The sequence below is a fragment of the Pontibacillus litoralis JSM 072002 genome (assembly GCF_000775615.1).
Lineage (GTDB): Bacteria > Bacillota > Bacilli > Bacillales > BH030062 > Pontibacillus > Pontibacillus litoralis.
In genome coordinates, this window is record NZ_AVPG01000001.1 from 57672 (window position 1) to 462073 (window position 404402).

Here is a 404402-nt window from a genome sequence, read left to right on the forward strand (position 1 = left end):
CAATTCAGCAGTAATATAGGCTACGGTTCCTGGTACAACAACCGTCTGATGATTGCTTTCCGCCATTAATTGTTCAAATAGACGCTCATCACCTGTAGCTTCCATGACAATATCAATATCTTGATGAATCCACTCCTTCCAGTCAAATCCTGTTGGAATGTTGTGTTGTTTGGCAAGTTGTACACCTGGTGCATTCTCTTTTAAATCGACTAGTGCAACAATATCCATTCGATCTGTTGCCCTTAGTAGCGTTAATAATGCTGTGCCACCTTTGCCTCCCCCAACTATAAGCACTCGTTTCATTTACATCCTCACCTTGCAAGTATTTGCACGTTTTCACTATAAAACAACCTGCATGAATTAGCAAGTAATGGTCGCTTTGCGCTTTTTGTTTCATTTGCTATACTACAGAGGGAAGATTGCAAAGGAGAGAGGAACGATGTCACGATTAATTGCAGTCATTATTTTATTCATTCCAGGTGCCCTATCGGTATTAGGAATTAAAATGATGCGAGACACTTTGTTCATGATTGAATACCCATTCTTTATTGGACTTTGGCTTCAATTTTTAGTTGGGTTATTATTTTTCTTATTAGGTTTATTTTTCATCGGTGGATTCATTTTGTATAGAGATAAAAAGCGAGGCAAAACACAAGAACGTTTTAAATAAGAGGGCAATAGGGCGTCATTAAGGTAACGTCCTATTTGTTTTTTTCATTTCTTGTTTTGATATACTGAGTGTACACACGATAAGTAAAAAAAGGAGGCACTATCTTGGAGAAATATATCGATATGTTTAAACATCAGCATCCCTTTAATATGTTAACCACTCAACAATTAGAACAACTATTTACCGGTGCTTCTCTAAAAGTATTTGAGACGAACGAATTTCTCTTTCATGAGGATGAAGAGGAAGATGATATTAATATCCATTTTGTCTTAACAGGACTTGCGAAAAACATAATGCACAAATCCAATGGAAAGCAAATTTCCGTACGATTTTATTACCCTGGAGATATTGTTGGCATTATGATTATTTTAACGAGTGGGGAAATGAAATTCTCCGTTCAGGCAATTGAAGAAACGAAAGCGCTTCGTTTTCAAAAAGAACAATTCATGGCTATTATGTCTGAAAACCAAGCGTTCTCAAAAATTGTTATGGATGGCATTAGCAATTTAATGAAGAGCCTTTACCATGAAGTAAAGTATAAAGCAAAAGATGGAGAAGATGACTTCCATGACCGGAAACTGTTTAAACAACGGGTTGATAACTACGTGGAACTTCCTTATTTTATCTCTCCAACTGCGACGTTAACAGAAGCCGTTTATAAAATGCAGCAATATAAATTAGGTGGCTTGATTGTTAGCACAGATGACCTTGAATTAATTGGTGTGCTTAATTATCAAGATATTTTTAAAGCATATGTAAACCATGATTTTGATAGTTTAGTCGATGATTACGTGAAAGAGGAACCATATACCGTTACGGATCGTGACTTTATCTATAATGCCATATCATTTTTAAAGCACAACCCGGCTAGTATTATTCCCGTTATGAACAAAACAAAGGTCGTCGGACAGCTTCGCCAAACATCTCTTCTTACCATTGAAGATTCCATATACTTTGATTTAAGATATCGCATTCAAAAGGCAAACTCCATCGAAGAAGTAAAACAGTTAGCCCCAAAGTACAACAGATCATTCCAACACTTCGTAGCTCAGCTATTAGAAGATCAAATGTTTGCCTATGACGTATGCGAATTAATTTCTAGCTATAATGATGAAATTCACCATCACATCATCCAGTTAGCTGAAGATGATATGATTCAAGAAGGATACGGAACACCTCCAATTAATTACTGCTTCATCGTCATGGGAAGCGAAGGCCGGAAAGAACAAGCCTTTAGTACAGACCAAGATAACGGAATCATTATTGCGGATTACAGTCATTTACACAACAAAGATCAAATTGATAGCTACTTTAAACAATTTACGCACAAGATTAATACCAAACTTCAGTATTGCGGATATCCTTTATGTACAGGCGGAATTATGGCTAAAGAGGACAAATGGAGAAATTCTTTACAAGCGTGGCGTATCTCCATCGATACATGGTTAGAAAAATTAGATGCCCAAGAAATACGAGACTTCACAATTTTCATGGATTTCCGGCCGATTGTAGGGGATTTTTCTTTAGCGTACGAATTAAGAGATTTTGTAACAAAACGCATGCAACGCTCCCTCAATTTGCAACAATTACTAATGAAAGACACTTTACGTTTCCGAGTTCCTATTCAACCCTTTGGTAGAATTATCGGAACAGGTCCTTCGCGATCGCTAGATTTTAAAAAAGCAGCCATTATGCAAATCATTAATGCCTTGCGTATTTACGCGGTGAAATATGGGGTAGAAGAAGTGAATAGTATGAAACGATTAGAAAAATTAGAACAAAATGAACGCTTTCACCCTCGCGACGCAGAAAATGCACGATTAGCCTTGCATCGATTATTGAAGTTTCGGCTTGAACAAAACTTACATCAACTTCAAAATGGCAAACCTTTATCGAATGAAATTATGCTTACTCAATTAAGTAGAGGTGAACGAAAACTCCTAAAAGAAGCGCTCCATGTTGCAAAACGGCTACAACAAGTGTTAGAGATAAGCTATAACAGAAATCGGGTGGTTTAAATGCTTCCTATTGATATTGAATTGTTACGCTATTGGTTATTCGAAAAACATATATACGCTTATAAATTACGCTCATTTAAACAAACCGACGCCTACCGAAAAGGCAAGGAAACCTTAAATGCCTTTCATCGAAATCCTAATCTGTTACTCGCTGATTTAGAAACAGCACCTTTTACAATTTTTGATTTAGAAACAACCGGATTGCTCCCACAAATAGGTCATGAAATCATTTCCATTGGTGCTGTTCGTATTGTCGGGACAAAGCATATTTCTTATAAACGTTTCCATCAAATCATTAAACCCATTCGTCCTGTGTTAAATCGAACTTTACAATTAACCGGAATTACACGCGAGGAAATAAACGATGGCATGACATTTTGTGATGCGTACCAACAATTTTTAGAGTTTAGTCAAGATTCCATTTTAGTTGCTTATCCAGCCGCATTTGATATAGGTTTTATTGAAACATTACTAAAACGATGGCACTTACCGAATAGGACACCATATTATATTGATGCACAAGCACTCGTAAAAAAGCTATACCCTAAGCATAAGTCACAATTAGATACGATGATTGCTGAGTTAGGAGTTACTCCATTGGAACGGCACCACGCCTTAAATGACGCCATTATGACTGCTGAATTATTCCAAACGTTATTACATGATTGCTTACATCGTGATATTCGGAATGTCCATCAATTACTTCATTACACTTTATCACAGCAAAGAAGCTGAAGCGAGTCTATTTCGCCCGTTCAGCTTCTTTTGATACTTGAACAAAAAAAGTTTCATATAGAGATTGGACAGCTCTACTTAATCCTTCTTTTTTCACACCGTACATCATGGATACTTCTGAAGAACCTTGATTAATCATTTCAATATTGACGCGAGCACGTTCAAAGGATGCCGATGCTTTGCTCGTTACTCCAATGGTACTATTCATCCCTTCCCCAACAATCATTATCATCGCTAAATCTCGTTCAACGGAAACAGTATCCACTTTCAGTTCATGTTGAATCCGCTTCAGCACAAGTTCTTCTTTATGAGGGGGTAATTGCTCTTCCCGCACAATAACAGACATATCATCAATTCCTGAAGGAGCATGTTCAAATGATATACCCTCTTCTTCTAAAATTTGCAGCAAGTGACGCCCAAAACCGATTTCTCTATTCATTAAATATTTGCTAACATAAATACTTAAAAAACCATCATCACTAGCAATCCCTACAACTGGTCCATTTGTTAAATTGCGCTCAGCTGAAATCATTGTTCCAGGTTTCTCAGGCCGATTCGTGTTCTTAATACAAACAGGTATTTTTGCCTGAAAAGCTGGATTCAATGCTTCATCGTGAAAAACCGAAAATCCAGCATAAGACAATTCTCGCATTTCTTTATACGTTAACGCATGAATTTCTTTCGGATTGCTTACAATCATTGGATTCACACAGTAAACAGAATCCACATCAGTGAAATTCTCATATAAATCTGCCTTAACCCCTGCTGCTACAATCGCCCCTGTAATATCAGAACCACCTCTTGGAAGCGCCATTAACTGATCTTTCTTCGTATAACCGAAAAATCCAGGGATAACCACGATTTCTTCTCGATTTCGCAACTCATATAATTGCGCGTAACTTTCTTCTAACACTCTCGCCTGTCCTGGTTCATCACTTACCATAATTCCTGCTTCTTTCGGATTAACATAAGCCGCTTTATGGCCTATATCGTTTAAGTATAAACTTAAAATTTGCGCTAATGTATCTTCCCCTACTGCTTTTAAAGCATCCATGCGATACGCGTCATCGGACTCTCCTCGAACAATTGATACAATATGATCGCGAACACGCTCTGTTAGTTGCGTAGATAAAGACAAACCTTCTAATATTTGTTGAAACCTTCCTATCACGGCTTGTAACGTTTCTTCAAATTCCTTATTTTCTTCCTTTTTCTTTCCTACTTCAATTAGTAAATCTGTCACTTTCCGGTCACTAGAAAAACGCTTTCCTGGTGCAGACACGACTACCAACTGACGCTCCTTATCTTGCAAAATAATGTTAGCTACTTTTTTCAATTGGGTCGCTGATGCAACGGAACTTCCTCCAAACTTTACTACTTTCATATTCCAACACCACTTTTCTTACTTTTCATATAATTCATAATGTTATCATGAAAGTGTGCTTTCGATAAGTATTTTTTTATTTTTCTTTCAATAAATTTTTAACCAATTAAAAAATCTCCGTTTGTTTTAACGGAGACTTCTGTAAATATATATTTATGAAACCATATGCTCTAACCGAAGTTTATCTGCCACCATTGCGATGAACTCACTGTTCGTGGGCTTTGCTTTAGTCATGGAGACAGTGTAGCCAAACATGGACGAAATGGAATCAATGTTCCCTCGACTCCATGCGACCTCAATTGCATGACGTATCGCCCGCTCTACTCTTGAGGCGGTTGTATTGTATTTCTTCGCTATGTCTGGATATAACACTTTAGTAATAGACCCAAGCAAATCGATGTCATTGTAAACCATTGAAATAGCTTCCCGCAAATACATATAGCCTTTAATATGAGCTGGAACGCCAATTTCATGAATAATACTCGTAATGTTAGCGTCTAAATTCGGCTTTTTGTCTTTACGATCTTTCGCAGAACGCACTCTCTGATCCAAATTTGAATCCATGCCGTTTACTTGCCGGATATGATCTCGTAAATTCTCTAAATCAAATGGCTTTAATATGAAATAGGATGCCCCTAAATCTACCGCTTTCTTCGTTACTTCCTCTTGTCCGAAAGCGGTTAACATGATGACATTTGGTAACGATTCCTTCTCTAGATCTTTCATGCGGCTAAGTACAGCAATTCCATCTACGTGTGGCATAATAATATCTAACACAAGTACATCTGGATCTAATTCTTCCAACATTGTTAAACAATCTTGACCATTATATACGGAGCCAATCACTTCAATATCAGATTGTTCGTCAAAATATTCCTCTAACATGGATACTAATTCACGGTTATCATCCGCTAAACAAACTTTAATCTTTTCCACAAAACGTCCTCCTCATTAATTTCGATTTTCTCCCCTATCCTTCCACAATAAACAGTTCTACAATTGTTCTAAAATTCCTTTAATTTTACGATTTTTATTACTTTATATTGCTTTTACTCATTAAATCGATTGATTACGATGAATTACTCCATTTTTCGTTATGTTTTGTCGAATCCGCTTTATTTCAACTAATATTTTCATTATAACATGATGGATAGGTTTGACAATGAGAACAAGGTGGGAACACTTAATTATTTTTAGAATTTTCTAACTAAATAATATAGGGAACAGTTGATTACCGCTTTTCCTAACAAAAAAAGACAGGTTTTTTCCTGTCCTAACTTGCCTTTTTTCGATTTTCTTTATAGATATTTATGCCAGCCTCGTTTAACATCCACTCAATATGGACACCATATCCTGAGGTCGGATCATTAACAAAAACATGCGTTACTGCACCGATAACTTTTCCACCTTGAATGATTGGGCTTCCACTCATTCCTTGTACGATACCTCCTGTTGCTTCTAACAATTGAGGATCGGTTATTTTCACAATCATTCCTTTAGTAGCAGGATACTTCTGTGGAACAGAACTAACGATTTCCACATCAAATGCTTGCACTTCTTCCCCATTAACAACGGTCAATATTTGAGCTGGCCCTTCTTTTACTTGGTGGGACAATGCAATTGGCATCGGCTCATCCATAATACCATTGTCTACTTTGCTATCTAATGTACCAAATATCCCAAAAGGACTATTCTTTGTAATATCTCCTATTCGTTTCCCTTCTTTAGAGAATTCTGCTCTTTTTTCACCTGGTACACCATTACTTCCTTTATTAATAGAAGTAACATCAGAACGATAAATCGTACCATCATGGATCTCAATTGGTTTCTTTGTATCCATATCTGAAATAACATGACCTAATGCACCATATTTGCTCGTTTTAGGATGATAAAAGGTCATCGTCCCTATTCCAGCCGCTGAATCGCGAATATATAAACCAATGCGATACTTTTTGTCCTGATTATCATAGATCGGTGTTAATGTCGTTTGAAATGTTTTATTTTCCCGTTTCATTTTTAATTTTAAAGATTGTTCCTTTTTACCTGCTTCTTTTACAAATGGCGCTACATCTTTCATGTCATTAATTTTTTCACCATTTATTTCGAGTAATATATCACCGACTTGAATATTCGCTTCTTCGCCCGGAGATGCTTGGCCTGAAGATGTTTTTACTAAATGGTGTCCTACAATTAAGACTCCTTCTGTATGCATTTTCACCCCAATGGATTGACCACCAGGTATGACGTTAAAATCATCTAATATCTGTACATCGACTTGCTTTACTGGAAAGCCGGCCATTTCGTACACTATGGAACTTTCGCCAACTTCATTCCCAATAAATGCATTCTCCTCTTCTTTAACGATTGTATCACCAGCTTTTATCTTTATTGCTGAGGAACCTAACGACGGGATGCTTTCACTTTGGTGTTTAAACATCGTCACGTTCTTTGGAATAGATACATACGTTTGAACCGGTTTGATAAAGGGCAAACTAATCATCACCAGTAGGAGCAGGAGCCCTAACGTTTTTCGAATATATTCTTGCATGCTCAATAACTTCACTCTCCTCGCTCCTAACCCATAACTTTTTTTTATTTGTCTGTACCTTTAATTTGACCTTACATCGTTTATTTTAAACCTTGCAAACTTGAGAAAAACAAGGGAAGTTTTCCTATATTGTCGTTGTAATACCATAAAAAAACCACCTAAAAAAAGGTGGTTTACTTTTATTTATGTTTCATTTTTTCCGCGAGATCTAACAATTCCTTCGCATGAACACGAGTAGTTTCTGTTAATTGTGCACCACTAATCATACGACTCAATTCATCCACTTTATCTTCCTTTGAAAGTTGGTGAACGATGGTTTTCGTGCGGTCCGCTTTCATCTCTTTCTTAATATATAAATGCGTGTCAGCCATTGCTGCTACTTGTGGCAAATGAGAAATACATAATACTTGGGAAGATGATGAAATGCCGTAAATTTTTTCTGCTATTGCTTGAGCAACGCGTCCACTAACACCCGTATCCACTTCATCGAAAATAACCGAAGTGACACCTTGATGCTTAGAGAAAATGCGCTTTAATGCCAACATAATACGAGATAACTCCCCACCACTAGCTACTTTGTGAATATCTTTTAATGGTTCTCCAGGGTTCGTCGTAATCATAAATTTTACTACATCGTACCCATTCATCCCGATTTTCACATGACATCCATTGACTTGGGGATCTTTAATTGTACCGTCCACATACGAAAAATCCACACCAAAGGAAGCCTTTTCTAAATATAAATCCTGTAATTCTTCATGAATTGCACTAGTCAAGTTAGTTGCAGCCTGAAGACGAAGATCGTGCAAATGCTTAGCTTCTAATGCAACATCTTCCGCTTTTTCACGTAATTCTAATTCCAATTTTTCAATATGCGTATCCTTATGTTTGATTTGATCAATTTCATCTTCTATTGTGGCAGCGTACTCTAATATTTCGTTCACGGATTGACCATACTTTTTCTTTAAGCGATTTATTTCATTTAAACGAGATTCAATGGAGTCCAATTCTTCTTCATTGTACTCTAATTGATCTAACTGATTGCGTAAATCATAAGTTAATTCTTCGACTAAATAATAATGATTCGACAATTCCTCCGTCTTCTTCGCAATATCTTGATCATATTCATTCGCATGTTCTAAAGACGATAAAGATAAGGACAACCAGTCTAAAGCCTTTTGTTCTCCATGAAGCGCATGGTAAGCATCGTGTAACGCCTTATAAATACGTTCATAATTCGCTAATCGACTACGTTCTTCTGTTAATTGTTCATCTTCATTTGGTTGTAAATTTGCCTCTAATAACTCATTGCATTGAAATTGTAATAAATCTAGGCGTTGAGCCATTTCTTGTTCATTTTCACTTAATTCTTTATGTCGCTTCTTTAAACTTTCGAATTGTTTGTACAACTTCATGAAATCATTTTTTGCTAGCTGTATACGTTCCCGATCATATAAGTCTAACAATTCAATGTGTCGGTCAACGTCCATCAATGATTGCGTTTCGTGCTGGGTATGTATATCAATCAACGTTTGACCAAACTCCCGAAGAATAGCAAGTGTTACCAATTTCCCGTTCACACGACATATGCTTTTGCCATTCGCACTAATGGTTCGATTCAATATGAGCATGCCGTCATCCATTAACTCAACACCAAACAACTTCGCCTTTTCATATGCTCGGTGATGCTCGTCGTCTATAAAGAATAAGCCTTCGATTTCTGCTTTTTTCGTGCCATAACGAACAAATTCTGCCGAGCCTCGGCCTCCTGTCAATAATTGTATCGCATCAATAATAATGGATTTCCCTGCGCCAGTTTCCCCAGTGAGAACCGTTAATCCTTCTTGAAATGAAATGGTAACTTCTTCAATAATCGCAAAGTCTTTAATGGATAATTCAGCTAACACGAGCTAGCACCTCAACTTTTCTTTAGTTTACAACATGTTTAGAAAACGATTCTGGGTCTGGACACTCTCATCCTCAGAACGGCAAATAATTAAAATGGTGTCGTCTCCACAAATCGTACCTAATATTTCATCCCAGTCTAAATTATCAATCAGTGCACCGACAGCATTCGCATTTCCGGGTAACGTTTTCATCACGATTAAGTGACCTGCTGTATCCATTCTTATGAAAGCATCCATCATGAGTCGCTTAAGTTTCTCTAAAGGGTTGAAGCGTTGGTCTGCAGGCAAACTATATTTATAACGACCGTCCATCGTTGGAACTTTAACGAGATGCAATTCCTTAATATCGCGGGATACGGTTGCTTGCGTGACATTATAGCCTAACGATTTTAATTGATAGACGAGATCATCTTGCGTCTCTATATCATTATCGGCGATCAATTCTCTTATTTTTATATGCCGTTGACCTTTATTCATACAAACTCCCTCGTTTCGTTTAAAATAATCCATGATGAACGTGTAAAAAGGAGCCACCAATGTAGCCCCTTTTTCCCTTAATGTGCATCATGTGCTTGTTGAACGATGTCATTTATGTCTACATTAGGGTTCATCATTCCTTCTCCATTCTCACTTAGTTGCAGATGAGCCAAAAATTCAATATTTCCATCGCCTCCAGTGATAGGAGAATAGGTTACATCCTTTACAATGTACCCAATTGATACTGCAAATTGTAGTATATCTTGTAACACTTGCTTATGCACTTTCTTGTCACGAACAATTCCTTTTTTACCAACTTGTTCTCGTCCCGCTTCAAACTGAGGTTTGATTAACGCTGCAACATCACCTTGCTTTACCAATACAGTCGCCAATACTGGTAAAATCAACTTTAAAGAAATAAAGGAAACGTCAATAGAAGCGATAGAAGGAACCCCATGCTGTAAATCTTCTGGAGTTACGTAACGGAAGTTTGTCCGCTCCATCACAATAACTCGATCATCATTTCGCAGTTTCCAATCTAATTGATTGTAGCCTACATCAATCGCATAGCTTTTCACTGCCCCGTTCTGTAATGCACAATCGGTAAATCCACCAGTTGATGAACCAATGTCAATTAATGTTTTTCCTTCTACCTGAAAATCAAATGTTTGGAGCGCTTTCTCTAACTTAAGTCCTCCACGGCTTACATATGGAATGGCTTTGCCTTTCACTTGTATAGTAATGGTTTCGTCTACTTTCATACCTGGCTTATCCAATTTCATATGATCAGTACAAACTAAACCAGCCATAATCGTCCGCTTAGCCTTTTCTCTCGTTTCAAATAGTCCACGTTCTACTAATAACGTATCAAGTCTTACTTTCCTCGACATATGTCTTAAGCCCTCTGTTTCTTATTTGGTAAAATATCTTTCACTTTTGCTTGTATATTCTCTTTTGTTAAGCCAATTTCATTATACAGTTCTTTCACGCTTCCATGTTCAATAAAGCGATCAGGCACTCCCATACGTTCGATGATTTGGCCGTGGTAGTTATTCTCTTCAGCAAATTCTAATACGCCACTTCCAAAGCCACCTTTTAGTATACCTTCTTCGACTGTTAGCATTGGAATTTGTTGCTTCATCAACTTGTGGAGCATTGACTCATCCATCGGTTTGATAAATCGGGCATTCACAACACTAACAAAGATTCCTTGTTTCTCTAATTCCTTACTCGCTTCTAACGCCATTGGAATGGTCGTCCCGAACGTTAAAATAACAGCATGATTTCCTTCCTGCAACACTTCCCATGAACCAATCGGTATCGTTTTTAAGTCTTGATCCATCGGAACACCTAAACCGTTACCCCGCGGATATCGAACGGCAATCGGACCTTCATTATATTCTAAAGCAGTATGAACTAAATGCTGACCTTCATTTTCGTCTTTCGGCATCGTGATCACAATATTCGGTAAAGCTCGTAAAAAAGAAATGTCGAATACACCTTGGTGCGTTTCGCCGTCTGCCCCGACTAGACCGGCACGATCCACCCCAATCATTACATTTAAGTTTTGACGACAAATGTCGTGAACAAGTTGGTCGTATGCTCGTTGTAAAAATGTGGAGTACATTGCTAAAAATGGCTTCATTCCTTGAGTAGCCATTCCAGCAGCTAAAGTAGCGGCATGCTGTTCAGCAATTCCGACATCAAATAATCGATCAGGGAATTCTTCACCAAATTTCTCTAGTTTAGATCCTAAAATCATCGCAGGAGTAATAGCAGCAATTCTACTGTCTTCTCTCGCTTTTTTAATAACCGCATCACTAATAACCTCGCTCCAAGCAGGAGGAGCATTCACAGGTTTAATTTTCTCACCTGATTCAATCTTATACGGTCCAACACCGTGCCACTTATCCTTCTCATCTGATTCAGCTGGATGGTATCCTTTTCCTTTTTGTGTCATCACATGGACAAGTACAGGCCCTTTTGTCTTTTTGGCATATTGTAAATTCTCCAATAGGTCTTCAAAACTATGCCCATTCACAGGACCAAAATACGTAAACCCTAATTCCTCAAAAAACATTCCAGGAACTACGAAATATTTCATACTATCCTTCATTCGTTCTGCAGCGGCTGCCATTTTTCCACCAACAGCAGGAATCCGCTTAAGTAACCATTCCATTTCATCTTTCACCCAATGGTACTTTCTTGCACTACGCATTCTTCCTAGTATATTGTGAATAGCTCCAACGTTATTCGCAATAGACATCTCATTATCATTCAATATAACGATAACATTCTTTTCTTCATCGCCAATGTGATTTAAAGCTTCAAGAGCCATTCCTCCGGTCAACGCACCATCGCCTATAATGGGAAGAATTGCATGATCCTCCCCTTTAAGGTCACGAGCAATCGCCATACCCATTGCTGCAGATAAAGAAGTAGAACTATGCCCTGTCTCCCAAACATCATGCTCGCTTTCGCAACGCTTTGGAAAACCGCATAGCCCTTGATATTGACGTAATGTATCAAATTGGATTGATCTTCCTGTTAGAATTTTATGAATATAAGCTTGATGACCAACATCAAATAAAAGCTTATCTTTAGGACTGTCAAATACTTTATGAAGGGCTAGCGTTAATTCAACAACACCTAAATTAGCTCCTAAATGCCCACCTGTCGTCGATAATTGTTCTATTAAAAATGTTCTTATGGAATCAGATAATTGTTCTAACTGTTTATTAGAATAGCCCTTTAAAAAGGAAGGATCTTTAATCTGCTGTAATTCCATGCTTTGTCACTCACCTTCATTGAAGTTTCTTCGAGCTCTTCTTTTTCTTATTGTTTCGCGAAACAATATTCACCTTCAGTTTACGCTCAATCAGAGATATAACACGGGCTGCAAAGAAAATGATTTCTGTTGAATGATGCACGGCAAAATATTTACCTAACGCTTTGCCCCCTACTGTTATTGCTGCGACAAGACTAGTAAAAACTACGGATATAACAAAATATAGCGTCGATTCGTCTGTTTGCCCTAACATAGAGGTAATTCGTAATACAACTAAAGTAGACGCTGTTCCACTAATAACCCCTGCAATATCCCCGATTACATCGTTACAAAAACTCGCAAATCGATCTGCATTTCGAACTATCGTAATGGATTGCTTTGCACCATTTACTTTCTCTGCTGCCATGGCATGAAAGGGTACTTCATTTGCAGCGGTAGCCGCTATTCCTAGCATGTCAAATATTACCCCAATAAATACAATTGTAAACACGATGATGATACCTACTAAATAATACACATCATTTAATAACATAGTGGAAATTACTGAAAAAATAGCCGCTAACACAAATGTGATAACGGCAATACTAACACTAAACTTTATAGACTTCTGTAGTTGTGTTTTCATCTATTTAACCTCTATTTGTATTCGTTCATTTGTGTTATATAACCATAAATACAGAATGGTCACTTAAAAGGTAAAAACTACGGCTTAGGTCCAGTAGGTTTTCCCAAGTGGATACCACGTGTTGCCACGTCGGCGGTTCCCCTTTAAATCCACCTTAGCTCCGTCACCGAAAGCTAGACTAGATTACCACTTAGTCCGCACTATAATCCCTTTGAAGTGTCTGACAGAACAGTCTAGGAGATTTCCTCAACAGTCTTTAACTGATTCCTAGCCTCTTTTGCAACACTGATTTCATATAGATGTTAAACATTATTGTAGTGGCCACCCACAAGAATGTTTATAACCATAATCCCCTCAGGGTCACTCAAGGCAGGCTACGCTACGCGTAATACTTCCCATTAAGCACCACCACATAGGTTCATACCCCATTTCATAGAAGACGTATGAGAACAGCCTCCCACAAGAATGGGCCTCCGCGGAAGCAGGGTCAACGCCCACATGCCATTGTGGATCGCCCTTCAACCTTAACTCCCAGCATCGACCCAAGGCTGGGCGCCTCAAGCCGACACAAGGAACTTCATCGATGTGCCCTTTGGCGGATTTTTAGGCCCGCCTTCAGAATCAGAGGACCGACTAGAATACTGCACCATCCTGATTTTATATTTACAATATACCATAACACGCTGCATTACTCAACGAATATGAATGATCTATTCAATTGTTTCGATTGCTAATGTAGTCAATTAATTCTACTAAAAGTGTATCATCTCCACCAGATTGTTGAAGAGCCTCTTTTGCCTTTTGCGTATATTTATCTTTCTGGGCAATAGCTCCTTGTAAACCAAGCAATTGAGGATATGTACTTTTTTCATTTGTTACGTCGCTTCCAACCGGTTTACCAATTGCTTGCTCATCACCTATAACATCTAATATGTCATCTTGAACTTGAAACAGAAGTCCTACATAAGTAGCATACGTTTCAATCTCTTTTCGTTGCTTTAACGTTGCCCCACCTATGTAAGCACCAGCTACAGCAGCGAAACGCAACAATTCGCCCGTCTTATGGCGGTGAATGGTTTCTAATTGTTCTAGGGTTAAAGACGTTTGTTCCCCTTCCATATCTAGCATTTGCCCAGCGACCATCCCCTCTGGGCCACTTGCTTTCGACAACTCTTTTGTTAAAAATACTTTTTCTTCGTCGTTTAATTGCTCCGCATTAGCAATAACATAGAACGCCGTAGTTAATAAAGCATCTCCAGCAAGAATCGCCGTAGCTTCATCAAATTGTTTATGATTAGTTGGCATTCCTCTTCGCATATCATCATCATCCATAGCCGGCAAATCATCATGAATTAATGAATACGTGTGGATCATTTCTAATGCACATGCAACTGGAAAGGCTCGCTTACTGTCACCACCGAATGCTTCACACGTTGCTAGCATTAGCGTAGGCCGGATTCTTTTTCCACCAGCATGAATTGAGTAAAGCATGGAACGTTGTAGCCGTTCAGGGATTTGAAGAAGTGTCAATTGATGTTCTAGCTGATGATTTAATTGTTCCATTTTACTTTGCATATATTCTTTTAAAGTAATCGGCACGCTATTCTTCCTCCTGAACATTAAATGGCTGCAACTCTCCTTGCTCATTCATAATTTGTTGCATTTGTTTTTCTACCTTCACTAATTTGTCGTTACACAGTTTAGAAAGTTTCATTCCTTCCTGATAAAATGTAATGGCTTTCTCTAAAGGGACATCACCCTCTTCTAATTTCTCAACAATTTGCTCTAACTGCTTCATCGCGTCCTCAAAACTTATTTGTTCTTGTTGATTAGTCATCGTATTCCTCTCTTTCCATCCCCGATATTTGACAATCTAATACCCCATCTTTCACCTTTACCTGTAAAACTTCACCTAGTTCCACGTCATCAACAGACTTCACAACATTACCCGATTCATTAAAAGGAATCGCATAGCCTCGTTTCATAATAGCTAATGGATTTAACAATGTTAATTTATTCAACATTTGATTGTATGAATGAACCTTATTTTGAACTTGAGACTCCATGCCTCTGTCAAGACGTTTAGTTACTTGATTTAGCTTATCGCTAGCACGGTCTTTGGCTGCTTGTGGCTGTTGTTGTTGTAGGCGATTGATCAATGTTGTAAACTTATCTTGTTTATTTGTACGCGTAATTACGTGAACGCGTTGCAATTGTTCGACGAGCTTATCTAACTCTTGTTCCTTTTGCTTTACCATTTGTTCAGGATAACGGAAAGCGTAAGACTTCTGGTAGCGGGCGATTTGTTCTTTTCCTTGTGACAACTGCATGCCCATCACTCGGTGTAATCGTCGCCCTAACAGCCTTACTTGATTTGTAAGTTCCACTTGAGAGGGCACAGCAATTTCCGCGGCTCCTGTAGGGGTAGGCGCACGATAATCTGCAACAAAGTCACTAATGGTGAAATCAGTTTCATGTCCTACAGCGGAAATAATCGGAATATGCGATGCCGCGATAGCACGGGCGACTATTTCTTCATTAAATGCCCACAGTTCTTCAATAGAACCACCGCCCCTCCCTGTAATGATCACGTCATCACTTTTTAGTTGATTAACGTAACTTATGGCTTGAGCTATTGAGTCAGCAGCATTTTTCCCTTGAACGAGTACAGGATATACCGTTACTTGGGCTAAGGGATAACGCCTCTCTACAGTAGTGAGTATATCCCGTACCGCTGCCCCTGTTGGAGAAGTAATAACTGCAATGCTGCTTGGAAAATCAGGTAACGGTTGCTTGCTTGCTGAATCAAACAGCCCTTCTTGCGTTAATTTTTTCTTTAATTCTTCGTAAGCTAAATACAAAGCGCCTACTCCATCAGGCTCCATTTGTTTAATATACAATTGATATTGCCCAACAGGCTCATAAACGCTAATTTCCCCACGAATAAAAACATTCATCCCGTTTTCAGGTGTGAATTTCAACGATCGGTTGTTACCAGCAAACATGACAGCATTAATGCGAGACTTTTCATCTTTAATCGTTAAATACATATGCCCACGACTATGAAGCTTAAAGTTTGATATTTCTCCTTTAAGCCACACTTCGTTTAAATGACGGTCTGTTTCCAATTTACGCTTTATGTATTTCGTTATAGCCGATACCGTTAAATATTTATCCGTCACGAGATGTACTTCCATTCGTTACTTGGTTCATTTGTCTTGCTGCTTTAATTGTATTTTGCAACAACATCGTAATCGTCATTGGACCAACCCCTTTTGGAACAGGTGTAATGTAGGATGCCTTTTCTTTAGCAGAATCAAAATCAACATCCCCTACTATGGAGCCATCCTCTAAGCGGTTAATACCGACATCTATTACAACTGCATCTTCTTTTATTTGTTTGTCTGTAATGAAATGTGCTTGTCCTATTGCAACAATTAAGATGTCCGCTTGTTGTAAATAACGATCTAATTGTTTCGTTCTAGAGTGACAGTACGTTACAGTTGCATGACGGTTGAGAAGCATTTGTCCAATTGGCTTTCCTACAATACGACTACGACCTAAAATGACAGCATGCTTTCCTTCAACCGTAATCCCTTTCTCATCTAACATAGTCATAATGCCATACGGTGTGCATGGAAGAAATGTATCTTTTCCCGCAATCATTCTACCAATACTGATAGGATGAAAACCATCAACATCTTTTGCTGGAGATATTGCTTCAATGATAATATCTTCTGAAATATGACTTGGAAGAGGAAGTTGAACTAAAATGCCGTGTACAGTAGTGTCGTTATTCAACTGATCAATTAGACCCAATAGTTGTTGTTCAGAGGTGCTTGCTGGTAACTGAATTAAATTAGAATGCATCCCTATTTTTTTAGATGCCCGCTCTTTCCCTTTTACATAAGATAAAGACGCTGGGTTTTCCCCAACTAGAACAACCGTTAAACTCGGATAAATACCCTGTTCATGTAACTTAGACACTTCATCTTTCATTTGTGCTCGTAAGTCATCTGCCAATTCCCTTCCATTAATGATGTGTGCAGACATGTATGAACCCTCCTATTTTCATTAATCTACTATTTTACTTAATACGCCATTTACAAAGCTACTTGACTTATCATCACCGAATACTTTCGCTAATTCAATGACTTCATTTAATGTTACTTTTTCAGGAATGTCTTCTTCATAATCTAATTCATAAACTGCCATACGTAATAACGTTCTTTCAACAGATGCAATGCGGTTAAACGACCATTTTTCTAGATGGGTGGATATTTTTTCATCAATTGTTTGTTTATATTTTTCTACCCCGTACACGAGCTGATTTACAAACGCATCATGAACTGGCAGCTCCTCACTTTCCATAACACTTTGTATTGCTTCGTCACTCGTAATATCATTCATATCCATTTGAAATATAGCTTGGAATGCCTTTTCTCTTGCTGTATGACGCTTCATAATCAATCTCCTTTAAACGTATGATTCCGTAAGATGATACCATTTTACCAAAAGAAAAGCTACTAAGAAAAGTGAAAGTGCTATGTTTCGAACCACTTGCAACGTTCATCATAAAAAAGCAAAGAAAGCAGAGGCTATAAGTGATAACTTAATAACCTCTGCTTGGACTTTATTCGTTTTCTCCAGCTTCTTTATCCGCTGTTGGTTCCATTTGGATGCCAACAATATGGACATTGATCTCCTTAATTTCAAGCGCCGTCATATTTTTCAATGCTTGACGAGTATTGTCTTGAATCATTTGTGCTATTTTAGGAATAGATACACCAAAGTCCAAAACTACATACGTATCAATGACAATACCTTCTTCTGTCAAATCCACTTTAATCCCTTTTGCATGGTTCACCTTACCTAACCTTTCGGCTACATCTGTGGCAAAGTTACCTCTCATGCTAGCAACTCCTCCAACTTCAGAAACGGCAATACCAGCAATCACTTCAATTACTTCCGGTGCTATTTCAATCGTTCCTAGCGCGGACCCTTCTCCAACATTTAACAGTGGTTTATCGTTCAAAATAACATCTCCTTTCCATTACTCCTCTTCCATTATAGTATAATGTTCGAGGAATTTCGTATTAAAATCACCTTCTCTAAATACATTGTGTGACATCATTTTATAATGGAATGGAATGGTGGTATGAACGCCCTCTACAACAAACTCGTCTAAAGCTCGTTTCATACGATCCATCGCTTCTTCACGTGTTTGACCATACGTAATTAATTTAGCAATCATCGAATCGTAATAAGGTGGTATATTCCATCCTGGATATGCTGCCGAATCTACTCGAACCCCATATCCTCCAGGCGGTAAATACATTTCTACTTTACCTGGTGAGGGCATAAAGTTTTTAAATGGATTCTCCGCATTTATACGACACTCAATAGACCAACCATTAAAGGTAATTTCATCTTGAGTGTACGTCAGTGTATCATTATTTGCAACATGTATCATTTCTTTAATTAAATCGACACCTGTTACCATTTCCGTTACAGGGTGCTCTACTTGAATACGCGTATTCATTTCCATGAAATAGAACGTTTCATTGTTTTGATCAAAAATAAATTCTACCGTACCAGCACCAGAGTAATAAACGGCTTCAGCAGCTTTAACAGCAGCTTGTCCCATCTCCTCTCTTAGTTCTGCGCTTAACGCCGGAGATGGCGACTCTTCTATTAATTTTTGCAGGCGACGTTGGACTGTACAATCACGCTCCCCAAGATGGATAACATTCCCGTGATTGTCAGCTAATATTTGGATTTCAACGTGACGAAAATCTTCAATGTACTTTTCAATGTAAAGTCCAGGATTTCCGAACGCAGTTTCTGCCTCTTTTTGCGTTACACGAATTCCTTTGACTAACTCATTCTCATCGCGTGCCACACGAATTCCTTTACCACCACCACCAGCAGTCGCTTTAATAATAACGGGGTAGCCAATTATATTTGCAATTCGCTTTCCATCTTCTTCGTCTTTAATTAATCCTTCAGAACCAGGAACTACAGGAACACCAGCTGCTTTCATTGTTTCTCTTGCGACATCTTTCGTTCCCATTTTACGTATAGACTCCGCACTCGGGCCAACAAAAATAATATTACATTCTTCGCATAGCTCTGCGAAATCCGGATTTTCAGAAAGAAAGCCGTAGCCTGGATGAATAGCATCCGATTCTGTTAACTTCGCCACACTCATAATATTCGTGAAATTCAAATAACTTTCACTACTTAAAGTCGGACCAATACAATACGCTTCGTCCGCTAACTGAACGTGTAACGATTCTTTATCTGCTTCTGAATAAACAGCTACTGTCTCAATATTCATCTCTTTACATGCACGAATAATTCGAACAGCAATTTCTCCTCTATTTGCAATTAAGAGTTTTTTAATCATATTTGCAACTCCTTACTTGGCTTTCACTAGGAATAATGGCTGACCGTATTCTACCAATTGTCCATTCTCCACTAATACTTCAACGATTTCTCCGCTTTGTTCTGCCTCAATCTCGTTAAACAGTTTCATCGCTTCTACAATGCAGACGACTGTATCTGCTTGCACAGCATCTCCTACTTTTACGAAAGGATCTTCTTCTGGGGAAGAAGCTTCGTAAAATGTACCCACCATTGGAGATACGATTTCGAAATCATAATCTACATCTGCCTTCGCATTCACTTCATCTTGAACAGAATTAGAAACTTCAACTGTTTCCGCAGGAGCTGGAGCTACTTGTTGTGGCGGCTTAGCTTGTACTTCTTCTTTTGTTTGCGTTTGTATGCGTTCTACTACTTGTTCCTTTTGCTTCTTCATCGAGATGGTTGTCCCATTGCTTTCGTATGTAAATTCATCAATGGAGGAATCATCAATTAGTTTAATTAATTCACGAATCTCTTGAACTTTTAACATATATGTGCACCCCTTTATCTAATTATAAACGTAATAATAACAGGTACTAATAACACCTCTTAATATTTTACGACAAATTTAGTACAAACTTCAACCTTTCATCATCTACGTGTCTGTGTATGAGCCATTCTATTTACGCTATTTTTTGTTTTTAACCGTCTTATAACAAGGGATTACACCCATATTATAACGTTGTAAACTTTTTTAAAAAAGAAAAAACCAGATGCGGCATACACCTGGTTATTGCTCATATGGCTGAAATTCTACTTCTACATTGGATACATTGTCTGTACCAAATTCATCATATACCATTTCCATTATTTGAACGGAATCTTCACGAGAAAGTTCATTTGCTTTAACTGTAACAAACACTTTATCCTCTTTTGACCGAACGAGTACATCTGGATATTCTGCTTTCGCTTGTATAGTTTGTTCGACGACATCTTCTTTCATGCTCCGCTCCTCTAATTGGCGTTTTTGTGCTACTGCTTCGTTAACTTCTGATGCGGAAACATCTCCAGAGGAAACAATTTGCTCTAATTCTTCTAATTGCTTAGATCTATTATCATCAATTTGCATACGCATCGCTACAAAATACTCATCACTCGACATGCTAGAAGTCATTTCTTCTGTTTGTTCCCCTTGTGTTTCAACAACATCCTCTTCTGATGTAGCTTTCTCTTCTTGTGTACCTTCTCCTTCTTTCTGTTCTTCTTGATCATACAATAATGCAACTTGATCTTGAGATGGCGATGTCATGTAATACACACTTAATACAATCATTAAACTAAGCATTGTTAACAACCAAACCGTTTGTTTCTTTAACATCATACAATTTCCTCCCTTTATTTTTTCGGCATTACAGAAATACGATGTGTTGGTACATCCATACTTCGTGATACCGCTTCTTTAATCGATTGTTGTACTTTCATATGGTCTGCTCCTTTAGCCACGACGAGCACTCCTCTTACCGGTGCTTTCTCCGTCTTCACTAATACAGGTATCTCTTGATCTCCTTTTCTCGTTAAGACGACTTGACTTTCTTCCGTAACGTCCTCTACCGTCCGCTCCCCTCCATTACGATCCGTTTCTTCTGTAGTTTGGCGTCCATTTGATTCATTTTTTTCATATACTTTTACTTCTGTTGAATCCAAATTAACCATCACTTCAACCTCTGATACTCCCTGTACTGCATTTAACAATTCTTGTAATTGTTGCTCATAGTAGCTTTCTTTCTCCGTCAACGCGTTCGATTGTTTTTGTTCTTTTTGTAAAAAAGTTTCTTGTTCTTGAGAAGTTGTTTCCGAATTAGCTTGATTCGTTTCGTCTTGTATAAGTGATGGAGATGGTTTGGGAGTAGCAAACAAGTCACTTACGATAAGTAATAGTAAGCCAAATAACGCAATGAGAAGTACATAGGCCATTTTCGTTGGTTTGTTACCATCTTCTGATTTTAGTTTCAGTAAGGATTGTAATTTAGAAAATGGTTGCTTCATTCCACCCCTCCTTCCCACTGTATATCAATTTTTTCTTTCGGTATTTGCCATTCATCTGCAAGAAATTCCCTGACATGTTTAGTAGATGGTTGATTAACTTGTTGCTGATTACGCTCCTGAACGTTAATCGAAACATACTCTACATCCTCTACTCTCCCTTGCTGAGTTTCTCCTACATTAGAAGACAACACCACACTAAGTTGCTCTAACGTTTCAAAGCCTATTTCTTGATCCGTTGTAAACTGGAAGGAAAAGTCCTGAATAGCTACTTCATGTTCATTCATCAACCCCTCTTTCACCTTATTTTCCAATTGGACAGCCATTTCTTCTAAAATATATGCACGTTGAGAGGCTTGTATTTCACTTTTCTTTACTTCTATTAAATTTTCCATCTCTTCTACTTCCATTTCTTGATTCCAACTCATCATTTGCTCGGATAAAACTTGATTCATATCTGTTTGAAACAAATGAAAGATAGGCTGTAAAAAAATTAGAATCAATAGTAGGCCTACTACCATTTTTGTATATTTGCGAAATTGGGAGCTAGGAAGTAACAAATCTGACACTAAGGCTAACAGTAAAAATAATATGATTTGCGTTACCCAGCTAATCAAATAATCCACCCGTACACCTCCTTTATCTGATCATCATCGTAACGTTACTAGTTACAACTAATAGGACAATCGTTAGGAAGAACATGAACGTAACGACTAACAACGCCGCAAAAATAAATAATATATGTTTTGCAATAATATCCATAGAAGAAATGATTGGTGCTCCTCCAACTGGCTGGAGAACGGCTGCAGCTATTTTGTAAATCAAGGCGATTGCTAACACTTTAATCGCTGGAAAAAGGGCTAAAGCTAGAATAAGAACAACACCTACAATACCGACTGTGTTCTTTAATAACAGAGAGGCACTTAGCACAGTGTCCGTTGCATCAGTGAACATTCGTCCCACGACAGGAACAAAATTGCCTGTTACAAATTTCGTCGTTTTCATTGCAACACCATCAGTAATAGCGGTAGTAGCACCTTGTACAGAAATTACGCCTAAAAAGATAGTTAAGAACGCACCTAATATCCCCATCGCTCCGTTACGTAACAATTGAGCAAGTTGAGTTACTTTATATTCCTCATTGATAGAACTAACGATACTTAATAAAGCGGATAAAAATAGTAATGGGAGAATAATGGTAGAAATAAGAACACCACTTGAATGAATAAGAAAAAGAATAACTGGGTGAAAAAAAGAAACCGCCATCACATTTCCGAACGTCGCCATCAATCCGAGCATAAGTGGAAGCAATGCAACCATAAAGCTACTCATCATCTCGATAGCATCCTTCGCATAAGAAACGGCTAAATAGAAACTGTTTAACGCTAACATAATGAGCACCATATATACGATTGCATAAGCTACTTTACTTACCGCTTGTTGTTCGAAAGCATTTTGTAACGATTGCAGAATCATGCTAAACAACGTAAGAAACACTAACGTCCCAAGTAACTTTCCATTCATAACAAGTTCATAAAAGAAAAATTTCAGTAACCCCCCCACCCAACCTTGAATGGATACCGCATCGTGATTCTTCATAAATTCAGCAAACGAACCTTTCTGTAGTTCTGGTAAGTAGCCACCATAGTCTTCTACAACCTTTGTCCAATATTGCTGAATTTCCGTAAAAGAAATAGCACTCCACTGATCGCTTGTCCATTCTGGTTCAGAAGTCTGAGCATGCACGCTAATATCCAAGAAGAAAAAGAATGGAACAGCAATAAGTACAATAACAATGATTTGATGGATAGCTCTCATGCTCGAATCAATCCCCTTTCCTTTCTCACGCAGGAATAAAACGAAGAATGGTTTCAATAACAGCTGTAAGAATTGGAACAGCTAAAACGAGAATAAATACTTTACCAGCTAATTCAATTTTGGATGCAACACTACTAAGCCCAGCATCCCGAGTAATTTGCGCGCCAAACTCCGATATATAAGCGATGCCGATAATTTTTAATATCGTTTCTACATACATCCCATTTACATCTGCCTTTTGCGCAATATATTCTAACAACCCAAATACTTGTGCAATTGGTTGGATCAGTACTAAGAAAATAACAATTCCAGTAAATAACACGATGACAAACGCAACAGAAGCATGTTGATCCTTTAATAATATGAAAATGAAACTTGCAATCATTGCAAAAGATACAACCTGAAAAATAACCATTGCCCCACCATCCTGCTATCGAAATAAGAAGACAGATTTAATTTGTTGAAACAAATCCGCTAGATTGTCCATGACTATAAACAAAACAAGAATAAAACCTACTAATGTGGCCCAATGCGCAATGTCCTCTTTTCCCATTTGTTTTAAAACGGTATGGATCATAGCAATGACAATGCCGATTCCTGCAATTTGAAATAATATATACGTATCCCCCAACATATCTCGCTCTCCTTTCTTCTCCTCCTTATATGAGCAGTAAAATGAGCAGTAATCCAGATAAGAACCCTAAACTTTTTACCATTTTGCTATATCGTTGCTGTTCATCCTCCGCTTCTTGTAATTCACGCTCTAAGTGAGATAACGCCAGTCTAATATGCTTTTGTTGTCCAACAAAATCATGTTGTCCTAACGTTTGACCGAATTGTTTCATTATTTCTTTTTCCCCTAATCCCAAAGCACTGTTAGACCAATATTCCTGAAGTTGCTTTTCCCAGACGAGATGTAAAGGTGCATTGCTCTTTTTTAGCGCACTACTAAACGCGTCAAAGAACAACGATAACGGTACAGGAATTTGTTTTGCTACTTGTTCACAAGCTTCCTTAACTGGTGATTGTCCATACAATATTTCTGCTTCTAATACTTGAAGGGCATTTTTCAGTTGTCGTATTTGTCTCGGACGTTCCTTTAATCGTTTAGCAAATTCAAAACCGCCCCACGTTGTAGCGCACAGTAGGAGTAGAGCTCCGATCCATTTCATGTGGGATGCACCTCGTTTTCAGTGGGATTCGTTCACCAAATTCATTTAAAACCGTTCGTTTAAAACCTGTCTTGTCCCATCCTCCTAACACAACAAAACGGCTAAACACTTGGTGCTGAAATAACGGGTGTAAGGAAGGACGATGACGAACGTATTCATAGCTATCCCCGTGCACGGTTGATATGACCGTTACCCCCGCATATACAGCTTCCATTAACGCCTTCACATCCTCTTCACTTCCTATTTCGTCCACAATAAGTACATCCGGTGACATGGAACGTATCATCATCATCATTCCTTCTGCTTTCGGACAAGCGTCCATTACGTCTGTCCGCATACCAAGTGTATGTTGCGGAACCCCATTTATGCTTCCGGCTATTTCAGACCGCTCATCTATCACTGCTACTTTTTGCGATGGAAGGCTATCTGTCCCTTCACTAATTATTCTCGCTATATCACGTATTAGCGTTGTTTTCCCCGTTTGTGGAGGCCCAATCAACAAAGTGTTTACATAACGATGGTGATACATAGATGCCATTAAGTCATTGGCGACACCTATTTGTTCTCTTGCAATACGAATATTAAATGAACGAATATGGCGTATTGCTTTCACAGCACCCCGTTCCGTATTGACCTTGCCAGCTAAGCCAATTCGATGCCCTCCAGCAATCGTTATATACCCCTCTCTCAATTCATCCTCTAATCGATAAATCGAATAATCCGCCAATTGATTTAACACAAATTGACTTTCTTCTATACTAGGCAATACATCGTGTAGAAATGTAACGTGTTGGCTAAACAATAATTCAATCGGTCGTCCAACTCGAATGCGAATCTCTTGAAGATCTGCCCATTGATTGATAGAGAGTTGCTTCAGTTCATCCCTTATTCGCTCTGGTAGAATCGTTATAATTTCTTCCAATAAAACCCCACCATTCCTCGCATGCTTTTACTGTAATTTATGCGCGCTTAATCAATTTATGACCGTAAATGATAGAAGAGACATCTTACAAAAATAGATAGTAGATATGAATAGAGGAAATGACCTGGAAGAAGGAATTATACACTTCTGTGATTATTTAGGAGAGCAAAACAAAAAAAACTGCACCCGTCGTCTAATTCCGACGTTGGTACAGTTTTTTGCATTTATTAGAACGATTCTATTTGTTTGAACGTGAAACGTATTTACCGTCGCTCGTACTAACGATAATTTTATCCCCTTCATTAATAAAGAAAGGTACTTGTACGATTAAACCTGTTTCCACTGTTGCAGGCTTAGACCCACCACTAGCAGTGTCTCCTTTAATACCTGGTTCTGTTTCCGTAACTTCAAGCTCAACGTTGTTTGGCAATTCAACGCCAATCGTTTCCCCTTGATAAAACTGAATGTTGATTTCCATGTTTTCTTTTAAATAGTTTAGCTCATCTTCTATTTGCTTTTCATTCAGTTCAACTTGCTCATACGTATTGTTATCCATAAACGTATGCATATCTCCTGAAGCATACAAATATTGCATTTTACTATTTTCGATATGGGCTTTTGCTACTTTTTCACCAGCACGGAATGTTCTTTCTTGAATCGCACCTGTACGAAGGTTACGCATTTTAGAACGAACAAAAGCTGCCCCTTTACCTGGCTTTACGTGTTGAAACTCCAACACTTGCCAAATGCCATTATCTACTTCAATCGTTAACCCTGTTTTAAAATCATTTACTGAAATCATATGATGTCCTCCTTCAATAGGCTATAGCGTAATAAGCTTCTTCGTAGATGTAGATAAACGCTCGTTGCCACTTTCTGTAATAACCGTATCATCTTCTATACGACAGCCACCAATCTCTGGCACGTAAATACCTGGTTCAACTGTAACTACCATGCCTGGCTTTAACGTTTCTTGAGAGCGGAACGATAAACCTGGGCCTTCATGAACATCTAAACCAATGCCATGACCGGTAGAGTGGCCAAAATAATCCCCGTATCCCTTTTCCGTAATATAATCACGTGTTAAGTCATCCGCTTCTTTTGCTGTTATACCAGCCTTCAAGCCTTGTAATCCACGTAATTGCGCTTCTAAAACCGTGTCATAAATTTCTCTTAATGACTCACTAATTTCTCCTACAGCAACGGTACGGGTTATATCTGAACAATACCCTTTATAAAGTGCGCCAAAATCAAGCGTTACTAACTCTCCGGACTGTATTACTTTATCAGATGCAACACCATGTGGCAAGGCAGATCGATAACCTGAAGCTACAATAATATCAAATGAAGAGGAAGTTGCTCCTTGTTGACGCATAAAGAATTCTAATTCATTTGCTACATCAATCTCTTTTACGCCTGGTTTTATGTACGTCAGAATATGTTCAAAGGCCGCATCTGCTATTTGAGCCGCTTCCTTTAATATCTTAATCTCATCTTCATTCTTTATCAAGCGCAATTTTTCAATCATGTTTCCTGTAGGTACGAGTGATACATCCACGACTTTTTGGTAAGCTTCGTATTGCGCATACGTCATGTGTGCTTTCTCAAAACCAAGTTGATGGACGCCACACCGATTTACTTGCGTCGCAATTTCTTCGTGAATTGGTCCATGATGTTGAATAATCGTGAAACCTTTCACTTCATCAGCAGCTTGCTTCATATAACGAAAGTCAGTAATAAATATCGCTTCTTCCATCGTAATGAGCACAACACCGGCTGTTCCTGTAAAATTGGTGATATAACGTCGGTTTTTACTACTTGTAATAAGGAACCCATCCATCTCTTGTTCCTTCATCATTTCTCTTATGTTACGTATTTTCTCCATATTTGCTCCCCCTTATGAGTATTGATTAATGAACGCTTGAGTAGCTAACACATATCCCATTGCCCCTAATCCTACAACTTGTCCCCACGCAACCGGAGCGATGTACGATGTGTGACGAAACGTTTCTCGCTGATGCACATTCGAAAGGTGCACTTCAATTACCGGCAATCCTACACTGGCAATCGCATCCCGTAAAGCCACACTCGTGTGCGTATAAGCACCAGGATTAAAGACGATTCCCGCTACGTCATGACGAGCTTGATGAATTTGATCAATTAGTTCCCCTTCATGATTGGATTGAAATGCTTTTACTTTCCAACCGTGGCGCTGACATACTTCTTCTACTTGCTGTTCAATATCTTGTAGCGTTACTGCTCCATAAATATCTGGCTCCCGAACCCCTAGCAAATTCAAATTCGGTCCATTTAGTAATAATAATTGTTTCATCATTTCTCTCCTACACCCAATCAACCATAATATTCAGACACTTTTAAGAATAACATAATAAATGCCGAATACGCTATTTATTTCGCATTTTCTGCTTCGTACTGTTGATATTCGTAAGAGATGGAATATCCTATGAACGTACCATATAATAAGTATATACAAATGGTTGTTACGATTGTATTACTATCTAGCTCACTAAAGGAGGGTACTGCTTCAAAAACGGGATTCATAAAATAAAAAAAGACAAACCACAAAGCCACACCGAAAATCATAGCCGGCATCATGCCTACCATTTTCCGAAACAAGAAAAAGTACAAGACAGCGACGACAATAGATAATACACCAACACAAAGAATGCCAAGCAGTTCTCCTAACCAACTACTCGCCCATTCCGTTTGTATCCAAGATCGTATAACAAACGATGCAGCTGAAACCGTGCTAAAGCTAAAATAATACGTGACAGTTCCTATAAAGCTCCATAACACACCACCAACAAATCCAGTAACAATTGCTTTACTCAATGCAGACATAGGTTTTTCCGTTTTATTTTGCTCCAATTGTTGTGTTTCCATTTCACGTCGTGCCATTGCAATCACCTCTTTAAGTAGCATAGCCTAAAAAGGTAAATTCCATGCTTTTTCACTAAGGGACTAGAGGTAGAACACGTTTTCTAGTAAAATATAAAGAAACTAAGCAAGCTACATCATTTAGGATGGTGAAATATGAGTGAACAAAATCAAGCTGTTTATGGCGGGCAAGCTGTTGTCGAAGGCGTTATGTTCGCCGGAAAATCAAGCTACGTAACAGCAATTAGAAGAAAAGACCAATCAATTGAATATTTTGAAGTAGAAAGGAAAGACTCTAAAGGAGCACAACGATTAAAGAGAATACCTTTTTTGCGTGGTTTAGTAGCACTTGTACATGCTAGCGCCAATGGTACGAAACATTTAAACTTTTCAACAGAACGATACGATGTCCATCCTGAAGATGACGATACCATACAAAAGGAAGAAGAAACATCGAAATTAGCAATGATCATTGGCGTTGGAGCAGTTGGTGTTCTTTCCTTTATAGTAGGAAAGATAATCTTTACATTAACGCCTGCTCTTATTGCAGAACTATTTCGTGGTGTCGTACCTGGTAAAACAGGGCAAGTCATGTTAGAAGGGTTATTTAAGTTTATCTTTCTTTTATCCTATATTTACTTAATCTCCTTAACACCACTTATTAAACGCGTGTTTCAATATCACGGTGCAGAGCATAAAGTGATTAACACATATGAAAATGGTGACGAATTAACCGTCGAAAATGTCCAAAAAAATTCTCGACTGCATTATCGCTGCGGTTCTAGTTTTATACTTTTTACCGTTTTTGTCGGGATTGTCGTCTATTTACTACCTTTCATCGCCACGGAACCATTATGGTGGAGAATGGTCAATCGTATTTTACTACTTCCTGTTGTTATCGGAATCTCCTTTGAAGTATTACAATTAACGAATAAAGCAAGAAATATTCCAGGATTAAAGTTGCTAGGCTATCCAGGCTTATGGTTACAATTACTAACGACGAAAGAACCAACCGATGATCAAGTAGAAGTAGCCATCCACTCATTTAAAAAAGTTCTAGAAAATGATAAAAACGCTGGTAAAAGTGGTATATATGGTAGTAAGGTAATGTAAATCAACATGCAGAAAGGAGGAGCATTCATTGTTTCAAAAAGTTGCAAAACCGCTCTTTTTTACAATTATCGGTCTAGCCATTGTAGGTATAGCATACGAACTTATGACAAACGCAGGTGCCTTTTTCACCCAAATGCTCATTACTATCGGCATCGCTGTTGTCATAATTAGTATTTTGTATTTCATTATGAATAAATTCGTATTCAATCAATCGAATGATATGAAGCACTATCGCAAAGCTGTACGTCAATCGAAGATGAAATATGGCAAGACCAAATCCTCTAGCATAAAGAACAAAACAAAACCTACTACCTTCAAAAACAAAACAAGCGTAAAATCCGAGAAACTTACCAAAAATAGACCCCGAAAAAAACCGTCTCATTTACGTGTCATTGAAGGAAACAAAAATAAGAAAAAAGACCGGGCCTCACTATAAAAGAGATGCCTGGTCTTTTTTATGGAATCCAATTTTGTAAAAACTCATTTGCTTTCTTCTCACCTATCTCCATCAACTCTTCTTTCTGTTGATTCGTCATTTGAAAGTCTGTCGTATCCACATTTTCTATAGGAATAAATAGAATATCAGCCGTTTCTCCTGTCGAAATATGTCTCGCATCATGTGCTTTTTTCATAGTAGAGAATAGAGCATGGAACATTTCAATCGCGTTGTTAATTTTCCGCGGTGGAATGTTATCCATTGAATCACTTAACTTCATACCGAGTATAGGCCGTTTTCTTCCTCCATCACGGGACGTAAATACCCAAATAGGAAAGTTACTTAACAGACCTCCATCCACCATAACACTTTTCACATCCGTTTTTCCTTTCAACTTATCCGGTATAAAAAAGTATGGCAGGCCTGCACTCATCCGAACTGCTCTTGCCACACTGAAATGATTAGGATTTAATCCATACAACCGTTCTAAATCATCTGGCAACACAACCATACGGCCTAAGCTTAAGTCAGAAGCAATGACTTTTAATCGGCCCTCTGGTATATCTCCAAATGTGTATACTCCTTTTGCTGCTAATTGTTCATACAACCATTGTTCGAAGTTCTTCCCTTTATAAATTCCAAGTCGAAAGTATAAGGACAGCCATTTAGTAAAAGGAAACCAATTACCTAGCATAGGAGGGTCTAAAAACTTCTCCAAATGGACTTGATCAAATCGCTCCCGAATTTCATCACTAGTGTAGCCAGCAGCTAAAAAAGCAGACAATATCGCACCAGCAGATGTTCCAGCTACACGTTCATACTGATACCCTTTAGCTTCTACTGCTCGAATCGCTCCTAAGAAAGCAACAGCCTTCACACCCCCACCCGAAAAAACACCATCCACCTTCATTACAATCCCTCCCACACCATTAGTTTAGTGTATTTAAAATCAGATTAGAACATTTCTAACATAAAAAAATAGCAACTAAACTTCAGCTGCTATTTCTCCATCTGCTCTTCATTCTTTTGTTGAATACTTCTTAATTCTTTTATATAATCAGGGTTCGTTTCAAAAAATTGAACGAGATCACCAATTCGATCAATAGAGTTCCAACTTAAATGATGTTCAATTCCCTCTACATCATTATAAATATTCTCCTCATCCACTCCAATGACTTCCAAGAATTGTTCTAGTAAGTCATGGCGGTACACTAGGCGCTTACCGACTTTCTTTCCTTTACTTGTTAAAATAAGACCTCTATATTTTTCATAATTTAAGTACTCATCCTTGTCTAGCTTCTGCACCATTTTCGTAACTGAGGAAGGGTGGACTTGTAAATTCTCCGCTATGTCAGACACTCTCGCATACCCTTTGTCTTCAATTAATATATATATTTGTTCAATATAATCTTCCATACTAGGTGTTGGCATAACAATCCTCCAATTCTGCCGTTTCAGCAATACTCCGCCAGTTAAAATGATACACTAGAAAAGGGTAAATAACAAGATTTCTAAGTGAAGTAAACTATTTTACTAGTAGGAAAAAATTGTTCCACATATTTTTGGAACGTTTGTTGAATTTCTTCTTGTTGCTCCGTTTGATATACATATTTCCCAATACCATAACGACCCCATTTATACTTTCGTTCTTCTTCCCTCATCTCAAGTTTCGTTTTCGGATATCTTTGTAGAATGACTTTTTTGGCTGGCTTTGTAAAGCGATGCTGGATAAGTTCGAAAGTTAAATCATTTTCTCTTGCAAGTGAACCTGCCATTTCTTGATGCAAGTGCTTAAACAATTGATAATATCCTTCTTTCCAATCCTCTCCATACAAATAAATTGGCGCAACGATAAAACCTAGCGGGTATCCAGCATCTGCTACTTTGCGTGCTGCTTGTAAACGTTGTTGTAACGGAGATGTACCTGGTTCAAACTTCTTAATCACATAATCTGCATTAATACTAAACCGAAATCTTGTATGGCCATTATGAGCCGCGTCTAACAAATGGTCTACGTGATGGTATTTCGTCACAAAGCGTAAGCGTCCTTTTTCTTGCTGACCGATAAATTCAATTGTTTTCTTAAGAGAATGGGTTAAATGATCAATTCCCACGATGTCAGACGTACACGCCGCCTCGAAACGTGTCGGTTCCTCTCTTTCCTCTATATAAGATAATGCTTGCTCGAAGATGTCTTCTAAATTTACATACGTCCGTATATACGGTTTTTTTCCTAACGTCGTTTGTAAATAACAATAGTGGCAGTGTCCCATACATCCTGTGGCCAATGGAATCGCATATTCTGCCGAGGGTTTAGAGGTATCAAATTTCAACGTCTTTCGTACACCTATAACAAGCGTTTTCTTTGCGTTAGCATATTTTCTTAACTCTGTATCGCCTGGAATTCCGCGTACTTGATTATGAGAAGTTGTTTCTCTAATTTCAATACCTTGTTGCTTAAACTTTTCATACAATTGCTTACCTAGCGGATATTCCATAGCTCTTGGTTCAATATATATAAGATTTGGTGTAAATGGTTCCACACTATCACTCCTTTCGAGCTATAGTGTGTACCAATTCTAATTACACATGTATGAAGCATTTTTCACCTTCATACTACAATAAAAGCTTAGAGAGGCATGTTGCTTCCCTAAGCTTTTATTCATTACAAACCGCATTTCAGTTGAGCACCACAATTCATACAAGTGTTACATCCACCTGCGTCATGAATCTCGCCTTCACGACATACCGGACACGTGTTCCCAACTTCAGAACCAATGGTAACATCCGTTTTTTCTAGTTCGTGAACGGTGTCCATTAATACTACTCTCGGCTCTTCATCTTGGAATAGCTCTTGCTGCTCCTCCATGTTGTTATCTTCAGCCGTAAGGGTTAACACTTGAGCATCACGACTACCGTCTACGTACACGGTCCCGCCTTTTGCACCGCCACGATATAGTCGTTGATATACTTCTTCTACTTGTTTAACGCTATACCCTTTAGGAGCATTTACCGTCTTGGAAATGGAGCTATCTACCCAGCGTTGGATAACACATTGTGCATCTGCGTGTGCTTCTGGAGATAATGTCATCGCCGTCACAAACCATTCCGGTAAATCGTTAGGATCTTGGTCCGGATGACGCTCTAAATACTCTTGTACAATACTCGCCTTAACTTCAATAAACTTACCTAAACGCCCACTTCGGAAGTAAGAGAAGGAGAAATAAGGCTCTAAACCAGTTGACACGCCGACCATTGTTCCTGTAGAACCAGTAGGAGCAACCGTCAATAAGTGCGAATTACGTATGCCGTGTTGCAACACTCCTTGACGAATATCTTCTGGCATCTTTTTCATGTAACCTGTGTTAATAAAGTTTTCGCGAAGCTGTCTTGTTTCTGCATCTGTGTTACCAATTAAGAATGGGAAACTCCCTTTCTCTTTCGCTAAATCTATGGAAGCTCGATAAGCAGTCGTCGCAATCACTTCAAAGATTTGATCAATTAACTCATTACCAGCTTGTGAACCGTACGCTGTTTCTGTGTAAATAAGTAGGTCATGTAAGCCCATAACTCCTAAACCAACGCGACGCTCACCTAACGCTTGTTTCTTATTCTCCTCAAGAAAATATGGTGTTGCATCAATGACATTGTCCTGCATTCGTACACCAGTTGTAACAATTCGCTTCAACTTATTATAATCTACTTGCTTCGTTTCTTTATTTGCAACAGAGGCAAGGTTTACAGCAGCTAAATTACAAACAGAGTAAGGTGCCAAAGGTTGTTCTCCACAAGGGTTTGTTGCAACAACTTTATGTCCATAACTTGTTGCATTCGTTTTCTCATTCGCATTATCAATAAAGAATATACCAGGTTCTGCTGAGTATGTTGCGCAAATGTTAATTAAATCCCATAAATCGCTTGCTTTCATACGACGATGCGTTTTAATGGCATACCCCATTTGTTCCCATTCTCTTACATCACCAATTTCATGCCACTTATCATTGTAAACAGCCACCTCTTCGGCACTATAATTCTCCACATCAGGGAAACGTAAATCGTAATAGTCATCGTTTTCTACCGCTTCCATGAATTCATTTGTTAAACAAATCGAAATGTTTGCACCTGTTAGGAATTCTGGGTTATGCACATCATAGTTCCCACCTTCACGTAGGCGCTCCTCTGCCTCCGCAATCGCTTTGTTCGTAAAGCCACCTTGCCCTTCGATTGTTTTATAATTTACAATTCCAGTATATAAATCACGCTCTGTTTCGGTCAGTGGCGTAAACTTCAACTTTGCTTGTGCTTGTCGTTTTATTTCTTCATCATTCGTCGTATCCATCAAGAAGCGAAGAATACGGGGGTTCTGCATTTTTGAAATAATAAATTCAATAATATCTGGATGCCAGTCTGCAAGCATAATCATTTGTGCTCCCCGTCTTGATCCACCTTGTTCAACAAGATGAGTCAATTTAGCGATATCATCTAACCACGAAACAGATCCAGAAGATTTACCGTTCACACCACGAGCAAGAGCGTTACGAGGACGAAGTGTTGATCCGTTCGTTCCAACACCACCACCACGAGACATAATTTCCATTACTTGCTTACGATGATCCGAAATCCCTTCACGAGAATCTTGCACAAAAGGCATAACATAACAGTTAAAATACGTTACATCCGTCTCTGCACCGGCTCCATACAACACACGACCAGCAGGAATAAAATGCATGTGCGCAAGTTCTTCGTAGAAGTGTTCAAACCATTGCTTGCGCTTCTCTTCGTCTTTCTCTACTTTCGAAAGTCCAGTCGCATTGCGCAATGCAATTTGTTCATAATAAACTTCCAAAGGCTTGTCCAACACATCAATAGAGCGCGTAATAACACCTGTTTCCGCTTCGTCTTCATTATCTAACACTGCTAAGAACTCTTCCTCAATTGTTATACGTGCTTTCCTAGTCTCCCAATCAATCGACTCAATAAAACCAGTCCCTCTTGCAGGAAACTTCGGATCTTCTTTGACAGTTAATACGACAAAGTCTCCAGGTGCTAGCGTTACTTTCTCCGTGTCTTTAAATGCATAACGATCTAACATAACTAATCTCGATACACCAGAATGAGTAACCTTCATATCATCGGTAACAGGATGAACCTGTGGAAACATTCGAATATCTTTGTTTAATTGTTCTATGTTCACTTTATTGATGGATTGTTTTAAGCCTTGCATCATACATCTCTCCTCTGTCCTCTATAATTCCGTTGAGTTCGATGCCCCTTACGATCGATCAATCATCTTAAGCCACTCAACAAAATGCTATGTATAATAATTTATCATAGTCTCTTCTTACTTTTCAATATATAGTGTGCATTTCATGAAAAACGAACTATATATTGTGTTTCGAGCAAAAAAAGATGACTTTGTCAATTTTTAAAAAGGGAGAAAAACCGTGTAAAAAGAAGATTTACATCGAAAAAACTCTATATTTGAATGCATTACTCTTTATTCAAATTTGCAACATACGAAAGAGTGTTCTCATAACAGAAACTATCATAGCACGATACGTTACAATATACTATAGTAATTACATTTCCATCATGTGTAAAGTACAGAAAGAAAGATTGTCGAAAAAACCCTTTGAAAGTTATTCACGACAACACTATAATAGAGAAAGATGCTTCAGAGAATTAGGGGGAATTAGGTATGTTGTGGTTTATTTTAGTAGCAGCCGCACTTATTATCGGCTATGCCGTTTTAAAATACGTTCGACAGCAGCAATATTTGAAAACATTAACATCAGAACAATTTCGTGAAGGGTATCGTAAGGCACAACTCATCGATGTAAGAGAACCTAACGAATTTAAAGGCGGTCATATTTTGGGCGCTAGAAATATTCCCGTCACTCAATTAAAACAGCGTTTGCAAGAAATACGCCCTGATAAACCGGTTTACTTGTATTGCCAAAATGCTGCCCGTTCTACTCGAGCGGCCAACATCCTTCACAAAAAAGGATACAAACATTTACATCAACTGCAAGGCGGCTTTAAAAAATGGGATGGAAAAATTAAAAAAGGATAGAACGCATCAAAGAACAGAACTCCTAGCATCCAATAGCTAGGAGTTCTGTTTTGCTTCACTCTTGATTTTCTTTTCTATACCGCAAGATCGGTTTACGAGCGGCTGTTGTTTCATCCATGCGACCTACAACAGTTGTGTGCGGTGCTTCTTGCACTTTCTCAGGCTGCTGCTTAGCTTCTTGAGCGATTTGCTTCATAGCTACGATAAATTCATCTAACGTTTCTTTAGACTCTGTTTCTGTAGGTTCGATCATTAACGCTTCCTCTACATTAAGTGGGAAATACGTTGTTGGTGGGTGATACCCGAAATCTAGCAATCGTTTGGCCATATCTAACGTTCTCACACCTAATTTCTTCTGACGTTTACCAGAGAGAACGAATTCATGCTTACAATGTTGGGTAAATGGTAAATCGAAATCTTGTTGCAATTGACGCATCATATAGTTCGCGTTTAATACAGCATATTCACTTACTTTACGAATACCTTCAGGACCCATTGTTCGAATGTAAGTGTAAGCACGAACATTAATACCGAAATTACCGAAATACGGCTTTACCCGACCAATAGAGTCTGGACGCTCATGTTCAAACACATACACATCGTTTTCTTTTTTCAAGATTGGCTTCGGTAAAAATGGCGCTAGTTCTTTAGACACACCGACTGGTCCTGATCCCGGACCTCCGCCGCCGTGAGGACCTGTAAACGTTTTGTGCAAATTCAAATGCACAACATCAAAGCCCATATCTCCAGGACGTGCATAGCCCAAAACAGCATTTAAATTCGCTCCGTCATAATACAAGCGACCTCCAGCATCATGAACAATTTGAGCCATTTCTACGATATGCTCTTCAAATAACCCTAATGTATTCGGGTTCGTTAACATAAGCGCTGCCGTATTTTCATCCACAACACGTTTTAAATCTTCTAAGTCCACTAAACCACGCTCATCCGATTTTACGGTTACGGATTCAAAACCCGCTACAGTTGCAGACGCCGGATTGGTTCCATGAGCAGAATCAGGGACAATCACTTTCGTCCGATGATGGTCACCATTCTTCTCATGAAAAGCACGAATCATCATTAAACCAGTCCATTCACCGTGTGCACCAGCGGCCGGCTGTAGCGTTACCGTATCCATACCAGTAATTTCTTCTAGTGACGTTTGCAAGTCATACATTAATTCAAGTGCACCTTGAACAGTTTCTTCACTTTGTAACGGGTGAATATGACTAAAGCCTGTTAACCGTACAACGTCTTCATTTATTTTCGGATTATATTTCATTGTACAAGAACCAAGTGGGTAAAAACCAGAATCCACCCCATGATTTCGCTTGGACAAAGCTGTATAGTGACGCATAATTTGTAGTTCACTTACTTCTGGTAATTGTGCATCTTGTTGACGTACATATCGTTCATCAAGCTCGATAGCTACTTCAGGTACATCTAAAGTTGGTAAGCTATACCCAATGCGCCCAGGTTGACTATGCTCAAATATTACTGGAAAGTCTTCTTTAAACATGTACATCCCCCAATTCTTTAATGAAGCCATCTATTTCTTCTTTTGTACGTAATTCTGTCACAGCTAATAACATACATCCTTCTAACTGTGGATCAACGCTCGCTAAATCATAACCACCAATATAACCTTTTTCATACAGTGATTGGTTGATTGCTGATACAGATGCGGGACATTGTACCACCACTTCGTTAAAGAAAGGGCCTGTAAATGTTACTTTAAAGCCAGCTTGCTGCAAAGATTGGAAAGCATATCGAGCTTTTTGCATATTCTGATACGCCATTTCTTTCAGCCCCTCTTTACCAAGCGCTGACAATGCTACAGAAGTTGCTAGCGCATTTAATGCTTGGTTCGAGCAAATATTCGATGTCGCTTTATCACGACGAATGTGCTGTTCACGTGCTTGTAACGTCAATACATATCCTCTACGCCCTTGTTCATCCTTCGTTTCACCAACTAGCCTTCCTGGAACTTTACGCATTAGTTTTTTCGTCGTTGCGAAATAACCGCAATGAGGTCCGCCGAATTGTGCAGGAATGCCGAAGACTTGCGTATCACCTACTACAATATCCGCACCAAATTCTCCAGGAGGCGTTAAATATCCTAACGCTAACGGATTACTTGATACAATAAACATTGCCTTTTTCTGCTTTGCCATTCGCTCCTGTACTTCTGCTAATGGCTCGATTTGCCCATAGAAGTTAGGGTATTGAATCACGACACTCGCTGTTTCTTCATCTAATTGTTTCTCTAACGCATCTAAATCTGTAAGACCATCTTTCGCAGCAATTTCAATTACTTCTAAATTTTGACCTTTCGCATACGTATAAATGACTTGCAATGATTGAGGATGAATAGTTTTCGATACGAGTATTTTCTTCTTTTTCGTTACACCTGCACTTAACGTTACCGCTTCTGCTAAAGATGTTCCACCATCGTACATGGAAGAGTTCGCTACTTCCATTCCAGTTAATTCACTAATCATCGTTTGAAATTCAAAAATAGCTTGCAATTCCCCTTGAGAGATTTCTGGTTGATAAGGTGTATAGGCCGTATAAAATTCCGACCGAGAAATGACATGGTCTACAATCGATGGAATGTAATGATCGTATACGCCGGCGCCTAGAAAAGAAACATACTCTTTCGTGTTTGCGTTCTTGCTTGCCATTGCTGAAAGTTCTTTCATTAAGGCAGGTTCGCTTTTTGCTGGCTTAATATTTAGCTCTCCTTGAAAGCGAACCGTTTCAGGTATATCTTCAAACAGCTCATCTGTTGACGAAACGCCAATGGAATCAAGCATGTCTTGTTTATCTTTATCAGTCATTGGTAAATAACGAAATGACATCGTTTCTCCCCCTTGCATAAATTAAGATCGTTTATAAAAAGGTGTTGGTACTACTTTAGCACGTAGTAATCGTTTTCTTACTTGAATAACAACTTCCTGTCCTTCTTCAGTGAACTCTGTAGCAATTAAGGCTAAGCCAACACGTTTATTCAATGTAGGTGATTGCGTTCCTGACGTCACAAATCCAATTTCTTCGTCCCCTACAAATACAGAATAACCGTGACGCGGTATACCTTTATCTATCATTTCAATTCCAACTAATTTACGTTTCGGACCTTCTTCTTTTTGTTTCGCTAATACAGATTTTCCAATAAAATCCGCTTCTTTATTTGGTTTAACCGCAAAACCAAGACCTGCTTCAATAGGACTAATCTCCGGTCCTAATTCTTGACCATATAAAGCTAGGTTGGCTTCAAATCGCAACGTATCACGAGCCCCTAGTCCAACTGGTTCAATGCCATACGCTTGACCCGCTTGCAATATTGCTTGCCACAATGCTTGAGCAGAAGCTGGGTTTAAATAAATTTCAAAACCATCTTCACCAGTATATCCAGTTCTAGAAACAAGTGCTTGATGCTCAATCCCTTTAAACGTAACGTCTGGTTGAAAACGGAAAAATTTAATAGCTGATAAATCATCCTCCGTTAACTGCTGTAGGATGCGCTCTGCCTCAGGACCTTGAATTGCTAGTTGTGCATATTGATCTGACCTGTTCTCCAGTATAACGTCTTCTGTTACGTGCTGTTTTAAATATTCAAAATCTTCATCCGTATTCGACGCGTTTACAACGAGTAAATATTGTTGTTCTGCTAGTTGATACACGAGCAAATCATCTACCGTACCACCATTTTCATTACACATAATCGTGTATTGTGCACGTCCTGGCGTTATTTTAGAAATGTCGTTCGTTAGCATTTTTTGTAGAAAGGCTTCCGCACCATCTCCTGCTACGTACACTTCTCCCATATGCGATACATCGAATAAGCCGGCCTTCGTTCTTGTTGCATGGTGTTCCTCTATAATAGAAGAAAATTGGACAGGCATCTCCCACCCACCAAAATCAATGGTTTTCGCACCATTTTTTTTAAACTCAGGATATAACGGTGTTCGTTTTAATTCAGTCATTTCTATCTATACCTCCTTCAATAAAGTTCATTTTCAAACTAAGTCACCTTTATAAACAACGCCATCATATCTTAATTTTCTGAAAAAAAGACGAAAAAAATAGAGAACTACCTATCCAAACGTAGTTCCCTGTCCATTAACCAGAAAGTTTCGCAGTTATGTAAACTGTTTGCTTCTTGGGTGGCCTCTACTTAAAGGCACTCTCCAGAGATGCGTCCTACAAGAGTCTTTTTGCCTGAGAGATTCGTGTCATAACTTGCTCCTTCGGCGTCACTTCGTTCGTGATCTCTCCCCTTGTAATCATTCGCCATTATAAAATTGTCGAGATGAGCGAAACCGATATTATAAAATCTTGAAGATATGTGAACAATAATCTATAAAGTTAAACACATTATATCATATGAATATTATCGTGTGTACTACAAATCATAGAAGTTGCACACCATACGTAAAGAATAGAGGTGAGGTATTCATGACAAACGACATCCAGTTGCATGTAAGTTTAGATCATGATTTAACTAATAAGATTTCAGATGATAGTCTTTTTTGTTCTTGGAATACGTTTCAACTTGCCTATGAAACAGCGAATCAATTAGCTATTCCAGCGTTTAAAGGATTACAATCACCACAACATTTGCCACAAGTTTCTTTTTTACCACACCAAATCGCATGTGCTCAAAAGGTTATTGAGCACATGAATGGGCGTGCCATACTTGCTGATGAGGTTGGCCTCGGAAAAACGATTGAAGCTGGACTTATTTTAAAAGAATACATGATTCGCGGTTTGGTGAAAAAGGTACTCATTTTAGCCCCTGCCTCTTTAGTCAATCAATGGGTAGTAGAGATGAACGAAAAATTTTATATTCCTGCTTCTGCTCAACGAAAGTCCCCTATTTGGGATTATGACGTTGTCGTCTCTTCCATTGATACTGCCAAACGTCCTCCTCACAAGGACGTTATCCTTAACACGGAATACGATATGGTCATCATTGATGAAGCGCATAAACTGAAAAACCATAAAACAAAAAACTATCAATTTGTTCAAGAACTAACGAAGAAATACTGTTTATTACTCACAGCTACACCTGTCCAAAATCATTTACTCGATATATTTAATTTAGTCTCTATTTTAAAACCAGGTCATTTAGGAAATTATGAGGATTTCACACAACGATTCGGCAACAACCGGAATAAACTATCCAATGATGATCATTTAAAAGCGCTTGTTAACAAAGTGATGGTACGTAACCGTCGGGAAGAAACAGGAGTAGAATGGACGAAGCGTATCGTGGAAACCGTAGACATTGATTTCACGCAAGCAGAGAGAGATGCTTATAACTTTTTACTAGATATCGCAAATAGCCCTATGGCGTTCACAAACATAACTTTGTTACGGGAACTATGTTCTAGTCGAGAAGCATGCTTTTTATCTATTCAGAACATGCTAAAAAGAGAAGAATTACATGACGAGCGAGCAAATCAGCTCAAGCAAATGGTAACGTACATCGAGAAAATGCCCCACCATGCGAAAGCACAAAAAGTAGTGGAACTTATATCGAAATCAAACGAAAAATTCATTATTTTCACAGAGTATCGAGCAACGCAATACTATTTGCAATGGCTATTACAACAACATGGTATTTCATCTGTACCATTTCGAGGTGGATTTAAAAGAAGTAAGAAAGATTGGATGAAGCAACTGTTTCAACATCATGCACAAGTATTAATTGCTACGGAAGCCGGAGGAGAAGGTATTAATTTACAATTTTGCAATAATATCATTAATTATGATTTGCCATGGAATCCGATGCGTTTAGAGCAACGAATCGGACGTATCCACCGATTTGGGCAAACAGAAGATGTACACATATACAATTTCGCCATTCGTAACACGATTGAAGATCACGTACTCACCCTATTATATGACAAAATACGCTTGTTTGAACGAGTCGTTGGTAATCTAGATGATATTTTACAGAAACTAGAAATAAATGATGTAGAAACAGAATTGCATCATATATACAAGCAGTCAAGCTCAATTGGTGAAGCAAAAATTAAATTAAATAACCTTTCATCCGTTATTGCTTCTGCTCAAGAACAGGAGGATAAAGATGGAACAAGCGGAGCTTCATAATTTCTTAACACGTTATTTTACAGCGAACCAATGCAACATAATCCAAGACAAAGATGGCATGATAACGGTGCAATTAACCGAGCAATTAGATGAGCAATTAATGAACCGCCCCTTTTACTGGAATTACGTTAAACGAGTGGGAGGGCGAGGCATGCCAATGAAAGTCACCTTTATTACGAATCCAGCCAAAAAAGAAGAAGAAGGAGAATGGATTCATTTCGGTTCCCCTCGCCTTCATCAAATGTTTCACACGTTAAAGCAAACGGGGAAAATAACAAGACAATACGAAAGCAAGACAGGAAATACGAATCAGACATCGCTAATACCATGGCTCATATTGAACGTTTCTGTCCACTACCAAGGAGTTCAAAAGAGAAATGAGCTCCTATCATTAGGCATCAACCTTATCAATGGAGCAATTTTGCCTACATTTATGGATCGAATTCAGACCATTAGCTTTTCTCCCATTATTCATGATTACTGTTTTACATTAACGCCCATTATTAGAACAACAAGTGCATTAAATCGTTTAGAACGTTACATTCAGAACGATATTCACAGCCAAGACGATGCATGGGTTCAAGAAGCACATCAAACCTACAAGGAAGAAAAGGAATTACTCGATTATTTTTTTCAGCTGGATACACATAGTAATGCAACGGATGAATGCACAGAGGAAGAACGACTAGTAAAAGAGCGTTATAAATCGGAACTCGCAACGTTACAAGAACGATTACTCCCTACTATTTCTACAGAAGTGATTAATACCGGTATGCTATACATTTCTCAACAAACAACCTCCCAATTATTGCAACAATAAAAACAGGGAATGTGTCTTTTCCCTGTTATAGCTTTACTATTATGATTTACGTCTAAAGACGAAGGACAGTGCCAACGGAATGATGCCGAACAATGTTATCGACCAAGGCTTTCGTGCAGCCTTTTTTCTTTGCTTTCGTTCTTTTTTCTTCTCTTTAGGTAATTCCATGTATTTGACTACTTCTTCTGTCATAAATTTCACGTAATCATTAGGGGACATGCTTTCACCTCTTGTTCTATTCATCTATGTGTAGTATCCCCTTTTTACACTTGTTTTATTACATTCATTATGGTTTGTACGGTTTCTTCTAGCCCCTTGTCATCCGTTTCAATGACATGTTGTCCCCATCTACGGTACACTGGTAAGCGTTGTTCATATAATGCATGTCGCTTTTGCAAATCTTGATTCCATAACGGGCGACTACTATCTACTTGTAATCTATTTGCAATCGTAGCAAAGTCCGCGTGCAAATAAATAACTACGCCATTTTCATCCATAATTTTTTGGTTTCTTTCTCTTTCTACAATTCCTCCACCTGTTGCAATGATGCTCGGTTCTCTCGATATATTTTGCAATACAGCTGTTTCTATATCTCGAAATCTATCCTCCCCTTGTTCAGCAAAAATGTCTGAAATAGATTGTTGTGCCTTCTGTTCAACCAATGTATCTGTATCAATAAATGGAACAGATAATTGCCCGGCACACATTTTGCCCACAGACGACTTCCCGCTGCCCATAAATCCTATTAAATATACAGGTCTCACTGTGATTCCTCCAATCAGTTATTAACACATCATTATAACGAAAAAGACGCAAAATCGGTTCATATAAATTTTTTTATTTTTTTTTATCAAAAAAAGAAGGATTCACAAAGTTCATGTCGAAATAGAATAACGCACCAAAAAAGGAGGTGTTATGGAATACATGAATGCTGCTAATCAATCTCACATGATATTAGCATCTGCGACTTCTCTTCACGCTTCTGATATCCACTTTTGTCCTTACGGTGATTACGTTTATATTTATTACCGTATCCACGGTGTTCGTCATCCCAGGCAAACCATTACCCTCGCCCAATATACTCCACTGCTTTCTTACTTAAAATTCATCTCTGGCATGGATATTGGCGAGATGTTAACACCGCAAAATGGTGTCACTACCTTTCATCAAGGAGAGAAAGCCTATGCGCTACGCCTTTCCACATTACCAATTCAGGAAACCGAAAGTCTAGCTATACGAATTTTACCTCAGCAACAAATCCCTAATTTGGACGATTTATTTTTATTCCCTTACCAATTGCAACGCATGAAAGCCTGGATTAGCCACACTGCTGGATTGATTCTCCTCACAGGGCCGACAGGGTGTGGGAAGACGACCACTTTATACGCACTACTCCAAGCGATGCTGAGAGAACGTTCCTTTCAAACCATTACATTAGAAGACCCCATTGAAAACCAATTAGAAGACATTTTACAAGTGCAAGTTAATGAAAAAGCAGGTATGGATTATAACGCTGGTTTAAAAGCAGCACTAAGGCATGATCCAGACATTATTATGGTTGGGGAAATTAGAGATGCCGCTACTGCTCACTTCGCCATCCGAGCAGCTCAAACAGGGCATTTAGTACTCTCTAGCCTTCATGCAAAAAACGCGTATGGAACTATTTTTCGTTTGCTTGAAATGGGAATTAAGAAAACCGATTTACAACAAACATTGCTTGCTGTGGCATCCCAACAACTTATCCCATTACTTCCATCTGGCAATAAGGAAGGTCCTCTTCACCGTGCAGCCATTGCTGAATTGTTAGAAGGTCACCATTTAGAACAAGCATTTCAAGGGATATCACCTTATAACAATCCGCATTACCCTTCTTTTGACGCATTGAGGAGGAAAGCCTATGCACTTGGCTTCATCGATCAAGCAACACTTTAAAACGGTACGCTCTTCTACCATTTCCGTTGACCGACAAATTTTGTTGTTACAGCGTCTATCTCATTTGTTAAGAAGAGGATATTCGCTCGTCGATGCCCTACACATATTACACTACGATCCGAAGCTCCAAAGCATTACCTTCACTTTAAAAGAAAAACTATTAGCTGGATTACCCCTTCACTCTGCTATGGAACAATTACACTTTTCTAAGTACGTCATCTCTTATTTACAGTTCTCCAATAGCTATGGAAACTTAGAAGAAGCATTGCGACAAAGTAGTATACTATTAGAAAAACAACTAACCTTTAAACAAAGAGTGCAAAAATCGCTACAATATCCAGCCGTCCTCCTATTTATTATGGTAGCCCTGCTCATCTTCGTTAAGTCCCTTTTACTCCCTTCTTTTATCGATTTATTTCACTCCATAGACATAGGAGATAATTCCTTACTTCCTATATTAAGTGGCATAAATATCATTTTGTACACCCTTTTGTTCACAATTCTTTTTATCACACTTGCTGCGATTACATGGAAATACGTCTCTCCACACTTATCTTTACACACTCGTCTTGACCTTTACGAACGAATCCCCTTTTGTTCTACCTTTATACAATTACAAACAACATTTATGTTTTCTTATCATTTAAGCACCTTATTAGCTACTGGTTTATCCATCCAAAAAAGCTTACGCATCATCCAAATGCAAAACCATTTTCCTATTTTACAATGGTATGCAACATCATTGGAGGAGCAACTACTAGAAGGAAAGCCACTTCACACGCTCATCTACCAATACCCTTTCTTCAAACAAGACTTAGCGTCTATTTTTGAACGTAATCAAAGTGAAGGAAGACTTGAGCTTGATTTAGAAATGTACGCCCAATGGATGATGGAAGAATCACAACATAAACTTTATTCTTTCATCAAGTGGATTCAACCAACCATGTTTGCTTTTTTAGCCTTATTAATTATGGCTATATATGGATCCATTATGATGCCACTTTTTCAATGGATGAATCAACTATAGGAGGATGTCTCATGTTAAAAAATGAACGAGGTTTTACCTTAATTGAAATGCTTATCGTGTTAATGATCATATCCTTGCTACTTCTCATTACTATACCAAATATTACAAAAAACAATAATGTCGTGGAATCTAAATCATGTGAAGCTTATATCCAAATGGTTGAAACACAAGTTCAGACTTACAAAATGGATCAAGGACAATTACCTACTACAATTGATGATCTTGTTGACCAACAATATTTAGACCAAGCAACATGCCCTAGCGGCGAAGGCTTACAAATTGATGAAGATGGAAACGTCACGATTGTTGCTACGCCGTAGAAATCAATATAACAACCATAGAGGATTTACTTTACTCGAATTACTTGCCGTATTAAGCATTGCTTCCCTACTCTTGGCCATTTCTATCCCTTTATCGAATCATCTTCAAATGAAGCATGAAGAAAAATTATTTCTTAAACAATTTCAAGCAGATATTTTATTTATACAGCAACAAACAATGACAACAGGTATAAGGCATTCTCTAACATTTGTTAATGATCATACGTACAAATTATACACATACCAGCAAGGACAGGAGATTATTGGGGAAGTTGTGCTACCTTCACATATGACCGTTCAAACACTAACTTCATCTTCAACCATACAATTTAACGAAAAAGGGACGGTTTTACGGCCGGGTACCTTATACTTTCATTCCCCTAACACAACTTATAAAGCCGTATTTACAATCGGAAAGGGACGATGTTATGTCACAAAACTATAATGGGTTTATATCCCTGACTAGCTTATACTCTTTCTCCCTCTTTCTTATCCTATCGTTAAGTTTATTACCGATTGTTGCTACTATACAAGCAGAGCAATCCTTTTTACAAGAAGAACGACACGTAGTACATGCGTTAGCCAACGAACTACAACAAGCGTTATATTATAAAAAAGAAGCATTTCCTTTTGTCATATCAACCACTATTTCCTCTGAACCTGTCACCATATCGTTTACAATCGATGGTGAAATGATAAAGGGGTGTGCACACTGGAGTACGATACGCCATGAAGAGAGGAAAGAGTGTTTATATGGAAAACTCTATGTACAATAATGGGTTTACGTTAATAGAAACATTATTCGCTTTATTCGTGACGACTCTCATTCTTTTGACCTTACCTTTATATGTAAAGCAAATTTCGACCTATCAACCTTACGAAACCATTACAGACTTCGAAGTGTACCAATTGTTTCATTTTATTTCTTTAGATTTAACAAACACCGCTTATTTTATTGAAGGGGAGGAAGGGATCGACTTGTATCAAGTAAATGGAGATGTCATTTCTATTGAACAATACGGGACCTCGATTCGTAGAAGAGTCAATCGAAAAGGTCACGAATTGCTAGTTCATGGCGTAGCAAACTTTCAAGTTCATTTGCCACGCCAACATGTGATGAAATTAACAGTAACCTCAGAAAGGGGGATTACGTATACTAAATATCACTCAATCCCACCGAAAAGAGAAAGGATTCGCACTACCTTTCGTTTTGTCCATCCTCGCTCTTCTCTTTCTGCTCCTTTCCTTTATGCTGCATGAATATTCCACTAACCAAAAATTAACGGAAAATGAAAAAGAACAAATTACCTTATCCACCTTATATCAAATGGCCGAGGTCGATGCTATGAAAGAAATGGAACGAATCGATCAAGAACAGTCGTTTCAACGCACGTTTCAATATCCTTCTGGTCATGCGCAAATAGATGGAACCTTACTAAGTGATCAGTGGGCAATACAGTACACGCTTATAACGCAGCAAGGTTCCAAAAAACGCATGGTTCAGCACATCCCTTTATAAGCAAACATAACGATAAAAACTAAATTATGTATAACTTGCTAAGAGTGAAGCACAATATGTTTGTAACCTATTTTGGGCTATAGCCAAGCGGTAAGGCAGCGGTTTTTGGTACCGTTATTCGCTGGTTCGAATCCAGCTAGCCCAGTTACAAACAATTCTTCGAAATTAGGATAAGCGATGAAAAAATAGCATCCTTGATGATAAGGTTTTCATGAACACATTTACAATTTCGCAACAGTCGTATATAATTACCATGATAAGTAACCTTGTTATTAAAGGAGGGGGATTGGGATGGATCGCATGTTTCGCGTCCTTGCCTTTTGGACAGGTATCTTCACAGTTATGTTTTTTGTAGGAGAAATGATTGACGCAACCATCATATTCTTAGTACAAACCGTATTCTTTCTTGCGGTAAGCTATCTTAAACTGTCTGAGCGTATGTACATGTACATATTTGGAGGTTATTTGACAGTGTTCTTTATCGGTTTTACCGTTTATAGTTCTTTTTTCTTAACTCCATCGTTCGGACACTAAAAAGAAAAACATCGACATCTTAAAATAGATGCCGATGTTTTTTTATGTTAAAAATGGGTTCGATTGTTTTTCTATTTCAATCGTCGTTTTTGGCCCATGACCAGGATAGATAGTCATCCGGTCTTCTAGTGAAAAAAGCTGTTTTTCAATACTTGTAATCAATGTAGCCGTATCTCCACCTGGCAAATCTGTTCGCCCAATTCCACCAGCAAACAACGTATCTCCCACAATGGCAAAACCTTCTTTAGCAAAAATGAAAGAAACACTACCGGGTGAATGACCTGGTGTATGGCGAACCTCAAAATGGAATGGACTTATTTCCATTTTTCCTGGTTGAAGAAGGTGCTCCGCTTTATTTGCTGAAATGGTTGACGTAACCATACTAAACATGGCTGAACCATTTAAATCAGGGTTACTAAGCCACTCTTGCTCCTCTTGATGCACATACACTTCAATCTGATAATGATTTCTTACTGCATCAACTGCTCCAATGTGATCAAAATGAGCATGCGTTAATAAAATAGCGACAGGTTTTACATTTCGCCGTTCAATCATTCGAATTAGCTTATCTGCTTCATCCCCTGGGTCAACAATTAATGCTTGCTCCCCTTCCATAATTAAATAACAATTGGTTCCTAATGTTCCTAATGGTAACTGTTCGATTTCCACCTAAATTCCCTCCTAATATGTACCTTCGTCATGTTTGGAAGCGATTACTCCCTTTGGTACCAGTTCATTTCTCTCTTTCCCATATGTTCACAATTAAATTAAGAAATCTCTCATTAATAACTCGACAAACTGGAAAAAGTCGTTTAGAATGTATGAGTAGAAAAGAAAAGATACATATTATTTATAATAGTAAACAAGCTTGCCGTTTTCAACGGTAGATATACAAAAGGGGGTTTGGAAGATGGTATTAGCTATTATGCTGTTACTTGTTACAATTCTTTGTATCATTGCATTTTTCCGTGAGCTTAAAACAAGAAATTTCTTTGCAGTTGCGTTTGCAGGTGTATCAACTTTAGCATTCGGCTTCTTCTCCATTATGACGCTTATTTCTCCATTTATTGGTGGAGGTCAATAAAAAACTATAAAAGCATAACATCTGTATGTAAATCCTAGCTATTGTACTAGCTAGGATTTTTTACATTTATCTTTGCTTTTTCCCTTATCTCTATTTACTGAATACTTTCTAGGCAAATCGATTCAACCTCTTTATACAATTGTGGGAACGTTGATATTGGTAACGGATTAATACCTTTTCCTACTTCAACAGTATAACCTTCACTCGAATATTCATGTATGATCCAGTCCTTGTATCCACCGTGACTATCCACTGTTTGAATTGGTACATACCCACTCTTACTCGCTAAAGCATGTACGGTATGAAGTGAAGATGCTGGTTCTTTTCCATTATACCCCCAATAAATTACATTACCTTGAGTATGAAACGCTAATACCCGGTGAAATTTTTTTCTCCGCATTAATTGATACATAGCAATCGATTCTGGTTCTGATAAAGGAGCGTAACCTGGAAAATCGCGAAATGTCGGTGCTTTAGGTTTTCTTCGTTGCTCTAACTCCCACTGGGCCGGAAACTGATTATTCAAATCCACCCCGCGAATATTAGCTTTCCAAGACGTAAAGGTACGATGATTATGCCTGTTATTGATCTCTTCGACAAATGATTGATACGCTCCTGCAGCAACCGAACCATGATGAACTAAATCCACACCATCAGGATTTACCATAGGCACTACAGAAAGGCTTATGTGCTCGAGTAGTTCTTCATTTTCCGTTAACGCTCTACCAACAGTCCGTAATGCTTTCATGAGTAGTAATGAGGTAACCCACTCATTTGCATGAAAGGAGCCGTTCCAATGAATTAGACGAGCCCCCTTTCCTATACTCAACTCATAGATTGGTTTATGTAAAATAGAATGGCCTATGTCCTGTACATGGATATTAGGAAATGTAGTGACTAATTCATCAATTTCTGTCCGTAATGCACCAAAATCATACACGTATCATTCTCCTTTCCTGTTTCTTTCCATATATATGACGAAGCAAACTATTTAACTACAAGAAAACTCACCACTTCATGTGATGAGTCTTCTAAAAAACGTTTAATTCGCTTTATTCTTTTCTTCAAATTCCTGATACCCAGTGCTGTAGAAACGGAATAAGTCTCCATAAATTAAACTATCAGAGTACCTTAATTCTGATTGGGCTTGTGACTTCGTTGGCTCACAAGTCTCCATATCTAACTCTTCTCCTGTTTCTCGATCATAACATTTATCTGCAGTATACACGACGTCTTGTGTAATAAAGCTGCCGTTACGTAATACAACGAGTGGTTCGATATCGTTGGTGAACAAATCAGTACCGAAATCGACATCATGAATTGTTTCAATACCCAACATACTTAAAATTGTAGGCTTCAAGTCCATTTGACCACTTACTTTAGTTATTGTGCTAGTATCTTCATAACCTGGAATGTGAACAATTAAAGGTACACGCTGAAGCTGCACATGCTCATAAGGTGTAATTTCCTTACCTAAGAACTGACTCATAGCTTTATTGTGATTCTCACTAATACCGTAATGGTCGCCATATATAATAATGATAGAGTCTTCATACTCACCAGATGCTTTTAAGTCTTCAAAGAATTGCTCAATTGCTTCATCCATGTATCGAACAGTCGTAACGTAATTGTTTAACGTTTTAGAATTTGAATCGTACTTATCAATGCTCTGCTCTTCTTCTGGCAAATTAAACGGATGGTGGTTCGTCAACGTAATAAATTTGGCATAGTAAGGGTCTTCCATCGCTTCTAAATACTTAATGGACTGTTTAAAAAATGCTTTATCCGTTAATCCCCAGCCAATCGAATTTTCATCATTTACATCATACGCTTCCTCTGAATAAAAATGGTCATAACCTAATGTATCGTACATTACACTGCGGTTCCAGAAGCTTTTGTTATTCGCATGAAACACTGCAGATGTATAACCATAATCACTAATGATCTCAGGTGTAGCACTCGTTTCATTCTCAGAATTCGTAAAGAAGACCGCTCCACGAGACAACGGATATAAAGAAGTATCTACAATCCACTCGGAGTCCGATGTCTTCCCTTGTTCTGTTTGATGGTAGAAATTACTAAAATAAAAGCTATCTTCAACTAAATCATTTAAAAATGGCGTAATTTCTTTACCATTCACTTCTTCATTCAAGACAAAGGTTTGTAATGATTCAGCGGAAATCAAGATAACATTTTTATCTTTAGCTATCCCCTGTAAATCAGATGGTTGTTTACTCTTATTATTTTCTTCTGTATATTGCTCAATCTCTTTCACTTCGCTACCGTCTGCCATAACACGTTGTGCTTTCGACTTAGAATGCAAAGCAATATCGTATAAGTGGTAATTAAAAACACCAATATTCTTTACTAAGTATTCACGGTCAAACGTTCGAACGAATAGCATAGGACGTTCCATCTCTGCTAATACAACGTTACCAACTAATAGAGCAATAGATAGAACGGCGGCACGGAATTTTGCTCGTTTCAAGACTGGTTGTGCATCCAATGATACACGTTTGCTTAATACATAAATAATCACTACATCGATAAATAATAGTGGATCTATAATCGATAATAATGAAAGGAAACTGGATCCTAAGTCTCCTACATTACTCGTTTGGAACAATACTGGCACTGTTATGAAATCCGAGAAGAAACGGAAATAAACAACGTTAAAGTACAATATGAAAGAACCGATTAACGCCATTCTTCGTGTGTACTTCACTTGTTTCTCTGGTTTAAACCAAACAACAAGACTAAAGAAGAAAAGCGATGTCGCTATCGGGTTTAAAGCAAGTATTATTTCTTGTAGTCCATTCTCAATATCTAAATCAAAAATAAATCGATACACTAAATATGTTTTCACCGCAAATAACATAGCGGCAATCGCATAAAAAGGTGTTTTTCCGATTATACGGTTCATTATTCTTACATCCTCCCCATTTGTAAATAATTCGTTAAGTATCCTTTAATGTCATTTTCATAGTTTCATTAATTTGCTACACAGTAGTTCTTTGGGTATTAGGACAACCTACTCTATATAAGACGGTAAATCCATTTAAAAGGTTTCACAAATTCTTAACTATTTTTTTACACAAATATAAAACATAATTCATTTTAATCAATTATACACAAAAAAGAAACCCTTAAAAGTGTATTTTATAAAATCTGTTTATTTGTAAGCTATAAACTATACTCTTTTCCAACAGTTGTTCACCACAAAAAAACTCCCGCTACGAAAGCGAGAGAACATACATATAGAATCATTTCACTGCATTTTTAGCCAAATAAGCTGCCCCGAGGACACCTGCATCATTACCTAAAGAGGCAATAACAAACTCTACAACATCACTCGTTCGCGTTAAAGCATGTTGATCAAAAACTTTTCGTAATGGGGTTAGTAAACGGTTCCCCGCTTTAGAAACGCCACCACCAATAACAATTTTTGCTGGATTTAACGCAATAGCTAAATTCGCAATAGATACCCCTAACGTGTTAATAACATATTCTAAAATTTCGTTAGCAACTTTATCATCTTGATCAGCTGCATCAAAGACATCTTTCGCTGTGACAAACCCGTTCTCCTTCATAAGTAGCGCAAGACTAGTCGTTTTGCCTTCTTCAACCGCTTGCTTTGCTAACTTTGCAATAGCCGTCGCCGATGCTACTGTTTCCAAGCAGCCCATCTTCCCACAATTACACGGCATCGGGTTATTCATTTCTACTGTCATATGACCGATTTCCGCTACCGTTCCATTGGTTCCGTGAAGCAATTGGCCATTTGCTATAATGCCTCCACCCACTCCTGTTCCAAGTGTAACGGCTAGCATGTTCGTTGTTTGTGAACCAGAACCCTTCCAAAATTCCCCTAACGCAGCTAAATTGGCATCATTTTCTAAAAATACCGGATATCCTGTTGCTTCTCGTAATCGTTCTCCTAAGGGATAGTCTTTCCATCCAACGTTTACGGCTTCATAGACAAAACCTCGCTGAATATCCATAAAGCCTGGAGCCCCTACCCCAATTGCTACAAAATCATTGGCGTTATACCCATTCTCTTGTTGCTTGGATTGAATAGACGATGCAATATCTGCTACTACATTGCTTGCCCCGTCCGATTTATCTGTAGGTATTTCCCACTTATCTATTATGTCACCTGTGTATGTAATAAAAGCCATTTTCACTGTTGTTCCACCAATGTCAACGCCAATCAAATCATGTTCTGCCAACTACATTCACCTCATCTATTCTTTTTTCCACTTGGATGCTTCTTGTCTCAACAGCAATATACTCATTTGATAATCCTCTGCTGTTATACAGTGGGAGCGATATAATTCGCGTACTTCTTGTTCCATTAATTCAAGATCCGCTAAACGATCACCGATATAAATAAACGTCCCAAATTTTTTTAACATTTCTTGTATATCTAATATTGTCTTCATAACATCACCCATTCTAATTATAGCAAGCGTTTAAGACAAAATAAATACAAGACCCGATAAGTTTATCTATCAGGGTCTTGCGGATGTAAAAAAGTAGGTCGTTCATTATTTAAAGGAACTGGCGAGCGGAGCATAACATCACGTAATGCTTTCAAATCAAACGGAAGAAACGGCCATAAATACGCGGTATTAAAGGACTTCATGCGCGCCAGGTACAAAATCCATATCGTCGTTCCGATTACTAATCCCCCCACACCAAATAATGCTGTCAATAGCAGTAAAGTTAATCGTGTCAGTCGATTGGCAAGGCTCAATTCATAACTTGGAGTACAATACGTTCCGATAACAGCCACTGCCAAATAAAGTACTACTTCATTACTAAATAATCCAACCTCGATGGCTACTTGTCCGATTAAAATGGCTGCAACTAACCCGAGGGCAGTCGCTAAAGAAGATGGCGTGTGGATGGCGGCTAACCTTAACGTATCAATTCCAATTTCCGCAATAAGAAATTGAACAATAATCGGCAGAACACCGATCTCTGTTGGGCCAATAAAGTCTAATTTCCCAGGTAATAATGATGGCTCAACAGAAAATAAATAGTAAAGAGGAAGCAAAAATAAAGATGCAAAAACAGCAAAGAAACGAACAAAGCGCAAATATGCTCCTACCGCTGGTTTTTGTCGGTATTCTTCTGCATGTTGTAAGTGATGCCAAAATGTTGCTGGTGTAATCATCACACTAGGCGATCCATCAATCATTAAAATGATGTGTCCTTCATATAAATGTGCCGCCGCTGTATCTGGTCGCTCTGTATATCTTATTGTCGGATACGGGTTCCAATGCCTACCACTCAAAAACTCCTCTACTGTTTTTTCTGCCATTGGCAATGCATCTGTATCGATTAATTGTAAATGGTGTCTTAATTCTTTAACTCGATCCATGTCAGCTATATCTTCTAAATAACAAATACATATATCCGTTTTCGATCGTCTACCAATTTGTAAATATTCCATTCGTAAAGAACGATCGCGAACTCTTCTTCGAGTAAGTGCCGTATTAAAAATAATTGTTTCTACAAAACCATCTCTTGAACCTCGTACAACACGCTCTACATCCGGTTCTTGTGGGCCACGAACAGGGTATGTACGTGCATCTATTATAATGATTTTGTCATTAATGCCTTCTACAAATAATGCAGTTGGCCCAGAAAGCACTATATCGGTCGCTTCATTCAAATCATCTACATAATCAAGCTCAACATACGGAAGATATGTCTTTAATAACTGTTCAAACGGACGAGGCTCGAGTTGCTCTGGTTGTAATTCTGATAAGAACTTCATTAAATAATGAAGAATGTCATCTTTGACGAACCCATCCACCATGAACAACGCCATGCTGCGACCTGCATACTCTAAATCCAGGTGGATAATATCAAAGCTTTTCCCCACACCCATTCGCTCTTTCATATATGCTATATTTTTATCAAACTTGGTAAACATCGGTTGTTTTTCCGTTTTTTCTATCACCATTCTCACCTAGCTTTACATAAGTACTTAAGCTAAGTGTTTGCTATCTTCTTCATATCCATGCATGCTAATCGTTTACTATTGCTGATTGTACATATGCACATAGCAACTGATAAGTATTCTCTAATGATGCGTAATGTGTACGTTCAAATGCATGAGAAGCATCTATCCCAGGGCCAATAAGAGCGTGTTTGACATCCACTCCCGCTTTCATGGCTGCTGAAGCATCAGAACCATAATAAGGATAAATATCTATTTCATAATCAAGTTGGTGCTTTTTCGCTAATTGGACTAAATGGTTTCTTAACCCAAAATGATAAGGACCTGTTGAATCTTTCGCACAAATAGAAACGACATATTCATTCGTTGTTTGCCCATCGCCGATTGCCCCCATATCAACAGCTACATACTCCACTGTTTCGTCTGGAATGTTGGCATTACCTCCGTAACCAATTTCTTCATTGTTTGAAATATAAATGTGTGTGGTATATGGTAGGGAAATTTGCTTAGCTTTCCATTGTTTTACTAGATGAAGCAATATAGCTACACTTGCTTTATCATCTAAGTGACGAGACTTAATAAAACCCTTAGTTGTAACTTGAAAACGAGGATCGAAGGACACAAAATCCCCAACTTGGATGCCGAGTGCTTTGGTTTCATCCGCACGCTTTACCACCTCATCAAGACGGACCTCTATATTGTCAGCATCTCTCTTTGCCTCCCCAGCATTTTTATACACATGTACAGATGTTTGGTGCATCAAAATCGTTCCCGAATATGTATCCCCATTCGAAGTATGAATCGTACAATATTCCCCTTCCACACTATTCCAACGAAATCCACCAATCATCGACAATTTTAATGTACCATCCTGCTTTACTTCCTTCACCATCGCTCCAAGTGTATCGACATGCGCCGTTAACAAACGATGATTGCTATTGTCCTCCCCTAGAAGTGTCGCAATAAGCGCTCCTTTATTTGTTACACGCGTAGGAACACCAATACCTTGAAAAAATTGTTGACAAAACTCGATACAATCATGTGTAAATCCTGATGGACTTGCGATATTCACAAGCTTCTCCAATACTGGCGTAATTTTTGTGGCATTTTCAAATTCCATCGTAATCCCTCTTTTCATAAGTTTTCTATCTTCATCATACACATGAAATAGAAAGGATGTCCAAAGAAAAAGGAGAAAGCATATGAGCAAAAAACAGTTGATGTATATCGTAATAGGTGTATTAGTCACGCTTATAGGAAGCACGTATGTGGGATGGAAACAGGATAACACTACAGCTGTAAAATATTTCCCTATTGATACGGACCGAAACTTTGAAGAAACATCTACATCCTTAACACTATTATCCGAAAGTGACCAAGACGAATATACGATACAATGGTCTGCTACTTCCTCTTTAGCAGAACCAATTTATTTAAGACAAGATGTTTCATTGCTTTATGAAGACGGTCGTTTACACGGAATCTTAAGTAAATGGGAAGAAAACGGACAAAATATTTCTCAAAAAAAAGATGTACATGGGGAAGATAGTAGTCATTATCAAGCCGTTACGTTTCATCACGGGGAAGTGCACTATCCTGATGACAAAATTAAGAGCATACAGAACATGAGTGAAGCCGAGTTATATGTCATTGACTCTCCTCTCACTCCTTTAGAGTCCTTCGTAACACCAGGAAATGCAACACAACAAGAATGGAAGGAAACATTAGATCACGCAACAGAGCAACAATTAATGTATGAATGGAACCAATTAATCAACCACTTTCAAATTCCGAAGAATAAATATGAAGCTATTCCACTTACATCATTACCAGCATACGAAACAAAACCACTTCCTTCCTTAACCAACGAACAAACACAACAAGTAATCGGCCAGTTATGGGAAGGTTTGTATAAAAACTATATACTAGATTTTTTAAGCTTTCAAAACAGCAATCAGAAGGCTATAAAAAGCTATGTTCCCCTTCTACTAGCAGATCGAGAAGGGAAACATTTACTCGTTTTATATGAAAATAGCCGCGGAGAAAAAGAAAAGCTAATTCAACGTTATCCAGACTTCTCAATGGATTGAATTATTTGTTGAACATCTTGATTCGCTGGATCTATCTCTAACGCTTTGTTCGCATGGTAAATCGCTCTCTCCCGATCCTTATCCACATTCCAATAAATAATGCTCAAATTCTGATGTGCTTCTAAGAAATCAGGCGATAAACGAATCGCTTGTATATAATCTTCCTTAGCACGATTGTATTCACTTAGCCCAACATACGCATTACCACGCACGAAATATAAATACTCCTGTTCCTTCGTTACGTGCGTTAAAGTATCATTGACAAGTTGAATCGCTTCTTCATACGCTTCCTCCTGTACATATGTGCTACCAATTTGCGCTTGTAGCTTAGCGTTATAATGATTCGCGGAATATTGCACTCCATACCATCCTAAACCAATCATTAGTATCGTAACGACAATTAAACTTACTACTTGCCTAGCTACTTCTCTTTTATGAGGAAAATGAACAAAGCTAGTAGCTAAGAAACCACCTATCAAACCACCTAAATGAGCACTATTATCGACTTGAGGAATTATCATGCTAAACCCGATGTTCAGCAAAAGGATGAAAATAACGTTCGACCCAATCGTTTGAAAAAATAACTTCCTATAAACAACTCCAAAGAACAACAATGCTCCAAACAAACCATAAATAGCTCCTGAGGCTCCTGCTGCTACATTTGGGGTAAAAGCGAAACTTGCTAATCCCCCAACAATACCGCCTATAAAATAAATAAACAGAAAACGAATACTACCAAACATCTTCTCTACTGCTGTTCCTAGTACGTGTAAGGCTAGCATATTAAGCGTTATGTGCAAAAAACCAATATGAATGAACATGGAAGATAAAATACGCCACCATTCCCCATCCAGTATTGCGGGATTATATTTAGCTCCAAATTCAATTAGTGTCAGAGTATCCGTACTCGCCCCATTCCACTCTATGTACGCAAAAAGAAACAAATTAATCGCTATAAGCAAATACGTCATCATTGGTTTGCCGTACGAGAAGACTTGCTCTTTTTCCTTTTTTCTCTTTTGATAGCTACTTTTGATGGATTGCTTTAAATATGGTATTAGTTGTTCCATCTCCGCTTCACTTGGTGTAGGAAAATGAGGCTCCAATAAAGAAAGCTGTTGATATAACTTTTTTATTTCTTTCAACCTTGATTGCTCATCCATGTAACATGTATGTACAGTGCATGATTTTCTCTCTGATATTGTTCTAGTTTCCAACCAACCTTCCCAATCATCTACAGGAGGATATTTCGTAATATATACATTGAATACAACTACTTTTCGACCTGCTACATGCTTTTGCACACGTTGAATTTGCTTATTAAGTTTCTGTTGGTCCTGTTTTATTTGATTCGCCCAATTAAACGATTGATGTGAAATACGAACAACATAACTAGTAGCCTTACGTTGCTGCTCCAACCAAATTTCTTGACGCTCTTCGCTAATATCTAACATCTCAAATTGGTGGTTTACTATCAAATCAGCGGCGATTCGCCAGAAATAATAAGACGCTTCTATATACATCGTCATCCCCTTTCATTTTCATAACCTATAACAAGGAGCTACATGAGTCAATTTCTAAATTCAAATATCCTTATTGCAATATTAAATGCATGCGTTCAGATATGCTGTTATGAAATGGATTTACATATGAAAATCCTAGCACATATCGTATTGTACTAGGATTTAAAGTGTCTTTCTATTTTATTTTACCAAAGAACTCGGAACTACTTGCGATAATATTCTTTCCCGTACTAGTGGAATTTCCATGCTCCATCTCACCGCCATTTTACGGACGGCTTCTATTGTAAATAGCGCATTTAACAGTTTGTATTTATACTTGCTAACTGCATACAAAACTGTAATCAACATAAAAAGCCATACAATCATTCTCATATACATCCTCCTAATACCATACATTTCTTATAGTATGTGAGGAAGACTGAACTTTATTCAGTTTAATATTTATTGATTACTGGCTCCATTGTTTTTCTTAAAACTTCAGCAGAATGATGGAATTGCTCTGCTTCTTTACCATTCAACTTAATATTCATAATTTCTCTAATACCTGAACGATTCACAATAGCAGGAACCCCGATGTAAACACCTTTTTCCCCGTACTCGCCATCTAAATAAGCAGAAACCGTTAAAACTGAATTTTCATCTTGAAGGATAGCTTTTGTCACACGAACTAAGCCCATTGCAATACCGTAATACGTTGCACCTTTACGCTGAATAATATGATAGGCCGCATCACGAACATTTACGAAAATATCATCTAAATCTGCTACATTATAGCGCTCTGGATGATCAGCAATAATATCATAAATAGAGCGACCTCCAATGTTAGCATGGCTCCATACCGGAAGTTCAGAATCACCGTGCTCTCCCATAATGTACGCGTGGGCATTACGAGAGTCAACGCCAAAGTATGAACCTAAGCTATAACGTAATCTCGCCGTATCTAAAATGGTTCCAGAGCCAATCACTCGATGGCTAGGAAGGCCAGAGAATTTCCACGTCATTTGTGTTAATACGTCAACTGGATTGGTTGCTACAAGGAAGATGCCATCAAATCCTGAACCCATTACTCCATCCACAATACCTTTAAAAATCTTCGTATTCTTTTCAACTAAATCTAGGCGAGTTTCTCCAGGTTTCTGATTAGCTCCTGCAGTAATAACAACTAAATCCGCATCCTTACAGTCACTATAGTCACCAAACCATATTTTTAAGGAAGCTGGAGCAAATGCTAATCCGTGATTTAAGTCCATTGCGTCGCCTTCAGACTTTTCCTTATTTAAATCAATCATTACCAATTCATCTGCAATACCTTGATTTAACAACGCAAATGCATAACTTGATCCAACAAATCCTGTACCTATTAACGCTACTCGATTTACTTTTTTCATGACTTTCATCCTTTCAAAGGAATTATTACACTTTTGATTGTACAGCATTTCACAAGTCATAAAAACAAGTGAAAACGTTAACAATGTTGCAATTTTGTTAACAAAAGTTAGAAATTAAAATTGTAATCCACTCTCCGTAATAAGATGTTGCACAGGAATATCATAACTATCAAAGGGAACTTGTTCAATCAGTTGATGTTCCGTACATAAGGAAACGGTCGCACCATTATACCCCACTAAATAGCGATCATAATAACCCCCACCATATCCTACTCGATAACCTTTAACATCAAACATTAAACCAGGTACAATCATTAAATCAATATGTTCCTTGCTCCATTCAGTAGTCTGCTCGATAATGGGCTCTTTTAATCCGAAATAAACCGATTCTAACTCATCAAAAGATGTTATTTTATAAAAAATGAGTTGACGCTCCTTTGGATAACATTTTGGAACAACAACTTTTTTCCCTTCCTTCCACGCCCTCTCAATAATCGGCCGTGTATTGATTTCATGAGCTTGAGAAATTGTACAACCTATCACATTTGCCTCACGCCACAAAGACGTCTCCATTAAGGTACAGTGAATGGAGGCTGTTTGTTCATCCGTTATGTCACTCATCACACATTTTCCATAATTCCTTAATTCTTGTTTCATGGATATATCACTCCTCTATCCACTATAGTACAACGACGAAAAAAACAGTAGGAATAAAAATCCTACTGTTTTATTTCGTTTCACGATGAAGAGTATGCTTCTTCAAACGTGGGCAATATTTCATTAGTTCTATACGTTCTGGGTTATTACGCTTGTTTTTTGTAGTAATATAATTACGGTCACCAGTTTCGGTACAAGCAAGTGTAACATTTACGCGCATTGATATCCCTCCAGTTCATTGCTATCTGTAATTTCCTTTTATCATCAGACCAATTAATAATACCAAACATAACGAGTTATTTCAATAAAAAATAGTATTTTAACATCCCTAAAATCGTTCATTTCTATATGTTTCCACAACGCCTATCTTATGATATAACTAAAGGAGAACGAATAGAGGTGATAAAATGACGTATACATTCTTAACATTATTTGTAGTTTCCATAGCACTATATCTTCTTTCATTCCCTATGAAGAGTAAAATCAAGGATTTAGAACAGCAAATAGATCAACTATCATTGAGGAACTTACAAGATAATTATCAGCTAAAAAAGAAGATAAAAGTGATTGAAGAAGAATTACTCATCAATGATTGGGGTACTAATCTAACTTCAAGCAACAAAGTAGAGATGACCAACACATCAGCAATGGCCGAAACGATGAATCAAGCTCCACTAGTCAACAAAGTTCTACACATGTTTGAAAATGGTTATACAACTGCTGAAATTGCCCAAGCAACTTCTTTGAAAGAACATGACATCCTAACAACTTTAAAGCAGTATTCTACAAAGGAGTTTAATTAAGATGAAACATACCGTTCGAGCTTTTGCAACCGGACTTTTTATTGCTACTTCCATATTAGCTTTTACATATTCCCAACAAACAAAAAAATTCACTGAAGACGATGCAGTTACGATGTTAGAGGAACAAGGGTATCACGTACTCACTGAAAAGCAGTTACAAAGCTATACTAATAAAATAAAGCAAGAGGAAGAGAAAGAGAAACAAAAAGCAGAGCAAAATAAGAAAGAACGTCCAAAAGATCAGCAAGCGACAATCACATTTACCATTGAAAGTGGAATGACTCCTTCTCATATTAGCGCAGCATTACATGATAAAAGCGTGATTGAAGATGAAGAAGCCTTTATTCAATATTTACAACAAAATGATTTCGCTCGTTACATTCAAGTAGGAAAATACAAAATATCTAAAGACGCATCATACAAAGAAATTGCACAAACCATTTCACATGCAAATTAAATAAATAAAATAGCCAGCATCCTGTACAAAAGCGCAGGTGCTGGCTATTTTTATTAATCATTCAAACCATATGTTTGACCTTTTACAATATAAAAAATTTGTTCACCAATGTTTGTAATATGATCAGCAAAGCGTTCAATGTACCTAGCCACAATAGCAAGTTGCATCATAGTATGCATTTGTTGTGGATTGTTTACAGTAGTCTCGAAGTTACTTTCAATTACTTGTTTGTAAAGATGGTCAACTTCATCATCCATTTCTGCAAGCTTCTTTGCAATCGAAATATCTTCAGATTTCAAAGCCGTTATAGCTACATTCAGCATTTCCACAGCCTTATTAGTCATTTCACGAACGATTGGATTAATTTCAGTATCATTGCTAGAACCTAAATATAAGGTGCTTTTAGCAATATTAGACGCATGATCTGCCATACGCTCTAAATCAGAAGAAATCTTAATGGCAACGATGATTCTACGCAAATCTGAAGCTACAGGTTGCTGTTTAGCTATTAAAAGTATCGCATCTTCATTTATACGCAACTCTTCCGCATCAAACTTACGATCATTATCAATAATTTGTTGTGCTTTTTCTACGTCATTTTGAAAAAGAGCGTCAACTGAATCTTGAAACACATTCACACAATCATTTGCAAGATTTTCAATGTCACTTGTCATCTTATTTAAATCGTCTTGAAACTGTTCACGAGTTACCATATTCTATTCCTCCTTCTGAAAAAAATTATTTATTAACCAAATCGACCAGTAATATAATCTTCCGTACGCTTATCTGCAGGCGTTGAGAATAACGTATTCGTATCTGAATACTCTACCAATTCTCCATTTAAGAAAAACGCCGTTTTATCTGAAATACGTGCTGCCTGTTGCATATTATGTGTAACAATGACAATACTGTATTCTTTCTTAAGTTCTTGAACTAGCTCTTCTACCTTTAGTGTTGAGATTGGATCTAGTGCGGATGTAGGTTCATCCATTAAAATGACATCTGGCTCTATAGCAAGACAACGAGCTATACATATACGTTGTTGTTGTCCACCAGACAAACCGTACGCATTCTCATGTAGACGGTCTTTCACTTCTTCCCACAAAGCAGCGCCTTTTAAACTCTTTTCCACAATATGATCTAACGTTTCTTTGTCTTTAATACCATGAATTTTAGGACCATATACAATGTTCTCATAAATAGACTTAGGGAATGGGTTCGGTTGTTGGAAAACCATACCAACTTTTGTGCGTAACTCTTCTACACTATAGGACTTATCAAAAATATTAGAACCCCTATATTTTATTTGACCAGATGTTCGTACAATTGGGACAAGCTCAACCATACGATTTAATGTTTTTAAATATGTGGATTTTCCACAACCTGATGGACCAATAATCGCTGTTACTTCATTTTCCGTAATATCCATATTTATATCGTAAAGAGCTTGGTCATCTCCGTACCATAAGTTTAAATTTTCGACACTAAATACTGCGTTTTTATTGTTCTTATTTGCCATTGGAACAAAAGCCTCCTCGAATCTTTAAGGTCGTACCTGTCATTTTAGTAACGTTTTGAGAATTTGTTTCGTATGATTACCGCAATAGAGTTCATCAATAATAGGAACACTAATATCACAATGATACCCGACGAAGCAACAGCCTGGAAATCAGGGTTTGGTTGCTGTGTCCAACTATAAATTTGAATTGGCATTGCAGTGTATGGATCAAAAATACCGCTCGGTAATGTGAAGATTGCTGTCGACGCACCAACTAACAATAGTGGAGCTGTTTCTCCAATTGCTCGAGATAATGATAAGATACTTCCTGTCAATATTCCTGGAATCGCCGCTGGTAGCACAATTCTTCTAATCGTTTGCCATTTAGTTGCTCCCATAGCATAAGAAGCTTGTCTTAAACTATTCGGTACAGAACGAATCGCTTCTTGCGAAGATACTACAATTACCGGCAATACTAATAATGCCATCGTTAATCCACCAGCTAACACTACTTCACCAATGTTAAGAACATACACGAAAATTGTTAAACCTAATAAACCAAATACGATAGACGGAACGCCGGCTAGATTTTGTAAATTTATTTGGATAAAGCGTGTTAAACGACCTTGTTTCGCATATTCCTCTAAATAAATTGCTGTTGCAACACCTAATACAACGGTAACAGGCCCTGTAACTAGCATTAACCACATCGATCCTACAATACCAGCTAAAATCCCAGCACGTTCTGGATCATAAGAAGTGAAACCTGTTAAGAACTCCCAATCTAAATTGCCGATTCCTTGAGTCAATATTCTATAAGCTAACGCCGCTAGAAAGAATAAGCCTATAAGCGTTGCAAAGAAGAATAAACCTTTTGCTATTGTATTTCTTGTAATTCTTCCACCCATACGTTTTTTTACTTTTTGAGAATCAATATACTTCATAAATTAATACTCCTCTCTAAAGCGACGAGTAATGTATTGAGCTAAAAGGTTCATTACAAGTGTAAACAAGAACAATGTTGTACCTACTGCGTAAATACTATAATAAATCGTTGTTCCATAACCTGCATCACCAGTCGCGACTTGCACTATATAACCTGTCATCGTTTGGATTGATTGCGTAGGATCCGCTGTAAACTTCGGAGTTGCACCAGCTGCAATCGACACAATCATCGTTTCTCCAATCGCTCTTGATATCGCTAATGCAAAAGATGCAATAATACCAGATAACGCTGCAGGTAGGACTACTTTGAACGTAACCTCTAAGCGAGTCGCCCCTAATGCTAATGCACCGTATCTTAAATGGTTTGGAACAGAACTCATAGCATCTTCCGTCAATGATGCTACCATTGGAACAATCATAATACCTACAACAATACCAGCACTTAAAGCATTAAAGAAAGATAAATCTGGAATTATTTTACTTAGTACAGGAGTAATAAAAGTTAAAGCAAAAAAACCATATACAACTGTTGGAATTCCAGCTAATATTTCTAAAATAGGCTTTATTATTCTTCTAACTTTATCTGTAGCATACTCACTCAAGAAAATTGCAGATGCAACTCCAATCGGAATTGCCACAATCATTGCAATTACTGTAATTAATAATGTACCGCTGACAAGAGATAGAATTCCGAATGAATCTTGCCAAGGTTGCCATCTAGTTTCGGTAATAAATTCAACAATACTTACTTCTGCGAAGAAAGTAAAAGTTTCTGAAAGCAGTGTATATAATATCCCTACTGTTACGAAAACAGAAATAATTGCGCATAGTAATAATAATTTAGGGACTATTTTCTCAATAATATTTAAAGACTTTCGTGTTTCCTTATTTTTTTTAATCCTTTCACTAATAGAAAGGTTTTTGTTTCCATCCTTTGATGAAGCCATGCTTGAAATCCCCTTTCATCAACATAGCAAAATGAGGGGGGTATTCCCCCTCACTTCAGCTAATCCATTCATAACTGTAAGTTTAAGTTAAATTACTTGCCAGCCCACTCGTTAAGTTGATCAAGTTGTTCTTGATACTTATCATCTGGAAGTGCAACGTATTTAACTTCTTCAGCAGCTGCTCCTGCATTTTCTAGAACGAATTTAGTATAATCATATACTTGTGCTTTTTCTTTTATTGCATTCACGTTTGCATAGGTGAATAGCGGACGAGAAAGTGGAGAATAGTCTCCGCTTTGAATCGTATCATTGTTAGGCTCAACTGGTTCTCCACCATCTTCAGCAATAGCTAAAGCTTTTAGAGAATCTTTATTTTCAAAATAGTAAGCATAACCAAAGAAACCAATTGCATTTGGATCATTCTGGATACCACGAACTAATACGTTATCATCTTCAGAAAGTGTTACATCTTCATCTTCACGCATTGGATTTTCTTCAAGAATTACTTCGTTGAAATAATCAAAAGTACCAGAGTCATGTCCTGGAGAGTAAATTTTGATTGTTTCTTCTGGCCATTCTTCATTAATGTCGGACCACTTTGTTTTACCAGAATCAGCTAAGAAAATTTCTTTTAGTTGTTCAACAGTAAGACTATCTACAAAATCATTTTCTGCACTAACTGCAACAGTTAATCCGTCATATGCAAGTGTTAGTGGCTCAAGTTGAATACCATTTTCTTCTGCAATTGCTTTTTCTTCATCTTTAATTGGGCGAGAAGCGTTACTTAAATCAATTTCACCTTTTGTAGACTTCTTGAATCCACCGCCAGATCCGATAGAGTCAACAGTAACACTAACATTTGGTTGTTCAGCTTGATATTTCTCTGCAAGGTAAACTTGCATTGGGAACACTGTAGAAGATCCTGCAACTTTTACGTCACCAGAAAGTTCTTCGCCTTCAGCAGCTTCTTTTCCGTTTTCTTCTGTCTTGCCTTCATCAGAACCTGTGTCCTCAGTATCTCCGCCTTCGCTTCCGCAAGCAGCAAGTGCTGTAAGAGCGAAAATTAGAGTAAGTAGAAGTGCGAGTTTCTTTAAGCTCTTCATTTTCTTTTTCCCCCTAAATATGTTTGATATATCGCGTTGACTAATATTCCCTGCCAACTCACAATCATATAATAACGTTCATTTTTTAAGCGCATATGAACAAAATGTAAAGGTTTTGTAAATGAATTTGCATTTTCTCTTAACATTCTACATTTTTCGCTTCAAGCTTTGTCGAATAAATTGTGGTACAGCAAGCTTTTTAAAACAAAGAATTATCCATTTAACTCCAACCCACAAATGGAATGGCTAGAAAAAATATTTTAACCAAATAAAAATCCGAACTTTAATGAAAAATTCTATTGTTAGAATTCCATTCGTTCGGATTTTTCTCAAATTCTTATATTTCTTTTTTCTTCGTTAAATGTTTTAACGCCCTTCTTTTAGCTTAAAATACCCATCTACTAAATCTCTACCGATTGCCTTATTCACAGGATATTGACCTGTTACTACTCCTGTGCTAGGAACAACGACAGAAAATGCGATCTCAGGATTTTCATACGGAGCGTAGCCAACTAACGTTAAATTCTCAACATCTTTCCCTACATATCCTGTAACATTGCCTTCCTCATCTTTTTTTGGAATCCAATGTTTTGTTTGAGCAGTACCCGTTTTTCCTGCTATAGAATAATCTACATCACTAAATCCGTAGTATCCTGTCCCACCTGGAGTAAATACTTCTCGAAACCCTTTTTGCACTCGTTCAATTTCTTGTTGCTTCATCGTAATTTTATTTAAGACATTTGTGCTATAATCCTCTGCTACAGGCCCTAATTGATTTCGTTCATTTGTAGGCTCATGTACTTCACTAACTAATCTCGGTTGTACACGATAGCCATCATTTGCGATCGTAGAAACATATTGCGCCAATTGAATGGTTGTGTACGTATCATATTGGCCAATTGCTAGATCCATTATATTACCACCTACAAAATCATCACTTTGTTGACCAACGCCCTCTGTTTCGCTCGGTATATCTATCCCTGTTTTTACACCAAGACCGAATTGGCCATAGTAATTACGTAATACTTGAAAGCGTTCAGGATAAAATGTTAATTTTTCATATGGTTGATAACTCTCATCTCCACCAATTCTCATTCCAATGTGATACATGTACACATTAGAGGATTTCTTTAATGCTTCCACATCATCAATGGTACCTAATCCTCTATATGAGCTCTTTGGTGGTGTTCCAGCTAAATATATCGTTTCATCCCGAAAAGTTTGTCCCGGCTTAATAACACCATAATCATAACCTGCTAATACAGTCGCTCCTTTTACAACGGATCCCGGAACAACAGGAGCATTAACAGCTCTTATACCAGAGTCCACGTAGGCTTGTTCGTTATTATCCCACGTTTGTCCTGATATAGCTAATATTTCTCCTGTATTAGGATCCATTGCTACCGCCATGGCTTCTGTCATATATTTATTCTCTTCGGGATACTTCTCCCTGGCATTGGTAAGGTGTTTCTGAATCGATTCATCGACAATTTGTTGAAGTTCCATATCAACACTTAATTTTAAATCTTTTCCTCTTTGCCCATTTTGAACTACTTGCTCTTCCGTTAATTCTCCATTACGATCTGTTGTGTACTGGATTTGTTTTTTTTGTCCTTTTATCACAGCTTCATATTCTTTTTCTAGTCCACTAACCCCTACGCGATCATTCCGACTATAATTTCTAGCTGTGTAATAGGATTCCTCTTCCTTAGGTAAGCCATCGCCAGACACTTTCCCCAAATAGTCCCTTAACGATTCGCCATACGGATAGGTACGTTTCCAATCTGTAGACACGTTAACTCCTGGTAGTTCATCTAAATTCTCTGCTACGGTTGCATATTCTTCTTGAGTCACACCTTCACTTTTAATCACGTGAGGAGTTAAAGAGTATGCTTCGTCTAACTCTCTTTTTATCGAAATAACTTCAAGCTCCTCTTTCGAAAAATTTAAATCTTCTTCTGGATTTATTCGTTCCAACAATATATCATAAGGCGATGGTTCCCCTGCCTGTTTTTCTTCTTCTGTCCTTTGTTGTTCATCTTGAGACAGGCGCTCTTCATATGGATCATCTTGTGTTAAAATCCAATAGTCTTGTTTATCTCTTAGCGATACCTCCTCCGTGTCCATTTCAATCATCGCAGCTAATTTACGTGCTAGTTCAAGATGATCTTCAGGGCTTGGATTTTGAGGAGGAGTATATGTGATTGAGTATAACTGTTCATTATCAACGATAACCTCACCATTTCGATCATACATTTTCCCCCGAGGTACAGGTACATTCGTTGTCTGATTTGTTGTTTTATCGATTTCTTCTTGCGCATCTTCCCCATATAAAATTTGTACGACACCTAATTGCAAAATGATGGTAGAAAACAGCAAAAAAACGATGAAAAATAATATATTTAACCGGGATGGCAAATGTGATTTCTTTTTATGAAGTTTTTTTTCCATGGATGTCTCTCCCTGATTCAAAAGTTGCAGCTACATCAAAATTATATCACCTCTTTTTACATGTTACTATCGAACAGAATTCCTGCTTATTTATTCTCATTATCCGTTAACTCATTCCTTATGAATATTGCTTCATCCCCTGTTGTTACAGGAATTTGAATGTCCTTAATAAAGAAATAAATAATGAAGTGGCCTGCTCCGACTATCATTAATATATATGGAATAATAAATTCAGGATCAAATAACGTAACGCCAATTAAGAAACAAGCAATGGATATAACTCTGCCAAAATTTAAAAAAAGCTCCCTTACAACAATATATTCTACTCTCATCTCAGCTGCCTGTTTTGCTTTACCAATCACATCATAAGTCAATGATAAATAGGGTACGTAAATTATCGGATAAGCTATCCCAATCACCGCTGCATACAAAAGCAATGTAACGTAACTTAACTCAATTAGTATGAGCAATAAGGACACATACAACATCAATCCTCCAATAAATATGGCCCACTTTCTCCAACTAGGCTTTACGAACCTCGTTACTAAGTAATAAAACAAAAACGCGAATCCAGAAAACATTAAGTTAAAGGTTCCTAACGCTAGCTCACTTTGGGTTGTGATAAATACCCATATAGAAATTACAAATATAAACGTTCCTTCTCTCAAGCCTTGAAACACATTAGCATATAATATCCGTCGCCAATTTTGATCACGCTTGCGCTCATGCAAAATCGTCTTAAACGAAAAAGTACCTTCAGCTGAACGTCTATATAAAAAAAAGCTAGCAATAACCGCAAAAATAAACAAGATTAAAGAAATCGAAAATATAATGGTATAACCTGTATTAGCTGACATTTGAGAAATAATATATCCCGCTAATATTGGTCCCACCATCCCTCCAAATGATTGAAGCAACCCTAAAAAGCCGTTAAAAAAGTCTCTCGTATCAGGTTCTGTAATCTCAAACGTAAGCACGTTAAAAGCAAGCCAATAAAACCCATAACCTACTCCTAGTACAGCACCTAGCAATAATTTATACGTTGCCGCTTGATCACCTACGATTAAAACGGTCATAAAGAAAAAGGATAAAAAGATTACACCTAGTCGCAGTACAATCACTCGGTCTATTTTCTTAGCCCAACGTCCCGCCAATATAAAGGTGAGAGGTTGCATTATGTAAACAGCTAAATTGTATAAAGCAATATCAATATAATCACCAGATTGTTTCCACAAGTAAATATTTACAAAAGTATTGGATAAATAGATCCCAAGCGCATATAGACCACCTATCGTTAATAGCAAGATAAGATCACGATTTACTTCTACTTCTCCTAATAGAACATTTGCTTTTTTCTTCAACTTTAACGCCTCCTATAATCTAATCCTTATTTTTTTCAAAAAGGAGGTAGTTATACTATAGAAGAAAAAGATAATCATTTATCCTTATTAACCTGTTGACATTTATCATTAAATGGTTTATATTTTGCATTAAGTAAACTTTTATAGTTTAGGTGAAATATGTTAGTGCGCACGCAAAAAAAGGCGCAGATTTTATTCTGCGCCTTCACCGAACAATTATTATTTTGCATCGTTATAACGACGAGCTACCTCTTCCCAATTAACGACGTTCCAGAATGCATTCACATAATCTGGACGGCGATTTTGGTAATTTAAATAGTAAGCATGCTCCCATACATCAAGACCAAGGATTGGTGTTTTACCTTCCATGATTGGAGAGTCTTGATTTAAAGTATTCATTACTTCTAATTCACCATTATTCACAACTAGCCAAGCCCAACCAGAACCGAAACGACCAACAGCTGTTGCTGCAAATGTTTCTTTAAATTGAGCAAAGCTACCAAACTTTTCGTTAATTTTATCAGCTAGTTCACCTGTTGGCTCACCGCCACCATTTGGAGACATTACAGTCCAGAACAGACTATGGTTTGCGTGGCCACCACCATTATTACGGACAGCTGTACGAATATCTTCTGGTAATTCATTAAGGTTAACAAGCAAATCTTCTAAAGACTTCTCTTGTAACTCTGGATGTCCTTCAAGAGCACCATTTAATTTAGTAACATATGTGTTATGGTGTTTCGTATGGTGAATATTCATCGTTTCCTTGTCAATGTGTGGTTCTAAAGCATCGTAAGCGTATGGTAGTTCAGGCAGTTCAAATTTAGCCATTATAAATCTCCTCCTTATTATATGTAAGCTTCTAAAGCCGATTGATTGCTCCTTTAATAATGGTTATAGCAATCATCTAATGTAAGATTATCAAACAGTGACCTGCGTTGCAAATAAAATGCAATGATTTTTTCTATTACTCCACACATAATATATCCTAATGAATTTAACAGTAAACATCTATTTAACATTTTCAAACAAACGAGGCTGGGACATAACTAGCCAAAATGAATAAAAATGGTTCCGTTCATCGGTTTTGGATGATCGGAACCATTTTTATGTGAATTATTTTCATCATCTATTGGTGGATTGTTATTTATGGCGGTATACTTCCTTAAGTTTACCGCCATAAAGGCAAATCCTAATTCATTTTTTACTTTCTCTTTGTTCCTGACAGACAGTCGAGTGAAACCCAAATTAGCCTTCAAGAATCCGAAGACTGGCTCCACATCTGTTTTACGTTTCCCGTAAATTTCACCAGTTTTCTCGTCTGAAAGCTTTGCTCGTACATATTCTTTCTGAGTTTCCCACTTTTCATTGTAGTAAACTTTTCGATGGTTTCCTTCCTTTGCTTTCGTACATAAATCACGAAGCGGACAGTCGGAACAATCCTCACATTCATACACTTTAAAATCACGAGTAAAACCATATCGGTCGGTTCGTTTGGAATGATGGCTAAACCATAATTTTCTATCATTTGGGCACAAAAAAGTATCGTCTGCTTCATTGTATTCCCAGTTATCTACATGAAAAGCGTTCTCTTTATGTTTCTTTTTCTTTTCCTTACGATATTGATTGTATGTGATAAGCGGTACCTTGTTTCGATGCTCTAGAATGTCCCCATAATTTTGTTCACTGCCATATCCTGCATCAGCCACGATATAATCTGGTAGTTCAAAGAAATTTTCTTCTATATTATCGAGAAAAGGAATCAGCGTACGTGTATCAGTTGGATTGGGAAAAACATCGTAAGCGAGTACATATTGTCCCTCTGTCGCAGCCTGTACATTATATCCTGCTTTTAGTTGGCCATTCTGCATGTAATCGTCTTTCATCCGCATGAAAGTGGCATCTGTGTCTGTCTTCGAATAACTATTACGGTCACCAAAAATCTCCATATCGTTCTGATACTTTTGTTTTCGCTCGATGAAATCTTTAAACTGCTTCCGAGTCTGTTTTGGGAATTTACGCTCTGAACGAATTTTCTTTCGCTCACCACCAATATCACAAGCTTCAATCTTTTTATCATATTCCTCTACCTTTTCGTCGAGCTTTTCAACGACTTCTTCCATTTCTTGAATGGACAGTTCTTCTTCATTATCTCGTTCGATTGCCGGAATAATTTCCTTTTCCAATAACTCATCGTATATTTGATTGGACCTCTCCATTAAATTATCACTATGCTTCTCCACAGATTTGCGCCAAACAAAGGTGAATTTATTTGCGTTCGCTTCAATCTTTGTCCCGTCAATAAATATCGCTTCTTCCTTAATTAAGTTTTCTTGAACGAGTTGGCTACGAAACTGCACAAAACATTCACGAAGGATTTCTTCAACTAATGGATTAGAACGAAAGCGATTGATGGTCCGGTAGCTTGGTTCATAACCTTGTGATAGCCACATCATGCGTGTACTATCTTCTAATAATCCTGCGATTTTTCTTCCAGAGAAAACAGATTGTGTATACGCACATAAAATAATTTTCATCATCATTCGTGGATGATATGGGGGACAACCAATTGGGTGAATAAATCCTTCGAAAGCTTCACCAGGTATACTTTCTACCAATTCATTTATGGAAAAGGCAACATCATCTTTTTTTAATTTAACTTCTAAATCTAAAGGCAAAACTACTTGATTCATGTTATAATCTTTGAACATAAGGACACCTTCGTAAATTATTGTTTGGTCACTTTAATTTTATCAAAAGGTGTCCTTTTGTTCATTAAAATAATAAATAGAAATAGAAAAATAAGCGTGATACCTTTTTTCCAATTTTCATGGAATGGTATCACGCTTATTTTTATTTACTGGGGTTTTGTCCCAGCCTCTTTTTGATGGCTCGGGACGGAATCGAACCGCCGACACACGGATTTTCAGTCCGTTGCTCTACCGACTGAGCTACCGAGCCATAATTATTATTCTGTTATAAAAGTGGCGGAGGAGGAGGGATTCGAACCCCCGCGGGGCGTTAACCCCCTGTCGGTTTTCAAGACCGATCCCTTCAGCCGGGCTTGGGTACTCCTCCGTATTAATAGTTAAATGGTGGACCCTGCAGGACTCGAACCTGCGACCGATCGGTTATGAGCCGATAGCTCTAACCAGCTGAGCTAAGGGTCCTTTTTATGGGGCGATTGATGGGGGTCGAACCCACGAATGCCGGAGCCACAATCCGGTGCGTTAACCACTTCGCCACAACCGCCATAAAAATTAATATGTATCATGTATAAAATAATGGTAGCGGCGGAGGGAGTCGAACCCACGACCTCACGGGTATGAACCGTACGCTCTCGCCAGCTGAGCTACGCCGCCATCATTTGGCTCCAACGGCAGGATTCGAACCTGCGACCGATCGGTTAACAGCCGATAGCTCTACCACTGAGCTACGTTGGAATAATTTAAAGACAAATAATATTCTATCATAATCTTTGTGTTAAATCAACCTTTTTTTATAAAGTTTCTTTTTTGACGACAAATACTATAATAACACATAGTGAAATTCTAGTCAATATTTTTTCTCAAAAAAGAAGCAACAGGAATAATATATCACTTTTATCACAAATGTTCAATATAAATATTAAAAAAACACTTTTATTTTTCGTAACTTTTCATGCTACTACTAATCGTTCATCCAAACTAAATTTATATATTAACCTCCTAGCACCATAAATGTGTACTAGGAGGTTAATTTTATTAAGGCTTATCTTGGCTCAGTACTTCTCCTGCAATGTTTACAGCGTGATCACCAATGCGCTCTAAATTGCTTAATATATCTACAAACACTATTCCAGAAGGACCTGAACATACCCCTTCATTCATACGTAAGATATGTTTTTTACGGAAAGATCGTTCATATTGATCAATTTGTTTCTCTTTTTGAACAACAGATAGTGCTTCTTCTCGATCCATATTATCTAATGCTTTCATTGCTTGTTTCACAGTAATTAATGTCAAATTAAACATATCATTCAGATCTTCACGAGCCTGTTCTGTTAGTTCCATTTTATTCGTCAATTTATAATCAATAAGTTCGATTATGTTCTCGAAATGGTCCCCTATACGCTCGACATCTCGAACAGAATCCATTAGTGCTGAGTGTTTGGCACTTTCAGCATCAGACAAAGAAGTACCTGATATGGTTACGAGGTAATCAGTTATTTTACGATCTAAATTGTTTAAAGCTTCTTCAAATTGCATTGCCAAATCAGCATGTTTACGCAAATCACTATTTAAGTAATGACTCGTTTCTTCTAATCCTCGATAAGCAAATTCTCCCATTCTCATCACTTCTTTCTTCGCTTGTCCTAGCGCTAAAGATGGTGATTGTTCAATGAAGATTGGGTCTAAATGCTTTGGTTTATGATCAACAGCCATATCTTCCCCAGGAATTAATTTCGTAACTATATACGCTAATACCCCTATAAATGGTAGCTGTATGAGAGCATTAGAGATGTTAAAAATACCATGCGCAAATGCAATCGTCATTGGTTCATTTAACGACAGAACCGCTTGCATATATACGATTAATGGAACATACAGGTTTAAGATTAGCAAAAACACAACGGTACCAACGACATTAAAAATAACATGAGCAAATGCAGCTCGTTTAGCTGCAACGCTTGCACCTATTGCTGCTAATACTGCTGTAATCGTTGTCCCAACATTATCTCCAAACAAAACAGGTAGTGCAGCTTCTATCGTAATGGCTCCTTGTTCATATAGCCCTTGCAGTATTCCGATAGTTGCACTAGAACTTTGAACAATGACAGTAAATAGTGTACCAATCACAACACCTAAAAGAGGCGTATCACTCATACTTACCGTTAAGTCTTGGAATGATTCTAGTGTTCTTAAAGGTTTCATACCGTTACTCATTAAATCTAGTCCATAGAATAACGCACCAAAACCAAACAATGCTTGGCCTATGTAAGTGATTTTATTGCTCTTAAAGAAAAATATCAAAAGTGCACCTATTGCTAAAATTGGTAGAGCGTATTCCTTAATTTCAATCCCTATAATGAAAGCTGTTACGGTTGTACCAATATTTGCACCCATAATGACTCCGATTGCTTGTCGCAACGTCATAAATCCTGCATTTACAAGTCCAACAGTGAGGACTGTAGTTCCAGAACTACTTTGAATTAAAATTGTCACAAGTATTCCTGCAAGTACTCCCATTACCGGATTAGTGGTAAAACGGTCTAAAATATCACGAAGACGATCACCTGCTGAACGTTGTAATCCGTCCCCCATATATTTGAGCCCGAACAGGAAAATACCTAAACCACCGACAAATTGAAAAACCATTTCTTGCACATTTATTCCTTCCAATGGTTATGCTCCCCTCATCCAAGTTTTTTGTCTTTTTGTGTAGAATCTTAAAACCCTTATCCATTATTAATTATATCTAAAGAATTTGTAAAGACATTTCTCGTATTTACTAATAAATTTACATTATCTTAACATTTCTCTTCATTTTCGTTGGTGTTTTAAGTAATTCATTGCGTTTTTGAAAATAAATCAGCTAATATAGAATAGATACTACTATATAGGTGGATGATGATGAGAAGATTACCGTACTATAAACAATTTATGTATAGTTTCTATTCTATTAAGCGTGTTTCAGCTTTTCGATTGATGCCGATTGGTAAAGTAATTACTTATTTGTTTTTACTCATGGCGCTTAGCTTCTTGCCAAATGTTATCAGTGCTATGTTAGGCAATAATCCTAGTGGTGACTTGACATCGTTACCAATACCTTTACCTATTTCATATGCTCTCGTTTATCTGTTTGCTACTGGTTATAAATTTGTTGAAGTATCCATCTTAGCCGTATTGGGGTTAATGTTTGCGAAAATGTTACATAAGCCATTAACCTACATTCATACATGGATTTTAGCAACTTACGCGACGACCGCCCCAACATTGATATTATCGATTCTAGATTCGATAACTACCCTATCTTCAAATGTTGCTAGTCTACTTTGGTTTGTTGCTGCAACTTATTTATATTTCATTATAAGAGCAATCCCAAGTCCTAAGAAATAACAGTATCCTCTAGTATGAGCTAAATAACGCTCGTTATGTATTATGTGCGTCACCGGATTTTGCCCGAAATGTACTGACATAGAAAAAGACTGCGTCGATGCAGTCTTTTTCTACTCATTATTTGTTAGTTCTGATAACTGTTGCGATAAAATTACTAATTGCTTCCTCACTTCATCCGTTTCATTCAATTGCTTTTTTTGTTCTTGAGCTTTGTCAAATAATTGTTTAGTAGAAGCTAACGTTCGTTGTATGACTTCATGGAATTGAGTAAATGCATATTCCATTTTAGGTATCATTTGTCCCGCATTCTCGATTTCTTCTTTTGATTGATTCAAATTATCATTAAATATATAAATGGTAGAAGCTAATTGATCAAATGAGCTTTTCGATGATTGAGCATGATGCAATTGTTCTGTTAGTTCGTGATACATGTGATGAAATTCTTCGGATAAGTAATGACTAATTTGTAGCGTATGATTCATTTTCACATTAATGTCTAACGCGGCTTCCTTTGAATTATCTGCTAAATTTCGAACCTCACTTGCAACAACCGCAAAGCCTTTCCCATTTTCTCCTGCACGTGCCGCTTCAATGGTTGCATTTAAAGCGAGCAGCTTCGTTCGTTCAGCAATATCTTGAATCATTTGACCCGCTTGATCAATATTGACTGTATTTTGTTCTAACTCTTGGATTTTAGCAGTCATTTCTTTAAACCCTTGATAGTATGTTTCTAATGCATTCATAATAGAAGAAACGCTTTCATTGCCATCTTTAACAGATTGATTCATTTCCTCTTGCTTTTTGTACATATATGCAAAAGAATCCATTAGTTGTTTCAAGAAAAATTTCTGTTCTTCAAAGATTCCGTTCTGCTCATTATACGTTGTCTCGGCATCTTTCGCTCCATCAATAACGTTATGCATCTCTTGCTTCATTTCATTTTGATAATCTCCCAGTTTATCTGAGGATACTGCTAATTCTTTACTAGTCGTAGTCAATTGATTCGTTGCCTCTTTAATATTAGCTAGCATATGTATGATTTGATCCATTAAATCTTGATAACTTTTCGCCAATGATTTAATTTCAGGTATCGAAGTGTTAACCGAAGATGCATCTTCAAAATGACCATGCCGCGCATTCTTCATAATTCGACGCAATTCCATTAAAGGCTTGAACATTCGCTTAATAAGGAAATACACTAGAAAAATAATTAATACGAAACTTAGCGTACCCATTGTTAAAAAATATTTTGCTAATTGATTGGCGGTACTTAAAAATTCACTTGCTGGTACCCCAATGACGTAAATCCCTTTGTATTCTTGAATCGCTGCGTATGAAAACAAATATTGCTCTCCATTCCACATGCCCATCGTCGTACCGTCTTCTTCGCTAGTAATGATTGCGATTAAATCTTGACTGATTGTTTGATCCATCATCTTTTGTTCAGGTAATGAAACCATTTCCTGATCATTTTTAATTAAAAATGTTGATGCTGAATAACCGTCATAGTTTAATTCCGTTATTTGCGCATTGACGACCTCTGACATTTGTTCTTCAAATAAGTCGTTCTCTCCTACAAACGCATATTGCAATCGTTCTGATACATCTTTCATCATATACAATTCTCTTTCTAGTCGATCTTGAACTAAATCGAGTTGTGCATTTTTTGCTTTTAAATACGACAAACTCCCCATTGCGATGATAGAAATAAGGAACAACAATCCGACCATGACAGATAATCGCAATGTAAATGAACCTGAAAAACGATGATGACTTTTCTTAGCACCACGAAAAAAACGGAAAAACAACCGTACTTTAGAAAGAGGATTACTATTCGATTTCCGTTTGTAAGAAAACAAAAAAACACCCCATTACTTATGCATGATTTAGTACTATTATAGTGCATAATTGTTAACTGGGTGTTAATTTATACTTCTTTCTATCTTATTTGCCAATCTTTTTTACTAAGATTTTAGTACCATCTACCGATTCCACTACAATGGACTCCCCTTTTTGGATCCATTGTCCATTTGAAATAGCACTATATTCATTACCATCTATACGGATCGTTCCAACAGGTCTTAAATCTGTAAATGTTGTGCCTTCTTTACCGACTAAGTGCTGATACGATTCATTCATGGAATTATATCCTTCCTCAGATGTTAACTGGTCTCGCAATGCTATTTTTGACCACATCTTCCTTCTAGGAAACACTTTTAGAAATAAAAATGATCCTAGCGCACCAAAAATAACACCACTGATACCATAAAGACCTGTCACCCAATCTTCAGCAGCAATTCCAACAGTAAACAACATCGTAACGGCTCCTATGGTGGTTAGTGTACCGTCATTTAATAATTTCCCATCAATTAAAATAAGTAGTAGGCTAACTACATACAATGTAATCATAATAACGAACATGGAAGGTGAAACGCTTGACAAAAAATAGAACGAAATAAAAGCTAATCCTAAAATTCCAAATAGTCCTCTCATATTGACAAGGAGTTCCCCAAATAAAAACAGCGTCCCTAATCCCGTAATAAGTAAAGCAAGATAAGATGCATCCAGTGCAAACATATCCCTCACCTCTTTCTTTAATAAAGCCATTAATATACATACGATTCACCAACAAGTATTGTTTCAAGAAAAGCAGGAAAATTCATTTTTTGTGTGAATACATATTAGAGAGGAGGGTATACATATGAATCCTACACTAAAAAAAATGATAACGTTTCTCGTTGTATTTCTCTTTATAGCTAGTATAACAAATGATTTAACAACTGGTACATTTCCAGACTCCTCTCCTAAGCAAGATAAGGAGAACTCTAGTACTCCACATGCGAAGAGCCAAGCATTCGATAAAAATACTTCATCTTCTGAACGATATGATGTAATGAAGCATGAGGTAAACGCAGGGCAAACTGTTTTATCCATCATAGAACAAATAAACCACCCTAATCTCTCTGTTACCTATGAACAAATGCTTGAAGATTTCCGCACCTTAAACAAAGATCAAGATCCCCATCAAATCCAAGTAAATGAAGTTTACTTTTTTCCGGTGTATCGATAGAATAAAAATGATATGTAAAAATAATGCTCGTTACTTCATATTTTTTCATCGTACCTTTATAATATATATGGTGATTATAATAGAAAACGCATTATCGCAATTGTAAAAGGAGCGATTAAATTGAGTATGACACATCGTAAAGATACACGTCCCGTTAAAGTTGGCGACCTAGTCATCGGGGGCAGTAATAAAGTTGTTGTACAATCGATGACAACAACGAAAACACATGACGTAGAGGCAACAGTAAAAGAAATTCATCGTCTAGAAGAAGCAGGTTGCCAAATTGTTCGTGTTGCATGTCCAGACGAACGAGCAGCTGATGCGATTGCAGAAATTAAACGTCAAATTAATATTCCACTAGTTGTCGATATACATTTTGACTATAAGATGGCGCTAAAAGCTATTGAAGGTGGCGCAGACAAGATTCGTATCAACCCTGGTAATATAGGTAAACGACGCAAAGTCGAGGCAGTTGTAAATGCTGCGAAAGAGAAAGGAATTCCTATTCGAATCGGTGTAAATGCTGGTTCACTAGAGCGTCACTTATTGGAGAAATACGGTTACCCAACAGCTGATGCGATGGTAGAAAGCGCTCTTCACCACATTAAAATATTAGAAGACCTTAATTTCCATGACATTATCGTTTCGTTAAAAGCATCAGATGTTAAGTTAGCTATTGAAGCATATGAAAAAGCTTCTGAGGTGATTTCTTACCCACTACACCTTGGTATTACCGAAGCTGGTACACAGTTTGCTGGCACTGTTAAAAGCGCTGCTGGTTTAGGTGCTATTTTAAGTAAAGGAATTGGAAGTACTTTACGCGTTTCCTTAAGTGCGGATCCCGTCGAAGAAGTGAAAGTTGCCCGTGAATTATTAAAGACTTTCGGATTAGCAGATAACGCTGCAACGCTTATTTCTTGTCCAACTTGTGGTCGAATTGAAATTGACTTAATATCGATTGCTAACGAGGTGGAAGAATACATTCAAACCATTAAAGCGCCTATCAAAGTAGCGGTATTAGGTTGTGCTGTAAACGGCCCTGGAGAAGCGAGAGAAGCAGATATTGGTATCGCCGGGGCACGCGGTGAAGGATTGCTATTCAGACACGGAGAAATCATTCGTAAAGTGCCAGAAGAAACAATGGTAGAAGAATTGAAAAAAGAAGTAGACAAAATTGCAGAAGAATATTTAGCGAACAAAGCAAATAGCTAAACAAAAGATAACACGTCCTAGGGTTACGAACCTGGACGTGTTTTTGTATTTCTTCTTTATACAAATGGGGCAAAGAATAAAGATAACACAATGGAAACAATACCAACAAAAATAGCAACATTCCCTAATGTGTCTGCACCTCTTCGTTTCGAAATGAAACCAAGAATGATCCCTGCTGCCCCCATAACTACTGGTAAAACGAAGAACGAAACAATCGATACCACTAAAGCGACCCAGCCAAATCCGGTTTGAACATCGCTTTCCATTGATGTTTCTCTTTCGCTTGACTCCATCGGTTCACGTACAATATTTCGTTCTATGGCAGCTTCTTGGGCAAACTCTACATCATCAGTACCAGCATATAACTGGGTGTCGTCTTGATTTTGCCCACCTTCTAACTGACTTACTTTTTCATTCCCGTATTTAGGAGCATCTTCTATTTGTTCATCGTGATTGAAACGATTATCCACTAAGGATTCCTCCTTTATAAAGAGATGCACGTTTAGTATGTGATGAAAGACTAGTGATTATCACGGTGTTTTTTACCACATTGCACAATTAAGTCCAGCAACACTTCCCCATTTATGCACAAACTATGCAGAATGCACATAAGATTGCATATAAACTTATGTGAAAGGAATGATTGGCATGAAGAGGATGATTAAACAAGTCATTTATCAAAAAATGAAAAGCATTACACCAGGTGAATTGCTATCGCTTAGTAATGAGTACAATATTGATTTAACCATGGAACAAGCCAAACAAATTGCAGCGTATTTACATCAAACAGAATTAAATCCATTAGAAGAAAAAGATCGCATGCAAGCTTTAAAAAAATTAGCGCAAATTACTAACCCTAAAACGGCCCAGAAAGCTTACCGTATATTCCAACAAATTATACAAGATAAAGGACTGTCTCATTGGTTTTAACCCCAGGCTATACGCTGGGTTAACCTTATTAGTTGACCTTCTTCGCAAATTTTCTTATAGTATGATAAGCATACATTAAAGGGAGTAAAAAGGAGTGTACAACTTGATAACTTTAGGATCACACGTTTCCATGAGCGGTAAGAAAATGCTTGAAGGAGCAAGTGAAGAAGCCGTATCCTATGGAGCAAATACATTTATGATTTATACTGGTGCACCGCAAAACACGAGACGCAAACCAATAGAGGATTTAAATATAGCTGCTGGATTAGCACACATGGACAAGCATCAAATTGAAGAAATCATTGTCCATTCCGCCTATATTATTAATATAGGCAACACAATAAAGCCCCATGTATTTGAACTGGGCGTTGATTTCCTTACGAATGAAATCGAGCGTGTTGAAGCAATTGAAAAGGCGAAGCAAATCGTTTTACACCCTGGCTCTCACGTGAGTCAAGGAGAAGAAGTTGGCCTACAACAAATCATTAAAGGTTTAAATGAAGTATTTGCAAATAAACCGAACACGCCATGTCAAATTGCACTTGAAACTATGGCAGGCAAAGGTAGTGAATTAGGAAAAACTTTCGAAGAGCTAGCAACGATTATAGATGGTGTCACAGATAACGAGAAGTTGTCTGTCTGTCTGGACACGTGCCACGTTCATGATGCCGGCTATGATATTGTTCACGACCTTGATGGCGTATTGAATCATTTTGATAAAACAATCGGGCTCGATCGCCTTAAAGTACTTCATATTAACGATAGTAAAAATGAACGAGGAGCGAGAAAAGACCGCCATGAAAATATTGGGTATGGCTATATCGGCTTTGACACATTAAACGCTATAGTTCATCATCCACAATTGCAACACATTCCGAAAGTGTTAGAAACACCTTACGTCGGTGAGGACAAAAAGAACAAAAAACCTCCGTACCAATTTGAAATTGATAACTTTCACAACCAAACATTTACTGATTGGCGCTCTGAAATGCTGCTACGTGTATAATTCGTAAGCATGAGGCTAGAACACATTATGAAGAACAATAAAACCGAACTATCAAGAATCTCTAAATGAGAGTTCTAAATAATAGTTCGGCTTTTTATTGGCTGAAAACCTTTTGCTCTGTTATTTTCTTCCTTTATAATTTTTACGTTTCATTTTCTTCTTAATGGACTCTGCTTGCTTATTCATTTTCTTTTTATAACCTGGCTTAACCTTTTTTGGTTTACGAACTTGCTTCCATGCTTCTTTATCTAATTCACTTTCGGGACGCTTACGACTAGATCGTTCGTTCCAATCTTTCAAAGGGATAAAATGACCGTTTTTGATATCACATTGTTCAAAAGGTAAACCTTTTTTCTCTAACCTGGCAATGAGCTGTTCATCTTCATCTGTGTAAAGATTGATTGCTGTTCCTTCTAATCCAGCACGAGCTGTTCTGCCGACTCGATGAATATAAAATTCTTCTTCCTTAGGTAAATCTGCGTTTATAACATGACTGACACCTGGAATATCTATACCACGAGCAGCTAAATCCGTAGCAACAATGTATTGGTAACGAAGGCTTTTAATATCCTTTAACATCCGTTTTCGCTCACGTGGCGTTAATCCTCCGTGCAAAATGCCAGCTTCTAACCCTTTACTATTTAATTCTTGATGCAATTCATCAGCTCGTTCTTTACGATTGGCGAAGATGATAGCTAAATAAGGCTTAATGATATGAGAGACTTGAATGATCATATCTGCTTTCTTACGATGACGAAGTGGAATAAGCTTATGTTCCATTTTTTCTGGGGAAGGCTTATTCTCATCCGCAACGATAAAGGTTGGATTCTCTAAATACTTTTTCAAAAATGGACGTAGCTTGTCTGGAATCGTTGCTGAGAAAACGAGTAACTGCACTTGTTGGTCCATTCTTACTAAAATTTGATCAACCTCTTGTATAAAGCCTAAATCTAACATCAGATCCGCTTCGTCAACGACAAAAGATTTGGCCGTATGACCGTCTAGAGCTCCTTCTTTCATTAAGTCTAATATACGACCAGGTGTTCCAATCACAATCTGGGGTTGTTCTTTTAGTTTATCGATGGTTTTCTGCTTGTCTGTACCGCCTATCATGAGCATCGCTTTCCAGTCTTTTTCTTTGCCTGAAAATTGCACCATTTTACGGACTTCCTCATGAATTTGAATCGCTAACTCCCGAGTAGGGGCTGTAACAATAACTTGTACTTCTTTCTTTGCTTCATCAATTTTATTGAATAATGGGATTAAATAAGAATGGGTTTTTCCTGATCCAGTGTGGGCTTGTCCAATTAAACTTTCTCCTCGTAATACTGCTGGAATTACTTTACGTTGAATTGGCGTTGGCTGATGAAACTGTAATTTTGAAATAATATTCTGTGTCACTTGCGAAAGGGCAAATGATTGAAAGCTATATTTTGCCATAGTACTTACTCCTTTATTTTGCATATCGCTAATACATTATAGTAAAGATTGTCTCATTAATCTATCTTTCCCGTTATTTTTAACTACATGTTTTGTATTATATCGTATTTCCCTATATAATAGGTTAGAGAAACGTTTATCTCAACTAAAACTCGAGGATATAGAGAGAGGGGACCAATAAATGGAAGTCATTAAAATTGCTCCTAGAGGGTATTGTTATGGTGTAGTCGATGCAATGGTCATCGCTCGGAATGCCTCTAAGGATCCTAACTTACCTCGCCCATTATATATATTAGGTATGATTGTTCATAACCGTCATGTAACCGAGGCTTTCGAAAGCGAAGGTGTAATAACGTTAGATGGCAAAAACAGACTAGACTTGTTAGAAGATATTGAGGAAGGCACTGTCATTTTTACAGCTCACGGCGTTTCTCCTGAAGTTAAGAAACGCGCAGAAGATAAAGGGTTAACTGTGTTAGATGCTACCTGCCCTGATGTTACAAGCACACACACTTTAATTCGCGAAATGACCAATAAAGGATATGAAATTGTATATATTGGAAAGAAAGGACACCCTGAGCCTGAAGGTGCTGTTGGTGTCGCACCAGATCACGTTCATCTCATTCAAACCGAAGAGGACATTGAACAATTAAACATTACATCCGAAAAAATATTAGTAACTAACCAAACAACGATGAGCCAATGGGATGTATATGATATTATGCAACTGGTAAAAGAGAAATATCCACAAACAGAAATCCATCAAGAAATTTGTATGGCAACACAAGTACGACAAGAAGCTGTGGCAGAACAAGCAGGGGAGGCTGACTTAACATTAGTCGTTGGTGACCCTCGCAGTAACAACTCTTGCCGATTACAACAAGTTTCTGAAGAAAAAGCAGGCACGAAAGCATATCGAATAGCTGATGTGTCAGAAATTAAACTAGAATGGCTAGACGGTGTGAAAACAGTTGCCATTACAGCTGGTGCCTCTACACCCACTCCTTTAGTAAAAGAAGTAATTAAATTTATTGAAAACTATGATCCGAGCGATGAAGCAACATGGGATCTTACATCCAAAGTGGAACAACGTAAAATACTACCGAAAGTAAAAACGAAAAAAGCATAATAAATAATTGAAAAAGCAGGTGTCCTCCATAAAGACACCTGCTTTTCTATCTCCTATAAAAACTGAAATGGTTCCGTATTTGCTTCCGATACGATGACTTCCGTTTTCACATTGTTTTCGTTACATGCTTGTTGCAAATAATCATGGACGACTTGTTTCATCACTTTCTCCACGTGATGGCCTGGGTCAATGACATTTAACCCTATTCCCATTGCATCATGTGCAACATGAAAGTATAAATCCCCTGTAATCAACACGTCTGCTCCTGCTCGCTTTGCATGGTGGATATATTTATTACCGTCTCCTCCAAGCACCGCTATGCGTTCTACTTTCTTATCTAAATCACCAACAACGCGTAATGCAGGCACATCGTAAGACATTTTCACATGCTGCGCGAAATCACGTAGTGTCATTGGCTGCTTCAGTCTTCCAATTCGACCGAGCCCTTTCTTCGCCCCTTTATTTTCTAAAGGATATATATCATATGCCACTTCTTCATACGGATGCGCTTGTTCCATCGTTTTTAACACAGAAGAAAGCAGTTGTTTAGGAACAATGGTTTCTAACTTCACTTCTTCTACTTGCTCTAATTCACCTTGCATGCCAATATACGGATTCGTACCTTCTTGTGGCTTAAAACAACCTGTCCCTGTTGTATGGAATGTACAATGACTATAATCCCCTATGTGACCCGCTCCAGCATTGCCTAACGCTTCTCTAAGCTCATCAGCATGGGAAACTGGAACATAAACAGCTAACTTGTACAGCTTCTCTTCTTTTGTTTGTACAAGAATTTCTTCAGGTTGCACGCCTAGCGCTTCACAAAGTGCATCATTGACACCACCTTCTGCCACATCCAAATTCGTATGAGCCGCATAAACGGTAATATCGTGCTTAATTAACTTTTGAACAATCCGCCCTTTTTCTGTATCTGGATTTACTTGTGTTAACGGACGGAACAATAAAGGATGATGGGCAATAATTAAATCAACTTCTTTTTCAATCGCTTCATCTACCACATTTTCTAATACATCTAATGTTATCATAACCTTATGCACTTTTTTATTTAACGTACCGACATGCAAACCAATAGGGTCCTTATCCATCGCTAAATGCTTTGGAGACAGTTGTTCGAACCATTGAATAATGTTTTGTCCAGTTGCTACTTTATGCTTCACCTTGAATAGCCTCCTCTATCCAGTTTAATTGCTGCTCGAACCGCTTCAATTTCCCTTCATCGATTTGATCTGCTTGTTGTATAGACCTTATTACGCGCCGCAGTTTCATCGCCTCCGCTTCCCATTTTCGAATAAAAGCTTTCGAGCGTTGCTTCATAAGAAATGGACCTAAATACATCTCTTTGTCCTTCTCTGCTTCTGTATAGGGCTGATCAGCTCCTTGTCTATCTGCTACTAATATTTCATAAAAGTGCCCATCTTCTTCGACAATCTCTTCCGCTACTAATACATAATCGTTATGTACAAACCATTCCCTTAAGGCGATGGCATTAATATTAGGCTGGACAATTAAGCGTGACACTCGTTCTAATTTATGCTTTCCCGCTTCTAAAATGCTAGCAATAAGTGTTGCTCCCATACCTGCTATCGTTAGTTGCTCTACTTCATTTTCCTTAATGACTTGTAGGCCATCTCCTTTTCGTACATCAATGCGTGCTTGCAATCCTTGTTGTTGTACTTCGTGAATGGCTGATTGATAAGGACCCTCATTCACTTCTCCAGCTATTGCACGTGCTCTAGTATCCTGCAAACAAACATAACAAGGCAAGTAAGCATGATCCGAGCCAATATCAGCAAACTGGGCACTGTTCGGTAAATAAGAAGCTACTACTTGCAATCGTTTTGATAAGTGTAAACTATTCATTTCATATCACCACTTTACTTTTGTTTCTACTATTGTACTTGATAAACACTCCATAAAAAAAGTCTTCCCTTTCTTTCTCAGGAAGACTTTACGAGACGTTTATTGTTCTGATAACCATTTGGATACAGAGTCTTTTTCTTCACCACTAATTAAACCTGGTGGCATCGTGCCTTGACCGTTTTGAATAACGTTAGCAATGTCTTCTTCAGAAAGCTTGCTACCAACACCTTTTAAGGGAGGGCCTGCTCCACCGGAAAGATCGCTACCGTGACAAGAAGCACAGTTTTGTTGAAAGATTTCTTCAGGATCGCCGCTTGATGCGCCCTCTTCCTGTTGCTGCTCTCCACCATTTTCTTTTGCCTCTTCCGCTTTCTCCGCTTGGTTTAAAGCGACAAATGAAACAATAATCATCATTGTAATTCCTATTACCGCTATCATTACGTATGGTATGACTGGGTTTCGTTTCATGCCATTTTCCTCCTTATGTAATCCCCTTAATTGTCTAAAAATATAAAAAGACAAACTACTATTATTTTACTTGAAAACGCTGCATTAGAAAAGACTTAAACGATTGAAAAGTTAAAAAAGATATTAGCCACCCATAAAGTAAGGCCAATGATTCCTGAAACTTTTAAATATACGAGTTGTTTCGTGTATCCGATGTAAATCCACAAAGCACAATTCAATACAACCATACCTTGTACAAGCCAAAATGTAAAGGGCAACAAACTTGCTCCATAAACCGTTAGCAACAGTAAAATTAGAAAAAAGACAAGATAAGCTGCATGGATATAAATAGAAGTTTTATTTTTATAATAAAAAATACAAGCAAATGCTACACACAAAAAAATGGTTATAATCCCCATTTGCATTAAGGAATGGAGATTAGTAAAATATATGACAAGAAATGATACCGGTACCAAAAGAATGATTAGAGCAACGAAAAGAGATTGCCATATAGATGAAGAAGTCCTTGATGATGGAGAATAATCTTCCTCTGATGCTTCTCCTTCTGTATAAAGGGCTAACAAAAAGTTACAATACTCTTCTGGTAACAGATGATTCGATTTCCAATAATGTATTTCGTCTATAATTATATTTTTTCGATTACGGTCCATCCATTCACCTCAACGAAAAAGCGATTTAGCCTATTATAAAGTGTCAGCCATTAAATGATTGATTTTACTCCATTTAATGACTGCACTTATCCTTAATCTAAAAAGTCTTTCAATCGCTTACTTCGACTTGGATGACGTAATTTACGAAGAGCTTTCGCTTCTATTTGGCGAATACGTTCTCTCGTTACACCAAATACTTTACCAACTTCTTCCAAAGTACGTGTTCGCCCATCATCTAAACCAAAGCGTAGTCGTAATACATTCTCTTCTCGATCAGTTAATGTGTCTAGCACATCTTCTAACTGTTCTTTCAATAGTTCATAAGCCGCATGATCAGATGGCGAAGTAGCTTCTTGATCTTCAATAAAATCACCTAGATGAGAATCGTCCTCTTCCCCTATTGGTGTTTCTAGGGATACAGGCTCTTGAGCAATTTTAAGAATTTCACGGACTTTCTCTGGTGTTAATTCCATATCCTCTGCAATTTCTTCCGGTGTTGGCTCACGTCCAAGGTCTTGTAGTAATTGGCGTTGTACACGAATTAATTTGTTAATCGTTTCAACCATGTGTACGGGAATACGTATGGTTCTAGCCTGATCGGCAATTGCACGAGTGATTGCTTGGCGAATCCACCAAGTCGCATACGTACTAAATTTGTACCCTTTACGATAATCGAATTTCTCTACTGCTTTAATTAGACCCATGTTACCTTCTTGAATTAAATCCAAAAATAGCATTCCACGGCCAACATAACGCTTCGCAATACTTACAACGAGACGTAAGTTTGCTTCTGCAAGACGACGCTTCGCTTCCTCGTCACCTTCTTCAATTCGTTGAGCTAAATTTATTTCTTCTTCTGCGGACAATAAATCCACACGACCGATTTCTTTTAAATACATTCGCACAGGGTCATTAATTTTCACTCCTGGGGGAACACTTAAATCGTTTAAATCAAATTCTTCTTCTTTATTAAGTTGTTGCACACTCGGGTCTGCTTCTGAGTCTCCAACAACTTCAATTCCTTGATCACCTAGAAATTCATAAAATTCGTCCATTGCTTCAGAGTCTAATTCATAATTCGATAAACGCTCCGCTACTTCTTCATATGCTAAAATTCCGCGTTTTTTCCCTAACTCAAGCACCTGTTCTTTTGCCTGTTCTAGGGTTAGCTCATTTTCAGTTGATTTAGAATTAGATGGCTTCTGTGCCATGAGTCCCCCTCCTTCTAAACTTCCTTCTTAAATATTTTTTTCATCGATACGCTTTGTTCATTTCTATTATTTGCATTGCAATTTGCGCTGCACGGATATGATCTTGTCGTCTCTCTGCTTCTCTTTGTTCTGCTTGTAAGGAAGAAATTGATTCTTGCTTCTTCTTCTGCTGGATGCTAGTGATATAATCTTGAATTTCTTCATCACTTATATCTTGTTGCAATTTCAACATAGCTATTTCCGATACGAGGTTTTGAATACTTAAGTCAGGTATTTGTTCAATGAAATGACTTGGATTAGCGGAATGTCCCTCTTCATAAAAGGCGTATAAATACGTAACAATTACTTGATGCTCTGCAAGGTTAAACGCCCCGCCAAGCTGCTCTTGCACTTTATCCGCTATGGCATCGTTCAACATCATATGATGAATTAAATGACGCTCAGCGTTGTGAAAAGCTGGCAGAAGCTTTGCTTTCTTTTGCATTGGCTTTTTATTAATAGTATAGGTATTGTGTACGTTATTATCCTTCCCAAACCCTTGCTTTTTTCTCCGGTCTATGATTTCTTTCTCTAATGACTCATAAGAAAGGTCATGCTCCGTTGCTAATTCCTTGATGTAGAACTCTCGCTCAAGCGGTTTATCCATCTTAGAGATTTCATCTAATACCTTTTCGATATAAGCTAATTGATCTCCTTCATTGTTTAAGTTATATCCACGCTTGAAGTATTGCATGATAAAACCCATATATGTGGCACTCGCATCTAGCACTTCTTTCCGAAAAGCCTCCCCACTATATGTTCGTATATAATCATCAGGATCAAGGCCATCCTTCATGGAAGCGACTCTTACTTCACAACCCGATTTCTTTAAGAGTTGGGACGCTTTAAATGAAGCTTCTATACCAGCATCATCGGAATCATAACAAATAATTACACGTTCGACATAACGACGTATTAACTTGGCTTGATTATCTGTAATAGCAGTACCTAGCGTTGCAATCCCATGCTTTATACCCGCTTGATAAGCTGCAATAACATCCATTTGTCCTTCAAACAAAACAACTTCTCCTAGCTTTCTAATCTCTGATCGAGCTAAGTCGAAGTTGTACAAGAGCTTCCCCTTTTGGAACAAATCAGTTTCAGGACTGTTTAAATATTTAGGATCCTTCCCATTTATACTTCGTCCTGCAAATGCAACTGTTTTCCCTTGGTGGTTACGTATAGGAAAAATTACCCTTCCTCGAAAACGATCATGATACAGACCATTTTCGCTATAAGAAAGTAAACCACCTTTCACCATGGATTGTGGGTGAAATCCTTTGTTCTCCAAAAATTTCTTCGTGAAATCATTAGAGTTAGGCGCAAACCCTAACTGAAATGTATCAATGATTTCTTCCGTTACCCCTCGTTTTAGTAAAAGCTCGTAACCATCCTTCCCTTCTTTTGTGTGCCGGAGCAAATGATGGTATAATTTAGTTAACCAATTATGAGCTTCTAACACATTTTGCAATTCTGGATTTGTTGTTGAGCCATTTTGTTGACTTGCCACATCTGGTAGCTGATGACCACTTTTCTCTCCCAACAAACGAACAGACTCTTGGAAGGAAAGCCCTTCAATTTCACGAATAAATGTAAAAACATTACCACCTTTTCCACAACCAAAACAATGAAAAATTTGTTTATCTGGAGAAACAGAAAAAGAAGGTGTCTTCTCATTATGAAAAGGACATAATCCAAAATAGTTGCGGCTCTTCTTCGTTAGTTGAACATATTGACCGACGACATCAACAATATCATTGGCATTTCTAATGTCTTCAACTACCTGTTCTGGAATACGAGTTGACATACCTATCACCATGTTTTTTAGTTTATTCTATTATGAAAGACTAAATTCCTGCATGTTTCGACAATTTTCATTCTTTTTGTTTTGCCGAACATTTGAGAGAAAGAATCCAGCACCCTTGACGACACATAAGTAATTTGTCATCAAGGCATCTTTAAAAAAAGAATATGATATGAATATTCCCTATCCGCCTGGAACAATAAACATTCTATAAACCATCCTTCTTTCACTTCTAAGTCTATTCCCACGAATAGAATCGACGAAATGTGTCAGATTTAGAGATATACTCTACACATAACATTCTACATCGCATAACGGATTCCTTCTTCTCATTACAAGTTTAAACTTTCTGATAACTACTATTTACCTACAAAACGAAATAGTTCTGTAATCTACAGCATAACTTGAACTATAAACATTTTTTCACAAAATATAATTATAATACAAAAAAGTGCAAATTACCATGATTTTTTTGATTTAATCCGTACAAAATACGTCTTTGACTTACAAATAATTGAACAATTTTAATACATTCGCTCGGAAATTCAATTACATGCAGCAATGTTGAAATTGATATCACACAAAAAGAGAAACACAGGTAAAGGACACCTGTGCTTTCGCTATTTTTTCTTTCGTTTCAAACTTAAAATGGTGTTAGCTGTTTCTTCTACCGCTTTATTCGATACATCAATTACTTCACAATTAATGCGATTTACGATTTGATGAAAGTGATTTAACTCTTGTTTAATCCGTTCCATTTTCGCATAAGTCGCCTGATCATCTAATCCAAGTGCTTTAAGACGTTCTTTACGAATATCATTTAGTTTTTCGGCGCTAATTTTCAATCCGATACATTTTTTCGGATCGACTGTGTACAGCTCCTCTGGTGGGTCTACCTCTGGAACAATGGGAACGTTAGCCACCTTCAAACGTTTATGAGCTAAATATTGAGAAAGAGGTGTTTTGGACGTTCGCGATACACCAATTAATACAATATCCGCTTTTAAAATACCTCTCGGATCACGACCATCATCATATTTAACCGCGAATTCGATAGCTTCTACGCGTTTAAAATAATCTTCATCTAATTTATGCACTAACCCTGGCTCAAGGCGAGGTTTTTTATTGTATAATTTCTCCATTTCGTCAATCATTGGACCGACGATATCAATAGCAGGCACGTTGTGTAGTGCTGCTTCTTTACTTAAATGCGCTCTTAAATCAGGCTTAACAATCGTAAAACCTATTAAAGCTCGATGCTCTTTCGCTTGCAGTACAGCTTCTGTTAGCATTTGCTTATCTTCAATATACGGAATTCGGTGTATTTCGAAATTGCTATTACTGAACTGGCTGATGGATGCTTTTACTACAAGCTCTGCTGTTTCTCCAACAGAATCGGATACTACATAGACGATTGGTTTGCTCATAACGATACCCCCTATTCTTCTCATTACAACCTTTGATCTCTTCCTAATTCAACTAGTGCTTTGGTTACGTTCGTTTTCGTAAGCCTACCAATAACTTCAAATCCTGATTCAACCTCTTTCACTACTGGCAATGCATCAATTTGTCGTTCAATTAATGACTGAGCAGCTTCTAATAATAAATCGTCTTTATAACACATTGTAACATTTGGCATACGAGTCATGATAATATGTACGGGAATTTCGCGTAAATCTTGTTTACCAATACTTGCTCTTAATAAATCTTTCCGAGAAAGCACGCCGGATAAATTCGCATCGTTATTTACAACGAATAACGTCCCGATATCTTCAAGAAACATGGTGCAAATTGCATCGTAAACAGACACATCTTCATTCACTACAACAGGAATGGATTGAAAGTCATGCACAGTAAATTGTTTTAATTTCTCCGTCAACAGCTCTGAACCTGTTTTTCCTGTATAAAAATATCCAACTCGGGGCCTTGCGTCTAGAAATCCAGCCATCGTTAAAATCGCCAAATCGGGCCTTAATGTTGCTCTAGTTAAACTTAAACGATCAGCGATACTTTCCCCTGTAATCGGCCCATTCTCTTTTACTATATCGATAATTTGATGCTGACGTTTCGTTAGATCCATATGTTAAACACCCTCACTATATGTGACATACTAGTTGAAAATATTATATACTATTTAAGGCATGAATGAAAGCATGATAGCATACTATAGAAATGCGTGCTCAACTAGTCTAAAAAGAAAAAGCCCCAGCCCTTCTCATTTAATAAGAACGAAAAGGGCCGGAAACATCGTCTACTTTCCTTTGAGCAAATCTAACTGACTTAAAAATTTTTTTGACTTCATTTCATATCCACCATATTGGTCATAATACACATCTAACAACATTCGAATCCGCTGTTTATTTTGCGGCTTCACTTGTATGTTACCAACTCTTGTTACATCTAGTAACAAACACATTCGTAACAACTTGAGTATGGTGTCTGTTAATGATTGGGCCTCAGGATCATGATACTTGCATACTGGGCATAGAATACCACCTTCTAAAACAGAGAAAGCAAATGGTCCATTTACACGTCCACAATGGACACATTGCATCAATTGTGGTGCAAATCCGCCCTTTTTGTACATCTTTAATTCGTACATGTATAGCAATATATCGAGATCTTTATCTTCAGACATGAATTTCAATGTTTGCAGTAATTGTTCAAATAAGAATGGATCTCGTTCATTTTGTTCCGTTAACTTATTGGTCAATTCTGAGACATAAGAAGCGTAAGCAGACTTTTCAATATCTTCTCGAATAGGACGAAAGGATTGTACAATTTCTCCTTGATGAAGCGTCCCCATATTAGACCCAATTTGTATCAAATAATTCCCATATACAAATGGTTGTGTAATAGCTATCATTTTACTTTTCGGCTTTTTTGCACCTCGAGCCATCACAGCTATTTTCCCTTTTTCTCTTGAAAATAAGGTAACAATTTTGTGCGTTTCCCCGTAATTGTTTGTACGAATAACGATCCCTTCGACCTTTTCTAGCACATTCAGTTCACCCTTTAACTCATGATAACGGGTTGTCAATCTCAGCGAATTGGTCATTCAGGTCTAGATACATTGGATCCTTTGATGTTGTCTCCATTTCCTTCAATAACAAGTAGGTTTCAATGTTCCCTGTTTGACTAAAGACCTTCCAAGTAAAGTCGATCACAAGAAACCACACCTTTCTATATAATCGTAAGTTTATATGAAAACACCCTTAACCCTAGTTTTGCCGACTGTCCCATTACTATGTTACTTAATATTTACCATACCTTAATACTCTTCATTACTATAGCCGAAATCTTGTAGTTGATTAGCTCGATTTCGCCAGTCTTTTTGCACTTTTACCCATAACTCTAAATAAATCTTCGTTCCTAACAACACTTCAATATCTTTACGTGCTCGCTGACCAATTTCTTTCAACATTTTTCCTTGTTTCCCGATTATAATACCTTTTTGACTTGGTCGTTCTGTCACAATCGTAGCTTGTACATAGACTTTGTTCGTATCTTCTCTAGGTCCAATGGAGTCGATGACGACAGCAATCGAATGCGGAATTTCTTCCCGGGTAAGATGAAGCACTTTCTCCCTTATTAATTCACCAATGACGAAACGTTCAGGGTGATCGGTAACTTGATCTTCAGGATAATATTGTGGACCTTCTGGCATTTGTGCTGTCATCGTTTGTAACAAATGATCAACATTATTCCCTTCTAAAGCAGATATAGGAACAACTTCATCAAATTGATATTTCTTACGATAATCATCAATGATTGGAAGAAGTTCATCAGGGTGGACTTGATCGATTTTATTAATTACTAAATATACCGGTTGATTGACATTTTGCAACATATTAATAATAAATTCATCTCCACGACCAAATCCCTCTTCAGCATTAACCATAAATAAAATAAGGTCAACTTCATTAAGACTTTGTGTAGCTGTATTTACCATGAAATTCCCTAGCTTGTGCTTTGGTTTATGGATTCCTGGTGTATCAATGAATATTAATTGTGCGTTATCGGTCGTATAAACACCTTGTATTTTATTGCGAGTTGTTTGTGCTTTATCACTCATAATAGCAATTTTCTGTCCTAGTACTCGGTTCATAAACGTTGATTTTCCAACATTCGGCCGACCGATGATGGCGATAAATCCTGATTTATAGCTTTCTGACATGTTGTATCCTCCATAAGTTAGATTGCTTTGTTCTCTTTATTTTACTACAAATCGTTTCTCATTTCATGTAATCGACAAAAGCAGTTTGTATTAGCACTGTTTCTTGTCATTCGACAGAAAAAAAGAACCCTAGCACTTTACTAGGGTTACATCAATTTAGGAAGAAATAGAAAACACCCAATAACAACCGCTGCAATGGCTGTTACTAACACTGCTCCAGCTGCAATATCTTTAATTTCCCCAATAACCGGGTGCCTTTCTAAAGAAAGATAATCCATTACTCGTTCAATCGCAGAATTCACCATTTCCACTGTCATGACCAAAGCAATTGTTAAAACGAGTATGCACCATTCTATTGCACGAAGCTGTAAGTAAACCCCCATTAATATTGCAGAAAATGCGAAAAGGAGATGTATTCGAAAGTTACGTTCTGTTTTTATTACCGCAATCATTCCTTGAATAGCGTAAGTAAAACCTATACCTTTTTTCGGCTTACTTTCTTTCGAGTCCGAATTCATAAAGAATTTCCTCTTGTCGTGTAAACATTTCTTTCTCCTCGTCTTCTGTTATGTGATCATATCCTAGTAGATGCAGAAATCCATGTAATGCCAAAAATCCCAATTCTCTATCTAAGGAATGCTCGTATTCTTTTGCTTGCTCTTTAGCACGATCTACCGAAATAACAATATCGCCTAACAGAACGGGAAGCTCTTCACCAATAATCGGTATTTCTCCTTCTTCTTGTTCCTGCATAGCGAAGGAAATAACATCTGTCGGTTCATCTTTTTGACGGTAATTGCGATTAATGATTTGAATTTCTTTATTATCAACAAATGTGACAGACGTCTCAGCTTCTTTTGCAATACCTTCTTGCTCTGCAGCAAATTGTAAGATGCGATTAATAAGGTTTACATAGTCCTCACTTACTGAATTGGTTTCATCATGAAAATCAATCTGAATCATTAGTTAGCCTCCTTAATTGTCTTCATACTATCTGGATATTGAATTCTTGAATGGAAAATTCCTTTTAGTGTTTCACATATGGTAATTTGAACATGCTTTAAATCTTCTAATGTCAAGGAGCACTCATTTAGCTGACCATCCAATAGGCGATCGGTAATGATCGAGTTTACCAATTGCTCTATGTCTTCAGGCGTCGGATGGTCTAATGATCGAACAGCTGCCTCTACAGAATCACATATACAAACAACTGCCGCTTCTCTCGTTTGAGGTTTAGGCCCTGGATAACGAAATGTATCTTCAGAAACAGATTCGTCCTTTTCCTTCGCCTGATAATAAAAATACTTTAATAGCGTCGTACCATGATGTTGTTCAGCAATATCAATAATTTGTTGTGGCATATGATGTTTTCTAAGCACCCTAGCCCCTGCATATGGATGTTCAATAATCATTTCCGCACTCTGTTCTGGTGTTAACAACTCATGTGGATTTTGAGCACCCATTTGATTTTCGATAAAGTATAGCGGGTTATACGTTTTACCTAAATCATGATAATAAGCCCCTACTCTGGCAATTAATCCGTTCGCTCCAATCGATTCACAAGCTGCTTCACTTAAATTTGCAACCATCACACTATGATGATACGTACCTGGTGTTTCTGTTAATATTTTCCTCAACAACGGGTGATTTGGATTTGCTAAAGTAATTAATTTAGAATCTGACAATATGCCAAAACCTGTTTCAAAGAAAGGTAACAAGCCAAATGTTAATACAGATGCCAAGAAAGCCGATGTAATCGCGAACAGTATTTGTAGCCACAAAGCAGGTGTAGGAATTAACTCATAGGATAGAAACACGAGCATCACAACGAGCGTTACGTTCACTACAGTTACACCAAGACCCGCTTTCAAGATGTACGTTCGATCTTTCGAATTAGCTAAAAATAGCACAGCAAAAATTGTAGAGAATAGCACGTATATACCTGCTTCTAAATTTAGTGTTCCTGGTATTTGTTGATTAAAAAATACTGTAGCAAAAACCGCAGAAACAACCGATACTACTATAGCCATTCGTTCATCGATAAGAATCTTTAACAAGAAAGCAGAAGCGCCCAGTGGAACTGCAAAATAAACTTTAGCCCAGTCATCTTGAAACAAACTTCCGAACTTCATGAATACAAAAGACATCGTACATATAATAACGATGGCATATATAACACCAGCATGTAATTTCCTTTCACGATGTAATACGTACATTTCATATGCAATAATCGCCATGCTTAATAAAATGATTATACTTAGACCAATATACCGGTACATATTGCTCTTATTATCTAATAAGCCAACTAACTCTATTTGATGGAACACATCACTAGTAATACGTTCCCCTTCAGATACGAGCACTTGTCCTTGGCGAATCATAACAGGTTCCACTTCATTTGCCGCTTTATTCTTCGCTTGACTTGTCTTGGAGGCATCTAAAAAATTATTCTCCACAATCGCAAATGCTGCAATTTCATTGATGGCCTTTTGAAACTTGTCATCAAAGCTTGGTAAATGAAGCTGCTCTTGAATATTTTCTGTAGTTTCTTCTATTTCCGAAGCTTCTACGCCGGTCTCCATGACATCAGTAACTTCTTTAACTAATAATTCTTTCGCAAGATCCCGTTGCTCCTTTGTTGCTTTCAATAATTGTTCAAAAACGTCTGTATCTAGCGACGATGTAATGTCATCCGCTAACATCTTGTCTAACTGTTTGACTAGTTCTTCCGTCGAATCAGGCTTTACATCATCATTCTTTTCCTTTTCCTCTATTGTATTTACTGCCTTAAAAATATCCTCAATATAAGTTAACTGTTTCGCTAGTTTACTCTCATCAATCGTATAAATATTATCAACCGATTGGAAAGCTTGACTTTTCTTCTCATCCGTTTGTTGCTTGTCCTCAATCGTAATTGGAGACAGAATTGTTTCGTCTGCGATTTCAAATTGTTCAATATCATAGATTTTCGCTCGAACATTCGTAAAGGTTAATAGAAACAGTACAATCGCTAACATCAATAACGCCACTAATGCATGTATTCGTTTCTTGTTAAACCATTGAACAGATTTGATCCGTTGGTACAAGTTATTTAACATGAGTTCACCTCATTATTCTCTCAACATGCAGAAATAAGACCCACCTATAGGGCCTTATTCTTATTCTTCCCCTCCATTTCATAAGCCTCAATGACACGTTGCACAAGAGGGTGACGTACAACATCTGATTGCTCTAAATAATGAAAAGCTATACCAGGTACGTTCTTAAGTCTTGCTTCAGCAGTCTTTAAGCCGGATGTAATCCCTTTTGGTAAATCAACTTGGGTAATATCACCCGTTATGACCATTTTAGATCCGAATCCTAAGCGCGTAATAAACATTTTCATTTGTTCAGGGGTTGTATTTTGCGCCTCATCTAAAATAACAAACGCGTCGTCTAACGTTCTTCCCCTCATATATGCCAACGGCGCGATTTCAATAGTGCCTCGTTCGATTAATCTTGTCGTATGCTCTACCCCGAACAAATCATGCAGTGCGTCGTACAAAGGGCGTAAATAAGGATCCACCTTTTCCTTCAAATCCCCCGGTAAAAAACCGAGACTTTCACCAGCTTCAACGGCTGGACGAGTTAGGACGATTCGTTGCACATCGCCATTTTTCAAAGCTTGTACGGCCATGACTACAGCAAGGAACGTCTTCCCAGTACCAGCAGGACCAATTCCAAACACTAAATCATATTTTTTCATTCCTGCTACGTAATGACGTTGTCCTAACGTCTTTACTCGTATTTTTTTTCCTTTTGCATTTTTCGTAATCTCATCATCAAATAACGTTTCAAATTGTTCTATTTTATTCTTCTTCACTAAATCTATTGCATAAATGACATCTCGTTCAGAAATATTAATTCCTTTACGGATCACGTTGAGTAAAGCTGCGAATATTTTCTCAACTAATACAATTTGCTGAGGAGAACCAGACACTTGAACATGTTCCCCTCTCGTAATGATTGACACATGTAATTGTTCTTCTATCTGTTTTAAGTTTCGATCATTATTCCCAAATATAGCTAATGCTTCATTTGGATTATCTAATGTTATATTAATGGTTTGTAACTCATCCGTCATTCTTCAGTCTCCTTGAGTAATAGAGTGTGGTTTCACTATGTTTTCATGAACTTTAAAATATAGGATTAATTTTACTTTACCATTCTCTTTCCTTTCGTGCAAAATTTTTTCTTGAACAACTTGGGAATCTTTAGAAAGTTGCCTCATTAGTTCTTGTTTACCTTGCTCAATCCCTAATTGAACAGCTTGTTGGTCTGTCCTTTGTTGCTCATATAATTGTTGTTCCCATACATGACTGGTCGTTACAGATATAGGAAGCTTCCAATCCAAAAACTGTAAAGGCCGCTTCTTTTCTTCGATATAAGCCGTTTCATACCCGTTGTGCCAAAACCCCCAAACTGGAATCGAAAAGCCGAACAAAGAAACGCCGTATTGCTCCTCTTTATCTCCCGTTATAACTTTGTACGTCGCCTCTAACGGTACAGTAACTTCACTTTCATACCACGTTTCAGCAATCACTTTCCCTTTTGCTTGCACGAGTTGTTGATTATCCTCTTTTCCAATCAGTCCCGATACTAATACATCACCAGGCTGAACCATATCATTTACTTCTACTTGTGGCTCCCCTGATTCAACATACATATCGACGATGATTCCTTTCTTTTTGGCAATTAAATGTTGTGGTCTACCTTCTTTCTCTTGTTCAACGGTTGTTTTTTCTACTCCTTGTAGTTGATAGACTGTTCCTTTTTCTGTTATGCCAACCCATAATAGCTCAGGCACATCATTTAATAGTTGACGCTGCATATTACTTGGAGTATCTATACGAAACTTCCATGCCCCTACCTTCACTCCATAATCATGTAGTTTTTCTTCTATTTTGTATTCCACTTCAGGTGTAACGCCATCAATTTCTACTTTCCATACCATATTGGAAAGCGTAAATAACAAGAGAATCCCTAACAAAAAGCCGATCCATAGTGGTTTACGTTTCCAAATCGAGTGAATGATAAACGGTATCCCGATTCTTGATTGAAATGTAATCTTATAAGAACCATCATTTCTAAGGTGTTTGAGCCTGTGTACGTCTTGTAATTGAATATTGGCTTTACAAGAGAACTCGTCTACTTTTTGGATATTCCAAATGAGAATCCCTTCCTGAACACAACGATTAATAAAAAATTCCGGAAAACTCCCTTTCACAATAAAGGTTGTATATCCCTTTATAAATACACCTTGTAATCGCTTCATAACGGCCTCCTATTCCATCTGTTTCCTTTCTTCATGGAATACTTATCTAAACGTTGATTTATCTTCACCTCATTATGAAATAAGAAAAAACTGCTCGTTCATTTTCCTGCATTTCCTCCTATAAAGCATTCTTCTATTAGCTCGGAATAAATGAAATGTGCTCAATCGTTCCTTCTAACAATATTTCTTCTGGGAGCATCATGCGAAGGACGAAGTTTTTTCCTGTAATCTTCAATTGGCCATTTTTAAGCTGTAATCGAAGTTCTTGATCAGAGAAAATGAGTAGCCCTTTATGGTTTTCTATGTATGCATGTATTTGACCAATCGTTGTTATTCTAGGTAATTCCAATACGACATCAGAAGGTAAATTTAATTGTTGAACCATCCAGTTTCCGATCCGTTGCTGCCATTTATTCATCTGCTTCGCCCCCTCTCTCCTTTATATGTATGAAAAAAGCACGAAATGTATCACTACATTTCGTGCTTCCTGTAAGCTTTTTCTTTTATCATCGACTGATATGGCTTATGCGCGCGAGGTTTCCCTAACACTTCTGCCATCACAATACTATCGATAAACTTTTGCTTAGATATGTGCTTATTAAAATGATGTACTTTAGGCTTAGTGTCAAGCTTTTTCACATCTCTTTGTACCTTTTGGATATACCTCTCTATATGACGGTCTGGAAGTGCGTTGTGTTCTGAATTCGGCCCTGCGGGAGCGGCTGTATGTTCATAGCGCTCCTCAGCAAATGCTTCTTTTTGACGCTTCACTTCTTCATACCGTTCTACTTGCGATTTAGCTACTTGCTTTGCTTTTTGTTGCATATTTCTTTCAGCGCTAGTTGAATCTGCTGTCGTTTTACCTCCAAACGAAGGCATTGGCTTATCTTCATTTTTGAACAAACCACTAACCAAATTATACAAGCCAACAAGAACAACACCAATAATTACAATATTACCGAAAATGAAATCTAACAGTTGTTCCATTTCTCCCCCTCCTTTGGTTGAGAGAGTCGATTATAGCTTTTGATCATCTTCATGATCTTCTTTGTTCATTTTACCAATTACATCACGCATATCTGTATCTGCTTCAATGTTTTTTAAATTGTAATAATCCATTATACCAATGTTTCCCGAACGAAGTGCCTCTGCCATTGCTTGCGGAACTTCAGCTTCAGCTTCCACCACTTTTGCTTGCATTTCTTGAACTTTAGCAAGCATCTCTTGTTCTTGGGCCACCGCCATTGCACGTCGTTCTTCTGCTTTTGCTTGAGCAATATTCTTATCCGCTTCTGCTTGATCTGTTTGCAATATCGCGCCGATGTTTTTACCGATATCAATGTCTGCAATATCAATAGATAGAATTTCAAATGCCGTACCTGCATCTAAACCTTTACTTAACACATTTTGTGATATCATATCTGGATTCTCTAACACTTTATTGTGATCTTCAGAAGAACCAATTGTACTTACAATCCCTTCTCCGACACGAGCGATAATCGTATCTTCTCCAGCACCACCGACTAGGCGATCAATATTCGCACGTACTGTAATACGGGCTTTTGCTTTCACTTCAATACCGTCCATCGCAACACCAGCGATAAATGGCGTTTCAATTACTTTCGGGTTTACACTCATTTGAACGGCTTCTAATACGTCACGACCAGCTAAATCAATAGCAGCTGTTCGCTCGAAGCTTAATTCAATATTCGCACGATGCGCGGCAATTAGCGCATTCACAACGCGATCTACATTACCACCTGCTAAGTAGTGACTCTCTAATTGATTTGAATTTACGTCAATTCCCGCTTTATGAGCTTTAATTAACGGATTAATTACACGACTTGGGGATACGCGACGTAAACGCATTCCTACTAACGTAAAGATGCTAATACGAACGCCAGCTGCTAGAGCACTAATCCACAGCATGACTGGGATAAATGTAAAAAGTACAGCTAAAGCAATTACAATAATACCAATTAATACAAGTAACATCAGTTGATCTGGTGCCATTTGTTCATTCCTCCTAAAATGTTATTCTTCCTCTATTTCCTTAACTATTACCCGGTTTCCTTCTGTTTTCACAATTTTCACCGGCTTTCTAGCTTGTATAAAGCCTCCCTCTGTTACAACGTCAATTCGCTCTCCATTAAATTCCCCAGTTCCGGATGGACGTAATGGGGTAACAGCCGTTCCACATAAACCAATTAACTCTAATCTCGTTTGAGAAGAAACGTAGCCTTGATCAGTGGAAGTTGCATCACTTAGTATAATATTTTTCAAAAGACCGTTCTCAAATCCAATTTTCTTAAATAAAATGTATGACGCAACGATAGCTACACATAACGCAATAAGTAAGCTTAGCGCCATTTGAGAATTATTGTCTGAAGCCATAAATAACGAACTCACAATCCCTACGCCCCCTATGGCCCCTAATATGCCACCAGGAACAAATAACTCTAATATGATACATATAATCCCTAAAACGAATATAATAATCGTTTCGTATCCGGCTAATCCCGCAATATAATGCCCGTAAAAAAAGAGTAAAAGGGCTATAAGTCCCATTGAGCCAGCAACCCCAAAACCAGGCGTATATAGTTCTGCTATAAATCCAAGGCTAGCAACCGATAATAAAATGGGTATGACAAGTGGGTGAGTAATAAATCTAGCGATGCGTTCTGAAAGGGTTGGAGTTGTCTCCATAATTTCGGCATTTTCTAACTTTAATTCTTGCAACAATGCATTACGATCAGCAACTATTCCTTCCGCATAGCCAACATCAACAGCTTCTTTTGCACTCAACGTTAAATATTTACCCTTTCCAGCTTGGTACTCGGGTAAATCAATATCCGGATTGGCCATTGCTTCTGCATACAATGGATTTCTATCCCCGTTTTCTGCAGCGCTGCGCATTAATTTAACCCAATTTGATTGTGCTTTTTGACTAGCAGCGTTCCCATCAGATGTTATAACTCCTGCTGCTCCCATCGTTGCTGAGGATGTCATATATATATTGTCCGCATTTAATGATATGTAAGAACCAGCAGATAGCGCTTCATTTAAGACGAAAGCGGTGTTCGGTATTTCCAAATTCTGAAATAACGTTCCGATAGAACTAGCTGCATCCACTGCACCGCCTGGAGTATTCACTTCAAAAATAATATGATCCGCACCAGCATCACGCGCTTCATTAATGCTTCGTTCTAAAAATGAAGTCAACCCTTTCTCCACACTTTCTTCAACTGGAATCACATATACAGTTTGACGATCCCCTTCCTCCGCTTGAATCGAGTACGAGAAAACGACATGACAGGCAAGTAAAAATAAAGATACTATCCACATCATTCGTACTACTCGCTTCATAAGGTAACCTCCTTTCTAATATGGTATACGTTTTTAAATTAAACATGTTTCAAAAAATTTTCATTGGTCCTTCGATCCTTTATTGCCTCAACCTTAAGCATAGATAAACTTTGGGTTTATGTAAATAAAAAACCGCCATAATATGGCGGTTTTTTATTTAAGATAGGTGTTTTTGCACTAGTTGATTCACAAGTGAGCCGTCTGTTTTACCTTTTACTTTCAGCATAACAGCACTCATTACCTTACCCATTTCTTTCTTAGAAGTAGCTCCAACCTCTTCAATCGTTTCTTTTACGATACTATCAAGCTCGTCTTCTGAAAGCTGAGCAGGCATATATGTTTGAATGATATCAATTTCTTTTACTTGTTTTTCAGCAAGATCTTCACGACCTGCATCGCTAAATTCTTGGAGGGAATCTTTTCTTTGTTTTAACTCGCGAGATAAAACACTCAATTCTTCTTCCTCTGATAAATCATCCTTCCCAAGTTTGAAAGCTTCATTTTGTAAAGAAGCTTTCACCATTCTGATAACAGATAGCTTTTCCTTCTCTTTACTTTTTAAAGCTTGCTTCATATCTTGGTTCAGACTTTCAAGTAATGACATTCAGTTTACACCCTCTTATTTACGCTTTCTAGCAGCTTCGGACTTCTTCTTACGACGAACGCTTGGCTTTTCGTAATGTTCACGCTTTCTGTATTCAGATAGCGTACCACTTTTAGATACACTTTTCTTGAAGCGACGAAGAGCATCTTCAAGGTTCTCGTTTTTGCGAACTCGAGTAACATTTGACATGCTATTTCCCTCCCTCCAAAGCAACAGACAGTTTCAATATCGCATATGTATTAACATATGCCTTAACGTATTATAATATATTCATTTCATTTGTTCAACTTATTTCCTTTCATTATTATGAAAGAATCACAAAAAAATAAAGCACCGTACACTAAACGCCCTTCAGAAAAATTTTTTCAATCATGAATAGCGTTCTTGTCCATATGATGATAAAGAGGTGACGGACTATGGCAGATGTATTTACGTTATTTACTGTTTTTCTGTTTTTATTCTTATTTGGAATGACATTATTAAGAATTGGCCTTCATCAGTTTTCTTATCGCCATATGAAGAGGTTGATCATGAATTTCGTTGACAAGCCGTGGAAAGGCATGTTGATTGGCATTATCGCAACTGCATTACTTCAAAGTAGTTCAGGAACAATGATATTAACAGTTAGCCTTGTTGGCGCTGGCGTATTAACTTTTCAACAGTCCATTGGTATTATATTAGGGGCGAACATCGGAACAACGTTAACGTTAGAATTGTTCTCGTTCTTTTCACATATCCCACTATGGCCCATTCTCATTATCGGCACGATATTATTATGGTTCCCTTCCCCACTTTTATTTGGAATTGGTACGATAACGTTTGGATTAGGAACTATTTTCGTAGCACTTGATGGTTTCTCTACCCTTGCCTTGCCATTACAACAATTCCCTCTCCTACTTGAAACGGTTCATTATACGAATGAAGAACCGCTCGTTAGTATAATTATTGGTACAGTTCTCACGATGATTATTCAATCTTCCACTGCTTCCACAGGTATAGCTATGGCATTTTTGCAAGAAGGTGTATTCACTCTCCCAGCAGCTATCGGAATTATGCTAGGGGCAAATATTGGCACATGTATCACTGCTTGGGTAGCTTCTCTCGGTTCAAACCATGATGCAAAATTAGCTGCCTTCGCCCACATATGGCTTAACATCGCAGGCGTAGTTATATTTGCTCCATTTTTAGACCAATTAGCACATGTATCGACATTTCTAGCATCAACACCTGCACAGCAATTAGCACATATATCCGTTCTATTTAACATCGTTTCTTCACTGATGATTTTACCAATTATTCATCACTTTACAACGTTCGTTTTGTTTTTACACGATAAAAAAACACACGCCCCTCCATCTATTTGACGGATGTTCGTGTGTTTTTTTACCCTTCTATTAATATTCAGATGTTCCTTGACCACCTGATACGATTTCCATTCCAGCACTAGCTCCAATGCGAGTAGCACCAGCTTCGATAACTGCTTCTGCGCCTTCGCGGTCACGAACACCACCTGAAGCCTTCACACCCATTTCTGGGCCTACAGTTGCTCTCATTAAGCGTACATCCTCAACAGTTGCTCCACCACCAGAGAAACCAGTTGAAGTCTTCACATAGTCAGCTTTAGCTTGTTTCGATAACTCACAAGCTTTTACTTTTTCTTCTTCCGTTAATAAAGAAGTTTCTATAATGACCTTTGTCAATGCTTTGTCACCTGCAGCGTTTACAACTGCTTCGATATCTCGTTGAACGAAATCATAATCTTCCGTTTTTAATGCACCAACGTTAATCACCATATCAACTTCCGTTGCGCCATCTTCAATTGCTTGTTTCGTTTCAAATGCTTTCGTTTCCGGCGTTGTCGCACCTAACGGAAAACCAATAACAGTACAAACTTTTACATCTGTATCTTGTAACAACTCTGCACATAATGATACCCAATAAGGATTTACACATACAGAAGCAAAACCGTACTCCTTTGCTTCTTCGCAGATTTGCACAATTTTTTCTTTAGGTGTATCTGGTTTTAATTGCGTATGATCAATCATTTTAGCTAATTTAGCATCCATTCGTATCTTCCTTCCTTAAATTATGTTCTTAGTTGTCCGTACCTCTTATATCATAGCATTCTCATTTATAAAATGCTATAAAACGTTTCTATACGTTAGAGTGTACAGCACCTCCGTCGTTTCACACAATAAAGAAACCCTTCGCTTTACTAAACAAAGGGTTTCCATTTTATTATGCATTCATTTCAACTGTTTCATTACGACTTGGTTCATCTAAAACGCGTACAAATTCTCCAACATTGTACGGGTAACCAGCTTTCGTTAGTTTCACCCGAACGATTTGACCAATGACATCTTCATTCGCCTCGAATATAACTTTCAAATAATTATCCGTATAACCAACTAAACGCTGATCGTTTTCATCGTCTTTGAATTTCTCTTCAGGGATTACTTCTAACACTTCACCTTCATAAGAAGAAGCGTATTCCTTCGCCTGTTGATTAGAAAGCTCAATTAATTGGTGTACACGCGCATTCTTAATTTCTTCGTCGACTTGGTCGTCCATACGTGCTGCTGGTGTACCTGTTCGTTTTGAGTAAGGGAATACGTGTAGCTCAGAAAAGCCAATTTCTTGAATAAAACGATACGTGTCATTAAATTCTTCCTCGGTTTCACCAGGGAATCCAACAATGACGTCAGATGTAATTGCTAAACCTGGTAAAGCTTCCTTGATCCGATTTACACGCTCTTTGTAAAATTCTGTTGTATATTTACGACGCATACGCTTGAGCACGGTGTCTGATCCTGATTGTAGCGGAATGTGCAAATGGCGAACAATCTTATCTGATTCATTCAGTACATCAATGATTTCATCAGTAATTTGGCTACCTTCAATAGAAGAGATACGAATACGTTTCAAACCAACTACTCGCTTATCCAATTCTCGCAATAATTTAGCTAAATTATAGTCTTTACGATCCTCGCCATATCCACCTGTATGAATACCTGTAAGGACAATTTCTTTATAACCAGCGTCTACCAATTGCTGCGCTTGTTTAACAACCTCTTCTGGATCTCTTGAACGTAACAGTCCGCGTGCCCACGGGATAATACAAAACGTACAGAAGTTGTTACATCCTTCTTGTATTTTCAAGGAAGCACGTGTCCTGTCTGTAAAAGCTGGCACATCCATTTCTTCGAACACTCTCGTTTTCATAATGTTGGATACCCCATTAATTGGTTGACGCTCTAATTTATATTGCTCAATATATTCAAGCATTTTCTTACGATCTTGAGTACCAACCACAACATCTACTCCAGGAATGTCCATAATTTCACCCGGAGAGGTTTGAGCATAACATCCTGTAACACATATAACCGCGTTATCATTTTTACGAATCGCTCTGCGAATCACTTGACGACTCTTTTTATCACCTGTATTCGTCACTGTACACGTATTGATTACATATACATCAGCTTGATGATTGAAATCAACTCGTTCGTACCCTTCTTCTTTAAACATTTGCCAAATCGCTTCTGTTTCATAATGGTTTACTTTACACCCTAACGTATGAAAAGCTACGGTTTTACAAAGTTCTTTACCCATATATATTTCATCCTTTCATTATATACACTAAATCAATTCCAAAAAATATTCTTATCGAAATCCGAACCAACCAATGTGATGAAGCACCGTTGATTTCCACGAGGGCTTTTTCCACAGGCATGGTCTCCACCTTACGTTCCAACGGTAGCATAAACGCCTTTTCCACAAACATTCGAATATTATTTAATGCACTCATTCCGATATTCTGTGGAACAAAGCAATTATGAAATTGATTCACGGTAAAAATCATCAATAAAATTAATAATATCATATTATTATACCCTCTTTCTAACTTAATTAACTAATATTAATTTTTCATAGGAGCGATAGGATTATCACTATGCTGAACATTGTAGTAAGCCATTCGTGATAGAGCGAAAATATTAGCTATTTAGCAGAAGTGTAAAAGGTATGAGCGTCACGTACACTACACTATGACATCATGATTTAACGTAAACTCTTTTGGCTATCCTGTTGTTTAAAATCTAAGTAACTTCCAAATATAAGGGCAGGAAGTGAAATGGGTTTATAGCAGAGAAATCACACAGTACACAGATTTCTAATTAAACGGACTATCCTTTACTAAAATATAGAAAACGAATGAACATCGTTTAAAGGATGCTCATTCGTTATTTTTGACTTATTTCGTTTGTCAACACTTTTAACAGTTCATTGTATCGCAGTGTGCCCTTACAATCCACACTCCCTATACAGAGAGTGACGCTGTAACAGCGTAATGACAGGAGGAATTAAAATATTTCAATCCACACTCCCTATACAGAGAGTGACCATTCGCTAAAATGAGTTCAGTGTGGATGGATTTATTTCAATCCACACTCCCTATACAGAGAGTGACCACCGAGCAACACAAACCAGTTTACTTCTAAAACCATTTCAATCCACACTCCCTATACAGAGAGTGACTCCTTTAGCCCAGCGTATCTACTATTTTCAAATGATTTCAATCCACACTCCCTATACAGAGAGTGACGCTATCTTTATATTAGTAGCTTCTTTTTTGTTACCAATTTCAATCCACACTCCCTATACAGAGAGTGACTATAAATTACGAGGGTTTAATTAAAAAATTAGGGATTTCAATCCACACTCCCTATACAGAGAGTGACAAATTTATAAAGCGATGGAAAACGTTAATGCAAATATTTCAATCCACACTCCCTATACAGAGAGTGACGGATGAACGTTAATAATACGTTCGTTGTAGGTAGTATTTCAATCCACACTCCCTATACAGAGAGTGACGAAATAAAACAATTAAAAGGAGAGTCCTAAAATGATTTCAATCCACACTCCCTATACAGAGAGTGACAGTAATTTCATAAACTCATCCTCCGAAAACGGAATTTCAATCCACACTCCCTATACAGAGAGTGACAGTTTATACTAGGTAGGTTGCAACAAATTCAATATTTCAATCCACACTCCCTATACAGAGAGTGACATTTAAATTTGAATCTTTAAAATCTGTGAAGGTTATTTCAATCCACACTCCCTATACAGAGAGTGACTTTTTAACGAAATATTTTGATGAAGATAAAATCGATTTCAATCCACACTCCCTATACAGAGAGTGACTCGTTTACTCATGTTATCACCCCATTATCTTGCATTTCAATCCACACTCCCTATACAGAGAGTGACGAGTTAAACGCATTAAAAGGAGAGTCCTAAAATGATTTCAATCCACACTCCCTATACAGAGAGTGACGAAGTACGGTGTTAATCTCAAAGACAACACTAAATTTCAATCCACACTCCCTATACAGAGAGTGACAGATCAAGTGGCGTTAGTCGAGCAACTAAGCACGATTTCAATCCACACTCCCTATACAGAGAGTGACTTATTCTAGACGACTTAGAAAGCGACGCCTCAACATTTCAATCCACACTCCCTATACAGAGAGTGACATATAAATGAATACATAATTGGAGGTAAGAGTATATTTCAATCCACACTCCCTATACAGAGAGTGACGGTATTGGGTCAGGCGCAAACAATTAACCGAGTAATATTTCAATCCACACTCCCTATACAGAGAGTGACCCATTTCTGGACTGTTCCATTTACGCTCAAGCTCCAATTTCAATCCACACTCCCTATACAGAGAGTGACAGATTGTGGCGGAGTTGAGCGAGGAGGCTAACGATTATTTCAATCCACACTCCCTATACAGAGAGTGACTTTATAAAGGGGTTTTTAAAATGGATCGTATTAAAATTTCAATCCACACTCCCTATACAGAGAGTGACAAACGCGGAGTTGGCTATAGCTGATTTGAGAGAGCGAATTTCAATCCACACTCCCTATACAGAGAGTGACGGTCGCCGCTTTACGATAATGTGCTTCCAGGTGTGAATTTCAATCCACACTCCCTATACAGAGAGTGACCGTATCAGCCGGCCACCCCGACGTTTCTTAACGTGGGATTTCAATCCACACTCCCTATACAGAGAGTGACCAATCGAAAATATCACGGTGCCGATGGAGGGTGAGATTTCAATCCACACTCCCTATACAGAGAGTGACGCAATTGACCCTCTACCCTTATTAGGTGATTGTATTTCAATCCACACTCCCTATACAGAGAGTGACGTATCTAAAAGAAGACGGTTCATGTGGGTATCATTTCAATCCACACTCCCTATACAGAGAGTGACTAAGAAGAGCGGATTTAAGAGGTGCAGATTTAAATTTCAATCCACACTCCCTATACAGAGAGTGACAAGGTTTATGACATTAGTGCAATTGGTGCACCAATTTCAATCCACACTCCCTATACAGAGAGTGACTGGTTGGTTATTGTATCAAAAACACCGCTTGAAATTTCAATCCACACTCCCTATACAGAGAGTGACTAAGAGGTGCAGATTTTTGCGGTACAAATTTTAGATTTCAATCCACACTCCCTATACAGAGAGTGACTGGTTTGGATAACAGATTATAGACGTTGGTTAAGTATTTCAATCCACACTCCCTATACAGAGAGTGACGAAAATTCAAAGGTGTGAGCGCACCAACTACAGGTATTTCAATCCACACTCCCTATACAGAGAGTGACTGCGATAAAAAAGCGCTAGAGCGCAAAGAACAAATTTCAATCCACACTCCCTATACAGAGAGTGACGAGAGTGTTGTTTACAGGCATTGTCAGACGTAAACCATTTCAATCCACACTCCCTATACAGAGAGTGACATCTACGTTATTTACGATAAAATATGTACCCTTCGCGATTTCAATCCACACTCCCTATACAGAGAGTGACGTAGAAGGGAATAGTTTTGAAGAGGTGACACAAATTTCAATCCACACTCCCTATACAGAGAGTGACGAGAAGCTGGAGCAAAAGAAACAAAAAAAAGGAATTTCAATCCACACTCCCTATACAGAGAGTGACGGGATATCTAAATCAAAAAGGAGGTCAAGAAGATGATTTCAATCCACACTCCCTATACAGAGAGTGACTCGAACAGCGCTCTGATTACATTAAATCAAGAACAATTTCAATCCACACTCCCTATACAGAGAGTGACATTATTACCTATCAAAAATGGTTAATGCGTTTTTATTTCAATCCACACTCCCTATACAGAGAGTGACAGTAATACGCATAGTCATTTTCCTTCCTTATTATAATATTTCAATCCACACTCCCTATACAGAGAGTGACTAAAAGAAATGTCGAGAGAAAGCACGCAATTACATTTCAATCCACACTCCCTATACAGAGAGTGACCATTTCATTTTCCTCCTAATAAAAATAGAGCAGATTTCAATCCACACTCCCTATACAGAGAGTGACACGACTGTAGGGTATGGGCTTACGGGTGGATGGGATTTCAATCCACACTCCCTATACAGAGAGTGACGTTATTCTGATAAGGGTGCGAGTGTGTAGGGCGATATTTCAATCCACACTCCCTATACAGAGAGTGACTGCGAAATATAGTGTTTTCGCATTATTAGTATACTATATTTTGTGTTTATTGGAAATACTTCATTGGATAATATACCAATAATGTACCAATTTTGCATGAAAAGAGGCAAAAAAAGAGTGCGAACCTCCCGAGGCTTTCATGTGAGCTTGGGGTTCGCACCGTGTTAAAATTATAGTCATTTATGTTGAGCAGCATTGACTTGCGACAAGATCGAATCATAACTATGTTTACGTAACATGTGAAAAGCTCTTGTTGACATTGGTATATCATCTTAGTTCTTCTAATTGGTAAGAAATGGCTGCCAATATATAGGAAGAAGCTGTCTCTGTTCGTAAAATTCTAGGACCTAGCCGAACAGATGTAAACTGAGCTGCTCGTAATTGTTCTACCTCGTGCTCACTAAATCCACCTTCAGGGCCGATTACTATCATTACATGCTCTGATGATTGAATTTCTGGAACAATATCCTTTAAAGATTGAAACGATGTTGTTCTCGCTTCATCTTCATACGCGAACAATTTCCAATCATATTGCTTACTTTTTTCAATCAATGCCGACAATTGATGCACTTGTTCAACGACAGGTATTCGATTACGGTGTGCTTGCTCACTAGCCTCTTTCGCAATTTTTTGGTAGCGGGCTAGTTTCTTCTGTGACTTTTTTTCGTCCCATTTTACAATGGAGCGCTCCGCTTCAAAAGGGATAAATTTACAAGCTCCTAATTCAGTTCCCTTTTGAACCACAAGCTCCATTTTATCCCCTTTTGGTAACCCTTGAGCAATTGTAATACATGCAGGGAGTTCTGAATTATCTTCTAACCACTCTAAAATGGTACACGTAACCTGATGATTAGTCATGTCGTTTATTTCACATAAGGCGGCATGACCATCAGGATTGCAGCAAAGTATGTGATCTTCTTCTTTCATACGCATTACTTTCGTTACATGATGCACATCATCGCCAGTTACGATGACGTGTTCATCATTCCAGCCTGATGCTGGGACAAAATAACGTTGCATATTCGTTCACTGCTTTCTATTCCATTATTCTTTAACGATTATGGACAGGCTTTCTTGCAATAATACAAGTCCAATCATCCATTTGATTGATTTCGACAATTTCAAAACCAGATTTCACCAACTCATCTTTCACTTCTTGTCGTTTGTTCTGGATAATACCTGATGTTATGAAATAGCCACCATCTTTTACGCAGTCATAAGCTTGATCAGTAAATCGAACAATGACTTCAGCTAATATATTAGCTACAATCATATCTGCTTGAAAATCAACGTAATCTAACAAATTATTTTGCTTTGCTAGTATTTGATTATCTACTTTATTTAATTTAGCATTGTTCGTCGCACTTTTGACCGCTATATCATCAAGGTCATACGCATGGGATTGCTTGGCCCCGAGCAAAATGGCTGCAATACTTAATACACCTGAACCCGTACCAACATCAATAATGACATCATCTTTTTGAACATACTGCTCAATCGCTTGTATGCTTAACACCGTTGTTGGGTGCGTACCAGTCCCGAATGCCATACCTGGATCTAATTCCATAATAATTTCGTCACTTGATACACGCTCATACTCTTCCCACGTAGGTATAATCGTGAATTTTTCGGAGATTTTTACTGGTTTGTAATATTTCTTCCAAGATGTTGCCCAATCTTCTTCATTCAATTCACTTATCGTAATGTTGTTATGACCTAAGTCAATTTCATAGACGAGCAACTGGTTAATAGCGCTTTTGATTGCTTCAACGGTTTCACCTAGAAAACTGTTAACAGGAAGGTATGCTTTCACATACACACCTTCCTCTGGATAGTCTTCAGGATTAAGTTCGTATATTTCTCCCATATAGGTTTCCCGTTCTTTGGATAGCTCTTGAACATCCTCAATTACAACACCGCTAGCACCTGCTTCATGTAAAATGTTCGAAATAGGCTCAATGGCTTCATTAGTTGTATGGATACATAGTTCAGACCATTTCATTGGGAATTCACTCACTTTACTCTGAATTTGTTATTCTCCTTTAAATGCACGTTTCACACGTTGAAAAATATTGTCGTGTTGTTCTTCTGTTGCTTCATTTCCACTAATATCATGGAATTCACGTAACAATTCTTTTTGACGTTCTGTTAAATTAGTCGGTGTCACTACACGCATTTGCACGTGTTGATCACCATGCCCGCGGCCACGTACATCAGGAGCACCTTTATCCTTCAAACGGAATCGTTTCCCATTTTGTGTTCCTGCTGGGACTTTCAACTTCACTTTCCCATGCACAGTAGGTACTTCAATCTCATCCCCTAATGCTGCTTGTGCAAATGTTAACGGCATCTCACAGAAGATATTGTCTCCTTCACGTTGGAAAAATTCATGTGGACGAATTTGTACTACAACGAATAAATCTCCTGCTGGACCGCCATTCTCACCAGGCTCTCCTTGGCCAGATACGCGGATTTGTTGGCCTTCGTTAATGCCTGCTGGGATATTAATGTGAATGGTTTTACGTGTTGTCACTTTTCCATTTCCGCCACACGTATTACACTTGTCTTTCACTTCTTTACCAGTTCCTTGGCAATAATGGCACACACGCTTGTTCACAACGCGGCCAAATGGTGTGTTTTGTTCCTGGTTCATTTGTCCGGCACCATTACAGTGTGAACATGTTACTGGTTTCGTTCCAGGTTTCGCCCCAGAACCTTGACAAGTGTCACACGTTTCTTCTTTCGGGATTTGAATATCAGTTTCTTTCCCGAAAATGGCCTCTTCAAATTGCAGCGTCATCGTATATTGAAGATCTGCGCCTTTTCTTGGTGCGTTCGGATCTCGACGACGTCCGCCGCCACCGAAAAACATATCAAAGATGTCACCAAAACCGCCAAAGTCTTCGCCACCGCCAAAGCCACCAAAGCCTTGACCGCCACCATTCATACCAGCATGACCAAATTGATCATATTGGGAACGTTTCTGCTCATCCCCTAATACTTCCCAAGCTTCTTTCGCTTCTTTAAACTTATTTTCTGCGTCTTCTTCTTTACTTACATCTGGATGATATTTTTTAGCAAGCTTACGGTATGCTTTTTTTATTTCATCCTTAGATGCATCTTTTGAGACACCTAGTACGTCATAGTAGTCTCGTTTACTCACTGACGATCACTCTCCCGACTCTATCTACATAAAATTCATCATAACATTGATTCACCACGTACACAAAAGGTTCCTTCATTTTTCTCCATCTATTACACCTGAAGTATAACGTTCTATTGCTCGTGCATACCTATTTTCGCCTTCACGTGTAAAAAAGTCAAAGCCAAGAATATCCTGACTTTGACTTTGCCTTTGAATCGTATAAACCCTTACTTCTTGTCTTCTTCGTTTACTTCTTCATATTCAGCATCTACGACATCATCTTGTGCATCGCCTTGAGCTTCTTGCGCCGCTTGTGCTTGCTGTTGTGCTTGCTCATACATCTTCACAGTAAGCTGCTGCACTAGTTCTTGAAGGGCATCTTTTTTCGTGCGAATTGCTTCTAAATCGTCCCCTTCAAGTGCTGTTTGTAATTCTTTCTTCGCTTCTTCAGCTTTTTGTTTTTCTTCTTCTGTTACGCTTTCACCAAGGTCTTTAAGTGTTTTATCTGTAGAGAATACTAGCTGATCCGCTTCGTTACGAAGATCGATCTCTTCACGTTTCTGCTTATCTGCTTCTGCATTTTCTTCTGCTTCTTTCACCATGCGCTCTACTTCGTCATCAGAAAGACCAGAAGATGACTTAATTGTAATAGATTGCTCTTTGTTCGTACCTAGGTCTTTCGCGCTTACATTAACAATACCGTTATTATCAATATCGAATTTAACTTCGATTTGAGGTACACCACGTGGAGCTGGTGGAATATCTGTTAATTGGAAACGACCAAGTGTTTTGTTATCTTGTGCCATTTCACGCTCACCTTGAAGCACGTGAATATCAACCGCCGTTTGATTGTCAGCTGCTGTTGAGAACACTTGAGAATGACTTGTTGGAATTGTCGTGTTACGCTCGATTAATTTAGTAGATACGCCACCCATTGTTTCAATTCCAAGAGATAATGGTGTTACGTCAAGAAGAACAACGTCTTTTACATCTCCTTGTAATACACCACCTTGAACTGCTGCACCTAATGCTACTACTTCATCAGGGTTTACACCTTTAGAAGGGTCTTTTTGAGTTTCTTTTTTGATTGCTTCTTGTACTGCTGGGATACGAGTAGAACCACCAACTAGTAATACTTTGTCAATTTCGCTTGGAGACATGCCCGCATCTTTAAGCGCGCGACGAGTTGGTACCATTGTACGCTCTACTAAATCTGCAGAAAGCTCTTCAAATTTAGCACGAGTTAATGTCATTTCTAAGTGCATTGGGCCCGCTTCACCAGCAGTAATAAATGGTAAAGAAATTTGAGACTGAGCTACACCAGATAGGTCTTTCTTCGCTTTTTCTGCTGCATCTTTTAGACGCTGTAAAGCCATTTTATCTTGAGCAAGGTCGATCCCATTCTCTTTCTTAAATTCTGCAACCATATGATCAATAATTACTTGGTCGAAATCGTCTCCACCTAATTTGTTATCTCCAGCAGTAGAAACAACTTCAAATGCACCATCACCAATGTCTAGAATAGATACGTCAAACGTACCGCCACCTAAGTCATATACAAGTAACGTTTGATCATTTTCTTGATTAATACCGTATGCTAAAGCTGCAGCAGTCGGTTCGTTAATAATACGCTCTACTTCAAGACCAGCGATTTTACCCGCATCTTTCGTAGCTTGACGTTCCGCATCGTTAAAGTAAGCTGGCACTGTAATAACAGCTTTTTCAACTGTTTCTCCTAAGTAATCTTCTGCATGGGACTTTAAACTTTGCAAAAGAATTGCTGAAACTTCTTGAGGAGAATACTCTTTCCCTTCAATTTCAACTTTATAATCTGTTCCCATATGACGTTTAATAGATTGGATTGTGTTCGGGTTTGTAATTGCTTGACGCTTTGCAACTTCCCCTACTTGACGTTCACCGTTTTTGAACGAAACAACAGAAGGTGTAGTACGGTTACCTTCTGGATTTGGAATAACCTTTGCTTCGCCGCCTTCCATTACAGCAACACAAGAGTTTGTTGTACCTAAGTCAATACCAATAATTTTACTCATGACTATTATTCCTCCTTAACGCGTTATGTAGTACTATGCTACGTTTTATTGATTTACTTTTACCATTGATGGACGGATAACACGATCTTTCAACTTGTACCCTTTTTGCAATTCTTCTACAACTACATTTGATTCATAATTTTCATCTTCTACTTGCATCACAGCTTGATGATATTGCGGATCAAACAGCTCTCCTTTTGCCGCAATCACTTCTACTCCTTGCTTTTCTAAGGCATCCGTGATTTGACGATACACCATGTTCATACCTTCTACAAATTTCTGAGCTGCTTCATCTTGAACGTCCATTTGTAAGGCACGTTCAAAGTTATCTAGCGCGGGAATTAATTCTTCCGCTAAGTCTTGCGCTTTATATTTTAAATCGTTTGCTCGCTCTACTTTCGTGCGACGACGGAAGTTATCATAATCGGCTTGTAACCGTAGAAGACGCTCATACATTTCATCCTTTTCTTGCTGTAACTGTTCTACTTCACTAGTAGCTGTCTCTTCTGTTTCTTCTACTTCCTCCACTAATTCTTGTTCAGGATGCTCTATTGTTTCTTCTTGTTCTGTTTGTAGCTTCTCTTCACTCATCATAGTCACCTCCTCCTTGACAATCATCTATTATTGACCATTTAAGAATATATCAGAAATTCACTCTAAACTAAACCTTAAAACGTTAGAAAATAGGGTTCAGCTTTATAAATTTGTTCAGGACGGCACAAAAGAAGGAGATAAATCCTCCCCCTTAAGTAACTTTATTATTGTTTCCCATCAGGTCCACTGTAATACCACGATTGAAACGTTTGTGACATTCGGTTAGACAACAAATTGAGTAGAGAAATAACTTTAGAATATTCCATTCTGGTCGGACCTAATAAAGCAATCGTTCCCATTTGATCATCACCAAGCGAATACGAAGCAGTTATAAGGCTACAATTTTGCATTGCGGAAACCTCATTTTCATGACCGATGGATATTTTTATATCTTCGGTATCGTTTCGAAGGAGATGTGCTATTTCAACTTCTTCTTCAATCATAGAATATAATGCCCGCACTTTATCAATATCCTTAAATTCCGGCTGCATTAAAATGTTCGTCTTCCCACCAACGTATAACTTAGATGATTGTTCTTCAAACAAGGCAGCTTGTAAATATTGATAAGCTTTATCATATTCAATTGTGTGCTTACGCAACAGTTCTAATATTTCTGTCCTGAGTTTACGATGCAAGTCAATAATAGCAACACCATACAGTTTCTCATTAAGAATGTTTACCATCTTCTCTAAATCTACCGGCTGAATCACAACAGGTATAGTAAACGAGCGATGTTCCACATGCCCTGTATTCGTAACTAATATAGCTACTGCTGTGTAATTAGATAAAGGGATAATTTGTAATTGCTTTAATTTCGTTTCATACACTTCTGGTCCTAAAATAATGGAAGTGTAATTCGTTAAATCGGATAATATGCGAGCGGATTGCTGTACTACCCGCTCAAATTCAAGCATTTGATACGTAAATGCATCTTGAATAAAGGTAATGTCTGCCTTTGATAAATCAAAAGGTGACATTAAATGATCCACATAAAACCGATACCCTTTCTCAGATGGAACACGCCCTGATGAAGAGTGCGTTTTCTCCAGATATCCAAGCTCCTCTAAGTCGGCCATTTCATTACGAATAGTGGCAGAACTATAAGTGATGGAATCTTTCTTAGCAATAGCTCGAGAACCTACTGGTTGTGCTGACTCGATGAAATCATCAATTATCACTTGCAATATAAGTAATTGTCTTTCTGTTAACATGATGATCACCTCTGTTAGCACTCGATTCCCTTGAGTGCTAAATCTAATAATAAGTTATCAAATGACTCATCCATTGTCAACAAATTTACCGCATCAAGTAGGAAGATTTTCATCTATTCTTCTATGCTTTCTAGTAGAAACTCTTGGAACACACTATTAGCGAATAATCGACCATTAGACGTCACACGAACGTAGTCTCCTTCTTCTTCCATCCATCCTTTTTCCTGTAAATAAGTCAATGGTTGCTCATATAATGTTTCGATTGGTCGCCCAAACCGATTAAAGAACTGACTTTTAGATACGCCTTCTTTCTTGCGTAATCCTAAAAACATTTGCTCTTCTATTTGTGCTTGTAATGTCACTTCTTCTTTATGCAAAATCGGCATGCCCGTTTCCTTGGCTTGCTCAATATATCGAGGTAAGGGGCGAATGTTTACGGTTCTATAACCCGGTACATACCCATGCGAACCAGCTCCGAAACCGTAATAGTATTCATTATTCCAATACGTTAAATTATGCTTACTTTCAAAGCCTGGTCTTGCAAAATTACTAATTTCATATTGAACATTCCCATTTCCCTCCATCTTATGAACGAGCATGTCGTACATATCCGCTTCTAGCTCTTCTACCGGCTTGTGTAATTTCCCCTTTTGGTATCGCTGATAAAAAACAGTCTTCGGCTCAATCTGCAAACAATACGTCGAATAATGAGGTAAATCTAATTGAATCGCTTCGTCCAATGTGTGCTGAAAATGCTCTAAGGTTTGATCTGGTAATCCATAAATTAAATCAATCGAAACGTTGTCAAATTGATGTTTCTCGAACAAGCGTAAATTATCATAAACATCTTGTACCCGGTGAAGACGACCTATTTTCTTAAGCATTTGATCATCAAACACTTGCACGCCAAAAGAAATTCGATTAACTCCATAGCGCTTTAAAAGCGTCAACTTCTGTTCGTCAAATTCACCAGGATTCGCTTCAAACGTATATTCTTCACAGTTGTTCACATCAAATGCAGAAGCAATTGTTTGCAGCAGCTTTTCTAATTGATGATAGTTTAAAGCGGTAGGTGTTCCCCCACCAACGAAAATTGTTCTCATATACGTTTGCTTTTTCCCAACAGCCGTCTCGATTTCTTTATCTAACGCTTCTAAATATTGATTCGCTAAATCTTCGTTATAAAAAAACTTCGTAAAATCACAGTAGTGACAAATTTGTTGGCAAAATGGGATATGAATATATGCGGAAGTTATCATGTTCGTCTCACATTCCTTTAATAAATTGTAAAAAACCGCAAGAAATATCTCCCTGCGGCTTGTGGCACTTTAATCGTTATCCGTATCCATTTCTAACACGGCCATAAAGGCTTCTTGTGGAACTTCTACAGAACCGACCATCTTCATTCGTTTCTTACCTTCTTTTTGTTTTTCGAGCAATTTACGCTTACGGCTTATATCTCCACCATAACATTTCGATAAAACGTTTTTACGCATCGCTTTAATCGTTGTTCTAGCGACGATTTTATTACCAATAGCAGCTTGCACAGGTACTTCGAATTGCTGACGTGGTATTAAGTCTTTCAATTTATTCGCAATTGCTTTTCCACGTTCAAAGGCAAAATCACGATGAACGATAATAGATAGCGCATCAATCTTATCATTATTTAGTAGAATATCCATCTTCACTAATTTAGATGCTTGATAACCGACAAGATCATAATCGAAGGAAGCGTATCCTTTCGTCTGTGACTTTAACTGGTCAAAGAAATCATACACGATTTCAGATAATGGAATTTCATAAATCACATTCACACGATTATCATCCATATACTCCATATCTTGAAAGATGCCGCGTTTGCGCTGACATAATTCCATCACTGTTCCAACATAATCGTTTGGTACCATAATTTTAGCACTTACAAAAGGCTCACGTACTTCCTTAATGGATTGAGCGTCAGGCATTAAGGATGGATTATCTACTCTCACTTCTGTGCCATCCGTCATTTCCACTTCATATATAACGCTAGGAGCAGTCGTTATTAACTGAATGTTGAATTCACGTTCGATGCGTTCTTGAATGATTTCCATATGAAGCAAGCCTAGGAACCCACAACGGAAGCCAAAACCTAGCGCTTGAGATGTTTCTGCTTCAAATTGTAAGGAAGAATCATTTAGTTCTAAACGCTCTAACGCTTCTCTTAAATCGTTATAATTACTAGCATCTACTGGGAAAAGGCCACAGAATACCATTGGATTTAGTTTCTTATATCCTGGTAAAGGCTCAGCAGCAGGTGTATCAGCATTCGTAATCGTATCCCCGACCCTAGAATCACCGACATTTTTAATTGATGCGGTTAAATACCCTACGTCGCCAACGGTTAATTGTTTTAAAGGCGTTGGTTTAGGGTTAAACACACCTACTTCATTTACTTCAAATTCTTTCTCCGTCTGCATCATGCGGATACGGTCGCCTACTTTAACAGTTCCTTCTTTCACACTAACCGAAGCTACTACACCACGGTACGGGTCATATAAAGAGTCGAAAATGAGCGCCTTAAGTGGTTCTTCTTTATTACCTACTGGAGCAGGAATTCGTTCAGCAATTGCTTCTAGTATGTCTTCAATTCCAATACCCGCTTTAGCAGATGCTAATATGACTTCTTCTTTCGTTACTCCTAGTAAATCTTCTAACTCTTTCGTCACACGTTCTGGATCTGCCGCTGGTAAATCAACTTTGTTAATAACCGGGATTATTTCCAAATCGTTATCAAGCGCTAAGTATAAATTGGCTAACGTCTGTGCTTCAATACCTTGAGCAGCATCAACGACTAGTATAACACCTTCACAAGCCGCTAAACTTCGGGATACTTCATACGTGAAATCGACGTGTCCTGGTGTATCAATAAGGTGAAACAGATAATTTTCACCCGATTTTGGTGATTCATAACGCAGCTGCACTGCATTTAATTTAATGGTAATACCACGCTCACGCTCTAAGTCCATCGCATCAAGAAATTGTTCTTTCATTTCTCGTTGCGTAAGTGCCTTCGTTTTCTCTAGAATTCGATCGGCTAAGGTGGATTTTCCGTGATCTATATGTGCAATAATTGAAAAATTACGCACGTTCTCTTGTTTCATCATGTCGCTTGTCACATTTATCACTCCTACTTTGATTCCCGACATTCACTAGCATTGATTATAGCAATGTCAAAGCGATTGTTCAACGAAAACTAATACCTCTATCGTTGATGAAGCGATTAGTCGTTCAATAATAACTACTCCCTTAAGCCACACTTCAATACGTTTCAATAAAAAGAAGCGGTTTACAAAAATCTATACGCTAGACTTTCGCGACCGCCTCTACATGCGTTATGCATAAAACACTTGCACGAGTTGATATACGAGATAAATGAAGGAATTGTACAACCACTGAACGAACCTTTCTAATCCGAATGCAAGCTTTAAAATTCCGTGCGACGTTTGCATTTCTTCATACGTTTCTTGTCTTTCTTCTACAGACACTTGCTCATACGGTTCACCAAGTACTTCCACTTCATATTCAGATGGTTGTGCTGACTCCTTCGTTTGAATCGCTTCGTGAAAGGACTGATTGGAAAAGCCCCTCATCTCTATCATGCTTAAACTCGCTTGATTCATCCCTAAGAGGACACCACTAAAAAAGAGAATGACTAATAGCGATATCGTCGTCAAAAAACGTAGCATGACCCCGTTCCTCCTCCAGCTTACTATCTTATCTGTTCTCTACTCTAGTAAATCGTATGCATCTTATAGATATACTAGAACCCGCCTTTTCTCTTATCTTGAAAAAGCATCCTGATTAGTAGGATCGACGATTTCATGTAAAGCAGCATTCATACCAGTAGCCACAACATGAGCCATATCCTCCATGAAGCCGTCTACTTCTTTAGGGGTTACCATTAAATTGTGTCCTAAAGGATGTAACACTTCATAAATAAGGGAGCGTTTCTCCTCGTCACTTAATTCACCTAACATTCCTAAAACCATTTTCCTTTTGTCTTCATCTGGTAAATCTTCTTCCGTTAGTTGCTTTCTTTCACCGAAATTCATACTTGCAGGGGTTAATGCTTTTGAAGGCTTCCCTTTTTCGTTCCACTCTCGTCCGAAGTGCTTCAAAACATAGTCAATAGTATCGCTCGTAATAGTCACTGCATCGACAACTGTGGGAACACCTACTGCAATTACTGGTATTCCTAACGTTTCAACACTTAATTCTTTACGTTTATTCCCAACTCCAGAACCTGGATGAATGCCTGTGTTGGACAATTGTATGGTTGTATTCACTCTATTTATAGATCGTGAAGCTAAAGCATCGACAGCAATAACGAAATCTGGCTTTAACTTTTGAATCACTCCTAAAATAATGTCGCTCGTTTCTATCCCCGTCACTCCCATTACACCTGGAGTAAGTGCTGAAATTGGTCGATACCCTTCTTCTACTTGCTCTGGCTGTAGTTCAAATAAATGCTTCGTAACTAACACTTTCTCCATCACCATCGGCCCTAGAGCATCTGGGGTCACATTATGATTTCCGAGACCTACTACTAAACAACTTGCATTAGGTGAAATTCCACATTTTCTTACCATCTCTTCTAACTCTTGAGCAAAAATTGTTGCTGCATGGTGTTGTAAAGCTGTGTCATGATTTCGTATTCCTTGAGATTCAATCGTTACGTATGTTCCTACTTTCTTGCCAATTCGTTTAGCCCCTTCTTCCCCCACATCAACATATGTAACTTTTACGTCCCCTTCTTGTTTTTCTTTTACGTTCACATCTTGTTTTTCTTTTACGTTCACATCTTGATTGGTTTGATTTGTTTCTTGCACCATCTCTTGTGCTTCAACTGCTAAATCTGTTCGAAGTTGATACTGACTTAAGTCCAGTGCCATTACCCACGCCTCCACTTTTTCCTTAGCATTCACCCTATTCTCTTCCAATATACATGTTGGTTCCAAACGTGATTCATATATTTATATTGAAAACTATTGTCCGCTTTGGTAAAATGGCTCTTGTTCGATTAAATGCTTTTTACTTTTATATAAAGTAGGCTTTACATACATAGGGAGGTGAATTTCATGGCGAATATTAAACAAACGAAAAAACGCGTAGGTACTCAAGCTGCTCAACGCGCTCAAAATCAATCTGTCAAATCAGATATGCGTTCTGCGATTAAACAAGTAGATACACTTGTTAACGAAAACAAAAAAGCAGAAGCTGTAGATGCTCTTAAAGTAGCAGTTAAGAAAATTGACAAAGCTGTTGGTAAAGGTCTTATCCAGAAAAACAACGGTAACCGTCAAAAAGCAAGATTAAGCCAAAAAGTGAACACACTTTCTGCTTAATTTGTCATCCATATGACCAACAAACGATCCGATTAGGGTCGTTTTTTTAATGCTTGAACTTGTCGCACAAAAAAAGGCAATCCTATCACGTAGATCGCCTTTTTGTTTATTTCTTGACATGTATTAAATTATATAGTAATAACTCGAACGATAATTTCTTATCCATTTTTCCTTGTTTCATAGCAGCGTCACCTTCAGCTAGCAATTGTGTAATGGCGTTGAGCTGTGCATTTGTAAACCCCTTCTCCCTTTTAAGTGCCATTTTTATTGCAAATGGGTGCGCTTTTAACTGCTGCGCAATGCGTTGTTGCGTATATCCTTTTTGACTTAACAATTTCGATTGCTGAATCATGCGAAACTGTGAGGCCAGTAGCGCAAGTAATGCAATTGGCTCCTCGTTCTGCTTCTCTAAATCTTTATATATCATCATTGCTCGTCCTATATTTTGCGTTATGACAGCATCTACAAGTTTTAATGCAGAAGCTTGTGCATTATGAGCAGCTAGCATTTCTGCTACTTCTATCGTTATCGTTCCACTCTCGCCAACAAAGAGAGCCATTTTCTCCATTTCATTTCCAAGAGCCATAAGATTCGTCCCATTTTCTTGAATAAGAATATCAATTGCTGGGGAATCTATACGTATGTGCAAGTCACTTGCTAAAGATTGAATCCAGTTGGTCATTTCGTATTCCTTCAATGCTTGACACGAAACTACTTTTCCAGATTTCTTTAGTTGTTTGACGATTTTCTTTCGCTCATCTACTTTTTCATAAGGAGCGATGAACACCATAATGGAATGGTCAACTGGATTGTCTAAGTAAGCTTGCAAAACATTTACATCATGCTCTACTTGCCCTTTATCTGGCTTTGCTTTAAAAATAGAAGCATTTTTACACAACAGTATTTTTTTATCACCAAAGAAAGGAAAAGTCTCCGCGTCCATGACAACTTCTTGGATAGGAAATTCTTCGAGGTCATAAACAGACAAATTAACTTCTTGTTCTTCTTCCGTTAATCCGTTCTCAATAATCGCTTGTTGTATATCTTGTATGAGGTAACTTTCTGTACCGTAGATTAAATAAGCAGTGTCTAATCTCTTTCTTTTTATGTCTTTCAACGCATCAAAATAAACCATGGCTTGTCCCTTCCTCTAACATTTTCTATGCTTATCGTATATGGAATTATGAAGGGTTTCAAGAGTAGAATACAGGAGAGAAGCATGATGCCCCCTCCCGAATCTATATAAACGTATAAACATCAGCCCTAGGACACTGTTATTTATACGATGTTGTTACTCACTTATAGCGTAGCCTAAATGAGTAAAACTATATGTGTTAACTCTTGTCAACAAAGCCAATCAAAAGGAGTAGAGATTTTCTGTACGAAGGATAGCTTTTTTTGGTATAATCATTTATACTAGAACTTGGCATAGGAGGGGTTAAAGTGAATAAATTTGAACAAGAAGTGCAATCACCAACAAACGACGTTGTCGATTCAGCTAAAGGGTTTATTTTTTCTTTCCTTTTCTTCTTTATTATTTTCGGAATTGGAGTAGGGGTTAACCTTATTAGCATTTTGTAAAGAAGGTACTTTAAGAATGTAAGCGCATCAATGATTAGAAGAGAGACTGTGCCATAGACAGTCTCTTTTTTTATGTGTTAAGCCGTTTCGCATAGTTATCTTATGGCAAGTATGTCTGAAACGTTCCTTTCTCACCGGAAAATTCATAAATGATTCCTCCATGGTTATCTGTTCGTAAAATAACCGGAATGTGGTTCTCTAGAGTTTCCAACACGCGATCTGTAGGGTGTCCGTACCTGTTGTTTTCCCCAACAGATAGAAGTGCAATAGAGGGTTGAATATGATCGATAAACGCCGGATCAGATGACGTTGAGCTTCCATGATGGGCAACCTTTAATACGTCAACTCGTAAAGAAGGGTATTGCTCGATTAGATCCCTTTCCATATCTGCACTTATGTCACCTGTAAATAGCCATGTCAAGCCACCTACTTCTCCTTGTACGACTAAAGAATTATCATTTTTATCTGCTGCTTCCTCTCCTGGGTGTAACACATGCAATGTATCACCCGCTAATTTTAGTTGGTCACCTTGTTCCACCCTTTGAACTTCTGCATCTTCTATCGGTTTCTTTAATAGAAAATAAGGACTGACAAACAAATGGCTCACTTGAAATTGCTCTATTATTTGCTTAGCACTTCCCACATGGTCTTGGTCATTATGGGAGAGCAGAAGTGTGTTGACCTCTTTAATACCTCGACTGTGTAAATATGGTTTAATATGATACCGAAACACTTCTCCTTCATCCCCAAACAATTTGCCAGCAGCATCTACCATCAGTACGTGTTCCCGATAAGGCCATTCAATAATAATTGTATCTCCTTGGCCTACATCCAACACCGTTACACGTCCATTGTCTGATACGTATGGAAGAGCACTATGAACCATTAATGTAGCTACCATCACGATACTTGCCAAAAAGGATTGTCGTAACTTCTGTCGCTCCCAGCACATCATAAATAAGACAAAAGCACCAAAGTAGAGAACAATGATATAAACGGATAGTTCGCCGATGACCCATTCTACGTATAGATGTCGATCTAACCATTGAAGAAACGCTTCTATATGAAATATAAGTGTTTGAAAAACTTGATCCAACAACGAATGAATAGAAGATGGCAACAAGAGGAGAAGAAATAACATCATGCAAAACGGAAGCAATACCACGGAAAATAACGGAACAAGAAAAATGTTCGCTACTAAAGAGAGGGGATTAAACGTGTAAAATTGATGCACTTGAATGGGGAGAAGAGCAAGTTGACTAATCATGCTTATACGAATGGAAATCAAGAATGGAGAAAGAGAGGGAGGCACTAATTTTTTTGATAAAATTAATGCAAAAGTAACTAAAAAAGAAAATTGAAATCCTAATTGAAAAGCAATTAAGGGATTGATAAGTAAAAATAAAATCATCGTAGCACTTAATACATCAACTAACGGGATGCGTACGTTAGTAAAAGTGAGTAATAGTGCCATTTCCGCCATACTAACAGCTCGAAGAACAGAAGGGGCACCACCTGCAATAACGGCATACATCGGAAGTAGAATAAGTAAAAAAATCTTCAGCCATTCTTTAGTTAGCCAACCGAAACGAATAGCGATAAAAGATAAGATTGCAATACTTAACCCTACATGCAGGCCGGATATCGCTAATAAATGGGATAAATTCCAACGTTGGAATAGCTCCACCTTTTCATCCGCTAATAGGCTATCGTCCCCTAACAATAACGTCATAATCCAACTAGCTGTAACTACGCTGTACTGCTCTTGCAACTCATTTAATCGCTTCTGTCTCCATTGATGCAACGGGGTAAGGAGCGACTGCCCTTCACATGCGATAGAAGATGTAACGCGAATAGAGCCTTTGTATCCTTTGTGCTGAAGAAAGGAGCGATAATCAAACTCCCCAGGGTTACGAGCAATCGATACCGGCTGTTCTATCCCTTTAAATGTGCAAGTAGCACCTGATTGAACATTTGCTGCTTCCAGCGAATCAGGCACATATACTTTCCACTTATGACCTGATTGTGCACTTTCCAAATCAAATTGAACATAGTCTTCTTCTACAACAGGGGAGGAAAGAATCGTTCCCTTAAAGGTGATGGGATGTTCTCCTTCTGCTACTACTGGTTCAGGTATAAGACGAGGTGTAATGATAGCCATATACGTCATGATTGCCAAACTAAGTAGCGAAACAACGGAAGAAATTCGAATCTTTCCACATAATAAAATAAGCAAAAAAGCAAGAATGGATAAAAGAACCGGTTGCTTTATAGTGACAAATACACCAACTAAAGCACCGATTGCTACGATATAAACGCTTCCTTTCAATTGGTTGCTCCTTTATTCGTGACCCCTATGAAAAAAGAGATGCCGCTTCTTGATGTAACGCTGCTATCTCATCCGCTGGTGCATCTAACTGCTCAAGGCGATGAATCAACCGTTGTATGTACATAAATTTATCTTGTAATTTCGTGTCTACGAGTTCGGATTGAAACTCCACTTTTACTGTTTGAACACCAGCATCATTAAACAATTCCATCGCATAGGGGTGATTTTTATAGTCTGATGCGTAGTAAACGACTTGTATTCCAGCTTGAATTAACGCTTTACAACAATGTAAACACGGAAAGTGAGTGACATATATTTCTGAACCTGCTGTCGGAACGCCAAATTTGGCACATTGTAATAACGCATTCATTTCGGCATGAATGGTACGAACACAATGGCCGTCAATGACATAACATCCTTCATCTATACAATGCACACTTCCAGATACACTACCATTATATCCTCCAGCAATAATCCGCTTATCTCGAACGACTGTTGCTCCTACTGCTAACCGTTCACAAGTACTTCTTAGAGCCAATAAATGACTTTGTGCCATAAAATACTGATCCCACGATATACGCTCCATGATGAAAGCTCCTTTACCCTTTACATTTTTCCCTTTTCAGTGTACTGCTTAGGCTATAAAGCGTCAACCACTATCCATTAAGGGACTTGAACTTCACTTTCAAATCCTTCAACCGTTTTCTCCCCAATGCCTTTCACGTTTTGCAAATCACTTATCGCTTGAAAAGGTCCATTTTCTTCACGGTATTGCACAATAGCATTCGCTTTAGATTCTCCAATGCCTGGTAATTTCTGCAATTCTTCAACAGCTGCTTGATTGACTTTAATTTTACTATTACTTTCTCCGTTTGGCATTGCACCAGATGCACCAGCTTCCCCAATAGGCAATACTGTAACTACCATTTCATCAACTAACTTTTGTGCTAAATTAATCGAATGTGGGTCGGCATTAGAAGCTAATCCACCCGCTTGTTCAATAACATCTTGCACACGTTTGCCATTTGTCATCTTATACACACCTGGCTGCTTCACTTCCCCTTTCACATCAATATACACGTATATTTCCTCTTCAGACGGTGTTTCTTCTAATTGCTCGCTTGCTTCGGTGGTTTCTTCAGAAGGAACGACGACTGGATTTGAGCTGTTTGCTTCTTTAGAACCCGTTTTACTAAACACAAGAAAGAGCATAATACCAACAATACCAGTAATCATTATGACACTTCGTATGATTCGATTCATATTTATTCGACCTTTCTTCATATAGTAAATAAAGAGATCTGTATCTTATCAATTGACAAGGGGGGAAAATCCTTTGAAATGGGGAGTAATAGGCATAGGTAACATGGGAGAAATGCTCGTTCAAGCATGGCTTGAATCCAGAATGGTCGAGCCACAAAATGTTGTACTTCATAATCGTTCCATTTACAAAGCAGAGCAAATCCAACAAATCTATCCAAGCGTCACAGTAGTAAGCGATCCAATTTCTGCTGCAAAGCAAGTAGACATCTTATTTGTATGTGTAAAACCATTAAGCATTCACCCTCTTTTAGGTGATATTCGAGAGCATTTAACAGAAGAGCAATGCTTAGTTTCCATAACAAGTCCATATTCTGTAAAGGAATTAGAACAATTGGTGCCGTGTCAAGTAGCTAGAATTATTCCAAGTATTACGAATCGCGCTGTAACAGGGGCAAGCTTAGTAACATTTGGGGAGCGTATTAAACCGATAATGAAGAGCTATTTAGAACAAAGCATCAAACATTATTCCAAGCCAATAGAAATTAAAGAAGACATTACACGTGTTTCATCAGATATTGTTTCATGTGGTCCTGCTTTTTTCAGTTATATCATGCAACGATTTATTGAAGCGACGTGTGAAGAAACAAACATCACCAAAAAAGAAGCTACGATGATGATGTCAGAAATGATGATTGGTTTAGGGAAATTAATAGAGGATGGGCATTATTCATTAGAGACATTGCAACAAAAAGTATGTGTAAAAGGAGGCGTAACAGGAGAAGGAATCAAAGTTCTCGAAGAAGAAATTGGCAATATGTTTCATCGACTCCTTCAGAAAACACATGAAAAGTATGCGGAAGATAAACGTGAGATAGCGGAACAATTGGAGGTATAAATATATTTTCGACACATTCACTGATTTTCCTTCAAAAACTTAAAATATTTTTCATATAAGAAAAACAAGAGGAAGTTTAAGTATTAAGCTTCCTCTTGTTTTTGTGACTTCCTACAAACAAAAAAAATTCGATCATGTTCATCCTCTTTATACCCTGGTTCGAGTTGAAAATCAGCATGAACATTTACAATCTCAAATCCCGTGGCAATTAACCAATCCATATACTGTTGTACAGAATATGTTCGTTGCTTATGAAACTCATCAAAACGCTCATAGTTCTCCCCTTGCTTTACAAAAAACGTTAAATCATGTGAAACGTAATAAGGCGTCCCTTCTATTTGATCACAAAACCAAATATACGATATGTCATCAGTCACATGTGCAAAAGTTTGGTTTGCTAGAAAATTTTCCACATAGTTTATGGAATGTACGTCAAATAAAAACATTCCGCCATCTTGCAACATATGATAAACATTTTGAAAGAATCGCTCTACAACTCCATCTCGCGTTAAATAGTTCACCACATCACAATAACATACAACACCGTCAAAACGTAAACCTTCTTGATGCCTAGTAATATCGGTTTGCACCCATTGAATCACGGCATTTTGCTGTATTGCTTTTTGTTGTGCAATCGTAAGCATTTCCTCTGACAAATCAACGCCAGTCATTGCATAACCATGCTGATGTAATCGTAATGTCAATTCACCAGTACCAGCTCCGAGATCAGCTACATGTTGAATGTCGGTTTCAGCATGGTTAAATTGCTCAAGTGTGAAGTTCAACCATTCATCATAAGGAACATCTTGCATGAAACGGTCATACAACTGGGCAAAGCGACCATAACTCATCGTTCCATTTGTTCCCGCTCTCTGTCAATCTCTTCAAACGAATACGTAGGCGCATCTCCCCATAAACGTTCTAAATTATAATAATGGCGCTCATCTTCATGGAACACATGGCAAACTACATCATCTAAATCCACTAATATCCAACGAGCATGTTCAAATCCTTCAAGACGTTGAACATCCATTCCGTTTGCTTCCGCTTCTTCTTTAATATTTCGAGCAATCGCTTGTACTTGTCGTTCATTGCTTGCGTGACAGATGATAAAATAGTCAGCCACTAAGGACACAGAATTCATATCTAACACGACAATATCTTCTGCTCGTTTATCATCACTGGCTTTCGCCGCTACTTGCATCAATTGTTTACTATCCATCTATAAATTCCTCCATTTTAATTAGCTCTCACTTTTTTCGTTAAATCATTGTACGCATGAAACGTATCAGGAAAAATAGGTTGATTCTTACTCATAAGAAATGAAATCGTATTCCGTGCAGCCATCCAACATGCTCGGTCTAAATCTTCCCAAGCCGATTCCCTAACTAGTTCAACTCCTGGAAATTTACGTCCAGGCTCAATATAGTCAGCAAGGTAGACTACTTTATCCAAAGTAGTCATGTGTATGCGGCCCGTTGTATGAAAATGAATCGCTTCAAGAATTTCCCGGTCCTCTATACCCACTTCTCGTTCCACTAATAACGCGCCAACAGGACCATGCCACAGTTCGTGATGGTATTGCAACAAATCTTTCGGCAAATAGGTACTCTCTATCCAGCGCCTCATTTCCTCTTTCGGTCGGTATTTGGCATAATCATGAAAAATGGCCGCTAATTCGGCTTTCTTCACATGAACATTATACTTCTTCGCAAGTTCTATCGCCGTTTCCATAACACGTATCGTATGTTCATAGCGTGATTGCTTTAATTTCGATTGAACGATTGCTAATGCTTCATTTCGATCCATACAATCCTCGCTCCTTTATATAAGCTTCAACCTCTTGAGGAACTAAATACTTGGTCGATTCTCCCTTTTTAAACCGTTCACGAATTAATGTCGACGATACATCGAACATCGGTATTTCCACTTGGATGACCGGATATGGACCTTGTAAGTCATACCCGAATCGTTGTACACCAACGAGCGTCACCAACGTAGAGAGCGCTTCAATTTGATGCCAATTTGGCAAATATTCCACCATATCGCCACCCATAATGAAATAAAATTCTTTTCCCTCATAGGTTTCTAAAAGCGCTTTTACCGTATCGATTGTATAGGAAGGACCTGAACGCTCCAATTCTATCGTATTCACTACAAAGTGGTCATTGTTTTGCACTGCCATTTCGGTCATTGCCACTCGATCTTCCGCTTCCGTAGTAGACGTTTCTTTATGGGGGGGAATATGCGATGGGATAAACCATACTTCATCTAAATCCAGCGCACGATAAACTTCCTCCGCAATTAACAAATGACCGTTATGAGGAGGGTCAAACGTTCCCCCTAATAAACCAATCTTCTTCATACCATACTCCTTTTTTACGGTAATTGAATTTCTTTATGTTCTTTTGATTCTTTATACAGAATAATCGTATTCCCAATAACTTGAACAATATGCGCCTGTGCTCCATTGGCTAGCTGCTCTGCAACTTCATGCTTGTCATCAAAATTATTTTGTAAAATACTCACTTTAATTAACTCTCTTTTTTCTAGCACATCTGCAATTTGTTGAATCATATTATCCGTAACACCTGTTTTACCTACTTGAAAAATTGGGTTTAAATGGTGAGCTTTCGCACGTAAAAAACGCTTTTGTTTACCTGTTAACATATTGAATCTCCTTTTTGTTTTTGCTTGAAATTTTGTAACACTTTATCTGCTTGGATCGTTGTATCTGTCCAAATCTCATACGATAGAGCAGCTTGATATACGAGCATTCCGTCCCCATGTAAAGGACGACCACCGCAGTGTTTGGCATCTTGTAAAAATGATGTTTCCAACGGCTTATAAACAATGTCCGCTACAATTGCTCCCTGTTTCACATTTGTAAGCTTCATAATTTGTTGCGCATCTTTTGGTGACATGCCTACTGAAGTCGTTTGGACGATTACATCATATTGCGATAGGGCTTCTTCTGCTTGTTGTAAAGAAGTCGCCGTAGATGAAATACCGTAATCATTGATTGTCAATAAACTGTCAGCTCGACTTGTCGTCCGGTTCGCAATATCCACTCTTTGCACACCTTTTTCAAGAAATGCTGTGTATATTCCTCTTGCAGCACCACCAGCGCCGACTATGAGTACCTTCAACCCTTCAAGATTGACATCAGGATAGCTTTCTTGTAAGGAGCGTACAAACCCTTTTCCATCTGTATTGTAGCCAATCCACTCACCGTTTTGAAACAACACCGTATTAATTGCTCCTACTTTTGCTGCATATGGATCCACTCGATCAACATATTCCAGCATTTTCTCTTTGTAAGGAACTGTTACATTAAATCCATCCACTTGCAACGTTTTCATGGCGTTTAACGTGTTCTCTAATTCATTAGGAGCCGTTTCCCAAACACGATATAGACCCTGTTTATTTTGTTGCTTTAGAAATTGATGATGAATCCAAGGTGATTGTGAATGCAGAGCTGGATAGCCAATTAAGCCAAATAAATAACGCATAAATACCACATCCCGTAATGATTATATGAGTGATGAACGTAAAGAAACTCGAACCCCTTCAGGAATATGAGCCGTAACGGAAATGCCTCCTTCTGGTACCGTCACCCATCCAAGTCCAGAGAACACAATATCTGTTTTACCTTCTTCGATATAGAAAGAATGTGACTTCAAAGGTGGCATAACCTTTCTTGTTTCTTCATCAGGTGGAACGAGTAATTCTCCAACTTGGTTGTCGTACAGCACCTCAGCCTTTTGCAATTTCGTTCTGTGAATCATTAAATCATTTGCAAAGTAGCATACAAACGAATGGCGTTCTCCTTTAATGAAATCTAAACGTGCAAGACCTCCGATAAACAGTGTTTGATCGGGATTTAATTGATACGTACGCGGTTTGATTTCTTTCTTCGGTGTTATCACCTTTAAGTCTTGATTGGAAACGTAATGAGCCATTTGATGATGATTAATAATTCCCGGTGTATCAAACAATGAAGTATCATCATCTAGAGGGATATTAATGAATCCAAGGGTCGTACCTGGAAAATAAGATGTTGTAATAGCCTCTTTTTCTCCTGTCGATCGTTGAATAAGGTGGTTAATAAACGTTGATTTCCCAACATTCGTACAGCCAACGACATATACGTTTTTTGACTGACGAACGTGATCTAAAGCAACAGCCGCTTCATCCATTCCTTCGCCCGTTTTCGCTGAAACTAAGTGGACATCTGTTACTTTTAATCCTTGATCTTTTGCGGATTTCCTCATCCATTGTTTCACTTTATTTGGGTTTACGGACTTAGGAAGTAAGTCTACCTTATTTCCTATTAACAAAATCGGCTTATTCCCTGTAAAGCGTGGCAAACCATTGATAAAACTACCATTAAAATCAAAAATATCAATAATCTTCACGATAATACCATCTGTTTCACCAATTTGATTTAACATCTTTAAGAAATCATCATTTGTTAAATCAACATCTTGCACTTCATTGTAATGCTTTAAGCGAAAGCAACGTTTACAAATAATTTCCTCTCGTTTAAGAGCTGAAGCAGGAGCATATCCCGTTGCTTTAGGATCCTCTGTTTGGATAATAGCTCCACATCCTTGACACTTTATTACGTTCATCCTCTTTCCTCCCATGAAATCATACCTTTACGCCGAAAGAAATTAAGTAACCTTCGTTCTACTTGCCTGTTAAACCTTGTAAAGAATCCATCCGTTTGTACAATTGGTACAACTAAAATGGTATATAGGCTTGCTCGATTTCCTCCTAGCACGTCCGTGAGTAATTGATCCCCAACTACCACCATTTCATCCTTCTTGAGTCCCATTTGCTTTTGTGCTTTTCGGAAAGCTTGACCTAGTGGCTTTCGCGCACTATGAATAAACGGAATATCAAGTGGCTCTGAAAACCATGTCACTCGTTTCTCGTTATTATTTGAAATAATCGTTACATCAATGTCATTATCTTTCATTAACTGAAACCATTCAATGATCTCCGGTGTTGCTTCTGGTTGATCCCATGCAACTAATGTATTATCTAAATCAGTTACAATACCTTTTATACCTTTAGCCTTTAAATGCGAAGGCGTTATATCAAATACGGATTTTACATGCTCATTCGGCAGAAATTTTTTTAACATTATGTTCACCTCTATCAATTAGGGACAATTCGTTCCTTACTCATGATATACAATTTAGCTGTTTCTTTCAAAAGAAAATTTCTATTATACCACAAGTTCGTATTATTTATATTCACATATGCTAGTTTAAATTTTATAACATCATTCGTATACATGAATCTGGTTCTTCTATTCTTTTATACGTATTATGCAAGAAAGTTCTCGACAAATTGTAACATTTTACAACTTGTGGATAACTTCCCCCTTGTTATACACAATATTTCTTCCGCATATTCCCTCACTTTCGCTATTATTACTCACAAGTTATGTACAACCACCTGTGGATAGTCACTCAGTTGTTGCTCTTACTATTTCATGATACAGTTAGTTTAATGAAATGAGAAACATGTTCGAACAACTTTAAAACAAGAAATCGTCATCACATACACCAAAGTATTTCTATTATTTGGGAGGTGCCTTAGCCTGTATTCTTACTGGCAGATTTCTATGGAACATTTATCTGATGAGTTATTAATCGAAACGTATCAGAAAGCGATTGACTTACAGCTTAGTTCTGAATTTATTCAATTAATTGAAGAAGAACTTCAACAAAGAAGTATTACGTACCAAGTTAAACAACCGAGTTAATCTAACTTCAGATCCTTATCACTATGTTGTGATAAGGATTTTATTATAAACTTTTTTTTCGCTTTTTTTCTTTACTATTAAATAAGAAGACTTTATTCATTATGAGAGTAAATTCATGAATGCTTAAAAATCATTAGTTGAATACATGCTATGATTTTGATTACAATGGAATGGATATTATCATACACGAAATTCGTTTGATGAAGGAATATATTACCTTTACTTAACGAGGGAGGATTTACACTGAATGTTAACTGCTGTTTTTTTACCACTAATTTTTGCTTTACTAATACCTTTATTGAGTAAATGGAAAGATAAGATTCACACAGGTTGGTTCGTTCTTATTGTACCTTTCACTGTTTTTGTGTATCTTGTCACAAAAACAGGTAAGGACTTTGCGCCAATTCGAGAAACGTACCAATGGATTCCGTCATTAAACATCAATTTTGATTTTTATTTAGATGGGCTTGGTCTGTTATTCGGTTTATTAATTAGCGGAATTGGTACGCTCGTTGTACTTTATTCTATTTTTTACTTACATAAGTCGGAACAGCTTGCCCATTTCTATGTTTATTTACTTATGTTCATGACGGCAATGTTTGGGGTTGTTTTCTCTGATAACGTATATGTTCTTTATACGTTTTGGGAATTAACGTCTTTATCTTCCTTTTTGCTAATTGGATTTTGGAATCACCGAAAGGGTTCTCGCTATGGCGCCCTTAAGTCGATGCTTATTACCGTTTTCGGTGGTTTAAGTTTATTAGGTGGGCTCATTTTACTACATCTCGTAACGGGAACTACAAGCATCCAAGCAATGATTGAGCAAAAAGAAGTTATTATCCAAAGCCCATATTTCGGCTGGATTTTAGCATTTGTATTTTTAGGCGCCTTTACGAAATCAGCTCAATTCCCATTTCATATTTGGTTACCAGATGCGATGGAAGCTCCGACACCAGTCAGTGCTTATTTACACTCCGCAACCATGGTGAAAGCTGGTATCTTTTTGATTGCCCGTTTCTTGCCAATTTTTGTGTTGAGTGAATGGTTTATGATTGTAACAAGTACGGTTGGTATTGTGACATTGTGCATTGGTTCCTATATGGCTGTTCGCCAAACAGACCTTAAAGGGATTCTAGCTTACTCAACTATTAGTCAGCTAGGTATGATTATGGCTATGCTCGGGTATGGTACGTCAACGGCGATTTTCGCTGCAGTATTTCATATTCTAAATCACGCAACCTTTAAGGGGAGCTTATTTATGGTGGCAGGTATTGTCGACCATGAAACAGGTACGAGAGACATTCGTAAATTAGGTGGACTGATGACGCTCATGCCGATTACGGCGACATTGGCACTGTTCGGTACATTTTCTATGGCAGGAGTGCCTTTACCTTTCTTAAACGGATTTTATAGTAAAGAGATGTTCTTCCAAGCTTCTTTAGATTTATCGGGAACATCTTCTATTACAGAAGTGCTAGCTATTGTCATTCCAATTCTAGCAGTTGTAGGTAGTATCTTTACATTTGTATACTCTATGTACTTATTCTTTGGCACTTTCCGCGGAGAGTACAAAGAACAAGAACTTCCAAAGAAACCGCATGAAGCACCGATTGGAATGCTTATCTCTCCAATCATTTTAATTACAGGTGTGGTAGTTATTGGTCTATATGCTCAATTAGTCAATGAACCGCTTCTAGCTCATACGTATGAAGCCATTACAGGTGAAATTTCTAATAAAACAATCTCTTACTGGCATGGATTTATTCCTGCCTTTCAACTGTCGCTTCTTGTCGTAGGAGTAGGTACTGTGTTAGCTATGACACGTAAACGATGGAGTAGTATTTATAACGTATTGCCTGGCTCGTTAAGTCTTAACCGAGTATATGACTGGCTTGTAGATCGAACAGAGAAATACTCGATGAAGATTACGAATACGTACATGACTGGTTCGTTAAAAACGTATGCACAGCTGTTACTATCTGCTATTTTTATCATTAGTGCTGCTATTCTTTTCTTAACGAACGGTATAAACCTAGAAGCAACGGACTTAGCACCGATTACGATTGCAGAACTACTTATTGTAGGTATGATGGCTTTTGCCGCAATCGCGACGGTCTTTACAAACAGCCGTATTGCAGCAATTTTAATTCTGGGTGTTGTCGGCTATGGGCTATCAATTCTATTTGTATTGTACCGTGCACCAGACTTAGCCTTAACGCAATTAATCGTCGAAACAGTTACCGTAGCCTTGTTCTTACTAGCCTTTATGCACTTGCCAGAATTAAGGAAAAGGACAGAACCATTAAGAACACGAGCATTAAATGCCACCATTGCAATTTCATTCGGGGCACTTATGACGATAGTAGCTATTTCATCTTTTGCTAGTAAATGGTTTGAACCGATTTCTCAATACTTTTTGGAAACATCGAAATCTCTTGGTGGCGGAAAGAACGTCGTAAACGTTATTCTAGTAGACATGCGTGGTCTTGATACATTGTTTGAAATTGCAGTACTTGCGTTAGCTGCACTAGGCATATACGGAATGATTAAGCTGCGCGGAAACAGTAAGGAGGCTAAATAACATGGAAATCGTAACTTCCATTTTAGCCGGTATATTATTTACAACTGGCATTTACAATTTGCTTCAAAAGCAGTTGCTACGCATTATCATTGGAACGTCTTTAATCTCTCATGGAGCCCATCTATTTATCTTAACGATGGGCGAGCTCAAACGAGGGAATCCGCCAATCTTAGTGGAAGGTGTGACAAACTATGTCGACCCTTTGCCACAAGCGTTAATTTTGACGTCTATTGTGATTAGCTTTGGCGTGACTAGCTTTTTATTAGTGCTTGCCTATCGGGCATCACAAACGAATCAAACAGATAATATGGATGAATTAAGGGGTAACGAACATGAGTAATTTAGCCGTCTTACCGATCATAGTCCCATTGTTAGCAGGAATCATTGCCGCCTTTATCCCGCGAAAAACTACTGTTGTTCGTATTTTTTCGCGGGTGATGACTATTGTTAACTTAGCGATCGCAATGTATGTAGGATTTGAAGTATATCAAAATGGTTCCATTATTCTAGAAACAGGTGGGTGGAAAGCACCATTTGGCATAGTTATCGTGGCTGATATGCTTTCTGTTCTATTAGTTATAACGACGAATATTATTGGAGTCGCTTGTGTTTTCTTCGCTTCAAGGAGTTTGACAGACAAACAGGAGTCTTTCTACTTCTATACATTCTTTTTCTTGTTGATTACAGGGGTCTCTGGAGCGTTTTTAACAGGAGATCTATTCAACCTATTCGTTTTCTTTGAAGTGCTTCTAATGGCTTCCTATGGCCTTCTCGTGCTAGGTGGCAACAAGGTACAATTTAGAGAATCGATTAAATATATACTAATCAATTTGTTTTCTTCTATGTTGTTCGTTACCGTTGTTGCGTTTCTTTACTCTGTTGTAGGAACGGTAAACATGGCACAAATCGCGCAGCGCGTTCAAGAAGTAGAGCAACAAGGGATATTAACGACGATTGGTATTCTTTTATTCTTCGTTTTTGCAACGAAAGCAGCTATCTTTCCGCTGTATTATTGGTTACCAAAATCGTATATCGTTCCAAACCCAGTCGTATCCGCATTATTCGGGGCATTGTTAACGAAAGTTGGTATTTACTCGATTATTCGAGTATTTACGTTAATATTCATTCATGATACAGCTATGACGCACCAATTATTTATATGGTTAGCAGCATTTACGATGATATTCGGAGTTATTGGAGCTCTATCTACAAATAATGTAAAGTTAATCGTTGTGTACAACATCATTCCAGCTATTGGCTTTATGTTAATGGGGATTGGGTTGTATTCTGAAACAGCTGTTGCTGGATCGATTTATTACTTGCTTCATGACATGGTTGTGAAAGGAGCATTATTTTTACTAGTTGGAGCGATTGTTGCTTTAGCTGGAACAAGTGATCTTCGTAAAATGAATGGTCTCATCCATCATTATCCTGTTATTGGATGGATGTTCTTAATTAGTACGGTAGCTCTTGCAGGAATACCGCCATTTAGCGGCTTCGTCGGCAAGCTATTATTACTTCAAGGTGGTTTAGAACAAGGCAACATTGCGATTGTCATTGTTGGTTTAGTAACTAGTCTACTTATTTTATTCTCTATGATCCGCATCTTCATTCGCGGCTTCTGGGGAGAAAAGGATGAAAGCTTTACACCAGATAAGAAAAAAGCCAGAGCATTTGCTTGGCCGATAGGATGTTTAGTAGCTATTACAATTTTCTTAGGTGTTGGGGCAGAGTTTGTATATCCTATCGTTGCAGATATATCAACTTATTTATTAGACCCTTCCCTATATATTGATTCCGTATTAAAGGAGTAAACGCTATGCCATTTCAAATTATTTTAAATATAACAATAGCGATTATGTGGATGTTTCTAAACGAAAGCTATAGTTTTAGTGTGTTCGTAGTCGGTTACTTATTTGGAGCGCTTCTGCTTTTCTTTTTGCAGCGTTTTGTTCCAGATGAGTTCTATATGAAGCGCGTTGTGAAAATCATCGCTTTAATTTTTCTGTTTATCAAAGAGTTACTATTGTCCAACATTGCGATATTAAAATGGGTATATAAACCGAAACTGGACATGCAACCAGGTATCTTCGCCTTACCTATTGATTTGAAAAGCAATTGGGAAATAACATTGCTCGCCAACTTAATTACATTAACACCTGGTACGCTATCTATTGCTATATCGAATGATTATTCATACATTTACATTCATGCAATGGATATCGATAATGTCGAAGAAGAAATTAATTCTATTAAAGATTCATTTGAACGTGCTATCAAGGAGGTGACAAGATAATATGCAACCCGATATTTGGACAGAACAATTATTATACACCGTTACAGAAATCTGTATCTCTGCGGTTGCCATCTCCATCATTCTATTGCTATACCGCGCAATTAAAGGGCCTACCAATCCGGACAGAGCTGTTGCATTAGATACCATCGGAATTAATCTAATGGCTTTGGCAGGGTTGATTGCTATCTATCTTGTAACAACCAAATTGAACGACGTTATTTTATTAATAGGAATTTTGCTCTTTATTGGGACGATTGCCATCGCAAAATTCTTAGAAAAGGGTGTTATTATTGAACGAGATGTGGATTGAAGCTATATGGGATATCGTCATTATTATCTTCATGCTAAGCGGAACGTTCTTTATCGTATCTAGCTCCATCGGTATTTTGCGCTTTCCTGACGTATATACTCGGCTGCACGCTGCTACGAAAAGTTCAACACTCGGTGTCGCAGGTATTATGATTTCTGCTTTCCTCTTCATGTACGTGGAGCATAATATTGTGAGTGGCAAATTAATACTAGGTATTATTTTTGTCCTGTTAACCGCCCCTGTATCTGGACATATGATTTCACGGGCTGCTTATCGAAGTGGTGTTAAGCTTTGGGGCAACAGTGTGAAAGACGACTACCATAAACAATTGGATAAATAAAATCGTGTTAATATGAATGGAACCTAGTACATGCATGCCCATGTGCTAGGTTTTTTTGTATGGTTGTAATTATTGGATGGACAGACACATTTCCCTTAATGCCTACATAAGGTGTCTATATAGGCGATTACCTAATACGACATGTGTGGAATGGAGGTGCATACATTTGTCTAGTATCATATCCGCCCTTGTCTACTTTTTTAAAGAGACGATTTTTTTCGTATCTTATGTAAAAAATCACGCCTTTCCCCAACCTTTATCTCCTGAAGAAGAAGCCAAATGCTTAGCAGACATGCAGCAAGGAAATGAAGATGCTCGTAATCGGCTCATTGAACACAACTTACGCCTTGTTGCTCATATTGTGAAGAAATTCGATAACACTGGTGAAGATAATGAGGATTTAATATCCATTGGCACAATCGGTTTAATTAAAGGGATTGAAAGCTTCTCTCCCGGGAAAGGCACGAAGCTAGCTACTTATGCTGCTAGATGTATTGAGAATGAGATCCTTATGCATTTAAGGGCTTCAAAGAAAACGAAAAAGGACGTTTCCTTACAAGATCCCATCGGGCAAGATAAAGAAGGAAATGAAATAAGTTTAATCGATATTCTAAAAGCCGAAAATGCCGATGTAGTTGAATTAATTCAACTCAATATGGAATTAGAAAAAATACAAGAATACTTAAAAATCCTCGACAAGCGAGAGAAAGAGGTTATTATTGGAAGATATGGCCTTGGGTTAAAGGAAGAATTAACACAAAGAGAAATTGCAAGAACGTTAGGTATTTCACGAAGCTACGTATCCCGAATTGAAAAAAGAGCGCTCATGAAGATTTTTCATGAGTTTTATCGAAAAGAAAAGAATAATAATACTCCTTAACATGATTAGGCTGCTTTCCTAAACAAATTCCACTTGTTCTTCATATAATACGTCCAAACACGATTTTTACTTGAGGTGAAGTATATGAGTTATTGGGAATACGGCTGCTATCCATACACTCCCTATCCGGTACCGTGTGGTTATCCTTCTTATGCTGGTGGCTATTGGCTCGCTTTAACCGTCGTATTATTAATTTTGTTGCTTGTGTTAGGCGGTTTTTATTTCTACAAATCTCGATAAGTAAAAGAACACGACAATAATGCCGTGTTCTTTTACTATTTAATCATTATATTCACTCATATCATCATTCCACTTCTTCACTTTCCAAATGAAGAATGCTGCGATACAAAGGCTTATCATCGTAATACTTAAAAATAATAGATTCATTGCATTTGGCTTAATATAAGTCGTAATTAATGTTCCTAAATAAAAGTAAACACTCATGATGAGTAACGTTATAATAAAACGTTTATAATCTTCTATTCTCGCTTTTAATTCTGTTACTTGTTCCACGTTACCACCTCTTTCTATCAAATGATAACATGCATGGTGTTCTAATGGAGGTGGTAAGTATTAGGTGCTCAAGCGTTTTTCACCATTTCTTGAATAAGTGTCGCTGCATGCTTTGCTGCTACTTCTAAATATTGATCAAAGGATACGTTCGATTCCTTACCTGCAATGTCTGATAAAGAACGAATAATTACAAAAGGTGTTTCATATTGCTTACATACTTGTGCAATAGCTGCCGCTTCCATCTCTACCGCTTGCAATTGCGGAAACTTTGTGCGGACAAATGCAACTCGCTCTGCATCAGCCATAAAAGAATCCCCTGTAGCGATTAAGCCACGGACACATTGGATATCAGGTAGCGTGGTCGTAGCTTGCTCTGCTAATTGAACAAGTGCTTCATCTGGAAAATAAGCAGCAGGCATCGATGGAACCTGTCCGTACTCATAATCAAATGCCGTTGCATCTACATCATGGTGACGTACTTCAGACGATATAACTATATCGCCCACTTGCAAATGCTGAGCAAAGCCCCCTGCTGAGCCAGTATTAATAACGTGGCTAGGCTTATAACGTTCATGTAAAATTGTTGCCGCCATTGCTGCATTCACTTTTCCAATACCTGATTGAAGCAATACAATAGCTTTTCCTTCTAACATTCCTTGATAAAAAGTGCAATTAGCTACTGTTTCTTCACTTTCGATTGTCATTTGTTCTTTCAGTAATTGTACTTCTTCATCCATTGCTCCAATAATTGCGATTGTCATGATTCCATCTCCTTTTGTCATTAGCTATACGTAGGTGCATCATTATTTTCCAATACTTCTACTTTAATTGGTTTCCATCCTTCATTGTCGATCCATTCAACATACACTTTATAATGCTCTGTCTTAGCACCGTTAGAAACGGTACCAATTACACTTTGATCGCCTTTCCAACGGGTTGACCACCAATTAATCATATCTCCTTCACTTAAACCTGTAGCAACTCGAAAGGCTTCCTCCATTTCCGCCCAGTCTTGAGATCCTTGTTGCAAGATGGTGCCATGGTTCGTTTGTTCAGTTGCAACAGGCGACCAGTCCTTCTCCCACACCTCTACCACATTTTCTTCATTAGAAGGGGTTACCTTTACCTCATCTTTTTCCTCTTCTTCTTGGTCAATCTCTTCTACTTCTACTTCAGTTTGTTGTACATCCTTTTCCTCTTGTTTCTCTTGATTATTGCCATCTATCGCCTTTGGGGCATCGTCTCCTCCAAAAGGTAATAAAATAATAAGCAGTAAAGAGATGGCTAACACTCCCCCTGCTACACTTAAATTCGTAATTAGTTTTGTATTTTTCCTTCGTTTATCGTAACGGTTAAGACGTGATTGATCGCTCATAACATATACCCTCCCTACATCTATTATACAACGGACACACCCATTTACCAATCCTTCATCATCACTGTTTTTGTATTTGAATCCATTTCTATTCCACTATTCTTATTGAAATGAGAACATATCTAAATTGGAGAAGAGCGATTGATCCACCTTGCTATCTTTGAGTCGCTACCTCACTCTCCCATCAGGCAGCATACGCTTTATTCCACAATCATCCGCTCAATATATGGTGCATTCAAGCGGTTATTCTATTGAACTCTGATTATATCATTAGTAAATCTATGCATGTATTGGCTTACTCTTTCAAAAAAAATTAAATAAAAGAAGGAATATTCTGATAAAACTATAATTATTACTATATAGACTCTTAATATCGAGGTGAATGAAATGAATTGGACTACATTTCAACGCGAAATGTGGAATTTAAGATCTTTTGAAACGATTGGGTACGATCATGACCGCGAAATCCTCGTCATTTATTATTTAGATGGAAGTATAGTAGAGTTTCTATCCGTGGAACAGCAACGTGTATTTGAACTTATCGTAAGCAGTAATAAAGAAAATAATGCGAAAAAACTTTATACTCACTATTCATTCAATATGTATACTTATGCAGGCCTTCTGTACAAAATTGTCTAAAAGACCTGCTACTGATCATATAAATAGTGCACCATTTCTTTATAAACTTGGAACAGTGAATCCGCTGTGTCCGATTGTAGATCAAGAACAACCATCGCGTATTGCGGATTGTCATATGGGAAAAAACCAGCAAACCAATGGTAGTCCATCTCTGCCCTCTCATCTTCTGCTGTCCCTGTTTTTCCAGCTACTTGAAGCCCTTTCAACGCTTTGCCTGTCCCTTTTGGGTGTTCTGTTACTTCATACAATAACTTCTGTAATTGCTTAGCTGTGTAGCCGGATATACGTGAAGTAGACTGCTGCTGTTCTGGAAATTCATACATAGGGGTACCATTTTTATATACAATACTTGTCACACCACGTACTTCTTTCTTCATGCCGTCTGATGCAATCGTTGCCATCATATTCGCAACCGCTAAAGGGGTAACTTGAACATCTTGTTGCCCAATGGCTGTATGAGCAATTAAGTTGGTGTCTTGCTTGTGACTTTCATCTGCCCATATAGTAGAAGGCTCTTCCTCGGGAAATTGCTGAAAGTCTTGAAGATGGAAGACGTCTCCTTGCCATCCGACGGTATGATCTAGTCCTAATTTTTCAACATAGTAATCCAACACTTCTGAATCTTGTTCCATCATTTGTTGAGCTAATTGAACAAATGTATGGTTACAGCTTTGTGCAAAGCTTTCTGTAAAAGTCAGTGTTCCTAATTTACGGCTCGGCTTTCTCCCATTAACTCCTATATTACAATCAAACATTTGCTTTGTATTCAGGCTAGTATGCTCTAGTGCTGCAGCAGCTATTACTGTTTTAAAAACCGAACCTGGCATGGTCGCTTTCAACATATAATTATGAATTGTAGCTTCGTCTCCAGTTTGTTGCTGATCATATGGATCATCATCATTTATGTTCGGTTTACTGACCATTGCCAACACATCTCTATTCTGAACGTCTAGTAAAACGAGCCCTCCTTTATGGATAGAATGCTTACGTATTACTTCTTCCGCCATTTGTTGAATAGGGGTGTGGATCGTCGTCTTTATTTGTACAGGGTAATAAGGGTCCTCCATACCTTGATATTTCACTTGCAAACCATATAACGGCCCTCCTTTTGCATCGACGTGATACAACAATTGCTCCTCACTGTCTGCTTGTAAAAAAGGCTCAAATGCTGCTTCTAATCCGGATATCCCTTGATTATTCCCTTGATTGTCTGTGTCTCGAACCAATCCGAGAAAGTGAGCCGCTATCTTAGGATCTACATCTAATTTACGCTCTACTGGATAGATTCCAGGAATATTCTTCTCTACAAACGTCGTATACACTTCCTCTGATACAGGTTCATGAATCAAATCTGACATGTAAAACGGTTCTTGAGCTAGTTGGATGGTCTGTATAAGTTGTGACGTTGAAATAGGGAACTGTTGCGCTATTTCGTTCATCGGTACATTCATGTCTTTCAAAAATGGAAACAAAACGATATCGTACTGCGTTGGTTTCGTTAATTGTTGGTCATGTCGATCGCTAAATCCACCTCTGCCATTATGGATGGTCAGCTGCTGCGTTCGTTGTGCTACACTTTCTTCTAATAGATTCACTTCATCCTTCCCGAAGCTCTCTGTAAACCATAATTGAATCGCAGATAACCGAAGTAACAATACAATAAAACAAACGGCTATAACAAGCGCCACCACTTTTACTCGTAATGGATGCAAGCACACTCACCTCTTCCATCCCTAAGTATCACCAATGGAAGAAGGAATTAAACAAAAACAAAGCCAGCAACAGTTTAACTACTGTGCTGACTTTGCTAGACGTGTACAATTATTCTACACTAATGATTTTCACTTGAATTTCGCCACCAGGCGTTGCAACAGCAATTTCTTCTCCCACTTCATGGCCAATTAAGCTTTTCGCCATTGGAGAATCGTTGGAAATCTTCCCTTCGAACGGATCTGCCTCAGCGCTACCTACAATGATATAAGTTTCTTCATCGCCATCTGGTAGCTCTTGAAATGTAACCGTTTTACCTAATTGCACTTCATTGCTGTTTGCTCCATCATTCTCTATGATTACCGCATTGCGGATCATTAGTTCTACTTGAGAAATTCGTGATTCAACAAATGCTTGCTCATCCTTTGCAGCATCGTATTCCGAGTTCTCAGATAGATCTCCAAAGCCTCGAGCTATTTTAATACGCTCTACAACTTCTTGACGCTTTTCTGTCTTCAAATAATGAAGCTCATCTTCTAGTTTCTTCTTACCTTCTTCAGTCATATAATAACTTTTTTCTTCCGCCATTTGACTTTCACTCCTTTTACTACTACAACAAAATAATAAATTACCATATAAAAATTGAGCGGCACTAAGTATGTGCGCTCATTTTTTTACATGTCGTTTATTTTATGAATGCTCTTGATATATTTGAACTACTACTCAATATAATGGCAGATAATTGGTTTATTTTCAATCATTTTTCATCAAATATATCATGAACTTCTAATTTAATTGCTTTTTTTCCGCTAAAATGGTTTTTATCTTTGCTGCCAATATATCAATTGCTACATGGTTTTGACCGCCTTCTGGAATAATCAAATCTGAGTAGCGTTTCGTCGGCTCTACAAATTGCAAATGCATTGGTCTTACAACATTAACATATTGCTCGATAACAGAGTCAATCGTTCTTCCTCGCTCTTTAATGTCCCGTAATAAACGGCGTATAATTCGTACATCTGCATCTGTATCGACGAATACTTTAATATCCATTAATTCTCGAAGTCGATCGTCTTCTAATATCATGATACCCTCTACTATTATAACATCTTTCGGCTCTGTATAAATAACTTCATCTGAACGGGTGTGAAGTTTATAGTCATATACTGGCTTCTCTATTGGTTGACGAGCAATCAACCGCTCTAAATGATCGATTAATAAATCATTATCAAATGCTAATGGATGGTCATAGTTCGTCGATAATCGCTCCTCAAACGGTAAATGACTTTGATCTTTATAATAAAAATCTTGTTCTAACATTAAAATCGTTTTGTCCGTGAATTGTTGAATAATGGAACGAGTGACAGACGTTTTTCCTGATCCAGTTCCACCAGCAACTCCAATGACAACAGGCTTATTCGTCATCTTCATTTATTGCCCCTCTCCATTATACTTCCGAATCATATCATATGGATAAATAGGTTGCTCTACTTTTATTTGAATCGTTTCTAATGGATGACGAGCTGCATCTAACTCCGTACCTTCCTCATCCCATATCGCCGTAACTTTTTGTGAGAACCCGTCGATATGCGGACCAAAGAATTCAATAGTATCCCCTGGTTTAAAATAGTTACGTTGCTGAACAGTTGCAATAGATGTCTCCTCATTAAAGTCTAACACCATACCACAAAATACATAATCTGTCTTTCTATTTTCATTATCGGCTCCATACATTTGCTCTTTATAACTAGGTATTCCTTCATAAAAAGCGGAAGCAGTGTCACGATTAGCGCATTTGGCTAATTCTTTCACCCACTCCGGTTTCACATAGAAATTATCTGGATCTTCGCAATAAGCGTCAATCACTTTGCGATAAACACTAACGACAGTAGCAACGTAATGAATAGATTTCATTCTACCTTCAATCTTTAAGCTATCCACTCCAATGTCACACATCTTAGGAATAGACAGAATAAGATTTAAATCTTTAGGACTCATCGCAAAAGGTGCTTCCGTCTCGGCAAACATAGGGGCATCTTGCTCATCATCTGTCCTCATGAGATCATAATCCCAGCGGCAAGATTGACAGCATCCACCACGGTTGGAATCTCTTGCTGTCATATGGTTACTTAACGTACAACGGCCTGAATAGGATATACACATCGCTCCGTGAATAAAGGCCTCCACTTCAATATCTACCTTTTCTTTCATTTCTTTTACTTCTTCGTGACTTGTTTCGCGAGCGGTAACAACTCGGTCCATACCTGCTTCTTTCCAGAACTGAACTGCTTTCCAGTTGGATAAAGATTGTTGCGTGCTAAGGTGTACTTCTAATTTAGGAGCAACTCGTTTACACGTTTCAATAATAAGTGGATCGGCTACAATAATACCGAACACACCCGCTCCTTCAATTCCTTGCAAGTATTCCTCTAGCCCTTCCATATTCTCGTTATGGGCATATATATTCGTCGTAACGTACACTCTCGCACCGTATTCTTTTGCAAATGCAACGCCTTCAGCCATTTCCTCGATTGAGAAATTCCCCGCATTAGAACGTAAGCCAAATTCACGACCGCCAATGTATACGGCATCGGCTCCGTATCGAATTGCAATTTTCAGCTTTTCAAGGTTTCCAGCAGGTGCTAGAAGCTCAGGCTTTTTGACAATTTTTCGTTTTCCATCGATTACTTGTGAGATTGGTGTTGTCGCCATTTCTTTTACCTCCTAATACACCGTTTCCTTAAAGAAGAAGCCTGTATCCAATGGGCGGTTTTTCGGTTGAACGGCTTCAATCGTTTGATACATCCGATCAGCTACTTCAACATAGTCCTCTTCTTTTTCAAAATACGTGTCAATTGCTTCACGATATGCTCCGGTTACTGCTTTTAAATAGCTGGATGACTTTAATACTCCATCAATTTTAACTGCATCGATTCCAGCGTCTAACAGTTCTTCTAATTCATCAATCATACAAATATCATTCGGACTCATTATATGCGTTCCATTCTCGTCTTCAAAGATTGGGTACTTATTGTCTCGTTCTTCATCATATAAATAAAGACCTTCTTCTTTACTTTGACGCTTCACTTCTAAGTCTTTCCCTTGATAACGGTAATAATTCCCTACTAAATAACGCTTTGAATGGAACATACATGTCATCCCATGAACCTGCACTTCTACTTCTACTTCTGCATTTTCTTTGATTTCTACAATGGAATCCATATTTATCTCTCTTGCTAATACAGCTCGCTTTGCACCTTTACGCCCCCAATAATTACACGTGTACCAATTGGTAGCTGTCGTTTCTGTATTCCAGTGAAGCTTCATGTCAGGTGCTACTTCTCTAGCGGTCATTAAAACAGCTGGATCACCAAAAACAATAGCATCCGCATTCACATCACGCAAAAATGCCACATAATCTGGCAATGCATCAATCTTCTCATTATGAAAAATATTGTTCATTGCTACATACACTTTCTTACCTTTAGCATGAGCTATTTCAATCGCTTCTTTCACCTCATCACGATTGAATTCGCCAGCTAAACGTAAACCATAATATTGCTCTCCGATAATAAATGCATCTGCTCCTGCATCTGCAAGCATCGCGATATCTTCTACCTTTGTTGGCGTTATGAGTATTTCAGGTTTTCCCATCTTTCTGTCACCTCTTTACACTTATTGCAACCCCGTCGCCTATAGGGATAATCGTTGTTTTGTATTGTGGATGAGCTACTAACCACTCATTATATGCTTTGATCTTACTTGCGACCTTTGCCTTATTCGAACCATCGGCTGGATTATCAGCAACATACCCTTTAAATAATACGTTATCGGAAAGTACGACACCTGTATCATTCATAAATGGAGTATATAACTCAAAGAAGCGTTGGTATTGGCCTTTGGCGGCATCAATAAACAAAGCGTCATACGGGCCCTTTCGTTCTACCTCTTCGGCTGTCTGTAACGCATCCCCTAATATAACGTTAATACGATGTTCTAACCCTGCTTTTTGGATATTAGCTATTGCCTCTTTATAACGCTCTTCGTCACGTTCAATTGTCGTGATGATTGCTGATTGATAACTTCTCGCCATTTGGATAGCGGAATAGCCGATTGCCGTTCCTATTTCTAATATTCTAGTCGGTTTCGTTAAACGAATGATTTGCTGCACAAATTCCATACCTAAAGGTTCCATTATGGGAACACGATGTTCAGCTGCATACGCTTCTAGCTCCTTCGTCAACTCATCCTTGTCATCTAGTGTTGTGGACAAATATTGTGTTAATGCATTCTGTAACATGGGTTAACCTCCTTTTTGGAATTATACAACGTTTTATTTACCTTTTTACAACCCTACTATTGTAACAAAAAAAAGAAAGGAATGCGAGGTCGTATCCCGCAATTCCTTTCCCTATTATCGTAAGTGTTCTTCCACTAACTTTTGATGTTCTTCATAATTATTTGAATAATAAATTTCCCCATTTGGTGCTGCTACGAAATATAAATACTCGGACGGTTCTGGATCAATCACTGCATCTAAAGCGTTCTCACCGAAATTGGAAATAGGTCCAACTGGTAGCCCTTTTACTTTATACGTGTTGTAAGGAGATTCTACCTCTAAATCTTTATACAACACTCGATCTTTATGTTTCCCTAAAGCATATAGTACGGTTGGGTCTGTCTGTAATGGCATCGCTTGATCTAAGCGATTATAGAACACACCAGATATCTTTTTACGATCTTCTTCTTTTGGCGCTTCTTTCTCAATAAGTGATGCTAATGTAACGGCTTCATGGATGGTTAAATCTTTCTTCTCTATTTCTTTATGCTTTGGTTGTACGATTTGGTTCGATTTATTCAACATCTTCTCGACGATTTGTTCCGCTTTTAAATCTTCTTCATAAAAATCGTACGTAGCAGCGAATAAATATCCTTCTAAAGGTGTTCTTATTTCTGCATCAAGTATATCTTCTGATAACAAATTTGGATACTGATCGATTAAGGATTCAATGTAAGCTGGATCATTTACCGTTTCAAGAAAATCTTTTTTAGTGACGTTGGTTTTTTTGGAATATATCCCCGCTATTTGATCAATCGTTTTCCCTTCAGGAATCGTTACGGTGTATACTGGTTCTTTGGCAACCTTACCAGACTTTAATGATTCAATAATATCATCTAATGTCATTGCTTTCGTAAATGTATACTCTCCTGCTTGGAAGTCCGATTCATTCTTAAATTTTATATAATAACGGAATACGCGATCATTGTTAATAATTTCATTCTCTTCTAGAATACTTGCAATGGCGGATACGTTGGAACCAATTGGAATCTCAATTGTTATTGGTGTATCATCATTGGAATCCACTGGTTGTAAGGCTGATTGTATGTAAAAGAATGCGAACAATCCTCCTGTAATGATGAGTAAAATAAGGGCAGCTAGCGTAATCCCTACAATTTTACGAACTGCTCGTCTCTCACTATTTCGATTATGGTTCATTCCCTCATTCGACGAAGACATATGTATTCCTCCTTTATCCGCTCCATTATACTATAAAAAACGACCAGCTTTCTATTATTTGTGAAAAATTGTCCATTCACTTTTCCATCGTAAATCAATTTTTGCAAAAAAAAGACCTGATACATATCAGGCCTTCACTCATTTCTATCTATTGTTGTTCTTCGATAAGCGCTCCAAGTACTTCCTCTACCATATCCCATTCCTCATCAGACTCAATTTGGTATAGGGCAAGCTCTTCATCGTCTCCGCTATCTTCAAATCGGAAAGCATATAATTCCGCTTGTTCACTCTCTTTTTGCTCAACTGGTACGACAGCAATATAGGAATGTCCTGTTTGGTCGACGTCGAACTCAAATACTACTTCAAATAAATGTTCCTCACCATTCTCATCAGGAATGATAATACGCTCTTTTTCTTCATTAGCCATTCTGTTCACCTCTATCCTTGAGAATCTAAATATCCTTGCAATATAATGACTGCTGCCATCTTATCAATGACTTTCTTACGTTTCGATCTACTCACATCTGCATCGAGTAAAACACGTTCAGCTGCCATAGTCGTTAACCGCTCGTCCCACATAACGATTGGTTTTTGATAATGCGCTTCTGCCTTCGCGGCAAAATGTTGACAAGCTTCGCCGCGTTCTCCTATTGTACCATTCATGTTTTTCGGTAGTCCAATGACCATCTTGCCCACCTCGTGCTCTATCATGTACTGATCTAGTTCACGAAAGGCAGCATCGTAATCACCTTCAGCCCATTTAATTGTCGTTATGCCTTGAGCAGTCCAGCCAAATGCATCACTGACAGCAACACCGATTGTTTTCTCTCCTACATCTAATCCAATTATCTTCATATTAGCCCTCTTGTTGTTCTAGATAGAATTTAACTAATTCCTCAATTAATTCATCACGCTCTAGTTTACGAATAATATTTCTAGCATCATTGTGGCGCGGAATGTACGCTGGATCCCCTGATAACAAATACCCTACAATTTGATTAATTGGGTTGTATCCTTTTTCCCTCAGTGACTTGTGGACAGACAACAATACATCCTTCACGTTGTCATCAAATGGTTCTTCATTAAAATTAAACTTCATCGTTTTGTCCATCGAACTCATTAGATCACCTCTTTACGTATAAGCACTCTTTCTTTTCATTATAACGGATTATTGTGGAGAAGTAATGGATTGTACATATGTTTTTGCATATTGTAACGCTTCTGTCACTTGTTCAGGATTTTTTCCTCCTGCTTGCGCCATATCTGGTCGACCTCCACCGCCGCCGCCACAGCGAGTTGCAGCTTCTTTAATTAAATGACCGGCGTGGAACCCTCGCTCCATTAAATCTTTGGAAACACCTGCTGCTAACTGTACTTTACCATTATTGACTGCTGCTAACAAAATAATGCCAGAAGAAACTTTTTGTTTTAAATCATCCAACATGTTGCGCAAAGCGTTCATGTCGGATACGTCAACTTGCTTCGCTAATAACGGTACCCCATCAACTTCTTCTATTTCATTTAGGATAGAAGATGCTTCCAAGTTCGCTAGTTTCGCAGCTAATGATTCCTTTGAACGTTCTAATTGTTTCATTTCATGATGCAATCCTTCAATACGTTCCGGAACATTATTTGGTTTCGTTTTTAACATGTCAGCCGCCTCGTTTAATACTGCTTCTTTATTCGACATAAATTCATAAGCACCTTTACCTGTAGCAGCTTCAATGCGTCGTGTCCCTGCTCCAATACCAGACTCTGAAATAATTTTGAACAGACCTATTTCAGCTGTATTCATGACGTGACAGCCACCACATAGCTCAATCGAATAGTCATCTACTTGGACAACCCGAACCGTATCACCATATTTTTCTCCAAATAGCGCCATTGCCCCCATTGCTTTCGCTTCCTCTAAGGAATGTAAATCAATTGCTACAGCTATAGAGTCCCAAATCTTCTCATTCACAATTGCTTCAATTTTTTGTAACTCTTCTGTTGTAACAGAACCAAAGTGAGAGAAGTCAAAACGTAAACGGTCTGGAGATACAAGAGATCCCGCTTGATTGACATGCTCTCCTAATACATCTTTTAACGCTTGATGAAGCAAGTGCGTCGCTGTATGATTTTTCACTGTATGAGACCGAGACCCCTTATCCACTAAAGCTGTAACGGTAGCTTCTTTTGATAATGTACCTTTTTGAACAATCGTACGATGTAAATGCTGACCGTTTGGTGCTTTTTGAACGTCTACTACTTCCAAAGTAGTTTGCTCGTTGTAAATCCAACCTTTATCTGCTACTTGTCCTCCACTTTCCGCATAAAACGGTGTTTCCGCTAAAAAGACGTACACTTCGTCTCCTTCCGTTGCCTCTGAGGTGAAGTCTTTGTCTTTCACTAATTCTGTGACGATTGTATTTGTAGTCAAATGATTGTAGCCAGTAAAGTCACTTGCAGCCGTAACTTCTCCAAGTACACCTTCTTGTACACTCATAGAATCTACTTTTTGTCTAGCATTTCGAGCACGCTCACGTTGACGATTCATTTCTTGTTGGAAACCTGCTTCATCTAGTGTAAATCCTGCTTCATGTACATACTCTTCTGTGAGCTCTTTAGGAAATCCATACGTATCATATAATCGGAACACTTCTGTGCCAGGGAAGACGTTCTTACCTTGTTCAGATTCACGTTTGATAATCTCTGTTAAAATCGCTAGCCCATCATTCAATGTTTCATGGAAACGTTCTTCTTCCGTTTGGATGACGTTTTGAATGAATGCTTGTTTCTCTTGAACTTCTGGATAGAAATCTACCATAATGCTAGCTACTTGTGGAACGAGCTGATACATGAATGGGTCATGAATTCCAATCTGTTTCGCATAACGGACAGCTCTTCTTAGTAAGCGACGTAGTACATACCCTCTCCCTTCATTCGACGGCAGTGCACCATCGCCAATAGCAAATGTGACACTACGAATATGGTCAGCAATTACCTTAAAGGATACATCTGTTTCTATTGCATCACCATATTTACAATCGGCATACTTCTCTACTTGCTTAATTAATGGGAAGAACAAATCTGTTTCAAAGTTCGTAGGTGTGTCCTGTATAACGCAAACCATTCGTTCAAGTCCCATCCCTGTATCAATATTTTTCTTAGGGAGTGGTGTGTATGTGTCATCTGGATTATGGTTGAATTGAGAAAATACTAAGTTCCATATTTCTAAATAACGCTCATTTTCTCCACCAGGATATAATTCTGGGTCTGACGTATCATTGCCATACGCTTCCCCTCGGTCATAAAATATTTCTGTATTGGGTCCACTTGGTCCTTCCCCAATATCCCAGAAATTCTCTTCTAATCGAATGATGCGCTCTGCATCTAATCCGACTTTATCCCGCCATATCTTTAACGCTTCGTCATCTTCAGGATGTACAGTTACGCTTAAACGAGCAGGATCAAAGCCTATCCATTTCGGGCTCGTCAAAAATTCCCATGCCCACTCAATGGCTTCTTCTTTGAAATAGTCACCAATAGAAAAGTTCCCTAGCATCTCAAAAAACGTATGGTGACGAGCAGTTTTTCCGACGTTCTCTATATCGTTCGTACGAATTGATTTTTGTGCATTAACGATTCGAGGGTTGTCTGGAATAACGCTACCATCGAAATATTTTTTTAGCGTTGCAACCCCACTGTTAATCCACAGCAACGTTGGATCTTCATGTGGTACGAGGGAAGCACTAGGTTCAATACTATGTCCCTTTTCTTTAAAAAAGTCTAAAAACAGCTGACGAACTTGAGCAGATGTTAATGTTTTCATCATGATTCTCCTCCTATAAAATGTATTGAATTATGCATCAAAAAAAACTCTCGTCCTGCAAATTATGCAGGGACGAGAGTTACGCTTCGCGGTACCACCCTGGTTATGAACCATATAGGATTCATCACTCTAAGGAAGAATATCCTTCTTCCATTCGCTATAACGGCGCGAAACCCGGCGGAAATTAAGCCGCACTCCGGATTAGCTATGTATAATCCTTCATCCAAGCACCTTCCAGCCAAGGGTGCTACTCTCTGCATACATCATGGATGGTCTATTATACAATGGTTCCATCAACGTATTTCGATTTTTATAAAGTATTATATACCAAAAAATTATAGAGAACCGTTGGCAAAATGTCAATCACTATAGCGCCATAATCGAATGTGATGAAAAATAACTCGAAGAATGGTAAGCGTAGGAACTGCTATTACCAAACCGAGAATTCCAGCTAGCTCCCCACCAATTAATAGCGCTAGTATAATGAGTAATGGATGTATATGCAAGCTTTTTCCTACAATATAAGGAGCCAATAAATTACTTTCTATTAATTGCACCATAAACACAATTAGAAGTACGAAGAATATCATATTTGTATTTACTGTTACTGCAATAATAATAGCAGGAATGGCTCCAATAATCGGCCCGAAGTAAGGAATCACATTCGTAATCCCCATTAACGCTCCTAGGACGAGAGAGTACTTCATTCCGATTAGCCACAGTGCCAATATGGAAATAACCCCCACAAACAAACATACGAGTAATTGTCCGCGAATATACCCACCCAAACTTTTATCAATGTCCTCTACCATCTGTTTCCCTTCTTCACGAAAAGCATGTGGTGTCCATTGCCAAATCGCCTGTTTCATTAGTGGATAGTCTTTCAACATATAAAACACAAGTACAGGAATGACAGCAACTAACAACAGCCAATCTACCATACTCAGCACATGATCACCGATAGACGCTACCAAACCATCACCTAACTTCTCTACATTGTACAGCAATGTGTCCATTCGATCATGGATTGCTTCTGGTAAATAAGAAGTACTTTCATATATATCATTAATCCATTTCCGATACGTATCGACAAACTGTGGTACATTGCTCAGTAAGTCTTTCCATTGCTTTAAGAAGATTGGATACATCTTAAAAATCGCATACCCGACTCCTCCAAAAAACAACAAATAAATAAGGGAAATCGCTAACCATCGAGGCATATATTGTTCATGCAACTGCTCAACAATCGGGTGAAGCAAATAAGCTATAAACATGGAGATAACAAAAGGGATGAGTAACTTAATTATTAAATGGATGAAGCCTTCATAGAAAGGAAACAGCTTCATTAATAAAAAGAATATGAGTAATATGAGTAAAATGAGTACTGTTCGATATATCCAAAGTACAATTTGGTCTTTATTCGCTTTCAAACTTACGCCACCTCCATCCCCTCACAAAAAGGACAGACCCTTAGAAAATGGAGTCTGTCCCTTTTTTTACCGAAATGCTTTTTGAACTTTTTTTCTCATACGCCTCATTGACTTTTGAGAAAAGGCATCGTTATCCCTAGCAGTGGAGTAGATAGCAGCACCTATTCCAAGGGCTACAAGAGAAGTTAATGTTCGATTCATTCGCTTCACCACCCTTAAAGGATTACCACCGGGCTGCTTGAACTTCTTCTTCAAACAAGTCATCAAGAGAACTCAACGAACCATCTTCTTCCACTTGATGGACATGTAGTTTATCGTTCGTAACGGATAACTCGATAAAACAGTTCCAGCAATAATATTGACTCGTCCCTATTTTACCGATATCTTTCCGTTTACAGTTTGGGCAATGCATGTTTTTTTGGCAACTCCTTACTATCATTCTGTTGTAGTTGACAGTATTACCAAATCATGCACATTCCATACACTAAATGAAGAATGTTATCACCCAATGGTATGTTCACATATCGTAAATATGAACAGTTATTAGTATGCTTCTATTCCATAAAGTCATAAGGGGAAAGTTCTTCCTCTTCTCCCACTTCTCCTTGAGGCCTTTCTTGTATTCGTTGTAAGTAAGTGGTTAGGGATGTATAACGTCGATTCGTATCCACCGTTTGGACCCCTTTTCGAAAAGCTTGCTCATCGCCACAAAGAATTAACGACGTTTTGCTACGGGTTACTGCTGTATATAGTAAATTCCGCCTTAACATGCGAGCGTAGCTTCTAACAACAGGGATAATGACAATCGAGAATTCGCTTCCTTGTGATTTATGAATAGACGTACAATAAGCATGCATAATTTGCGATACATCTTTACGCAAATACTCCACTTCCTTACCGTCAAATAACACGACGAGCTTTTCTTTTTGATCTTTCGTTTCACCTTCCCTGTAGATGGCTACTACTTCCCCTATGTCTCCATTAAACACACCAGATTCTGCTTGGTTGACAAGCTGAATCACTTTATCTCCTGTTCGGAAAGTGACATCTTTTACTTTCATCTCCCTCCGCTGCCGGCTTGGTGGATTCACTAACTGTTGTATTTCCTCATTAAAACGGTGAATCCCTAACTTTGAGCGATACATCGGAGCAAGTATTTGAATATCCTTGACGGTATGTCCTTTATCAATGGCTCGTTTATATACCGTTTGTACTACGTGAAGCACTTGGGTTTCCTCACAAGAAATAAAGGTAAAGTCTTTTGCTTTTTCTAATGTTTGGGCTTCACACTTTCCTTGCTTCATATCATGGGCAAGACGGATAATTTTAGAACCTTCTTTTTGTCGGTACACTTCTTTCAAAGAAATAGCTGGTACTTGAGCGAGTGATAACAAATCAGATAGCACTTGACCAGGACCAACAGATGGCAACTGGTCCTCATCGCCAACAAGCAATACTTGCATGCCAGATGGTATTGCTCTGAACAATTGATTGGCCAGCCATATATCCACCATGGAAAATTCATCAATAATTAATACCTTGCCACTTAAAGGATTGTCATGATCATGCTCAAATGACTCTGTCCCATTCCACCCTAGCAATCGATGAATGGTAACAGCTGGTATTCCTGTTGATTCATGCATGCGCTTTGCCGCTCTACCGGTCGGAGCAGTGAGTAGAAAAGGAAAAGGTTCATCTTGAGTGTAGTCGGCAGGGTAAAGGGACTTTCGATTTAACTTGGCATATGCTGTAATAATACCTTTAATAACCGTCGTCTTACCTGTTCCAGGACCACCTGTTAAAATCATTAAATTAGAATGTAACGCCCGTTCAATTGCATCGTACTGTTCTTTTCCGTAACTAATATGTTCTTCCTCTTCAATTTCTCCGATAACTTTCATAATATCAGCTTGTGTATGTTCTTCCATACTTTCAGCCATCCATAAACGATTAAATTGTTCCGCAAAACCAGTTTCCGCATAGTACAAAGAAGGGAGATACACTTTCCCCTCCTCTTCTATTAAATGACGATCTTCCACAAGGTCATTGATTTGCGTGGATATCATTTCTGAAGTTAATGCATTCTCGCCTGTATTAAGAACATTCTTCACTTGTTCGATTAATTCATCGTGTGGTGCATAAACATGACCTTGTTGCGACCACTCATTTAACGAATATAAACACGCAGCTTGTATTCGAGAAGGATGATTATAAGAAATACCGTGTTTAGCAGCTACTTCATCTGCCCGCTTAAAGCCGAAACCAGTAATGTCAAAAACAAATTGATATGGGTTCTCTTGTAATATTTCAAGTGTTCGATCTTTATATACCTCGTAAATTTTCTGAGCCATTTGCAAGCCAAACCCATATTCAGACAATGTTACAACAATATGCTCAAACCCTTGATGCTCTTTTAAATCTGCTACAAGTTGTTCCGCTTTCTCTTTGGACAAATGAGGCACTTCGTCTAACACAGATGAGTCGTGCAAAATTTTTTGAATTGCATCTTCTCCTAACACCCCAACAATACGTTCTGCCGTGCGTTTTCCAATGCCGTAAAATAAATCGCTCGATAAATACAGCACAACTCCTTCTTTAGAAGTAGGAATGTCCTTTTGATAGTGCTCTACATAGTATTGATCGCCGAATTTTGGATGGTTGGTCACTTTACCGTAAAACAAATAATGCTCACCTTTATGTAATGGAGAAAAATGCCCTTTAATCACGACTTCTGTTTCTTCTATCGATTCATTCGTATCAATAATATGAATAAGAGCAATGGAAAAGTGCTCATCCGGATTTTGATAAATCATTCGAACGAGCTCTCCTTTTATATAACCTTTTTCCTCATGAAAGTGTTCTTCTAATTGCTTTTCCATTGCGATATTCCCCTTTATTGATTGTTTCGCTGCTCGAGCAATGCTTCTTCTACTTTTGCTTTTGCATGAGCTGCAAGCATGTGATCCGGTTGAATGTGTAATGCATCGTTAAAATGCTTTAACGCACGTTCCGCCTCTTCTGTATATAACAAGCATACACCGATATTGTAATGGGCGTCACTATGCTGATCATTAAGCTGTAATACCTTATAGAACATTTGTAACGCTTGTTCTAACATTTGAAGTTGCGCTAAACATAATCCGTATTGGAACAACTTCTCGTCATCTTCAGGAGAAAGCTCTGTAGCTCTTAATAAGTATGGCATAGCAAGCTTAAACTGTTCTTCATATAGAAAAGAAAGCCCTAGCATGAAGTAACCATCGCTCTCTTCTAACCCTTGCTGTATTGCTTGTTGGAACGGCTTCTGCGCTTCGCTATATTTCCCTTGCTCGTACAATACGTTACCTAGACCGTAATGAGCTGTTGCGGCTTCTGAATCAATTTCAACAGCTCTTTCAAAAAAACGCTGCGCCCTTTCTAAGTCATTCATATACATTAGTAAATTACCAAAGTTAATATAACCGAGCGGATCATTTGGATGATTTTCTATCGCTTGTGTAAAGCTTTGTGCAGCTTCTTCATATTTTTGTTCTTGCATGTAGTCAATGCCTTGCTTTAAATAATCCATTTATTCGACAATACCTCCATGTTTTCCTTGTTTTCCATATCGAATATGTAAAATAAACCCCTAACTCAAAGGGCGAGTCAGGGATATTAACCTACATACGTCACATACTCATTGTTTTTTAATACTTGATCAATCGTTCCGCCGCCAAGACATACATCCCCATCGTATAGAACAACCGCTTGTCCAGGTGTAATGGCACGCTCTCGTTCGTGGAACATAACACGAATCTGCGTTGCACTAATAGGCGTAACGGTTACATTGCTATCCTCTTGACGATAACGGAATTTGGCTGTGCACGTGAATGGTTCAGTAGGAACTTCACCAAGTGTCCAATTCATACCAGATGCTTCTAATCCTTCTGTATACAACAAATCATTGTGATAGCCTTGTCCAACGTATAATATGTTCTCTTCTACATTTTTACCAATAACAAACCAAGGATCTCCAGGACCACCAATACCTAACCCTTGACGTTGCCCTAATGTATAATACATTAAGCCATCATGCTTCCCTTTCACTTCTCCGTCCATTGTTTCCATATTTCCCGGTTGAGCAGGCAAGTATTGACTAAGAAATTCTTTGAAATTTCGCTCACCAATAAAACAAATACCTGTAGAATCTTTCTTCTTAGCTGTAGCTAAATCGTTTTCTTCTGCTATTTGTCTTACTTGCTTTTTGTCCATATGACCTAGAGGAAACATAACTTTCTTAAGCACGTCTTGCGTTAATTGGTTTAAGAAATACGTTTGATCTTTATTGTGATCATGACCACGTAACATCTCATAACGATTCCCTTGTTTGCGCACTTGCGCATAATGACCAGTTGCTACGTAATCCGCTCCAAGTGACATCGCATGGTCCATAAATGCTTTAAATTTAATTTCTTTATTACACATAACATCAGGATTTGGTGTTCTTCCGGCTTTGTACTCTTCTAAGAAATACGTGAACACTTTATCCCAATATTGTTTTTCGAAATTAACCGCGTAATACGGAATGTCTAATTGGTTACATACACGAATGACATCTTCATAATCTTCTGTTGCTGTACATACGCCGTTTTCATCTGTATCGTCCCAATTCTTCATGAATATACCGACAACATCATAACCTTGCTGTTTCAATAACAGCGCCGTTACAGATGAATCTACGCCACCTGACATTCCGACAACAACACGTGTATCTTGTGGTTCTTTCATTGTTGTCAACTCCTTATGTTGTTTTCGTTAATCGTTTGACAGTTTTAGCGACTCTAAGGGCAGCTTCGCGCACGTTCTCCTCTGTATTCGCTAAGCCGAAGCTAAAACGAACCGAGCTCGTTGTCCGTTCATTTCCTTCACCGAACATAGTAGTTAACACATGGGAAGGTTCTACAGAGCCAGCAGTACACGCCGAACCGCTCGAAGCAGCAATTCCGTCTAGGTCGAAGTTTGTCAATAACATTTCTACATTTGTACCAGGGAAATAAATATTTACAATCGTTGGCACGTTAATTCTTCCACCATTGATTTCATAGTGTATTCCTTCATTTGTAAGCGTTTCGAGAAAGAGCTTTTTATAGTGCTTGTACGTCTGCACGCGTGTTTGTTGCATTTCTTTCATTTCTTCAACAGCTTTGGCAAAACCATGAGCGGCAGCAATATTCTCCGTTCCTGGTCGCCGTTTTCTCTCTTGCTCTCCTCCATATTGAGTCGGATGTAAGCTAACACCTTCACGAATATATAGCGCTCCAATTCCTTTTGGTCCGTTTATTTTATGAGCGGTAATCGTCATTAAGTCTACATGTAATGCGTGGACATTGATTGGTATCGCACCGAATGCTTGAACGGCGTCCGTGTGAAAAAGAGCTTGATGGTCTGTTAACATTTCCCCAATCTCTGCAATAGGTTGAATGCACCCTGTTTCATTATTGACATACATAACAGAAACCACAATCGTATCTTCACGTAACGCCTGCTTTATATCCTCTATTGAAATAAGTCCATTCTCTTGGACAGGTACATACGTCACATCAAATCCTTCTCGTTCTAGCTCTTGAACAGGATGTAGTACAGCGTGGTGCTCTATTTGTGTCGTAATAATGTGCTTACCTAAATGCTTTCTTGCTTTAGCCGCTCCTAGTATAGCCAAATTATCTGCTTCTGTTCCACCACTTGTAAACACAAGATCTTTATCTGTCGCCCCTATGCTTGTGGCAATTGTTCTTCGTGCCTCATCTAATACTTTACGCGCTTTTCTACCATATGAATGAACACTTGACGGGTTCCCATATACGTCTTGCAAAACTAGCGCCATTGCATCTATTACCCCACTACTTATAGGTGTTGTAGCGGCATGGTCCAAATAAATGGGTTTCATACAAAATTTCCTTCCTTTTGTGTTGTATCGACCAATCAGTTATTTATATATAGAACATATATGCTTCTTGATCATCTTCTTCATCGTGTTGAGCGAGATCGTATAACGTCGTCGTATCTAACACATCTTTCACCGCATCTCGTATGCGCATCCAAAGAGCTTTTTTTGCTGGCGCTTCTTCCTCAATACCTTCTACAGGACTAATCGGACCTTCTAGCACACGTATCACATCTCCAGCCGTAATTTCCTCCGGGGTACGAGTTAGCATATAACCACCATAAGCACCACGCACACTTCGCACAAGACCTGCATTGCGTAAAGGTGCAATGAGTTGTTCTAAATAATGCTCCGATAAATCGTGCTCTCTTGCAATCGATTTTAATGAAATCGGCCCGTCACCGTACTTTTTGGCTAACGCGATCATGATTGTCAGACCGTATCGACCTTTTGTTGATATTTTCATTTTGTTCACCTCTCTGTATACAGTAATCTAACCACTTCTTACTTTGTGGTAATGTATATCCGACTAATGTTCCTAAAAAGAAAGCAATGATAACCGTACCAATTCCAACAGGTCCACCAAGCATCCAACCAAGCAGAAAAACGGTAATCTCAATTCCATTTCGCACCCATTGTACTTTCCACCCCGTTACATCATGGATGAGTAACATTAAACCGTCTCTTGGTCCCGCACCAAGCTCCGGTGCCACGTAAATACCAATACCATATGCTAGTATTATTACTCCTGTAACAAAGCACAACACCATCATTAACATCGTATCTGGATTAGGTAAAATCAACAAAAATATATCTATAAATACTCCTAACAAAAACATGTTCAATATCGTCCCAAACTGCGGCCATTGTTTCCATGCTATTGATGTAATTGCAACAATGATGACGCCCGCAATAATGGACCATGAGCCAACGGTTAACCCGAATTTCTCATATAGACCGACATGGAATACATCCCACGGCCCTATTCCTAGCTTCTCCCCTTTAATCGTAAGGGCAATACCAAGCGCTAGAATAATTAATCCAATAGTAAAGAAAGACCAACGAATGATAAACGTTCGTTTACTTTGTTGATGCTCCATCTTCGCTATTGGGTGAATAGATTTTTCCATATCGCATTATCCTTTCTGCGATTCCTTCATCATAATTGTTTCTAAAAGTATGCAAACATTGCTATTATAGCATGAATGACACCTTTCTTGCATTTTATCCGCATAATCTATACGCTTAAAATGAACAAGACGTTCCTTCATTGATGGAAGCAGTTTTTAAAATTAAAATATACCCTTCTATCTTAATAAAGTAAAGCGATGGAGCTTAGAAGTCGGAAGGAGAAGATACGATGAAACAACAGCCACTAGCATTTCGGATGCGACCACAGCATATTGAGGACATAATTGGTCAATCTCATCTCGTAGCAGAAGGGAAAATGATAAGAAGAATGGTCGATGCCAAACGTTTAGCATCCATGATTTTGCACGGGCCACCAGGAACAGGAAAAACATCCATGGCTATGGCACTTGCGAATAGTTTACAATTACGTTTTAAACTTTTAAATGCCGTCGTCGATAAGAAAAAGGACATGGAAATTGCTGTAGAAGAAGCAAAAATGTCAGGTCAACTCGTGCTCATATTAGACGAAGTACATCGATTAGATAAAGGGAAGCAAGATTTTTTACTTCCACATGTTGAAAGCAATTTAATCACATTAATTGGTTGTACAACGAGCAATCCATATCATTCCATTAATCCGGCCATTCGCAGTCGCTGTCACCTATTTGAATTACATCGTTTACATACTGAAGAGATTAAGCATGCGCTTATGAAAACCATTACAGATGAAACAAATGGTCTTGGTCAATACGATACTCACCTTACAGCCGATGCAATGGATCATTTCGCTTTATCTGCTAATGGTGATTTACGTTCTGCTTTAAACGGACTTGAATTAGCAGTATTCTCAACGCCAGAAAGCGAAGATGGGATGATATATATTGACTTATCTATTGCAGAGCAGTGCATGCAGAAGAAAAGTTTTTCCCATGACAAAGATGGAGATGCTCATTATGATGTTCTATCTGCTTTCCAGAAATCTATTCGCGGAAGTGACGTCCATGCTGCCCTGCACTATTTAGCTAGGCTCATTGAGGCAGGTGATTTAGACAGTATTGCAAGGCGTATGATTGTCATTGCATATGAAGACATCGGACTTGCTAATCCACAAGCAGGTCCACGAGCTATTGCCGCTGTAGAAGCCGCTGAACGATTAGGGTTTCCAGAAGCACGAATTCCATTAGCTAACGCTGTCGTTGAACTTGCTCTCTCTCCTAAATCGAATACAGCTTATAAAGCGCTTGATGCTGCATTATCGGACATTCGTAAAGGAAAAAGCGGTGAAGTTCCCAAACATTTAAAGGACGCTCATTATAAAGGAGCGGAAAAGCTAGGGCACGGAATCGAGTACAAATATCCTCACAACTATGAAAGCGGCTGGGTTAAACAACAATATTTACCAGATTCTATTAAAAATGCGGTCTATTATTCACCGAAAAAAACTGGAAAATTTGAAAAAGGACTTAGCCAAGTATATGAACGTATAGAGCAACAGAAAAAATAACTTTTCCCACTGCCATGTATATTTTCCTATTTTCCGTTAACACTATAAACCAAAAAGAACAAACTAGTTCTATTAATTATAGAAAAAGTTAAAGGAGAAAAGGAGATGAATCATACAATGGTAAAAGTAAGACAAGATGCTTGGTCACATGAAGATGATTTACTATTAGCAGAAACCGTGTTACGTCACATTCGAGAAGGAAGCACACAATTAAAAGCGTTCGATGAAGTAGGAGATCACTTGAACAGAACATCAGCTGCTTGTGGGTTTCGTTGGAATGCAGAAGTACGACAGAAATATATTCAAGCAATCGATATCGCGAAAAGACAACGGAAAGAGAAGAAACGGGCTCTAGCAGGTCAACAAACGACGAAGCCATCCAATCCCCTCTCCCCAATGATTTTCTCACAAGAGGACGAAGAGGAAATAACATGGCAAGAACCTGCAAGCGAAACAATAGTGATGGAACAACCAACGCCAGCGAAAAATGAATCGGTAACATTTGCACATATTATGGAGCAATTAAAAGAATTACAATCTCAATATCAATCAGCCAATCCTAAGAAAGTAAATGAACTAGAAAAAGAGAATCAATCCCTTCAAACGGAAAAAAGCCAATTAGAACAACAAGTGCGTGCTTTAGAACAACGACTCCATGCTGTTCAAGAAGACTATCAAGTGCTCATTCAAGTAATGGATCGTGCTCGTAAGATGGTTGCCTTTAATGACGGTGACAGTGATGGTACGAAACCAACCTTCCGCATGGAGAAAAACGGAAATCTCGAACAACTCGCACGCTAAAAAACCTTAAGGATTATTCCTTAAGGTTTTTTTATGTATATAACCAATCCCAATAGTGCCGTCAGAAATCCAAAGTTTTGAACCCGCTACTTGGCAGGTGGGTGCCCTGTTTCGAATTTTGTAAGTCCTTTATACTAAAGGCGTGTACTCTGTTCGAAAACGCAAGCTCCCGTAACTTAAATGTTCGGTCAAAACGATATGGTAAGATAAACGCACACATCAGGATTGGCTATTCAGTTTGTATTAAAATAATAGCACATTCATGCGGAACTATCAACCGTAAAATTGATGAAAGCACATCAATCTATTATAATTCTTGACGCTTTTCCTTCGCTTTCTCACCTAGCTCTAAATGTAATTCATGTAATTGCGATTCGCTCACATAATCAGGTGCTTCTGTTAGTAAGCAAGAAGCGGACGCTGTTTTCGGGAATAAAATCGTATCACGAAGATTGGAACGACCAGCAAGTAACATAACAAGGCGATCTAAGCCTAACGCAATCCCACCATGAGGAGGTGCCCCTAGTTCAAGCGCTTCTAGTAAAAATCCGAATTGATTTTGCGCTTCCTCTTTAGTGAATCCAAGCACTTCGAACATTTTGTCTTGTAGTTCTTTTTCATATATGCGGAGACTTCCTCCACCAAGTTCATATCCATTTAGGACGATATCATACGCTTGAGCACGAGCTTCATATGGTTTGTCCGTCATCTTCTCCACATCTTCCCGTTCTGGCATCGTGAACGGGTGATGCGCTGCGAAATAACGATCTAACTCTTCATCGTATTCAAATAATGGCCAATCGGTTACCCATAAGAAATTAAAAGCATTCTCATCAATTAGTTGTAATTCTTTTCCTAACTTTTGACGAAGCGCTCCTAAACTTTCTTGAACAATAGCCGTCTTGTCCGCAACGAATAACAATAAATCGCCATCTTCTACTTGAAGAGCATGACGCAGGCTTGTGCTTTCTTCATCATTAATAAATTTAGCGATAGGCCCTTGCAATTCCCCATTATCTGCTTTCAGCCAAGCTAAACCTTTCGCACCGTAAATTTTCACGAAATCAGTTAGTTTATCAATATCTTTCCGTGAGAAGTCTGCTGCTTTGCCTTTTACATTTATGCTGCTTACGCTACCGCCGCTTTCAATCGCGCCAGCAAATACTTTAAAGCCTGAATGCTGAACGATTTCGGAAACGTTCACTAACTCCAAATCAAAGCGAGTATCGGGCTTATCAGAACCGTAACGCTCCATTGCCTCATCATACTTCATACGTGGGAATGGTGTCGGTAAGTCCATTCCTTTTACTTCTTTTAACAAGTGTTTCATCATACGCTCTGTCATATCCATAATGTCATCTTTCGTCATAAAGGATGTTTCAATATCGATTTGCGTAAATTCAGGTTGACGATCTGCACGTAAATCTTCATCACGGAAACAGCGAGCAATTTGATAGTACTTCTCAAATCCAGACATCATGATGAGCTGCTTAAACAATTGCGGTGATTGTGGTAATGCATAAAAGGCACCTTCATGTACACGGCTCGGAACTAAGTAATCACGGGCACCCTCTGGCGTACTTTTCGTTAAAAGCGGCGTTTCCATTTCTAGAAAGTCATCATTGTTCAAAAACGTACGAATCGCTTGAGTAGCTTTATGTCGTAGTTTAAATGTTTCCTGTAATGGTTTGCGACGAAGGTCTAAATAGCGATATTTTAAACGTAACTCTTCCGATGTATCCGATTCATCTTGTATTAGAAATGGTGGGTTTTTCGATTTATTTAAAATAGAAATGTGTTGTGCCATAATTTCTATTTTACCTGTTTCTAAATTATCATTCGTTGTTCCTGCTTGACGTGCTACCACTTCTCCATCGATTTCCACTACATATTCTGTTCTAACTTTTTCAGCAATATTCAGTGCTTCTTCTGATACTTCAGGATTGAATACTACTTGTACCACACCAGAACGATCACGTAAATCAACGAAAATAAGCCCGCCTAAATCACGGCGTTTTTGTACCCATCCTTTTAATTTCACTTGTTGTCCAATATGGCTTTCTCTTAGATGACCACTTAATTGTCGTTGTTCACTCATCATGCATCCCCCTTAAGCTCTCGTTTCATATGTTCTACTATAGTTGATAATGCAATTGTTTCTTGTTCGCCTGTTTCCATGTTCTTGACATTAATTTGGCCATTCGTAAGTTCATCTTCTCCTAATACGAGAACGTAATGAGCGTTCAGACGATCTGCCGCTTTAAACTGTGCCTTCATTTTCTTCCCAGCGTAATCTTTATCCACTTGGATTCCTGCTTGGCGTAATTGATAGACAATAGCTGCTGCTTCTTGCTCAGCCTCTTCTCCTAAAGAAACAACGTAGCATTCTAATTTATCTTCTATTGGCAGCGTAATCCCTTCTGCTTCTAAGGCCATAAGCAATCGTTCAATACTTAAGGCAAAGCCAATACCAGGTGTCGCAGGTCCTCCCACTTCTTCCACAAGACCGTTGTAACGACCTCCACCACTTAACGTCGTAATAGCGCCAAACCCTTTCGCATTACTCATAATTTCGAAAGCTGTATGATTGTAATAGTCAAGGCCACGAACTAAGTTAGGATCAATTTCATATTCAATTCCCATTCGATCTAATATGGATTTTACCGCTTCAAAGTACGCGCGGGATTCGTCATTTAAATAATCTAAAATAGATGGTGCCGTGTGCATGGATTCGTGTTCACGGTCTTTCTTACAATCTAATACACGCATTGGATTCGTCGCTAGTCTGCTTTGACAATCTTCACACAACTCTTCCTTATACGGTTGAAAATGTTCCACTAATGCTTGGCGGTGACGTGAACGGCTTTTCTTATCGCCCAAACTATTCAGAACTAGCTTCAAAGAAGAAAGCCCTAGCTCTTTATAAGCGTTCATGGCTAGTGCAATAACCTCTGCATCTATCGCTGGATCATCACTTCCTAATGCTTCAACACCGAATTGGACGAATTGACGCATGCGGCCTTGTTGTGGTCGTTCATAACGGAACATAGGGCCCGAATAGAACAGTTTCGTCGGTTGATTCGGTGATCCATATATTTTATTTTGCACAAAAGAACGAACAACAGAAGCCGTTCCCTCAGGGCGAAGTGTGAGACTGCGATCGCCACGGTCTGTAAATGTATACATCTCTTTTTGGACAATATCTGTAGAATCCCCTACCCCACGTTGAAATAGTTCAGTATGCTCAAAAACGGGAGTACGTATCTCTTTATAGTTATAGCGATAGCATAAATCTGTTAAGGCAGATTCAACGTACTGCCACTTCTCTACCTCACCAGGTAAAATGTCTTGTGTGCCACGAGGGCCTTTAAAACTACTCATCATTTTCCTCCTTAATTTGTAGAAACCAACAATCGATGTACTATTGCGATTGAATTATTTCAAATATTCATGGCCAATAATACAAAAAAATATCCCGTCACCTATCCGAATATGTATCGAATAGGGACGAGATATTCCCGCGTTGCCACCCTAATTGAAGCTTGTTACTTCCACTTAAACAGTTAACGCCTGCTACGTCCAGCACCTACTCATTTTTTCGATGCGGAGCCTAAGGAATGTCTTTCATTAATCTCAATATGTAAAAGTGTTTTCAGCCTCGGACACTTTCTCTCTATCCATTTGATGATTACCTACTTTTTCCCTCATTGGTTCTATCTTCATTAAATTGTATTCTTCATCGACCATTTCGCATAAATAAAACGAATTGAATTGATTACTATCATAATGATGAAAGCCCCTCATGTCAAGAACGTTTCATGCTTTCTAAAATTTTTTTTATTTCTTGTCTGTCCGTACCTAATGTACTTGTTGATGCCATCCTGTTCAAAACTCGCTCTCCTCCGCCAATACTCCGTTGAACACCGAATATATCCCGTCCATAATTATAGGACTGTTGTTGTTGATCACTTTCCTTCATGTTTCTTCACACCTATCATTTTTCTAAATAGCCTACCCAAAAATATAGGATTAATTTCATAAAAAACAGGATATATGAAATTGATGATAGAATGGTAATGATTACGTTCCTTTGTAATCATTACATCAAGGAGGAATTATACTGTGCAAATGAAAAAAATTGTATTATTACTTCTCGTTTTTTGTTTAACTGATGTCCTTTTGATCCATGAAAGGGTTGTCACTGCTGAACGAGTAGTCATAATTGATGAACCTATTAACGTCCGCTCTGGTCCTGGTGTAAATAATACTATAATCGGACAAGTATACATGGACGACGAATATGAAAAAGTTACCCAAAAAGGAAATTGGATAAAAATCCGTTACAATGGTGAAGCTGGTTGGATCCATGCCAATTATGTAACAACAGTGGAAGCAGCATCTTCATTCAATGAAACGGCCTTTGTTCGTGTAAACGGATTAAACATTCGTTCCAAACCAACTACATCTGCTTCCATCCTTGGACAGCTCAATAAAGGGACGAAAGTGCAAACAATTACTGAGCAGAATAACTGGGTAAAGATATCATTTCAACAAAAAGAAGGTTGGATTGCAAAGGAGTATCTACAACACAACTCTGGAGAACCTGCTACAGCTCAACAAGCTACCAAAAAAGGAACCATTACTGTACAAACCCCTATTTTAAATGTTCGTAGTGAAGCAAACATGCAAAGCAATACGTTAGCGCAAGTAAATCAAGGAGACTCCTTTTCGTACTATCAGCAAGTGAATGGTTGGTACGAAATAGAACTCCCTAACGGTGTAAAAGGTTGGGTAGCCAATTGGTTAGTAAGTACACAACATGCTTCGCAACAAATAAATGGATTGATCACTTTGCTGCACGATGGTACGAACATTCGCCAAGGTCCATCTACAAATTCTTCTATAGTCGGAACAGGGGCACAAGGAGAACAATATGAAGTAGTCCATCAGGAAAATGGTTGGTATGAAATTGAATATAACGGAGCTACCGCCTATGTCGCCGATTGGATTGTGACACAAGATCAAAACGTATACAATGAACAAGCTTCCCGTCAAGTAGGATTACAAAATAAAACAATCGTCATTGATCCAGGGCATGGCGGCCGGGATGTAGGTACAACGAGCACAAGCGGCATGTATGAGAAGTATTTGACGTTAGAAACGGCTCAACGATTAGAGGACAAGCTTGAACTTGCTGGAGCAAACGTATTCTTAACAAGAGATGATGATTCTTACATTACGTTAAGTTCAAGAGCATTATTAGCAAATATCCGGAGTGCAGATGCCTTTTTGAGCTTACACTACAATAGCTTTCCACAGTCTCCGGATGCAAATGGAATCGGTACATTTTATTACAACGAACAACACAAAGCTTTTGCTGAAACGATGCAGCGTGCGATGATAGAAGCTACAGGTTTAAACGATCGGCAAACGAAGCGCGGTGACTTTCATGTTATACGAGAAAATCAACAACAAGCATTATTGCTCGAACTAGGCTTTCTCTCCAACGAAAAAGAAGCTTATTATGTACAAACGAATGAATATCAGGAAAAGATAATACGAGGAATAACAGCCGGACTTATTCAACATTTTTCTTACTAGTATAAAGAAAGGAAGCATGCGTCATTCCGATACGCATACTTCCTTTTATTTACCGTTCTGCTGTGTCTAATATTAACGTAACAGGCCCTACGTTAGTTAAAGATACATCCATCATAGCTCCAAAGCTTCCAGTCTCTACCTCTACACCTTGTTTTCGCACCATTTCATTAAACGCTTCATACAATTGTTTGGCAGGCTCTGGCTTCGCTGCATTCATAAAATTAGGACGTCTTCCCTTCCGGCAGTCACCATACAAGGTGAATTGAGAAATAGACAAAACTTGACCACCAATATCCTTCAATGAGAGGTTCAATTTATGGTCATCATCCTCAAATATGCGCAAATTAGATATTTTATCTGCTAAATACTTGGCATCCTCTTCTGTATCCTCATGCGTAACACCTAATAATACGACAAGTCCTTCTGTAATTTGCCCTGTTATTTCTCCTTTAACGGTTACGCTAGCATTTTTACCTCTTTGAATAACAGCCCGCATCGAATCTCCCCCTTATTGCAACACTCGTCTTACTGTATATACATCTGGAATTTGTTTGATTCTCTCTACGATTTTACGCATATGGTTCGTATCATAAATAAGTATGGTCATATGAATAGTTGCCATTTTATTACGATCGGATTTACCAGATACAGCGACAATATTCGTTTTCGTTTCATTAACGGCTTGAAGAACTTCATTTAATAAGCCACGGCGGTCATAACCAGAAATCTCAATATCTAAACTATATTGCTTACCTCCCGTCCCCGCTCCTTCCCATTCTACTGGTAATAAGCGTGGTTGAATATCTTCCGTCTGCACGTTTGGACAATCAGAACGGTGGACAGAAACACCACGACCTTTCGTGATGTACCCGACAATATCGTCACCTGGAACAGGATTACAGCATCTTGATAAACGTACAAGTAAATTATCTACCCCTTTTACTTTAACACCTGAATCCTTTTTCTTGGCAGCTTTGGAAGGGGGCTTCATTTCACTTTTCACATCTTCAATCGTTTCTTCTAAGTCTTGCACTTTCTCTTGCTGCTTGCGAATCTTCTCTGTTAATCGGGTCGCAATCTGCGCGGCAGTAATTCCTTGATAGCCAACAGCAGCATACATATCATCTTCATTATGAAAGTTAAATTTCTCACAGACACGCTGAATATTATCTGTCGTTAAAACCTCTTTCGGTTCTAAATCAAAGCCGCGAATTTCTTTATCGATTAACTCTTTCCCTTTGACGATGTTTTCATCCCGGCGTTGCTTTTTGAAAAATTGTTTAATCTTATTTTTAGCTTGAGAGGTTTGGGTAATCTTAATCCAGTCTTTAGATGGACCGTAGGAATGTTTAGAAGTCATCACCTCAACGATGTCACCGGTCTTTAATTTATAATCTAACGGTTCCATTTTGCCGTTAATTTTCGCACCAATGGTTTGATTGCCGATTTCTGTATGGATACGAAAAGCGAAATCAATAGGATTCGATCCTGACGGCAACTCAATCACATCGCCTTTAGGAGTAAAGACATATACCATATCGGAAAATAAATCGACTTTTAAAGATTCCATAAATTCTTCTGCATCGTGGGTTTCATTTTGCCACTCTAGAATTTCACGGAACCAACTTAAACGTTCATCAAAGGTTTGAGTGCTTTGATCGATTTGCTTTCCTTCTTTATAAGCCCAATGAGCAGCAATTCCAAACTCGGCAATGTCATGCATTTCCTGCGTCCGAATTTGAACCTCTAATGGATCTCCCTTAGGACCAATGACCGTTGTATGAAGGGATTGATATAAATTCGGTTTCGGCATAGCAATATAGTCTTTAAACCGTCCAGGCATTGGTTTCCAACACGTATGAATAATACCTAAAACCGCATAGCAATCTTTAATTGTACGAACGATCACACGGACAGCTAATAAATCGTATATTTCATTGAATTGTTTATTCTCTAGTACCATTTTGCGATAGATACTATATAAGTGTTTAGGACGTCCAGATATCTCAGCTGTTATGTTTACATCGTCTAATTGATTCTGTATTTCATCCATTACTTCCCCAATATAAAATTCTCGTTCATTTCGCTTCTGTTTCATAAGGTGAACGATTCGATAATATTGTTGTGGATTTAAATAACGTAACGCAGTATCCTCAAGCTCCCACTTAATTGTAGATATCCCGATGCGATGAGCAAGAGGAGCAAATATTTCTAACGTTTCATTGGAAATACGCCTTTGCTTCTCCGGTGGTAAATGTTTCAATGTTCGCATATTGTGAAGACGATCCGCTAATTTGATTAAGATAACGCGAATATCCTTCGCCATTGCTACAAACATTTTACGATGATTTTCCGCTTGTTGAGCTTCCTTAGATTTGTATTTGATTTTCCCTAATTTCGTAACGCCATCAACAAGCATCGCTACTTCTTCATTGAAGGCTGCTTGTAAATCTTCTACGGTTACATCAGTATCCTCTACGACATCATGCAAAAAGCCACCAGCAATCGTTACCGGATCCATCTCCAACTCCACGAGAATACCAGCTACTTGGACAGGATGAATAATATACGGTTCTCCTGATTTACGATATTGCTCTTGATGCGCTTCATGTGCATACTCGTATGCTCGGCGAATAAACGTAGTATCTTCTTTAGATAGATACGCGCCAGCTTGCTCCATCACTTCATCTGCTGTCAATATTTTATCTTTAGACATCCTATCACCTTTATACTAAAAAATTCTTCAAGCCTATTATTCCCATTATTTTAAAAATACGACTTTTACATTGTCGGTAAAAGTCGTGAATTGTAATCATTATAACACTTATTTCCGTATTAATATAGGAAAAGAGCACTCCTATTAGAGCACTCTTCATATAGCCTATTAATATTGCATTAGCGCAACAAGATCATACTGTTCTAGCTTCTCTCGTCCGTTTAAATAAGTTAATTCGACAAGAAAAGCACAACCTACTACAATGCCCCCTAATTCTTCTACCAGCTTGATAGTTGCTTCAATTGTACCACCAGTTGCTAGCAAATCATCAGTAATTAACACGCGTTGTCCGGGTTTAATAGCATCTTTATGAATCGTTAATACGTCCTTGCCATACTCTAATCCATAGTCTGCCTTAATCGTTTCCCTTGGTAGCTTTCCTTCTTTACGTACGGGAGCAAACCCTACTTCCATTGAATACGCAACCGGGCAACCAATAATAAATCCTCTTGCTTCAGGACCAACGATGATATCAATTTCTTTCTCTTTAGCATAGTCGACAATTTGATCGACAGCATATTTAAAAGCCTTTCCATTATCCATTAATGTCGTAATATCTTTAAATTGAATACCTTCTGATGGCCAATCTTGTACAACTGTTATATAATCCTTAAGATTCATTTATTACTTCCTCCTTCAATGGAAAAACGCCATTTATCTGTTCATCAAACCATTGTTTTAACTGTTTGTAAGTCGAAAAATATAATGTTTGTTCCACATGTAAATGCTGTTGTTTTGACTGATACAAAGTTGACGCAGTTAAATCCTTTTTCGTCGGATTAGCATGTAACGTTATAAGTCCATTCTCTATTTTAACAAATTCCAACTCAGAAAACACGTTCGCGATAAACTTAACTGTGTCATATGTCCAACCTTTATATTGTGCTAGCTTAGGACCTTCTCGATCTAGATGAAATTGCTTTCGCTTCATAAGCATACCGTAAAACCATTTAAAATGTTCGCGTGTTGGAACCGTATTTAAAAACGCCGCTTCCTCTGTATAATAGCAAGCATATATGTTATGAGGAGTCATTTTTTGCAGTACTATAGACAAGCGGTGTAAGGATGGTGGCAGGTCCATTAAAATTAAATGATCGACTTGCTCTAATGGAATTTCTTCTACCATATCGTCATCTAGTATCTCCCATGCATCGACATGTTCAAACACCCAATCATCCTTTTCCGTCATAGGCTGAAAGAAGATGGCAATTCCATTATGTGTAGGGACGTCCTTCATCACTTTTTGCAAATGACGATTTCCCCGATAATCAAATAATTGTCGATTCGCTACCTTCACGTCTCTCATCATTATTTGTGGTTTCTTTCGGCCATTCCATTCGTTAATCGATAATTCCCCGACGATAGAAATTGGGGAATGTGGAGATATTCTCGGATACAGATCACCTAATCCAAAACCAATCGCATCTAATTCATGGTCTTCTTCCCGCAATTTTAATTTTAAATGGTTTAATTTACTGCCGAGTTGCCGCATTTCTACTGGAGCGTATGACTCAAGGCAAAATAGCGGCTTTGGGTTCCCCATACCAAAAGGTGCTAAAGCGTTTATTTCTTCAATCGTTTGCAAACAAACATCCTTTAATAGGAGGCTACTGTCAATGCGTAACGTTTGGCGAAAGTCTTCTGCTGTTAACTGTAGGTCCGCTTGCTCACATAACTTATCCCTTAATAAATCAACATTCTCTATTGGAAGCGTCATACCTGCTGCTTGAGCGTGACCACCGAAATGGGTAAATAAATCTCTTACTTCCATGCAGTTAGTAAATAGATCAAACGCCTCAATACTTCTAGCAGAGCCTTTTGCTATATTTGCTTCTTGGTCCACCGTTAAAGCAATAACAGGACGATCGTAACGATTCACTAGCCTTGAAGCAACAATTCCTAATACGCCTTGATTCCAGCCTTCTTTCGCCACTACGATAACAGGAGGTAGTTCCGTTCCTGCCACTTGTAGCATTGCTTCAGCTTCCTCCGCTATATCAGCAACAATTTGTTTTCGTTCTTCGTTTAATGCATTAATTTGATTCGCTAAATATGCGGCCTCTTCATTTTCTTCTGTTAACAATAACTCAACAGCCGGGGCAGCATCTTGCAAACGGCCTACTGCATTAAGACGTGGTCCAATAGAAAATCCAACATCATCTTCTGTCATATGCCCTTCTATCCCACATACTTCTTTTAGTTGTTGTACACCAGGGCGGATTGAGCGTGTTAATGCCTGTAATCCATAGTAGGCTAATACTCGATTTTCTCCGATGAGAGGTACTAAATCGGCAATCGTGCCAATGGCAACCAAATCAAGTAAATGCTTCGGAAATTGCTCTAATAAAGCGTGTGCAAGTTTAAATGCCACCCCTACACCCGCAAGTTCTTGAAATGGATAATCTGAGGAACATTTCGGATGAACAACTGCGTAAGCGTTCGGCAATGTTTCTTGTACTTCGTGATGGTCTGTTATGATCAGGTCCATCCCTAATTGCTCGGCAACATTCGCCTCATGATGTGCAGCAATCCCTGTATCGACCGTAATAATAAGCTGGACGCCATGTTCCTTTGCTTGACGGAAAGCAGCTTCATTCGGTCCGTATCCTTCCGTAAACCGATTCGGAATATAGTAATCCACAATAGCTCCCATTTCACGTAACGTTTCCACTAAGACAGCTGTTGAACTAACTCCATCCGCGTCATAATCGCCAAACACAAGAATACGCTGTTGCTTAGCCACAGCGTCTCTAACACGTTCTACTGCTTTCTTCATATCGTGCATAGAAAGCGGATCGTGTAGTTGCTCTAGTTGCGGATGTAAGAAATGCTTCGCTTCTTCTTTCGTCTCTATCTTTCGTTGATACAATAATTGATTCGTTAATGATGATAATGTGTCATCTATTAAAAAGGAATTATCATTCATATTAATGAAATTCCACTTCGCTTTACTCGGTAACATAAATTCACCCCTGACTTATCTATTATACTAAAATAAGTCAGGAGTAGTAAACTAGAACAGAGTATTTAGCTATTTAACTGCTCGGGATGTTGCGCTTCTTCGATTTGTTCATCCGTCGTTCTTTCAGCGGTATTCGACTCGCTTGCTTCATATTGTTGGAGCTGCTTTTCTAAACTTTTTTTCTCACGCTGCAATCGATATACCTTTACCATACCAAAGGATCCTGTGATCAGCCCTCCCATTAATACGGAGCCAATGATGATTAGAATGAGTGGTGCTTCTCCTGTTCCGAATAAATAATCCACTTCTACAGGGTTCACGTTTATAACTGCAAAAACAGCTACTATAAGTGCAAATACTAATGCCAAAATAAAATTAGTTTGTCCTTTCATACATACCCCTTCTCCTTTCCACATCAAAACATTCGTAAATAGCATTCCCTTTATTTCAATAATAAAACGCCCATAATGATAGTTAAAAAGGCTTGTACAACACATCGCGTTATACAAGCCTTCCTTTTTATACTTGAGGTCCTTGTGGTCGTTTCTTTTTCTCATACTTAATTGGTTTCTTCTTAATCATGCTACCTCTCCAAACTAACCAGAGTTGAGCAGCTATAAACAAGGAAGAATACGTACCCGCAAATAATCCCACTACTAAAGCAAAAGAGAAATTCGTAATGGAAGATGCGCCTAACAAGAATAACATAAGCGCTGCGAATATGACGGTTAAAACAGTATTTATACTACGAGCAAGCGTCTGCATCAACGACTTGTTCACAATTTCCGCTAATTCATTAAACGTTTTGACACGTTTTTTCTTTTTCAAGTTTTCACGGATACGATCAAACGTCACAATTGTATCGTTTACGGAATAACCGACGATGGTCAAAATAGCGGCGATGATTGTAATATCAAATTCTAGTTGCGTAATGCTAAACAACGCTAGAATAAAGAAGGCATCATGTAGCAACGCAATGATAGCTGTTAAGGCAAAATAAATTTCAAAACGGATTGTTACATAAATAATAATACCAATCGATGCAATTAAGACAGAGATTAATGCGTTCTTCACTAGCTCTTGCCCAACGATTGAAGATACTACACTCGTACTAACGTTGTCTGGGCTACTATATTTCGTACCTATTTCCGCTTTCACATCCGCTATTTCATCTTTCTCTAATACCGTATCAAAGCGAACAACAGCAATTTCACCGTTATCCCCAGAAGCAACCACTTGTTTCGGTGGTAATCCAAGCGCTTCAAAGTCTTGCTCTACTTCTTCAATTGCAATTGGCTCATCAGCTTGAATTTGCACGCGAGAACCACTCGTAAAGTCAACACCTAGATTCAATCCTGCAAACGCAAGGAAGGCTCCTCCTAGTACAATTAACACAACTGATATGCCGAAGAATTTGTTGCGATGTTTCACAAAATCAAACGTACGACCAAACACTTTAGGTTCTAATTCTTCTCCGTCAGCAATATTTTGAATGTCTTTTTGTTTCACACCGAATAACCCAGGCTTCTTGTTCAACGCTTTACTTTGCACCCATAAACCGAGCAACAGCCGCGAACCATACACAGCCGTAATAAAGCTCAACACAATACTTAAAATAAGCATTGTCGCAAACCCTTTGACAGAGCTTGTCCCAAACGAGAATAATACAATGGCTGCAAGTAATGTTGTTATGTTCGCATCAAGAATGGTACTTAATGATTGCTTGTTACCTGCTTTAAATGCAGACATGGCTGATTTACCTGTTTTTAATTCTTCTTTAATGCGCTCATACGTAATAATGTTGGCATCTACCGCCATACCTACTCCGAGTACAAGTGCGGCTATACCAGGTAACGTTAGCACTCCGTTCATCCATTCAAACACGCGCAGTATTAAGAAAATATAAACGATTAATGTTACTGTAGCTACCATTCCAGGTAAACGATAATACACTATCATATAAAGCAAGATAAGGGCAATACCGATAGCACCAGCTATTACCGTTTGCTGCATTGCTTCTTCACCGAACTGTGCACCAACTGAATTGGAATACAATTCTTCCATATGTACAGGTAAAGAACCAGCATTTAAAATATTCGCAAGCTCAGACGCTTCTTCTTTCGTAAAGCTACCTTCAATCTGAACCGTATTGGTCATCAGTCTTTCACCGACCAATGGTGCTGAGATGAATTTACGTTCTTGTTCTGGCTTTTTCATCTCTTCTACGTATGAGTCCCCTTCTTCATAATCCATCCAAATAACCATAGCATTTGGTGGATATGGAACAGGTACATCTTCCTGCTTTAACGCAGCAACTTTTTCCGTTACTTGAGCAAAATCACCAGCTTTTTTCACTTCTAGTGTAACGAGTGGTTGTTTCGTCGTTTGGGAAAATTCTTGTTTAGCACTTCCTTCAACAAGGTCATTCCCATCAAAAATTTCCCCTTCATCTGAATCTGGGGCAACTTCATTTGATTCTTCTCCTAATTCTAAGCTAAGCGGTTCATCATTTATTCGAATCGGATCATCATCAATCGTTCGGAATGATAAGTCAGCAGAAGTGGCGATTAATTCCCTTGCCTTCTGTTGATCGTCTATACCAGCTAATTGAACCCGTATTCGATCATCACCTTCAATCGAAATATTGGTTTCGCTAATACCGAGTACGTTTACACGATTGTCAATTAACTCCACCGTATCCTCTAAAACAGCACGGTTTAATTCTTGCCCTTTTTCTAACGGACTAACCTCGTACAAAATTTCAAATCCGCCTTGCAAATCAAGACCAAGTCGTATGTCTTTTGCTATACCTTGTATTGTTGTTCCAATCGTTCCTGCAAGTAGCAAAACGATTAGAAAAAAAGCAACAATACGCCCTCTTTTAATCATGGATTCACGTTCCTCCTTCATGTGCAACACATGCTACCTGACGAAATAGGTATTCAATCAGAGAACTTTGTGCAATAAAGCAATTATAGAAAGTGGAGATAACTCCTGTCAATAAGTGTCTACATCCTTTACAAACTCTTTATCATTTGACTCTCCATCACGAAGTGCTTGAATAGATGCCATTAGATCATCTTCTTGATAAGCTTCTACCGTTATATAGCTCATGTACGTCCCGATAGGAAGATGATAAATTTCTTGAACTATTTCATATAGTCGTTTCGTCGGTTTCCCTTTCCACACTTTCTTAATCATGCATTTCCACACCTCTTCTTCATGCACTTTCGCGTAACCGAGCAATTGAAATTCCTCTACTTTACTTGTTAACACAGGGTAAACCAATGGCTTCCATTCGACTACAGTTTTCCCACTTTCCATATCTATTCCCTCCGGCAGCTCATTTATCGTTTCTATACACATTGATTGTCTATTATTTTTAAAAACTCTTCATAGCTTGTCATGCTTATCCAATCTCCTTGCATATACTTTCATTGTATATGAATTTTATTTTTTTGAGAAGGTAGGGCATGTGACATGACGAAGCAAACCTTTATACAAGGTACACTCATTCTCATCGCTGCTGGAATGATTACACGATTTCTCGGTTTTATAAATCGCATCGTCATCGCCAGAATTATGGGAGAAGAAGGGGTCGGCTTATATATGATGGCGATTCCTACACTTGTATTAGTCATCACCTTAACCCATTTTGGTTTGCCAGTCGCTATTTCTAAACGAGTGGCTGAGGCTGATGCTAAAGGGGATATAACAAAAATCAAAAAGATTCTCCTCATTTCCCTTGCACTCACATGTTTGTTAAGCACCATTTTCACAATAGGAATGATTCTACTCGCTCCTATCATCGCTCAGCATTTATTAACAGATGAACGCACACTCTATCCATTATTAGCCATAAGTCCAATTGTACCGATTGTTGCTGTTTCTGCTGTTATTAGAGGATATTTTCAAGGAAGACAAAACATGAAGCCACAAGCATACTCCCAAGTAATTGAACAAGTTATCCGCATTTCTTGTGTAGCTTTTTTTACGAAAGCGTTTATGCCTTATGGAGTGGAATTTGCAGCAGCAGGCGCCATGATTTCTGTCGTAATTGGCGAATTGTGTTCTTTATTATTCATGCTCAACATGTTCCAATTAAATAAACGGTTAAATATTCGATATCGTTGGATTTCTTTCATTAAGCAAAGTAAGCAAACGTTTCATGAACTTATGTCCATTGCTTTACCGACTACAGGTAGCAGGTTAGTCGGGTCATTGTCCTTCTTTTTTGAGCCTATATTAGTCGCCCAAAGCTTAGCGATTGCTGGTGTGCAAACTGCAATTGCTACGAAACAATACGGCGAGTTAACAGGATTCGCTTTACCTTTGCTATTTCTCCCTACATTTATTACGCAATCATTGTCTGTCGCACTCGTTCCGAATATAAGCGAAGCAAACGCGAAAAACGATCATTCATTAATACATTATCGCATTCATCAGGCCATTCGCTTATCCTTTGCTTCTGGTGCTATTGCTACCGTCGTACTCGTTCTTTTCTCCTCTCCAATCCTTACATTCATGTACGGCAATGATCATGCTACACGCCTGTTAACCATTATGGCACCTTTTTTCTTGTTGTTATATTTTCAAGCTCCGTTACAAGCGGCATTACAAGCATTAGACCTTGCTAAAGCCGCGATGTGGAATAGTTTGATTGGTGCTTTCGTGAAATTTGCTGTTCTGATTGCCTTAGCAACACGTCCCGAATTCGGTATTACCGGAGTAGCACTAGCTATTGTCGTCGGTGTTGTACTCGTTACGTTATTACATTTCTTCACATTAGTAAAGGCGATTAACTTTCGAATTAAAGCGTTTGACGTCGTTAAAATGATTAGTTTACTCGTTGTCACATGGTTGATTGGAAACTTGCTACAAGGGATATATAGTGATGTATCTAGTAGCATCTTATCTCTACTTTCTATACTCTCCTTGCTAACGCTCGCATACACTTTCCTCTTATTCGTTTTCCGATTTATTACGAAAGAAGAAATACAACAATTAATCGCTACTAAAAGAAAATAAACAAGGTTGCCATTATCGAGCACCTTGTTTATTTCTAATTGTTATGATTTTTTTAACATAAACAACCACATAAACGATAATGCTTGTTGCAGTTCTTTCGATAATCCTTCCTTCACATCTTGTGGTACATTCTTTTTATACACCGCTTCGCCATCTACAACTTTCCATCCTGTTTCCGTTGCCATTTGTTCAAATTCCCAAGGCATCATCGTATTACAGATAACCTCCTCACCAAATAACCGGCGGTAACTATTTTGACGAGGACCAGCAGTAGGACCTAACAATCCAACACAAACATATCCGGCTGGTTTTACGACCCGTTTTAACTCCTTAAGCACAGCACAGGGAGATTCCGTCCACTCTATTGAATTAATGGCAATTACTGCATCAAATGCTTCATCAGCAAACGGCAGTGCTTCTAGATCCCCCACTTGAAACTTCAAACGCTCTTGTGCTACTTGTGACGCATGCTCAATCATTTTCGGTGATAGATCTATTCCAGTAACATCATAGCCTGCTTGGTTCAATTTATAAGAGCCGTAGCCATCCCCACAACCAACGTCAGCTATCGAGCTTGTAGACGGCACGTGCTTTGCAAAAAATGGTGCGATGGTAGCTCTACTTCCATTCTCCCACATGCTCCGGCTTCTCTCTGACCAAAACGTAACATTAGAATCCCATTTCTTTTTTACCTCGTTGTGCCATTGAAAGGATTGTGTCATTTTTGCTTCCCCCACATTTCGTTCTTCTACATTTTATTCGATATCCATGTAGTTACTCCTCTTTTTCTTTGTCAAATTCATCAATATACCATTCGTTATGCTGATCAATCGTTAAGAAGGAAATGTTCTCGATGCAATGATAGCCGCGTCTATGTAATTCTGCTTTTAACCATTCTTCCTCTTTATCGTTATAACGTAAGTTCTCTAATTGTATTTCCCCATCAATGATAAGTGGTAATATATAGGCTTGTGAATCCGTATCGTCTTTCTTTTCGTACACGGATAATTTACCTGATGGTTCTAATATTGCAAAATCAACATCCCCTATACTTCGAACACCTTGCTCTCTTAATTGCATCATTAAATCATCAAAATTATATCTTTGTTTTCTCATTTCTTCTTCATCTATATTACCCTTTTTAATAATGACAGAAGGCCTTCCGTCGACTAACGTACGAAATGTTCGACTTTTTAGAGAAATCCATGCCGTCCCGCGCTGAATAAACAGTAATAAAACCATTGGAATGACGGCATGCATAAACTCATCCTGAGGTTCTTCAATCGAGAATACACCAATCTCCGCTAACATGACAAAGACGACTAGATCAATAATACTCAATTCTCCAATCTCTCTTTTCCCCATTAATCGAAAGATAAGTAAAATGATAAAATAAGTAGCAAATGTTCGCGTAACTATGATTACTATTTCATTGGCACCCAATTATGTTCCCTACTCTCGTTTTAGGAAGTATTGTTTACCACCTACCATTATTTATGCTTACAAGGAAGATTCGATAAACGGGAGTAAGTAACGTACATAAATGTAAATGGTGGAGACGATAAGGGAAAACAACACTACTGGAAAACCATATGCAATAAATTTGATAAACCCAATTGGCTGCCTAGCGCTAGAAGCTAAACCTGCCACAACTACATTTGCAGATGCACCTATTAACGTGCCATTTCCTCCTAGACAAGCACCTAATGCCAATGACCACCAAAGCGGATCTAAATTCGTCATTCCGTAAGATTCCAATTCTTCAATCACTGGAATCATAGCAGCGACAAACGGTATATTATCCACTACACCTGAGAACAAACCAGATACCCATAACATTAATATAGCTGTGCGCGGTAAATCTCCTTCTGTAAGCCACATCATCCCTCTTGCTAGTTCATCAATCACCCCGACTTGCTCTAATCCGCCGACAAGCATAAATAAGCCAATGAAGAAAAATAACGTCACCCATTCAACCTCTTGGAACACTTGCTCCGCATCAGCCTCACGATCTGTTAACAAAAGCAACAATAACGCTCCACATACTGCTACTGTCGTTAAATCGATATGAACAAACGCATGCATGAGAAACCCGATAATCGTCAAAGACAGGACACTTACCGATTGATAAAGCATTGGCGTCTTGCGAATATAATCATTGGCGTTTAAGTTCATTAATTCTTCCACATAGTCCCCTCTCGATCTTAAAGATTTACGGAACAGCAAAATTAAGCAAGCTAACGTACATATAAAGATAAGAAGTACGATAGGTCCAAGGTTAACGATAAACGACATAAACGTAAGGTGTTCTACTGCTTGCCCAATCATAATGTTTGGTGGATCCCCAATAAGCGTAGCAGTACCGCCAATATTCGCACTTAAAATGACAGTTAATAAATAAGGAAAAACAGGTAAATGTAATAAATTTGTTAACGTAAGTAAAATAGGCACGAACAATAAAACCGTTGTCACATTATCTAATAAAGCAGATCCAACTGCCGTGAAGATGCTAGTGACAATTAATAACGGGATCGGCGCACCTTTCACACGTTGTGCCATCATAATTGCAATGTATTCAAACAATCCTGTCTTTTTCGTTATAGAGATGAGCACCATCATGGAGAAGAGCAACGTTATCGTTCCCCAATCAATAAAATCAATAAATGCATCCTCCCATCGATAAACACCTGTTAGTAACATAAGGAGACCACCAGATAAGGCGACAAGTGCTCTGTTTATCTTGTCGGTCATAATAAATACATAACTTATTATAAATACAGTGATGGCCAGGGTCGTTTCCATACACCTTCCCCTTTTCTTGTCCATTTTTACTACTATATTCATACGGGAGCAGAAAATATTTTATTCTATTTCACTTTTTTCTTGAATAAGCTAGCAATAAGATGGACGAACAGGAGGATATAAGACCATGCAAAACAGAATAGTAGCAATTGTCTATGGGTGGGTATTTATTTTTATTGCGATGGCAATCACTAGTCTACTGTTAGCTCTTATATTGAAATTCACGGCGATGACAGAATCAACACTGCAATGGACGACATTAATAGCAGGACTACTCATCTTATTTGTAAGCGGGGTCATTACAGGGGTCAAAGGGAAAGAACAAGGGTGGTTATTAGGACTATTAACCGGAGGCGGCTTCTCTATCATTGTTTTTCTATTTCAGTTCTTGGCATATCAAAAAGGGGTAGGAGTGGAACAACTGTTTTCACACCTTTCGTACATGATTATGGCTCTTCTCGGTGGCATGATTGGGGTCAACATCAGTGGAGGGGATCAATCATCGTAAAAAAAGCGCTATTCTTTTTACAAGAATAAGCGCTTTTCCATTAGGCTTTGTTAACAACTTCTCTTACAGATGAACGATCATATGTAAGCTTGGAATTACCAGCACTAATAACAATTGTACCTTCATCAAGCGCATCAATTGTACCGTGCATACCACCAATCGTTATAACTTTATCACCTTTTTGTAGGTCTGCTTGCATTTGTTGAATTTGCTTCTGCTTCTTCTGTTGTGGACGAATTAGCAAGAAATAAAAGATCACAAACATTAAAATCAAAGGTAAAATTTGGATTACTAATGATGACACGAATTGTTCATCCTTCCTATATTAAAAGTTTTTAGCATTAGGTTTATTGAAGCCATACTGTTCAAAAAATGCTTCTCGGAAATCACCTAGCCTATCTTGACGAATAGCTTCTCTAACTTGCTCCATTAATTTTAACAGAAAATGAAGGTTATGATAAGTAGTAAGTCTAAAACCGAACGTCTCATTTGCTTTAATTAAGTGACGGATGTAAGCTCTTGAATAATTTCGACACGTATGACACGTACAAGCATCATCAATAGGGCCAAAATCACGAGCATATTTCGCATTGCGTACAACGAGTCTTCCCTTTGACGTCATACACGTTCCGTTACGTGCAATTCGCGTTGGCAATACACAATCGAACATATCTACACCACGTATGGCTCCATCAATTAAGGAATCTGGTGAACCAACGCCCATTAAGTAACGTGGTTTATTTTCCGGCATGAGCGGCGTTGTAAAATCAAGGACGCGATTCATCACATCTTTAGGCTCACCGACTGACAATCCGCCAATGGCATAGCCAGGAAAATCAAGTGAAACTAAATCACGTGCGCTTTGACGACGTAGTTCTTCATATTCACCACCTTGAATAATGCCGAATAACCCTTGATCATGAGGTCGTTTGTGCGCTTCTAAACAGCGTTCTGCCCAGCGACTCGTACGCTCTACTGAGCTTTTCATATAATCATAACTTGCCGGGTAAGGAGGGCATTCGTCAAAAGCCATCATAATATCAGAACCTAATGAGTTTTGAATATGCATGGCCTTCTCAGGTGATAAGAAGAGCTTCTCGCCGCTAATATGATTACGGAAATGCACCCCTTCTTCTTGAATATCTCTTAATTTACTTAAACTAAACACTTGGAATCCACCAGAATCCGTCAATATAGAACCATCCCAATTCATAAAGGAATGCAAGCCACCTGCTTCCTCTACTATATCCTCACCAGGACGCAACCACAAGTGATACGTATTCGATAAAATAATGTTAGCACCCATTTCCTTTAATTCTTCTGGAGCCATCGTTTTTACAGTGGCTAACGTTCCAACAGGCATGAACGTCGGTGTATCAAATGAGCCATGCGGCGTGTGCACTCGACCTAAACGAGCGCCTGTTTGCTTGTCTGTTTTAATTAATTCATACTTAATCGCCATCAGTATTTCCTTTCTTTGCTTGCATATTTTTTAGCGGATAAACATCGCATCGCCGAAACTAAAGAAACGATATTGTGCTTCAATCGCTTCTTCATACGCCTTCATGACCAATTCTTTTCCAGCAAACGCGCTAATCATCATGATTAGTGTAGATTTCGGTAAATGGAAATTCGTAATTAACCCGTCGATTGCTTTAAACGCATATGGCGGATAAATGAAAATGTCCGTCCAACCACGCGCCTCGGTAAAATCCCCGTAATCGCGGACAATCGTTTCAAGCGTTCGAGTAGATGTCGTTCCAACAGTAATAATACGACCGCCTCGCTTACGCACTTCCTTTAACTGATCTGCTGTTTGCCTAGTCATCTCATAAAACTCTGCATGCATCTCATGCTCTTCCACTGTGCCTGCACTAACAGGACGAAATGTACCTAAACCAACATGAAGCGTTACATAAGCAATTTCTATACCCTTATCTTGAAGTTCTGCTAATAATGCTTTCGTAAAGTGAAGACCTGCTGTTGGTGCTGCTGCTGAACCTTCTTCCTTAGCGTAAACCGTTTGATATCGCTCTTGATCTTCTAACTGCTCTTTAATGTACGGTGGTAAAGGCATTTCCCCTAAAGACTCTAACACTTCAAGAAATAAGCCTTCGTAATGAAAGGTGACAACTCTTCCGCCATGCTCCTTTACTTGTGTACATTGTGCAATCAAGGCTCCATCACCAAAAGAAATTCTCGTACCTATCTTCACTTTCTTAGCTGGCTTGACGAGAACTTCCCATTCATCCCCTTCTATTTGATGAAGCAACAACACTTCTACTTTCCCACCAGTATCTTCTTTCAATCCAAACAACCTAGCTGGTAATACACGTGTATTATTCAAGACAAGACAGTCGCCTGGTTGTAGAAATTGTGGCAGCTGGTAGAAGTGCTCATGCGTTATTTGTTCACGTTCTCGGTCTAAAACCATTAAACGTGACTCTGTTCTATTTAATAGAGGCGTTTGCGCAATAAGCTCCTCTGGTAAATGAAAATCAAAGTCTTTTATATCCATAGTTCTCTCCTATTCTTACTCAACGAATCTTTCCGAACACGTAAAATAATAATGATAACACAATACTAACGACAATAGACGTCATAAGTGGAAAATAAAACGTTACATTTCCCTTCTTAAAGGAAAAATCACCAGGTAACTTGCCAAATGCAGCACTTATAACACCAATCACAATAAAAATAATACCTATCGTGATGAACAGCTTAGAGAACTCCGTCACCCTTTAGGCACCTCCCGATGAAAATGCTCATACGCTTTATTGGTTACTAGTCTTCCCCTCGGCGTTCGTTGTATAAACCCTCTTTGTAGCAGAAACGGTTCATACACATCCTCTATCGTTTGCGACTCTTCTCCAATCGTTGCCGCAATCGTATCCAAGCCAACTGGACCACCTTTAAAATGATCGATAATACCGAGGAGAAGCTTATGGTCAATATGATCCAATCCTTCTTCGTCCACTTGCAGCATTTGTAACGCTTGTTTCGTTGTATCAGGTGATATGATAGACTCACCTTTCACTTGCGCAATATCACGTACACGCTTTAATAGACGATTGGCGATACGAGGCGTCCCCCTCGATCTACGAGCAATTTCTAAAGCGGCTTCCTTGCTTATTTGCACTTGAAAGATGTCTGCCGTTCGCTCGACAATCGCACACAAATCGTCATGATTGTAATATTCCAAGCGACTTAACACACCAAAACGATCGCGCAGTGGTGCTGTTAATAATCCAGCTCTCGTCGTCGCCCCGACAAGTGTAAATGGTGGCAAATCCAAACGAATGGAGCGCGCTTCTGAACCAGATCCAATAACGATATCTAAACAGAAATCTTCCATTGCAGGATACAGCACCTCTTCTACTGAGCGAGGTAAACGATGGATTTCGTCAATAAACAATACATCCCCAGCCTCTAAAGAAGAAAGAATAGCAGCTAAATCTCCCGCTCTTTCAATTGCAGGACCAGCCGTCGCACGAAAATTCCCACCCATTTCATTTGAAATAATAGCTGCCAATGTCGTTTTACCTAATCCAGGCGGGCCATATAATAACACGTGATCTAACGGCTCATTTCGCATTCTAGCCGCTTCAATGAATATCTTTAAGTTCTCCTTCGTCTTTGCTTGACCAATATATTGTGCCAATCGCTGCGGTCGAAGGCTCAGTTCTACCGACTCATCTTCCGCTTGAATATCACCACTAACCATACGATTATCCATGTTCCACCTCCTCTTCTACTTTTGCATCATAAATGCTAACCCTTTACGAACTAATTCATCAATAGAAGTTGTTTCCTCTTTCAATAATTTCGTGCGCACAGATTTCAACTCTCGATCAGAATAGCCTAACGCTTTTAATGCAGCCAATGCTTCCTCCACTTGTTTGTTACAATCAGGAGCAGACTGTTCATAAAACAGAGTACTGTCGTCATTCTCAACAGGCAGCCATTCTAATAACTTCCCTTTTAAGTCTAAAATCATTTGACGGGCTGTTTTTTTCCCTACTCCAGGGAACTTTGTCAAAAATGCATCGTCTTCCCGCTCAATTGCAGAAACGAAATCACCGACAGAAGTAGAAGCTAAAATAGCTAATGCCCCTTTTGGTCCTATTCCTGTTACATTTAACAACTTAGCAAATAATGATCGTTGTTCTGTCGTCTTAAACCCGTAAAGCATTTGTACATCTTCTCGAACGTAATGATAGGTGTGAATTCGAATAGATTGATTTATATCCGCTTGAAAGGCAAATGGATTACCACACGCAATATGATACCCTACCCCATTTGCTTCGACAACAATACTATTAGAATCAATGGTAGTTAATACCCCTTGAATATACGCAATCATTCAACATAACTCCTTCTCTTTCACTGTACTATTCATTTTACCATACTTAACGTCTGTACTCGATAAGGAATCGGACATACGTTCGTATCCATTTCACCTTTATAGAAAAAAAAGATCATGTTGACTGACCGGTCATAAATGTTTATGATAGAGTTAAGGAAAGTCTCAAATGTATAGAGGTGCTTGTTAATAACATGAAGACAATTGATCGGATTATTGAATATCTGAAATCATTAGGGGTCAATGCGGAAAAAGTAACGAGACAAGCAAAGAGCTCTAGATAGCTCATCAAAGACGATATCTTAAATATATTTATACATAGGAAACCCTGGCTTGCAATTTAGCCAGGGTTGTTTTTCGTCGTTTCGTACGGTTCAAACTGTTTTAAAACACTAAGGTAATGCTCTTTAGAACTTACTTTAATTCCTTGTTGTAACTGTTTTGTATCACGCGCTTCTAATTTATCTGTATTTAAATAATAAAACGATTCAATAACCTCATTATTTACAGGAATACCGAGAAATATCGATAACTCCCCATTATTGCTAATGCCGAAATATCCTTCTTTCTTAACTAAAGGGGATAAAGCATCCACCTCTTTTCGAAACACAACCTTACCTTGCTGTTGATCGATTAGCTGCCAGCCTTCATGAGATGCCCAAAAATCTTCCATCGACCACACCTTCTGTTGCTTTCGTTCTTCTTCTATTTGACCATCTACGTATTGACGTTGTAACACCACTTCTACTTCTAACGGTTCTTGTTGCCATACCTTTTTCGTTGGTTCATCCCGTTCTGATGATGTACTTCCTACAACTAAACTATAACTAGTCCACGTGCTAACGATTATGAAAATAAATAGACTAATCATACTATAGACAACTCGATGCTTCATAACGAGACACCCCCATAATGATAAAAAAACTTCTAATTTCAGTTTGTCCAGAAATTAGAAGTTTCATACGTTATTTATAATTATGGTATACCTCTTGCACATCTTCTAAGTCTTCAAGCATGTCCACTAGCTTCTCTAATTGCTCAGCTTCTTCCTCTTGAAGAGATGTGTACGTTTGTGGAATGAATGTAATTTCCGCTTCTTCAAGCGTATAACCACTCTCTTCTAGAGCTGTTCGAACTTCATGAAAGGAATCTGCGGTTGTAAATACTTCAAAGGCATTCTCGCTTGTTTCCATTTCTTCTGCTCCTGCTTCGATCACTTCAAGCATAAACTCTTCTTCATCAATGGTATGCTCGCTACGGTTTACCGCGATATACCCTTTTCGGTCAAACATAAATGAAACACAGCCATTTTCGCCAAGGTTGCCGTTATTTTTATTAAAGGCATGACGTACTTCTGATGCTGTACGGTTACGATTATCTGTTAACACTTCTACCATAACAGCAACCCCATTTGGACCATATCCTTCATACATCATTTCCTCGTAATTAGCACCATCCATGTTACCTGTTGCTTTATTAATCGCACGTTCTATATTGTCATTCGGTACGTTATTAGCTTTTGCTTTATCAATTGCTAGACGAAGCGCTGCATTCGTGTCCGGATCACCACCGCCTTCTTTCGCCGCGATGTACAAATCTTTCGCTAGCTTCATGAAAATCTTTCCACGCTTCTTATCTTGTGCACCTTTGCGATGCTTAATATTGGCCCATTTAGAATGTCCTGCCATTGGGCACACCCCTCTCACTTAATCCATATATCAAAATTCTTATATAATATATCATACTTTATGGAATGCTAAAAGTACGTAACAATTGCTATAACATGTTCAAGTCATATAAAAAAAGGAGCTACACACTCGCTCCTTTTTTACCTGTAGGGATTACGAAATTGATCGACTCCCCCTGGCATTTCGTCAGCTTGATTGATTCTACCTTTTAAATCTTTCATTCGATCCCAATACACTTCGTCTGTATATACAACAATTTCTTTATCATAAGCTTCAGGCATTTGTGCTACAACTTGGCGCACTTTTTCAGCTACATTCACGCGAGTAGATGTCGTTCGTCCTGGTTCAGCTACCGCTACCATTACTTTATCGTGTGTTACGACTACTTGTGCCATTTTAACGTAGCGAGACTGGGTTAGTCGTTTAGAAATGTTCCGTGATTGGATATCATATTTTTTGTTATTCGTTGACATCGCATTTGGGTCTGATAACCGGGTTTGCTTCGTAGGATCGGCAGCGTGTTCCTTTTCCCGTCTAAACGGAATATTGCCATCGTCTTTACTTTGCTCTACATATTTCTCTTGTTCATTCAGGTCATAGGACAATGGCTCAGGTTGCAAGTCTGATTCAACGTAATCTTCTGTTGCCATGCAGCCTGCAAGTAGCATAATGAACAAAACTTGCGCACCCACTAAGTGAATTACCTTCAATAAGAAAACCTCCCTTCCATGTTAGCATGGATTAGAGAGGCTTATATTAATCAAGTTACTTATAGGAAATCGTGGTTACCTTTTAGGAGGTGCAGCAGCTAAGTTACGCTTGTGTTCTGTTCTGTTATGAAGCTTCTCAATAATCGCCTTATCTTCGTCTGCTACTGGTTCACCTTTAAGGTATTGGTCAATCGTGTCATACGTAACTCCCATTTCTTGTTCATCTGTTTGCCCTTCCCAAAGGCCTGCGCTTGGAGCTTTCGTTATTATATTTTCTGGAACACCTAATGCTCGAGCAAGGTCACGAACTTCCCCTTTTGTAAAGTGAATAAGAGGAACAAGATCCACACCACCATCGCCATACTTTGTAAAATAGCCTGTATGCCACTCGGCTGCATTATCTGTTCCAACAACTAAGTATTGATGATTGGTAGCTACTGTATACAATGTACTCATGCGCAGTCGAGCACGTAAATTAGCATCCGCTAGTCGTTCCTGCTTCTCATTATAAGTCCCTTGTTCTTCTAGTTGTTGCTTTACTGAATGATAAATAGCATGATGCGCTTCTGTTAAGTTTATTGTCACGCTTTCAATTCCACAGCTTTCCACTACTTGTTCTGCAGCTGCTTGATCAGAAACGTTGCTTTTACAAGGTAAAATGACGCCTAATGAATGGTCAGGGAACGCACGCTTAATTAAGTGAGCCACAACGGCGGAATCAATACCACCACTAATACCCACTACTAACCCATTTAAACCAGCGCCTTTCACTTGTTGTTGTAACCAATCGACTAATTCGTTAATTGTTTGTTGCATGTTGTTATCCCCTTTTCTATCAGAACGTTAAATGTCTTTGCAACCTATGTTAGCATATTGTTAGTAGGAAGCCAATCAGCTGAAGGGTTCCTACTATCACAGACAAAAAAAGGAATGTCAACAGGTGCAGCACCGTATGACACTCCTTTTTCTTATGATTTATCGCATTATTCCTCGTCATCGAACGGCGGCATTTGAAACGGCCGATAAGGGTTATTCCCGCTTGGACCCATCATGTACTCCCCATTCATAGGCATCATGTTCGGCGGTTGCCCTTGAACCATTCCATTCATAGGTACAGGGGATTGCATTCCATATGGCATCGGCTGTGGCTGATAAGATTGTGGTGGCATCATTTGCATATTAGGATCAGCATATGGCATGCCATAATTACCATACATCATCGGTTGCGCTTGCATGTATTGATCACTACATCCACAATCAGCATTATTTCCATTTGGCATAAAAGGCATTTCCATATCATCGTCTAAATCATCTTCCATTTGATTGACTTGCCCCTGAACCATTGGATCGTGCGGCATTGGAGTTGCATAATCATAACAATGCATATAAGAGCCCATATGATGTGGCATCGGCATACACGGTTGCGGTGGTGGGCAAGGGTGTGGTACACACGGCATGCAATGCGGCATTACTGGATAATAATAAGCAGGTTGCTGGTATGCAGGATAATATATTGGTTGTTGGATTGGCTCTTGCTTCTCTTCTTCTTTAGGTTCAGGCTTTTCCTTTGGTTTTGTTTCCGGTTGAGGAGCAGGATATGCAGGCATTTGCGGAATGTTTACAGTTGTATAATAATTATCCATTTGTTGTTCCATTGTTGGAAATTGCATTTGAATTGGCATTTGGATTGGCTGCTGTTGTAAAGGCTGGATTGGTGGCATCACTGGCTGTTCCTTCGGCTTAGGCATTTCTTTTTTTGGTAATTCTTTCGGTTTCTTTTCTTCTTTAATAACTGGAAGCGGTTTTGGAGATTCATCTTTATAAGGATGTTCAGATAGGTTTGGCTGGATTGGCTGTTCTTTCTTAACTGGCTTGGAATCAGAAGGCACTTTTATCTTCATTCCAGGCATAATCATATCGGGGTTGCTTAATTGTGTATTCATACCCTTTAATTCTTCAAAGTTAACCCCGTATTTCTGGGCGATTTTCCACAATGTATCTCCTTTTTGAACAACATGAATTTTCACAACGAATACTCCCTTCTTTCTGTTATTTCATTAACGAGCTTGTAAATAACAGTTCTACTCCATACAACATATGCAGCAACCTCTTAAAGATTGATGAAAAAGCCTAAAAAAACGAAAAAAGCGCAGTACTTCCCTTAAGAAAGGTGAAGATAGTGCGCTTTAATTAGGAACCGTTATTTTTTAGTTGATGATGCGCTAGTTGGAGCAACAATCGGAAAACAAGGGTACGTACCGAGTATTTTTGTTTGACAGCCTAAAGCTGCTAATTCAGCTTGCACCGCTGGAAATAAAATATCATCATATGGCTGTTCAACATCAATAATGAAGTAATAATTACCTAGTCCCGTTTTCATTGGACGTGACTCTATTTTAGAAAGGTTCATTTTCCGCCAAGCGAATGCAGATAACACTTGATGCAGTGCACCTGAATAGTCACTAGGCAATGTGACCATAAGCGTTGTTTTATGATGTGTAGCCATCAAATCACGCAGCTTAATCGGCTTCGGTTGTTTTTGTACAACAGCAAATCGTGTATGGTTGTTATCATAATCATGAATGTTGTACCTTATGATGTGTAAGCCGTATTCTCTAGCCGCCAGCACATTGCCAATCGCTGCATGGTTACCTTGTGCTTGCGCTATCTTAGCAGCAGCTTCTCCTGTAGAAGACGTATACTCCACTTCTGCTTCATGTATTTGCTCATGAATAAAATGATGGCACTGAGCAATCGCATGGGAATGGGAATATATTTGATCAATACTTGTAATATCACCGGTGAAATCTTTATGAACAAGTAAGTGCTGTTCAATCGGCATGACAGCTTCCGCAATAATGGAAACATCCACTTGATGAATAAGATAATCAATGGTTAAATGAACGGTTCCTTCAATTGCATTTTCAAGTGGAACAACAGCTACATCGACTTCTCCATGATCAACCGCATCTAAACAAGCCGGAATCGTTCTATAGCTAATTGTATCCCCCTGTTCAAATAAGGCATCTACCGCTACATTCGTAAATGTTCCTTTAGGTCCTAAATAAGCTACAGCTGTCAATGATTGTTCCCCCTCTTCTATGCTCCACTACTCAAAATTTCTACTTTATCGACGAATTCAAGTCGCTTAAAATCCGCTATCATATCTTCTACTGAACACATCATCCCTGCCGTATTTAAAGATAATGTAACGTTTGCTTTACCTTGTAACGGGATGGTTTGGTGAATCGTTAATATGTTACAACCAGCTTTAGCTACCATTGCAAGCAAGTGCGACAACGTTCCTGATCGGTCTTCTAAATGGAAGAACAATGTAATAATACGTTCTTTCACCATAGCCTGAAATGGAAAAACGGTGTCCCTATATTTGTAAAAGGCACTTCGACTTAGGTCTACCTTTTTCACTGCTTCGTGAACAGAACCTACCTTCCCACGTTCAAGCAATTCTTTCGCTTCCATCGTCTTTTGCATCGATTCTGGTAACACATCACTTCTCACTAAATAAAATTGTTCTTTTTTCTGAGCCATGACACATTCCCCTTAAATGAATAGTCTAATCGACAAATTCAAATTCATATCCCAGGAGGCGAATTGTATCGCCATCTCTAGCACCACGTTCACGTAACGCTTCATCTACGCCCATACCTCGTAACTGACGAGCGAAGCGATTAATCGTTTCATCACGAGTGAAGTCTGTCATCTTAAATAAGCTTTCAATTTGACTTCCTGACAATACGAAAGCACCATCTGGATCTCTGGATATTTCGAAAGGTTGTTCCTCTTTTTGGAACTTATAAATAACTCGTTCGTCCTTCTCTTCAATATTATCTTCTTGCTTCGGTATCGTTTCGAGAATATCCGCAATAGCAAATAATACATCATTTAAGCCTTCTCGCGTAATAGCTGAAATAGGATACACTGGTATATCTTCTGTTAAATTTTCTTTAAACGCCTGTAGGTTTTGCGCTGCTTCAGGCATGTCCATCTTCGTTGCTACAATAATTTTAGGACGTTTCACTAGTCTTTCATCGTATTGCGCAAGCTCCGCTTTAATGGTTTCGTAATCTTCGGAAGGATCACGGCCTTCCATACTAGCCATATCAACCACATGGACAATCACTCTTGTTCGTTCAACGTGACGTAAAAATTGATGTCCCAAGCCAACCCCTTCGTGAGCTCCTTCAATTAATCCTGGTAAATCGGCCATGACAAAACTACGTTGATCCGTCGTTTCTACTACACCTAGATGCGGCGCTAAAGTAGTAAAATGGTATTCTGCCACTTTAGGTTTTGCAGCACTTACAACGGAAAGAAGGGTCGATTTCCCCACACTTGGAAAACCGACTAAACCGACATCCGCCATTAATTTTAATTCAAGAGAAATGTCTCGTTCTTGGCCAGGTGCACCTTTTTCTGCAATATTCGGTGCTGGATCACGAGGACTTGCAAATCGTGTATTACCACGGCCACCTCGACCACCTTTAGCAATGATTGCTTGTTGTTTATGTTCCGTTAAGTCAGCAATCACTTCCCCAGTTTCTTCATCTTTTACAGTCGTTCCAGGTGGTACAGGTATAACGTAAGGGCTAGCATTTTTGCCGTGTGCACCTTTTCCCATTCCGTTTTCACCGCGACTCGCTTTAAAATGACGTTGGTAACGGAAGTCCATTAACGTATTTAACCCTTCGTCTACTTCAAATACGATATCCCCACCGTTTCCACCATCTCCACCAGCGGGACCACCTTTTGGTACATATTTCTCACGTCTATACGCGACGATTCCGTCTCCACCGTCACCAGCTTTGACATATACTTTAACCGAATCGACAAACATGAGCTCACCTCTCCTTCATATCGATGTATATATTATACGTTTTTTGTTCATTGTTATCGTCTATAATAAAATCGTGCACATTTGGCACAGTTTCTATTCTTTTTTGAAGCTCCTTTTCGTCTGTCACTTCCACACACACTTCAAAATGCAATCGTGGGACATACGTTTGTTTAAGGCGAACATGTAATTCACATAATGTTAATGGAGAGATACACGCTTGGATTATTTGAACAACCGCTTCACATTGGTTCACCAGCTCTTGATCGAATTCCGACCAATCTTCTTCAGCTTCAATTTGATAGGTAAGCTTGCAATTATCGTTGAGCATATTACATTGAAGTATCCATAATGCGAAATATGGAGCCTGTAAGCTCATTAATTTTGCTTCTTCACGGGAATTTGCAATTATTTCATCTAGCTTCTCTTGCACCTTATCCATTTTATTCATAGCAGCATAGCCGTGGACGATTTGCAGTTCATTCATCCAGTCGTGGCGATAATGCCTTAATAATTTCGTCACTTCCTGTACTTCCATAGGTTTATATCCCCTTTTACGATAATAGTAAAAGTATAGCAAACTTACACACAACCGGAAAGAACGAAAATAACGAGAAGTATGTTAAATAGAGAAATAAAGCATAAAAAAACTCTAACCCGTAGGCTAGAGTTTTTTCATTAAGCTTCTTGAGCTACTGGGTACACGCTAACCTTTTTACGGTCACGTCCGTAGCGTTCAAATTTAACTACACCGTCGATTTTTGAGAATAGTGTATCATCACCGCCGATACCAACATTCTCACCTGGATAAATCTTTGTACCACGTTGACGGTAAAGGATTGAACCAGCTGTTGCAAATTGACCGTCCGCACGCTTCGCTCCAAGACGCTTGGAGATTGAGTCACGGCCGTTCTTCGTACTACCAACACCCTTCTTTTGGGCGAAGAACTGTAAGTCTAAACGTAACATTGGGCTGCACCTCCTTATGACTCTGAAATTGTAATATATTCACCATAATCTCGCTCTATAGTTTTTAAAGCTATAATCATACCTTCTAATAGTACGCTTGCTTTCTGAAATGAAGTGTTAGATAAAGAATCCGGAAGCTCTACCCGCAAGTATCCCCCTTCTCCACCTTGCTCAATGATTGGTTCACATGAGCAAAGCTCCATTACAGCATTTACAGCCCCAAACGTAACGGCAGATACAGCAGCACATACTAAATCGTGTCCATAAGGGCCACTTTCCGCATGTCCGCTCACTTCAAAATCTATAATGTCCGATTGTGGATTTCGTGTAACAAGTACTTGTATCATCTTCCGTACCTTACTTACGCGTTGATTTTTTCAACAGTAAGTTTTGTGTATGGCTGACGATGACCTTGTTTACGTTTGTAGTTCTTTTTAGGCTTGTATTTGAAAACAGTAACTTTCTTTTGACGACCTTGTTTTTCCACTTTAGCCGTAACAGAAGCACCTTCTACGTAAGGAGCGCCTACTTTTGTTTCGTCGCCACCTACTACAAGTACTTTGTCGAATGTTACATTTTCACCATCTGTAGCATTTACTTTCTCAATGAAGATTGTTTGACCTTCTTCTACTTTTACTTGTTTGCCACCAGTTTCGATAATTGCGTACATACTTGCACCTCCTTATTAACTCAGACTCGCCATGCAGGTGCCCTAAAGGCTTGAAAACCTGTTTTGAGCGGTTGTAGCATCGGGTGCTACTCAACATAACGTATTGATGTTATCATGTTTAAAACACCCTGTCAAGGATTCCTTTCTTAAAAAAGGGCCTTTCAGACAAAGTATCAACGTCCCCGATAAAACGTAGCTTGTATGTAACATCACGTTCTCTATTTTCTATGACGTAAAGCTGTTTGTAAAGAGAAGATTTTAAAACATTTATATCAATAACTTCACGAAATGCTTGTATAATATCTGAACGCACCTCCATCACAATGACGTCTTGATCGTGCCATTTGTATGAAAGTAATTCTCTTTCAAGCTGATAGGCATACGTTTCCGGAGATATTATTGCTCCCCCGCCAGCACAAGTACCACACGATTGACCAAACGTTTGGAATAAAGAAGGGGCTTCCCGTTTACGCGTTAGCTCAACTAATCCTAATGCGGTAAAATCATGCACTTCAGTCCGTATTGGGTCATGACGAACCGCTTGTTTAAGAGTTTGTAATACTTTTTGCTGGTCCTCACGCCTCTTCATGCTAATGAAATCAATGACAATCATCCCTGATACATTCCGTAACTGAATTTGTCTCGCGATTTCTTTTGCTGCTTCGATGTTCGTTTTTAAGGCCGTTTGTTGCTTGGAATGTGACCTCGTAAACGTAGCAGAGTTTACATCAACAACGACCATCGCCTCTGTTTCGTCAAATGTAAGCTGCGCTCCACTCTCTAAAGGAACACTCCTATTCATAACTCGTTCTGTTATTTGATTAAACGTGAACGGAAGCTCCTTTTCAATTTCTCTTACCCACGTACACTTCCCTTGTAAATACGGAAAATGTGCTTCTATGGATTTTTTCCATTGTTGATTATCAATATAGACATGATCTATCACTTGATCTGGGAACTTACGTAAAAAACGATACGGTAATTCTTTATCTTCTAGTACAAGGTATGGAGGTCGTTTTTGTTTGATTGTCTCTTGAAGCGACCTCCACCTTTCCCTTAAGGTATTTAATTCGTCTACAAGTTGCTCCTCTGTTTTATTTGTTGCACCCGTTCGCACAATAACTCCTTCTTTGTCAACACAAACGCTGTGTGCCCATTGTTTTAAACGAGTACGTGCATCCACTGCTAGTTTTCTGGAAATGGCATAGTAATTTCCAAATGGTAAATAAACAAGATCTATGCCTGGCAATGTTATATTGGCTGTCAACTGTGCTCCTTTTTGATCATAAGCATCCTTCGTGACTTGTACTAAAACCGCTTGCCCTTCATGAACGAGCCGTTGAATAGGCAGCGAATCATCTTCTCTTGCGGCAGGTAGTTCATTTCGTTTCAAAAAACCTGGTTTCCCTTGTCCGAAATCAACAAAGGCTGCTTGTAAACTAATGCTAATATTCACAACCCGCCCGATATATAAATTTCCTACTTGGCTTGTAGTATGTGGCCGCTCAACAACAACTTGTTCTAATTGGTTGTTCTGTAATACAACGCCCCAATGTTCTGTTGCGTCTTTTTTTATATAAATGTGCTTCATTCATAATCCTCACTTTACATCGCACTCCATTCTGCAACATCTTTTGCACTTGCGGAAGATTGTTTCAACGTAAAATAATAGTACAAACATTCTCCCTCATCGATTACTTTACGAGATTGATTACGAAACAACACGTAAATATGATGATGTGTCCCGCGCTTAAACCTGTGAAAAATGTGATGAATAGGCATATCTTCCGGGACGTGAATTGCATGAAGGGTATGAACGGAATCATTTCTATCTTCATGCCTTTTCAGCAAGTAGCGCAGAAAGGTGTACTGTCTTTGTTTCCATTCTAGCCGATTTTCCCACAATAGAAAACACGCTAGTAAAACTATCGTAAGGGAAAAAGGGAAGATCAGCAAACTAATGAGTACGGTAAATGCAATACAAACAATGGAACAGATGATTACATATGCTTGCGCTTTCACGAATGGAAAACGGTGAGAAAGGAATAAAAACAATAAATGACCTCCGTCTAATGGCCATACTGGTAGCAAATTAAAGATTAGGATGCTTGTATTGTATAGAAACAACAAATCGACCATGCTTGGGGATACCCATTGCATCCAACCTAGCATCCAAATTACACCATATAACCAAAGATGTTGTACTGGCCCAGCTAACGAAACTGCCAATTCTTCTTTAAGTGGCCTAGTATGATGTTCATCTGTCTCCATTACACCACCGAACGGCCAAAGCATGACAGACCTTATGCGCCAGCGATAATATAAAGCCATTCCATAATGCCCTAGCTCATGAATCAGCACAATCAAAAATATAGCGATAAGCTGAAGAAAGGAACCCGTTACTATCCCAATGGCAATCATCGCCCATAAAATAGGATGAATATGAAAATGGTTGATTTTTTTACTGATGTTCATCAACTTGTATCACCTGTATGGGATCGACGTACTTCTCTCCTTGTTGAATCGCAAAGAAAAAGGGTTCTCCCGCTTCCGCTTGTGTAGTACCAATTACTTGTTGATTAGGGACTTGCTCATATTGTGTAACATCTATGTTGTGCAACATACCATAATACGATTTAGCACCATCTGCATGTTGGATAATGACTGTGTTCCCTGTATTCTTTTTCTTTCCAGCGAAAAGGACAATACCTTCATCAGTTGCTCGTACTTCTTGTTGTTGTTCAGTCACAATTTGAATTCCTTGACCATTCTCTTGAAAGGATTGTTGAATAGACCCACTAACAGGTAGCGCATACTCTTCTGTTATAACGGGAACGTTCTCTTCTATATGCTGAGGCAAAAAAGCAAATGGCTCTCCAAACGATTCTTCGTACCATTTATTCACAGATGCAAATGGAAATTCTTCTGTCACTGCATGGTGCACAAATGCTCTCGGTTTTTCAAATGACTCCATATCCCATTGATACATGATGGCCACCGCAAAAAAGAGAATGGCAGATAACAATGATTTGAATACAAAGGTCGTCATATATTGACCACTACCTAATTTCTCCTCCTCAGTTGAAGACGAAAAAGGAAGGTAGCCATGCTTCTCCTCCTCTTGCACATACGTAACGGTTGAATTAGCGTGCTGACGCTCCCCTTTTACAGAACGCTGCTTCTTTCGTTGTGCAATTGATTTACGAATATGACGTACATCTTTTTTCATCGCGTCTCCCCACTTCATAATCTTATTTGGTACAAGTTTATGTCACGTTGAACCAAGTTATGAAGAAAAGCGAAAAGAGCCGTAATCAAAAAAAAAAATCTGCTGTTTTAAACAGCAGATTGATTTATTTCGAACGTATACCAAAAAATTCTTTCACTCTCGTTAATATCCCTTTATGTTCATCGAAAGATTGCAATGGTACTGATTCCCCAAGAATACGACGGGCAATATTACGGTATGCGATAGATGGCTTCGTACTTGGCTGGAATGCAATCGGTTCCCCATTGTTAGAAGCTTTAATTACTTCATCATCATCTGCGACAATTCCTAATAAATCAATAGATAGTATCGCGACAATTTCATCTACATCAAGCATGTCTCCTTGCTCTACCATATGATTGCGAATACGATTCACCACTAAACGTCGGTGCTCAATTTCTTCTTGTTCTAACAAACCAATGATTCGATCTGCATCACGTACGGAAGCTTTCTCAGGCGTTGTAATCACAATCGCTTTATCGGCTGCCGCTACTGCATTTTTATAGCCTTGTTCAATTCCAGCAGGGCAATCAATGACTATGTAATCAAACTCTTGCTTTAATTCTTGGACAATATTCACCATACCCTCTGGAGTTAGGCTCGATTTATCACTAGTTTGTGCAGCTGGCAACAGGGAAAGAGCTTCAAATCGCTTATCCTTTATTAATGCTTGTTTCAGCTTACATCGTTCTTCCATCACATCTACAATGTCATAAATGATACGATTTTCTAATCCCATGATAACGTCCAAGTTACGTAAGCCGATATCTGTATCCACTAGACATACTTTTTTACCCATTAAAGCTAGAGCTGTTCCGATATTAGCAGTAGTTGTCGTTTTACCAACCCCACCTTTTCCTGATGTAATAACAATCGACTCACCCATTGAGCATCCTCCTTTCAATACCTCGCAAATCTGGTCGTTTCTGATAAAGAAGTTGCAGACGATCTACCATGATTTTTCCCTGCTCCTCATCGATATATCCACATTCCATATAAGTACCGGCCACTTCTTCATAATCAGGAGAGCGACTTATATGATTAGCGATTCGTAATTGACTGGGCTTCATATAAGAAGCAGCGATGACAGCATCTGCATTACCATCTACCCCCGCATGAGCAACTCCACGAAGGTTCCCCATAATAAAGATGTTACCAGTCGCAACAATTTTACCACCAGGATTCACATCGCCAATTAACAAAACATCTCCGCGTATTTCAACAACTTGACCACTACGAATCACTTTAAAAATGGAAGTTGTTTGCGTATCACGTTTCCACTCCAGAGCTTCTTCTTTGGTCAACACATCGGATTCAATAGATTCCACGACTAATTTATGATGAGATCGAACTTTCTCCACAATTTGTTCTTGTTGCTCATCGGTAATATAACGTTTACCGAGCTGAATTCTAACAGTAATCTCAGGTTGTCCATCAGCCATTTCATTCCCTACTAATTTATTTTCTAGTTCTTTCATCACTTCATCAAAAGAGCTAGTATCATCAATATGTAGGGTTAAGCCTTCTTTCGTTCCTTTTATGGATACAATTTGCTTCTTGATACTCATGGAAGCTTCACCTCAAACAATATATTCAACAAATCGCTGCACAATACCTTTATACGACTTATTAACATTGCTATTTTTTCATGTATAACATTCATACGGAAGTAGACTTCTCTAAATGCGACTCCGCCCAATCATTTAATTTCCTGGGCAATAACGGCAATAATAGCAACGCAAACACAACATTCGCCACTAGTGTTGGTAATAACATTTTATACACATAAGTATACCACGTAATATCTGTTTCTCTAATAATAGAGTATAACACATATACAATCACATCCGCACAGACGACTGCTACGACAGTTAATAATGTGGTCACTAACCAATTAGAATGAAGTATTCGTTTTAAACCATGAATGCTATAAAGGACAAGTCCGTACGTAAACATATACACTCCGAGCATGTCTGTATAAACAATATCGACGAGTAAACCGAAAATAATCCCATACAGAACGCAATAGTATGTAGAGTCATAATCATAAAAAATAGCAACATACACGAGTACTACTAATACCCAATGTGGAATAAAATAAAAACTAGACGTTAACCATTCTTTCGGCAAAAAGTCCATTGCAGTACCTTCTAACACAACAATAACGATTAGAAGAAGAGGGAGGTATACACGTTTCATTCCGCATCCTCCTCCTTCTTCTCTTCGTCAGTCGCTTCTTCTTCATTAAGAACTGGCGAATGAATTTCTCGATCCACAACTGCGACATGATTAATATCATATAAATCAGCAGCAGGCTTAATATATGCCGTTTGCGTTAAACCATATTCATCTACAATAACGTCTTTAACAGTACCAATAGGCAATCCTTTTGGGAATACGCCTCCCATGCCCGAACTCACGACTTTCTGGTCTTTCTTAATTTCCGCTTCATATGGGATACGTTTTAGCAACAAGTACTCATTTTGCTCTTCATCCGGCGCTTCGATTAAACCAAATTGGTTGCTTGCATTTTTCCCTTCTCCAACAATCATAGCATGAATAACATTCGACCGATCAAACCCACTTAATAACTTCACTTTCGATGTCGTAGCAGAAGTCGTTTCTACTTTACCGATTAATCCTTGTCCAGTGATAACAGCCATATTCGGCTTAATACCCTGGTTAGAACCTTTGTTAATCGTTAACTGTTCAAACCAACGTGGCTCAGGACTTCTAGCGATAACAGATGCTTGAATTAAATCATATTCATCAATGCTTTCTTCTTTATCTAAAATAGATTTCAACTCTTTATTTTCTTGTTCTAAAAGCTGTACTTCTTCTTTTAAACCTTTAAATTCATTAATTCGCTCTCTTAATAATGCATTTTCTTCATACGTATGTCGCAAATCTTGGATATTGTCGATTGTATTGGTAACAAAATTTATAGGAGTATGGAATACCGTTTGCAACCCACCAACGACATCTAATACAAATTCTTCAGGTAGTGTCAATTGATCACGGTCCCTCATCGAAAAGCCAATCAATGCCACTAATAAAATAAGACTTACAAGAATCGTAATTAAGCGTTTGTTTCTAAAAAAAGATGGCATCCTTACACCTTCTTATTCCATGTTAGCTCTAGTTGCTACATTAGGTTGTGATTTAAAATGATGAATGTATTCGAGCGATTTTCCCGTTCCAATAGCAACACTATCTAATGGATCTTCCGCTACAAATACAGGCATCTGCGTTTCATTACTAATCAATGTATCTAAATTATGCAAAAGTGCCCCGCCACCTGTTAAGACAATACCACGATCCATAATATCAGCTGACAATTCAGGTGGAGTGTGTTCTAACGTTACTTTCACAGCATCGATAATTTGTTCTACCGTATCTTTCAGAGCACCCGCTATTTCTTCAGCTGTAATTTCAATTGTCTTCGGTAAACCTGTCACTAAGTCCCGGCCGCGAATATCTATTGTTTCATTTTCTATTGGATGATTAGCAGACCCAATTTCCATCTTAATCGTTTCAGCCGTACGTTCACCAATTAGTAAATTGTACTGTTTACGAATATATTGAATAATATCATTATCCATATCATCTCCAGCAACTCGAACAGACTTGCTCGTTACAATGCCACCTAAGGAAATAACGGCTACCTCTGTCGTTCCACCACCGATATCTACGACCATACTACCCGTTGGCTCCCATACAGGTAAACCAGAGCCAATAGCAGCTGCAAACGGCTCTGCTATTGGATACGCTTCACTTGCACCAGCTTGCTTCGTTGCATCAATAACCGCACGTTCTTCTACCATTGTAATTCCTGAAGGCACACATACCATTACATTCGGTTTCTTTGCAAACGTGGAGCGATTTTTTTGCGCTTTTTTAATGTAGTATTTCATCATCGCTGCCGTTGTATCATAATCCGCAATAACACCGTCTTTCATCGGCCGAATAACAGTGATATTTGATGGCGTACGGCCAATCATATTCTTTGCAGCACTTCCTACCGCTTCTATTTGTCCCGTCGTCTTGTTAACCGCTACAACAGAAGGCTCACGTACAACAACATTTTTCCCTTTAATAAACACTAATGTATTAGCAGTACCTAAATCGATACCGAAATCTTGACCGAATCCGAATCTCACCACAATAATCTTCCTTTCTCATGTAAACGAACATTTTTATACTATCTTCATTCTATATCAACACTCGAATAATTTGCAGTAGAATTTATGTAATACAACGTCCATTACTAAATTCACGTTAATAAGCGCCAAACGTATCTTTATCCCAAACGGTTGGCGCTATAATTGTTATTCTGATATGTTAATTATACGAAAAAAAATTAAAAATAGATAGTGTTATCCTACAGGTTTTTCCTTCATGCGACAAAAGAATGATGATCGATTCGCTCAAGATTGCAGTACTAGCTCACAATTCTCTTATAGATACCCTTTTTCTTTCAAAGAAATATATTTTCTATCTCCAATAACAATATGATCTAGCAATTCAATACCTAACATTTTCCCACATTCTGTTAACCTTCGAGTCACATGAATATCTTCTTGAGAGGGGGTTGGATCGCCAGACGGATGATTGTGCGCACATATAATCGAAGCTGCCGACCGTTTCACCGCTTCCTTAAAAACTTCTCTCGGATGAACAATCGATGCGTTTAAGCTACCAATGAAAATAGTTTGCTGGTGAATGACTTGATTTTTCGTATTTAGAAATATGCATACGAAATGCTCCTGATGAAGATCGCGCATCTCCTCCATTACATAATCCGCAGCATCTTCTGGGCTTTTGACAGCATAACGATCAAGAGGTTTCTGGTTATGCATCCTTTTTCCTAATTCTAAAGCCGATAAAATAACGACAGCTTTAGCAGTACCAATGCCCTTTATAGCTGTTAATTCTTCAATCGTAGCATCTTTCAATAGAGATAAACCTTCAAAATGGATTAAAATACGTGAGGATAGAGAGGTGACAGATTCATGTTTCGTCCCGCTACCTAATAATATAGCGAGTAACTCTGCATTGGAGAGATGCTTCGCCCCAAGATGGATTAGTCTTTCACGCGGACGCTCCTCTTGAGGCACATCTTTAATAAGAATTGGAACTTCAGTCAAAAATCCACTTCCTTACATTATGAATTCCCTGTTACCTTATGCTCTTGTTGAGATAAGTCAGGATAAATACCGTAAGAGCGCAAGGAACGGATCACCCGAGACAACGGTAATCCTACTACATTGTAGTAATCCCCTTTGATTTGTTTTACTAGAATAGAACCATGGGATTGAATACCATAAGCTCCTGCTTTATCATAGGAATCTCCAGTGTCTAAATAATCATTAATATCTTCTTTTGATAACGGCCAAAACTCAACTGACGTCTTCTCGACAAATATCGTTTCTTGTTCCGAAGAGCGAATCATTACTCCTGTATATACATCATGGATATTCCCACTTAACATCGAGAGCATTTGAAACGCTTGTTCTCGGTTTTTCGGTTTCCCAAGCACGTTGCCTTCAAAACTTACGACGGTATCCGCACTTAAAATCACTTCGTTATCTACTGAGAAAGGTACTGATCTCCCTTTTAACTCTGCTAACGCATGTACATAAGCACGTGGACTGCGACACGTCATTTTAGATTCGTCAACCAATTGCTTGCGAGCCTCATATGGAACATTTACTAAGTCTAACAATTCTCTTCTTCTTGGTGAGGAAGAAGCTAAAACTAATTGTGGCATCATCATCATCCTTTTTCGCATAAGTTGTTATTGGTAACAGGGTTATATACATCATACCGCTTCACCTCTACTAACTGCAAAGCGTCATTAGGAAATTTTACATAATTTACAGTATTTTAAAATTGTATTTTCATTTAGAAGAATTAACATTTTTCCATTCACTTGCTTCATACAACAAACATTTTTCACTTCTACCCAAATGCTACTCTATTGCATGAATTGTTCATAGGAGTGCCATACGTGTAATAAATGCTGTTGAATTTCCTCCTGCCCTCCAGCTTGTGCAGCGTTTAATAACTTCTCCATATTAGCTATAAGGAAAGATGTGCTTTCCGTTACTTCACTCGGGCGAGATTCGATCCACGTTGTCATTTCTCCCATAACCGATTCATCCATTTCGTTAGCCTCTTCTACTAACATAGACCAATGATCCATGCCAGCCGCGACCCAGTCTCCTTCCTTCTTCTCTACTTGCTTCTCCCCGCCTTGAACGCTCCATTCTTTTACAAATGCATCAAAGCCTTGATTCTGTATTTCATCGACTATATTACTTGCTTGATTTTCAGAAGAAGCCACCCCTGCCAATAAATAATACTGCTCATCTCTTGGCCAAATATACGTTTCGATCCCTTGCTCGTCCATATCTTGTTGCCAATTTTCAGCTTTATCTTTCGTAGAGAAAACGCCAGCTTGAACGACTAATAGGTTAACGGCTGGAAAAGAGTACGCTTGCTTTATAGCTTCTGATGCTTGATCTTCACTATCTGCTGGAATGACAACACCTTGATCTTCACCCACCATTTGCTGGCCATCCCCCCCAGCGAAAATGCGTATCATTAATAAACCAAGGAATACCCCAACGAGAACAGCAGATATACTCGCTAGAAACATTCGTTTCATCCCTGCCGTTAAACGAACTTCTTTTCTTTGCCTTCGGAGCGCACTTTTCACCTTCGAAAAAGAAGGACGATTTCGCTTGCTCGTTTTGTAGTATTTGTTTTCTTCTTCCGCTTTCTCTTTTTCTTTTATCCAATCCTCGACAGCAGAAGCTTGCTCTTCGCTTGCCACTTGGAACGCTTGTTGCTTTTCATCTTTCCCTTCTTGACCAAGCTCAGTGTCTTCACCATTTATACGTATAGAAATTTTTTTGGAGTCGTCCATGCTATCCCTCTTTCTATAAATTGGTTTTGCTTCACTCTATCACAACCTCTAATAGAAACTAGACGACTTTTGTCAGCTACCATTCCCTTCTTTTCGCCAAAAAAAAAATCCACCCTCATTGGAGTAGATCCATGTATGTATGCTTCCTATCCACACGCGTATCGTTACACGTAACACATAATCTTTTGCAACAAAATTAACACGCTGTTTACTCGCTTTAAACAATTGTATGCCATTACTCACCTAAAAAAAGTAGTTACATACCAGTCAATCAAGCTATCTCCAATGAAATAAGCAACAATAGACCCGAAAATGATAAACGGTCCAAATGGAATTGGTTTGTTTCGCTGAATAATTCCGAAAGCTAATAACACGCCACTGATAACCGCTCCACTTAATGTAGATAACAAAAACGCTAACACGGTCTTTTTCACACCTAGCACAACACCAATAACACCGAACAGCTTCATATCTCCTGCTCCCATGCCACCACGACTCACGAATATTATAACAGCAATGATTCCAACACCGACTACTGCTCCAACAACGGAATCATACCATGGTGTAAGTGGCTCAATTGCTCGAAGTATTATGAATAAAGGCAAAAAATAAACGAGCACTTTATCTGGAATAATCATATACGTTATATCCGTTACGAAGACAATCATTAGTAAAGACATAAAACATATAGACACGATTAGTTCGACACTATAATCAAATACGACGTAACTACAAACAAACAAAAGCGCCGTACTTATTTCGACTACCGGATACATCCAAGCTATCTTTTCCTGACACATTCGGCAGCGACCCTTTTGTATAGCATAGGAAAAAACAGGAACCAACTCCACCCACGTTAACATATGTGCACATTGTGGGCACTTCGACCTTGACGTGAAAAAGCCTTCGGATTTAGGAGCCCGAAGGCCAACAACATTATAGAAAGAGCCGAAGATAAGACCAATAATAAATACATACACTCCAAAAAACAGCATCTTTATGGCTCCTCATTTTTAGTTTGAGAAAGGCGTAAAATATTCTATTTGTTTACATTTTGTCGAATCTTGGTACCGAATCGAATATCATCTATCTTGATAGACCAAAATTCACCACCACAACTAAAGGGATATTCCTTTTATATAGGTATCCCGTAGGAGTAACATACATAACAATTATCATCCTCACGACGCATCTCATAAACAGCATAGACAAAAATCAATCTTTTTTACCATTTAAAAGTAACAATCTCCTCTAACATAATTGTATAATAAAGTATCAGACTTTAAAAGGACATTTCAACCATGATTCATACATTTTCTGGTTTAATGCTTTTGATCATGAAAGTAAGCACGCACTTCTCCAATAAAATATAAAGACCCAGACACAATGAGTACATCTTCTTCTGTCAATTGACTCATCAAAGTAAGCAGAGCCTCTTGCCAATGTTCATTCACCTTTTTATTAGGATGGCTCGATTTACTTGCTATCTCCTGCGCTGATGCTGCTCGTGGGAATTCAAAACTTGTAAACATTACATGTGCGAACGTTTTATCGAGGAGTGGGAGCATGTTGACTAAAGGCTTATCTTGTAATGCAGAGAATAGTAAATATTTATTCTTTGCTGGAAAATGTCTGTTTACGGTTTCGACCATTGCCTGAATTCCTTCTTCATTATGCGCACCATCTAGCATAACGACCGGAATGGATGATATTTGTTCAAATCTCCCTGGCCAGCTCGTTTTAGCTAGTCCCGCCCTGATTGCTTCTTCTTGAACCCACTTTTCTACTAATAGAATTGTTTGTATCGCTAAAGCTGCATTCCGAACCTGATGTGCTCCTTTCATTTGAATGTGTATATCATTCCATCTTGTCGTTTCGTTTTGAAAAGTAAATACTTCTCCGGTTGATGTCGTTTCCATGTTCGATATATTTATTTCACTTCCTATAGCATACAAAGAAGCTTGTTGATCGGATGCTCTTCGTTCGATTACGTTTAGCGCTTCCTGTTGCTCAACACCACATACAGCTGGGATACCTTGTTTCATTATGCCCGCTTTTTCGGTAGCGATATCTGTCAATTCATCCCCAAGAATGGCTGTATGATCCTTTCCAATGCTAGTAATCACACTGACAATAGGTTTAATGACGTTCGTTGAATCCAACCGACCGCCTAATCCCGTTTCTATTAAAACGTAATCAACTGGATGGTTCGCAAAATAATCTAGTGCCATTGCCGTAATGACTTCAAATTCTGTTGGGCTCCCGACAGCCGTATGTTCCATGTGTTCGGCAATCGGTTTCAAACGCTCTACTAATTTAATCCACTCTTCATCAGATAAGGCTTTGCCGTTTATGCATATACGATCGTTAAAATGAACAACAGATGGAGACGTAAATGTTCCAACTTGATAACCTTGCTCTTGCAAAATATGACGCATAAAGGTAACGGTAGAACCTTTCCCATTCGTACCTGCTACATGAATGGCGCGTATTCGTTGTTCAGGATGATGCAGCTGTTTCATCAAATATTCCATTCGTTCTAAGCCTGGCTTCATTCCGAACGTTAAGCGGCTTTGAATCCATTCAATCGCTTGTTCAATATTCATTTTCTTTCCTCCTGTTATTGCAAATAGTAAAGAAAGACGAACCCACCTAGGATTCGCCTCTCAAACGGTTTTAAGATTTTAATTCTTGTATACGTTCTTCTACTTTTGAACGTTTTTCGATGTAGTCTTGCTCTTTATCTCGTTCAGCTTGCACAATATGCTCTGGTGCTTTGTTCACAAACTTATCATTGGATAGCTTTTTCTGTACTAGTTTCACTTCTTCGTCCCATTTTTTCCATTCTTTCTGTAAGCGAGCAATTTCTTCTTCAACGTTAATAAGTCCTTCTAATGGGAGATACAGCTCTGCACCTGTAATTACAGCTGACATTGCTTTTTCAGGAGCTTGTAAGCTTGAATCAATCATCAATTCACTAGGGTTACAGAAACGTTCTACATAATGACGGTTTGTGTTTAATTGATTAGCAATATCATCATTCGCCGTTTTAATCATTAGTTGAATTTGCTTCGACATCGGCGTATCTACTTCTGCACGAATGTTACGAACAGCGCGGATGATTGCTACTAGACGTTTCATTTCTTCTGCAGACTGCTCATGGTGTAAGTCTTCTCGCACTTTCGGCCATTCTGCTACTGTAATAGACTCGCCTTTTGTCGGTAATGCTTGCCAAATTTCTTCTGTAATGAAAGGCATGAATGGATGAAGCATACGCATGGTTTGATCTAACACGTAAGCTAACACAGAGCGTGTCGTATGTTTTTGCTCTTCATCTTCTCCGTATAAAGGTAACTTCGCCATTTCAATGTACCAATCGCATAGTTCATCCCAAATGAAGTTATATAAGTGGCGTCCAGCTTCCCCGAACTCATATCTGTCAATGTTGCGCGTTACTTCTTCAATTGTTTCATTTAGACGTGTTAAGATCCATTCATCCGCTAACGATTTCTTACCTGTAAGGTCGATTTCTTCTTCTGTAATGCCGCCCATGTTCATTAAAGCAAAGCGAGAAGCATTCCAAATTTTGTTCGCAAAGTTCCACGTCGACTCTACCTTCTCCCACATAAATCGTAAATCCTGACCTGGGGTGGAGCTAGTAGATAAGAAATAGCGCAAGGAATCCGCACCATACTGATCAATAACATCCATCGGGTCAACACCATTACCGAGAGATTTACTCATCTTACGTCCTTCTGCATCACGAACTAAACCGTGAATAAGTACATCCTTAAATGGGCGACGGTCGGTAAATTCAAGAGATTGGAAGATCATACGCGAAACCCAGAAGAAGATAATATCGTAACCTGTAACGAGTAAGTCTGTTGGGAAATAACGCTTATAATCCGTACTTTCTTCATTAGGCCAACCCATTGTAGAGAACGGCCATAGTGCAGAAGAGAACCACGTATCTAATACGTCCTCATCTTGGGTCCAGTTTTCCAAATCTTCTGGAGCATCACGACCAACAAACACTTCTCCTGTTTCTTTATGGTACCAAGCAGGAATGCGGTGCCCCCACCATAATTGGCGTGAAATACACCAGTCTCGAATGTTTTCCATCCAGTGCAAGTACGTCTTCTCGAAACGATCAGGTACAAACGTAACTTTGTCGTCACCTTTTTGTAATTGAACGGCCTCTTCCGCTAATGGCTGCATATTAACAAACCACTGTGTTGATAAATATGGTTCTACAACAGCTCCACTTCGTTCTGAATGGCCAACAGAATGCATATGCTCTTCAATCTTGAATAGAATTCCATCTTCTTGCAAATCTTTTACAAGCTGCTTACGGCACGCAAAACGATCCATGCCTTGATATTTGCCAGCCTTTTCATTCATTGAACCATCTTCGTTCATCACAAGGATACGCTGAAGGTTATGACGGTTACCAATTTCAAAGTCGTTCGGATCATGAGCAGGCGTAATCTTTACTGCTCCGCTTCCAAATTCCATATCCACATAATCGTCAGCAACAATATCAATTTCACGGCCTACAATTGGTAATTTCACCTTTTTGCCGATTAAATGCTTATAACGCTCATCATCTGGGTGAACGGCTACCGCGGTATCTCCTAACATCGTTTCCGGACGTGTTGTAGCAATTTCAATATGCCCACTTCCATCTGCAAGCGGATACTTCATATGATAAAAATGACCTTGAACTTCTTGATAAATAACCTCAATATCAGATAACGCTGTTTTCGTTTGTGGGTCCCAGTTAATAATATATTCTCCGCGATAAATAAGCCCTTTCTCATAAAGCGTTACAAATACTTCTTTTACCGCATCGGATAGTCCACTGTCCAAGGTGAAACGCTCGCGGGAATAATCTAAACCTAGTCCAAGCTTCTCCCATTGCTGGCGAATGAAACGAGCATATTCTTCTTTCCAATCCCACGATTGCTTCAAAAATGCTTCTCTTCCTAAGTCATAACGAGAAGTACCTTGTTCACGTAATTTCGCTTCTACTTTCGCTTGCGTTGCAATACCAGCATGATCCATTCCTGGTAACCATAACACATCATACCCTTGCATTCGCTTTACACGAGTAATAATGTCTTGTAACGTTGTATCCCAAGCATGGCCAAGGTGAAGCTTACCTGTTACGTTAGGCGGTGGAATAACAACTGTATATGGTTCTTTACTTGCATCATCCTTCGCTTCAAAAAACTTTCCCTTTACCCAAAAATCATATTTCCCTTTTTCAACAGAAGTGGGATCATACTTCGTTGGTAAGGACACCTCTTGTTGCTGTTTTTCCATTTATAATTCCTCCTTTATGATTTACCCAATAAAAAAATCCTCCTCATCCAACAAAAAGGACGAAAAGGATTCGCGGTACCACCTTTATTTTCAGGTAAAATATGCTACTTCTTCTACCTAAACACTTCATTCGCATAACGGGCGTATTCCGGCTTCTCCTACTTGAAATGTTCAAAGAAGCTGCATCTGGGGTGACATTCCGCATTCAATGACCTAAGAACCTCTCAGCAAATGGTTCTCTCTCTGCAAGGTTTGATGTGCATACTCTTCCCCTTCACGGCATTTCCTATTGCTAAATTGTAGTTATATTTTATCCACTTTCCCTATCATAAGTCAATCTTTCCAAGCAAAATTTTTTTATTCACAACATGATTCCTATTCATCATACCATAAATATAGAAAGAAAAGGAGGTTACCAGCAATGGGACAATTTTATCGATACAAGCTTCCTCCATGGTGTCGTCAATGGCTCATCATCATTGAGAGGTGTACGTTGCCAATCTTAATCTTTCAGTTGATCCGAACGTTGCTCTTTCCTACTACATTTGATGTCTTTTTATTAGGAATATGTCTCGGTTTATACGTTGCGTTTTATTTACGATGGATATAGTCACTCTGCTTCCTTTTGTTGATTATATGTTCTAGCCTGCTGCAATTGCTCTTGCACGTATAAAGCATGCTTTAATACGAAGTAAGATCGTTCTAGTTTCCGCACTAAAAAGGGTTGCCCTATTTCCCGGGCACCATCTACATACGCATTCACTTGATCAAGGTAATGGTCCGCATTGAGTACATACATAGCAAATAAAGACCGCTCCGAATTCATTAATGGAAACGTTTCTTCATAAGCAGAAAAGGATGTAATAAGCTGTTCAACAGGGGCGTCATGATAACGCATCATGTTCCAATAATAAGACGTTAAATCAAACACCGGATAATTCCACATGGCCCTTTCCCAATTTAATAAGTATGGTTTGTTCTCATCGTAAATAAAGTGACTTGCTTTCACATTACCGTGACAAAGGCATTGACGAATCTTCTTATCTTCCTCTATATCTTCTAAAAAACGATCACACCAATCTAAAGAAGCGCGGCATACTGCTAATAAATCTCGAAAATGCGTACATACTTGTAATTCAAATGGAGCCATAAACCGCTTCTTTTCAAAAGATTGTACATGTCCCTCGAGAGAATCTTGCCAGTTTGTAATCCTTTCTTTTTCTTCCTCCATTCGTTGTTCGAAATCTTCCCGCTTAACCACTTGTGAAGTTGCTGTACGACGATGTAATTCAGCAAGCGTAGTATAAAACAAGTCAAACGGATACGGTGGTGTATCACGATGTGGCGTTTCTACCCAAGGTATAACGTAAAAAATACCTTTGCGATGTTGAATGAACAACTCTTGTTGATTAGTTAAATACACAGGCATGACGGATGCAAGGTTATATTCATTTGCCATCCGGTACGTTTCCATCCATTTATGCAATTGCTCTTCATCCATTTGTGTCCATTTCACACCAACTGTCCCTACATTCGTTACTACTTTCCATAAGCGAGGTGTTTGAGCTATTATCTCATAAGCCTCCAAACCATAAGAAGACACAATTTTCTTTAAAACATCTTCCATCATACTTCCCCCCCCGATTGAAAGAAAGTAAGCTGACTCCAACAATCGAAGTCAGCTTACTTCTCATTCTATTTTGTTGGGATATATAAAATTTGCCCTGTCGTTACATCTTCATCTCCTAAATCATTGACTCGACTTATTTGTGTTGGTGGAATTTTATATTTCTGTGCAATAGAGCCTAGCGTATCTGTTTCTTGGACGATACACATACGCATTTTGGCATATGGTTCCTCCTCATCCTGAAACATAGCCGTTAAATAACCGAAATCTTGGAGGTGATCCTCTTCCGTTTCTGTTCTATCTTCTTCTTCCACAGTTTGCTCATAAGTGTCTTCGTCTTCTACGTTCTCTACGATTTCATCTTCTAGTGTTTGCTCTAACGTCTCGTCTTTATTAAAAAACTCGGCTAACGTTTGTGTTTGTTTATATTTCCATCTTCCCTTCTCCTCTTCCGTAACAACTTCTTCTATTTCCTCATCCTCAGTAAATGGCACTACAGCCGGCTCCCTTTCTACTTCCGTCGCTTCTGCATTATTGTCTATTGTTCTTTCAACTTCCTCCCCTTCATGCTCATGAGCTACGTCGTCCTCTGTGTATTTCATATCTAATTGAAATCTCTCTTCGAAATTAAGAGGTAAGTCGAAATGAGGAATCGCTGTTGGCTGATGCGAATCAACTAGCCTTTGCTCAGCTTCCTCTTGCTTTACACCATGTATAGCTACCGTAGCATTCAACTTCAGCTGACCTTTTTCTGGGAGTTCATAATCAAAAGCGTCAATGTTCACCGTTACATCATCTAACGTATCAATTCGATGTTTTGGAATCGATATTTCAACTGGAAAACGATGATAGCACTCATTGACACCATCTTCATTCATCTCAACATCTTGCATCATACGTTTCGAGGCATCATCTTGCAACGAATGAAAGTCAGGTAAATCTTGCTCTATTTCCTCTTTCACTTGATAGTACTCCCCTGTTAGCTCAATAACACCTCTAATAGAAACTGAATCATCCAATTCCTGAATCGTAATTTCCGGTTCTAGTGATATCCCCATAAATTCGTCAACTTCCTGTCCTTTTTGAAACCAGAGAGATTCGTTTAAATGAAATGAAAACACATTTTGTTCGTCATTTGACAAACTATATTCCTCCCTTCCCATACATACGCCATGCACACTCGAGCTGTCATATCTCTAAAGGTATATGAATCGGATAAATGATTTATGACAGGAAAGGTATGGACAGAACATAACAAAAAGCCCTTACCATGATGATAAGGGCCTTCAAACTATTTAGAACGTATAGCTGCAAAAGCTTGTTCAGCAGCTTGGATAGTTTTCTCAATGTCTTCCTCTGTGTGCTTTGTAGATAAGAATAAGCCTTCGAATTGAGAAGGGGCGATATAAATACCGCTTTGAATCATTTCACGATAGAACGCCGCAAACATTTCCGTATCCGATTTCTTAGCTGTTTCATAATTATACACTTCCTCGTTCGTGAAGAAGAAAGCCACCATTGAACCAGCTCGGTTAACCGTTAACGGAATGTCATATTGTTTCGCTGCTGTAGTAAACCCTTCGACTAGACGATCAATTTTACGATTGATTTCTTTATACGTTTCACGCGTTAAAGCACTTAACGTTTCATAACCAGCCGCCATTGCTAATGGGTTCCCTGATAACGTACCAGCTTGATAAATAGGACCAGTTGGGGCAATGTTCTCCATTATTTCTTTCTTACCTCCGTATGCTCCAACCGGAAGCCCTCCACCGATTACTTTTCCTAAACAGGTTAAATCTGGTGTAACACCGAAGTAACCTTGAGCACAATTATAATCAACACGGAAGCCTGTCATGACTTCATCAAAAATAAGTAATGAACCATGCTCTTCTGTGATCGCACGAAGCTCTGACAAGAAGTTATCTTTAGGCGGTACAACCCCCATATTTCCAGATACAGGTTCCACAATGACACCGGCAATGTCATCGCCATACTGTTCAAACGCATAACGTACGCTTTCTACGTCGTTGTATGGTACGGTGATTGTGTTTTTGGCAATGCCTTCCGGTACGCCAGGGGAATCTGGTAAGCCAAGCGTTGCCACACCAGAACCCGCCTTAATTAACAAAGAATCCCCGTGTCCGTGATAGTTTCCTTCAAACTTTAGGATTTTGTCACGACCAGTATAACCACGAGCTAATCGTAATGTACTCATCGTCGCTTCTGTTCCGGAGTTCACCATTCGCACCATTTCAATAGACGGTACGCGATCAATTACTAACTGGGCTAATTCATTTTCAAGTAGCGTAGGAGCACCAAAGCTCGTTCCTTTCGCCGCAACATCTTGTAGACGCTGAACAACTTTATCATCTGCATGACCAAGAATAAGCGGACCGTAGCTAAGTACATAATCAATATACTCATTGCCATCAATATCGTATAACTTGCTCCCTTTCCCTTTGTTCATAAAAATGGGGGTCATTCCTACCGATTTAGAAGCACGTACAGGTGAATTTACACCACCTGGCATATATTGAACTGCTTCTTCAAATGCTTTTACTGAACGATTGAATTCACGCATCATTTATCCACTCCCTACTGTTTTTCATTTAGCCATTTAGCTACATCTTTAGCGAAATACGTAATGATTAAATCACAACCTGCACGTTTCATTGCAGTTAATTTTTCTAGAACAATTTCTTGCTCATTTACCCAGCCATTTTGCGCAGCTGCTTTAATCATGGAATACTCTCCACTAACATTGTATGCAACTACTGGTAAAGGAAAACGATTCTTCACATCACGCATAATGTCTAAATATGCTAATGCTGGTTTCACAATGAGGAAGTCCGCTCCTTCCTCTACATCGGATTGCGCCTCACGAATGGCTTCTAAACGATTAGCTGGGTCCATTTGATATGCACGACGATCACCGAATTGCGGGGAACTATGAGCCGCATCACGGAATGGACCATAGAAAGAAGACGCATATTTTACCGCGTAAGACATTATTGGTGTGTGAACATATCCTGCTTCATCTAAACCACGTCGAATGGCTGCAACGAATCCGTCCATCATGTTAGAAGGGGCGATGATGTCCGCACCTGCTTTCGCTTGACTAACAGCTGTCTGCACAAGTAATTCAAGGGACTCATCATTTACAATTTCCCCTTCTTTCACGACACCACAATGACCATGATCTGTATATTGACATAAACACGTATCCGCTATAACCGTTAATTCAGGTACGTCTCGCTTCACTTGGCGAATTGCCTGTTGTACAATTCCTTGATCGCAGTATGCCTGTGAACCTACTGCATCTTTTTCTTGCGGCACACCAAATATGATTACGGATTGAATCCCTAAATGGCGTACTTCCTTCATTTCTTCTGTTAAATAGTCTAAAGAAATTTGATACACACCAGGCATAGATGCTACTTCATTTTTAACCCCATTTCCTTCAACAACGAAAATTGGGTAAATTAAATCCGTATGTTGCAAATGCGTCTCCCGTACTAGCGCTCGCATGGATTGTGATGTACGTAAACGACGATGTCTAGCAAATTGTAAATCTCTCATTATGTACACTGTCCTTTCTTATTGAAATAAGTAGCAGCCACTTCGATCATGCTTTCTATCGTAAACGTTTTAGGCATCATTACTTGTGAAAATCCATGTTCTAGAGCGGATTGCTTCGTCGTAGAGCCGATGCATATGCAAGGTAAGGAAGCCGTTCGTTCTGACCACTTCTCTTCTAGTAATGATACAAAAGCATGAACCGTAGAAGGACTTGTGAAAGTAAGCAAATCACAAGTGGATTGTTCTATTGCTACTTGTAATTTCTCTTTTATTTTAACATTTACTACTGTTTCGTACATAATTACGGTTTGAACGTTGTGATAAGGTTGTAGCTCTTTCACAACATCTTGTCTCGCTAAGTTACCTTGAATAACAAGTATGCGATAACGATGTTGTGCACGTGCATTGAAACCTATCCCTAAACTAGTACCTAAAAATGTATCAGGAACCATCTCAGCAGAAAAGCCATGAGATTGAAGCGCTTTCGCTGTTTTACTACCGACAACAGCAAAACGCTTATTTTTAAGCACTTTTGTAGATATATTCCATTTATTTAATCCTTCAAAGAAGAACTTCACACCAGTGGCACTCGTAAAGAAAATCCAATCATACTGCTCCATTTGTTGCAGAACTAAATCATTCTCCTTACTATCTATTCCTCGAAAGTGAATAAGCGGAATTTCAATGGAAATTCCGCCTTGTTGTTCAATCAGGTACGTCATATCACTGGCTGCCTCGGCCTCTCTTGTCACCATTATACGTTTACGTTGCAATGGAAGCATCATTCAAGCTCCTTTTTTGCCTGTTCAATGATTTCAGCGCCACCTCGTGCTTTTATTTTCTCAGCTGCTAAGCGCCCAACCTCTTCTGGGTCTGTCCCTTTCACTTGCTCGGTTAAAATCGTTTTCCCATCAGCACTACCGACCATTGCGGTTAATACAATTTCAGCTGCTTCCATATAAGCATATCCACCAATAGGTACTTGACACCCACCATTTAACAAATCTAAGAAAGTGCGCTCCGCCATTACGGTGTTATACGTATATGCATCATTGAATTGACTAATCAATTGCAGAATCTCTTCATCATCTTGACGACATTCAATCGCTAGGGAACCTTGTCCAACTGCTGGAATACACACAGACGGCTCTAAATATTCCGTTACATAATCATCTGTCCAGCCCATACGCTTAAGCCCAGCTGCTGCTAAAATAATTGCATCAAAATCTTCTTCTTGAAGCTTGCGTAAGCGAGTATCAATATTTCCTCTTATCGATTTAATTTGAATATCAGGTCGAATAGATAAGATTTGAGTAGCACGTCGCAAGCTACTCGTCCCGACGATAGCCCCTTCAGGTAAATCTTTCAATAATACATTTCCTTTTGCTATGTAGGCATCTCGATGATCTTCACGAATTGGTACACAACCAATCGTTAACCCTTCTGGCATTTCAGCAGGCATATCTTTCATACTGTGAACAGCAATATCAATTTCACCATTATACATGGCATCCTCAATTTCTTTAATAAATAAAGCTTTTCCTCCAACTTTAGAAAGCGTTACATCTAATATTTTATCCCCTTTTGTAACGATTTTCTTCACTTCATATTCATAGCTTACATCAAGCTTCTTCAATTGCTCAATTACCCAATTCGTTTGTGTCAACGCTAATTGACTTTTGCGACTACCTACTATTATTTTACGCATCTATGTTCCTCCTGACTGTTTCTAAAAGTGGAAGTTGGATAACGATCCGAATAAGAAATAATTAACTAACAAAAACAAAAATGCAAACATGTTAAAGACGGCCATCACACGACCTTGATACCCTTTTACCACACGTAATGCTAAATAAATTAAATAAATAACGAGTACCGTAAAGGAACCTAACGTCTTAACATCTATCATGTAAAATTCATCTGTTGAAGTGTATCCCCAAATCACCCCGAGAATATTTGCAATTAGCAACAAAGGCGTCCCTAACACGATAACGATATAAGCTAACGTATCTAATTGACCTAAGTCTCCTAGGCGAAGTAGTCGCTTGTTCCACTTCTTCTCCTTTAACAAACGATATTGCAACAAATACATAACAGAAAATACATACGACAAAGTGAAGAAACCATATGAGATAATCGCAAGCGTAATATGAGTAACGAGCAAGTCACTCACTAACCGCATCGATTGCTCCGTGCCATCACTGTAAGCCGTTGTAAAAATGTGCAATATCATTAAAAAGAAAGCAAATACGTTCGTAAAGAAAATAAAGAAATCCACTCGGAATAATCGATTAATAATTAACGAAAAAGTCACCAATATCCACGTGTAAAAATATAATCCATCATATAGATCAGCTATCGGAAATTCTGAATGCCAGAGCATCTGACTCAATAAAAAAAGGGTTTGTAGTCCCCAAACCGTTGAAAGTAACCAGAAGGCTACTCGATTCACCTTCCGATTTGTTTGTATAAAATCTATAAAATATCCAATAAGACTTAAACAATAAATAAATACAATAAATTCATAAAGCCATTTCATTTCAACCATAAGGATGTTCTCCTCGTTAAGAATGCGCTACATTAGAAGCTGTCTGAAAGGATACTTTTCCATCTGTACTAAGTGTAGGGTTGTTCTTTTTTCGTTGCTTCTCAAGCTCTTTTTGTACTTCTTCTTCAATGCCAAAAATTTGCTTAAACATTTCAAGGTGTTGGTCTGCTTTTGGCTGAGCAGCATATTCTTTAGCTTGAAGAATTGGTTGCTTTAACATTTGATTAATAATGCTTTTCGTATGCTTATTTAACACTTTTTTCTCTCTTTCTGTTAAATCAGGCATTTTTCTTTCTATGCTACGCATCGTTTCCTCTTGAATAGATAACGCTTTGTTTCGTAAAGCCGAAATAACCGGAACTACACCAATCGTTTGCAACCATTCCTTGAATGCAACCATTTCCGATTCCAACATTAGCTCAATTTGTTCAGCAGCTTGTTTTCTTGCTTCAAGGTTGGCATCTACAATTCCTTGTAAATCATCAATATCATACAAAAACACACTATCTAATTCATCAATAGCAGGATCTAAATCTCTCGGAACAGCAATATCAACTAAAAACAACGGACGACCTTTCCGTTCTTTGTGCACTTCTTCAATCATATGCTTGTCTATAACATATCCATTTGCACCCGTTGAACTAATTAAGATATCAGCACTTTTCAATACATTGCTCAATTGATCAGCGGATTGAGCTGTGCCATTAAACTGCTTCGCTAATCGAATTGCCTTCTCCTTCGTCCGATTCACAACGGTAATTTGTGCAACACCTGAACCTTGTAAATTCTTAGCTGCTAACTCTCCCATTTTTCCAGCACCAAAGATAACGACGTGTTTATGAACTAAATCACCAAATATCTTCTTCCCTAATTCTACAGCTGCGTAACTTACTGAAACAGCATTCTCTCCAATTTCCGTCTCTTTATGAGAACGTTTCGCTAATGTTACAGATTGTTTGAACAATTGGTTAAACATCGTTCCTGTTGTACCTGCCTCTTGAGCCAACAAGAAAGCATGCTTCATTTGCCCTAATATTTGCGTTTCACCTAAAACCATCGAATCTAGACCACATGTCACCCGGAATAAATGTTCAATCGCTCCATCTGTTTCATAAATAGATAGAAATGGTGAGAACTGTTCCTTTTCAATGTGAAACCAATCTGATAAAAATTGTTTAATATAATAACGGCCAGTATGAAGCTGATCAACTACCGCATAAATCTCCGTACGGTTACATGTCGAAAGAATGACATTTTCTAACACACTTTTCTGTTGATTTAATAATGTCATCGCTTCTACCATTTCTTGCTCAGAAAAAGTTAATTTTTCTCTTATTTCTACAGGGGCCGTTTTATAATTTACGCCGACTACTAATATATGCACACCATACACCCCCAACACAACGTATGAACGTACGACTTTTTTCCATTCTAATTATAATATAACATGCCTATCCAATACTTATTTCAGAAAAATGTGAACACTTATTGAAGCGTTTAAACACATTCAAGATTTCTAAATGATTTATTCCGTATGTACCTTAACACAAGCTTAACAAAGAAGCAAGAAATGCGTACAAGCACTACTAAATAGTGTAGCATTTGTAAAAAAGCATTTACATATGAAATCACTAGTAGAGTTGTATACCATTATTGTATAACATTCTACAAAAGAAGGAAATAATGCATATAAACCCAAACCGAAGTTATAAAGTGGTGCCAATCCCTTTTATAAAGAACAAAAGGGCTGTCCTTAAATTGGAATATCTCCCTTTTAAGGACAGCCCCGTTATCATGACGTTTAGGAGAGGTAACGCTTAATAGCTCCCCATGCCACCTCTTTCCCTTCTCCTGTTTCTGCTGAAAAGGGAATGAGTTGATCTTGCTCTTCCATGCCAAGCACTTCCATGACTCGTTTCAACTGTTTTGCCTTTTGACCTTTTTTTATTTTATCTAATTTCGTAGCAACAACTGTTACCGGTAAATCGAAATGTTTTAAAAAATCATACATCATGACATCATCTTTCGAAGGGTCGTGTCGTATATCAACAATTAACATCACCATTTGTAACTGTTCGCGTGTGGAGAAATACTCTTCCATCATTTTTCCCCATTTTTCTTTCTCTTTTTTCGAAACCTTTGCATAACCGTATCCAGGTACATCAACAAATAAAAAGCTTTCATTCATTTTATAAAAATTTAATGTTTGCGTTTTACCTGGTTTAGAAGACGTACGAGCTAATGCTTTACGTTGAATGAGCTTATTAATAAAGGAAGACTTCCCTACATTAGAACGACCTGCTAACGCTATTTCAGGTATAGATTCTTTCGGATATTGTTTTTGGCTAACGGCACTTATAACAAGTTCCGCTTGATTAATTTTCATTATTTCTCCTCCACTAAAGCATGCTTTAAAACTTCATCTAAATGTTTGACAGGAATATACGTTAATCCTTCTCGAACACTATCAGGAATGTCCTCTAAATCTTTGTTATTATCAGCTGGCATAATGACGGTTGTTAAGCCTGCGCGATGGGCACTTAAGGACTTTTCTTTTAGACCTCCTATTGGGAGCACTCTTCCCCTCAACGTAATCTCCCCTGTCATCCCAACTTCTTTCCTCACAGGTCTTCCTGTTAAAGCAGAAACGAGTGCAGTTGCAATTGTTATGCCTGCTGATGGACCGTCTTTTGGTGTAGCGCCCTCTGGCACATGGATATGAATATCATTGTTCTCATGAAATCGCGGGTCAATATTCAATTCTTTTGCCCTAGCACGAATGTAACTAAATGCTGCTTGAGCAGACTCTTTCATCACATCTCCAAGCTTTCCTGTTAACGTTAATTTCCCTTTGCCTGGATATAACGAAACTTCGATAGACAACGTATCTCCGCCAGCAGCTGTATACGCTAATCCTGTAGCTGCACCTATTTGATCTTCTTCCTCAGCTTGTCCGTAACGATACTTCGGACGACCGAGCAGCTCTTCTAACTTTTTCTCCGTTACCACAACCCGTTTCTTATCTTCTGAAACAACTACTTTAGCAGCTTTCCGGCATAAGGCGGCTAGTTGTCGCTCTAAACCACGGACACCTGCTTCTCTCGTGTATCGACGGATTAATTTCAACAATGCTGCTTCTCTTACTTGTAGATGGCTTTTCTTCAATCCATTTTCTTTCATTTGCTTAGGTAGTAAATGCGCTTGAGAAATATGAAGCTTCTCTACTTCCGTATAGCCCGCAATTGTAATAACTTCCATCCGATCAAGAAGTGGACCTGGAATAGTAGCCATATTATTTGCCGTAGCAACGAACATCACGTTGGATAAATCATACGTTTCTTCAATGAAATGATCGCTAAATGTACTGTTTTGCTCGGGATCTAATACCTCAAGCATCGCAGCAGATGGGTCACCTCGAAAATCGCTCGCCATTTTGTCAATTTCATCAAGTAGAAAAACAGGATTAATCGTTTCTGCCTTCTTCATCCCTTGAATAATTCGACCTGGCATCGCTCCTACATACGTACGGCGGTGTCCCCTAATTTCAGCTTCGTCTCGAACACCTCCTAGGGAAATACGGACAAAATTCCGATTCATGGAAGTTGCAATTGATTTCGCTAATGAAGTCTTCCCTACTCCAGGAGGTCCTACTAAACAAAGAATAGGCCCTTTAACTGAATTCGTCAGCTTCTGTACAGCCAAATATTCTAAAATGCGCTCCTTTACCTTTTCTAAACCGTAATGATCTGCATTTAAAATATTTTCTGCACGAGGAATATTTAAATTATCCTCGGTTTGTTCTATCCATGGTAGCATTATCAGCCAGTCAATATAATTACGAATAACAGAACTTTCCGCAGAGGTGCTTGGAATTTTCTCATAACGTCCTAACTCTTTATAAGCAACAGCTTCTATTCGTTCTGGCATATTCGCTTGTTCGATACGCTCTTTCAACTCGGCGACTTCACCAGATTTACCGTCTTTGTCACCGAGCTCATTTTGAATAGCTTTCATTTGTTCTCGTAAATAGTACTCTTTTTGCGTTCTCTCCATCGACTGTTTTACTTGCAATCCTATCTTCTTCTCTAATTGCAATACTTCTCTTTCATTACCAATAATTTCTATAACGTGCTTTAAGCGTTCAGAAACGTTAGCAATTTCTAGAATTTCCTGCTTCTCTTTAATTTTTAGTGGTAAATGAGATGCAACAATATCTGCTAAATGACCAGCTGCATTCATATCCTTCACAGAAGCTAATGTTTCGTCACTCACTTTTTTAGAAACCTTTATGTATTGTTCAAACTGATTTAATAAATTTCGCATAAGTGCTTCATCTTCGTTTTTCTCACCGTGGGTTTCCTGAAGTTGTTCAAAGGAAACAGCAAAATAATCCTCTTGATTCGTGAATTCTTTTAATTCCGCACGGTACAGACCCTCTACTAATATGCGAATCGTACCATTCGGTAGTTTCAACATTTGGTTGATTTTCGCAACTGTTCCAACGGAGTATATATCTTCTGGTTTTGGTTCACTTATACTCAATTCCTTTTGAGCACATAAGAAAATGCTACTATCTTCTACCATTGCGTGTTCAATTGCGGCGACAGATCTATCTCGTCCCACGTCTAAGTGCATAACCATCGTAGGATAAACTAACAGGCCACGTAATGGAAGGAGAGGGATGTTTTGATTCATTGTTTCTGCCATCAGTGCTACACCTCCATAAGTAATTCTTTCATCATTAAAAGTAAAACAGAGCATGTCTCATTCTTAACAACCTCTTACAACAGAAGCGTAACCTCGTAAAAGTATGTAAAAAAGACAATGCCCTCTCTAATAACGTTTAGGTTCTTTCCAAAGTATATAGAAAAGCCTTTTCTTTGTAAAATATTATTCATTTCATTACACAAACTTACCCACTAGATTGAGACGTTTGTGTTGATTTGGTACGTAATCGCTTTTCTGCTAACAGCGACTGAATATCACCAGCTAAACAGACAGGTAGTGCTTCTTTAATATGTTTAATTGATTGAACACGAATACCTTCCAACTTATCAAACATTACTTGCTTATTATCATCCGGAATAAGCACATGTTGAACGCCTGCTTTTTTGGCGGCTTTCAACTTTGCCATCACTCCTCCTACTGGCTTCACATGACCATGCACACCAATTTCTCCTGTTAATGCTATATCATGACGGACAGGAACTTTATGAATAGCAGAATAAATCCCTACAGCCATCGCTACACCAGCGGAAGGACCATCAACTGGAATTCCTCCTGGAAAGTTAACGTGAATATCATATTCATGTGCTGGTACGCCTAAGGATCGCAAAACGGTTATCACATTTTCAATCGATCCTTTTGCCATGCTTTTTCTTCTTATTGATTTACTTTGGTTTCCAATGCTTTCTTCTTCAGCAATACCTGTTATATTAATCATTCCCTGTTTATGAGCAGGTAACACATTCACTTCAATTTCCAGCAAAGCACCTGCATTCGGACCATAAACAGCAAGCCCGTTCACAACTCCAATTTGATTATGGGGATATATTTTCTTCTCATATCGAGGAGATAGCTGAGAAGCATCGACAACCCATTCAATCTCTTCTTGAGAAATCGCTTGTTTATTTAATTTGTTCACTAAACCACTAGCAATTTGAATCATATTCACCGCTTCACGACCATTTCGAGCATACTGTGCTAATGTCGATAATCCTTTACCCTCTATATGAACGGCTATTTTAGTTGCTGCTTTTTGCGCTACCTTGATGACTTCTTCTTGTTCTAACTCTTTAAAAAACACTTCTAAGCACCTGGAGCGAATGGCAGGTGGAATTTCTTCTGGACTCCGTGTAGTAGCACCTATAAGTCGAAAGTCAGCGGGAATGCCCTGTTTAAATATTTCATGAATATGCAAAGGGATTTGTTGATTCTCTTCACTATAATAAGCACTCTCATAAAATACTTTTCGATCTTCTAACACTTTTAGTAGCTTATTCATTTGGATTGGGTGCAATTCTCCAATCTCATCAATAAATAATACTCCGCCATGTGCATTGGACACAGCTCCTGGCTTCGGCTGTGGTATACCCGCTTGTCCCATTGCACCTGCTCCTTGATAAATAGGATCATGAACCGAGCCTATTAACGGATCAGCTATACCCCGCTCATCAAAACGAGCAGTCGTAGCGTCCAACTCAATAAACACCGCATCTTCGTTAAACGGCGTCTCTTCACCTCGTTTCGCTTCTTCTAGCACAAGTCTAGCTGCTGCCGTTTTTCCAACACCCGGAGGACCGTACACAATGACATGTTGTGGATTCGCTCCACACAATGCTGCCTTCAATGCTTCTATTCCATCTTGTTGGCCGATCACATCATCGAACGATTTCGGTCTAACTTTCTCTGATAATGGCTCTGACAAACGTATTTGCCGCATTTTTCTTAATTCTGCTAGCTCTTTCTTTGATTCCCGGTCGATGGTCACTTTTTGCGAGCGTTGATTTCTTAACAAGTTCCAGAAATATAGCCCAATTACGATACCGAAAAAGAGCTGAATGGTTATAGCAATACCAGCTAATGACATAAAGATTCCTCCAGTCCATCATTCTATATATTATCAGCTAGTATCTCCGCAAATGATTACATTTAACCCAACATAGAACATCAATTTCGCATAAAAAAACAGCAACCTTAGCTGCTGTTTTTTTTATGCACGTTATGCACTTTCCTTTGGCGTCTCATTTTCATCTTTAATCGTACCGTCGTTTAGGACAAATTTAGGACGACCATTCTCTTTTGAGACAGTTTCCTTTGTGATAATACACTTCTCAATATCTTCGCGACTTGGAAGTTCATACATCACATCTAACATGATGCCTTCGATAATAGAACGAAGACCACGCGCTCCCGTTTTACGCTCGATTGCTTTTCTTGCAATAGCACGCAACGCTTCTTCTTCAAATTCCAATTCTACTTTATCTATTTGGAATAGCTTCTGGTATTGCTTTACAAGAGCATTCTTTGGCTTTGTTAAAATTTCAACCAATGCGTCTTCATCTAAATGTTCTAGTGCACCAATAACAGGTAGACGACCAATGAACTCTGGAATTAATCCGTATCGTAACAAGTCCTCTGGTAGCACTTTCGTCATTAAGTCCTCTTTATCCATATCTTCTGGGTTTTCTACCGCTGCACCGAATCCAATTACTTTTTTACCAAGACGGCGTTTAATAATTTGATCAATGCCGTCAAATGCACCGCCAACAATAAACAGTACATTGGACGTATCGATTTGAATAAATTCTTGATGAGGATGTTTACGACCACCTTGAGGAGGGACACTTGCAACGGTTCCTTCTAGAATCTTCAATAGTGCTTGTTGCACCCCTTCACCAGACACGTCACGTGTAATAGATGGATTTTCAGATTTACGCGCAACTTTATCAATCTCATCAATATAAATGATACCTTTTTCTGCTTTTTCCACATCATAATCTGCAGCTTGAATTAGTTTTAGAAGAATATTTTCTACATCTTCCCCTACATAACCCGCCTCTGTTAAAGAAGTAGCATCCGCCATTGCAAAAGGCACGTTAAGAATACGAGCTAATGTTTGCGCAAGCAATGTTTTACCACTACCAGTAGGACCAAGCATTAAAATGTTACTTTTCGCAAGTTCTACATCATCTTGCTTCTGAACAGAGCTAATTCGTTTGTAATGATTATAAACAGCTACAGACAATGATTTCTTAGCATAATCCTGCCCAATTACATAATCGTTTAAGATATCTTTAATTTCTTGTGGTTTAGGGACTTCCTTAAATTCTACCTCTTCGTCATTCCCTAATTCTTCTTCCACAATTTCCGTACACAGCTCGATACATTCATCACATATATATACTCCAGGTCCTGCTACTAGCTTACGGACTTGTTCTTGTGTTTTTCCACAGAAAGAGCACTTCAATTGCCCTTTTTCTTCATTAAATTTAAACATACTCTTCACCTCTTAAAGTATAAGTCACCATAAAATCTATGCATAAAATTGAATTCACCCATCGTTTTATACTAGAGCTTTTCTTTACGTTATCTTATCAAATTTCATTACACACTAAAAGAAAAAATCAGAAAGCATTTCATGACTATTTGTATTCATTATGTACATGAGAATAAAAGAAGTCAACCAAAGCGCAACATCTCGGGGCAGTTATCATTGTGTATAGCATGCTTACAACATGCAGAGTTGTTTTCAAGTTAAATGGAGTAAAATTTAAAGTGTCTACACTAATATATGTATTTTCCCTCGTTCTTAAACATTCCATACATCAACAAGGAAAACGATCATCTAATTATGTAAGTAGTAAAAAACAAGGCACGATTTCTAATCGCGCCTTGTCTATGAAAATATTTAGGCAGATTTACTTTCCGCTACAAGGAAGTCGATTGCTTTTTTTATTTTCAAATCTTCTTTAATCATGTCTGTGTTACCACCAAGCATTTGCTTCAATTGTTCTACGTCTGTTTGATACATTGCAGACATCGTTTCAAGCTCCGCATCTACATCTTCTTCTGTTACTTCTACGTTCTCTGTCTCTGAAATTGCCTCAAGAACTAGGTTCGTCTTCACGCGTTTAGCAGCATCCTCACCCATTTGTCCTTTTAATGCATCTTCATCTTGACCAGTGAATTGGAAGTACATTTCCATCGTCATACCTTGCATTTGTAGACGCTGTTCAAATTCCTTCATCATACGATCAAGTTCTGTATCAATCATCGCACTTGGAATGTCGATTTCAGCATTATCTGTTGCTTTCGTTACAAGTTCTTCACGCTTTGCATCTTCTGCACTTTGCTTTTTCTCTTCTTGAAGACGAGTTTTAGTCTTTTCTTTTAGTTCAGCAAGCGTTTCTACTTCTTCATCTACATCTTTAGCAAACTCATCATCTAGGTCAGGAAGTTCCTTTGCTTTTACTTCATGAATTTTCACTTTAAATGTAGCTGGCTTACCTGCTAAATCTTCAGCATGGTATTCTTCCGGGAAAGTAACTTCTACGTCTGTTTCTTCTCCTGTAGCTTTTCCTACTAATTGATCTTCAAATCCTGGAATAAAAGAACCAGAACCGATTTCAAGAGAATAGTTCTCTGCTTGACCACCTTCAAATGCCTCGCCATCTACGAAACCTTCAAAGTCCATTACTACAGTGTCACCGTTCTCTACTGCACCTTCTTCTTTTACTACTAGCTCTGCTTGTTGCTCTTGCTTTTGTTTAAGCTCAGCATCCACGTCTTCATCTGTTACTGTTACATCTTGTTCTTCTACTTCAAGACCTTTATAATCGCCAAGTTTTACTTCAGGCTTAACAGTAACTTTCGCAGTAAAAATAAGGTTTTGTCCTTTTTCGATTTGCTCTACATCTACTTCTGGACGATCAACTGGTGTAATTCCAGTTTCATCAATTGCATTAGAGTATGCTTCTGGCAAAATGATATCCAATGCATCTTGATATAAAGATTCTACACCGAAACGTTGTTCAAAAATTGGACGAGGTACTTTTCCTTTACGGAATCCAGGTACCTGCACCTGTTTAACTACTTTTTTAAATGCTTGATCTAAGGCACGGTCAAATTCTTTCGCTTCAACTTCAATTGTTAATTGACCTTCGTTACCTTCTAACTTTTCCCATTTAGCTGTCATGATTTTCCCTCCAAAATCTATTAATTCAATTCATTCTTGTCATGTAAGATCATGTGTGTGTAACTACAGAATGAAGGCACTTTTACGTATGCAACCATTACATTATAACATAAACCATCTGGCTTTCAAGGCTATTACCTTGTAGATATACGCAAGAATATTACTGGCCCATTATAGAATAGTAATGGACCTCATAGTACTCTATTTGTTGTTTCCACACTTGAACCTCTTCTGTTGGAAAAGATTTTAATTGCAATAAGGATTCATCTTCAAGTTGCAAATATGTATAACTTAATTCAAGTACAGCTTTCGCTACGTATGGCAATTCTTTATCTTCAGGCATCATCGGATAGCGAACAAACATATAGCGGAACAGTAATTGCTTTGCAAAGTCATAAAGAGTAGGATTCATTTGTTCCACATCACTTAACAATTTTAATATATGTACAGAAGCGGGATCATGTAAAATATCATGTAGATCTTCTGGGATTACGTGTTCGCTTTGGCCAAATTTCTTTACATGGACTTTCATTTCCACCTTTTGTGCATGCATCCATTGTAACAATACCGTTTTTATGACGGGTTGTGTTTTTTCATCCTCTAAATAGGAGGCAATATCACGCAAATAAGGATGGATACTTCCTTTTCTAAGTCTCGATATTAAACGCCACTGTAATTGAAAATCATCTGAATTTAGAGCCACAAGCAGTTCATTCAAGTTCTCTTCCTGTTCTGATCTTGACTCTTCTGCTCGTAACTTTTCGGACACTTCATATATGTGATCCATTTGCTCTCGCATTTCAGGTGGTATACCAGAAGATTCTTTCACATCGTCTAGAATGTCCATTAAGGCTTCATATTGACCTGTCTGAAATAACACCGTAAGATGGATATGTAGGAAATAAAAATAATGTTCTTTACTTTTATCTAATTGTTCACTACTTAGCCTTTCTGCTTCTCCATACTGCCCCAATTCCATTAGACAAATTAATTTATTTAAGATTACCCTTTCTGTTGCAACATCGAATTCAATTAGCTGGTTAAATCTCTTTAACGCTTTATCATATTGTTTTTTACTAAAAGCTGCTATTGCCTCATTTTCAAGGGACGATTTCCACTTCGGAAAAATAACTACATCTCCTTTATCTTTTCCCACTACGATACCTCCCTTCCTGTATATACAATATTTTTAATCACGTTCATAAACCTCCCCCAATCATACTTCATTCCTCATGTGCCCCTAAAACAACAATTCGATACAGAGGTTAAATCTCCTTTATTTTTATTATTGTACCTTTAGTATGTTGATTTAAAACATCATATCATTTTTAAATTAAGATACAAATAAGAATTTATTAATTTTTACTTCTTTTTTTCACAACACCGGCTAGCTTAATTACACTCATGATCATAATAATGAACGCTTCTTTACATCTCGTGGCAACGAAAAACCGCCCATTTACACTACCTGCTAGTATAAACGAATCGTTTTGTCTCCTTCTCAATGAATAACCTTAATAGGTATTACTTAAAATTATAACCATTGCAAAAAAAAAATGACCTTGTAAATATTACCGAAGTCATCTTTTTCGTGTTTTTTATTACTGTTCAGCTGTTCGCTAACATGAATAATACGACACTTTTAAGAGATAGTATGTTCTGTGTTAGCCACTTTCTTCTCTCTTCACAACGTATATTAGTATAAAAACCAACAAGGCAAGAATGACAATTAAGGTAAGTGCAATAAAAATATTGCTGTATATAACCTCTTCTCCTTGTCTTGTAAAAAGTGGATTCCAGCTATCCTGAATATTACGGAAGTCTAACACACTTCCAATAGCTGCAGTACTTATGGTTCCTGCTAAAAAATTTAATAAGTTAAATAATCCAATCCCTACTCCATTTTGTTGTGGTGGTAAAATCGTTGCAATTAAATCTACTGCCGCTGTCGAAATAAGCGGAAAACTAAGATAGGATATAAGTAAACAGGCTGCTACCACCCAGCCAGGTTCTCCAATCAAACTCCCAAGAAGGAAGGTACCTGTCCCCATTAAAACAAGTCCCATAATCATAACAGGAATACCGCCTTTCTTGCTCGTGATTTTCCCACCTATTTTTCCAGAAATTGCAGAAGCCATTGCCCCAGGAAAAATAACCAATCCAATTTGGAAAGCGTTAAATTCGTAATACTTTCCGAGCATAATGGGCAATACAAACATTAATCCCATTATGACTGCATTAGCAAAAAAACCGACCAAAACAGTGGTGGAATAGGGAACATTTTCCAAAACAGAAGGGTCAATAAACGGGTTCGAGGCTGTATAAACCCTTCCTACAAATAAAAGACCAACTACAACAAAGGTTGCAGCTGTGTACCAACTGAATGTGGTAATAAAAAACAAGAGGCTTGCTACCGAAATAGCCATTAATATAGCTCCGATTACATCAAGTTGCCCTTCCCTTCTGTTTTCTTGTGGAATCCATTTATAAATAAAAGGGATTGTTAATAGAGATAAAACAGATAGCACAAACAGATAACGCCAACCTAATGAAGTAGCAACTACGCCTCCCAGCATCGGACCAACACCCGACGCAAACGCAAACACAGCTGAAAGACCTCCAACAATAACCCCTCTTTCTCTAGGTATAAACCTTCCAGGAATTAAAAAGCCCAATGCAGGTATAGCTGCTCCCCCCATCGCTTGAATAATCCTTGCCACAATTAACATACTATAATTAGGTGAAACCATCCCAAGTATAGCCCCTGTTGAGAATAAAACAACGCTAATTATTAATAAAGTACGAATTGGATAGATGTCAGCCAGCTTTCCATATACTAAAGAACCAATTGAAAAAATAAGAATGTATACGGTCATAACCCAGCTAACTTCTGAAGGAGATAATTCGAATGTAGCTGATATATCTGGTACGGCCACATTAAACATCGTACCGTTGATTACCGTCAAAGTTAGCAACAAACCCACTAAATATACAATCTTCCTTTTATGTTGATCGTTTATTTCTGTACTATTATGTGTAGCATTGTGCACCATAATCATCCCCTGGATAAGTATTTATTTATACAACACAATTATTGCTTATATGAACATATGCTCATATTTTAATTTTAAATTTACAGTTGTTTAACTTTATTGTCAACAATTATTATAAATGAATGACACTAATGTACTCATTTCTTATTTAACTAGGAGATAAAATTTTTATATGTCAATGCCCATTTTCATTCGTGGCTTGGAGAGGATTCTATTATAGACTAGTATAGAATTTAAAGAAGAAGTAGCCGGATAATCTAAAGATAATAAAACTAACCAAAATATTGACTAAAAAAAGATATGCTAACACAGTTTTAATCTGTGTTAGCATATCTTATCTGTTCAAAACTCTCATATTAAATTTCAAACGTGTATGTAGTGACGTCCCAGGAGAGATTCGAACTCCCGACCTACGGCTTAGAAGGCCGTTGCTCTATCCAGCTGAGCTACTAGGACATGAATGACAAATTTATGTATGTTATTGGAGCGGGTGAAGGGAATCGAACCCTCATCATCAGCTTGGAAGGCTGAGGTTTTACCACTAAACTACACCCGCATTTTTAATATCATTAACCCGTTTCAATTGAAGCGAACAAAAATTATTATATACGTTTATGAACGAAGTGTCAATAGGATTCGGCAGGATTTTTTTATTCTCCTGCCGATAAATCTACTGTAAGAGTTAAATCAGGTAAAACAATTCCTTGATCCGTATAAAATTCCACCGTTGCATCCGATAGCTCTTCCCAATACAATGTTGCATACGTTTTTTCTACGATGCCTCTAGGAAGTCTGATGCTCCCTGGATTAATAAACAGTTTATTATTCACTAGCTCTGCCCCAGCAATATGAGAATGCCCAAAACATATCACGTTTGCCCCTAATTCTTCCGCTCGATAGGATAAAGGCATTAAAGTTCGTTTTACATCATGTAAATGACCATGCGTTACATAGAATGACAAATCGCCTATAACGAAATTATTTTCCTCGTTAAAACGGTTATCAATATCACAATTGCCACCAACTTTGTACATTCCGCTCATTACGTCTACATTTATAGGCAATTCTGAATCACCGCAATGAATAATGGCATCGACTTCATCCGCATGACGTTCCTTTATCCTTTGCACTTCTTCTACTAGTCCATGACTATCACTCATTATTAACACTTTAGGCAATGTGATCTCCCCTTTTTACACCATTAATTGAATCGTTTGCTCTATTTTCATTAATGCGTTATGCCGATGGCTAATAGCGTTTTTTTCACCAGAGGTTAATTGAGCCATCGTTTGATTATACCCATTAGGAACGAAAATTGGGTCATAGCCAAAACCATTTGCACCTTGAGGTTGTCTAGCTATTGAACCTTCACACGTACCTCTCTCTAATATGGTTTCTTGACTAGGTATAGCTAAGGCAAGTACACAAACAAACCTAGCTGTACGATGATCGACTTGTTCTAGTTCAAGCAGTACTTTATCCATATTAGCTTTGTCGTCTTTCTTTTCCCCAGCATATCGTGCTGAAAACACGCCTGGCCGTTTTTCTAGAGCATCAACTTCCAAACCAGAATCATCCGCTAATACCGGCTTATTAAGAAGGGCCGCAATCGTTTCTGCCTTTAACTGAGCGTTCTCTGCAAATGTCATTCCTGTTTCTTTTACATCCGCAATGCTTTCATCTATTTCTTCTATGCCATACGTTTGAATACCGTATTGAGCAAATAGCTGACGGAATTCTTCAATTTTCCCCTTGTTTTTTGAAGCGATAATTAATTCATTCATTGCACTCTTCCCTTTTATGAAGATTGGTTTTATTTCTCCTCAATATGTGAGCACCATTTTCCTAATGCTTGCTTTTGCTGGTCCATTATTTGTTCGACCCCTTTTTGGGCAAGCTCCATCATTTTCTGTAATTGTGTATAAGAAAACGTGGCTTCTTCTCCAGTGCCTTGTAGCTCCACGAATTCACCATTACCTGTCATGACGACATTCATGTCAACAAGCGCTTTAGAATCTTCTTCATAGCATAGATCTAATCGTTCACTGTCATCTTCTAGAATACCAACAGATGTCGCCGCTAAGTAATCGTTAATTGGAAGGTTCTTAATCGTCCCTTTTTCCATTAGTTTACCAAACGCCAATACCATTGCTACATAAGCGCCTGTAATAGAAGCCGTTCTCGTCCCACCATCTGCTTGAATAACATCACAATCAATCCATACCGTTCGTTCACCAAAGGCTTCTAAGTCAACAACCGCACGTAAGGATCTTCCAATTAACCGTTGAATTTCCATCGTACGCCCTGACACTTTCCCTTTCGAAGATTCTCTTATGTTACGCTGTTCGGTCGCACGTGGAAGCATCGCATATTCAGCAGTAACCCATCCTTTTCCTTGACCTCTCATAAAAGGTGGTACGCGTTCTTCAATGCTTGCATTACATATTACCTTTGTATCCCCTACTCGAATTAATACAGACCCTTCAGGATGCTTCACATAACCTGTTTCTATATGTATTTGTCTTAACTCATCGTTTGTACGTCCATCTATTCTTTCCATATACGACTCCTCCTTCTCATCACAAAGTATATCGTAACATACTTTCTCGACTTATTTGATAAGCAAATCATCATTCGAGTTGTATTGTTACATTTCCCTTTCTTCCTTCTAATTATGACACCACTTATACATCATCATAAAAAAAGAGACTACCAATAAGCCTCTTTCCCCATTTGAATTGTTCTTATTAAAAACTCCCTGTTTCAGAAATCTCCCCTCTTGTTACTGGTTGGGCAAGTTCTACACCTTTTTCTGTAAATACTTTATCTTTATTTTCTACCTTTACAGAGACTGCTTCGACTTCAGGCTGTTCGGTTAAAGAAAGTACGAGAGACTCCATCACTTTATTCGTTACGACAGATTTGTCATCAAAATCATTTAATACGTTCTCATTAAACGTTAAAGTTAATACTCCATTTTCCAAATCCGGTTCTGCTATTAGCTTCACATCTTGATTGAATACCGTTAGCAAACCTGTATTGTTATAACCTGGTCCATTGATTAGTGTTTCTACAATCGTTTCGTATTTTTTGCTTTCCTTCACGTCCACACGCTTCGTAACAGGAATATAGTATAGTTGATCATTATGTTGCGAAGGGTAGTAAACCGTAACGGAATCGCTATCGGTTAAATCCATGACATCACCAATTTCAAGATTAATTCCATTTGCTCTGGAATAGCCTTCTGCTACCGGCGTTCCATTAACAGGCATGACATCGGTATCATGACCGTTAATTTGCAATTTCAATCTCTCTATACTATCAAATTGCGTTAAAGTGTATGTCATAGCTTGTAGCACCTTTAATTCATCCTCAGCTCTATAGTCTTCAAATTCCTTTGATACATCAACTACAACAGTTCCATCTTCTAGTAAATTCAAGCTAAATTGCGTTCCAGCAGGTAATACCGCCTGAAATCCATTCGGTAACAACTCGGTTACAGGACCATCCTTCACTAAATATTCCAATGATTGTTTAGCAACTTCTTTGGAATCTACCATCGGCACGGCAACCGTTTGCGGAACAACCATACCTTCTTCATCTAACAAATACAACTGACGGTCAACTGTCGCATTTCCCTCCGCTTCCTCTATTCCTTCCTCGTCAAGTTCTTCTTCCTTCATCCCCTCTTCTGCATCTTGTGATGTAGGAACATTTGCTTCTTCCGTCTTTTGCTCTTGGGGAACATCCATTTCTTCTAAAGATTGCTCTCCTTGAAAAACACAGCCCGTAAGTAGCGCAATACTCATCAGTAGACCTACAAAGATGATCTGCTTCTGCATTTTTTCCCCTCCTATGATGGTTTGTACTATTATATATACGAGCTTTTTTTTGAATTAGACCATACAATATTGCTCACAAAAAAAATAAGCCCGTACCATAAAGGCTTAGACTTATTGTTTTCCTATTATTTTTATAATTGTTGTGTTACTTCTAACTGCAACGAATGAATATTTAATATTGGAGTATCAAACCAGTCATTGGCTATTTTCTCAAATAATTGCTTATCCCCAGTTGTATAAAAGTGATGATTAGGCAAACGATTACTTTGATATAGTAATTGATAATACTCTAAAATCACACTTACTTCTCGTGCCGTTTCATCGCCTGAACAAATAACTGTTATGTCTTCCCCCATTACCTGTTGAATCATATTTTCTAACAACGGATAATGCGTGCACCCTAATATTAAAGTGTCAATCGAACTATTCTGTTTCAGCGGCTCTAACGTTTCTCGTACTACCTTATGTGCTTCTGGCCCATCCAAAACGCCTTGCTCTACCATAGGGACGAACGCAGGACAGGCTAAACCTGATACATTTATGAAAGGATTAATTTGATGCAATGCATCCGCATATGCTTTACTCTTAATCGTTCCTTCCGTTCCTATTACGCCTATTTGTAAATTATCTGTTCCTTTAATCGCTGCCCGAGCTCCAGGCTGTATAACTCCTAATACGGGTATGTCTAATGTTGCTTTCAATTCTTGTAAAGTAAATGCTGTAGCGGTGTTACAGGCAATGACAAGCATCTTAATTTGTTTCTTTAATAAAAAATGAACCATTTGCCATGTATATTCAATGACTTCCTCTTTCGGTCTCGGCCCATAAGGACAACGTAATGTATCTCCTACATAGATTAACTCTTCATTCGGTAGCTGTCTCATAAGCTCCCTAGCTACAGTCATTCCTCCTACTCCTGAATCAATAACTCCTATAGGTCGGTCCAACTTCATCGCCTCTTTTATTTGATTTCCATTTCTTCTTCTTGGATGCACTTCATTTCATCATACATTTCATTCAACAAATGACGAAACAATTCGACATGCTCACTAGAAAACGTTCGAAATACATGTTCTAAATGTGCCTGTCGTTTGTCAATCACTTCTTGAATAATCGACTTTCCTTTATCTAACAACCGTATTTGAACGACTCGTCGATCCTTTTCATCCTTCACGCGTTGTACTACCTCATTGCGCTCCAATCGATCAACTAAATCCGTTGTTGTACTATAAGCTAGGTGCATATGATTAGACAACTCCCCAATCGTCATATCCCCAAATTCTAATAACCATTGTAAAGCAAGAAATTGAGGTAATGTAATTGGATATTGATCTAGTATTTCCCTACCTTTTTGTTTAATGATGCATGATGTATATCGCAATTTTTTTTCAATATCGGCAATAGGCTGATTATCCATTGCTTCCTCCTAACCTCTCTCCCTTATTACATGAATTACATCTAATTTTACGATTTACGCAAAAAAATGCAAGGGAGAAGTTAGATCACGTTCTCTCTAAATACAGAAACCGACTCCTATTGAAGTCGGTTTCTTCTTACAACTTGAGTTCCCCCATACGAAGGAGCTCAATAACAGCTTGAGAACGCCCCTTTACTCCAAGTTTCTGCATCGCATTAGAAATGTGGTTTCGAACTGTTTTCTCTGAAATAAAAAGTTCTTGGGCTATTTCCTTTGTCGTCTTATCTTGAACCAGTAATTCAAATACTTCTTTCTCTCTTTTCGTCAATAATTGCTTCGGCTTGTAGTCTTTCTCCTCCAAATGTAAACCCCTCCTTGCTAACTGAGAGCTGTACAAAATGAGGGTAATCATTTAGTCTTTACATCTTATGATAATTTAATTTAAGCTGTTCCATTATTCCCTATCCTAAATTACGTTTGTGAAATGAGCCCAAGCTCTTTCGCCTTCATGAGCGCTTCGGTTCTTGATCTCACTTCCAATTTATTAAATATACCAGTAAGGGTGTACTCTACACTTCGTTGGGACATATGTAATTTTTGTGCAATATGACGATTCGTATAACCTTTAGAAACTTCGTTCAGTATACTTTGTTCCTTCTCATTTAATGAAATCGCAACTACTTCTCCATCCGTATTAGTCCCTTTATGAATCACCTTCGCTTCTACCCTGCGTAATTGCTTAAACAAATGCAAAGGCAATACAACTTCCTCTCGTAGAGCACAATGAATCACCGTTACTAATTGTTCCTTAGAAGCTGTTTTGCTAACAAATCCGGATATATTGGATTCTACTAGTAAATTAAAATGCGTATTTAAATCAAAACCTGTATAAATAATTATTTTTATTTCAGGAAATTTACTACTTATCTTTCTCGTTAATTCAATACCATTTAACCCCGGCATGTATAAATCAAGTAATACAATATCATAACTTGTCGTAGAAAGCGTTTCTTCTGCTTGCATACTGTCGGAAATCATATCTACTTCCATGTCATATTCTTGTTCTAACAATGATTTTGTTCCTGTGCCAACAGCTGGATGGTCATCGACAATAAGTATTCGAGTCATTTTTTACATCTTCCTTTCTATCTTACATCATACAATGTAACCTTCACGTGAAATCCTCCATTTGGTTTCGTATCTATAACAACTTCTCCGTTAAGCCCATTCACACGTTGCTCAATGCCTGATAAACCCATATGTGCGAATAGATCAATTGACTTGTCCCGCCTCATACCGATCCCATTATCCTGGTACAGCAATAAGACATTTGCTCCGTCTTTTTCTAGTGACAAATACACCTCATCTGCTTGCGAGTGCTTCATCGCATTCGTTAACAGTTCTTGCACAATACGATAAATTGCCAAAACGTATTCATTTTCAATTTCCATTTTGAAATTGGAGTAGTCGAACTGTACGGTGAAATTGGAACGGAGCTGATATTGTGAAACTAAATTTTCTAGAGATGGAATAAGCCCCATTTCTTCTAAAAAAGGTGGCCGCAGTTCATTACAAGTCTCTCGAATTAAATGGATATTATCCAACATTTGCTCCCGAAACCCTTTTAAAATCTGCATCACGTCGTCTGTTAATGCCCCATCATACCTATTCAAAAAATCATCCATCTGTCTATAAATATACAATTGCTCTTGTAGCACCGTATCATGCAAATCTACCGCAATCTGCTGCCTTTGATGCTCTGTAAGGGAGAATAACAAGCGTGATAACCATGCTGGATACTTTTGCTTGGATTGATTATGAATTTGCTGCTCCAGCTCTTCTAGCATATTTTCCATTAAAATCAAGTTCTCAATAGCAATGTGAGTATTATGTGTCATTGCTTGTATATACGATTTCTCATCTACATTTAAGGCAGTGTTATTAGGTTTCTCTGAACAATACAAATAAGTTAATTTATTTACCGTGTATCCGATCATTAACGCGTAACCTTCATGCTTTTTCAGCTTAACAACTTCCCCTAGTTGTCCATTTTCTTCATCTATTCTATGTGCACATTCTTTCATCAATGCCACTTGTATCGGATAGTGTACACCATACATTTCCATCGTAACACTTTTTGAAAAGAAGTGAATCTCTTCTATTCCCATTACATCTTTCAACTCTTTACTTAGACGATAATACAAATCAACGGGGTCTTTCTCTTTCTTTATTTTTTGAACGAATTGATGCATACTTTGCTGATAATTATTCTTCTGGGTAAACAAGTTTTGTTGTAGTTGAAAATCGAATAATTCTTTCACGTACAAAAAAGCAATGAACGTCACCCAAATGAGACAAAGCAATTGCAAAATACGTTGAACATTCCAATCACCTGGCACCAACATCATGACAAATAAAAGAATCATAATAGCTGGCAAAATCGACACATATGAATAATATCTAATCCTTCCTATTACGAACTCAATATCGAACAAACGCTTGGCTGTTATTAAATACAAGAACATTAGTGGAAATGCTATTAAAAATAACAAAGACCATTCTGCTTCCAATAGCTTTACCCCTATTGTGTATGCAGGAATTAGCGTTAAAAAAATGTAAGGTCCTACACTTAACAATATACCAACAAATAAATACTGAAATATATTCGAATTCGGCGTGTGTTTAAATTGTTCTTTTCCTTTTATGACGAACACAAAAACAATGATTGTAAACACGATAAATACGCTTGATATGAGCCCTAGATACCAATCGGGATATACATGAAAGATAAATAAACAGGCCTCTATCCCTGTAACTACAAAAGCGACCATTGTCATCATACGGTAAATCCACTTTGGTATCCAATCCTCATCCACTTCATGAAAGTATGTACTTAAAAAACGCACAAATAAAACTGGCGTCAATAAAACCGCGCTCGTATTCACTATAGTTGAGACAAATTCAGTACGAGCTGCCCCACTACTGGCTAAATAAGCTAATCCCAGCATATAAAAAAATACAATGATATACTCCCCAGATTTGTCATCCCTCCTATGATAAAAAATGAATATAGCGATAAAAAACACCATCACCATAAACAAAAGAGGAATAATTAAATAAAAAAAGTATTGAGGAACACTTACATCTTCTTCTATTTCATCGAATAATGTCGGATTATCTAACAATACCGTTATACTAGAAGCATTCTCAATCGTTTGAAACATAGTGACTGTTTCATTCTCTTCCGGGCTTCTCCCATCTATTTCGAGTATAACTGTTCCAGGTTGAATATTTCTATGCCACCCCCAACTATGCTCTTCCACATCAGAAACAACCCATTGGCCTTCACTATTTTGATGCACATGGATACCAATATAAGGAGACGTTAATATTACCCCTATTATGTATATGGATAAGATCAAAACGATAGCAGAAACTATATATAAGCGATTACGCTTCCACGCTGTACTCCATTTCATTCTTCATACCCCATTACATAGCATTCATTACAAATTTATCTAACCTACTATTATAATAAAGCATCCCCTTCACGAAAAAAAGCCAGGAAACTATTCTCCTGACTTTTACGACTTATTATTCTGCTACGTGAAATCGCTTTTTAATTTCCCGGGGAATTTCGACAGGCTTACCGGTTTGTGGGTTAATTTGGACAATTCGACCTCTTCCTGTCAAACAAACTTCTTCCGATTGATTAACCGCTAAGTAATGTAAATCATAAGAAGTTCGACCGCAATATTCTACTTTTACATGCATCTTCAATTGGTCATCAAAATACACTTGTTGATGAAAATCACATTGTAAATCAGCTACAACTGGGACACTTTCTGGTTTATGATGGACATTATCAAACATGCCTACTTGTTTCATAAATTCAATTCTTGCTTCTTCAAAGTATATAAACGGGGCCGTATTGTTCATATGGCCGAACATATCGGTTTCAGAAAAACGTACTTTAATCGGTGTATAAAATTCAAATGCTTCTTTCCATGTAGAGTAATCTTCAATATATGCAACTTGTTTCAAGCCTATCCCTCCCATTTAGATTGAACCATGTGATGCTTCGTTATAATGACAAACAAAATCCTAGCACAAAACGAAGCTGCGCTAGGATTCTTCTCGTTGCTTTATCATTTATCTGATGCAATTAAACTTCGTAATCACTTCCGAAGAATTTTTTGAAAGAGTGGATTGCTGTTTCTCTATTTAATGATGCAATAGACGTCGTTAATGGAATGCCCTTTGGACAGGACTGAACACAGTTTTGTGAATTACCACACTCTGAAAGTCCACCTTCCCCCATTAACGCTTCTAATCGTTCGTTTTTATTCATAGCACCTGTCGGATGTGAATTGAACAGGCGCACTTGAGATAGCGGAGCTGGTCCAATAAAGCTTGATTTACTATTTACATTAGGACAAGCTTCTAAACAAACACCACAAGTCATACACTTAGATAACTCATATGCCCATTGGCGTTTATTTTCTGCCATCTTTGGTCCTGGACCTAAATCGTGCGTTCCATCAATCGGGACCCATGCCTTCACTTTCTTTAAAGCGTCAAACATGCGACTACGATCAACTGCTAAGTCACGAACTACAGGAAATGTAGTCATTGGCGCTAATCGTACTGGTTGTTCTAGTTTATCAATTAAAGCTGTACAAGATTGACGAGGCTTACCATTAATCACCATAGAACAAGCACCACATACTTCTTCTAAACACCCCATATCCCAATATACTGGGGTCGTTTTTTCTCCATTAGCATTAACAGGGTTACGACGAATTTCCATTAACGCTGAGATAACATTCATATTCGTGCGATACGGAATGTGAAACGTCTCTTCATACGGATTCGATTCTGGATTATCTTGTCGTGTAATAATAAGTGTAATTTTTTTAGAATCACTCATTATTTTTTACCCCCTTTACTTTTGGAGTAGTCACGTTTCCTTGGCTTAATTAAAGAAACATCTACATCCTCGTATTTAAATACTGGGGCTTTTTGAACAGGATCATAAGATGCCATCGTTGTCTTTAACCATTCCTCATCATTTCGCTCAGGAAACTCTGGTTTGTAGTGCGCACCACGACTTTCATTACGATTGTATGCACCTAGCGTTATAACGCGAGCAAGGTCTAACATATTGTCTAATTGACGAACAAACATAGCACCTTGGTTACTCCAACGAGTGGTATCGTTAATATTAATATCTTTAAAACGTTCTTGTAACTCTTGAATCTTCTTATCTGTTTCTAGCAAGTTTGCGTTATCACGAACAACCGTAACATTGTTCGTCATCCACTCCCCAAGCTCTTTATGAATTTGATACGCATTTTCCGTTCCGTTCATATTCAAAATCGCATCAAACTTCTCTTGCTCTTCCTTCACTTTATCGTCAAATAGTTTCTCAGGCATATCTTCTGCATTGTTTTCAACGCCTTGCAAATACTCTACAGCTTTAGGTCCCGCTACCATTCCACCGTATATAGCTGAAAGTAAAGAGTTTGCGCCTAAACGATTTCCACCGTGTTGTGAATAATCACATTCACCAGCTGCAAATATACCAGGAATATTAGTCATTTGATTATAATCCACATATAAACCACCCATCGAATAATGGACAGCTGGGAAAATCTTCATTGGCACTTTTCGAGGATCATCGCCAACAAATTTCTCATAAATCTCAATGATTCCTCCCAATTTGACATCTAGTTCTTTCGGATCTTTATGAGAAAGATCTAAGTAAACCATATTCTCGCCATTAATACCGAGCTTTTGTCGTACACATACGTCAAATATTTCACGAGTGGCTATATCACGAGGTACAAGATTGCCGTATGCAGGATATTTCTCCTCTAAGAAGTACCACGGCTCCCCATCTCTATACGTCCATACTCGTCCACCTTCACCTCGAGCTGATTCACTCATTAAACGTAACTTATCATCACCAGGAATAGCTGTCGGATGAATTTGAATAAATTCCCCATTTGCATACACTGCACCTTGTTTATATAACGCTGCGGCAGCTGAACCTGTGTTAATTACAGAGTTCGTTGATTTACCAAAAATAATTCCCGGTCCGCCTGTCGCAAAAATTGTCGCATCTGCTTTAAATGCTTTTATTTCATGGCTATTTAAGTTCTGAGCGACAACGCCTCGTCCAACACCATCTTCATCTACAATTGCAGAAAGCAGTTCCCAACCTTCATATTTCGTAACAAGGCCTGCTACTTCATGACGACGTACTTGCTCGTCTAAAGCATACAACAATTGCTGTCCAGTTGTTGCACCCGCAAATGCCGTACGGTGGTGTTGCGTACCTCCAAAACGGCGAAAATCTAGTAAACCTTCTGGAGTTCTGTTAAACATAACTCCCATTCGATCAAGCATATGAATAATACTTGGTGCAGCCTCACACATTGCTTTAACTGGTGGTTGGTTAGCTAGAAAGTCTCCACCATATACTGTATCATCAAAGTGTTCCCAAGGAGAATCCCCTTCCCCTTTCGTATTAACAGCTCCGTTAATTCCACCTTGTGCACATACAGAGTGAGAACGCTTCACTGGTACAAGCGATAATAAATCCACATGCACTCCTGCTTCAGCAGCTTTAATGGTTGCCATCAAACCGGCAAGGCCTCCGCCCACCACTACGATGTTTTCTTTACTCATTGTTAACTACTCACTCCCTTTAAGACTGTTCAATCTACTTACTCCAATACACTAGCTTAGATTATACAAAAGCGAAAATAGCCGCTATTCCTACATAACTTAAAGCCAAAAACACTCCTAAAGTAACATATGTAGATACTCTCTGTGAGCGTGGAGTCATTGTTATACCCCAGCTAACACCGAAAGACCACAATCCGTTTGCAAAGTGGAAAGTTGTAGAGATAACCCCAATCATATAAAAAGCAATCATAAATGGGTTACTAAATATATCAGCCATTAAATCATAGCTCACTTCTACATTTCCTAATGCTACTTGAATTCTCGTTTCCCAAACGTGCCAAGTTACGAAAATAAGTGTTACAATTCCTGATATACGTTGTAGGTAGAACATCCAGTTACGGAAATACCCATAACGCGACACGTTGTTCTTTGCTGTAAAAGCAATGTACACTCCGTAAATAGCGTGGAAGTACAATGGAATGAAAATAATAAATAGTTCAAGTACGATTCTAAATGGAAGACTCTCCATAAAATGAGCCGCACTATTAAAAGCTTCTGGCCCACGTGTCGCAAAATGGTTTACCACTAAGTGTTGGATTAAAAAGATTCCAACTGGAATGACTCCTAACAATGAATGTAATCGGCGAAAGAAAAACTCTCGATTTGTTGCCATTTGTGACGTTTACCCCCCTCAAAGATATAAAGAATCATCAAACAATACGCACTCTTCAGACAATAAAGCGCTTTACCGAGACAGAAAAAATAAAAATACTTCTTTTTTTGTCACTTGTCTGTCAATAAGTACAATTTGTAACACGTATATTGTACTGCTATCATGTAGAAGCGTCAAGGAATCGTGCTCTTTTATCACATACCTTCACCATTCTAGTTTCCTAGTGCATATTTTCTTTAATAGTAACATATTTACATTCATTTATGTCATTTTCTATTCTATAACCATTGCGAAATCCCCTATTAGACTGTAATAATATTATAGTAGATATAGAGAGGATGAACACAATGAGTACTTCTACCGAACAATTGATACATCGATATCAAAACATTCCCTCCACTTCTATTAGCCATGAGGTTTTACGCTCTGAATTATTAGCGGACATGCTAGGAAAAGAAGCAGAGACAATCCTATATATAATGGGGAAAAATTTAGCTCGTACTTATCCTTGCCAATCCATTGAAGAACTAACACCTTTCTTTGACCTAATGGGATGGGGCGATTTAATCGTAGAGAAACAAAAAAAGAAAGAATATCATTTTCAATTATCCGGCGCTATTACAGAAGCCCGCCTTTCTTACAAGCAACCCTATTGCTACAAGTTGGAAGCTGGTTTTCTAGCGCAGCAAGTTGCACTGTTAAATGAAATAGAAGCAGAATGTGCCTACGAAACGAATAAAAGAAAAAAACATGTTCAGTTCCATGTAGTAACACTGTAATACCTTACAAATAAAAGCTATCCTTACGAGTTGGATAGCTTTTATTCATTTTCTCGCTTTGTTTGGATGTTTAAATGGCGATGTATTGCTTCAGCTACCTGGATTGGAATACCTAGTTTCGTTAAATCCGATATTTCCGCTTTTCTAATATTCTCAAGCGATGAAAAATGTTTTAATAATAATCGTCTCCGTTTCTGACCAACCCCTGGTATATCATCAAGCTGAGAGTGAATCACACTTTTTCCACGTAACTGACGATGAAATGTAATGGCAAAACGGTGTACCTCATCTTGAATGCGCTGGATTAAATAAAATTCAGGCGATTGGCGATCCACATCCACTACTGCAGGAGGAAAGCCGTATAAGAGCTCGCTCGTTCTATGTTTATCATCCTTCGCCAAGCCGCATAAAGGGATATCTAATCCTAATTCATTTTCTAACACGTCCTGAGCTGCACTCATTTGCCCTTTCCCACCATCAATCATAATTAAATCTGGCAAAGGCAATTGTTCTTTGATGACACGTTTATACCTTCTTCGCACAACCTCGCGCATCGTTTCATAATCATCTGGTCCTTCTACATCTCGAATTTTAAATTTACGGTACTCTTTTTTATTCGGACGTCCATCTATAAATACGACCATCGCTGACACAGGATCGGTTCCTTGAATATTAGAGTTATCAAATGCTTCAATTCGATGTGGCGTCTCAATATGCAACGTTTCTCCAAGCTTTTCTACAGCTTTTATTGTTCGCTCTTCATTTTGTTCAATAAGTGTAAACTTCTCCTCAAGAGCAATTTTCGCATTTTTATAAGCTAATTTCACCAATTCTTTCTTTCTTCCACGCATCGGTACATGAACATCGATTTCTAACAACTGTTTCAACATCTCAGTATCAATACCAACTGGAACGAGCACTTGCTTTGGTTTAGGGTGGTTTTGATGCATGTAAAATCTACCAATGAAGCTAACAAATGTTTCTTCAGCGTTATCAAAAAATGGGAAAATCGATACGTCACGTTCCATTAACTTTCCTTGACGAACAAAAAACACTTGTACACACATCCAACCTTTGTTGTATGAGTAGCCGAATATATCTCTGTTCACTTGATCATTCAATATCATTTTTTGCTGTTCCATTACAGAATCAATGTGTTGTATTTGATCACGAAATTCCTTGGCTCGCTCGAAATCCATTTGTTCAGATGCTTGGTACATTTTCTCTTTAAGCGTATCCTTAATTTCTTTATGCCCACCGTTTAAAAAACGAGAAATTTCTTCAACGATTGCTTGGTTTTGCTCATCAGCTACATCGTATTGACAAGGACCTAAGCATTGATGCATATGATAATACAAGCACACTCGATCTGGCATGGTATTGCATTTACGCAATGGGTATATTCGGTCTAGCAAACGCTTCGTTTCTCTTGCTGCTATGACATTCGGGTATGGACCAAAGTACTTTCCCTTATCCTTTTTAATGTTTCTTGTAACAATTAAACGAGGGTGGCGTTCAGCAGTTATTTTCAAGTACGGATATGTTTTATCATCTTTTAGCAAAACGTTGTATTTCGGGTCATACTTCTTAATGAGGTTCATTTCTAATATTAATGCTTCTAATTCAGAGGAGGTTACAATATATTCAAAATCCTCAATTTCCCTTACGAGGCGTGTTGTTTTTGCATCATGAGCACCAGTAAAATAGGAGCGCACTCTGTTTTTTAAAGCTTTGGATTTACCAACATATATGATTGTCCCATATTTGTCTTTATACATATAGCAACCAGGCTGGGCTGGTAATACCGCAAGTTTCTCTCTAATATGCTCTTGCATTGCTCTATCACTCTCCACACATACTCGCGCGAATGAAAAAACAGTCTAGCTTGGCCAGACTGTTCTTTCATCTAAGTTACGCGTGCTTGTTTACGAATTCAACAAGTGCTTCTTTAGGTTGGAAACCAACAACTTGATCCACTACTTGGCCGTCTTTGAATAAAAGTAAAGTAGGGATACTCATCACACCGAAGTTTCCTGCTGTTTCTTGGTTTTCATCTACATCCAATTTAACTACTTTCACTTTGTCGCCCATTTCTGCATCTAATTCTTCAAGAACAGGAGCGATCATTTTACAAGGTCCACACCATGGTGCCCAAAAATCCGCTAATACTAAACCTTCGCCTGTTTCTTGTTTAAAGTTTTGATCTGTTGCATTTACAATAGCCATTTAGGAATTCCTCCTCCAATAATTGAAATCATTATAGTTATAAAATAACTTTTCAAAGTATAACATTTTCCCATCGGTTAAGCTAACAATCTGTTTATATTTTGGTCATGCATGTTATTTATTTGTATCTTGTTTATGTACTATACATAAAGAGCACTGAAACAGACCGTAACCGCCTCTCGTCTCAGTGCTAAACATGTTAGGCATTGATTTTCAATTGCTTAAATTCCTCAATTAATTTAGGAACAACGTCAAATAAATCTCCAACAATACCATAATCCGCTACATTAAAAATGTTCGCTTCTGGGTCTTTGTTAATCGCAACAATGACTTTAGAATTAGACATACCTGCTAAATGTTGAATAGCGCCTGAAATGCCACAAGCAATGTATAAATCAGGTGTTACAACTTTACCTGTTTGACCAATTTGTAATGAGTAATCGCAGTATTCAGCATCACATGCCCCGCGGGAAGCACCGACTGCAGCACCTAACACATCTGCTAATTGTTGTAATGGTTCAAAACCTTCAGCACTTTTCACTCCACGACCACCAGCTACAACGATGTTCGCTTCTGACAAATCCACTCCTTCTGTAGACTTACGAAGGACATCTTTAATAATCGTTCTTACATCTTTAATATCTACTTGCTTTGATTGTACATCACCACTTCTACTATCATCACGTTGTAACGGCTTCATGTTATTCGGGCGTATAGTAGCAAACAGCAGACCGTCTGCAATCATTTTCTTCTCGAATGCTTTTCCAGAATATATCGGTCTTGTAAATACTACATTTTCCCCAACGTGATCGACAGCCACTGCATCGGAAATTAGACCACTTTCCAATTTACTAGCAAGTTTCGGTGTGAGGTCTTTACCAATGGCTGTATGCCCCATTACGATGCCGTCAGGAGATTCCTCCTCTATTACGGAAAGGACAGCTTGACCATAACCATCAGAAGTATACGTAGCTAATGCATCGTGCTGCACTGTGCACACTCGATCAGCACCGTAATAAATCATTTCTTTGCCAAGGTTTGATACATCATCAGAACCACATAAAATCCCTACAACTTCTCCATTCGGACTGATCTTCCTAGCCGCAGCAATTGCCTCAAATGTTACATTACGTAATGCACCGTCACGCGCTTCTCCAATAACAAGCATTTTCTGACTCATAAAGATTCCCCTTTCTCCTTAGTAAATAAATTACAATACTTTCGCTTCGTCGCGTAATAAAGATACTAACTCTTTTACTTGGTCATCTAGTTCTCCTTCTAAAACTTTCCCCGCTTCTTTTTCAGCTGGCAGGAAGATTTCTAATGTTTTCGTTTTCATTTCCACATCCTCTTCATCTAGATCAAGGTCATCTAATTCAAGTTCTTCTAGAGGTTTCTTCTTCGCCTTCATAATACCTGGCAAAGATGGATAACGCGGCTCATTTAACCCTTGTTGACACGTTACGAGTAATGGTAGTGATGCGTCTACCTTCTCCACATCGCCCTCTACATCACGTTCTATGTGGACTGTTTCCCCAGCTATTTTAATATCTGTAATGGTTGTGACGTAAGGAAGGTTTAGACGTTCAGCTAATCGTGGGCCAACTTGACCACTCGCTTCATCAATCGCTACATTTCCAGCTAAAATAAGGTCTGCTTCTTTATCATCAAAAAATGCCTCTAAAATTTTTACAGTAGTATATTGATCTCCTTCTTCTACATCATCTTCCGTATTAATCAATACAGACTTATCTGCCCCCATTGCTAGAGCTGTTCGCAATTGCTTTTCGGCCTCTTCTCCTCCAATAGTTACCACCGTCACTTCTCCACCATGTTCATCTCGGAGCTGAATCGCTTCTTCTACTGCATACTCATCGTACGGATTAATAATAAATTCCGCACCTTCTTCATCGATACGATTGTTGTCAATAACAATTTTCTCCTCTGTGTCGAATGTCCGCTTTAATAGAACGTAAATATTCATTTCATTACCCCCTTGGTTTATTGATCGTTGAATTGTGGCTTTCTTTTATCAATAAAGGCTTGGACGCCCTCTTTCGCATCTTCATTCCCGAACACTTGACCAAATGCCTCTTGTTCAGCTTTTAAACCGCTTTCAAAATTGGATGTATAAGAATACGGTACTAATCCCATAACAGCATGTATGGACGGACCACTCTTCTCACTAATTTTATGCGCTAAACTCATCGTGAAATCTTCTAATTGTTCCTCTGCTACCGCATGATTTGCTAAACCAACAGCAGCTGCTTCTGACCCACTAATAGGCTCACCAGTTAAAATCATTTCATATGCTTTTGCCTGACCTACATATCTAGGTAGCCGTTGAGTACCTGCAAAACCAGGGATAATTCCTAAATTTAATTCAGGTAAACCTAATTTCGCTTTTTCTGTCACAATTCTTAAATGACAAGACATTGCAAGCTCCAGTCCTCCGCCTAATGCTGCCCCATGAATAGCAGCTATAACAGGGACATGAAACGTTTCAATTCGGTTAAAAATATCCTGACCTTGTTTTGCTAGATTGCTATATTCGGATTGCTTCTGTAGAGAAGTGAATTCTTTAATATCAGCACCTGCCGAAAAGAATCGTCCTTCTCCTTTTAATACGACAGCTTTTGCGCCTTTTTTCTCTATTTCATCTAACGCTTTAGCTAAGTCCTTTAAAATGTAAGACGCTAACGCATTAGCGGGCGGACTTTGAATCGTTATAAGTGCCACTTGTTCTTTCCATTCTAATTGAAGATAGTCCATACTTGCATCCCCTCCTACATATTATTTCTCTTTGTTCATTAACCCATTGATTAAAAGGGAATGAACACCGTAAGCTTGTTTTACTAAATCGTATTTTTGTTCCTTCATAACCCAATTCGTAACGGTTTCATCTAACGTTCCAAACACCATTTGGCGTACTAACCTTGAGTCAATATTTTCATCTATCACGCCTTCCTGTATTCCTTGTTGAACAATTTGATCGATTATTTCTAAGTATGGCTTTAAAATATTATTAATTCTTAACCGAAGTTGTTTGTTTGATTGCCTTAATTCGAGCTGTGTTACAATCGCTAAATGGTGATCTTGGGCTAGCTGGTGGAAGTGCATATGAATGAATGAAAATAATTTATCTTCTACATTCGATTTCAAACGTATATCTTCCTGTATTTTTTCAATTAAAAGCCCCATTTTATCTTCAAAAAGGGAAATTAATACATCTTCTTTATTTTTGAAATAGATATAAATGGTCCCATCTGCGACACCTGCTTTTTTAGCAATTTTGGATACTTGGGAAGCATGATACCCATTTTCCGCTATTACTTCTACTGCTGCGTCTATTATTTGTTTATATTTCGGTTTACTCTTTTTCATTTGTATCTCCTTTTTACCTAAACCTATCAGAAACTGAATGAATAATCATTCAGTTTCATTGTACACAATTGAGTTTATTCTGTCAATATTCAGAAAATGACTTGTCCTATTTCACATAAAAAGAAGTAATGCACTTTTTATATGGTTTCTTTGTGTCCCTCTCCATGCTTCGCCTTTTCTTCATCGACTAGTGCTCTTCGTAAAATTTTACCGACTGCTGTTTTCGGCAATTCTTCTCTAAATTCATAAATGCGTGGCACTTTAAAGGCGGCCAAATGGCTCCGGCAATATTCATTTAGTTCTTCTTCTGTTACAATTTGATCTTGTTTGACGACAACGTAAGCTTTTACTGTTTCACCTCGGTATTTATCTGGGACACCTGCAACAACAACTTCTTGTATTGCATCATGTTCATATAATACTTCTTCTATTTCTCGTGGATAGATGTTAAAACCACCAGCAATAATCATATCCTTCTTACGATCGATGACGTAAAAGAATCCCTGCTCATCCATGTACCCAAGGTCCCCTGTACGAAACCACCCATCTCGTAATACTTCTGCCGTATCCTCTGGTCTATTCCAATACCCTTTCATGACTTGTGGACCAGATACTGCAATCTCTCCAATGGATCCAATTTCTACTTCCTCATTCGAATCTGCGCTCACTATTTTAGCATTTGTATCAGGCCAAGGAACTCCGATGCTTCCTCCCACTCGCTTCTCCCAAACAAAATTAGAATGTGTGACAGGAGATGTTTCTGTTAACCCATACCCTTCTACCAGCTTACCATTTGTGAGTTGTTCAAACTTTTCCTGTATTTCTACCGGTAAAGGCGCAGACCCGCTTATACAAGCTTCAATGGAAGATAGGTCGTATTTATGCAACTCAGGATGATTCAAAAGTGCGATATAAATCGTTGGTGCACCAGGGAATAGAGTTGGGTGTTGCTTATCTATCGTTTTCAGTACATCTTTCACTTCAAATTTCGGTAATAAAATCATTTTAGCCCCGACCATAACAGAAAAATTCATAATCGTTGTCATACCGTAAACATGAAAGAAAGGGAGTACACCTAGCATGCTTTCTTCGCCTTTTCTTGCTTTATATAACCATGCTTGACACATTTGTGTATTGGACACCAAATTATAATGCGTGAGCATAACCCCTTTCGGGAAACCGGTCGTACCACCGGTGTACTGCAGCAAAGCAATGTCTTCTTTTACGTTTATTTCAACAGGATTAATGATGCCAGTCGCTTCTTTCATTATTTCCTGCCAAATGTGCGTATGCCCATTATGCTCTACATCAACCACTATTTGTTGTTGTCTCTTTTGAATGAATGGATAAATTATATTTTTCGGAAATGGCAAATAATCTTTAATGCCTGTTACAATAACATGTTCTAACTCGGTATTTTCTTTTACATTCATAACACGTGGATAAAGCAAATCTAAGCAAAGAATAACTTTCGCTCCAGAGTCTTTCATTTGATACTCTAGTTCTCTTTCCTTGTATAATGGGTTTGTTTGTACGACAATTCCACCTGTCATTAGAACTGCATAATAGCCAATGACCGCCTGAGGGGTGTTTGGAAGCATAATTGCTACGCGATCCCCTTTATTGATTCCTAATGATTGTATATAACTTGCAAGTAAGGTAGCTTCTCCATACAATTCATCGAATCGCATCTCTTTTCCCATAAAATAAATGGCTTTGTGTTTTTTATACTGCTTAGCACTTTCCTGCAAATAGTTTTGTAAAGGCTTCTCTTCATACGTAAGTGATGTTGGAACTTGTTTAGGATAATGCTGCAACCAAGGCTTTTCTTCTACATATCCCATTTTTCATACCCTCCTTCACCTATACTTACTATTATTATACCTACAATGCACGTATAATTGAATTATTATTTTAAATTTTTAGATATTTTAAAAGGTTTTTTTTGTAAAAAACGCCTTTTAAAGAAGATAACTTCTAAAATAAGGCGATTATTAGTAACACAATGTAATGCGTATTTTATTTTAGTTGATGGATTAAACTTTCTAAGTGTGCTACATGATGATAAGGAACAATGGGGGTTTTTTTTCCATTCAACTCAATGGGGACGACGACACCTCTAGTTAAGTCAGGAAAGAAAATGGAGGATTGGTTTATCTGACAAAAATAACTTTTACCTGTAACACCTTTGATAATATCTCTAAGAATCGACCGCATCACAGTCGCTGAAACTTGTTCGCCAACTCCTTTTTTATAGTCCTTTTTTGACAACGGGATGACGATTTTAATTTGACACTCTTCCATTCTTTCTTTCTCCTTTTTTATAACCATTTATAGTGAAGTTCAAGTGATTACATAACATCTAATTATTTTATTATGTCGTACTTTCACCATTCGCGTAAATGCGACAAATATACTAAATGCTTAATCACTATTGCTCTCGTACTAATAGATTCTCCTAAGAGGTGGTATAAATTGTGAATTCATTCACTAGCTAGTATTTATGTACATGGGGCTTTAAACCCATTAAGAACGCCCCCTTCACACTAGTAAAGAGGGCATATTGCTAGGCAAATAAAATCATATACATGACGCCAAACAATGCAAAAATCACTGCAACGACTGCTAATACTTTGGATAACGTCTCCAACACAGTGCCTCCCTTTTATCCAATATTCGCACCGATAACGAAGGACAAACCGACCGATATAACTAATGAAATAAAACCAACAGCGCGGTTGTCTTGTTTTATTTCATTATCAATGCGAAAACTTGGTGTCAAAAATTCAAAAATATAATACCCCGTTAACATTAAGATGAAGCCACTAAATCCCCAAGCCATCATAAGTAGTAAAGAATCATTATGCATGATGGAGAAACGAAAAATGTTAGCAATTCCAAATATCTTTCCTCCAGTAGCCATTGCAACGGAAAGATTCCCATTCTTAATTTCTTCCCAATTCTCATAGCTCGTTACAATTTCAAATATGGCTAAACAAACTACTCCGCATAACACTACTACACTATAACTAGCTGCCGTTTCTATAAAGGGATTTTCCCAAAAATTCATGTAACCTCTCCTTTATTCATTTAACGCAGTTCTAATACGGTTACGCCACTTCCACCTTCATTCATGCCACCAATTCGTGAAGTAGCGATGGAGCGATGTTTAGCAGCAAATTGTTCAACACCTTTACGCAAAGCTCCTGTTCCTTTTCCATGAATGATTGATACTTGTGGATACCCTGCTAATAATGCATCGTCAATATACTTCTCTAATCGTTGTATCGCATCTTCATATCGTTCCCCGCGTAAATCTAACTCCGGCTTCACATGATAACTGGAGCCCTTCACCGTAGCCATCGGTTTTTCTTTAAGGGGTTCTTCACGCTTAATAAATTGTAAATCCGCTTCTTTCACTTTCATTTTCATAATGCCTAGCTGTACTTGATATTCCTTGTTGCTTACTTTCTCTATAATATGGCCGTTTTGTCCTAAGGAAGTTACTTTCACTTCATCTCCTTGCTGCAGCTGTGGCGTTGCTTTACGTTTCTTTGGCTGAGACGTAGTTCGTTTCTCACTTAAAGTTGGTTGCGCTTCTTCTAATTGCTTACGAGCTTCAATCCATTCATGTTCCTTAAATTCTGCTTGATGCTGCATTTTACGCATATTGGAAACAATAATTTCTGCTTCTTGCTTCGCCTGATCAACGGCTTTCTGCGCTTTTTCTTCCGCTTTCTTATAAAGCAGCTGTTGCTTTTGTTCAATTTCTTCCCATTTATGTTGCAGTTGTTGATGCAGGACTTCCGCTTCTGCTAACAGTGCTTCTGCCTCTTCATAATCACGATCAGCATTACGCCTTGAAGCTTCTAATGAGGCAATCATATGCTCTACACTTTCAGAATCTTGTCCAACATGACCTTTCGCTGTTTGAATAATCCCTTCACTTAATCCTAGCCGACGTGAAATTTCAAATGCATTACTACGCCCTGGGACTCCAATCAATAAACGATAGGTAGGCTTTAACGTTTGTACATCAAATTCTACAGAAGCATTTATAACGCCTTTGCGATTATATCCATACGCTTTTAATTCTGGATAATGAGTAGTAGCAATCACCTTTGCCCCTACATTCACAACATTATCTAATATCGACATTGCCAAAGCAGCACCTTCTTGAGGATCTGTACCTGCTCCTAATTCATCAAATAACACCAAAGAGTTGGCATTCACATGTTGTAATATGTTTACAATGTTCGTCATATGGGAAGAAAACGTACTTAATGATTGCTCTATAGATTGTTCATCTCCAATATCTGCGAAGACGTGCTCAAATACACTTAGTTCACAGCCATCTTGAGCAGGTATTTGTAATCCAGATTGGGCCATTAATGTACAAAGCCCGACCATTTTAAGGGTTACCGTTTTACCACCTGTATTAGGGCCTGTAATAACAATAGCGGCATAATTACTCCCTAGTTCTACATCATTCGGAACGACTTCTTGTTCATCAATGAGCGGGTGACGTGCTTGTTTCATTTTAATAAACCCTTTATCATTGATCCTTGGCATAGCTCCTTTTACACGTTTCGAATGATGGGCCTTGGCAAAGATAAAATCGAGTTTACCCAATATTTCAACATTGTCATATAAATAAACTTCATCTGCAGCAACAAGTTCAGATAAATGGGTTAAAATTCGTTCCACTTCATACTTTTCTTGCGCCTTTGCTTCTTGAAGCTGATTATTTAATTCCACTACTGCTTGTGGTTCTATAAACAACGTTGCACCTGATGAGGACTGATCATGAACAATCCCGCCCACCGCTGAGCGATATTCTTGCTTCACAGGGAGAACATAACGATCGTTTCTTATCGTAATAATAGCATCAGATAGCATTTTACTTTTAGACCTTGTCCAGCCTTCTAGTTTATCACGTACTCTACTTTCATAAGACCTCATACGTGACCTTAACGTCCTTAACGTATCAGAGGCACCATCCATGACATTACCATAATCGTCGATACAACTTTTAATTGATCGCTCTAATTCATTTAACTGTACGATACGATCCGTTAACTCTCGTAATATTGGTAATGCCGGTTCTTCCATTTCCTCGATAAACGTTTTGATCACTTTACTGGCATATAACGTACTAGCTACATCAAGTAATTCTTCTGGATGTAGCATTCCGCCTATCGTCGCCCTTTTCACAATTGGCTTGATATCAAATATACCACCTAAAGGAACGTTACCTTTTAGTCTTAGGACATTAACTGCTTCATCGGTTTCCTTTTGCCACATACGTACAACATCTATATTCGTTGAAGGCTTTAAACGGTCTACTTGCTCTTTTCCTAAAGAAGAAGTTGTACATTGTGTTAATTGTTCTTTAATCTTATCATATTCTAAAACATGATAAATTCGCTTATTCATGTCATATTCCCCTTTATGCCTAGTGATGACGTTTGTCTTTCATAAATTGTTCTACCTCATCTACCGTCCACGTATTTAACACCGTTTCTTTCCGTAACCACCCTTTGCGGCCAAAACGTACTCCTATGTCCATATGCTCAAGCATTGAGAAATTGTGCGCATCTGTATTAATAGCGATACGTACCCCTTCTTGCTGTGCCTTCATTAAGAATTCTGTTGATAAATCAAGTCGGTTCGGATTGGCATTTAGTTCTAAAGCTGTGCCTGTCCGTTTAGCCCCTTCAATGAGTTCGTCTATATCTACATCATAACCTTCTCGCCTACCAATTAAACGACCAGTAGGATGAGCAATCAAATGAACGTATGGACATTCTAATGCCCTATTCAGACGTGTCATAATTTGAGCTTGCGATTGACTAAAGCTAGAATGAATGGATGCAATAACAAAATCCATTTCTTGCAAAAATTCATCTGAAAAGTCGAGCGATCCATCAGGCAATATGTCCATCTCTACACCAGCAAAAATACGGAAGGAATCAAATGTTTCATTTAGTTTATCAATTTCTTCCTTCTGTTTCCGTAGTCGTGTTTCATCTAATCCATTTGCTACGCGCAAATATTTGGAGTGATCTGTAATCGCAATATAGTCATATCCCTTTTCGATTGCTCGGTCTGCCATTTCCTTCAATGATTGTGCACCATCACTCCACGCTGTGTGCATATGCAAATCCCCTCGAATATGCTCTCGTTTTAATAATGGAACTTCTTCCTTAAATCGCTCCACCTCGCCATTATTTTCACGTACTTCTGGTGGAATGAACGTTAATCCGAAATGTGCAAAGAAATCTTGCTCCGTAGAAAACGTTTTTAATTCTCCTGTTTCCATATTTTCTACACCGTACTCGCTAATTTTCTCCTTGTGTTCCTTAGCTAGCTGTCTCATGGCGACGTTATGATCCTTTGAACCAGTAAAATGATGTAACGTTGTCGCGAACTCTTCTGAGCTCACTAGTCGAAAATCAACTCCAACATCATAACCTTCGTCTAAAACGATAGAAACCTTCGTATCCCCTTTTGCTACTATTTCCTTGATACCATTTAACTGTAATAACTCATGACGCACTTTCTCAATATCCGTTGTTGCAATAATAAAGTCGAGGTCTTTCATCGTTTCCTTCATTCTTCTTAAGCTACCCGCTCTTGAAAACTGGTCAATACCATCCATTGCTCGCAATGAGGCTTCTATACGTTCTGCAATAGGGAGCATGAAAGCAACTGGTAAGCGTTCAGGTCGCTGTGATGCAGATTGTAAAGCTTGTAAGATTTTCTCTTCTGTTTTCTTTCCAAAGCCATTTAATTGTTGTACTTTCCCTTGTTCACATGCCGCTTGCAACGTTGCAGCGTCTATAATACCTAATTCTTGATAAAGCTTAGCTAATTTCTTACCGCCTAAACCTTGTAATTGCAATAAAGGAACTAAACCTGCTGGTACTTCCTCAATAAGCTGATTTAACGTAGTCGATTCTCCTGTTTCTATTAACTCATGAATAACGGCCGCTGTCCCTTTCCCGATGCCATTTAATTTCGTAACATCATCAATCTCAGTTAGCGAGCGATCATCACTTTCTAATGCTTGAGCTGCTTTTCGATAGGCGGATATTTTAAAAGGATTATCTCCTTTTAATTCCATATATATTGCTATTTGCTCTAATTTTTTGATTAACTGCTTTTTATCCATTTGCACGTCTACACCTACTTTTCTTTTTGTACTATTCACGAAAAAAACTTCCCACGAAGAGAAGTTTTACAAGTGCTCCGCAACATGTTCAAACCATAGCATCTTTAATTGGTTAGACAAGACAGGAGTGTGTTCAATAATCATTTGTGCAATGATGGAACCATCTAATGCGTTTTGTAGAACTGGGATTGGAATTAACGCTATTAAACATAGAAGAATAAACACGATGAAATAAACCTCTATTACTCCAAGAGCAGCACCAAATATATTACTAATCACATTGAACAATGGTAAATCCGCTAAGAAGTCTAACATAGATGCAATGATTTGAAGTACAATTTTCGCTCCAAAGAAAATAAGGACAAAGGCTATAGCGTTATAAAAAGCCCCTTCTATCGATTCATTGTTTAAAAAAATTGCCCACTGCTCGCCTTCAGGTAGTTCAGGGTACGGTATCCATAATTCTAGCTTAGGTGCAAGCACATCATAATAGATTGCAGCACACAAAAATGCGACGATAAAACCAACCATATGAAGAAGTTGCAAAATAAAACCACGCTTTAAACCGATGAAAAAACCTAAAATAAATAGTGCTAGTAGTAGTAAATCAATCATTTTATTTCATTTCCTCGTCTTTCTTTGTTGATTCAGATAACTGTGTACATTCTTCTTTTAATTTTATATAGTCATTCATTGTATTAATTGCTGTTAAAACAGAGATCTGCGTTGTGTCAAGACGGGGATTGGCCGCTTGGATTTCTTTCATTTTTTGATCTACCAAGCTAGCTACCATACGAATATGATGCTGTGGTTCAGTTCCTACAATTGTATAGGAACGATTATGTATTTCAACCGTCGTTCTTTTTTTCTCATTTTGCGACACAAAGAAACCTCCTCATCCTCTATATACTACTAACGTTAATATTAACACGAAAAACAGTAAGAAAGAAAGCATTCTCGCCTTGACATGGCAATATTGTTAGCTTTTTGAAATGAACACGAATCCATTTCAAAATGCAAATAACCTTACTGAAATCAGCACAAATCTAATCGTCGATTTTCAACTTTCCACGGGCATGGACCTCTATTCGCTACCTGCAGTTCCTTAAACTCTTTACTAGAGTCTCCACCTTACGTTCCAATCAAGACGCATGAGCATCTTTTTTGGGGATTATGAAATTAACTTAACACATATCATCTATGTTTTATTTAGCGCATATCATTTGTTTTAAAGGATTCATCTTCTTCCTTCATCTCTTCCTACAAATTTGCTATGATAAGCATAAACATGTCGGAACGTGAAGTGCAATAAGAAATAGGATGAACTTTTGTTGCATCTCGTTATATATTCGCAACGTTTTTACGTCATTTATGAAGAGGAGAACGTACATGTCACAATCTGTTTTACAATTATCTACTAGCGACATGAATCAAATGAAAAGCTATTACGCTTCGTATATGAAAGAAAAGACGCCCCAAGGAGCTATTTTTGCCGCCAAGTTACCTCGATGTTCTATTACCGCTTATCGTTCAGGTAAAGTGCTATTCCAAGGTGCGAATCATAGCCAAGAAGCGAACAAATGGGGAAAAGTAAATAAAACAGCAGTAAAGCAAACAACCGCTAAGCAAGCAACACCAACGCGTTACACACCGTCACCTCATTTATTTACCTCAAGTCATGCAGGATCTGATGAAGCAGGGACAGGTGACTATTTCGGTCCCATTACTGTTGCATGTGCTTACATTCAAGAAAGTCAAATCGACACATTAAAGAGGATTGGCGTTCGTGACTCGAAGCATTTAAAGGATCCTGAGATTCAGCAAATTGCTCGAAAAATAGTGGAAATGGGAATTCCGTACTCTTTAGTCGTACTACGCAACGAAAAGTATAACGTGCTCCAAAAGCGCGGTTGGTCACAAGGTAAAATGAAAACGATGCTCCATCATTATGCTTATAAAAAGCTTTGCACGAAGCTAGAGGCAGTGCCAGAAGGGTGGATTATCGACCAATTTGCTCAACCAGACGTGTACAAGCGCCACTTAGCATCCGAAAAAGCGTCTTTACCTGCTAATACGTATTTCTTAACAAAAGCAGAATCCTATTCCATTGCCGTAGCAACAGGATCAATTATTGCCCGATCCGCCTTTGTCAAACAAATGAACAACCTTTCCAAAGAAGCCGGAATGGAACTGCCGAAAGGAGCTTCTAAATACGTGGATCAAGCAGCCGCAACGCTCATTCAAACGCACGGTGACGATGCCCTAAAACGCTATGCTAAAGTCCACTTCGCTAATACAGACAAAGCGTACAAATTAATACCTTAACGTATAAAAGTAGACACATGAAAACGATACATGTGTCTACTTTTAATATTTATCCGTAGGTTCTGTTGGTTCTGTAACTTCTTCATGAATGATTGGTTCAGGCACTGTTAAACCAAGTAATTTCGTTATCCAATTCGGAATTTGTTTGCCATCCGGGTCCCCTTTTTCATCTACATGCTCTTCCATCACATGTAACGGAACATACAGCGGTTGGTCAACTGCTTCTACATAAAGACAAGTATAATATTGCCCATACTTCCTTTCCACCTGAACGTTTATAACCTCTTTGTGTAGAAAAGAATCGGTAATGTATTGAACGAAATGAGGTTCAACCTCTTTGTCTTCCACTTGCTCTTCTTGTTCTGATGCTTTTGCCTGGCGATAATGTACCGCTAACAACGGACGACTATTATATTGCACATACCCTTTAACCATGTCTGTAACAGTCGGTTCATATACGTTCGTTACCGTTATACCTTCCCACTTCTCACTTAAATGCTGCTGTAATACGTCTCCATACTTTTCTATAAATCGATCCATATTCTGTGAACACTCCTTCCTAACTATTTAAACCCTCCACCAAATGCACTGCGTACATCATGAATGACAACAAACGCATCAGGGTCCACTTTGGCGACTAACTTTTGTAGCTTAACCGTTTCTTGAGAACGAACAACTGCATATAGAACGTCTTTCCTTTGATTCGAGTAACCACCCTTTGCATTAAATACTGTTACTCCTCTTGTGAAGTGCTGATTTATTTTATTTAAAACGGTCTCAGAATCTGTAGAAATAATCGTCACAGCTTTGCGTACGTGTAATCCATCTACAATATAGTCAATCGCTTTAGCTCCAACGTAGATTGAAATTAATGTTAACAACGCTTTTTTCTGCCCGATAACAAACACAGATGCTCCCACTACAAGTAAATCAATAACGAGAATAGATAACGCCATGCTCCAGCCAAAATATTGATTGAACATTTTCGATATAATTTGTGTACCTCCTGAAGTTGCACCAGAAAGAAAGGTTATACCTAATCCTACACCGACAAATACTCCTGTATATATCGGAGCAAGTAAAGAGTCATCAACGACAGGGTTTCCTATCCCTTCAGTCGCCCATAAAAAAAAGGATAATGCCGCAATACCATATAATGTGTATCCCATCGTCTTCTTATCTAAAAATTTGTAACCGATTAAAATTAAAGCGATATTCAATATATATGTAACAAGTCCTGTTGACCACCCAAAAACATAATATAACACAATTGCAATACCGATGACACCGCCTTCGGATAAATTATTCGGAATGGCAAAATAATTGATGCCAAAAGCAAATAAAAACGATCCAATTGTAATCAACATCAACTTCTTACTCATCTTCTTCACACTGGCACTTCCTCTCTAGATGCTCGTTATTACAATTATGACGAATAATCTTTCATTCGTAAATTACTTAAATTAATTTCCATATGCAAATGTCCTTATGAATAGTTGACCCCAGGCAAACTGATAAGCTGCCTGGGGTTCATATTAGCCTCTTAATTCTGCTTGATAGCGTTCTTTTACTTGATCCAAAATACGATTATGAGCCGTTTCCACTTCTTCATCCGTTAGCGTTCGAGTTGGATCTAAGTAACGCAAAGAGAACGCGATGGATTTCTTACCCGCTTGTAAATGTTCCCCTTGATACACATCAAACACAATCGCATGCTGCACAAGTGGTTGACCTGTTTCCATAATGGTTTGTTGTAGGTCACCAGCTTGAACCACTTCATCAACTACTAATGCGATATCGCGGCTGACAGAAGGATAACGTGGGATCGCTGTATAATTCTCTTCTCTAGATACTTGATCGATCAACTTCTGCAAGTTTAAATCAAATACAAAAGCTTGCTTTAAGTCGTATTGTTTTTGCAATGTTGGATGGACTTGACCAAAATGTCCGATTGCCGATCCATTCACAACTACTTCAGCCGTTTGTCCAGGATGCATGCCTTGTATTTTAGCAGGACGATAACAAACCTGTTCGCTTAAATCTAAAGTGGCAAACAATCCTTCCATAATTCCCTTTACGACAAAGAAATCCACTTGTTTCTTTTCTTGTTGCCATAAATGCGTTAACCAATTTCCGGTCAGTACCCCTGCTAGACGTTCGAGTTCATCTGGCTGCTTCGTTAGTGTGCTTTCCTCTGAAACGTAGACAGAACCAATTTCATATAATGCAACCTGTTGTTGTTTACGTGCAACATTGTAGGAAGCAGAAGCCAACAACTCAGGTAACATGCTTAAACGTAGATGACTGTGTTCTTCACTCATCGGCATAGCTAAAGAAACTGGCTGCAACTGCATTTCAGCAAAATCTACCGGTGTTAACAGATTTGCTCGCTCTGCCGTTGTTAAAGAATACGTTATAGCTTCTGAAAGACCTGCACCTTCTAAATAGTTACGAACGGTACGACGCACATATTGGTACCTAGACAAGCCGCCTGCTTGCGAAGACCCTTCTGGTAACGTCAATGGCAAATTATCATACCCATACATACGTGCTACTTCTTCTACCATATCTTCTACAATCGTAATATCTTGTCTTCTTGTTGGTACTGTAACGGTAAACGTTTCTCCGTCTAACGTGTATTCAAATTTTAATTTACGAAGAATATCTTGAATCTCTTCATTTGAAATAGTTGTACCGAGTACACGATTCATATAAGAAGTGCTAAACGTCACTTCCTTCTCTTCATATTGAAGTTGATCAAATTCCACTACTCCATCTAACACTTCTCCCCCAGCGTACATGGATAATAGCTGACAAGCTCTTACACCTGCTCGTTTTACACGATCAGGGTCTACACCTTTTTCAAATCGAGCAGAAGATTCACTTCGTAAGCCATGATGTTTCGAAGTAGTCCGAACCGTTTGCGGCTGGAAGTAAGCAGATTCTAATAAAATCGTCGTTGTATCATTGATGACTTCTGAATCAGCACCGCCCATTACACCAGCCAAAGCTATAGGTTTCTCCCCATTTGTAATAACGAGTTGTTGACTTGACAATGTTCGAACTTCATCATCTAATGTACGCAATACTTCTCCTTCTTTCGCCGTGCGTACAACGATTTGTTTAGAATTTAAACGGTCATAGTCAAATGCATGTAGTGGCTGACCATACTCAAGTAAAATATAATTCGTAATATCCACAACATTATTAATAGGACGAATGCCAGATGCAGTCAAATAATTTCTCATCCATAACGGGGAGGGACCAACCTGAATATTACGGACAACAAATGCACCATAATAAGGGGTTAACTCAGGACATTGTACATCAACTGAAATCGCATCGTCTGCTTTTTCATTCACAATGGTTACTTCTTCATTTGGGAGTTCCAGCGATGTATCCAAAATGGCTGCCACTTCATACGCTACCCCGATCATGCTTAATGCGTCGGAACGGTTTGGTGTTAAACCAAGCTCTAAAATAACATCACCTAAATTAAGTAAAGTATTCGCATCCGCTCCTACTTCCGAATCCTCTGGTAAAACAAAAATACCATCTTCAACCTCTTTTGGAACATACTTAGCATCTACACCAAGTTCCTGCAAAGAACAAATCATTCCTGAAGATATTTCCCCGCGAAGTTTAGCTTTCTTTATTTTAAAGTTTCCAGGAAGTACAGCACCAGGCTTCGCTACTACTACTTTTTGTCCTGCTTCAACGTTCGATGCACCGCAAACGATTTGCAGCATCTCTTCTCCAACGTTAACTTGACATACATTCAATTTATCCGCATTTGGGTGCTGCTCACATTGCTCAACATGCCCAACAACTAAATGATCCACATAAGTTCCAAAAGATTCAATTCCCTCTACTTCAATTCCTGATTTCGTAATTTTCTCTGCTAATACTTCTGGTGATAACCCTTGCACGTCTACATATTGCTTTAACCAATTTAATGATACATACATGTTTTCTCCTCCTTTACGCCTTATGAAATTGATTTAAGAAACGAACATCATTTGTATAAAAGTGACGAATATCATCAATGCCATACTTGAGCATCGCAATACGTTCTGCACCCATACCAAAGGCAAATCCTGTATATTTCTTAGAGTCGTAGCCGGCCATCTCCAACACATTTGGATGCACCATACCACCACCAAGAATTTCAATCCATCCTGTTCCCTTACATACAGAACAGCCCTCTCCTGCACACACTTTACATGAGATATCCATCTCAACAGAAGGTTCTGTAAAAGGGAAAAAGCTTGGGCGTAAACGAATTTCTCGGTCTTCTCCAAACATCTGTTTAGCAAATACGTTTAACACACCTTTTAAATCACTCATACGAACGTTCTCATCTACTAATAACCCTTCAACTTGAGTAAATTGGTGAGAGTGTGTCGCATCGTCAGTATCACGTCGGTACACTTTACCAGGACAAATAATTTTTACAGGACCTTTCCCTTCATTATTCGTCATGGTCCGAGCTTGTACAGGAGATGTATGCGTACGCATAAGTATCTCTTCCGTAATATAGAATGAATCTTGCATATCGCGAGCAGGATGACCTTTAGGCAAATTAAGTGCTTCAAAGTTGTAATAATCTTGTTCTACTTCAGGACCTTCCGCTACAGCAAATCCCATTCCGATAAACAAATCTTCAATTTCTTCCAAAATACTTGTTAAAATGTGACGACCACCAGCATGTATTGGACGACCTGGCAATGTTACATCAATCTTCTCTTCCTCTAATTGCTTTTCTAGCGCTGCTTCTTCTAATGTAGCTTGTTTAGACTCGATAGCAGAAGAAATGTCACTTCGAACATCATTGGCCATTTGACCGATTAACGGGCGCTGCTCAGCTGATAACTTCCCCATTCCACGCAACACTTCTGTAATAGGACCCTTTTTACCTAGATACTCTACTTTCACTTGTTGTAACTCTTTTACACCACCTGCATTAGCAACTTTCTCAAGTGCTTCTGCTTTTAGTTCTAGCAAACGTTCTTTCATGATTACTCCTCCTTTTTTATATACATTAAAAAAAGCCCCATCCCTCAAAAGGGACGAGACTTGAATATGAATCACGTGGTACCACCCTAGTTGACACGTAAATTGTGCCCACTCGTCATTTGATAACGGATTTGATCCGATACACCTTTACTTACACAGGTAAGGTCTAAGTGCTAGCTCCAGAGTGAAATTTCAATGATTCCAACGGTAGAAATGCTTACAGTCCATGACATTTCTTCCCTTCAACCGTTATTCGGGTAACCATTTACTAACTCTTTCGTTGCATTTTAGCATATAAAATTCACTTTAATCTATTATAGATAAGCTAAAGAAAACTTGCAAGCCTATGTTCGCAAATAATACATTAATATCCCAGATGCGATGGCAACATTTAATGATTCTGCTTGACCATAAACAGGAATGGTAACACGCTCATTAGCCAATTGCAAATATTCCTCTTGTACACCTGCTCCTTCATTACCAACTACAAGGACTACGGGAGATACTGGCTTAATATCCAAATAGGAGGTAGCGTGGTGAACGGCTGTTGCCCATACTTGAAAGGATTGTTGTTGTAGCGCAGTTAGCCATTCATTCAAATCGCCAAAATATAACGGCACATGAAAAATAGACCCTTGTGTTGCTCGTATCACTTTATCATTAAATGGATCAACCGTTCCTTTTCCAACAATAATTCCATCGAATCCAGCTGCATCAGCAGTGCGAATTAAGGTTCCTAAGTTTCCAGGGTCTTGAATGGCATCTAGTGCTAGTATTCTACTGCCATTGGCAAAGGATTGCTCTTTCATCGTAACAACTGCCGCTATGCCTTGTGGCTGTTCTGTATGAGAGATTTCATTAAACACTTCTTGATTCACTTGAAACCAATTATAGGATTGCCATTCATTTTGAAGTGAAACATCTTCACGAATAATGATTTCTTGAACATCCCAACTGCTTTTGATCGCTTCTTCAACTAAATGAAAGCCTTCAATTAAAAATGCTTGTTCTTTCTCTCTTCCTCTTTTTCGCTTTAATTTACGCCATTTCTTTACATATCCATTTTGTACAGATGTAATCAACTTCATCATCCTCTATCAAAATCACTTCATTTCTCCTAACCATCATACATAGTTGTAGCCGTACTGGTCAAACTAAAATCACATTCCATGACGAAAGTAGAGGGATATTCTAATGAATTTAAATCTTCGTAACGCCATATTATCAAATGTATCAGGAAACAATGCTAATGAATTAGAAGCGACTATTGTAGATGCGATTCAAAGCGGGGAAGAGAAGATGTTACCAGGTCTTGGTGTTTTATTTGAACTGATTTGGAAAAATGCCGATGAAGCGGAAAAGCAAGAAATGATTCAATCGTTAGAGCAAGGTGTTCAACAAGCTACACAACAATAATATTTTTTAGGGAAGGAGCTAAGGCTAAGCTCCTTCCCTATTAGGAATCAATCGTGATTTGCTGTTTTGCCATCTGAGTTAATTTTTCTGTATTGAAGCTTATTTCTTCGAGAGTTGCTGTCATTTGTTGAATTGCAGCCGCTTGGGTGTCGGTTACATCATTAATATACGCAAATGATTGATTTAATTCGTCTATCATTCCTTGCATTCTTTGGGTAATATTATCTACCTTTCCTACATTATTCTTAGATGAATGAGCTAATTTCCTCACCTCATCTGCCACAACCGCAAAGCCTCTACCAGCTTCTCCAGCCCTAGCAGCCTCTATAGACGCATTTAAACCAAGCAAATTACTTTGTTCTGATATCCCTTTAACAGCAGTAGAAATGTCACCAATTTCTTTAGTGCTTTCTTTCACAGAAACGACCTGTGAAGAGACATTTTTCACACGATCAGCTAAACCTGTTACAGAAGATGAAATATCATTTATGGCTGCTGACGTTTCTTCAACAATTGCTGAGAGATTTTCAGCTACTTCATATAATTGATTTGACTTCTCTAAGCTTGTTCCAACACCGACGCCGCCAATAATTATATTATGTTCATCTCGGACTGGAATGGCTTTCGCTATAAGCGGAAAGCCGAATAATTCTTTAGGAACAAAATCCGTTTTTTCTTCCCCTTCTCTAATAGCATTGGTAACAATATCACCTTCAACAAGTAAATCACCTTTTTTAACATTTAGAGAAAATGTTTTCGCCGGAATATTTATAATTAGTTTCTCTGTGTCATATATACCTACCGTAATGTCATCCAGCATTAAATTATTTAAAAGTGGAGCGACAGTTACGAATGCTTTTAACAATGGATGTAGCTCATTCTCTAAACTTGTATCCATACTTGATAGCACCTCACTTCGTTAATATGGAAATGTTCGTTGCTTATAATTTACTGAGACCCATTTCATTGTAGTAAATTCCTCTAGACTCCACTGGCCATTCAATCTCCCAATCCCTGAATGCTTTTCCCCACCAAAAGCAACAATTGGTTCATCATTTATCGTAATGTCATTTACATGTATCATGCCTGTTTCTATGTTTTGAGCAAACTGAACACCACGATCAATATTGCTCGTATGAACGGCTCCACTTAATCCAAATGTTGTATCATTGGCCATTGAAATCGCTTCCGCATCTGTGTTAAAAGGCATAACAGTAACTACTGGCCCGAACAATTCTTCTTGAGCCACGCACATTGCAGGAGTTACATCAGTTAAAATAGTAGGGTGAACAACATTTCCTTCTATTTTGCCTTTTAATAATGGGACAGCTCCTTCCTTTATTCCTTTATTAATTAACGTTTCTAAGCCCTTAGCTTGCTTTTCATTAATGACAGGACCAATCACCGTCTCTGGATCACTTGGGTCCCCTACTTTAAGAGAACTAACCTTAGCTTTATATTTTTGTTTGAAATCCTCATATAATGAACTATGTACTAAAATACGGTTAGCGGACATACAAATTTGTCCTTGGTGTGTAAATCGACTAAATGTGGCAGCTTCTACTGCATAATCAAGATCTGCATCATCTAAAATAATAAACGCACTGTTCCCTCCAAGTTCTAAAATAGGCTTTTTAAAATGTTGTATAGCCTTTTGACCAATATGCTTTCCAACTGCTGTTGAACCAGTGAAAGAAATAATAGTTGGGATAGAGTGTTCTATAAATGCATCTCCTATTTCCTCTATATCTGTTACAACAACGTTTAATAACCCTTTAGGTAATCCCGCTTGGTCAAAAATCTCGGCGATTAACGTCCCACCAGTAATCGGTGAATGTTCATGTGGTTTTAGCACGACACCGTTTCCAGCCCCGATAGCAGGTGCAACTGATTTCATCGAAAGAAAGAATGGAAAATTAAAAGGACTGATCACACCTACTACACCTACTGGCTTCCGGTATAGACGATTCTCTTTACCATCAACTGGTGAAGGTAAAATTCTTCCTTCCATTCGTAGCGGATAGGTGGCTGCCTCTTTCAGTATATTTATTACTAAACCAATTTCAAATGCAGCTTTTAAGCGGGTTCCCCCAAGCTCTTTTATAATTATTTCCGTAATCTCTTCTTCATGCTCTTCAATATATGTTAGCGCTTTCTCTAAAACGGTCCTTTTTTGATATGGGTTTACTTTCATCCATTCACCTTGAGCTTGTTTAGCACTTTTGTACGCTCGGTCAACATCTTGTTCATTAGCTAACTGAAATGTCACAAACGTTTCTCCATTATACGGATTTGTATTTGGTAAAAGACGATGGCCATTTCCCTCTACCCATTTACCTTCTATAAAACTTTTATTTAGTTTTTTATAAAACGCCATACGCTCCATCCCTTCATAAATAATTAACTTTTATATCGGGTAATCTTTCCTCTATTTTAAGTATAATCCAAAAAAAACATTAAAGTTTTCCACTTTAATGTAAAAAGTACAGCGCTTTTAGCAGCACTGTACTTTTTTGTTTGATTTATTGAAACGTAATTTCTTTCACTTTAGCTTCGTCTAATCCTTTTATTACTTGCACAATTAACGCTACTGCATGTTCAAAGTCGTCTCGATGTAGCATAGCAGCATGCGTATGAATATATCGAGTTGCGATTGTTATGGATAGTGCTGGTACACCATTAGCTGTTAAGTGAATCGCACCACTGTCCGTACCTCCACCTGCTATGGAATCATATTGGTATGGGATTTCGTTAGCTTCAGCTGTATCCACAACATATTCACGTAATCCTCTATGAGAAACCATAGATGCGTCATATAGAATAATTTGCGGACCTTCTCCCATCTTACTTGATGCATCTTTGTCAGATACGCCAGGTGTGTCTCCTGCAATACCAACGTCAACCGCAAAACCAATATCAGGATTAATCGTATTGGTTGACGTTCTCGCACCTCGCAAGCCAACTTCTTCTTGTACTGTTCCTACACCGTAAACAACATTCGGATGTGATTCTTTTTCCAAACGACGAAGCACTTCAATAGCAATTGCACAGCCAATACGATTATCCCAAGCTTTTGCTAATAACATTTTTTCATTTGGCATTTGTGTGAATTCAAAATATGGCACAACGGAATCACCAGGACGAACGCCGAACTCTGCTGCTTCTTCACGAGAACTTGCACCAATATCAATGAACATATCTTTAATTTCTACTGGTTTCTTACGTTGTTCTGGTGATAGAATGTGTGGAGGCTTAGAACCAATAACACCTGTTAAATTGCCTTTACGTGTCATAATCGTAACACGTTGTGCAAGCATTACTTGGTTCCACCAACCACCAACGGTTTGAAAGTAAATAAATCCTTTATCATCAATTCGAGTAACCATAAAACCAACTTCATCTAAATGGCCGGCAACCATCACCTTTGGACCATTTTCTTTTCCAACCTTTTTCGCAATTAAGCTTCCTAAATTATCTGTATAAACCTCATCTGCGTAAGGCGTTATGTACTTGCTCATAACATCGCGTGCTTCTTTTTCATGACCTGGAATACTATTTGCATCTGTTAATTCTTTTAACATGGATAAAGTATCGTCCCATTTCGACATTATTACGTCCTCCTTTAGTTTCAAATCTTTTTTATTATATCGAATTTTTCTGAGTTTAACAAAAAGTATGTCTAATAGCCTTGATCTTGTCTTTCATGATTTACCTTGTTCTTCTCATAATAAGCTTGTACAATAGCTTGTTCTGTAAATCCTAACGCCATACCTAAATGCAAAAAGCTCGCAAATAAAAGATCATAATTTGTTTGCGAAGGAGCTTGGTGAAACGTATGTACGGCATGAAAAACGGCATGAAAATGCTCTGTTGCATCCTTTGTACAGTCACCTGATTGTTCAAGTCCTGCAAATCGAAAGTCTTTCTCTAAACCGAGGGATAATATAAAGTGCAAACCGTCTACATATTCTTCTAGAATAACTGCACGAGGTTTCGCAGCTTTTGTACTCCAAAATTTGAAGCAACGTGTTTCATTTGCTAATTCACCTAATTCAACGAATAATGCAAGCACCTTATTGCTAAATAAATCTTGCTTCTCTAATCCATGCTCCAATTCAATGCGATCATCTAACTTCTTTTGCATAGTAAATAATTCATTCCAATGCTTCACTTTGACGTTCCTCTTTTCTAGGGTAAAATAAAATCATATGGTCCTTTTATTATTATAGACAAGCTTTGAATGCTGTCACAAATATTTTTTCGAAAAAAATGAAACCAAATCATTCTTTCATCGTATTACATTAATAGATAGACTACCTTCTTAAGGAGGGAACCATAATGATTGTGTTTGTTTTACGACTCCTTATTTTTATTGCAATTATTGCAATCATTTATACAGGGTACAAATATATAGTCAATCCGAAAAGAAAGCTCGAACTGGCTCAAGAAAAGAAACATTTCTATTTCCATGACGATCCTGACAATGTTAAAAAAAATTTTCTCCTCACCTATAAAGGAATACTATTTGAAGGGGAAAAGTATTTAGGGACGACGGAAAACTCATTCGATGTCGTTTCTATATCTGTATGGGTTAAACAGCCAGAACGTTTAAAGGGAATAGACCGACAAGATTTATATTTCATAGAAAAAGAAATACTTATTCGTTACCCACATGCAACAATTGAATGGAAAAACCCTATTAACCAATTATTGCTGCAATAATAGAAAAAGCGCACATTTGTTTCGGGCAAACGTGCGCGCTTTTGTATAGGGTTATTTAGCTCCTTCTGCTTGAAAGAAATCATTCCACTTAATGATGAATTCTTTCCTACGCATCAGATGAAAAATAGGGAACAATAATAATAGTAATAGGACAAGTAGAACAGGTGACAAACGCGATAACCATTGACCTGCTGACGTATATACGATAGCTAGCGGAATATTCGTGTAGAAGGAATTTCTCATATATTCTTTCAATCCTACCGACATTTCCATCACACAAACGGAAAGTAAATGGAAATTAATGAAAGGCACTAAGCGTAATATTGCAATTTGCTTAGCAGAAAGGGACGAATGTTTACCAAATAGCTTTGTCTTGAGCGTTATAAGCTTATTAACTGTTTGAGGCGTTTTCTTACTTACTTTATAAAACAAGAAGCTAGATAGCGTCACACCAATAAGGGAATAAATAGACCCTATAACCGCACCAAATAATATACCACCTGATATACAAATAAAGGCGACAGGTAACAAGAACAAAGGCCTTAACAAGTGGAAGCTGATGAACAATAATGGTGCAAATAAGCCACTTGTTTCAATAATATTTATAACGAGTGCACCGATTTGTTGCATCCCCATCCCCCTTCTCTATACACGATTAGTACATCCTTATGACAATAGACGAGCCGTTATGACAAAGTATAAAAAGAAATACAGCACTACAATGATAGGGGTGCCTACAATAAATATACGATGCTTTGTTTTATGACGAAACACATACATCCCGGCCCAATTTCCGAATGCACCTCCTAACAATGCAATTGTCCATAAATGTTTCTCGGCTATTCTCCACTTACTTAGTCGTGCTCTTCGTTTATCTATTCCCATCACGATAAACCCTAATAGATTGATTGTAATAGCATATACATATATGAGCATGAGTTCCTTGCCTCCCGTTCCCTAATTGTACTTCTATTATGCAAGTATGTAGACGTAAAAAAAAGCCATTCCTCACGAAAAGGAATGGCTCTTTATACTATCAATTATTTAAGCGCTGCTTTTGCTTGTTCTACAAGGCTTGCAAATGCTTTTTCATCAGAAATAGCTAGGTCAGCTAACATTTTGCGGTTAACTTCGATTCCAGCTAGTTTAAGACCATGCATTAGACGGCTGTAAGAAATGTCGTTCATACGTGCCGCAGCGTTAATACGTGCGATCCATAATTTACGGAAGTCACGCTTTTTCTGACGACGGTCACGATAAGCGTATTGACCTGATTTCATTACTTGTTGTTTTGCTTGTTTGAATAATGCATGTTTTGAACCATAATAACCTTTAGCGAGCTTTAACACTCGGTTACGACGTTGGCGTGTAACTGTTCCACCTTTAACACGTGCCATAGTAGTTCCCTCCTAAAAAAATATCTAGTTTTCTTATAATCCGTTCGATTTATTATCTTGGTAGCATATCTTTGATACGCTTGTAGTCACCGGCAGATACTGTAGTCGTCTTACGCAGCTTACGCTTTTGCTTTTGAGACTTGTTAGCAAATAAGTGGCTTGTGTAAGCATGAGAGCGTTTCAACTTACCGCTACCTGTTCTTGAAAAACGTTTTTGAGAACCTTTATGAGTTTTCATCTTTGGCATGAGTAGTTCCTCCTTTAAGCTTTGTTTCGCCTCACTCCATGATTATTTTTCGTTTACTGGAGCAAGCATCATAAACATATTGCGACCTTCCATCTTAGGCTTTGTTTCCACTGTGGAAAGATCTTTACACTCTTCAGCCATACGCTCTAGAACTTCTTGTCCTAGTTCTTTGTGTGTGATTGCACGTCCGCGGAAACGAACAGCTGCTTTCACTTTATCGCCTTTAGAAAGAAATTTGCGTGCGTTACGAAGTTTCGTATTAAAGTCATGTTCTTCAATACCAGGACTTAAACGTACCTCTTTCACGTTAACAATCTTTTGATTTTTACGCTGCTCTTTTTCTTTTTTCTGTTGCTCAAAACGATACTTTCCATAATCCATAATGCGGCATACAGGCGGTTTCGCATTTGGAGCAACCATTACAAGATCAAGGTTCGCGTTTGCAGCGATATCTAACGCTTCATTCTTTGATTTAACACCAAGTTGTTCACCGTTAGCATCAATCAGGCGTACTTCACGAGCACGAATCTTTTCATTGACAATCATATCTTTGCTAATAACTAGCCACCTCCAAGGTATAGTTAAAAAATAATTGTGTCTGTTTCGACAAGCGTTCGTATTCATGATGGATATAAACATAAAAAAGTGTCGGTACACATACTGCACCCACACGTTCCCGTTCGTATTAACTGGAAAACCCGTCAACTATTCTAACATTAGAACGTCAATCAGGTGAGAAGCGGGTGCCTCTACTTGCCTCAGACCAATATTCAATTCACTTCTACCATAATATCATGTGTAGGCATCACTGTCAACAATGATGTTCAATGAATAAATTCGTATGCTACATATGACCCTTATTAGAATACATGAAATAACTAATCGTTGCAACCTTCATTTTAGGCAAGTAGCGCCATATCCTTAATAGAATATGGTGCTACTTGCCTCATACTTATTGTTTCTGTTGAATTTCTTCTTTGATTTGTTCCACAAAACTTTGCAATGCTTTCGTTTCGGAATCCTTAGACCCATAACGACGAACGTTTACACCTTGCTGCTCTATTTCATTGTCACCAACAACTAACTGATAAGGCACTTTCTGCATTTGGGCTTCTCTTATTTTATATCCAATTTTCTCATCTCGTTCATCCACTTCTACACGAACACCAGCATAACGAAGGGCTTCTTCCACTTTCTTCGCATAGTCCAAATGAGCTTCTGCAGATACTGGAATAACTTTAACTTGCGTAGGTGCTAACCAAGTTGGGAATGCTCCTTTATATTCTTCAATTAAGAAAGCTACAAAACGTTCCATCGTTGATACAACGCCACGGTGGATAACAACTGGTCGGTGATGATTCCCATCTTCTCCAATATAAGTTAAGTCAAAGCGTTCTGGTAAATGGAAGTCTAGTTGAACAGTCGATAACGTTTCATCTTTACCTAGAGCTGTTTTCACTTGAACATCTAATTTAGGCCCGTAGAATGCTGCTTCTCCTTCAGCTTCAACGTAGTCTAAGTTTAATTCTTCCATTGTTTCTTTCAATAATGCTTGAGCCTTCTCCCACATTTCATCGTTATCTACATACTTCTTCGTATCTGCTTTATCACGATAAGAAAGGCGGAAGTAATAGTCTTCTAAACCGAAATCTTTGTACACTTCTTGAATTAAATGAACGACACGAATAAACTCATCCTTCAATTGATCAGGTCGGGCGAAGATATGTGCATCATTTAATGTCATCGCTCGAACCCGTTGTAATCCTGCTAAGGCACCGGACATTTCATAGCGGTGCATCGTGCCAAGCTCCGCAATACGAACAGGAAGATTACGATAGCTATGCAGCTGATTTTTATAAACCATCATGTGATGGGGACAGTTCATAGGACGTAATACTAAATCTTCATTATCCATTTCCATAATTGGGAACATATCATCTTCATAATGGTCTAAATGGCCACTCGTTTTATATAAATCAACAGAGCCTAGTACAGGTGTATACACGTGATCATATCCCAGACGCTCTTCTAAATCAACGATGTAGCGTTCTATAGTACGACGAATAGTCGCTCCTTTTGGAAGCCATAATGGAAGCCCTTGACCTACCTTTTGAGAAACTGTGAAGATATCCAATTCTTTACCAAGTTTACGGTGATCACGTTCTTTCGCTTCTTCTAACATTTGAAGGTACTCTTTCAAATGTTCTTTTTTCTCGAAAGCTGTTCCATATATACGCTGAAGCATTTTATTATCGCTATCTCCACGCCAATATGCTCCAGATACACTTAATAATTTTGTTACTTTAATTTTTCCAGTAGAAGGAACGTGCGGGCCACGACACAAGTCAAAAAATTCACCCTGTCTATAAATTGTTACTTGCTCCCCTTCTGGAATATCTTCAAGTAATTCCAGTTTTAATTCATCGCCTTCCTTTTCGTACATTGCCTTTGCTTCTTCACGAGTAACTTCGAGTCGTTCTATTTGAAGATTCTCGCTAATAATTTTCTGCATTTCTTTTTCAATCTTCGATAAGTCCTCAGCTGTAATCGCCTCTTCTACATCCATATCGTAATAAAAGCCGTTTTCAATTACTGGTCCTACTCCTAAACGAACGTTACCATAAAGACGCTTAACTGCTTGAGCCATTAAATGCGCAGAAGAGTGACGCATAATTTCTATTCCTTCTTCATCTCTTAACGTCACAATTTCAATCGCTCCATCTGCTGGCAAAGCTCTTCTTAAATCAATTAACGCTCCATTTAGTTTTCCCGCCACAGCTTGCTTCTTTAAACCTGAACTAATAGAAGCTGCTACGTCTTCTGTTGTTGTACCTTTCGGAAACTCCTTTACTGCTCCATCTGGAAATGTAAGTTGAATAACTTCTGACATATGTGTTCCACTCCTTAGTCTACTGTTTATCCATATACAAACTAAAAAACGCTCGTCCCTTGCACATAGCGAAGGGACGAGCGTTATACCCGTGGTTCCACCCTGATTTCCATTTACAATGAAATGGCTTCATTCATCCTTAACGCGGACAAAACGCTGTTGATTACTTCTGTTCATCAACAGAGTTCAAAGGTGGTAAATAAAGTGCTGTACTTAGGAAGCTCACAGCCGAAGACTTCCCTCTCTGATAAGACGTGTCACCTTATTTGTGTCCTCATCAAAACCGTTTGTATATGAAGTGATTATTGCATGATTATTTATGTGTTCTATTATATTGGCTTTTCAAACGGAACGCAAGCCTATAATTCCAAAGATAACAAATGTGAAAAAGGAAACTTCTTTAATGGTTTCATGCTTACTTTTTCTTGAAACACACTTAATACCGTTAATACTTTCGGATGTTCGACATGATTACTATACAAAGAAATGCGCTCTGGTGCCAATGCTATAATTGGCGTAATGTCCCATTCTTTATCATCGACTCCACATAAATATAACGGCTCTTGCTTCACTACTTGCTTTAACATCGCTCTCGTTAACCATTCTCCTCTTTCATTAAAAAATTGAAAATCGTCTGCTTTTTGAATAATAAGTAAATGATTCATCTTAGATTGCTTCGTTTGCATGTAATCGCGAAGATATTGAATATGCGTTTGATATTCCTCTTCTCGCTTATATTCATCAATCGCATACCCTACAAATTCGATTAATTCATTATAATAATCACTCATTCTAAACCGAACAACCGATTCAAAAAAGAGCGTGCTTCCTTCATCGAGCGCATGTCCAAAAATTTTTGACAACCAATCTGTTTGCTGACCATGACTTAATACGTGACGAGGAACCATCGTTTTTTCTGAATGCTCTTCTAAAAAACAGCGACATAGCTCCATTATGTGTGCGATTTCCTCATCATTTTCATAATAATAACAATAACGAAGGATTTCATGCAACCAAGTTCGCTCTCTATGTAATGTAAATACATGAATCAACCCGTTCGTAAGGATATCCCGCCACTCTTTTGTTTCCTCTTTCGTATGGACATACACACCATAACCGTTTTCACGATGTATGTTTAAGCGCACAAATTGGTCTATATCAAGCATATACTCGCTGAAAGATAACGCTTCTCTCTTCTGTTCAAAACAAATCTCCTTCACGCTCTCCCCCCTTCCCATGAAACTGTTACATTATATGGGGATTAGACGTGAAACATGACATTTTCCATTTAAACAACCAAAAAAAGTAGCACCAACACTTTTTTCACGGTGCTACTTTCCCATTGTACGGCGATTTTGGCCGATTACTTCTACTGGGGTACTAACGGCTCTAATGCGTTCGATAATTCTTCCCGCTTTTAATTGTTCTATTTCCCCACGATTGTTTACCATTAAATGTTTTTCTAAGTCCTCTAAAGAATAATTGGATGTAAAGAACACAGGTAAACGTTCCATCATACGATATTGTAGGATGGACCCTAACACTTCATCCCGAAACCAAGGAGACATGGATTCTGCACCAATATCGTCTAACATAAGCACTTGAGCTGTTTTGAATTTTTCGATCTTCTCATTGAGTGAATTGTCTTGAATGGAAGACTTCATCTCCCGAACGAACTCTGGCATATAAATCAAATAAGAAGAAATACGTTTATTGGCTAGTTTATTTGCCATCGCCCCTAGAATATGCGTCTTCCCAACACCGAAACGCCCGTAAAAGTATAGTCCTTTTTGCGCTTTATCGGTTTCCACATTTTCTGTATAATTCATCGCTAAGCGAATCGCTTCATAACGATCATCTGGTTCAAGGTCTTTAAACTTCGCTTCTAGAATATCTTTCGGCATATAAAGACTGCTAATAAAGGAGCGTTTCTCTACTTGTTCTTGGTGCTTCCGTTTAGTTGGACACATTTCATACGTCAAACGAACGGTTTTTCCTTCTATTTGCAAACTTGGTGTATAACCAGGAACTAAGTTTCGACACGCTTCTATAGAAGGGCATCCCTCACAGCTTTTTGCTTGCGATTGATACTCGTAAAACTTAATTAAATGTCGCTCCACTTCTTGTTCTGTTAATTGTGGATGCTGTTGTAGCAGCTTTTTTATATGAGCGTCTTGCAAAATGGCTTGACGCATATTTTCATAATGGTGTTTAAAATTTCTACTCTCTCTCATCCATCTTTTTAATGATGCTTGGATTGGTTCCATGTCACTCATCCTTAAATCAATTTATTCACGCTACAACTAATCATCCATATTTTGCAACGCTTCTGCTAACGCCTGTTTTTCACGTTCAATTTCTTCATCGGTCTTTTTCTTCGTAGAATTCGTCTTCGCATAAGCTTGTTTCTTTTCTTTTTGATGGTCATTAAACCAATCTGGTACGATATCTTGCTTTTGCTTACGATTATTATTATTTTTGCGCTTTGTCGCAAGTTGTTGATACTTTTGATTTTCTTTCTTAGCAACATCCATGGCTTGTCGCACATTCTTCACTTTTAGTCTCGACCAATGACTCGCGATAGTTTCCATATATGGTTTTGAAAGCTTCATATCTGTTTTTAATAAAACGTAATGTATAAGAACATTCATGACACCAGGGGTTAAACCTTGTTGTGTCATAATATCCCGAATCATTTTCAACTCTTTTTGGGTTGGTTCTGCACCATCAGACAAATCAACGAGCAATTGTCGAGGTGATATTTGTTCTAAATGATTGATGAGCATATCTTCTTTCTGATCCGACTGCTCTACATTTTTCGTTTGTTGTTCTTCTGTTTTGGAAGCTTTCCATGTATCACGATGATTCGTTAAATGAATGCTCCCACTTGATTGCTTTGATTGATATATATCGTGACAGGCTTCTTTGAATTCATTGATCATTAATTCGTTTGCATCATTTAATGACCATTGAATCGCCTTTTCTACTTCATAGGTAGCCAAGTTATAGAGAGATGCCAATTGATTGAATACTTTTTTATTTTTTTCCGTAAAAATCACTTCCACGGGCAACATGCGTTGTTGCAGTGTATGCTTTAACATGTTCATATCAATAACATCCGTTTGAATATTCACGCCAGTAGTATTTGTATGAACAGTTTGTTGCATCGAAGACTCCCCGAGAGTTGGTGGCATATGCTGCGTTATATCCCTCATCGTAAATATATCTTCAAAAGTCGAGGTAACTTCCTCCGCCTTTCGATTGACAACAGGTTTAACGTAAAAAGCTTTCTTCAGCCGCTCATACTTATCATTTCCTAAATGGTGATGCAATAACAACGATAACATAGCATCATCCAAAAATTCAGCAGGAGTAAAAGGTCTGAGTAATACATACGTATATACCGTTCCATTCTCTTCTTGGCTCTGAAATGTCCTCATCAACCCAATCGCTTCTAAACGTTGTCTCGCTTCATATACTTCATCAAGAGGTAAATGAAGGTAATTCATAAGTACATGATGGGTTCTAGGCTCCATATCGCCTTGGAATACTGGTTGTTCGGATAATAAGGTTTGATATAAAGAAATTGCTGCTATCCCAACAAGTGGTTGATAGAAATGCGTTAAAGAAGTTGACATATTAACAGTAAGCAAAGATGGAGGTTGTACAATAAACCCATCTACAGGTAACAACTTTCCGATATTAGTATGCTTCATACCTACTCCTCCTTTCAATGATGACGTACTTGGCATGCACCTAATAAATAATGATGCGAAAACAAGAAAAGAGCCTTGTAGTCCGGCCCTAAAGCGACAATCATCCTTCAGATTCTTTCTTCATAATTTCTTTTAATTCATCTAAGAAGACATTTATATCTTTAAACTGTCGATAAACCGAAGCAAATCGTACATACGCTACCTCATCTAATGTCGATAAGCGGTTCATAACCATTTCACCTATTTCTTTACTTTGTACTTCTGAAACGCCACGACTTCTAAGCTCTCTTTCTACTTCAGAAGCAATATTCTCCAATTCTTCGACAGCTACTGGGCGTTTTTCGCAAGCACGAATCAATCCCCTCATGAGCTTCTCCCGACTAAATTCTTCTCGAGTCCCTTCTTTTTTCACTATAATAAGGGGGACTTCTTCTATACGTTCAAAGGTTGTGAAGCGAAATTGACATGCATCACACTCTCTTCTTCTCCGAATAGACTTTCCTTCTTCTATAGGTCTTGAATCCAATACTCTTGTGTTTTTGTAGCCACAGTTGGGGCATTTCACTACATATCAACTCCAAATTAAATTCCGTTTCCGTTGTCTATACATGTATTTTATGCGCCAATGACGTTTCTATAAAGGGTAATTTATTTTTTAATTGCTCATATTGTTGTTTAATTACTTTATAACTAAAGCCAAAATCAATTGGCATGTTAGATTCTGTTGTAACAGAGAAATCGATTGCGGTATAATATGGCTTCATCATAATGATACTAACAACAATGAAAGCTTGTTTCCCTTGTTTAAGCTGAACACATAACTCTCCATGTTCTTCTGAAGCACCTAATAGATCATAATGAGCACTTTGCTCGTAATGTTGTTTTAATATTTGAAAGGCTTTTTCCTTTGTTGTTTTAAAATAATGCGTACGTAATTCTTCATTTATATGATTTTCTTTTGTTTCTGAATGTTTTGTAAAATATATAGAAATCCACTGTTTAAAATTCATTTTTGTGTACACCTCTGTTTCATTATATCAAAAATATATTAAGGTTACATACTTTCCTTGAATTAGCATAAAAAAAGAGATGTACAAGCTTGTACATCTCTTTCATACCGTTATAATGTGTTCATTTTATTCACTTGAACTGCGCCCATTCCTCGTGGCACTTCGACAGTTTCTTTCATTTTTGATTCTAATGCGTCTGCAATATATTGTGCTGCTACGTTAGGATCAATTCGATCTCCACATGTATATACATCAATACTCGCATATCCATGCTCTGGGAAGCTGTGAATCGTTAAATGTGATTCTGAAATAATAACAACACCACTAACTCCTTGAGGTGCAAACTTATGAAAAGCAACCTCACGTACTTCCGCCCCAGCTTTTAGTGCAGCATCGACAAATATTTGTTCTATTAAATTCATATCGTTTAGTTTATCAATATTACAATCCCAAAGTTCAGCAATAACATGTCTACCCATTGTATCCATTGGGAATCCCCCTTTAACCAAGCGTTAAGTGTCCTTCTAAAACATGCAACAATGAACTACCACGGGGGAAAGTTAGTCCGATGAGGTCCTAACCCTTTAAGCAGCCATTTCTTTTTCAGAAGTTCAAAAGTTAGTATATACGGTTTCCCTTCTTTTTGCAACATTCAATCAAAAAGAAATTTAAAAATTTAATACCAATAAAACCAAAATTTTAATATCCTATATATGAGTAATATTTATCATTAAACATTCTTATTAAAATATGAGCAAATTGATGTGGGGAAGACAGTTGAAGCGGGCTATTTCCACAGACTTGGCACCCGCTCCTCCTCGATTGCCCAGCTACGTACCACTAGAGTCACCACCTTGCATTTCAATCAGGCGGCATGAGCGTCTTTTCTTACAAGCTTTCGAACAAATTTAATACATTCAGATAGTCTGTTGAGCTAAGTGCAATAAAAAAATCGGCAAGCTCCTTCTCTAAGAGCCCTGCCGATTTGTAAGCCAATCGTTTTGCAACGAAGACTGGATTATTCCTTTAAGAAACGGTCATTTCCTCTTCTTTTTTTAAATGATGACCAACAAGGTTTACTAAATCAATAACACGTTTAGAATAACCCCACTCGTTATCATACCAAGCCAACACCTTTACTTTATTATCTCCCATTACAATGGTGGAAAGTCCATCAATAATAGAAGAATACTCAGAAGTTGTATAATCAATAGATACTAATGGCTCTTCAGAGTAAGAAACAATGCCTTTCAACTCACTTCCAGAAGCATTTCGAAACGCATCATTTACTTGGTCTGCGGTTACATTTTGCTTTAAATCAACGACAAGATCGACTAAAGATACGTTAGGAGTTGGTACACGTAACGCCATACCGTGCAGCTTACCATCTAAATGTGGAAGCACTTGACCTAATGCTTTCGCAGCGCCAGTAGATGTAGGAATAATGGATTGTGTACAACCTCTTGCACGACGTAAATCTTTATGTGGATTGTCTAAGTTTTTCTGGTCATTTGTAAACGCGTGAACCGTTGTCATTAAGCCATTCTCAATACCGAATTGCTCATCTAACACTTTCACAACAGGTGCAAGACAGTTGGTTGTACAAGAAGCGTTAGAAATAACATCATGCTCATCCGGGCTGTATACGCTATCATTTACTCCCATAACAATGGTAGCATCTACTTGTTTACCCGGAGCAGTAATAACAACTTTTTTCGCACCTGCTTCTATATGAGCACCCGCTGTTTCTTTCGTTTTGAACTTCCCTGTTGCTTCAATTACGATATCAATTTCCATCTCTTCCCACGGTAATGTTTTCGGATCTCGAGATGAAACAAGCTGCACTTTCTTGCCGTTTACTTCTAGTCCATCTTCAAGCGCTTTCACTTCACCATCAAATCGTCCATGTACACTATCATATGTTAAAAGGTGCGCTAACGTTTCTGGAGGATAGCTAGCATTCACCGCAACAACTTCAAGATTTTCTTCTTTTACCGCCTGACGGAATGCCATTCTCCCAATACGTCCGAACCCATTAATTGCTATACGAGACTTCATATCAATTGCCCCTCTCCGCTTATGTGATATACTATCATTTGTTTATGCATAAATAGTATAACACATTCATTTTGTTTTTGTGTATATAAACGGAAAAAAATCACCAATAGTAAATAATTCGGGTGCAAATGATAACACATTTCCTAATTGGCAACGAACAATAAAAAAAGTCAAGATAACCTCAAAAAGGAGAGTATCTTAACTTCTCAAATTAAATTATATTCCATTGTCTTAAAATCGCTTCTAATTGTTGATATGTTTCCCGTTTCGAACCTGTATTATCAATAACTGCATTAGCTCGCTTAGCTTTTTCCGCTACTGGCATCTGCGCGTTGATCCGGCTCATCGCTTCTTCCTGCGAACTTTGATCCCTGTTCATCAAACGTTGTAATTGTGTTTGTTCATCCACGGATACAACTAATATTTTATCTACATAATGAGCTAAATTACTTTCAAATAAAAGCGGAATGTCTAATACAACTGCTTTACATTCCTCTTGAACATATTCATCTCTTTTTTGCAGCATGCGTTGTCTCACAGCTGGATGAACAATCGCATTTAGTTTTTTACGTTTGTCCTCGTTTTGAAAAACAATGTCACCTAATGCTTTCCGATCAATTTTGTGATCTACTCGCAAAATGTCGCTCCCAAATGTTTCAACTATGTCTTGATACGCACGCTCACCAGGTTCGACTACTTCTCGGGCTAGTTTATCCGCATCAATTACCGGGATATCATATTCATCAAACATGAGTGATACTGTACTTTTTCCAGTAGCGATACTTCCTGTTAATCCTAATACAACTGTCATATTTCCAACCTCCCATTACGTCATTTTTAGTAACCCTAACACGATGAGCAAGATGCCAGGTACAAAGGATAAACCATTAATCCACCGTAAATAAGACAACCAATATCCGCTTTTTAAACCAATCCACAAAAAAGAACTACTCATAAATGCGATCACAACAGCGGTATAAATTGGCGGAAATCCGAACATAGCTGCCCCTACTCCAGCTCCAAAAGCATCAAGGGATAGAGCTAACCCTAACAATACAGCCTCTATACCGTTTATGGAACCAGAATCATCCACATCTGCGCTCATGGGTTTTTTTAATATTTGAATTACAATACCGAGGGATTGAATTTCCCACTTCCACAAAAAAGATTCTTTCTCCTTTTCCAAAGCGGATCCTTTATTGCTGCGAAAAAACTGAAAAATAACCCATAAACCAATAAGTATTAATATGCTTCCCCCGAGCCATTCGGTAACTTGCGGAGTTAGAAAGAAGGCAATCGCCTTTCCAATCATCATCGATACGAAGAATGATAATGCAGATATACCAGCGATAACAAAAATCGTTTGAAGCGATAAGCCCATCTTTCTTAACCCATAGGTGAAACCAACAGTAAAGCTATCTAAACTTACTGCAAACGCAAGAAGGAATAACGTGATGACATCTGACATGAGTTATGCTCCCTCCACTATAATCTGATTTAGTATATGGAAGGAGTAAATACTCTGTGCCTTTATCACGTTTTATTTGTATAGATGCTGGCATTGTAAACATACATGAGTACCTCTGCCGCCTACTTTCATTTTCGTTATCGGTGTCAAGCAGCGCCGGCAAGCTTCTGATTCTCTTCCGTACACATATAGCTCATGCTGAAACATCCCTATTTGCCCTTGCGTATTTACGTAAGAACGAATGGTCGTCCCACCTTGATCAACCGCTTCTTGCAACGTATCAATAATTTCTTGCCGTAACACTTTCACTTCTGCTTTCGACAATTCCTTCGCAACACGTAATGGATGAATACATGACCTAAATAACGCTTCATCGACGTAAATATTCCCCAGACCCGTCACAATGGTTTGATCTAACAATACCGTTTTAATAGTACGGTTAGTCCGTGACAAACGCTGCAATAAATAGGCATCTGTAAAAGAAGCATCAAACGGTTCAGGCCCTAGCTTAGCAATCGGTGTGTCATCAAACTCTTCTCCAATAGAATAAACATGCATCGTCCCGAATTTACGTACATCCTTGTAGCGTAATTGTTCTCCATTTGTGAAATGAAATACAACGTGCGTATGCTTATCTAAAGAATCTGATGCTCCAAACACACCATACTTCCCCTCCATGCGAAGGTGAGAGATGAGTACGTGCGTATCTAAATAAAACAATAAAAACTTCCCACGGCGATCCATTCGTTGAATTGTTTGTCCTTTTAGTATTATGGTAAACGCCTTGATATCGTCTGGATGCTGAATTATTTTAGGCCAGTTCACAGTTATATCTTCGATCGTTTTTCCTATCACTAAATGTTCTAATGTCTTCTTGATTGTCTCCACTTCTGGTAACTCTGGCATGAAAGTTTTCTCTCCTTACTTCGCATCGTACCAAGTATCGCCAAAGGCATAATCCACTACTAATGGTACGTGCAGCGATACAGTTTGCTCCATTACATTGGCAACAAGCTCTTTCAATGTGTCTAGTTCATGTTCTGGCGCTTCAATAATTAATTCATCATGCACTTGTAATAACATGCGAGCTTCAAGTTGTTCTTCGGCTAATGTATAATACAAATCGATCATTGCTTTTTTTATAATATCTGCCGCTGTGCCTTGAATTGGTGTGTTCATGGCTGTTCGTTCTGCGAAACTTCTACGATTAAAGTTCCGGCTTGTAATGTCAGGTAAATAGCGACGTCGGTTCATTAATGTCGTTACATAGCCTTTCTGCTTCGCATCTTGAACAATATCATCCATGTACGTTTGCACTCCTGGATAGCTTTGCAAATAACGATCAATAAATGTTTTCGCTTCTTTTCTCGTAATTCCTAAGCTTTGCGAAAGCCCAAAGTCACTTATCCCATACACTATTCCAAAGTTCACCGCTTTTGCTTGTCTGCGCATTTGATCTGTTACTTGATCCTTCTCAACATGAAACACGTCCATTGCTGTTTTCGTGTGAATATCCTCATGATCATTAAAAGCTTGAATGAGCTTCTCATCATTGGCAATGTGTGCAAGAACACGCAGTTCAATTTGAGAATAGTCAGCAGCAAATAGTTTCCACCCTTTTTGAGAAGGAATAAAGGCTTGACGAATTTTCCTCCCTTCTTCTAGTCGAATCGGGATATTTTGCAAATTCGGCTCTGTGGAACTTAAACGACCTGTTTGCGTTAATGCTTGATTGAAACGGGTATGAATTTTCCCAGTATCATCAACTACTTTTAATAATCCTTCAATATACGTCGATTGCAATTTACCTAACTGACGATACAACAAAATCTCTGAAATAATCGGATGCTTATCCTCTAATTGCTCTAATACATCTGCAGAAGTGGAGTAACCCGTTTTCGTTTTCTTAATAACTGGTAGCTGTAATTTCTCAAACAAAATAGGACCAAGTTGTTTCGGAGAGTTCAAATTAAACGTTTCCCCAGCTAATTCATATATGTTTTGCTGAATTTGCGCTAACCTTTTCTGTAACCCTTCCCCCATTCCTTTTAAACGATCCACATCAACAGAAACACCAGTATGTTCCATATCCGCTAATATTAGAGTTAAAGGCAACTCTAAATCATGGTACAGCTCCCATTGGTCATTGTCTTTCAATTGCTGCACTACGGTTTGTTTTAATTTGTTCACTATATGTGCTTTACGAGCGATATGATCAGAAAGTGCATCTTGTTCAGGTACTTGCAGTTTTGCTCCTTTTCCGTACACTTCTTCATCGTAGCGAATCGACGTTTCACCTAATCGATGACTAATAGAAGGTATGTCATGATGGCTTTCTGCTGGATTGATTAAGTAAGATGCAATTAATAAATCAAAGTCTATTCCTTTTATATCAATACCATGACGTTTCATGAGAACTGTAGCTTTCTTGGCATCGAACACCATCTTCTTCTGCTTCTCATCTTCTAACCATTGTTTAAGGACGGAGGACTGTAAAGCGACATCAGCTGGAATGAAATAAACTCCTTTATCATGAGCAATACTGATTCCTACAATAGACGCCTCATGATAATTCTCTCCTAGCATTTCAATAACAAGGGCAGTATGATTAGCTAACATACTTTCTTCTACTTGATCTACTATCGTTACATGTAAATCCGGTAAGGTGTCTTCTACTTGTTTCTTATCCTCTTCCCCTTCGATACGATTAATTAAAGAATGAAAACCGAGATCACGGAATAACTGATTTAATTTCATCACGTCGTAACCTTGGTAACCAATTTGCTCAATAGTTGTTTCAATAGGAGTATCGACGTGAATCGTAACGAGTTCTTTACTCATAAAGGCGTCCTCTTGATGAGTCTCTAGCTTTTCTTTTAGCTTTTTCCCGCTCACTTCTTGAACATTAGCAAATACGTTTTCTAACGTCGTAAATTGCTTCAATAATTTGACGGCTGTTTTTTCACCTACACCTGGAACACCTGGAATATTATCAGAGCTATCCCCCATGAGCGCTTTTAAATCAATCACTTGTTCGGGCGATATTTCCATTTTCTCTTTCATATATTCTGGGGTGTATGTTTCTACATTTGTGATTCCTTTTTTCGTTAACGCTACCGTAACACGCTCAGATACAAGTTGGAGCAAATCCCGATCCCCACTAATTACTTTCACTTCCCAATTAGCCTGCTCCCCTTTTCGAGCAAGCGTCCCGATGATGTCATCTGCCTCATATAGAGGTAATTCATAATGAGAAATGTTAAAGGCATCTAGCAATTCTCTTAATATTGGTAATTGTTCAGATAACTCTGGTGGCGTTTTTTGACGGCCTCCTTTATATGCTTCATACGTTTTATGACGAAAAGTCGTTTTACCCGCATCGAAAGCAACAAGCATATGGGTTGGATTTTCTTCTTCAAGGATTTTTAATAACATCGTTGTAAACCCATAAACCGCATTCGTATGTACACCTTTATCATTATTAAGAAGCGGCAATGCAAAAAAAGCACGATATGCTATACTATTTCCATCAATTAATATTAATTTATTCGTCATTCGTTCTGAGCACTCCTTTACATATACACCTAAGAAAACAGGCGTCCCTTTTCATCTATTCTACCATGTAAGGAGATAGAATAAAAAAGGACGCCTCTAGTAAGTCTAATCTATATATCCTAATAAAGCTTTAGCATATGGAGAGTCTTGTGGCAAAATAATAGTCGTCTCCCCATCAATCGTTTTCTTATACGATTCTAACGTTCGGTATAGTTGATAAAATTGTTCATCTTTCTTAAAGGATTCATTATAAATCTTAGCTGCTTCTTGTTCACCTTCAGCTCGAATTTCAGCTGCTTGCTTATTTGCTTTCGAAAGCATTTCTTGCACTTCTCGGTCAGTTTGTGCGACAATTCGATTCTTTTCTGCCTCACCTTGAGACAAATATTCTTGCGCTTTCGTTTCACGGTCAGAAATCATGTTCCGAAAGACGGACTGCTCATTTTCCTCAGGTAAATCTGTACGTTTAATTCGAACGTCTAGCACTTCTACGCCGTAATTATCTCTCTTTAATAAATCATTCACCTGTTTCGTGATTTTTTCATCTATGTTACCACGTGAAGATTTCTCATCATTAACGATTTCTTCTAGCTTCATTTGTCCTAATTCCGATCGAACAACAGAGAAGATAAACTCGCCCATTCTCGCTTCTGCATTAATCACTGTTTTGGCGTTCGATATCATCGCTTCTGGGTCGGTAATTTTCCAAACAGTGTAATTATCAATAATAATCCGTTTTTTATCAAGCGTGTTCACTTCTTTTTCATCCACATCATAAACTTGCTTTTTCTTGGATAAAGTAGTGGCACTTTGAATAAATGGTACTTTAAAAGCTAATCCTGGCTCTTCCTTAATAGAGACGACTTCCCCAAATTGTCGAACCACTTTGTACTCGCCTTCTTTTACAATCATCATGCTACTAAGTAAAAGGAAAAAAAGGAGAAGGAAGACAGCTATAGTAATACTAAACTTTACATACTTTCGATAACTACCGTTTGAGCTACTATTCATGTTTACGACTTTTTCATCACTCATTCTTTTTTCCTCCTTTATTTTCGTCTTCTTTGTCTGCTTGTTTGTCTGATTGTCCTTCTGTTTCATCTTTTTGCGAAGGTTGAGGCGTTTGTTGCGATGTGTTCACACCGATTGGTAAGTATTTCATCGTATTTCCATCATCATTCATAATGTATACATTTGCCTGTGGTAATACTTGCTCTAATGTCTCCATGACGAGTCGGTCCTCTGTGACGTTAGGAGAATTTTTATATTCCTTATAAAGTGCATTAAATTGCGCCACAGCACCTTTTGCCTCTTGGATTCGGGATACTTTTGCTCCTTCAGCACGAGAAATAATAGCGTCCTTCTCCCCTAAAGCTTCTTCATAATTCTCATTTTTATATTTTTCTGCTTCTTTAATTTTCGTGTTCTTCGTTTCCCTCGCATCCTGTACTTTCGTGAATGCTTCTCTCACTTTCTCATTTGGCAAATCTACTTCTTGTAACTTCACATCTATGACAGATATTCCGACTTGATAATCATCAATTAAAGAAACCAAGAGTTCTCTAACTTCATTTTCAATTTCGGCTTTACCAGATGTTAACGCTTCATCTATAGTAGAAGCTCCAATCACTTGTCTAATGGAGGAAGATGTTGCGTTACTTAACACGAGCTCAGGATCCTCTGCACCGTATAAATACTTAGCTGGATCTGTAATTTTCCATTGAACAACTAAATTAGCTAGCACAATGTTCTCATCACCTGTAATCATTTGCACTTGATTTTTAGATTTCTCTTCATCTTTGTTAAATGTAAAACTATACGTTTCCTTTGATAATGTTTCTTGCTCTTGTATAGGCCAAGGCATTTTAAAATGGAGACCAGGCTCTGTTATATTTTCTTCTGCTTTCCCAAACGTTAATATAACTGCCTGTTCTGATTCATCAACTGTGTACCAACTCGTTATACCGATGATAGCTAACACAATGACCCCTATCCCCATGGCAATATACGTATAAAGTTGCCTTAACGTCATGTAACTCTCCCCTTATCTTTCGTTTTATTATAATTTATTTACGAATGAGGAGAGCACTTTGTTTCAAGAAAATATAAAAAGCCCTTTAATCACTCCAGATTAAAGGACTTAATGATAATAAAAAAACGGAAGCGGGATTAGGCTTCCGTAAAAAAAGAAAACACCTTGGATGAAAGGGTTTCAACTAATAATATACCAACGTTTTGTAAACCTTAAATGAACTTTCTATTAATTTAATGTAAATTTCATTGGTATAAAGATATGAAACGTTGTACCTTTCTCATATACACTATCCACTTTAATCGTACCATGATGAGCTTCAACAATATGTTTAACAATTGCAAGACCTAAACCAGTACCACCTGAATTTCTAGATCTCGCTTTGTCTACACGATAAAAACGTTCAAATATTCGTGGAACTTCTTCTTCTGGAATTCCAACCCCATTATCTTCCACCATAATATGGACATCGGCTTGATGTTTTTTTATAGAGACCGTGACACTACCACGAGGATGACTATAATGTATCGCATTTCCAAGTAAGTTCATCACGACTTGTTTTAATCGAGCAGCATCTCCCTCCATCAACACATCTTCTTCAAAATGTGTATGAATCGTAATCTCTTTCTCATCTGCTTGTTGTTCTACAATTGGAATGATATCGTTAATCATCGCTCGAATCGAAATTGGCTCGATATTTAGTTGAAATTCTTCCTTCTCTAACTTCGATAATTCTAGCAAATCATGAATTAAGGATTGTAATCGTTGGCTTTCTTTCAAAATAATATTAATGAATTGTTCTCGTAAAGCCTCATCTTGCATCGCTCCATCTAATAACGTTTCAGAGAATCCACGAATTGACGTAATAGGCGTTCTTAATTCATGAGAAACGTTCGCTACAAAATCTTTGCGCGTTTGTTCTAAGTTCTTCAATTCTGTTATATCATGAAATACTAACACAACGCCTTTCCATTCATATGATTCATTGATGATAGGAGCACCTAAAACTTCAAGAAACCTACGCTCTATTTGTAAACGACGAGTAAAGGAATGGCGGACATGCTGTTCTGTCATAAATACTTCTTTAACCGCTTTATGCACTTCTTCCTCTTGAATGGCTTGATAATATAAATGACCTAAATAATCATTATATTCCCCTTTAAAACTATCTAGAAATGCCTTATTTACTAAATTAACATAGCCTTTCTCATCAATCAGCACAAGACCATTTCCCATATTGTTAATAACAGCCTCTAACCGATCATTTTGCATTTCTTGTACCATGCTCATCTCTTGAAGATTACGAGCAAGGACATTAATAGAACTTGTTAATTGAGCTGCTTCACCAAAATTACCTTCATACGTTCTTGCTCGATAGTTCCCTTGTGCTAATTCATCTGCTACCCTTGCAGCAGAACGAATCGGCTTAATATACTTCTCAAATATGCTCCGTCCGAGTGTAGCCATTACTAATATGCCAATAAATACAGTAATACCAATAATCAACCAAATATGCTTCGTAATATCAGTGACAGCATTAACTTTAATAATCATAAAAATAGTTCCAGATAACTCATCATTATCATTGATTTGAAAAGGAAAGTAGAAAATATTATTCTTTAATTGCCCTTTATTCATAGGAGATAAACTCAAATCATAGCTTTGAACGAATTGTTGAACGCTTTCTCTTTCCTTCTCAGATAAATCTAATACATCATCCGTTGTGTCAAAAACAACATCAGCATCTTGCTTATATACCAAGGCTATATTAAGTTTGTCACTAATATGTTCAAGTTGAGAAACTCCATCAGCATTATCCAATAAATCCACTAAATAATGGGCGTCATTTTTCACTCTTTCTTCTATAATATCTACAATGAAATTTTTTGTTAATTGAGCAAGTACAATACCTAATCCCATCATTAGAATAATCGCTAAAATGGAATAGCTCAGAAAGGGCCGCGAGACTTGTTTACGCATCTTTAGACGGGTCCTCCATCTTATAGCCAAGACCTCTTATCGTTTTTATGTACACTGGCTTTTTCGTATCTGGTTCAATCTTCTCTCTTAAGTGGCTAATGTGGACATCTACAATTCGAGTATCACCAACGAAGTCGTAATTCCAAACAGCACTTAATAATTGATCACGAGAAAGCACTCTTCCTTTATTCTTCGTTAAATAAAGAAGAAGTTCAAATTCCTTCGGTGTTAGAACAAGACCGCTCCCTTTAACCGTCGCTTCGTATTGTTCAGGGTAAACGATTAAATCAGCAATTTTATAACTTTCGGTTCCTCTCGCTATTTCTGGTGCATGTTGAGATATTCTTCGCAAAATCGCTTTAATTCGAGCCACCACTTCTCTTGGACTAAACGGCTTTGTTAAATAATCATCCGCACCTAATTCAAGGCCTAATACTTTATCGAACTCGTCATCTTTCGCTGTTAACATTAAAATTGGTGTTTGCATTTGCTTCTGTCGCATTTGTTTACAAACTTCCATTCCATCCATTTCAGGCAACATGACATCTAATATAATTAAATCAAACGGTTGTACAGAAGCTTTATCTAACGCTTCCTTCCCACTATAGGCAACATCGGTTGTAAATCCAGCTTGTTCAATGTTGTACTTTAATAATGTTACAATTGATTCCTCATCATCCACTATAAGAATGTGTTGAGCCATTTTACATACACCTCAGTTCAAGATTCTCTCTTTACATCATACAACGAAGTTTCATATTTCTAAAGTTTTATATAGATAATCCCTTTGTAGTTAACAATATTTTCACACAGAATTTACGTTGCATTTACAAAAACGATTGATTTCCCTAAACTTTTCCTGTATAGGTTCCTATCCAGTTGTACTGTATCATAAAAAAAACTGAATGACTTCACTTTAATGTGTATGTCATTCAGCATATTCGGTGTTCATATTAATAAAAATTTTCAAGAGATTTCGCATTCATTGATTCTAGTTCATAAGCTGGACATACTTTCATCTTACCATCTACAACGATTCGCCCTTCTTCGTCCTCTACTTTCACCATTACTGTAATCAAATGATCTTCCTCATTTATATCCGTAACTTCTAAGTAAAGCGATAATACAGCATAATGATAAACTGGATGGGGATAAGTAACCTGTTGCTCGACAATGTGGCAACCTGGTCCTGGCAAGTACATTGATATAGCAGAATTGATAAAGCCTATTAGCATAACTGGCGGGACAAGAGGTTGTTTAAATGGTGTTTGAGAAGCATAGTCATGTTGGATATATAGTGGATTTGCATCATCAGTTAATCCTAAGAATAACAACAATTCCTTATCTGCAATAGTTAAATCAGCCGAATAAGATTGCCCTACTTTTAATTCTTTTAACTTAGAGCCTAACTTGCGCTTTTTTCCAATCATTGTTACCACCTCCATGAAAGCGTTTTCTTTTTCTGGTGATAGAAGAACTCGACATATGCCGAGTTCTTCTCATATTCTTATTGTACTACATTCATAACATTTTTAACAGATTCAGCAGACTTATTTAGCTGTGCTTTCTCATCTTCTGTTAATTCTAATTCAATAACTTCCTCTATACCGTTTCCACCTAATATAGTAGGAACACCAAGGTAAATATCCTGGTATCCATACTCACCTTCAAGGTAAGCAATTGCTGGAAGTACACGACGTTGATCTTTCAAAATTGCTTCAGCCATTTCTGTTAAAGAGGCTGCAGGTGCATAATAAGCACTTCCGTTACCAAGGAGACCTACAATTTCTCCTCCACCTTTACGAGTGCGTTCCACAATTTCTTCTAAACGATCAGCAGAGATTAGCTTCTCTAGCGGAATTCCACCAGCATAAGAGTAACGGATTAAAGGAACCATGTCATCCCCATGACCACCTAAAACGAATCCAGTAATATCTTTAACCGACATATTTAGCTCTTGAGCGATAAACGTACGGAATCGTGCTGTATCCAATACGCCACTTTGTCCAATAACACGATGTTTTGGAAAACCTGATTCTTGGAATACGCTATACGTCATTGCATCTACCGGATTCGTTAATACTAAAATCGTCGTATCTGGTGAAAATTTCACAATTTCCCTCGTCACACTCTTCATGATTTTCGAATTAGTTGCCACCAAGTCATCACGGCTCATTCCTGGCTTACGAGCGATACCAGCTGTGATAATGACTAGATCCGATTTCGCTGTATCTTCATAATTTGCTGTACCAGTTATATTTGAATCAAAACCTTGTACTGGACTTGCTTCTAACATATCCAGCGCCTTTCCTTTTGTTGGCTTTTCTTGATCTGGAATATCAACGAGTACAACATCCGCCAATTCTTTCTGTGCAATCATAAAAGCAGTTGTAGCACCTGTAAAACCTGCACCAATTACAGAAACTTTCTTTCTCTCCATTCCCATGGTAATACCCCTTCCCATTTGCATATTAGTCCATATTTTGAATTAATGCTTCACCAAACTCAGAACACTTCACTTCTGTTGCGTTCTCCATTAAACGAGCAAAATCATATGTTACCGTTTTATTAGCGATTGTTTTGTCCATTGCTTTTGTAATAAGATTAGCAGCTTCTCTCCACTCTAAATGTTCAAGCATTAATACAGCAGATAGAATAACTGAGGATGGATTCACCTTATCCATACCGGCATATTTAGGTGCAGTACCATGTGTTGCTTCAAAAATGGCATGACCTGTTTCAAAGTTAATGTTCGCTCCAGGAGCAATACCGATTCCACCTACTTGTGCAGCAAGCGCATCAGAAATGTAATCACCATTTAAGTTCATTGTAGCAACCACATCAAATTCTTTCGGGCGAGTTAAAATCTGCTGTAGGAAAATATCAGCAATAGCATCTTTCACTACAATTTTGCCTTCTGCAACTGCAGCTTCTTCTGCTTTATTTGCAGCTTCTTTGCCTTCCTTTTCAACAATTTCGTCATATTGTCTCCACGTAAACACTTTATCTGCAAATTCTTGCTCTGCTACATCATAACCCCAGGCTTTAAAAGCACCTTCTGTAAATTTCATAATGTTCCCTTTATGAACAAGCGTCACGCTTTTACGTCCTTCTCGAAGTGCATACTCGATTGCAGAACGTACAAGACGTTTCGTTCCTTCTTCAGAAACTGGTTTAATGCCAATACCAGATGTTTCTGGGAAACGGATGTTATGTACTCCCATTTCGTTTTGGAGGAAATCAATTACTTTCTTCACTTCTGGAGTTCCTTTTTCCCACTCAATTCCCGCATAAATATCTTCTGTGTTCTCACGGAAGATGACCATATTAGTATCTTCTGGACGTTTAACTGGAGATGGTACTCCTTCGAACCAACGTACAGGGCGTAAACAAGTAAAAAGATCTAATTCTTGACGTAATGCAACATTTAAAGAACGAATACCCCCACCAATCGGCGTTGTAAGAGGACCTTTAATCGCAATTTTGTAGTCGCGAATCGTTTCTAATGTGTCTTCCGGTAACCATTCACCTGTCTTATCGAATGCTTTCTGCCCTGCATACACTTCTTTCCACTGGATCTTCTTCGTATCCCCGTAAGCTTTTTCAACAGCAGCATCAATAACCTTGCTTGCCGAAGCCCAAATATCAGGACCAATACCGTCCCCTTCAATAAATGGAATAACTACATGATTTGGTACGTTCATTTCCCCGTTGTTTACAGTAATTTTTTCTCCTTGTAACACTTAAACCCCTCCTAGTTCTAATCTTTACAATAGTAGCAATACAATATTATCATACGATATGAAATGCTCCGAAAGCAAAAAAAATAAATAAGCTAGACTCAGAAGTTGTCACTGAGTCTAATTAAAATGGTTATTTAGCGCTGTTCAATTGGTACGTATTTTTGATTCATAGGTCCAACATATTCAGCTCTTGGACGGATTAATCGATTATTATCATACTGCTCTAAAATGTGTGCTAACCAACCAGATACACGACTCATCGCAAAAATAGGCGTAAATAAATCATGATCTATTCCTAAACTATGGTAAACAGATGCAGAATAAAAATCGACATTGGCAGGTAACCCTTTATGTTCTTTAATATATTCTTCAATTTTCACAGACATATTGTACCACTTTGCATTTCCTGTTAAATTCGTTAGTTCTTTTGACATTTTTTTCAAATGCTTTGCACGTGGGTCCCCTGTTTCATATACTCGATGACCCATACCCATTATTTTTTCTTTATTCTTCAATTTTTCGTCAATGTAATCAATTGCTTTATCTTCATCACCAATTTCGGAAAGCATCTTCATAACACGTTCATTCGCTCCACCGTGAAGTGGTCCTTTCAAAGCACCTATCGCAGCAGTAATTCCACTATATACATCGGATAATGTTGCAACACATACACGTGCCGTAAATGTAGATGCGTTTAGCTCATGATCTGCATGTAACACTAATGCTTTATCAATAGCCTCTACTTCAATCGCTTTTGGTTCTTCTCCCTTAAGCATGTACAAAAAGTTAGCAGCATAGTTTAAATCACTTTTTGGTTGCACTGGTTCTAATCCTTTGCGTATACGCGCGAAAGCACTAATAATAGCTGAAATCTTCGCTTGAATACGAATTGCTTTTCGTTGGTTTGCTTCTTGTTCCATTATATCTGCTTCTTCATCAAATAATCCTAAAATTGAAACTGCAGTACGTAGAGCTGCCATGGGATGAACTGTTTTCAAATCATAAGATTTTAAATGATCAATTACAGGCTGAGGAAGTGCCATTTCTTTTGCTATCGCACCTTTCAGCTCATCAAGTTCACTCTGGTTCGGAAGCTTTTTATTCCACAATAGATAAATAATTTCTTCAAATGTAGCATTTTCAGCTAAATCATCGATGTCATAACCAACATATCGCAATTGATCATCAATAATAGAACTAATAGAAGATTCCGTTGCAATAACTCCTTCAAGACCTCTAGTAACTGTCATTTCGATCTCTCTCCTTTTCATGATTGACTACCTTTGTCCATTGATAACACCGACTTCTACTAAACGTTTTCTTACGTGTTATCTTACTATTCATGAACTTTCCCCTACATACATTATATCAAATATCAGAACTTTGTGAATTGAAACCGCTTAACTAATTTCAAAAAAATATATTTTTTAGTAATTTATCCAATGCCTCTTATCTATATTTTTTTAATGGAGCGTTTTCATATTGTTATTATTTCATTCTTTTCATAATTGGTAAACACAAATAATTAGTACGATTTCTAGGTTTTTAAAAAAAAGAAGGAGAGCATGTATAATTAGGAGCGTTGATCAATAGAGTACGATATAATAGACGCGTAAGTATATTTAAGGAGGCAACTTAATATTTATGGATTTAGATAAGTTTTGGCAATATTTTTGGCGGTTTGCCCGCTTGCTTTATGTAGCATTCATTATTCTGATAGGCTTTATTGTAGTTACAAACCTATTTCAATACACCTATCCTTTCATCGTGGCTCTAGTAATGGCTTATATCATGAACCCTTTAGTGAATGTGTTAGTGAATAAAACACGGCTGCCAAGAGGTGCTTCTGTTTTTATTTCGATATTAGCTATTATCGTCTTCTTATTAAGTGTCGTTACCTTTCTAGTCTTAGAGCTTATAGCAGGTACAAAATACTTATCAGAACATTTACCGGAACATTTCGAAACACTGGTCACTTATATTCAAGATATGTTCTCTTTTTATCTTGTTCCATTGTATGAGCAAGTCAATTCGTTCTTTAAAATGTTAGAGCCAGCTCAACAACAACAACTCATTCATACGATAGAAGGATTCGGAGACAGCTTTGCCCAAGCTGGAGCTAATATGCTAGAGAGTATACTTAAGTGGCTCCCAGAAACATTGTCTCATATTCCTAATTTAGCAACAGGAATCGTCTTCTCCGTATTAGGAACATTTTTCATTAGTAAGGATTGGTATAAATGGGGAGACCGAATTAAGAACTATACACCTGATAAAATCATTCAATCTACTATCCATTTATTTAATGGCCTACAAACAGCTTTATTCGGTTTTATAAAAGCACAATTTACGCTAATATCCATGACTGCAATCATTGTGCTTATAGGGCTATTAATATTACGTGTCGATTACGCGATTACAATTGCAGTCATTACAGGAGCGATTGATCTTCTTCCTTATTTAGGAACAGGACTTATTTTCGTACCATGGATTATCTACATGTTCTTTACAGGTAACTATTTTTTAACAATTGGATTGTCTATTTTGTATAGCATCGTTATTTTACAAAGACAATTTATGGAACCAAAAGTGTTATCTACGAACATTAATGTCGATCCACTTGCTACACTAGTTTCCTTATTTGTTGGTTACCAAGTATTTGGATTCCTCGGTTTAATTATTGGACCTGTATTGTTAGTTGTCAGCAAAACGTTGTTCAAGACAGGAATTATACAAGAAGTGTGGGACTTTATCATTGGTCCAAAAAAAGACATATAGCAAAAAACGGTTAGCACTTGGCTAACCGTTTTTTGTTAAAATCGTCTGAACACGGTAATGTTCCCGCTTTCTATCATCTTGCTCACAGTACGTTGAAGAGCTCGTTTAATCGGATTACGAGTTACTGGAAACAATAATATAAATCCAATCGCATCTGTAACAAATCCCGGTGTTAACAGCACGACTGCTCCGATTAAAATACATATACCATCGAATATTTCTTCATGCGGTAAAATTCCCATTTGCATATTATCTCTTGCTTTATTTAAAGTGTCTAAACCTTGTTGCTTAGCTAAATAGGCTCCAAGCACTCCTGTCGCAATAATAAGTAAGATCACCCATAATGGACCAACCATGTTTCCTGCCCATACAAGAACACCTATCTCTATTGCTGGTACTACGAGTATAAACAACAATAACCAGCGAAACAAATCCATCTTCCTTTCATTCTTGCAACTTGTTATAAAATGTATTATACATGAAACAATAAAGAGTATCGAACAGAAAGTATTACAAATAAAAAAGAGGCTAATCGCCCCTTTTTTATTTATAATGATTATAACACACTCGCATGCCCTTCATAAATATCACCAAGGGTAGCATCAATGGTTACTTCATCGTCATCTTTCATAATCGTTGTAGCGTTCTTTACCCCTACTATAACAGGAATACCAAGGCTTAATCCAACCACTGCAGCGTGAGACGTCAATCCGCCTTCCTCTGTTACTAGCCCGCTCGCTTTTTCAATTGCTGGCATCATCTCTTTGTCTGATCCAACTGTAACTAAAATGTCACCTTCTTGGACTTTCTCAATTGCTTCTTCAGCCGTTTTAGCAACTACTACATTACCATAAGCTGATTTCTTTCCAATTCCTTGACCTTTCGTTAGCACATCTCCTACAACGTGTACTTTCATTAAGTTTGTCGTGCCACTTTCCCCCACAGGTACCCCCGCGGTTATGATAACACGGTCTCCACGATTAAAAATACCCGTCTTCAGTCCTTTATCAATAGCATTCGATAACATATCATCAGTAGACTCTGTGTGAACACCCATAACCGCATGTACACCCCAAACTAGTAATAACTTACGATTTACATGCTCTTTAGATGTAACTGCGATAATCGGTGCTTTCGGACGATATTTAGAAATCATTCTAGCTGTATGCCCACTTTCTGTAGGAGCCAAAATAGCAGATACATTCAAGTTCATCGCGGTATGTGTTACTGATTGACTAATCGCATCTGTAATAGTCATATCGCTAGAGCGCGAACGATTGTTCAAGATTGTTTGATAATCTAATGCTGATTCTGCGCGTATAGCTATGTTGTGCATCGTTGTAACAGCTTCTACTGGGTATTGTCCAGCAGCTGTTTCACCACTTAACATAATCGCATCTGTGCCGTCAAAAATTGCATTCGCAACATCACTTGCCTCCGCACGTGTTGGGCGTGGGTTGCGTTGCATGGAATCAAGCATTTGTGTTGCTGTAATAACTGGTTTTCCTGCGGTATTACATTGACGAATTAAATCTTTCTGAACTAATGGAACTTCTTCTGCTGGTATTTCTACCCCTAAGTCTCCACGAGCAACCATTAAACCATCACTAACTTCAAGAATCGATTTAATGTTATCCACACCTTCTTGGTTTTCAATCTTTGGAATAATGTGAATATGTTCTGCTTGATGTTTCTCTAATAGCTCACGAATTTCTAATACATCAGAAGCGCGACGTACAAATGATGCGGCTATAAAGTCAACACCTTGCTTAATACCGAATACTATGTCATTTGCGTCTTTCTCTGTAATACCTGGCAAGTTGACACTTACATTTGGTACGTTAACACCTTTTTTATTTTTTAATGGGCCTGAATTTAATACACTTGTTTTAATTTCATTCTGTTCTTTAAGTACTTCTAATACTTCAAGCTCTACTAACCCGTCATCTAAAAGGATTTTCCCTCCTACATGCACATCGTCAATTAAACCTGGGTATGTGACAGAGAAGCGTTCTGCATCTCCTTCTATTTCGTCCATCGTGACATACGCTGTTGCACCTTTCTCTAGATAGACTTCTTCTTCTTTTAGCATGCCTGTACGAATTTCAGGACCTTTTGTATCTAATAAAATTCCTACTATTTTTCCTGTTTGGCGTGAAGCTTCACGAATATTCTCAATGCGGTTTCGGTGTTCTTCATAATCTCCATGTGAGAAATTCAAACGGGCTACATTCATTCCATTATTAATTAATTCTTTTAACATATCAATGGATTCAGATGCTGGACCAATTGTACATACTATTTTAGTTTTTTTCATTGCTTGTGATAGCCTCCTACACTTTCAATTTATATTAACTGCATGTGAGAACGTTCCCACCACTATTACGTCATTATATAGAAAGCTCTTTAGATAACTGATACATCGTTAAATCTGGAGCGTGTTTGTTATTAAGCGCTTCGATAATGTCATGATCGACGACTTGATTATTTTGAATTCCTACCATACGTCCTGCTTCTCCATTTAACAGTAAATCTACAGATTTGGCACCTAGACGACTTGCTAATACACGGTCATAAGCAGTAGGTGATCCGCCTCGTTGCGTATGACCAAGCACCGTGACTCTTGTTTCAAAGTTTGTTGCTTCTTGAATTCGTTTCCCGAAATCCACTCCTGAACCAACACCTTCAGCTACAATAATAATACTGTGACGTTTCCCACGGTCATGTCCACGTTTCAATCGATCCACAATATGATTGAAATCTTCATCGACTTCTGGAATAAGAATGGTTTCTGCACCATCCGCTAGACCAGCCCAAAGTGCTATATCTCCTGCATCTCGTCCCATTACTTCAATAACATACGTACGTTCATGTGAAGTAGCCGTATCACGAATTTTATCAATAGCTTCAATTACAGTATTTAAAGCCGTATCAAAACCAATAGTATAATCCGTAGCAGCTATATCATTATCTATTGTTCCTGGAACCCCAATACAAGGGAATCCTTTTTCCGTTAATTTTTTTGCACCCATAAAAGAACCATCGCCACCAATAACAACTAGTCCTTCAATACCATATTTCTCTAATTGTTCAATACCTTTTTGTTGACCTTCGTCCGTTTTGAACTCTGGGCAACGAGCAGTATAGAGCATTGTTCCTCCACGTTGAATTATATCTCCAACGGAACCTAACTCCATTTTCTTAATATTCCCATCAATTAATCCTTGATAACCATAGTAAATACCGTACACTTCTACATTATGGTAGAGACATTTGCGTACTACTGAACGAATGGCAGCATTCATTCCTGGAGCATCTCCACCACTTGTTAAAACGCCAATTTTTTTCATTGCTCATCACCTCATTGTAATGATTGGTTTATTTAGTTGTCTCCCCATTCAAAGATAATCGGAAATGCTCGATTTGACAACCTTTTAAAACGATATATAACAAGAAATACATATGTAATCGTTTCATTATATTATTTCCCTATTTATCGCTGTAAAAACCTAAGATAAATGGAAATATATGAAACAACAGAAACTTTGTTTACACACGAACGAAAATAGCGTGCAACAATGATTGCACGCCAAACATTTAAAATAAGTTAATCCACCGTCGTGAAGGAGCCAATCTTTTTATATTTTTCCCATCTTTGTTCTAATAATTCATCGACTGGTATTCCTTTTAATTGTTGCATCGTTTGATTTAAAAAGCTATCAATCTGTTTTGCTTGACTTGCAATATCTCGATGAGCTCCGCCTCTAGGCTCTGGTATAATCGCATCTACAATTCCTAATTTCTTCAAATCATAAGAAGTAATCCCCATCGATTCAGCAGCTTTTTGTGCTTGTCCCGCATCTTTCCAAAGAATTGCAGCTGCTCCTTCTGGAGAAATAACAGAGTACGTGGAATTTTCCAACATAAGAATGCGGTCTCCAACTCCTAGGCCAAGTGCACCACCACTTCCACCTTCTCCAATAACTATACAAATAACGGGAACTTGTAAGCCTGCCATTTCCATCAAATTACGGGCAATCGCTTCACTTTGTCCACGTTCTTCAGCCGCTTTACCTGGATAAGCACCTTTCGTATCAATAAAGCTTACAATTGGGCGGTTAAATTTCTCCGCTTGCTTCATATGACGCAATGCTTTTCGGTACCCTTCCGGATGAGGCATGCCGAAATTACGACGGATATTTTCCTTCGTATCTTTCCCGCGCTGATGCCCGACTACAGTGACTGGCATGTCTTTATACTTCGCTATACCCGCAACAATAGCTTCGTCATCTCCAAAATAACGATCACCATGAAACTCTAAAAAATCCGTGAACAAGTGATGAATATAATCTAATGTCGTTGGCCTCTCGCTATGTCGAGCCATTTGTACTCGGTCCCAAGGCTTCATGTTCCCGTACACATCTGCTTCTACTTTTGCTAAGCGCTGTTCCAACGTTTCAATCTCTTCAGATAAATCTACATCACTTTGTTCTGTATAATGTTTAAGTTCGTTGATTTTATCTTTTAGTTCTACTACTGGCTTCTCAAATTCTAACACTTGTTTCGGTTTCATATAGACTGTTTCCCCCCTTGATGAAGGTCTAACAAAGTGACTAAGACACTTTTTAACTGACTTCTAGCAATAACTTTGTCAAGCTGTCCGTGCTTAAGTTGAAATTCTGATGTTTGAAAATCTTCAGGAAGTTCTTCGCGAATCGTTTGTTCTATGATACGACGTCCAGCGAAGCCGATTAATGCACCTGGTTCAGCAAAATTATAATCTCCAATAGAGGCGAAACTAGCTGATACTCCACCAGTTGTTGGGTTTGTCATAATAGAAACCATTAATCCACCAGCATCACTAAACCTTTTAATAGCTATGGCTGTTTTGCTCATTTGCATTAAGCTTAGTGCACCTTCTTGCATACGTGCTCCACCACTTGCAGTAAAAACAATAAATGGGACCCCTAATGCTTGAGCATGCTCAATAGCACGGGCAATCTTCTCCCCTACAACTGATCCCATACTCCCCATACGAAATCTAGAGTCCATAATAGCACAGGCCACGTCAATACCTTCTATGCTACCTTTTCCGGTAACAACAGCTTCATTAAGATTTGCTATGTTTCGATCCTTCGCTAGCTTTTCTTCATATTGTGGAAAGTTTAATGGATTGGCTGAAATGATATCTTTATCCCATTCTTCAAATGTTCCTTCATCGAATAAACTATCAATTCGCTCATAAGCTGGCATTTTATGATGATATTCACAGTTGGGGCAAACATGTAAGTTCTTTTTAAGCTCTTTACGATAGAATATTTTATAACATGAAGGACATTTTTGCATTAACCCTTCAGGAATATCTTGTTTTGCCTCTTCCCTTGGAATGGATGCGTACTTCTGCTTCTTGCTAAATAAGTCTTTAAGCAAGTAGATTCCTCCTTTAATAACTAGAGCCTATCTATACAACTTTAACTATAACATGTTAAAAATGTTGTAGAAGTTTGTCAGTAATATAAGGTTATCATTACTTATAAAGCGTTGCACATAAACGTTCTAAATATACCTCATCTCGGGTCCGCAAGGCTTCTACTATTTGTTTATATATATCAATACGGTAAACGGGTTGATGGATCGTACGGGAAAAGTCCTCCATGAGCTTCCATATTTTCATTAACAGTTGATTCTCTATCACACGGAAAATGACACAAAAAAAAGCATAATGAAACGTATCTATTCCGGGTTCAAACTGATCAATTTCATCTTGAAGCAATTGGAAATCTTCTAATGTAAGTTGATGCATGGCCATTATAGCAGCTTCTTTTTCTAGTAGTTGTTTCGTAGCTTTTAAATTCTCTCTCGTTGTTGCCTCTTGTAAAATAAATGCAGATAAAATTTCAACCGTTTGAAATGGTTGATAAGCACTAAGAAAAGTCCCCTCTCCTCTACGCGTTTCAATTAAGCCTAGTAGTTCCATAGCACGTAAAGCCTCCCGAACTGAGGAGCGGCCAGCTCGTAATCGCTCGGCCAACTCCCGCTCAGAAGGAAGCTTATCCCCAGGAGATAATCCTTGATCTTCAATAAAATGACGTAATTCTTTTAATACCTCTTCATAAACTTTCGACTTAGACGGCATCGTCACTAGTTAGGATCACTCCTTCTATTAAGTACATTAATGAAGAATGATTCTCCCGATTACTCTTGATCAATTAAAGCTAATTGTCTTGTTTTTTCTGCTACTTGCTCTGGATCTACTTGGCGTCTCGCTACACCTGAATCCATTGCAGCCTTCGCTACGCTCGCTGCTACAACAGGTGCTACACGAGGATCAAATGGTTCTGGAATAACATAGTCTGCGCTAAGCTCTTCATCACTTACAAGAGACGCGATTGCTTCCGCTGCAGCAACTTTCATCTTCTCATTGATGCGAGTAGCACGTACATCTAACGCACCTCGGAAAATACCAGGAAACGCTAGTACATTATTTACTTGGTTCGGGAAATCAGAGCGTCCAGTTCCAATTACGCTTGCGCCTGCTGCCTTCGCAACTTCTGGCATAATTTCTGGCTCAGGATTCGCCATCGCAAATATAATAGGGTTCTCGTTCATGCTTTGTACCATTTCTTTCGATAATAACCCACCAACAGATACACCAATAAACACGTCAGAACCTTTCATTACCTCTTGTAGAGAACCTTCTTGGCGGTCCTTATTCGTAATTTTAGCTATTTCATCTTTAACTTTGTTCATTCCAGCTTGACGCCCTTCAAAAATAGCCCCTTTAGAATCACACATAATAATATCACGTACACCGAAATGATAAAGCAATTTAATAATGGCAATTCCAGCGGCTCCAGCCCCGTTCGCTACAACCTTCACATCAGAGAACTTCTTGCCAGACAGTTTCAATGCGTTCATCATCGCCGCAACGGTAACGATAGCTGTTCCATGTTGGTCGTCATGGAAAATTGGAATGTTCGTCTCTTTCTTTAATCTGTCTTCAATAATAAAACAGTTCGGTGCAGCAATATCTTCTAAGTTAACACCGCCGAAAGTAGGTTCCATTAATTTTACTGTTTGGACAATTTCATCCACATCATTTGTATTTAGACAGATTGGGAAAGAATCCACACCTGCAAAGCTCTTGAATAAAGCTGCTTTTCCTTCCATAACAGGTAAAGAAGCCTCTGCACCGATATTCCCTAATCCTAGTACTGCAGAGCCATCACTAACAACAGCTACCATATTCCCTTTCATTGTATATTCATACACATCTTCTTTACGTTCATATATTTCTTTACATGGTTCAGCTACTCCTGGTGAATAAGCTAAACTCAAATCTTCTTTATTTCTAACAGGCACCTTAGAATGTGTCGCTAGTTTTCCTCTATTTACTCGATGCATATGTAATGCTTCTTCGCGTAGTTTTGACAACAATATTCGCTCCTTTTTCACATAAACAAATTGTCTGACCTTCGTAAATTGGTCTGACCACTAATCTATTACATTATATCAAATCGCTTTTTCATGTAAAGTCCTTATTCGAACCTTCTACACACTTAAAGGTTACATTTCCTATTATTTCAAAACCACTCTATTTTCCCCTAACAATTGCTTAAATTGCTCAAGCGCTTCTTCCGTCGGATTAATAGAAAATGATTGACTTAATTGAAACGTCTCTTTCTTGTGTGGAAAGTGAACAATAATCGGTACTGAACCAGCATATTTCTTAGCCAATTGTTTCATTTGATGCAACTTCTCTTCTTGTACGGATTCATCATCGATTTTTACAAACAGACGTTCTGTTACTACTTCTTGTAATACATCTTTGTCAAAAGGCATGATTGTATGAACAATCCACTGCATACTTCCTCTACGTTCCTCTAGTTTACCTTCAATAAACACAAGCATTTCTTCCGTTAGCCAGCTACGAATCCCCCGGAATGCTTCAGGAAATAAAACCCCTTCTATTTCTCCTCCTTCATCACTAAACGTTGCAAACGCCATTGGGTCTCCTCTTTTCGTCCGAATTACTTTCAATTCTTGAACGACAACGGCTGCTTTTAATTTCCTCTTCATTGTAGAGTGGGAAGCAGCTTGTAAAGACGTGTATCCATTAAAACGAAGTTGATTGCGAAACGTTGCTAACGGGTGGGAAGAAACGTAAAAACCTAGTACTTCCTTCTCTAAAGAAAGCTGCTTTAATTGATCAAAAGGTTCCGTCGATACGTAATGAGCATCTAAGCTGATATCATGAGGAAAGAACGACTCTTGCCCCTGCATATCACTAAATAGTTCACCTTGTTCTATTGCTTGTTGGAGACTCGCTAACAAAGAAGCTCGATTTTGATACATTTCATCAAAGCATCCAGCTAATACTAACGACTCCATTACAGAACGGTTCACAATTTGTAACGGAACGCGACGACAAAACTCAAATAAATTGCGAAATGGTTTGTCTTTTCGTACTTGTATCATTTGATGAACGGCTGCTTTACTTATCCCTTTTATAGCTGATAGACCCATCCTTATATTCCCATCTTCTACAGTAAATCTCTCATAACTAAAATTAATGGATGGAGGCAAAATAGTTATTCCTAATTCCTTCGCCTCTTTAATATAACTAGCCATCTTGTCATGAGAAGCACTGCTCATTAATTGAGTCATGAAATAAGCTGGATAATGAGCTTTTAAATAGGCAAGCTGATAAGAAATCATACTATAAGCTACAGCATGACTTCGGTTAAAACCATAATTAGAAAAGCGTACAATCCATTCAAATAATTGCTCTCCTACTTCCCTTTCATACCCATTATTCACGCAACCTGTTATAAACGATTGCCGTTGAGCATTCATCACATCTTGATGCTTCTTACTTACTGCTCTCCTTAATACATCTGCTTGCCCAAGAGACATACCAGCAACTTTATTAGCAATTTGCATAATTTGTTCTTGATATACCAACACCCCATACGTTTTATTAAGGATGGGCTCTAGGTCTGGGTGGGGATAAGTAACCATTTCTTTCCCATGCTTTCTTTTTATATACGTTGGAATATATTCCATCGGTCCCGGTCGATACAGCGCATTAACGGCAACAATATCCTCGAAATGAGTTGGGCGAAGGCGTTCAAGCACATCCTTCATCCCCTTTGATTCTAATTGAAATATTCCTGTTGTTTTACCACTACGTAATAAAGTAAATGTTCGTTCATCCGTCATGTCGTCCTGTGAAAAAGAAATCGTTTTTCCTTCTTGTTCATAAATCGCTTTTGTTATTCGTTCCATCAACGTAAGGTTACGCAAACCGAGAAAATCCATTTTTAGTAAACCAATTGCTTCTAACTCAGACATCGCATATTGCGTTAACGGTACACCATCATGTCCAGAAGTTAGCGGCACGTGTGTTATTAATGGATCTTTACTAATAATAACTCCTGCTGCATGTGTGGATGCATGGCGTGGTAATCCTTCTAATTTCGTAGCTAGTTTAAACAAGAATTGCATGTCAGAAGATTGTTGAATATAAGACTTCAGTTCAGAAGATTCTTGCACGATTGCAACAATAGATTGAGATATAGTTTGTGGAATGAATTTCAACACATAGCTTATTTCTTGTTGATCTATTCCCATCACTTTCGCTAATTCACGTAAGATAGAACGAGGGCCGAACGTTCCGAATGTAATAATTTGAGCCACATGTTCGGGTCCGTATTTGTCCTTTACATATTGAATAACTTGATCTCGTTTCACATCAGAAAAGTCAATATCAATATCAGGCATCGTTACTCGTTCCGGGTTAAGGAAACGTTCAAACAATAAATCATACCGAATTGGATCAACATCTGTAATCCCTAATAAATATGCAACTAAAGAACCTGCTGCTGAGCCTCGTCCGGGACCTGTAACGATTTGTTGTTGCTTTGCATAGCGTATAAAATCCCATACAATCAAAAAATAATCGCTAAACTGCATTTGTTCGATCATGCGTAACTCATAAGCGAGCCGGTCCTTTACTTGCTCATTTAAAGCACTATACCTACGTCTTAACCCTTTATAGCACAACTGCCTCAAATATTCAGAAGCACTGATTCCCTCTGGAACTGGATATTCAGGTAACATCGTCTGTTGAAAGTCAAGCTTTACATGGCATCGGTTAGCAATCGCACTAGCTTGGCGCAAAGAGCTTGGCGCCCAATCACCAAACAACTGATTCATCTCGTCATTCGTTCGTAAATGTCGATTCTTCCCTGTCTTATCTTCTATTTGCTGTGACCATTTCTTTTGTTCACGAATACTTTGCAAACAATCATAAGCTATTGCATCTTCTTCTCGCAAATACCGAACGTCGTTAATAGCCACAAACGGAAGCGTGTGAATCAAGTTCACCTGTTCAATCGTTGCCAGTACACGCCTCTGCTTCTCTATCCCATAATCCGCTAATCCAATATAGAAGTCATCTGTAGCAAAGTAGGATTGCCACTCTTTCACTTGTTCATGGAAAGTAGTCATATCATTTTGTATGCAATAGTTCTCTAAATAAGACTCGTATAAAGGAAGAATACCAATACACCCTTGAGCATACTTCTCAACATCGTGCTTACGTATATAATCCGTTGTAGATTGCAAGACACTACTTAGACGCAGTAAATTGTGATATCCTCGTTGATTCTTTGCAAGCAATAACAGCTCATTCACTTGACCCTCTGCTATTTCCACATATGCCGTCAGCCCTAGAATCGGTTTAATTCCATAAGCTTGACACGTTTGATAAAAAGAGATTGCTCCATGCATGACGCCTTCATCTGTTAATGCCAAAGCTGTAAACCCTTTTTGTTTAGCGGTAGCAACCAGTTTCTCAATTGTATTGGTACTTTTCATAAAGCTGTATCCACTTCGTACCTGTAAATGAACAAACTCCATATCTATTCCCGCCTCATCATTAGTTTCATCCTCTATTATAGCTTACTATGCAATAGATAGAAAAACACACACTTGGCCCTATGTCATATAGAAGCATACCTCCTCATACATTTAACTATACGGACAAGTGTTTCAATTGAAAGGGTGACCTTATATGGAAGAACGTTTTTTTGTAACCGTTTTTCAATATTACTTTATTGCTCTCGGCGTTATGATTGGCGGAACATTAATTGGTAGCATCGGTGCATTTGCAGCTGGTGAAGCTCCTTTCACATATATAAGTCGCCTTGCCAAAAGCTTGCGAATATGGGCCATTGTCGCTGCAATCGGTGGAACATTTGATGCAATATCTACCTTTGAGCGAGGACTCTCAGATGGTTCTACTCTCGATATATTTAAACAAATTGTTTGCATCATTTCTGCTATGGGAGGCGTACAAACAGCATTACTCATTATTGAATGGTTAATTCAGGAGGAGATTACTTAATGCACATTCCTCCCTATTACAAAAAAAAAGAATGGCAACGATTTCTCGCCGGAGTTTTTATCGGCGGAGTAATGGCCTATTGTGTTTTTCTATTCATGTACGGCACCCATATGGAAAGATGGATTGAAGAAAATATGGAACTACGAGGTACCATCTCTGATTTAGAAAATCAAAACAGTCTACTGACACAAGACAAAAAAGAATTAAATGACCAAAAGAAAAAAGTCATTAAGGTTCAGGATCTTGAAATTGTTTTTTTAAACGAAAAAAAATTATTAAGACAAAATAAAATGGATCGACTCACTGTTTATAAATTACGTAATTTAGCTAAAGAACAATTGCCTGACGTTATTGGAAAGGATATTAAAGGGCTCTCAGACAATGCTAGTCTATTATATACAGCCATCGAAGCCAAAACGTATACAATAGATTCCTTAACTTATGAACTGAAGGTAGAACGCTTAATCATGACACAAAACGTCGTCGTTATGATTACGATTCACCCAACTACGTAAAAAATGTACAATTTGTGAAAAATTCAGAAAATAGTGGTACTACTTCGCTTTTTTGTATAAAATAGAAATGAACCAAAGTCTAAAGGAAAAGGGGTGAGTGTATTATGTTAATCATGAATAGAAGAAGATTGTTAGAGGATAAACTGAATCGTATCGCTAACGGTCAAACAGCATATGCCGAATCAGCAGAACTCATCCGATTATTAAAACGTGAAATTAAAAAACGCAATCTAGCCGTTTATATGGACGAAACTGATAGCGGATGCTGGTTTATACCAACTCATAAACAAGCACAATAATTTCCGCACAAAAAAACGTCTAAATGTGACCACTAGACGTTTTTTTGTGTCTTTTTTACTTCCTTACATAATCGATAGTTACTTGCTCTAAATCAGCTACAAGCTGCTCCATCTCTTCCTTTGAATAAACCGTTGCACCAGACGCTCTTGGATGGCCACCACCATTATACTTAGCCGCAACGTTATGAATCGCCGGACCTTTAGAACGAAGCCGTACTCTAATTTGCTCATCTTCCTCTACAAAAATCGCCCACGTCAACATACCTTCTACTTCTCCTAAAAGGCCTACTACGGCAGAAGTTTGTGACGGAGTAACGTGAAACTGTTCTAACGTCTCTTTCGTTAATTTCACAGTACTTACTCCAGCTGAAGAAATGGTGAAATTTTGCAAAATATACCCTTTTAATCGTGCAATTGCCGGGCTTGTTTTGTACATACCGTCATATAAAGCCGTTCGATCAAAATCATATGTAGCTAAGTCTGCTGCAATTTGTAACGTACGAGCAGTTGAACTAGGGAACAGGAATCTACCTGTATCACCGACAATTCCTGCATATAACAAGCGAGCTACTTGCGCTGACATCACATAATTGTAGCCATATTCTTTCGATGCTTCATACAATTCATATACCATTTCTGATGTGGAGCTAGCATTTGTATTCACCCATTGAATATCACCATAATCATCAACATCAGGGTGGTGGTCTAATTTAATTAATGCTGCACCTAGTGAATAACGCTGGTCGCTAATTCGAGCCTGATTCGCTGTATCACAAACAATGACTAAAGCGTTCGCGTACATTTCTTCTGTCACATCATCCATTTGCGCTAAAAATGTTAAACGCTCATCTTCTTCCCCAACGACATACACTTTCTTATCTACATAAGTATCCTTAATCATATGAGCTAACCCAGATTGAGAACCGAGTGCATCCGGATCAGGACGTACATGACGATGAATAATAACTGTTTCATACTGTTGAATAGATTGTAAAATAGATTGTATAGACATAACAGAACTCCTTTAATGTATTCTTTTCATTGAATTGCTGGCGAAATGAACCAATAATCGGTACAATAGATAACGTTACAGTTCATAATAATGAAAAGGTGATAATAAATGGTACTCTTTCCTATCGCAATAGTGCTTTCCATTACGATTTATTTATACTTCAAAGTAGCAATTTTACGAAAAAGCGACCCATTGGAACAACGGTACGCTAATTCTAAAGCGAGAGTTGCACTCGGCATATTCATTATCACATTTGGTATTAATCAATATGCCTTTTATCAAACCAAATTAGCACTTTATATTAGCATTATTTTTATCGCTTTAGGGATTCTTCAGCTCGTATATGGATTTAAAACTACATCCTTTTATGGGAAACAACTAAAAGAACGAGCAAATGAAATCAATGACTAACATAGCACGTTTGGAGCCTGATTCACATTCACAGGCTCTTTTTATTGAATTTTATCGATCAATTATTTGCGCCATAATCATCGCTTTACCAACTATATTCCCTTCCCCGTACACTTCAACATCTATTTTAGCTATTTTCCTACCTACTTCTAAAATGCGTGGCTTAATCACTAGTTGACTTTCGAGTTGGACAGGTTTAATAAAATATACGGATAAATTCTCAACGACTAAATCACCCTTTTTATTTTGATGAATATATCGACTACCTGCTCCTACAACGATTGAAGTAAATACCCCATATGATAACGTACCTAATTGATTCGTCATCTGTGGTGTCACTTCTGTTTCATACACGATTTCATTGTGCTCATCTACAGACTCCATTAATTGACTTGTCGCTAAATCATCAATCTTTTCCCCAATTTGTGGTTGGCGTTGTAATTGTTGCAGTGCTTTTAATACATCTTGCCTAGAAATAACACCAATCAACTTCTGATTCATATCCACAACAGGCATCACCTCAATACCTTCCCAAACCATAATATGCGCTGCATTGGCTAAAGAAGTTTTTGCATGAACCGTCATTGGCTTCTTCGTCATCACTTTATCTACAATTAAATCACGATCTTCCCCAATAATATCCTTCGCTGTCACTATACCGACTACTCGCATTTGATGGTCTACAACAGGGTATCGATTGTGCATCGTTTCTTCGTTTAATTGGTACCATACATCAATTAAATCACCTACTTGAAGATAAAATGACTGCTCTAGTGGAGTATAAATATCTCCAACTAATACAATCTCCTTCTTAATCATTTGATCGTATATAGCTCGATTAATCATCGTCGCAACTGTAAAGGAATCATAGCTAGAAGAAATAATTGGAAGCTCTTTTTCGTCAGCTAGCCGCTTAACATGCTCATCCGTATCAAAACCACCTGTTATTAATACAGCCGCTCCCTCTTGGAGAGCTAACTCATGAGCATTGGTTCTATTCCCAACAATAAGCAACGATCCAGCCTCTGTGTAGCGCATCATCGCATCTAATTTCATTGCTCCAATGACGAACTTATTTAACGTTTTGTGTAAACCAGCCTTTCCACCTAACACTTGTCCTTCCACAATATTTACGATTTCTGCAAATGTTAATCGTTCAATATTATCTTTCTTCTTCCGCTCAATTCGGATCGTACCTACACGTTCAATCGTACTAACAAGACCTTGATTTTCCGCTTCTTTAATAGCTCGGTATGCTGTCCCTTCACTTACTTCTAGTGCCTTTGCAATACCACGAACAGAAATTTTGCTACCAATTGATAAAGAGTCTATATGATTTAGAATTTGTTCATGCTTTGTTGCCACTTCATTCACCTTACTTTCTAATCGGACCTGTACTAGTCATTTTCCTACCTAGTGTTATTATACAGATGAATGAAAGTTGCTTCAATTTTCTCTACACAGATTGTTGTCTTTTCTTTAATTTTCTTTCTTCTTCTAAAGCTGGTTGTCTTGATATACGAAGCAAGTCGGCTAAATTCGCTCCTACTACAAATAAGAAGAACACCAGCCATCCAAGCCAGAAATAAGAAGCTACTTGTTCCCCCTGTACTTGTATATAAGGCCACGCCATATATAACAAAAAAAACGCCAATAACAATCGCAACACGGAATATTGTTTTTCCACCTTACAACCCCTCTCCTACTACTATTTGTACTCAATATATGATTTCTACACATGCTTCATGCCCATTTTAAAATCAGTTAGCACCCTCCTCTAGCACTATTCTCCTTTTGCTGGAAAAGAAATATTACTACCAACGGGTTTACGTAATTTCATTTTATGGGGAAGTGTCTATACACGCCTCTTAATTCATACATAGAATGACACATCTATACTTTATGAAGGTGATGCAATGAGCAAGAGGAAATATTACGCATTTAAATCATGGCCCAAACTGCCTTATGCAGGGGAATTTCACCCTCCTACTAATGCTGAAACCCCGCTCTCCGGTTCTTGGAGTACGTATTATATTCAGCATAATGATAAAGGGGGGTTTTCTACTCTAGATGGAAAACCGATTAAACTAAAAATCCTTCATGCTAACAAGGTAAATTGGCATGCTCAACTACCAAAAGTACAACGAGTATTAAAAAACATCTCCAAAAACGAAAAGACCATTGCAAAATATTGGGGCACAGGTCCCGCTACGAAACAATGGACACCAATCGCTGATATTCTTATTGATACGTACGGAGTGGAGGCACCTCGAGCAGGTAGAATGTTGGCAGCATTAAATGCCGGACTAAATGACGCTTTTGTCGTGTCTTGGTATTTAAAATTCAAATGGCTTGTAGCTCGACCAAACCAACTTGATGATGAACTTGTTACGGTTCTTTGTACCCCAAGACACCCTACGTATCCCTCAGGTCATGCAGCAGTTGCTGGAGCAGCAGAAGTCATTCTAAGTTATTTTTTTCCTGGTGAAAAAGAAAAACTTCGTCAATTAGCCAATGAATGTGCGCAATCTCGGTTGTATGCTGGTGTGCATTTCCCAATTGATAATGATGAAGGACTAAAACTAGGAAAACAAATCGGGCAAATCGTTGTTGACACATTACAGACAGAGCGAAACGCAGATGGGCACCCTATCGATCAACCGTTTACGTGTAATAAGGATGCTAACCTAATTCCACCTCCTTATGAGCAAGCTATTCCATTTGATTTTGATACAGAATGTCAATCCCTTGTAGAAGGAAATCAAACCTCCTTCCAACACAATCATCATGTACCTAAACCTAAATTATTTTGGTAACGTGGCCTAAGACAAGGCTTCTTTTTTTTGAGCAAAAAAACTACTGTTTAAAATTTTTTTAATAAACATACTAGAAAACGTTCACATTTGATATAATTAAAAGTATTTCAGTTTGAGATTTCTACAAAAATCGTTAAGATAGGAAATAGTTCTACAAATAAAGAGAGTAGTTGGAAGGGGAATATTAAATGAGAAAAAAAGTACTTACAATCGCTGGTTCAGACAGCAGTGGTGGGGCAGGTATTCAGGCAGACTTAAAAACATTTCATGAGCATGGCGTTTATGGAATTTCTTCTTTAACAACAGTTGTCGCAATGGATCCAGATAACGGATGGGCACATAACGTCTTTCCAATGGAACTTCACACTGTAAAGGAACAATTAAAGACCGCCATCTCCTTAAATATTAATGCACTTAAAACAGGGATGCTTGGTTCCCCTGATATTATTACAGCAGCTGCAGAGGTCATCGATCAAGCAAATATCCCAGTCGTTATTGATCCGGTTATGGTATGTAAAGGGGAAGACGATGTACTCCACCCTGAGAACCTAGAAAGCCTTCGTAAAACACTCGTACCAAGGGCAACGATTACAACGCCTAACCTTTTCGAAGCTGCTAAACTAGCTGGTTATCGTCTTATTACAACTGTTGAAGAACTAGAAAACGCAGCCAAAATCATTCACGAATCTGGTGCGCAGCATGTATTGATTAAAGCAGGCAAACTTGTTGACGATACTAAAGCAACAGATCTTCTTTATGATGGTGAGCAGTTCCATTACATCCAAACGGACAACGTGAACACGTCATACGTCCATGGTGCAGGCTGTTCTTATTCTGCTGCCATTACAGCAGAAATAGCAAATGGCAAGTCCGTTATAGAAGCTGTTACATCAGCAAAAGCCTTTATCACTAGCGCTGTTAAGGAAGGTTTTCCATTGAATCAATATGTAGGACCTGTCTATCAAAAAGCCATTCATAAAGAAGCAATCAACGTAAAAGTCACAACAAAATAACGACTGTATACAGGACCAGTTAATGAGGACGAATTGTTCTTACTCACTGGTTCCTGTTTTTTTATGAAGTACTTTACCTTTATACCCTATTTAATAATTTATCCAATCTCGTTCATACTTTTGAATGAGATGCGGATCAATAAGCGTATTCGGCTTTATCTCTACTGCTTTCCCCTTCTCCATTATGTGACTATCTTCATCTTTGCCGAAATACGTTAAGCTAGAAATCATGTCCTCTGTTAAAAAGTTCGTATTAACTGTTAATTCAAGCTGTTCAGGACGTATTCGCTGTTTACTACCTAATACAAATCCCCAGTTACCAAAACTAGGAACATCGATATGGAATTGTTCTGTATATAAGCCTGTTGCAGCGATTGTTTCTACTATCGTCCAATAAGAAGAAGTAGCAAAGACAGGACTAGTCGCTTGCACCATCATTGCCCCACCTGGTGTTAAGTGGTTGCGAAGTAAAGAGTAAAATTCTTGAGTATAGAGTTTATTTAAACTTTCATTATTGGGATCAGGAAGGTCAGAAATAATAACATCATACTTATCCGATGTTTGTTCCATAAATTCAAATGCATCTTCGTGATATACGTTTACTTTATCGTTTTGCAACGAGGCTTCATTTATTTGCAGTAGATGATGATTCTCATTCGCTAACTCCACCATTCGAGGGTCTAAATCAACAAGTGTAACGGATTCTAGCTGTGGGTACTTTAATAATTCACGTACAGCTAGCCCGTCCCCTCCACCTAGAACTAATACGTGCTTTGGTTCAACAGCTTGCGCCATCGGAATATGAATGAGCGTTTCATGGTAACGATGTTCATCAGAAGAGCTAAATTGCAACGCACCATTCAAATAAAGTCTCGTATCACCTTGTTCCTTCGTTAACACAATACGTTGGTAAGCCGTATCTTCCATATGAATAATAGGGTCCTCATACAGCCGTTTTTCAAAGGAGTATGCCTGTGCTTCTCCAAATAAAACACCCCATGTTAAACTAATTCCAATAAGCACTCCCACTGTTGCATACGTTTTGACATACTTCAATTCTCTTCTGAATAACCATAATACCGTTAAAGCAACGGTTAAATTGATGCATCCTACAACAAAAGCGCTCTGCACCATTCCCATTTGAGGACGAAGCAAATAAACAAATAGCAAGCCCCCAATTAAACCACCTGCATAGTCAGAAAACAACACTCTCGCCGTACTCTTATTTAACTCTACTCCTAATTCATTAGCTTTACGAATCAATATGGGCAACTCTACACCTGTTAATGCACCAACTACAAAGGTAATGCTGTATAAATAAAGGGCATCTGCTCCTCCTGAAGCAAAAGCGGTAACCCCAAACATCGTTAAGCTAGAAAATCCACCAACAAAAGCGACAGCGAATTCGACTACTATAAACGCACCTAGCAAATTCTTCGTAACACGTTCACTTAAAGACGCACCGACGCCCATTCCAGTCAGAAATAACGAAATCGTCAATGTATACTGTTTTACACCATCACCTAATATGTAAGAGCCTAGAGCTCCAAATAAAACTTCGAATATAATACCGCAAATAGATACAATTCCTGAGGCCCAATATATTGTCTTACTTTTCTGTGCCGCGTCTAACTTCAACCCAATCACTCCGTAACCAAAAGATTAAATCCTGCCACTAAGGTAGCAGGACTTACACGAATACTTACGTTATAGAAGCTCCAATGACAAAAGCAAGCCCGATTGAAACACCTAACGAAACAACCCCGACAGCTACATTATTTTTGCTTAACTGCTCTTCAACAGAGAAAGAACGAGTCAACATTTCAAATATTAAGTAAGCAACTAGCTGCAATACAAGCCCGATCGTACCCCATATTAAAGTATCTACTAGCTCTAAAGAATTGTAGATAGCAAAGGATAAAATAATACATATACCAATAATTTTACCTGTTATGGATAAAGCAACAGCCGTATTCCCATTTTTAATTTCATCCCAATCTTTATACTTTCTCGTTACATTTTCAAATAGGAACAGTCCAATGACTACTACTACTATGGCTACTACAAAGTATAATAATGTTAATAACAATGGTCCCATACCTCTTCACTCCTTGTTCATTATTTTCCAGAACTAGGTCCTCCACCACGAACCGTAGACGAACCTCCTCTTATACCACCTGACTTAGATGGGGAAAGATATTTACCGCTTGAATACCCTCCGTAACAATCACCACTTACACAAGATTTCGAGCGTTTCTTATGCCAATCATCTACATCCAACACATCATCTAATAGCCATAAAGCAAATAGGCCATTAAAATAATTTGGCGAGTAATTGTCGCGCACAAATCGATCTGAAGCTACTTCAATAAATACCGTATCACTATCTTGTTCACTCTGTTGAAACGTAATAAAGTAACTTGGATATATAATAGCTTTCTTGCCATCTACTGAATCACTTTCATGCTCTGGTGGGAACATATTTGTAATGAGTGCTGATACTTCGTCTATTGTAAACCGCTTCGTAGCATAAATGACAGAAGCTTCATTATTTTCCCCTTCTACAGTATCAACTAATGGGAACACTTGATTTACTAAATCCTCTGCATCTTTATAATTTCCTTCTTCTATCTGTTGTTCAATCGATGCTTTCGTAGGTTCTTCAGGAAATTCATATACTCCATCCGTATAAGCCTCTCCTGACGATTGACTACAACTAACTAAAAATAGTGCTAGCAAACATAGAAAAGGGTATATAGCAAACTTCTTCAACGGTGCTGACCTCCTTTCTGATTACCGAAAAGACAACAAAAGGATTGGTCACCCACAACTAGGTCGACCAATCACCATTGCCTCGTGACATTCGTTACTCTTTCCCTAACTTCTTTTTCAAAGCTGCTAATTCGTCATCTACGCCATCTTTCTCAAGTGCCGCAAACTCATCATCAAGCGTTCGACTAGATTCTGATAAATCTTCACTTGTTTCAGCTTCTGCTTCATATTGCATTACTTTTTCTTCCATACGTTCAAATCCACGTTTAGATTCATCATTACTAATGCCTGACATGGTGCGATTCATTTTCGTACGTGTTTTGGCGGACTCTGCACGTGCTTTTAACGAATCCTTCTTTAATTTCATTTCTTGGTATTCTTTTTTCATTTCGTCTAATTTCTGGCGTAGGTTACGCGAATCTGTCAACGCTCGGTCATAAGACTCTTTTAGCACTGTTGCTTGCTCTTCTTGATTCTTCTTATCTTGTAACGCTCGACGTGCTAAATCTTCATCCCCTGCTTCAATTGCTTTTTCAGCTTGCTGCTGGCGCTTATCTACAAGCGCTTGTGCATCATCATACTTACGCTTTAACATTTTCTCATTAGCAATTTGCTTCGCTACCGCACTCTCTGCTTCACGAATATCTGCTTCCATATCACGCATAAATTGATCCAACATCTTCACCGGATCTTCCGCTTTATCTAGCATAGAGTTTAATTCTGAATTAACAACTGTTCCAATACGTTTGAAAAATTTAAACATATCTTTCTCCTCCTTTAATTTGAACCTGCCAATATACTAATCTCAAATTCTTCAATCGGATAGCCTTTACTTACTTCTATATCAGAACCCCATTTCTCTACACTTAGAAAATGGTCTTCCTCTTCATTACAGTAATCCGCATATTGAATAGTCTGGCCATTTACATTCTCACTTCTGCCTTCTCCTCTAATATGGGCTTTACCTGATTCATCTAAATAATATGTCCTACCATTGTGTTGCACTTTATTCGGGTAAGGTTCTGAAATAGGCATCGTGATACTTTCATAAATACCGAGTTCTAACTCCTCATCCATTTCAGCAGACAACCATATCGACTTTCTACCTTCTAGAAGTTGATACGCATACCACTTGTAAGATCCGTCTTGATACGTAATCTTTCCCACTACTTCATAATCCATTAAATCATAAGTGACAACATCACCGAGTTGGATCGTTAATGGTGTACGTTCTTTCACCTTTGGTACATCCTTTTGCTGCTTAGAAAATAATTTAGAAAATAACCCCATTTAGTCACCTCTTTTCATAACAACTTTGTGCTTATCATGTAATACGATTTAAACAGACGTAATGTTTCAAATTTATCATGCTTTTCTAAAATAGAATAGAAAATCAACTATTCTTAACAAAAAATAAACGTTTTTATCTTTCATCCACTACAACGTATGCTTATTGAAGGAACGACTGCACATCTCGATATGGTAAATCATGTGCTTCTGCAACCGCTTGAAATGTTACAGAGCCATCTAATGTATTGATGCCCTTACATAAGCTTTCATTTTGTAAGCACGCTTGTACATATCCTTTATTCGCCAACTGCAAAGCATACGGTACCGTTACATTCGTTAATCCTATCGTAGATGTTCTTGGAACAGCACCAGGCATATTCGCAACCGCATAATGCAGTACATCATGCTTCACATATGTCGGATCATCATGCGTTGTAATTCGGTCTGTCGTTGCAAAGATTCCACCTTGGTCAATCGCGACATCTACAATTACAGAGCCTTTCTTCATTTGTTTCACCATATCCTCAGTTACTAATTTAGGCGCTTTAGCACCAGGAATCAGTACAGCACCAATAACTAAATCAGACTCCTCCAGAAGTTCGGCAATGGTTAACGGATTCGACATCATTGTATTAATGCTCGCTCCGAATATATCATCCAATTCTCGTAATCGTCTGGCATTCAAATCAACAATGGTCACATCAGCACCTAATCCCATCGCAATTTTTGCTGCGTTCGTTCCTACGACACCTCCACCAATAACTGTTACTCGCCCTCGACGCACACCAGGAATACCACCTAACAAAATGCCTTTTCCACCTCGTAACTTCTCTAGAAATTGTGCACCAATTTGTGAAGCCATACGGCCAGCTACTTCGCTCATTGGGGTTAATAGTGGTAAAGAACCATTCGAAAGTTGCACCGTTTCATACGCAATGCCAATTACTTTACGCTCCATTAGTGCTTTCGTTAATTCCGGTTCTGCAGCCAAATGAAGATACGTAAATAAAATTAATCCTTCGCGGAAATAATCATATTCCTCTGGCAACGGCTCTTTCACTTTCATGACCATCTCTTGATTCCACGCATCTTCTGCAGTAGAAACAACACTAGCACCTGCCTGCACATATTCTTCATTCGTAAATCCAGAACCTTCTCCTGCTCCTTGCTCTATGAATACTTGATGCCCTGCCTGTATGAATGCTGTCACACCTGCTGGGGTAATAGCCACTCGGTTTTCATTGTTTTTGATTTCTTTCGGTATTCCTATGTTCATCCATTTCCTACCTCCTTATAAAATGAGCGTCTCCTCGTAAATATAAAGCTACTTATGAATACGATGCTTATGAATTACATCAACGCCACCTGTCACCTCGATAACAGAACCAGTAACCATATCTGACTGTTCCTGGCAGAGAAAGAGAATCGTTCTAGATATATCCTCCCCTGTTCCAGGCCTGCCAATCGGTGTTTCTGGATCAATTTCTTGACGACTTTCTAAAATGGTTCGCTCTTTCCATTCCCCTACTATCTTTCCTGGACAAATCATATTAACTGTTATTCCGTTTTCCGCCTCTTCTAATGCTACCGTTTTCGTCAACGATACTAATCCTGTTTTAGCAGCGGCGAAGGCCGAGCGATAAATCCAACCAGGTGCTTGATTCGCATCTTGAAATCCGTAATGAATAATACGGCCAAATTGTTGTTTTCTCATAATAGGTATTACCATTTTCAACAAATAAAATGCAGCATCTAAATTACCTCTGATCATCGCGTCCCATTCATCAACGGAATAATCCATCAATTTCTTACGTTCAAATATATATGGACCTGCATTATTCACGAGAACATCTATGCGACCAAACGCCTCCATCGCTTGATTTACGAGTCGTTTTAAATCCGCTGGGTTAGTCACATCTGCTTGAACACATTGAATGCGATGTTGATCATCCGGGAACTGTTCCATTAATGTTTGAGCTTTTTGTTTATCCTTCCGATAAGAAATGGTAACGGAATAACCTGCTTCTATAAATTGTTCTGTTACTTTTCGTCCTAATCCTTTCGATCCTGCAGTAATAATTGCGTGCTGCATAAGTACCTCCTTTAAACCGTTCATCGTAAAATGTATGTGCATTGTATTTATTATCTTCATTTTCCCACACGAATGCCTTTGTTTCTTCTAGCAACAGCTCCTATCTCTACTTTACTATATATACGACAAATGATTCATCCATTACGTTCTTTATACATAAAGAAAGCCACTCTCCCTTATAAGAAAGACTGGCTCCTTTGTGTCTATTATGAATGTTTGCTACGGTCTTTCGGTTGATGTGCTACTTGATCAATAACACCGCTTTGGTAACTCTCCGATAGTTGTTGAGCAATAATTTGTTCACCTTCAGGTTCATATTGTAAGCCTGTTTGTTTTTTAGGTTCCATACTCTAAACACCTCCTATCGTTAGTGTGTCACAAAACTTTCTAAAACTACTTCTCATCTTTTTCCATGAAAGCCCTTTATCATGTTATAATAGAGAAAAATTGAAGGGAGAGAGTCCATATGCCATTTGAATATAAGAAGATTGTTATAGCTGTAGATGGTTCTGAAGCTTCTGAACATGCTTTTGAGAAAGCCATTGATATTGCATTACGTAACAAAGCAAAATTGTTTATATCTCATGTAGTGGATACTCGAGCGTTTGCTACAGTTGAAGCTTATGATCGCTCTTTAGCAGAAAGAGCAGAGAACTACGCAACAGAATTGTTAACTAGATATCAACAAAAGGCGAAAGAAGAAGGATTACAGGAAGTTCAGGTGGATATAGAATATGGTTCTCCGAAAGTAAAGATTGCAAAAGAAGTTGCGCCTAAATTTGAAGCAGATTTAATCATTTGTGGTGCAACTGGTTTAAACGCTGTTGAACGATTTTTCATCGGTAGCGTATCTGAACACATTACTCGCTATGCTAGTTGTGATGTACTAGTCATTCGTCCTGAGCGAGAATAGATTCTATCGTAAAAAGGAGAAGCTCGCATTCGTGAGCTTCTCCTTTTATGTAAGTCATTCAGTAATGTCATGCTTTTCTTGTTGTAAACGCCATTTATTATACTCTAGAAATTCTTTAAATTGTTCTTTCGAAACACCCGAATCTTGGGCATCTTTGATCAGTTCTATCCAATCTTCATCTAATGATGTTTCTTGTTCATCGTCCCCTAACAACAGTTGCTCCACCGAAACGTGCAAGACAGATGAAATTTTCTCCAAGAATTGGATAGAAGGATTTTGTTGTAAATTTCGTTCTATAGAACTTAAATAAGATTTAGCCACTCCTGCTCGATCAGCTAATTCTGTTAATGACAGCTTTCTTTCTTGCCTTAAGGACTTAATTTGTTCACCTATCATGGCTATCACCTTCTTCCTGAAAAGAAGTATACCACATTTCCACAATAGGTTACACATACGATATTATGATAAACACTTATATGCTAGCAATTCTCCCCTCTCTGCTTCTTTTAACGTAAGAAAAGAAGCTATTTCCTTTACCGTTAATCCCATCGCTTTCGCCTCTATCATTAATCGAACCCACTCTTCGTCCACACCGTTTCTTAGTTCTATTCCTTCTCTCAATTGTAGTCCCTCCACACTGAGATTTTCAGGTAGACCAGCCATCCTAGCATTTTCATGCGTTAGATCTGCATCTTTGCGTCCTAATCTTTCAATTAGTTTGCCTTTTTCTGAGTTTATTAATTACATTATACAAAAAATTAATTAAAAAATTTGTTATAATTTGTATATAAAATAATTTTATATTTTTTGTAGGCTTAGAATGATTAGAAGAGAAAGATTACTTATTCAATTCACGAACTACATGACATAACTCTGGTAAAATCAACTTATTCATTGCAAGCCTTACTGCACCGCTAGAACCTGGGGTCGTAAAAATAGCTGTTTCTCTACAGCTTCCAGCAATCGCCCTTGATAAAATGGCTGCAGAACCAATGTCTTCGGTATAACTTAACATACGAAACAATTCACCAAATCCCGTCATTTCTTTATCTAACATAGGAGCTACAGTTTCAATCGTTACATCCCGTTTCGAAATACCAGTCCCACCATTTATTAAAATAGCTTCTATGTTCGAATCATCACACCCCGCTTGAATACATGTACGTATGGATTGTTGTTCATCTGGGACAATTTCATAACCGGCTACGAAATGCCCAGCTGATGTTAGCATTTCTTGCATAAGTTGACCGCTTTTATCGGTTTGCTTCTCCCTAGTATCACTTACCGTAATCACCTTACAAACAATACTTTGTTTAGCTAAACGTTTATGCTCTTGCTCAGACATAACGAAAATTCTCCTCTTCTATTAAATAACGATATTGATAAAAACGAAGCGCAAATTCGGTTACTTGGCGCGTTAATCGATAATTAAGCGTTGCCCCTATTGCCATACTAATTACCGGCAATCCTTGAATCCATTTTTTTCTAAACATGAAAATAGATAATGACTTCAAGCACTGTTTCATCGGTTGCTCGAACCATTTTTCATCTGTCAAGTCGTCTGTTCCTTCATACATAAACGGGGACGAATAATGAGTCAATTCTTGTTTTAATGCATCCCACCCTTGCTTTTGCAAGCGTTTTGGTAAAGTAGCTACATGAAACAATTTCAAAGAAAGCATCATTTCATACGGATGATTCACTTCATGGCCGAACGTTAAGCCAATTAACTGCACTGCACGTAAATTAAGGACAACCATTAATGGAAAATCCGCTCCGAGAAGCAAATAACCACCTGTACCAGTTAAACCTCCTTGTGCAAGCGAATACACCTTCCCCTTGGCAACGTGCTGCTGTGCAATATAGGTTAATTGATCCACTGTCAACTGTTTCATATGAGCAATTTCTACAATGCTGCGATCAAAAATACGACCACTTACCAAAATACGCTCTCTTGCTTCATTTTGAAAAGCAGCTCCTTGAAGATAGGCATGAATATGAAATAGAATTTGATCCATTTGACGAAAAAGCTTCTTTCTTTTTCTTGGATTCATTTGATGAAATCCCTGTTGTAACCAACGGTCATAAGCTATTTCAAAATCATTAGGTTGATAATCTATCCATTGCTGTTCCCAATGTTTTATGGCATCATATACACTTTGTTCACTCACGTAAATGCCTCCCCAACACAATCTATGCGGCATAGCGACTAGATATGACATTCCCTTTTATTGGATGGAATAGATTACATCACAAAATATAATGCGGACAGCTTCTTTCCTATTTTCTATCTTTATTGTACTACATTGAGGAGACATTTTTTTGCACGCCTTGAATAATTTTTTAGCTCATAAAAAAAGACTATCGATTGTTGATCGATAGTCTCTTTTTGAGTTCGTTTAGTTATTTTCGTCGATTAGACGCACTGTATCACGTGCAATCATAACTTCTTCATTCGTTGGGATCACCATTACTTTAACTGGAGAGTGTGGGTAGCTAATGAACGCTTCTTTGCCACGTGTTTGGTTAAGAGATGGATCCCAGTATACGCCCATAAACTCTAGACCTTTAAGTACACGTTCGCGAATAGCTGTACTATTTTCACCTACACCTGCAGTAAAGACAATTGCATCTACTCCATGCATACGAGCTGCATAAGAACCAATGTATTTGTGAATACGATCAGCAAATACTTGTAATGCTAATTCAGCACGCTCATCTCCTTGTTCTGCTTTCTCTTCAATGTCACGAAGATCACTAGAGAAACCAGAAAGAGCAAGCATTCCACTTTCTTTGTTCAGAACGTGAATTACTTCTTCTGCGGACTTACCTGTTTTCTCCATAATGTAAGGAATTAAAGCTGGGTCAATGTTACCTGAACGAGTTCCCATTGTTACCCCTGCTAGTGGTGTGAAGCCCATAGATGTGTCTACAGATTTGCCACCTTCAATCGCTGCGATACTTGCACCGTTACCTAAGTGACAGGAAAGAATGCGCATTTGATCTAATGGGCGATTAACCATTTCCGCCGCACGCTGGGAAACATACTTATGAGATGTACCATGGAAACCGTACTTACGAATACCATAATCCTCATAATAGTCATATGGAAGGCTATATAAGTATGATTGTTCTGGCATCGACTGGTGGAATGCAGTATCAAATACTACTACTGCTGGTACATTCGGTAAAATTTGTTGGAATGCGCGAATACCAGTTAGGTTCGCTGGGTTGTGCAATGGTGCTAATTCAGATACTTCTTCAATTTCTTTCATTACTTCTTCTGTTACAAGTGCAGAATCACTGAAACGCTCTCCACCATGTACGACACGGTGACCGATTCCTTCAATTTCATCTAAAGATTGAACAATTCCTGTACTTGTTAGCTTGTCTACTAAAATTTCAACAGCTCTTTGGTGATTTGGAATATCTGTTACCATTTTATCTTTCTCGCCATTTACCTCGATAGTGAAAATAGCGTTATCCAAACCGATACGTTCTACCAAACCTTTTGTTACTACTTCTTCTGCCGGCATTTCGATTAGTTGAAACTTTAGTGATGAACTACCCGCATTAATTGATAAAATTTTGCTCACTTTTTTTCATCCCCTTACTGACTTAAGTTACTAGTTACCATTATTCATTTAAACACCCGTTGTGATTGTTTTCAAGACAATATATAATATTTCACAAAATCGTGTTAAAATCTTTATTTTCATAAAATTAAAACGCTCTATATTCGTTAAACCATTTGTTAATTTTTATCACAATATCGTTCATCGCCCGCGCATTGGAGAAAGATGGTAAAGAAACGATTAATGCTTCCTTCGGTGGTTTTGTATGTTCAGCTTTTTTCTGAACAATGAAGATGCTTTTGCCAAACCGTTCATTCTTAAACATAGAGTCAGGTAATTGTAACACTCCTACTATGTGTGTATGTTGCTGTAGATATACATGTAATTGTTCGGCTTGATCCCCTTCGAATAAAAAGTTAGGAATAAGAAATAGTCCATATCCACCTGGTTTCATATAATTCACACTTTGTTCTATTAAAAGGTGGTGCGAATAAGAATGGCCTGATTGTGCTTTTAATTGGTATCCTTCTGCTTGTGTATCATTTGGATAATAGCCTACCGGTAAATCGGCAATAACACTATCTACCGGCTCCAATAGAAACGGCTGCAGACTATCTTGATGGAAAAGTTCAATCTCTGTTTGTTGCAAATTCGCATTCATTAACGAAAGCTCTAATAACGTGCGATCTACGTCACTTCCATATGCTTCAACTGGCTTATCTAATTGATTGATGACTGCCGTTAGTAGATTTGCCGTACCTGTAACAGGATCAAATAAGCGAATGCCTTCCTTCTTTGGTACTACCTTTTCTAACAAGTATCCCATAAATATAGCAACAGAGTCAGGTGTAATGTAATGCTGCTGTTGTGTGTACCCTTTCATCGCCTTTAAAATAGCTAGTTGGATAGCCTTTCTTATTTCTTCCTTTGTATATTCATCAAGCGATATGACCTTAAGTTTATCGGTTAATGCACTTCGAACACCATCACTATGTTGTTCAGGTATTGCTTGTTCAAATAATATACTCCCCGCTAATGGAAGTAATTCTATATAAGGATAGTCGATATCTTTGCTTATGATTGTAACAACTTCATCTAACCACGTATATAATTGCTCCGTTTTCGATGCTTCCACGTCTTACTCCTCCTATCGAAACTATAACTTTATCTATTCTAGCAAATGTACATTCTTTTTACCAAGGAAGAAGGAATGAAAGGTATGTATGAAGAGAAATTAAAGAAGCCCGGCTGCTAGAACCGGACCAAAGTGGGACGTTTATTTTGCTTGTTTTGCAGCTTGAAGTGCGGCATCATAATTCGGATGATTGGTTGCCTCTGGTACGTATTCAACATAAACAATCTCATCGTTACTGTCTACTACGAATACAGCACGTGCAAGTAAGCGCAGCTCTTGAATGAGCACGCCAAATGCTTCACCAAACGAGGCATCACGGTGATCAGATAATGTATCTACTTTATCAACCCCATTCGCTCCACACCAACGGGCTTGTGCAAAAGGAAGATCCATACTAACCGTTAACACATTGACGTTCTCTAGTTTATCTGCCTCTTCATTAAATTTACGAGTCTGTGCATCACATACCCCAGTATCAATGGAAGGTACGACACTGATTAACTTTACGTTTCCTTTGTAATCACGTAAGGAAACTTCGGATAAATCATTTGCTAACACTGTGAATTGTGGAGCTTTGTCCCCTACCTTTACTTCATTTCCTAGTAGTGTCACTTGGTTTCCTTTAAACGTTACGTTAGCCATGTTTTAAACATCCTCCCCGATTATTTTACTTAATAATCGACAGCTTTTAAAAAACTGCCACTATTTCTTATTATGAAGGCATGCTTTTAACTTGTCTAATCATAACCTTTACCATGTATAATCTTCTTTTGTTTGTTCGTTTGGTGATGAAACATTTTGCTTGGCTTGCTGTCCCTTTTTATCAAATGCTTCTTGTATTTTCTCCACTGCTTGCGGTGCTAAATCTAGCAATCGTTCATAAATGTGCGTACTCTCATCTAGATGAATCATCTTGACACCTGTGGATTTATTGACAATTAAAAATGCCATTGGTGTAATGGAAACGCCACCACCACTACCTCCACCAAAAGGTAATTCGCTATTCGATTCATCCAACTGCTTCATCTGAAATTCACTACCGCCTGCTGCAAAGCCAAACCCCACCTTCGATACAGTAATAATTAACGTACTACCATCAGGAGTTTCAACTGGATCACCTATAATCGTATTAACATCAATCATATCTTTCAAATTTTCCATCGCTGTCGTCATCAAACCTTGAATAGGATGCTCTGCCATTGGGCACTCTCCTTTCTCTCGTTTAAGCTATATTCTTGGACCACTTTGGAATTCTTCCTCGTGTGTGCCGAGCGATTTGAAACAGTGCGACAATAGCTTTGCCAAAACGAAAGGAAATCATACATTCTAATCTCGTTTGAGAGTGCTTCTCTTGAAAGGAAGGTATAATTTGCACGGAAGGTTTTGTATTCAATTCCATGAAATGAGATAGAATTCCAACTACTGTTCCTTTGATGGACCACATAATACCACAAATCATTCCTGTATTACTGGCATCGGATGTTCCAAATTCCGTTTTCCACTGTAGTGTATGAATGGTAACATTAGACAAAAAACGGGAGACGATTGTATGCAAGCCAACTACATTTTGCACAAATTGACGGACTTCTTGTAACTGATGAATTAATTCTTTTGGTGTGTATGACTTCTCGTGCTCGGCTGTTTTTCCTTCTGTAGATGTTTGCTCTTTCGTCTTTATGGCCATATGTTCTTTATCTATTGCTACTAATGGTATCTCTTTCTTATATCGTAGATAGCGTAAAAAGCGAACTTCTATTTTTATATAATCTTGGTCTTGATGATGTAACAATAAAAAGGTAATAATAACTTTACTCCAAACAAAGAGAAAATAAATACTCACTATTCCAATCGTTAAGAAAACCAGAATATACCACATTATATGCCTCCTCCTTGCCATCATCATGGGCAATTATGACAACTTCTAAACGCTTGGTATAACAACTTTGAAAACGATTACGTTCGTGATATGATGTATTCAAATTGGAGGGATACATAATGACAAACCGTAGTAATTTATTCTTTTATTACAAACATAGTGTTGAACATGAAGAACAATTACAGCCTTTATTTAATTTAGCGAAAGAGAATGGCTTTCACCTTGTAGATAATCACGAACAAGCGAACATCATTGTGAGTGTTGGTGGAGACGGAATGTTTTTACAGGCTGTTAGAAAAACGGGGTTTAGACAAGATTGCTTATACATGGGAATAACCGTAAATGAACATGCAAGTTTATATTGTGACTTTCATTTATCTAACTTTAATGAAATGGTTCGCTCTATGTTGCATGATGACATTGAAGTACGCAAATTTCCAGTCATTGAAGCAAGAATTAATAAAACGATGCCCTTCTATTGTTTAAACGAGGTCAGCATTCGTTCAAGTATTATAAAAACAATTACACTAGATGTGTTTATTGATGATTTGTATTTTGAACGTTTTCGTGGGGATGGTCTTATCGTTTCAACTCCTACTGGTAGTACTGCTTACAATAAATCAACTAAAGGCGCTGTCGTAGACCCGAAAATACCGTGTTTTCAAGTCACCGAGCTCGCATCTTTAAATAACAATCGATTTCGTACGTTAGGGTCGTCCTTCATTCTAAGCGGGGAAAGGAAACTCTATTTACAAACAGTTGATGACGGAAACGATCATCCAATTATAGGTATTGATAATGAAGCTCTACCAATTCGCAACATAGAAGAAGTAGCGGTTAAATTAAGTGATTGTGTCATAAAAACGGTAAAGCTCAAAAACAATTCCTACTGGGATCGTGTAAAGCGTACATTTTTATAAAGAAACGAGAAAGCATTTAGGTCATACTAGATGCTTTCTCATCCATCATATATATCATACATGATCGTGCCATCTACTACTGTTTTGCTCACTTGTACTTGCAACAAATTCCCAGGACTGACAGTATATAAATCTCTGTCAAAAATCGTAAAATCCGCTACATAATTCGGTTTAATAACCCCTCTAACCTTCTGTTTACCGATAGCTTTTGCTGCACCTGTCGTATATAGAGAGATAGCTTCAAACATCGATAACGCTTGCTCTTCTCCATACGTAACTTGATCATGATACGACGTTCTAGCCATCGCCGCCTGAATGCCAAATAACGGATTAATTTCTTCAATTGGTGCATCAGACCCTCCTGCACAACTAATCCCATGTCGCAACATCGATTTCCAAGCATACGCGTGTGCTAAACGATTGATACCAATCCGTTCTATTACCCATGGAAAATCAGATGCGACAAATGTAGGTTGGATATCTATGACAATATTCTCGTTTGCTATTAATGGGTATAGACGCTCTGTCATTATTTGCCCATGAATAATTCGGTCCGGCATAGCAGAATTATTTGGATACATGCTAACAACATCGACAACAAGTTCCATCGCTCGATCTCCAATAGCGTGAATAGCAACCGGCATCTGAAACTTCCTCGCCTTTTTAACGAGCATGCTCAACGTTTCTTTCGTATGGATTGCCACCCCCTTCTGCCCAGGAGCATCCATATAATCTTCACGCAACCATGCAGTCCTCCCACCTAAAGCACCATCACTAAATATTTTCATTGCCCCGAATTCAACAAATGGGTGGTTATGAAGGTGTTTCGTTTTTTGCATGTCATCGACAACATTGTGATGAACGAGTAAGTGAGTACGAAATTTCATGCTGTTTCCAATTGCATTTAAATAGGCTTGATACGTTTTTGCAAAGCTCCCATAATAGGCTAAGTCCTCTGTATGTCCACCTACTAATCCGTTACTCCATAAATCTTTAATTGCTATGGTTATTGCTTGTTCTACGTATTGCCTATCACATATTGGCATAACATCTTTGATATATTGTTGCGCTGTATCGAGCAATAACCCTGTTAATCCATCTGCATCTTTCTCGATTTTACCACCTTGTGGTTGTTCGGTTTCACACGTAATCCCAGCTATTTCTAACGCCTTTGAATTAGCTACTAAAGCATGGCGACACACTCTTGTTAACACAATTGGATGTTGCATGGATATCTCATCTAAATCTCGTCTGTGAATAGGAATCGGATTTTCCCACTGATTTTCATCCCACCCTTCTCCAATCATCCATTCCCCATTTTTTAACTGGCGAATTTGTTGTTCTAACGACTGTTTCAATGCTTCCACTGATGTATAATAAGACAGGTTTAATCGCATTCTTTTTTCTCCATGACCTACAATGTGTAAATGACTATCCACAAACCCCGGATACATGACATCTCCTTGCAAATTGTATTCAACCGTCTGTTCATCAATATAATGCTTCCTTAAATCCTTTTCTTTTCCGGTCGCTACAATCTTTCCATGATTAACAAATACAGCTTCTACTGTACAATCCTTTGTTTCCATTGTATATATCGTGCCACCATACCATAATTCGCCCATCTTTACCTCTCCCTCCTTTTTGAAGTACCTTAGCATATACTTATTTTATTGAAAAGAAAAATAGAAAGAATTTTCCGGCACACTAAAAAGAGGAGCAATGATTACATTACTCCTCTTAGCCAAACCTTATTCGGTTGTTACTGTTGTCCACCGTATTGTTGTTCTGCCATTTGAACGAGACGCTTTGTAATTTCACCGCCTACAGAACCATTTTGACGAGCCGTTGAATCTGGCCCTAACTGAACACCAAACTCTTGCGCAATTTCTGTTTTCATTTGGTCTAATGCTTGCTGTACGCCAGGTACTACAAGTTGGTTAGAATTGTTGTATGCCATGATGACTTCACCTCCTTGTACTACTAGCATGCGCAATTAAGGGAAGTGAATACGACGTAAATAATGGCAAAACTGGTCGTTAAAACAGGTCAGCAAATTCCTCTTCATCAGCGGCTTTATCATGTTTAAATTCGATTGTCTCAATGTTGTTTAATGTCTCTTCATATTCTGATCCGAAATCAAGTCTTTTCTCTAACTCATTTACTTTTTTACGGTTGGGTTTCGTTTTCGGTTGACTAGGAACAAATACTGTACAGCAATCCTCATACGGACGTATAGAAATATCATACGTATCAATTCGTTTCGAAATATCAATAATGTCTACTTTATCCATCGCTACTAATGGTCGGAGAATCGGATAATTCGTCACTTCATTTATTGTATTCATGCTTTCCATCGTCTGACTTGCTACTTGTCCTAAGCTTTCACCTGTCGTTAAGCTTAGAATCCCTTCTTTTTCTGCTACTTGCTCACTAATTCGCATCATTAATCTTCTCATAAGTGTCATTCCATATTCTTCAGGTATTTGACGGAATAACGTTTGTTGTAAGTTCGTAAACGGAACGATATGCACGCGTACAGTGCGGCCATAACGAGTTAATTTCTTAGCTAAATCCAATACTTTCTGTTTTGCCCTCTCACTCGTATAAGGTGGGGAATGGAAATGAATCGCTTCTAACTCTACCCCACGCTTCATCGTTAAATATCCGGCAACAGGACTATCAATTCCACCTGATAATAGTAATAAACTCTTTCCTGTCGTACCAACCGGAAGTCCACCAGCTCCTTTTATTTTCTCAGACGTGATAAATGTTCCTTCTCGTCTAATTTCAACGTTAATCTCTAAATCTGGATGATGGACATCTACTGTATACTTCTCTGTATTCGTTAATAAATGTCCTCCAAGAATACGGTTCATTTCTTGTGAACGAATCGGAAAATCTTTATAGACTCTTTTCGTTGATATTTTGAACGTTTGGACATTGGTTGGATTGGTCAAAGCATACAATGCCGCTTCCTTAATCGCTTCTTCAGTATTATCTACTTTTATGGCTAAACTCATCGATTGAATACCAAATATTTCTTTACAAAGCTCGATTATTGGCTCTGGTTGTTCTCCGTTCAACAAAATATACATGCGATCATGATTTTTCGTAATTTTCACATGCGGATAATCCTTCAGCTTTGATTGAACGTTGGAAAATAGCTTGGAGACAAAATATTTCTTATTCTTACCTTTTAAAGACATTTCTCCGTATCGTATTAAAATATGATCATATTGCATTGTATCTACCCCATTACTTCACTTAATTGATTCATTACTTCTTTTAATACGTTTACAAACGTATCTACTTCTTCCTCTGTATTATGATGCGACAAACTAATTCTTATTGCAGATAACGAACGTTTAAAACCTATGTTACAAGCTTCAAGCACTGAGCTTTCTCCTGCGTTTTTTGAAGAACAGGCTGATTTAGTGGAAACAAAAATGTCACGTTCTCCGAGAGCATGGATGACTACTTCAGGCTTAAAACCTGGTAAGGATATGTTTAAAATATGTGGAGCAGCATCCTCAGGCGAATTAATATAAACTCCTTCTATTTGCCGTAATTCGCTTCGAAGCTGACCATTTAAATGTTGTAAATGATGATGGTGTGTTCGTTGCTTGTCTAATATAATGCGTAGCGCCTTTACCATTGACACACTTCCAGCCAAATTCTCTGTACCTGCTCGATAGGATAATTCTTGGCTTCCTCCATGTAAAAGTGGAAAGATGGATGTTCCTTTTTTAATATACAACATACCTGTCCCATTTAGTCCATGAATTTTATGACCTGACATGGTACATAAATCGATATGAGCCTTATTAAAATCCAATGGAACCTTTCCTAATCCTTGGACATAATCCACATGGAAAAACAACTTCGGATATTTATTCGCTATTTCTCCGATTTCTTCTATCGGTTGTATCGTTCCTAGTTCATTATTTACGTGCATAACACTTATTAAAATCGTATCTTCTGTAATGGCATCAGCTATATCTTGTACATTCACTTGTCCATTTTGATCGACTGGAAGATACGTCACATTAAAACCTAATGACTCTAAAGACTTACAAGCTTCTTTAACAGATGGGTGTTCTATAGATGTTGTAATGATATGCTTCCCTCGTTGCTGATGTTGAAGAGCTATTCCTTTAACGGCCAAATTATTCCCTTCTGTTCCACCTGATGTGAAAATAATTTCTGATTCTTCAACATTTAACAATTGAGCTGCTTGCTTTTTTGCTTGCGTAAGTAATCGTTCCGAATCGCAACCTATTCGGTGAATCGAAGAAGGATTTCCATAATATCGTTCAGATACTTGACGAAATGTTGCTAACACTTCTAGATACGGTTTAGTCGTTGCGCTATTATCAAAATATATCATCGCTCGAGCTCCTTTTCATCATTTACAGGCATTACATCACCTACTACGTGCCTACCCATTCTACTTTTAAGCCTATTATGGCTAGAAAAACATATCAACCTGTTTGTGCGAATCCATTTTATAATTGCTTCACATGATTGGAACGTAAGATGGCGACTCCAGCGGGAATGGCATGAGTCCTAGAGACCTAAGTATTCTCCTGAAGCGCAATCAACTGTTCTTCCACACATATATTCGTTCAGATTTCAATAAGGATATTTTCATTTTGAAATTGATTCATGGGTGGAGAAATATTATATAAAAGGAAAATCCTAGTACGTGATAAGGTACTAGGATCTCGAGTATTTGTGAAAAGGATAATCCTACAAAGTGTTTTGTCTCACTCACTTATTGAAATGAGGTTAACACTTCATCAATAGACATAATGCCATCTTCACTATTTTCAGCAACCCATTGAACCGTAATTGATTGTGATGGTTTCTTTTCTAATGTATGTGTACTATGACCTGTTTTATCTTCGTCTAACGAGAAAAATGCTACTGGCGCATCCGTTTTTCCATCTAATTGAATAGATGCTTTATCTTGGTGATTAGCGACATTCTTTGACAGCTCAGGCGATAAAACAAAGAAAATCATAATAAACCATATACTAACTGTCACTGCCGCTAAGCTACCTACTATCATTTTCTGCATGTTCATTCACCTATCCTACAGGAATATTATGTAGGTCTTGTATACGCGATAATGCTCCTGGTTCTACTTCTTCAATGGCTTGAGAAGCTATTTCTAACGCTTTATCATATTTATACATTCGAAATGCTTCCTCCGCTTCATCTAATTTGGACGCAAGTAGTGGGTATTTGCTGCGGTATCGGTTTCCGTATTGGATAACCAATTCAGCCCCATTCGCTTGGTCTAGTAATTTATCCGTTTGTTCTTGCGCTTCATTAGTATCATTTAAGGCTTTATTTAATACTACTTGAACCTTTTCCATATTCAATGGTTGCTCTTCAATGACTTGTTGGACATCCATTAAAGATGCACGACTAACTTCAAGTATATCTTCAATGTAACGCGGAATTCCAGGGATGTTACTTTTTTGCAGTTTTCGATAAACTTCTTTTAACGCTTGTTTCGTTTCTGCAATTTGTTCCTTCGCTTCTTTTTCCTCTTTACGAATAGACGCGATTTGTTCTTTTAACGCTTCATGTTGCTGTTTCAATTCGATCACTTGTTCACTCAAGCGTTCTAGTTTCTCGCGAATTATAGTATAAGAGGTCACTTCATCCTCTATGTTCATCTTCACATCTTCTAAATGTTTTACAGCACTATTTCCTGCTTGTTCAACACTCATTTGCATTTCAATATCACGTTCTGTCACATGATACATACTCTGCAGCAGCTCTACTTCATTTTTAGTATTATTTAATTCTTCCACAATCAATTGTAACTGTTCCTGTATACTAGGATATTGTTTCACAACATAACTTTGGTCAACAGCTTCCTTCTCTAATTGATCATAAATTTGTCGTAATCGCTTCTCAAGCTCAGGAATTTCTTGTTGCGCTTCCTCTATGGTAGCTTGCTCTAGCGCTTCAACAAGTACTTTCACTCGCTCTTGATAATTGGAAATCTCCTTTTCAATTTCATAATGATCCGTTCTATAACCACTATTTTTCATTTCAAGCACGTTATGAAGTAATTCATCGAATTGAGCTGGTAGTTCTTTCTTACACGCTTTATATAGTTCGGGGAATTCATCCATCGTAACAGAGGTTTGTTCAATATTAGCCTTCACTGCCTCTACAATGTCATGGGCTTCAAAATAATTTCCTGCTTCCACATGTTCATAATACTCACTTATTTTCTGTTGAGTTTCTGCGATGCTTTGCTCAAATTGATGCTCGGCTTTCCCAAATAAATACCGCTGTTGTAATAGCTTCTTTTTTAATTCTTTTATTTGTGGTTCTAGATCTTCTACTTCTTTACGACCCTCTTCTTCAGACTTTAACAAGTTCTCTAATTCTTGTAGCATGCCGTCAATACTAGCCTCTATTAAATGTAACCCTTGTTCCAATTGTTTTAGAACCTCATTGGCTTTCTTGAAGCGATAACGGTCTGCATGTTCTTCTGCGTTAAATAATCCTTCTTCCAAATCTGGGAGTTTTCTATTTAAGATGTCTTCCCATTCATCACGCCACTTCTCAAATTGTTCCTGTGTTTCTCCAGATAAATTCAAGCTCTTTACTTTAGATAATTCATCTGTTACATTGCGACTAGAGATTTGTAACTTCCAATCTTCTAACCGATCCACCTCATCGTATACTTTTTTACGTAAAATTAATCCATAGATTATTACTCCAACGATTGCTAATACAATCATAATGACGTACTCCATAAAAGACCCCCTAACTAGTGTCAAGTACATCTATATCAATTTACGACAAATTATGTATTAATGTTGACTTTATGATACCATGTTAGCGTTCGTTTTGGCTAAATTTTTTCAAATTAATTAGCCATATGACATAATTTCCTATGAAAAATCCCTTGGTTACTATTTCGACTCATTTAAAACATACTTTTTCTGTATGTGACTACACAAAAAAACGCTATACAAAGGCATAGCGCTCACATCACTCCACGTTTACAATGGTCGTGCTTAGCTTGCTCTAGTATATAATCCAGCCATCCTACAACATTATCTGCATACTTCTTGATAAAAAAGTCATGGGAATGTTGGAATAAGACATGTTCCCTCATCTCATATGGCATAATAAAAGGTGTCATCAACATTCCTTGTAGTTGAACGTACAAATATTGAATTTGTAAATTGGACACGCCTACTACGTGCATACATTGATATAAAGCCTCATATATATAATGACGTTCCTTTGCAATATACGTCACCATCATTTCTCGAATTAACGTGTTGTCTAGCGTTAATTCACGATTAATGAAACATGTGAATTGATAGTTCCTTTGTTTATATTGTATAATCGCCTCAATTATTTGCACAAGTTTTTCACGTTTCGATGTGCGCTTCTCGCTACAATCATTATCAATCAACTCGAAGATTTCCATATATTTCTCAAAGTAATGAACCATTAAATACTCCAGTAACCCTTGCTTGCTCTTGAAATGATAACTAATTAACGACACATTCACGTTTGCTTTAGAAGCTATATCTCGAACAGACGTCCCATTATATCCTTTTGTAAAAAATAAATAACTTGCAGCATCCATAACTTTTTGCTTGGTGGACGTTTTGGTCATCATTCATCCCTCCTATAGCGAAGTATTCGATGAAAGTAATGCCTTTCCTGCAAGCTTCGTTCACCAGTTTATGCAATAAATAAGACGACTAAACTTGAAATAGGTCGTTTATCAATATAAAAGGAGGAGTCTTCATGTTTCATGTCGATACTTACAATGGTACAAAAGAACAACAATACGAACAAGTACTCACACAACTAGAAGCGTTATTAACAGGCGAAGAAGATCAAATAGCTAATCTAGCCAATGCTGCTGCTTTACTTCACTTCTTCTTGGCTGAGGTGAATTGGGTTGGCTTCTATATTTGGAAAGAGGAGCAATTAGTGCTTGGACCTTTTCAAGGACTTCCTGCTTGTGTACGAATCCCTAAAGGTAAAGGGGTTTGCGGAACAGCTATTGAAAAAAGAGAGACGATGCGAATTGCTAATGTTCACGAATTCCCTGGACATATAGCATGTGATGCAAATAGCCAATCTGAAATCGTTATTCCTATGTACAAAGATAAGTTGATTTTCGGTGTGCTAGATATAGATAGCCCCATTACGAATCGTTTTGATGAAGTGGACGAACGTTATTTAAAACAATTTGCCGATATCGTTCAATCCCATTTATAACGAAAAGCCATGGAAATCCCCGTGACTTTTCGTTATTCACAGAAACAATTTTCCTCTAAACACACCGTATCCTTCCCTGCGTTTTTTGCTTTATACAGTGCCTTATCCGCTCGCACAAAAAAATCTTCCTCATAGTGCTTAGCTGGATTAATTATAGAAACCCCGCATGATACAGTAACTGCTGGAGTAGTTTGTTCTCGCACCATTTTGACAATCGTCTCTGCTATTTTGTACGTTTTCTTTATGGAGGAAGAAGGAATAAAGACCGCAATTTCTTCTCCTCCCCATCTGGCAACAACCCCTTTGTCTCCGATAAATTTCTTCATGATATTCGCTACTTGCACAAGAATTCGATCACCAACTTGATGGCCATAAACATCATTTACTTTCTTAAAATCATCAATGTCTACAAGCAATAATGAGGCTTTGTCACCTTGCTCAATATGCTTATGAATCATATCATCGAGAAACTTCCTCGAAGCTAACTTAGTTAAATAATCGCTACTAACTAACTGTTCTAATTCTTCTCTTAATATTGAATTAGAAAACGCTAACGTAGAGTGATGAACTAATGACTGCATCAACTTAAACGCATCAAACGTATAATAATAAGGCAAAGAGTGAAGGACGATTACAACCCCTTTGAGTAATCCACGTTGTATCATTGGTATCGCCATCATTGATTGGTATTGATACTTCCTATCGCCGTACTTCTTTATAATATCCCCACTAAACACCGCATCCTGCTTATTATTTAATTCCAGACTTACTTCTTTCATTAAGTTATGTGCTTCATCACTATGAAAGTACATACTACTACCTTCTAATATGTCAAATTGTTCTCTCATGTTATTTTCATAAAAAATAAAGCCTACTTCTTCTGCCCCAAAGGACTGCTTAATTTGTGCAGCCATATACATAACCGTTTCCGTTAAACGCAAACTAGAATTCAGCTTATGAGACGTTTCGTTAATAAGTTGTAAATCCGAGATGAACTTCTTGGATTGCTCATACAAACGAGCATTTTCCAAAGCGTTCCCCGCCGTATTGGCAAGCATTGTAATCAATTCCTTATCTTTATTCGGAAACGTTTGTTTATACGGCGTAATAATTTGCAATACCCCATACACACCTTGCTTTCCTTTTAACGGAGCATAAAAACATGATCTATTCACATCAGCACAATCTTCTAATTGGTAATTACCTGTTAAGAAAGCTTGTGTACGAGCAGTAGCATTGTCCTTATGATCGTACTCAAGAAGCTCGATAGGAAGATCACGGGCACTCGAATAATCATGGGATAATAATAAATAATAGTCCCAATCGCTATACAACGTTCTTAACGTACTAATAATTTCTGCTAATATATCATCCGTGTTCATAGAGCTATGAAACTTTTCGGTTACATTCAGCAACAGTTTATGCCTTTTTTCTTCTTTAACTGTATTATAATAAACCCTTAGTTTGACATAGTATTTTGCGACTGTTTCCCCTATCTGTAGCAAAAAATGAAGGTCATCTTTATATTCTTTGTCATGATCATACGTAACTAGAAGCAAACCTACATACACTTTATCTGTCATAACTGGCACACCAATATGCAGATAAGCATCACAAGGTATATGTATAAATTGTCCATTTAGTATAGATTTTATTATTTCCTCATCCTTGAATACAGAGACAATAGATGGATGTTGGCTTATTTGCTCACAGGCAAGATCTAATTGATCATTTGCTTCATTGAACAAATAAAAGTGTACATATGGCGCTTCTGTTATAACCTTCACTTGTTGTAAACTAGCATCCAACATAGCTTGATAAGACATGTCCTCATTTAGAAAAAACAAATCAAACAATCGACTCTTCCATTCATTGAGTTTGCTTAGTTGAAATTGATTGATAGCCACGTAAATATCACCTAATTCATTTAAAGTCAGACACAAATCCTTCTTCTTACCTAATTATAACGATAATAGGCTGATTTTCCTATATATTTTTGGTTTTCACTTTTTACACTTATAGGTCCTAAACACTATTTCACAACATTTGCATCCCCATTATTTAAAACAACCACCCAAGTTTCCCCTTTTGAATTTAATGGAGTAACATCTGCTGGCTTCTCATCAAAATTCTTCGACCACATCAATTGTGAGTTGTAATAAAGTTGTAAAAGATAGGTGTCATCTGAATCCAACACTTGAAAATCGTACTGAGAAGCGAAAGACGTTGATGGGGATTTTTCATGGGAATCCATAACTTGTAACTTGTCATTCAAGCGTAACCACTTATCATCTTGTTTCATCCATAACCTTTGTTCATCATCATATGTCAAATCTGTGATGGGAGAATCTAGCTCAACGTATCGCTTTGTTTGAAAGTGATATTCTTTCCCTTCTACAGAATAAGATACTAAATACACTTTGTTATCTTTCTCTTGCGTCATCGTTACTTCTGTTTCGCCTTTCTTAGACAAAGAAGAAGCTACTAAAGGTTGCTGCGTTTCCTTCGTGTAAAAAGAAGACTGTACATAAAAAGCTAGGATGACAATAACGACCATTACTCCAATGAATAAATACCGCATTCGTCTAGAACGCTCATTTTCTTTCGCTTCATTTAATAAACTCATAACCTAAACCGCCCTTAATGATTTCATAAATACATACACTGCCTTGAAACTACACCTACATTATAACAAAAACAATTCACTAATGCGCTTGACTTACTTACATAAAAATAATATAATAATCTTTGTGTAAAATAAAAGGTAGCTTAAGTGAACTACCGTTGTTTTCATTTTGTTCCTCTTTATTAATAAAGAGGTGTACTGCGTAACTCTCTGCTGCTGGGGCGAAGGTACAAGAATACAAAATGTACAGCGTGATCAGGACACTATTTTATTTTATGCAAAATCTAATATATAAAGGAGAGAAATTTCCAATGGCACGTTTTACAGGTTCAACTTGGAAAAAGTCTCGTCGTCTAGGTATTTCATTGAGCGGTACAGGTAAAGAGCTAGAAAAGCGCCCTTACGCTCCAGGCCAACATGGTCCTAACCAACGTAAGAAACTTTCAGAATACGGTTTACAAATTCAAGAGAAGCAAAAACTTCGCTACATGTATGGTCTTAACGAACGTCAATTCCGTACAATCTTTAACCAAGCTGGTAAAATGCAAGGTATCCACGGTGAGAACTTCTTAACTCTTTTAGAATCTCGTCTAGATAACCTAGTTTACCGCATGGGTCTTGCTCGCACTCGCGCTCAAGCACGCCAACTTGTAAACCATGGTCACATCATTGTTGATGGTGGTCGCGTAGATATCCCATCTTACCGCGTTAAACCAGGTCAAGTAATTAGTGTTCGTGAAAAATCTCAAAAGCTTGCTATTATTACAGAAGCTCTTGAAGTGAACACATTCGTTCCAGAATACCTAACATTTGACGCTGAGAAACTAGAAGGTACTTACAACCGCTATCCAGAGCGTACTGAACTACCTGCTGAAATTAACGAAGCTCTTATCGTTGAGTTCTACTCTCGTTAATCTTTATTTAAAAAACCCCTTAAAATGTTGGAACACCAACGTTTTAAGGGGTTTTTCATTTAAGCTGACTTTGCAAAACAAAATATAAATACTTTAAAATCAGATACCCCTTCGCTTTTCCTAGTACAAGGAAAAGTAAAAGGGAATCAAGAATTTCTATCTTTAAAAAAGCAATATATGATTTAAATGATTTTTCTCAAAATGCTGCTTCTTATATCGATGGTTTTAATAACGAATTTTCAGTTGAATTTATTGAGAAAAACATAGACAATCATACATAAAATCGAATATTGATGATAGGAGTAAATATAGTTTTGATCACAAATTATCAAGAAATTGCTAACATGTCGATTTTTGTATCAAATCTTTTTTCCAATCTTCTGTTTCCCCTCATTCGATAAAAAGGATTGCTAAAACATAGGATGCATCTATTAAAAAACGCCCTTAAGATAATACAGCTCTATCTTAAAGGGCGCTTATTCATTTGCTCGAAATAGATTAATTTATATGCAACATAAATTAATCTTGTTCACCGATAATTTTCACTTCACGCTCTAATTCAACGTTAAATTTCTCTTTTACTGTTTCTTGAACATTTTTGATTAACGCAATATAATCGCTCGCAGTAGCATTGTCAATGTTTACAATGAAGCCAGCATGTTTCGTTGAGACTTCAGCACCACCAACTCTTGTTCCTTGCAAACCGCTATCTTGGATCAGCTTACCTGCATAATATCCTGGCGGTCGCTTAAATACACTTCCACAAGAAGGATATTCAAGCGGTTGCTTCGTTTCTCTTCGATTTGTTAAATCGTCCATCATTGCTTTAATTTCAGTTTCATTTCCTGTCTTTAATACAAAACCAGCTTCAAGAACAATATAGCCGTTCGCCGGAATATTGCTCGTTCGATACGATAAGTCTAATTCTGATGCTGCTAATTTTAACAATTCACCTTCTCGATTCACAACGATTGCATAATCTAGAACGTCTTTAATCTCTCCGCCATATGCTCCAGCGTTCATAAATAGTGCTCCTCCGACAGTGCCTGGAATACCACAAGCAAACTCAAGTCCGGTAAGCTTAGCCTTTAACGCTTCTCTAGAACTTTCGATAATGGCTGCTCCACTTTGAGCAATAAGCATGTCACCTTCAACATAAATATCGTTTAAACGTTCTAAATTTAAAACGATGCCACGGATCCCTCCATCTCTTACAATTAAATTGGAACCGTTACCGAGCAACGTCAATGGGATGTTATGTTTATTGGCAAACTTCACTACTCGTTGCACTTCTTCATATGTTGATGGTGTTACGAATAAGTCAGCTTTCCCACCTAACTTGGTGTACGTATGATTTTTCAAATATTCATCAAGGAGGATATGTTCTTTTTCCACCACTGTTTGCAGTTCTTCATAATATTGACGATAGTTAGTCACTTTGATCATTCCTTCTCACAATATCTCTATAATGAATTATAGCAGTTTTTTAGTAAAGTGTGATAATCTTACGTAAGCATTTTAACTTTCTAAAGGCAAAATGTCATCAAATCTACTCATCTTTCATTTAACGAAATGATCAACTTCACTCGCAATCCCCATATTTCTAGAGAAGAAGTAATTCTTTTATGGGGCAATGTTCATCCCTTCATAACAAGTGGCTGCCTCATAAACGAAGACAGCCACGTTAACTCTTTACACAAAACGAATAAGGGAATATTTCTTTTTGCCACGACGTATGATCGTGAATTTACCATCAATTCGGTCTTCAGCAGCGACAATGTGTTGTAGGTCTTGCTGGCGTTCTCCATTAATGTAAATGGCACCATTTTGAATATCTTCTCTAGCTTGGCGCTTAGAAGGAGAAATTGTCGCTTCTACTAATAAATCGATTAATCCTTTTTCCTCTTCTTCTAAAGAATGCGTTGGCACATCTTTAAAGCCTTGCTCTATTTCTTCTCCTGTTAAGCTCTTTAAGTCTCCGCTAAATAGCGCGTCGGTAATTTTTTGCGCTTGTTTTAGAGCTTCTTCGCTATGAACAAAACGGGTTACTTCTTCCGCTAAACGACGCTGTGCTACACGTTTTTCTGGATGTTCTTCTACTTCTTTCTTTAGTTCAGCGATCTCTTCTAAAGGTAAAAACGTAAAGTAATGCAAGAAGTTAATGACATCTCGATCGTCTGTATTAATCCAGAACTGGTAAAACTCATATGGCGTTGTTTTTTCAGGGTCTAACCATACTGCACCACCGGCTGTCTTACCAAATTTCGTTCCATCGGATTTCGTAATAAGCGGTACGGTTAAACCAAATGCTTTCGTGTTCTCTTCTTCATTAGAAGAACGACGGATTAGTTCTAAACCAGCTGTAATGTTCCCCCACTGATCACTTCCACCAACTTGTAGCGTACAATTCTCTTCACGGTAAAGGTTTAAGTAGTCATACGATTGTAAAATCATGTAAGTGAACTCCGTAAAGGAAATACCGTGCTCAATACGTGACTCTACAGAATCTTTTGCTAGCATGTAATTGATTCCGAAATGTTTCCCTGTATCACGCAAGAAATCAATGATGGTTAAATTTTTCAACCAGTCTAAATTATTTCGAGCAACTGCGGCATTTTCCCCTTGATCAAACTCTAACATCTTGGCCAATTGTTTACGAAGCTGGTTACTGTAATGAAGCACCGTTTCTTCTCCATTCAATTGACGTTCTGTAGAGCGACCACTCGGATCACCAATCATTCCTGTACCGCCACCAACTAATGCAATTGGACTGTGTCCAGCGTTTTGGAACCTTTTTAAAATAAGTACTGGTAACAAATGGCCAATATGTAGACTATCGCCGGTTGGATCAAATCCACAGTATAATTTTACTTGTTCCTCATCTAAGTGCTTGCGCAATCCTTCTTCATCCGTTACTTGATTCAACAACCCTCTTGCTTGTAACTCATCTAAAATGTGCATAATCTTTATTCCTCCTAGTCATTATCCTTTTGTATAAATAAAAAAACCCCAATCCCTAAAAAAAGGGACGAGGTTTGTATTCGCGGTACCACCCTTGTTGTAACAAATAATCGTTACCACTCGGCTTTATAACGGTAATGAACCGTCTTCTGATTTGGCAGAAGAAACTCCAGGACGTAATTCATAATTTGCTTTGCACTGACTCGCACCAACCGTCAGTTCTCTGCTCGAACAGGGAACAAATTACTACTGCATACCTTTCAACATTTGAATATATGATTGTTACTAATTTATAACACATTCAAAATTATTATGCAACAAACAATTGGTAAGATTCATGTCTAGCATTCTATCTTTATGGTATAATATGCGTTGTATAATTTAGGGGAGGGCACAATATGAGCAAGAACCAACATAAGGAGCCTAATCAATCATCTATCATAACATGGTGGAAATCTGGCATGATTCAAAAAGGGTTTCGTATAACTTATGATGTGATTTGGAATATTATTTTATTTTTTCTTGTTGTAGGTGTTATCGGAACGTTCTTGATTGGTGGTTTAGGAGCTGGTTACTTTGCTTCTCTAGTCAAAGATGAGCCAGTGCGTTCTGCAGAAGAAATGAAAGATGCTATATACAACTATGAACAAACGTCAGAACTTTATTTCGCAGGTGACGTTTATTTAGGAGATATGCAATCTGATTTATATCGTGAGGAAATCGATTTAGAAAACGTTTCCCCTCATATAATCAATGCCGTAATTGCAACAGAAGACGAATACTTTGAAACGCATAAAGGCATTGTTCCTAAAGCAATTGTTCGTGCGATGTTACAAGAAGTGACCAACTCCAGCACTAAAACGGGTGGTAGTACGTTAACACAACAGTTAATCAAGAACCAAATTCTAACTAATGAAGTGTCGTTTGAACGAAAAGCAAAAGAAATGTTACTAGCATTACGATTAGAGCGTTATATGGAAAAGGATAAAATTTTAGAAGCCTACTTAAATGTTGTACCATTTGGGCGAAATGCTTCTGGTCGTAATATTGCTGGTATTGAAACAGCATCACAAGGAATTTTTGGTGTCAGTGCTAAAGAAGTAAACCTTGCCCAAGCCGCTTTTCTCGCTGGCTTACCACAAAGTCCGTTTTACTACACCCCTTTTCAAAATGGTGGAACAGTCAAATCTGCTGAAGGATTAGAACCTGTATTAAACAGAATGCAAACCGTACTAAACCGCATGTATGAAGCAGAAATGATTACGAAGAAAGAATATGAAAAAGCGAAGAAATATGATATTACGAAAGATTTCACTGAACCAACAAAAACGCCTGTTCAGAAATATCCTTACCTTACAGCAGAAGTAGAAAAACGTGCCAAGAAGATCATTGTGTTGCAATTAGCCAAGAAAGATGGCTATTCTGAGGAAGATTTACAGAAGAACGATGAATTAGCTGCTCAATATAACGAGCTTGCATTGCTTAACTTGCGCAATGAAGGGTATAAGATTCATACAACGATCGATAAAAATATATACGATGAAATGCAAAGAGTGGAAAACGAGTTCACTCATGGACCGAATACGACTACCGTTGTTACCGATCCTAAAACAGGTGAACAAAAAACGATTGAACAACAAGTAGAAGTTGGTGGCATGCTTATTGAAAATAGCACCGGAAAAATCATTAGCTTTATTGGTGGCCGCGACTTTAATAAAGAAGAAACGAATCATGCAACGCAATCGATACGTTCTAGTGGTAGTACGATTAAACCACTTGCTGTATATGCACCAGCGATTGAGTTAGGCGTGATTCAGCCTGGGTCTGTCATTGCCGATATCCCAACGACGTTTCCTGGTGGATATCAACCGAATAACTATGGAAATACAATCCACGGCCTAACTTCTGTTCGTTATGCACTTGCCAAATCGTATAACATACCAGCAGTGCGGGTATATTCACAAATTATGCATCAAAATCCTATTTCCTATTTAAAGAAAATGGGCATGACAACGATACCAGATGAAGCGAATGAATTTTATTCCACAGCGTTAGGTGCAGACGTGACAATTGAGGAAAACACGAATGCCTTTTCGACGTTAGGTAATAGCGGAAAATTCAATGATGCTTATATCATTGAACGGATTGAGGATAATGATGGCAATGTTGTTTATAAAAACGAAAGCAAGCCAACACGTGTGTTCAGTGAGCAAACAACGTATTTAACTATCGATATGATGCGTGATGTGTTTGACTATGGAACAGCAACCTATGCCAACACCCAATTAAATTATCCAGGAGTCGACTGGGCTGGAAAAACAGGAACGTCTAACGATTATCACGACACGTGGTTTGTTGCTTCTAACCCGAATGTAACGATGAGCATGTGGATGGGCTATGATATACCAGATTCGCTTTATTGTCCTAGCTGTAGTATTGGGTATAGTAATTTAAACGTAAAACTTTGGGCAGAAGTAGTAAATGCCGCTTCTGACATCAATCCAGAGCTCATGATTCCAGACAGTGGGTTTACACAGCCAGAAGGCATTGTATCTAGTTCTTATTGCGCTATTTCAGGTATGGCACCAAGCTCCTTATGCGCAAAGCTCGGACTCGTCAGAAGTGATATCTATGCTGCCGGAATGCAACCGACGCAAAAAGATAACAGCTTAATCAAAGCAAATTCCGTACAAGTAAATGGAGAATCTTATTTAGCCGGAGATGCAACACCATCTGAATTTATAAACGAAGGTGGTATCTCGATTAACCCTGAATGGCTTGAAGAAAATGGATTCAGCAAAAGTGATATTCCATACTTATTCCCAGACAATGGACAGTGGGCAACCCTTAACGCACCTTCTAATACGACCGTACATGACAACGGTGGGAAGCCTTCCGCACCGAGTGGTGTAAAAGCTGGGAACAATCAAGTAAGTTGGTCTGCATCAAGTAGCCCAGATGTGGTTGGTTACCGAGTATATAAAGCGGCAACCCCAAACGGGAAGCTCACCTTAATTGGAAGTACTAAAGAAACATCACTAAAGACAAAAACAAGTGATGGAGTTTACGCCGTAAGATCAGTTGATTATTATGGACGAGAATCATCCTTATCCAACCAAGTTCAAGTCGGAAAATCGGAAGCAGAGAAGAAGAAAGAAGAACAACAAAAGAAAGAAGAACAACAAAAGAAAGAAGAGCAACAAAAGAAAGAAGAACAGCAAAAGAAAGAAGAGCAACAAAAGAAAGAAGAACAGCAAAAGATAGAAGAACAGCAAAAGAAAGAAGAACAGCAAAAGAAAGAAGAGCAACAAAAGAAAGAAGAACAGCAAAAGAAAGAAGAACAGCAAAAGAAAGAAGAACAGCAAAAGAAAGAAGAGCAACAAAAGAAAGAAGAACAGCAAAAGAAAGAAGAACAGCAAAAGAAAGAAGAACAGCAAAAGAAAGAAGAGCAACAAAAGAAAGAAGAACAGCAAAAGAAAGAAGAACAGCAAAAGAAAGAAGAACAGCAAAAGAAAGAAGAGCAACAAAAGAAAGAAGAACAGCAAAAGAAAGAAGAACAGCAAAAGATAGAGGAACAACCGAAAGAAGATAATCAAGAAACGCGCGACAAATCTTCCTCTGATACGGAGGAATAAACAGACGACGACTTTCATTCTATTTATGAAGGTCGTCTTTTTTTCTGAGGAAGTTTCGAGTCGTAACAAATTATTCAGATTTTTATAATTATTATCTCTGCTTTTCCTGTATAATGAGAAGCAAATATAGGTGATTAATAGGTGGTGTCCAATGAAACACGTGAAGGAGTATCATTGTAAAGAAATAAGTACGGACAACGGTACAATCATAATAGAAGGACCCTTATCAGCTGAGGAATTGCAACCCTATGAATTCCATGAACATCTCATAGCATTCAGACCTGCACACAAACAATTTGAGGCTATAAAGCAAATTGCTGATTTTGAAGAAGGACGCATTATCATAGCACGTACTACAGACACAATAGTCGGCTATGTCACTTTCCTATATCCAGATCCATTAGAACGTTGGTCAAAGTTTGAAATGAAAGACTTAATTGAATTAGGTGCAATCGAGGTCATTCCTGCTTATCGAGGATTTCAAATTGGTTCATGGTTAATTAAAGTTGCCATGCTAGATGATGCAATGGAAGACTTTATTATTATTACGACTGAATATTATTGGCACTGGGATTTAACAGGTACTGGGTTAAATATTTGGGACTATCGCAAAGTAATGGAGAAAATGATGGGATCTGGTGGATTAACACCTTTTCCAACAGATGATCCTGAAATTATCTCCCACCCTGCTAATTGTTTAATGGCCCGTATTGGGAACAGAGTTACTCAACAATCTATTGATCGGTTTGAAGAATTACGTTTCCTTACACGACTGCAGTACCGTAAAGCTAAAGGAGGAGGAAAAGATGCTAGTCGAACAAATTATGAAAACTGAGGTGATTACATGTCAACCTCACGAAACAATTGAAAGCGCTTTACAATTACTAAATAAACATCGTATTCGTCACATTCCTATCGTAAATGAAGACAATCAAGTCATCGGAATTGTATCCGATCGAGATGTAAGAGACGCTAGCCCTTCTATATTTCAAGAAAAGAACGAAACGAACGAACTAAAAAATGAAATACAGTCCATTATGACTAGCCCTGTCATGACCATCCATCCACTAGATTTTGTCGAAGAAATTGCATCCATTTTTTACGAGCGAGAAATTGCTTGTCTTCCTGTAACAAAAGCGAACAAACTTGTAGGCATTGTGACGGAAAAAGATATGCTCCATACGCTTATCCAACTTACTGGTGTTCATGTACAAAGCTCGCAAATCGAACTAAACGTTATTAATAAACCGGGCATTCTACCTGAAGTTACTGCTGTCCTCGGAAGAAGAAAAGTCAATATTACTTCTGTATTAATTTACCCGAATCAGAACGATCAACGATACAAAATTCTCGTATTCCGTTTGCAAACGATGAATCCGACACCAATAATTGAAGATTTAATAGCAGAAGGGTATGAAGTGCTATGGCCAAATATGCCGGGAACCATTTAATAGATTGTTCGTCCAAATTTGTCTATTCTTCAGACTTTGCATCCTATTGTTTCTATGACAGTCATCCCTTCAATCAGCTTCGCGTACAGTTAGCCTATGAGTTACTTCAAGAAAGTAATATGCTTCACAATAAACACTTAATCGAACCAAGAATAGCAACGGAAGAAGAACTTCAATTGGTACATGATTCGAAGTACATTGAAGCCGTCAAAAAAGCAGGTAAAGGTCAATTAACAGAAGAAGAAGGATTTCCATTTGGCTTAGGTACGGAGGATACTCCGATGTTTGATAATATGCATGAAGCTTCTTCTTTATTAGTTGGCGGTACATTAACTGCTGTTGATGCTGTTATGCAAGGTATGGCTTCTCATGCTTTAAATCTTGGCGGTGGGTTACATCACGGTTTCCAACGTAAGGCCTCAGGATTTTGCATTTACAATGATGGTGCTGTTGCTATTCAATATATTCGCAAACACTTTAATGCTAAAGTACTATATATTGATACAGATGCTCACCACGGCGATGGCGTGCAGTGGACTTTCTATGACGATCCAAATGTATGTACTTTATCGATTCACGAAACAGGTAGATATCTTTTTCCAGGTACGGGAAATGTCAATGAACGAGGCATTAAACAAGGATATGGCTATAGCTTTAATATACCTATTGATGCATTTACGGAGGATGAATCCTTTCTACACGTCTATGAAACTTCCCTAAGAGAGATTATCGAGTACTTTCGTCCAGATGTAATTGTGTCACAGAACGGTGCAGATGCCCACGTGTATGATCCGTTAACTCATTTATGCAGTACGATGAATATATATGAATACATCCCGCAACTAGCTCACGAATTAGCTCATCAATATTGTGATGGCAAATGGATTGCACTAGGTGGTGGTGGATATGACATATGGCGTGTTGTTCCTCGAGCATGGGCACAAATTTGGAACATCATGTCAACCGGAGCTCCGCTTACTGGTTCTCTTCCTCTCGAATGGTTAAATAAATGGCAACGAAAGGCTCCCGTTACCTTACCTGAATCTTGGCAAGATATCCATCCGTTATACGAAGAGATTCCACGTAAAGAGGAAATTACTGAAAAGAATGAGCTCTCTTTAAATAAAGCCTTACAATTTATTCGAATTAAATCGGGCTTCTCTTCATAATAAAAAAAGAAGAAGGACTTCCTACACAAGGAAAACACCTTCTTCTTCCAATTATTAGCGGGGGTGGTATGGACTATTTTTCCTCATACTCAGGATCTAATATAACAATCTCCACTCTTCTATTTTTCTGCCAATTCTTTTCAGAGTCATTTGGAGCTATTGGACGAGTTGCAGCATAGCCTGTAGCAGTAAAACGTGATGAATCTACATCATGATTGTTCACAATATAGCGAATCACACTACCAGCTCTTGCCGTTGACAACTCCCAGTTCGATGGATATCGATATGTAGAAATAGAACGTTCATCCGTATGACCTTCTACCTTCACATGATTAGGTATGTTTGTTAATAGTTCTCCTACTTTATTTAAAAACGGTTCACCAGATGAAATAATATTTGCTTCACCAGTTTCAAAGAGAATTTGTTCTTGTAATCTTAACACTACACCACGGTCAGTTTGAATCGCGGATATAACATCCTCTAAATCATTTTCTTTAAGAAATTCATCCACTTCTTGCACTAATTGATCCATAGATTCTTTATTTTGAGCTTCTTGCTCTTCTTGCTCACTTACACTTGGCATTTCTTCAAGATCATTCGTTTGTTGATTGCTATCTTGCTGTCCTTCTGCTTCTTCAGCTGGGTTCTCAAACTCTACAATCGATGGATAAAAGTCAAAAACAGCACGTTGTTGGAATGATTCTGCTACAGCTTTGAATTTTTCTGCATCAATTTGGGACATGGAAAATAACAGAATAAAAAAAACAAGAATTAGTGTCATTAAATCGGAATAAGTGACCATCCATTTCGGTGCACCTTTCTCTTGTCGATTAGGTTTTTTATTAAGCTTCATTTGCAGTTTCCTCCATAAAGGAATCTTCCTCTACAGATGATTGTTGTTCCTTTTCTTGATCAGATAAAAATGCGCTTAACTTTTCTTCTAATATTTTCGGATTTTGGCCTGATTGAACGCCAATGACACCTTCAATAATGACTTGTTTAATAAATACTTCCTGTTCTGTTTTATTTGCAAGTTTCCCTGCCATCGGCTGAAAAACTAAGTTAGCTAACAACGTACCATATAGTGTGGTGAGCAATGCAACGGCCATATTTGGGCCTAATGATGCCGGATCATCTAAATCCTGGAGCATTAACACTAAACCGATTAATGTACCAATCATCCCCCACGCTGGAGCGTATTCTGCTGCTTTCTCGATAATGGCACGGCCCCGTTTATGTCGCTCTTCAATCGCTGTAATTTCGGCATTCATAATGTCGTTAATGACTTCTGATTCAACTCCATCAACAGCAAGAAAGATACCTTTTCTGATAAAGGGATCTTCTACTTCTTCCAACTCTGTTTCTAAGGAAAGTAACCCTTCTCGTCTTGCACGCTCTGATAAACGAACGAATAAATTAATTAATTCTGGTAAATCATAATCGTTTCTTGAGAAGCTTTCCTTCACTACTTTCCCTGTCGCTTTAATTTCTTGTAAGTTAAAGTTAATTAAAATGGCAGCAGATAGTCCACCTATTACAATGACTATTGATGATACTTGAATAAAGTACACCACTTGACTCAAGCCACCATTTGAATAAATACCAAACATAACCATTACTACACCAACAAGTATGCCGATTGGGGTTAATAAATCACTTCTTTTCATCATCTCTCTCCCTAATGATCAACCATAATAAAGAAACATTTCTTTATTACTTATATCGGCATGTGCATTACTTTGTTGAGTTTCTTTTAATATTTCGGTGTGGGAGGATCACATTTTGTTCTGTTACTTCTTCTTTGTTCATGAATTTCGTAAGCAAACGCATCGAAACAGCACCAATATCATACATTGGCTGCACAACTGTAGACAGTGTCGGGCGTACCATCGTGGCTAGTCTCGTATTATCAAAGCCGTATACTTCCACATCATTCGGAACATGTAAACCTTTATCTTGAGCACCATGGATAACGCCTAGAGCCATTTCATCTGACGCAACGAAAATACCATTCGGCTTTTCATCCATTTGCATGAAATGTTCAATTGCTTCGATCCCGCTGTCGTACGTATAATCGCCACTTACGATATACTTTTCCTCGGATTTGACACCATGATCACGAAGAGCTTTCAAATATCCTGTACGTTTTTGTTCAGAAATGCTCGTCTCAATTGGACCAGATACATATGCAACGTACTTATTCCCATTATCTAATAAGGATTTTGTAGCTTCATAAGCAGCTTTTTCATAGTCAATATTCACAGATGGAATCTCTTCCGTTTCATCCACCGTAGCTGCTAACACTACAGGTACAGGAGATTTCTTAAGCTCTTGAACGTGCTCCTCTGTCACAGTCCCTCCCATAAATACAAGCCCATCTACTTGCTTTCCTAACATTGCATTAATAAGATGTATTTCTTTATCTTTATTTTGATCGGAATTACTTAGGATGATATTATAGTTGTACATTGTTGCAACATCTTCAATACCACGAGCCAACTCGGCAAAAAAGATGCTTGAAATGTCAGGGATAATTACTCCAACTGTTGTTGTCTTTTTGCTAGCAAGACCTCTAGCAACCGCATTCGGACGATACCCTAGTCGTTCAATTGCTTCTAATACTTTTTTTCTAGTAGTCGGTTTTACATTCGGATTTCCGTTAACAACACGGGAAACCGTTGCCATTGATACACTTGCCTCACGAGCGACATCATATATTGTTACAGTCATTTCATTTCCTCCTGAAAAATATGTTTTTTATACGTTTTTATATTATATCTGTTTTTTAATGATACGATACTACACATGAAACCGCAATAATACCCTATCATTCCATTCCCTTATTCTCGTCTTCTCTACCACTTCATTTCAAAAACAGAAAAAACGCCAACGAATTGTTGACGTATAGTTATACACGTATGTCATTAAATATTGGTTCACTACTTAATATATGTTATTTTATTCAATTATGCAAACAGAATCTACTTTAACTCGTTAATAAAATGCTTGAACATGTCGATATCCATTTGCTGAGCAGAGTCCGATAACGCTACTGCTGGGTCTGGATGAACTTCGGCCATAACCCCATCTGCACCGATAGCTAGCGCTGCTTTGGCAGCAGGAAGTAATAAGTCACGACGGCCTGTAGAATGAGTAACATCGACCATGACCGGCAAGTGCGTTTCTTGTTTTAGAATTGGTACAGCCGAAATATCTAACGTGTTACGTGTTGCTTTTTCATAGGTGCGAATACCTCGTTCACATAATATAATATTTTCATTACCTTGTGAAATAATGTATTCTGCTGCATTAATAAATTCTGAAATCGTTGCAGACATACCACGCTTTAACAAGACAGGCTTATCAACTTGACCAGCAGCTTTCAACAATTCAAAGTTTTGCATATTTCGTGCACCTATTTGAATCACATCGATGTAATCTACAGCTGTCGGAATATCTGCTGGATTAACAATTTCACTAATAACAGCTAAATTGTATTCATCAGCAACTCGCTTTAATATTTTTAATCCTTCTAATCCAAGTCCTTGGAAATCATACGGGGACGTTCTTGGCTTAAAAGCTCCACCACGTAACAAATTCAATCCTTCGTCCTTTGCTGCTTTCGCTACTTGTGCGACTTGATCATAACTCTCTACGGCACAAGGTCCTACAATAAAGTGAGGATTTCCGTCACCGATTGATTCCCCATTAACAGTAACAACAGTATCTTCTGGTTTCTTTTTACGAGACACAAGTAGCGCTTTACGATGATCATCTTCTTGTAATTCTAAACTCGCTTTAAATATTTCCTTAAAAATATGTTGAACAGTAGACGTTTCAAAAGGACCGTCATTATTTTGGATAATCGAGTCCAACATAGACCGCTCACGAACAGGGTCAAAGCGATTCATTCCTTGTTGTTGCTTCACTCTACCAATATCTTGAACAAGCTTAGCCCTTTTGTTAATTAATGCTAATAATTCCAAATTCACTTGATCTAAATCATTTCTGAGCAAATCTAATTCTTCATTACTCAATGCACACGCCTCCAATATTGTTTATGAATCGATCAAAATATGATACGTTTTTAATAATTAGAAATAATTATAGCTAACATCAAATTAAATGTCATCCATATAATTTGAGAAAAAAGCTAATAAATCCATAGAATCCTCCAATAAATTAAATAACCCTTTAGAAGAAAGGAAAGAGGTATGTGAAAGAACGCATTTTCTCCTTAGACATTGGAACTAGAACGGTAGTTGGTACCATACTAGAAAAGAAAGCGGAAAAGTATCAAGTTATAGATTACTGTAGTGTAGAACATAACGAACGTTCCATGGTTGATGGACAGATTCATGACGTCGTATCCGTTGCTAAGATCATTCAATCCGTTAAAGAGCAATTAGAACGTAATCATGGTCCGTTACATAAAGTATGTGTTGCTGCGGCTGGTCGTGCTTTGAAAACAAAAAAAATCGAAGTCCAACATGACATTACGAAATACCCTTTACTAAACGAAGAGGATGTTACCCATTTAGAGTTAAGTGCAGTACAACAAGCTCAGTATGAATTAGCTACTGAAGAACAAGAAACAAATAGCACTCATTATTACTGTGTCGGTTACTCCGTTTTACACTTTACGTTAGATCATGAGGAAATCGTCTCTTTAATTGATCAACGAGGGGATACAGCTTCCGTCGAAATTATAGCTACCTTCCTTCCAAAAGTCGTTGTAGAATCATTACTTGCAGCATTAAAACGTGCAAGCCTTGAAATGGAAGCTCTCACTCTCGAGCCAATAGCTGCCATCAACGTACTTATTCCTCCTACGATGAGACGTCTCAACGTCGCGCTTGTCGATATTGGAGCAGGAACGAGCGATATTGCTATTACAGAGCATGGTACTGTGACAGCTTATGGAATGGTTCCTATTGCTGGAGATGAAATTACTGAAGCATTAAGTGACCAATATTTATTAGATTTTCCGTTAGCAGAGAAGGCGAAACGACAACTAACAGAAGAACATTCTATAACTGTAACAGACATATTAGGATTTGAAACCGAGGTAAGCTATGATGAAGCCATTACTTCCATAGAGGAGTCGATTGAAAAGCTAAGTTCAGCTATTAGAGATGAATTATTACGATTAAATGCTCGAGCTCCTAAAGCAGTGATGCTCGTTGGTGGTGGTAGTTTAACACCGAACTTAACGAAAAGCTTAGCTACAAAACTATCCTTACCTGAAAATAGAGTAGCCATCAGAGGAGTTGACGCTATTGCAGCTTTACAAGTATCTGATAACGTACCAATTGGACCAGAGTTTGTAACGCCTATTGGCATTGCAATTGCATCTCAACAAAGCCCTGTTCACTATATTAGTGTTCAAGTAAACGAACGTGTTATTCGGTTGTTTGATATGAAATCATTAACCGTTGGAGATTGCTTACTTGCCGCAGGAATTAAAATGAACAAACTATATGGAAGACCAGGTACAGCATATTTCATTCAAATGAATGGAAGCGAGATGACATTACCAGGTCAATTTGGAGATGCTCCGATCATTTTATGCAACGATAAACCATGCTCATTACAGGATTCCATTAAACAAGGGGACCAAATCACCGTTGAAAGAGGTACAGACGGTCTCGCTCCAACTGTAACAATCGAAGATCTTGTCGGTGATTTACCGGTAATTTCTGTTATTTGGAATGACACGTCTTATGAAGTAAAGCCTACAATTACTGTCAATGGCTCTATCGCTCAACCAAATTATGTTATACAAGATAACGATAAAATACAATGGAACACCCTTTCTACCATTGGTGACTTCTTTACTGCTATTGACGAACAAAGAATTGTCGAACAATGTACACCCGTAACCGTGTATGTTAATGAACAACAGTATGAGCTCCCCTACTCTTTGATAGAATTGAAACGAAATGGGATACTTGTAAAGATGGAAACTCCTATCTGTAACAATGATGTGCTTGAAACCTCATCACATCATGCTCTAACCGTTTCTTCCTTACTAAACACCTTACAAGAAACATTAACCTACAGCATTCCTGTTTCTTTTAATGGAGAAATGGTTACGTTATCTAAGCCAAAAGCAGAGTTAAGAAGAAATGGCGTGCTTTTAGAAGAGAATAGCATATTACATCATAGAGACTACCTAACGATGACGGAATTCCCAATGGAACCATTTATTTTCCAAGACATCTTTCGTTTTGTTGATGTCCATTTAGACAACACTTCAGGGCGAAGTTATCAACTGTTTAAAAACGGAAAAGAGGCCACTTTTTTAGAATCATTAGCGCCTGGGGATAAATTAGAGCTAAGATGGTCGACTAATCACGCCTTAATGCAATAACACACACATTAAAGCTAATCCTATATAAAAATAGGATTAGCTTTTTTGTTGCTCTGCATCTCGTAAAGATTGCACTGTAATAGAATAATGAGAGGCATTCCATCGTACGTCGCCATTTTCAAACAGTAACACTTGTGGTGATTCATGCTTTATATGAAACTGCTCTGCAATATAAGTAGAAAGTTCACGCGCTTGTTGTATAGGTAGCACATACATTTGCGTTTCCGTTTCTTTAGCGTACAACTCAAATGTACGTTTCGCTTCTGCACTAATCGGACATGTTAAACTATGCTTCAAAAGCAAAATAGAGGTGCTATCCTCTAATGCTTGGTGCAGGGCTTGCTTCTGATCTATTATTTGTATTTCCAACATACTCCCTCCTGTTTTTCAAAATTCGGCTCATTGAAAAAAGCTACAGGCATATTGTGTATGCCAGCAGCTCATTCAATCTATATTATACTTGTGTATTAGACGCTACTTCCTGCTGTCGGTGTAATTCCTCTGCTGCTTCCTCAATAGCTTCTGCAACCTCTTCTGCAACATCCTCTGCAACTTCTTCCCACTCTTCTTGCTTATACTTGATACCATCTACTGTGCTTTTTACTTTGTCACTTAATTGCTGAGACTTATCTGAAACATTTTTAGACCAATCAGCTGTCGTTTGTTTCGCTTTCTCACTAAACTCATTTCCTTTATCATATGCCATGTCTTTCCATTCCATAGCGCGGTCACGCACTTGTGTAGCACCTTCATTTAAATCGTCACGCATTTCTTTTCCAGATTTAGGTGCAAACAATAAAGCAACGGAAGCTCCTACGATTCCACCAATTAAAGAACCAATAAGAAAATCCTTACTGTTAATGTTCCCACTTTGATTGTTTTGCTCGTTATTTTGCTGCTGATTACTCATTATTATTCCTCCTTATTTAGAAGCAGATTTAGTATGTTGCCATTTTTTATATAAATCAATGGCAACTTGCCCCCACTTTAACGTTTGTGTAGTATATTCATCTTCTTGTTTAGCAGATTGATGCAAATTAGATGATACTTCATGAATGGATTGGTTAAAGTCATTCAATGTATCTCCAATTCCTTTTAACCCATCTACAAGAGAATTGAGTTTCTCGCTTTTTGTATGAACATCTTCTGTTAACGCATTAGTCTTCTGCAATAAAGAAGTTGTTTCTGTGTTAATACCTTCTATTTGCGTTTCTAAATTTGTTAACGTAGTACTCATATTTGCCATTGTTTGTTGCGTCGCTTTCAACGTTTTCACAATATAAATGACTAAAATGGAAAAGGAAATTGCAAATACAACAGCCGCAAGATATAGTAAGACAATCACTTCTAGTCATTCACTCCTTTGTATGTATCATTAGCGTTAATAGAAACTGTTTCTAACCTTTTCTATTACAGCTAAAAAACATAACGTCTTTGACTCTTACTTATTTAATTCGCCTTTCCTTCTCTAAAATCCTTCAATTATTTCTTTTTTTATGAACAAATGTTTTTAAAAAGCGCTTGATTTCTTTCAATATCAATAGAAATCAATCGCTTCTTATAGTTATTGCGTTATTCGTTTTTCATAAGCCTCCTGGAATTTCTGAATATCTCCAGCACCCATGAAAATAAGTACGCTATTATCATATTGCTTCAATACTTCCGTTTGGTCTATCGCCAATAAATGCGCGCCTTCCATTTTCCCTTGCAGATCCTCAATCGATAATTTTCCCGAATCTTCACGTGCTGACCCAAAAATATCACATAAATAGACAACATCCGCCTCTTGAAGACTGTCTGCAAACTCTTGTAAGAACGTGCGAGTACGCGTGTACGTATGAGGTTGAAATATAGCTACAATTTGTTTATCATGATACTTTTTCCTTGCTGATTCAATGGTCGCTTCAATTTCTCTCGGGTGATGAGCATAATCATCAATGATAATTTGGTCATAAACTTTCTTTTCTGTGAAACGGCGTTTAACTCCTTTAAATGTCGCGAGGTGCTTAATTTCTTCTGCTGAAATTTGTTCATATTGACAAAGAGCAATAACAGACAGAGCATTTAACACGCTGTGATTCCCATAAGTCGGAATTAGGAATTGATCATAATACGTATTTCGCACGAACACATCAAAGGTTGTTCCTTTCTCATCTTCTGTCACATTTTTAGCTTGGAAATCGTTCCCTTCGTTAAATCCATAATAAACTACAGGAACTTTCGCTTGAATTTGTTGCAAATATTCATCATCTCCACAAGCGATGATGCCTTTCTTCACCTTTGCAGCCATTTCCTGAAAGGCAAGTAATACATCGTCAATGCTCGTGAAATAATCCGGATGATCAAAATCAACGTTCGTCATAATTGCATAATCAGGTTTATATGCTAAAAAATGACGTCGATATTCACACGCTTCAAATACAAAATATTGACTATTTTCATGCCCTTTCCCAGTACCATCACCAATTAGATATGACGTCGGTCTAACCGCACTTAATACGTGAGATAATAAACCTGTTGTAGACGTTTTCCCGTGTGCTCCTGTTACTGCTACACTCGTACATTGTTGTAAATAATCCCCTAGAAAATCATGGTATCGATAAAAAGGGACACCAAGCTCTTTAGCAGCCTTGATTTCTACATGGTCATCCCCAAATGCATTTCCAGCAATAACCGTTATCCCTTCTTGAATATTATCTTTTGAAAAAGGTAGTATTGGTATATTTTTCGTCTCTAAATTCGCTTGTGTAAAAAAACGTTTCTCCACATCAGATCCTTGGACCTGTTCGCCTGCATCATAAAGAATTTGTGCCAATGCACTCATTCCCGTACCTTTGATACCAACAAAATGGTAAATTGTCATAATGTTAGAACCTCCACAATAAATACATCATTTCTATATAAAACATAGTATATGTATTTCTATTCAATTTGCTCAAAAAAGCACCCGTCTTTTCCTACCCGTACATTATAGCAAAACCTACAAGCATAGGAAATGAATTATCAAAAACTCAGCCACTAAGCCTAGGAATATCGATGAAATGTGAGCTAATATTACTACATAATACGCATAAAATTCTATTAGAAAAGGTTGACATCAATATGTCAACCTTTTTGTTAACAGTATTCCACTTTTTCCAAACGATGATTAGGGCGAAAACGACGACCTTCCTTCGCTTCAGGCTTACCGTTTAGTAATACGTTGTCTCCAGTAAAGGAAGTATTTATTTTTAACAAACTGCTTCCTACACCGTAAATATCAACCGGAACTCTAAGCTCCTCAAATTGTCTAATACGATCTTCTGTAAAGCCACCGCTCACAACAATTTTTACATGGTTATATCCTTCTGCATCTAGAGCTTTGCGAAGAGCAAAGATTAACTCAGGATTTACCCCTCTAGGGTCAAAAGTCCCCATTAAATGTTGGTTACGTAAGAAATATTTATCCACTAGTGTTCTAGAAGTATCCACACGAACACCTTTCAGTTCTTCTCCAAACTCACGTGCTACTTTTAAGGAATCGGTAATCACATCATTGTTATAGTCTACTAAAGCAATTAGCTCGTCGTCTGGATATTGCTGATAATAAGCTTTTGAAGCAGCTACAACATCACCTTGAAACATTTGGATAAGGGCATGTGGCATAGTTCCCATCCCCTCTTTCCCCCACCATTCATTCATCGCGTGGGTGGCTTGAGCGGTTGAACCAGCAATATACGCTGCATAACCATCCCCAGCTTGTTGCGTATAATGATCATCTCGATCACCCATAAAAATAACAGGCTTTTGTTTCCCGGATGTTCGCGCTGCCTTTACGACGTTATATACGTTCGTAGCAACAGATGTTCGGCGTGATAGAATACCGTCAATCATTCCTTCTAAAAAGCCAAAGTATTGATACGGCCCTGTTATTGTCAATACGGTTTCAAACGGACGAATTCGGTCACCATCCTTCAAGGAATGAATCTCTAATTGCTCAGGGTGTTCCGCAAAAGTATGAATAAGTGCGATTGCTTCATCAGACCCACATAAAACAGCCTCTCTCTTTTGGAAAAATTGCATCGTAACATAATTATCCGGAAGGCTTTTCTCCACTATTTCCTTCGTTTTTAAAAAGTAAACCGCAGAAAACCAACCTTCTTTAATGCGTTGGTCAAATTTAAACGTTCGATTCGTTAAACGTTTAATTTCACCTTTCATCTTCATTTCGATTTCTTTCATTTCTACGTTAACTCCTTATCGAGTCTACTTTTGTCCAAAATACGTTCCTTAATTACTAATAGTATATAATTCTAGGTAGTTCGACAAGCTATGTTTACAAATCTTTATGATTATTTTGTCTCATTTCCTCGAAACTAGCTGAATCAACATACACATCTCTTGGTTTACTACCTTTGGAAGGTGAGATAATTCCTTTCTCTTCCATGGTGTCAATTAATCGAGCAGCTCGATTATATCCTACTTTAAACCTTCTTTGAAGTAAAGAAGCGCTCGCTCCGTTTTGTTGAATAACAAATTCAACAGCTTCTTCAAATAAAGCATCTTCATGTTCTTCAACATTCATATGTTGAATCAGTTCTTCTTGCTCGAACTCATATTGTGGTGGAGCAAGCTTCCTTACATAGTTTGTAATACGTTCAATTTCTTCATCTGATACAAATGCACCTTGAAGCCTTTTCGTTTCAGCAGACCCATTTTCTAAGAAGAGCATGTCCCCTTTTCCTAGTAACTTTTCTGCTCCCCCTGTATCAATCATTGTTCTTGAATCGACTTGAGAAGAAACGCTAAAGGCAATCCTGGTCGGAATATTCGCTTTAATTAACCCTGTAATGACATCAACAGAAGGTCTCTGAGTAGCTAATAATAAATGAATACCACACGCTCTTGCTTTTTGGGCAATTCGACAAATAGCATCTTCAACATCTTGCGGGGATAGCATCATTAAGTCTGCTAACTCATCGATAACGATAACAAGATAAGGCATTTTCTCGTCTTCTCTTCCTTTAGCCTTCACCTTATCATTAAAACGAGCGATATCTCGTACACTTTCTTCTACAAATTTCTCATACCGTCTTTCCATTTCTTGCACAGCCCATTTCAAAGCAGACGTCGCTGCCTTTACATCTGTTATAACAGGGGCAACAAGGTGAGGCAATTCATTATAAGGCGCTAATTCTACCATCTTAGGATCAATTAACAAAAGCTTCACATCTTCATAATGAGATCGATACAATATGCTAAGTAAAATCGTGTTAATACATACGCTTTTACCTGAACCTGTTGCACCAGCAATTAAACCATGAGGCATTTTACGAATATCAGTTACAACTGGCTCTCCACTTAAATCTAAACCTAAACCTACTGACAACGGTGATTCCGCTTGTGTAAATGGCTGGCTTTCAATAATTTCTTGAAAAGCAACTGGTTGCGATTTTATATTTGGCACTTCAATTCCTATTGTGCTTTTACCAGGAATGGGTGCTTCCATTCGAATATCTTTAGCAGCCATATTCAATTTAATATCATCCGTTAAATTAGTAATTTTACTTACTTTGACACCTGGTTCTGGCTGCACTTCAAATCGCGTTACAGAAGGTCCTTTCATCACATGGACGACTTTCGCCTTCACATGAAAATGCTTTAACGTTGTATTTAACAATTCCGTCTGTTGCTCGATCCATTCCTCATCATTCTCATCCTTAATAGGTGGATCATTTAATAAGTGTTTCGGCAATGGCGTATACTTTTTCTCTATATGGTTCTCACTTGGCTTTGTATCTATAGTGGCTGCAACTTCCGCTTGAGATGTTTTTTCTTCTGTTTCTTTCTGATGATAGTGGCGTTTATCCCTTGGAGTCATAATGACATTAAACGGACGACTTCTTTTGGCTTTCGGTCGTTGCGGTGCTTGAACCGGTTGTTCTACGTTTTGTCGGTGATTGTTTATTTCACTACGCTCTGGTTCTTTTGATTGCATTTCTTCTTGCACGAGTTCTGTATTGTCGCTAATGGATTGTTGCAACGGTCGCACGCTCGTTTCAGACTCGTTAGACTCGTTGGAACGTTCGTTTGTTACTTCTTCTATATCGTCCTTTAACAGTTGAGGAGCAATGTCTTCGATAGGTTCATCAGCACTACGCTCTGGTTCTTCCTTTTGCGTTTTCTCTTCTCCCTGTAATTCTTCTTCCCTATTTACTTGATTAGAAGAAGAGGAATAGCGCGTATATGCTGGTGTATCCTCGACATCACTATTGACAAACAATCCTTCTCGTTTTCCAAATCCATAAATTGGCGAGGGCACATCAGTAGGAGTGAATGGGCCACCTTTTTTATATACATATTCTTCGTTGTTCCTAGTCTTTGTACTCTCATGTTGTTGATTAGTAGGAACATGTTTTACTCTAGCTTGTTTAGTTTCTTGATTTCTTGATTTATTATTCTTAGACGCTTCACTTGTATGATCCGGAATTACAGGAAAGCGAAATGATCTTTCTTTAGGGTATTCGTAATACATTTTCATCTGTATATCTTCGTTTGATTGATGTCGCTGTCTGTTAGAAGGCTTATCGGGCTCATGGTCATCCCACTGCTCTTCATCCTCAAACAATTGATTGATCCATTTTTTCATCCGATTCCACATCGGTACTCACTCTTTCCATATAATAATGATGTTAGCACTGTTTATTCTAACAGGTTTCCTAGACTGTGGGGAGAGTTTTTCCTTGTGCATGGTTCTCTCCCTTTTTCTATAAGCATTTCGTACTACCCATTAATAAATACGAAAAAATCACAATGACTTAGCATTGTGATTTTCTGCTTGATTATTGGTTAAATGGTGTTCCAATTTCATAGACGTCTTCTAACACAAGAATTCCTTTTTCCTGCGGAGCATCAGGAATACCTAATTCTTTTGCAGAGCAAATCATGCCATTAGAAGGTACACCTCGTAATTCAGATGCTTTAATTTCTAACCCACTTGGCATCACAGCTCCAACTTTTGCAACAACAACTTTTTGCCCTTGATCAACGTTAGGTGCGCCACATACAATTTGTAAATGTTCCTCGCCCACATCAACTTGACATACACTCAGCTTATCTGCATTTTCGTGTTGACGACGTTCCATCACGTAACCAACAACAAATTTAGGTGATAAATCCACATCTAACGTATCATCTAGGTCATTTTTCTCGAATACAGCCTCAATAGATTTTACTAGCTCTTCCGTTAATGCAATAGCTCCATTATCTACAAGGTCAAAGTATTCTGAAGCACGAAATATGTTATACCCTAACACATTGCCTTCTTGATCTGTAATTTTAACAACGTCGCCAAAGTTCTCTGTTTTGACATTATTTCTTTCTTCCCCTTGTGTTAAAGGAAGAATTAGTACATCTCCAATACCTTCACGATTATAAAATACTTGCATTTATCTCGACTTCCTTTCTTATCTACTCATTGCTTTGTTGAGGTTTATTTTTGGCTAGAATGAAAATTGGTTCAAGCTTTTTGTCATCATATATAAACGGTAGTGATGTAATAGGCACACGTCCATCTGCAAAGAACTTCATCGTCATTTGCGCCAATATATCGTACCCTTGTGGATTTTGGATATCTGCAAACACACACACATCCCCATGTGGTACAGCAACCGCTAACTCTCCAACACTCTTAGCCTTCATTTCTTCTAGCAATGCTTCATTCAAAACTCTCGATGCATCGTACCCATCATTCGTGGCGATAAAATAAAACGTATTTCCAGCAACAACATCTTGTTTATATTGTGTCGATAGCGACCGAGCGTTGAATCGAGCAATTTCACGTAAACGTTCATAATCTATGCCTTCTTTTTTTAACATTTGCTCGTCAATAAGGCGATACGATTTACCTAAGTCTAATGCGTAATAAATTCTCGTTTCCGCTGTATGATCATTATACACTAATGGAATGCCTTCATTCGAATCTGTTGGAAAAGATGTCGATCGAATAACAGGGAAAATATTCTTCTCTTGCCCTTCTAAAGTATGTGTCTCATTCATAATTCGTAAAGCTTCTTGAATATGATCTTGTAAATCATCTAATGCTTTATCCTGTTTTTGTTCATATTTCGCTATAATTCCCGGTAAAGAAATTTCAATCCCTTTCCCTGAGTGAATCCATTCTATACGAAATACATCTTTATCTCGGTTAAAAGAAGTACGCCATTTAGGGTGCTGCAATCGTTGTTCAAGTTTTTTTTTCATCTTGATGCTTGTCATTTTCATATATTATTCCTCCTTTATCCATAGCAGGAGACAATCATGCTATTCATTTTAGCACGTATTCGGTTGGACATAAAGCAAGAAAAGAACAAGAACCCTAGCACAGGTGCACTAGGATTCTTCACCGTTTTAAGAAGCAGACACGCTTTCTAGAAACGCTTCAATTTGTTGTTGTGATTTACGCTCCTTGCTAACAAGCCTGCCTAATTCTTTCCCATCTTCAGTTACAATAAAACTCGGAATACCAAAAACGCCTAAGTCAGCACATAAATCGATGAATTCGTCTCGATCAACATAAACAAATTGATAATGATCAAACTTCTCTTCCACCTCTGGTAAAAACGGTTCAATTACTCGACAATCTGGGCACCAATCTGCTGAGAATAGAAAGACCACTTTCCCTTTTTGCATCCATTGCTCATATTGTTCCATTGACTGTAATGTTTTCATTCCGAATCTCTCCTTCTAATAATCAATTTTTAGATCACCTAGTTGAATCCAACCTTTTTTACGGAACCATTCTGATAATATCAAAGTAATGAGTGCTGGACCAATGATGTGCAATAGTAAAATCGAAATAAGTACCTCTTGCGTAAATCCCATCGTTTGAATCGTCATGATTTGTCCGACAAAGCCACTCGTTCCCATTCCCGCTCCTGAATCATTATTTACCATCTCAGTACCCAACCATCCCATCGTCGCTATTGGAGCAAGTAATGCCCCTGCTATGGTTGGTGGAATAATTAAAATTGGTTTCTTCACTATGTTCGCAACTTGTAGCATCGAAGTACCAATCCCTTGAGCGAATAAGCCACCAATGCCATTTTCCCGATAACTCATCACTCCAAAACCTATCATTTGTGCTGCACATCCGACTGTAGCCGCTCCTGCAGCAACACCTTCTAAATCAATCATAATCGCAATCGCCACACTTGATATAGGAGCCGTTAACGCCCATCCCATTAATACCGCTACAAGGATTCCCATTACGAATGGCTGACGTTCTGTAGCCCAAATGACGACATCTCCAAAGCCAGTCATAAAAGCATGCACAGATGGACTGATTGTGAAACCTATCACAAAACCGACAACAATCGTGACAAAAGGAGTAATTAATATATCTAATTTCGTTTCTTTGCTTACAAGCTTCCCAATTTCAATGGAACATAAAGCCGCTATGTAACTCCCAGCAGGTCCTCCTCCTACAGATGCACTGAAAGCACCACTAAACAAGGCAGCGAAGACAACTAACGGTGGCGCGTTTAACCCATATGCTATTGCAACACCAATAGCACCACCCCAAATCTCCGGTTGCATCGCAAAACTCCCCATCTCTATGAGGGGCTCCCACTGTAATTCTTCCCCAACCGTTTTGATAATCAATCCGATAATTAACGAGGAAAATAGCCCAAGCGCCATATAACTTAAAGCCGTTATAAAATAAGACCTCCACGATAATGTAACGCCCTTCCTTGTTAAAAACGCTTTCACTTTTTGCACCATACCCTCTCCTTTGTGTGTGACCTTTATAAATTTCTTTTATGCTAACGTATTTGCAAGCGAAAAACAAACCAAAAAAGTGAAATATCACCACACAAAACAAGGATAATGACGCACAGTTTGCTTTAAACCGAGCGTCATTATCCTTATTCTTCTTCAGGATGCGTAACCGAAGATACGATATTCATCATATCTTGAGCATTACTTGCTAACGACTGCTTTGATGATTCTGTCGTCATTTTCGCTCCACCAATACCTACTTGTAATTCATAACGTTTATCCCCAATTTTCACTATACTCATGTACCCATAACGATCATCGTTTTCAAATTCTGTTATAGTTAATAAATTCTCCGCTTCTTTAGCCGTTTGGAAATATACATCACTTGTAGGCTTTTCTAAAGGGTTGTAGAATAACAAATACTGTTGATTTCCATCTTGCAAAATTAAATTGTTAGCTTCTTGTGATTCAATAGTCATAGAACTAGGTAAAAATAAGGAAACATTCTCGAGTTGTTTATTGGCTTCTGCCGGTTCATTATGGAATGCTTGTTCAGAAGCCTCCTTCGCTTTTTGAATTGCTCCTTCTTCTGATGTGAATACGCCCAATGAAGCCAATATACCTACAACGAACACAGCTAGCACACAAATACTAGCAATTATCCATTTCGGTTGTGCTTTTTTCACTATCACTCTCTCCTTGTTAACCTGTCTCTTTGTATAGTTTTATGTTTTTTCATTCATATCATACTACAAAATCCCTACTAGTCAAAGTTCATATGACAATTCCCTATTTATGCTAATCTAGCTTCGTGTGTTAAGATAATGGTATCTATATAAAATGTGCTATGGAGGAATGAAATGATGGAGTTAATGGTATATTTAGCAGGAGAAATTCATAATGATTGGCGTAGTGAAGTAATAGAAAAGGCAGAGCATAGAGCGCTTCCTTTAACATTTGTCTCGCCACAAACAAACCACGACCGTTCTGATGCTATCGGTGAAGTTATACTAGGTGAGCAACCAAATCCAATTTACCGAGATGATACCGCTTCAAGCATTAATAATTTACGTACGGAAGTTTGGATGAATAAAGCTGATATCGTGATTGCTTTCTTCGGCGAGCAGTATAAACAATGGAATACAGCTATGGATGCAGGTGCCGCTATTAGCAAAAATAAGCCAACCATTTTAATTCGTCCACAATCGCTGCATCATCCCCTTAAAGAACTATCGAACAAAGCAACCGTTACAGTTGAAACGATTGACCAAGCCATTGAAATTCTTGCCTATATGTACGAATAACATAAAAAACACTAAGTAAAAAGGGCGATTACTGTTCGCCCTTTTGTACTTGATCGTATTCATATTGTCCTTTCAACAATTGTACGACATGTTCAAACATCGCAGTACGATTAACCAATTCATTAGTGAAGATTCCTATTGCTCCTTCTTTAGAACGAACACCTGTACGCTTGGCATAAGCGTCCATCACATCTCCTAATTCTTGGCCTTTGTGCAATTGCTCTGCTACTTCATCAGGTAATAAAATGCGCGCTCCACTAGCTGTGTACGTGTTCTCATTATGGTCAACTAGCACGCCCCAATTACATAAATATAAATCCTCCCCCATTTCCGTTACGCCACCTTCAAGCCCTATACCTATGCAACCCTTCGTATGTTTGGCACACTCTCTAGCACGATTAATGGCCCCTTCTAATGTCTCTTCATCTGAAAATGGTTGTGCAGATACTTTTGAGCTTACTTCTACTCCAAAGACCTCGACGTCAGGGAAGTTATTCTTAACTGCATTTACTTTAGGTAAGTTTGTGGAGCCTACCACAATTTTCATCATCTCACCCTTTCTAAAACTATACGCTTGTTTTAATCCACTAATATCGTTTGTTAGCATATGAATGGATGATGGTATACGTTATCCGTTTTTACGAATTTGTTCTATAACGTTTTGGTCTGTCGCTTGAACGAGCTTAATAATAAGTTCTTTCGCTGCAGCATAATCATCAATATGAATAATAGATGATGACGTATGTATGTAACGTGAACAAATACCTATAACAGCTGATGGTACGCCATTATTCGAAACGTGGACACTTCCTGCATCTGTCCCACCTTGAGAGACGAAATATTGATATGGAATGTTATTAGATTCCGCCGTGTCTAATAAGAACTCACGAATGCCGCGATTGGTTACCATCGTACGATCTAAAATTCGGAGTAATGCTCCTTTTCCTAATTGACCAAATTCCTTATCGTCACCAGACATATCATTTGCTGGAGAAGCATCTAATGCATAAAAAATATCTGGTTGAATCATGTTAGCTGCTGTTTTCGCTCCACGTAAACCAACTTCCTCTTGTACAGTGGCTCCCGAGTATAACTCATTTGGTAGTGTTTGTCCATGCACTGCCTGCATCAATTCAACGGCTAACCCGCATCCATATCGGTTGTCCCATGCTTTCGCCAAAATTTTCTTCCTATTTGCCATCGGAGTAAATGGGCATACTGGTACAATTTGTTGACCAGGCTTTATGCCAATCTTCTTAGCATCTTCTTGGTCATCAGCACCAATATCAATCATCATATTTTTTATTTCCATCGGCTTCTTTCGTTGTTCAAGAGTTAAGTTATGAGGAGGTATAGACCCTATTACCCCTGTCACAGGACCGTTTTCCGTCATGATTTGCACTCGTTGAGCTAGTAACACTTGACTCCACCAGCCACCTAATGTTTGAAAGCGAATCATACCATTTTTCGTTATTTGAGTTACCATAAAGCCAACTTCATCCATATGTCCAGCAACCATTACTTTCGGTCCATTTCCTTTCTTCACACCAAATAAACTACCTAGACCATCTTGAATGATTTCATCTGAATATGGCTCTAATTGCTCCTTCATAAAAGAACGAACGTGATGCTCATTTCCTGGCGCACCTTGTAATTCTGTTAACGTTTTGAAAAGTTGCATAGTTTCCTTATTCAATTCCTTCACTCCCATTTTTAATAACCTTATCATTATTCTATCAAACATTAGCGAAAAATCGACTTCTCTACGTTAATATTTTCTATTTTCTCATATTTCATATATACTAAAGATAAGTATAATAATATTGTGAGGTGTTGAGAAATGGATTGGAAAAAAACATTGGTTGCTGCAGGTGCAGGTGCTATCATCGGATATGCTGTAGCCAAACAAGTGAACGAATATCAACCGCTATCTCCTGAAAAGGCTTTAAAAATAGCTAAGCAAGTATTTAAACAACAAGGTCCTATTAGTGGTTCTTGGATTCATATGAAATCTGAATCACTTGAGAAAGATGAAATCCCATATACTGTATACCGCGGTGGTGTATCTCGTTCGATTGATGGACAAACTAAACAATATGAATTCCTTGTGGATGCTTTTACCGGAACTGTACTTGACGTTAGCCTTGTCGCATAGAATACTTGCATATAAAAAATCCGCACAATGTGCGGGTTTTTATATGCGAATCAATTATGAATTTGGTTCATGCTTTATTCTACTCGTTTCATTTGATCGACAATTTTCCCATTTCGATCGTATCGCAATGCACGATAATAGGCGTCATGATAAAATGTAACCCACGCTTTTTTCTTATAACCATAATCCAACCATTTTTGTTTGGCATAGACTGATGTTACCGGAAAATCGTCATAAGCTAATACCCACAACGGATTTTGATGGGCATTTGTAGGCATAATATCAGCCATATGGATAAAACAATCTTCCCCATCTTCAAAACAAATAATACTATGGCCATCACTGTGTCCACCTGTATGTACCATTTGAAGCCCAGGCAATATCTCCATTCGTTCGGAAAAGGGATGAACGAGTTGCTCAATTGGCTTCCAATTAGACTCCCAATACGTATTTGCAGAACGAACGTTAGGTTTCCTCATCTCGTTCCACTCCGTTTTACTCGTATAAATGATTGCCTTCTCAAACGCTGGCTGTAATTCTCCACCTTGCCATTTCGTTAATCCACAAGCGTGATCGAAATGAAGATGTGTCATTAATACATAATCGATATCTTCTGTACTATATCCTAATTTGTTTAAGGATAAAACGACATGTGATTGCTCTGACACACCAAAATTACGTATTTGTTTGTCCGTTAATTTATCATTGCCAATCCCACTATCAATTAACAGCTTCTTATCATCGATTTCAATCAAAATCGGATCTGTGCGAAGTTCGATTTGATTGCGCTCATTCACCGGATACTTTTTACTCCATAACGGCTTAGGCACAACTCCAAACATCGCTCCTCCGTCTAAGTGAGTTACCCCACCAGGAAGCCACGTTAAACGAGCACGGCCAATATGCAACGTTTCCATTCCACTCTCTCCTTTCTCTTACCACTTTATTTTATCATAAGATTCAGAAGATTCACTAACGTTATGTTGCTTTTAGAATGGAAATTGGACCACACAACGGTATATTGGATAGCCACGAGATGAAAATTTCTCTTCATATTCTGTCATCACATTCAATGGATCATCGTCATTATGCAAATGAACAGACACATCTTCTAACGTACATCCAAATTGAGAGAAGCTTACTAACGAATATTCAAACAATCCTCTGTTGTCCGTTTTCATAACGAGACGCCCATTCGGTTTTAAAACAGCTTTGTATTGTTCTAACATCGCTGGATAGGTGAGTCTTCTTTTTTCATGACGATTTTTAGGCCATGGATCGGAGAAGTTCAAATAAATTTGCTCCACTTCATTATCTGCAAACAGATCACGTAAATCTTTCGCATCGACGAGAAGTAGTCGTGCATTAGGAACTTCTGCCTCTTTCACTTTTTTCACTGCGTCAACGATAATACTTTTTTCCCGTTCAATCCCGATAAAATTCACACTAGGATGTTGAGTGGACATTCCTGCAATAAACTGACCTTTTCCAGAACCTATTTCTACATGTATAGGGTGTTGATTGGAATAAACTTCTTTCCATTTTCCTCTATAGGAGTATGAGTTTTCTAATGCAATATGGGCATTCTCTTGTAAGTACTCATCCGCCCATGGTTTATGTCTAACTCGCATGCTTGTTCCTCCTTTTACTTATCAAATGATACCTTATCACGAATGTAACAAAAACTAAAGGTTCATATGAAAAGACATACAGCACTTATACCTTCACTACAAAAAAACGTGAGCGTCTAATTTGCCCACGTTTAATCGTTTTACTTTATCTATTTATCGTACCTAGCAATGCATACATATTCTCAGTCGAATAGGAAAAAATTAAGGTGGAAAGGAGGCTTCTATACGTGCTAACTGCAAAAGATCAATTAACGTTATTAAAAGACTTGTTGAGTGAACATGCTGAAGACTGTTGCGGTACGGTAGCAGAATGTCAGCAAATTCAACGGCTTGTCCGTTTTTTAATCGCCAATAACAAAGTAGAGGATGAACAAGTTCAACAAATTCTTCCTGCTATTTATCAATACAGTTTACAAGCTGAAACCTCTTCCAATTTAAATGAACATATTGTAGCTAATCAGCAACAATTAAACGGCTGGGCTTCTTCCATCGAGGATCTTAAATATTTATAATACCTAAATCAATCATAAGCCGCTTCAAATCATTTAGCCAACGGGCGGCTTGGCTTTCTTCTTTACGATGCTTATGCCATTGAATAAAAGCAATTGTTTGAGCAATAATGTACCAATACATTCGTGCTAATAGATCATCGTTTAATTCAATTCCATATGTGTCCAACCAATCGTTCCATTCACCTTTAGGGATATACCAATGCAGAATCATGCCTAAATCCATTGCAGGATCTGCTACCATCGCATTATCCCAATCAATTAAATACAACTGATCCGAACGAGTTAGCAGCCAATTATTGTGGTTCATATCACAATGACACACAACCTTTTGTTGATTTTGCACGAAAGGTAACTGCTCTTCTAGATATCGTAATGCTTGGTGTATTTCTATTTGAGTGTTGATAAAGCTTGCATGTTGTTCTTGATTCTTTAAATCCTGTACTATATTTTCAGGGTTTAACGGCCTTTTCCCTAATCTCATTAGCAAATCTAATAATTCCGACGAATGGTGAATCTTACTTAATAGTTGGGCAACTCGAGTATGCTTCATTTCCTCAGGGGATAACTCTCTACCTTCTAACCATTGCTGGGCAGTAATGACATCACCATTTTCCATTCGCTTCGTCCAAATAAGCTTTGGAACAATTCCTTCCGCTGACAATACTGCTAGAAAAGGAGAGGAATTACGTTTTAAGAAAAGGCGTTTACTATCAAGCTGGGCATAATATGCTTCTCCTGTTGATCCGCCTGCTGGTGTAATTATCCATTCTTCACCGAGTATTTGTTCCAACCAATTCACCTTCAATTCCTCAAATCTGTGTAGGTTTAGTCTAAAAAATAATGAAAGTACCGTTTATTATACCTCATTTTCACTTAAAAGACATTAAAAAATTTTACTGTAGCAACAGACTGGCTTCGTCCATTTCAAAAAGACATGACAATAGATTAACGTATTTAACAATATAAATTCAAGCATAGGTGACTATTTTTTTATTTGGAGCACTTTTCTTGGTTGCGATTCTTTATGTATCATACACTGTTCACAACTACTTGGTTGACCATCCACTTGATAAGAAATAGGAGTATAGCTCTTAATATTTATGCAAGACCCTTCTTTCATGGTGACTCCTTGAAAATACTTATGGACACCGAAGAAAACTGTACCGAATAAGGCTAATATTTTCCACTTAGATACGTCATGAATAATAATCATAGAGAAATGATTACGATTCATTTTCGCGTCAGGCATAATCTTCATCCCACCACCGTAATAACCATGTACGCCAACCGCTGCCATCCATACATTTTCAAACGTTTGTACTTCACCATCCACTTCAACATCAAGGGTTTTCAATTCATAACGAAAAAGCATTTCAACGACAGCAACTATATATGCAAACGAACCGATATGTAGGCTATTGAATAGTTTCTTATAAGCTGCTACGTTTGCCCGCTTCACCACTTCTGCATCAAAACCAAATCCAATACTATTTACAAATAAACGACTGTGATGCTTTTTTCGTTTGTCCATTCTATAGACACCGGCCCAATAAGCTTGAGGCTTTCGAGCTGATAACAATTTCTTAAATAGCGTACTTCCTCTAGCTTTTGACTGTATTCCCCGAACAAAATCATTACCTGACCCAGCCGGAATAAACCCGATTGGAATGTGTGGATGTTGCTTCAAACCATTGAGCACCTCATGCATCGTCCCATCTCCACCTATAACCAACACAGCCTCTACTTTATCTTTATGCATGCTGACAATTTGAGGGGCAAGCTCTTCTGCGTGACCTTCATATTTCGTAAAAAAAGAGCGACAATCAGAAGTACGAGAAGATATATGCTTTTGTAATTTCTCATATACTTTTTTGCCTCTTCCAGCTCCTGCAGTTGGATTAATAATAATAACATACATTAGAAATACATCACCTCTTTGCTCATCAACTCATTTCTCTTCTATTCCTTCATCAATTAACGGATTGTTGTCATCCACTTCCCATTCCGGTCTTCTTACGGAAGTCGTTTGTGTATGCTTTAATAGAGTTGCGATTGTTTTAAGTTGAATAGATTTTAATGGAGATTGATAGTTTCTCATTTTAGTAAACCATTGCTCGTACTCTACCTCTCCAATAAATTGAGTTTCATACGATTCATGATGGAAATGAATCCTATGGTTCGGTGCAAGCACGATTTGCAGAACAGGTATATCTATTTGATGTGCTCGTAATATACTTTTCACAATACGACTCGATCGCTTCAACGATAATTGTGGACTTAACATCCGTGTTTGTTCATTCCCAACTTCTTGATACCATGTACGATCATTCTCTGGAATAAGTGTCACATCTTCTTGAAAATCCATATATTCGATACAATAAACTGCTTGTGGATGAATGAGTAGATGATTCGTTTCAATTGGGGCTTTCTTAATTTGGAAAATAGGTTCAAACATGAATAGATACGTATCAGGAAACCGTTGTAGAAAATACTTTAATAGTGCATGCTGCGTATAATAATAATGATCTAAAAACGATTTATCTGTTAACGTTCGAGAGGCCCATTTCAACTGAAAAGGAAGCAACCCATCTAAAAAATGTTGTTTTAATTCAGTTTCTGTTGCCGGTATTACACCTTCAGTAAATAGTAATGGAGGAGCGTCTTCCTGTGCCATTCCCCCTCTCTGATAGAAGTCCCATGCGTGCTTCATCTTGAGCCAATTTTGTTGTTTCAATTTCATAAAGCGACTAGGATACCGATACGGATCCATTGCGTACCTCGTAGTATAATCTTGGATTTTAATTAGTTGCGCCATTTAATCCCCCTATAGTTGCAAAGATATCGTATCCACCACTTCATATTTAGATGCACGATCTGGATGTATTCTGTAAATCGAAAATCCCGTGATAATTAATTCTCCCGCATGGCATGAGTTCAGCGCATCTGCCAAAGAAATGGTAAGTTTATCTGTCCCTTTCCATTTCTTCGCAAGTGTAATGTGCGGGGTGTAATTACGTTTCTCTATTTGAAAAGCTAATTGTGCACACTTCGCCTGGACACACTGCTGTAATTGCAATAAAGTAGAGTGTTTTTCCACACCAGCCCATAGTACTCTCGGTTGTTGCGGGTTACCAAATGTATACAACCCCTCAACCGAAATAGAGAATGGCGGAAACGAATCACACTTCTTTAATACATCTCTTAGCTTCTTAATATTATTTTCGGATACTTCTCCTAGAAATGTTAAAGTAATATGAAAATCCTGATGATTGGTCCATACTTTATAATCCACGTGCTTATGCAATTGCTGTTGCCATTGCCCCAAGTGCTCTGCAATAGAATCTGTTACGGAAATTCCAATAAAGTAATGAGGATTGGACATAGTCATTTCCCTCCGACATCGTTATGTAATTAAGGAACGAGTTGCTCCTCTTGTTTTGATTACAACGAGCAATATCATACCAACAAATGTCATGCCAGCAAAGAATCCATACATACCATTGACGCTCCATACATCTAACATTACACCACCAATAAAGGTAAAAAAAGCGTTCCCCATTCCATTCCCTACCGCTGAATAAATACCAATTGCAGTAGCTTGTACAGCTTTCGGAGCCGTTTTTCGTACAAACAATAAAGCTGCTGGAATGTATAATCCTACTGAAATCCCTTGTACAACCGTTGTTCCGTACACGAGCATGACAGAAGGTTCAAAGAAGTAGAACAGCCACCTTAACGAAGACACCGTTGCACAAAATAACATAACCGTTGTTACATCAAAGCGATCAATTACTTTTTGAGCGATGTTCATAAATGGGGCTTCACTTCCAGCCGCAATTAAAAAAGCTATGCCGACACCAGATAATGTTCCACCAACACTTAGAATAAATGTGCCAAAATAATAATTATTCGCTAATACTGGACCAAAAATTAAAAAATTGGAGCATAAAAATAGCATGAATGTCTTTTCTTTCATCAGCGTTTGTATGCCTGAACGAAAATCTACTTGTACGTGTTGGCCTTGTTTCGGAAACATACGTAATGATAAAACAGATGCAGTAAGACCAAAAGCAAATGAGTAGAAAATCCACGTCAAATCATTTGTCAAATCGGTAACTTTACCTACAATAAACACCGCTACCGCAAAACCAATTGCTCCCCATAAACGAATATTTCCATACTCCTTCTTATACGTAAGGACGAAATGAAGGGACAAGCTATCAGATAATGGTACGATAGCCGATTGGAATAACGCTATACAAATCACACCAATTAATAACAAAGAAAAGCCTTCTAACCATGTATAGGTGTACGCCATTAATCCCGCTAACGTACAAGCAATCACTAACAACCTTCTCGGCTGTCTCGTATAATCACTCATCATTCCCCAAAGTGGCTGAATAAAGATAGTCGTTACCGGAATCATCGCTACCACTAAACCAATTTGCGTGTGGGTAAGGCCTTGTTCTGTTTCTAAGTAAACCGATAGCAATGGGAATAAAGAACCAAAACCAAAAAAAGTAAGAAAATAAAACAGCTGAAAAGAACGATACGTTTTCTGTGGCTTTACAACTTGCATGTCCATGTAATCCTCTCTAACAATCTAATCTGTAATAAGGTCATATAATAACTCTGCATAAATGATGACTGCTTGAAATAAATCTTCTAAATCCATATGCTCATCTGCTTGATGGGCTGTATGGGTACTATGCGTAAACAACGCTCCATATGCTACACCTTTTTTCAATGCCCGGGCGTATGTTGCCCCGCCAATTGCCAATGGCCCCGTCTCATCACCTGTGTGCTTGTGATAAACGTGTAGCAGTTTTTGAACTAAAGGGTCTTCCTTTGCTAAATAAATTGGCTCTAAATGCTCTAGTACGTGAGAAGTAAAACCATTCGCTTTTACGTGTTGGTCGAAAACCCCATACCATTCATGAAAAGCTGCCGTCACAGGGTATCTTATGTTTAAACCAATCGTAAGAAGGTCATTTTCCATACTTGTTGTTCCTACATTCAACGTTAATGGACCAGACAGATCATCCTTACACGCCACATCGAGTCCGTTTCCTCGTGAATCTGCCAACGACTCATGCAACCAATAAAGCGTTTCCCTTACAGGTTCTGCAAATGGAATATTTCGCAATATACTCAACAACGAAAGAATGGCATTCTCCCCATTATCTGGTTCCATCGCATGTGCTGTCTTTCCTGTTACAGTAATCGTCCAGGCATCTTTCTCTTTACAAACAGAAATAGGACAAGGTTCATTATAATTATATTCTTCTATAAGCAATGGAACATTCACATCATCCCACATCACTGTTGCAGAAGCAGTTTGAGCTACCATATTAAGTCGCTCTCCACCACTGAAATGCTTTAATACCGCTTCTCCGTTTTCATTAGACAACGGTTTAGAAATTTGTAAATCAATTAAACCTTTTTCAGCATGAATAACAGGAAACGTCGCATCAGGTGTAAATCCAAATGACGGCATTTCTTCCTTATCAAAATAGTGCTTCATGCAATCCCAATTTCGTTCTTCATCTGTACCGAATATAAAACGTACTCTTTTATTCGGTTTCACACCTAGATCGCGTAACCATTTCATCGCCATAAAGGCTGCCATTATCGGACCTTTGTCATCTTGAGCCCCGCGAGCATACATTTTCCCATCTTGAATAATTGCACGGAATGGGTCATTTGTCCACCCTTCTCCTGGGGGAACGACATCGACATGTCCGAGTATACCAAGCAATTCTTCTCCTTCTCCCCACTCTATATGACCAGCATATCCATTTACATTTTTCGTCTCAAATCCCTCTACTTCCCCTAATTGAAGCATGTGTGACAATGCATCACCAATCCCTTTACCGAAAGGGTTTTCCTCACTTATTGTTGCTTCGTCATACATACTTGGAATTTCTAATAAAGACGAAAGATGCTTTAACATATATGCTTCATATGATGTAAAGGATTCACGTGTAAACATCGGTTTCATATTAGTTTCCCTCCGTTATATGTCTATATGTTTTTTTATCACAAATCACATACAATTCCGCCTCAGATGGCAACGGATCATCTAACATACGATTAATGCTTAAATTTTGACGATCAGCAATGAGAGTAGCTCCTTGTTGTAACAAGCTATCAAAAGCATCACGATACGTTTTCCATTCATTGTTTAAAGGAATATGAAATAAATCATCTCCATGTGAACGACGCATTAACTGACCGTAAACGCCAGAAATCCCTTTCGTAAAGGCTGAGCGGACGGCCAAAGAAGAAATTGTTTCATGAGAAAAAATAAATTCATCGACGTTTGCGTGCTCAAAATTCTTAATATGATTCTCTTCCATTACTTCTACAACTGTGTGCACGTTCGGAGCCATTGATTCCACTGTTGACGCAATAAGTAGTGTTTTTCCATCTATTAATTGGGAATCTCGCATGGAATCATCGGCAAATATTAATACTGCTTTAGCTTCCTGTACATTTGCTTTTTGTAAAGTTTCCATAGAAGATGCATTTCCTCTAATATAATGAATATTCTCTTCTAATATAGGAGCAATTTCTAAATCATCGATGACAATAATTTCTACTTCCTCCATTGTTTCCAGCATTTCTTTTACTGCATAAGACGCCTTTTGCGACCAACCAATGATAATATAGTGGTGCTTATCTTTATACACTATATCTCCTTCCCTTCTCTTTTTTCGAAATACAGATAGGGCTTCTACAATTTTACCTATCAAAACACCAATTAACCCAATCCCAAAAATATACAACACAATACCAACCATACGCCCTTCTACCGTAACAGGGGCATAGTCACCATAGCCAACCGTTGTAACTGTTGTTAACGCCCACCATAATCCATCGAAATAATTCGGGAACGTTTCTGGTTCTAATAATACAACTAGCATAGATGATACCGACAGTAAAAGCATGCTACTAATGATTAATACGGTATTATTAATCTTGATCATCTTAAGAAACAGCTTTCGAAAAAAGATCATAGTTACCTCCTTCTTTACATCGTTCTAACAATTCATTTACATCGTGAATTCTATGTAAATTTTACTGTACTTACTAGCTATTATACAATGAAATATAGTAATATTAAGTTGACTTCCAGAAATCTTAAAGCACCACATCTCTAACAAACCTTTAAGGAGTGGTTTTTTTTGAATCGTTCAACAGCTCGTATGCTTAGTCGTGTAAAGGATGTTTACCTCTATATTAGAGAGAATGGGACCGTCACAACGACAGACTTAGCGGAGGCTTTTGGTATTACCGATAGAACTGTTCAAAGGGATTTACATGTTTTACAGTATAATGGGCTTGTCGTAAGTCCTTATCGTGGGAAGTGGGAGATTACGGATCGTAAAGTAAAGATATCTTAGATTAAATTAGACTATAAAGAAATATACATTACTTTAAAAGAATCCTGGTTTCGCCAGGATTCTTTTGTGTAAAATGCAAGCCCATCACACATACGGATGAGCTTGCATTCATGATTATTTAGATTGCATTGCCTGTTCATAAAGCCATTGTATTTCCTCATCATTTAATTCCCGGTATTCCCCAGGCTCTAAGTCTTCATCTAGCGGCAGTCCAGCCATGCTCATACGCTTTAAGAACGTAACTCGCTTACCTACACTCTCAAACATTCGTTTTACTTGGTGGAACTTTCCTTCTGTAATGACTAACTCAATTTCTGACGTATCTCCAGAAGATAAAATTTCTAATTGCGCTGGTTTCGTTTCATAGCCATCTTCTAGCGTAACTCCTGTCGCAAAAGCAGCAACATCATCTTCCGTTACTGCACCATCAATTACAGCATAATAGCGTTTTCCTACTTCTTTTTTCGGTGATAGAAGTTGGTGAGCCAGCTTCCCATCATTCGTTATGATTAACAATCCTTCTGTATCCTTATCAAGTCGACCGACAGGAAAAGGCGCAAACACTTGGTCCTCAGGCTCAAGAACATCAACCACTGTTGTGTCATAAGCATCTTCTGTTGCAGAAATTAACCCTTGAGGCTTATTCATCATCAAATAAATAAACTCTCTATATTCCACCGCCTCACCTGATACCGTCACTTCTTGATTCTCAGGGGATACTTGTGTTTTTGCGTCTTTAATCATCACATCATCTATGCGCACAACACCTGATTTTAATAATTTCTTTACATCTTTTCTCGTGCCATAGCCCATATTAGCTAACAATTTATCAATTCTCAAAAGGCGAACCTCCTACCTCTGTTTCCGTTTCATTAGTCGATCAAGTCCTGGTATGCGATTTCCGACTACTCGCTCTAGTAATGTTGATTGATACGCTAACCATAAATAGAATAGAGCCCCAACACTAGAACAGATTGTTAACACAACTATAGAAGCTGCTCTGCTATCTGTATATTCTAACCCAATAACAGATAACAACCATCTAGTAAGCACTACTACCCCAATCATCATGGCAGTAAAAATTCCTATTAAAATGCTACGCTTCACCAATTGTTTCATTGGAAATGAAATCGAGCGTTTAATTTTAACCAAATTCAGCACAACTGCTGTTCCTACCGCTAATGCTGTACCGAATATCGATCCCTTAGGCCCAAATACCATCATTAATGGAACGTTTAATGATGCCTTTAGAAACAATCCCGCTCCCAAACTAACGAGTGCAAACTTCTGCTTGTTAATGCCTTGTAAAATAGAAGCAGATACTGTGAATAGTGCAAAAAGTAGTGCAACAGGTGCATACCATGCAAGAAGCTTTCCAGTCGTTTCAATGTACTCAAAATCATATAGAGCAGAATAAGATTCATAGGACAAGGTCATAATCCCTGCCGCAGCAGGTAAAATGAGCAACATAACAATTTGCAACGATTGATTTATTTGATCAAACATTTGCTGACGTTGATTCGCTATAAACGATTTCGTAATAGCAGGTAGCATCGCTAATGAAAGACCAGTTGCTAACGTCACTGGAATAATGACTAATTTATGGCCGAACATATGAATAGCCGCATAAGCGATTTCGCTAACTTCTCCTAAGCCGATTTTTTCCATCGTCCGATTAAACGTTAACATATCTATTAATTGATAAAGAGGTGTTGCAACTCCTACTAATACGAATGGTCCTGCATAAGCAAACAACTCTTTAAAAATATCCTCTGTTGCAAGGCTTGAATGCACTTTTTGCTGCTGCAATTGCAAATCCAAATGCGGCTTTCTCTTCTTCCAATAAATAAGCAGAATAATAAAACTGGCTAACGCACCAATAAAAGCAGCGAAAGAAGCAAATCCTACCGCTAAAGGCATGTTCCCATAAAACTTCATAATCATATACGTGAAAGTGAGTAAAAAACCAATTCTTACAAGTTGTTCAACCACTTGGGAAATAGCTGTCGGCCCCATCGATTGATATCCTTGAAAAAAACCACGAACAATACTCATTGCTGGTATAATCAACAAGGCGAAACTGATCATACGAATGACCATCGCAATATCTTCTATCGAGTTTCCACCTTCTATATCTCCTTTTACTAAAGGTGCAATTAAATCAGCACTAAAGAACATAATTAAAAAGGCGATAAATCCCGTTACTCCCATCAACTTCATACCAGAACGAAACATCCTTCGTCCTGTTTCATAGTCACCTAACGCATTGTATTTAGAGACAAATTTAGACACAGCTAATGGGACACCAAGCGTTGATATACTTATAAATATACTGTAAGGAACATATGCATACGAAAGTAATGCCCCTCCTGTTTCCCCCACCATTGCATTAAACGGAATAACGTAAATCATTCCTAAGAACTTAGATAAAAAGGAAGCAGCCGTTAATAGCATCGTTCCCCTTAATATTTTTGATTCAGCCATTTTTTCACCTGCATTTATTTGTAGATTACAACCTCTCTATTTTATCATAGAATAGATGATGAACGCTCAGTATCTTATAAAAATCCGTTTGAAGAACGAAAGGAATGGACAACTATGTATGATGTAACCGTCATTGGCGGAGGCCCATCTGGCTTAATGGCCGCTATTGCCGCCGCTGAAAATGGTGCTACGAAAACACTGTTAATCGAAAAAGGAAAAAAACTAGGGAAGAAACTAGCAATTTCCGGTGGAGGACGTTGTAATGTGACCAATCGCCTTCCGCAAGAAGAAATTATCAAACATATTCCAGGAAATGGACGTTTTTTATATAGCGCCTTTTCCGTGTTTAACAACTATGACATTATTGACTTTTTTGAAAATCTTGGTGTGAACCTAAAAGAAGAAGACCACGGACGAATGTTCCCGGTGAGCAATCAATCTAAAGATGTCGTCAACGCTCTGTTATCACGTATGGATGAGCTTCACATTGAAGTAAAGAAAGAATCTCCTGTTGAAACCGTACATTTTGGGGACAGATGTCATGAAATTGAATTAAAAACGAAAGAACGCATTCAAACCAAAGCATTAGTGTTAGCTGTTGGCGGGAAGAGCGTACCTCACACGGGGTCTGCTGGTGATGGATACGTATGGGCAGAAAAAGCAGGCCATACCATAACTGAATTGTATCCAACTGAAGTGCCGCTTATTTCCCAGGAAACATTTATTCAACAAAAATCGTTACAAGGACTAGCTTTACGAGACGTCGCCCTATCTGTGTTAAACCCGAAAGGTAAACCAATAATTACACATCGGATGGACATGCTATTTACGCATTTCGGTATAAGCGGACCTGCTGTTTTACGATGCTCTCAATTCGCTGTGAAACAGTTTATGAAAGGACATCGCCCCGTACATATGCAAATAGATGCAATGCCAGATTATAAGGAAAACAAACTACTGGAAGAAGCGAGAAAACTCATGCAACAACACCCGAAGCGAACCGTAAAGAACTTACTCAAAGGATGGGTGCCAGAACGCTACTTAGACTTATTGTTAAATAAAAACAACATAGCAATAGAAGATCGTGCTACGAACACCGCTTTTGAAAAAATACAGCAGCTTATTCACGATTTCAAGCAGTTTACCTTCACTGTCCATGACTCCCAGTCTATTGAGAAAGCATTTGTCACCGGTGGAGGAGTCTCCGTAAAAGAAATCATCCCTAATACAATGGGGTCAAAAAAAATGGACCGTCTTTATTTTAGTGGTGAAATACTCGACATTCACGGATACACAGGTGGCTATAATATCACCTCTGCCCTTGTGACAGGACGTATCGCAGGAACAAATGCAGCATATGATTCAATGGCGTAAATAGAATAAATAATAAATAAAACAATTTTTTATGCGGAATAATCAAAAAAATAGTCTCATTAGGGAAAATTAAGGAATGCTTTAGATGGTTGAATAACGAAAGAACAAACAGTTAATACTCATCTATCCTTGTTAGAGTCTCGCCGACAAAACGCGAAATGCCATCAGGACCCCCGTTTTAAAATACATCGAAATTGGTAAAGAAGAAGGAGCGACACTCGCATGTGGCGGTCATCGTTTAACAGAAAACGGATTAGACCAAGGCTTCTTCATCGAGCCAACGGTCTTCACGAATGTGACATCTGACATGCGCATCGTGCAAGAAGAGATTTTTGGACCAGTTGTGACGATCCAAAAATTTAAAGATGAAGCAGAGGCCATTCAATTAGCCAATGACACAGTGTATGGACTTGCAGGCGGTGTGTTCTCTGGTGACGGAGCCAAAGCGATGCGAGTTATTAAAAAAGTTCGCGCTGGGATCACGTGGGTGAACTCCTATCACCCTACTTATGTAGAAGCTCCTTGGGGCGGATATAAACAAAGCGGAATTGGCCGCAGCCTTGGAACTTATGGCTTAGATGATTTCCAAGAAATCAAGCAAATCAATGTTAACCTTGCAGTAGAACCTGTCGGTTGGTTTCCAAACGAATAAGCATTGTAAAGAGAAGTGAGATATTCACTTCTCTTTTTTTCGGCATTTAAGAAGAAAAAACACGCCTGTATGACGTGTGAAGGATTTTGATAGGGAAGATATACTTGGCTTTATTTATTCAATTATTGAGAAGGAAAGGTGACGATTATTAGCATTGATCATTTGCCCCTTCCTTTTTTATTTGTGGATTATTCCACACTCTGAGGGTTACCGCTATCTGCTGGTTTCTTATGAAGGAGCTACCTAAATCCATTTTACTTGGTAACGTATTTAAAATTTTAGATGGGTCAGTATTTTGGTGGGTTATTTTTGTATTAACCTAAACTATGGTTCTTAACTGATAAACAAAAAAGAGGTGGCTTCACACTATCTCTTAAATTCCTCTGATATTTTAAATGAAGCGGCTTGAGGCAAAAAGTATATCACTGTGAAGAAGTAACCAGCCTCTATGATCCACCTGATCCGCTACAGTTTTTTGTAGATCTGCTGGTTTTGAGGTGTTTTTCCAAGAGGTTGAATTAATTCATTGCCTTCACCATTCGCAAAAGCAAAAAACATAGAGCCTAGCTTCGTGCGGTTGCCTTTGGCGATGCGCTTCCACTCAACCCCTCTAAAAAGGTCTTTTACAATAAACTCTTCCCCTTGATCGACATCTTGTAAAGTCGTTGTGGCTATGTTGAATAGATCATTAAGAGATGTGTCGACGTTCACTTTCATATGAAACCCCTCCTAATCATTTTTTAAAATGAGCTAATAGCTATTAGCTTATGGTTTTATATTAAAAGGTGCGGAGGGAAACGTCAATTTATTTTTTGAATTTTCGGATTTTTTACTACGTAATATAACTTGGCAAATGCTGGTTTTCATCTTATATAATGAAATCAATATTGTTAGTTCACCGAGTCTTTCAACATAAGCGTATACTTGCTTGAATTTTATAATCAGTTAAAAATTCTATTACAGGGGGATGAGTAACGGATGAAGCCAATTACAATCGAAGAACTTCTAGATCGAGAAGACGATTGGATGGATCGAGAAGGACTGGATGAAGGTCAGGGAAGGAATGACTGGCTAGAAGAAGGAATTGAACTTTACAAACAGTTTATTCAAATTGACCGCCAAGAACCGCGTTTTGCGATCACATTGGCCGACCTTTATTTACAGTGGGGCAGAGATGAAAAGATGCGGCGGGGAAATTATCGAACTGCCTATAACATATTAAGAAGTGCAACTATTTATGCACCGAATAAGCCAGATGCTTTTTACCATTTATCTTTCATCATGGCTAATGAAAAAAGACAATGGGAAGCAGTTCTGTTTTATGGAAAAGAGGCGCTTGAAAATGGTCTGTCGGGTGTTCAGAAGCTCAAGCTTCTTTGCAATATGGCATTCGCTTATAAACGAATGGGTTATCCATTTAAGGCAAACGACTATATAAAAAAAGCGCAAGAGTTAAATCAAGATCATGAACATGACTGGTTCATCCATCTTTATGCGGATAAAATGAAACAACGAGGAAATGAACCGATATTGCTGAAGTCTTCTAATGAGGAGCGGGAAACTGTTTCAAAAAAGGACTACGAGGAAATAAAAGAAAGAGCAATGGATGGAACCTGCGTCGTATTGGATCTATCATCTGATGAAAAGTATTTCCATGCAGATCGTGATGCCATCCAACTTGAGAGAAGAGAGGCAGAGATCCTTGGGTTTTTGATGGATCATCGAGGCATGTCACGCTCAAAACAAGCGATTGCAAAAGCCGTTTGGTTAGACCGACAAGTGGGGGAAAGTACTGTGAAAACATATATTTCTAGATTAAGAAGAAAGCTTTCTCATGCGAGTTCTTGTGAGATTGAATCTTCATTTATTGTCACAACTGAGGAAGGATATGAATGGAAAACGGATCTACAATTTTACGTTCTCCGTTAAGGCAGGGACCGGTTACGATTTCGTAACCGATCTTCTTTTATACTGTTAGTAACAAAGGAACAGGAGAGTGATGAGAAATGAACTTGATGAAATTAGAAATGATGAATGCAACGGAACGTGTAGCGGAAGCATTGAAAACAAGAGGAGTATTTCTAAAGGAAAAAGGCAGTATCATTACGCTGACAAAGGAAAACACAGAAAGCGACATCAAACAGGTTCGTATGCTTCTTGATAAGTTAAACATTCCGACACTCTGGAAAAGTAATGATTCATTTGAAGTGCTAGTCAATCGATTACCGATCGCCGCTATGAAAAGTATCATGCATGAAAAAGGGCGTCCGTTTCCGGTCCAAATGCAAGACTATCAATTTAAGTGGCGCTCATTCGCACAGCGGCGATTCGGCATTAAAGTCAATGCGCTTGATCTTGACGCCAACATGGCGATGTTCGTCAAATCATTAAATTTAGCAGGCATTACAACATTGGCGGGATGCAATGGCCACCACCGTTATTCTCCGAAAGTGCAACTGTCTGGCGTTTATCAAGGAATGTGGTTTAGTATCATCCAACAACTGTATTTCGCCGATCTTTCTCTGCGTTACAAATGGGATGTCCATCTTGGCGTGGAATCAGGCGCCTTGATTGTGGCTAAAAAACCAAGGGAAGAAAAGTGGGATATGAACCTCATTTATCAAGATACTGTCCAGATGGCCTCCGCTCTTCAAAAGCACGCCAAGGAAATTCGGGAACTAAAAAGAACACACTTTAAGCGGAACAAAGAAATGAAGCAACAAGCAGAGAAAATGCGAAAAGAAGAAAACTATAGCGATTTGTTTGAATGGATGAAGGAGAAGGTGAGGGGAGATTATGCTTATTTAAAACGTTAAGGCAAAAAACTTCTGTCTCGATAGGATTTAATCTAGCAAGACAAAATAATAAATAATCAACATCTTTTCGTATTAAGGAATTTATATTTAACACTATAAACCACTTAACATTGTAAATCCATATTTCGGAATTTTACCTTGCTATAAAAAGTACCTAGTCTTTTATAGAACAAAAGAAATGTCTTTGATACAATTTGAATATAATCACTACAAAGGATAGGTGTGGTAAAATGGGTATAAAGTACGATGAGAAAGAAATAGTAAATATCTTTATGAAAGGGGACTCACTATTAACTCAGCAAAAATATGAACAGACTATCGAGAAATTTTTGAAAGTTATAGAGTTATCGGAAAATACGAATTTCTCTTATTTATCAGGTGCTTATACTAATTTAGCAAAAGCGACATGGGAGCCCGATCCCCTCGATCTTGAGAAGACAGAAGAAGCCCTTGGATATATAAAAACGGCTTTGCAGCTAAAACCATCAAATCAAGCAGCTAGATCTCTTGCTATTCCAATACTAGTATTTATGAAAGACTTTTCTTCAGCAATAAAATATTTCCTTGAATTAACCAGTAAAGAAGCTATTAACCACTCTATAACTTATCTTAATATGATGGAAACACTCGCAATAAAAGGGGATCCATCAATTAAGCAAGCGGTGCCAGCAATCGAAGAATTATATCAAAGTTACAAAGCCATAGCTTAATGGACGGTCATGCAAGAGGTGATACTGCTGAAGATGGTAGGTAATCCATGAAAGGAAATGCCACAATTTTGGTGAAGTCTTTAGTTGATTATTTTTCGGATATAGAAAAAGAAATCAGTGAGGCTCTTGCAGTCGGTTAATTCTGGATGAATTTTCATAAAATATATTGACATAGTACTAACTAAAGATTATATTTAAATTGTAGACTTGGTACCAAGTCGAAATCAAGGGAGGTATTCACATGAAAACAACCGTTAGGGATTTTATTTTAGATAACATGACAGATTTAAATTTTGAAAGATTAGTTGATATGTTAGTAATGAATAAAGTATTTGAATGTGAACTTGAATATGAAATGGAGAATACAATATTTGAGTACTTAAATAAGCAAAAATCTAGTTATACCCAAAATAATACATTTGAAATATTAAATGAGATTAGGAAAATGTCCGTGGAAATGGAAATTGAAATTGAAGTTGAAGTTGAATTTCCAGAAGAGAACCCTTCTGTGGAATCTCCTGAGGTACCGATAATTGATAGCTCAGAAAATGACACAGAAGAGCTGGAACTCGATATTTCAGATTTGTATGACCCTTTTACTAGACCACGAATAAAAGATAAATCAGAATACACTTCTTTTGATCAGTTGAAAATTGCCTTTCTTTCTGAAACCTACGAGAGTATTGAAAAGAATTATATTGACCCTTTTGATGTAAATACTACTAATTACCAAAGATATGTTTACCAAGAAAAAAACAGGATTGCTCTAGGATTGTCAAATTTTATATATGAATCCCTGCATTATACTAGGGAACACAAACTGAAAAATAACTTTGAGCAATTTTCTAATGAAGATTCACATGTAAAGATAGAGAGTGATGATACATTTAACCATGGTTATTGTGTACATTTTCTTCTTGACAATAGAACTCGATATATTTCTGACAGAACACGTAGAGCATATTATGATGAATATCAGTGTGAATTTGAAATAATTCCACCTAAATTTGTTGACTACAATGAATTACAAGAGGATTTATCATCATGGGAATATACTTATATCCTAGCTCCATTCAAAGCCTATCTTAACGAAGAATTAATAGTTCCGGATGTTTCAGAAAACGTTTTGTATGATATTCTTGAACAATTAATTGATCTCCTTGTCTATCAAGGATTTACCCAAATAAAGCAATTAATAGAGGTTAACCGTGCTAATGGAATTTATGAGGATAACATACGATACTGTCATATGTTACCAATCACTCCTGTTGATGACCCAGATTTAGAAGAATTTCTCCCGTTATAATCAAAATAGTGATACAGAAATAAGACCATCCGATCCCACCACTGTAAGGGTAATGCTCCTGTCAAAAGCGTTCGTTGAAAAGCCACTGACGACAGGTTCCGTTTGGAAATATTAGGGGAAGAAAAATATACAATTCAGCGGACAAGTTATTTGGATTTTCGGAAAAGCATAAAGTCGGAGTCATGATATATGGGTTGGGATCTATGTTACATGTTCCGTGGGAAACGCTTATAAAAGCATGTGAAAATTTCTATTTCGATGGAGACGGTAGGTGGTTCAATCGATGTGGAGGTTATAACGAAAGCGGTTATTAGAAGAGTGTCAACTACCAAGATATTTACTGTTAAGATACTTTTATTCAAAATTTTAACATAGCCAATAATTCTACTGCAAGTAGGCTAATATAATTTTTTCAAAAAAAGGAGCACCCTAATGCAAATTTTATTGCGATACAAGAATGCAATTAAAAATCTTAATAAAAAATATTATTTAACTCCATTCCTTATCCTTATCTATGTAAGTTGCGGTATTCAATTATGGGACGCAGGGAGAAGGTTTATAATCTATAGTGACAAAGATGTAATGAGTATAGTTTTATTTATCGTGAGTTTTTTTAAGGTATATACTTTAATTATTATTCAAATATTCTGTTACCCACATGCTAATTTCTTTATACAAACTACTGAGTTGTATAGAAAAATTTTTGGAAGTACCTGGAGTGTTATAACATCTGGTCTTTCCAAATATAAAAACATTGGTAAGGATATACCAGATGATTACCACATCCGTAGTTCAGGTGGAGTTACTTATACTGTAAGTTCTGGTTTTAAAACAAAAAGAGAAAGAATTGGTAAAATGAGGAGTACATATGTCTATTTCTTAGTAATGAAATTTTTCTTTAAAGATATTGTTCTTAGGATGTTTACACATTTGGGGATTTTTATAATTAGTCCAATCCTATTCTTATATGCTGCACCTCGTCTTGAGAAAAAAGGACAATTGAACAATTTAGAGGTATAAGTAAAATATAGAACTTACTCATATATTTGGTTTATCACCGTAACTTGGGGCTGACTATAAAAAACTGAATAATTTGATGTTAAATACTATGAAAAAAGCGAAAACTCACGTATTGTCATTGTTGACTAGACAAACTACGATAAGGAGTTTTCGCTTTGTCCTCTTTTTTATAATTGATTTACCTTTACTCATGACTATGGGCTTGGCTTGATTCGTTCTTCCACGGATTCCTTTCGTCGTGAAATTGTGCGTCGGTGTTACGAGAATACGGTATTCCTTATACCACGTTAGAGCGCTGGTTTTATACGTATACGCCTGAACAGCTCATGGAAGAAGATGCTCAACACCTTTGTGGCGATGAGTTTGCGATACGAAAAGTGCATTTCTATGCGACAAGTGTGTTAAATGCGGAGACCGGACGTGTGTTAGTGATTGTTCCACACCGTGATCAAACGGCGATTGCCTCCGTGTTGCTGCAATATGCGAGGAATTGATCTACATCGGCAATAAAGCGTCCCAGGAAAAGCGTGTCGGATAATATTGGCGTTGTCATAAAGTTGTCCTCCTGTTCACCTCATTTTTTTCAGTATATCCTTGTTTATAACTTTCCTATCATATCTCGACTGAATTGAACCCTCCCCCACTTAACACTCTTACGAGTAGTTTGAAGTGGGGGATTCTGTTTCCTACGAACACCAGTGTATCCACCAGTTATTGAGCAGGCTTTCCTCCGCAGTTCCTGCGGTTAGGTCGTCCAAGCGGCTTACGCCTCCGACAGTCTATTTCAATTTATTAGCCTTAATGCTTCCTTTTTAAGATTTGTAGCTGCATTGATATCCCGGTCATGGTCTGTGCCGCAAGAAGGACAAGTCCATTGACGTAAGGCGAGACGTTTCACTTCTTTATGCTGATGACCACAAGAAGAACATAGTTGAGAACTCGCAAACGTCTTGGATACGACAACGATTTGCTTTCCATACCATTTCGCCTTATATTCAAGCATTTCTCGAAATTGCGACCACGATGCTTCGCTAATGGCTTTCGATAGCTTTTCGTTTTTTAGCATATTTGACACTTGCAAATCTTCTATGCCTACAATGTCGTGATTTTTGACAATATAAGTAGAGATTTTGTCTAAATAGTCTTTTCTTGCGTTGGTGATTTTTTCATGAATACGAGCTACTTTGATTCTTGCTTTGTTCCAATTAGAACCGCCTTTTGTTCGTCTACTCATGATCTGCTGGGCTTTAGCCAGTTTTTGCTCCAATGCGCGGAAGAATTTTGGATTATGAAACTTTTGCCCATTACTTAATATTGCAAAATCACTTAACCCTACATCCACTCCAACAGAAGAATTTGTCTTAGGTAATTCTTTCACTTTTGTTTCTGTAAGAATGGATACAAAGTACTTTCGGCTTGGATTCCGTCTGATTGTTACATTTAAAATCCTACCTTCTATTTCTCTGCTTTTGGCAAATTTAACAAATCCGAGTTTAGGCAATTTGATCGTATGTTCGACGATAGCGATGTTCCCATTTGTGTGTTTCGTTTTGTAGGATTGAACTTTGTTCTTTTTGGACTTAAAACGAGGAGCGTCATTTTGTTTGTTGAAAAAGCGGTCAAACGCATCTGAGAGGTTTTCCAGAGAAGACTGCAAAGCAATACTGTCTGGCTCTTTCAGCCACACAATTTCTTTCTTCAGTTGTGTGAGTTGTTTCGAACATTTGATGAAAGACAGACTTTTTCCTGTCTGTTTATAAGTATCATTCCAAAGAGATAGGAAATGATTAAAGACAAATCGACTGGAGCCAATGGTTTTGTTGATCAGAATCGCTTGTTTTTCTGTCGGATAGATACGAAACTTATAGGCTTTATGAACGATCATGAGTTTCACCTCCTCATCCATTATGTTATGATGTACATATTATACCAATTAAGATGTTATTTGTATATCATTTAGGGGTGAAAACATGGAAAAACAATCAGTTGTATTACGATTTCCTAAAGTTCTTTTAGAGAGGGTGGATGCCTACAAAGAGCAAAAAGGGTTTGGGACTCGCACCCAAACTATTTTCCATTTGCTACAAGTAGCTCTCGAACAGTCGGACAATCGAGATGGCAAATAGCCATCCCTTGTCCGAAGGCGATTCATCCCCCACCTACTCATTGGGCTATCGCCCTACACATTCCTTGAGGTGAGAGTCTTCTCGCCTAAAAAGATAAATTAGGTTATACGGTGAAAATCAAAGAAGGTCTGAAGCGGATCGGCATGGAGTATTTACTACCCTAAGGGGGTCGAGCATGGATGCTCTGTAGAGGTTGGGATGAAGAATAGTAAGGTACCAGGTTTCCTAGGGGTGCTTTCGAGTTGTGCTAGGATCTGGTACCTTAAGTTCGAACTGCGGTCTTTTAAATACCTGGACGTCAGCAAATCGTATTATAGGTTTCGTGCTCTCTTTTTCGCTTCATTAGCCTCGCGTTGTAATGCATTTGCTCGGTTGACCCTATTGTCGAAATGATACGTATTTATATTGTAATTAGCCTGTTTTTGTGCCTGTTTCCAAGCGTAATCCGCTTCCTGTTGTTTTTGTCTTGCTTGTCGTTCTGCTTCCTCTTTTAAGTTTTCCCTACCATTCGAATTGTTTGAACCTAAGCTGACAGAGCCACTGCTAGGCGAATACCCCCCCCTGCTACTGCCGTCAGCAAAAAATCCGGCAATCACGAAAACAAGGTATAATGCATATGTCGCCATTATCTTCATCACCTTGATCAGTTTCAGCAACAGCGAAAAGCACCAGAGGGGTAAATTTCCAAACTTGTTTAGGATCGGTGCAGGCAAGAATCTTTCTTCAAACTTAAGCGCTCCCTTTATAATCCATATGCTGAAAAGCGCTGATGGAATTGCAAGCATAATCCCAGAAATACCGAGCGAATAATTGTATGTGAAAATTGTTTGGTTGTTGATATTCAACAGGTAAGTGAGTCCCTTGTCCGCAAATCTATTCAAGACTATAGTCAGAATTGTGGTTAACACTACAAATAGTAACGCATTTTCTTTTGTTATTTCCTTCCAATTTTGCAAGTTGTGTGTATTATGCATACTTACATCCCCTTTTTTCTTACAATTTGAGCATCAATTTTCCAGTTTAATACTACAAATGTTCACACGGATTCTTGAAAATAAGAATTTTGCAGTTTAATTGATTGACGAGATACCTGTGTGAAAAACAAACATGAAAGTTTACAAGTACCTCAATTCAACCTCTTTTTTTCCACGAAAATCCTCCGTCTTTTGTAATAATAGCTACATCAGCTGAATGTTTTGCTGTTTCCATTGTAACGGACTCGTTTCCTTTGAATGCAGCGATATGTACGAGTGACTCGGCCACAGCTGCCAGCTCTTTGGCAGGCAGCGTTTTGATGCTGTGCAGCAGAGGTTCGGAAAACTTCTCCCGTTTCAGCTTGACTAAGTTTTCTTCATATCTCTTAAATATGAAACGCAGAGCAGAATCGACCTCTTTTTTTATGGCGTCCCTCACTTCGTCTTCTCTCACATACTCTTTGATCCGAGGTATCATGACTTTAGTAATATTTTTAAAGTCTTTCAGAAGATCTGCAGACAGTTGCTCTTCCAATTCTTCATGTATGCCGTTCATGACAGCTTTGGCCATATCTCTTTGAGCAAAAGGAATGATTAACGCTCGGCGGTCTTGATGAACTTTATATTGCCTTGTAAAAAACTTTGTTTTGCCATTCACTTTGCCGTCTATGATGAGCAAATGGACGGATGGGAAGATGTCTTGTCGACCATAGCCTGCAAAGATAATACCGGAAAGTAGATGAGAGAAGTCTTTGATCAATGTAAGGATTAGTATTGTTTTCATCGTTTCCGTCCATTCCTCTTCATATAGATACTTCTCGAATTTTTCGGCGATCCATGATTCTGCCTGGTGTCCGTACTCCTCGAACAACATTTCCTCGTCTTCGTTATTCAGCTGTTCCTGATAATCTTTTTCCTGGAGTTCCTGCATGCTTTTGTGCAAAAACGCTTTTGCCTTTTCTTTATATAGATCCTGGATTTCTTCAGGAGACCGAATTCTGCTGTTTTGATGGTGCGTTTCCTGATGTAGCTCCGACAGGTCTTCATACAACTGGTTTAGCTTGTGAAACATCACATTTTCCAAATGGCGAACTTCATGGATATCCGTCAAATACTCCTTGCAGGCATGTTCATTCAAAAACCGAATAAAATCTAATGCATAGTCTTCTAGAGTATCGAGCGGCCCTTCCAACTGCTGCTCATATAAGTGGATTAGCGTTTTCCAAGGCACGTGAAACATACCGCCCGATCCATACGTCATTGCGCCAATCGCATGATTTCCTGAAAAACCAAAAATCTTATCCACCAAATAGCTCGCTTTTTCCTTGCCCACGGTGACCGCTCTGTCTGCCGCTAGCGCAATCCCGCCTGTATTCATTACAACGATTTCTGATGTCATTGCTTTACGCCTCCTAATGAGCCTTCTCACTCATCTTGCTGAAGTTCTTCCCTCACATATACCGCCTGTCAAATTTTTGATCATAATACTGAGTGGTTTCCAACTGTTCATCCTCTATAAATCCTTGTGAAGTCAGCAATGTAATAAATTGTTCTAAGAGGTTGTAGATTACTTCGTCTGCAACGGAAGGACCTGCAATAGGTGAACAGTTCTAGACTGGGGAGCATCAGGATTATGCGAATTTACAACGTTAAGACAGAAAATCTTGTCTCAATAGGGCTTAATCTATTGAGATGAAGTCAGTAATAGGGCTTGATAGTGTCCCATAAGACTTATCTCAAAACTCTTATCGTTGTTAAATTAGTCGTTTTTTCTTTTTAGAATTCCTAAACGTTGTAAATCCATATTTTTGGGACTGTACCCCGTATATTAGTAAAATTCCCCGTAAGTCCTGTCAGTCTTCCATTTCAAAATAGGGATCCCGCAGCATGATGCCTTCAGAATACAGCCGCTGATATTGCTGGACAATCAGCATCTCAATCAAGCTACTGTTCGTATCTTCCGTTTCCGTCAGCATCATTTCTAAATACCAGTTCGCTTTCTCGGATAGATAAATCTTTTTTTGAATCTTTTGATGCTCGAATGTTTCGAAATTGACCAATTCCGGAAAGTACTTACCGATTATTTTTTGTTGCTCCCCGCTGGCTTGCACTTCGCTAGCGAACTGAAAAGCCAGTCCATAATCGACCGGAATGATTTTCTTTTCTTCCAGTTCCATTTCCTCGAACTTTGGATTCAAATCGTCACCATTCACACAGGCATAGCTAATGAACGTATTGTGGATAAAAAAGAAATACTTGCCGCTTTTCGTCTTAAAAAGTTGTTTCAGCTGCTTGACGTCCGCTCCTTTCTCGTTTTGAAACTCCTCCGTTCTCTGCTCGCAAATTTTCTTGGCTGTGGCTGTATTATAAACTGCTCCGTCAATTACTTTCTTCATATCCGTCCTCCTCGTATATTAATAGTAAGAGCTCTCACCGGCTTGATTACATTATAATTTGCCGGGATCGGGACGCTCAAAGGCGTACATATTTTATGGGCTGTAGTCTGCAAATGCCTTACATGAGGAAATTGCCAGGATGGTTTCCGAATAAGACCGTCACTTCTTGCGGACACTTTTGCGTACTACTTGAATAGACCACCTTTTATAATTAGTACTAACTCTATAGATATATTATAATTATTAATTAGTACTAAGTCAAATAACTGTTTGGAACCTGTGTATTCAACAAACACCAAAGTTAAATTATTCATAGTTATTCAATCAATAGTGAAGGTTTGAATAAACACAATAATTTGTTTGCAGGTAGCTTTTGTCCAATATCGAATCGTGGGGATAAAAAAAGAGCCACACACGGCGGTCCCTTTCTCTTAACGGTCACTTCTCGAACAATTCAATCTCCGAGACCAACTTATGGTTCTTCACTTCTTCTGTTCCATCCGTCAGTTCATAATCAATCATGAAAAACTAACTTTTCTAACTCATTCAATGTTTTTATCTTTTCTAGATTCATGTCATCCCCTCCCATTTTACGTCTGTTTTCACATCTATTTGTAAACCTCATCCTGTTTTACGGTAAAAAAATGTGTAAAAATACTGAGATATTTGTTGTATTGAAATGAGAATGATGCCCTAATAACCATACACATGTTTTTTGGATAATACCTTGCCAATTAAAAAGTGAATTTGCTCGTGTTCCTTTGCAGTATGCTCGAACGTATGAGGTTCATGTATTTTTAGCGTATTTTTTGTCTTCAGCAGCAACCCCACACTTTTATCCGTTTGGTAATAGGGCGCTTGATAATAGTCTGATCGCAAATCTGCGCTTAATAAAAAGTAAAAATCATCGCAGTAATCGAGATAAGACATCCATTTCTTATCTTGTAAAAAGTCGTTTTTTGAAGTTTTAACTTCCACAATGATGATGCTCCCTCCTTCATAAAAGTGCACGGTACACTTTTTAGTATAATATGGTCAAGTAAGGGTCAAAGGATCAAAAGTTTATATTCCATAAAATTGAAACGACATCACTTTTGGTACGAGGGGCTTGTTGAGTCCATTATTTTACTTTAATGGTTTTTATAACTATTTTATCCAATGTAACTTAATATATCAAAAGTTACATTGAATTTACCGATAATCATGCGTTTTGTCCAGTTTTGTGATAAGATCAAGATATTGAAAAATAAGTTACATTCAAATCATTGATTTTACTGGATTATTGGAGGTAGTGATAAAATTGACGGAGATAGATATCAAAAGTAAAAAAGAGGAAATTAAAGATGTGCAGCCGATTCGATCTTTGGAAAAAATTAGCGACATGAAGTGGTCGTTAAAAAAATGGTGCGGCGAAAGAGATTATATTTTATTCCTGATCGGGATCAAGGTCGGTCTTCGTGTCGGAGATTTACTAAAATTGAAAGTGAGTGACGTAAAAGGCAAAAAAAAGATCACTGTCAGGGAAGGAAAAACGAAAAAGCCCCGCGTGATCCATTTGAATAATATTTACGATGAAATTGACGATTACATTAGCAACATGAAAACATCAGAGTGGCTTTTTCCAAGCAGAAAAGGCAATCAGCCGATTAGTCGGGTACAAGCCTACCGCCAATTAAACAAGGCGGCAGAAATGGTAGATATTAATGAAGGAATTGGTACGCATACGATGCGGAAGACGTTTGGATACTGGCACTATAAACAGTTTAAAGATGTGGCTGAGCTGCAAAAGATCCTCAACCATTCGCATCCGGAAGTGACACTCAGATACATTGGCATTACGGATGAGCAGATTGAGAATAATTTGAATCAGTTTATGTTGTAGGGGGCGTTTGGAAGTAACGCATGAAAAGGGTATATATAATAGAAGAAAAGCGGTGTCGTTCATTGGTGAATGATGCCGCTTTTTACTTCATCTATTTTGATAGGTGACTTCTTTTCATTTATCTATCTACGAACGCTAATTTACTCTTGCTCGTTAGGGAGCTTTACTTCAAATTCTTTAATTTTTGTTTCTAATTCGGATGTTAATTTTCTTGCTTCATCATTATAACTCATTAAAGATCCACTTGGTTCAAGTGCTAAAGATGTGTATGTTTCATAAAGGCTATACAATTCAAATGCTGTATCATATGATTCTTGATATTTTTCTGGAGGAGCATTTAACACTTTCATCTGTTCTGATATTGTTTCACGTGCTTCCTCTACCTCACCATTTTTTCCTGATTCATTAAAATACTCATAAGCTTTTTTTAATGCTTCATTAAAGTCGCCACTAAAAGCTATATAATTTTCATTTTCAGAAGTAACTATATTGATTTACTTCTTCAACAGGAATACCCATTGAACGGGCAAATCTATCCTCATCCAAAGTAGTCGGTTTGCAAAGTATTTTGAAAATTCTTCTGTATATTGACTTAATAAATCGTCAATCTCAGCCATATTCCTCGATGTATATTCAGCTTTCATTTTTACGTATTCGCTCATATTATCTACAGTTTTATTAATATTAAGGAATGAATAGACACCAAATTCGTCTAGTTTTTGCTTGCTAACACTATCACCCTCTGAAACTTCCAAGACAGTAATACGCGTATCACGTAATCTTGCCCGAAGAACGGGTTCCAAGCAGTATTTCGGTTTTTTTGAAGTAAAAGAAATAGGATGTTCATATTGAAGAAATTTTAAATGGGTAGGAGATAGTTTATAGTCACCTTCTATAAAATCATACAGAGCTCTTAAGCGGTGCTGACCATCCATTACTTCATGAACATTGATAATATCGCCATATTCATTGTGCTCTTGGCGAGTTTTTTTGATAGTAATTGTTCCAAGAGGTAATCCCATTAAAACTGATTCAATAAATTGAGTTTTAAATTCATTCTTATCCGTATAGGTTCTTTGAATATCGCCAACTACTAGGTATTCATTTGATGGGGGTAATACGTCGGGCTTCACCCATTCAGCATTAGCATCTTTACCAACAATTTTTATGAAACTAACAAGGTCAATAACCTTCCGCTCTACTTTCGTACCCATGTTTCTCCAGAGTGTAATGCGTTCCTCATTGGTTGTACAATCAGTTAACCGTTCAATTTTTTTCTTTTCCATATGCTCCCTCTTTCAGTACCTGTAATAAATTTTTTTGGTGATTGGTATTTTTTATAATAAGTTACAAGTAAAATTCTATCATTAAATCTACAAAATTTCCTAAATAAAGGTTCATCACCGTAACTTGGGGTTGACTCTA

At 38.1% G+C, this 404402-nt stretch carries 407 protein-coding genes, 9 tRNA genes, 1 other RNA gene, 1 pseudogene, 1 CRISPR repeat array, 3 riboswitches and 6 other annotated features (1 of these 428 only partly in view); of the genes and pseudogenes, 81 read left to right on the forward strand and 337 right to left on the reverse strand.

Annotation, left to right across the window (positions count from 1 at the left end; all coding sequences use genetic code 11):
• Positions 1–303 carry the start of a sigma-54 interaction domain-containing protein gene (locus N784_RS00275; protein ID WP_036830842.1) on the reverse strand. The gene continues 1770 nt to the left of window position 1, outside the view, so only the first 303 of its 2073 coding nucleotides appear in the window; the start codon lies at positions 301–303; its stop codon lies beyond the left edge, outside the window.
• Positions 304–439: 136 nt separating this feature from the next.
• On the opposite strand from N784_RS00275, the gene N784_RS00280 reads away from it, so the two are divergent.
• The 3 genes from N784_RS00280 (at position 440) to N784_RS00290 (ending at position 3423) form a co-directional block, all read left to right on the forward strand.
• Complete coding sequence (locus N784_RS00280; protein ID WP_036830844.1) at positions 440–670, forward strand: DUF2627 family protein; 231 nt, start codon at positions 440–442, stop codon at positions 668–670.
• Between the two features lie 104 nt (positions 671–774).
• Complete coding sequence (locus tag N784_RS00285; RefSeq protein ID WP_036830845.1) at positions 775–2688, forward strand: DUF294 nucleotidyltransferase-like domain-containing protein; 1914 nt, start codon at positions 775–777, stop codon at positions 2686–2688.
• Positions 2689–3423, forward strand: coding sequence for a 3'-5' exonuclease (locus N784_RS00290; RefSeq protein ID WP_084600070.1), 735 nt, complete (start codon positions 2689–2691; stop codon positions 3421–3423).
• Between the two features lie 7 nt (positions 3424–3430).
• Here the strand turns inward: N784_RS00290 and N784_RS00295 are convergent, their stop codons facing one another.
• The 28 genes from N784_RS00295 to N784_RS00430 all read right to left on the reverse strand — a co-directional run bounded on the left by N784_RS00295 (position 3431) and on the right by N784_RS00430 (position 28395).
• On the reverse strand, positions 3431–4807 hold the full coding sequence (locus N784_RS00295) for an aspartate kinase (RefSeq protein WP_036830846.1): 1377 nt from the start codon (positions 4805–4807) through the stop codon (positions 3431–3433).
• A gap of 153 nt (positions 4808–4960) precedes the next feature.
• The gene (gene spo0A / locus N784_RS00300; RefSeq protein WP_036830848.1) at positions 4961–5743 is read right to left on the reverse strand and encodes a sporulation transcription factor Spo0A; all 783 of its coding nucleotides are present in this window, start codon (positions 5741–5743) and stop codon (positions 4961–4963) included.
• A gap of 337 nt (positions 5744–6080) precedes the next feature.
• Positions 6081–7355 (reverse strand): SpoIVB peptidase, encoded by a 1275-nt coding sequence (gene spoIVB / locus N784_RS00305; RefSeq protein ID WP_036831644.1) that lies wholly within the window; start codon positions 7353–7355, stop codon positions 6081–6083.
• Between the two features lie 179 nt (positions 7356–7534).
• Entirely contained in the window at positions 7535–9262 is a 1728-nt protein-coding gene (recN, locus tag N784_RS00310; RefSeq protein ID WP_036830850.1) for a DNA repair protein RecN, read from the reverse strand.
• A gap of 27 nt (positions 9263–9289) precedes the next feature.
• Positions 9290–9739, reverse strand: a complete 450-nt coding sequence (gene ahrC, locus N784_RS00315) for a transcriptional regulator AhrC/ArgR (protein ID WP_036831646.1) — start codon at positions 9737–9739, stop codon at positions 9290–9292.
• Between the two features lie 77 nt (positions 9740–9816).
• Positions 9817–10629, reverse strand: a complete 813-nt coding sequence (locus tag N784_RS00320; RefSeq protein WP_036830853.1) for a TlyA family RNA methyltransferase — start codon at positions 10627–10629, stop codon at positions 9817–9819.
• A gap of 5 nt (positions 10630–10634) precedes the next feature.
• Positions 10635–12527 (reverse strand): 1-deoxy-D-xylulose-5-phosphate synthase, encoded by a 1893-nt coding sequence (gene dxs / locus N784_RS00325; RefSeq protein WP_036830854.1) that lies wholly within the window; start codon positions 12525–12527, stop codon positions 10635–10637.
• A 16-nt stretch (positions 12528–12543) separates the two neighbouring features.
• The gene (locus N784_RS00330) at positions 12544–13152 is read right to left on the reverse strand and encodes a membrane protein (protein ID WP_036830856.1); all 609 of its coding nucleotides are present in this window, start codon (positions 13150–13152) and stop codon (positions 12544–12546) included.
• Between the two features lie 714 nt (positions 13153–13866).
• Positions 13867–14751, reverse strand: a complete 885-nt coding sequence (locus N784_RS00335; protein WP_232305948.1) for a polyprenyl synthetase family protein — start codon at positions 14749–14751, stop codon at positions 13867–13869.
• A gap of 1 nt (position 14752) precedes the next feature.
• Positions 14753–14989 carry an exodeoxyribonuclease VII small subunit gene (locus tag N784_RS00340; protein WP_036830858.1) on the reverse strand — a complete coding sequence of 79 codons (237 nt, stop codon included), beginning with the start codon at positions 14987–14989 and terminating at the stop codon, positions 14753–14755.
• A complete protein-coding gene (gene xseA, locus N784_RS00345; protein WP_198134374.1) occupies positions 14982–16334 on the reverse strand; it encodes an exodeoxyribonuclease VII large subunit in 1353 nt (450 codons plus the stop codon). Before xseA ends, N784_RS00340 begins: the two co-directional genes overlap by 8 nt.
• Entirely contained in the window at positions 16324–17205 is an 882-nt protein-coding gene (gene folD / locus N784_RS00350) for a bifunctional methylenetetrahydrofolate dehydrogenase/methenyltetrahydrofolate cyclohydrolase FolD (RefSeq protein WP_036830862.1), read from the reverse strand. Before folD ends, xseA begins: the two co-directional genes overlap by 11 nt.
• Positions 17206–17226: 21 nt before the next feature.
• The gene (gene nusB / locus N784_RS00355) at positions 17227–17616 is read right to left on the reverse strand and encodes a transcription antitermination factor NusB (protein ID WP_036830864.1); all 390 of its coding nucleotides are present in this window, start codon (positions 17614–17616) and stop codon (positions 17227–17229) included.
• A gap of 169 nt (positions 17617–17785) precedes the next feature.
• Entirely contained in the window at positions 17786–18187 is a 402-nt protein-coding gene (locus tag N784_RS00360) for an Asp23/Gls24 family envelope stress response protein (RefSeq protein ID WP_036830865.1), read from the reverse strand.
• Positions 18188–18205: 18 nt separating this feature from the next.
• Positions 18206–19561, reverse strand: a complete 1356-nt coding sequence (accC, locus tag N784_RS00365; protein ID WP_036830866.1) for an acetyl-CoA carboxylase biotin carboxylase subunit — start codon at positions 19559–19561, stop codon at positions 18206–18208.
• A 12-nt stretch (positions 19562–19573) separates the two neighbouring features.
• Entirely contained in the window at positions 19574–20071 is a 498-nt protein-coding gene (gene accB, locus N784_RS00370; RefSeq protein WP_036830868.1) for an acetyl-CoA carboxylase biotin carboxyl carrier protein, read from the reverse strand.
• Positions 20072–20311: 240 nt separating this feature from the next.
• Positions 20312–20902: a SpoIIIAH-like family protein gene (locus tag N784_RS00375; RefSeq protein WP_052127067.1), complete on the reverse strand. Its 591-nt coding sequence runs from the start codon at positions 20900–20902 to the stop codon at positions 20312–20314.
• Between the two features lie 14 nt (positions 20903–20916).
• Positions 20917–21567, reverse strand: coding sequence for a stage III sporulation protein AG (gene spoIIIAG, locus N784_RS00380; protein ID WP_036830870.1), 651 nt, complete (start codon positions 21565–21567; stop codon positions 20917–20919).
• A complete protein-coding gene (spoIIIAF, locus tag N784_RS00385; protein WP_036830872.1) occupies positions 21564–22190 on the reverse strand; it encodes a stage III sporulation protein AF in 627 nt (208 codons plus the stop codon). The genes spoIIIAG and spoIIIAF overlap by 4 nt, the downstream gene beginning before the upstream one ends.
• 13 nt (positions 22191–22203) lie before the next feature.
• Positions 22204–23382, reverse strand: a complete 1179-nt coding sequence (gene spoIIIAE / locus N784_RS00390) for a stage III sporulation protein AE (protein WP_036830874.1) — start codon at positions 23380–23382, stop codon at positions 22204–22206.
• 25 nt (positions 23383–23407) lie between these two features.
• Positions 23408–23797 (reverse strand): stage III sporulation protein AD, encoded by a 390-nt coding sequence (gene spoIIIAD / locus N784_RS00395; RefSeq protein WP_036830876.1) that lies wholly within the window; start codon positions 23795–23797, stop codon positions 23408–23410.
• Positions 23798–23812: 15 nt separating this feature from the next.
• Positions 23813–24016 (reverse strand): stage III sporulation protein AC, encoded by a 204-nt coding sequence (gene spoIIIAC, locus N784_RS00400; RefSeq protein ID WP_036830878.1) that lies wholly within the window; start codon positions 24014–24016, stop codon positions 23813–23815.
• A 25-nt stretch (positions 24017–24041) separates the two neighbouring features.
• The gene (spoIIIAB, locus tag N784_RS00405; protein WP_036830880.1) at positions 24042–24554 is read right to left on the reverse strand and encodes a stage III sporulation protein SpoIIIAB; all 513 of its coding nucleotides are present in this window, start codon (positions 24552–24554) and stop codon (positions 24042–24044) included.
• Entirely contained in the window at positions 24499–25476 is a 978-nt protein-coding gene (gene spoIIIAA / locus N784_RS00410; protein WP_036830881.1) for a stage III sporulation protein AA, read from the reverse strand. Before spoIIIAA ends, spoIIIAB begins: the two co-directional genes overlap by 56 nt.
• 238 nt (positions 25477–25714) lie before the next feature.
• Positions 25715–26278 carry an elongation factor P gene (gene efp, locus N784_RS00415; protein WP_036830882.1) on the reverse strand — a complete coding sequence of 188 codons (564 nt, stop codon included), beginning with the start codon at positions 26276–26278 and terminating at the stop codon, positions 25715–25717.
• Positions 26279–26299: 21 nt separating this feature from the next.
• On the reverse strand, positions 26300–27361 hold the full coding sequence (locus N784_RS00420) for a M24 family metallopeptidase (protein ID WP_036830884.1): 1062 nt from the start codon (positions 27359–27361) through the stop codon (positions 26300–26302).
• A gap of 12 nt (positions 27362–27373) precedes the next feature.
• On the reverse strand, positions 27374–27808 hold the full coding sequence (gene aroQ / locus N784_RS00425) for a type II 3-dehydroquinate dehydratase (RefSeq protein ID WP_036830886.1): 435 nt from the start codon (positions 27806–27808) through the stop codon (positions 27374–27376).
• A 77-nt stretch (positions 27809–27885) separates the two neighbouring features.
• Positions 27886–28395, reverse strand: coding sequence for a YqhR family membrane protein (locus N784_RS00430; protein ID WP_232305949.1), 510 nt, complete (start codon positions 28393–28395; stop codon positions 27886–27888).
• A gap of 135 nt (positions 28396–28530) precedes the next feature.
• Between N784_RS00430 and N784_RS00435 the strand changes: the two genes are divergently transcribed.
• A complete protein-coding gene (locus N784_RS00435) occupies positions 28531–29487 on the forward strand; it encodes a DUF1385 domain-containing protein (RefSeq protein ID WP_036830888.1) in 957 nt (318 codons plus the stop codon).
• 28 nt (positions 29488–29515) lie between these two features.
• Positions 29516–29923 carry an SA1362 family protein gene (locus tag N784_RS00440; protein WP_036830890.1) on the forward strand — a complete coding sequence of 136 codons (408 nt, stop codon included), beginning with the start codon at positions 29516–29518 and terminating at the stop codon, positions 29921–29923.
• 19 nt (positions 29924–29942) lie between these two features.
• Here N784_RS00440 and N784_RS00445 read toward each other — a convergent pair whose 3' ends face one another.
• The 4 genes from N784_RS00445 to N784_RS00460 form a co-directional block, all read right to left on the reverse strand.
• Entirely contained in the window at positions 29943–30833 is an 891-nt protein-coding gene (locus tag N784_RS00445; protein ID WP_036830891.1) for a patatin-like phospholipase family protein, read from the reverse strand.
• An 89-nt stretch (positions 30834–30922) separates the two neighbouring features.
• The gene (gene mntR / locus N784_RS00450; RefSeq protein ID WP_036830892.1) at positions 30923–31354 is read right to left on the reverse strand and encodes a transcriptional regulator MntR; all 432 of its coding nucleotides are present in this window, start codon (positions 31352–31354) and stop codon (positions 30923–30925) included.
• Positions 31355–31434: 80 nt separating this feature from the next.
• Complete coding sequence (gene splB / locus N784_RS00455; protein WP_036830894.1) at positions 31435–32466, reverse strand: spore photoproduct lyase; 1032 nt, start codon at positions 32464–32466, stop codon at positions 31435–31437.
• 122 nt (positions 32467–32588) lie between these two features.
• The gene (locus N784_RS00460) at positions 32589–35150 is read right to left on the reverse strand and encodes a vitamin B12-dependent ribonucleotide reductase (protein ID WP_036830896.1); all 2562 of its coding nucleotides are present in this window, start codon (positions 35148–35150) and stop codon (positions 32589–32591) included.
• 471 nt (positions 35151–35621) lie between these two features.
• On the opposite strand from N784_RS00460, the gene N784_RS00465 reads away from it, so the two are divergent.
• Positions 35622–35996 carry a rhodanese-like domain-containing protein gene (locus N784_RS00465; RefSeq protein ID WP_036830898.1) on the forward strand — a complete coding sequence of 125 codons (375 nt, stop codon included), beginning with the start codon at positions 35622–35624 and terminating at the stop codon, positions 35994–35996.
• Positions 35997–36051: 55 nt separating this feature from the next.
• Here the strand turns inward: N784_RS00465 and gcvPB are convergent, their stop codons facing one another.
• The 3 genes from gcvPB to gcvT are packed head-to-tail and all read right to left on the reverse strand — an operon-like array spanning position 36052 to position 39982.
• Positions 36052–37515 (reverse strand): aminomethyl-transferring glycine dehydrogenase subunit GcvPB, encoded by a 1464-nt coding sequence (gene gcvPB / locus N784_RS00470; RefSeq protein ID WP_036830900.1) that lies wholly within the window; start codon positions 37513–37515, stop codon positions 36052–36054.
• Positions 37508–38857, reverse strand: coding sequence for an aminomethyl-transferring glycine dehydrogenase subunit GcvPA (gene gcvPA / locus N784_RS00475; protein ID WP_036830901.1), 1350 nt, complete (start codon positions 38855–38857; stop codon positions 37508–37510). The genes gcvPB and gcvPA overlap by 8 nt, the downstream gene beginning before the upstream one ends.
• Before the next feature lie 21 nt (positions 38858–38878).
• A complete protein-coding gene (gene gcvT, locus N784_RS00480) occupies positions 38879–39982 on the reverse strand; it encodes a glycine cleavage system aminomethyltransferase GcvT (protein ID WP_036830902.1) in 1104 nt (367 codons plus the stop codon).
• A gap of 126 nt (positions 39983–40108) precedes the next feature.
• Positions 40109–40193: riboswitch (glycine riboswitch) on the reverse strand.
• 2 nt (positions 40194–40195) lie between these two features.
• Positions 40196–40286: riboswitch (glycine riboswitch) on the reverse strand.
• A 168-nt stretch (positions 40287–40454) separates the two neighbouring features.
• On the opposite strand from gcvT, the gene N784_RS00485 reads away from it, so the two are divergent.
• Both N784_RS00485 and N784_RS00490 read left to right on the forward strand, forming a co-directional pair.
• Entirely contained in the window at positions 40455–42116 is a 1662-nt protein-coding gene (locus N784_RS00485) for a DEAD/DEAH box helicase (RefSeq protein ID WP_036830904.1), read from the forward strand.
• Positions 42094–42936 (forward strand): YqhG family protein, encoded by an 843-nt coding sequence (locus N784_RS00490; RefSeq protein WP_036830906.1) that lies wholly within the window; start codon positions 42094–42096, stop codon positions 42934–42936. The genes N784_RS00485 and N784_RS00490 overlap by 23 nt, the downstream gene beginning before the upstream one ends.
• A 39-nt stretch (positions 42937–42975) precedes the next feature.
• On the opposite strand, the gene N784_RS00495 is transcribed toward N784_RS00490, so the two are convergent.
• Entirely contained in the window at positions 42976–43179 is a 204-nt protein-coding gene (locus N784_RS00495; RefSeq protein WP_232305950.1) for a YqzE family protein, read from the reverse strand.
• A gap of 20 nt (positions 43180–43199) precedes the next feature.
• Complete coding sequence (locus tag N784_RS00500; protein WP_036830910.1) at positions 43200–43700, reverse strand: shikimate kinase; 501 nt, start codon at positions 43698–43700, stop codon at positions 43200–43202.
• A gap of 151 nt (positions 43701–43851) precedes the next feature.
• Here N784_RS00500 and comGA point away from each other — a divergent pair, with 151 nt between their 5' ends.
• The 9 genes from comGA to N784_RS00540 all read left to right on the forward strand — a co-directional run bounded on the left by comGA (position 43852) and on the right by N784_RS00540 (position 48268).
• Positions 43852–44868, forward strand: coding sequence for a competence type IV pilus ATPase ComGA (gene comGA, locus N784_RS00505; protein WP_332307830.1), 1017 nt, complete (start codon positions 43852–43854; stop codon positions 44866–44868).
• Positions 44834–45895, forward strand: coding sequence for a competence type IV pilus assembly protein ComGB (gene comGB / locus N784_RS00510; protein ID WP_036830912.1), 1062 nt, complete (start codon positions 44834–44836; stop codon positions 45893–45895). The genes comGA and comGB overlap by 35 nt, the downstream gene beginning before the upstream one ends.
• An 11-nt stretch (positions 45896–45906) precedes the next feature.
• Complete coding sequence (gene comGC, locus N784_RS00515) at positions 45907–46215, forward strand: competence type IV pilus major pilin ComGC (protein ID WP_036830914.1); 309 nt, start codon at positions 45907–45909, stop codon at positions 46213–46215.
• Entirely contained in the window at positions 46178–46660 is a 483-nt protein-coding gene (gene comGD, locus N784_RS00520; protein ID WP_084600071.1) for a competence type IV pilus minor pilin ComGD, read from the forward strand. The genes comGC and comGD overlap by 38 nt, the downstream gene beginning before the upstream one ends.
• Positions 46644–46991 (forward strand): hypothetical protein, encoded by a 348-nt coding sequence (locus N784_RS00525; RefSeq protein ID WP_036830917.1) that lies wholly within the window; start codon positions 46644–46646, stop codon positions 46989–46991. The genes comGD and N784_RS00525 overlap by 17 nt, the downstream gene beginning before the upstream one ends.
• The gene (locus N784_RS00530) at positions 46969–47475 is read left to right on the forward strand and encodes a ComGF family competence protein (RefSeq protein ID WP_052127068.1); all 507 of its coding nucleotides are present in this window, start codon (positions 46969–46971) and stop codon (positions 47473–47475) included. The genes N784_RS00525 and N784_RS00530 overlap by 23 nt, the downstream gene beginning before the upstream one ends.
• Positions 47476–47560: 85 nt before the next feature.
• Positions 47561–47734 (forward strand): hypothetical protein, encoded by a 174-nt coding sequence (locus tag N784_RS16765; RefSeq protein WP_198134375.1) that lies wholly within the window; start codon positions 47561–47563, stop codon positions 47732–47734.
• Between the two features lie 73 nt (positions 47735–47807).
• Positions 47808–47879: transfer RNA gene (locus N784_RS00535), tRNA-Gln, on the forward strand.
• Positions 47880–48025: 146 nt separating this feature from the next.
• Positions 48026–48268 carry a DUF2626 domain-containing protein gene (locus N784_RS00540; RefSeq protein WP_036830921.1) on the forward strand — a complete coding sequence of 81 codons (243 nt, stop codon included), beginning with the start codon at positions 48026–48028 and terminating at the stop codon, positions 48266–48268.
• Between the two features lie 42 nt (positions 48269–48310).
• Here the strand turns inward: N784_RS00540 and N784_RS00545 are convergent, their stop codons facing one another.
• Positions 48311–48937: an MBL fold metallo-hydrolase gene (locus N784_RS00545; protein ID WP_036830924.1), complete on the reverse strand. Its 627-nt coding sequence runs from the start codon at positions 48935–48937 to the stop codon at positions 48311–48313.
• Positions 48938–49178: 241 nt separating this feature from the next.
• Between N784_RS00545 and N784_RS16140 the strand changes: the two genes are divergently transcribed.
• Positions 49179–49352, forward strand: a complete 174-nt coding sequence (locus N784_RS16140) for a DUF2759 family protein (RefSeq protein WP_084600072.1) — start codon at positions 49179–49181, stop codon at positions 49350–49352.
• Positions 49353–49446: 94 nt separating this feature from the next.
• Here the strand turns inward: N784_RS16140 and N784_RS00550 are convergent, their stop codons facing one another.
• The 6 genes from N784_RS00550 to N784_RS00575 form a co-directional block, all read right to left on the reverse strand.
• Positions 49447–50292, reverse strand: a complete 846-nt coding sequence (locus N784_RS00550; RefSeq protein ID WP_036830926.1) for a M14 family metallopeptidase — start codon at positions 50290–50292, stop codon at positions 49447–49449.
• A 102-nt stretch (positions 50293–50394) separates the two neighbouring features.
• Positions 50395–52275, reverse strand: a complete 1881-nt coding sequence (locus N784_RS00555) for an LTA synthase family protein (RefSeq protein ID WP_036830927.1) — start codon at positions 52273–52275, stop codon at positions 50395–50397.
• A gap of 340 nt (positions 52276–52615) precedes the next feature.
• Positions 52616–53581: an ROK family glucokinase gene (locus tag N784_RS00560; RefSeq protein WP_036830928.1), complete on the reverse strand. Its 966-nt coding sequence runs from the start codon at positions 53579–53581 to the stop codon at positions 52616–52618.
• A gap of 15 nt (positions 53582–53596) precedes the next feature.
• On the reverse strand, positions 53597–53794 hold the full coding sequence (locus tag N784_RS00565) for a YqgQ family protein (RefSeq protein WP_036830930.1): 198 nt from the start codon (positions 53792–53794) through the stop codon (positions 53597–53599).
• A 62-nt stretch (positions 53795–53856) separates the two neighbouring features.
• Complete coding sequence (locus N784_RS00570) at positions 53857–55296, reverse strand: spore germination protein (RefSeq protein ID WP_408633502.1); 1440 nt, start codon at positions 55294–55296, stop codon at positions 53857–53859.
• A gap of 94 nt (positions 55297–55390) precedes the next feature.
• Complete coding sequence (locus tag N784_RS00575; RefSeq protein ID WP_036830932.1) at positions 55391–56443, reverse strand: M42 family metallopeptidase; 1053 nt, start codon at positions 56441–56443, stop codon at positions 55391–55393.
• A gap of 82 nt (positions 56444–56525) precedes the next feature.
• Here N784_RS00575 and N784_RS00580 point away from each other — a divergent pair, with 82 nt between their 5' ends.
• A complete protein-coding gene (locus N784_RS00580) occupies positions 56526–57413 on the forward strand; it encodes a hypothetical protein (RefSeq protein ID WP_036830934.1) in 888 nt (295 codons plus the stop codon).
• On the opposite strand, the gene N784_RS00585 is transcribed toward N784_RS00580, so the two are convergent.
• The 5 genes from N784_RS00585 to rpmG all read right to left on the reverse strand — a co-directional run bounded on the left by N784_RS00585 (position 57389) and on the right by rpmG (position 61201).
• Positions 57389–58936, reverse strand: coding sequence for a rhomboid family protein (locus N784_RS00585; RefSeq protein ID WP_036830936.1), 1548 nt, complete (start codon positions 58934–58936; stop codon positions 57389–57391). The two genes, N784_RS00580 and N784_RS00585, sit on opposite strands and share 25 nt — an antisense overlap.
• A 180-nt stretch (positions 58937–59116) precedes the next feature.
• Positions 59117–59308, reverse strand: a complete 192-nt coding sequence (locus N784_RS00590; protein WP_036830938.1) for a hypothetical protein — start codon at positions 59306–59308, stop codon at positions 59117–59119.
• Positions 59309–59370: 62 nt separating this feature from the next.
• A complete protein-coding gene (locus tag N784_RS00595) occupies positions 59371–60324 on the reverse strand; it encodes an L-lactate dehydrogenase (protein ID WP_156965139.1) in 954 nt (317 codons plus the stop codon).
• A gap of 114 nt (positions 60325–60438) precedes the next feature.
• Positions 60439–60981, reverse strand: coding sequence for a 5-formyltetrahydrofolate cyclo-ligase (locus N784_RS00600; RefSeq protein ID WP_036830940.1), 543 nt, complete (start codon positions 60979–60981; stop codon positions 60439–60441).
• A 70-nt stretch (positions 60982–61051) separates the two neighbouring features.
• Positions 61052–61201: a 50S ribosomal protein L33 gene (rpmG, locus tag N784_RS00605; protein ID WP_036830941.1), complete on the reverse strand. Its 150-nt coding sequence runs from the start codon at positions 61199–61201 to the stop codon at positions 61052–61054.
• Between the two features lie 187 nt (positions 61202–61388).
• On the opposite strand from rpmG, the gene N784_RS00610 reads away from it, so the two are divergent.
• Positions 61389–61784: a hypothetical protein gene (locus tag N784_RS00610; protein WP_036830942.1), complete on the forward strand. Its 396-nt coding sequence runs from the start codon at positions 61389–61391 to the stop codon at positions 61782–61784.
• 1 nt (position 61785) lies between these two features.
• Positions 61786–62241 carry an endolytic transglycosylase MltG gene (locus N784_RS00615; protein WP_036830943.1) on the forward strand — a complete coding sequence of 152 codons (456 nt, stop codon included), beginning with the start codon at positions 61786–61788 and terminating at the stop codon, positions 62239–62241.
• A gap of 53 nt (positions 62242–62294) precedes the next feature.
• Here the strand turns inward: N784_RS00615 and phoU are convergent, their stop codons facing one another.
• The 16 genes from phoU to N784_RS00695 form a co-directional block, all read right to left on the reverse strand.
• Positions 62295–62954, reverse strand: a complete 660-nt coding sequence (gene phoU / locus N784_RS00620; protein WP_036830944.1) for a phosphate signaling complex protein PhoU — start codon at positions 62952–62954, stop codon at positions 62295–62297.
• A 32-nt stretch (positions 62955–62986) separates the two neighbouring features.
• Positions 62987–63760, reverse strand: a complete 774-nt coding sequence (gene pstB / locus N784_RS00625) for a phosphate ABC transporter ATP-binding protein PstB (protein WP_156965141.1) — start codon at positions 63758–63760, stop codon at positions 62987–62989.
• 44 nt (positions 63761–63804) lie between these two features.
• Entirely contained in the window at positions 63805–64683 is an 879-nt protein-coding gene (gene pstA, locus N784_RS00630; protein WP_036830945.1) for a phosphate ABC transporter permease PstA, read from the reverse strand.
• Positions 64684–64686: 3 nt separating this feature from the next.
• Complete coding sequence (gene pstC / locus N784_RS00635; RefSeq protein ID WP_036830947.1) at positions 64687–65631, reverse strand: phosphate ABC transporter permease subunit PstC; 945 nt, start codon at positions 65629–65631, stop codon at positions 64687–64689.
• Between the two features lie 92 nt (positions 65632–65723).
• A complete protein-coding gene (locus tag N784_RS00640) occupies positions 65724–66734 on the reverse strand; it encodes a PstS family phosphate ABC transporter substrate-binding protein (RefSeq protein ID WP_036830948.1) in 1011 nt (336 codons plus the stop codon).
• Between the two features lie 366 nt (positions 66735–67100).
• Complete coding sequence (locus tag N784_RS00645; protein ID WP_036830950.1) at positions 67101–69185, reverse strand: peptidoglycan D,D-transpeptidase FtsI family protein; 2085 nt, start codon at positions 69183–69185, stop codon at positions 67101–67103.
• Positions 69186–69271: 86 nt separating this feature from the next.
• Entirely contained in the window at positions 69272–70546 is a 1275-nt protein-coding gene (locus tag N784_RS00650) for an MFS transporter (protein WP_036830952.1), read from the reverse strand.
• A 219-nt stretch (positions 70547–70765) separates the two neighbouring features.
• Entirely contained in the window at positions 70766–71377 is a 612-nt protein-coding gene (locus N784_RS00655; protein WP_036830954.1) for a superoxide dismutase, read from the reverse strand.
• A gap of 218 nt (positions 71378–71595) precedes the next feature.
• On the reverse strand, positions 71596–73257 hold the full coding sequence (locus tag N784_RS00660) for an IS1182 family transposase (protein ID WP_232305951.1): 1662 nt from the start codon (positions 73255–73257) through the stop codon (positions 71596–71598).
• Between the two features lie 177 nt (positions 73258–73434).
• Positions 73435–73507: transfer RNA gene (locus N784_RS00665), tRNA-Phe, on the reverse strand.
• Between the two features lie 24 nt (positions 73508–73531).
• Positions 73532–73624, reverse strand: a tRNA-Ser gene (locus N784_RS00670).
• A 15-nt stretch (positions 73625–73639) separates the two neighbouring features.
• A tRNA-Ile gene (locus N784_RS00675) sits at positions 73640–73716 on the reverse strand.
• A 6-nt stretch (positions 73717–73722) separates the two neighbouring features.
• A tRNA-His gene (locus tag N784_RS00680) sits at positions 73723–73798 on the reverse strand.
• Between the two features lie 33 nt (positions 73799–73831).
• A tRNA-Met gene (locus tag N784_RS00685) sits at positions 73832–73908 on the reverse strand.
• Between the two features lie 6 nt (positions 73909–73914).
• Positions 73915–73989, reverse strand: a tRNA-Asn gene (locus N784_RS00690).
• Positions 73990–74289: 300 nt separating this feature from the next.
• Positions 74290–75903 (reverse strand): Na/Pi cotransporter family protein, encoded by a 1614-nt coding sequence (locus tag N784_RS00695; protein ID WP_036831659.1) that lies wholly within the window; start codon positions 75901–75903, stop codon positions 74290–74292.
• Positions 75904–76158: 255 nt separating this feature from the next.
• On the opposite strand from N784_RS00695, the gene N784_RS00700 reads away from it, so the two are divergent.
• Positions 76159–76644 carry a DUF1189 family protein gene (locus N784_RS00700; protein WP_036830957.1) on the forward strand — a complete coding sequence of 162 codons (486 nt, stop codon included), beginning with the start codon at positions 76159–76161 and terminating at the stop codon, positions 76642–76644.
• A 110-nt stretch (positions 76645–76754) separates the two neighbouring features.
• Here the strand turns inward: N784_RS00700 and N784_RS00705 are convergent, their stop codons facing one another.
• Positions 76755–78503, reverse strand: coding sequence for a methyl-accepting chemotaxis protein (locus tag N784_RS00705; protein ID WP_036830960.1), 1749 nt, complete (start codon positions 78501–78503; stop codon positions 76755–76757).
• Positions 78504–78588: 85 nt separating this feature from the next.
• Positions 78589–79221 carry an NfeD family protein gene (locus N784_RS00710; RefSeq protein ID WP_036830961.1) on the reverse strand — a complete coding sequence of 211 codons (633 nt, stop codon included), beginning with the start codon at positions 79219–79221 and terminating at the stop codon, positions 78589–78591.
• 124 nt (positions 79222–79345) lie between these two features.
• Between N784_RS00710 and N784_RS00715 the strand changes: the two genes are divergently transcribed.
• Both N784_RS00715 and ispG read left to right on the forward strand, forming a co-directional pair.
• Complete coding sequence (locus tag N784_RS00715; protein WP_036830963.1) at positions 79346–79714, forward strand: hypothetical protein; 369 nt, start codon at positions 79346–79348, stop codon at positions 79712–79714.
• 120 nt (positions 79715–79834) lie between these two features.
• Positions 79835–80926: a flavodoxin-dependent (E)-4-hydroxy-3-methylbut-2-enyl-diphosphate synthase gene (ispG, locus tag N784_RS00720; RefSeq protein WP_408633500.1), complete on the forward strand. Its 1092-nt coding sequence runs from the start codon at positions 79835–79837 to the stop codon at positions 80924–80926.
• A 56-nt stretch (positions 80927–80982) separates the two neighbouring features.
• Here the strand turns inward: ispG and N784_RS00725 are convergent, their stop codons facing one another.
• Positions 80983–81396: a DUF4190 domain-containing protein gene (locus N784_RS00725; protein ID WP_036830966.1), complete on the reverse strand. Its 414-nt coding sequence runs from the start codon at positions 81394–81396 to the stop codon at positions 80983–80985.
• 178 nt (positions 81397–81574) lie between these two features.
• Here N784_RS00725 and N784_RS00730 point away from each other — a divergent pair, with 178 nt between their 5' ends.
• Together N784_RS00730 and N784_RS00735 are read left to right on the forward strand one after the other, a co-directional pair.
• Complete coding sequence (locus N784_RS00730; RefSeq protein ID WP_036830968.1) at positions 81575–81856, forward strand: DUF2624 family protein; 282 nt, start codon at positions 81575–81577, stop codon at positions 81854–81856.
• A gap of 103 nt (positions 81857–81959) precedes the next feature.
• Entirely contained in the window at positions 81960–82862 is a 903-nt protein-coding gene (locus N784_RS00735) for a deoxyribonuclease IV (RefSeq protein ID WP_036830970.1), read from the forward strand.
• 120 nt (positions 82863–82982) lie between these two features.
• Here the strand turns inward: N784_RS00735 and N784_RS00740 are convergent, their stop codons facing one another.
• Complete coding sequence (locus N784_RS00740) at positions 82983–84302, reverse strand: DEAD/DEAH box helicase (RefSeq protein ID WP_036830972.1); 1320 nt, start codon at positions 84300–84302, stop codon at positions 82983–82985.
• A 181-nt stretch (positions 84303–84483) separates the two neighbouring features.
• Here N784_RS00740 and N784_RS00745 point away from each other — a divergent pair, with 181 nt between their 5' ends.
• Complete coding sequence (locus N784_RS00745; protein ID WP_036830980.1) at positions 84484–85431, forward strand: 4-hydroxy-3-methylbut-2-enyl diphosphate reductase; 948 nt, start codon at positions 84484–84486, stop codon at positions 85429–85431.
• A gap of 53 nt (positions 85432–85484) precedes the next feature.
• On the opposite strand, the gene N784_RS00750 is transcribed toward N784_RS00745, so the two are convergent.
• The 22 genes from N784_RS00750 to rpsU form a co-directional block, all read right to left on the reverse strand.
• Positions 85485–86609 (reverse strand): Nif3-like dinuclear metal center hexameric protein, encoded by a 1125-nt coding sequence (locus N784_RS00750; protein WP_036830982.1) that lies wholly within the window; start codon positions 86607–86609, stop codon positions 85485–85487.
• Positions 86599–87312, reverse strand: a complete 714-nt coding sequence (locus tag N784_RS00755; protein WP_036830984.1) for a tRNA (adenine(22)-N(1))-methyltransferase — start codon at positions 87310–87312, stop codon at positions 86599–86601. The genes N784_RS00750 and N784_RS00755 overlap by 11 nt, the downstream gene beginning before the upstream one ends.
• A gap of 99 nt (positions 87313–87411) precedes the next feature.
• The gene (gene cccA, locus N784_RS00760; protein ID WP_036830986.1) at positions 87412–87780 is read right to left on the reverse strand and encodes a cytochrome c550; all 369 of its coding nucleotides are present in this window, start codon (positions 87778–87780) and stop codon (positions 87412–87414) included.
• Positions 87781–87875: 95 nt separating this feature from the next.
• Positions 87876–88430, reverse strand: coding sequence for a hypothetical protein (locus N784_RS00765; protein WP_036830988.1), 555 nt, complete (start codon positions 88428–88430; stop codon positions 87876–87878).
• 92 nt (positions 88431–88522) lie between these two features.
• Entirely contained in the window at positions 88523–89641 is a 1119-nt protein-coding gene (gene rpoD / locus N784_RS00770; RefSeq protein WP_036830989.1) for an RNA polymerase sigma factor RpoD, read from the reverse strand.
• 40 nt (positions 89642–89681) lie between these two features.
• The gene (dnaG, locus tag N784_RS00775; RefSeq protein WP_036830990.1) at positions 89682–91487 is read right to left on the reverse strand and encodes a DNA primase; all 1806 of its coding nucleotides are present in this window, start codon (positions 91485–91487) and stop codon (positions 89682–89684) included.
• A gap of 617 nt (positions 91488–92104) precedes the next feature.
• Positions 92105–92911 carry a pyruvate, water dikinase regulatory protein gene (locus N784_RS00780; protein ID WP_036830992.1) on the reverse strand — a complete coding sequence of 269 codons (807 nt, stop codon included), beginning with the start codon at positions 92909–92911 and terminating at the stop codon, positions 92105–92107.
• Between the two features lie 23 nt (positions 92912–92934).
• A complete protein-coding gene (locus N784_RS00785) occupies positions 92935–93564 on the reverse strand; it encodes a helix-turn-helix transcriptional regulator (protein WP_036830994.1) in 630 nt (209 codons plus the stop codon).
• Positions 93565–93735: 171 nt separating this feature from the next.
• Positions 93736–94485: a DNA repair protein RecO gene (recO, locus tag N784_RS00790; protein WP_036830996.1), complete on the reverse strand. Its 750-nt coding sequence runs from the start codon at positions 94483–94485 to the stop codon at positions 93736–93738.
• 19 nt (positions 94486–94504) lie between these two features.
• Entirely contained in the window at positions 94505–94663 is a 159-nt protein-coding gene (locus N784_RS16145; protein ID WP_332307831.1) for a YqzL family protein, read from the reverse strand.
• Between the two features lie 92 nt (positions 94664–94755).
• Positions 94756–95661, reverse strand: coding sequence for a GTPase Era (gene era / locus N784_RS00795; RefSeq protein WP_036830998.1), 906 nt, complete (start codon positions 95659–95661; stop codon positions 94756–94758).
• 146 nt (positions 95662–95807) lie between these two features.
• Positions 95808–96179 (reverse strand): diacylglycerol kinase family protein, encoded by a 372-nt coding sequence (locus tag N784_RS00800; RefSeq protein ID WP_036831000.1) that lies wholly within the window; start codon positions 96177–96179, stop codon positions 95808–95810.
• Positions 96154–96621: an rRNA maturation RNase YbeY gene (gene ybeY / locus N784_RS00805; RefSeq protein ID WP_036831665.1), complete on the reverse strand. Its 468-nt coding sequence runs from the start codon at positions 96619–96621 to the stop codon at positions 96154–96156. Before ybeY ends, N784_RS00800 begins: the two co-directional genes overlap by 26 nt.
• A 2-nt stretch (positions 96622–96623) precedes the next feature.
• Complete coding sequence (locus N784_RS00810) at positions 96624–98759, reverse strand: HD family phosphohydrolase (protein WP_036831005.1); 2136 nt, start codon at positions 98757–98759, stop codon at positions 96624–96626.
• Positions 98760–98803: 44 nt separating this feature from the next.
• Positions 98804–99784 carry a PhoH family protein gene (locus tag N784_RS00815; RefSeq protein WP_036831007.1) on the reverse strand — a complete coding sequence of 327 codons (981 nt, stop codon included), beginning with the start codon at positions 99782–99784 and terminating at the stop codon, positions 98804–98806.
• Between the two features lie 3 nt (positions 99785–99787).
• Complete coding sequence (gene yqfD, locus N784_RS00820; protein WP_036831009.1) at positions 99788–100975, reverse strand: sporulation protein YqfD; 1188 nt, start codon at positions 100973–100975, stop codon at positions 99788–99790.
• A gap of 136 nt (positions 100976–101111) precedes the next feature.
• Complete coding sequence (gene yqfC / locus N784_RS00825) at positions 101112–101393, reverse strand: sporulation protein YqfC (RefSeq protein WP_036831011.1); 282 nt, start codon at positions 101391–101393, stop codon at positions 101112–101114.
• 53 nt (positions 101394–101446) lie between these two features.
• Complete coding sequence (locus tag N784_RS00830; protein WP_036831013.1) at positions 101447–101962, reverse strand: hypothetical protein; 516 nt, start codon at positions 101960–101962, stop codon at positions 101447–101449.
• A gap of 30 nt (positions 101963–101992) precedes the next feature.
• Positions 101993–102988, reverse strand: a complete 996-nt coding sequence (gene floA, locus N784_RS00835; protein ID WP_036831015.1) for a flotillin-like protein FloA — start codon at positions 102986–102988, stop codon at positions 101993–101995.
• Positions 102989–103009: 21 nt separating this feature from the next.
• Positions 103010–104341 (reverse strand): NfeD family protein, encoded by a 1332-nt coding sequence (locus N784_RS00840; protein WP_036831016.1) that lies wholly within the window; start codon positions 104339–104341, stop codon positions 103010–103012.
• Positions 104342–104498: 157 nt separating this feature from the next.
• Positions 104499–104945: a GatB/YqeY domain-containing protein gene (locus tag N784_RS00845; RefSeq protein WP_036831018.1), complete on the reverse strand. Its 447-nt coding sequence runs from the start codon at positions 104943–104945 to the stop codon at positions 104499–104501.
• A gap of 15 nt (positions 104946–104960) precedes the next feature.
• Positions 104961–105134 (reverse strand): 30S ribosomal protein S21, encoded by a 174-nt coding sequence (gene rpsU / locus N784_RS00850; protein WP_036831019.1) that lies wholly within the window; start codon positions 105132–105134, stop codon positions 104961–104963.
• A gap of 227 nt (positions 105135–105361) precedes the next feature.
• On the opposite strand from rpsU, the gene N784_RS00855 reads away from it, so the two are divergent.
• Positions 105362–106309, forward strand: a complete 948-nt coding sequence (locus N784_RS00855; RefSeq protein ID WP_036831020.1) for a Na/Pi symporter — start codon at positions 105362–105364, stop codon at positions 106307–106309.
• Between the two features lie 30 nt (positions 106310–106339).
• On the opposite strand, the gene deoC is transcribed toward N784_RS00855, so the two are convergent.
• The 13 genes from deoC to gpr all read right to left on the reverse strand — a co-directional run bounded on the left by deoC (position 106340) and on the right by gpr (position 124446).
• Positions 106340–107011 carry a deoxyribose-phosphate aldolase gene (gene deoC, locus N784_RS00860; RefSeq protein ID WP_036831022.1) on the reverse strand — a complete coding sequence of 224 codons (672 nt, stop codon included), beginning with the start codon at positions 107009–107011 and terminating at the stop codon, positions 106340–106342.
• A gap of 172 nt (positions 107012–107183) precedes the next feature.
• Positions 107184–108557: a tRNA (N(6)-L-threonylcarbamoyladenosine(37)-C(2))-methylthiotransferase MtaB gene (gene mtaB / locus N784_RS00865; protein WP_036831024.1), complete on the reverse strand. Its 1374-nt coding sequence runs from the start codon at positions 108555–108557 to the stop codon at positions 107184–107186.
• Positions 108558–108564: 7 nt separating this feature from the next.
• A complete protein-coding gene (locus N784_RS00870; RefSeq protein WP_036831026.1) occupies positions 108565–108828 on the reverse strand; it encodes a hypothetical protein in 264 nt (87 codons plus the stop codon).
• A gap of 418 nt (positions 108829–109246) precedes the next feature.
• Positions 109247–112514: direct repeats of the CRISPR family, unit length 33 nt; unit sequence ATTTCAATCCACACTCCCTATACAGAGAGTGAC.
• A gap of 267 nt (positions 112515–112781) precedes the next feature.
• Complete coding sequence (locus N784_RS00875) at positions 112782–113534, reverse strand: 16S rRNA (uracil(1498)-N(3))-methyltransferase (protein WP_036831028.1); 753 nt, start codon at positions 113532–113534, stop codon at positions 112782–112784.
• 31 nt (positions 113535–113565) lie between these two features.
• Positions 113566–114516 carry a 50S ribosomal protein L11 methyltransferase gene (gene prmA / locus N784_RS00880; RefSeq protein WP_036831029.1) on the reverse strand — a complete coding sequence of 317 codons (951 nt, stop codon included), beginning with the start codon at positions 114514–114516 and terminating at the stop codon, positions 113566–113568.
• 30 nt (positions 114517–114546) lie between these two features.
• Positions 114547–115677 (reverse strand): molecular chaperone DnaJ, encoded by a 1131-nt coding sequence (gene dnaJ, locus N784_RS00885; protein ID WP_036831030.1) that lies wholly within the window; start codon positions 115675–115677, stop codon positions 114547–114549.
• A gap of 209 nt (positions 115678–115886) precedes the next feature.
• Entirely contained in the window at positions 115887–117710 is a 1824-nt protein-coding gene (dnaK, locus tag N784_RS00890; RefSeq protein WP_036831032.1) for a molecular chaperone DnaK, read from the reverse strand.
• A gap of 45 nt (positions 117711–117755) precedes the next feature.
• Complete coding sequence (grpE, locus tag N784_RS00895; RefSeq protein WP_036831667.1) at positions 117756–118301, reverse strand: nucleotide exchange factor GrpE; 546 nt, start codon at positions 118299–118301, stop codon at positions 117756–117758.
• A 167-nt stretch (positions 118302–118468) separates the two neighbouring features.
• Positions 118469–119515 carry a heat-inducible transcriptional repressor HrcA gene (gene hrcA / locus N784_RS00900; RefSeq protein ID WP_036831033.1) on the reverse strand — a complete coding sequence of 349 codons (1047 nt, stop codon included), beginning with the start codon at positions 119513–119515 and terminating at the stop codon, positions 118469–118471.
• A 113-nt stretch (positions 119516–119628) separates the two neighbouring features.
• Positions 119629–120774: a radical SAM family heme chaperone HemW gene (hemW, locus tag N784_RS00905; RefSeq protein WP_036831035.1), complete on the reverse strand. Its 1146-nt coding sequence runs from the start codon at positions 120772–120774 to the stop codon at positions 119629–119631.
• 69 nt (positions 120775–120843) lie between these two features.
• A complete protein-coding gene (gene lepA / locus N784_RS00910; protein ID WP_036831669.1) occupies positions 120844–122658 on the reverse strand; it encodes a translation elongation factor 4 in 1815 nt (604 codons plus the stop codon).
• A 228-nt stretch (positions 122659–122886) separates the two neighbouring features.
• The gene (locus tag N784_RS00915; RefSeq protein ID WP_036831043.1) at positions 122887–123240 is read right to left on the reverse strand and encodes a DUF3679 domain-containing protein; all 354 of its coding nucleotides are present in this window, start codon (positions 123238–123240) and stop codon (positions 122887–122889) included.
• A gap of 93 nt (positions 123241–123333) precedes the next feature.
• The gene (gene gpr, locus N784_RS00920) at positions 123334–124446 is read right to left on the reverse strand and encodes a GPR endopeptidase (RefSeq protein ID WP_036831045.1); all 1113 of its coding nucleotides are present in this window, start codon (positions 124444–124446) and stop codon (positions 123334–123336) included.
• Between the two features lie 186 nt (positions 124447–124632).
• Here gpr and rpsT point away from each other — a divergent pair, with 186 nt between their 5' ends.
• Positions 124633–124899 (forward strand): 30S ribosomal protein S20, encoded by a 267-nt coding sequence (gene rpsT, locus N784_RS00925; RefSeq protein WP_036831047.1) that lies wholly within the window; start codon positions 124633–124635, stop codon positions 124897–124899.
• 106 nt (positions 124900–125005) lie between these two features.
• On the opposite strand, the gene holA is transcribed toward rpsT, so the two are convergent.
• Positions 125006–126034, reverse strand: a complete 1029-nt coding sequence (gene holA, locus N784_RS00930) for a DNA polymerase III subunit delta (protein WP_036831049.1) — start codon at positions 126032–126034, stop codon at positions 125006–125008.
• A gap of 308 nt (positions 126035–126342) precedes the next feature.
• Here holA and N784_RS16150 point away from each other — a divergent pair, with 308 nt between their 5' ends.
• Positions 126343–126480: a YqzM family protein gene (locus N784_RS16150; protein WP_036831051.1), complete on the forward strand. Its 138-nt coding sequence runs from the start codon at positions 126343–126345 to the stop codon at positions 126478–126480.
• A 100-nt stretch (positions 126481–126580) separates the two neighbouring features.
• On the opposite strand, the gene N784_RS00940 is transcribed toward N784_RS16150, so the two are convergent.
• From N784_RS00940 to N784_RS00950, 3 genes are all read right to left on the reverse strand, one after another.
• Positions 126581–128809 (reverse strand): DNA internalization-related competence protein ComEC/Rec2, encoded by a 2229-nt coding sequence (locus N784_RS00940; protein WP_036831052.1) that lies wholly within the window; start codon positions 128807–128809, stop codon positions 126581–126583.
• 25 nt (positions 128810–128834) lie between these two features.
• Positions 128835–129395, reverse strand: a complete 561-nt coding sequence (locus N784_RS00945; RefSeq protein WP_036831053.1) for a ComE operon protein 2 — start codon at positions 129393–129395, stop codon at positions 128835–128837.
• Between the two features lie 77 nt (positions 129396–129472).
• Entirely contained in the window at positions 129473–130072 is a 600-nt protein-coding gene (locus tag N784_RS00950) for a ComEA family DNA-binding protein (RefSeq protein WP_052127069.1), read from the reverse strand.
• 73 nt (positions 130073–130145) lie between these two features.
• Here N784_RS00950 and comER point away from each other — a divergent pair, with 73 nt between their 5' ends.
• Complete coding sequence (gene comER / locus N784_RS00955; RefSeq protein ID WP_084600078.1) at positions 130146–130967, forward strand: late competence protein ComER; 822 nt, start codon at positions 130146–130148, stop codon at positions 130965–130967.
• An 83-nt stretch (positions 130968–131050) separates the two neighbouring features.
• Here comER and N784_RS00960 read toward each other — a convergent pair whose 3' ends face one another.
• Genes N784_RS00960 through N784_RS00995 form a run of 8 tightly spaced genes read right to left on the reverse strand, consistent with a single transcriptional unit; the run spans position 131051 to position 136119 of the window.
• On the reverse strand, positions 131051–131818 hold the full coding sequence (locus tag N784_RS00960; RefSeq protein WP_036831055.1) for a class I SAM-dependent DNA methyltransferase: 768 nt from the start codon (positions 131816–131818) through the stop codon (positions 131051–131053).
• Positions 131815–132189 carry a ribosome silencing factor gene (rsfS, locus tag N784_RS00965; RefSeq protein ID WP_036831057.1) on the reverse strand — a complete coding sequence of 125 codons (375 nt, stop codon included), beginning with the start codon at positions 132187–132189 and terminating at the stop codon, positions 131815–131817. The genes N784_RS00960 and rsfS overlap by 4 nt, the downstream gene beginning before the upstream one ends.
• A gap of 17 nt (positions 132190–132206) precedes the next feature.
• The gene (gene yqeK / locus N784_RS00970; protein WP_036831059.1) at positions 132207–132776 is read right to left on the reverse strand and encodes a bis(5'-nucleosyl)-tetraphosphatase (symmetrical) YqeK; all 570 of its coding nucleotides are present in this window, start codon (positions 132774–132776) and stop codon (positions 132207–132209) included.
• Positions 132763–133332 carry a nicotinate-nucleotide adenylyltransferase gene (locus N784_RS00975; RefSeq protein WP_036831061.1) on the reverse strand — a complete coding sequence of 190 codons (570 nt, stop codon included), beginning with the start codon at positions 133330–133332 and terminating at the stop codon, positions 132763–132765. Before N784_RS00975 ends, yqeK begins: the two co-directional genes overlap by 14 nt.
• A 14-nt stretch (positions 133333–133346) precedes the next feature.
• Positions 133347–133637 (reverse strand): ribosome assembly RNA-binding protein YhbY, encoded by a 291-nt coding sequence (gene yhbY, locus N784_RS00980; RefSeq protein WP_036831063.1) that lies wholly within the window; start codon positions 133635–133637, stop codon positions 133347–133349.
• The gene (gene aroE, locus N784_RS00985) at positions 133631–134479 is read right to left on the reverse strand and encodes a shikimate dehydrogenase (RefSeq protein ID WP_036831065.1); all 849 of its coding nucleotides are present in this window, start codon (positions 134477–134479) and stop codon (positions 133631–133633) included. Before aroE ends, yhbY begins: the two co-directional genes overlap by 7 nt.
• 21 nt (positions 134480–134500) lie before the next feature.
• Positions 134501–135601: a ribosome biogenesis GTPase YqeH gene (gene yqeH / locus N784_RS00990; protein ID WP_036831068.1), complete on the reverse strand. Its 1101-nt coding sequence runs from the start codon at positions 135599–135601 to the stop codon at positions 134501–134503.
• Positions 135598–136119, reverse strand: coding sequence for a YqeG family HAD IIIA-type phosphatase (locus N784_RS00995; RefSeq protein ID WP_036831069.1), 522 nt, complete (start codon positions 136117–136119; stop codon positions 135598–135600). Before N784_RS00995 ends, yqeH begins: the two co-directional genes overlap by 4 nt.
• Before the next feature lie 486 nt (positions 136120–136605).
• Between N784_RS00995 and sda the strand changes: the two genes are divergently transcribed.
• The 9 genes from sda (at position 136606) to N784_RS16770 (ending at position 143393) form a co-directional block, all read left to right on the forward strand.
• Entirely contained in the window at positions 136606–136746 is a 141-nt protein-coding gene (gene sda / locus N784_RS16155; protein ID WP_084600079.1) for a sporulation histidine kinase inhibitor Sda, read from the forward strand.
• Positions 136747–136993: 247 nt separating this feature from the next.
• Complete coding sequence (locus tag N784_RS01000) at positions 136994–139327, forward strand: Na+/H+ antiporter subunit A (protein WP_036831071.1); 2334 nt, start codon at positions 136994–136996, stop codon at positions 139325–139327.
• Between the two features lies 1 nt (position 139328).
• Positions 139329–139667 (forward strand): Na(+)/H(+) antiporter subunit C, encoded by a 339-nt coding sequence (locus N784_RS01005; protein ID WP_036831073.1) that lies wholly within the window; start codon positions 139329–139331, stop codon positions 139665–139667.
• Entirely contained in the window at positions 139660–141141 is a 1482-nt protein-coding gene (locus tag N784_RS01010; protein ID WP_036831081.1) for a Na+/H+ antiporter subunit D, read from the forward strand. Before N784_RS01005 ends, N784_RS01010 begins: the two co-directional genes overlap by 8 nt.
• A 5-nt stretch (positions 141142–141146) precedes the next feature.
• Positions 141147–141623: a Na+/H+ antiporter subunit E gene (locus tag N784_RS01015; protein ID WP_036831084.1), complete on the forward strand. Its 477-nt coding sequence runs from the start codon at positions 141147–141149 to the stop codon at positions 141621–141623.
• A 1-nt stretch (position 141624) separates the two neighbouring features.
• A complete protein-coding gene (locus tag N784_RS01020; RefSeq protein ID WP_036831089.1) occupies positions 141625–141933 on the forward strand; it encodes a Na(+)/H(+) antiporter subunit F1 in 309 nt (102 codons plus the stop codon).
• Positions 141923–142273 carry a monovalent cation/H(+) antiporter subunit G gene (gene mnhG, locus N784_RS01025; RefSeq protein WP_036831674.1) on the forward strand — a complete coding sequence of 117 codons (351 nt, stop codon included), beginning with the start codon at positions 141923–141925 and terminating at the stop codon, positions 142271–142273. The genes N784_RS01020 and mnhG overlap by 11 nt, the downstream gene beginning before the upstream one ends.
• Positions 142274–142439: 166 nt before the next feature.
• On the forward strand, positions 142440–143153 hold the full coding sequence (sigK, locus tag N784_RS01030) for an RNA polymerase sporulation sigma factor SigK (RefSeq protein ID WP_036831092.1): 714 nt from the start codon (positions 142440–142442) through the stop codon (positions 143151–143153).
• A gap of 84 nt (positions 143154–143237) precedes the next feature.
• Entirely contained in the window at positions 143238–143393 is a 156-nt protein-coding gene (locus tag N784_RS16770; protein WP_198134377.1) for a hypothetical protein, read from the forward strand.
• Between the two features lie 39 nt (positions 143394–143432).
• Here N784_RS16770 and N784_RS01035 read toward each other — a convergent pair whose 3' ends face one another.
• The 3 genes from N784_RS01035 to N784_RS01045 form a co-directional block, all read right to left on the reverse strand.
• A complete protein-coding gene (locus tag N784_RS01035) occupies positions 143433–143666 on the reverse strand; it encodes a YrhC family protein (protein WP_036831095.1) in 234 nt (77 codons plus the stop codon).
• Between the two features lie 68 nt (positions 143667–143734).
• A complete protein-coding gene (mtnN, locus tag N784_RS01040; protein WP_036831098.1) occupies positions 143735–144427 on the reverse strand; it encodes a 5'-methylthioadenosine/S-adenosylhomocysteine nucleosidase in 693 nt (230 codons plus the stop codon).
• A gap of 20 nt (positions 144428–144447) precedes the next feature.
• A complete protein-coding gene (locus N784_RS01045; RefSeq protein WP_036831101.1) occupies positions 144448–145041 on the reverse strand; it encodes a YrrS family protein in 594 nt (197 codons plus the stop codon).
• Positions 145042–145428: 387 nt separating this feature from the next.
• Here N784_RS01045 and N784_RS01050 point away from each other — a divergent pair, with 387 nt between their 5' ends.
• Positions 145429–145680, forward strand: coding sequence for a KTSC domain-containing protein (locus tag N784_RS01050; protein ID WP_052127070.1), 252 nt, complete (start codon positions 145429–145431; stop codon positions 145678–145680).
• 8 nt (positions 145681–145688) lie between these two features.
• Here the strand turns inward: N784_RS01050 and N784_RS01055 are convergent, their stop codons facing one another.
• From N784_RS01055 to N784_RS01145, 20 genes are all read right to left on the reverse strand, one after another.
• The gene (locus N784_RS01055) at positions 145689–147392 is read right to left on the reverse strand and encodes a peptidoglycan D,D-transpeptidase FtsI family protein (protein WP_036831103.1); all 1704 of its coding nucleotides are present in this window, start codon (positions 147390–147392) and stop codon (positions 145689–145691) included.
• A 109-nt stretch (positions 147393–147501) separates the two neighbouring features.
• Entirely contained in the window at positions 147502–147978 is a 477-nt protein-coding gene (gene greA / locus N784_RS01060) for a transcription elongation factor GreA (protein ID WP_036831106.1), read from the reverse strand.
• A 198-nt stretch (positions 147979–148176) separates the two neighbouring features.
• Positions 148177–148815: a uridine kinase gene (udk, locus tag N784_RS01065; RefSeq protein ID WP_036831679.1), complete on the reverse strand. Its 639-nt coding sequence runs from the start codon at positions 148813–148815 to the stop codon at positions 148177–148179.
• A gap of 6 nt (positions 148816–148821) precedes the next feature.
• On the reverse strand, positions 148822–150102 hold the full coding sequence (locus N784_RS01070; protein ID WP_036831109.1) for a peptidase U32 family protein: 1281 nt from the start codon (positions 150100–150102) through the stop codon (positions 148822–148824).
• Between the two features lie 12 nt (positions 150103–150114).
• The gene (locus N784_RS01075) at positions 150115–151044 is read right to left on the reverse strand and encodes a peptidase U32 family protein (RefSeq protein ID WP_036831110.1); all 930 of its coding nucleotides are present in this window, start codon (positions 151042–151044) and stop codon (positions 150115–150117) included.
• A gap of 7 nt (positions 151045–151051) precedes the next feature.
• Complete coding sequence (locus N784_RS01080; RefSeq protein ID WP_036831113.1) at positions 151052–151690, reverse strand: O-methyltransferase; 639 nt, start codon at positions 151688–151690, stop codon at positions 151052–151054.
• 114 nt (positions 151691–151804) lie between these two features.
• Positions 151805–152908 (reverse strand): endolytic transglycosylase MltG, encoded by a 1104-nt coding sequence (gene mltG, locus N784_RS01085; protein ID WP_036831116.1) that lies wholly within the window; start codon positions 152906–152908, stop codon positions 151805–151807.
• Between the two features lie 148 nt (positions 152909–153056).
• On the reverse strand, positions 153057–153335 hold the full coding sequence (locus tag N784_RS01090; protein WP_036831119.1) for a DUF1292 domain-containing protein: 279 nt from the start codon (positions 153333–153335) through the stop codon (positions 153057–153059).
• A gap of 11 nt (positions 153336–153346) precedes the next feature.
• Positions 153347–153763, reverse strand: a complete 417-nt coding sequence (gene ruvX / locus N784_RS01095) for a Holliday junction resolvase RuvX (RefSeq protein WP_036831122.1) — start codon at positions 153761–153763, stop codon at positions 153347–153349.
• A gap of 1 nt (position 153764) precedes the next feature.
• Positions 153765–154028 (reverse strand): IreB family regulatory phosphoprotein, encoded by a 264-nt coding sequence (locus N784_RS01100; RefSeq protein ID WP_036831129.1) that lies wholly within the window; start codon positions 154026–154028, stop codon positions 153765–153767.
• A 48-nt stretch (positions 154029–154076) separates the two neighbouring features.
• Entirely contained in the window at positions 154077–156722 is a 2646-nt protein-coding gene (gene alaS / locus N784_RS01105; RefSeq protein ID WP_036831681.1) for an alanine--tRNA ligase, read from the reverse strand.
• A gap of 359 nt (positions 156723–157081) precedes the next feature.
• Positions 157082–158152: an AI-2E family transporter gene (locus tag N784_RS01110; protein WP_052127071.1), complete on the reverse strand. Its 1071-nt coding sequence runs from the start codon at positions 158150–158152 to the stop codon at positions 157082–157084.
• A gap of 66 nt (positions 158153–158218) precedes the next feature.
• Positions 158219–158353 carry a YrzQ family protein gene (locus tag N784_RS16160; RefSeq protein WP_084600080.1) on the reverse strand — a complete coding sequence of 45 codons (135 nt, stop codon included), beginning with the start codon at positions 158351–158353 and terminating at the stop codon, positions 158219–158221.
• A 22-nt stretch (positions 158354–158375) separates the two neighbouring features.
• Positions 158376–158564, reverse strand: a complete 189-nt coding sequence (locus tag N784_RS01115) for a hypothetical protein (protein ID WP_036831131.1) — start codon at positions 158562–158564, stop codon at positions 158376–158378.
• A 142-nt stretch (positions 158565–158706) separates the two neighbouring features.
• A complete protein-coding gene (recD2, locus tag N784_RS01120) occupies positions 158707–161031 on the reverse strand; it encodes an SF1B family DNA helicase RecD2 (RefSeq protein ID WP_036831133.1) in 2325 nt (774 codons plus the stop codon).
• A 14-nt stretch (positions 161032–161045) separates the two neighbouring features.
• Positions 161046–161720, reverse strand: coding sequence for a tetratricopeptide repeat protein (locus N784_RS01125; protein WP_036831135.1), 675 nt, complete (start codon positions 161718–161720; stop codon positions 161046–161048).
• An 86-nt stretch (positions 161721–161806) separates the two neighbouring features.
• Positions 161807–162919 (reverse strand): tRNA 2-thiouridine(34) synthase MnmA, encoded by a 1113-nt coding sequence (mnmA, locus tag N784_RS01130; protein ID WP_036831143.1) that lies wholly within the window; start codon positions 162917–162919, stop codon positions 161807–161809.
• Between the two features lie 13 nt (positions 162920–162932).
• Entirely contained in the window at positions 162933–164078 is a 1146-nt protein-coding gene (locus N784_RS01135; protein WP_036831145.1) for a cysteine desulfurase family protein, read from the reverse strand.
• Positions 164079–164121: 43 nt separating this feature from the next.
• Positions 164122–164541, reverse strand: a complete 420-nt coding sequence (gene cymR / locus N784_RS01140) for a cysteine metabolism transcriptional regulator CymR (protein WP_036831147.1) — start codon at positions 164539–164541, stop codon at positions 164122–164124.
• The gene (locus N784_RS01145; protein ID WP_232305952.1) at positions 164474–165205 is read right to left on the reverse strand and encodes a YczE/YyaS/YitT family protein; all 732 of its coding nucleotides are present in this window, start codon (positions 165203–165205) and stop codon (positions 164474–164476) included. The genes cymR and N784_RS01145 overlap by 68 nt, the downstream gene beginning before the upstream one ends.
• A gap of 230 nt (positions 165206–165435) precedes the next feature.
• On the opposite strand from N784_RS01145, the gene N784_RS01150 reads away from it, so the two are divergent.
• Positions 165436–166710 (forward strand): replication-associated recombination protein A, encoded by a 1275-nt coding sequence (locus N784_RS01150; RefSeq protein ID WP_036831148.1) that lies wholly within the window; start codon positions 165436–165438, stop codon positions 166708–166710.
• 117 nt (positions 166711–166827) lie between these two features.
• Positions 166828–167511 (forward strand): RsfA family transcriptional regulator, encoded by a 684-nt coding sequence (locus N784_RS01155; protein WP_036831689.1) that lies wholly within the window; start codon positions 166828–166830, stop codon positions 167509–167511.
• Between the two features lie 42 nt (positions 167512–167553).
• Here the strand turns inward: N784_RS01155 and ssrS are convergent.
• The 4 genes from ssrS to N784_RS16505 form a co-directional block, all read right to left on the reverse strand.
• Positions 167554–167740: non-coding RNA, 6S RNA (gene ssrS, locus N784_RS16165), on the reverse strand.
• 78 nt (positions 167741–167818) lie between these two features.
• The gene (gene aspS, locus N784_RS01160; protein WP_036831151.1) at positions 167819–169609 is read right to left on the reverse strand and encodes an aspartate--tRNA ligase; all 1791 of its coding nucleotides are present in this window, start codon (positions 169607–169609) and stop codon (positions 167819–167821) included.
• Complete coding sequence (gene hisS, locus N784_RS01165) at positions 169609–170892, reverse strand: histidine--tRNA ligase (protein ID WP_036831153.1); 1284 nt, start codon at positions 170890–170892, stop codon at positions 169609–169611. Before hisS ends, aspS begins: the two co-directional genes overlap by 1 nt.
• A 119-nt stretch (positions 170893–171011) precedes the next feature.
• Positions 171012–171228 (reverse strand) — a binding site (T-box leader).
• Positions 171229–171316: 88 nt separating this feature from the next.
• Positions 171317–171490, reverse strand: coding sequence for a hypothetical protein (locus tag N784_RS16505; protein WP_156965144.1), 174 nt, complete (start codon positions 171488–171490; stop codon positions 171317–171319).
• A gap of 149 nt (positions 171491–171639) precedes the next feature.
• Here N784_RS16505 and N784_RS01170 point away from each other — a divergent pair, with 149 nt between their 5' ends.
• The gene (locus tag N784_RS01170; protein ID WP_232305957.1) at positions 171640–173112 is read left to right on the forward strand and encodes an SH3 domain-containing protein; all 1473 of its coding nucleotides are present in this window, start codon (positions 171640–171642) and stop codon (positions 173110–173112) included.
• A 49-nt stretch (positions 173113–173161) separates the two neighbouring features.
• Here the strand turns inward: N784_RS01170 and dtd are convergent, their stop codons facing one another.
• From dtd to N784_RS01205, 7 genes are all read right to left on the reverse strand, one after another.
• On the reverse strand, positions 173162–173608 hold the full coding sequence (gene dtd / locus N784_RS01175) for a D-aminoacyl-tRNA deacylase (RefSeq protein ID WP_036831157.1): 447 nt from the start codon (positions 173606–173608) through the stop codon (positions 173162–173164).
• Positions 173609–173620: 12 nt separating this feature from the next.
• On the reverse strand, positions 173621–175828 hold the full coding sequence (locus N784_RS01180) for a RelA/SpoT family protein (protein WP_036831159.1): 2208 nt from the start codon (positions 175826–175828) through the stop codon (positions 173621–173623).
• Between the two features lie 168 nt (positions 175829–175996).
• Entirely contained in the window at positions 175997–176509 is a 513-nt protein-coding gene (locus tag N784_RS01185) for an adenine phosphoribosyltransferase (RefSeq protein WP_036831163.1), read from the reverse strand.
• The gene (gene recJ / locus N784_RS01190; protein ID WP_036831165.1) at positions 176499–178850 is read right to left on the reverse strand and encodes a single-stranded-DNA-specific exonuclease RecJ; all 2352 of its coding nucleotides are present in this window, start codon (positions 178848–178850) and stop codon (positions 176499–176501) included. The genes N784_RS01185 and recJ overlap by 11 nt, the downstream gene beginning before the upstream one ends.
• A 65-nt stretch (positions 178851–178915) precedes the next feature.
• Positions 178916–179242, reverse strand: coding sequence for a LapA family protein (locus tag N784_RS01195; RefSeq protein ID WP_036831690.1), 327 nt, complete (start codon positions 179240–179242; stop codon positions 178916–178918).
• Between the two features lie 127 nt (positions 179243–179369).
• Positions 179370–181739, reverse strand: a complete 2370-nt coding sequence (locus N784_RS01200; RefSeq protein ID WP_036831168.1) for a protein translocase subunit SecDF — start codon at positions 181737–181739, stop codon at positions 179370–179372.
• A gap of 108 nt (positions 181740–181847) precedes the next feature.
• Positions 181848–182174: a post-transcriptional regulator gene (locus N784_RS01205; protein WP_036831174.1), complete on the reverse strand. Its 327-nt coding sequence runs from the start codon at positions 182172–182174 to the stop codon at positions 181848–181850.
• Between the two features lie 156 nt (positions 182175–182330).
• Here N784_RS01205 and spoVB point away from each other — a divergent pair, with 156 nt between their 5' ends.
• Entirely contained in the window at positions 182331–183878 is a 1548-nt protein-coding gene (spoVB, locus tag N784_RS01210; protein ID WP_036831175.1) for a stage V sporulation protein B, read from the forward strand.
• A 41-nt stretch (positions 183879–183919) separates the two neighbouring features.
• Here the strand turns inward: spoVB and N784_RS01215 are convergent, their stop codons facing one another.
• Genes N784_RS01215 through N784_RS01225 form a run of 3 tightly spaced genes read right to left on the reverse strand, consistent with a single transcriptional unit; the run spans position 183920 to position 186680 of the window.
• Positions 183920–184600 (reverse strand): class I SAM-dependent methyltransferase, encoded by a 681-nt coding sequence (locus tag N784_RS01215; protein ID WP_036831176.1) that lies wholly within the window; start codon positions 184598–184600, stop codon positions 183920–183922.
• A 52-nt stretch (positions 184601–184652) separates the two neighbouring features.
• Positions 184653–185321, reverse strand: coding sequence for a DUF421 domain-containing protein (locus N784_RS01220; RefSeq protein ID WP_036831177.1), 669 nt, complete (start codon positions 185319–185321; stop codon positions 184653–184655).
• Between the two features lie 57 nt (positions 185322–185378).
• Entirely contained in the window at positions 185379–186680 is a 1302-nt protein-coding gene (locus N784_RS01225) for an ArsB/NhaD family transporter (RefSeq protein ID WP_036831178.1), read from the reverse strand.
• 127 nt (positions 186681–186807) lie between these two features.
• Between N784_RS01225 and N784_RS01230 the strand changes: the two genes are divergently transcribed.
• On the forward strand, positions 186808–187188 hold the full coding sequence (locus tag N784_RS01230) for a TIGR04086 family membrane protein (protein WP_036831180.1): 381 nt from the start codon (positions 186808–186810) through the stop codon (positions 187186–187188).
• A gap of 40 nt (positions 187189–187228) precedes the next feature.
• Here N784_RS01230 and yajC read toward each other — a convergent pair whose 3' ends face one another.
• From yajC to N784_RS01390, 32 genes are all read right to left on the reverse strand, one after another.
• Complete coding sequence (gene yajC / locus N784_RS01235) at positions 187229–187492, reverse strand: preprotein translocase subunit YajC (protein ID WP_036831183.1); 264 nt, start codon at positions 187490–187492, stop codon at positions 187229–187231.
• A 21-nt stretch (positions 187493–187513) separates the two neighbouring features.
• Positions 187514–188653, reverse strand: a complete 1140-nt coding sequence (tgt, locus tag N784_RS01240) for a tRNA guanosine(34) transglycosylase Tgt (protein WP_036831185.1) — start codon at positions 188651–188653, stop codon at positions 187514–187516.
• A gap of 27 nt (positions 188654–188680) precedes the next feature.
• Positions 188681–189706 carry a tRNA preQ1(34) S-adenosylmethionine ribosyltransferase-isomerase QueA gene (queA, locus tag N784_RS01245; RefSeq protein ID WP_036831188.1) on the reverse strand — a complete coding sequence of 342 codons (1026 nt, stop codon included), beginning with the start codon at positions 189704–189706 and terminating at the stop codon, positions 188681–188683.
• A gap of 19 nt (positions 189707–189725) precedes the next feature.
• Positions 189726–189926, reverse strand: coding sequence for a DUF2905 domain-containing protein (locus tag N784_RS01250; protein WP_036831189.1), 201 nt, complete (start codon positions 189924–189926; stop codon positions 189726–189728).
• Positions 189923–190924: a Holliday junction branch migration DNA helicase RuvB gene (gene ruvB, locus N784_RS01255; protein WP_036831191.1), complete on the reverse strand. Its 1002-nt coding sequence runs from the start codon at positions 190922–190924 to the stop codon at positions 189923–189925. The genes N784_RS01250 and ruvB overlap by 4 nt, the downstream gene beginning before the upstream one ends.
• A 15-nt stretch (positions 190925–190939) precedes the next feature.
• Complete coding sequence (gene ruvA / locus N784_RS01260; RefSeq protein ID WP_036831193.1) at positions 190940–191551, reverse strand: Holliday junction branch migration protein RuvA; 612 nt, start codon at positions 191549–191551, stop codon at positions 190940–190942.
• 340 nt (positions 191552–191891) lie between these two features.
• Positions 191892–192446 (reverse strand): intercompartmental signaling factor BofC, encoded by a 555-nt coding sequence (locus N784_RS01265; protein WP_036831196.1) that lies wholly within the window; start codon positions 192444–192446, stop codon positions 191892–191894.
• 70 nt (positions 192447–192516) lie between these two features.
• Positions 192517–193239: a YebC/PmpR family DNA-binding transcriptional regulator gene (locus tag N784_RS01270; protein WP_036831200.1), complete on the reverse strand. Its 723-nt coding sequence runs from the start codon at positions 193237–193239 to the stop codon at positions 192517–192519.
• Between the two features lie 140 nt (positions 193240–193379).
• Entirely contained in the window at positions 193380–193949 is a 570-nt protein-coding gene (locus tag N784_RS01275) for a YhcN/YlaJ family sporulation lipoprotein (RefSeq protein ID WP_036831203.1), read from the reverse strand.
• A 75-nt stretch (positions 193950–194024) separates the two neighbouring features.
• Positions 194025–194765 (reverse strand): NAD(+) synthase, encoded by a 741-nt coding sequence (nadE, locus tag N784_RS01280; RefSeq protein ID WP_036831205.1) that lies wholly within the window; start codon positions 194763–194765, stop codon positions 194025–194027.
• A gap of 167 nt (positions 194766–194932) precedes the next feature.
• Entirely contained in the window at positions 194933–195976 is a 1044-nt protein-coding gene (safA, locus tag N784_RS17050) for a SafA/ExsA family spore coat assembly protein (protein ID WP_052127073.1), read from the reverse strand.
• 173 nt (positions 195977–196149) lie between these two features.
• Positions 196150–197031: a prephenate dehydratase gene (pheA, locus tag N784_RS01290; protein ID WP_036831207.1), complete on the reverse strand. Its 882-nt coding sequence runs from the start codon at positions 197029–197031 to the stop codon at positions 196150–196152.
• 17 nt (positions 197032–197048) lie between these two features.
• The gene (locus tag N784_RS01295) at positions 197049–197498 is read right to left on the reverse strand and encodes an ACT domain-containing protein (protein WP_036831210.1); all 450 of its coding nucleotides are present in this window, start codon (positions 197496–197498) and stop codon (positions 197049–197051) included.
• Between the two features lie 25 nt (positions 197499–197523).
• Positions 197524–198804 carry a GTPase ObgE gene (obgE, locus tag N784_RS01300; protein ID WP_036831212.1) on the reverse strand — a complete coding sequence of 427 codons (1281 nt, stop codon included), beginning with the start codon at positions 198802–198804 and terminating at the stop codon, positions 197524–197526.
• 4 nt (positions 198805–198808) lie between these two features.
• Positions 198809–199339: a Spo0B domain-containing protein gene (locus N784_RS01305; protein ID WP_036831215.1), complete on the reverse strand. Its 531-nt coding sequence runs from the start codon at positions 199337–199339 to the stop codon at positions 198809–198811.
• Between the two features lie 140 nt (positions 199340–199479).
• Positions 199480–199770 carry a 50S ribosomal protein L27 gene (rpmA, locus tag N784_RS01310; RefSeq protein ID WP_036831218.1) on the reverse strand — a complete coding sequence of 97 codons (291 nt, stop codon included), beginning with the start codon at positions 199768–199770 and terminating at the stop codon, positions 199480–199482.
• A 14-nt stretch (positions 199771–199784) separates the two neighbouring features.
• A complete protein-coding gene (locus tag N784_RS01315) occupies positions 199785–200117 on the reverse strand; it encodes a ribosomal-processing cysteine protease Prp (RefSeq protein WP_036831221.1) in 333 nt (110 codons plus the stop codon).
• 14 nt (positions 200118–200131) lie between these two features.
• Complete coding sequence (gene rplU / locus N784_RS01320) at positions 200132–200440, reverse strand: 50S ribosomal protein L21 (protein ID WP_036831224.1); 309 nt, start codon at positions 200438–200440, stop codon at positions 200132–200134.
• Between the two features lie 12 nt (positions 200441–200452).
• Positions 200453–200523 (reverse strand) — a sequence feature (ribosomal protein L21 leader region).
• A 35-nt stretch (positions 200524–200558) separates the two neighbouring features.
• Positions 200559–202031 (reverse strand): Rne/Rng family ribonuclease, encoded by a 1473-nt coding sequence (locus N784_RS01325; RefSeq protein WP_036831226.1) that lies wholly within the window; start codon positions 202029–202031, stop codon positions 200559–200561.
• Positions 202032–202045: 14 nt separating this feature from the next.
• Entirely contained in the window at positions 202046–202915 is an 870-nt protein-coding gene (locus N784_RS01330) for a M50 family metallopeptidase (RefSeq protein ID WP_036831228.1), read from the reverse strand.
• Positions 202902–203669: a M23 family metallopeptidase gene (locus N784_RS01335; RefSeq protein ID WP_036831230.1), complete on the reverse strand. Its 768-nt coding sequence runs from the start codon at positions 203667–203669 to the stop codon at positions 202902–202904. The genes N784_RS01330 and N784_RS01335 overlap by 14 nt, the downstream gene beginning before the upstream one ends.
• Before the next feature lie 124 nt (positions 203670–203793).
• Positions 203794–204594 (reverse strand): septum site-determining protein MinD, encoded by an 801-nt coding sequence (gene minD, locus N784_RS01340; RefSeq protein ID WP_036831233.1) that lies wholly within the window; start codon positions 204592–204594, stop codon positions 203794–203796.
• Positions 204587–205276: a septum site-determining protein MinC gene (gene minC, locus N784_RS01345; RefSeq protein WP_036831237.1), complete on the reverse strand. Its 690-nt coding sequence runs from the start codon at positions 205274–205276 to the stop codon at positions 204587–204589. The genes minD and minC overlap by 8 nt, the downstream gene beginning before the upstream one ends.
• Before the next feature lie 91 nt (positions 205277–205367).
• A complete protein-coding gene (gene mreD / locus N784_RS01350) occupies positions 205368–205907 on the reverse strand; it encodes a rod shape-determining protein MreD (RefSeq protein ID WP_036831238.1) in 540 nt (179 codons plus the stop codon).
• Positions 205904–206818 carry a rod shape-determining protein MreC gene (mreC, locus tag N784_RS01355; protein WP_036831239.1) on the reverse strand — a complete coding sequence of 305 codons (915 nt, stop codon included), beginning with the start codon at positions 206816–206818 and terminating at the stop codon, positions 205904–205906. The genes mreD and mreC overlap by 4 nt, the downstream gene beginning before the upstream one ends.
• Before the next feature lie 12 nt (positions 206819–206830).
• Positions 206831–207871 carry a rod shape-determining protein gene (locus tag N784_RS01360; protein WP_036831240.1) on the reverse strand — a complete coding sequence of 347 codons (1041 nt, stop codon included), beginning with the start codon at positions 207869–207871 and terminating at the stop codon, positions 206831–206833.
• 294 nt (positions 207872–208165) lie between these two features.
• Positions 208166–208855 carry a RadC family protein gene (radC, locus tag N784_RS01365; RefSeq protein WP_036831241.1) on the reverse strand — a complete coding sequence of 230 codons (690 nt, stop codon included), beginning with the start codon at positions 208853–208855 and terminating at the stop codon, positions 208166–208168.
• A 17-nt stretch (positions 208856–208872) separates the two neighbouring features.
• Positions 208873–209478: a Maf family protein gene (locus N784_RS01370; protein WP_332307833.1), complete on the reverse strand. Its 606-nt coding sequence runs from the start codon at positions 209476–209478 to the stop codon at positions 208873–208875.
• Positions 209479–209685: 207 nt separating this feature from the next.
• On the reverse strand, positions 209686–210639 hold the full coding sequence (locus N784_RS01375) for an SPOR domain-containing protein (RefSeq protein ID WP_036831242.1): 954 nt from the start codon (positions 210637–210639) through the stop codon (positions 209686–209688).
• A gap of 239 nt (positions 210640–210878) precedes the next feature.
• Complete coding sequence (locus N784_RS01380; RefSeq protein WP_036831243.1) at positions 210879–211634, reverse strand: prepilin peptidase; 756 nt, start codon at positions 211632–211634, stop codon at positions 210879–210881.
• Between the two features lie 327 nt (positions 211635–211961).
• The gene (locus tag N784_RS01385; protein ID WP_036831244.1) at positions 211962–213245 is read right to left on the reverse strand and encodes a bifunctional folylpolyglutamate synthase/dihydrofolate synthase; all 1284 of its coding nucleotides are present in this window, start codon (positions 213243–213245) and stop codon (positions 211962–211964) included.
• A gap of 70 nt (positions 213246–213315) precedes the next feature.
• Positions 213316–215964 (reverse strand): valine--tRNA ligase, encoded by a 2649-nt coding sequence (locus N784_RS01390; RefSeq protein ID WP_036831245.1) that lies wholly within the window; start codon positions 215962–215964, stop codon positions 213316–213318.
• 52 nt (positions 215965–216016) lie between these two features.
• Positions 216017–216251, reverse strand: a binding site (T-box leader).
• A 134-nt stretch (positions 216252–216385) separates the two neighbouring features.
• Between N784_RS01390 and N784_RS01395 the strand changes: the two genes are divergently transcribed.
• A complete protein-coding gene (locus N784_RS01395; RefSeq protein ID WP_036831248.1) occupies positions 216386–216574 on the forward strand; it encodes a hypothetical protein in 189 nt (62 codons plus the stop codon).
• On the opposite strand, the gene N784_RS01400 is transcribed toward N784_RS01395, so the two are convergent.
• From N784_RS01400 to N784_RS01545, 30 genes are all read right to left on the reverse strand, one after another.
• Positions 216575–217594: a phosphotransferase gene (locus N784_RS01400; protein WP_084600082.1), complete on the reverse strand. Its 1020-nt coding sequence runs from the start codon at positions 217592–217594 to the stop codon at positions 216575–216577.
• A gap of 65 nt (positions 217595–217659) precedes the next feature.
• Positions 217660–218733 (reverse strand): stage VI sporulation protein D, encoded by a 1074-nt coding sequence (gene spoVID / locus N784_RS01405; RefSeq protein WP_052127075.1) that lies wholly within the window; start codon positions 218731–218733, stop codon positions 217660–217662.
• 149 nt (positions 218734–218882) lie between these two features.
• A complete protein-coding gene (gene hemL, locus N784_RS01410; RefSeq protein WP_036831697.1) occupies positions 218883–220175 on the reverse strand; it encodes a glutamate-1-semialdehyde 2,1-aminomutase in 1293 nt (430 codons plus the stop codon).
• A gap of 14 nt (positions 220176–220189) precedes the next feature.
• Entirely contained in the window at positions 220190–221173 is a 984-nt protein-coding gene (gene hemB, locus N784_RS01415) for a porphobilinogen synthase (protein ID WP_036831255.1), read from the reverse strand.
• A complete protein-coding gene (locus tag N784_RS01420) occupies positions 221173–221955 on the reverse strand; it encodes a uroporphyrinogen-III synthase (RefSeq protein ID WP_036831256.1) in 783 nt (260 codons plus the stop codon). The genes hemB and N784_RS01420 overlap by 1 nt, the downstream gene beginning before the upstream one ends.
• Positions 221955–222881 (reverse strand): hydroxymethylbilane synthase, encoded by a 927-nt coding sequence (gene hemC / locus N784_RS01425; RefSeq protein ID WP_036831258.1) that lies wholly within the window; start codon positions 222879–222881, stop codon positions 221955–221957. The genes N784_RS01420 and hemC overlap by 1 nt, the downstream gene beginning before the upstream one ends.
• 21 nt (positions 222882–222902) lie before the next feature.
• Positions 222903–223721 carry a cytochrome c biogenesis protein gene (locus N784_RS01430; protein WP_198134378.1) on the reverse strand — a complete coding sequence of 273 codons (819 nt, stop codon included), beginning with the start codon at positions 223719–223721 and terminating at the stop codon, positions 222903–222905.
• Between the two features lie 16 nt (positions 223722–223737).
• Positions 223738–225105 (reverse strand): glutamyl-tRNA reductase, encoded by a 1368-nt coding sequence (gene hemA / locus N784_RS01435; RefSeq protein WP_036831265.1) that lies wholly within the window; start codon positions 225103–225105, stop codon positions 223738–223740.
• A 417-nt stretch (positions 225106–225522) separates the two neighbouring features.
• Positions 225523–226107: a ribosome biogenesis GTP-binding protein YihA/YsxC gene (gene yihA / locus N784_RS01440; RefSeq protein WP_036831268.1), complete on the reverse strand. Its 585-nt coding sequence runs from the start codon at positions 226105–226107 to the stop codon at positions 225523–225525.
• On the reverse strand, positions 226107–228428 hold the full coding sequence (gene lon, locus N784_RS01445; protein WP_036831270.1) for an endopeptidase La: 2322 nt from the start codon (positions 228426–228428) through the stop codon (positions 226107–226109). The genes yihA and lon overlap by 1 nt, the downstream gene beginning before the upstream one ends.
• A 205-nt stretch (positions 228429–228633) precedes the next feature.
• Entirely contained in the window at positions 228634–230310 is a 1677-nt protein-coding gene (gene lonB / locus N784_RS01450; RefSeq protein WP_084600084.1) for an ATP-dependent protease LonB, read from the reverse strand.
• Positions 230311–230442: 132 nt separating this feature from the next.
• Positions 230443–231720: an ATP-dependent protease ATP-binding subunit ClpX gene (clpX, locus tag N784_RS01455; RefSeq protein ID WP_036831271.1), complete on the reverse strand. Its 1278-nt coding sequence runs from the start codon at positions 231718–231720 to the stop codon at positions 230443–230445.
• 411 nt (positions 231721–232131) lie between these two features.
• Positions 232132–233418, reverse strand: coding sequence for a trigger factor (tig, locus tag N784_RS01460; protein WP_036831273.1), 1287 nt, complete (start codon positions 233416–233418; stop codon positions 232132–232134).
• Positions 233419–233578: 160 nt separating this feature from the next.
• Positions 233579–234574, reverse strand: a complete 996-nt coding sequence (locus N784_RS01465; protein WP_036831277.1) for a hypothetical protein — start codon at positions 234572–234574, stop codon at positions 233579–233581.
• 508 nt (positions 234575–235082) lie between these two features.
• Positions 235083–236468, reverse strand: a complete 1386-nt coding sequence (locus N784_RS01470; protein ID WP_198134379.1) for an MFS transporter — start codon at positions 236466–236468, stop codon at positions 235083–235085.
• Between the two features lie 385 nt (positions 236469–236853).
• Positions 236854–236927, reverse strand: a tRNA-Arg gene (locus N784_RS01475).
• Positions 236928–236953: 26 nt separating this feature from the next.
• Positions 236954–237027, reverse strand: a tRNA-Gly gene (locus N784_RS01480).
• A gap of 94 nt (positions 237028–237121) precedes the next feature.
• Entirely contained in the window at positions 237122–237640 is a 519-nt protein-coding gene (locus N784_RS01485; RefSeq protein ID WP_332307837.1) for a metallophosphoesterase, read from the reverse strand.
• Between the two features lie 24 nt (positions 237641–237664).
• Positions 237665–238255 (reverse strand): XTP/dITP diphosphatase, encoded by a 591-nt coding sequence (locus N784_RS01490; RefSeq protein WP_036831283.1) that lies wholly within the window; start codon positions 238253–238255, stop codon positions 237665–237667.
• 29 nt (positions 238256–238284) lie between these two features.
• A complete protein-coding gene (gene rph / locus N784_RS01495; RefSeq protein ID WP_036831285.1) occupies positions 238285–239031 on the reverse strand; it encodes a ribonuclease PH in 747 nt (248 codons plus the stop codon).
• 187 nt (positions 239032–239218) lie between these two features.
• On the reverse strand, positions 239219–240313 hold the full coding sequence (locus tag N784_RS01500) for a GerMN domain-containing protein (RefSeq protein ID WP_036831287.1): 1095 nt from the start codon (positions 240311–240313) through the stop codon (positions 239219–239221).
• 131 nt (positions 240314–240444) lie between these two features.
• Positions 240445–241260 carry a glutamate racemase gene (gene racE, locus N784_RS01505; protein WP_036831289.1) on the reverse strand — a complete coding sequence of 272 codons (816 nt, stop codon included), beginning with the start codon at positions 241258–241260 and terminating at the stop codon, positions 240445–240447.
• 14 nt (positions 241261–241274) lie between these two features.
• A complete protein-coding gene (locus tag N784_RS01510; RefSeq protein ID WP_036831292.1) occupies positions 241275–241730 on the reverse strand; it encodes a MarR family winged helix-turn-helix transcriptional regulator in 456 nt (151 codons plus the stop codon).
• A gap of 136 nt (positions 241731–241866) precedes the next feature.
• Positions 241867–242091, reverse strand: a complete 225-nt coding sequence (locus tag N784_RS01515; RefSeq protein WP_036831295.1) for a helix-turn-helix domain-containing protein — start codon at positions 242089–242091, stop codon at positions 241867–241869.
• 110 nt (positions 242092–242201) lie between these two features.
• Positions 242202–242858, reverse strand: coding sequence for a response regulator transcription factor (locus tag N784_RS01520; RefSeq protein ID WP_036831298.1), 657 nt, complete (start codon positions 242856–242858; stop codon positions 242202–242204).
• A gap of 17 nt (positions 242859–242875) precedes the next feature.
• Positions 242876–245209, reverse strand: a complete 2334-nt coding sequence (locus N784_RS01525; protein WP_036831301.1) for an ATP-binding protein — start codon at positions 245207–245209, stop codon at positions 242876–242878.
• 115 nt (positions 245210–245324) lie between these two features.
• Positions 245325–245774 carry an acyl-CoA thioesterase gene (locus N784_RS01530; protein WP_232305953.1) on the reverse strand — a complete coding sequence of 150 codons (450 nt, stop codon included), beginning with the start codon at positions 245772–245774 and terminating at the stop codon, positions 245325–245327.
• 121 nt (positions 245775–245895) lie between these two features.
• On the reverse strand, positions 245896–246660 hold the full coding sequence (sdhB, locus tag N784_RS01535; RefSeq protein WP_036831305.1) for a succinate dehydrogenase iron-sulfur subunit: 765 nt from the start codon (positions 246658–246660) through the stop codon (positions 245896–245898).
• Positions 246660–248423: a succinate dehydrogenase flavoprotein subunit gene (gene sdhA, locus N784_RS01540; protein WP_036831308.1), complete on the reverse strand. Its 1764-nt coding sequence runs from the start codon at positions 248421–248423 to the stop codon at positions 246660–246662. Before sdhA ends, sdhB begins: the two co-directional genes overlap by 1 nt.
• A gap of 61 nt (positions 248424–248484) precedes the next feature.
• A complete protein-coding gene (locus tag N784_RS01545) occupies positions 248485–249096 on the reverse strand; it encodes a succinate dehydrogenase cytochrome b558 subunit (RefSeq protein WP_036831309.1) in 612 nt (203 codons plus the stop codon).
• A gap of 347 nt (positions 249097–249443) precedes the next feature.
• On the opposite strand from N784_RS01545, the gene N784_RS01550 reads away from it, so the two are divergent.
• Positions 249444–249875, forward strand: coding sequence for a YslB family protein (locus N784_RS01550; RefSeq protein ID WP_052127076.1), 432 nt, complete (start codon positions 249444–249446; stop codon positions 249873–249875).
• A gap of 41 nt (positions 249876–249916) precedes the next feature.
• Here N784_RS01550 and uvrC read toward each other — a convergent pair whose 3' ends face one another.
• The 13 genes from uvrC to zapA all read right to left on the reverse strand — a co-directional run bounded on the left by uvrC (position 249917) and on the right by zapA (position 263542).
• Positions 249917–251710, reverse strand: coding sequence for an excinuclease ABC subunit UvrC (uvrC, locus tag N784_RS01555; protein WP_036831310.1), 1794 nt, complete (start codon positions 251708–251710; stop codon positions 249917–249919).
• Positions 251711–251786: 76 nt separating this feature from the next.
• The gene (gene trxA, locus N784_RS01560; protein ID WP_036831312.1) at positions 251787–252101 is read right to left on the reverse strand and encodes a thioredoxin; all 315 of its coding nucleotides are present in this window, start codon (positions 252099–252101) and stop codon (positions 251787–251789) included.
• Between the two features lie 199 nt (positions 252102–252300).
• Positions 252301–253281 carry an electron transfer flavoprotein subunit alpha/FixB family protein gene (locus N784_RS01565; protein ID WP_036831317.1) on the reverse strand — a complete coding sequence of 327 codons (981 nt, stop codon included), beginning with the start codon at positions 253279–253281 and terminating at the stop codon, positions 252301–252303.
• 30 nt (positions 253282–253311) lie between these two features.
• Positions 253312–254085, reverse strand: coding sequence for an electron transfer flavoprotein subunit beta/FixA family protein (locus tag N784_RS01570; RefSeq protein ID WP_036831318.1), 774 nt, complete (start codon positions 254083–254085; stop codon positions 253312–253314).
• A 17-nt stretch (positions 254086–254102) separates the two neighbouring features.
• Positions 254103–254873 (reverse strand): enoyl-CoA hydratase, encoded by a 771-nt coding sequence (locus N784_RS01575; RefSeq protein ID WP_036831319.1) that lies wholly within the window; start codon positions 254871–254873, stop codon positions 254103–254105.
• 21 nt (positions 254874–254894) lie between these two features.
• Positions 254895–255485 (reverse strand): TetR/AcrR family transcriptional regulator, encoded by a 591-nt coding sequence (locus N784_RS01580; protein ID WP_036831324.1) that lies wholly within the window; start codon positions 255483–255485, stop codon positions 254895–254897.
• Positions 255486–255622: 137 nt separating this feature from the next.
• Positions 255623–257329, reverse strand: a complete 1707-nt coding sequence (locus N784_RS01585; protein ID WP_036831328.1) for an AMP-binding protein — start codon at positions 257327–257329, stop codon at positions 255623–255625.
• Between the two features lie 175 nt (positions 257330–257504).
• Complete coding sequence (locus tag N784_RS01590) at positions 257505–257789, reverse strand: hypothetical protein (protein WP_036831330.1); 285 nt, start codon at positions 257787–257789, stop codon at positions 257505–257507.
• 361 nt (positions 257790–258150) lie between these two features.
• On the reverse strand, positions 258151–258555 hold the full coding sequence (locus N784_RS01595) for a DUF350 domain-containing protein (protein ID WP_036831332.1): 405 nt from the start codon (positions 258553–258555) through the stop codon (positions 258151–258153).
• Positions 258556–258575: 20 nt separating this feature from the next.
• Positions 258576–260921: an endonuclease MutS2 gene (locus tag N784_RS01600; protein ID WP_036831333.1), complete on the reverse strand. Its 2346-nt coding sequence runs from the start codon at positions 260919–260921 to the stop codon at positions 258576–258578.
• Between the two features lie 19 nt (positions 260922–260940).
• A complete protein-coding gene (gene polX / locus N784_RS01605; protein WP_036831708.1) occupies positions 260941–262659 on the reverse strand; it encodes a DNA polymerase/3'-5' exonuclease PolX in 1719 nt (572 codons plus the stop codon).
• A gap of 66 nt (positions 262660–262725) precedes the next feature.
• On the reverse strand, positions 262726–263274 hold the full coding sequence (locus N784_RS01610) for a CvpA family protein (RefSeq protein WP_036831335.1): 549 nt from the start codon (positions 263272–263274) through the stop codon (positions 262726–262728).
• Between the two features lies 1 nt (position 263275).
• Positions 263276–263542, reverse strand: coding sequence for a cell division protein ZapA (gene zapA / locus N784_RS01615; RefSeq protein ID WP_036831336.1), 267 nt, complete (start codon positions 263540–263542; stop codon positions 263276–263278).
• Between the two features lie 506 nt (positions 263543–264048).
• Here zapA and rnhC point away from each other — a divergent pair.
• Entirely contained in the window at positions 264049–264984 is a 936-nt protein-coding gene (gene rnhC / locus N784_RS01620) for a ribonuclease HIII (RefSeq protein WP_036831337.1), read from the forward strand.
• 42 nt (positions 264985–265026) lie between these two features.
• Here rnhC and N784_RS01625 read toward each other — a convergent pair whose 3' ends face one another.
• The 5 genes from N784_RS01625 to N784_RS01645 form a co-directional block, all read right to left on the reverse strand.
• Positions 265027–265524, reverse strand: a complete 498-nt coding sequence (locus N784_RS01625) for a hypothetical protein (protein WP_036831340.1) — start codon at positions 265522–265524, stop codon at positions 265027–265029.
• Between the two features lie 23 nt (positions 265525–265547).
• On the reverse strand, positions 265548–266366 hold the full coding sequence (locus tag N784_RS01630) for a YitT family protein (RefSeq protein ID WP_036831710.1): 819 nt from the start codon (positions 266364–266366) through the stop codon (positions 265548–265550).
• A gap of 153 nt (positions 266367–266519) precedes the next feature.
• A complete protein-coding gene (pheT, locus tag N784_RS01635) occupies positions 266520–268952 on the reverse strand; it encodes a phenylalanine--tRNA ligase subunit beta (protein WP_036831343.1) in 2433 nt (810 codons plus the stop codon).
• A gap of 13 nt (positions 268953–268965) precedes the next feature.
• The gene (gene pheS / locus N784_RS01640; protein ID WP_036831346.1) at positions 268966–270000 is read right to left on the reverse strand and encodes a phenylalanine--tRNA ligase subunit alpha; all 1035 of its coding nucleotides are present in this window, start codon (positions 269998–270000) and stop codon (positions 268966–268968) included.
• Between the two features lie 46 nt (positions 270001–270046).
• Positions 270047–270290 (reverse strand) — a binding site (T-box leader).
• A 54-nt stretch (positions 270291–270344) separates the two neighbouring features.
• Positions 270345–271088, reverse strand: a complete 744-nt coding sequence (locus N784_RS01645; RefSeq protein ID WP_036831713.1) for a TrmH family RNA methyltransferase — start codon at positions 271086–271088, stop codon at positions 270345–270347.
• A gap of 106 nt (positions 271089–271194) precedes the next feature.
• On the opposite strand from N784_RS01645, the gene sspI reads away from it, so the two are divergent.
• The gene (gene sspI, locus N784_RS01650) at positions 271195–271416 is read left to right on the forward strand and encodes a small acid-soluble spore protein SspI (protein WP_036831359.1); all 222 of its coding nucleotides are present in this window, start codon (positions 271195–271197) and stop codon (positions 271414–271416) included.
• A gap of 40 nt (positions 271417–271456) precedes the next feature.
• On the opposite strand, the gene N784_RS01655 is transcribed toward sspI, so the two are convergent.
• The 4 genes from N784_RS01655 to N784_RS01670 form a co-directional block, all read right to left on the reverse strand.
• On the reverse strand, positions 271457–272314 hold the full coding sequence (locus N784_RS01655) for a methyl-accepting chemotaxis protein (RefSeq protein ID WP_036831361.1): 858 nt from the start codon (positions 272312–272314) through the stop codon (positions 271457–271459).
• 21 nt (positions 272315–272335) lie between these two features.
• Positions 272336–273802 (reverse strand): aldehyde dehydrogenase family protein, encoded by a 1467-nt coding sequence (locus N784_RS01660; RefSeq protein WP_408633501.1) that lies wholly within the window; start codon positions 273800–273802, stop codon positions 272336–272338.
• A 136-nt stretch (positions 273803–273938) separates the two neighbouring features.
• The gene (locus N784_RS01665; RefSeq protein WP_036831369.1) at positions 273939–275024 is read right to left on the reverse strand and encodes a M42 family metallopeptidase; all 1086 of its coding nucleotides are present in this window, start codon (positions 275022–275024) and stop codon (positions 273939–273941) included.
• 71 nt (positions 275025–275095) lie between these two features.
• Entirely contained in the window at positions 275096–275587 is a 492-nt protein-coding gene (locus tag N784_RS01670) for a dUTP diphosphatase (protein WP_156965145.1), read from the reverse strand.
• Between the two features lie 167 nt (positions 275588–275754).
• On the opposite strand from N784_RS01670, the gene N784_RS01675 reads away from it, so the two are divergent.
• Complete coding sequence (locus N784_RS01675; protein ID WP_036831372.1) at positions 275755–276138, forward strand: hypothetical protein; 384 nt, start codon at positions 275755–275757, stop codon at positions 276136–276138.
• Positions 276139–276189: 51 nt separating this feature from the next.
• Here N784_RS01675 and N784_RS01680 read toward each other — a convergent pair whose 3' ends face one another.
• The 25 genes from N784_RS01680 to citZ all read right to left on the reverse strand — a co-directional run bounded on the left by N784_RS01680 (position 276190) and on the right by citZ (position 301484).
• The gene (locus N784_RS01680) at positions 276190–276768 is read right to left on the reverse strand and encodes a TVP38/TMEM64 family protein (protein ID WP_036831376.1); all 579 of its coding nucleotides are present in this window, start codon (positions 276766–276768) and stop codon (positions 276190–276192) included.
• 36 nt (positions 276769–276804) lie between these two features.
• Entirely contained in the window at positions 276805–277074 is a 270-nt protein-coding gene (locus N784_RS01685) for a DUF1294 domain-containing protein (protein ID WP_036831379.1), read from the reverse strand.
• Positions 277075–277178: 104 nt separating this feature from the next.
• Positions 277179–277535: a 50S ribosomal protein L20 gene (gene rplT / locus N784_RS01690; protein WP_036831380.1), complete on the reverse strand. Its 357-nt coding sequence runs from the start codon at positions 277533–277535 to the stop codon at positions 277179–277181.
• A 52-nt stretch (positions 277536–277587) separates the two neighbouring features.
• The gene (rpmI, locus tag N784_RS01695) at positions 277588–277782 is read right to left on the reverse strand and encodes a 50S ribosomal protein L35 (protein ID WP_036831384.1); all 195 of its coding nucleotides are present in this window, start codon (positions 277780–277782) and stop codon (positions 277588–277590) included.
• Between the two features lie 42 nt (positions 277783–277824).
• Entirely contained in the window at positions 277825–278328 is a 504-nt protein-coding gene (infC, locus tag N784_RS01700; RefSeq protein ID WP_036831387.1) for a translation initiation factor IF-3, read from the reverse strand.
• A gap of 406 nt (positions 278329–278734) precedes the next feature.
• Complete coding sequence (gene thrS / locus N784_RS01705) at positions 278735–280672, reverse strand: threonine--tRNA ligase (RefSeq protein ID WP_036831390.1); 1938 nt, start codon at positions 280670–280672, stop codon at positions 278735–278737.
• 69 nt (positions 280673–280741) lie between these two features.
• Positions 280742–280962: a binding site (T-box leader), on the reverse strand.
• Between the two features lie 69 nt (positions 280963–281031).
• On the reverse strand, positions 281032–281892 hold the full coding sequence (ytxC, locus tag N784_RS01710) for a sporulation protein YtxC (protein ID WP_036831393.1): 861 nt from the start codon (positions 281890–281892) through the stop codon (positions 281032–281034).
• 111 nt (positions 281893–282003) lie between these two features.
• Entirely contained in the window at positions 282004–282939 is a 936-nt protein-coding gene (gene dnaI / locus N784_RS01715; RefSeq protein ID WP_036831394.1) for a primosomal protein DnaI, read from the reverse strand.
• Positions 282940–282975: 36 nt separating this feature from the next.
• Entirely contained in the window at positions 282976–284388 is a 1413-nt protein-coding gene (locus tag N784_RS01720) for a replication initiation and membrane attachment family protein (RefSeq protein WP_036831396.1), read from the reverse strand.
• A gap of 100 nt (positions 284389–284488) precedes the next feature.
• Positions 284489–284953, reverse strand: a complete 465-nt coding sequence (nrdR, locus tag N784_RS01725) for a transcriptional regulator NrdR (protein WP_036831398.1) — start codon at positions 284951–284953, stop codon at positions 284489–284491.
• 37 nt (positions 284954–284990) lie between these two features.
• A complete protein-coding gene (locus tag N784_RS01730) occupies positions 284991–285398 on the reverse strand; it encodes a hypothetical protein (protein ID WP_036831400.1) in 408 nt (135 codons plus the stop codon).
• Between the two features lie 110 nt (positions 285399–285508).
• Entirely contained in the window at positions 285509–285886 is a 378-nt protein-coding gene (gene speD / locus N784_RS01735; protein ID WP_036831402.1) for an adenosylmethionine decarboxylase, read from the reverse strand.
• Positions 285887–286424: 538 nt separating this feature from the next.
• On the reverse strand, positions 286425–287456 hold the full coding sequence (locus tag N784_RS01740) for a glyceraldehyde-3-phosphate dehydrogenase (RefSeq protein WP_036831404.1): 1032 nt from the start codon (positions 287454–287456) through the stop codon (positions 286425–286427).
• Positions 287457–287667: 211 nt separating this feature from the next.
• On the reverse strand, positions 287668–288267 hold the full coding sequence (gene coaE / locus N784_RS01745; protein ID WP_036831406.1) for a dephospho-CoA kinase: 600 nt from the start codon (positions 288265–288267) through the stop codon (positions 287668–287670).
• Between the two features lie 15 nt (positions 288268–288282).
• Entirely contained in the window at positions 288283–288924 is a 642-nt protein-coding gene (gene ytaF, locus N784_RS01750) for a sporulation membrane protein YtaF (RefSeq protein ID WP_036831407.1), read from the reverse strand.
• 72 nt (positions 288925–288996) lie between these two features.
• Entirely contained in the window at positions 288997–289830 is an 834-nt protein-coding gene (gene mutM / locus N784_RS01755; protein WP_036831409.1) for a DNA-formamidopyrimidine glycosylase, read from the reverse strand.
• A 15-nt stretch (positions 289831–289845) separates the two neighbouring features.
• Positions 289846–292479 (reverse strand): DNA polymerase I, encoded by a 2634-nt coding sequence (gene polA / locus N784_RS01760; RefSeq protein WP_036831412.1) that lies wholly within the window; start codon positions 292477–292479, stop codon positions 289846–289848.
• Between the two features lie 105 nt (positions 292480–292584).
• Positions 292585–293514, reverse strand: coding sequence for a protease modulator HflC (gene hflC / locus N784_RS01765; RefSeq protein ID WP_036831415.1), 930 nt, complete (start codon positions 293512–293514; stop codon positions 292585–292587).
• Positions 293507–294511, reverse strand: a complete 1005-nt coding sequence (gene hflK / locus N784_RS01770; protein ID WP_036831417.1) for an FtsH protease activity modulator HflK — start codon at positions 294509–294511, stop codon at positions 293507–293509. The genes hflC and hflK overlap by 8 nt, the downstream gene beginning before the upstream one ends.
• A 228-nt stretch (positions 294512–294739) precedes the next feature.
• The gene (gene pnpS, locus N784_RS01775) at positions 294740–296491 is read right to left on the reverse strand and encodes a two-component system histidine kinase PnpS (protein WP_036831419.1); all 1752 of its coding nucleotides are present in this window, start codon (positions 296489–296491) and stop codon (positions 294740–294742) included.
• On the reverse strand, positions 296484–297194 hold the full coding sequence (locus tag N784_RS01780) for a response regulator transcription factor (RefSeq protein WP_036831420.1): 711 nt from the start codon (positions 297192–297194) through the stop codon (positions 296484–296486). Before N784_RS01780 ends, pnpS begins: the two co-directional genes overlap by 8 nt.
• A gap of 250 nt (positions 297195–297444) precedes the next feature.
• Positions 297445–297921, reverse strand: coding sequence for a MaoC family dehydratase (locus N784_RS01785; protein WP_036831423.1), 477 nt, complete (start codon positions 297919–297921; stop codon positions 297445–297447).
• A 77-nt stretch (positions 297922–297998) separates the two neighbouring features.
• A complete protein-coding gene (gene mdh / locus N784_RS01790; RefSeq protein WP_036831426.1) occupies positions 297999–298937 on the reverse strand; it encodes a malate dehydrogenase in 939 nt (312 codons plus the stop codon).
• A 25-nt stretch (positions 298938–298962) separates the two neighbouring features.
• Complete coding sequence (gene icd / locus N784_RS01795) at positions 298963–300234, reverse strand: NADP-dependent isocitrate dehydrogenase (RefSeq protein WP_036831429.1); 1272 nt, start codon at positions 300232–300234, stop codon at positions 298963–298965.
• A 134-nt stretch (positions 300235–300368) separates the two neighbouring features.
• Positions 300369–301484: a citrate synthase gene (gene citZ / locus N784_RS01800; RefSeq protein WP_036831432.1), complete on the reverse strand. Its 1116-nt coding sequence runs from the start codon at positions 301482–301484 to the stop codon at positions 300369–300371.
• Positions 301485–301878: 394 nt separating this feature from the next.
• Here citZ and ytvI point away from each other — a divergent pair, with 394 nt between their 5' ends.
• Positions 301879–303012 carry a sporulation integral membrane protein YtvI gene (gene ytvI, locus N784_RS01805; protein ID WP_036831434.1) on the forward strand — a complete coding sequence of 378 codons (1134 nt, stop codon included), beginning with the start codon at positions 301879–301881 and terminating at the stop codon, positions 303010–303012.
• 35 nt (positions 303013–303047) lie between these two features.
• Here the strand turns inward: ytvI and N784_RS01810 are convergent, their stop codons facing one another.
• The 8 genes from N784_RS01810 to dnaE all read right to left on the reverse strand — a co-directional run bounded on the left by N784_RS01810 (position 303048) and on the right by dnaE (position 313935).
• A complete protein-coding gene (locus tag N784_RS01810; protein ID WP_036831437.1) occupies positions 303048–303443 on the reverse strand; it encodes an FxsA family protein in 396 nt (131 codons plus the stop codon).
• 125 nt (positions 303444–303568) lie between these two features.
• Complete coding sequence (pyk, locus tag N784_RS01815; protein WP_036831439.1) at positions 303569–305329, reverse strand: pyruvate kinase; 1761 nt, start codon at positions 305327–305329, stop codon at positions 303569–303571.
• A 73-nt stretch (positions 305330–305402) separates the two neighbouring features.
• Complete coding sequence (pfkA, locus tag N784_RS01820; RefSeq protein WP_036831442.1) at positions 305403–306362, reverse strand: 6-phosphofructokinase; 960 nt, start codon at positions 306360–306362, stop codon at positions 305403–305405.
• Between the two features lie 257 nt (positions 306363–306619).
• Complete coding sequence (locus N784_RS01825) at positions 306620–307585, reverse strand: acetyl-CoA carboxylase carboxyltransferase subunit alpha (RefSeq protein ID WP_036831443.1); 966 nt, start codon at positions 307583–307585, stop codon at positions 306620–306622.
• Positions 307582–308442 carry an acetyl-CoA carboxylase, carboxyltransferase subunit beta gene (gene accD / locus N784_RS01830; RefSeq protein WP_036831445.1) on the reverse strand — a complete coding sequence of 287 codons (861 nt, stop codon included), beginning with the start codon at positions 308440–308442 and terminating at the stop codon, positions 307582–307584. Before accD ends, N784_RS01825 begins: the two co-directional genes overlap by 4 nt.
• 97 nt (positions 308443–308539) lie before the next feature.
• Positions 308540–309148, reverse strand: a complete 609-nt coding sequence (locus N784_RS01835) for a FadR/GntR family transcriptional regulator (RefSeq protein WP_036831717.1) — start codon at positions 309146–309148, stop codon at positions 308540–308542.
• Positions 309149–309207: 59 nt separating this feature from the next.
• On the reverse strand, positions 309208–310446 hold the full coding sequence (locus N784_RS01840; protein WP_036831448.1) for an NAD(P)-dependent malic enzyme: 1239 nt from the start codon (positions 310444–310446) through the stop codon (positions 309208–309210).
• A 144-nt stretch (positions 310447–310590) separates the two neighbouring features.
• Entirely contained in the window at positions 310591–313935 is a 3345-nt protein-coding gene (dnaE, locus tag N784_RS01845) for a DNA polymerase III subunit alpha (RefSeq protein ID WP_036831452.1), read from the reverse strand.
• A gap of 154 nt (positions 313936–314089) precedes the next feature.
• Here dnaE and N784_RS01850 point away from each other — a divergent pair, with 154 nt between their 5' ends.
• From N784_RS01850 to N784_RS01860, 3 genes are all read left to right on the forward strand, one after another.
• Positions 314090–314422: a YtrH family sporulation protein gene (locus N784_RS01850; RefSeq protein ID WP_036831455.1), complete on the forward strand. Its 333-nt coding sequence runs from the start codon at positions 314090–314092 to the stop codon at positions 314420–314422.
• Positions 314422–314937, forward strand: a complete 516-nt coding sequence (gene ytrI, locus N784_RS01855; protein ID WP_036831458.1) for a sporulation membrane protein YtrI — start codon at positions 314422–314424, stop codon at positions 314935–314937. The genes N784_RS01850 and ytrI overlap by 1 nt, the downstream gene beginning before the upstream one ends.
• 113 nt (positions 314938–315050) lie before the next feature.
• Positions 315051–315236, forward strand: coding sequence for a hypothetical protein (locus N784_RS01860; RefSeq protein ID WP_332307834.1), 186 nt, complete (start codon positions 315051–315053; stop codon positions 315234–315236).
• 55 nt (positions 315237–315291) lie between these two features.
• Here the strand turns inward: N784_RS01860 and N784_RS01865 are convergent, their stop codons facing one another.
• Positions 315292–316248 carry a DHH family phosphoesterase gene (locus tag N784_RS01865; RefSeq protein ID WP_036831463.1) on the reverse strand — a complete coding sequence of 319 codons (957 nt, stop codon included), beginning with the start codon at positions 316246–316248 and terminating at the stop codon, positions 315292–315294.
• Between the two features lie 108 nt (positions 316249–316356).
• Between N784_RS01865 and N784_RS01870 the strand changes: the two genes are divergently transcribed.
• Complete coding sequence (locus tag N784_RS01870; protein WP_036831465.1) at positions 316357–316659, forward strand: YtpI family protein; 303 nt, start codon at positions 316357–316359, stop codon at positions 316657–316659.
• A gap of 51 nt (positions 316660–316710) precedes the next feature.
• Here the strand turns inward: N784_RS01870 and N784_RS01875 are convergent, their stop codons facing one another.
• Both N784_RS01875 and N784_RS01880 read right to left on the reverse strand, forming a co-directional pair.
• Positions 316711–318024: a DRTGG domain-containing protein gene (locus N784_RS01875; RefSeq protein ID WP_036831468.1), complete on the reverse strand. Its 1314-nt coding sequence runs from the start codon at positions 318022–318024 to the stop codon at positions 316711–316713.
• A gap of 91 nt (positions 318025–318115) precedes the next feature.
• Positions 318116–318346, reverse strand: a complete 231-nt coding sequence (locus N784_RS01880; protein WP_036831471.1) for a hypothetical protein — start codon at positions 318344–318346, stop codon at positions 318116–318118.
• A 229-nt stretch (positions 318347–318575) separates the two neighbouring features.
• Here N784_RS01880 and N784_RS01885 point away from each other — a divergent pair, with 229 nt between their 5' ends.
• Together N784_RS01885 and thiD are read left to right on the forward strand one after the other, a co-directional pair.
• Positions 318576–319475: a vanadium-dependent haloperoxidase gene (locus N784_RS01885; protein ID WP_036831474.1), complete on the forward strand. Its 900-nt coding sequence runs from the start codon at positions 318576–318578 to the stop codon at positions 319473–319475.
• A 188-nt stretch (positions 319476–319663) separates the two neighbouring features.
• Positions 319664–320488 carry a bifunctional hydroxymethylpyrimidine kinase/phosphomethylpyrimidine kinase gene (gene thiD / locus N784_RS01890; protein WP_052127078.1) on the forward strand — a complete coding sequence of 275 codons (825 nt, stop codon included), beginning with the start codon at positions 319664–319666 and terminating at the stop codon, positions 320486–320488.
• 90 nt (positions 320489–320578) lie between these two features.
• Here the strand turns inward: thiD and N784_RS01895 are convergent, their stop codons facing one another.
• The 8 genes from N784_RS01895 to N784_RS16510 form a co-directional block, all read right to left on the reverse strand.
• The gene (locus N784_RS01895) at positions 320579–322126 is read right to left on the reverse strand and encodes a polyamine aminopropyltransferase (protein WP_036831476.1); all 1548 of its coding nucleotides are present in this window, start codon (positions 322124–322126) and stop codon (positions 320579–320581) included.
• A 64-nt stretch (positions 322127–322190) separates the two neighbouring features.
• Positions 322191–322586: a DUF350 domain-containing protein gene (locus N784_RS01900; RefSeq protein ID WP_036831478.1), complete on the reverse strand. Its 396-nt coding sequence runs from the start codon at positions 322584–322586 to the stop codon at positions 322191–322193.
• Positions 322587–322606: 20 nt separating this feature from the next.
• Positions 322607–323260, reverse strand: coding sequence for an outer membrane protein assembly factor BamD (locus N784_RS01905; protein ID WP_052127079.1), 654 nt, complete (start codon positions 323258–323260; stop codon positions 322607–322609).
• A gap of 94 nt (positions 323261–323354) precedes the next feature.
• A complete protein-coding gene (locus N784_RS01910; protein WP_036831481.1) occupies positions 323355–324023 on the reverse strand; it encodes a PspA/IM30 family protein in 669 nt (222 codons plus the stop codon).
• A 14-nt stretch (positions 324024–324037) separates the two neighbouring features.
• A complete protein-coding gene (locus N784_RS01915; RefSeq protein WP_036831483.1) occupies positions 324038–324550 on the reverse strand; it encodes a DUF4178 domain-containing protein in 513 nt (170 codons plus the stop codon).
• 160 nt (positions 324551–324710) lie between these two features.
• On the reverse strand, positions 324711–325826 hold the full coding sequence (ald, locus tag N784_RS01920) for an alanine dehydrogenase (protein ID WP_036831484.1): 1116 nt from the start codon (positions 325824–325826) through the stop codon (positions 324711–324713).
• Positions 325827–325874: 48 nt separating this feature from the next.
• Entirely contained in the window at positions 325875–326642 is a 768-nt protein-coding gene (locus N784_RS01925; RefSeq protein WP_052127080.1) for an SDR family oxidoreductase, read from the reverse strand.
• Positions 326643–326848: 206 nt separating this feature from the next.
• Entirely contained in the window at positions 326849–326989 is a 141-nt protein-coding gene (locus tag N784_RS16510; protein ID WP_156965146.1) for a hypothetical protein, read from the reverse strand.
• 119 nt (positions 326990–327108) lie between these two features.
• Here N784_RS16510 and N784_RS01930 point away from each other — a divergent pair, with 119 nt between their 5' ends.
• Complete coding sequence (locus tag N784_RS01930; RefSeq protein ID WP_036831485.1) at positions 327109–327555, forward strand: universal stress protein; 447 nt, start codon at positions 327109–327111, stop codon at positions 327553–327555.
• A 54-nt stretch (positions 327556–327609) separates the two neighbouring features.
• On the opposite strand, the gene N784_RS01935 is transcribed toward N784_RS01930, so the two are convergent.
• The 9 genes from N784_RS01935 to N784_RS01970 form a co-directional block, all read right to left on the reverse strand.
• Complete coding sequence (locus N784_RS01935) at positions 327610–327951, reverse strand: helix-turn-helix domain-containing protein (protein ID WP_036831487.1); 342 nt, start codon at positions 327949–327951, stop codon at positions 327610–327612.
• Positions 327952–328014: 63 nt separating this feature from the next.
• The gene (locus N784_RS16515; RefSeq protein ID WP_232305954.1) at positions 328015–328176 is read right to left on the reverse strand and encodes an anti-repressor SinI family protein; all 162 of its coding nucleotides are present in this window, start codon (positions 328174–328176) and stop codon (positions 328015–328017) included.
• Positions 328177–328201: 25 nt separating this feature from the next.
• Positions 328202–328288: riboswitch (cyclic di-GMP riboswitch) on the reverse strand.
• Positions 328289–328393: 105 nt separating this feature from the next.
• Positions 328394–328900, reverse strand: coding sequence for a MogA/MoaB family molybdenum cofactor biosynthesis protein (locus N784_RS01940; protein WP_036831489.1), 507 nt, complete (start codon positions 328898–328900; stop codon positions 328394–328396).
• Positions 328893–329726: an EcsC family protein gene (locus N784_RS01945; protein WP_332307836.1), complete on the reverse strand. Its 834-nt coding sequence runs from the start codon at positions 329724–329726 to the stop codon at positions 328893–328895. Before N784_RS01945 ends, N784_RS01940 begins: the two co-directional genes overlap by 8 nt.
• A gap of 228 nt (positions 329727–329954) precedes the next feature.
• Positions 329955–331151 (reverse strand): acetate kinase, encoded by a 1197-nt coding sequence (locus tag N784_RS01950; RefSeq protein ID WP_036831492.1) that lies wholly within the window; start codon positions 331149–331151, stop codon positions 329955–329957.
• A gap of 127 nt (positions 331152–331278) precedes the next feature.
• A complete protein-coding gene (locus tag N784_RS01955) occupies positions 331279–332265 on the reverse strand; it encodes a class I SAM-dependent methyltransferase (RefSeq protein ID WP_036831496.1) in 987 nt (328 codons plus the stop codon).
• A 141-nt stretch (positions 332266–332406) separates the two neighbouring features.
• Entirely contained in the window at positions 332407–332907 is a 501-nt protein-coding gene (gene tpx, locus N784_RS01960; RefSeq protein WP_036831499.1) for a thiol peroxidase, read from the reverse strand.
• 108 nt (positions 332908–333015) lie between these two features.
• Positions 333016–333465 (reverse strand): GerW family sporulation protein, encoded by a 450-nt coding sequence (gene ytfJ, locus N784_RS01965; RefSeq protein WP_036831502.1) that lies wholly within the window; start codon positions 333463–333465, stop codon positions 333016–333018.
• Positions 333466–333487: 22 nt separating this feature from the next.
• Entirely contained in the window at positions 333488–334141 is a 654-nt protein-coding gene (locus N784_RS01970; protein ID WP_036831504.1) for a DUF2953 domain-containing protein, read from the reverse strand.
• Between the two features lie 119 nt (positions 334142–334260).
• Between N784_RS01970 and N784_RS01975 the strand changes: the two genes are divergently transcribed.
• Positions 334261–335061, forward strand: coding sequence for an NAD kinase (locus N784_RS01975; RefSeq protein ID WP_036831506.1), 801 nt, complete (start codon positions 334261–334263; stop codon positions 335059–335061).
• A 38-nt stretch (positions 335062–335099) separates the two neighbouring features.
• On the opposite strand, the gene N784_RS01980 is transcribed toward N784_RS01975, so the two are convergent.
• From N784_RS01980 to refZ, 7 genes are all read right to left on the reverse strand, one after another.
• A complete protein-coding gene (locus tag N784_RS01980; RefSeq protein ID WP_036831509.1) occupies positions 335100–336686 on the reverse strand; it encodes an amidohydrolase in 1587 nt (528 codons plus the stop codon).
• 137 nt (positions 336687–336823) lie between these two features.
• Positions 336824–337021, reverse strand: coding sequence for an alpha/beta-type small acid-soluble spore protein (locus N784_RS01985; protein ID WP_036831510.1), 198 nt, complete (start codon positions 337019–337021; stop codon positions 336824–336826).
• A 79-nt stretch (positions 337022–337100) separates the two neighbouring features.
• Positions 337101–338306 carry a tRNA uracil 4-sulfurtransferase ThiI gene (gene thiI, locus N784_RS01990; protein ID WP_036831512.1) on the reverse strand — a complete coding sequence of 402 codons (1206 nt, stop codon included), beginning with the start codon at positions 338304–338306 and terminating at the stop codon, positions 337101–337103.
• 5 nt (positions 338307–338311) lie between these two features.
• Positions 338312–339451: a cysteine desulfurase family protein gene (locus N784_RS01995; RefSeq protein WP_036831514.1), complete on the reverse strand. Its 1140-nt coding sequence runs from the start codon at positions 339449–339451 to the stop codon at positions 338312–338314.
• Positions 339452–339838: 387 nt separating this feature from the next.
• The gene (locus N784_RS02000) at positions 339839–340144 is read right to left on the reverse strand and encodes a hypothetical protein (RefSeq protein ID WP_036831515.1); all 306 of its coding nucleotides are present in this window, start codon (positions 340142–340144) and stop codon (positions 339839–339841) included.
• Between the two features lie 10 nt (positions 340145–340154).
• Positions 340155–341849 (reverse strand): septation ring formation regulator EzrA, encoded by a 1695-nt coding sequence (gene ezrA / locus N784_RS02005; RefSeq protein WP_036831516.1) that lies wholly within the window; start codon positions 341847–341849, stop codon positions 340155–340157.
• A 233-nt stretch (positions 341850–342082) separates the two neighbouring features.
• Positions 342083–342730 (reverse strand): forespore capture DNA-binding protein RefZ, encoded by a 648-nt coding sequence (gene refZ / locus N784_RS02010; RefSeq protein ID WP_052127082.1) that lies wholly within the window; start codon positions 342728–342730, stop codon positions 342083–342085.
• A gap of 131 nt (positions 342731–342861) precedes the next feature.
• Here refZ and N784_RS02015 point away from each other — a divergent pair, with 131 nt between their 5' ends.
• Positions 342862–343341, forward strand: a complete 480-nt coding sequence (locus N784_RS02015) for a GAF domain-containing protein (RefSeq protein ID WP_036831519.1) — start codon at positions 342862–342864, stop codon at positions 343339–343341.
• A 32-nt stretch (positions 343342–343373) separates the two neighbouring features.
• On the opposite strand, the gene N784_RS02020 is transcribed toward N784_RS02015, so the two are convergent.
• Both N784_RS02020 and N784_RS02025 read right to left on the reverse strand, forming a co-directional pair.
• Entirely contained in the window at positions 343374–345248 is a 1875-nt protein-coding gene (locus tag N784_RS02020) for a sensor domain-containing diguanylate cyclase (RefSeq protein ID WP_036831521.1), read from the reverse strand.
• A 125-nt stretch (positions 345249–345373) separates the two neighbouring features.
• Complete coding sequence (locus N784_RS02025; RefSeq protein ID WP_036831522.1) at positions 345374–345967, reverse strand: hypothetical protein; 594 nt, start codon at positions 345965–345967, stop codon at positions 345374–345376.
• Between the two features lie 311 nt (positions 345968–346278).
• Between N784_RS02025 and rpsD the strand changes: the two genes are divergently transcribed.
• Positions 346279–346881 (forward strand): 30S ribosomal protein S4, encoded by a 603-nt coding sequence (gene rpsD / locus N784_RS02030; RefSeq protein WP_036831523.1) that lies wholly within the window; start codon positions 346279–346281, stop codon positions 346879–346881.
• A 519-nt stretch (positions 346882–347400) separates the two neighbouring features.
• Here the strand turns inward: rpsD and murB are convergent.
• Both murB and tyrS read right to left on the reverse strand, forming a co-directional pair.
• Positions 347401–348327: a UDP-N-acetylmuramate dehydrogenase gene (gene murB / locus N784_RS02035; RefSeq protein WP_198134380.1), complete on the reverse strand. Its 927-nt coding sequence runs from the start codon at positions 348325–348327 to the stop codon at positions 347401–347403.
• 246 nt (positions 348328–348573) lie between these two features.
• Positions 348574–349842: a tyrosine--tRNA ligase gene (gene tyrS / locus N784_RS02040; RefSeq protein ID WP_036831526.1), complete on the reverse strand. Its 1269-nt coding sequence runs from the start codon at positions 349840–349842 to the stop codon at positions 348574–348576.
• A 60-nt stretch (positions 349843–349902) separates the two neighbouring features.
• Positions 349903–350115 (reverse strand) — a binding site (T-box leader).
• Positions 350116–350240: 125 nt separating this feature from the next.
• On the opposite strand from tyrS, the gene N784_RS02045 reads away from it, so the two are divergent.
• The 4 genes from N784_RS02045 to N784_RS02060 all read left to right on the forward strand — a co-directional run bounded on the left by N784_RS02045 (position 350241) and on the right by N784_RS02060 (position 356097).
• Positions 350241–353477 carry a transglycosylase domain-containing protein gene (locus N784_RS02045; RefSeq protein ID WP_084600090.1) on the forward strand — a complete coding sequence of 1079 codons (3237 nt, stop codon included), beginning with the start codon at positions 350241–350243 and terminating at the stop codon, positions 353475–353477.
• A 151-nt stretch (positions 353478–353628) separates the two neighbouring features.
• Complete coding sequence (locus N784_RS02050) at positions 353629–354312, forward strand: GNAT family N-acetyltransferase (RefSeq protein WP_052127083.1); 684 nt, start codon at positions 353629–353631, stop codon at positions 354310–354312.
• Positions 354284–354928, forward strand: coding sequence for an acetoin utilization AcuB family protein (locus tag N784_RS02055; RefSeq protein WP_036831528.1), 645 nt, complete (start codon positions 354284–354286; stop codon positions 354926–354928). The genes N784_RS02050 and N784_RS02055 overlap by 29 nt, the downstream gene beginning before the upstream one ends.
• Entirely contained in the window at positions 354928–356097 is a 1170-nt protein-coding gene (locus N784_RS02060) for an acetoin utilization protein AcuC (protein WP_036831735.1), read from the forward strand. Before N784_RS02055 ends, N784_RS02060 begins: the two co-directional genes overlap by 1 nt.
• 73 nt (positions 356098–356170) lie before the next feature.
• Here the strand turns inward: N784_RS02060 and motS are convergent, their stop codons facing one another.
• From motS to N784_RS02080, 4 genes are all read right to left on the reverse strand, one after another.
• Positions 356171–356950 carry a flagellar motor protein MotS gene (motS, locus tag N784_RS02065; RefSeq protein WP_036831530.1) on the reverse strand — a complete coding sequence of 260 codons (780 nt, stop codon included), beginning with the start codon at positions 356948–356950 and terminating at the stop codon, positions 356171–356173.
• On the reverse strand, positions 356940–357764 hold the full coding sequence (gene motP, locus N784_RS02070) for a flagellar motor protein MotP (protein WP_036831532.1): 825 nt from the start codon (positions 357762–357764) through the stop codon (positions 356940–356942). The genes motS and motP overlap by 11 nt, the downstream gene beginning before the upstream one ends.
• Positions 357765–357831: 67 nt before the next feature.
• Positions 357832–358827 carry a catabolite control protein A gene (gene ccpA, locus N784_RS02075; protein ID WP_036831535.1) on the reverse strand — a complete coding sequence of 332 codons (996 nt, stop codon included), beginning with the start codon at positions 358825–358827 and terminating at the stop codon, positions 357832–357834.
• A gap of 251 nt (positions 358828–359078) precedes the next feature.
• Positions 359079–360134 carry a bifunctional 3-deoxy-7-phosphoheptulonate synthase/chorismate mutase gene (locus N784_RS02080; protein ID WP_036831537.1) on the reverse strand — a complete coding sequence of 352 codons (1056 nt, stop codon included), beginning with the start codon at positions 360132–360134 and terminating at the stop codon, positions 359079–359081.
• A gap of 179 nt (positions 360135–360313) precedes the next feature.
• Here N784_RS02080 and pilM point away from each other — a divergent pair, with 179 nt between their 5' ends.
• Entirely contained in the window at positions 360314–362470 is a 2157-nt protein-coding gene (pilM, locus tag N784_RS02085) for a cell division protein FtsA (protein WP_036831539.1), read from the forward strand.
• Positions 362471–362506: 36 nt separating this feature from the next.
• Here pilM and ytxJ read toward each other — a convergent pair whose 3' ends face one another.
• From ytxJ to N784_RS02140, 11 genes are all read right to left on the reverse strand, one after another.
• Entirely contained in the window at positions 362507–362839 is a 333-nt protein-coding gene (gene ytxJ, locus N784_RS02090) for a bacillithiol system redox-active protein YtxJ (RefSeq protein WP_232305955.1), read from the reverse strand.
• Between the two features lie 85 nt (positions 362840–362924).
• Positions 362925–363380, reverse strand: a complete 456-nt coding sequence (locus N784_RS02095) for a YtxH domain-containing protein (RefSeq protein ID WP_036831541.1) — start codon at positions 363378–363380, stop codon at positions 362925–362927.
• 12 nt (positions 363381–363392) lie between these two features.
• Entirely contained in the window at positions 363393–363815 is a 423-nt protein-coding gene (locus N784_RS02100) for a DUF948 domain-containing protein (protein ID WP_036831543.1), read from the reverse strand.
• A 219-nt stretch (positions 363816–364034) separates the two neighbouring features.
• A complete protein-coding gene (gene murC, locus N784_RS02105) occupies positions 364035–365333 on the reverse strand; it encodes a UDP-N-acetylmuramate--L-alanine ligase (RefSeq protein ID WP_036831545.1) in 1299 nt (432 codons plus the stop codon).
• Positions 365334–365587: 254 nt separating this feature from the next.
• Entirely contained in the window at positions 365588–366691 is a 1104-nt protein-coding gene (locus tag N784_RS02110; RefSeq protein WP_036831547.1) for a nicotinate phosphoribosyltransferase, read from the reverse strand.
• A gap of 94 nt (positions 366692–366785) precedes the next feature.
• Positions 366786–369098, reverse strand: a complete 2313-nt coding sequence (locus N784_RS02115) for a DNA translocase FtsK (protein ID WP_232305956.1) — start codon at positions 369096–369098, stop codon at positions 366786–366788.
• A 193-nt stretch (positions 369099–369291) separates the two neighbouring features.
• Positions 369292–369897: a YtpR family tRNA-binding protein gene (gene ytpR / locus N784_RS02120; RefSeq protein WP_036831549.1), complete on the reverse strand. Its 606-nt coding sequence runs from the start codon at positions 369895–369897 to the stop codon at positions 369292–369294.
• Positions 369898–369919: 22 nt separating this feature from the next.
• On the reverse strand, positions 369920–370732 hold the full coding sequence (locus N784_RS02125) for a DUF1444 domain-containing protein (protein ID WP_036831550.1): 813 nt from the start codon (positions 370730–370732) through the stop codon (positions 369920–369922).
• A gap of 126 nt (positions 370733–370858) precedes the next feature.
• Positions 370859–371179 (reverse strand): thioredoxin family protein, encoded by a 321-nt coding sequence (locus N784_RS02130; RefSeq protein WP_036831551.1) that lies wholly within the window; start codon positions 371177–371179, stop codon positions 370859–370861.
• Positions 371180–371194: 15 nt separating this feature from the next.
• Positions 371195–372220 (reverse strand): PTS transporter subunit IIC, encoded by a 1026-nt coding sequence (locus N784_RS02135; protein WP_036831737.1) that lies wholly within the window; start codon positions 372218–372220, stop codon positions 371195–371197.
• 155 nt (positions 372221–372375) lie between these two features.
• Positions 372376–372915, reverse strand: coding sequence for a hypothetical protein (locus N784_RS02140; RefSeq protein WP_052127086.1), 540 nt, complete (start codon positions 372913–372915; stop codon positions 372376–372378).
• 177 nt (positions 372916–373092) lie between these two features.
• Here N784_RS02140 and N784_RS02145 point away from each other — a divergent pair, with 177 nt between their 5' ends.
• Positions 373093–373533 (forward strand): YtoQ family protein, encoded by a 441-nt coding sequence (locus N784_RS02145; protein ID WP_036831552.1) that lies wholly within the window; start codon positions 373093–373095, stop codon positions 373531–373533.
• Positions 373534–373561: 28 nt separating this feature from the next.
• Here N784_RS02145 and N784_RS02150 read toward each other — a convergent pair whose 3' ends face one another.
• Together N784_RS02150 and N784_RS02155 are read right to left on the reverse strand one after the other, a co-directional pair.
• Positions 373562–374080, reverse strand: coding sequence for a DUF84 family protein (locus N784_RS02150; RefSeq protein WP_036831554.1), 519 nt, complete (start codon positions 374078–374080; stop codon positions 373562–373564).
• Positions 374081–374161: 81 nt separating this feature from the next.
• Positions 374162–375229 (reverse strand): M42 family metallopeptidase, encoded by a 1068-nt coding sequence (locus tag N784_RS02155; protein ID WP_036831741.1) that lies wholly within the window; start codon positions 375227–375229, stop codon positions 374162–374164.
• Positions 375230–375373: 144 nt separating this feature from the next.
• Here N784_RS02155 and N784_RS02160 point away from each other — a divergent pair, with 144 nt between their 5' ends.
• Complete coding sequence (locus N784_RS02160; protein WP_036831556.1) at positions 375374–375688, forward strand: PepSY domain-containing protein; 315 nt, start codon at positions 375374–375376, stop codon at positions 375686–375688.
• A 74-nt stretch (positions 375689–375762) separates the two neighbouring features.
• Here the strand turns inward: N784_RS02160 and N784_RS02165 are convergent, their stop codons facing one another.
• Positions 375763–376605 carry a YtnP family quorum-quenching lactonase gene (locus tag N784_RS02165; protein ID WP_036831558.1) on the reverse strand — a complete coding sequence of 281 codons (843 nt, stop codon included), beginning with the start codon at positions 376603–376605 and terminating at the stop codon, positions 375763–375765.
• A 72-nt stretch (positions 376606–376677) separates the two neighbouring features.
• Positions 376678–377319, reverse strand: a complete 642-nt coding sequence (gene trmB, locus N784_RS02170; protein ID WP_036831560.1) for a tRNA (guanosine(46)-N7)-methyltransferase TrmB — start codon at positions 377317–377319, stop codon at positions 376678–376680.
• A gap of 227 nt (positions 377320–377546) precedes the next feature.
• Here trmB and N784_RS02175 point away from each other — a divergent pair, with 227 nt between their 5' ends.
• Positions 377547–377831, forward strand: a complete 285-nt coding sequence (locus N784_RS02175) for a YtzH-like family protein (RefSeq protein WP_036831562.1) — start codon at positions 377547–377549, stop codon at positions 377829–377831.
• Here the strand turns inward: N784_RS02175 and N784_RS02180 are convergent.
• From N784_RS02180 to N784_RS02210, 7 genes are all read right to left on the reverse strand, one after another.
• Positions 377818–378636 carry a phosphotransferase family protein gene (locus tag N784_RS02180; RefSeq protein ID WP_198134381.1) on the reverse strand — a complete coding sequence of 273 codons (819 nt, stop codon included), beginning with the start codon at positions 378634–378636 and terminating at the stop codon, positions 377818–377820. The two genes, N784_RS02175 and N784_RS02180, sit on opposite strands and share 14 nt — an antisense overlap.
• A 177-nt stretch (positions 378637–378813) precedes the next feature.
• A complete protein-coding gene (locus N784_RS02185) occupies positions 378814–379749 on the reverse strand; it encodes a diacylglycerol/lipid kinase family protein (RefSeq protein ID WP_036831567.1) in 936 nt (311 codons plus the stop codon).
• Between the two features lie 30 nt (positions 379750–379779).
• Positions 379780–380646 carry a nuclease-related domain-containing protein gene (locus N784_RS02190; RefSeq protein ID WP_036831570.1) on the reverse strand — a complete coding sequence of 289 codons (867 nt, stop codon included), beginning with the start codon at positions 380644–380646 and terminating at the stop codon, positions 379780–379782.
• 9 nt (positions 380647–380655) lie between these two features.
• Positions 380656–381213, reverse strand: coding sequence for an RNA 2',3'-cyclic phosphodiesterase (gene thpR / locus N784_RS02195; protein ID WP_036831572.1), 558 nt, complete (start codon positions 381211–381213; stop codon positions 380656–380658).
• Between the two features lie 21 nt (positions 381214–381234).
• Positions 381235–382416: an MFS transporter gene (locus N784_RS02200; RefSeq protein WP_036831575.1), complete on the reverse strand. Its 1182-nt coding sequence runs from the start codon at positions 382414–382416 to the stop codon at positions 381235–381237.
• 18 nt (positions 382417–382434) lie between these two features.
• Positions 382435–383832: a dipeptidase PepV gene (gene pepV / locus N784_RS02205; RefSeq protein ID WP_036831576.1), complete on the reverse strand. Its 1398-nt coding sequence runs from the start codon at positions 383830–383832 to the stop codon at positions 382435–382437.
• A gap of 1 nt (position 383833) precedes the next feature.
• On the reverse strand, positions 383834–384850 hold the full coding sequence (locus tag N784_RS02210) for a potassium channel family protein (RefSeq protein WP_036831579.1): 1017 nt from the start codon (positions 384848–384850) through the stop codon (positions 383834–383836).
• A 168-nt stretch (positions 384851–385018) separates the two neighbouring features.
• Here N784_RS02210 and N784_RS02215 point away from each other — a divergent pair, with 168 nt between their 5' ends.
• A complete protein-coding gene (locus N784_RS02215; protein ID WP_036831582.1) occupies positions 385019–385237 on the forward strand; it encodes a DeoR family transcriptional regulator in 219 nt (72 codons plus the stop codon).
• 114 nt (positions 385238–385351) lie between these two features.
• Here the strand turns inward: N784_RS02215 and N784_RS02220 are convergent, their stop codons facing one another.
• Complete coding sequence (locus N784_RS02220; RefSeq protein WP_269745319.1) at positions 385352–386077, reverse strand: pseudouridine synthase; 726 nt, start codon at positions 386075–386077, stop codon at positions 385352–385354.
• Positions 386078–386089: 12 nt separating this feature from the next.
• Positions 386090–387721 carry a putative polysaccharide biosynthesis protein gene (locus N784_RS02225; RefSeq protein ID WP_036831585.1) on the reverse strand — a complete coding sequence of 544 codons (1632 nt, stop codon included), beginning with the start codon at positions 387719–387721 and terminating at the stop codon, positions 386090–386092.
• 114 nt (positions 387722–387835) lie between these two features.
• Here N784_RS02225 and N784_RS02230 point away from each other — a divergent pair, with 114 nt between their 5' ends.
• Complete coding sequence (locus tag N784_RS02230; protein WP_036831587.1) at positions 387836–389095, forward strand: BaiN/RdsA family NAD(P)/FAD-dependent oxidoreductase; 1260 nt, start codon at positions 387836–387838, stop codon at positions 389093–389095.
• A 175-nt stretch (positions 389096–389270) separates the two neighbouring features.
• Positions 389271–389747, forward strand: a pseudogene (locus tag N784_RS02235) (aldehyde dehydrogenase family protein); the annotation flags it as partial.
• Between the two features lie 465 nt (positions 389748–390212).
• On the opposite strand, the gene N784_RS02240 reads toward N784_RS02235, so the two are convergent.
• The gene (locus N784_RS02240) at positions 390213–390464 is read right to left on the reverse strand and encodes a DUF1413 domain-containing protein (protein WP_036831591.1); all 252 of its coding nucleotides are present in this window, start codon (positions 390462–390464) and stop codon (positions 390213–390215) included.
• Between the two features lie 261 nt (positions 390465–390725).
• Here N784_RS02240 and N784_RS02245 point away from each other — a divergent pair, with 261 nt between their 5' ends.
• The 6 genes from N784_RS02245 to N784_RS02270 all read left to right on the forward strand — a co-directional run bounded on the left by N784_RS02245 (position 390726) and on the right by N784_RS02270 (position 396093).
• A complete protein-coding gene (locus tag N784_RS02245) occupies positions 390726–391676 on the forward strand; it encodes a winged helix-turn-helix domain-containing protein (protein WP_036831593.1) in 951 nt (316 codons plus the stop codon).
• A 77-nt stretch (positions 391677–391753) separates the two neighbouring features.
• Positions 391754–392563 carry a hypothetical protein gene (locus tag N784_RS02250; RefSeq protein WP_052127087.1) on the forward strand — a complete coding sequence of 270 codons (810 nt, stop codon included), beginning with the start codon at positions 391754–391756 and terminating at the stop codon, positions 392561–392563.
• A gap of 230 nt (positions 392564–392793) precedes the next feature.
• Positions 392794–393273: a hypothetical protein gene (locus tag N784_RS02255; protein WP_036831595.1), complete on the forward strand. Its 480-nt coding sequence runs from the start codon at positions 392794–392796 to the stop codon at positions 393271–393273.
• Positions 393274–393514: 241 nt separating this feature from the next.
• Entirely contained in the window at positions 393515–394579 is a 1065-nt protein-coding gene (locus N784_RS02260) for a hypothetical protein (protein ID WP_036831597.1), read from the forward strand.
• Between the two features lie 432 nt (positions 394580–395011).
• Positions 395012–395599 carry a hypothetical protein gene (locus N784_RS02265; protein WP_036831599.1) on the forward strand — a complete coding sequence of 196 codons (588 nt, stop codon included), beginning with the start codon at positions 395012–395014 and terminating at the stop codon, positions 395597–395599.
• A gap of 254 nt (positions 395600–395853) precedes the next feature.
• A complete protein-coding gene (locus tag N784_RS02270) occupies positions 395854–396093 on the forward strand; it encodes a transposase (protein ID WP_036831602.1) in 240 nt (79 codons plus the stop codon).
• Between the two features lie 290 nt (positions 396094–396383).
• On the opposite strand, the gene tnpB is transcribed toward N784_RS02270, so the two are convergent.
• Positions 396384–397484, reverse strand: coding sequence for an IS200/IS605 family element RNA-guided endonuclease TnpB (gene tnpB, locus N784_RS02275; RefSeq protein WP_036831605.1), 1101 nt, complete (start codon positions 397482–397484; stop codon positions 396384–396386).
• 85 nt (positions 397485–397569) lie between these two features.
• On the opposite strand from tnpB, the gene N784_RS16775 reads away from it, so the two are divergent.
• Positions 397570–397725: a hypothetical protein gene (locus N784_RS16775; protein ID WP_176450943.1), complete on the forward strand. Its 156-nt coding sequence runs from the start codon at positions 397570–397572 to the stop codon at positions 397723–397725.
• A 311-nt stretch (positions 397726–398036) separates the two neighbouring features.
• Here the strand turns inward: N784_RS16775 and N784_RS02280 are convergent, their stop codons facing one another.
• The 4 genes from N784_RS02280 to N784_RS02295 all read right to left on the reverse strand — a co-directional run bounded on the left by N784_RS02280 (position 398037) and on the right by N784_RS02295 (position 402106).
• Positions 398037–398699, reverse strand: a complete 663-nt coding sequence (locus tag N784_RS02280; protein ID WP_036831608.1) for a hypothetical protein — start codon at positions 398697–398699, stop codon at positions 398037–398039.
• A gap of 157 nt (positions 398700–398856) precedes the next feature.
• Positions 398857–400098, reverse strand: coding sequence for a hypothetical protein (locus N784_RS02285; protein WP_036831611.1), 1242 nt, complete (start codon positions 400096–400098; stop codon positions 398857–398859).
• 454 nt (positions 400099–400552) lie between these two features.
• Positions 400553–401095: a hypothetical protein gene (locus N784_RS02290; RefSeq protein ID WP_036831613.1), complete on the reverse strand. Its 543-nt coding sequence runs from the start codon at positions 401093–401095 to the stop codon at positions 400553–400555.
• 693 nt (positions 401096–401788) lie between these two features.
• Positions 401789–402106: an MmcB family DNA repair protein gene (locus tag N784_RS02295; protein WP_084600092.1), complete on the reverse strand. Its 318-nt coding sequence runs from the start codon at positions 402104–402106 to the stop codon at positions 401789–401791.
• Between the two features lie 370 nt (positions 402107–402476).
• Here N784_RS02295 and N784_RS02300 point away from each other — a divergent pair, with 370 nt between their 5' ends.
• The gene (locus tag N784_RS02300; RefSeq protein WP_052127094.1) at positions 402477–402977 is read left to right on the forward strand and encodes a tyrosine-type recombinase/integrase; all 501 of its coding nucleotides are present in this window, start codon (positions 402477–402479) and stop codon (positions 402975–402977) included.
• 494 nt (positions 402978–403471) lie between these two features.
• Here the strand turns inward: N784_RS02300 and N784_RS02310 are convergent, their stop codons facing one another.
• On the reverse strand, positions 403472–404263 hold the full coding sequence (locus N784_RS02310; protein WP_036831621.1) for a DUF262 domain-containing protein: 792 nt from the start codon (positions 404261–404263) through the stop codon (positions 403472–403474).
• Between the last annotated feature and the right edge of the window lie 139 nt (positions 404264–404402).

Coding starts and splice junctions, on each gene's coding strand:
- N784_RS00280 (WP_036830844.1), top strand. CDS start 440: ATGTCACGATTAATTGCAGTCATTATTTTATTCATTCCAGGTGCCCTA.
- N784_RS00290 (WP_084600070.1), top strand. CDS start 2,689: ATGCTTCCTATTGATATTGAATTGTTACGCTATTGGTTATTCGAAAAA.
- N784_RS00295 (WP_036830846.1), bottom strand. CDS start 4,807: ATGAAAGTAGTAAAGTTTGGAGGAAGTTCCGTTGCATCAGCGACCCAA.
- spoIVB (WP_036831644.1), bottom strand. CDS start 7,355: ATGCAAGAATATATTCGAAAAACGTTAGGGCTCCTGCTCCTACTGGTG.
- ahrC (WP_036831646.1), bottom strand. CDS start 9,739: ATGAATAAAGGTCAACGGCATATAAAAATAAGAGAATTGATCGCCGAT.
- N784_RS00320 (WP_036830853.1), bottom strand. CDS start 10,629: ATGTCGAGGAAAGTAAGACTTGATACGTTATTAGTAGAACGTGGACTA.
- dxs (WP_036830854.1), bottom strand. CDS start 12,527: ATGGAATTACAGCAGATTAAAGATCCTTCCTTTTTAAAGGGCTATTCT.
- N784_RS00330 (WP_036830856.1), bottom strand. CDS start 13,152: ATGAAAACACAACTACAGAAGTCTATAAAGTTTAGTGTTAGTATTGCC.
- N784_RS00340 (WP_036830858.1), bottom strand. CDS start 14,989: ATGACTAATCAACAAGAACAAATAAGTTTTGAGGACGCGATGAAGCAG.
- folD (WP_036830862.1), bottom strand. CDS start 17,205: ATGTCTGCACACATCATTAATGGAAGGGAATTGGCAGATGACTTACGA.
- nusB (WP_036830864.1), bottom strand. CDS start 17,616: ATGAAGCGTCATACAGCAAGAGAAAAGGCATTCCAAGCTATATTTCAA.
- accC (WP_036830866.1), bottom strand. CDS start 19,561: ATGATTAAAAAACTCTTAATTGCAAATAGAGGAGAAATTGCTGTTCGA.
- accB (WP_036830868.1), bottom strand. CDS start 20,071: ATGTTAAAAGTTCAAGAGATTCGTGAATTAATTAAACTAATTGATGAT.
- N784_RS00375 (WP_052127067.1), bottom strand. CDS start 20,902: ATGATGTTAAAGAAACAAACGGTTTGGTTGTTAACAATGCTTAGTTTA.
- spoIIIAG (WP_036830870.1), bottom strand. CDS start 21,567: ATGAAGCAACCATTTTCTAAATTACAATCCTTACTGAAACTAAAATCA.
- spoIIIAE (WP_036830874.1), bottom strand. CDS start 23,382: ATGAGAGCTATCCATCAAATCATTGTTATTGTACTTATTGCTGTTCCA.
- spoIIIAD (WP_036830876.1), bottom strand. CDS start 23,797: ATGGTTATTTTTCAGGTTGTATCTTTTGCAATGATTGCAAGTTTCATT.
- spoIIIAC (WP_036830878.1), bottom strand. CDS start 24,016: ATGTTGGGGGATACGTATATATTATTTCAAATTGCAGGAATCGGCATT.
- spoIIIAB (WP_036830880.1), bottom strand. CDS start 24,554: ATGAAATGGATCGGAGCTCTACTCCTACTGTGCGCTACAACGTGGGGC.
- efp (WP_036830882.1), bottom strand. CDS start 26,278: ATGATTTCAGTAAATGATTTTAAAACAGGGTTAACGATTGAAGTAGAT.
- N784_RS00420 (WP_036830884.1), bottom strand. CDS start 27,361: ATGGAGAAAATACGTAACATAAGAGAAATGATGAAGGAACAAGAGATG.
- aroQ (WP_036830886.1), bottom strand. CDS start 27,808: ATGAAACAATTATTATTACTAAATGGACCGAATTTGAATTTGCTAGGG.
- N784_RS00430 (WP_232305949.1), bottom strand. CDS start 28,395: ATGGCACGACGTGAAATGGAAACACAACAATTGGAGCAAAATAAAACG.
- N784_RS00435 (WP_036830888.1), top strand. CDS start 28,531: ATGAGTGAACAAAATCAAGCTGTTTATGGCGGGCAAGCTGTTGTCGAA.
- N784_RS00445 (WP_036830891.1), bottom strand. CDS start 30,833: ATGAAGGTGGATGGTGTTTTTTCGGGTGGGGGTGTGAAGGCTGTTGCT.
- mntR (WP_036830892.1), bottom strand. CDS start 31,354: ATGCCAACACCTAGTATGGAAGATTATATTGAACAAATATATATATTA.
- N784_RS00460 (WP_036830896.1), bottom strand. CDS start 35,150: ATGATGCAAGGCTTAAAACAATCCATCAATAAAGTGAACATAGAACAA.
- N784_RS00465 (WP_036830898.1), top strand. CDS start 35,622: ATGTTGTGGTTTATTTTAGTAGCAGCCGCACTTATTATCGGCTATGCC.
- gcvPB (WP_036830900.1), bottom strand. CDS start 37,515: ATGTTTAAAGAAGACTTTCCAGTAATATTTGAGCATAGTCAACCTGGG.
- gcvPA (WP_036830901.1), bottom strand. CDS start 38,857: ATGTCATTTCGTTATTTACCAATGACTGATAAAGATAAACAAGACATG.
- gcvT (WP_036830902.1), bottom strand. CDS start 39,982: ATGACTGAATTAAAACGAACACCGTTATATCCTGAGTTTAAAAAAAAT.
- N784_RS00485 (WP_036830904.1), top strand. CDS start 40,455: ATGACAAACGACATCCAGTTGCATGTAAGTTTAGATCATGATTTAACT.
- N784_RS00490 (WP_036830906.1), top strand. CDS start 42,094: ATGGAACAAGCGGAGCTTCATAATTTCTTAACACGTTATTTTACAGCG.
- N784_RS00495 (WP_232305950.1), bottom strand. CDS start 43,179: ATGAATAGAACAAGAGGTGAAAGCATGTCCCCTAATGATTACGTGAAA.
- comGA (WP_332307830.1), top strand. CDS start 43,852: ATGGAATACATGAATGCTGCTAATCAATCTCACATGATATTAGCATCT.
- comGB (WP_036830912.1), top strand. CDS start 44,834: ATGCACTTGGCTTCATCGATCAAGCAACACTTTAAAACGGTACGCTCT.
- comGC (WP_036830914.1), top strand. CDS start 45,907: ATGTTAAAAAATGAACGAGGTTTTACCTTAATTGAAATGCTTATCGTG.
- comGD (WP_084600071.1), top strand. CDS start 46,178: ATGAAGATGGAAACGTCACGATTGTTGCTACGCCGTAGAAATCAATAT.
- N784_RS00525 (WP_036830917.1), top strand. CDS start 46,644: ATGTCACAAAACTATAATGGGTTTATATCCCTGACTAGCTTATACTCT.
- N784_RS00530 (WP_052127068.1), top strand. CDS start 46,969: ATGGAAAACTCTATGTACAATAATGGGTTTACGTTAATAGAAACATTA.
- N784_RS16765 (WP_198134375.1), top strand. CDS start 47,561: ATGAAAGAAATGGAACGAATCGATCAAGAACAGTCGTTTCAACGCACG.
- N784_RS00540 (WP_036830921.1), top strand. CDS start 48,026: ATGGATCGCATGTTTCGCGTCCTTGCCTTTTGGACAGGTATCTTCACA.
- N784_RS16140 (WP_084600072.1), top strand. CDS start 49,179: ATGGTATTAGCTATTATGCTGTTACTTGTTACAATTCTTTGTATCATT.
- N784_RS00555 (WP_036830927.1), bottom strand. CDS start 52,275: ATGAACCGTATAATCGGAAAAACACCTTTTTATGCGATTGCCGCTATG.
- N784_RS00565 (WP_036830930.1), bottom strand. CDS start 53,794: ATGAAGACAATATTAGATATACAAGAAATGTTAAAAAAATTTGGGACG.
- N784_RS00570 (WP_408633502.1), bottom strand. CDS start 55,296: ATGTTTACCAAGTTTGATAAAAATATAGCATATATGAAAGAGCGAATG.
- N784_RS00575 (WP_036830932.1), bottom strand. CDS start 56,443: ATGGAATTTGAAAATGCCACAAAAATTACGCCAGTATTGGAGAAGCTT.
- N784_RS00580 (WP_036830934.1), top strand. CDS start 56,526: ATGAGCAAAAAACAGTTGATGTATATCGTAATAGGTGTATTAGTCACG.
- N784_RS00585 (WP_036830936.1), bottom strand. CDS start 58,936: ATGTATATAGAAGCGTCTTATTATTTCTGGCGAATCGCCGCTGATTTG.
- N784_RS00590 (WP_036830938.1), bottom strand. CDS start 59,308: ATGAGAATGATTGTATGGCTTTTTATGTTGATTACAGTTTTGTATGCA.
- N784_RS00595 (WP_156965139.1), bottom strand. CDS start 60,324: ATGAAAAAAGTAAATCGAGTAGCGTTAATAGGTACAGGATTTGTTGGA.
- N784_RS00600 (WP_036830940.1), bottom strand. CDS start 60,981: ATGAAACAAGAATTAAGGAATTATGGAAAATGTGTGATGAGTGACATA.
- rpmG (WP_036830941.1), bottom strand. CDS start 61,201: ATGCGCGTAAATGTTACACTTGCTTGTACCGAAACTGGTGACCGTAAT.
- N784_RS00610 (WP_036830942.1), top strand. CDS start 61,389: ATGACGTATACATTCTTAACATTATTTGTAGTTTCCATAGCACTATAT.
- N784_RS00615 (WP_036830943.1), top strand. CDS start 61,786: ATGAAACATACCGTTCGAGCTTTTGCAACCGGACTTTTTATTGCTACT.
- phoU (WP_036830944.1), bottom strand. CDS start 62,954: ATGGTAACTCGTGAACAGTTTCAAGACGATTTAAATAAGATGACAAGT.
- pstB (WP_156965141.1), bottom strand. CDS start 63,760: ATGGCAAATAAGAACAATAAAAACGCAGTATTTAGTGTCGAAAATTTA.
- pstA (WP_036830945.1), bottom strand. CDS start 64,683: ATGAAGTATATTGATTCTCAAAAAGTAAAAAAACGTATGGGTGGAAGA.
- pstC (WP_036830947.1), bottom strand. CDS start 65,631: ATGGCTTCATCAAAGGATGGAAACAAAAACCTTTCTATTAGTGAAAGG.
- N784_RS00640 (WP_036830948.1), bottom strand. CDS start 66,734: ATGAAGAGCTTAAAGAAACTCGCACTTCTACTTACTCTAATTTTCGCT.
- N784_RS00645 (WP_036830950.1), bottom strand. CDS start 69,185: ATGGAAAAAAAACTTCATAAAAAGAAATCACATTTGCCATCCCGGTTA.
- N784_RS00655 (WP_036830954.1), bottom strand. CDS start 71,377: ATGGCTAAATTTGAACTGCCTGAACTACCATACGCTTACGATGCTTTA.
- N784_RS00660 (WP_232305951.1), bottom strand. CDS start 73,257: ATGTTCAAAGATTATAACATGAATCAAGTAGTTTTGCCTTTAGATTTA.
- N784_RS00695 (WP_036831659.1), bottom strand. CDS start 75,903: ATGGTTTTTCAATTTGTCGGTGGTTTAGGTATTTTCCTGTTCGGGCTC.
- N784_RS00700 (WP_036830957.1), top strand. CDS start 76,159: ATGAGAAGATTACCGTACTATAAACAATTTATGTATAGTTTCTATTCT.
- N784_RS00710 (WP_036830961.1), bottom strand. CDS start 79,221: ATGTTTGCACTGGATGCATCTTATCTTGCTTTACTTATTACGGGATTA.
- N784_RS00715 (WP_036830963.1), top strand. CDS start 79,346: ATGAATCCTACACTAAAAAAAATGATAACGTTTCTCGTTGTATTTCTC.
- N784_RS00730 (WP_036830968.1), top strand. CDS start 81,575: ATGAAGAGGATGATTAAACAAGTCATTTATCAAAAAATGAAAAGCATT.
- N784_RS00740 (WP_036830972.1), bottom strand. CDS start 84,302: ATGGCAAAATATAGCTTTCAATCATTTGCCCTTTCGCAAGTGACACAG.
- N784_RS00745 (WP_036830980.1), top strand. CDS start 84,484: ATGGAAGTCATTAAAATTGCTCCTAGAGGGTATTGTTATGGTGTAGTC.
- N784_RS00755 (WP_036830984.1), bottom strand. CDS start 87,312: ATGAATAGTTTACACTTATCAAAACGATTGCAAGTAGTAGCTTCTTAT.
- cccA (WP_036830986.1), bottom strand. CDS start 87,780: ATGAAACGAAACCCAGTCATACCATACGTAATGATAGCGGTAATAGGA.
- N784_RS00765 (WP_036830988.1), bottom strand. CDS start 88,430: ATGGACCGTAATCGAAAAAATATAATTATAGACGAAATACATTATTGG.
- rpoD (WP_036830989.1), bottom strand. CDS start 89,641: ATGGCACAGAAGCCATCTAATTCTAAATCAACTGAAAATGAGCTAACC.
- dnaG (WP_036830990.1), bottom strand. CDS start 91,487: ATGTCAACTCGTATTCCAGAACAGGTAGTTGAAGACATTAGAAATGCC.
- N784_RS00780 (WP_036830992.1), bottom strand. CDS start 92,911: ATGAGCAAACCAATCGTCTATGTAGTATCCGATTCTGTTGGAGAAACA.
- N784_RS00785 (WP_036830994.1), bottom strand. CDS start 93,564: ATGGATCTAACGAAACGTCAGCATCAAATTATCGATATAGTAAAAGAG.
- era (WP_036830998.1), bottom strand. CDS start 95,661: ATGTCAGAAAGCTATAAATCAGGATTTATCGCCATCATCGGTCGGCCG.
- N784_RS00800 (WP_036831000.1), bottom strand. CDS start 96,179: ATGAATTCGGACTCGAAAGAAAGTAAGCCGAAAAAAGGTATAGGTTTT.
- N784_RS00810 (WP_036831005.1), bottom strand. CDS start 98,759: ATGTTAAATAACTTGTACCAACGGATCAAATCTGTTCAATGGTTTAAC.
- N784_RS00815 (WP_036831007.1), bottom strand. CDS start 99,784: ATGACGGATGAGTTACAAACCATTAATATAACATTAGATAATCCAAAT.
- yqfD (WP_036831009.1), bottom strand. CDS start 100,975: ATGAAGCGATTACAAGGTGTATTTATAAAGGGATATACAACCTTTATT.
- yqfC (WP_036831011.1), bottom strand. CDS start 101,393: ATGAATAAATGGCAGCAACGGATCGGAAACTGGATGGTTCAACAATTA.
- N784_RS00830 (WP_036831013.1), bottom strand. CDS start 101,962: ATGGAACAACTGTTAGATTTCATTTTCGGTAATATTGTAATTATTGGT.
- floA (WP_036831015.1), bottom strand. CDS start 102,988: ATGGCACCAGATCAACTGATGTTACTTGTATTAATTGGTATTATTGTA.
- N784_RS00840 (WP_036831016.1), bottom strand. CDS start 104,341: ATGAAGCGAGTAGTACGAATGATGTGGATAGTATCTTTATTTTTACTT.
- N784_RS00845 (WP_036831018.1), bottom strand. CDS start 104,945: ATGTCATTACTTGAAAGTCTGAACCAAGATATGAAGCAAGCTTTAAAA.
- rpsU (WP_036831019.1), bottom strand. CDS start 105,134: ATGTCAAATGTTACTCGAGTTCGCAAAAACGAGAACCTTGAAGATGCT.
- N784_RS00855 (WP_036831020.1), top strand. CDS start 105,362: ATGGCAGATGTATTTACGTTATTTACTGTTTTTCTGTTTTTATTCTTA.
- deoC (WP_036831022.1), bottom strand. CDS start 107,011: ATGGATGCTAAATTAGCTAAAATGATTGATCATACGCAATTAAAACCA.
- mtaB (WP_036831024.1), bottom strand. CDS start 108,557: ATGGGTAAAGAACTTTGTAAAACCGTAGCTTTTCATACGTTAGGGTGT.
- N784_RS00870 (WP_036831026.1), bottom strand. CDS start 108,828: ATGATATTATTAATTTTATTGATGATTTTTACCGTGAATCAATTTCAT.
- N784_RS00875 (WP_036831028.1), bottom strand. CDS start 113,534: ATGCAACGTTATTTTGTCCCAGCATCAGGCTGGAATGATGAACACGTC.
- prmA (WP_036831029.1), bottom strand. CDS start 114,516: ATGAAATGGTCTGAACTATGTATCCATACAACTAATGAAGCCATTGAG.
- dnaK (WP_036831032.1), bottom strand. CDS start 117,710: ATGAGTAAAATTATTGGTATTGACTTAGGTACAACAAACTCTTGTGTT.
- grpE (WP_036831667.1), bottom strand. CDS start 118,301: ATGAGTGAAGAGAAGCTACAAACAGAACAAGAAGAAACAATAGAGCAT.
- hrcA (WP_036831033.1), bottom strand. CDS start 119,515: ATGTTAACAGAAAGACAATTACTTATATTGCAAGTGATAATTGATGAT.
- hemW (WP_036831035.1), bottom strand. CDS start 120,774: ATGATAACTTCCGCATATATTCATATCCCATTTTGCCAACAAATTTGT.
- lepA (WP_036831669.1), bottom strand. CDS start 122,658: ATGATGAAACAAGAGAACGTGCGTAATTTTTCAATTATTGCACATATA.
- N784_RS00915 (WP_036831043.1), bottom strand. CDS start 123,240: ATGCTACGTTTTTTGACGACGATATCGCTATTAGTCATTCTCTTTTTT.
- gpr (WP_036831045.1), bottom strand. CDS start 124,446: ATGGCACTGGACTTAAGTCAGTATCAACTTCGAACAGATTTAGCAGTT.
- rpsT (WP_036831047.1), top strand. CDS start 124,633: ATGGCGAATATTAAACAAACGAAAAAACGCGTAGGTACTCAAGCTGCT.
- holA (WP_036831049.1), bottom strand. CDS start 126,034: ATGGTTTATTTTGATGCGTTGAAAGACATAAAAAGAAAGAGATTAGAC.
- N784_RS00945 (WP_036831053.1), bottom strand. CDS start 129,395: ATGGAGCGTATATCGTGGGATCAGTATTTTATGGCACAAAGTCATTTA.
- N784_RS00950 (WP_052127069.1), bottom strand. CDS start 130,072: ATGAATCGAATCATACGAAGTGTCATAATGATTACTGGTATTGTTGGT.
- N784_RS00960 (WP_036831055.1), bottom strand. CDS start 131,818: ATGAGTTATGGTCGCTTTGCCCAGTTGTATGACCGTTTCATGCAAGAT.
- rsfS (WP_036831057.1), bottom strand. CDS start 132,189: ATGGATAGTAAACAATTGATGCAAGTAGCGGCGAAAGCCAGTGATGAT.
- yqeK (WP_036831059.1), bottom strand. CDS start 132,776: ATGGATCGAAATGAAGCATTAGCAATCGTTCAATCGAAATTAAAGCAA.
- N784_RS00975 (WP_036831061.1), bottom strand. CDS start 133,332: ATGAAGAAGATTGGTTTATTAGGGGGAACGTTTGACCCTCCTCATAAC.
- yhbY (WP_036831063.1), bottom strand. CDS start 133,637: ATGTTAACAGGTAAACAAAAGCGTTTTTTACGTGCGAAAGCTCACCAT.
- aroE (WP_036831065.1), bottom strand. CDS start 134,479: ATGCGTTATTTATTTGGCTTAATTGGCTATCCAGCTCTGCATTCACAA.
- yqeH (WP_036831068.1), bottom strand. CDS start 135,601: ATGAACGTAATAAAGTGTCAAGGATGTGGAGCTATTATCCAAACAGAG.
- N784_RS00995 (WP_036831069.1), bottom strand. CDS start 136,119: ATGTTAAAAAAATTTCTGCCGAATGAGCATGTAAAATCCGTATTTGAT.
- sda (WP_084600079.1), top strand. CDS start 136,606: ATGGAACATTTATCTGATGAGTTATTAATCGAAACGTATCAGAAAGCG.
- N784_RS01000 (WP_036831071.1), top strand. CDS start 136,994: ATGTTAACTGCTGTTTTTTTACCACTAATTTTTGCTTTACTAATACCT.
- N784_RS01005 (WP_036831073.1), top strand. CDS start 139,329: ATGGAAATCGTAACTTCCATTTTAGCCGGTATATTATTTACAACTGGC.
- N784_RS01010 (WP_036831081.1), top strand. CDS start 139,660: ATGAGTAATTTAGCCGTCTTACCGATCATAGTCCCATTGTTAGCAGGA.
- N784_RS01015 (WP_036831084.1), top strand. CDS start 141,147: ATGCCATTTCAAATTATTTTAAATATAACAATAGCGATTATGTGGATG.
- N784_RS01020 (WP_036831089.1), top strand. CDS start 141,625: ATGCAACCCGATATTTGGACAGAACAATTATTATACACCGTTACAGAA.
- mnhG (WP_036831674.1), top strand. CDS start 141,923: ATGTGGATTGAAGCTATATGGGATATCGTCATTATTATCTTCATGCTA.
- N784_RS16770 (WP_198134377.1), top strand. CDS start 143,238: ATGAGTTATTGGGAATACGGCTGCTATCCATACACTCCCTATCCGGTA.
- mtnN (WP_036831098.1), bottom strand. CDS start 144,427: ATGACAATCGCAATTATTGGAGCAATGGATGAAGAAGTACAATTACTG.
- N784_RS01045 (WP_036831101.1), bottom strand. CDS start 145,041: ATGAGCGATCAATCACGTCTTAACCGTTACGATAAACGAAGGAAAAAT.
- N784_RS01050 (WP_052127070.1), top strand. CDS start 145,429: ATGAATTGGACTACATTTCAACGCGAAATGTGGAATTTAAGATCTTTT.
- greA (WP_036831106.1), bottom strand. CDS start 147,978: ATGGCGGAAGAAAAAAGTTATTATATGACTGAAGAAGGTAAGAAGAAA.
- udk (WP_036831679.1), bottom strand. CDS start 148,815: ATGACGAATAAGCCTGTTGTCATTGGAGTTGCTGGTGGAACTGGATCA.
- N784_RS01070 (WP_036831109.1), bottom strand. CDS start 150,102: ATGGCGACAACACCAATCTCACAAGTAATCGATGGAAAACGAAAAATT.
- N784_RS01075 (WP_036831110.1), bottom strand. CDS start 151,044: ATGGGAAAACCTGAAATACTCATAACGCCAACAAAGGTAGAAGATATC.
- N784_RS01080 (WP_036831113.1), bottom strand. CDS start 151,690: ATGTTACAGAATGCATTAACACAATATTTGTCCACAACACTAGATGAC.
- mltG (WP_036831116.1), bottom strand. CDS start 152,908: ATGTCTTCGTCGAATGAGGGAATGAACCATAATCGAAATAGTGAGAGA.
- N784_RS01090 (WP_036831119.1), bottom strand. CDS start 153,335: ATGGCTAATGAAGAAAAAGAGCGTATTATCATTCCTGATGAGAATGGT.
- ruvX (WP_036831122.1), bottom strand. CDS start 153,763: ATGAAGATAATTGGATTAGATGTAGGAGAGAAAACAATCGGTGTTGCT.
- N784_RS01100 (WP_036831129.1), bottom strand. CDS start 154,028: ATGAGTTCGATGGACAAAACGATGAAGTTTAATTTTAATGAAGAACCA.
- alaS (WP_036831681.1), bottom strand. CDS start 156,722: ATGAAAACATTAACATCTGCTCAAGTTCGTCAGCTGTTTTTAGACTTT.
- N784_RS16160 (WP_084600080.1), bottom strand. CDS start 158,353: ATGAATCGAACATTAACTTCTCTTGTAGCCCTTGGAATAGGTGCTGCT.
- N784_RS01115 (WP_036831131.1), bottom strand. CDS start 158,564: ATGCATTGCCCAAACTGTAAACGGAAAGATATCGGTAAAATAGGGACG.
- recD2 (WP_036831133.1), bottom strand. CDS start 161,031: ATGGAAAAGCAATTAGAAGAACACTTTCATGAGGAAAAAGGTTATATA.
- N784_RS01125 (WP_036831135.1), bottom strand. CDS start 161,720: ATGGATTATTTAAAGCAAGGCATTGACTACATGCAAGAACAAAAATAT.
- mnmA (WP_036831143.1), bottom strand. CDS start 162,919: ATGAAAGAACCACAAGATACACGTGTTGTTGTCGGAATGTCAGGTGGC.
- N784_RS01135 (WP_036831145.1), bottom strand. CDS start 164,078: ATGAAACCCATTTATTTGGACCATGCCGCTACAACACCTATAAGTAGT.
- cymR (WP_036831147.1), bottom strand. CDS start 164,541: ATGAAAATATCAACAAAAGGTCGATACGGTCTGACAATCATGATCGCG.
- N784_RS01145 (WP_232305952.1), bottom strand. CDS start 165,205: ATGGAAAAATCTATTCACCCAATAGCGAAGATGGAGCATCAACAAAGT.
- N784_RS01150 (WP_036831148.1), top strand. CDS start 165,436: ATGAAACAACAGCCACTAGCATTTCGGATGCGACCACAGCATATTGAG.
- N784_RS01155 (WP_036831689.1), top strand. CDS start 166,828: ATGGTAAAAGTAAGACAAGATGCTTGGTCACATGAAGATGATTTACTA.
- aspS (WP_036831151.1), bottom strand. CDS start 169,609: ATGAGTGAACAACGACAATTAAGTGGTCATCTAAGAGAAAGCCATATT.
- hisS (WP_036831153.1), bottom strand. CDS start 170,892: ATGAGTAGTTTTAAAGGCCCTCGTGGCACACAAGACATTTTACCTGGT.
- N784_RS16505 (WP_156965144.1), bottom strand. CDS start 171,490: ATGAAGGAAAGTGATCAACAACAACAGTCCTATAATTATGGACGGGAT.
- N784_RS01170 (WP_232305957.1), top strand. CDS start 171,640: ATGAAAAAAATTGTATTATTACTTCTCGTTTTTTGTTTAACTGATGTC.
- dtd (WP_036831157.1), bottom strand. CDS start 173,608: ATGCGGGCTGTTATTCAAAGAGGTAAAAATGCTAGCGTAACCGTTAAA.
- N784_RS01180 (WP_036831159.1), bottom strand. CDS start 175,828: ATGTCTAAAGATAAAATATTGACAGCAGATGAAGTGATGGAGCAAGCT.
- N784_RS01185 (WP_036831163.1), bottom strand. CDS start 176,509: ATGAATCTTAAGGATTATATAACAGTTGTACAAGATTGGCCATCAGAA.
- recJ (WP_036831165.1), bottom strand. CDS start 178,850: ATGTTACCGAGTAAAGCGAAGTGGAATTTCATTAATATGAATGATAAT.
- N784_RS01195 (WP_036831690.1), bottom strand. CDS start 179,242: ATGAAAGGACAAACTAATTTTATTTTGGCATTAGTATTTGCACTTATA.
- N784_RS01200 (WP_036831168.1), bottom strand. CDS start 181,739: ATGATTAAAAGAGGGCGTATTGTTGCTTTTTTTCTAATCGTTTTGCTA.
- N784_RS01205 (WP_036831174.1), bottom strand. CDS start 182,174: ATGGAAAGTGGGAAAACTGTAGTCGAATGGAAGCCATTGGTTTACCCT.
- spoVB (WP_036831175.1), top strand. CDS start 182,331: ATGACGAAGCAAACCTTTATACAAGGTACACTCATTCTCATCGCTGCT.
- N784_RS01215 (WP_036831176.1), bottom strand. CDS start 184,600: ATGACACAATCCTTTCAATGGCACAACGAGGTAAAAAAGAAATGGGAT.
- N784_RS01225 (WP_036831178.1), bottom strand. CDS start 186,680: ATGGAAACGACCCTGGCCATCACTGTATTTATAATAAGTTATGTATTT.
- N784_RS01230 (WP_036831180.1), top strand. CDS start 186,808: ATGCAAAACAGAATAGTAGCAATTGTCTATGGGTGGGTATTTATTTTT.
- queA (WP_036831188.1), bottom strand. CDS start 189,706: ATGGATATAAAAGACTTTGATTTTCATTTACCAGAGGAGCTTATTGCG.
- ruvB (WP_036831191.1), bottom strand. CDS start 190,924: ATGGATAATCGTATGGTTAGTGGTGATATTCAAGCGGAAGATGAGTCG.
- ruvA (WP_036831193.1), bottom strand. CDS start 191,551: ATGATTGCGTATATTCAAGGGGTATTAACTACCATTGATTCTAATAGT.
- N784_RS01265 (WP_036831196.1), bottom strand. CDS start 192,446: ATGAAGCATCGAGTTGTCTATAGTATGATTAGTCTATTTATTTTCATA.
- N784_RS01270 (WP_036831200.1), bottom strand. CDS start 193,239: ATGGCAGGACATTCTAAATGGGCCAATATTAAGCATCGCAAAGGTGCA.
- nadE (WP_036831205.1), bottom strand. CDS start 194,765: ATGCAACAAACAATTAACGAATTAGTCGATTGGTTACAACAACAAGTG.
- N784_RS01295 (WP_036831210.1), bottom strand. CDS start 197,498: ATGGCTCAGAAAAAAGAACAATTTTATTTAGTGAGAAGTGATGTGTTA.
- obgE (WP_036831212.1), bottom strand. CDS start 198,804: ATGTTTGTCGATTCGGTTAAAGTATATGTCAAAGCTGGTGACGGTGGA.
- N784_RS01305 (WP_036831215.1), bottom strand. CDS start 199,339: ATGGAAGTACAGGAAGTGACGAAATTATTAAGGCATTATCGCCACGAC.
- rpmA (WP_036831218.1), bottom strand. CDS start 199,770: ATGTTACGTTTAGACTTACAGTTCTTCGCCCAAAAGAAGGGTGTTGGT.
- N784_RS01315 (WP_036831221.1), bottom strand. CDS start 200,117: ATGATACAAGTACTTGTTACACGAAATCCACAATCGGACATTATAGAT.
- rplU (WP_036831224.1), bottom strand. CDS start 200,440: ATGTACGCAATTATCGAAACTGGTGGCAAACAAGTAAAAGTAGAAGAA.
- N784_RS01325 (WP_036831226.1), bottom strand. CDS start 202,031: ATGAAGCACATTTATATAAAAAAAGACGCAACAGAACATTGGGGCGTT.
- N784_RS01330 (WP_036831228.1), bottom strand. CDS start 202,915: ATGAACATCAGTAAAAAAATCAACCATTTTCATATTCATCCTATTTTA.
- N784_RS01335 (WP_036831230.1), bottom strand. CDS start 203,669: ATGAAAAAAGATGTACGTCATATTCGTAAATCAATTGCACAACGAAAG.
- minD (WP_036831233.1), bottom strand. CDS start 204,594: ATGGGTGAGTCGATTGTTATTACATCAGGAAAAGGTGGGGTTGGTAAA.
- minC (WP_036831237.1), bottom strand. CDS start 205,276: ATGAGTATCAAGAAGCAAATTGTATCCATAAAAGGAACGAAAGAAGGC.
- mreD (WP_036831238.1), bottom strand. CDS start 205,907: ATGAAACGTGTATACCTCCCTCTTCTTCTAATCGTTATTGTTGTGTTA.
- mreC (WP_036831239.1), bottom strand. CDS start 206,818: ATGCCATCTTTTTTTAGAAACAAACGCTTAATTACGATTCTTGTAAGT.
- N784_RS01370 (WP_332307833.1), bottom strand. CDS start 209,478: ATGCCACAATTAGTTTTAGCTTCTTCCTCACCAAGAAGAAGAGAATTG.
- N784_RS01375 (WP_036831242.1), bottom strand. CDS start 210,639: ATGGACGACTCCAAAAAAATTTCTATACGTATAAATGGTGAAGACACT.
- N784_RS01380 (WP_036831243.1), bottom strand. CDS start 211,634: ATGCTGTTTTTTGGAGTGTATGTATTTATTATTGGTCTTATCTTCGGC.
- N784_RS01385 (WP_036831244.1), bottom strand. CDS start 213,245: ATGAATATTGAACAAGCGATTGAATGGATTCAAAGCCGCTTAACGTTC.
- N784_RS01390 (WP_036831245.1), bottom strand. CDS start 215,964: ATGGAAAAACAGCAACAAGAGGTGTCCTTACCAACGAAGTATGATCCC.
- N784_RS01395 (WP_036831248.1), top strand. CDS start 216,386: ATGGGACAATTTTATCGATACAAGCTTCCTCCATGGTGTCGTCAATGG.
- N784_RS01400 (WP_084600082.1), bottom strand. CDS start 217,594: ATGATGGAAGATGTTTTAAAGAAAATTGTGTCTTCTTATGGTTTGGAG.
- hemL (WP_036831697.1), bottom strand. CDS start 220,175: ATGCGTGAATTCAATCGTTCAGTAAAAGCATTTGAAGAAGCAGTTCAA.
- hemB (WP_036831255.1), bottom strand. CDS start 221,173: ATGAGAGATTTACAATTTGCTAGACATCGTCGTTTACGTACATCACAA.
- N784_RS01420 (WP_036831256.1), bottom strand. CDS start 221,955: ATGCTTCCATTGCAACGTAAACGTATAATGGTGACAAGAGAGGCCGAG.
- hemC (WP_036831258.1), bottom strand. CDS start 222,881: ATGCGTAAAATAATAGTAGGTAGTCGCAAAAGTCAATTAGCGTTGACA.
- N784_RS01430 (WP_198134378.1), bottom strand. CDS start 223,721: ATGGTTGAAATGAAATGGCTTTATGAATTTATTGTATTTATTTATTGT.
- yihA (WP_036831268.1), bottom strand. CDS start 226,107: ATGAAAATTAATCAAGCGGAACTTGTTATAAGTGCCGTTAGCCAAAAA.
- lon (WP_036831270.1), bottom strand. CDS start 228,428: ATGGCAGAAACAATGAATCAAAACATCCCTCTCCTTCCATTACGTGGC.
- lonB (WP_084600084.1), bottom strand. CDS start 230,310: ATGTCATTAGCTGGTATTGCTATAACCATTCAGCTCTTTTTCGGTATC.
- clpX (WP_036831271.1), bottom strand. CDS start 231,720: ATGTTTAAATTTAATGAAGAAAAAGGGCAATTGAAGTGCTCTTTCTGT.
- tig (WP_036831273.1), bottom strand. CDS start 233,418: ATGACAGCTAAATGGGAAAAGTTAGAAGGTAACGAAGGTCAATTAACA.
- N784_RS01490 (WP_036831283.1), bottom strand. CDS start 238,255: ATGAATGAATTAATTATCGCTTCAAAAAACAAGGGGAAAATTGAAGAA.
- rph (WP_036831285.1), bottom strand. CDS start 239,031: ATGGAAAGAATAGATGGACGTACAAACGATGAGTTAAGACAAATACAT.
- N784_RS01500 (WP_036831287.1), bottom strand. CDS start 240,313: ATGCAGAAGCAGATCATCTTTGTAGGTCTACTGATGAGTATTGCGCTA.
- N784_RS01510 (WP_036831292.1), bottom strand. CDS start 241,730: ATGGATAATCAGCCTATTGCCGATATTGAAAAAAAATTGCGATATACA.
- N784_RS01520 (WP_036831298.1), bottom strand. CDS start 242,858: ATGACTCGAATACTTATTGTCGATGACCATCCAGCTGTTGGCACAGGA.
- N784_RS01525 (WP_036831301.1), bottom strand. CDS start 245,209: ATGAAATGGAGTACAGCGTGGAAGCGTAATCGCTTATATATAGTTTCT.
- sdhB (WP_036831305.1), bottom strand. CDS start 246,660: ATGAGTGATTCTAAAAAAATTACACTTATTATTACACGACAAGATAAT.
- sdhA (WP_036831308.1), bottom strand. CDS start 248,423: ATGAGTAAAGAAAACATCGTAGTGGTGGGCGGAGGCCTTGCCGGTTTG.
- N784_RS01545 (WP_036831309.1), bottom strand. CDS start 249,096: ATGGCAACAAATCGAGAGTTTTTCTTTCGCCGATTACATTCATTGTTA.
- N784_RS01550 (WP_052127076.1), top strand. CDS start 249,444: ATGAGTACTTCTACCGAACAATTGATACATCGATATCAAAACATTCCC.
- uvrC (WP_036831310.1), bottom strand. CDS start 251,710: ATGCAAGAGCATATTAGAGAGAAACTTGCGGTATTACCAGCCCAGCCT.
- trxA (WP_036831312.1), bottom strand. CDS start 252,101: ATGGCTATTGTAAATGCAACAGATCAAAACTTTAAACAAGAAACAGGC.
- N784_RS01565 (WP_036831317.1), bottom strand. CDS start 253,281: ATGAGTCAGAAAATGCTTGTTATTGGAGAAGCGCGTGACGGTGCATTA.
- N784_RS01570 (WP_036831318.1), bottom strand. CDS start 254,085: ATGAATATTTACGTTCTATTAAAGCGGACATTCGACACAGAGGAGAAA.
- N784_RS01575 (WP_036831319.1), bottom strand. CDS start 254,873: ATGGACTATCTTCAATTAGAATGGAAAGAACAAGTGGCACTTATAACG.
- N784_RS01580 (WP_036831324.1), bottom strand. CDS start 255,485: ATGAAAAAGAGTAAACCGAAATATAAACAAATAATAGACGCAGCAGTA.
- N784_RS01585 (WP_036831328.1), bottom strand. CDS start 257,329: ATGGGATATGTAGAAGAAAAGCCTTGGTTGCAGCATTATCCTAAACAA.
- N784_RS01590 (WP_036831330.1), bottom strand. CDS start 257,789: ATGGAAGAGTGTCAAATTAAAATCGTCATCCCGTTGTCAAAAAAGGAC.
- N784_RS01595 (WP_036831332.1), bottom strand. CDS start 258,555: ATGAATTTTTGGGAAAATCCCTTTATAGAAACGGCAGCTAGTTATAGT.
- N784_RS01600 (WP_036831333.1), bottom strand. CDS start 260,921: ATGAATAAGCGAATTTATCATGTTTTAGAATATGATAAGATTAAAGAA.
- polX (WP_036831708.1), bottom strand. CDS start 262,659: ATGGATAAAAAGCAGTTAATCAAAAAATTAGAGCAAATAGCAATATAT.
- N784_RS01610 (WP_036831335.1), bottom strand. CDS start 263,274: ATGATTGATTTACTACTACTAGCACTATTTATTTTAGGTTTTTTCATC.
- rnhC (WP_036831337.1), top strand. CDS start 264,049: ATGTCACAATCTGTTTTACAATTATCTACTAGCGACATGAATCAAATG.
- N784_RS01625 (WP_036831340.1), bottom strand. CDS start 265,524: ATGGATCGATTTATAGAAAAGTATGGAGACGTATTACAGCAGCATTTA.
- N784_RS01630 (WP_036831710.1), bottom strand. CDS start 266,366: ATGAGTAAGAAGTTGATGTTGATTACAATTGGATCGTTTTTATTTGCT.
- pheT (WP_036831343.1), bottom strand. CDS start 268,952: ATGTATGTATCATTAAATTGGTTAAAGCAATATGTAGACGTGCAAGGG.
- pheS (WP_036831346.1), bottom strand. CDS start 270,000: ATGAAAGAACGTTTGCTAGAACTAAAAGCAGAAGCACTTGAGAAAGTT.
- N784_RS01645 (WP_036831713.1), bottom strand. CDS start 271,088: ATGAAGTTGATTACATCTGTACAAAATGGATATGTAAAGAAATGGCGT.
- sspI (WP_036831359.1), top strand. CDS start 271,195: ATGAATTTAAATCTTCGTAACGCCATATTATCAAATGTATCAGGAAAC.
- N784_RS01655 (WP_036831361.1), bottom strand. CDS start 272,314: ATGGATACAAGTTTAGAGAATGAGCTACATCCATTGTTAAAAGCATTC.
- N784_RS01660 (WP_408633501.1), bottom strand. CDS start 273,802: ATGGAGCGTATGGCGTTTTATAAAAAACTAAATAAAAGTTTTATAGAA.
- N784_RS01665 (WP_036831369.1), bottom strand. CDS start 275,024: ATGTCGAAATGGGACGATACTTTATCCATGTTAAAAGAATTAACAGAT.
- N784_RS01675 (WP_036831372.1), top strand. CDS start 275,755: ATGATTGTGTTTGTTTTACGACTCCTTATTTTTATTGCAATTATTGCA.
- N784_RS01680 (WP_036831376.1), bottom strand. CDS start 276,768: ATGCAACAAATCGGTGCACTCGTTATAAATATTATTGAAACAAGTGGC.
- N784_RS01685 (WP_036831379.1), bottom strand. CDS start 277,074: ATGCTCATATATGTATATGCTATTACAATCAATCTATTAGGGTTTATC.
- rplT (WP_036831380.1), bottom strand. CDS start 277,535: ATGGCACGTGTTAAAGGTGGAACAGTTACACGCCAACGTCGTAACCGA.
- rpmI (WP_036831384.1), bottom strand. CDS start 277,782: ATGCCAAAGATGAAAACTCATAAAGGTTCTCAAAAACGTTTTTCAAGA.
- infC (WP_036831387.1), bottom strand. CDS start 278,328: ATGATTGTCAATGAAAAGATTCGTGCTCGTGAAGTACGCCTGATTGAT.
- thrS (WP_036831390.1), bottom strand. CDS start 280,672: ATGTCAGAAGTTATTCAACTTACATTTCCAGATGGAGCAGTAAAGGAG.
- dnaI (WP_036831394.1), bottom strand. CDS start 282,939: ATGGAACCAATCCAAGCATCATTAAAAAGATGGATGAGAGAGAGTAGA.
- N784_RS01720 (WP_036831396.1), bottom strand. CDS start 284,388: ATGAAGCATACTAATATCGGAAAGTTGTTACCTGTAGATGGGTTTATT.
- N784_RS01730 (WP_036831400.1), bottom strand. CDS start 285,398: ATGAATTTTAAACAGTGGATTTCTATATATTTTACAAAACATTCAGAA.
- speD (WP_036831402.1), bottom strand. CDS start 285,886: ATGGATACAATGGGTAGACATGTTATTGCTGAACTTTGGGATTGTAAT.
- N784_RS01740 (WP_036831404.1), bottom strand. CDS start 287,456: ATGAAGTCTCGTATAGCAATTAATGGGTTCGGACGTATTGGGAGAATG.
- coaE (WP_036831406.1), bottom strand. CDS start 288,267: ATGACAGTTGTATTAGGATTAACAGGAAGTATCGCTACTGGAAAAAGT.
- ytaF (WP_036831407.1), bottom strand. CDS start 288,924: ATGTCAGATGTCATCACGTTATTCCTTCTTGCGTTTGCAGTAAGTTTA.
- mutM (WP_036831409.1), bottom strand. CDS start 289,830: ATGCCAGAGTTACCAGAAGTGGAGACAATCAAGAAGACATTAGAACAT.
- polA (WP_036831412.1), bottom strand. CDS start 292,479: ATGACGAATAAATTAATATTAATTGATGGAAATAGTATAGCATATCGT.
- hflC (WP_036831415.1), bottom strand. CDS start 293,514: ATGAGTGATGAAAAAGTCGTAAACATGAATAGTAGCTCAAACGGTAGT.
- hflK (WP_036831417.1), bottom strand. CDS start 294,511: ATGACGTTAAGGCAACTTTATACGTATATTGCCATGGGGATAGGGGTC.
- pnpS (WP_036831419.1), bottom strand. CDS start 296,491: ATGCGTAAACAAGTCTCGCGGCCCTTTCTGAGCTATTCCATTTTAGCG.
- N784_RS01780 (WP_036831420.1), bottom strand. CDS start 297,194: ATGGCTCAACACATTCTTATAGTGGATGATGAGGAATCAATTGTAACA.
- N784_RS01785 (WP_036831423.1), bottom strand. CDS start 297,921: ATGATTGGAAAAAAGCGCAAGTTAGGCTCTAAGTTAAAAGAATTAAAA.
- mdh (WP_036831426.1), bottom strand. CDS start 298,937: ATGGGAATGGAGAGAAAGAAAGTTTCTGTAATTGGTGCAGGTTTTACA.
- citZ (WP_036831432.1), bottom strand. CDS start 301,484: ATGACAGTTACTAGAGGTCTTGAAGGAGTTATTGCAACGGAATCTTCT.
- ytvI (WP_036831434.1), top strand. CDS start 301,879: ATGGATTTAGATAAGTTTTGGCAATATTTTTGGCGGTTTGCCCGCTTG.
- pyk (WP_036831439.1), bottom strand. CDS start 305,329: ATGAAAAAAACTAAAATAGTATGTACAATTGGTCCAGCATCTGAATCC.
- pfkA (WP_036831442.1), bottom strand. CDS start 306,362: ATGAAAAAAATTGGCGTTTTAACAAGTGGTGGAGATGCTCCAGGAATG.
- N784_RS01825 (WP_036831443.1), bottom strand. CDS start 307,585: ATGAAACCGAAACAAGTGTTAGAATTTGAGAAGCCAGTAGTAGAACTA.
- N784_RS01835 (WP_036831717.1), bottom strand. CDS start 309,148: ATGCCGTCTAAGTCGAAAGTTTATGAAGAGGTATTAAAAGAATTACGT.
- dnaE (WP_036831452.1), bottom strand. CDS start 313,935: ATGGAGTTTGTTCATTTACAGGTACGAAGTGGATACAGCTTTATGAAA.
- N784_RS01850 (WP_036831455.1), top strand. CDS start 314,090: ATGGAAGAACGTTTTTTTGTAACCGTTTTTCAATATTACTTTATTGCT.
- ytrI (WP_036831458.1), top strand. CDS start 314,422: ATGCACATTCCTCCCTATTACAAAAAAAAAGAATGGCAACGATTTCTC.
- N784_RS01860 (WP_332307834.1), top strand. CDS start 315,051: ATGAATAGAAGAAGATTGTTAGAGGATAAACTGAATCGTATCGCTAAC.
- N784_RS01865 (WP_036831463.1), bottom strand. CDS start 316,248: ATGTCTATACAATCTATTTTACAATCTATTCAACAGTATGAAACAGTT.
- N784_RS01870 (WP_036831465.1), top strand. CDS start 316,357: ATGGTACTCTTTCCTATCGCAATAGTGCTTTCCATTACGATTTATTTA.
- N784_RS01885 (WP_036831474.1), top strand. CDS start 318,576: ATGAGCAAGAGGAAATATTACGCATTTAAATCATGGCCCAAACTGCCT.
- thiD (WP_052127078.1), top strand. CDS start 319,664: ATGAGAAAAAAAGTACTTACAATCGCTGGTTCAGACAGCAGTGGTGGG.
- N784_RS01900 (WP_036831478.1), bottom strand. CDS start 322,586: ATGGGACCATTGTTATTAACATTATTATACTTTGTAGTAGCCATAGTA.
- N784_RS01910 (WP_036831481.1), bottom strand. CDS start 324,023: ATGTTTAAATTTTTCAAACGTATTGGAACAGTTGTTAATTCAGAATTA.
- N784_RS01915 (WP_036831483.1), bottom strand. CDS start 324,550: ATGGGGTTATTTTCTAAATTATTTTCTAAGCAGCAAAAGGATGTACCA.
- ald (WP_036831484.1), bottom strand. CDS start 325,826: ATGAACATAGGAATACCGAAAGAAATCAAAAACAATGAAAACCGAGTG.
- N784_RS01925 (WP_052127080.1), bottom strand. CDS start 326,642: ATGCAGCACGCAATTATTACTGCAGGATCGAAAGGATTAGGACGAAAA.
- N784_RS16510 (WP_156965146.1), bottom strand. CDS start 326,989: ATGGAACCTAAAAAACAAACAGGCTTACAATATGAACCTGAAGGTGAA.
- N784_RS01930 (WP_036831485.1), top strand. CDS start 327,109: ATGCCATTTGAATATAAGAAGATTGTTATAGCTGTAGATGGTTCTGAA.
- N784_RS01935 (WP_036831487.1), bottom strand. CDS start 327,951: ATGATAGGTGAACAAATTAAGTCCTTAAGGCAAGAAAGAAAGCTGTCA.
- N784_RS01940 (WP_036831489.1), bottom strand. CDS start 328,900: ATGTCTGAGCAAGAGCATAAACGTTTAGCTAAACAAAGTATTGTTTGT.
- tpx (WP_036831499.1), bottom strand. CDS start 332,907: ATGGCTAACGTAACGTTTAAAGGAAACCAAGTGACACTACTAGGAAAT.
- ytfJ (WP_036831502.1), bottom strand. CDS start 333,465: ATGGCAGAGCATCCTATTCAAGGTTTGATGACGACAGCGATGGAAAAT.
- N784_RS01970 (WP_036831504.1), bottom strand. CDS start 334,141: ATGTGGTATATTCTGGTTTTCTTAACGATTGGAATAGTGAGTATTTAT.
- N784_RS01975 (WP_036831506.1), top strand. CDS start 334,261: ATGACAAACCGTAGTAATTTATTCTTTTATTACAAACATAGTGTTGAA.
- N784_RS01980 (WP_036831509.1), bottom strand. CDS start 336,686: ATGGGCGAATTATGGTATGGTGGCACGATATATACAATGGAAACAAAG.
- N784_RS01985 (WP_036831510.1), bottom strand. CDS start 337,021: ATGGCATACAACAATTCTAACCAACTTGTAGTACCTGGCGTACAGCAA.
- thiI (WP_036831512.1), bottom strand. CDS start 338,306: ATGCAATATGATCATATTTTAATACGATACGGAGAAATGTCTTTAAAA.
- N784_RS01995 (WP_036831514.1), bottom strand. CDS start 339,451: ATGATATATTTTGATAATAGCGCAACGACTAAACCGTATCTAGAAGTG.
- N784_RS02000 (WP_036831515.1), bottom strand. CDS start 340,144: ATGCAGAAAATGATAGTAGGTAGCTTAGCGGCAGTGACAGTTAGTATA.
- ezrA (WP_036831516.1), bottom strand. CDS start 341,849: ATGGAGTACGTCATTATGATTGTATTAGCAATCGTTGGAGTAATAATC.
- refZ (WP_052127082.1), bottom strand. CDS start 342,730: ATGATGACCAAAACGTCCACCAAGCAAAAAGTTATGGATGCTGCAAGT.
- N784_RS02015 (WP_036831519.1), top strand. CDS start 342,862: ATGTTTCATGTCGATACTTACAATGGTACAAAAGAACAACAATACGAA.
- N784_RS02025 (WP_036831522.1), bottom strand. CDS start 345,967: ATGAGTTTATTAAATGAAGCGAAAGAAAATGAGCGTTCTAGACGAATG.
- rpsD (WP_036831523.1), top strand. CDS start 346,279: ATGGCACGTTTTACAGGTTCAACTTGGAAAAAGTCTCGTCGTCTAGGT.
- murB (WP_198134380.1), bottom strand. CDS start 348,327: ATGATCAAAGTGACTAACTATCGTCAATATTATGAAGAACTGCAAACA.
- tyrS (WP_036831526.1), bottom strand. CDS start 349,842: ATGCACATTTTAGATGAGTTACAAGCAAGAGGGTTGTTGAATCAAGTA.
- N784_RS02045 (WP_084600090.1), top strand. CDS start 350,241: ATGAGCAAGAACCAACATAAGGAGCCTAATCAATCATCTATCATAACA.
- N784_RS02050 (WP_052127083.1), top strand. CDS start 353,629: ATGAAACACGTGAAGGAGTATCATTGTAAAGAAATAAGTACGGACAAC.
- N784_RS02055 (WP_036831528.1), top strand. CDS start 354,284: ATGCTAGTCGAACAAATTATGAAAACTGAGGTGATTACATGTCAACCT.
- motS (WP_036831530.1), bottom strand. CDS start 356,950: ATGAAGCTTAATAAAAAACCTAATCGACAAGAGAAAGGTGCACCGAAA.
- motP (WP_036831532.1), bottom strand. CDS start 357,764: ATGAAAAGAAGTGATTTATTAACCCCAATCGGCATACTTGTTGGTGTA.
- ccpA (WP_036831535.1), bottom strand. CDS start 358,827: ATGACTGTAACAATATATGATGTCGCTCGTGAGGCAAGTGTATCAATG.
- N784_RS02095 (WP_036831541.1), bottom strand. CDS start 363,380: ATGAGTAATCAGCAGCAAAATAACGAGCAAAACAATCAAAGTGGGAAC.
- murC (WP_036831545.1), bottom strand. CDS start 365,333: ATGACAATTTACCATTTTGTTGGTATCAAAGGTACGGGAATGAGTGCA.
- N784_RS02110 (WP_036831547.1), bottom strand. CDS start 366,691: ATGAAAGAAATCGAAATGAAGATGAAAGGTGAAATTAAACGTTTAACG.
- N784_RS02115 (WP_232305956.1), bottom strand. CDS start 369,098: ATGAAAAAATGGATCAATCAATTGTTTGAGGATGAAGAGCAGTGGGAT.
- ytpR (WP_036831549.1), bottom strand. CDS start 369,897: ATGCAAGTATTTTATAATCGTGAAGGTATTGGAGATGTACTAATTCTT.
- N784_RS02125 (WP_036831550.1), bottom strand. CDS start 370,732: ATGAAAATGACAAGCATCAAGATGAAAAAAAAACTTGAACAACGATTG.
- N784_RS02130 (WP_036831551.1), bottom strand. CDS start 371,179: ATGAAAACATTACAGTCAATGGAACAATATGAGCAATGGATGCAAAAA.
- N784_RS02145 (WP_036831552.1), top strand. CDS start 373,093: ATGGAGTTAATGGTATATTTAGCAGGAGAAATTCATAATGATTGGCGT.
- N784_RS02150 (WP_036831554.1), bottom strand. CDS start 374,080: ATGAAAATTGTGGTAGGCTCCACAAACTTACCTAAAGTAAATGCAGTT.
- N784_RS02160 (WP_036831556.1), top strand. CDS start 375,374: ATGGATTGGAAAAAAACATTGGTTGCTGCAGGTGCAGGTGCTATCATC.
- N784_RS02165 (WP_036831558.1), bottom strand. CDS start 376,605: ATGGAAACGTTGCATATTGGCCGTGCTCGTTTAACGTGGCTTCCTGGT.
- trmB (WP_036831560.1), bottom strand. CDS start 377,319: ATGCGAGTTAGACATAAACCATGGGCGGATGAGTACTTACAAGAGAAT.
- N784_RS02185 (WP_036831567.1), bottom strand. CDS start 379,749: ATGTATGTTATTATTATTAATCCAACTGCAGGAGCTGGAAGAGGCAAA.
- N784_RS02190 (WP_036831570.1), bottom strand. CDS start 380,646: ATGGCGCAACTAATTAAAATCCAAGATTATACTACGAGGTACGCAATG.
- thpR (WP_036831572.1), bottom strand. CDS start 381,213: ATGTCCAATCCTCATTACTTTATTGGAATTTCCGTAACAGATTCTATT.
- N784_RS02200 (WP_036831575.1), bottom strand. CDS start 382,416: ATGGACATGCAAGTTGTAAAGCCACAGAAAACGTATCGTTCTTTTCAG.
- pepV (WP_036831576.1), bottom strand. CDS start 383,832: ATGAAACCGATGTTTACACGTGAATCCTTTACATCATATGAAGCATAT.
- N784_RS02210 (WP_036831579.1), bottom strand. CDS start 384,850: ATGATCTTTTTTCGAAAGCTGTTTCTTAAGATGATCAAGATTAATAAT.
- N784_RS02225 (WP_036831585.1), bottom strand. CDS start 387,721: ATGGCTGAATCAAAAATATTAAGGGGAACGATGCTATTAACGGCTGCT.
- N784_RS02230 (WP_036831587.1), top strand. CDS start 387,836: ATGTATGATGTAACCGTCATTGGCGGAGGCCCATCTGGCTTAATGGCC.
- N784_RS02240 (WP_036831591.1), bottom strand. CDS start 390,464: ATGAAAGTGAACGTCGACACATCTCTTAATGATCTATTCAACATAGCC.
- N784_RS02245 (WP_036831593.1), top strand. CDS start 390,726: ATGAAGCCAATTACAATCGAAGAACTTCTAGATCGAGAAGACGATTGG.
- N784_RS02250 (WP_052127087.1), top strand. CDS start 391,754: ATGAACTTGATGAAATTAGAAATGATGAATGCAACGGAACGTGTAGCG.
- N784_RS02255 (WP_036831595.1), top strand. CDS start 392,794: ATGGGTATAAAGTACGATGAGAAAGAAATAGTAAATATCTTTATGAAA.
- N784_RS02260 (WP_036831597.1), top strand. CDS start 393,515: ATGAAAACAACCGTTAGGGATTTTATTTTAGATAACATGACAGATTTA.
- N784_RS02265 (WP_036831599.1), top strand. CDS start 395,012: ATGCAAATTTTATTGCGATACAAGAATGCAATTAAAAATCTTAATAAA.
- tnpB (WP_036831605.1), bottom strand. CDS start 397,484: ATGATCGTTCATAAAGCCTATAAGTTTCGTATCTATCCGACAGAAAAA.
- N784_RS16775 (WP_176450943.1), top strand. CDS start 397,570: ATGGAAAAACAATCAGTTGTATTACGATTTCCTAAAGTTCTTTTAGAG.
- N784_RS02280 (WP_036831608.1), bottom strand. CDS start 398,699: ATGCATAATACACACAACTTGCAAAATTGGAAGGAAATAACAAAAGAA.
- N784_RS02285 (WP_036831611.1), bottom strand. CDS start 400,098: ATGACATCAGAAATCGTTGTAATGAATACAGGCGGGATTGCGCTAGCG.
- N784_RS02290 (WP_036831613.1), bottom strand. CDS start 401,095: ATGAAGAAAGTAATTGACGGAGCAGTTTATAATACAGCCACAGCCAAG.
- N784_RS02300 (WP_052127094.1), top strand. CDS start 402,477: ATGAAGTGGTCGTTAAAAAAATGGTGCGGCGAAAGAGATTATATTTTA.
- N784_RS02310 (WP_036831621.1), bottom strand. CDS start 404,263: ATGGAAAAGAAAAAAATTGAACGGTTAACTGATTGTACAACCAATGAG.